Source organism: [Enterobacter] lignolyticus SCF1 (assembly GCF_000164865.1).
Taxonomy (GTDB): Bacteria; Pseudomonadota; Gammaproteobacteria; order Enterobacterales; family Enterobacteriaceae; genus Enterobacter_B; species Enterobacter_B lignolyticus.
Genome location: NC_014618.1, coordinates 509,196 through 970,568, shown reverse-complemented (window position 1 = coordinate 970,568; position 461,373 = coordinate 509,196). Strand labels below are relative to the sequence as shown.

The following is a 461,373-nucleotide window of genomic DNA, read 5'->3' as shown; positions in this document are numbered from 1 at the left end:
GCGTCCGGTGGCGACCGGCATTTCCACGGTTGCCAGCCCGCGGTAGTGCGTCACCGCCGGCTGCGGCCCCTTATCCTCGCGGGCGAACTTATCGGCAATCTTGTCCAGCTCCTCCACCAGCGGGTAGTCGAGGATCCCCTCTTCGCTCAGCCAGCCGCGCACGATAGCGTGGTAGCGCTTGTGAATCTGGTGCTGCTCGAACTGCTGCGCCAGCAGGCGTCCGGCCTCGCTGGAGAGGCCCATCAGCAGCACGCCGGAGGTCGGCCGGTCAAGGCGATGAGCGGTAAAAACGTGCTGGCCAATCTGGTCGCGCACGGTCTGCATCACCACCACTTTTTCATCGCGATCGAGCCAGCTGCGGTGCACCAGCCAGCCTGACGGCTTATTAACGGCGACCAGCCATTGATCCTGATAAACGATCTCCAGCATCAGGCGTTATCGTCCGCAAACAGGGCGTCAAGCCGCTGCAGTTCCGGCAAAAGCGTATCGCGAAACGGGTGCGCCGCCTCCAGCGCCATCTCGTAATACGGTGCTACGGCGAAGCTCTGCGGCAGCGGCAGCCCGGCGTCGATCGTCTGATGCATGCGCGGGATCAGCACCCACTGCAGCCACTGCAGCGGTTCAAGCGTATCCATGCAAAACGGCTGCGTGCTGGCAAAAGCGCTGTCGTCCGGCATGCTCTCCTGCCAGTGTCGGTGTTCGCGCATCAGCGCTTCAAGGGTGTTAAGGCGATGGCGGACGCTATCGTGAAGAGTCATGGAAACCTCGAAGAAAACAAAACTGCGGCGCAGGATATCATGGGCAAATGCGGAAATAAAAAAAGGGAGCACTGAGTTAACAGTGCTCCCCGGTTCGTTTCGCAGCAGTCCGGCTACTTTTGGTGCTCCCTGCTCATCCTTGACAACTTTTCCTGTGGTCTCCTGACCCGTTCATCCATAAACAGCTGCATCCTGCTCACACCACCCCGATGTGATTGCGCTTATCCTTAAGCGTGTCCCGATCTTCCTGATCCACCGGGCATCCTGACCGGCTCTCGTTCTCCTTCCTGGAGGTGTCCTTCTGACGCATCCTGCATCATCCATTCGCTTCATCCTGAAGCCTTTCCCTGAAGCGCCATCCTGGCGAATCCTTGTGAAGCGTCATCATCCTGATGTTCACTTCGCTGTGCGACTCCCTGTCGACGTGCATAGAATCTCTTATTCCGCTTCGTCTTACAACCCACCTACAGAAAAGCCCAAAGGGTTATTTTCATATGAAAGCAGGTCAAATAAAGCATAAATACTTGATTTATAAAAACATCAATCAAGGTTCCGTCGACAGTGTCTCACTCACAGCCAGGCGATCTCTCACAGCGCGTGTAAGAGATCTCTCACAAACACACCAGGCATATGGATTACAGAAGGGGCTCAAGCTGATTGAGGAAACTCGCAAGGGAGTCAGAAAGCGTGGTGCGTTTGCGCGTGCCGAGGGTTTCGAGAACCACTTCCCCCGTCAGGTTACAGACGGAAATGACGTCGAGTTCACTGTCCAGCGTGGCGATAAATAGCGTCGGCGACAGCTTAAGGCGTTTTTGCGTTACCAGGTGACCAATCAGATTTTCCTGCACTCGCTGGAAATCATCCGGGCTCCAGGCCTGCAGCAGCGTCAGCGCCTGCTCGCCAAACCGCGCATGCATATCACCCGCAAACTGGGTGGTATAATAAGAATGAAGCGGCTCTTGTACCACAATATCCAGCGCCCGTTCAACCGCGTTTACATTTTGCGCCAGCGTAAACGGCTGCGGCCGCCAGGTCACAGCGTCATCCTCGCTCGCCACAATACACGGCGACGGAATACCGTACAGCTCTTCGCTGCGCGGCCAGCTTTGATAGCGCTGCTGCCAGGCATCGCAATAACGTTGGGTGAATGCCTGTAAGGCGTCTGCAGTTTGATGGTCCACCAGTTTCTCTCTTCACATTAGCCAGGATACACTAGCCGGAAAGTTTACTTCATGACGGTGAAACATGTCTTCTTATGAAAACCATCAGGCGCTCTCCGGCCTGACGCTGGGAAAAGCCACTGACTACCGCGATACCTACGACGCCAGCCTGCTGCAGGGCGTTCCCCGCAGCCTCAACCGCGACCCGCTGGGATTGCATGCGGATAATCTGCCCTTTCGCGGCGGCGATATCTGGACGCTGTATGAGCTCTCCTGGCTTAACGCCAACGGGCTGCCGCAGGTGGCGGTCGGCCACGTCGAGCTGAGCGACACCAGCGTCAATCTGGTGGAGTCTAAAAGCTTCAAGCTCTACCTCAACAGCTTCAACCAGACGCGTTTCGCCGACTGGGAGACAGTCCGTGCGACGCTACAGCGCGACCTCAGCGCCTGCGCTCAGGGCGAGGTCAGCGTGGCGCTGTATCGCCTGGACGAGCTGGAAGGCCAGCCTGTCGCCCACTTCCACGGCGCCTGCATCGACGACCAGGATATCGAGATTGATAACTACCGGTTCAGCGCCGACTATCTGCAGGATGCCGCAGGCGGTAACGTAGTGTCGGAAACGCTGGTCAGCCATCTGCTGAAATCCAACTGCCTGATTACCCACCAGCCGGACTGGGGTTCCGTGCAGATCCAGTATCGCGGACCGAAGATCGATCGCGAGAAGCTGCTGCGCTATCTTGTCTCTTTCCGCCATCACAACGAATTCCACGAGCAGTGCGTGGAGCGCATTTTCAACGATATCTTGCGCTTCTGTAAGCCGGAAACGCTGAGCGTTTATGCGCGCTATACCCGACGCGGCGGTCTCGACATCAACCCGTGGCGCACCAATACCGATTTCGTGCCCGCGACCGGGCGTCTGGTTCGCCAGTGAGTTAATTATTTTTTCACAATAAAGCACGGCATGTGCTGCGCTTTAGCTTGTGGAAAGCAAGTCGGCGAGGCTATTGTAATCAACAGGGAAGACGATACTCGTCCCGTAAGGAGTTAACTTGATTACACATATTAGCCCGCTTGGCTCAATGGATATGCTGTCGCAGCTGGAAGTTGATATGCTGAAAAGCAACGCCAGCAGCGACCTTTATCAGTTGTTCCGCAACTGTTCACTGGCAGTGCTTAACTCAGGTAGTCTGACCGACAACAGTAAAGAGCTGCTTTCCCGCTTTGAAAGTTTTGATATCAACGTCCTGCGCCGCGAACGCGGCGTCAAACTGGAGTTGATCAACCCGCCGGAAGAGGCTTTTGTCGACGGACGTATCATCCGCTCCCTGCAGGCGAACCTGTTCGCCGTCCTGCGCGATATTCTGTTTGTTTACGGCCAAATCCATAACACCGTCCGCTTCCCGAATCTCGACCTGGAAAGCTCAACGCATATCACCAACCTGGTGTTCTCTATTCTGCGCAACGCCCGCGCGCTGCACGTCGGCGAAGCCCCGAGCATGGTGGTTTGCTGGGGCGGCCACTCGATCAACGAAAACGAGTATCTGTACGCGCGTCGCGTCGGTACGCAGCTCGGCCTGCGCGAACTGAATATCTGCACCGGCTGCGGGCCGGGAGCGATGGAAGCGCCGATGAAAGGCGCCGCAGTCGGCCACGCCCAGCAGCGCTATAAAGAGGGTCGCTTCATCGGTATGACCGAGCCGTCGATTATCGCCGCCGAGCCGCCTAACCCGCTGGTGAACGAACTCATCATCATGCCGGATATCGAAAAGCGTCTGGAAGCGTTTGTCCGTATCGCCCACGGGATTATCATCTTCCCTGGCGGCGTGGGGACGGCGGAAGAGCTGCTGTACCTGCTGGGGATCCTGATGAACCCGGCCAACAAAAACCAGGTGCTGCCGCTCATTCTGACCGGCCCGAAAGAGAGCGCCGACTATTTCCGCGTGCTGGACGATTTTATCGTGCATACGCTGGGAGAAAACGCGCGCCGCCACTATCGCATCATCATCGACGACCCGGCAGAAGTGGCCCGTCAGATGAAGAAAGCGATGCCGCTGGTCAAAGAAAACCGTCGTGATACCGGAGACGCCTACAGCTTCAACTGGTCAATCCGCATTGCGCCGGACCTGCAGATGCCGTTTGAGCCGACCCATGAAAACATGGCGAACCTGAAGCTGTATCCCGAGCAGCCGGTGGAAGTGCTGGCCGCCGACCTGCGTCGTGCGTTCTCAGGCATTGTCGCCGGTAACGTGAAAGAAGTGGGCATCCGCGCTATCGAAGAGCACGGCCCGTATAAAATTCACGGCGACCGACAGATGATGCGTCGGATGGACGATCTGCTGCAGGGCTTTGTCGCCCAGCACCGCATGAAGCTGCCCGGCTCCGCCTATATTCCCTGCTACGAAATCTGCTCCTGACCTTCAGGGCGGCACAATAAGCCGCCCTTATCATTTCCCGCGAAATAAACAATTGCCTGCCGGGTAAAAGCGTTATTTATTCATTAAAGTTATGTTAGAACGCGAGAAACCGCCATTTACATAACTTTTTTTAGCAAAAATGACGTTTTAGACGCCACAAACTTCCCATGTCGTCACTGTCAATGGTAGCCTTCGCGCCCATAAATTTCCGCTAATGGTAAAATTCCAGTCTGATGGTCTAAAAACACCCAGATTGAAAGTGTTTTATTGCATTTGAGATCGGGATCACTGATACATTGATAACTTAAATGTATCTTTCCGCCGCCAATAGATACGGGAAAAAATCATAAAAAACACCCCGATTTAACGAATTTTATTTTACCGTCAGCCATTTAATCGTTGGATTTGACTAAAAAACTGACAAATTGCTTCCTCCAGGAGAAACACAGATGGAAACCACTCAAACCAGCACCATTGCTTCGGTAGAAACCCGAAGTTCATGGCGTAAAACCGATACCATGTGGATGCTGGGTCTTTACGGCACAGCGATTGGCGCGGGCGTTCTGTTCCTGCCAATCAACGCCGGCGTAGGCGGCATGATCCCGCTTATCATCATGGCGATCATCGCATTCCCGATGACCTTTTTCGCACACCGAGGCCTCACCCGTTTTGTCCTGTCCGGCAAAAACCCGGGCGAAGACATCACTGAAGTCGTAGAAGAACACTTCGGCGTTGGCGCAGGTAAGCTGATTACCCTGCTCTACTTCTTCGCGATTTACCCGATTCTGTTGGTATATAGCGTTGCTATCACCAACACCGTCGAAAGCTTCATGACGCACCAGCTGCACATGACGCCGCCGCCGCGCGCCATTCTGTCGCTGATTCTTATCATCGGTATGATGACCATCGTTCGCTTCGGCGAGCAGATGATCGTAAAAGCGATGAGCATCCTGGTATTCCCGTTTGTTGCCGCGCTGATGCTGCTGGCCTGCTACCTGATCCCGCAGTGGAACGGCGCGGCGCTGGAAACGCTGTCCCTGAGCAGCGCAAGCGCGACCGGCAACGGCCTGTGGATGACCCTGTGGCTGGCTATCCCGGTGATGGTGTTCTCCTTTAACCACTCGCCGATCATCTCCTCCTTCGCCGTGGCGAAACGTGAAGAGTACGGCGCTGGCGCAGAGAAGAAATGCGCTAAGATCCTGGCTTTCGCGCACATCATGATGGTACTGACCGTGATGTTCTTCGTGTTCAGCTGCGTTCTGAGCCTGTCCCCGACGGACCTGGCGTCAGCAAAAGAGCAGAACATCTCTATCCTGTCTTACCTGGCTAACCACTTTAACGCACCGGTTATCGCCTGGATGGCGCCGATCATCGCGATTATCGCTATCACCAAGTCCTTCCTCGGCCACTACCTGGGCGCCCGCGAAGGCTTCAACGGTATGGTGATTAAATCCCTGCGTAGCCGCGGCAAGAGCATTGAAATCAGCCGTCTGAACAAGCTGACCGCGCTGTTCATGCTGGTCACCACCTGGATTGTAGCGACCCTGAACCCGAGCATCCTCGGCATGATTGAGACCCTGGGCGGTCCGGTTATCGCGATGATTCTGTTCCTGATGCCGATGTATGCGATTCAGAAAGTACCGGCCATGCGCAAGTACAGCGGCCACATCAGCAACGTCTTCGTGGTCATTATGGGGCTTATCGCCATCTCCGCGATTTTCTACTCCCTGTACACCATGTTCTGATAATCTCCCGCGCCGCCTTCGGGCGGCGTTTTTCTTTACAGCAATGGATGCATCATGATCAGCGTATTCGATATTTTCAAAATCGGCATTGGTCCTTCCAGCTCCCACACCGTTGGACCAATGAAAGCGGGCAAGCAATTCACGGACGACCTGATTGCACGCGGGATCCTGCATGACGTGACCCGCGTCGTCGTCGACGTTTACGGCTCGCTCTCTCTTACGGGTAAAGGGCACCACACTGATATCGCCATTATCATGGGCCTGGCGGGCAACCTGCCGGACACCGTTGATATCGACGCTATCCCTGGCTTTATCCAGGACGTCAACACCCATGGCCGCCTGCTGCTGGCTGACGGTCAGCACGAAGTTGAGTTCCCGGTTGACCAGTGCATGAACTTTCATGCCGACAACCTCTCCCTGCACGAAAACGGCATGCGCATTACCGCGCTCAGCGGCGACAAGGCCGTTTACAGCCAAACCTATTACTCTATCGGCGGCGGCTTTATCGTCGACGAAGAACACTTCGGTAAGACCAACAGCGCCCCGCTGGCGGTGCCTTATCCGTACAAAAACGCGGCGGACCTGCAGCGTCACTGCCAAGAAACCGGCCTGTCGCTGTCTGGCCTGATGATGAAAAACGAGCTGGCGCTGCACAGCAAAGAAGAGCTTGAGCAGCACTTCGCCAACGTCTGGGAAGTGATGCGCAGCGGTATCGAACGCGGCATCACCACCGAAGGCGTTCTGCCGGGCAAACTGCGCGTACCGCGTCGCGCCGCCGCGCTGCGCCGTATGCTGGTAAGCAGCGATAAAACCACGACCGACCCGATGGCGGTAGTGGACTGGATCAACATGTTCGCCCTTGCCGTGAACGAAGAAAACGCCGCAGGCGGCCGCGTGGTTACCGCGCCGACCAACGGCGCCTGCGGTATCGTCCCGGCGGTGCTGGCGTATTACGATAAGTTTATCCGTGAAGTGAACGCCAACTCGCTGGCGCGCTATATGCTGGTTGCCAGCGCCATCGGCTCTCTGTACAAGATGAACGCGTCCATTTCCGGCGCCGAAGTGGGCTGCCAGGGCGAAGTGGGCGTTGCCTGCTCAATGGCGGCCGCGGGTCTTGCCGAGCTGCTCGGCGGCAGCCCGACGCAGGTCTGCATCGCAGCGGAAATCGGTATGGAGCATAACCTTGGCTTAACCTGCGACCCGGTCGCCGGTCAGGTTCAGGTGCCGTGCATCGAGCGTAACGCGATAGCCTCAGTGAAAGCGGTCAACGCCGCGCGCATGGCGCTGCGCCGTACCAGCGAGCCGCGCGTGTGCCTCGATAAAGTGATCGAGACCATGTACGAAACCGGTAAAGACATGAACGCCAAATACCGCGAAACCTCCCGCGGCGGTCTGGCGATGAAGATAGTCACCTGCGATTAAGCCTCTAAAGAAGCCTCGTTTTGCGAGGCTTCTTCCCATTTATCCCACCATTATTCGTTTCAGAGCGCCGACAATGTTACCCTTTGCCTGTAAGCCGGAAGGGAGATTATCTGTGGCTGTTCATCTGTTGATTGTCGACGCGCTAAACCTGATTCGCCGAATTCATGCGGTTCAGGGGACGCCCTGTAAGGACACCTGCCTGCACGCGCTGGAGCAGCTTATCCGCCATAGCCAGCCGACGCACGCCGTCGCGGTCTTTGACGACGAGGCGCGCAATAGCGGCTGGCGGCACCAGCGGCTGCCCGATTACAAAGCCGGGCGCGCGCCAATGCCCGACGACCTGCACAGCGAAATGCCCGCCATTCGCGCCGCCTTCGAACAGTACGGCGTTCCCTGCTGGGGCGCACAGGGCAATGAAGCGGACGATCTGGCGGCCACGCTGGCGATAAAAGTGGCCAACGCCGGGCACCAGGCCACCATTGTCTCAACCGACAAAGGCTACTGCCAGCTGCTTTCGCCGACGATCCGCATCCGCGATTATTTCCAGAAGCGCTGGCTGGACGCCCCGTTTATCGCCAGCGAGTTCGGCGTCGCGCCGCAGCAGCTGCCGGACTACTGGGGGCTGGCGGGGATCGGCAGCTCCAGAGTGCCTGGGGTCGCGGGCATCGGGCCCAAAAGCGCGGCGCAGCTGCTGAACGAATTTCAGAGCCTGGAAGGTATTTACGCCCGGCTGGACGACGTGCCGGAGAAGTGGCGCAAGAAGCTGGAGGCCCATCAAGAGATGGCGTTTATCTGCCGCGACGTCGCGCGGCTGCAAACGGACCTGCAGCTGGACGGTAACCTGCAACAGCTGCGTCTGGTAAAACGCGGGGCCCCTCAGCCAGATGGCCTGAGGGGAAGTGATTAACGCTCGTCCCGACGGCCGCCAACGGCGGCCCACAGACGGCGGACGTGAACCGTCACCTCTTCGCGATCGTGATACAGCTGGCGTGCCTGAATCTGCGCGTTAATGCCATGCTCATCAAGCTGCGTCTGAATATACGCCAGGTTTTGCGACACCTCTTCATACCGCTTTTTCATCGGCAGCTTGAGGTTAAAGATGGTCTCACGGCACCAGCCGTTAACCAGCCACTGCGCCATCAGCGCCGCCACTTTTGCCGGTTTCTCCACCATATCGCACACCATCCACGAGATGTTGTTGCGGTTTGGCCGGTAGCGGAAGCCGTCTTCGCGCAGCCAGGTTACCTGTCCGGTATCCATCAGGCTTTGCGCCATCGGGCCGTTATCCACTGAAGCGACCCACATATTGCGTTTGACCAGCTGATAGGTCCAGCCGCCAGGGCAGGCGCCAAGGTCAACGGCATACATGCCGTTGGCCAGGCGTTCATCCCACTCATCGGCCGGAATAAAGACGTGGAACGCCTCTTCGAGCTTCAGGGTGGAGCGGCTTGGCGCATCCGCCGGGAACTTAAGCCGCGGGATGCCCATATAGAACGGCGAGTTGTTATGCGACAGCGAATAGCCCGTGTAGCAGCAGCCTGGCGCGATAAAGAACACATGCACGACCGGGCGCTTCGGCGTCTCATACGCCGCCAGCACTTTCGCCTCGCGCAGCGCGGCGCGCAGCGGTACGGTGAACTTACGGCAGAACTTCATCAGCTCTTTGCTTTCGTTGGTGTCGGCCACCTCAACGCGCAGGTCGCCCCCCTTCTCCACCACGCCCTGCAGCATGCCAACAATCGGCGTGATGCGGTCTTCCGGCGGCAGGTCCTGCAGCAGCTCGCCGGCAACGAACATCTGGCGGGCGAAAATCAGCGAACTGAACGGCAGTTCGCGAATCAGCTTCTCCGCCTCGCCGGGCTGGTAACACTCAAAAATGACATAGCCCGAGTTATCTTTTACGCGGGCAAAGCCGTACACGCCGAGGCGCGAGGCCTTGTCAGAAATCTCTGCGGCGCACTCTTTCTCAAAGCCTGGACGGCTGTAGAGGACAACCTTATTCATGCGCGACACCTTTACGCTTTAAACGAATTGCACCAATCAACATCAATACCCACCCCGCCAGGAAGCTTACGCCGCCGACGGGGGTAACGAACGCCCACAGGCGTAAATGAGACAGCGCCAGACAGTACAGGCTGCCGCTGAAAAGCACCGTCCCCAGGGCAAGAAACACGCTGCTCCAGTAGAACCAGATGCTGATACGACGCTGCATCGCGACCGCCAGGCCGAATATCGCCAGCGTGTGAAACGCCTGGTATTCGAGACCGGTCTGGATCCAGCCCATTTCCACAACGCCCAAAGACTTACTTAAAACATGCGCGCCGAAAGCACCCAGCGCGACAAAGATAAAACCGCTGATCGCGGCAAAAATCAGCATAAAACGACTGGTCATGTCAGTGTCCTAAAATCACTTATTGTTCATAACGAAAGCGGAATTTTTCTTGTTCGCTGGCCGCCTTCGACAGGATCCACTGCCGAAAAGCGGCTATTTTACCCAGTTCTGCCTGACTGTCATGGCAAACGAGGTAAAACGCATTTTTGCTGACCAGAACATCATTAAACGGGCAGACCAAACGGCCTGCCTCAATTTCGGACTGCGCCATCACGTTGTTGGCCAGTGCGATACCTTGTCCGTGGATTGCCGCCTGCAGCACCATCGCGCTGTGGCTGAAAATCGGTCCCTGTTGAACATTAATATGAGTCAGACCCAACTGGCGCGTATACGTTTGCCAGTCCCGGCGGGAAGCATCATGCAATAGCGTATGTTGCGCCAAATCCATCGGCGTTTTCAATGCCTTCTCGCCCGTTAACAGCAGCGGTGAGCAAACGGGCAATAAATACTCGGCGTAGAGTTTTTCCACCCGCAGGCCGGGCCAGTTGCCGCGACCGTAGAAAATAGCCACGTCAACGTCGTCCGCCAGCTTATCTTCCTGACGGTCTACGGCCTGGATCCGGACGTCGATTCCCGGATAAGCTGAGTTAAAGCTTGTCAGCCGCGGCACCAGCCAGTGAATGGCAAAACTTGGCAATAAACTGACCGTCAGCGCCCCTTTAGCGCTGCGCGCCTGAAGTTTACGCGTTGCTTCCGTTAATTGCGAAAAGATCTCTTTAATATCCTGAAAATAGCTCTGTCCTTCCTCCGTCAGCAGCAGAGAACGATTGCGCCGACGAAACAGCTTGAGACCCAGAAAATCCTCAAGAGACTTGATTTGGTGACTGACTGCGGCCTGGGTCACAAAAAGCTCTTCCGCTGCGCGGGTGAAGCTCAAATGACGGGCGGCTGCATCAAATACACGTAATGCATTCAGAGGTGGTAAACGCTTTGACATGGTGATTCTGACTCAGATGTTAACGCCATTTAACATATAGGCAACACCGTGTAACCTATTAGTTTTTTTTATCTGAGACATTATAATTTGTCCGTTGAGGTTCTACCAGCAAATACCTATAGTGGCGGCACTTCCTGAGCCGGAACGAGAAGCTTTTTTCGGAATGCGTGTTCTGATGAGCTTTTGGCTTACGGTTGTGATGTTGTGTTGTTGTGTTTGCAATTGGTCTGCCTTTCAGACCTCGGTAGCAAGACTACCCCTTTTCACTTCCTGTACATTTACCCTGTCTGTCCATAGTGATTAATGTAGCACCGCAGATTGCGGTGCTTTTTTTTACTCTGCGTTTTAGCTGTTAGCATCCTCTTGCCCTGCCCGGAAATTTGCGCGACGATCCTGATATTGCAACGAGGATAATCATGAACGCTTTCAATCCGGCGCAGTTTCGCGCCCAGTTTCCGGCGCTGGCCGATGCCGGTATTTACCTTGATAGCGCCGCCACCGCCCTGAAGCCCCAGGCGGTGATTGACGCCAGCCAGCAGTTTTACAGCCTGAGCGCCGGTAACGTTCACCGCAGCCAGTACGCCGCCGCGCAAAAGCTCACCGCGCGCTACGAGGCCGCCCGCGATCGGGTTGCGGCCCTGCTCAACGCCCCTGACGGCAAAAATATCGTCTGGACCCGCGGTACAACGGAGGCCATTAACATGGTCGCCCAGTGCTATGCGCGCCCGCGCCTGCAGCCCGGCGATGAAATCATCGTCAGCCAGGCCGAACACCACGCCAACCTGGTCCCCTGGCTGATGGTCGCCGAACAAACCGGCGCCCGCATCGTTGCGCTTCCGCTGGGCCCTGACCGCCTGCCGGACGTTGAGCAGCTTTCCGGGCTGATTACCTCCCGCAGCCGTATTCTCGCCCTCGGCCAGATGTCGAACGTCACCGGCGGCTGTCCGAATCTCCCTCGCGCGATAGCCCTCGCCCATGCGGCCGGTATGGTGGTGATGGTCGACGGCGCACAGGGCGTTGTGCATTTTCCCGCCGACGTGCAGGCGCTGGATATCGACTTTTATGCGTTTTCCGGCCACAAGCTGTATGGCCCGACCGGCATCGGCGCGCTGTACGGGAAAGCCGAACTGCTTGACGCCATGTCGCCGTGGCTCGGCGGCGGTAAAATGATAACCGAAGTGACGTTTGACGGTTTTAAAACGCAGCCGGTACCCTATCGCCTTGAGGCGGGTACGCCAAACGTGGCGGGGGTGATTGGCCTTAGCGCCGCGCTGGAGTGGCTATCCGAAACGGATATCGTTCAGGCGGAGACCTGGAGCCGGGGGCTGGCCACCCTGGCCGAAGAGGAGTTGGCGAAGCGTCCGGGCTTTCGCTCATTTCGCTGTCAGGACTCCAGCCTGCTGGCGTTCGATTTTACCGGCGTCCACCACAGCGATATGGTCACGCTGCTCGCCGAATACGGCATCGCGTTACGGGCGGGCCAGCACTGCGCCCAGCCGCTGCTGGCGGCGCTCGGCGTCAGCGGCACGCTGCGCGCCTCATTCGCCCCTTATAATACTCAGGACGACGTCCATGCGCTGATCGATGCCGTCGATCGCGCGCTCGAACTATTGGTGGATTAAATGACAAGTCCAGCCTTTGCCGGACATCCGTTCGGCGCAACCGTCACGCAGGAGACGCTGCGTGAGCTCTTTGGCCCGCTGACGTTGTGGGAAGAAAAGTATCGCCAGCTGATTCTGTTGGGCAAACAGCTGCCCGCTCTTGAGGATTCTCTGAAAGCGCAGGCGCAGGAAATTGCCGGCTGCGAAAACCGCGTCTGGCTGGGTCATGCGCTATTGCCGGACGGCAGGCTGCATTTCTATGGCGACAGCGAAGGGCGAATCGTCCGCGGGCTGCTGGCGGTACTGCTGACCGCCGTTGAGGGGAAACGTCCCCAGCAGCTGCTGGCGGCGGACCCGCTTGCGCTCTTTGACGAGCTGGGGCTGCGCGCGCAGCTTAGCGCTTCGCGCAGCCAGGGGCTGACGGCGCTGTGCGACGCCGTCATTCAGGCAGCGCGTCAGGCTGAGGCCTGACGCTCGGCTTTTGCCATCATTTTCTTCAGCGCGTGGGATACCGCCACAAAACCGAAGGTCGCGGTGACCATCGTCGCCGCGCCGAAACCGGCGGCGCAGTCCATACGCTTCGGCCCTTCCGCAGTGCTTTTCATCGCGCACACGGAGCCATCCGCCTGCGGATACACCAGCGCTTCCGTTGAGAAAACACAGTCCACGCCCAGCTTACCTTTTCCATTTTTCACTACGCCGAAGTCGCTTTTCAGCCTCTCGCGCAGCTTCGCCGCCAGCGGATCCTGGATGGTTTTCGCCAGATCGGCGACCCGGATCTGCGTCGGATCGGTTTGCCCGCCCGCGCCGCCGGTCGTCACCAGCGGAATTTTGTAGCGGCGGCACCAGGAAATCAGCGCCGCCTTCGGCCGCACGCTGTCGATAGCGTCGATGACGTAGCTGAAACCGGCGTTAAGATGCTGCGCGACGTTGTCAGGCGTCACGAAGTCATCGACCACCGTCACCCGGCACTCCGGGTTAATCTGGCGGATACGTTCGGCCATCACCTCCGCCTTCGCCAGCCCGACGTTGCCGCCCAGAGCATGGATCTGCCGGTTGGTGTTGGTCACGCAAACGTCATCCATATCGATCAACGTGATAGCGCCGATACCGGTGCGCGCCAGCGCTTCCGCCGCCCAGGAGCCAACGCCGCCGATACCGACGACGCACACGTGCGACTGCGCAAACAGCTGCAGCGCTTTTTCACCGTACAAACGCGCCGTGCCGCCAAAACGCTGGCGCCAGGCATCGCTAAGAACCACTGACATAAAACCTCAAACGACTGGATTAACCGCTAAATACGTTACCGTTGCCCGCAGCGCTGCGCAGCACCCATACGCGACCATAATGGTTGTACCATCCCGCGCGGTGTCCGGCATCCGGGCCGATACCCTGGTAGATGTCAAAGTGCTGTCCTTTGATAGCGCCGCCGACATCCAGCGCCACCATCAGGCGCAGCTCATAGTGACCGTTGAATTTGCCGTTGTTATCCAGCAGCGGCACTTCGGCGAGCAGCGTGGTGCCCGGCGGAATAATGCTGCGATCGGAGGCCACGGAAGCCCGGCCGATCAGCGGTACCGCGCTCGCGCCTTTCACCGGCGCAAAGGACTGCGGCTTGAAGAAGACAAAAGACGGGTTCTCTTCCAGCAGTTCGCGCACCTCGGACTCGCTGTGGGTTTCACCCCAGTGGCGAATCGCCTGCATCGACATATCTTCTTTCTTCACCTCGCCGCGATCGATAAGCACTTTGCCGATGCTGCGGTAAGGCCAGCCGTTTTTCCCGGCATAGCTAAAGAAGTTCAGCGGCGAACCGTCGCCGAAATCAATATAGCCGCTCCCCTGTACGTCCATGATGAAGTTATCCATCAGCGAATTGCTGTAGGCCAGGACGTAGCTGTCGCTTAGCGCGCCGCCGTAGATACCGGCGCGGGACGGCAGCTTGCCGCGCTTCGGCGGCATGCGGTAAATCGGGTACTGGAACTCGCCCTGACGCGTATGGCGCGCTTCAATCACCGGGGTGTAGTAGCCGGTAAACTGGACGTTGCCGTAGTTATCGGCGCCCTGCATCTGCCAGGCGTCCAGACCGTACTGCTTAAGCGCGCTGGTATCGCCGCCGGCGCTCAGCCATTGCTGAATAGCATTATAGACGTCGCTCTGGCTACCATAGAGGCGTGGCGACGCGTTACGAATCTCACTCACCTGCTGGGCGAAATCGCCGGCGTTGATCGGCGCGCCGACGGCATCAGGTTTGTTAACCAGGGAAAAAGGCGAATTGAACGTTCCGTCTTTATACTGCTGACCGCGATCGGTCGGTTTAGAGGAACAGGCGGCAAGCATTGTCAGCATGGCGCCTGTTACCAGATATTTTGTCCAACGTCCTTTCATGGTGTCTCATCTTCATTACTGACCATCAGTGCGTGATGAAGATAACAAACCCCCAGGGCTAATGAAATGTGATAACGCAACGGGCAGCAAGTTTTGCGTAAAAAAGCGGCGGAATGGCAGATTTTTATCCACTCGTTTGCAAAATTAGCAATTAGGGATAAAAAAAGGTTGCATCAAAAAGTTAGCAGAGTATAGTGCGCATCCACGGACGCGGGGTGGAGCAGCCTGGTAGCTCGTCGGGCTCATAACCCGAAGGTCGTCGGTTCAAATCCGGCCCCCGCAACCAATTAAAATATGAAGAAAAAGATTTACTCGATGGAAGAGTAAATGACGGACGCGGGGTGGAGCAGCCTGGTAGCTCGTCGGGCTCATAACCCGAAGGTCGTCGGTTCAAATCCGGCCCCCGCAACCAATCTTCAGTAAAACAATAGACACCCTTACGGGTGTTTTTTTGTTTTCAGCGTCGTCATTCTACGCGGCACCGTTGTTGGCTTTCTTCATTCACCCCAGTCACGTACTGATGTACGCTCCCGGGGATTCGTTTATCCCCGCCGGGCCAGCGTCGCCCCATCGGCGAAATAGGCCTTAATCCCCGCCAGAATCGACTCCGCCACCTCCTGCTGGAACGTCGCGGTCTTGAGCTTACGCTCCTCTTCCACGTTGCTGATAAACGCGGTTTCCACGAGGATAGACGGAATATCCGGCGCTTTTAGCACCGCGAAGCCCGCCTGCTCGACTTTGTTCTTATGCAGGTTGTTTACCCGTCCCAGCTTATTGAGCACCGCTTTACCGAACTTCAGGCTGTCATTGATGGTAAGCGACTGCACCATATCGAACATCGTGTGGTCGACATAGCGGTCCCCGCTCTTACTGACCCCGCCGATAAGGTCGGAGGCGTTCTGCGTTTCCGCCAGGTATTTTGCCGCCGTACTGGTTGCGCCTTTGGTCGATAAAGCGAATACCGATGAACCGCTCGGCTGGCGGCTGGTAAACGCGTCGGCGTGGATAGAGACAAACAGGTCCGCGCGCTGCTTCTGCGCTTTCGCCACCCGGACCTTGAGCGGAATAAAAATATCTTCATTACGCGTCATATAGGCCTTCATGTTGCCTTCTTTCTCGATCAGCGCCCGCAGGCGGCGCGCAATCTGCAGCACCACATCTTTTTCGCGCGTGCGGTATTTGCCGATGGCGCCCGGGTCCTCGCCGCCGTGCCCTGGGTCAAGCATGATGACGATCGGCCGATCCCGCCCGGCTTTCCCAGGCTGCGGCCCGCTCTGCGCAGGCGGAACCTGCTTCTCAAGATCGCCCTTGTTGTAATCTTCCAGCAGCGCCAGCAGCGGATCCTGCATCTCGGTTGCGGAGGACGGGTAGAGATCCATCACCAGGCGCTCTTTAAACCCGGCCACCGGCGCCAGCGCGAACAGCTGCGGCTTAATGTTTTGTTTAAGCTCGAACACCATACGCACGGTTTGCGGATCGAATTGCCCGACGCGGGCGGACTTGATGTAAGGATCGTCGCCGCGGATCTGCGCCCCCATGCCCTTGAGCACCGAGTTGAGGTTTACCCCTTCGAGATCAACGACCAGCCGTTCAGGGTTGCTCAATGCAAACTGCCGATACTTCAGCACCTGATTGGATTCCACCGTCACGCGGGTATAGGTCGACGACGGCCAGACGCGCACGGCCACTACCTGACTGACGGCAGCAATCCCCACCTGACTTACGCTCAATAACCACATTGCGCCCGCCCCCTGCAAAAAACGCCGACGGCTTACTCCTGACTGACTTCCGGACATGCTTCTCCCGAGCAAAAATTTTTAATCGATTATTTAAACGGCTTGTTTGACCGAAAACTTTAACCAAAGCCGTATAACCTGTCATCTATAAAAGGGTAAACATTCCTTAGATCTACGATTTTTGCGCGGCGGGCTGCAGCCGCTTTTGCAAAATTGTGACTTGCGCTCATGACAAAAACAGAATAAAAATACACTAATTTCGAATAATCATTCACTGAGAGGTTGTGCCGTGGTGAAGGAACGTAAAACAGAGCTGGTTGAAGGATTTCGTCACTCAGTTCCCTACATCAACGCCCATCGCGGGAAAACGTTTGTCATCATGCTCGGAGGCGAAGCCATCGAGCATGAAAACTTTTCCAGCATTGTCCATGATATAGGATTACTGCACAGCCTCGGCATACGTCTGGTGCTGGTGTACGGCGCGCGGCCGCAGATTGACGCCAATCTTGCCGAACACCATCACGAACCGATTTACCACAAGCATACCCGAGTGACCGACGCCAGAACCCTGGAGCTGGTTAAGCAGGCGGCCGGAACGCTGCAGCTGGATATCACCGCCCGTCTGTCGATGAGCCTGAACAACACGCCGCTGCAGGGCGCGCATATCAACGTTGTCAGCGGCAACTTTATCATCGCCCAACCGCTCGGCGTGGATGATGGCGTCGACTACTGCCACAGCGGACGTATTCGCCGCATCGATGAGGAAGCTATCCACCGCCAGCTCGACAGCGGCGCTATCGTACTGATGGGGCCGGTCGCCGTATCGGTGACCGGCGAAAGCTTTAACCTGACCTCGGAAGAAATCGCCACCCAGCTGGCCATCAAGCTGAAAGCGGAAAAAATGATCGGCTTTTGCTCGTCGCAGGGGGTGTGTAACGAAGAGGGGGAAATCGTCTCGGAGCTGTTCCCGAACGAAGCGCAGGCCAGAGTGGATGCGCTCGAAGCCGACGGCGACTACCACTCCGGTACGGTTCGCTTCCTGCGCGGCGCGGTCAAAGCCTGCCGCAGCGGCGTGCGCCGTAGCCACCTGATAAGCTATCAGGAAAACGGCGCGCTGCTGCAGGAGCTGTTCTCACGCGACGGTATCGGCACGCAGATCGTCATGGAAAGCGCCGAGCAGATCCGCCGCGCCAACATTAACGACATCGGCGGCATTCTTGAACTGATCCGCCCGCTGGAGCAGCAGGGGATTCTGGTGCGCCGCTCCCGCGAGCAGCTGGAGATGGAAATCGACAAGTTCACCATTATCCAGCGCGATAACCTGACCATCGCCTGCGCCGCCCTCTACCCCTTTCCGGAAGAGAGCATCGGCGAAATGGCCTGCGTGGCGGTGCACCCGGACTACCGCAGCTCGTCGCGCGGCGAGGTGCTGCTGCAGCGCATTGCCGCTCAGGCGAAACAGATGGGGCTCAGCAAGCTGTTCGTCCTGACGACCCGCAGCATCCACTGGTTCCAGGAGCGCGGCTTTACGCCAGTAGAGGTCGACCTGCTGCCGGAAAGTAAGAAAGAGATGTACAACTACCAGCGTAAGTCCAAAGTGCTGATGGCCGATTTAACCTGATATTCCGCCCCCCTCGCCTGCCGGTGAGGGGAATCTTATTCCTGACGGCCAAACAGCGCCGCCAGCCCGCTGCGCCGTTCGGTGCGCACGGTGATAGCCTGCGCCAGCAGTTTTTCATCCGCGTACATCGACAGCCGCGTTTTAGCGCGCGTGATGGCGGTATACACCAGCTCACGGGTCACCAGCGGCGTTGGCTGCGCGGGCAGGATCAGCGCCGCATGCGCAAACTCCGAGCCCTGGGACTTATGCACCGTCATGGCCCACGCGGTATCATGCTCCGGCAGGCGGCTCGGCTGCACGGACTTTATGCGGCCGTCCGGCATCGGAAACCACACCCGCAGCCCGCTGCCGCGCTCGAGCGCCACGCCAATATCGCCGTTGAATAACCCCAGCGCGCTGTCGTTGCGGGCGATCATGACCGGCCGTCCCTCATACCACGGCGAGTGCCGCAGCATGGCAATCTGCCGTTTTCGCGCCAGCAGCTGCTCAAACTGGGTATTGAGTCCGCTTACGCCATAGGGGCCTTCGCGCAGGGCGCACAGCAGCTGATAGTGACCAAACGCCGCCAGAATCGCCTCCGGCTCCGCCTTCGCTTTCAGCAGCTGCAGGTAGTCGTCATAGCCTGCCCGCGCGTCTTCCAGCATCGCCTCATACTCCGGCGCGGTGCGCAGGGCGCTCAGCGAAATATCGGTAAATCCGTGCCGAAATGCAGCGCGCATTGCCTCAGCGCGCCCCTCATTCACCGCTTTCGCCAGCTGGCCGATACCGGAGCTTTCGTCAAAGCGGTAGCTTTTTTGCAGCAGGCACAGGCTGTCGCGAAGCTGACCGGCCAGTTCGCCGCGTCCAGCCGGCACCGGCGTTCCGGTCAGACGGCTGAGCTCCAGCGCGCGCGCATGGGTGTAACCGTCGTTCACCCAGGCGCAGACGTCGCCCAGCACCGCGCCAGCTTCGACGGAGGCCAGCTGATCGCGATCGCCAAGAAAGATAACCCGGGCATGGGGCGGCAGCGCGTCAATCAGCCGCGCCATCATCGGCAGGTCAATCATGGAGGCCTCATCGACCACCAGCACATCGAGGTGCAGCGGGTTGCCCGCGTGATAGCGCATGCGCTGGCTGCCGGGCTGGGCGCCCAGCAGACGGTGCAGCGTCCCCGCCTCCGTCGGCAGCATCGCTTTTTGCTGTTCGGTCAGCGGCAGTTTGCGCAGCGCCGCGCCGAGCGACTCAGTCAGGCGCGCCGCCGCTTTGCCGGTTGGCGCGGCAAGGCGGATACGGCATCGCCGATCGCCGGACAGACGGATCAGCGCCGCCAGCAGCCTGGCGACGGTGGTGGTCTTACCCGTTCCCGGGCCGCCGGAAATCACCGAAATGCGCCGGGTCAGCGCCACCGCCGCCGCCACTTTCTGCCAGTCAACCTCATGGCTTGCCGGAAACAGATCCGCCAGCACCTGCGCTATCGTCGCCTCATCCGCCAGCGGCAGCGGCTGGGGCTGATTGAAAAAACGGGCGATCGCCTGTTCGCTGCGCCACATACGGTTGAGGTACAGGCGCCCCTCGTTGAGCACCATCGGCGCTGGCGTATCGCCGTCGCTTACCGCAGGCGACGCCTGCAGCTGGCGCAGCCGCTCATCCTCGCTCCCCGCCAGCGCAAACAGCTGCGGCCAGAGCGTCGGTGATTTCGTACCGCTCCAGGCCTCGGGGCGCAGGCGCGACAGCGGCAGGCACACGTGCCCTTCCCCGGCGTCATGGCTGAGCAGCGCGGCGGCCAGCATCACCGCCGGACCGTCGTTGTGCGCAACGGTCAGCGCAAACTGGACGTCAAGCGGGCGCAGCAGCTTCAGCTGCTGCGCTTCCATCAATAATGCGGCCAGCGCCATTACGCCACCTCCTGCGTCTGTCCGGCAAACAGCGCGTCGAGGCCGTCGACCAGCGCCTGCGATGGCCGGGTGGTAAAAATGCCCTGCCCGCTATCGCTGCCGTCCATCCCGCGCAGAAACAGGTAGATGACGCCGCCAAAATGACGTTCATAGTCATAGTCCGCCAGGCGGTGGCGCAGATAGCGATGCAGCGCAAGGCTGTAGAGCTGATACTGTAAATCGTAGCGGTGCGACTGCATCGCCTGTTCCATCGCCGGGCGGGTATAGGCCTCATGGCTCTCGCCCAGCCAGTTGGATTTGTAATCCAGCAGGTAGTAGCGTCCGTCATGGCGGAATACCAGGTCGATAAAGCCCTTCAGCATGCCGCTGACCCTGCGAAAATCGAGCGGCGGGCAGCCTGCGGACAGCGGATCATGGCGGCGAATCAGCGCATCCAGCTGCTGTGGCTCCAGCAATGACTCAATGGGCAGATAAAACTCCAGCTCCACCTGTTTGTCTTTGTCGCTCAACTGGCTTAGCGAAACGCCTGCGCCGGTCAGCGGCGTCTGCAGAATGCCCTCTAACCACTGCGTCAGCACCGGCGTCCACTGCCCGTCGAAGCCGTTACGCGCAAGTTTCTCCTGCACCCACTCGGCGGCAACCGGTTGAGTAAAGTCCATCTCTTCAAACAGGCTGTGCAGAAAGGTGCCCGGCGAGGCGCCGCGCGGGAACTGATGCGGCGTCAGCGCCGGCTCCGACGCGACGAGCCCTACCCCTGCGGCGTCAATATCCAGCCGCGGCAGCAGATCCTGCGCTACGCTATGGCCTCGCTGCTGCAGGCCGGAATAGCTGGTCACCCGCCAGTCATCGACAATACGCCGCCGCATATCGCGCGCCTGCAGCGCCGGCAGCGCGTCCGCCAGCGCCTGCCAGCGTCCTGCGTCCGGCAGTTCAGGGATGTACAGCGCGATATGCTCGTCGCACAGCGCGCGCAGGCACTGTTCCAGCCCGGCCGCATCTTTCGGTTCGCCGTTTTGCACCAGCCTGCCCAGCGCGCTCTGGTGCAGATCGGTCTCGGCGGCTTTATCGCTGCGCCGGGAGCTGAGCGGGGCTATCCCTAAGCTGCAGTGCCAGATGGCGCGGGTCAGCGCTACATAGAGCAGGCGAAGATCCTCCGCCAGGCGTTCGGCTTCCGCGAGCTCCAGGCTCTCCTGGCCGTTGTGCAAATCAAGCACGGCGGCAAAAGAGTCCCTGTCGTGGTAGAACGCCTGCTCCTGCTTGCGGTAATGGGCGATAAACGGCAGCCAGACCAGCGAATACTCAAGCCCTTTGGATTTATGGATAGTGACGATTTGCACCAGGTGCTTATCGCTTTCCAGCCGCATCTGCTGGCCGGAGGCGCCGTCATCCGGCCCGGCGATTTGCACCACCAGCCAGCGCACGAGGGCATGCTCGCTTTCCAGCTGCCCCGCCGCCTCCTGCAGCAGTTCGCTTATGTGCAGGATGTCGGTCAGGCGGCGCTCGCCGCCCTGGGTCGCCAGCAGGTTTTCGGCAATATGACGCGCACTCATCAGCGCGCGCAGCATGGCCATTACGCCCCGCTGCTGCCAGAGCTGGCGGTAGCCAGCAAACTCTTCAACCACATCATCCCAGGCCTGTTCGTCGAGGTTAAGCGCCTCAAGATCCCGGGCGGTGAGGCCGAACATGGCGGTCGCCAGCGCGCTGCGCAGCAGGCTCTCCCGCTCCGGCGCCAGCACCGCCTGCAGCACCCACAGCAGCTCCTGCGCTTCCGGCGTTGCAAACACGCTGTCGCGGTTAGAGAGGTAGACCGACGGAATCGCCAGCGCGTTGAGCGCATCGCGCACCAGCGAGGCCTCAAGACGGTTGCGCACCAGCACGGTGATGTCCGACGCCTGCACCGGCCGCGACGCGCTGTCCCGCCACAGCAGCGCCTCCCCGCGCTGCCCGGCGCTGAGCCAGTCGCGGATCTGCCCGGCGCACAGCTGCGCCATAAAGTGCTGATAATCGCCGACGCCAACGCCGTTGCCCGGCATCAGCCACAGGCTCATCGCCGGCTGGGTTTCCCCCTGCAACTCAAAGCGTAAGCCGTGATTTTTGGCGGCCGCGTTGACCGGCAGAAACGGGATCTCGCGAAACATAAACGGGTTTTCGGACAGGCCGAACAGCCTGTTGACGCTCTGCACTACGCCCGGCGCGGAACGCCAGTTGGTATCCAGCGTATAGTGGGCGGCGACATCGCCTCTGGCGCGCATGTAGGTGAAAATATCGGCGCCGCGAAAGGCGTAAATCGCCTGTTTCGGGTCGCCAATCAGCAGCAGCGCCGTCTCCGGCTGCTGGCGCCAGATGCGGCGGAAAATACGATACTGCTGCGGGTCGGTATCCTGGAATTCATCGATCATCGCCACCGGAAAACGGCTGCGGATCGCGCCCGCCAGCGCCTCGCCGCTCTCCCCCTGCAGCGCCTTATCCAGACGACTGAGCATGTCGTCAAAGCCAAGCTCGCCGCGGCGCTGCTTCTCGCGCGCCACCGCGTCGCGGATTTCGACCATCGCCCGGGAAATGACCAGATCGTCCAGAGACGGCGGCGCCGCCAGCAGCGCCTCAACCGCGTCAAACAGCGGATGGACGGGCGCTACGCCGCCCTCTTTGGTGCGCTCATATAAAAACGACTGCGAAAACTTCTCCAGCGCTTCCGGCAGCTGATAGCCGGTCGTCTCGTCACCGGCCCATTCGCCGATCTTATCGATCCATTTCCCCTGATTGCCGCGGTTGAACTTACGCCGGTCGATATCCGAACTTTCGAGGATAGCGACGATGTCGTCGACACTTGCCCGCCACTGCTGCTTGAACGCCGCGATCTGCGCCATATTCTGCTGATGGCGCGACGCCAGCGTCTCCTGGCTCATGGGGGTTTTAAGCTGCGGAGCCTCGCCCTGCAAATAGCGATCGATATCGCTGAGCAGCGCCTGCGGCCCCTTCCAGCGGGCGTGGATAATCTGCGCAATGTCGCGCGGCAGCGGGTAGCAGTGCCGACGCCAGAAGTCGGCGCAGGCCTGAAAGCGCAGCCGGGATTCATCCTCAATCAGCTGCTGCTCAAAAAGCATGCCGGATTCAAAGGCGTTGAGGCTCAGCATGCGCTGACAAAAACCGTGGATAGTAAAAACGGCGGCTTCATCCATCAGCCGTTCGGCCAGCAGCAGCGTTTGCGCCGCCTGCTGTTTATCGGGAATTTCCGCCAGCAGGCTGGCGTAGAGCGGGTTGTCGGTACTGTCGCGCAGGCAGGCTATCCGTAGCTCATGGATATTGCTGCGAATACGCCCGCGCAGCTCTTCGGTCGCCGCTTCGGTAAACGTCACCACCAGCAGCTCTTCGACGTTTACCGGGCGGGGAAAGGCGGCATCGCCGCCCAGGCCCAACAGCAGCCGCAGGTAGAGTGCGGCGATGGTATAGGTTTTTCCGGTGCCCGCAGAGGCTTCAATCAGGCGCTCGCCGGTTAGCGGCAGGCGCAGGGGATCTAAAGTCTCGGCGGTTGCGGTCATTCGTTCTCTCTCATCAGCGGCATGGATTGCTGCAACGCGCTGACGCTTTCCCAGACCTTCCAGCCCTGCGGGTGAACATACTCTGTTTTCCCGTTCTGGCTACCCGAGACCTGAGAGAGGATCGCCATGCCCTGCGGCTCCACCACCGTCTGATGGAAGAAATCGGCAAGCTTTTGCGGCGTCAGCAGTTTAATCTGAGCCACTACTTTATCACGTGAATCAAACTGCAGATTACCGCGATCGAAATCTTTGCTCAGCTGTGAGGCCTCTTCGCCGAGCGTCTGCGGCGGCTGCTGCATTTGCGTAATGACCGCCTGCTGGATCTGCGCGAACTCTTCGGGCTTCATCGCCCGCAGCTTCGCCTCAGCCGTCGGGAAGAAGGCTTTAAAGCGTTCCCACAGGAAGCCCGGCTGCTTATTGCTGCTTTGCAGCAGGAAGCCCATTCCCCACTGGCGTCCCACGCTCATCGGGAAGGCAAACACCGCGTAGCCGAGCTGCTCTTCCGTACGCAGCTGGGTGTAAAACCACGGCTGAATAATCTGCCCCAGCAGGCTGCTCGCCGCCGAGCTGCTGTATTCGTCCACGTTCGGCGGCGCGAATACGGCGGCCAGCGCGGAATCGCTGGTGCTGCCCGCTTTCTCAAAGATGACGGACTGCTTTTTATCCACCACCACGTCGCGGTTACGGCACCACTGCGTGCCGTTGGCGCCAAGCTGTTTTTGTACCTGGCGCGCAAGCGCCGTCGACTGTTCGGCGGTCATATTGCCCACCACCAGAAACTCCGGCCGCGCGCCCGCTTTCAGCTTATCCCGCCACTCAAGCACATCCCTAAGGGTAATGGACGGCAGCGTCGCCCGGCGCGCTTCGCGCTGGAAATAGGGCACCTGCGACAGCATCTGTACCGGCATGATCGCCTGATCGAACGCTTTGCCTTTATCGGCGGAGTCCAGCATCTGGGTGTACCAGGACTTCGCCTGCGCCAGCTGCTCGTCCGTCGGCTGATAGCTGAAGTACCCCTGCAGCAGCGCGTCAAACAGCTGCGGCAGGCGCTGGGTATAGCCGCTGGCGTTCACCATCAGGCCGTTATTCGCCCCGGTGGAGAAGCTAATGCCGCCCACCGCCGCCTGGTTGCTCAGCTGGTCAAGCGCGATCCCGGCCAGGTAGTCATTGAGCGCGAACAGCACCTGGCTGCGCGCGCTGTCCATTGCGTGAGGGTTGCGCAGCACCATCGTGACGTCGGCCTTCGGCTCGCTGGCGAAATAGCGGCTCGGGGTATACACCACGCGCAGCTGCGGCTCATCCACGATAAGCTGAGGATGCGCAGGCACCTTCTCCGCGTTAATCAGCGTAAAATCATCCGGGATATAGGGGTTCAGCGTCGGCAGCTGCAGCGCAATCGCGCTGGCCTGCTGCTGCCAGTCGGCAAAGGTCTGCTCGCTTATTTTATCGACCTGATACGGCGCCTCAACGAAATAGGCCGTCTTGTTATGCGGCTCTTTCGGGCTGATATACCAGATACGGGCGTTCTGCGGCGTCATCATCGCCAGGCGCGCTTTTACCGCTTGCGCGTCATACTGGTCAGCAATATTCACCGCATCGAGGGTGTGCTCCACCGGTACGCGGATCATGGTATCCGCCAGCCACTCGACGTAGTCCATATCGCGGTTGATGGACGGGTAGCGGAAATCGAGATCCAGCACGTGCGCCAGTTCGTCGAAATAGCGCTTATCAATCCCCTTTTCACGCAGCAGGTTGAGGTAGCTGAAAATCGCGGCCACCACCTGGTCACGGTTCGCCAGGCCTTTATCGGTCAGGGTCGCGGAGATGGCCAGCACCCCGCTGTTGCCGTTGACCACCGGGTCGGAGTCGGCGCGAATGCCTTCCGCCAGCCCCTGCTTTTGCAGCCAGTCGGAGAGCGTACCCGGACTGCGGTTGCCGATCATGTAGGTTACCAGCTCATCGGTTTTGCTGCGAAACTGCGCGGTGTTGTTATCGATACGAAACTCGACGCGCACCACCTTACGCGGCAGCGCGGGCACATAGTGAATGAGGATGCCCTTCTGCGCATCGGTCACTACCGGCACGTCTATCTGCGGACGGTCGATATTCTTATTCGGCACCCGGCCCCAGGTGCGTACCGCAATCTGCGCCAGCTCAGGCAGCGGCTTATTGCTGTAGATGACCGCTTTCATCAGGTTAGCGGAATAGTATTTATCGCGGAAAGCGACAAGCGACTCCAGCACCGGGCTGCCGGGTTTGTCGCTCAGCGTCTCCAGGTTGCCGCCGGAGAAGCGCGACGCCGGGTGCGCCGGGTTACTGGTTTCCGCGCTCACCTGCGCCATCCGCATACCGTCACGGCTGCGGGCCATCGTCAGCTCGGCGTTCACGGCATTGCGTTCGCGTTCGGCATACTTTTTATCCAGCAGCGGCTCGGCTATCGCATCGGCAAGACGGTCTACCGCCCCTTCCAGAGCGTTATTCTCCACTTCCAGATAAAACGCCGTACGGTAAGGCGCCGTGCTGGCATTATGGCTGCCGCCGTGCATCTTCAGGTATTCGGCAAGGCTGTCGGGCTGCGGATACTTCGTTGAGCCCATCAGCGTCATATGCTCAAGATAGTGCGCAAGGCCGGGGTGGCTGTCGGGATCTTCCAGCGAACCTACCGGCACCACCAGCGCCGACAGGGATTTTGCGGCCTGAGCATCGGACACAAGCAGAACCACCATGCCGTTATCAAGCGTAATGGCCTGATACTGGCGCGGATCTTTCTCGCTTTTGCGGATGGTTTCCTGAACCGGTTTCCATCCATCCTCTGCCTGACTTAAGGGTGCCCAAAGGGCAAAGATCGCTACGAAAACAATATTTAACCAGGTGCTGCGGGGCATTCACGGACCTCATCATTAACAAACTTCTCTGCGTTCTGCGCCAGGCAGTACCGCTTATGACACATCAGTCCGTGACAAGTTGCGCATCATAATGGAATCCCTTCATTTGCGCAATTTTTATACAACGGTTATGGCTGATGGAAACGAAGCACCGGCAGCAGGTACTTTGCCGTCTGCTCGGTAATCGCTTCATACGTCTCTGGCTCCAGGGTACGCCACAGGCGCTGATACCAGATATCGTCCCCTTCGCCACGCTTCATCATGTTGCCTTCCCAGGCCTGCATGAATTTACCGCGCGCTTTTTGCTGCGTCGCGTCATCTCTTAAAATGACATTATTTTCAGGATCAAAACAGGCTTTTAACCACGCGCCGCCGCTTTCTGGCATAAATAGCAGCGGCTGCGTCATCCCCTGCCTGTAGCCCGCGACCAGCTGCGACAGATGCTGCATCGCCTCGTCGACAGACAGCGGCGGGAATCGCCAGGCCTCGTCTTTACGCAGCAGCAGGCGGCTTTCGCCGTGGCCGCCGCTGGCGCAATAGACCAGATGCTCAAGCCACAGCTGCATGCCCTGCGACATACTGACGAGCGACGGCCGCCAGCGCAGCAAACCATCCGACTGTACCTGCGACAGCCACCCGGTAATGTTGACACCGTCACATTGCAAATCAATTTCCATACTCTGCGCAGGCTGGCGCAGGGAGACAACGCGGTCCGCCAGCGCCTGCATTTCCCGGCACTGTTCATCCCAGGAGATATCGCCAAAGGCGCCGTAGGGCAGCTCGCCCGCCGCCCGGAAACGGCGGTGCATCGCTTCGGCGTCGCGCTGCTCCACCAGGGTATTCACCAGCTGCTGGTTCAGCTGATAGCGCGTTAATCCTTCCAGCACGAACGGCTCCATATCGGGAATATCGCTCTCTTCCAGACGGAAGTTCACCCGCAGGCGCATCTGGAAGAAGGCGCGCACCGGGTGCAGCCAGAAACGCTGCAGCTGCTCCAGCGGCAGCGCGTCAAACGGCTGCTCCGGCAGAGGCTGAATGAATTCGCCGTGGGCTTCCCCCTGCTGGCCCGCCGCGGCCAGCCACTCGCGGGCAAAGCTTTGCTCCTGCCCGCTACGGAAGTTGGCGGCATCGAACGGCATGCGGGTGTGCTGGTGCGTAATATGCGCTTTCACGCGTTGCTCGCTGTCGTCACAGTTCAGTGACTCATCGCCGCGCAGGCGGTGGCTCTGGCCGATATAATCCACCAGCTCCTGCACCAGTACCGACGGGTAGCGCTCGCTGTTGTCCTGAATCGAGCGACCGATATAGCTGATATAGAGCTTCTGCTCTGCGGACATCAGCGCTTCAAGGAACAGATAGCGGTCATCATCGCGGCGGCTGCGATCGCCGCGCACCGGTTTCTGACTCATGAGATCAAAGCCCAGCGGCGACAGGGCGCGCGGATAAACGCCGTCGTTCATGCCAAGCAGGCAAACCACCTTAAACGGGATCGAGCGCATCGGCATCAGGGTACAAATATTGACCGGCCCGGCGAGGAACCGCTGGCTGATACGCTCCTGGTCGAGGCGCTGTCCCAGCTCGTCGCGCAGCAAGGAGAGCGGTACCGCGTCGTGGTAGTGCGCCTCAACCCCCTGCTCAATAATCGCCTGCCACTGCTGCTCGATAAGCGTCAGCGCAGCTTCGGTATCCGGATCCGGCAGGAAGAAATCGTTAAGCATATCGCGGCACACCGGCAGCCATTGCGCCAGCGTTCGCGCCTGGGCCAGCGCGTGGCGCCAGCGGTTAAGCTGCATCAATAGCGACGCCAGATGCCCGACAAGCTCGGCAATCAGTCCGCTGGATTCATCGTAGGGCAGCACCGAGCACCACTCGCCCTGCTGGCTGTCCATCGCGTACCCCAGCAGCATGCGCGTCAGACCAAAGCGCCAGGTATGCTGTCCCGTGGCAGGAAGATCCCATTCGCGGACGTTGTCATCATCCATTCCCCAGCGCACGCCGGATTCGTTCACCCACTGGCGCAGGTAGCGCAGGCCGTCCTCATCGATCTCAAAACGCGCCGCCAGCACGGGAACATCCAGCAGTGCCAGCACATCCTCACTGGTAAAACGGCTATCGGGTAACGACAGCAGCGTGATAAACGCCTGCAGCGCCGGATGGGACTGCCGCGCCCGGCGGTCAGAGATGGCATACGGCAGGTAGCGGTCGCCCGAGGCGCTGCCGAAGACGGCCTGAATAAAGGGGCTGTAGCAGTCGATGTCCGCCACCATCACGATAATATCGCGCGGCGTCAGCGTGGGGTCGTCATCCAGCATGGCGAGCAGCCTGTCGTGCAGCACCTCGACCTCCCGCTGCGGGCTGTGGCACAGGTGTACCGTCAGGCTGCGATCGTTGGGGTCGAGCTCGCGCTTTTTGTCGCTGCGGGCGAACTCCTCGGCGGTGCGCCCGGCGATGGCGCTGTTTTGCAGCTCCAGGATATCGTACTGAAGATTGTGCAGCAGGGTGTCGGGCTCGATATCGACAAACGCGTCCAGCTCTTCATAGCGCTCCAGCCCGGCCAACAAATAGATATAGTCACGCCCCAGCTTGCCCCAGGAGGCCAGCATCGGGTTGCCGACATCCTGCTCGCCGTCCTCGTTGAAAAGGCCCGCCGCACATTCAGGGTCGCGAAACAGCGGCAGCTCGCGCGCGTCGCGATGGTGGCGGCGCTGGCGCGCCAGCAGCTTCGCCAGGAATGTGGGATCTTTAATATCCCCCCAGTAATAGCGACAGGGGTTGGTGAAGAGCACAAAGACGTCAATATGTTTGCCCAGCGCCTGCAGCGCCTGAAGGTAGACCGGCGGCAGCGCGGAAATCCCGCAGATAAACACACGCGGCGGCAGCCCGGCTGGCGGCCGCTCGCTGTTTTCCAGCGCGGCGATAAAGCGTTGATAAAGATTGGCGCGGTGCCATAGCGGCTGCCCCAGCGCCGCGGTCTGTTCAACCAGCGCTTTCCACAGCGGTGCCTGCCATGCCTGAGCCGCATCCAGCCCGTCAATACGCTCATCGTTTTCCCAGCGGGTAAGCCACTCCGGGCGATAGACCAGGTACTGGTCGTAGAGATCGGCCACGCGGGAGGCCAGTTGAAACAGCTTTCGCTTGTCGCTGTCGTCGTGCAGGTAGTGGCGCAGCAGCGTAAAGGCCTCGTCCTCAAGCATCGACGGCAGCAGGGTCATCAGCTTCCAGCCCATGCTTTGTTTGTTAAAAGCGCTCTCTTTTGGGATGTCCGGCAGCACGCGAACAAACATGTCCCAGATGAAGCTCGCCGGCAGCGGGAATTCAATATTAGCGGCAATACCGAAGCGCTTTGACAGCGTCATCTGCAGCCATTGCGCCATACCGGTGCTTTGCACCAGCACCATCTCAGGTTCAAAAGGGTCGTCGAGCCTGTCCCGCTCAACAATGAACTCCATTAATGCTTCCAGCACGTCCAGACGGTTGGAGTGGTAGACCCGTAACATAGTGGCTCCTGAGGCGATGCGTTAATCCTGGTGAATTCTCGGGCAATGCAGCCGTGACATTTGCCCCTGCCTGCCGGTCGGCGTAGCAATGGTAACCGTGATGCTGACACAACTTTGCCGGCTTGTCTGCACGCGGGTTTGGCGCCACCCCTCCGGTAACGCGTCAGACTGCATCAGCGTTTGCTCGCAGGCGTAGCGCCACAGCTGCCGGTACTGCTGCAACCCGGCCGCGCCGACGGCGAGGCTTTTCTGATAGCCTGCCAGCGCGCCGACCACCATGACCAGCAGTACGATGCTAAGCAGCGCCTCCGGCAGGCTGAAGCCCTGCTCATGCTTCAGGGAAGCTGACACTGAGCCTCCTCTCGCCGGGGGCAAAAATCACTCCAGCCGTGGGCATCAAAATGCGCCCGGCCATTCTGCACGCTGCCCGACCACCAGCGCAGCTGCTCGCCGCTCCCGGCCATCAGCAGCGCGGCATCATCGCTAAAAAGACGCAGGCACAGGCGCCCGGGCAAGGCGGCGACCTGACGGCACTGCTCCGGCGCCAGCCCGTCCCACGACTGCATGCGCCCCCATTCCAGCAGGGAATCCGCATTTGCGCCGTCGCGTAGCGCCTTTACCTCAAGGCCGACAAGGGACAGCTGCGCCTGATGCTGGCGGCTGAGCCCCTGCAGCGTCAGGCTGCCTAAGGCTAGCAGCAGCAGAACCATCAGCAGTGATGAAACGCCGCGCTGACGATTCACAGATTATGCCCCGTCACGTGATAACGCGCCTCAGCCCTCGTATCGTCTCGCGCCGCAAGCCGGGCGGCGAGCGAGACGGAAAGCACGGGCGGGTAGCCGGAAACGCTGCGCCGCTCCACGCTAAACGCGTCGACGGTAATGGCCTGCGGATCGGTCATTTTTTCCCAGCCTTTGCCGCTGCAGCTTAGCGCGCCGCGCAGCGTTTCCAGCGCGCCGTTTTGCAGACGAAAGCCGGTCACCTCCGCCGCCGATGTCGGGGTTTCCTCCCACACGCCGTTCGCATTGGCGTCCCAGCGTACCAGCACGCACTGCGTCTCAAGGTGCAGCGCCTCCCCCTGACACGTTCCCCGGCAGTAGCCCGCGCGCTGCAGCTGGCCCGATACCGCCTGCAGGCGCTGCCAGAGCTCCTCTTCCAGCGCCTGGCGCTGCGTCTGCCTGGCAATCGCCATCTGCAATGCGGGCAAAAAGCGGCTCGCGCCCATCAGCAGCACGCTGCTGATGGCCATAGCGATCAGCACTTCCAGCAATGAAAAACCCCGTTCGTCTACGGACACGTTTTGTCTCCCGCTTTTTCGCATATGCGCACACGCCCCCAGCCCGAGACAATCACGCTCCAGCTTCCGGCCGGGCTTTGCAGCTGAATATGCCCGGGCCAGGCGGTGTTTCTCAGGCCATAAAACCCGAGCGTCGGGGTGATATCCGTCACCGCGACTTCAGGCCACCCAGGGCGCAGGACAAAGACATCTGCCGGGCAGCCTTCCACTTCCCGGAACGTCGCCACCAGGCACCAGGCGCTTGCCGTTTGCTGCAACCGCAGCGTCCGGCTACGCCGGTAGGCGTTGGCATCGGCGCGCAGCCACAGCAGAAAATCGCGCACCTGATAGACGCTTTGCAGCAGCCGCTGCTGTTGCTGCCACGCCTGCCAGCCGTAGCTTCCCGTCGCGCCGAGAATCACCAGCAGCGCAACCGCCAGCAGGGTTTCAGTGAGGGTGTAACCCTGTTCTTTATTCATGGCGGGAGTATCGGCGCCTGCGCAACATCAGGCGAGAGGCGGTTTTCGGGATTACGGGAGTCGTTCAGAAAAGAAGGCGGTTATTGCAGGACGTTACACGTATTCAGGAAGCGGGCTTCAGAAAAAGTAAACCGGCCGCGGTGGGCCGGTTTACGTCGCAGGGGTTAAATCGCGACAGGCGCTTTAATCCCCGGGTGCGGGTCGTAGCCTTCAATCTCGAAATCGTCGAAACGGTAATCGAAGATAGACTCTGGCTTGCGTTTGATAACCAGCTTCGGCAGCGCGCGGGGCTCACGGCTCAGCTGCAGATGGGTTTGCTCCATGTGATTGCTGTACAGGTGGGTATCGCCGCCGGTCCAGACAAAATCGCCAACCTCAAGGCTGCACTGCTGCGCCATCATATGCACCAGCAGCGCGTAGCTGGCGATGTTGAACGGCAGGCCGAGGAACACATCGCAGGAGCGCTGGTACAGCTGGCAGGAGAGCTTGCCGTCCGCTACGTAGAACTGGAAAAAGGCATGGCACGGCGCCAGCGCCATTTTATCCAGCTCGCCCACGTTCCACGCCGAGACGATGATCCGGCGGGAGTCCGGGTCGTTTTTCAGCTGGTTGATGACCGTGGTGATCTGGTCGATGTGGCGTCCGTCCGGCGTTGGCCAGGCGCGCCACTGCTTGCCGTACACCGGCCCCAGATTGCCCTGCTCGTCGGCCCATTCATCCCAGATAGTGACGTTGTTTTCATGCAGATACGCCACGTTGGTGTCGCCCTTCAGGAACCACAGCAGTTCATGAATGATAGAGCGCAGGTGGCAGCGCTTGGTGGTGACCAGCGGAAAACCTTCCTGCAGGTTAAAGCGCATCTGGTGGCCAAAAATGGAGAGCGTGCCGGTACCGGTACGATCATTTTTCTGAGCGCCCTCGTCGAGCACCTTCTGCATCAGTTCGAGATACTGTTTCATACGTCCTCAGGAAACCTGTTGTTGCGGGCGACGACGGTACGCCCAGACCATCATAATAATCCCCGCCAGCACCATCGGAATGGAGAGAATTTGCCCCATGCTGATGTACTGCACCCACTCGCCGGTAAACTGCGCATCCGGCTGGCGGAAGAACTCGACGATGATGCGGAACAGACCGTAGCCAATCAGGAACAGGCCGGACACGGAGCCGGTCGGGCGCGGTTTGCGGATAAACAGGTTGAGAATGATAAACAGCACCACGCCTTCCAACGCCAGCTCATACAGCTGCGACGCGTGGCGCGGCAGGACGCCGTATTGATCGAACAGGGACTGCCATTCCGGATGCGACGGCAGCAGCGCCAGATCTTCCGCACGGGAGCCCGGGAACAGCATGGAGAAACGGAAGCTCGGGTCAACGCGCCCCCACAGTTCGCCGTTGATAAAGTTGCCAAGACGGCCGCAGCCGAGGCCAAACGGAATCAGCGGCGCAATGAAGTCGGAAACCTGGAAGAAGGTGCGCTTAGTGCGTCTGGCGAAGACTATCATCACCACGATAACGCCGATGAGCCCGCCGTGGAACGACATGCCGCCGTCCCAGACGCGGAACAGATAAAGCGGATCCTGCAGGAATACCGGGAAGTTATAGAACAGGACATAGCCGATGCGGCCGCCGAGGAACACCCCGAGGAACCCGGCATAGAGCAGGTTTTCAACTTCGTTTTTTGTCCAGCCACTGCCCGGACGGTTCGCCCGGCGGGTTGCGAGCCACATGGCAAAAACAAACCCCACCAGGTACATCAATCCGTACCAGTGGAGAGAAACCGGTCCAATGGAAAAAATCACCGGATCAAACTCCGGGAAACGCAGATAACCACTATTCATCTGTCACCACAAATACTTGTTATTCCGCCGAAAGTGGACAGCGGTAGACACGCGCAGCCAGCAGGCTGCTCCAAAGGAGCGAATAATAGCATAAGGTGACTACGGGTGATGCCGTGAAGATGTAAAAGATATGTATGCGCGTCATCCTTCAGGCTGCCTCTCCCCCGGAGAAGAAGAGAGGCGCACAACGCGCTAGCGGCCGCCGCGGATCAGGCCGCCAAGGCCGCGACGCTCCATAAAGGCGGCGACCTGATGGCGCACCTCGGCCGCAAGCTGGGATTCCAGGCTACGCTGCGCCAGAGTTTTCGCTTCGTCAAACTCGATGTTGCGCAGCAGATACTTCACACGCGCCACGGAGCGGCCGTTCATCGACAGGTGGCGGAAACCCAGGCCGATGAGCAGCGTGACGCACATAGGATCGCCCGCCATTTCGCCGCACAGCCGCAGATCGATGCCGTAGCGCTCGGCGTCGAGCGCAATCATTGACAGCGCGCGCAGTATTGCCGGGTGCAGGCTGTCGTAGATGCTGGCAACGCGGGTGTTGTTGCGATCGACCGCCAGAATGTACTGCGTCAGGTCGTTCGTCCCGACCGAGATAAAATCCACGCGATTCGCCAGGTGCGGCATCATGAACACCATCGACGGTACTTCGAGCATAATACCGATGCGCGGTTTCGGGATCGCGTAACCGATCATCTCCTCCACTTCGCGTCCGGCGCGCTCGATAAGCCGCCGCGCTTCGTCGACCTCCTCAATGCTGGTCACCATCGGCAGCAGGATGCTGAGGTTGCCGGTGGCCGCGTTAGCGCGCAGCATCGCCCTGACCTGGATCAGAAAGATCTCCGGCTGATCGAGAGTAATACGGATGCCGCGCCAGCCGAGACACGGGTTCTCCTCGCTTATCGGCATATACGGCAGCTGCTTGTCGGCGCCCACGTCAAGAGTACGCAGCGTTACCGGCTTGTCGTTGAACATCTGCAGCATGCCCTGGTACTGCGCGACCTGCTCTTCTTCCGACGGGAAGCCGCTTTGCAGCATAAACGGGATTTCGGTGCGGTAGAGCCCGATACCGTCAATGCGGCTGCCGAGCTTCTCTTCATGCTCCGGGCTGAGGCCCGCGTTGAGCATCACCTTCACCCGCTCGCCGCTTTTCAGCTGCGCAGGCCGGTCGACGTCATCTTCCGCAATGCGGCTGAGCTCGTTTTCCTCGCTGATAAGGCGCTGATATTCCTGCAGCAAAACGGGTTCCGGGTCGACGAGCAGCTCGCCGCGATAGCCGTCCACCACCAGCATGCGGTTATGCAGCACCGCGGGCTGAATATCCGCGCCCATCACCGTCGGGATCCCCAGCGCCCGCACCATAATGGCGGCGTGGGAGTTTGCCGCGCCGTCGCGCACCACAACGCCGACCAGGCGGTCCTGCGGCACTTCGGCAAGCGTCGTTGCCGAGAGCTCGTCCGCCACCAGCACAAAGCGCTCCGGCCAGGCGTTTGGCCCCTGAATCGCGTCATCAAGGTGGAACAGCAGACGCTGGCCGAGGGTGCGCAGATCGCCCGCGCGCTCTTTCAGATACCCGTCGCTGAGCGCTGCGAACTGGGCGGCGAATTTTTCGACGATCGTTTTGACGGCCCATTCCGCGACCGAACCGTTATCTACCTCGGCGAACAGCTCTTTACGCAGACGGGCGTCCGACAGCAGGTGCGAGTAGAGGTCAAAGATAGCCGCCATCTCTTTCTGGGCGCCGGCGGCATAGCGTTTGCTGTAGCGGCGAAACTCGTTGGCCGCCTCCTCCAGCGCGCCGGTCAACCGTTCTCGCTCCAGCGCCGTATCCAGCGTGGAGGCCTGATAGACCTGCTCCATCAGCGGCAGGGTAGCGTCCATCCAGCCCGTAGCGATAGCCACCCCGGACGAAGCGGGCAGCGCACGGATGCGGGTCTGACGATACTGGCCGAAGAGCGCCGTCAGCTGCGACTGCGAAAGGATCGCCGCCATCTGCGTCGCCAGGGTTACCAGGAACGACTCTTCGCTTTCATCATACTGACGAAGCTCGCGCTGCTGGACGACCAGTACGCCCAGCAGCTGGCGGCGCTGAATAATCGGTACGCCGAGAAACGCGCGGTACTTTTCTTCTTTTACGGACGGGATGTATTTAAAGCTGGGGTGCTTTTGCGCGTCAGCAAGGTTGATCGGCTCGGCAAGGCGTCCCACCAGGCCAACGATACCTTCATCAAACGCAAGCGTAATCGTGCGGCCTCGCGGCTTTTTCAACCCGCGAGTCGCCATCAGGTAATAGCAGCGTCGGTCATGATCGGCAAGATATACCGAGCAGACCTCCGTCTCCATCGCCTGGCAGATATCTGTTACCAGAATATCTAACGCCTCGTTAACCCGAGGGGCGCTGGCGACCTTCTCGACAATCTCTCGCAACCGGGTGAGCATAATGTGCGTGGCTTAACCTCTTTTACGTCGCCAGGCAGGCGCGCTTTGCGGCTTGGGAGGGGCCTCCGTCAGCGACATCACGACACTTGCGAATTCTTTCATCACCCGACGGTAGACATCGCGTTTAAACGACACCACCTGACGTACCGGGTACCAGTAACTTACCCAGCGCCAGCCATCGAACTCCGGTGTGCTGCTGGTTTGCATGTTGATTTCGGCATCGCTGCTCATCAACTGCAACAGAAACCACTTCTGTTTTTGGCCGATACACACCGGCTTTGTGTCCCAACGCACCAAACGTTTTGGTAATTTATAACGCAACCAGTTGCGGGTAGAGGCAAGGATCCGCACATCTTTACGGCTTAACCCGACCTCTTCAAACAGTTCCCGATACATCGCCTGTTCAGCAGATTCGCCCGGGTTGATCCCGCCCTGGGGAAACTGCCAGGAGTGCTGGCCATATCGTCTGGCCCACATCACCTGGCCCTGACGGTTGCAGATTACAATTCCTACGTTTGGGCGGTAGCCATCGTCATCAATCACCGGACTACCTCAAAATAATCTTCAATGTGAATGATTGTTTCACACTCGCCGGAAACGGTAAACCACTCTGTTATGGCGATAACGCCGGATAACATTTGAATAACTCACAGTAATCATCAAAGTTATAAACAGCAGATCCGCTGCGCGGCCGATTTTATTCACTTTTTCTGTGGATAGAGTTGTGAAGAAGTACGGAATTAACGCGGGAAAACCTGGGGCAACATAAAACGCTTAGCCCTCGACGGGTAAAATAATGCGTTGTTATTCATGGCATTGTGCCGATTGATTTCATCAAATTGTCATATAACGTGATGATCATCACATGAGCGATCCTCTGACTGATGAAAGATCGAGCAACGCCGTTTTTATCCACAGATTGTGCCACTAACTTAGGCACTTTTTGTGTGAAAATTGGATTTTCGTCGCACGTCAAGGCTGTAAATGGAAACAGTAGTGGTCCTTTTTCACAGTTATCCCATTTTTCTGTGGATAACATGGTGTAAGATCCTGTTTATTGTCAGTGACCAGTTTTGGAAAACCTCTTTCACCGCTCAGCGAAGCGGCAGGGAAAAATAAAAAAACACTATAAAATCATAAAATTGCCCTTGTTATTCAGAAAGCGGTAAACTCTGTCCACAACGGGGAAAAACCCCGCTCATTTTTTCACCAAAGGTATCTTGCTATGTCGTCTATGACGCCACTTGCCCATCCGCCCCATTCCGAAGCGCAGCTTTTGGCCCAGGCTCAGCAGCTGGCGGGCCGTACGCTGGGCGAACTGGCCGCGATGGCGGGGCTGCCCATTCCGCGTGATTTAAAGCGCGATAAGGGCTGGATCGGCGTGCTGCTGGAGGTCTGGCTCGGCGCCAGCGCGGGCAGTAAACCGGAGCAGGATTTCGCCGCCCTGGGCGTGGAGCTGAAAACCATTCCGATTGACGGCGCAGGCCGTCCGCTGGAGACCACCTTTGTCTGCGTCGCGCCGCTGACCGGCAACACCGGCGTCTCATGGGAGACCAGCCACGTGCGCCATAAGCTCAGGCGAGTCCTGTGGATACCGGTGGAAGGCAGCCGGGATATTCCGCTGGCGCAGCGGCACGTCGGCGCCCCGCTGCTCTGGAGCCCAAACGAGGACGAAGAGCGTCAGCTGCGCATGGACTGGGAGGAGCTGATGGATCTTATCGTCCTTGGCGAGGTTGAGCGGGTCACCGCCCGCCACGGCGAAGTGCTGCAGCTGCGCCCGAAAGCCGCCAACAGCAAAGCGCTGACCGAAGCGGTCGGCGCGCACGGCGAGCCGATCCTCACCCTGCCGCGCGGTTTTTATCTGAAAAAGAACTTCACCGCCGCGCTGCTGGCGCGCCATTTCTTTTTAAAAACGTATTAGTTTTGTCGTGACTGTCAGGCAGGCATATAATGACGCCTTTGATTTTTTTGGCAGGACTTCACGATGTTATTTGCATGGGTAACCGATCCCAACGCCTGGATGGCGCTCGGAACGCTAACGATTCTGGAAATCGTTCTTGGGATTGATAATATTATTTTCCTCTCTCTGGTTGTCGCCAAACTCCCCACCGCGCAGCGCAATCACGCGCGTCGTCTGGGGCTGATGGCCGCGATGCTGATGCGGCTGGCGCTGCTGGCGTCGATCGCCTGGGTCGTCAGGCTGACCACTCCGCTGTTCACCGTCTTCGATCATGCGATCTCCGCGCGGGATCTCATCCTGCTGGCGGGGGGGCTGTTCCTTATCTGGAAAGCCAGTAAGGAGATCCACGAATCCATTGAAGGTGAGGAAGAGGGGCTAAAAACCCACGTTCACTCGTTTATGGGCGCGATCGTCCAGATCATGCTGCTGGATATTATCTTCAGCCTTGATTCGGTGATCACCGCCGTCGGGCTATCCGATCATCTGTTCATTATGATGGCCGCCGTGGTCATTGCGGTAGGCGTGATGATGTTCGCCGCCCGCCCCATCGGCGATTTCGTCGACCGTCATCCGTCGGTGAAGATGCTGGCGCTGGCGTTCCTGATCCTCGTCGGCTTTACGCTGATGCTGGAAAGCTTCGGCATCCATATTCCGAAGGGCTACATCTACTTCGCCATGTTCTTTTCAATCGCCGTGGAGAGCCTTAACCTGCTGCGAAACAAAAAGAACCCGCTGTGATCCCTTGTTTTAGCCCGTATTTGCGGGCTAATTCATACTTTTTAAGATTTTACTGCTTTTTAGTTACCGGACATCGGGTTATTACTAGACTTATAGAGGTTGCGGCCAGATGAGGACGATGACGATGACAAAATGGGCAGTACTGATTTCCGCAGTCGGTTTGGCATTTGCTGTTTCCGGCTGCAGCAGCGATTACGTGATGGCGACAAAAGACGGTCGTATGATCCTGACGGACGGAAAACCGGAAGTGGATGACGATACCGGTCTTATCAGCTACGAAGATCAGCAGGGCAATAAAATGCAGATCAACCGGGACGACGTATCCCAAATCATTAAGCGCTAAAAGAAAAGAGGTCAGCCTACCTGGCCTTTTCTCATTTTTTACTTCCGCTTTTTCTTCCCTTCTGCCATGTTTATATTCCTTTGTCAGGACCTCCCTGACGTTGTTGATAAAAAGGAAGCCGGCTATGCACTATCACCGTATCCCCCACAGCTCACTTGAAATCAGCACCCTTGGGCTTGGCACCATGACGTTTGGTGAACAAAACAGCGAAGCCGACGCCCACGCACAGCTCGATTACGCCGTCGCTCACGGCATTAACCTGATTGACGTTGCCGAGATGTACCCGGTGCCGCCGCGCCCGGAAACCCAGGGCCTGACCGAGACCTACGTCGGCAACTGGCTGGCCCGCCACGGCAGCCGCGAAAAGCTGGTGATCGCCTCGAAGATCAGCGGCCCGCCGCGCAACAACGACAGCGGCATTCGCCCGAACCAGGCGCTGGATCGCAAAAACATCCGCGAAGCGCTGCACGACAGCCTTAAGCGCCTGCAGACCGATTACCTCGATTTATACCAGGTGCACTGGCCGCAGCGCCCGACCAACTGCTTCGGCAAGCTCGGCTATCAGTGGACCGAAACGCAGCCGGTGATCACCCTGCTGGAAACGCTGGAGGCGCTGACGGAGTACCAGCGCGCCGGGAAGATTCGCTATATCGGCGTGTCGAATGAAACGGCCTTCGGCGTGATGCGCTACCTGCATCTGGCCGATAAGCACGATCTGCCGCGCATCGTGACTATCCAGAACCCCTACAGCCTGCTCAACCGCAGCTTTGAGGTCGGTCTTGCGGAGGTCAGCCAGTACGAAGGCGTTGAGCTGCTGGCCTACTCCTGCCTGGCGTTCGGCACCCTCACCGGTAAATACCTGAACGGCGCGAAGCCCCCCGCGGCGCGCAATACGCTGTTCAGCCGCTTTACCCGCTACAGCAGCGAGCAGTCGCAGAAAGCCGTGGCGGCGTATGTGGAGATCGCCAGACGGCACGGCCTAGATCCGGCGCAGATGGCGCTGGCGTTCGTCCGTCGTCAGCCGTTCGTGGCGAGCACCCTGTTAGGCGCCACCACGATGGAGCAGCTGAAAGCTAACGTCGAAAGCCTGCATCTTGAGCTGAACGAAGAGGTACTGGCGGAGATTGAAGCGGTGCATCAGGTCTATACCTACCCGGCACCGTAACCCACAGACTGCCCGGCAGGCACCGCCAGCCGGGCGCTGCGTTAATGACGCCGCCCCCAGATCCACAGCGCGACGATCGCCAGCGCGAACAGCGCGCCAAAGCCAATCCCGACGCCAACCACCGGCACGCCAACCTTAACCGCCAGCGAATAGAGCCCGAGCATGAAAAGCATCGCGCTGTTCTCACCCAGGTTTTGTACCGCAATCGCGTTGCCCGCGCCCACCGTATGCTTGCCGCGCTCCTGTAGCAGCGCGTTCAGCGGCACCACGAAGAAGCCGCCGAACATGCCGATGAGCAGCAGCAGCGCATAGGCAGGCAGCAGCGCCTGCTGCAGCGAGAACACGACCACCGCCACGCCGATGAGCACACCGGCGGGCATGCAGCGCGCGACGGTCTCCAGGGTGACCAGCTTTGCCGCCGCCCCTGCGCCGACCACAATCCCAACCGCCACCATCGCGTTCAGGTAGGTCGGCGTGGCGTTGTCGGTGATGCCGAGCGCCACCGGCACCCACAGCACCAGCAGAAAACGCAGCGTAACGCCCGCCCCCCAGAACATGCTGGTCCCCACCAGCGAAAAGCGGGTTTCGCGGTTGCGCCACAGCGCACGGGTGGCGAAAAAGAAGCTGTGGGTCATGGCGTTAAACCGCCAGGACTGCCCCGGGCGCGCCGCTGGCAGGCGGGTAATAAACAGGTTCGCCGCCACCGCGCCCGCGTACACCAGCGCGCAGGCGCCGAGCGCCGCCAGCACGTGCCAGTCGGCAAGAATACCGCCCGCCACTGAACCCAGCAGGATCGCGGCGATGGTGGAGGATTCCATCAGGCCGTTGGCTTTCACCAGCTTATCGCCGGTGGTCAACTCGCCCAGAATGCCGTACTTCGCCGGCGAGTAAGCCGCCGCGCCAACGCCCACCAGCGTGTAGCCGATAAACGGGTTCACCCCCACGCAGATGCCGGCCGCGCCGATAAGCTTCAGGCTGTTGGCGACCATCATCACCCTTCCTTTCGGAAAGCTATCGGCGAACTGCCCGACAAACGGCGCAAACAGGATATAGGCGCCGACGAACACCATCTGCAAAATCGGCTGGCTCCAGTCCGGGTAGAACTGCTGTTTCATTAACGCAAGCGTCGCGAACAGCAGCGCGTTATCGCCGAATGCCGACAAAAACTGGGCGCAGATGACCGCCGCCATACCTCTTGACCACAGCGCAGTGCTAGCCTGAACGGACTCACGCATTATGTTGTTCCATCTGAATCGACCATGCCCTTAAGGGTGACAAAATCCGGTTTCCCGCTGCCCAGCACCGGCAGCTGTTTGAGGAGACGGATGTCGCGCGGCACGGCCAGTTCCGGCACGCCGGTTGAGCGAGCCTGCAGCAGCAGCTTATCGCGCGTCATCTCAGTATCGGTGGTAAACAGCACCAGCGCCTCGCCTTTGCTGGCATCCTGTTTAACAACGGTCGCGTGCAGCTTATCCGCACAGACCGCCATCGCCAGCTGCTCGACCATCTCCAGCGACACCATTTCACCGGCAATCTTGGCGAAGCGCTTGGCGCGCCCCTGGATCTGCACAAAGCCCTGCTCATCAAAGGTGACGATATCCCCGGTGTCGTACCAGCCGGTTTCCAGCTCGCCGTTGACGTTTTCCGCCGTCGGCGCTTCCAGTACGCCCGGCGCCTCAACGCGCAGATAGCCGTTCATCACGTTCGGCCCCTTAAGCTGCAAACGACCGCCCTGTTCGATGCCCGGCACCGCCAGCAGGCGTGCGTCCATCCCCGGCAGGATCCGTCCAACGGTGCCCGGCTTCGCCGCCATCGGCACGTTGATGGACACCACCGGCGCGCACTCGGTGACGCCGTAGCCTTCCAGAATGCGCAGGCCGAACTTGTCCTGCCAGAGCTGCTTCGTGCTCTCCTGCAGCTTCTCCGCGCCCGCCACCACGTAGCGCACCTTGTAAAAATCATACGGGTTGGCGAAGCGCGCGTAGTGGCTGAGGAATGTCGATGTGCCGAAAAGAACGGTGCAGTTGCGGTCATACACCAGCTCTGGCACGATGCGGTAATGCAGCGGGCTTGGGTAGAGGAACACCTCCGCGCCGGTCAGGAGCGGCGTAAACAGCCCGACGGTCAGACCAAACGAATGGAACAGCGGCAGCGCCGACATAAAGCGGTCGCGGGCGGTAAAATCAGCGATGGTTTTGATCTGCTCAACGTTGGCCAGGAGGCTTTTATGGCTGTGCACCACGCCTTTTGGGTTGCCTTCAGAACCCGAGGTGAACAGCACCATCGCCGGGTCTTCCGGGCTCTGCGGCACCTGGGCGAGGCGCGGCATCAGCAGGCGGCTGAAAATCCACAGCTTATCGCGCCCCGTCACATCGCCTTTCAGATCTTCGAGGAACACCCAGCGCACCTGGGTAAGCTGCTCCGGCAGGTGCCAGAGCTTGCCTTTCTCAAGGAAGGTGCGGGAGGTAAAAATCGTGTTGAGCTGGGCGGCGGTGATGGCGCTGCTGAGCCCCTTCACGCCAGCGGTATAGTTCATCATCGCCGGGATACGTCCGCGGGCGATGGCGCCGAAAATCACCGCGGCGCTAATTCCGGCGTTGGGCAGCATCAGGCCGATTTTCTCGCCCCTGACGCTGTATTTTTCCAGAATACGCGCCACAAACAGGGTTTTGGTCAGCAGCTTACGGTAGCTGTCCGGCTGAAAGTTGATATCCTCCACGCACAGTTTTTTTGCGCCAAAGCGGGACTGCGCCGCCAGCAGCGACTCGTAAAGCGTCTCGCGCGGGCGGACCGCCATCCGCGCTTCCATCATTATCTGATGCAGCATTTCACCGGCAATTTTGCGGCGATCGCGGGCGCGCGGCGCGTCCGGCATTGAAATCGACGTCGGCGGCAAAAGATGCAGCTGAATGCGCGGGAACAGGCGGCGTTTGACCAGCCCTTTCAGACGGCTCGAGAAGGTCAGCTCGGCGCCTTCGATACGCAGCGGCACGATTGTCGCCTGAGACTTTGCCGCTACGAATGCCGCGCCGTCGTAGATCTTCATCAGCGAACCGGTCACGGAGATGCGCCCTTCGGGGAAAATGACCACCGGACGCCCCTGCTCTATCAGCCGCACCAGATGTTTAATCGACATCGGCTTGCTGGGATCGAGCGGGACAAAATCAATCAGCGGCGCCAGCAGGCGCATAAACCATTTCTGGCTGATGGAGGAGTACACCGCAAACACCGGGCGTACGGGCAAAAACAGCGCCACCAGGATGCCGTCGATAAACGACACGTGGTTCGGGGTGATCAACACTTTTTGCTGCCAGAGCGCATCCGTGTTTCCGGTTAAACGAACCCGGAACATCATCCTGAAAAGCCATCGAAAAAGCCCAAAAAGCATAACAACTCCATTTGCCAGAGAAGGATTTTTTGCAGGGTACACGAGAAGCTGGCGTAAGAGCAGTGCAGGAGCGGGATTTTGGGCAAAAAAAACCTGCGCATCTGCGCAGGTCGGTGTAAGAGAAGAAGTACGAAAACCGCACTTAAGAATCTCACCAATCAATACCTCTGGGACGTCCAGATTATCAATGTGGCTGATGACTCCTCCAGCGAACATTCGCAACAGCCCTTCGCAAAGTGTAACCAAAGATTTGGATTCACCGCTTTCATTCTTAATTACGCTACCCGCCGGAGTGTAACCCTTACACCGCCGCTATTGCCTGCATCACATTTGTCCGCGTAATCCGGGGCTTCGCCTTGAATACCCCCGCGTTTTCCGTAACACTGTAGCGGTGTAAACGTTTTCCCTCTAAGAAGGCACGATATGGCGACAATAAAGGATGTAGCCCGGCTGGCAGGTGTTTCGGTCGCCACGGTCTCGCGCGTCATCAACGAATCCCCGAAAGCCAGTGATGCCTCACGCCAGGCCGTGTTTAGCGCCATGGAGACGCTAAACTACCACCCTAACGCCAACGCCCGCGCGCTGGCGCAGCAGTCGACGGACACCATTGGCCTCGTCGTCGGCGACGTGTCGGATCCTTTTTTCGGCGCGATGGTCAAAGCGGTCGAGCAGGTGTCCTACCACACCGGCAATTTTTTGCTGATCGGCAACGGCTACCACAACGAAAAGAAAGAACGGCAGGCGATCGAACAGCTGATCCGCCACCGCTGCGCCGCGCTCGTCGTACACGCCAAGATGATCCCGGATGGCGATCTCGCCTCGCTGATGAAGCAGATCCCCGGCATGGTGCTGATCAACCGCATTCTGCCCGGCTATGAACAGCGCTGCATCGCGCTGGACGATCGCTACGGCGCCTGGCTTGCGACACGGCACCTGATTCAGCAGGGCCATACCCGAATCGGCTACCTTTGCTCTAACCACGCGATTTCGGATGCCGAAGATCGCCTGCGCGGCTATTACGACGCCCTCAAAGAGAGCGGCTTGCCCTGCAACGAGCGGCTGGTGACCTTCGGCGAACCGGATGAGAGCGGCGGCGAACAGGCGATGACTGAACTGCTCGGGCGCGGCCGCCATTTTACCGCCGTGGCCTGCTATAACGATTCGATGGCCGCGGGCGCCATGGGCGTACTGAACGATAACGGTATCGACGTCCCGGGCGAGATCTCGCTGATTGGCTTCGATGACGTACTGGTATCGCGCTACGTGCGCCCGCGCTTAACGACCGTACGCTACCCTATCGTCACGATGGCGACGCAGGCGGCCGAGCTGGCCCTGGCGCTGGCGGAAAAACGCCCGGCGCCGGAAATTACCCATGTTTTCAACCCAACCCTGGTGCGGCGCCATTCCGTCAGCGCGCCGGTTGAGCATCAGAGCGCGTAGCGATAGAGGTGAACGTTGGTGGCGGGAGACTCAATGCCGTCGCCGACGTACTGCCAGCCGAAGCGTTCATAAAAGTTGCGGCAGGCCGAATAGAGATGCAGGTCCTTAAACCCCTTTGCGCGAGCGTAGCCTATGACATGCTCCTGCAGCATGCCCGCCAGCCCCTGTCCCCGGGCCGATTCATCCACATACAGCGCCGCCATCCACGGAAAAAGATCCTGACGGCTTAGCAGATCGCAGCGCCACAGGCCAACCGTGGCGAGCGGGGTATCCGCGTCGGTGAGCACAAAGGTCAGCGGCAGCGCGTCTGGCGTCTGGCTGTGTTCAACAATGCTGGCGAAGAGCTCACGCGGCTGCGCGACGCCGCCGAAAGCCTGCCATAGCCAGTCAGTCACCTGCCGGGCATGATGTGGCACATCGTAAAGCGGCTGGATTTTCACGTCTGTTTCTCCCGGGAAATACGCTCTTCACGTGGCAATAACGCGGCCGAAGAGCAAAGCCGCGCCATAGTAGCAAAAATTGCCCCGCCGGGGCGATGCGGCGCCCGTCAGGGCATTTTTTGCCCATCCGTCGGCGCCGCGCAGTAAAAAGCGTGATCGCGATGGTTATTTGCGGCGTCCGCAGGCGATATGCCCCGGAATGACTGTGATAAAATGCTCTCCATCTCGTAGCACAGGAATACACAATGGCAACGATGCTGGATGTCTCACTGCGCGCAGGCGTCTCCAAAGCGACCGTCTCTCGCGTACTGAACGGCACAGGTCAGGTGAAGGAAAGCACCCGACAGCAGGTATTCCAGGCCATGGAAGAGCTGGGGTATCGCCCGAATTTTCTGGCGCGCTCGCTGGCCAACCGGACCAGCAACAGCATTGGCCTGGTCGTCTCCACCTTTGACGGTTTTTACTTCGGCCGTCTGCTGCAGCAGGCCTCCCGCCAGACGGAAACCCACGGCAAACAGCTGATTGTCACCGACGGCCACGACACGCCGGAGCGTGAGGAGCAGGCGGTGCAAATGCTGGCAGACCGTCAGTGCGACGCCATTGTGCTATACACCCGCTTTATGAGCGAAAAGGCGATCCTCAGGCTCATCGACGCCATCGCCATGCCGCTGGTGGTTATTAACCGCGACGTTGTGCAGGCCCGCGACCGCTGCATCTTCTTCGAGCAGCAGGATGCGGCGTTTCAGGCCGTTGACTACCTCATCTCCCAGGGACACCGCGACATCGCCTGCATCACCGTGCCAATCCACACGCCGACCGGCAAAGCGCGCCTGCAAGGTTACCGCCGCGCGCTGGAGAAACACGGCATCGCCTGGGACCCGGCAAAGGTCAAATACGGCGACGCCGGAATGAGCCGCGGCTATGAGCTGTGCCACCAGCTGCTGGAAGAAAAGGTGCGCTTCAGCGCGCTGTTTGCCTGTAACGACGACATGGCGCTCGGGGCGTCAAAAGCGCTGCACCAGGCCGGGCTGCGCATTCCGCAGGATATCTCGCTGTTCGGCTTTGACGATGCGCCCAGCGCGAAGTGGCTGGAGCCGGGTCTGTCCACGGTCTATCTGCCTATCGACAACATGATAACCACCGCCATCGATCAGGCCATTAAGCTCGCCAGCGGGCAGCCTATCGAAGCGCTGCCGCCCTTCACCGGCACCCTGGTGCTGCGGGAATCGGTCACCACCGGCCCCTGGTTTCAGCAAAGCTCCAGCGCCAGCAGCTCCTGAATAGTCTGGCGACGGCGAATCAGCCGCGCGCTGCCGTTGTCGTACAGCACTTCAGGCAGCAGCGGGCGGCTGTTGTAGTTTGAGGACATCGAGGCGCCGTACGCGCCGGTGTCGTGCAGCACCAGATAGTCGCCTGGCGCCACCTGCGGCAGCGCGCGCGTCTCCACCTTTCCCCCTTCCTGCTGGGTAAACACATCACCGGATTCGCACAGCGGCCCGGCCACTACCGTCTCGACAAGCGGCGCCAGGGTTAGATCACGGCCATCCGCCGCCAGCGCGGTGATATGGTGATAGCTACCGTACATCGCCGGTCGCATCAGGTCGTTAAACCCGGCGTCAATCAACACGAAATGGCGGCTGCCCATCTGCTTCACGCTGCGCACCTGCGACACCAGTACGCCCGCCTCGGCCACCAGAAAACGGCCCGGCTCAATCTCCAGCTTCACCGGATGCCCCAGATGGCGGGCAATCTGCTCGCGCGCCGCGTTCCACAGGCCATAGTAGTGATCGGTGTCGATCGCCTCTTCGCCCTCGCGGTACGGAATCGACAAACCACCGCCCGCGGAAATCGCCTGCAGATCCTGGCCGAAGTCGATAACCTGGCGCACCATGGCCCCGCATACCTGCTCAAGATGGCCGTAATCCACCCCGGAACCGATGTGCATATGGATGCCGATAAGGTTCAGCCCGTAACGCTGAATCACCGCCAGCGCCGCCGGAAGGTCGCTGTACCAGATGCCGTGCTTGCTGTTTTCGCCGCCGGTATTGGTCTTCTGACTGTGACCGTGGCCAAACCCCGGATTCACCCGCAGCCAGACCGGGTGGCCCGGCGACACGGCGCCGAGCTGGGCCAGCATATCGACGGAGCCGGCGTTAACCGGAATGCGCAGTTCGCTAACCCGGGCGATGGTCGCCTCGTCAATCACGTCGGCGGTAAACACGATATCGTCGGGGTGGGTCTGCGGCGCGTACCCGGCCGCCAGCGCCCGCTCGATCTCCCCGAGCGAAACAGAATCCACCTTCACGCCCTGCTCGCGCATCAGTCGCAGAATATGAATATTTGAACACGCCTTTTGCGCGAAGCGCACCACGTCGAACCGGCCAAGCTGCGCTATCTGGCGGCGAATAATCTGCGCGTCATAAACCCAGACCGGGCAGCCGAACTCGGCGGGCAGGCGCAGCAGATTCTCTGCGGTCAGATCGGTATCGGTGCTGTTCAGGGGGCGTGGCATGGCGTACTCCGGCGTTATCAGGATTTTTCCTGATTACGCCACAGCCGGAAGAGAATAAAAAATATCGCTTTATCGAGACTCTATGCAAAAATGATATGGATTACCGGAATAAAGGAGCCGCCATGCCCGCCGTCAACCTGCGCCATATCGAAATCTTCCACGCGGTGATGACCACCGGCAACCTGACGGAAGCCGCCCAGATGCTGCATACCTCGCAGCCGACGGTCAGCCGCGAGCTGGCGCGTTTTGAGAAAGTGCTGGGGCTGACGCTGTTCGAACGCAGCCGCGGGCGGCTGCACCCGACGGTTCAGGGGCTGCGCCTGTTTGAAGAGGTCCAGCGCTCCTGGTACGGGCTGGACCGCATCGTCAGCGCCGCCGAAAGCCTGCGCGACTTCCGTCAGGGAGAGCTGTCGGTAGCCTGCCTGCCGGTCTTTTCGCAGTCCTTCCTTCCGGCGCTGCTACACCCCTTTTTGCAGCGCTATCCCGACGTCAGCCTGCAGATTGTGCCCCAGGAGTCTCCGCTGCTTGAGGAGTGGCTTTCCGCCCAGCGTCACGATTTAGGCATCACGGAGACCCTGCACGCCCCGGCGGGCACCGAGCGCACGCCGCTGCTGACGCTAAACGAGGTGTGCGTGCTGCCGGCGAACCACCCGCTGGCCGCTAACGCGGTGCTGACGCCGGAGGATTTTCAGGGCGAGAACTACATCAGCCTGTCGCGTACCGACAGCTACCGGCAGCTGCTCGATAACCTGTTCAGCGAGCGCCAGGTAAAGCGACGGATGGTGGTGGAAACCCACAGCGCCGCCTCCATTTGCGCGATGGCGCGCGCCGGGGTGGGGGTGTCGGTCGTCAACCCGCTGACGGCGCTGGACTATATCGACAGCGGCATCGCGGTGCGGCGCTTTAGCGTGGACGTCCCCTTCACCGTAAGCCTGGTGCGCCCGCTGCACCGCCCCGGCTCGGCGCTGGTGGACGCTTTTGTCGCGCACCTGCAGTCGAGCCTGGACCGCCTCGTCGCGCCGCTGGACGCGGTGCTCAACGCGGTCAGGAAAGCATAAACTCCACCGCGTCGCTGGCGTGCAGCGCGGCGGTGTCGAAGACCGGCACCGGACAGCGCTCTGCCGGCACCAGCAGGCCGATTTCGGTACAGCCGAAAATGACCCCTTCCGCGCCCTGCGCCACCAGCCGGTCGATCGCCTGCAGATAGTCGCGTCTGGAGGCTTCGCTGAACTGCCCCTGGCACAGCTCGTCAAAGATAATCTGGTTAAGCTTCGCGCGATCGTCGGCTTCGGGGATCAGGGTCGTCAGCGAAAACTGCCGTTCAAGACGCCCGCGATAGAAATCCTGCTCCATGGTGTAGCGGGTGCCCAGCAGCGCCACATTGCGAATTCCCTGCCTGGCAATCGCGCGCCCGGTGGCGTCGGCAATATGCAAAAACGGCACCCGGCAGCGGGATTCAATCTGCTGCGCCACCTTGTGCATCGTGTTAGTGCACAGCACAATCCCCTCGGCGCCGATGCGCTCGAGCCCGGCGGCGGCCTCCGCCAGTATCTGCCCGGCTTTCTCCCACTCCCCGGCGGACTGGCAGGCCTCTATCTCATGAAAGTCGACGCTGTGCAGCAGCAGCGGCGCGGAGTGCAGCCCGCCCAGACGCTGCCTGACGCCTTCGTTGATCAACCGATAATAAGGAAGCGTGGATTCCCAACTCATGCCGCCCAGTAACCCGATGGTTTTCATGCCCGATCCTCTGCCGTGATGGTGTCTGACAGTGAAACAGAGTTGCGGCAAACTTTCCACTCGCCGCCCATAAACAAAACCCCCGCCGACAGGCAGGGGCTTATCTTTAGCGACACAACGGGGCGAATTACCGCGCCAGCCAGCCGCCATCCACGGCAATGGTATAGCCGTTGATGTAATCGGACGCGCTGGAGGCAAGGAATACCACCGGTCCCATCAGGTCATCCGGCAGGCCCCAGCGCCCGGCCGGGATGCGGTCGAGAATTTCCGCGCTGCGCTGCTCGTCGGCGCGCAGCTGCTGGGTATTGTTGGTCGCCATATAGCCCGGCGCGATGGCGTTCACGTTGATATTGTGCTTCGCCCATTCGTTCGCCAGCAGGCGGGTGACGCCCATAACGCCGCTTTTCGAGGCGGTGTAGGACGGGACGCGGATCCCGCCCTGGAAGGAGAGCATCGACGCGATGTTGATGATTTTGCCGCCGTTGCCCTGCGCAATGAAATGCTTCGCCGCCGCCTGGGACATAAAGAACACGCTCTTGATGTTCAGGTTCATGACGTCGTCCCAGTCTTTTTCGCTGAACTCAATGGCGTCCTGGCGGCGAATCAGACCGGCGTTGTTGACCAGAATATCGATGTGACCGAACTCCGCTACCGCGCGCTCGAGCAGCGCCGGGATCCCGTCAATCTGGCGGAGATCGGCGGTCAGGCTCAGAAAACGACGCCCCAGGGCGGTGACGCGTTCAATGGTTTCCGTCGGCTCAACAATGTTAATGCCGACGATATCGCAGCCCGCTTGCGCCAGGCCAAGCGCCATTCCCTGCCCCAGGCCGGTGTCGCAACCGGTCACAACGGCAACTTTGCCAGCCAGAGAGAATGTATCAAGAATCATAATGGTTCCTTACCCTTTCAAGCCTGTTCTCGACAGGCGTAACTATAGTGGTTTACCGGCAACTAGCGCAGATCGCGCACCGCAACATGGTCCATATCATCGAAGACCTGGTTCTCGCCAACCATGCCCCAGATAAAGGTGTAGGCGCGGGTGCCTACGCCGGAGTGAATCGACCAGCTCGGAGAGATGACCGCCTGTTCGTTATGCATCACGATATGGCGCGTTTCCTGCGGTTGTCCCATCATGTGGAACACGCAGGCGTCGTCATCCATATTGAAGTAGAAATAGACCTCCATCCGGCGCTCATGGGTATGGCACGGCATGGTGTTCCACAGGTTGCCCGGCGCCAGCTCCGTCAGCCCCATGCTGAGCTGGCAGGTTTCCAGCACGTCGGGAACGAAATATTTATTGATGGTGCGGCGGTTGCTGGTGAGGTTATCGCCAAGCGTGACCGGCGCGACGTCGGCAGGCGTCACTTTTTTCGTCGGGTATGCGGTATGCGCCGGGGCGCAGTTGTAGTAGAACTTCGCCGGCTTCGCGCTATCAATGCTGGCGAACACCACCTCTTTGGCGCCTTTCCCCACGTACAGCGCATCGCGGTGGCCAATTTCAAAGCACTGCCCGTCCACGGTGATGGTACCCGGTCCGCCGATATTGATAACGCCCAGCTCGCGACGCTCAAGGAAATAGCTGACGCCCAGCTGTTTACCGACTTCACCACCCACCGACACGGTACGCTGAACCGGCATAATGCCGCCCACGATAATGCGATCGATATGGCTGTACACCATGGTGTACTCATCGGCGGTAAAGACCTGCTCAACTAAAAATTCGTTACGCAGCCCCTGGGTATCCAGGGTTTTAGCATGCGCGCTGTGAATACTTTGTCTGACGTCCACGATAACCTCCGGGAATGTAGTTTTCGGGTGTTCGAAATGCTGTTTCGTTTTCCGTTGTGGTCATCTTATCCCTCTGCGATCGGCTTTTCAATTATAAATAAAACGATATTTCATTTTTTATGTTTATTAATAGCAAAAATGCCATACCGATCACGAACATCCGTACAGCAATCCGATTCAGCATTAAAAATAAACATTTAAAACAGAGAGTTGAGATGGCCCGACAAACTGATGCGCAATGCGGAAAAAGCGGCTGAAAAACGAAGAGCGGCCGTTATCGGCTGGGAATGCAGGAGGGTTACAGGGGCGTTTAGCGAAATGCGCCCGTCGTCACATGAAGTGAAACAGCGTTTTGATACGGTAATCGATGTTTCTGTAACTGGCCTTGCCCTTCACCCGAAGGGCTTTTTTTAGCGCTATTCACGCTCCACGGCGAGCGCAACGCCCTGCCCGCCGCCGATGCACAGCGTCGCCAGCCCCTTGCGGGCATCGCGCTTTATCATCTCATGCACCAGCGAAACCAGGATGCGGCAGCCGGAAGCGCCGATGGGGTGTCCGAGCGCAATGGCGCCGCCGTTCACGTTGACCCGCCGTTCGTCCCACTCCAGCACTTTGCCAACGGAGATAGCCTGCGCGGCGAAAGCCTCGTTGGCTTCAATCAGGTCTACCTCGTCAAGATGCCAGCCCACCCGCTCCAGGCAGCGGCGGGTTGCGTAGACTGGCGCAATGCCCATCAGCGCCGGATCGACGCCAACGCTGGCAAAGGCGCGAATGCGCGCCAGGATCGGCAGGTTCAGCGCCAGCGCTTTTGATTCGCTCATCATCATCACCGCCGCCGCGCCGTCGTTAATGGAAGAGGCATTCCCCGCGGTCACGGAACCGGCGCTTTCAAACGCAGGCGACAGGCTCGCCAGCCCTTCCGCGCTGGCGTCGGTACGCGGCTGCTCGTCGGTATCGACAATCCGGGTGACGCCGTTTTTTTGCACGTTGACGACCGGAACGATTTCATCGCGAAAGCGCCCGGAGTCAATCGCTCTGCGCGCTTTCTGCTGCGAGCTGAGCGCCCAGGCATCCTGACGCTCGCGGCTGATGCCGTACTCCCGGGCCAGGTTTTCCGCAGTGACGCCCATGTGATAGTCGTTGAAGGCATCCCACAGCCCGTCGTGGACGAGGCTGTCGATAAGCTGGCTGTTGCCAAGACGCGCTCCGGTGCGGCTGTCGGTCAGCACGTGCGGCGCGCGGCTCATGTTCTCCTGACCGCCGGCGATCACCACATCCGCCTCCCCGCACTGGATAGCCTGGGTCGCCAGATGCAGCGCCTTCAGGCCCGAGCCGCAGACGTCGTTGATGGTGATAGCCGATACGGTGTTAGGCAAACCGCCCTTGATGGCCGACTGACGGGCCGGGTTTTGCCCGGCGCCCGCCGTTAGCACCTGGCCGAGGATCACTTCGTCTACGCTGTGGGGATCAATCCCTGTTCTCTCGACCAGCGCCCGCACAACCAGACAGCCTAATTCCACGGCGGTAAAGCCGGACAATGCGCCCTGGAAGCAACCGATGGGAGTGCGAACCGCACCTACGATAACGACGTCTTTCATCTCGACCTCAGCGTAAATAAACACCGCTATAGTAGCGGCATTGTTATCAACAATTATCGCAATTGTTTAAAAAAGTGAGAGTTATCACAAAGCCTGTTCATCGTTTGCACGGCCTCGTTATTCCCTTCCGCGGCGGGAAATGCAAACCGATCCCCCGAACCACCGCAAAATATGGTAAATTCGCCCTCTTTTTTGAGATTTCACGGTGTAAAAAATTAAGTAATGTCGAAAATATGGTCAAAAGACGACACTCTCTGGAGTTTCGCCTTATATGGTACTGCGGTAGGGGCTGGCACCCTGTTCCTGCCAATTCAGTTAGGCTCCGCCGGAGCGATGGTGCTTATCATTACCGCGCTGGTGGCGTGGCCGCTCACCTACTGGCCGCACCGGGCGCTGTGCCAGTTTATTCTGTCGTCGAATACCCCGGCAGGAGTCGGCATCACCGGCGCGGTCAGCCACTACTATGGCAAGAAAATCGGCAGTCTGATTACCGCGCTGTACTTCATCGCCTTCTTCGTGGTGGTGCTTATCTACGCGGTCGCCATTACCAACTCGCTGACGGAGCAGCTGGCAAAACAGATGACGGTAACGACCGGCGTCAGGATGCTGGTTAGCCTCGCGGTGGTGCTGGTGCTCAACCTGATCTTCTTGATGGGGCGTCACGTCACGCTGAAGGTCATGGGTTTTCTGGTCTTTCCGCTGATTGCCTACTTCCTGTTTTTATCGCTGTATCTGACGGGCAGCTGGCAGCCGTCGCTGTTTTCCGGCGAACAGCTGAACCTGACACCGCATACGCTACACCAGGTCTGGCTCTCTATCCCTGTGATGGTTTTCGCTTTTAGCCATACGCCGATTATCTCCACCTTCGCCATCGACCGGCGGGAGAAGTTTGGCGATCGGGCCATGGATAAATGCAAAAAAATTATGCGGGTAGCCTATCTCGTCATCTGCCTGAGCGTGCTGTTCTTCGTGTTCAGCTGCCTGCTGGCGATCCCGGAGGGTTATATCACCTCGGCGAAAGAAGAAGGCGTCACCATTCTTTCCGCGCTGGCAATGATGCCCGCCGCGCCGCAGTGGCTGGCGGTATCAGGAATTATCGTGGCGATTGTGGCGATGTCGAAATCGTTTCTCGGCACCTATTTCGGCGTGATTGAGGGCGCCAGCGAAATGGTCAAAGCAGGGCTGCACCAGGTGGGCGTCCATAAGAGCCGCGCGTTTAACCGGGCCATGTCAATTATGCTGGTGTCGGTGGTCACTTTCGCCGTCTGCTGCATTAACCCTAACGCCATCTCGATGATTTACGCCATCAGCGGACCGCTTATCGCCATGATCCTGTTTATCATGCCGACGCTCTCTACGTACCTGATCCCGGCGCTAAAACCGTATCGCTCCATCGGCAGCCTGATTACGCTTATCGTCGGCCTGCTTTGCGTGTCGGTGATGTTCTTCGGTTGACTCTTGTGTGCGGCAGGTTCTCTGCCGCACATTCCGACAACGTTTGTCACACCCTGGCCTTAGAACGGGTTTACACTTATTCGGTTAGTCAGCCTATGAGATGAGGAAACCGTTATGTCCAGTGTTAAACAGTCCGGCCGCTACACGCTCGGTGAACGCGAGGTCTATCGTCTTGGCTACGGCGCGATGCAGCTAGCCGGTCCCGGCGTGTTTGGCCCGCCTAAAGATCCGCAAATGGCCGTAAAGGTGCTTCAGGCGGTGGTCGAGGCAGGCGTCAACCATATTGATACCTCTGACTTCTACGGCCCGCACGTCACCAACCAGCTCATCCGTAAAGCGCTGCACCCCTATTCCGATAACCTGACCATCGTGACGAAAGTCAGCGCCCGCCGCGACGAGCAGGGCAACTGGCTGCCGGCGATGTCGGCGCCGGAGCTGACGCAGGCCGTTGAAGATAACCTGCGCAATCTGGGATTAGAGGCGCTTGACGTCGTTAACCTGCGCAGCATGTTCAGCACCCACGGCCCGGCGGAAGGCTCGCTGGAAGAGCCGCTGACCACGCTTATCAAACTCAAAGAACGCGGGCTTATTCGTCATATCGGCCTGAGCAACGTAACGCCCAAACAGGTTGAAGACGGGCTGAAGATGACCCCTGTCGCCTGCGTGCAAAACTTTTATAACGTGGCCAACCGTCAGGATGACCCGCTGATTGATGCGCTGGCGGCGCAAAATATTCCCTATGTGCCGTTCTTCCCGCTCGGCGGTTTCACGCCTTTGCAGTCGCAGGATTTAAACGACGTTGCGGCGCGCCTGGGAGCGACGCCCATGCAGGTGGCACTGGCCTGGCTGTTACAGCGTTCGCCCAATATTTTGCTGATCCCCGGCACCTCATCGCTTAACCATTTGCAGGAAAACCTGGCGGCAGCCTCGCTGACGCTGCCTGCCGATGCGGTCAAGGCATTGAATACTATCCCGCAGGCGCTGGAGTAACCTGGCAATGAAACATCCGCAATCCCCCTTGCGGATGTTTTTTCTGGTTAAAAACAGGAAATTTTTCGCTACCAGGCGAAACTAAAAGAACTGGCGCGTTTATTTTTTCGCCAGCCCGAAGTATGGGTGGTATGGGGGATTTGCCATGAAACGTTTAAAGAAGTGCCTTTGTTATCTGACCGGGGCCGTCATACTTAGCTTTTCCGCGCTGGCAATGACGGCGGAAGCCGCCCTTCAGGTAGGCGAACAAGCCCCGAATTTCACCCTGCGTGGCGCCATTGACGGTAAGCCAATGACCTTTTCCCTCCAGCAAGCGCTGCAGGAAGGACCGGTTGTGCTCTACTTCTTCCCCGCGGCGTTCACCCGAGGCTGCACCATTGAGGCCAACGAGTTTGCCAATGCTGCTGATGATTTCAAACGGCTGGGGGCAACCGTCATTGGCGTGACGGCGGGAAATATCGACCAGGTCGGGGAGTTTTCAAAACAGGAGTGCCGCGACAAATTCGCCGTCGCCGCCGACCCTGACGCCAAAGTGGCCGCCGAATACCAGACGCTAATGGAGCTAAAAGGAGCGACCGTCTCAGGCCGTACCTCGTTTGTCATTGCGCCTGACGGCAAGATCCTCTTGAGCTACACGGATAACGATCCCAGCAGCCATATCCAAAAAGCGCTGGATGCGGTGAAGCGCTACACGCAGCCGCATTTATAATCCGTCACGGCCATGCCGGGGTAAAAACGGTAGAAAGCAGTATTATCGCGGCGATAACACCGCACAGCAGTAGTATGCCCAGCATGATTTCAAATGAGTATCTGCGCATTTGATAACACCTCTGAAAAAAATAATGCCCGGTAATTACCGGGCATCAGAGTTAGCTGGCGCCATTTAGCGCGTCCGGTTACGCGGCTGGTTTAGCGGCCGGTTTAGCGCTGTGATGCTTAGTGGACTTGTGATGTTTTTTCGCAGACTGGGCTTTTTGCGCCGGGGCTGCTGCTTTGTGATGTTTTTTATGATGCTTAACGGTGGTCGGCGCCTTAGCAGCCGCGGCCGCTGGTGCTGCTGCGGTCGGTGCCGCTGCAGGTGCTGTAGTGGTGGTACCGGCTGCGAAAGCGGCAGAAGACAGTCCCATAGTGGCAGCGATCATCAGGGCTAATACTTTTTTCATGGCAACATCCTCAGTTTCTTTTTTCAGTTCAGCCCCTGCATCAGGGCGATGAAATAACTCTACGCCAGAGAAGTCATTTCATCAGTGAGGATGTGGTTACGGCTTGTGACGAATTGTACAAGACGTCAGTCCGCGTTTTCCCGCGGCGTATTCAGCGCCATCGCCTGCTGAATAACGGGGATCGGCGTTAATAAATGCTGGCGCATCAGTTCGCTGCTTAACGCCGCGTCGCGGGCGAGAATCGCCTGCGTCAGCGCCTCATGCTGAACGTGTTTGTCTTCGAGCATTTCGACGGACAGTACGGTTTTGCGCAGCCAGATAAAGCGATAGCGCGCCGCCAGGTCGAAAAGACGCTGGCGCATTTGCAGCAAATACTGGGAACCGCATCCGGCGACGATGGCGGTGTGATACGCCTGATGACGCAGATCCCACTCCTCCAGCAGCCCTTCGCTGGCCTCGCTGGCCTCAAGCTTATTGAGCATATGCGCGCGCGCCAGCACCTCGGCCTCCCATTCGTCGCTGCCGCGCTCGACCGCAAGCCGCACCAGCATGGCTTCCATATTGGCGCGGGCATCAAAAATATCGAGCAGTTCGCTGCCGGACATCGGCGCGACGCGATAGCCTTTCTGATTGACCACGGTGACCAGCCGTTCGGCGACCAGCTGCGAGAGCGCTTCCCGCAGTGGCCCCACGCCCAGTCCGTAGCGCGAGGTTAGCAGGCTCATCCGCAGCTTCTCATCCGGCAGGTATTCACCGCGAATAATGTCGTTTTTCAGCCACCGGTAGCCGTCAATGGCTGTCGGTTGGGGATTGGCAGTCATGGGCAAAACTCCCGTCTCTTAAGGCGCAACGCGATGTGCGCCCTAAATGGCAAAATCCCGGCCAGTGACGGCCGGGAGAACAAGGCTACAGCGTATTCTGCCACGCCGATTTTTGCCACAACATCAGTTTTTTCCAGCGGGACATGATGGGCACCGTACAAATGATCCCCAGCCCCAGCAGCCCGGTCGAAAGCACCTCCAGCTGCTGTCCCGGCCGGAACAGCATCACCACCAGCACCACGGTGATAAAAGCGATGACAAGCCAGGTCAGCCACGGATACAGCCACATCTTCAGTTTGAGGGCGTTTTCCCGGCCCGCCAGCTGCTTACGCATCCGCAGCTGCGACACCGCGATCACCAGGTACACCAGCAGCGCAATGGCGCCGGAGCTGTCTATCAGGAACTTAAACACCTTGGCGGGCGCATAGTAATTGACGATAACCGTTAAAAACGCCGCGCCGGTCGAGAGCAATACCGCGATGTACGGCGTCCTGCTGCGGTTGGTCCGCCCCATCACTTCCGGCGCATCGCCACGGCGGCTCAGGGAGTAAAGCATCCGTGATGCGGTGTACAGCGCGGAGTTAAGGCAGCTGGTCACTGACAGCAAGATGACGCAGTCCATAATGAGCCGCGCGTAGGGGATATGCAGCAGCTCAAGTACCGAGCGGTACGACCCGACCTCTTTAAGTCCCGGAGTGTTCCAGGGGATCAGCGCCACGACCACAAAAATAGAGCACAGATAGAACAGCGAAATACGCCAGATGACGGAGTTGGTCGCCCGCACAATATGCTTGTCCGGGGTATCGGATTCTGCCGCCGCGATGGTGACGATCTCCGCGCCCATAAACGAGAACATGGTGATAAGCATCGCGCTCAGCACCGCGCCAAAGCCGTTGGGCATAAAGCCGCCGTGATCCCAGAGGCGGGATATGCCGCCGACGTCGGCATAAGGATAGAAGCCGCTAATCGCCACCACGCCCAGGCCGATAAACGCCAGAATGGCGATCACCTTGCACAGCGCCAGCCAGAATTCGAATTCACCGTAGTTTTTAACGCTAAGCAAATTACTTCCGGTCAGCGCGAGGGTTATCAGCAATGAAAACAGCCAGATGGGAACGCCGGGGATCCACGAGTTAAGGATCATCGCCGCAATATTGGCCTCCAGCGGAATCACCAGCACCCAGAACCACCAGTACAGCCAGCCGATGGTATACCCGGCCCAGCGGCCGATCGCCTTATCGGCGTAGGTCGAAAACGAGCCCGTATCCGGAGAAGCGACCGCCATTTCGGCGAGCATCCGCATGATCATAACCACCAGCAGACCGGCAAACAGGTAGGACAGCAGAACGGCAGGCCCGGCTTCGGCGATAGCCACGCTGGAGCCAACAAATAAACTCGCGCCGATAACGCCGGCGATGGATAGCATGGTGACGTGGCGTGACTTCAGCCCGCCGCCCAGTGCATGCGATGGTGACAATTGCCCCATAGTTATTACCCTCTCAATGTGTTGTTGTTTTGATTCACTTGGGAGAGCACCCCGACATTACCGCGTCGGGGCACGCGTCCGGACATCGATTCGGGATCAGAGACCAATACACATGTATTTGATCTCTAAATAATCCTCGATGCCATATTTAGAACCTTCGCGGCCAAGGCCCGAGGCTTTGATCCCGCCAAAGGGGGCAACTTCATTGGAAATAATGCCGGTGTTAATGCCGACGATGCCGTACTCCAGCGCTTCGCCGACGCGGAACACGCGGCTCAGGTCACGGGCGTAGAAGTAGGCCGCCAGGCCAAACTCGGTGTCGTTGGCCAGCGCAATCACCTCGGCTTCATCGTGAAAACGGAACAGCGGCGCCAGTGGACCAAAGGTTTCCTCCTTTGCCACCCGCGCATTCGCCGGAACGTTCACCAGGATGGTGGGCTGGAAGAAATTGCCGCCCAGCGCGTGCGCGTGACCGCCCGCCACAACCTGAGCGCCTTTCTCCAGCGCATCGGCGATATGCTCCTGCACTTTGGCGACCGCCTTTTCATCAATCAGCGGTCCTGTGGTCACGCCGGGCTGTAAACCGTCGCCCAGCTGCAGTTTAGCGACCGCCTGCTGGAGCTTTTCCGCGAAGCGATCGTACACGCCGTCCTGAACGTACAGGCGGTTGGCGCATACGCAGGTTTGCCCGGCGTTACGAAACTTCGAGGCCAGGGCCCCCTCCACCGCGCTGTCGAGATCGGCATCGTCAAAAACAATGAACGGCGCGTTGCCGCCCAGCTCCAGCGACACCTTCTTGATATCTTTTGCGCACTGCGCCATCAGCAAGCGGCCGATTTCCGTTGAGCCGGTAAACGACAGCTTGCGCACGATCGGGTTGTGGGTGAGCTCGTCGCCGATAGCGCCCGCCGAGCCGGTAACCACGTTAAACACGCCGTCGGGGATCCCGGCGCGCTGCGCTAAATGCGCCAAAGCCAGCGCAGAATACGGCGTCTGGCTGGCGGGTTTTAGCACCATCGTGCAGCCAGCCGCCAGCGCCGGTCCCGCCTTGCGGGTGATCATCGCCGACGGGAAGTTCCACGGGGTAATGGCCGCGGTGACGCCGATCGGCTGCTTAATAACGATCAGGCGCTTATCGGCCTGATGGCCCGGGATCGTATCGCCATAGATGCGCTTGCCCTCCTCGGCGAACCATTCGATAAACGAAGCGGCATAGCTAATCTCTCCTCTGGCTTCCGCCAGCGGTTTGCCCTGCTCAAGCGTCATCAGCCGGGCCAGATCTTCCTGGTTTTCCATCATCAGATCGAACCAGCGGCGCAGCACGGTGGCGCGGGCTTTCGCCGTTAAGTCGCGCCAGGCCGGCAGCGCGCGGTTAGCGGCATCGATCGCCTCGCGGGTTTCTTCCGCGCCCATCTTAGGGACGCTGCCCAGACGCTGTCCGTTGGCGGGGTTGACGACCGCCGTCACCTCGCCGCTATGCGCATCGCGCCACTGACCATCGATAAAGGCCTGCTGGCGGAACAACTCGGGATCGCGAAATTGCATTCTCTTTTCCTGTTTTAAGAAGATGAACGGGTGAATGCGGCATGCAGCGCATCCACACTCTGTGCGGCGCGCAGCGTGCGGCCGGGATTATTCTGGCTTTCCAGCAATGCCATCACCTTGCTGACGATATGGGCGCCGATAGGAATGGCCGACGTCGCCGCCGGAGAAGGCGCGTTGCAGGTGTGAATGGAGCGCGGCGTGGTGACGAACAGAAAGTCGTCAATCAGCTTGCCGTCCGGCGAGACCGCCTGCGCGCGCACGCCCGCGGGCCAGGGCTGCAGATCGCTGAGCGTCAGGCTCGGACAGTACTTTTGCACCAGCCGCAGATAGCCGCTTTTGCACAGCGAATTCTTCATCTCGCCAAGCCCAGAGCGCAGGTTCTTCTGCAGCACGCGGCGAATGCCGGAGGAGCCGAAGATCTCCAGCGTATCGGCAAGCGAGAAGTCGCGCTTACGGTAGCCTTCGCGTTTAAACGCCAGCACCGCGTTAGGGCCGACCGTCACGCTGCCGTCGATCATGCGGGTAAGGTGGACGCCGAGAAACGGCATCGCCGGATCCGGGATCGGGTAGATCAAATGGTTAACTATCTGGTTATGCTGCGACGCCAGGCGGAAATACTCGCCGCGGAACGGGCAGATAATAAAGCCAGGGTCGACGCCCAGCATTTTGACCAGCCGATCGGCCATCAGGCCCGAGCAGCTTATCAGGGTAGCGGCTTCAAACTCTTGCCCCTGGCGGGTGTGGATAACCACCCCTGCCGCATGTTCGTGCAGGGCGCTGACCTCGGCGTTATACACAATCTCACCGCCTTTGGCCTGAAAGTTTTTGGCCATCGCCGCGGTCACCTCACGATAGCTGACGATTCCGCTTGAAGGGACAAAAATGCCGCCAAGGCCGGTGATATTGGGCTCCCGCTCCCGCAGTTCTGCGGCGCTCAGCCATTCACGCTCCAGCCCATTCGCCGCGGTGCGATCCCACAGCGCCCGCATCCTCTCCATTTCCAGGCTCGATGTGGCGACCAGCATTTTTCCGCAGGTGTCATAGCGAATACCGTTTTGATCGCAAAACGCTTTGGTGGCCCGGTTGCCGGCCAGGCAAAACTGCGCCTTGAGGCTCCCCGGGGTGTAGTACACCCCGGCATGAATGACCCCGCTGTTATGGCCCGTCTGGTGACGGGCCGGAGCGGACTCTTTTTCCAGTAGCGCAATTCTGGCGTCAGGATAGACGTCAATCAGCTGCATGGCGGTGGACATGCCGATGATGCCGCCGCCAATAATTACAAAATCGTACATCCGCTCACTTCCTTCGTCTGATAACGCTTATTGATGAGTCTGGTAGTGGGGGGTGGAATACGCAAAATAACCGCGCTGGCGCATCAGCTCACGACGCAGATCCGGATGCGGCGTAAAGCGGTCACGCCCGTGTAGCCAGAACAGGTTGTTGATAAGCAGGAATTTCCCGACGGGCACCGGTACGGAAAGAATGTTCTTGCTGTTTTCCAGCGCATCCGACAGATCGCTCAGCCAGACGCCTTCTTCAAAATCTTTAGGCTGGACGAACTGATCGATATAGCGCATCACCGGGCGCCCCTGAGCGTCGACATCAAAAACCGGGTGGAACACGTCGTGGCTGACGTTTTTGCTCGGCGGCGCGGCCCAGCGCATCGCGCGGCGCGCCAGCGGGTGCGTGAAATAGCGCTGCAGATGCTCCCAGTCGTCCAGGTGCAGCAGCAGCGAGTTCCCGCCCTGCATGTTCTGCTCATCGATTTTCATCATCAGCACATAGTCCGTGACTTCTTCGACGTAGGTGCCGTCGTTATGCAGCTCCAGCACGCGGTGCGGCTGTCGCAGATAGCTGTCCGAACTGTCGACGTTTTTCACCACAAAGCGCGCATAGTACTGCCCGCTCATCGCGTCAAAGTTCGAGCGCCCAATCAGGTGCGCCACGGCGGTCGCCAGTTTGACCATCTCATCGGCCTGGGCGACGTTATCGATCCCTTCGGCCCCAATCAGCAGCGCGCCTTCGCTGCGGTTCAGCAGGGTGTTAAGCAGCAGCGGCTGCAGCTGATTGCCGCAAAGGTCGTCGAGGATTTTGCCCACCTTAAACCGCAAAAACGATTTGTACTCCAGCGCCTGCACCGGCCATTGCTCGACCTGTTGCAGGAATTTCTTTGTCACCTGGGCGGAAAACGTCAGCTCCAGCATCCGCGGCGATTGCCGGGAAGGCGCAACGGTAAAACCGTTCGCGCTGCGGGAGACGTCGGCGGCATGCTGTTTTACGGCAGTCAGTGTGTTCATCAGAATCAAACCTCTCAGTAGAGACTCAGGGGGACATTGCGATGTTCATTTCGTAGCCATAAATTAAAAATATCTACATTTTTATGAAATGCGCATAAAAATGCGAAATATGTTTGTTTTTTGTGATCAATGAAACAAATATTTAACAATCACCGTAATGACAGCGATATGATGTGGCGCCTGGCGCGAAAGAAAGTGTCTGGTCGTGAGGATAAAGATGGGGGGAGCGCCGGGAGCGGCACAATGCCTCAAATGAGGATGTCATTACGCCCTCCTCAGCCCCTGCCCGGCGGGTAGTGTAGGCCAACGCTGCCAACAAACTTTCCGGAGTCCTTCAATTCCACTGCCCAAAACCCCCAGCCGCCCAAGCGGAACGACATTTGAGATGGACTGGTTAGTCTCCTCCCAGATTACTCATCGCCAGCGTACGAATCATCCCGGGCTCGACGCCGTTGACGCGGATCCCCGCCGGTGACCAGCGCCACCTTACCGCTAAAATCTGGATACACGTCAGGCCTCAGCATCGCGTTATCCCCGCGGGTAAACGGTGGTATTTAATACCTGCGCGTAAGCGCCTACCGCAAAATTGCTCAACGCCGCAAAGTCGTTCGCCTGATAGCCCAAAATCTTGCCGTCCGTGCGCTTCGCCTGCAGGTCAATCATCACTACGCCGAGCGTAGGAATAATTTTCTCCCGCCACACAAAGAGGTAGAGCTGTTCGGTCACTTTAACGTAGTGACAGCGATCAACATCCGCCAGCCCTTTTTCCACCCCCTCCAGGCACTGCCAGGCATAGAAATTATCATTCAGGTAGATATGTTCGTAGCGCTCAGTGGGGCTGTAGATATACATGTTGCGCATACCTATCAGCTCATCCGTAAAGCCTGGCGGCGTAGCGATGGCGTCGTCGAGCGTGCCGAAGCGGAATTCAACCTCTACGGCGGTCAACGGCAACCCCTGCTCTACCCGGCTAAAGGCATCCAGACGCGCCTGCGTTTCATCGGGTAGTTTGCCGTACACCAGAGTGAAGCCTCCCTTCCGGCAATCAGCGACCAGCGTGAGGGTGGCGTTTTCCCGCGCCGGGTCGAGAAAATCGACGAACAGGATTTCCGGGCGGATACTGGTGGCACGGTAGGCAATGTCCTGATGCTCCCCCCAGTTCAGGGTGCTTTCATCATTAAACTGGCACTCTGCGGTACCACCGTTGCTGAAATGGAGCGTCAGGCGCTTTCCCGCCAGCCCGTTCTGCTTCTCCAGGGTATTGCTCTGAGGGGCGAAACCATCAGCCAATGCGCCGACCTGAATAAAAATTGCTTCTGAACTCATAGGATGCTCCTTACAGTGACGTAAATGCTAACGTGGGGATATCGACAATCGTGGATCCGCCGTCGGCGACCAATACGGCTCCCGTAACGATGGAGGCGTCGGGGGAGGCCAGAAAACGGCAGACTCTGGCAATCTCTTCGGCACTCGCCGGGCGGCGCAGCGGTACATCCTGGCACACCCGCTGATAGGCCTCTTCAAGACTTAATTGATGCGCCTGCATCAGCGGCTGCATCTCTTCATCCGCCATCGGGGTGGTTACCCAGCCCGGGCAGACCGCGTTAGCGCGCACACCCAGAGGGCCATAATCCCGGGCAATCGACCGCATCAGGCCGATCAGGGCATGTTTCGCGGTGATATACCCACACGCCTGCGGACCTGCGGCCAACGATGCAATCGAGGCAAGCAGCACCATATTTCCCCGGCTCTGAATCAGCGAAGGCAGGCAGGCCCGGGCGCTGGCGAACGCGCTCTTCAGATTGCTGTCCAGCGCGCGCTGCCAGTCGGCGTCAGCCATGTCGGTGATGCGCCCAAGCCCCATACCGCCCGCGCTGCTTATCAGGCAATCAATCCGCCCGGTATCCTGCAAAATGGCGGGCAGCAGCTCGTCCTGCCAACAGGCTGAGCTGGCCGCATCGCCCACCAGGGCCTGTACGCCAATGCGGGCCGCCAGCGATTTCAGCGGCTCCGCTCTGCGTCCGATGATAAATACCCGGTCACCCTCCTGCGCCAGCAGCTGAGCGCAGGCGGCGCCAATGCCGGTTCCCCCTCCGGTAATCACAACCACTCTCTTCATTTCGCTTCACCATGAGTTTTCCCATCATAAGAAAGGCGCTTAACGGACGCTGACGCCGGGTGACTTCCAGCCGCGGGTTAGCGACTGAGATTCACTATAGAGAAGGAAGGAAAATGCTGACTATCGTTCTTAAGAGCTAGGATGAAACGGATCGAACTGGGCACGCCTGCGCGAATGGGTCAGAGAGATAACCGAATTACGTCTGGGCGTGGATTTTGTCTCCGATGCGCTGTTTGACGAAAGCCGGTTATTTCTGACTATGGCAGGATCATATTGGGTCGCTTAGACATTTTCCGCCAGACTTATTACAAAAATGAGATTCCGGACACAAAGATATATGATCACTACCGGGGCCGTAATCCTGTATACTAATAACCACTCTAACCGTATGGATAAAAACAAAATAAGCAAAGTACTCACAGTCTATAAATTTATTCTGGCACCACTATGAAAGAGCTCCCCAAAAGTCGACATCTACAGGTATTTTTAGAAGTGGCCCGCAGTGGCGGAATACTGAGTGCTTCGCGCTCACTGAATATGACACAGCCATCGGTAACCCGGGTAATCAAAGAGCTGGAGACCTATATCGGCACTCCGCTGTTTATACGAACGAACGTCGGTGTTTCTCTGAACCACGCCGGTACTCTTTTTCACACGCACACCCTTGCCTATGTGCACGGCATGCAACGCGCGGTATCGGATGTTCAGCGCGAATTCTGTCAGCGCGGTGAGTCTTTCTCAGTAGGATACTCATCGCTCGTGGGTTATATCATCCTCCCGGATGTCATCAACGAATTCAAGATGGTTAATAAGGGGGTGACGATTAATATCCACGAGGGCCAGCTTTCGAGCCTGCTGCCGATGATTAATAACCGGACGCTGGATTGCGCAATTGGTACCGTATCAGGAAATTCTCTGGCCTGTGAATATCACTCTGAGAAGCTGTTCAGTAGCCGATTTGCGGTATTCTCATCAGTACTTAGTCCATATGCCAGAGCCAGAAGCCTCAAAGAGTTGAGGACCGCGAAATGGGTGCTGCCTGAGACCCGTTTTGGATATTATTACCAGCTCAACAGTTACCTCGAACAATATGGTATTGATGTCAGTTCGGCTATCCGGACCGACTCCATCTCTTCCATTCTGAGCCTGGTGACGAGGGCTGACTACCTTACAGTTCTTGCCCGGCAAATGGGAGGTGGAAGGAACAAAAACCTTTCTCTTTATGAGGTAAAAATCGCCGAGGAGCTGCCTGTTGCCGACTATCACTTCATCCACAGTAAAAGCTGTTTCCCTTCTGTGTTTCTCGAAGGATTCATGAACATTATCAGGGAACGATGCCCGGCGAATCTTTGGTAGAAATGGGGGGCACGCCCCCCATCAATGAAATTAGCAGGAGCGGTGCGTCGCCAGCGCAATAAAAATCTGCGCGCCAATCAGCAGGCAATCGTCGTCAAGGTAATAAGGATTTGAATGCAGGTAATTCGAGATCCCTTTTTCCCTGCAGCCACTCCCCAAAAAAAAGAACGCACCTTTCTGCTGTTTCTGGGCGTTAATCATGTAACTGAAGTCTTCGCTGCCGGTCATTGGTTTACAGTTTTTGTCGACACGCGTCAGAAAACCAGTGGCTGCAGCCAGAACCCGGTTGTAGGCATCCCGGTGGTTTATGATTGCCGGATATCCGGTGCAGGTCATTGTGGTTTTGTAGCCACGTAACTCACTGCCCTGAATTATCGATGAGAAGCTGTTTTTTAGAATAGCATCAGTCTCTTCATCCATTGAACGGATGGTGCCACGAGCCTGCACGTAGTCAGGAATTGCATTTGGTACAGTGCCGCCGTGGATCATGCCGCAACCAAATACTGCCGGGCTGAAGGGACTGGTTTTTTTCGCAACAATGTAATCCAGATCGTTAATGATACGCACCGTTTCGCTGATGGCATCCAGACCTTTCTGCGGGGTGGAGCCATGTGCAGAAATACCACGAACATCCAGTGTCCACGCCGCCCCCCAGGAGGACATAATGTTGTTATTGATTCTCACCTCGCCCACATCCATTGATGCATCGTTGTGCAGCGCGTAAACCTCATCCACACCCTCCATACAACCTTCTGCCACCATCAGTTCAGCTCCCGGCACACGCATATCCTCTTCTGCCATCTGGAAGATAAAGCGAATGTTGAAGCACAGCTCTCCGGGGTGTTCAGCCATATAACGTGCAGCGGTGAGCGCTATTGCCATATGAGCATCATGCCCGCAATTGTGTGACAGGTTGTCATGGCGTGATTTATAGCTGACATCGCTCAGATCCGGCATTTCCAGACCATCCATATCGGCTCTGAACGCAATGCGAGGGAAATCATCAGACAGATGCAGATCGGCCCAGAAACCTGTGTATTTGCTGCTTTCAGTTATCCTGTAACCGTTAGCTTTCATCAGTTCTTTGCAGTAACGGGACGTCAGATGTTCAACACCAGAAGCCTCAGGGATCGTGTGCAAATAATGCCGGGTTTCCCGACTGAAATCTTCAAGATATTTTATTTTATCGGATATCTGGTAATCTTTCATTTATTTACTCCAACTGCTCCATACTAATTAAATAATGCCCTGATATTTCAGAATCAGTTCAGCTACAAATGCCGCGCCCAAAAACGCACTGGTGAATACGACAAGAGAAATAACAACAATTTTCCAGCTCAGCGATTTTAATTTATCGAGGCTATTCCCGACAGACAGACCCGCAAATGCTAATAATGGTGTTGTCGTTGCAAGGAAATCGATTTTATTTGTCATATTCATGAACACTTCACTAACCGGCGAATACGGCATACTCAGCAGCAGTGCAATCAATGTTGACCATGCAAATGCAGGCAGAGGTACTTTCGGAAGCCACATTTTGATCTGCAGGGATGCGATAATGACAACGAACATTACCGCGGCACCAGGCAGAGCCGCAACCGGTGACATTCCTTTACCAACCGCCTGCGCCAGTAATACCAGCGCAATGCACGGGAGGATGATTTTTGAGTTGTCAGAGAATTCTTTGATATTCATGATTTCACATCCACCTGTTGCTCGCGCATGAACGTTTTGTAGAGAAAATTGCTGAGTGGGAGCGCAAGAAATATCAACGCATACATACCCGTAACAGCAGCCAGCATGTTACTGGTTGCAGCAAAAGCAAGGATTTGTCCGGACAGTTCCGGGACAGCGTTTGCGAGCGAAGCAGAGGCTGCAGCCATCATACTCCCTGAGCCCAGACCACAGGCGACAGCCAATGACAGCGGATGCAGGCCGAGTGACAACCCAAGAGGGCTGATAATACCGAAGAAAACCGTACCAATTACGCTTCCCACAATGTAGGTACCAAGAACCCCAGTCCCCTCAGGGCTGTCTATCCCATATTTCTCACCAATAACGCCCAGTGACGGTTCTCGGGATATACTGGAGCATGCGCCAATTGCCTCGCGACGCATTCCCAGCAGTAACGCCAGGGGCATGGCGATCAGTACTGAACCCAGGTTTCCCAGTTCCTGTAATATCAGCGCAGGACCGGCTTTAATAACCTCTGTCACGTTAGGTCCAACAAGCGTACCGTATTTAACCCCAAGAGGAAGAAGTGCCAGCATGACAATGTTGCCAGTCATTTTGATAGTGTCAGGTGTTAATACCCGACCAAGCGGCTTAATTACTTTACCCAGTAAATCAGGCGTCACCAAAACGCCAAGAATAACCGCATACAACATTGGCAACAAACTGAACTTTACTCCAAACGCATCAATTTTAATGACACCAACGAATTCAGATATAACTGTAACGATGGCCGCTACCACAACCAATATAACAATATTTCTGTTTTGACAATCTGTGCTCATAGAACCTCCTTTTTGTCGTCATGAGCAAGATTACCAATCGACAGAACCCTGAATAATTTGTTTTTTTGTTGGGGTATTCAGAAAACATATATCCATTTTAAGATTATTGATAAATATCAATAAACAAAAAACACCATTACGCATAACACAATGATATGCATGCTGTTTTTATATTTGCAATCCACGTCACATTATTATTTTTTAGGGCAAGCCAAAAACGAAATTGAATTACCAGGAGCAGACAGGAGCGTCAAGACAAGCTATCCCACCAGAGTGAGTAAGAATATTCACACAGAAAAGGCCCCACTGTTTATAGTGAACCTTAAACTCCATCACCATCAGTACTATGTTGATGTCAGTGATAATACCAGGAAGTAACATTTCACAGCATGAACAGTTTTATGCCCGTCAAATTCTGGAGTTTGTTGCCGGAAATTATGATCAGGTACTGAACATTAAGCATAGCCGCGAAACATACTAATCTGAAGGCCAATCACGCCATGGGGATTTCGGTTGGGGTGGCACCCCACTGAAGATATCTGGCGAAATGTGTATCAGTAATAAAACGGTCTAAGAGAGTATCATTGCGTTCAATTGACTAACAGAAGCTATAACTGTTGGTTTAAAAAGGGTAATTGAGGGTGATGAAGTTCAGGAGAGTTGAAAATGGAGCGGGCGAAGGGAATCGAACCCTCGTATAGAGCTTGGGAAGCTCTCGTTCTGCCATTGAACTACGCCCGCTTTGGTGTGCGTAAGGTATTATAAACCTTACGCACTGTCTGACAAGACTCGCTTCGCTTAACTGGCGAGAAAATCGCCTGTTAACACTTAGGTTTACTGCCCTGCGGCGGCAGATAGCGCAGCGGATCGATAGCCGTCGCGCGGTAGCGAATCTGGAAGTGAAGCTTCACGGTATCCGCGTCCGAGCTGCCCATGGTGGCTATCTGCTGGCCAATTTTCACGCTCTGGCCGTTATTCACCATCATCTTGTCATTATGCGCATAAGCCGTGATGTAATCCTCACTGTGCTTAATCATGATCAGGTTGCCATAACCGCGCAGTTGGTTGCCAACGTAAACCACCTTCCCCGCGCCAGCGGCATAAACCGGCTGCCCACGGGAACCCGCGATATCAATCCCTTTATTACCGCCGTCGGCGGTGGAATACGGCAATATCACTTTTCCGCTCGTCGGCCAGCGCCAGCAGCGCTGACCTACCGGCGGCCATGAGGATTGCGGTACTGCCGAAGAAGGAACGACCTTCGCCGTGCTGGTGCTGCCCTTCGGTTTCCCGCTCTTCGACGTTCCCGCGCTGCCATTGGTCTTCAGACGCTGCCCTATCTCAATGGTATACGGCGGCGACAGGTTATTGAGCCGCGCCAGATCGCTGACGCTGGTGCCGGTCGCGCGCGAAATGCGGTACAGCGTATCGCCGCGCTTGACGGTATACGTCGAGCCATCGCCGGAATCCGAGGAGCACCCCACGAGAATAAGCCCCAGCGTGAGGCACAGAAGAAGACGGAATGGATGTCGAATCAGGCGTCCTGCAAGCAAAGCGATTCCTCATCGGTGGAAATAAGAATGCCTATGATAACAGTCCAGGTCAGGATGCCAATGCTAATCGGGGCATCCTGAGATTAAAAAAAAGCCCGGTAAGCGACTGGCTACCGGGCTTTTTACTCACCAAAGGCGAGGAGTTACTTCACCGGACGCAGTGCCGGGAACAGGATAACGTCACGGATGGTGTGGCTGTTGGTGAACAGCATAACCATACGGTCGATACCGATACCCAGACCAGCGGTCGGCGGCAGACCGTGTTCCAGCGCGGTCACGTAGTCTTCGTCGTAGAACATTGCTTCGTCATCGCCTGCGGCTTTCGCGTTTACCTGGTCCAGGAAGCGCTGAGCCTGGTCTTCCGCATCGTTCAGCTCGCTGAAGCCGTTACCGATTTCACGGCCGCCGATGAAGAATTCAAAGCGGTCGGTGATTTCCGGGTTCACGTCGTTACGGCGCGCCAGCGGAGACACTTCAGCCGGATACTCAGTGATGAAGGTCGGCTGAATCAGGTGCGCTTCCGCCACTTCGTCAAAGATTTCGGTCACGATACGCCCCAGACCCCAGCTCTTCTCGACGTGAATGCCGATAGATTCTGCGATGGCTTTCGCCGCGTCGAAGTTATCCAGATCCGCCATGTTGGTTTCCGGGCGGTATTTCTTGATAGCTTCGCGCATGGTCAGTTTCACGAACGGCTTGCCGAAGTCGAAGGTGTGTTCACCATAAGGCACTTCGGTTTTACCCAGAACGTCCTGCGCCAGGGTGCGGAACAGGGATTCGGTCAGCTCGATCAGGTCTTTGTAGTCCGCATACGCCATATAGAGTTCCATCATGGTGAACTCAGGGTTATGACGAACGGAGATACCTTCGTTACGGAAGTTACGGTTGATTTCGAAGACGCGTTCGAAGCCGCCAACCACCAGACGCTTCAGGTACAGTTCCGGCGCGATACGCAGGTACATGTCCATATCCAGCGCGTTGTGGTGGGTGATGAACGGACGTGCGGATGCGCCACCCGGAATCACCTGCATCATCGGCGTTTCTACTTCCATAAAGCCGCGGCCGACCATGAACTTACGCATTCCGGCCAGGATTTGAGAGCGGATTTTAAAGGTGTTGCGGGATTCATCGTTGGCAATGAGATCCAGATAGCGCTGACGGTAGCGCGCTTCCTGATCCTGCAGGCCGTGGAACTTATCCGGCAGCGGGCGCAGCGCTTTTGTCAGCAGACGCAGTTCGGTGCAGTGAATGGACAGCTCGCCGGTTTTAGTCTTAAACAGCTTACCGCGCGCGGCGATGATATCGCCGAGGTCCCATTTTTTGAACTGATCGTTATAAACGCCTTCCGGCAGATCGTCACGCGCCGCGTACAGCTGGATACGGCCACCCACGTCCTGCAACGTGACAAAGGAGGCTTTACCCATAATGCGGCGGGTCATCATACGACCAGCAACAGAGACTTCAACGTTCAGGGATTCGAGTTCCTCGTTTTCCTTGGCATCGAATTCAGAGTGCAATTGGTCAGAGGTATGATCGCGACGGAAATCGTTCGGGAACGCGACAGCCTGCTCTTCACGCAGGGCAGCCAGCTTTTCACGACGGGATTTCAGTTCATTATTAAGGTCAATGGCCTCATCGGCACCTTGTGCTTGTATTTCAGACATTTTGGTTCCTCATAACCCTGCTTTCAAACTTGCTTCGATAAATTGGTCCAGGCTGCCGTCCAGCACGGCCTGGGTATTGCGGGTCTCTACACCAGTACGCAGATCTTTGATGCGCGAGTCGTCCAGGACATAGGAACGAATCTGGCTACCCCAGCCGATATCGGACTTGGTGTCTTCCATCGCCTGCTTCTCGGCATTCTTCTTCTGCATCTCCAGCTCATAAAGCTTCGCTTTCATCTGCTTCATGGCCTGGTCTTTGTTCTTGTGCTGTGAGCGGTCGTTCTGACACTGCGTCACCAGCCCGCTCGGAATGTGGGTAATACGTACCGCAGATTCCGTACGGTTAACGTGCTGACCGCCCGCCCCTGAGGCGCGGTAAACGTCGATACGCAGGTCCGCCGGGTTGATTTCGATATCGATATCGTCATCCACTTCCGGGTACACAAACGCGGAACTGAAGGAGGTGTGGCGGCGGCCGCCGGAGTCGAACGGGCTCTTACGCACCAGGCGATGTACGCCGGTTTCAGTACGCAACCAGCCGTAGGCGTAATCGCCGGAAATTTTGATCGTCGCCGATTTCAGGCCCGCGACTTCGCCTTCAGACTCTTCAATCACTTCGGTTTTGAAACCGCGCGCTTCCGCCCAGCGCAGATACATACGCAGCAGCATGCTCGCCCAGTCCTGCGCTTCCGTACCGCCGGAACCGGCCTGGATATCGAGATAGCAGTCGGCGCTGTCGTACTCGCCGGAGAACATACGGCGGAATTCGAGCTGGGCCAGCTTCTCTTCCAGCACGTCCAGTTCGGCAACGGCTTCGTTAAAGGTTTCTTCGTCGTCGGCTTCGACGGCGAGCTCCAGCAGACCGGAGACATCTTCCAGCCCCTGCGCCATTTGATTCAATGTATCGACGATAGCTTCCAGAGAGGAACGCTCTTTCCCCAACGCCTGCGCGCGCTCAGGCTCGTTCCAGACGTCCGGTTGTTCCAGCTCGGCGTTTACTTCTTCGAGACGCTCTTTCTTGGCATCATAGTCAAAGATACCCCCTAAGAACGTCTGAGCGCTCCGTGAGGTCCTGAATTCGGTTTTTTACCGGATTAATTTCAAACATGGTCTGATTTCTTTTATGGACTAGTCAAAATACGGTGATAGGGGCGGAATTTTAGCGGATTTCCCCCCTTTTTTATAGCGATTACTGACGTTAACCCGCCCAGATGTTGTCAATGATCAGCTGTACGCTCCGGTTGCCACGAAATTCGTTAATATCCAGCTTGTAGGCCAGCTCAACTTCGCGCACGCCGTTATCCGGCCAGCAGGCAGTGTCGATATTAAACGCAATACCGTCCAACAGCGGGCCGCCGCCGACCGGCTCCACCATCACCTTCAGGTGCCGTTCGCCGACCAGCCGCTGCTGAAGCAGACGAAAGCGTCCGTCGAACAGCGGCTCCGGGAACATTTGCCCCCAGGGACCAGCATCGCGCAACAGCTGCGCCACTTCAAGCGTCATATCCGATGGCGACAGCGGGCCGTCGGAAACAATCTCCCCCTGCAGCAGCGACGGATCCAGCCATTCGGTCACCAGTTCGCCAAAACGACGCTGAAACTCGGCGAATTTAGCCTCTTCCAGCGACAATCCCGCCGCCATCGCGTGACCGCCAAACTTGAGCATCAGACCCGGGAACAGCGTATCGAGGCGCTCCAGCGCATCGCGCATATGCAGCCCCTGAATGGAGCGGCCCGACCCTTTCAGCGTACCGTCGCCCGCCGGAGCGAATGCGATGACCGGCCGATGGAAACGTTCTTTGATTCGCGAGGCCAGAATGCCGACCACGCCCTGATGCCACTCCGGGTGATACATCGCGAGGCCGCCGGGCAACGTTTCGTGGCTGTGTTCAAGCTTTTCACACAGCGCCAGCGCTTCGGCCTGCATGCCCTGCTCAATCTCTTTACGCGTCTGGTTCAGCGCATCAAGCTCGCTGGCAAGCATTCGGGCTTCGCCGATGTTGTCGCACAGCAGCAGCGCCACGCCAACGGACATATCGTCCAGCCGTCCCGCCGCGTTCAGGCGCGGGCCGAGCGCAAAGCCGAGGTCGCTGGCGGCAAGCTTTTGCGCGTCGCGGTTCGAGACCTCAAGCAGCGCTTTAATCCCCGGACGGCACTTGCCGGCGCGAATACGGCTCAGCCCCTGCCAGGTCAAAATACGGTTGTTGGCATCAAGCGGAACAACGTCCGCCACCGTGCCAAGCGCCACGAGGTCCAGCAGCTCCGCCAGGTTCGGCGGCGCGATCCCCTGCTCGTCAAACCAGCCCTTATCGCGAAGACAGGTACGCAGCGCCAGCATCAGATAAAAAGCCACGCCGACACCCGCCAGCGATTTGGAGGGAAACTCGCAGTCACGCAGGTTGGGGTTAATGATGGCGTCCGCGTCCGGCAGCGTGTCGCCCGGCAGATGGTGATCGGTCACCAGCACCGGGATCCCGAGCGCATGGGCGCGCTCAACGCCCGCGTGAGACGAGATGCCGTTATCAACGGTCACTATCATCTGAGCGCCGCGAGCGTGGGCCTGTTCGACCACCTCCGGACTCAGCCCATAGCCGTCCTCAAAGCGATTCGGCACCAGATACGACACGTTGCGGCAGCCCAGCGCGCGCAGGCTCAGGACGCTCAGCGCGGTGCTGGTCGCGCCGTCGGCGTCAAAGTCGCCGACGACGATAATCCGCACGCCTTCGCGAAGCGCGCCGTAGAGCATTTCAACGGCTTTTTCGACGCCGTTCAGCTGCTGCCAGGGCAGCATGCCTTTCACGCTGCGCTCCAGATCGGCGGCTGTACGCACGCCTCGGCTGGCATACAGCCGTCTTAACAGCGGCGGCAGGTCTGCCGGAAGGTCGGCGCTTTCATCGACCTCCCGACGCCGCAGGGGAATTGGTTGTTTCACGCCGATTACTTACCGCTGGTCTGTTTCTGATGTTCGTCCAGGAACGCTTTCATTTCCTTCGGTCCCTGATAGCCTGGCACCACGTAGCCATCGTTAAGAACGATGGCCGGGGTGCCGTTGACGCCAAACTGCACGCCCAGCGCGTAGTGGTTGGCGATATCGATATTGCAGCTCGCCGCCTGGACGCCTTTGCCGCTCATGGCGTCGTCAAAGGCTTTATTGCGATCTTTCGCGCACCAGATAGCCTTCATATCCTGCTCCGCCTGGCTCTGCACGCCCTGACGCGGGAACGCCAGATAGCGTACGGTGATCCCCAGCGCGTTATAGTCCTTTATCTCTTCATGCAGCTTGTGGCAATAGCCGCAGGTGATGTCGGTAAACACGGTAATGACGTGTTTTTCCTGCGGCGCCTTGTAGACGATCATCTCTTTTTCCAGCGCGTTCAGCTTGCCAACCAGCAGCGTGTTGGTGACGTTCACCGGCTGAGCGCCGCTGACGTCGTACATCGGCCCCTGAATGACGTGTTTACCGTCGTCGGTCACGTACAGCACGCCGCTGTTGGTCAGCACCGTTTTCATACCGGCAACCGGCGCAGGTTGAATATCCGTGCTCTGCACACCCAGTTTAGCCAGCGACTGGCGAATGGCGGCATCGTCAGCGTGCGCGGCGCCGGACAGCGCGGCGGCCAGCAAAGAGAATGTCAGTAAACCTTTTTTCATAACCCATCCCATAGTTTCAGCATCACGCCCGCGGGTGATGCTGTTGATGAAGTTGACGCAGCCGCTCGGTGGCGACGTGCGTATAAATCTGCGTAGTGGAAAGATCGCTATGCCCCAGCAGCATCTGCACCACGCGCAGATCCGCGCCGTGGTTCAGCAGATGCGTCGCAAACGCGTGGCGAAGGACGTGCGGCGACAGCTTTTCGCTGTCGATCCCCGCCAGCCGGGCATAATGTTTTATCCGATGCCAGAACGTTTGTCGCGTCATCTGTTGCGCTCGCTGGCTGGGAAACAGCACATCGATGGAGACGCCGTTGAGCAGCCACGGACGCCCATGTTCCAGATAGTTCTCCAGCCAGTAGACCGCCTCTTCGCCAAGCGGCACCAGCCGCTCTTTGTTGCCTTTGCCAATGACCCTGACCACGCCCTGACGCAGGCTGATATCGCTCATCGACAGGCCCACCAGCTCAGAAACGCGAAGCCCGGTGGCGTAAAGCACTTCGAGCATCGCTTTATCGCGCAGCTCCAGCGGCTGATCCACCAGCGGCGCCTGCAGCAGGCGATCGACCTGGGCTTCGCTCAGATCTTTTGGCAACCGCTGCGGCAGCTTGGGCGACGCCAGCTGCGCGCTGGGATCGTCCGGACGGATTTTTTCCCGGTAGAGGTGCTGAAACAGGCGGCGCATGGCGCTGAGCAGCCGCGCCGAACTGGTCGCCTTGTAGCCGCCGTCCACGCGTTCGGCCAGCAGGTTTTGCAGATCGCCGGGTTGCGCCGTTTCCAGCGATAGCCCACGATGCTGCAGCCATGCCGCCACCATGGTCAGATCGCGACGATAGGCGCTTAGCGTATTCTCGGCCAGGTTCTTCTCAAGCCACAGCGCATCAAGAAATTGCTCTATTTGTGCGAGATCCTTTTCCACATTCGCCTCTTCAGTGCTGCAATCGGGCCATTATGCCTTAAGGCGTCACCTTTCTGATACACTAGCGCAAAGTTACAGCAAGCACTGAGAGTTTTTGCGATGAAAATTGGCCTGTTTTATGGTTCCAGCACCTGCTATACGGAAATGGCAGCGGAAAAAATCCGCGACATTATCGGCCCGGAGCTGGTGACGCTACACAACCTGAAGGATGATTCCCCGCAGCTGATGGAGCAGTACGACGTGCTGATCCTCGGCATTCCAACCTGGGATTTCGGTGAAATCCAGGAAGACTGGGAAGCGGTCTGGGAGCAGTTGGATACGCTGAAGCTTGAGGGTAAAATCATTGCGATGTACGGTATGGGCGACCAGCTCGGCTACGGCGAATGGTTCCTGGACGCGCTCGGCATGCTGCATGACAAGCTGGTGACTAAGGCGGTGAAAATCATCGGCTACTGGCCGACCGAAGGCTACGAATTTACGAGCAAAAAGCCGGTTATCGCCGACGGTCAGCTGTTTGTCGGCCTGGCGCTGGACGAAACCAATCAATACGATCTGAGCGATGAGCGCCTGCAAAGCTGGTGCGAGCAGATTCTTGGCGAAATGGCCGAACAGTTTTCCTGACGGCCACCTACTGCTGCGCCGGCTGCTGCGATATTGTCCGGCGCAAATCCCGCCACTCTCCGGCATCCATGCTGTCAGCCGCAATCCACAGGTGTATTCTCTTGTAGCTTCCGATTCTGCGTAAGCGCAGCATCATCCCACTTTTGATGATCCAGGGGGTGCCAAGAATTTCCCACTCCTGGTTATGCCAGCGCAGGCGGGAATCCATCAGCAGCTTGATTTCCCCCTGACGGGCGTTGATGCGGCGCTGGCTGCGAACGCAGTCGAACACCACCAGCGACAGGAGCACCAGCCAGAGCGGGGTGTAGCTCAGCGGCCAGGGCATCAGCAATATCGCCGCCGCCACCAGGCCGTGGAGCAGCAGAGACACCCACTGAGCGCGCCAGGAGACGCGAAGATCAGATTGCCACAGGACCACGTTCCCGATTCCGTGTCTGAATGAGTTGCACCATCCTTTGCAGTTCCGCGTCCGCTGGCTTCCCGTGGTTCATCAGCCAGTTGAAAAGATCGGGGTCGTCGCACTCCAGAAGGCGAATAAAGAGCTGCTTATCGCTGTCGCTCAACGTGTCGTATTCATATTCAAAGAACGGCATGATGGAAATATCGAGCTCACGCATACCGCGGCGGCATGCCCAATGGATACGGGCTTTATTAGTAATGTCCATGTTGACCTTCCTGCATATCGATACAGAGTAGTTTAACGCGTTTCTTGCACTTACTTTACAGGAATATTGCGGTTTGCGGCGCGCCTTCCCTGAAAACCCTTCGTCTTTGCAAGGTTTTACATCGTTTTCCGTGCTTTCTCGTAAAGCAGGATAACGGCACAAATGGGCTTCTGAAAGCGCTTGCAATGCGCTATAGCTCTTTTACCATTAGTCATTAACTCTGCGTTAAGCTATTCAGGACATTATTATGGCTTTTACTCCATTTCCTCCGCGTCAGCCTTCAGCGTCTGCCCGTCTGCCGTTGACCCTGATGACGCTCGACGACTGGGCGCTGGCAACCATCACCGGCCAGGACAGCGAAAAATATCTTCAGGGTCAGGTGACGGCAGACGTCGCGCAGCTGACCGAACATCAGCACCTGCTGGTGGCGCATTGCGATGCCAAAGGCAAAATGTGGAGCAACCTGCGCCTGTTCCGCCAGCAGGAGGGCTTTGCCTGGATCGAGCGCCGCAGCGTACGGGACGCGCAGCTGACGGAGCTGAAAAAGTACGCGGTATTCTCCAAAGTGGCTATCGCCCCGAACGATGACCGGGTACTGCTGGGCGTCGCGGGTTTCCAGGCGCGCGCCGCGCTGGCCAACCTGTTCAGCCAACTGCCGGACCGCGATATGCCAGCGGTCACCGAGAACGACAGCACCCTGCTGTGGTTTGAACACCCGGCCGAGCGTTTTCTGCTGATCGTCTCAGCCGACGCCGCCGAACGCGTTGCCGACGCGCTGCGCGGCGAAGCGCAGCGAAACAACAGCCAGCAGTGGCTGGCCTTGAATATTGAAGCCGGTCTGCCGGTTATCGACCCTGCCAACAGCGCGCAGTTTATCCCGCAGGCGACCAATCTTCAGGCGCTGGGCGGCATCAGCTTCAAAAAAGGCTGCTATACCGGCCAGGAGATGGTGGCGCGGGCGAAATTCCGCGGCGCCAACAAGCGCGCGCTGTGGTATCTGGCGGGCGCTGCCCACCGCGTACCGGAAGCCGGTGAAGAGCTTGAGCTGAAAATGGGCGACAACTGGCGGCGCACCGGTAGCGTACTTGCCGCCGTAGCGCTTGATGACGGACGCCTGCTGGTGCAGGTGGTGATGAATAACGATATGGAGCCGGACAGCATTTTCCGCGTCCGCGATGACGCGAACAGCACGCTGCGGATCGAGCCGCTTCCCTATTCGTTAGAAGAGTAATTCAGCTGCCCGGCGGCATTACGCCTGCCGGGCAACGTTCTTTACGCCTGCCCGACGTACAGATAAATCGCCAGAAAATGGCATACGCTGCCGCCGAGCACAAAGCCGTGCCAGATAGCGTGATTATATGGGATACGCTTGCAGACGTAGAAAATGACGCCCAGCGAATACACTATCCCGCCAACCGCCAACAGCGTCACGCCTCCCGCCGCCAGCTTCACCGCCAGCTGATACACCACGATGAGCGACAGCCACCCCATGGTTAAATAGGTCACCAGCGAGAGAATTTTAAAGCGGTGCGCAATGGTCAGCTTGAACAGGATCCCAAGCAGCGCAAGGCTCCAGATAACAATCATCAGCCCGCGCGCCAGAGGGGAATCCAGGCCCACCAGCAGAAACGGCGTATAGGTACCGGCAATAAGCAGATAAATGGCGCAATGGTCGAATTTTTTAAGCCATACCTTCGCCCGCTGATACGGAATAGCATGATACAGCGTGGATGCCAGAAACAGCAGGATCATGCTGCCGCCGTACAAACTGTAGCTGGCGATCGCCATCGCGCTGGCGCGGGCGTCAACGGCCTGTACCAGCAACAGCACCAGGCCGACGATACCAAACACCAGTCCAATGCCGTGGCTGATGCTGTTGGCAATTTCCTCTGCCAAAGAATAGCCCTGTGTAATTAATGGTTTACGAACCATACTGAACTCCAGGAGAACAAAGTCACTTTTAACGCTCACCTAGCGTAGCTGAGAATGATTCCAGTGAACACATGTTAGCTAAAATAAAAAGGTAACTTTTCACAAATCAATAAATATCAATGCATTAGATATATACTTCAGCTAACAGATGTTCCTGTTTTCATTAAAGACATTTAAATTCAATAACATAAAACTGATTCTGTCCGGGGTAGATCTCTTCAATCACGGTGCGCAGCTGGCGGAGGGTCATATTTTCCTGCTGCGCGTGGGTGTCGGTCAGCGTATCCAGCGTAACGGTTGAAGTACCGGTGACCTCTATCGTGCAAAAGTAGACGTCGTCTTCATAGCGTCCTGTGCGCAGGACGTCGCCGGTTTTGAAATGGGACTCGCTGGCGTCACGGATGGTTATCGTTTTACGTCCGGCCAGGATGTCTTCCTGAAAGCGCTGAAAAAAAGTGATGTCGTTTGGCGCCATGTTATGATTCCTGTATCTGAATGGGTTTTATGAGTTGCCGTTATCGTGAGTATTTTTTCCCACGCCGCTGTCGCCAGTCTCAACAATCTTGAGATGATGGTCTACCACTATGTCATCAAAAATCGTGACAAGGTCATGTATATGACCATTCGCGAGCTTTCCGATGCGGCCGGGGTTTCCACGACGACGGTGCTGCGCTTTTGTCGCAAGCTGGGCTGTGAGGGATACTCGGAATTCCGCGTACGATTTAAATTATATTTAGAGCAAAACGAACCCCAGCAGAGCAATTTCGGCGCCAGTGAAATTATCAGTTTTTTCAAGGGCGTCAACAACGACGAGTTTGATACGCTGCTGGATCGCGCCGTCGATATTATATTATCGTCAGAGCGTATTATATTTGTCGGTGCGGGCACTTCAGGGGCCCTGGCAAAATATGGCGCACGCTTTTTCTCTAACGTCGGAAAATTCAGCAACCATATTGACGACCCTTATTTCCCAGTGACGAACGATATGGCGAAAAATGCGCTGGCGATCGTGCTTTCCGTTTCCGGCGAAACGGAGGAGATCCTGCGTTTCGCCAGCCAGTTCAGCCTGCACCACTGCAAGGTGCTGTCCATCACCAGCCATGAACGCTCACGCCTCGCGAAGCTTGCCGATTTTAATCTCTCCTGGCATATTCCGCAAACGCGCATCGGCGGCGTCTACGATATTACCACGCAAATACCGGTTATTTATATTCTGGAGTCGCTTGGCCGCAAGCTGGCGAAGAAGCTGGCAGAATAAAACAGGTTGTTTTTTCGATGTAACAAATCACATTTACCGTGAATTGTTATATCGTGACATTTAATTCCGCTTTGTTAGACTTAAAACCAACAGAGTAATATAACGGGATTATCTACGATGAAAAAACTGACCTTACCGACAGATTTCTTATGGGGCGGCGCCGTTGCCGCGCACCAGGTGGAAGGCGGCTGGAATAAAGGCGGTAAAGGGCCGAGCATCTGCGACGTACTGACCGGCGGCGCGCACGGCGTACCGCGTGAAATCACCCAGCAGGTCGAGCCAGGCAAATACTACCCAAACCACGAGGCGGTCGATTTCTACGGCCACTATAAGGAAGACATCCGCCTGTTTGCCGAAATGGGCTTCAAATGTTTCCGTACCTCCATCGCCTGGAGCCGAATATTCCCGCAGGGCGATGAGACGCAGCCTAACGAAGAAGGGCTGAAATTCTACGACGACATGTTCGATGAATTACTCAAATACGGCATCGAACCGGTCATCACCCTCTCCCACTTTGAAATGCCGCTGCACCTGGTGCAGGAATACGGCGGCTGGACTAACCGTAAGGTTGTGGATTTCTTTGTTCGCTTCGCCGACGTCGTCTTCGAGCGCTATAAACACAAGGTCAAATACTGGATGACCTTTAACGAAATCAACAACCAGCGTAACTGGCGCGCGCCGCTGTTCGGCTACTGCTGCTCCGGGGTGGTCTACACCGAACATGCAAACCCGGAAGAGACCATGTACCAGGTGCTGCACCACCAGTTTGTCGCCAGCGCTCTGGCGGTGAAGGCGGCGCGGCGCATCAACCCGGAGATGAAGGTCGGCTGCATGCTGGCGATGGTGGCGCTGTATCCGTTCTCCTGTAAGCCGGAAGATGTCATGTTCGCTCAGGAAGCGATGCGCGAACGCTATGTCTTCACCGACGTGCAGCTGCGCGGTTACTACCCGTCTTATGTGCTCAACGAGTGGGCGCGCCGCGGCTTTAACATCAGGATGGACGCCGACGATGAGGCCATTCTGCGCGAAGGCGCCTGCGACTATCTTGGCTTCAGCTACTACATGACCAACGCGGTGAAAGCCGAAGGCGGCAGCGGCGATGCCATTTCCGGCTTTGAAGGCAGCGTGCCAAACCCGCACGTGAAAGCTTCCGACTGGGGCTGGCAGATTGACCCGGTTGGCCTGCGCTATGCGCTGTGCGAGCTGTACGAGCGCTACCAGAAGCCGCTGTTTATCGTTGAGAACGGCTTTGGCGCGTATGACAAGGTGGAAGAGGACGGCAGCATCAACGACGACTACCGCATCGACTACCTGCGCGCGCACGTGGAAGAGATGATAAAAGCCGTAACCTGGGATGGCGTGGATCTGATGGGCTACACGCCGTGGGGCTGCATCGACTGCGTCTCCTTCACCACCGGGCAGTACAGCAAGCGCTACGGCTTTATCTACGTGAATAAGCACGATGACGGCACCGGCGACATGTCGCGTTCGCGCAAGAAAAGCTTCAACTGGTATAAAGAAGTGATTGCCAGCAACGGCGAAAACCTGTGAGCGGCTGCCGGATAAGCGCAGCGCTATCCGGCAATCAATGCCTACTTCCCACCCGCCAGCTCAATAAAACTCCCCGTCACATAGGATGCTTTTTCGCTCAGCAGCCAGACAATCGCCTGCGCCACCTCTTCCGGCTGCCCGCCGCGCTGCATCGGTAGCATCGACTTAACCCTGTCCACGCGCCCCGGCTCGCCGCCGGAAGCATGCATTTCAGTATAAATAAGACCGGGACGTACGCCGTTCACACGAATACCCTGTGCCGCCACCTCAAGCGCCAGCCCGGTGGTCAGCGTATCCACCGCCCCCTTTGACGCCGCATAATCAACATATTCGAAAGGCGCACCCAGCCGCGACGCCGCCGATGAGACGTTAACAATTGCCCCACCCTGTCCGCCATGCCTGAACGACATGCGTTTTACCGCTTCACGGCAGCAGAGAAAATAGCCCGTAACATTGGTCGCCAGCACGCGGTTGATGCGTTCAGCGGACAGATTTTCGATGGTGGACTGCGTAAACAGGATACCGGCATTATTGACCAGAGCGGTGAGCGGTTCGCCTTCGCGATCGATGCGCTCAAACATCGCCAGCACCTGCGCCTCATCGCTGATATCCGCTCGCAGCGCAAATGCCCTGCCGCCTGCCGCGGTTATCGCGTTGATAACATCCGTCGCGGCCTGAATATTGTGGTGATAGTTCACCGCCACGGTGTAGCCTTCCTGAGCCAGCTGCAGCGCGGTCGCTTTACCTATTCCGCGGCTGGCGCCAGTGACCAGTGCAATTGCCATTGTCTTCTCCCAATAAAAAAGCCGGGTGGCGCTAACGCTCACCCGGCCTACGTAGGCTTGTTACTGCAGAATAATTACTGGTATTCGCTCATCGGCACGCAGGAGCAGAACAGGTTGCGGTCGCCGTAAACGTCATCAAGACGCTTCACCGTCGGCCAGTACTTGTCCGCCACGCCTGCCGGGAACACCGCCTGCTCGCGGGTATAGCCGTGGTTCCACTCCGCCACCAGCTCGTTCTGGGTGTGCGGCGCGTTCACCAGCGGGTTATCTTCAAGCGTCCACTCGCCCGCCTTCACGCGGTCGATTTCGCCGCGAATAGCCAGCATCGCGTCGATAAAGCGGTCCAGCTCAACCTTGCTTTCAGATTCGGTCGGCTCCACCATCAGCGTACCTGCCACCGGGAAAGACATCGTTGGCGCGTGGAAGCCGTAGTCGATCAGACGTTTAGCAATATCCAGCTCGCTAATGCCGGTCTCTTCTTTCAGCGGACGAATATCAAGGATACATTCGTGCGCCACGCGACCGTCGCGGCCGGTATAGAGCACCGGATAGGCCTCTTTCAGACGGCTGGCGATGTAGTTGGCATTGAGGATAGCGACCTGGCTTGCCTGCTTCAGCCCCTGCGCGCCCATCATGCGGATGTACATCCAGCTGATCGGCAGAATAGAGGCGCTGCCGAACGGTGCCGCGGAAACCGCGCCCTGACGGGTCAGCATACCTTCGATCTGCACCACGCTGTGCCCCGGCACGAACGGCGCCAGGTGCGCTTTCACGCCGATTGGCCCCATGCCCGGGCCGCCGCCGCCGTGCGGAATGCAGAAGGTTTTGTGCAGGTTAAGGTGCGACACGTCCGCGCCGATAAAGCCCGGAGAAGTAATTCCCACCTGCGCGTTCATATTTGCGCCGTCGAGGTATACCTGGCCGCCAAACTGGTGCACCACTTCGCACACTTCGCGGATAGTCTCTTCATACACGCCGTGGGTGGACGGATAGGTCACCATGATGCAGGAGAGGTTGTCGCCCGCCTGCTCCGCTTTGGCGCGCAGATCCGCCAGATCGATGTTGCCGTTCTTATCGCAGGCCACAACCACCACCTGCATACCGGCCATCTGGGCGGAGGCCGGGTTAGTACCGTGCGCGGAGCTTGGGATCAGGCAGATATCACGATGCCCTTCGTTGCGGCTTTCGTGGTAGTGGCGAATCGCCAGCAGGCCGGCATATTCCCCCTGGGCGCCGGAGTTCGGCTGCATGCACAGCGCGTCATAACCGGTCAGCTTCACCAGCCAGTCGGCAAGCTGGCTAATCATCTGATGGTAGCCTTCCGCCTGCTCTGCCGGGCAGAACGGGTGCAGCTCGGCAAATTCCGGCCAGGTAATGGGGATCATTTCCGCCGCCGCGTTCAGCTTCATAGTGCAGGACCCGAGCGGGATCATCGCCTGGTTCAGCGCCAGATCTTTACGCTCAAGCTCGTGCATATAGCGCATCATCTCGGTTTCGCTGTGGTAGCGGTTGAATACCGGATGGCTCAGGATTGCGTCGTCGCGCAGCATGCTTTCCTGGATGGAGCGGCTGTCCAGCGCCACGTCTTTATCCAGAGTATCAATGTTCAGACCGTGGCTGTCGCCGAGGATAACGGCGAACAGCGCCATCACATCGTCGCGCGTGGTGGTTTCATCAAGCGTCACGCCAACGGCGTTATGAATGTCGCTGCGCAGGTTTATCTCAGCCGCGGCCGCGCGCGCCAGCACAGCGGCTTTATCGGCCACTTCCACGCACAGAGTGTCAAAGAAGTGCGCATGGCGCAGCTTTTGCCCTTTCTGCTGCAGGCCCGTCGCCAGAATATCGGCAAAACGGTGAATGCGGGTGGCGATACGCTTCAGGCCGACCGGCCCGTGATATACCGCGTACAGGCTGGCGATGTTGGCCAGCAGCACCTGCGAGGTGCAAATGTTGGAGTTCGCTTTCTCGCGGCGGATATGCTGCTCGCGAGTCTGCATCGCCATGCGCAGGGCGGTGTTTCCAGCGGCATCTTTCGATACGCCGATAATACGGCCAGGCATGGAGCGTTTGAATTCGTCTTTTGCCGCGAAGAACGCCGCGTGCGGGCCGCCGTAGCCCATCGGTACGCCGAAACGCTGCGCTGAGCCGAACACGATGTCCGCGCCCTGCTTGCCCGGCGCCGTCAGCAGCACCAGCGCCATAAAATCAGCGGCCACGCTGACCACGACTTTGCGCGCTTTCAGTTCGGCAATCAGCGTGCTGTAGTCATGCACTTCGCCGGTGGTGCCCACCTGCTGCAGCAGCACGCCGAACACGTCCTGATGGTCGAGCGCTTTTTCCGCATCGTCGACAATCACGTCAAAACCGAAGGTTTCCGCGCGGGTCCGTACGACGTCCAGCGTCTGTGGGTGGATATCCGCTGCGACAAAGAAGCGGTTGGCGTTTTTCAGTTTGCTGATGCGCTTCGCCATCGCCATCGCTTCTGCGGCGGCGGTCGCTTCGTCCAGCAGGGAGGCCGAAGCCATGTCCAGCCCGGTCAGGTCCAGCGTAACCTGCTGGAAGTTGAGCAGCGCTTCAAGACGCCCCTGCGACACCTCCGGTTGATACGGGGTGTAGGCGGTATACCAGCCCGGGTTTTCCAGCATATTACGCAGGATTACCGGCGGCAGGTGCACCGGGGTGTAGCCCATGCCGATGTAAGACTTAAAGCGCTTGTTGCGGCCGGCAATCGCTTTCAGCTCGGCAAGCGCGGCGTATTCCGTAGCGGCTTCACCCACCTGCGGCGGCGTTGCAAGCTGGATGTCTTTTGGCACGATCTGGCCGATCAGTGCGTTTAACGAATCCGCGCCAACTGTGTTCAGCATCTCCTGCTGCTGCTGAGCATCCGGCCCAATGTGACGTTCAATAAAGGCGTCACGGTTTTCAAGCTGGCTTAAAGTCTGTGTCATGAGCGATGATTCCTGAAACGTGCAGTGAATTTGGTTTTCCCTCTCCCGGGCGGGAGAGGGAGACAAACGGTTATTCGTCTTCTAACAGTGCTTCGTACGCGCTGGCGTCCAGCAGGGCGGCAATCTGGCTTTCGTCGCTGGCTTTAATGCGGAAGATCCAGCCTGCGGCGTACGGCTCGCTGTTCACCAGTTCCGGAGAGTCGTTCAGCTCTTCGTTAACCGCCACGATTTCCCCGCCAATCGGCGCGTAGATGTCGGATGCCGCCTTCACGGATTCCGCTACCGCGCAGTCATCGCCCGCGGCTACCGTTGCGCCAACGTCCGGCAGGTCTACGAAAACCATATCGCCCAGCAGCTCCTGAGCGTGCTCGGTGATGCCCACGGTGTAGGTGCCGTCCGCTTCTTTACGCAGCCACTCGTGTTCTTTGCTGTATTTCAGTTCTGCAGGTACATTGCTCATTGAATTTTCTCCAAAAAATAATCATCAGTTACACAACGGCTTTGCCGCCGCGTACAAATACGGGTTTCGTCACTTTCACCGGCATTTCACGGTTGCGGATCTGCACCACGGCAGTCTCGCCAATGCCCGCAGGAACGCGCGCCAACGCAATGCTGTAGCCCAGCGTCGGTGAGAAAGTGCCGCTGGTGATAATGCCTTCTTTCTGGTTGCCCTGGGCGTCGGTAAAGCGGACCGGCAGCTCGCCGCGCAGTACGCCTTTTTCGGTCATCACCAGACCCACCAGCTGTTCGGTACCGTGCTGGCGCTGCGTTTCAAGCACCTCGCGGCCGATAAAATTACGCTCTGCCGGTTCCCAGGCGATGGTCCAGCCCATGTTTGCCGCCAGCGGAGAGATGCTTTCATCCATCTCCTGGCCGTACAGGTTCATACCGGCTTCCAGACGCAGCGTATCGCGCGCGCCCAGACCGCAGGGCTGCCCCCCGGCCTCCACCAGCGCCCGCCAGAAATCCGCCGCCTTTTCGTTCGGCATGGCAATTTCATAGCCCGCTTCACCGGTATAGCCCGTGGTCGCCACAAACAGATCGCCCGTCTGTACGCCAAAGAACGGCTTCATACCCTCAACGGCGCTGCGCTGCGCATCGCTGAACAGCATTGCGGCTTTCGCCTGCGCCTGCGGCCCCTGAACGGCGATCAGCGCCAGATCGTCACGCTCGACGATCTCGATGCCGTACGGTTCGGCATGCCGGGTAATCCAGGCGAGGTCTTTTTCACGGGTGGCGGAGTTAACGACGAGGCGGAAATAATCTTCGGTAAGGAAATAGACAATCAGGTCATCAATCACCCCGCCGGAGGCATTGAGCATACCGGAGTACAGCGCTTTGCCCGGTTTGGTCAGCTTCGCGACGTCATTGGCCAGCAAATAGCGCAGGAACTCGCGGGTGCGGCTGCCATGAAGATCGACAATGGTCATGTGAGACACATCGAACATACCGGCCCCCGTGCGAACCGCATGGTGCTCGTCTATCTGCGAACCATAATGCAGCGGCATCATCCAGCCGTGAAAGTCCACCATACGTGCGCCGCACAGCGTGTGTTGTTCATACAAAGGCGTCTGTTGGGCCATCTTTTCCTCGTTGAGTAAACAGGGCTACCGGGCGTTTCACCGGCGATTTTTCACCGACGAAACCCAGCGTCGACACCGCTCCCGGGTACCGACGCAAACGTTCTCTTTCGTCTGAACTTACCACCGATATCGGCAGTAAACCATAAGAGAAAATGGGTCATCACATTAGCTTATGACCAAAATACGCGGGAAACTCTACAGAACGATTGACTGCCTTACTGCGATAAACGCCACATAAAATTAACATCAAGGAATGTAATTACGCACGGAGTGACATTTAATGCGGAAAATCAGCCTAAATTTCCCAATCTTATTTTTTGCCAGATAAATAAAACTAATGCGAAAAAAGAGGTGAAATTAGAATATTTCAAACGAGGAAAAAGAACCCGGCGCCAGGGCCGGGTTGAGAAGTGTGACGGAGTTAACGAAGCCAGGCGGGGAGATCGTTGAGGCCCATCGCCTGGCGGATCAGCTGCGGCTTCACGCCGGGTAGCGTATCGGCAAGCTTGAGGCCAATATCGCGCAGCAGCTTTTTCGCCGGATGGGCGCCGGCAAACAGTTCGCGGAATCCCTGCATTCCAGCCAGCATCACGGCCGCGCTGTGTTTACGGCTGCGCTCATAGCGGCGCAGATAGAAATGCTGGCCGATATCTTTGCCCTGCCCGTGCAGGCGCCGGAGCTCTTCAATCAGCCCGGCGGCATCCATAAAGCCCAGATTGACCCCCTGTCCCGCCAGCGGATGGATGGTGTGGGCCGCGTCGCCAACCAGCGCCAGACGATGCGCGGCAAACTGCCGGGCGTAACGTCCGGTAAGCGGAAACACCTGCCGTTCGCCCTCTACGGCGCACAGCCCCAGGCGATTATCAAAGGCGATATTCAGCGCCTGATTAAAGGCCGCGGCATCGGCATTTTTCATCTGTTCGGCCTCCAGCGGCGACAGCGACCAGACGATAGAGCACAAGTGCGGATCGTTTAGCGGCAGGAAGGCCAGAATACCGTCGCCGTGAAACGCCTGGCGCGCAATGGCCTGATGCGGCTCGGCGGTGCGGACGGTCGCGACCAGCGCGTGATGGCGATAGTCCCACGAGGTCAGCGCGATATCCGCCTTGTTGCGCAGCCACGAGTTCGCGCCGTCGGCGCCGACCACCAGCCTTGCGGTCAGCATGTCGCCGTCTTTGAGGCTCAGAAACGCCTCGTTTTCACCCCAGGCGACCTGCTGCACCTCGGCGGGCGCCAGCAGCGTCACGTCCTGGCAGCGCTGCGCTTTTTGCCACAACGCCTGATGGATCACCGCGTTTTCAATAATGTGTCCAAGATGGCTGAACCCCATACTCTGGTCGTCAAACGCGATCCGCCCGAAGCTGTCTTTATCCCAGACCTCCATGCCGTGATAGCAGCTTGCGCGCTGTGCGACGATAGCGGACCAGACGTCCAGCCGGGCCAGCAGCTTTTCACTGGCGGCATTGATTGCGCTCACGCGCAGCGCGGGCGGAGCATCGACGGCCAGCGGCTGCGGCTGACTCTGTTCCAGCACGGCAACCCGCAGCCCGCACCCCTGTAGCCCGCAGGCCACCGCCAGCCCCACCATACCGCCGCCGACAATCGCGACATCAACATTCTGCACTCTGTAACTCCTTATCTCGCCACCATGCCGAGGGTACGCTGCGCCAGCGCATCGCGCGCCGGAGTAAATAATTCCATCGCCATCAGCCCGACGTTGCGCCCGGCCACCAGCGGCGCCCAGCGGTTGGCAAACAGGTGCACCAGACCATCCGTCACCCCGATGGTCGCGGCTTTATCATCAGCGCGCCGGTCCTGGTAGCGACCGAGCAGGGCGTAATCGCCCGGGTCTTCGGCCTGGGACAGCATCTCCGCGAGGGTCATCACATCGCGCAGGCCGAGGTTAAAGCCCTGCCCGGCAATCGGATGCAGGGTTTGCGCCGCATTGCCGACCAGCGCCAGACGGTGGGAAATGGTTCTGCTCGCCACCGTCAGCGACAGCGGGTAGACGTGGCGAACGCCGACGTGGGTAATGCGCCCCAGCCGCCAGCCGAACGCCTGCTGTAGCTCATGACAAAAACGTTCATCAGACCAGCCGAGAATCGCCTCGCGCTGCGCCTGAGGGTGGCACCACACCAGCGAACAGCGTCCGTCCGACATCGGCAGCATCGCCAGCGGGCCATGTTCGGTAAAGCGCTCAAACGCCCGGCCGTTATGCGGCTGCGCCGTTGTAACGTTGGCAATCATCGCCAGCTGCCCATACGGCTGCTGCTGCCAGCTGATGCCGCACTGTTCGCCGAGGGCGGACCGTGAGCCGTCCGCCGCAACCAGCAGCCTGCCGGTCACCGTAGCGCCGCTGTCCAGCGTCACGCTCACCTGCGCCTGGCTGCGGGTAAAACCCGCCACCCGCGCCGGACAGTGCAGCGTGACCCCGGGCGCTTTGCGCAGCAGCGCAAAGAGGCGCTGGCCGACATCGTGCAGCTCCACAACCTGCCCCAGCGCGGGCAGACTGTAGTCCTGAGCATCCAGCGTCACAAAACCCGCATGGCCCCTGTCGCTGACGTGAACGGTACGGATGGCGGTTGCGCAATCGGCGATCGCCTGCCAGATTCCGACGCGCGCCAGCTGCTGACAGGTGACGGCGGCAAGCGCGATCGCCCGGGCGTCAAACCCCGGATGCTGCTGCGCCTCAGGCGCCACCGCCTCAATCAGATGCACCGGCTGCTGGCCGCGGCTTAAGTGCGAAATCGCCAGCGCCAGCGTCGCGCCGGTCATGCCGCCGCCGACGATAATCACGCTCATGATTGACGCGCCGCCATCAGCGCCTCGATATCGTCGGCCTTTTTCACCACGCTGGCGGTGAGGTTCTCGTTGCCGGTTTCGGTGATGACGATATCGTCTTCAATACGAATGCCGATGCCGCGATACTGCGCCGGAACATCGGCATCCGGCGCGATATACAGCCCCGGCTCAACCGTCAGCACCATACCCGGTTCCAGCAGGCGCGAGCGGTCCGCGCCGTAGTTGCCGACGTCGTGAACATCCAGCCCCAGCCAGTGGCTCAGGCCGTGCATAAAGAAGGGACGGTGGGCGTTGTCGATAATCAGCTGGTCAAGCTCCCCCTTCAGGATGCCAAGCCGCGCAAGCCCGGTAACCATCACGCGCACCACCGCGCGGGTCACCTCCTGCATGCTGGTGCCCGGCCGGTACAGCGCCAGCGCCGTCTCCAGCGACTCAAGGACGATATCGTAAATCTCGCGCTGCGCCGGGGTGAACCGGCCATTGACCGGGAAGGTGCGGGTGATGTCGCCGGCATAACCGTTAAACTCGCAGCCGGCATCGATCAGCACCAGGGAGCCGTCGCGCAGCGGCGCTTCATTTTCGGTGTAGTGCAAAATGCAGCCATTTTCCCCGCCGCCTACGATGGTGTTATAGGAAGGGAAACGCGCGCCATGACGGTTAAATTCGTGGAGGATCTCGCCTTCAAGCTGAAACTCGAACATACCGGGACGGCACTTCTCCATCGCCCGGGTGTGCGCCAGCGCGCTGATTTCCCCCGCCCGACGCATCATCTCAATCTCGGCGGCGGATTTAAACAGGCGCATTTCGTGCACCAGCGGCCGCCAGTCGATGATGACGGCAGGCGCCTTCAGGTTTTGCCGGGCGCCTTTGCGCAGCTTATCAAGCGCATCATGGACGATGCCGTCGGCCCAGGCGTATTCGCCCTGGGCGTGGTAAACGGCATCCAGCCCGTTGAGCAGCTGATGCAGCTGCTGGTTGATTTCGCTAAAAGGCAGCGCGCGATCGACACCCAGCTTCGCGGGAGCGGCTTCCTGGCCCAGGCGGCGCCCGAACCAGATCTCCGCGCTCAGATCGCGCACGCGGTTAAACAAAACGCTGTGGTTGTAGGTGTCATGGCTTTTAATCAGCACCAGCACCGCTTCCGGCTCGTTAAAGCCGGTGAAGTACCAGAAATCGCTATTTTGCCGATAGGGATATTCCGTATCCGCGCTGCGCACGGCTTCCGGCGCGGCAAAAATCAGCGCCGCGCTGCCCGGCTGCATTTGCGCCAGCAGCGCCTGGCGTCGACGGTCAAATTCCTGCTGTTTCATGACACCTCCATTCACATTCTCTTAGTGCAGCGTCGGCTTGCGTACTTCCGGCGCCGTCGGCTGCGGACGCGTAAAGGTATCGTGGCACAGCAGCGCCGCAACGCGGACGTATTCCACGATCTCTTCCAGCGACATCTCCAGCTCTTCCTGGTCTTCGTCTTCGTCATAGCCGAGCTGGGCGATATTGCGCAGATCGTCAATGGCTTCGCCGGTCTCGCCCTGCACTTTGTCGAGCTTCGGCTGCGTCACGCCAAGGCCGAGCAGGAAGTGGTTCACCCAGCCTGCCAGCGCGTCGGCGCGGTCAAAGACGCTGACGTCGTCGCCGTCCGGCATATACAGCTGGAACAGGAAGCCATCGTCTTCCAGCGCATCGCTGGTTGCGGCATGCATTTTACGCAGCGCCTGCGCCAGGTCGTGCCCGAACGCCAGGCCTTCGTTGGTCAGGTCATGGACCAGCGGCAGCCAGCTGCTGTCCTGATTGCCGCCGCAGAGAATGCCGCTGATCAGGCCATGCATCTCGGCAGGCGTTAAGCCTACCCCTTGTTGGTTCAGTAACTGGTTCAACTCGTTGTAACCAGGCATTTCGTTCTGTATAGACATGCGCATTCGTCGTCGTTGGGAGGGATATCATGTTATGCTACCACTTTGGACCCTGGTGATACCAGAAAAGGGCTTGTATCTTCACACCAGGGTAGCTATAGTGTCGCCCCTTCGCAGACCCCGCTACGGGACGTGAAGGCCGCGCAGTCAATCAGCAGGAAGGTGGCATGTCTGCACAACCCGTCGATATCCAAATTTTTGGCCGTTCACTGCGAGTGAATTGCCCGCCTGAACAAAGGGATGCCCTGAATCAGGCCGCGGACGATCTGAATCAGCGGTTGCAAGATCTGAAAGAACGCACTAGAGTCACAAATACTGAGCAGCTGGTGTTCATTGCCGCACTCAACATCAGCTATGAATTGACTCAGGAAAGAGCGAAGACGCGTGACTACGCGTCAAGCATGGAACAACGTATTCGGATGCTCCAACAGACCATAGAACAGGCATTGCTTGATCAGGGTCGCATAACCGAACGAACGGGTCCAAAGTTTGAATAACACTTCATGGCCAACTGTGGTAGAGTGACCCTGAAGACAAAATTTCTCTGAGATGTTCGCAAGCGGGCCAGTCCCCTGAGCCGATATTTCATACCACAAGAATGTGGCGCTCCACGGTCGGTGAGCACGCTCGGTTCGTCCGAGAAGCCTTAAGACTGTGACGACGCATTCACCTTGAACCAAGGGTTCAAGGGTTACAGCCTGCGGCGGCATCTCGGAGATTCCCTTCTTTATACTACTACCATGATCGCATCGTCTGATATCCCTTCAGCAAGACAGCATATTCGCCAGCTCATCCGGCAACGACGCCGCGCGCTCACCATCGAACAACAAACGCACTTTGCCCGACAGGCCGCCGCCCGCATGATGGCGTATCCGCCGCTGGTCATGGCCCATACGGTCGCGCTGTTTCTCTCTTTTGACGGCGAGCTCGACACCCGGCCGCTGATTGAACAGCTCTGGCGCAGCGGCAAACGGGTCTATCTCCCGGTGCTGCACCCGTTTAGCCCGGGCCATCTGCTGTTTCTCAATTATCACCCGGCCTCCGAGCTGGTGGTCAATCGTCTGAAAATTCAGGAGCCCCGGCTGGATGTGCGCGACGTGCTGCCGCTGCAGCGGCTGGATGTGCTGATAACCCCTCTGGTCGCGTTCGATGCCAGCGGACAGCGTCTGGGCATGGGCGGCGGGTTTTACGACAGGACCCTGCAAAACTGGCGGCAGTATGGCCTGCATCCGGTAGGCTATGCGCATGATTGCCAGCAGGTCGACGACCTGCCGGTGGAGAAATGGGATATTCCGTTGCCTGCGGTAGTGACGCCGTCGAAGGTGTGGCGCTGGTGAAATAACGACCGGGTACGCTGACGCATACCCGGCACACGGGCAAGATCAGTACAGCAGACGCGCGCGAATGGTTCCCGGAATCGCCTTCATGCTCAGCAGCGCTTTTTCCGCAATATCCTCATCCGCTTCAATATCAATAACCACGTAGCCAATCTTCGGCGAGGTTTGCAGATACTGAGCCGCGATGTTCACGCCCTGGTCGGCAAAGATCTGGTTCAACGAGGTCAGCACGCCCGGACGGTTCTCATGGATGTGCAGCAGACGACGCCCGCCGTGCAGCGGCAGCGATACCTCCGGGAAGTTCACCGCGGAGAGCGTTGAGCCGTTATCGGAGTATTTCGCCAGCTTGCCGGCCACTTCCAGACCGATGTTCTCCTGCGCTTCCTGGGTGGAACCGCCGATATGCGGTGTCAGGATCACGTTATCAAACTCGCACAGCGGCGAGGTGAACGGATCGCTGTTGGTCGCAGGTTCGGTCGGGAAGACGTCGATAGCCGCCCCGGCGAGATGCTTGCGCGCCAGCGCATCGCACAGCGCCGGGATATCCACCACGGTGCCGCGTGAGGCATTGATCAGCAGCGAGCCTGGCTTCATCAACGCCAGCTCCTGGTGCCCCATCATATCTTTGGTCGACGCGTTTTCCGGCACGTGCAGGCTGACGACGTCGCTCATGTTCAGCAGATCGGAAAGGTGCTGAACCTGGGTGGCGTTGCCCAGCGGCAGCTTGTTTTCGATATCGTAAAAATAGACGTGCATCCCGAGCGATTCCGCCAGAATCCCCAGCTGGGTGCCGATATGCCCGTAGCCGATGATGCCCAGCTTTTTACCGCGCGCTTCAAAACAGCCGACCGCCTGCTTATTCCACAGGCCGCGGTGCGCCTTGGCGTTGGCCTCCGGCACGCCGCGCAGCAGCAGCAGCAGCTCGCCGATCACCAGCTCAGCCACAGAGCGAGTATTAGAGAACGGCGCGTTAAATACCGGAACGCCGCGCCTTGCCGCCGCGTCAAGATCCACCTGGTTGGTGCCGATGCAGAAGCAGCCCACCGCAACCAGCTTCTCGGCCGCGGCAAAAATCTCTTCCGTCAGATGCGTACGGGAGCGCAGGCCGATGAAATGGGCATCACGGATCGACTCTTTCAGCTGTTCGCTGTCGAGCGCACCTTTGTGAAACTCGATGTTGCTGTACCCTGCCGCACGAAGGTTATCGATTGCTTTTTGATGCACGCCTTCCACCAGCAGAAACTTAATTTTGTCTTTTTCCAGTGATACCTTAGCCATTTCCCCGCCCTGTCTGTCTTATTTCTGATGTTGTGTTGAACGAAAGTCCACCTCAGCAACATATCAAAAAAAACTATTGCAGCAATATGAACGTTTGCGTCGGCCGCCTGAAGAAATATCATCCAGCGGAAAAAGACAGCATAAAATGCTGGGTCTGAGAATAAGCACAGGTTGTTCGCCAGGCGCAGAGAGAAAATGTGACACAAGTCACCGAATTTCACCTGGGAAAAATTTTTTACGGGAGCCAGAACGGCTCCCGTCAGATCATTTCACGATGGTTTTCACGCCGTCGGCGGTGCCGATAAGCGCCACATCCGCGCCGCGGTTGGCGAACAGCCCCACGGTCACCACGCCCGGAATGCCGTTAATCGCATTTTCCAGCGCAACCGCGTCAAGAATTTCCAGGCCATGCACATCCAGAATGACGTTGCCGTTGTCGGTCACCACGCCCTGACGATATTCAGGGCGGCCGCCCAGCTTCACCAGCTCGCGGGCAACCGCGCTGCGGGCCATTGGGATCACTTCAACCGGCAGCGGGAATTTACCCAGAATATCGACCTGCTTGGACGCATCTGCGATACAGATGAATTTATCCGCCACGGAGGCGATGATTTTCTCGCGGGTCAGCGCCGCGCCGCCGCCCTTGATCATCTGCATATGGCCGTTGATTTCGTCCGCGCCGTCAACGTAGATACCAAGCCTGTCGACTTCGTTGAGATCGAACACGGTGATCCCCAGGCTTTTCAGCCTGGCGGTAGAAGCATCCGAGCTGGAGACCGCGCCCTCAATCTGACCTTTCATGGTGCCCAGCGCATCAATGAAATGCGCCGCGGTAGAACCGGTGCCGACCCCCACAATCGTGCCCGGCTGTACGTATTGAAGCGCTGCCCAGCCAACTGCTTTTTTCAGTTCATCCTGTGTCATGGTTTTTGCCTGTGCTGTTTCAGATGTCGCGCATTATAGAACATTCATGAAATCCATGTGGCAGATGCGTTCAGCAATTTGGTCTGTATCAAAGCGAAATTTATGTCATAGTGCTGAAAAACGAAAATACAAACGCACAACTGAGGAGCCCATCATAGCGATGAAACGTCCGGACTACAGAACACTACAGGCATTGGATGCGGTCATTCGGGAACGTGGATTTGAACGCGCCGCCCAAAAGCTATGTATCACGCAGTCCGCCGTCTCCCAGCGAATAAAACAGCTGGAAAATATGTTCGGGCAACCTCTGCTGGTGCGTACCGTACCGCCGCGCCCAACCGAGCAGGGACAAAAGCTGCTGGCGCTGCTGCGCCAGGTAGAACTGCTGGAAGAGGAGTGGCTTGGCGATGAGCAAACCGGCTCCACGCCGCTGCTGCTGTCGCTGGCGGTCAACGCCGACAGCCTGGCGACCTGGCTGCTGCCGGCGCTGGCCGGCGTGCTGGCTGACTCCCCTATCCGCCTCAACCTGCAGGTGGAAGATGAAACCCGCACCCAGGAGCGCTTGCGCCGTGGGGAAGTGGTCGGCGCCGTGAGTATCCAGCCGCAGGCGCTGCCGAGCTGCCTGGTCGATCAGCTTGGCGCGCTTGACTACCTGTTCGTCTCATCGAAGCCGTTTGCGCAACGCTATTTTCCAAACGGCGTCACCCGCTCCGCCCTGCTAAAGGCGCCGGTTGTCGCCTTCGATCACCTGGACGACATGCACCAGGCGTTTTTACAGCAGAACTTCGACCTACCGCCGGGCAGCGTACCCTGCCATATCGTCAACTCCTCTGAGGCATTCGTGCAGCTGGCGCGTCAGGGCACCACCTGCTGTATGATCCCGCATCTGCAGATTGAGAAAGAACTGGAAAGCGGCGAGCTGATTAACCTGACGCCGGGCCTGTTCCAGCGCCGGATGCTGTACTGGCACCGTTTTGCGCCGGAAAGCCGCATGATGCGCCGCGTCACCGATGCGCTGCTGGAGTACGGGCACAAGGTATTGCGGCAGGATTAACGCCGACCGCACCCGGTCGTCGGCAACGGCGGGTAAGAGGCTTCGCGTCTTATTCGCCATCCTCTCTTTTTCTTTTCACGTCTTTGAAATTCATCACAAAATAAATAATATCACCCGGCAAAAAACGACGCATCGTTGGCTATTTTTTGCTGGCGACAAGGTGGCGTAAAAAGCTCACCGTATCTGCAATACCCTACTTTTATTGCGGAATACGGAGCAAAAAATGTCAGACTTGCTGGAGTGGCAAACCCTTGCCAATAAGGAACTCAGCCGGCGGGGAAAAACCGTCGACGCGCTGGTTAAACAGACGGCGGAAGGTATTGCCATCAAGCCGCTGTACACCGCGGCCGATCTCGATAATCTGGAAGTCACCGGCACCCTTCCCGGCCTGCCGCCCTACGTTCGCGGCCCGCGCGCCACCATGTATACCGCCCAGCCGTGGACCATTCGCCAGTACGCCGGGTTTTCTACCGCCAAAGAGTCCAACGCCTTCTACCGCCGCAACCTCGCCGCCGGGCAGAAAGGGCTCTCCGTCGCCTTCGACCTTGCCACCCACCGCGGCTATGACTCTGATAACCCGCGCGTGGCGGGCGATGTCGGCAAAGCGGGCGTGGCGATTGATACTGTTGAAGATATGAAGGTGCTGTTCGACCAGATCCCGCTGGATAAGATGTCCGTTTCGATGACCATGAACGGCGCGGTGCTGCCGGTGATGGCGTTTTATATCGTGGCGGCAGAAGAGCAAGGCGTCGCGCCGGAGCAGCTCACCGGGACTATCCAGAATGATATTCTGAAAGAGTACCTGTGCCGCAACACCTACATATACCCGCCGAAGCCTTCGATGCGCATTATTGCCGACATTATCGCCTGGTGCTCCGGCAACATGCCGCGTTTTAACACCATCAGCATCAGCGGCTACCATATGGGCGAAGCGGGCGCCAACTGCGTGCAGCAGGTCGCTTTTACCCTGGCCGACGGCATTGAATACATCAAGGCCGCGCTGTCCGCCGGGCTGAAAATTGACGACTTCGCCCCGCGTCTGTCGTTCTTCTTTGGCATCGGTATGGATCTGTTTATGAACGTCGCGATGCTGCGCGCCGCCCGCTACCTGTGGAGCGAAGCGGTCAAAGGCTTTGGCGCGACCGATCCGAAATCCCTGGCCCTGCGCACCCACTGCCAGACCTCCGGCTGGAGCCTGACCGAGCAGGATCCGTACAACAACGTGATCCGCACCACCATCGAAGCGCTCGGCGCCACCCTTGGCGGCACCCAGTCGCTGCATACCAACGCGTTTGACGAAGCGCTCGGTCTGCCCACCGACTTCTCCGCGCGCATTGCGCGTAACACCCAGATAATCATTCAGGAAGAGTCGGAGATCTGCCGCACGGTAGATCCGCTGGCCGGGTCATACTACGTCGAATCCCTGACCGATCAGATTGTGAAGCAGGCGCGGGCGATCGTTCAGCAGATCGACGAGGCGGGCGGAATGGCCAAAGCCATTGAAGCCGGGCTGCCGAAGCGGATGATTGAAGAGGCTTCCGCCCGGGAACAATCGCTGATCGACCAGGGCAAGCGCGTTATCGTCGGCGTCAACAAGTACAAGCTGGAGAAAGAAGACGACACGGCGGTACTGGAAATCGACAACGTCAAAGTGCGCAACGAGCAAATCTCCTCACTGGAGCGCATCCGCGCCACCCGTGACGACGCCGCGGTAAAAGCGGCGCTGAAGGCGCTGACCCACGCCGCGCAGCACAATGAGAACCTGCTGGCCGCCGCCGTTAACGCCGCCCGCGTTCGCGCGACGCTTGGCGAAATTTCCGACGCGCTGGAAGCCGCCTTTGACCGCTATCTGGTCCCCAGCCAGTGCGTCACCGGCGTGATTGCGCAGAGCTACCATCAGTCCGATAAATCCGCCGAGGAGTTTGACGCCATTGTTGCGCAAACCGAACGGTTCCTGGCTGATAACGGCCGGCGTCCGCGCATTTTGATCGCCAAAATGGGCCAGGATGGCCACGATCGCGGGGCCAAGGTGATCGCCAGCGCCTATTCCGATCTCGGCTTCGATGTCGATCTCAGCCCGATGTTCTCCACGCCGGAAGAGATAGCCCGCCTGGCGGTAGAGAACGACGTGCACGTGGTTGGCGCCTCCTCGCTGGCGGCAGGTCACAAGACGCTGATCCCTGAACTGGTTGCCGCGCTGAAAAAATGGGGACGCGACGATATCTGCGTCATCGCCGGCGGCGTGATCCCCCCGCAGGACTACGCCTTCCTGCAGGAGCACGGCGTGGCGGCCATTTACGGCCCCGGTACGCCGATGCTGGAGAGCGTGCGCGACGTGCTGATGCGGATAAGCCAACATCATGATTAACGACGCGACGCTTGCGGACACCGTCCGGCGCTTGCGTCTGGGCGAGCGGGCCACCCTCGCCCAGGCCATGACGCTGGTCGAGAGCCAGCATCCTCGCCATCAGGCGCTGAGCACCCGGCTGCTGGATGCCATTATGCCCTTTAGCGGCAAGGCGCTGCGCCTCGGCATCACCGGCACGCCGGGCGCCGGAAAGAGCACCTTTCTGGAAGCCTTCGGCATGCTGCTGATCCGCCAGGGGCTGCGGGTGGCGGTGATTGCGGTCGACCCCAGCAGCCCAGTCAGCGGCGGCAGCATTCTCGGCGACAAAACGCGAATGACCGAACTGGCGCGCGCAGAGGGCGCCTTTATCCGCCCGGTGCCCTCCGGCGGTCATCTGGGCGGCGCCTGCCTGCGGGCGCGGGAGCTGATGCTGCTGTGCGAAGCGGCGGGTTTCGACGTGGTGATCGTCGAAACCGTCGGCGTCGGCCAGTCGGAAACAGAGGTCGCCCGGATGGTGGACTGTTTTGTGTCGCTGCAGATAGCCGGCGGCGGCGACGACCTGCAGGGCATCAAAAAAGGGATCATGGAGATGGCGGACCTGATCGTCATCAATAAGGACGACGGTGAAAACCATAACCGCGTCGCCATCGCCCGCCATATGTACGAGAGCGCGCTGCACATTCTGCGGCGTAAATATGCCGAGTGGCAGCCGCAGGTGCTGAGCTGTAGCGCGCTGGAAAAGCGCGGAATCGACGAGGTCTGGCAGGCCATCTGCAATTTCAGAGCGCAGCTCGGCGCCAGCGGGCGACTGCAGCAAGTACGCCAGCAGCAGGCGGTGGACTGGCTGCAAAAACAGACCGAAGCGCAGGCCCTAGAGCTGCTGTTCGCCCGCGACGATTTCGACCGCTACTACCGTCAGACGCTGCAGGCCGTTAAAAACAACAGCCTCTCACCGCGTACCGGACTGCGGCATATCAGCGAATACCTTCAGAATCATTACTTTGAATAAAGAGAAAATCATGTCTTATCAATATGTAAATGTTGTCATCATCCAGAAAGTGGCGGTCATTGAGTTTAATTACGCCCGTAAGCTGAACGCCCTGAGCAAAGTGTTTATTGACGATCTTATACTGGCGCTCAGCGACCTCAATCGCCCGGATATTCGCTGCATTATCCTGCGCGCGCCCAGCGGCGCGAAGGTGTTCTCCGCCGGTCACGACATCCATGAACTGCCCACCGGGCGGCGCGATCCGCTCTCTTATGACGATCCGCTGCGCCAGATCACCCGCATGATTCAGAAGTACCCAAAACCGGTTATCTCAATGGTCGAGGGCAGCGTCTGGGGCGGCGCGTTTGAGATGATCATGAGCTCCGATCTGATCATCGCGGCCAGCACCTCCACGTTCTCCATGACGCCGGTCAACCTGGGCGTTCCGTACAATCTGGTCGGTATCCACAACCTGACCCGCGACGCCGGTTTCCATATCGTCAAAGAGCTGATTTTCACCGCCTCCCCTATCACCGCCCAGCGCGCGCTGGCGGTCGGTATTCTCAACCACGTCGTCGCTGCCGACGAGCTGGAGGATTTCACGCTGCAGATGGCGCACCACATTTCGGAAAAAGCGCCGCTGGCGATCGCGGTCATTAAGGAGGAGCTGCGCGTGCTCGGCGAAGCGCACACTATGAATTCCGATGAGTTCGAGCGAATTCAGGGGATGCGCCGCGCCGTTTACGACAGCGAAGATTATCAGGAAGGGATGAACGCTTTTCTGGAAAAACGTAAACCCAACTTCGTGGGCCATTAACCCGGGCGGAAGGAGATAGCGATGAAAGAACCCTGGCCGCGGCTCAGCGCCGACGAGGCGGCTGAGCTCATTGAGCACAACGCAATGGTCGCCTTCAGCGGCTTTACCCCCGCCGGATCGCCCAAGGCGCTGCCTGCGGCGATCGCCCGCCGCGCCCGCGAACTGCATCAGGCGCAAACGCCTTTTCAGATCCGTTTGCTGACGGGCGCGTCCATCAGCGCGGCCGCCGATGACGCCCTGTCGGACGCGGATGCCGTCTCGTGGCGCGCGCCTTATCAGACCTCCTCCGGGCTGCGGCAAAAAATCAACGAAGGGCAGGTACGATTTGTAGACCTGCACCTGAGCGAAGTGGCGCAGATGGTCAACTATGGCTTCTTTGGCGATATTGACGTCGCGGTGATCGAAGCCTCGGCCATCGCCCCGGACGGCCGGGTCTGGCTCACCAGCGGGATCGGCAACGCGCCCACGTGGCTGCTGCGGGCCAGGAAAGTGATCATTGAGCTTAATCATTACCATAGCCCGCGCGTGGCCGAACTGGCCGATATCGTGATCCCCGGCGCGCCGCCGCGGCGTAACAGCGTGGCTATTTTCCATGCGCTGGATCGCGTAGGTACCCGGTACGTACACATCGATCCTGCGAAGATTGTCGCGGTGGTGGATACTGAACTGCCCGATGCCGGAAACGTGCTCAATAAAACCAATCCCATCTGTCAGGACATTGCCGATAACGTGGTGACCTTTCTGCTGGAAGAGATGGCGCGCGGGCGCATTCCGCCCGAGTTCCTGCCGCTGCAAAGCGGTGTGGGTAATATTAACAACGCGGTGATGGCGCGGCTGGGTGAAAACCCGGACATTCCGTCCTTCATGATGTATTCGGAAGTGCTGCAGGAATCGGTGGTGCACCTGCTGGAAACGGGGAAAATCACCGGCGCCAGCGCCTCCAGCCTGACGGTGTCCGCCGACTCCCTGCAAAAGATTTACGATAACATGGATTTCTTCGCCAGCCGGATTGTGCTGCGTCCGCAGGAAATTTCCAATAATCCGGAAATTATCCGCCGCCTGGGGGTGATTGCGCTGAACGTCGGGCTGGAGTTTGATATCTACGGCCACGCCAACTCCACGCACGTGGCTGGGGTTAATCTGATGAACGGCATCGGCGGCAGCGGTGATTTTGAACGTAACGCCTACCTGTCTATCTTCATGGCGCCGTCTATCGCCAAAGACGGTAAGATCTCAACGATCGTCCCGATGTGCAGCCACGTCGACCACAGCGAGCACAGCGTGAAGGTGATCGTCACCGAGCAGGGGATCGCCGATCTGCGCGGACTCTCGCCGCTGCAACGCGCGCGGACGATCATCGACAACTGCGCGCATCCGCTCTATCGGGACTATCTGCACCGCTATCTGGATAATGCGCCCGGCGGGCACATCCATCACGATCTCAGCCACGCGTTCGATCTGCACCACAACCTTCTTGAACACGGTTCGATGCTCGGCTAACCCACCTCACCGTCGCGATCTTCGGCAATATGCTGAAGCATCGTGGCGGTATACCGGTGATTTTTCAGCGAATACAGGTATTCCTGCATATACATCGGGCTGCCGGGGGCATCAAAGTATTTCAGCTTCGCCGGGTTCACCAGCCGCCAGGCAAAGTGCGGGATCACGGTCAGAAACTGTCCGCGCTCGACTGCGCTTATCTTCGCCATAAAGCTGTAGGGGCGATAGATAATCGTCGGGTTAATGCCGCACGGGCGCATATATGCATCCAGCATCGCCTCGAAATTGGCCCGGTTCTGGAAGCGCATTTGCAGCCATGGCAGTTCGCGCAGCAGCTCCTGCGGCTGCCTCTCCTCGTAGCGACGGGAAACGAGAAACCCCAGACGCAGCGGCGCCAGCTCGCTGATGTTCAGGTTATCCAGCTCCTGCACGCGCGACGAGACGTGCTGCGGCGAGATGATAAAATCGAGCTGACGGTCAAACAGGTTGTCGATGACCCCATTCTCGCTGAACTCGACGGCCTGCGCGGTCACCCCGTCGTATTTATCGCCCAGGCTAATCAGCTGGTCGAAAATAATCGTCGGATAGGTGTTATCGATGCCGATCACGATATTGCGCGAGCGGTGCGCAGCGTGGTGAATTTCATTATCAATCGCCGACAGGCGCTGATAAATCGGAAACAGTTTCTGGTACAGCTCCTGCCCCGCCTTGTTCAGGCTGATGCTGTTATCTTTGCGGGTAAACAGCGTATAGCCAATCTGATCCTCCAGCGCCGAAATGCTTTTACCAAACGGCGATGCGGTCATATGTATTTTCTCAGCCGCCCTGGCAATATTATTGGTTTGCGCCAGCAGGATGAAATTACGCATCTTTTTTGAGATAAAAATATCCATGGCTATCCCTCATTAATCGCTATGCATATCCTCATGACGGCAAAGAAAAAGACTGGATGCGACGTCGCATTTTTACAGTTGTACACAGAATAACGAGGAAGCCCGGCAGCGCTGCCGGGCGCAGAAGTTTATTGCTTGACCTGCTGCGGGGTTGCCGCAGGCTGCATCTGGAAGACGACGTCGACCTGGTCGTCAAACTGGATGGTCGGCTGCTCGTAGGTTTCCTGTGCGGAAACCGGCGCCGCATCGGCCTTCATCATCCGCACCATCGGGCTCGGCTGATAGTTAGAAACGTGGTAGCGCACGCTATAGACCGGGCCAAGCGTCGCATTAAAGCCGGACGCCAGCTCTTTTGCCTGATGAATAGCGTTATCAATCGCCGCCTTGCGCGCCTTATCCTTATACGCTTCCGGTTGCGCAACGCCCAACGATACCGAGCGAATCTCGTTCAGACCGGCCTTCAGCGCCCCGTCCAGCAGCGAGTTCAGCTTATCGAGCTGGCGCAGCGTCACCTCAACGGTACGTACGGCGCGGTAGCCTTTCAGAATGCTTTTACCGTTCTGGTAGTCGTAGTCAGGCTGGGTGCGCAGATTCGCGGAGTTGATGTCTTTCCTGGCAATGCCGTTTTGCTCCAGGAACGAGAGATACTGAGCGACGCGGTCATCCGCCTGTTTTTTGGCGGATGCCGCATCCTTCGCCGCGACGTTAACTTCGATTGCCAGCGTAGCAATATCCGGTACGGCATCAACGCTTGCGGTACCTGAGGTGACAATATGCGGACCATCCGGCAACTCGTTTGCCTGTACCGACATCGCGCTTACTCCGATTAATGCCGCGAGGGCCATCACTTTAAACTTCACTGTCGTTCCTCCATGTTACGTATTCACCCGAAACGGGACGCATGCCAGCAAGCTTAGCCTGTGACGGGTTAATGTCCATAAGATAAGGATTAGTTGAACAATGCGTGAACGTGCAGGACGCCCTCTTTTGCTAACTGGAAGGCAATAAACCACATCACCGTTCCCACCAGCAGGTTGATTATCCGCTGCGCCCTGGCAGTACGCAGACGCGGCGCAAGCCAGGCCGCCAGCAGCGCCAGGCCAAAAAACCACAGAAACGAGGCGCTGACGGTGCCCAGCGCAAACCAGCGCTTCGGCTCAACGTCCATCTGCCCGCCGACGCTGCCCAGCACCACAAACGTGTCCAGATAGACGTGCGGGTTAAGCCAGGTTACTGCCAGCATGGTGGCGATAATCTTCCAGCGCCCCTGCTTCATCACCTCCGCGCTGGCGAGCTCAATATTACTGCCCAGCGCCGTACGAAACGCGCCGAACCCGTACCACAGCAAAAACGCCACACCGCCCCAGGTGATCAGCGCCAGCAGCCACGGCGACTGCATCAGCAGCGCGCTGCCGCCGAAGATCCCGGCGCTGATAAGCAGCATATCGCTCATGGCGCACAGAAAGGCGATCATCACGTGGTACTGCCGACGAATGCCCTGATTCATGACAAACGCATTCTGCGGCCCCAATGGAAGGATCATGGCGGCGCCGAGAGCAAGCCCTTGAAAAAAATAGGATATCACAATGAGTTTCTCGTCCAGTTCGTTAATGGTGCAGACTATAGCGCGAGAAAATTATTAGCGGAAATTGATAATATTAATCATTAATAAGTGATATTAATGATGCGATACAGAAAAAAGGCCGGAACCGCTCCGGCCTTTGCGTTTTATTCGTTAACGGGCTTCTGCGCGTTCTTAAAATGGACATCCATCTGCTGATGCGGGAAGGTAATGCCGTTAGCGTCAAAATCACGCTTAATACGCTCCAGCACGTCCCAGTACACGTTTTGCAGGTCGCCGCTCTTGCTCCAGGCGCGTACGACAAAGTTAATGGAGGATGCCGCAAGCTCGTTCAGACGCACGGTCATTTCACGGTCTTTGAGAATACGATCGTCCGACTCGATAATCGCGGTCAGCAGCTGCTTCACTTTATCAATATCCGAATCGTAGGCCACGCTGATAATAAATTCGTTGCGGCGGACCGGCTCACGGGAAAAGTTGATGATGTTGCCGGCGATAATTTTGCCGTTGGGGATAACGACAATTTTGCCGTCCAGCGTACGCATCGTCGTCGAGAAAATCTGCACGCTCAGCACGGTACCGGCCACGCCGCCAAGGTCGACATATTCACCGGCGCGGAACGGACGGAACATCACCAGCAATACGCCAGCGGCAAGGTTTGACAGCGAGCCCTGCAGCGCCAGACCGACGGCCAGACCGGCGGCGCCGAGCACCGCGATCACGGAGGCCGTCTGCACGCCGACGCGGCCAAGCGCCGCAATCAGGGTAAAGGCAACAATCGCATAACGCACCAGCGCGGAAAGAAAATCTGCGACGGTGGCGTCGATTTTACGCGCCAGCATCAGGCGGTTTACCGTACCGGACACCACGCGGGCGACAATCAGACCGACAATAACAATTGCGATTGCCGCGACGATATTCACCGCGTAGCTCAGCAGTAATTCCTGATTGCGTACTAACCACGATCCTGCGTTATTTATGCCGTCGATAACGTTTAAATCTTCCATTACATATTCCTTTTATGGCTGCCCGCCGGGCAATAAATACCCTACCGGGATGACAGGTGAGCGGCTAAGAGTAAACAATAATCGTTGATTTTGCCAAGTTGGTCACAAAAATGGACGCTATCATTCTGCGGTACAGACAATAAAAAAGCCCGCTTTGCAGCGGGCTTTCGTCTATTTTTCAGACAAAGATTAAAGAACGTCGATCGCGTTCAGTTCTTTGAATGCCTGCTCCAGGCGGGTGATCATAGACGTCTGACCGGCACGCAGCCATACGCGCGGATCGTAGTATTTCTTGTTCGGCTGGTCTTCGCCTTTCGGGTTGCCCAGCTGACCCTGCAGGTAAGCTTCGTTGGTTTTGTAGTAGTTCAGGATACCTTCCCAGGTTGCCCACTGGGTGTCGGTATCGATGTTCATTTTCACTACGCCGTAGCTTACGGAGTCTTTGATTTCTTTTGCAGTAGAACCGGAACCGCCGTGGAAGACGAAGTTCAGGCTGTTGTGCGGCAGGTTGTGTTTCTTAGAAACATAGTCCTGAGAATCGCGCAGGATGGTCGGCGTCAGCACCACGTTGCCCGGCTTGTAAACGCCGTGTACGTTACCGAAGGATGCCGCGATGGTGAAACGCGGGCTGATTTTGCTCAGCTCAGTGTACGCGTAGTCAACGTCTTCCGGCTGGGTGTACAGTGCGGAAGCGTCCATGTGGCTGTTGTCCACGCCGTCTTCTTCACCACCGGTGCAACCCAGTTCGATTTCCAGGGTCATGCCCATTTTGGACATGCGCGCCAGGTATTTGGAGCAGATTTCAATGTTCTCTTCCAGAGACTCTTCGGACAGGTCGATCATGTGAGAAGAGAACAGCGGCTTACCGGTCGCAGCGAAATGTTTTTCGCCCGCGTCCAGCAGACCGTCGATCCACGGCAGCAGTTTCTTCGCGCAGTGGTCAGTGTGCAGGATAACCGGAACACCGTAGTGCTCAGCCATCTGGTGAACGTGGTGCGCGCCAGAGATAGCGCCCATGATCGCCGCGCCCTGAGGAACGTCGGTTTTCACGCCTTTGCCCGCGATGAAGGAAGCGCCGCCGTTGGAGAACTGAACGATAACCGGCGCTTTCGCTTTTGCCGCAGTTTCCAGAACAGCGTTGATGGAGTCAGTGCCCACGCAGTTAACTGCCGGCAGAGCAAAGTTGTTTTCTTTTGCTACCTGGAACACTTTCTGAACGTCATCACCAGTGATCACGCCCGGTTTTACGAAATCAAAAATTTTAGACATGTTACGTAGTCCTGTATCTGTATCTTCGACCGTTGAAACGGGTAAGCGAGCCTTTCAGCGCGCTGAAAAACAGGCGGGTTTCCCCGCCTGAACAAACTTACTTCTTAGCGCGCTCTTCGAGCATCGCCACAGCTGGCAGCACTTTGCCTTCCACGAATTCGAGGAATGCGCCGCCGCCAGTGGAGATGTAGGAGATTTTGTCGGCGATACCGAACAGGTCGATAGCCGCCAGAGTGTCGCCGCCGCCTGCGATGGAGAACGCGTCGCTGTCGGCGATGGCGTTAGCAACAATTTCAGTACCTTTGCGGAAGTTCGGGAATTCGAACACGCCCACCGGGCCGTTCCACAGGATAGTTTTTGCGTTTTTCAGGATTTCAGCCAGTTTCTGCGCAGAAACGTCGCCGAGGTCCAGAATCTGCTCTTCATCTTTGATGTCGTTAACAGATTTCAGGGTTGCGGTTGCGGTTTCAGAGAACTCGGTCGCTACGCGCACGTCAGACGGAACCGGGATATCGCAAGTGGTCAGCAGACGCTTCGCTTCGTCAACCAGGTCAGCTTCGTACAGGGATTTGCCCACGTTGTGGCCCTGAGCGGCAACGAAGGTGTTCGCGATGCCGCCGCCGACGATCAGCTGATCGGCGATTTTAGACAGGGAATCCAGAACGGTCAGCTTGGTAGACACTTTAGAACCGCCAACGATAGCCACCATCGGGCGAGCCGGGTTGCCCAGCGCTTTGCCCAGCGCGTCCAGTTCAGCCGCCAGCAGCGGGCCTGCACAGGCAACGTCAGCAAATTTGCCGATACCGTGGGTGGACGCCTGCGCGCGGTGCGCGGTGCCGAAAGCGTCCATGACGAACACGTCGCACAGCGCGGCGTATTTTTTGGACAGCGCTTCGTCGTCTTTCTTCTCGCCTTTGTTGAAGCGAACGTTTTCCAGAACCACCAGCTCGCCGGCAGCGACGTCAACGCCGTCCAGGTAATCTTTGACCAGGCGAACCGGGTTGGACAGCTTGTCTTTCAGGTAATTAACAACCGGCAGCAGAGAGAATTCTTCGTTGTACTCGCCTTCGGTCGGACGACCCAGGTGAGAAGTCACCATCACTTTAGCGCCTTGCTTCAGGGCCAGCTCGATGGTCGGCAGGGAGGCACGGATACGCGCGTCGCTGGTAACTTTGCCATCTTTAACCGGTACGTTCAGATCGGCACGGATGAAAACGCGTTTACCAGCCAGATCCAGATCGGTCATCTTAATTACAGACATGGTGAATCCTCTCGTTGATTCTTGATAAAGTTTTGCAAGCGCCTGAGCGCTTTACCTGAAACCTTGTGCGGCCATCGCTAACGTCGTGTCGAGCATCCGGTTAGCGAAACCCCATTCGTTATCACACCAGACCAGCGTTTTGATCAGGTGCGAACCACTCACCCGCGTCTGCGTGCCATCGACAATGGCGCTGTGCGGATCGTGGTTAAAATCTGTTGAGACCAACGGTAATTCCGTATAGTCAACTATACCATGAAATGCCCCCAGCGCTGCTTTTTGCAGCAACGCATTGACTTCACAGGCTTTTACAGGTTTTTTCACCGTCACGCTAAGATCGATTGCCGTCACATTTATGGTCGGCACACGCACGGCGATGGCTTCAAAACGATCGTTAAACTGCGGAAAAATACGGGTGATACCCGCCGCCAGCTTCGTGTCCACAGGAATAATAGACTGGCTGGCCGCGCGGGTGCGTCGTAAATCAGGGTGGTAGGCGTCAATCACCTGCTGGTCATGCATGGCAGAGTGAATAGTCGTCACGGTCCCCGATTCAATGCCCCAGGCATCATCTAACAGTTTAATGACGGGAATAATGCAGTTGGTGGTGCAGGAGGCGTTTGAGACGATACGGTGTTCGGGAGCAAGCTGGTCATGGTTCACGCCATACACCACCGTCGCATCAAGATCGTTGCCGCCCGGGTGTGAGAACAGCACTTTTCTCGCCCCGGCAGCCAGATGGGCTTCGCCATCGGCACGGCTGCCGTACACGCCGGTACAGTCCAGCACCACGTCAATATTCAGTTCGCTCCATGGCAGAGCGTCAATACTGCGCTCGTGCAGCAGGCGAATGGCATCGTCGCCGACAAACAATTGCTCACGATCCTGGCGAACATCCCAGGCAAAGCGCCCATGGCTGGTGTCATATTTCAACAAATGCGCGATGCCCGCAGCATCCGCCAGTTCATTGATTGCCACCACGGTGATTTCCGCACGACGTCCGGATTCATACAGAGCACGAACCACGTTACGTCCAATGCGACCGAAGCCATTAATCGCTACGCGTACGGTCATAGGTCTCCTGCAAGGCTATCCCTGAGTTGAGGTGGCTGACAGAGTAATCCAGCAACGCACCGAGGGGAATCCTCGCCAGTCACAAACTGCGACTGATTGATTATTTGTCGAACGCTTAAGCAACTGAAACGCTTCAGCTAGAATAAGCGAAACAAGGAATAAAAGAAACGATTGTCCAGACAAACTGGACAGATATCTGACACAGGTCACATTTTCCCAGGCCATTCGCTAAAAAAATTATTCCAGTCGGGGGAATCGCGCTCAGTCCGCCGCCTGCCGGTATCCCCCCTCTGGCGTCATTTCCAGAGTGAGGTCGGCGCGTTGACTGTGTTGCAACACGCGATGCACGTTCGGCCCGTCGGTACGGGCATAAAACGCCTGCGCTTCCTGCGCAGAGAGGCCGCCCGCCTGCTTGCGCGCGATCAGACGCTGGCGCAGCAGGCTCTCCGGTGCACGGATAAAAAGGGTGAAATCGCACCATTCCCGTAACGTCCGCCATTCGGCATCAGTAGAGAGGAGCCAGTTACCTTCAACGATAACCACGGGCGCAGTCACCTCAATGACCTCTTCTACCGGGTCATGACGCTGACGATCGTACTGCGGCCAGCGGCCGTTGCCGTCGCGGATTTGCTGCAGGTTGCGCGCGAATTTTTCCACGTTGAAGGTCTCAGGTGCCCCCTTCTTTTGCCGTAGCCCGTGCGCGTCAAGCCAGACGTTATAGTGGTGAAAACCGTCCATAGGCAGCGTCTGCACCACGGGCAGTTCGGGATGTTGCTGCGACAAATACTGCCAGAAGGTGGTGAGGGTTGATTTCCCTGTTCCCGGCGGCGCGCTGAGAAAGACAATCAGGCGTCGATGGCCAGCACTGGCCTGCAGTCGCCCGAGGCGGGCGAGCAGTGGTTTGTGTACGCGTTCAATCTCATCATCATCGTACCAGGCGTTGGTTTCCAGCCCGTTAATCTGCAACGTTAAATTCACGTATCAAGTTCCTTAAAGATCGTCGCTATCGCCAGCGCCAGCGCCGTTTTGACCATCCCGACAAAACGCGTCTCGGACCAGGCGGCGAAATCGGCGAACTTCATCGATTTCAGCGCGCCGTACAGGGTCGCGTTTTGCGTAATGCAGTTTACGTTGCTGATAAAGTCCCAGGTGATATCGTCGGCAAAACCGGGAATATCATCCTGTCCTTTCAGGTACTGATAAAACTGGGAAAAATGGGTAATGTCGGCATACAGCCATTTATCCATCTTTCCCAGCGCATAAATCAGACGCAACGCCACGTCGATATCGTCAAGCGGCCCGCGCCTGGCGAGCAGCGGCTTCACCGCATATTCCACGATTTCTTCATCATTATTCACGAACAACGACGGCAGGAAACGCTTTACGGCCAGCAGCAAAATGTCATTTGCCTTCGCCATAAACGCGAGTAAATCTTCCTGAGCATCCAGTTGCTCCAGTACATCATCCTCTGTCATCGTCGCCATTCGTTTCTCAATAAATCACCAGGAATGCAGGGAGTCTATTATATTACACGTTCGGTCCGCGCCGCCGATCAGTAATGTTTGCGTACGCAGACCGTCCGCGCCCTGGCGTATTCCGTTCAGTAGCTCGCCGCCCGTCACCCCGGTTGCGCAAAAGAGAATCTCCCGGCTGGCGACCAGTTGATCCCGTGAATAGACGCGATTTACCTCAACGTTCATCGCGGCACAGCGGCGACGTTCGCTGTCGGCAATCCGGCGGTTTTCGACCGACTCCCCTTTCGCCTGGCAAAAATCAACCAGCTCGACCTGCATATCTCCGTCCAGCGCTTTTACCGCGCAGGCGGAGATAACCCCCTCCGGCGCGCCGCCGAGGGTGAACATCAGGTCATAGAGATTCTCCTCCCGGCAGGTCAGCACGCTTGCCGCCACATCGCCGTCCGGCAGGGCGAACACTTTCACACCCAGCCGAGTCGCTTCCTCAATCGCCGGACGTAGCCGCGGCTTATCGAGCGTCGCCATCCGCAACCTCTCCAGCGGTTTGTCCAGCGCCTGCGCCACGTTGCGCAAATTATCCGCCAGCGGTAATGCCAAGTCGATCGCCCCTTGCGCCCGACGGTTCACGACCAACTTTTTCATGTACATATCCGGCGCGTGCAGCAGCGTTCCGCGTGGCGCAAACGCCATCACCGCCAGCGCGTTGCTCTGGCCCATCGCCACCATCCGGGTGCCTTCGATGGGATCCACGGCGATGTCCACTTCCGGTCCAACGCCGGTGCCGACCTGTTCGCCAATCCATAGCATCGGCGCGCGGTCGATCTCTCCTTCGCCGATGACGACCCGCCCCTGAAACGCAATGTCGTTTAGCGCCTCGCGCATTGCGGCAACCGCCAGACCGTCAATTTTATTCTTGTCGCCGCAGCCGATTTGCGGCCAGGCGGCGAGCGCCGCCTGTTCGGTCACACGAAACAGCAGCCATGCCAGAGACATCATGCCGGTACCTCCCCGGTATCCACGCCGAAGTGCGCCAGCAGATGCCGCTCGGCCTTTTCGTTCCAGATACCGTGGGTCTGCGCCACCAGATCCGCCAGCGCCCTGAATAACGGGTCGGCTTTTCCCTTTTCCCCGAATTCAGCAATCGCCGTCAGCGGCATCGTCACACCGTTATAGATAAGCTTTTTACCGCCGGGAATATCGGGCAGATTCAGCACGGTATGCGGTACGGCATCCAGCCCGCCGATGTGCGTCACCATAAAGGAGGGCTGTAGCTGCCCGGTGGCGCTGAGCGCAATAGCCTCTTTCATATCCTCCGTCGAACCGCCGGAGGTCCCCACCACATGAGTGCTGTTGTAGTGCACGTTGTAAAAGTTGAACGGCACCTTGAACGCCTTATCAAGCGGCCCGGCGAAGAAGTTCAGGCAGCCGTCTTCCGCAAGCAGCTCGTCAGCCATTTCCACCACCGACGGCACGGCCGCATAGACGAAGACATCATCAAACCCGGCGCCGCCGGTCAGTGCGCGTAGCATCCCGACCGGATCGTCGTCATCACGGGTATTGACGTAAATAAGCTCAATACCTTTCTCCTTCGCCCACTCGACCGGCAACAGCGTCTTCGCCTGCGTCAGACGCGCATCGTCAATATCCACCACCACCACGCGCGAAGGCTGGATATCGCCATTAATGGCATAGTCAATAGCCCCAATCCCCATCGGCCCTGCGCAGGCCAGCAACGCCAGATTGCCTCCGGGTTTTATCCCCATTCGGTGCTCGTACACATAGGGCGTGGTGTGGTAATTCGCATTGTAGGCGCCAATAATGCAGCACAGCGGTTCCGCCAGCGACGCCGCCGCGAAATAAGAGCCGTGATACGGTAAAACGCAGCCCAGATTAATCGCCACTTCCGGAATAATCATATAGGTGGCGTTCCCGCCAAAATATTCATAGCTGTACCCTGCTGAATATCCGGTTGGCAGCCCCATTGCCGGTTGCAATACAAAACGCTGCCCCTTTTTATACTGCCCTTGCAGATTTTTTCCGACTTCGACAATAACCCCTGCGCACTCGTGTCCGGTAATAACCGGATGGTTTTCCAAATCATCCGGTACGCGCTTATGCTCACAGCCCAATAATGCAGCCTTCCAGGTGGATAAACAGACGCTGTCGGAAATCACGCTGACCAGCAGCTCATTATCGGTGATTTCCGGCAGATCAAATTCACGGATGCGAACATCCCGCTTGCCATATATCGCAGCGACTTTAGTCTTCATAATTAACCTCGGTGAATCAATGCTGGTGTTCAGCGGTAAGTTGTTTAAATAACGTATCCAGCTGCGGGTCACCAATATAGTTATTTATCAGCACTAATGGTTTGTCGGTTACGCGCTTTACCCGCCCTTCCAGACTTGCGTGCGTCACTATCATGTCCGCATCGTCAGGTACGTTTTCAATGGCGTAATGCTTCACATCAATGGTGAGACCGCTTTTTTCCAGACGCTTGCGAAAGGTGGTTGCCCCCATCGCGCTGGATCCCATCCCCGCATCGCAAACGAAAGCGATTCGCTCTACGCCGCGCTGGGAAAACGCCCCTTCCTGCTTCATGGCTTTGACGGTGCCAGCAGAGCGGGCAAACTCGTCTTCACTTTCCGCTGCCGCCGTTTTTTCCATCTTCAGGATGAGAGCGGTGATAAGGAAGGTCACCAGCGTACCAGCCGTCACACCGGCAATTGTCGCCATAAACGACCCTTTCGGCGTCAGGGCGAGATAGGCGAAAATCGAGCCCGGACTCGGCCCGGCAACCAGACCGCCACCCAGCATGTTGAACACCCAGGTGCCGGACATCCCGCCCGCAATCATGCCGACGATCGTCAGCGGCTTCATCAGCACGTACGGGAAGTACAGCTCGTGGATCCCGCCCAGGAAGTGAATAATCATCGCGCCGGGGGCAGAGCGTTTACTCATCCCTTTGCCAAAAAAGGAGAAGGCTAACAGCAGTCCCAGGCCCGGCCCCGGGTTCGACGCCACCATAAAGAAGATCGATTTCCCCTCGACGGACGCCTGCTGCATCCCCAGCGGGTAGTAGACGCCCTGGTCAATGGCGTTGTTAAGAAAGAGGATCTTTGCCGGTTCATTGATTACCGACAGCAGCGGCAGATAGCCTGCATGCACCAGGGCCTCAATGCACTCTTTAACAAAGTTGTTGGCAATCAGCACCGCAGGCCCAATGATTTCAAACCCCAGCAGGCACAGCAGCATACCGGCGATACCTAGTGAGAAGTTATTGATAACCATCTCAAAACCGGCGGGAATACGCTTCTCCAGCGCTTTATCAATATATTTAATCACCAGACCGCCCAGCGGCCCCATGATCATTGAGCCCAGGAACATAGGAATATCGGCGCCGATAATCACGCCAATCGTACCGATTCCCCCCATCACCGCGCCGCGCTTGCCGCCGACCAGATGACCGCCGGTAGAGCCAATCATTACCGGCAGCAGGTAGGTGATCATCGGTCCAACGATTTTGGCGAAATGCTCATTGGGCAGCCAGCCGGTTGGTATAAACAATGCGGTAATCAATCCCCAGGCAATAAATGCGCCGATATTGGGAATCACCATTGCGGTTAAAAAGCCCCCAAAAGCCTGGACCTTTGCACGAGCAGACTTATTTTCCATGATATTATCCTGTAAAGGAAACGGGAATTATGCGTGAGCAATAATATCCGCTAGCTGTTTTTCATTATGCGCGGTGAGTAATAAATTCAGCTGTTCTTCTTCACTCAGCAGTTCACTCAGCGCCTGGATTGCACCAATATGAGAATCTGAATCAGCCGCAGACAAACCGATTAATAACGTGACAGGTTCTCCGCCTTCAGCAAAAAATACGCCTTCCTTCAGCAGCGTTAATGTCATACCGGTTTTCATGGCGCCATATTCGGGTCGGGTATGCGGCATAGCGACACCCGGTACCAGAATATAATATGGGCCATTATTCAGCGTAGATTCTTTGATTGCTGAAATATACTGATGATTTATGTAATGATGGTTTAACAGTGGCGCCATACAAAGATCAACTGCACTTTGCCAGTCTGCCACTGATTTATGTATTGAGATTGAGGATTCAGGGAAATAGTCAATTAGCCGCATATGCGCCCTCTTCTTTTATTTTTAGGTACAGTACAGTTCTAAAAATAAAATACGCGTGGCACTTGCCGAAAGCAAACAGGGGTAGTTGATGAGACGTGACAGGGAGTGGGTTTTACGTTCTTATAAATATCAATGAATTAAGTTAAGAGTAATAAATTGCAACTATATAAATGTGACTTTAACTACAAATACATCAAAAACATAAATCAAATAATTGCAATGCAGATCACATTTTATCTATTGCCACTATTAATTTTAGTGATCTCGAACATTAAAAAGCCGGGCATTCGCCCGGCTTCAGATATCGCTTTTCGGATTACAGCAGCGCTTTCGCTTTGGCGACCACGTTCTCTACGGTAAAGCCGAACTCTTCGAACAGCAGTTCCGCTGGCGCAGACTCACCAAAGGTGGTCATACCGACGATAGCGCCGTTCAGGCCTACGTATTTGAACCAGTAGTCAGCAATACCCGCTTCCACCGCCACACGAGCGGAGACCGCTTTCGGCAGTACGGATTCACGGTATGCGGCATCCTGCTTGTCGAACGCATCGGTAGACGGCATGGACACCACGCGGGCTTTCACGCCTTCTGCGGTCAGTTTGTCCCATGCGGCAACCGCCAGCTCAACCTCAGAACCGGTGGCGATGAAGATAAGCTCCGGCTGGCCTGCGCAATCTTTCAGCACATAGCCGCCGCGGGCGATGTCTTTCAGCTGCTGCTCGGTACGGTCCTGCTGCGCCAGGTTCTGACGGGAGAGGATCAGCGCGGTCGGGCCGTCGTGACGCTCTACGCCGTATTTCCACGCGACCGCAGATTCAACCTGGTCGCACGGACGCCATGTGCTCATGTTCGGGGTGACGCGCAGGGACGCTACCTGCTCAACCGGCTGGTGCGTCGGGCCGTCTTCGCCCAGACCGATGGAGTCGTGGGTGTAGACCATCACCTGACGCTGCTTCATCAGCGCCGCCATACGCACCGCGTTACGGGCGTATTCCACGAACATCAGGAAGGTGGAGGTGTACGGCAGGAAACCGCCGTGCAGAGAGATACCGTTGGCGATCGCGGTCATACCGAATTCACGCACGCCGTAGTGGATGTAGTTACCGGCAGTATCTTCGTTGATGGCTTTAGAACCGGACCACAGGGTCAGGTTGGAAGGCGCGAGATCTGCGGAACCGCCGAGGAACTCTGGCAGCAGCGGGCCGAATGCTTCGATAGCATTCTGCGACGCTTTACGGCTGGCGATTTTCGCCGGATTAGCCTGCAGTTTAGCGATGAATGCGTTCGCTTTCGCGTCGAAATCAGACGGCATCTCACCCTTCATACGACGGGTGAATTCAGCAGCTTCCTGCGGGAACGCTTTCGCATAGGCGGCGAATTTCTCGTTCCAGGCGGACTCTTTCGCCTGACCGGCTTCTTTCGCATCCCACTGCGCATAGATTTCAGACGGGATTTCGAACGCCGGGTGTTTCCAGCCGAGCGCTTCGCGGGTCAGCGCGATTTCAGCGTCGCCCAGCGGCGCGCCGTGGGAGTCATGGGTGCCCGCTTTGTTCGGAGAGCCGAAGCCGATGATGGTTTTGCACATCAGCAGAGACGGTTTGTCGGTCACCGCACGCGCTTCCTCTACTGCGCGTTTGATGGCATCGGCATTGTGGCCGTCTACGCCGCGCACGACGTGCCAGCCGTACGCTTCGAAACGTTTAGCGGTGTCGTCGGTGAACCAGCCTTCAACGTGGCCGTCGATGGAGATACCGTTGTCATCATAGAATGCCACCAGCTTGCCCAGCTTCAGCGTGCCCGCCAGGGAACACACTTCGTGGGAGATGCCTTCCATCATGCAGCCGTCGCCCATAAAGGCGTAGGTGTAATGGTTCACGATATCGTGACCCGGACGGTTAAACTGCGCCGCCAGCGTCTTTTCCGCGATAGCCATACCTACGGCGTTGGCGATACCCTGGCCCAGCGGGCCGGTGGTGGTTTCTACGCCAGCGGTGTAGCCCACTTCCGGGTGACCTGGGGTTTTGGAGTGCAGCTGACGGAAGTTTTTCAGCTCTTCGATTGGCAGATCATAGCCGGTGAGGTGCAGCAGGCTATAGATCAGCATGGAGCCGTGGCCGTTGGACAGCACGAAGCGGTCACGGTCAGCCCAGGCCGGGTTCTGCGGGTTGTGGTTCAGGAAATCACGCCACAGGACTTCGGCAATGTCAGCCATACCCATCGGGGCGCCCGGGTGACCGGATTTGGCTTTCTGTACTGCGTCCATGCTCAGCGCACGAATAGCATTAGCAAGCTCTTTACGTGAGGACATTTTGACTCCAGATCGGACTGTTGAAGGCAACGCCAGAACGGCTTGACGACAGCGCGTTTTAGGCTACGCCAGAAAAAAGTGTGAACAATGTAACCCAAGCGACAAGGCATGTACATGGAGCATCCGGGTACCGCCTCAGAAATCTCTGGATCGTGCGCGCATGTTGCGCAATCCCCTCGCCTGCTTATCGTTATTTTCTTTATACTTTGCTTGAAATCCCACGACGCTATGCGCCCGGGATGTTTTCGGATTTTGATCACTCAAATCGTGCGGAAGATAAACATGAAACTTCGCTCTGCGTTGCTTGCCATTGGCGTGGCAGCCGCTCTGACCGGTTGTCAGAATATGGATTCAAACGGGCTGATGACCTCCGGCGCCGAAGCTTTTCAGGCCTACTCGCTCAGCGACGCCCAGATAAAAGCGTTAAGCGATCAATCCTGCAAAGAGATGGACAGCAAAGCGACCATCGCCCCGGCGGACAGTGACTACAGCAAACGGCTGAACAAAATCGCCGCCGCGCTCGGCGATAACATCAACGGCCAGCCGGTGAACTACAAGGTTTACGTGACCAAAGATGTGAACGCATTCGCCATGGCTAACGGCTGCATCCGCGTCTACAGCGGGCTGATGGACATCATGAACGACAACGAGGTTGAAGCGGTTATTGGTCACGAGATGGGCCACGTCGCCCTGGGTCACGTCAAGAAAGGGATGCAGGTCGCCCTCGGCACCAACGCCCTGCGCGCGATTGCCGCCTCAGCGGGCGGAATGATCGGCAGCCTGTCGCAGTCGCAGCTTGGCGATCTCGGCGAAAAACTGGTCAACGCGCAGTTCTCCCAGCGCCAGGAGTCGGAAGCGGACGACTATTCGTACGATCTGTTGCGCAAACGCGGAATTAATCCGTCAGGGCTGGCCACCAGCTTCGAAAAGCTGGCGAAACTGGAAGCGGGTCGCCAGAGCTCGATGCTTGACGATCACCCGGCGTCGGAGGAGCGCGCCCAGCATATCCGCGATCGCATGGCGGCGGACGGGATCAAGTAACCGTTGAACAGTGCCGGATGGCGGCGTAAACGCCTTATCCGGCCTACGCATTACCCTGTAGGCCCGGTAAGCCAGCGTCACCGGGCAACAGGTCATTATTCGCCTTTTTTCGCGGCCTGGATATACAGCATTTCCAGCGCCAACGTCGCCGCGGCAAGCGCGGTGATCTCAGACTGATCGTACGCCGGAGAGACTTCCACCACGTCCATCCCCACGATGTTCAGATCTTTCAGACCGCGTACCAGCTTAATGGCGCGATCGGTGGTCAGGCCGCCGATGACCGGCGTACCGGTGCCCGGCGCGAAGGCCGGATCCAGCGCGTCGATGTCGAAGGTCAGATACACCGGCATATCGCCAACAATCTTTTTCACCTGCGCAATAACGTCGTCAACGCTGCGATCGTTGACCTGGCCCGCGTCGAGAACGGTGAAGCCGTTGTCTTTGTCGAACTCGGTACGAATCCCGATCTGCACGGAGTGGTTAGGATCGATCAGCCCTTCGTTCGGCGCGGTAAAGAACATAGTGCCGTGATCGAACTCGCAGCCGTTGGCATAGGTATCGGTGTGGGCGTCGAAATGCACCAGCGCCATTTTACCGAAGTGCTTCGCATGCGCGCGCAGCAGCGGCAGGGTTACAAAGTGGTCGCCACCGAAAGAGAGCATACGCTTACCGGCCGCCAGCAGTTTTTCCGCATGCGCCTGCAGCTTTTCGCTCATTTCGCGGGCATCGCCAAAGGCATACACCAGATCGCCGCAGTCCACGACGTTCAGGCGCTCGCGCATATCGAAGTTCCACGGGAAACGGTTGTGTTCCCAGGCGAGGTTGGTCGATACCTGGCGGATCGCCGCCGGGCCATGACGGCCGCCCGCGCGGCCGGATGTCGCCATATCGAACGGCACGCCGGTGATGACCCAGTCAGCGTTGCTGTCATACGGCTGGAAGTTCATCGGAAGACGTAAAAAACCAAAGGCGTTAGATACCAAGGAGTTATCGTACTGATGACCTAAGGTGCTCATGTGCTGACCTCTTTTAAAATCGTCGTGTTTAAAAGCAGATGAAAAAAAATCCCCTCCGCGTCGTTAGGCCCGACGAGGAAGGGATTGCGTTCGTGTGTACAGCTTGTTAAGGCGATTATCGCCAAAATTTTAACCGGGTCAAGCCTCGGGCTTATTCGTCCTCGAGATAGGTATATCCGTACAGACCCGCCTCAAATTCTTCGAGGAACTGCTGCTGCAACGCCTCGTCCAGACCGGTGTTTTTCACCTGATCGCGGAACTGCGTCAGCAGCGTATTCGGGTCGAGCTGCACGTACTGCAGCATGTCCGCCACGGTATCCCCTTCATCGGAGAGCTCAACCTCGACGCTGCCGTCAGGGAAGACAAACACGTCGACCGCTTCGGTATCGCCGAACAGGTTGTGCATGTTGCCGAGGATCTCCTGATAGGCGCCGACCATAAAGAAGCCCAGCATCGGCGGGTTTTCCGGGTCGTATTCCGGCATCGGCATGGTGGTGGCAATGCCATCGCCGTCGATGTAGTGATCGATAGCGCCGTCGGAATCACAGGTGATATCCAGCAGCACCGCGCGGCGTTCCGGGGCGTGGTTCAGCCCTTCCAGCGGCAGAACCGGGAACAGCTGGTCGATACCCCAGGCATCCGGCATCGACTGGAACAGCGAGAAGTTGACGTACATTTTGTCCGCCATACGCTCCTGCAGCTCGTCGATAATGGGACGGTGCGCGCGGTTGCTCGGGTCGAGCTGTTTTTGCACTTCATGGCACATGTTCAGATAGAGCTGCTCGGCCCAGGCGCGCTCCTGCAGGCTGAAGGTGCCGGAGGAGTAGCCGATGTGGATATCGTGCAGGTCCATCTGGCTGTCGTGCAGCCACTCGCGCAGGGAGCGGCGGGTGCCAGGTTCGTGCATCTCCTGCCAGGTTTCCCACATGCTCTGCAGCGCGCGCGGCGCATCCTCCGCCGGCGCGGTGGATTCGGTGTATTCGTTGCGCTCCACGCCGATGATATTGGACACCAGCACGGTATGGTGCGCGGTCACCGCGCGTCCGGACTCGGTGATCACCGTCGGGTGCGGCAGGCCGTGCTCTTCGCAGGCGTCGCCGATAGCCCAGATAATGTTGTTCGCGTACTCGTTCAGGCCGTAGTTCACCGAGCAGTCGGACTGCGAACGGGTACCTTCGTAATCCACGCCCAGGCCGCCGCCGACGTCGAAGCACTGGATATTCACGCCAAGCTTGTGCAGCTCAACGTAGAAACGGGCGGATTCACGCACGCCGGTGGCGATATCGCGAATGTTGGCCATCTGCGAGCCGAGGTGGAAGTGCAGCAGCTGAATGCTGTCGAGGCGACCATGCTCACGCAGGATCTCCACCAGCTGCAGAACCTGCGTCGCCGCCAGGCCGAACTTGGATTTTTCGCCGCCGGACGACTGCCATTTGCCGGAGCCCTGAGAGGCCAGACGCGCACGCACGCCAAGGCGCGGCACCACGTTCAGGCGCTCGGCTTCTTCCAGCACGATAGCGACTTCGGACATCTTCTCGATAACCAGATAGACCTTGTGGCCCATCTTCTCGCCGATCAGCGCCAGGCGGATATATTCACGATCTTTATAGCCGTTACACACGATAACCGAACGGGTCATGCCCGCGTGCGCCAGAACCGCCATCAGCTCCGCTTTGGAGCCCGCTTCCAGGCCCAGCGGCTCGCCGGAGTGGATAAGCGATTCGATGACGCGGCGATGCTGGTTAACCTTGATCGGGTAGACCAGGAAGTAGTCGCCGTTGTAGCCATAGGATTCGCGCGCGCGCTTAAACGCGGCGTTAATCGAACGCAGACGGTGCTGCAGGATCTGCGGGAAGCAAAACAGCGCCGGCAGACGCTGCCCCTGGGCTTCGCGGGCTTTCACCAGCTTGGCGAGATCGACGCGGGCGTCCGGAACGTCCGGGTCCGGGCAAACGCTGATATGGCCCAGTTCGTTCACGTCGTAGTAGTTATTGCCCCACCAGGCAATGTTGTATGTGCGCAGCATCTTGCTGGCCTCCTGAGAGCTCATTGCCACCTCCTGCATAGAACGGAGTACACCTTGTTCGCCCGCTGACGAAGGCGAAAATACGGACATGTCGTCAGACATAGCGAACCTCAAATGTTGTCGAAAGTGTAAGACAGTTGACTACTATCGCAATGTCACACTGCGATAACAACCCATAAACAGCCTGAATGTCCAGCACGGTATGCTGAAACACCGTCTGTGCGACCGGTTTCTTGTTCATATGATTGTAAAACACGTACCCGGGGTTTGAAGGACCGCCCGGAGAAACCACGAGAAAACCCCTTTATAAAAAGGAGAGCCCTTGTCCAGTCCTCACAGCGCCGTGCCGGCCCTGGAATCCTGAGTAGCGCCGAGATGGGTATAACTTCGGCAGATTTGAATAGCAGAAATGCAGGTAATGGGGGACAAATGCACGCCAGAACGGCGCGACTGATTCAGCGAAAAAAGACGGTTCATTATCTCGTATCACCTCCACGCCAGCCTCCTGAGACCAGCGACAAGCCAAAGCTAAAAGTCCACTGCTTAACCCGGCTGGAAGTGGCGTCACGATAACCTGGTATCGTGCGCTTTTTTGATGAGCCGCGCGCGGCGTTTTATACCGATTCGGACGCCAAAATGCAAAATAAAAATGTGTAAAAAATGTCTCCGTCAGGAAATATTTCCACCCGCCGAAAAACGCCTTTGCGACCGACGTCAAAAAAAGCTGGAAATTGGATGAATATCTGACCTAAAATAGCCGTCCAGATGTTAATCCATCTATACTGATTAACACTCAGACTTCTTGTGGCTTAACCTATATGCCAGAGAGGATTATCCCGTTGATGGCCCTACCACACGATAGTTTGAGCTCCCCGTATTCATTCAGGTGAAATAAACATGGCAAAACACCTCTTTACGTCCGAGTCCGTATCTGAAGGGCATCCTGACAAAATTGCTGACCAAATCTCCGACGCCGTTCTGGATGCAATCCTGGAACAGGATCCGAAGGCGCGCGTAGCATGTGAAACCTACGTCAAAACCGGCATGGTGCTGGTAGGTGGTGAAATCACTACCAGCGCGTGGGTCGATATCGAAGAGATCACCCGCAACACGGTTCGCGAAATTGGCTATGTGCATTCTGATATGGGCTTTGACGCCAACTCCTGCGCCGTGCTGAGCGCTATTGGCAAGCAGTCCCCGGATATCAACCAGGGCGTTGACCGCGCTGACCCGCTGGAGCAGGGCGCAGGCGATCAGGGCCTGATGTTCGGTTACGCAACCAACGAAACCGATGTGCTGATGCCGGCGCCGGTGACCTATGCGCACCGTCTGGTGCAGCGTCAGGCCGAAGTACGTAAAAACGGTACCCTGCCGTGGCTGCGCCCGGATGCAAAAAGCCAGGTCACCTTCCAGTATGATGACGGTAAAATCATCGGTATCGACGCGGTGGTGCTGTCAACTCAGCACGCGGAAGATATCGATCAGAAATCCCTGCAAGAAGCAGTGATGGAAGAAATTATCAAGCCGGTTCTGCCGACCGAATGGCTGAGCAGCGCCACCAAGTTCTTCATCAACCCGACCGGACGTTTCGTCATCGGCGGCCCGATGGGCGACTGCGGTCTGACCGGCCGTAAAATTATCGTTGATACCTACGGCGGTATGGCACGTCACGGCGGCGGCGCGTTTTCGGGCAAAGATCCGTCCAAAGTTGACCGTTCTGCAGCGTACGCGGCGCGTTATGTCGCGAAAAACATCGTTGCCGCCGGTCTGGCTGACCGCTGTGAAATTCAGGTTTCCTACGCTATCGGCGTTGCAGAACCGACCTCCATCATGGTGGAAACCTTTGGTACTGAGAAAGTGCCGGGCGAGCAGCTGATTGGGCTGGTCCGCGAGTTCTTCGACCTGCGTCCGTACGGACTTATCCAGATGCTGGATCTGCTGCATCCGATCTACAAAGAAACGGCGGCATACGGTCACTTTGGCCGCGAACACTTCCCGTGGGAAAAAACCGACAAAGCAGCGCAGCTGCGTGACGCGGCCGGTCTGAAATAAGCCCGACTCTCCCATTCCGTAAGGCCAGCGTCCGCTGGCCTTTTTTATTTCCCGCCCCGGCTATTTCTTGGCTTTGCTCACATGAAAGCGATTACATACATTCTTCATGAATCCTGAAGATAATGATTTTACGTCGCAAAAATAAATTTTATATTATTGATAAATAAAAAATAACCCACAAATTAGACACAATAACAAATGTAAACGATTACACTAATGTGATCTTATTCACGTATTTTTACGTCCTGTTCCCCTACCCTTCGTCTGTACAAAAACTTACAAAACCACGTGGAGGGCATCATGCCTGGCAATATAAAACAGGGGCGTTCGAACAAGGCGATTACGTTCTTTGTCTGTTTTCTCGCCGCCCTGGCAGGACTTCTTTTCGGCCTTGATATCGGCGTGATTGCGGGGGCCTTACCGTTTATCACCCACGAATTTCAGATAAGCCCCCACACCCAGGAGTGGGTCGTGAGCTCAATGATGTTCGGCGCCGCCGTCGGCGCGATCGGCAGCGGCTGGCTCTCCTACCGTATGGGACGCAAGAAAAGCCTGATGATCGGCGCCATCCTGTTCGTCATCGGCTCGCTGTGCTCCGCCGCCGCGCCGAACGTCGAAGTGCTGATTATCTCCCGCGTGCTGCTGGGTCTCGCGGTCGGCGTGGCGTCCTACACCGCGCCGCTGTATCTGTCTGAAATCGCGCCGGAGAAAATCCGCGGCAGCATGATTTCCATGTATCAGCTGATGATCACCATCGGTATTCTCGGCGCTTACCTGTCCGATACCGCTTTCAGCTACAGCGGCGAATGGCGCTGGATGCTCGGCGTTATCATCATCCCGGCGATCCTGCTGCTGATCGGCGTCTTCTTCCTGCCCGACAGCCCGCGCTGGTATGCGGCAAAGCGCCGCTTTAACGATGCGGAGCGGGTGCTGATGCGTCTGCGCGACACCAGCGCTGAAGCGAGAAAAGAGCTCGATGAAATCCGTGAAAGCCTGAAGGTAAAACAGAGCGGCTGGGCGCTGTTCAAAGACAACAGCAACTTCCGCCGCGCAGTGTTCCTCGGCGTGCTGCTGCAGGTGATGCAGCAGTTTACCGGTATGAACGTCATCATGTACTACGCGCCGAAAATCTTCGAACTGGCCGGTTACGCCAATACCAACGAGCAGATGTGGGGCACCGTTATCGTCGGCCTGACCAACGTGCTGGCAACCTTTATCGCTATCGGCCTTGTTGACCGCTGGGGGCGTAAGCCAACGCTTATCCTCGGCTTTATCGTGATGGCCGTCGGCATGGGCGTGCTGGGCAGCATGATGCATATCGGCATCCACTCCGCCGCCATGCAGTATGTCGCCGTTCTGATGCTGCTGCTGTTTATCGTCGGTTTCGCAATGAGCGCCGGGCCGCTTATCTGGGTGCTGTGTTCTGAAATTCAGCCGCTGAAAGGCCGCGACTTTGGTATTACCTGTTCTACCGCAACCAACTGGATCGCTAACATGATCGTCGGCGCTACCTTCCTGACCATGCTCAACTCGCTGGGCAGCGCCAATACCTTCTGGGTGTACGGCGCGCTGAACGTGCTGTTCATCGTCCTGACGCTGTGGCTCATTCCGGAAACGAAAAACGTGTCTCTGGAGCATATCGAACGCAATCTGATGCAGGGCCGTCCGCTGCGCGAAATCGGCGCCCGCGACTAACCGGCAGCGCTTCCTCCCTCACGGGAGGAAGCTTCCCCTTGCGCTCCCCCGCCCGCCGCTCTATGCTCTGCCCCTATGAAAACCCCCCGTCTTCCTTTCGCCCTGCAACAGGCCGTTATGCGCAGCCTGCGGGAAAAGCTCGCCCAGGCAAACCTCAGACTTGGCCGCTCTTATCCTGAACCTGCGCTGAGCTGGAAACAGCGCGGCACCTCCGCCGGTACGGCGTGGCTACAGGAGTATGAAATTCGCCTCAACCCGGTGCTGCTGCTGGAAAATCAGCAGGCGTTCATTGAGGAAGTCGTCCCCCACGAACTGGCGCACCTGCTGGTGTGGAAGCACTTTGGCCGCGTCGCGCCGCACGGCAAGGAGTGGAAATGGATGATGGAGAGCGTGCTCGGCGTCCCCGCCAGACGCACTCACCAGTTCGAACTGGACTCCGTGCGCAAAAACACCTTTCCCTACCGCTGCCGGTGCCAGCAGCATCAGCTCACCGTCCGCCGCCATAACCGCGTCGTGCGCGGCGAAGCCGTTTACCGCTGCGTTCGCTGCGGCGATCCGCTGGTGGCGGAAAAGTAACCTTTGGAAATAACTGGAAGTTTTCTGATCTGACTGATTGCATCTGACAACAGCATTCGCTACGTTGCGGGCTCGTTTTGACACGGAGTTCGTGATGTCCCGTTTCCCCATTTTCGCGATGACGCTCATCGCCACTACGCTCTCCGGCCAGGCTCTGGCCGAGGGCATCAACAGCTTCTCGCAGGCAAAAGCCGCGGGGGTCAAAGTGAATGCCGACGTACCCGGCGATTTCTACTGCGGCTGTAAAATCAACTGGCAGGGTAAGAAAGGCGTTATCGACCTGGAATCCTGCGGCTACAAAGTGCGCAAAAACGAGGATCGCGCCAGCCGGGTGGAATGGGAGCATGTGGTTCCCGCCTGGCAGTTTGGCCACCAGCGCCAGTGCTGGCAGGACGGCGGGCGGAAAAACTGCGCCAAAGACCCGGTTTATCGCCAGATGGAAAGCGATATGCACAACCTGCAGCCTGCCGTCGGCGAAGTGAACGGCGATCGCGGCAACTTTATGTACGGCCAGTGGAACGGCGGTGAAGGCCAGTACGGCCAGTGCGCAATGAAGGTGGATTTTAAAGACAAGGTCGCCGAGCCGCCCGAGCGCGCCCGCGGCGCCATCGCCCGCACCTACTTCTACATGCGCGACCGCTATAACCTGACGCTCTCCCGCCAGCAAACGCAGCTTTTCACCGCCTGGGATAAACAATATCCGGTCACCGGCTGGGAGTGCCAGCGCGACGAACGCATCGCCGCAGTCCAGGGCAACCACAACCCATACGTCCAGCGCGCTTGCCAGGCGCAAAAGAGCTAACCTACACTAGCGGCAATTGTTCATTACCACCGGATACGAAGAGCTATGCGCATTCCCCGCATCTATCACCCTGAACCTGTCACCGTGGGCCAGCAGATGGCCCTTTCCGACGACGCCGCAAACCATGTAGGCCGCGTGCTGCGCATGGGCATCGGCCAGGCTATTCAGCTGTTCGACGGCAGTAATCAGCTGTTTGACGCCGAAATTGTCCACGCCGATAAAAAAAGCGTACGGGTTACGGTGCTGAAGGGGGAAACCGACGATCGCGAATCGCCGCTGCATATCCACCTGGGCCAGGTGATGTCCCGCGGCGAAAAAATGGAATTCACCATCCAGAAATCGATCGAACTGGGTGTAAGCCTCATTACGCCACTTTTTTCCGAGCGCTGCGGCGTTAAACTGGATGCTGAACGTCTGAACAAAAAGATCCAACAGTGGCAAAAGATCGCCATCGCCGCCTGCGAGCAGTGCGGCCGCAATCGGATCCCGGAGATCCGTCCGGCGATGGATCTGGAACAGTGGTGCGCCGAGCAGGATGACGCGTTAAAGCTCAATCTGCATCCTCGCGCCAGCGCCAGCATCAACACGCTGCCGCAGCCGGTCGAGCGCGTACGTCTGCTGATCGGCCCTGAAGGCGGGCTGTCGGCGGATGAAATCGCCATGACCGCCCGCTACCGGTTTACTGATATCCTGTTGGGACCCCGCGTTCTGCGTACTGAGACCACTGCGCTCACCGCCATTACCGCACTGCAGGTGCGCTTCGGCGACCTGGGCTAAAGGAGAAGAACAATGATTAAGCTCGGCATCGTGATGGACCCCATCGCGAAGATCAACATCAAAAAAGATTCCAGCTTCGCTATGTTGCTGGAAGCGCAGCGTCGCGGCTACGAACTCCACTATATGGAGATGAACGATCTCTACCTCATCAACGGTGAGGCCCGCGCCCATACCCGCACCCTGAGCGTCGAGCAAAATTACGATGGCTGGTACAGCTTTACCGGCGAGCAGGATTTGGCCCTGGCCGATCTCGACGTTATCCTGATGCGTAAGGATCCGCCGTTTGATACCGAGTATATCTACGCCACCTATATCCTTGAACGCGCCGAAGAGAAAGGCACGCTTATTGTCAACAAGCCGCAGAGCCTGCGCGACTGCAACGAAAAGCTGTTTACCGCCTGGTTTGCCGACCTGACGCCGGAAACGCTGGTGACCCGCAGCAAGGCGCAGCTGAAAGCGTTCTGGGAAAAGCACGGCGATATCATCCTCAAGCCGCTGGATGGCATGGGCGGCGCGTCGATTTTCCGCGTGAAGCAGGGCGACCCGAACCTGTCGGTGATTGCCGAAACGCTGACGGAGCTCGGCAGCCGCTATTGCATGGCGCAGAACTACCTGCCGGCCATCAAAGACGGCGACAAGCGCGTCCTGGTGGTTGACGGCGAGCCGGTGCCTTACTGCCTGGCGCGCATTCCGCAGGGCGGAGAAACCCGCGGCAATCTGGCCGCAGGCGGCCGCGGCGAACCGCGCCCGCTCTCCGAGAGCGACTGGGAGATTGCCCGTAAGGTGGCGCCGACGCTAAAAGAAAAAGGCCTGATTTTCGTCGGCCTCGACATCATTGGCGATCGCCTGACGGAAATTAACGTCACCAGCCCTACCTGCATCCGCGAAATCGAAGCAGAATTCCCGATTTCCATCACCGGTATGCTGATGGACGCAATCGAAAAGCGTCTGCAAAAGTAACCGCCCGGAGGGCAAGGATGCCCTCTGAACTCGACAGCACCCAGGTTTCCCCGCATACTGGGTGCTGCTTTTTAAACCAGGAAACAGAACCTCTGACAATGAATTTACAGCACCACTTTCTGATTGCCATGCCTGCTCTCCAGGATCCGATGTTCCGTCGCTCCGTCGTCTACATTTGTGAATATAACGACGATGGCGCAATGGGGATCATCATCAATAAACCAATGGAAAATCTGAAGGTTGAAGGGATTCTGGAAAAATTGAAGATCGCGCCAGAGTCGCGCGACCCGGCGATCAAACTGGATAAACCGGTGATGCTTGGCGGCCCGCTGGCGGAGGATCGCGGCTTTATCCTGCATACGCCTCCGGCGATGTTTTCCTCCAGCATTCGTATTTCCGACAACACCGTGATTACCACCTCCCGCGACGTACTGGAAACGCTCGGTACCGCCGGGCAGCCCTCTGAAGTGCTGGTCGCGCTTGGTTACGCCTCCTGGGAAAAGGGCCAGCTTGAGCAGGAGATCCTCGATAACACCTGGCTCACCGCGCCTGCGGACATGAATATTCTGTTTAAAACGCCGATCGCCGACCGCTGGCGCGACGCGGCAAAGCTTATCGGTATTGATATCCAGACGATGCCTGGCGTCGCGGGGCACGCCTGATGAGCGGTACGCTGATAGCCTTCGATTTTGGCACCAAAAGTATTGGCGTTGCCGTCGGGCAGCGCATTACCGGCACCGCCCGCCCGCTCAGCGCGCTAAAAGCCCAGGACGGCACCCCCGACTGGAACGCCGTTGAGAAAATTTTAACCGAGTGGCAGCCGGACGCGGTTATCGTCGGGCTGCCGCTGAATATGGACGGCACCGAGCAGCCGCTGACCGCGCGCGCGCGCAAATTTGCCAACAAGCTGCATGGCCGCTTTGGCGTCAAAATTGAGCTGCACGACGAACGGTTAAGTACGGTTGAAGCCCGCGCTGGGCTGTTTGAACACGGCGGCTACCGGGCGCTGAACAAAGGCCGCGTCGATTCGGCGTCGGCGGTCATTATCCTCGAAAGTTATTTCGAGCAGGGTTACTAAAGATTCCTCTCAGCCGCAGGGCTGAGAGGAAAACGCCCCATCAGTGGCGCAGATTCTCGTTCGCCCAGCTGACCGCCTGGGTGCGGTTTTTAACGCTTAACTTACGAAAAACATTATAAAGATGCGTACGCACCGTGTTTTCGCTAATGAACAGCGCACGCGCAATATCCATATTTGTTGCGCCGCAGCGTAATTCGTTAAGGATCTCACACTCCCGCTCCGTCAGCGGAATATTCTCAGCCTCGCCTGATGATTGTTCCGCGGCATACATCGCCGGGTGCATCACGCTCAATTCAGCCGTCTGCTCGCCGTTCAGCACGGCCTTGACGCCCTCAATTAAGCGCGATCCATCATCGTCATGGCGGAATACGCCATACAGCGCAGGCCATTTCGCCATTTCGTATAGCTCATACTTTTGCTCACTATTAATAATAAGCAAACGTGGATTCTCTACCTGCGATTGAATAATATCCCGCCAGATCCCATTCAGTTTTTTATTCGACACGGCGATATCAAACAGGATCACCGTGCCGCGAGCGACATGCTGCACCAGTGGCTTATTAATATTATGCACATCAACAGAAACTGAAAGAATATCAGACAGATAGCTAGCAAATGCATTTGCCTGAACGGAAGGATGGGTGATAAGAAATAGCTGTCGTGACTCGCCTGCATTCTCTAAAGAATCAAACATTTAAAAACTCTCCGTAGTTGAATTTCACCGTCATGGCGATTAAATGGTTCAAAAAAACACAAACAACTTACATTAATATTTGAAAATAAATCTTACAAAATGAAACATTATTTCATGAGAAATATCCTATTTCCGCAAACAGGATAGAACGAATACCCAAGAGGTGTCAAAAGAGAATCATCCTTTTTTTCTAGCATTCAACAATATAATCTCACGCATAACACGAACATGCACAACACATGTATCAAAGAGGTTGTTTATTCAACAGTTATTATAGTCCTGAGTAATTATTCGTAAATATCCGATTGCATTAGCCAGCCTTAATATCAACATTAATATAACATTAACGTTAATTAAGTATAAAGCTTACCGACAGGATTTCGTATTTTTCACACCCCGGAAAATTGACGTTACATTTTTCCCTCGGCAATCCGCTGCTGATGGCTTTGGGCGTAGGTTTGCATCCCGGCCTGCTGCCCTGTCTGCATCACGCCTGCCAGCTGGTGCGTTTTCCCCTCGCGAATCAAGCTAGCGGTCGCCGCGGTGTTGATCAGCAGCTCATACAGCGCCACCCTTCCCCCCAGCCTGCCGGGCAGCAGCTTCTGCGCCAGCACCGCGCACAGGCTACCGGCAAGCTGGCTGCGGACGGTCTCTTTTTCCCCGGCAGGGAAGCTGTCAATGAGCCGCTCCACGGCCTGCGCCGCGCCGCGGGTGTGCAGGGTCGCCAGTACCAGATGGCCGGTTTCCGCCGCCGTCAGCGCCAGACGGATAGTTTCAGCATCACGCAGCTCTCCCAGCAGCAGAACATCCGGGTCCTGGCGCAATGCGCTTCGCAGCGCGGCGGCATAGGACGCGCAGTGCAAACCCACCTCCCGTTGCTCAATCAGACACCGCGCGCTGTGATGGACAAACTCCACCGGATCTTCAAGCGTGAGAATATGCCCGTCCCGCTGCTGGTTAAGAGAATCCACCATCGCGGCAAGCGTCGTGGACTTGCCGCTGCCGGTCGCGCCGGTCACCAGAATAATCCCGCTCTCGGCGTCGAGCAGCGAAGGGATCGCCGCAGGCGCCCCCAGCGTCGAAAGCTGCGGGCAGGAGACCGGCAGCAGGCGCAGAACCACCGAAACGCCCCGACAGTGCACGGACGCATTGCCGCGAAGGCGCTGACCGCCTCCGGCATCCACGGCAAAATCCACCTGGCGATCCTCGCGCCACTGCCGCTGCTGCGCCGCATTAAGCCAGCCGTCGAGCAGCATAGGGAGATCCGGCGACGGAAAAGGCGCGGGCTCGAGACGCCCTTCTCGCCGCCAGCGCGCCTGCATGCAACTACACAGGTGTAGATCCGAAACGTTATGCTTTACACTAAGGGACACAATTTCCTGCATATCCATATGATCATCCTGAAAATGAACGACATTGCGCATAACCTGGCACAGGTCCGGGATAAAATCTCAGCCGCCGCGGCACAATGCGGCCGCGCTCCAGAAGAAGTGACGCTGCTTGCAGTCAGTAAAACGAAACCTGTAAGCGCCGTCGAAGAAGCCATCGCCGCAGGTCAGCGCGCGTTTGGCGAAAACTACGTTCAGGAAGGGGTGGAGAAAATCCGCCATTTCCAGCAGGCCGGAGCGACGGGCCTGCAGTGGCACTTTATCGGCCCGCTGCAGTCCAACAAAAGCCGTCTGGTCGCCGAGCACTTCGACTGGTGCCATACCGTCGACAGGCTGCGTATCGCCAGCCGCCTGAGCGAGCAGCGTCCGGCGGACATGGCGCCGCTTAACGTACTGATTCAGGTCAATATCAGCGATGAGGACAGCAAGTCCGGCATTCCCCCTGAGGCCGTCGATGAACTGGCCGCCGAAGTGGCGGCGCTGCCCGGCCTGGTGCTTCGTGGGTTAATGGCCATCCCGGCGCCAGAGTCAGAATATGTAAGGCAGTTTGCGGTAGCCCAGCGAATGGCGGTAGCATTCGGGCGACTGAAAGCGCAATACGCCACGGTGGATACGCTCTCTCTGGGCATGTCTGATGATATGGAAGCCGCGATTGCGGCGGGTAGCACGATGGTTCGCATTGGCACCGCCATTTTCGGTGCCCGCGATTACACAAAACAATAAGGAAAACTGAGGAACGCCATGAAGACGTTGACTTTCCTGCTCTCAACGGTCATTGAGCTGTACACGATGGTGATGCTGCTGCGCGTCTGGCTGCAGTGGGCGCGCTGTGATTTTTACAACCCCTTCTCCCAGTTTGTGGTGAAGGCGACCCAGCCCGTCGTCGGGCCGCTGCGCCGCGTTATTCCGTCCATGGGGCCGATTGACAGCTCCTCGCTGCTGGTAGCGTTCGTCCTGTGCGTTCTCAAGGCTATCGTGCTGTTCATGGTCATCACCTTCCAGCCGATTATCTGGATTGCCGCCGTTCTGATTCTGCTGAAAACCATCGGCCTGCTGATTTTCTGGGTGCTGCTGGTGATGGCGGTGATGAGCTGGGTAAGCCAGGGCCGCAGCCCGGTAGAGTTTGTGCTGATGCAGCTCGCCGATCCGCTGCTGCGCCCGATTCGCAACCTGCTGCCGTCAATGGGCGGTATTGATTTCTCGCCGATGATCCTTGTCCTGCTGCTGTACGTGATTAACATGGGCATCGCCGAACTGCTACAGGCCACGGGCAACATGCTGCTGCCGGGGCTGTGGATGGCGCTATGAGTGCTGTCGAAACCTGTAGCGACGGGCTTATCTTACGGCTGTATATTCAGCCGAAAGCCAGCCGCGACAGCCTGGTGGGGCTGCATGGCGACGAACTCAAAGTCGCCATTACCGCCCCGCCGGTAGACGGACAGGCCAACGCGCATCTGGTCAAATTCCTCGCTAAACAGTTTCGCGTGGCGAAAAGCCAGGTGATAATCGAGAAAGGCGAGCTCGGTCGCCACAAGCAGGTCAGAATTATTCATCCGCACCAGATCCCGACGAACGTCGCGGCGCTAACGAATTAGGGTATCCCATGCAAAAAGTTGTCCTCGCCACCGGTAACGCCGGTAAAGTGCGTGAGCTCGCCTCGCTGCTGAGCGATTTTGGTCTGGACGTCGTTGCCCAGACCGAGCTGAACGTTGAATCCGCTGAAGAAACCGGCCTGACGTTTCTCGAAAACGCCATACTGAAAGCGCGCCACGCCGCGCAGATTACCGGCCTGCCCGCCATTGCCGACGACTCTGGGCTGGCGGTCGATGCGCTGGGCGGCGCGCCTGGGATCTACTCCGCGCGCTATTCAGGCGTTGACGCCACCGATCGGCAAAACCTTGAGAAGCTGCTGGTGGCGCTGAAAGACGTCCCCGACGCGCAGCGCCAGGCGCAGTTCCACTGCGCGCTGGTCTATCTGCGCCATGCGGAGGATCCCACACCGATCGTCTGCCTCGGACGCTGGCCTGGCGTAATTACCCACGCCCCTTCCGGCAACGGCGGCTTCGGCTACGACCCGATTTTCTACGTACCGGGCGAAGGTAAAACCGCCGCCGAGTTAACCCGTGAAGAAAAGAGCGCCATCTCGCACCGCGGGCAGGCGCTGAAACAGTTACTAAACGCATTACGTAATGGCTGATTTATGCACAAACCGCCTCTGAGCCTCTACATTCATATTCCCTGGTGCGTGCAGAAATGCCCGTACTGCGACTTCAACTCGCACGCGCTGAAGGGCGAAGTGCCGCACGACGACTACGTCCAGCATCTGCTTGCCGATCTGGATAACGAGACGGCGTACGCGCAGGGACGTGACGTGAAGAGCATTTTCATCGGCGGCGGAACGCCCAGCCTGCTGTCGGGCGCGGCGATGCAGACGCTGCTCGACGGCGTGCGCGCGCGCCTGAACCTGGCGGCGGATGCGGAAATCACCATGGAGGCCAACCCGGGAACCGTGGAGGCCGATCGCTTTGTCGACTACCAGCGCGCCGGCGTGAACCGTATTTCGATAGGCGTGCAGAGCTTCAGCGAGCCTAAGCTTAAGCGTCTGGGGCGCATCCACGGGCCGCAGGAAGCCAAACGCGCGGCGAATCTGGCAAGCGGCCTTGGGCTTCGCAGCTTTAATCTCGACTTAATGCACGGTCTGCCGGACCAGTCTCTGGAAGAGGCGCTGGATGATTTGCGCCAGGCCATTGCGCTTAACCCGCCGCACCTGTCGTGGTATCAGTTGACCATTGAGCCGAACACGCTGTTTGGCTCGCGACCGCCGGTGCTGCCGGACGACGACGCGCTGTGGGACATCTTCGAGCAGGGTCATCAGCTGCTGACGGCAGCAGGCTACCAGCAGTATGAAACCTCGGCGTATGCGAAACCGGGTTTCCAGTGCCAGCACAACCTGAACTACTGGCGCTTCGGCGACTATCTGGGCATTGGCTGCGGCGCGCATGGCAAGATCACCTTTCCGGACGGGCGCATTCTGCGTACCACCAAAACGCGCCACCCGCGCGGCTATATGCAGGGGCGGTATCTGGAAAACCAGCGCGACGTCGACGATGCCGACAAACCGTTTGAATTTTTTATGAACCGTTTTCGTTTACTGGAACCCGCGCCGCGCGCCGAATTCGCGCGCTATACCGGGCTTTGCGAAAGCGTGATTCGCGGGCAGCTTGATGAAGCCATCGCGCAGGGCTATCTGACTGAGGACGCGCAGTGCTGGCAAATTACCGAGCACGGTAAGCTGTTCCTGAATTCCCTTCTGGAACTGTTCCTCGCCGAGTAACCCCTTCTTGTGATGCCCTGGCCGGACGGCCAGGGCGAGCGTACGGATTAGTACTGGTTAAACATTTCCTGAATTTGCTTCGGATCTTTGGTTTGGGTCAGCGCCAGCTGCAGCAGCACGCGGGCTTTTTGCGGGTTCAGCGAACCAGAGGCGACAAAGCCATATTTCGCATCATCCACTTCCGCATCGCGGGTGGTGTAGCCTGTCGGCACGCGCGATGAGCGAACCACGACGGTGCCCTTATGCGCGGCGGTCGCAAGGGTATCGAACACGGTCTTATACAGGTTACCGTTGCCGACACCGGCGCTGACGATCCCTTCGTAGCCGGCGTCCACCAGCGCTTTCGCCGGCAGGTCGGAGGCATTGGCATAGTTATAGATAATGCCCACCTTCGGCAGCTCGCTCAGCTTCGATACGTCAAACGGCGTAGAGGTAGTGTGCTTACGCGCCGGGGTGCGCTGATAATCAATTTTGCCGTTATGGATATAGCCCAGCGGGCCAAAGTTGACGGACTTGAACGTCGCAACATCGGTGGTATTGGTTTTGGTGACGTCGCGCCCGTCCAGCACGGTATCATTCATCACGACCATCACCCCGCGGTTGGCCGACTGCGGGTCAACGGCAGCGGCGACCGCGTTATAGAGGTTAAACGGACCATCGGCGCTCATGGAGGTCGACGGACGCATTGCGCCAACCAGCACCACCGGCTTATTACATTTCACCGTCAGGTCGAGGAAATAGGCGGTTTCCTCCATGGTGTCGGTACCGTGGGTAATAACAAACCCATCGGTCTTATCGCAGTCGGCGTTAATTTTCTTCGCCAGCGTCAGCCAGACCTGATCATTCATATCCTGCGAACCGATATTAACGACCTGCTCGCCCTTCACCACCGCCAGTTCTTTTAGCTGCGGCACCGCGTTAACCAAATTCTCTACGCCGACTTTACCGGCGGTATAGTTGGATTTCGTTGCCGAATCACCGCCCCCGGCAATGGTCCCACCGGTTGCCAGAATAGTGACGTGAGGCAAAGCGAGGGCCGCACCGCTGAACCCCATAACTACCGTGAGAAGCGCCGTTTTCCCAAAAAACTCCATGTTATTTCTCCAGTTATGTGAATTTGTCGCATTATCCCAGCGTCAAAGATGAATAACGTGACGGCGGCCTACTAACCAGATAAATATCTTTTTAGATTTACTATTTTTAGAGATGGATACCAAAGCGGCAGGGAATGACAATATATTCCTGAAATCATTTCTGGAACAATTGATACATATCGAGAATAAAATCGCTGGAAGCGGGATTCCATTTTTTATCTTTTGCGCTGGCGGGAAAAGGAGCGTCTGGCAGAGTAAGGGGATGGAAAAAATTCGAATACACGCACGATGCCTCAGGCGTGAACTGACCCAGGAAGAACGCAGGCTTTGGTATTTATTACGCAGCCGGCGTTTCGCGCATTGTAAATTCCGGCGCCAGCACCCGGTGGGTAGCTATATTCTCGACTTTGCCTGCTGCGAGGCCAGGCTCTGCATTGAGCTTGATGGAGGGCAACACAGCGAACACCAGAGTTATGATGTCCGACGCACGCAGTGGCTGAGCCAGCAAGGCTGGAGAGTTTTACGTTTCTGGAATAATGAGTTATGGGAAAACGAAGAGGGCGTATTGCTAACGATTTATGAAAGTTTGCAGGCGCGATTACCCTCACCCCGCCCCTCTCCCTGAAAGGGAGAGGGAGCACTGCAAGCCAGTCCCCTCTCCCTGAAAGGGAGAGGGCCAGGGTGAGGGGAACCCCGTCAGCTTACTTCAGCCCACTCACCAGCGCCTTGCGGCTCTGTTCGAGGGCGGTCACGCGGCCGCACACGTCTTTACCAAACTTCTGGAAATCCGCTTCCTGGTTTTTCCATTCGTCCTGAATGGCCGTCTGCAGGCCGCCGAGGCTGCCTAAAATACCCTGCAGCGGGTTACCGCCGCCTTTCAGTACGGCTTTCGCCCCCATCTCGTTGATGCTGTCCTGCAGGATGCCGCCCATCGCCTGATTCACCAGTTGCTGCCCGTCGGCGCGAACCTGGTCGACGCCCTTGTAGTGGAACGTCAGGCCATCGGAACGATGCTCGATAATGCGGTTCATCTGCTCTTTAAGCTGAGCGTCGAGTTTGGTCAGACGGCCGTGCATATTGCTGCTGGCGCCTACCTGCTCGGTGATTATCTTATCCAGCGCCACACGCCCCTTCTCGACGCGGGAACGCGCGCCCTCGTCAATCCACGGCAGCGCGCTTCGCAGATCGGTCTGATAATCTTTCGCCTGCTCGCGCTGAGCCGCGCTGAGCGTGTACTGCTTGCCGTTATAGGTCACGTTGCCATCCGGCGTGATAACCAGGTCGCCGTTCTCTCCTTTAACCTGGACGGTTTGCGGCTTGAGGATCACATCGTCACGCGGGGTGACGCTGCACTGATAGTCCGCCTGTGCCGCGAATGCCGTTACGGAAAGAGCCGCCGCCAGCAGCGTTTTGCGCATCATAGTTACTCCTGTAAAGACAAAACGGGCCAGCATTTGCTGGCCCCTTGTGCGTACTTAGTCCCACCAGACGTCAAAAAGTTCGCTCAGACGAACATCGCCGAACTGGCGGTCTTCGAGCCACTTGCGCACGGCGGCCTGATGCTCTTCGGTGCATTTGCCAATTTCCTGCATGCAGATAAGACCTTCCCATGCCAGATAGCCGCTGCCGTCAAACGCCAGCTTGTTCGGCTCAATTACCTCATTGATAAACTCATCAACGGTTTTATCGATCTGCTCTTCGCTGGTACCTTCCGGGAAACGCCACGCGACCGAAAATCCTAATTCCTGGAATTCGTCGATATGCATTTTCTTACGCAGACGACGGCTACGGTTCTTCGCCATTATTTTACCCTCTCGAACATTAAGTCCCATACGCCGTGGCCAAGACGATGGCCACGCTGTTCAAATTTGGTGACCGGACGCGAATCCGGACGCGGTACATAGTCATTGCTCTCAGAGAGGTTTTTATAACCGTCCAGAGAGGACATCACTTCCAGCATATGCTCCGCATACGCTTCCCAGTCGGTCGCCATGTGGAATACGCCGCCCAGCTTGAGCTTGCTTTTTACCAGTTCGGCAAACGGCGCCTGAACGATACGGCGTTTATTATGACGCGCTTTGTGCCATGGGTCAGGGAAAAAGAGTTGCACCATGTTAAGGGAATTATCCGCAATCATGGTGTGCAGCACTTCGACTGCGTCGTGACACATCACGCGCAGGTTTTCCACGCCCTCTTCATGGGCGGAGGAGAGGCAGGCGCCGACGCCCGGGGAATGCACTTCAATACCGAGGAAATTCTGTTCCGGGTTCGCCTTCGCCATCGTGACCAGCGAGGCGCCCATGCCAAACCCGATTTCCAGGGTAATGGGCGCAGCACGGCCAAACAGCGCCGCGAAATCGACCGGCTGCTCGCTGAACTCAACGCCCATCACCGGCCAGTAATGGTCCAGCGCGTGCTGCTGCCCTTTGGTCAGGCGGCCCTGGCGGCGGACGAAGCTACGAATACGGCGCAGCGGGCGGCCGTTTTCATCAAATTCCGGTGAGATGACGTCGTTAATCATAAAAATTCAGTCTGCTTGTTTGATTGTTCGGGAAACGGGCATTATCCAAAGTTAAAGATACTATGCAAGCATGGGAAAGATCCTGTTTACACGATGGGGTCGCTGTGCTGCAATCTGCGTCCTTAGTCAATGCGAAGCGGTGACCATGCAACCCTCAGAATTTTCAGCCCAGGTGCTGGACTGGTACGACAAATATGGGCGTAAGACCCTCCCCTGGCAAATAGAGAAGACGCCTTACAAAGTATGGCTCTCTGAGGTGATGTTGCAACAGACGCAGGTCGCCACGGTTATCCCCTATTTTGAACGCTTTATGGCGCGTTTCCCGACGGTGACCGACCTCGCCAACGCGCCGCTCGACGAGGTGCTGCACCTGTGGACCGGCCTCGGCTACTACGCGCGGGCGCGTAATCTGCATAAGGCGGCGCAGCAGGTCGCCACGCTGCACAATGGGCAGTTCCCGGAAACGTTTGATGAGGTCGCCGCGCTGCCGGGCGTCGGGCGCTCCACCGCGGGCGCGATTCTTTCGCTCTCGCTCGGTCAGCATTTCCCCATCCTCGACGGCAACGTCAAGCGCGTGCTGGCGCGCTGCTATGCCGTCGGCGGCTGGCCGGGGAAAAAAGAGGTGGAAAACCGCCTGTGGCAGATAAGCGAAGCGGTCACCCCGGCAAAAGGCGTTGAACGCTTTAACCAGGCGATGATGGATCTTGGTGCGATGGTCTGCACCCGTTCAAAACCAAAGTGCGAGCTCTGCCCTCTCGGCAACGGTTGTGAAGCCAAAGCCAGCAGCAGCTGGGCGCAGTATCCCGGCAAGAAACCAAAGCAGACCCTGCCGGAACGCAGCGGCTATTTTCTGCTAATGCAGCAGGATAACGACGTGCTGCTCCTTCAGCGTCCGCCCAGCGGTCTGTGGGGCGGGCTGTTTTGCTTCCCGCAGTTCGCCGATGAAGCGGCGCTGCGCGAGTGGCTGGCGCAGCGCCAGATAAAGGCCGATAATCTGACCCAGCTTACCGCCTTTCGCCATACATTCAGCCACTTCCATCTGGATATCGTTCCGATGTGGCTTACCGTGCACTCCAGCGCCGCATGCATGGATGAAGGCGGCGCTCTCTGGTATAACTTAGCCCAGCCGCCGTCCGTCGGTTTGGCGGCTCCCGTGGAGCGCCTGTTACAGCAGTTACGCGCCGGAGCGCTGGCGTAAACGCTCCGGCCAAAGAAGAGGATTGATAATGAGCAGAACCATTTTTTGTACCTTCCTGCAGCGCGATGCTGAGGGCCAGGATTTCCAGCTTTATCCGGGCGAGCTCGGCAAACGCATCTATAACGAAATCTCCAAGGAAGCCTGGGCGCAGTGGCAGCATAAGCAAACCATGCTGATCAACGAGAAGAAGCTCAACATGATGAACGTTGAGCACCGTAAGCTGCTGGAGCAGGAGATGATAAGCTTCCTGTTTGAAGGTAAAGACGTACACATCGAAGGCTACACGCCGCCAGAAAAACAATAAGGGTCTGCGGACCCTTTATAACAACACAACACGCACTCCCGGAATGATGAAAAAATTTTTAGCGCTAGCTCTGATTGCGCCGTTGCTCATTTCGTGTTCCAGCTCGAATAAAAAAGGCGCTGCCTATAACGAAGAGTGGGACAAGGACACCAACGGCTTTGACATTTTGATGGGGCAGTTTGCCCATAATATTGAAAACATTTGGGGGTACAAGGAAGTTCTGGTCGCCGGGCCGAAAGACTATGTGAAATATACCGACCAGTACCAGACGCGCAGCCACATCAACTTCGACGAGGGTACCATCACCGTTGAGACCATCGCCGGGACGGACCCAACGGGCCGCCTGCGCCAGACCATCATCAAAACGCTGCTGATGGGCGATGACCCGAGCTCGGTCGATCTCTACTCCGACGCCGACGACATTCAGATTTCCAAAGAGCCCTTCCTGTACGGCCAGGTGGTGGATAACACCGGGCAGCCCATCCGCTGGCAGGGCCGGGCGTCTAACTATGCCGACTGGCTGCTGAAAAACCGCCTGCAAAGCCGCAACAACGGCCTGCATATCATTTATAGCGTCACCATTAATCTGGTGCCGAACCACCTCGATAAGCGTGCGCATAAATACATCGGCATGGTGCGTCAGGCGTCGCACAAGTACGGCGTCGACGAGTCGCTGATCCTGGCGATTATGCAGACCGAATCGTCGTTCAACCCGTACGCGGTCAGCAACGCGGACGCGCTCGGCCTGATGCAGGTAGTCCAGCACAGCGCCGGTCGCGACGTGTACCGCTCACAGGGTAAATCCGGAACGCCAAGCCGCAGCTTCCTGTTCGATCCGGCGAGCAATATCGACACCGGCACCGCCTACCTGGCGATGCTTAACAACGTCTATCTGTCCGGTATTGATAACCCGACCTCGCGCCGCTATGCGGTAATCACCGCCTACAACGGCGGCGCCGGCAGCGTGCTGCGCGTTTTTGCCGATGATAAAGTCCAGGCGGCGAACATCATCAACAGTATGGCGCCAGGCGATGTCTACCAGACGTTGACCACCCGTCATCCGTCTTCGGAATCCCGGCGCTACCTGTATAAGGTCAACACCGCGCAGAAAGGCTATCGCCGTAAGTAACCCCTTCGCTTCCCCCCTCACGCTCGCGGCTTCGCGGGAGTGAGGGGGAAACGCGCAGCCGCTCTCCTCACAACAAAACGTTAACTGCGTCACTAATTAGCTCTGCAAAAAAACATTGATTGCATTTTTTTGCGGAAGGTAACAAAACGTCTCGCCCGCGATCGATAGAATCGCATCAAATCACAACCATAAATGTTTTAATAACAACATATCCCCCCATCCCTTGTGAGGAAATTAACATGAACCTTAAACTGCAGCTTAAAATCTTGTCGTTCCTGCAGTTCTGCTTATGGGGGAGCTGGCTGACTACGCTGGGCTCCTATATGTTCGTAACGCTCAAATTCGACGGCGCATCGATTGGCGCCGTGTACAGCTCTCTGGGTATTGCCGCCGTTTTCATGCCGACGCTGCTCGGGATCGTCGCCGATAAATGGATCAGCGCGAAATGGGTGTACGCCTTCTGCCACCTGGTGGGCGCCGGTACGCTGTTTATGGCGGCGGAAGTCACCACGCCCGGGGCGATGTTCATGATAATCCTGCTGAACTCGCTGGCCTATATGCCAACGCTCGGCCTGGTGAACACTATCTCCTACTATCGCCTGAAATCCGCGGGTATGGAGATCGTGACGGACTTCCCGCCAATCCGTATCTGGGGCACCATCGGCTTTATCATCGCGATGTGGACCGTCAGCTTCGCCGGTTTCGAACTGAGCCATATGCAGCTCTACATCGGTGCAGCGCTCTCCCTGGTGCTGGCGCTGTTTACCCTGACCCTGCCGCATATTCCGGTCTCTAACCAAAGAGAGAAACAGAGCTGGAGCGAAATGCTCGGCCTGGACGCCTTCGCGCTGTTCAAAAACAAACGCATGGCTATCTTCTTCATTTTCTCCATGATGCTGGGCGCCGAGCTGCAGATCACCAACATGTTCGGTAACACCTTCCTGCACAGTTTCGATAAAGACCCGCTGTTCGCCAGCAGCTTTATCGTGCAGCACGCGTCGGTGATGATGTCGATTTCACAAATCTCCGAAACCCTGTTCATCCTCACCATCCCGTTCTTCTTAAGCCGCTACGGCATCAAGAACGTCATGCTGATCAGTATCTTCGCGTGGATGCTGCGCTTCGGTCTGTTCGCCTGGGGCGACCCGACCCCGTTCGGCACCGTGCTGCTGGTGCTGTCGATGATCGTCTACGGCTGCGCCTTCGACTTCTTCAACATTTCCGGTTCGGTATTTGTGGAAAAAGAGGTGAGACCGGAAATCCGCGCCAGCGCCCAGGGGATGTTCCTGATGATGACCAACGGCTTCGGCTGTATCCTCGGCGGTATTGCGAGCGGTAAAGTGGTTGAGATCTACACCGCCGACGGCATCACCGACTGGCATAGCGTATGGCTGATTTTCGCCGGCTACTCGCTGGTACTGGCCTTCGCTTTCATCGCGCTGTTCAAATACAAACATGTCCCGACGGCCGCCGGCGCGCAGACCATCGCGCACTGATGTGTCCTCCTCACTCTCTCCCTCCCGGGAGAGAGTGCTGTCAGCACTCCCCCAGCACCCACGCCACCGAAAGTAAATCCGCGCTTCCGCCAGGGCTCAGATTCCTCGCGATAAGCGCGCGGTCCATCATCTCCAGCGCCTCGCGGTCCCAGCCGTTAACCAGCAGCTGACGCGCGTACCGCTGCGCATAGCGCAAACCGTCCATACCGCCGCGTGAGACCAGATTGCTGTCCGGGTTCACCGCTATCAGCCGCAGCAGCGTCTCGTGCAGCTGGTGACGGTTCCAGTGCGGCAGGACGCGCCGCACCGTCGCAAAACCGCTCTCGGCTTCGCCGCGGGCGCCGGTCAGGCCGAACTGTCGGAACTGACGCTCCCCCGCCGTTGCCGCGCCGCCGCGCGCCGCAAGCTCGCGCGTCACCAGCCCCTGGCACATCGCGCTCACCTCCTGGCAAAGGCTTTGCGCCGTCACCTCCCGCACCCGTCCGGCGGCAAAGCAGAGCAGCCCCAGCGCGAAGATCCCGCCCTTGTGAGTGTTCACTCCGCCGGTCGCGGCATACATCGCCTGCTCGCAGGCGATGCCCATCGGGCGCAGCAGGCGCAACTGTTCGCTGGCGTCTTTTGCCGCATGTTCGGCGCCCAGCTCCGCGAAGCGCGAGAACCACGGCGCGATCGCCGCAATGCTGCGGGCAAAGAGCGCATGATCCATATCGCGATGCGAGCCGTTGTTAAGCTTATCCACCAGCCCGGGCTTTGGCGTCAGCTCCAGCTCCTGCCACAGCGCCTCCTGCGCCAGCGCGGGAATATCAACCCGGCGCGGTTTAGTCGCGAGCAAACCAGTCATCGATCAGCTTCTCCACGCGGGCGATCACCTGCGCCTGCGGATGGCGGCGCGAGCGGGAACAGGCGTGCGCGGGCTCATCGCACAGCAGGCAGCGGCGCTGGCTGCCGCCCAGCGACTGGCGGCCGACGGGCCCGTTCTGCGGACAAATCACATCGATGTCCCACAGCCGCCCGAGCGGATGGGTCTGTTCCAGCGCCGCGCTGTGGGCCTTAATCTCCGCCGCCGGGTGCGCCACGCACCACATCGCCTCCGGGCCGGTCGGCAGCCATAGCACCTGGCGGTCCAGCACCTGCCAGCGGTGTTGCCACAGCAGCTGGTCGCAGGCCTGTAGCGCCACGCCCATCGTATTGCGATAGCGGATGCTGTCCTTCATTTCGCCGGGGGTGACCAGCGTCAGTGAAATCACCGGTTGCTGGTAATGCTTCAGCCAGTCAGCCTGACGCAGCGCCCGGCGGTCTTTCGCCGCCAGCAGCGCGTCAAGACTGACACCCGGCCTGGCGGGTGTCTGTGTTGTCATGATGACTATTCCTTTACCTGATGAACCACATCGATCACGCTACCGTCGCGGTAGCGGATCACGCCTACAATTTTGTCAGTAAACTCAATGGGTTTAGGCACGCCGGTCAGGGAAATGGCGCGCTCGTACAGCGCGTTAATATCCACCACGTTCAGCCCGGCATTTTCCAGGCGCTGGCGAATTTCCGGGCGCGCCGGGTTAACCGCGATGCCGTGGTCGGTGACCAGCACGTCGATGCTTTCTCCCGGCGTCAGGCGGGTGGTGACCCGTTTAACCACCGTCGGAATACGGCTGCGCAGCAGCGGCGCCACCACGATGGTCAGGTTGGCGGCGGCGGCCACGTCGCAGTGCCCGCCGGACGCGCCGCGCATCACGCCGTCGGAGCCGGTGATGACGTTAACGTTGAAATCCACATCTATCTCCAGCGCGCTGAGGATAACCACGTCGAGGCGGTCGCAGCAGGCCGCCTTGCTGCCGGGGTTCGCGTACACGTTGGTGGAGATCTCAACGTGGTTCGGATTGCGCGCCAGCGATGCCGCCGCCTCGCCGTCAAAGCACTGGGTATCGAGCAGCTTTTCAATCAGCCCTTTCTCATGGAGAGAGACCAGGCCTCCGGTGATGCCGCCGAGCGCAAAGCGCGCCTTCACGCCGTTGCGCTCCATTTTCTCTTCCATAAAGCGCGTGCAGGCGGTGGCCGCCGCGCCGGAGCCGGTCTGCATCGAGAAGCCGTTGCGGAAATAGCCGGAATGCTCAATGACGTCAGCGGCGTCGCGGGCGATCATCAGCTCGCGCGGGTTGCTGGTGACGCGGGCGGCGCCAACGCTGATTTTCGCCGGGTCGCCAACGCTTTCCACCTGCACCACATAATCCACCTGATCCTGCACCAGGCTTGCGGGCATATTGGGATAAGGCACCAGCGTTTCGGTGAGCAGCACCACCTTGCGGGCGAACTGGGCATCGACCATCGCGTAGCCGAGAGAGCCGCAGCTGGCGTGGCCACCGGTGCCGTTGGCGTTACCGAACTCATCGCTGCACGGCACGCCGAGAAACGCCACGTCGATGCTCAGCTCGCCGTCCTGCAGCAGCTTGACGCGGCCGCCGTGGGAGTGGATTTGCACCGGTTCGTCCATCAGCCCGTGAGAAATAGCCTCCGCCAGCTTGCCGCGCATCCCGGAGGTATAAATACGGCGGATCACGCCGCTGCGGATGTGCTCAATCAGCGCATCGTTGCAGGTCATCAGCGAGCTGGAGGCCAGCGTCAGGTTTTTGAAGCCCATATCGGCCAGCTGCGCCACTACGCGGTTAATCACCCGGTCGCCTTCGCGAAACGCATGGTGAAACGAGATGGTCATCCCGTCCTGCAGCCCGCTGCGCTCAATGGCCTCCTGCAGCGACTGGCACATTTTACGGTGCAGCCTGCTGTCCGGCTCGCTCAGCCACGGCGTGGCGCTGTGCGCGGTATCAAACGGTTTGAGGTCGCGCAAATGGGAAAACTGGCGGTGAAGAAGTTCTGTCTGATTCATTGTTCTGTCCTTATCGACGTACGCCGGACGCGGCCGCACGTTCCAGCACCATCTGCGCATGATTAATGATCGGCGCATCGACCATCTTACCGTTGAGCGATACCACGCCCAGACCGTTACGCTCGCCCTCTTCGGCGGCCTCAATCACCCTGCGCGCGTGATCCACCTCCTGCTGCGTCGGCGCATAGGCGTTGTGCAGCAGATCGATCTGCCTTGGGTTGATAAGCGACTTGCCGTTGAAGCCCATTTTGCGAATCAGCGCGACCTCTTTCAGGAAGCCGGCTTCGTCGTTAACGTCCGACCACACTACGTCGAAAGCGTCGATCCCGGCGGCGCGGGCGGCGTGCAGCACGGCGCAGCGGGCGTAGAACAGCTCAGTGCCGTCACCGCGCTCGGTCTGCATGTCCATCACGTAGTCAAACGCCGCCAGCGCAATGCCGATGAGCCGCGGCGAGCTGCGGGCAATCGCCACCGCATTAATCACGCCAATCGCCGACTCAATCGCCGCCATCACTTTGGTAGAGCCGGGTTCGCGTCCGCACTCGGCCTCAATTCGGGCCAGATGGCCCTCCAGCTCGTAAATATCGTCCGGGGTATCGGTTTTCGGCAGGCGCACCACGTCCACACCGGCGCGCACCACCGCCTCGAGATCGGCCAGGCCAAACGGCGTATTCAGCGGGTTAATACGTACGACGGTTTCGATATCCTGATACATCGGATGCTGAAGCGCATGGAAGACCAGCAGGCGGGCGGTGTCTTTCTCGCGCAGCGCCACGGCGTCTTCCAGGTCAAACATGATGGAGTCAGGGCGGTAGATAAACGCGGTGGAGAGCATGGCGGCATTGGCGCCCGGCAGGAACAGCATACTGCGACGGAGTTTTTTCATTGCAGTTTCCCCCAGTCGATATCGCGGACGTCGGCGGCGCGCAAAATAGCGCTCTGCAATCGGGCGCGAATCACGCAGTCCAGCGCCCCTTTGTCATCAATCATTATCAGCCCTTCGCGGATGTCCATGGCGCGTAGCGTCTCCTCTACCACCTGGCGAATCTGGTCGCCAAACTGCTTGATCACTTCACTGTGGAGGGTTATTTCAAGCTCGCCGTCGGCGGGGGCAATCTTAACCATCAAGTCGCTGGACTCCATGGTGCCCGCCAGCGCTTCCTTTACAATCTTCATAAACGTGTCCTGGTGTTAAGCCACCTCGGCGCAGTCGGCATACCGGGCAGCCAGATGCGCAAAGGTGGTTTCCGGTACGATTTCCCGAATCCGGGAAAACTGTTGTGTTTTAAGCAGTCGTCTTACTTCTGATGCGGAGATCGCCTGGCCGGCAGCCTTCGCCCGCGGGATCTCTTCTACGGTAATCTGCGCCGCCAACAGCGCGTGCATGGTCTGGTTGTACTGGCTGGTGATGTCGCAAAACGGCTCAGACCCGATAAAGCGGTGGGTCACGCCGAGCGCAGGCGCGATGTAGTCGCGAAAAATCAGCACGTCGATTTCGCTCCACGCCCGCTGCACCAGCCCCGTCTCTTTGAGGAAATAAGCCGGGAAGGTCGCCCGCGAAATGATGTAGGAGGACCCTTCATGCAGCGTGACGTTCGGCAGGTGGGCAATGCCCTGTTTCACCATCGTCAGCCGGTCGCGAAACGCAATAAACGAGGCGTCTTCCCGCACGATAAACAGGTGCAGCCAGTCGCAGGCGTTCGCGGCATGCTCCACCAGATGACGATGCCCGAGGGTGAAAGGATTGGCGTTCATCACGATAGCGCCAATCCTTTCGCCGGGTTTGCGCAGCGTGCGCAGGCCGCGGCAGTAACGGTGAATGCCCTGCGGGGTATTCTCCATCAGCACCGCGTTATCGCCGCTGTGGGCAATCGGCCAGAAACCGCAGCGCGTAAAGCGCTCGCGGTTTGCCGGACGCGTGCATAAAAACAGGTGAAAATGCCCCTGCGACAGCCCGAGGTTTTCGACTTCGGCCAGCAGGCGCGCGCTCAGGTTTTCACCGCGCAGCCGCTCATCCACCGCCACGCACTTGATGACGTTGGCGGCAAGCCCGGCGCAGCCCACCAGCTGTTCGCCGAGGCGGGCTTCCACCACCCAGCGAATGTCGCCGTCCATCCCAAGGCCGCTGTCCGCCAGCAGATAGCGGATCTGACTCATCCGCTGCGGATGGCGAAGCACGTCGGTGACCCGAAAATCGATGGCCTGTTGCATCGTCATTGCGCTTTCCGCTTAATGCGCCGCCGTCAGCGCGTGCGCTGGGGCGTCCATAATCACATTGCTGAGATGACCGATCCCCTCAATCTCAACCTCAATGCGATCCCCGGCCTGCATGAACAGCGGCGGATTGCGTTTTTTCCCGACGCCGCCCGGAGAGCCGGTGATTATCACATCGCCGGCGTTCAGACGCGTGAAGGTGCTGATGTACTCGATAAGCTCCGCCACCTTGTGGATCATGCTGGCGGTGGTGTCCTCCTGCACCATGCGGCCGTTAAGCCAGGTGCGGATGGCCAGGCTGTGCGGATCGGGAATTTCATCCGCCGTGGTCATCCAGGGCCCAAACGCCCCGGTCTGCCGCCAGTTTTTCCCGGCGGTAAACCAGCTGTGCTGCCAGTCGCGCGCCGAACCGTCCATGTAACAGCTGTAGCCCGCCACGTGCGACAGCGCGCGGTCGCGGGAGATATTCTCCCCGCGCCTGCCGATGATCACCGCGAGCTCGCCCTCATAGTCAAACTCCCGCGAGTGTCGCGGCTTGAGCACCGGCGCGTTATGGCCGGTCTGCGAATCCGGGAAGCGGATGAACAGCGTCGGCGCCGGGTTGTGCTGATCGAACTCTTTGCGCTTTTCGGCATAGTTCATGCCCACACAGAGGATCTTCTCCGGGTGCTCAATCACCGGCAAAAACTCCAGCTCTTCGGTCCTGAAATCAGCCTGCTCAGCGGCGTACCGGCTGGCCTGCGCCAGTGCGTTCGCCGCCAGCAGCGCCTTCAGGTCGGGGTAGCGGGAGCCCAGGCGCCGGCCTAAATCAATCACACCTGCGGCGGTGACGACGCCGTAGCTGCGCTTGCCCTGGTGGATAAAACTTGCGAGTTTCATAATCGTTCCTGAATACATCAATCAAACAAGGAAATTGCCAAGAAAAAGCAGCGCGAGCGAAACGTTAATCGCCCCGCCGATGCGGGTCGCAATCTGGGCGAACGGCATCAGGCTCATACGGTTGCCCGCGGTCAGAATCGCCACATCGCCGGTTCCGCCCTGCCCGCTCTGGCAGCAGGAGACGATGGCGACATCAATCGGGTGCATACCGATTTTTTTGCCGACGAAAAAGCCGGTCGCCACCAGCGCAGAGACGGTGCTGATAATCACCAGCAGGTTGCTCACCGTGAAGGCGGCGACCAGCTCATTCCACGGGGTGATGGCCACGCCAACCGCGAAGAGGATCGGATAGGTCACTGAGGTCTGGAAGAATTTGTACACCACCTGAGAGCCTTCCAGCAGGCGCGGAGAAACGCCGTGCACCAGCTTGATAAACACCGCGATAAACAGCATGCCGACCGGCGCAGGCAGCCCAATCAGCTTGTAGCCGAGCATACCGAGCATATACAGCAGCACCGCCAGCAGCGCTCCGGAAGCGATGGTGGTGACGTCCGCTTTGCCGGAGGACGGCGCGCTCAGCGCGGCGCTTTCGGTGCCGTTGCCGTTGCCGCGATCCGGCATCAGTTGGCCTTCGCCGGTCAGGTGCGGGTAGCGTTTGCCGAGCTGGTTCAGGCAGCCGGAGATGACGATCGCCGTCAGGCTGCCCAGCATCACCATCGGCAGTACGCGGCCCAGCGCAACGCCCTGGTCCATATGCAGCAGCGCGGCGTAGCCGATGGACAACGGGATAGCCCCTTCGCCAACGCCCCCCGCCATGATCGGCAGAATGATAAAGAAGAAGATCTGGAACGGCTCCAGCCCCAGCGCCATGCCGACGCCCATTCCCACCAGCATGCCGACGATTTCGCCGCACAGCATCGGGAAGAAAATGCGCAGAAAGCCCTGAATCAGCGTGGTGCGGTTCATGCTCATGATGCTGCCGACGATGATGCAGCAGATGTAGAGATACAGAATGTTGGTGGATTTATAGAACTTGGTGGTGGACTCCACCACCACGTCCGGCAGCAGGCCGTAGTACACCAGCGCCGACGGGATAAAGGTGGCGCAAATCGCCGCCGCGCCGAGCTTGCCGACCACCGGCAGACGCTTACCGAATTCGCCGCAGGCAAAACCAAAAAACGCCAGCGTCGCGACCATCACCACAATGTCGCTCGGCAGCTTGCCGCCCAGACAGTCAATCGCGATGAGCGCCCCCGCCAGCAGGAACAGCGGCAGAGGAATAATACCGACTTTCCAGGTGTCCATAATGTGCCACCACTTTTCCTTCAGCGATGTTTTCTGGATATTTATCGGATCGTGGGTAACAGAGAAAGAATCATCAGTCGTGCTCATTTATTAAGCCCCTTAGTTATTTTGCACGGTAAGCGTAAAGGACCATAGACGTACGTTATGTGAGGAAATCCATATTAGAACCGAAGTTTTAATGGTCCCTATGGTTTTTATGGTTTGTATTATTAATTGTGATAAACGCCTTATTTATTAGCGTGGTTTTTATGGTTTTTATTCCACACGCCGCCGGGCCGCAAACGGGTGTGCAAAAGATCACAAGTTTTTGTCAAAACCCGCGCCGGGACTGGAAATGATGGTACAGTGCGCGTTGGTCCTGGCTATGCGCGTACTGATGATGAAGCTCTCTTTTCAGATAAAACTGTTTATATCGCTGGTTGCTTTTTTCTCGATCCTGTTTGCGCTGCTGGGCAGTTATTATTATGTCGACGTCGGTCGTCAGCTTTATCAGGAAATGAGCGCCCGGGCGAAAATACAGTCAGAAGAGATTGCGCTTATTCCGACGTTACGCCAGCAGGTGCAGGCTAAAGATATTAATGCCATCAATGCATTTATGCAAAAACTGGTAAAGCACAGTGACGCCAGCTTTATTGTTATTGGCGATGACCACGCCATGCACCTGTACCACTCGGCCTTTGCCAACCGCGTCGGCACGCGGCTTGTCGGCGGAGACAACGAGGAAGTGCTGGCGGGGAAAAGCATCATCACCATTCGCAAAGGCGGGTTGGGCATTTCGCTGCGCAGCAAAGTTCCTATTTTTAGCGATGATGGTAAAGTCATCGGCATCGTGTCGGTGGGGTATCTGACCAGTTACCTGGATACCATTACCGTGAACAAGATGGTCAATATTTTGATCGCCGCCGTGCTGCTGCTGATCGCCCTGTTTATCTTCTCGTGGTTTTTTACCCGCAGCATTAAAAAACAGATTTTCTCGCTGGAGCCGCGCGAAATCGGCCTGCTGGTGCGCCAGCAGAAGGCGATGATGGAGTCCATTTATGAGGGGGTTATCGCCATCGATAAAAACCTCAACATCGAGGTGATTAACCAGGCGGCGCGCAAGCTGCTAGGCCTCAGCCAGTCGACGCGGCGGCTGCGCGGGCTGTCCCTTCACGAGCTTATCGCCCCGGTACCGTTTTTCGACCCGCAGCTGATGCTGGCAAAAGATACCCACGATCAGGTGTGCCACTTCAACCAGCGTACGGTACTCGCCAGCCGGGTGCGGATCATGCTCGAAGAGTCGCTGCAGGGATGGGTAATCACCTTCCGCGACCGCAATGAAATTGACTCGCTCAGCGCCCAGCTTAGCCAGGTCAAACGCTACGTCGATAACCTGCGCATCATGCGCCACGAGCAGCTTAACCGCATGACCACCCTGTCCGGACTGCTGCACATGGGGCGCTATGATGAGGCCATTCGCTATATTCAGGCGCAGTCCGAACACGCGCAGGAGCTGCTCGATTTCCTCTCCTCGCGCTTTAACTCGCCGACGCTGTGCGGCCTGCTGCTCGGCAAAGCGGCGCGGGCGCGGGAGAAAGGCGTTGAGCTGGTGTTCGACCCGGCCTGCGGGATGGATAAACCAATGCCGGAGCTGGCGGAGTCCGACGCTATTTCCATCATCGGCAACCTGCTGGATAACGCCATTGAGGCGACCCAGCGCGCGCCGCTGCCGCACGATCCGGTCGAAGTGTTGATCCTGCTGAACGAGCGCGAGCTGATCATCGAAGTGGCCGATCGCGGCATCGGCATCTCGCCCGCGATCCGCGAGCATATATTTGAACGCGGCGTCACGACAAAAACCCATGGCGATCACGGCATTGGGCTGTATCTTATCGACAGCTACGTCACGCAGGCGGGCGGCACCATCGAGGTGGCCGACAACGCCCCGCGCGGCGCTATTTTTTCCGTATTTATACCGGTAAACCCTCCAGCGAGAGATGAACTATGCAACCAGCATTAATTGATGTCGCCATCGTTGAAGATGAGAACGAGCTGGCGGCGCTCCACGCGGAACTTATCCAGAAACACCCGCGCCTGCGGCTTGTTGGCATTGCCTCCTCGCTCGCCCAGGCCCAGACGCTGCTGAACGACAAACAGCCGCAGCTGGTGTTGCTGGATAACTATCTGCCTGACGGCAAAGGTATTACCATGCTTAGCAACCCGCTGCTGAGCCGCGCTAACTGCTCGGTGATTTTTATCACCGCGGCAAGCGATATGGATACCTGTAGCCAGGCCATTCGCAACGGCGCGTTCGACTATATCCTCAAACCCGTTTCCTGGAAGCGTCTTAGCCAGTCGCTGGAGCGCTTCGTGCAGTTCCACGACCAGCAGCGGGAGTGGAAGATTGTCGACCAGCAGAACGTCGACTCGCTCTACCAGCTGCAGGCGAAAAACTACCGTCAGGACAACGGCAGCAAAGGCATTGAGGAAAAAACCCTGACGCTGGTGCAGGCGCTGTTCCAGGAACGCGGCGACTACTGCTTTTCGGTCGATGAGGTGGTCAGCGAAACCGGCCTGAGCAAAACCACCGCCCGCCGCTATCTGGAGCACTGCGTGGAGAGCGGTTTTTTACAGGTAGAGATGCTGTACGGCAAGATTGGCCATCCGCGACGGCTGTATAAGCGGGCCTGACCCTCTCCGGGAAGAGAGGGTCGCAGAAAGATTACTTCAGCACGTAGCCGTACAGCCGCATGATGCCGTCGGCGTCCTTCTCGCTGTAGACGCCCTGTAGCTCCGGCGAAAAGCCCGGCAGCAGATTGACGCCCTCCTCCAGCGCGAGAAAATAGCGCTGGACCGCCCCGCCCCAGACCTCGCCTGGCACCACGCACAGCACCCCAGGCGGGTACGGCAGCGCGCCTTCGGCGGCGATGCGGCCTTCGGCGTCGCTCAGGCGCACCAGCTCGACGTCGCCGCGAATAAACGCGATATTGGCATCCTGCGGGTTCATCACCACCTGCGGCAGGCTGGCCCTGCGGAACATCGCCTTTTGCAGGCTCTTTACGTCAAAGCTGGCGTAGAGGTTGTGCATCTCCTGACACAGCTGGCGCAGGGTGTAGTCGCGGTAGCGTACCGGATATTTGTGGTAGACCGTCGGCAGCACCTCGGCAAGCGGCGTGTCGTCTTCGATATGCTGTTCGAAGCGCCCGAGCATCGCCACCAGCTGCGCCATCTTCTCCGCGCTTTCGGCAGGCGTCAGCAGGAAGAGGATCGAGTTCAGATCGCACTTCTCCGGCACGATGCCGTTTTCGCGCAGGTAGTGCGCCAGAATGGTCGCCGGAATACCGAAACCGGTGTACTCCCCGGTATCGCCGTCGATCCCGGGCGTGGTCAGCAGCAGCTTGCAGGGATCGACAAAATACTGATCCTGCGCGTACCCCGCAAAACCGTGCCAGCGCTCGCCCGGCGCAAAGCTAAAGAAGCGCCGTTCGCGGGCAATGATCTCGGTTGGATGATCCTGCCACGGCCGCCCGGCCACCACCGGCGGGATAAAGGGTTTAATCATCCTGCAGCTGGCGACGATCGCCTTGCGCGCCTCAATGCCCAGCGTCACGCATTCGGCCCACAGGCGGCGGCCGCTCTCCCCTTCGTGAATTTTGGCGTTGACGTCCAGCGCGGCAAACAGCGGGTAAAACGGGCTGGTCGAGGCGTGCAGCATATACGCGTTATTCAGCCGCTTATAGGGACAAAAACGCGCCTGGCCGCGGATGTGGTTATCTTTTTTGTGGATCTGCGAGGTCTGTGAGAAACCCGCCTGCTGCTTATGCACCGACTGGGTGACGAAGATCCCCGGATCGTTTTCGTTAAGATCGAGCAGCAGCGGCGAGCAGTCCGCCATCATCGGGATAAACTGCTCGTATCCTACCCACGCCGAATCAAACAGGATGTAATCGCACAGGTGGCCGATTTTGTCGACGACCTGGCGCGCGTTGTACACCGTGCCGTCATAGGTGCCTAGCTGGATCACCGCCAGGCGAAACGGCCGGGGCTCATTCGCCCGCTGCGGCGCCACCTCACCGATAAGCTCCCGCAGGTATTTCTCATCGAAGCAGTGCTCGTCAATGCCGCCGATAAAGCCAAACGGGTTGCGCGCGGCCTCCAGATACACCGGCGTCGCCCCGGCCTGAATCAGCGCCCCGTGGTGGTTGGATTTATGATTGTTGCGATCGAACAGCACCAGGTCGCCGCGCGTCAGCAGCGCGTTGGTCACGACCTTATTCGCCGCCGAGGTGCCGTTCAGCACAAACCAGGTTTTGTCGGCGTTGAACACTTTGGCGGCATGTTTCTGCGCGTGCTTAGCCGCGCCCTCGTGGATCAGCAAATCGCCAAGCCTGACGTCGGCGTTACACATATCGGCGCGGAAAATATTCTCCCCGAAGAAATCAAAAAACTGGCGCCCGGCGGGGTGTTTTTTAAAGAAGGCGCCGTGCTGATGGCCCGGACAGGCAAAGGTGCTGTTGCCCATCTCAACATACCGGGTCAGCGTGTCGAAAAACGGCGGCAGCAGCTTTTCCTCATAGCGGGTTGCCGCCGCTTCCACCTCCAGCCACTGCTGGACGCTGCCGCTAATGACCGCCTCGACGCCGTCCGGGGTTTCGATATCCTCTTGCGATACCACGAATACCGGCAGGTTAAAACCGGTGCGTTTCAGTAAGGCCAGAATGCCGCTGCGGCTGTCCGCAACGGTAATGACGACTGCCGCCACATCGGTAAAATCGGTACCGTCCAGCGCCACCACCTGGCGATGGGTGGACAGACGGGAAACCAGCTCCAGGCTGGCGGCAATGTGCATTAATTTCATAAGCGCGAATACCCGATTCGGGAGAGTAAAAGGCCCGGGCCAGGTAATGACCTCGCCCACAAACTGTCAGGGTCCGACTGGTGACCAGCTCCGACCGCAAGACATCAGTAAAAACAGAACGCGTCTGGTCTTACTGTTGTCCGGCAGTGAGCGTACGTGACCCTCACCGCATGATGCGAACGGCGGATGAAGGTATGATGCAGGGGCGCCTTTGCGATATCGCGAACGCGTGCAGCGGATGCTTTACAGAATCAAACATACTGGCGACCCTAGGTATGGAAAGGAGAAAATTCGCGCAATCATGGCACCATTCCCCGCAGGGCGCAAGATGAAATGCGTATGCACGCCTTACGCAATAAATCCGTATAAAATGCGGTTTTAAATAATAATAATGCAACACAGATGTATAGATAACAGGAGAGTCACGTGGTCACAGGACCCTTTATCAACGCCAGCGCCGTCCTTTTAGGCGGCGTTATCGGCGCGCTGCTGAGCCAGCGCCTACCGGAGCGCATCCGCGTTTCCATGACCTCTATTTTTGGCCTGGCCTCGCTGGGTATTGGGATCCTGCTGGTAATGAAGTGCGCGAACCTGCCGGTGATGGTGCTGGCCACCCTGCTTGGCGCGCTTATCGGCGAGTTTTGCTATCTGGAAAAAGGGATTAACGTCGCGGTGGCCCGCGCCCGGCAGATGCTCGTCCGTCCGGGGAAAAAGCACAATCCCAGCCACGATACCTATATCCAGAATTTTGTCGCCATCATCGTGCTGTTCTGCGCCAGCGGCACCGGCATTTTCGGCGCCATTCGCGAAGGAATGACCGGCGATCCCAGCATTCTGATCGCCAAAGCGTTTCTCGACTTTTTTACCGCCACCATCTTCGCCTGCACTCTCGGCATGGCCGTGGCCGCTATCAGCGTGCCGATGCTGCTTATCCAGCTTGCGCTTGCCGCCAGCGCAACGCTTATCATGCCGCTCACCACGCCGGCGATGATGGCGGATTTCACCGCCGTCGGCGGCCTGCTGCTGCTGGCGACGGGCCTGCGCATCTGCGGCATCAAGATGTTTGCGGTGGTCAATATGCTGCCCGCCCTGCTGCTCGCGATGCCGCTTTCCGCCGCCTGGACGCTGTTTTTTGCCTGAAATGGCGAGAGTTTGTGCAGTCCGCAACGAAAATGACAAATTTCGTTGACGGGGGGCGCTGAATCGGGTTTAATGCGCCCCGTTGCCCGGATAGCTCAGTCGGTAGAGCAGGGGATTGAAAATCCCCGTGTCCTTGGTTCGATTCCGAGTCCGGGCACCACTAATTCATATTAACGGACCTCCACGGAGGTCCGTTTTTGCTTTGGCTTTTCCGCATAAAATCAGCACAGTCCCCCATTCGACTTAACGCCATCAGATTCTGCCTACATCCACTCCCGTGGACGGGTATACCTCAAGACGGTTCACCGGATAAGACCAGCGGAAACGCGAAAAAGAGAACGTTGAGAGTTCTCTTTTACAAGGTCTTTGCCGGGGACTGTTGTGTATAAACAGGATTACTGCATTGACTTCAGTTGGGTCATTGCCTGCTCAATGGAGGCCAGCGCAGGTTTACAGGCCTGTTCCTGAGATTCAGCAGGCAGCGAGACCATCTGCTGCTTACCCTGCTCGTATTGTCCTTTCATTGTATCCAGTTGCGCCTTCATTGCTTCATTTTTACCCGCCATTTCCAGGTAGTCATCAATGGCCTTAAAGTACTGCTGGCAGGATGGGCTCATTTCTGCGGCAAAAGAGGTAAATGCGAAGGGAAAAAGAAATAAAGCAATAATTAATTTTTTCATTTAACGCTCCTGAGGTAATTAACGAACATAATACGATGCCACTCTTGCTCCAGGTGACAACCACCTCAAATTATCATTAACACAATATATTAACTGTTAATATTTTATGAATGCGTCAACTGATTTATATCTACGGATCGCGCAATTAAATAAAGTCTTAAAACACATCCGCGTTACACCCGCTATTTATTGTAAACAACCCGGTCTAATAGAGAGTATTTACCATAGCGCCAGGAATTTTCTACAATAAAATATTTTTGGCAATAATACGATTTTACCACGCCGAACTTTCGCGATGCTGCATAATACCAGGAGCGACCAGACTTAGTACCAACCCTGCCACCCGCCTCAGCGTTGTTATTTCAGGCCGCTCCCGGTTCAAACCGCAAGACGCGCTTTTTTATTCGGCAAATTTCAGCAGGGCTTCACCATCCAGGCGATAGCGAACCCATTCAGATTGCGGTAGCGCGCCGATGCTCAGGTAAAAATCAATGGCGGGCTGATTCCAGTCCAGCACACTCCACTCAAGACGGCCGCACTGGCGCTTCACTGCGCATTGCGCGATATTTTTCAGCATCGCCCTCCCCGCGCCCTTGCCGCGATACTCAGGGGAAATGTACAGATCTTCCATATAGATGCCGTTGCGGCCAAGCCATGTGGAGTAGCTGGTGAAGAAAACGGCATACCCGACGGTTTTACCGTCCATCTCGCAGATCAGCGCTTCGGTTTTACTGCCTGCGCCAAAAAGCGTTTCCCGGATCTCATCCGGCGTGGTGACCACTTCCTCCGGCGCTTTTTCATACACGGCCAGCTCATAAATCATATCGTAAATTGCCGTTGCATCTTCCGGACGAGCCGGGCGAATTATCACGTTCATGGGTTTTCCTGTTTCTCTGCACTGAATCGACATTGATAGCACTCAGCATAAGAGGTATCGTCAGAAGAATTAAGTGCAATGAAATCACTGAATGATGAATATCATGCATCCATCTTTGAGGCGTCTTGATTTAAACCTTCTGCCCGTTTTTGACGCTATTTACCGCCACCGCTCCGTTCGCCTGGCGGCGGATGAGCTGGCGATGAGCACATCGGCGCTAAGCCATGCGCTGTCGCGGTTACGCATCACGCTCAATGACCCGCTGTTTTACCGGGAAGGCCACCGCATGTGCCCCAGCGTGTATGCCACACAGCTCGCGCCGTCTGTTGCTTCGGTACTGAATCGTCTCGAGCAGGAGCTGACTCCGCAGCCGGAATTTGAAGCCGCCAGCAGTACGGAGCATTTGCAGATTGCGATTACGGATTTCACCGCGTTTTGCATTTTCCCTGCCCTGATGCACAAGCTACAGTACGAAGCCCCCGGCTTGCGCTTTGAGTTACGCTATTTGCCGCACAACCCGGCGCTGACGGAATTGCTGGCGGGCGAAGTCGATCTGGCGCTGGGATTCAGTACACCGGATGATATCCGGCATCCGGAACTGGAAGAGATCGGCTGGTTCGAGGATGAATATGTCGTTATCAGCAATACAGACCGAACACAGCTGACGCTGAAGGATTATCTCGCCGCCCGCCACCTGGTGGTGACGCCCTGGAACGAGAAGCAAGGCGTTCTGGATATACAGCTTGAGCAGATGGGCTATACGCGGCAAATCGCGATCAAAACACCGTCCATGCTCAGCGCGCCGTTTATTGTCGCCGAAAGCGACCTGCTGATGGCGATCCCCCGTTTTGCCGCCGAGAAGCTGATTCCGGCAACCAAGATAAAGATTTTTGCCCTACCGTTTGCGATACCCGCGTTTGAAGTGAAGATTTATTCGCATAAACGCAGCGGCAAGCGAGGTGCGACTCGCTGGCTGAAGGCGAAACTACAAACGCTGGCAACAGAATGCAGTTCAGGGCGGTGAAGGTCTGCCTGAGCACCGGATAAAACGGCGCAACGTTCCCGAGATGGTTACGCTAATTCCCCGGCAGATGGGAGACTCGTCTGTACCAGCCCGGTATCTCGCTGGCGGGTATGGGTCTGGAATAATAATATCCCTGAATCACCGGACAGCCGAGCTCCCGGAGAAGCTGAAATTGTTCACTGGTTTCCACACCTTCCGCAATCACGTTCAGGCTGAAGCTTTGTCCAATACCGATAATCGCTTCGAGCAGGGAGCGCTGCCTGTTATCCTCCGGATATCCGCTAACAAAACTCTTGTCTATTTTAATTTCCGTGACAGGAAATCTCGCCAGACGGGAAAGTCCGGAAAATCCGGTGCCAAAATCATCAATTGACAGCCCCAGCCCCGCATTGCGTAAAATCTGAATGCGCCGGAGCACCTCTTCGTCATCTGTCAGCATCATGCTCTCGGTAATTTCCAGCATCAGCTGTTCGCCCGGTATGCCAAACTCCTTCATGACGCTCAGCACCTGGTCCGGAAACCGGCGGTTTTGAAAGTGTCTTGCCGACAGGTTGACGGAAATCACCGGAATATCGATCCTGAGCGCCCGCCATTCCGCCAGCTGTCGGCAGGCTTCGCGTATTACCCAGAGGCCAATCTCTTCATATTCGCCGGTTTCTTCAGCCAGCGGAATAAACCGCGATGGCGGGACTTCGCCGTGCTCCGGGTCGTTCCAGCGGATCAGGGCTTCACAACCATACAGTGCGCCGGTATTGGCATAAATTTGCGGCTGATATACCAGCCGCAGATGACTATCTGATACGGCACGTTTCAGAGCCGCTCCCAGCAGCAAACGTTCATTCACCGCCTTACTTAGCTCCGGGCTGAAAAACTCGCGGTTATTCCCGCCGGTTTTGCGGACGAGCTCCATCGCGCGATGCGCCGTTGAAAGTAACCAGTCCTGGCTCCTGCCCGCTTCATGGCTGATACCGATGCTTAGCGTCAGAAAGAAGGACAGACCGTCTATCTGAAACGACGCGCTGATGAGATGTTCCAGCGCTTCCGAAACCCGGGTCATATTGCTGAGGTCGCTTTCCTGGTCGATAAGAACAAACTCAGCCCCTTCGGTCCTGCAGAGGTACTGGCCGGGTCTTAAAATACCGCTCAGGCGGTTGGCGACCGTCACCAGAACCTGATCGGCAACCGCATAGCCGTGGCTGTCAATCACATCCTGAAAATGGTCAATCGACATCAAAAAGATAACCGGTGCAGCGCCTTCCCCGTTGAGAATAAGCTGATCCAGGAAATGGTGCATATGATTACGATTTGGCAGCCCCGTCAGTCGGTCAAATTTAATCAGGCTGTCAATTTGTTGACGGCTGTGCTCCTGGGCAAGAAGCAGAGTAGCCATATACTGGCTGATAGAAATCATGCGTTCGGTAAGCACCGCGCCCCCGAGCCCGGCCGGCGTATGCACCGTCAGTACGGCGCCAGGCTGCTTGTCTGGTAGCGGGATGGTTACCGTATGCTTCGTCCCCGGCAGAGGCGGCGCCTCCCCCGCGATAAACACCCTGTGCGGAGACATCAGCTCAAACGCGACCTGAGAACCGCCAATAACGCTGACGATGCTCTGACAGAGAATGTCACACAGTTCGTCAAACGGGTGATAGTTGCAGATAGCAGAGAGCAGAGTACTTTCAAAATCGCGGATTTTTCGCTCTTCCGTAACATCGTAAAAGGTCACGACCAGATTCTGAACCTGATTATCCTTATCAAAAATGGGGTTGAGCGACGCGTTGAGCCAGACCGCTTCGCCTGAGCCATCAACAGCCTGGAACTCCTCTCTGGATCTGACGTTGTTGTGCAGCAATTTCTGTAATTTTTGCTGCTCGCGGGTCCAGGATGCGGGGATCGTCAAGGCTTCGTCCAGACGTTTCCCCATGACGTCGTGCCCGCTGAGTCCCGACAGCCCCGCAAATGCACGATTGAACTGCACGATGTGGAACTCGGGATCCATCACCACGACCGGTTTGGTGAGATGATCGACCGCCAGCAGCAGCAGGCGCGACTGCTCGCGCTGAATGACCTCCTGGCTGGCATCACGAACCAGCGCGAGATAGCCCGTTTTTCCCGATGCGCTGAACCGGGACAGGGCAAAGCGGGTCCAGAGGCCGCTACCGTCTTTGCGCTCCAGCAGGAGCTCCCGGCTCATCCCCTCTACCCGCGACTGACCGCCTTCCCGGTTATGCTGAATATACTGCGGATGGGCAGTACGTAAAGACGACGGGACAAGCACCGACACGTTCTGACCGAGGACCTCATCGCGGCGGTAACCCCAGAGCTCTTCCGCTGCGCTGTTGAAAAAAATAATCTTGTCCAGCTCATCAATGAGGATGACCCCCAGAATATTCTGTTCAAGCGCAGAAAGGAGCGTATCGTTGTGATGGACCTCTGCCGCCGCGCGGATCTTTTTAGTCGGCATGGCGCGATATCCCGGATTGTTTCAGCATCGATCCATCCTCCCGCTATTTATCTGCCCTGTTGCCAGACGGGTACGCAAAGACGCAGAAATCTGCTACGAACAGTATGGCATTAGTTCTTTGATAACACCTCACGACACGACCGGGCCCGCTGTCGGCTTATGCGGTCGGTTTCCACAGTTCGACGCAGTTTCGCCCACGCTTTTTGGCAATGTAGAGCGCTTCATCGGCATTTCGAATCAGATGCTCATAGTCTGGATGTCCGGAGAACATGGCCGCCCCAATGGAAAGGGAAAGCGGGATGGCGTCACCCGTCGGGGATTGCATTTTGATTTTCTCAACGCGCCGGCGTATACGCTCAGCAAGCTGGAGCGTTTCGCTCCCTGAGGCTTCCGTCAACATGACAATAAACTCATCGCCGCCATAGCGGAAAACGTAGTCGCTGCTTCTGACGTTATCGTAAAATACCTGAGAGATTCTGCGCAGGACGTCATCACCGGTATGGTGCCCCCATGTGTCATTGATGCCTTTGAATTTATCAACATCAATCACCAGTATCGACAGAGGGGTGCCGGTACGGCTGGCATAGGCCACTTCCCGTTTAAAAATCGGCGGCAGGAACCGGCGGTTAAGGAGCTTCGTCAGGACATCGATCCCAACCTCCTGGCGGGCGACCTCTTCAAACAGCTCGCGTAATAACGTCATTATTTGCGAAACGGTATTTCTTACCTTAAGCAAAAAATTGCCACGCTGCTTTTTGTCGCTGAATGCTTTCGCTGTGTCGCGGGTATGGCTGAAAAAACCGTCAAGTTCCTGAATTAACCTGGAAATGAGGCCAACTTCGGCAAAACCACTGAAATAATGGCGGCCTTTATGGTTAAACCAGAGGCCAAAGTCAGACTGGTTCAACGGCAAGCTGCGTTCAGGTCCGACATCCAGCATAACCTTATAAACAACCTCCCTCTCCCACGTTAAAAGGGCTGCCGTCTGACGCTCTTTTTCCTCTTCCGCATTTTCCAGCAATGAGAATATGCGGTAATTTTCATCTTCCTTTGTGGTACTGCTTTCGCTGAAGGAAAAAGCCCGGGACATGACCTCCATGGACAGATCGATACTGTTCATAACGTAATGATAGACCTGCAGTTTATCCGAAGGGTCACATTCACTGTCTATGATCACCTGGCTAAACAGCTTTTTAAGTACCCGAAAGCCCATTTCAACCAGCTCAACCGGAATCCCAATACGTGCATGTACATTTGCAACGGTCTGCTGTAGCGCAACCAACCGGTTAACGTCTTCGGTTTTGCCAGAGAGTACGTCGGTTATCCACCGTGCCAGAGCCGCTTTTAACTGGCGCTCGACCTGCTCGTTGCTCAGGAACTCTTCGGCGTGAGGATCGGTAAGTACCGTGTTGTAAAACTCGATACTGAGATTGTGGGCATGAAGTCTTGATATTTCTGAAGCCAGGGAGCGGATCCGGGGAGCGGTATTTTCAACTAAATTAGTCCACTCATCTGTCATATTACTGAGATACATTTCCATCGAGTACACTCCTGGTCGGATGATGGAGCAACCTGTGAATGAAAGTCAGTTATTGCAGGCGAATTTACCACCTCTCAATTATATCTGATTTTTGTAACAACTCCCCTGACGGTACCGTTCGCTTTCAGGGGCCTTCGTGAAGAGGGCCCTGAAGAGGCCGCCGCGATCCCGTTACTGACTGAAAGCTCACTCAGCCAGACCTGCATAATGCGCTTGCCAACCAGACATGTACATACCGTTACACAGCAACACTCATCATCGACGCAGCGTCTGGTATATAGTGTCGATAAACACATCAACCCGTTTGCTGTGAAGATAAAAAAAACAATTTTTAAACGAATTCAGATCATATGTTTTTACTTTTATAATGAAACTTAAAAATACTCTTTGCATTCATCTGATGATGGCTGTTCTGGCTGTTTTGTTCCTTTGTATACCTCCGCTGGTAGCTAGCCTTACGCCCGCGCTAAAATTCCAGCCGCTGATTAAAACAATGGAAGGTACGCCGAAAGAACAGAAGGAAAAAATAGCCACGATTTCCCATGCCCTGCAGGGAAATGCGATTTTTTTCATCGGCGCGTCGGAAGTCGCTACGTCCGAAAATGAACATTACGCTGTGTATAATTACTTTAACAATCAGCTACATCGGCCGGTGGTGGCCTATGGTGATAGCTTTGTTGATGACAGCACGCAGTTTTTACTGTTCTCACGCTTTAAAAATGATCTTAACGCAAATAGCAAGGTGGTTTTGCTGCTTGCGCCCGATAGCTTTTATTCCAACGGTGTCCCACCGGCCATCTTTGCCGACAATTTCCCGGCATCCGTGTTTAACCCCCTGATGAAGGATGCGCAGGCTCGCCCTCTGCTGGTCAACTACCTGCACCATATTAATCCCGATGACATCAGCCATTTATCCTTCGGCGAAATGGCCGTCTACGGCTGGCATCTGGAAAATATCTGGCAAGAAGTAAGTTTTCAATTTGCTAATTTCTGCACGATGATTAAAGACGGCTGGCTGGCAATGCTGCATATTGTCCCTCAGCCTGCGCAACCCTGGCCCCCTCAGCCAGCCGCCAGCCCAAGCCCCGACTGGGGGCAGGAACTGGCTCACGCCCGCGAGTTGAACAAGTCTCGCCAGCAAAGCGCCGCAACGCTGTGGATGGATAAGTCCGTTTATGAAGACGGAGATACGCCGGAAGTGTGGGACGACACCCCGATCGTTCCGCTGCAAATTCGCGTCTTTAAGCAGACAATCCAGCTGCTGAAAGCGCATCACGTCCAGGTCGTGGCCATTATCGATCCCATTAATCCGTGGGCGCTGAAAAACACAGAGACGTTCCGGCCGGTGGATAACCAAATCAGGTCTATCCTGCAGGAAAATCAGGTGCCTTATCTTGATATGTATGCGCAGCCTTATCAGAACGGCTGGAACTGGGATCGCCTGCACCCGACGGAGCTGGCATGGGTTCCCATGGACCGTTTTATCGCTGAGAGTTTTAAATGATGAAATACGCTATTCGCCTTTTTTTCCTTTACCTCTTTCTGGCGGTCACCATCATCGCCTGGTCATCCGTTGATGAAAGCATGAATTTAAAAGTGCATTTTGAATATCAAAAGTTTTGAAGGATAAATAATGTATAGCTCCGGAACATTTTTTTTCTTTCTGTTTTCATCAGCATTGCTGTTTGCGCTGATTAATCGCGTATTACGCTATCAGTTGACCTATCTGTTTGCCTTCAGCGTGCTGACCGCGGCAGCCTGGGGATATCTCTTTCAGGACGATTTTATTGTCCCGGTGGCGGTTTTCTTTAGCTTTTATATTATCGTCACATTAAAAGACAGAGGATGGTTAAAAACCTGGCAGGCGGTCAGCCTGACCCTGCTCCCGCTGCTGCTGGTGAAACTGCACCTCAACAACCACTGGGGCATGATTGGGTTATCCTTTATGACCTTCCGGGCCATTGACGTACTGCTGTATCGCACCAAAAAAGATGGTCAGAATTTCCTGCATTACTTCTGCTACCTTTTTATGCCGTTTATTATCCTGGCTGGCCCAATGTACCGCTGGCGGACATGGATTAACGACATTAATAAGCCGGTCTTTCGCATCACCCGCGAGCAGTTTCTGCTGGCCATGGAGCAAATTTTTACCGGCATTATCCAAAAGTTCTTATTAGCCATGCTAATTGATAACCTGATTATCCAGTCATGGGCCCATCGTCCGTTTACGTTAAGCGTGGGTATCGTCATGTCGCTGGCCTACAGTGCTTATCTCTATTTTGACTTCGCCGGTTACAGCAATATGGCGATTGGTGCGGGCCGTTTATTTGGTCTGACTATCCCGGCGAACTTCAACATGCCTTTTCTGGCTAAAAACCCGCAGGATTTCTGGCGACGCTTTCACATCAGCTTGTCTGAATGGCTGAGGGATGTGGTTTTTATGCCGATTTACATGAACCTGATGAAGCTGAATTTTTTCCGTCAGAACAAAACGCTGGCGCAAAACATCGGCATCTTCTGCACCCTGTTTTGCATGGGAGCATGGAACGGGCTTGAGCGACACTACGTCATCAGCGGAGCGCTATTTGGCGCCATTTCCGTTGCTCACAACATGCTGCAATGGTCAGCCAAACGCAGCCCCGTACTGAACGTCTGGCTGCACTATCCGACGATTGCTTTTTTGGGACGAATTCTGACGCTGGCAAGCGCAGCAGCCTCTCTTTACATCTTTAGCGGAATGTCTCCTCTATGAATACTCATCCCGATCTTCTGAAACTACAGGATTTCCTGCGTGGGGCTTTACTCGAGCCCGCAAACCCGCATCAGCCGGCGGTGAGCGGTAGCGATACCAGCCTCACCTGGCAGCAGCTGTCCGCCGCTGTTACCTACTGGGCGCAGCGCTACCAGCACTGCCGCCAGCCTGCGGGGATTCCGGTTGTGCTATACGGCCATCAGCAGGCCGAGTTTGCCGTGGCGATTTATAGCTGCCTGCTGCACAACATTCCCTATATCCCGGTGGACTGTATCTATCCTCAGGAGCGGCTCAAAGAGATCTGCCAGCTGGCAAATGCGCCTTATTACTACAACGTGGCGACGAAACAGTTCATCGCGACAGGCGAGACGGGCCAGGTGCTGGCTGAAAAGGACCTTGCCTATATCATGTTCACCTCCGGGAGTACCGGAAAGCCTAAAGGCGTACAGATTGGGCGTGAAAGCCTGTGGCACTTTATGCAGTGGGTGCGCCAGGACTTTTCGCTGCCTGCCCTTCCCGTGCTGATGAACCATGCGGTCTTCAGCTTCGATCTCTCGCTGATCCCGCTGCTGGCAAATCTGGCGATGGGGGGGCATATCGTTCTCAATGCAAAAGAGGACATCGCCGACGCAAACTGGCTGGAGCGGTTGAAAAACCATGGCGTTTCCGTCTGGGTTTCAACCCCCTCGTTTGCCTACCAGAGGCTGCTGTCTCCCCAGTTCAATAGCGAATATTTACCCGAGCTCGCCGTCTTTGTGTTTATTGGCGAAGTGCTGAATAAAGCGCTGGTCAAACAATTACGCCGACGCTTTCCTCAGGCTAAAATCCTCAACTCTTACGGCCCGACGGAAGCGACTATCGCGACCACCGTCGTTGAGATTACCGACAGCATCCTGAACAGCGAAAACGACCTGTTGCCCATCGGCACCATGATGCCGGATTCCCGGATGGAAATTACGTCTGAAGGTGAGCTGATTATCTGGGGAAAAAACGTGATGCGCGGCTATCTCGGGTTGCCGCAGGAGAACGCGGCGAAATTACTCCGTCGGGAAAGTGAAGAATACCGGGGCTATAAAACCGGTGATTTGGGCTATCTGGACGAACTTCTTTACTGCCAGGGGCGTAATGACAGCCAGATCAAGCTCAACGGCTACCGCATTGAAATCAACGAGATTGAAAACCGCCTGCTGGATATGTCCGGCATCAGCGAAGCCGTTGTCCTGCCGCTGATGAAGCCGGGAGGCGGCGTTTTGCGTATTGCGGCTTTCTGCGTAACAGGCCTGGCCCCTGAGGTGATTAAAACCTCTCTCTCGAAGGTGATTCCCTCCTATATGGTGCCTTCGCAAATCATCACTAAAGACGCTTTGCCGCTGAACTCTAACGGCAAGATTGACCGAAAACTGCTGGATACTCAGGCTCGTACGCACTAATCACCCAGGAAAAAATGATGGAACAAGAAATACTCGCCCTTTTTGAAAGGGTTTTATCCCGTAAAGTCGGCTTTCACGATGAGCTGATTGAATCCGATATCCTTGACTCTATTCTGGCCGTCGATCTGGTGCTGGAAGTCCAGGATGTCTACGGCTGCATGATCCCGCCAACGGAGGTCGCCAACGTCCTGAAGACCCCCGCGGATCTGGTTCGCTATATTGAAGAGAACCGCGGTTAAGCCCGGCATTATCGCCGCCAGATTGTCTGGCGGCAGCCACGATCACCAGCCGCACACGTTAGTATCCTCATCCGTATCGTAGCCGCGCACGATATTCACCAGCGTCTTCACCGCGTCCGCAGCGGTCGTCGGCTCTTCCAGCATCGCCCGCGCGGCAAACTCTTTATCGACGGAAACGCCGTTGTTGTTGTTGCTGACCGTAAGCGTCAGGCCTTTATCCGCATCGCGGTCAGCGGGTAATTGGGCAATCAGCGCCGCCACCGCCTTAACGGCAACCTCCGGTACGTACAGAGCCATCGGTCTGAGGTAGACCTGCTCCTGTTTATCACGCGTTGTATTATCGGTAATTGTTAAGGTATACCCGGCGTTTTCACTTTCCATCTCACCACCTCAGCCTTCAATCAAAATGTTAGGATCAACGTAGAAATCGACGTTAAATACCGTATCGTCGGACAATGCCTCAATGCGATGCCATTTCTCCGGCGGGAATACGCCAAATTGCCCGGCCTCAATGGTCAGCGTTTCAACCGGCTCAGGGCTGGTTTCGTCGGCATAGCCTGAATAACGAATCGCTCCCTGCATGACCGACAGACGAGGGTAAACGCCCTGCCGCGTCCCGGCATCAAGGTGGCGTTTCCAGATGGACGCTGGCGCCGTCTCTTTGGTCCACATTGGCGTGCTGCGGGTCTGAACATAATGCGTGGGGATGATAATACGCTGCATACTTCGGCCTCATACAATAGCTATATGTTGCAGATAATATACCTGTTTATATATCAGGAACATTCCCTTCATAGCGCCAGGGTCTTTAGCCGCGTATCTTAAAATAATAATGAATCGCCAAAGGCGGTGATTTACTTGATAATTTTTCCGCGCCTCAGCAAATAACCCCTGCCGGTACTCATCAGGGGTTATAGAAAGGCACTTAGCGAAAGCGTATAATCCTGAGAAATATACCTTTATTGCCACTAACGCGTATTTATTGCGCCATCATTATGGCCACGCATAATAAATATGCTCCGCGTGCTCCCGCGCGGCGGCGTCATCGCCCTCCAGCCGTGCGGCAACGGTCAGCGCAAAATCAAATACCCGTCCCAGCCCTTTGCCGCTGAGCAGATTACCGTCCTCGACCACCGGCGCATCGACATACACGCCGTCGGTAACCTGCTGCCACAGGTCGCCGGAGCAGACGTAGCGGCGGCCTTTCAGCAGCCCGTTGCCGCCCAGCACGCGCGCCGCGGCGGAACAGAGCGGACAGATCCACTTTCCGGCCTCGTCGTGACGGCGCACAAAGGCGATCGCGCTGGCGCTTTGCGCCAGATACCGGCTGCCCTCCGGGCCACCGGGCAGCACCACCGCATCGTAGGTGGCGTCAGCGCGTTCGCTCAGCGTGCTGTCCGCCGCCATCGTGATGGCGTGATAGCTGGTGACCGCCCGCGACTCCACGCAGGACAAGGTTTCCACCTGAATATTCAGCCGACGCAGAATATCAATAGTGACGATGGCTTCCCCTTCTTCGAAGCCAGGCGCCAGCAGTACGGCTACCGTTTTCATCATGGGCTCCTTACCAGTAGAGGTTCCACACCTGGCGCAGGCGCGCCAGCGCTTCCAGGTAGAAATAATCCCCCCAGCTACAGCACTCATCCACCCCTTTACCGCTCGCCATGTGGTACACCGAGTGCTTTAGCAGCCCCTCGCACGGCTCATCGTCGGCGGACAGATAGTTCTCGGTCAGCGATTTCACTATCCGCAGCGCCATCTCTTCATAGTGCGCGCGATGGCTGTCCAGCGCCGGAAGCGCTTTTACCATCTCAAGCAGGCCGCAGGCCGCAATCGCCGCCGCCGAGCTGTCGCGTACGGCATCCGTACCGAGCAGCGCCAGATCCCAGTGGCAAACGTCGTCCTCCGGCAGACGGTTAATAAAGTAGTGCGCCAGGCTGCGGGACAGCTCGACCAGGCTTTTATCGCCGGTATGCAGGTAGCTCAGCATAAAGCCGTAAATACCCCACGCCTGCCCGCGCGACCAGCAGGAACTGTCGCTATACCCCTGATGCGTATTGCCAAAACGCGGCTCGCCGGTCGTCACGTCCATGTAATAGGTGTGATACGTCGAGGCATCCGGGCGCACAATGTAGGCAGCCGCCTGCCGCACGTGGGCGGTCGCCGCATCGGCATAGCGCGCATCGCCGGTCTGCTCGCTGGCCCAGTAGAGCAGCGGCAGGTTCATGTTGCAGTCGATGATCATCCGCCCCTGCTGTTCAGGATCGTTGAGATCGCCCCACGCCTGGATTATCTTCGCCGTCGGGTTGTAGCGCTCCATCAGCGCATCCGCCGCCAGCAGCGCGCTGCGTTTGGCCTCCTCATTACCGGTCAGCCGCCAGGCGCTGACGCAGGAGAGCGTGTAGAGAAACCCCAGGTCATGGGTGGCGGTATCGATCCGCTGCTCGATACGATTCGCGAACGACGGCAGATAGCGCTCTGCCGCTTCGGCGTAGCGCGCCTCGCCGGTCATCTCCCAGGCCAGCCACAGCTGGCCCGGCCAGAAGCTGGTGGTCCACTCTACGTTGTCGGTGCGCGGCCAGACGCCGTTTTCGCAGGCCTCTCCCGGGAAGCGGTCGCCGAAGGCGACAATGTTCTTATCAAGCCTGCGCATCACGCGCTCAAGCGCGGCATCGAGGCTCTGGCGCAGCGCCAGGCGGTCAATGGCATGCAGCTCAACGGGGCGCAGCGGCTCGGTAACGACAGAACGGGTCATAACATCTCCTCAGTTAATGTTTCGCCGGCTCGGCGTCCAGCGCCGGCGTATAGTCATGGGCGCCGTCGCGTTCAGTTTTGCAGCGCGACAGCGTGAATGCGGAAACCAGGGTGAAGAACAGCGCGCAGCCGCCCATCATCAGGTAGGTGTGTTCGAAGCCGATTTTGTCGTACAGATACCCGGCCGGCGGCGCGACCACCACCGAGCCGACGTAGATCATCGCCTGGTAGCCCAGCAGGTACATGGTGGCGTTGATTTTCTTGTGGAAATGCTCGGCGATGTATTTGAAAACCGAAATCAGCAGCAGCGAAATCTCCAGGCCATACAGCGGCTTGATGATGGAGATCATCACCGGATCGGTGGTCAGCCCGGAGGCGATAAGCCGCAGCCCGACGACCACGCCGCAGAACAACAGCCCCTTCTTCGCGCCGTAGCGGTTCACCAGCAGCGGGATGACCATCATCATCAGGAACTCGGTGCCGGACTGAACGGTGCTCAGGTAGCCGTACCAGGCGTTGCCCTGCGCTTTGGTGTCAAAAAACGAGACGAAATAGCGCGGGAACTGCTGCTCGGCGATAAACATCATCCACGCCACCCCGGCTACATACAGGCTGAACATCCAGAATTTGCGGTTTTTCAGCAGCATAACGACGTCGCCAAACACGATTTTGTTATCGGAAATGACGTTGTTATTGCGCAGCTGCTCATCGCCTATCTTCAGGCTAACCAGCACCAGCAGCATCAGGACGGAGGTACTGCTGCTGACGAGAAAGTTGGCCAGCGGCGTGAAGTTAAACAACACACCGGAAACCGATGCCGCCAGCGCCCAGCCAAGCGAACCCCACATGCGAATACGGCCAAACTCCAGGCCATACAGGCGGCTAAAACGGTCGGCATAAGATTCAGAAGCCGCCACCCCGGCGTACCAGCCGAGGCTTAAGTACAGCGCGCCGACCACAATCCCGACCATGGTATGGCTCAACAGCAGGGGCTGGTAGACGACGACAAAGAACGGCGCCATCAGTGCCGACACGGCGCAGACGAAGTAGAGCAGCCATTTGCTCATGCCTATCTTGTCCATGATATAGCCGTACACCGGTTTGAGGATCACGGCGAACACGCCGTTAATCGCAAACACGCTGCCGATGGTAATGCTGTCCAGCCCTACCTTCTGGCTGAGCCACAGGGCGTATAGCCCGAAGCTCGAGGACCAGGTAAAAAAGTAGAGAAAAATAAAGCTGCTCATTTTGACTTGCGCGCTGCGCATGGTGGATACGGTCGTCATGATGTTCTCCTGGGCTTCACGGCAGAGCTGCAAGGGTCAGCAGCGTATTATGGGAGGCAGACGTCAGGCGGATTTCATCCCCGGAAATAGCGACATCCGGTCTTGTCTGCGGCGCAAAATCCGCGCGGCTACCGGCCCAGACGGCGCTGATGAGCAGATGCTCTCCGGCGGCAAGCGCGCCGCGCAGCACCGGTACCGCCGCCCGGTCGGCAAACAGCAGGTTGCTGTTTGGCGGCGTCAGCACCACCTCGCCGCAGCGCGGCTGCGCGCTCAGGCAGTAAATCGCGCTGGCGTCGGCGTCATTCTGCAGGCGACAGAAGCCCGGTTCGGCCTGCTGCTCCGGCTGCGGGCGGGCGGACAGGCTGAACCCGCCTTCGGCGCAGGCGAGGTCGCGGGCGCTGACGAGGCGATGAATACGCACCTGCCAGTCGCCCAGCGCCACCAGCCAGCTGTCGACCGTCACATCGCGCCACGGCAGCCAGCGGCTGTAGATATGGTTATCCCCGACCACCACCTGCTGACACTCCCGGCGGCCGCGCCAGTAGTTGTCGTGCTCGCACAGCAGCAGCATGGAGTCCGCCGACGCGTGGGCAAGCCCGTAGCGCCCGCGCTCAACGGTGAAGCCAAAGCGCGTGGAGTAGGCGAACTTGCAGTACTTGGCTTCAGTGTTCACAAAGTTGTTCAGCTCGAGCTGGCCCGAGGTCAGCATCCACAGATGATCGTGCTGATGCACCAGTACCTGCGCGGCGTGGGGGATAGCATGGGGCGACGTCTGCGGCGGCAGCGGCAGCTCCTCCGCCCGCCAGAACGCGTCGTCCTCGCCTAACGCCAGCACCAGCACGGTTTTCAGCCCCCAGTATGGGGAACCCGGCGCGTTGTAGTCCTCCGCCATCACCAGGTTTGGATAGCTGTAGCCGACGCTCAGCACACCGTCCCGGTCAAAGGGCTGCTGCTGCATCCACCAGCGCAGGTGTCGCAGCACGATGCCTTTCACCACTCCGGGCGAGTAGACCTCCAGCCCGGCGAACGCCGCCGCGCTCCAGAAGGCGGCCTCGGCGAATCGGTAGGTCAGGCTGCGGCCAAATGGAACGGCGGCGCCGTCGTCGGCGAAGAAATGGATAAAGTCGGCGGCAAACGCCGCGGCGCGCTGGCGCAATTCGGCGCAGCGGTTCGGGTCAACGTCCGCCATCAGCTGTGCGTAGATAAGCCCGTAAAAGTGAAAGCCCATGGAGATGTAGTAATCGCGCGGGCGATCGGGGCCGTCGCTGTACCAGCCTTCGCCCAGCCAGTAGCGCTCCATCGCGGCAAAGTGGCTTTCAAGCGCCTCATGGTTGACCGGCATACCGCAGCGGTGAAAGCCGACCTGCACCAGAATGGGAAAAAAGTGCCAGTTGTTGTCGGGAATCGCGGCGGTTTCACTTTGCTTAAGCCACTGCCAGAGGTGCTGTTTTTCGTCCGCCGAAAAGTGTGCCAGCAGCGGCTGGTGCGCAATCGCCAGCAGCAGGCCGTAGGCCGCCATCTCCACCACGCGCTGATCGCTGTCGCCAATTTGTCCCCAGTAATCGGGATGCGCCGGATTCGTGCCGTCTTTGATAGCCTGGATATACAGCGACAGCCGGGCAGGCTCCTGTCCGCCGGCGAGCAGCGGCGTTACGCCCCACAGTAAACGCGAGAAGGCCTCCATACCGGCAACCGGCTGGCCGTAGTGCGCGGTAAAGTTCGCCAGGTCGACACGACTGGACGCTTTTTTAAAATAAGGGGTTACCGCATTCAGTACTTCATTGACCCATTGGGTCAGGTCGCTTCGCGTTTTTAGTGGGTTGGCAAAGGTAATATTATCAGGTTGCACGATATCCTCCCGTCTGACACGAGATTTAATTAAGTTATTGTTATTAAATAATTCTTATCGCAGTACACACGCTGCGAAAACAAGCGTAGCCGCTTTTCTCTTTGGCGCTAAGTGAGCCGCCTCACAAAAATGAACCCCTATTTCAATTCGACTGGATTTTTTAATCCGCGGGGGTCATAAATTGCAAACCGTAGTCTAAAAACTTAATTCTGTTGTCATGGTGGCGAAATGAACGAAGCGCAGTTGCTGGAGCGAATTACTCTTGAACGTCGAATCATCTCGTTTAATCGGCTTCAGGGCTCAAGCGCTATTTATTACCACTGGCATCAGTGCGTTGAGTTTCTTTATATCTCAAAGGGATATGGCATCGTCGTGATGGATAACCAGCACTACACCGCCCGTCCCGGCAGGCTGTTTATCTTCCCGCCGTTTCGCCTGCATAAGGTGCACGTCAACGACAGCGAGTCCAACCACTACCGCCGCACCACCATGCATATTGAGCAGTCGGTCGTGGGAAGCACGCTGCAACAGTTTCCCCGCTTTCAGACGCAGTTTTCCCGGGTAGCGGCGAGCAACGCGCCAGCGCAGGCCTACGATCTCAGCGAACAGTCGGCGTTTATCGAAGCGATTCTGGAAAGATTCCATGCGCTGACGGCCGCAGGCCAGTATGCGGAGGATGACGTAGCGTTCCTGGTGATGCAGATAATGGCTCTGCTGCCCGCTCAGCCGCTGGAGCTCAAACCGCAGCAGCAAACCGCCTCCGCGCGCATCATGCAGTGGGTGGAAACGCACTACCATGAGAAGTTCTCGCTGGATACGCTGGCCGGGGATATCGGTTTTTCCCGGAGCTATACCTCGCGCATCTTCCGCCAGCAAACCGGCGGCAGCATCCACGAATACCTGCTGACCCGGCGGATCAAGCGCAGCTGCGATTTACTGCGCACCACCAGCCTGAGCATAGACGCCATTGCCGCAGACGTTGGCTTTGCCGAAGTGACCTACTTCATCACCTGTTTTAAAAAAATGATGCAGCAAACGCCGCTGCAGTATCGTAAACAAACGCATCAGCCGCTGAAAATATTGTAACTATTTTAATTTGCCGCAGAAAAAGCTCACCCCGGCATTTACGTTTATTTTTATGAAAAATGACAGCCAATATAACAATCCTGACAAAAATATATATTTCATCAATTAGCAGGCAATTTAATTATAAACACTTCCATAGGAATTATTAAATCATTAGGTTTTACTAAACGTTTAACGCTACCGTCCCTAATATAATAAGGTATCCTGCACCCATTATTATTAATGAAGGTTTCCCGTCGAATAAAACAGCTGAGAAATTAACATCATATTTACCAAAACAAAACTGAATGAAAACAGCGTAACAGGCCTCAGCCCCCTGCAATGCATAACCACTTTGTCCCCCATCGCGCGACCGCACAACAGAGCCTGGAAAGAGGGATTGTATGTTTCTTAATTATTTTGCACTTGGCGTTTTAATCGTGGTGTTCCTCGTCATCTTTTACGGCATCATCATCATCCACGATATTCCCTATGAAATAGCCAAAAAGCGTAACCACCCGCACGCCGACGCTATTCATGTCGCGGGCTGGGTTAGCCTGTTTACCCTGCACGTGCTGTGGCCGTTCCTGTGGATCTGGGCCACGCTGTACCGTCCCGATCGCGGATGGGGTATGCAATCCAACCCACAGTCGCAGCTACAGTATGAAAACCTGCAGCTACGTATTGCCGAACTCGAACGGCAGATAAAAACACAACAACGTTCTGACACTGATAACACTCAAGGTAATTAATTGTGGATTTATTAATTATTCTTACTTACGTCGCCTTCGCCTGGCTGGTCTTCAAAATCTTTAAGATTCCGGTCAATAAGTGGAGTATTCCAACCGCGGCGCTCGGCGGTATTTTTCTGGTTGGCGCACTGATTCTGCTGATGAACTATAACCATCCGTACACCTTCCAGGCGCAAAAAGCGGTGGTGTCGGTACCGATTACCCCGCAGGTCACCGGTATCGTCAGAACAGTGACCGATAAGACAAACACGCTGATAAAAAAAGGCGAGGTGCTGTTCGAGCTGGACCCAACCCGCTATCAGGCGCGCGTGTCGCGGCTGGAAGCGGACCTGGTCACCGCGATTCATAACGCCGAGTCGCTGCAGGGACAGCTGGATGAGGCGAAAGCCAACACCGCGCAGGCCAGCGCAGAGCGCGATCGCCTGTATAAAGATTACCAGCGCTATTTGCAGGGCAGCAAAGCCAAGGTTAACCCCTTCTCTGAAAGCGATATCGACAACGCCCGGCAGAACTATCTCGCGCAGGACGCCATGGTGAAGTCGGCTCTGGCGCAGCAGGCGCAGATCAAAAGCCAGCTGGATAGCGTCATGAACGGTGAGCAGTCGCAAATCGCCAGCCTGCGCGCCCAGCTTGCTGAAGCGAAATACGATGTCGAGCAGACGGTCGTGCGCGCCCCGAGCGACGGCTACGTAAGCCAGGTGCTGATTCGCCCCGGCACCTTTGCCGCCGCGCTGCCGCTGCGTCCGGTGATGGTGTTTATTCCGCAGCAAAAACGGCAGATTATCGCGCAGTTCCGCCAGAACTCGCTGCTGCGTCTGAAACCGGGCGATGAAGCGGAGATCGTCTTTAATTCGCTGCCGGGCCAGGTCTTTAGCGGCAAGCTCACGGCGATACAGCCGGTTATCCCTGGGGGTTCTTACCAGGCGCAGGGTACGCTGCAGTCGCTGACGATTGCCCCGGGTACCGACGGCGTGCTCGCAATGATTGAGCTGGATGCTAACGAAAGCATCGACGCGCTGCCGGACGGTATCTATGCGCAGGTGGCGGTCTATTCCGACCATTTTTCCCACGTCGCCATTATGCGTAAGGTTTTACTGCGAATGACCAGCTGGATGCACTACCTCTACCTGGATCACTAAGCGCGTTTTTCACTGTCGGTTTTATCCCGGAGGGTGCCATGTTGACCATTATTAGCGAGTGTCGGTTTTCCCTACTGGCGTTGAAGCATCTGTTTGCGGCATCAAAAACGGAGGTAACGACGTTCGCTGAATGGCTGCTGACGCCGCAGCGCACCAGCTCGCGCCTGCTGGTCGTGGCTTCCCCGGGCAGCTCGCTGCTGGATTTGCTCTCCGTTTTCGAAAGCGCCATCCAGCGCGGAGTGAAAAGAACCACGCTGCTTGGCACGCCCGAGCAGCACTTCTTTCTTAACCGCTGGGGGGTTTCTCCCCAGCAGCTGCTCTCTCCCTGCCTGCCGCCCGAAACGGTCTATGACCAAGTATCGGCGTGGACCGGTCCGGCCGCCAGCCAGCGGCCTTATCGACAAAACGTGGTAAACCTGACCCCGCGCGAGCGCCTGGTGCTGCTGGCCTCGATGAAGGAGTCAGGGGTGGAGGAAGTTTGCCGCCGGATGAAGATTTCAATAAAAACCTTTTACAGCCACCGCCATAATGCGTTAAAGAAGCTGGGATTAAGCTCGGTACGGCAAATGCTGGGCGGGAGCTGTAATGCGCTTCAGGCATCAAAACAGTACATTGGCGTTTCCCTGGATAATCACCTGAAGTCGCAGCTCAGCTACACTTAATAGCAGGCTCCACCGTCACTACGTACAGACATAATGAAACAGCTAAAAATTAAGGATCTGAAAATCCTCCTGGACGTTGCGGCAACGCAAAGCTTTAGCCTGTCAGCGAAAAACATCGGGCTGACCCAGGCCAGCATTAGCAAGAGCATTGCGGCGGTAGAAGAAACGCTGGGGATTAAGATAATCGAGCGGGAAAAGCGCCCGATAGGGCTCACCACTTTTGGCGAAACGCTGCTGCCCCACATCAAAAAGCATATCCATGAAAATGACGAGCTCTTTGAGCTGGTCGAAAACTATAAAAAGGCGCCTGTCGGGGAAGTGAATATCTACTCGCCTTCGGGTATGCAGGCCTACCTTGCCGACACTATTCTGCCCCCCCTGCTGCACCGCTTTCCGGAGCTGAACGTAACGATCACCACCTCTAACCTGCATCAGGCGGACTATTTTAAAGGTATCAGCTTCGATAACTCCTGCGACATTCTGATCTCTTATTCACCACCGCATAATCACAATCTGATCGCCCGTAAGGTAAAACGCATCAGGCTGGACGTGTTTGCCACCCGGGCATTTCATGAGCAGCATCCATTTACCACGCCGGAAGAGCTTTCCCGGCATCCGTTCATCCTGCTGAGCGCCATGGCGAACAACAGCTATGAGAATGTGTTCGAATTCACTCAGACAGACACAACAGACGTCAAATCCGTCGCGGTGACGGGAAAACTGAAGTTCGATAATCTTTACACGGCGGTCAACTGCTGCAGAAAAGGAATGGGCTATATGGTCGCCTCCGAGCTGCTGTTGCAGGACGTCAGCGAAATACGGCCGGTGTTGCCGCCTGAATGGGGGATTTATATTGACTGCTATGTCATATACCGCAGCAGAAAAAACCTGCCATTCCGGGTACAGTCGTCGTTAGACTATATTATTGAGCTAATGGCAAACGACGGGGAAGCGGTTCCAGCATAAGTACCGGGATCAGATTTCGTCCATCACCCGTACAGGCTTGCTGCCCGCCAGCGTATAGCGGAAGTTAAAAAACGTTTCGCTGATCATTTTATCCAGCTCAACGGCATATTTTGTCGGTTTCAGACAGCGTCCTTCGCGCTCGAAAAGCGGAACCGGAAAGTAGGAACAAAACCGCTTGAGCATAATGCTCACCGTCGGCGCAGAGCAGTTCATCACCACGCTGGCATTAAATATAGTTTTATAACTCATCACCGCTGAAAAATAGAGTACAGAATTCAAATCAATATTTTTAAGATATTCAAAATCAGGCTTTTCCAGCATTTTTATTTTCTCTTTAATCACTTAATAGAAGCAAGCTCATAACAACATAAAAGATAAGCATTTCAAATAACTAAATATAAACAATTTAATATCGGATATTTTTCAAAACAAATAACATCCGTTCAACTATCACATGAATATCGAACAGATATAGCGCATTGGTTCTCTACCTTAAACAATTGCACTAATAACCACAATTTTTTAAATTATTTAAATTACGCAAACAATTATGTATTTATAAACAATTCCGTTTTCTGGCGTCGCTCAGGCATTGCACCCGCGCCCAGATTCAGGGTCTGCGTTAAAGAGTAACAAAACCACAAAAAAGATAAACAGTTAAAATATACAAAACAATGAATACTATTATTCCAGAATGATGAGGAATGCTCCGGCGGGCAGCGCCGCCGGAGCAGGATAAGGACAGAACGGTAAGATTAGCGTTTCTCAACCATCAGCGGCTCAATATCGCTCTCTTTTTTAATAACCAGCGAATCGTCGCCGCGCAGGCAGGTGCCGCCGTAGTTGCCGCCGACGGTAAAAGTGCATACCTGAATGTACTTCCCGTCCACCTTCGGCAGGCACCACAGCTGCTGGTAGATGTTCTTGCGATCGAAGAACTTGCCGGAGCTTTGATCGAGCAGCTCATCGTCATGGCTCACCAGATCGATATTACTGCCGCAGCGTCCGGAGATAGGCTTCACCGCATAGCCGGTTTTCGCCAGCTCCTCGTTCACCACGAAGTCGGTATCCAGCAGATAGCGATGGTGCGGGAAAAGCTGCCACAGCACCGGGAGAATCGCCTTGTTGCCAGGAATAACCGTCCACAGCGGCTCAAAGACCATCACCTCCGGGCGCAGCAGGACGTCGATAAGGCGCACCTCGTTATGCGGATGGCCGGTGCGAATAGGCACCGCGGCAAATTCGGTTTCGCTGACTTCGCGCACCTGCTCGATCGCGGTTTCCCACGCCCAGGTTTTCCACACGCAGTTTACCGGGCGGCTATCGCCATCGATAAGCTGCCCGGCGGCATCCCAGTGCAGCTCGTCCAGCCCGTAGAGGATTTTGCTGTCAAACCCGGCTTCTGTCAGCGCACGCTGCATAAAGCGGGCGTGATAATTCTCCTCCAGATCTTTATCCTGCATGATATGCACGAACGGCCGGGCGGTGCTGTGCTTCCACGCGCCGATAAGCTCGCTCAGCAGGTCCTCTGACGGGTTGTGTCCTTTCCCCGCGTAGCCGGTTTTGGCCCACTGCTCGAGTATCAGCCCCCCTTCCGTGTGGCAGGAGGCGGAATCGGCGTTGTACTCGTAGACCTTGAGCCCGCGCTCATCCATACAGAAATCCATACGCCCGGTGATCATATCGTGGCGACGGCGCTGCCATGAAAGGCGCAGCCGCGGCCAGAGGATCTTCGGAATATCGAACAGCGCCAGCAGGTTATCGTCCTTCATCACCTTGTCGGTGGCATGCAGGTACATCAGATGCAGCTCGTTGGTGGCCTTGATAAGCTCCTGCTCGGCGCACTCGCTGATGGTGAAATACTGGCAGGGATCTTTATTGATGAAATGACCGTTGGCCCTGACGTAGGCCGCCTGCAGCGAATCCTGCTCGTTAAGCCAGTGACCGTCGTACTGTCCGTGGTTGGCGAGGCGGGCGCCTTCGATGACCATTGCCGCGCCCGGCAGCGCCGGCTGCGGCAGGCTGTGTTCGGTATCGTCGGTCTGGATCATCCAGCCGAGGATCGTCGTATCATCGAAGGTATCTTCAATAGTGTAGCGGCCGTCTTTCACCACCAGCTTCAGCTCGCGCGTCCACTGCTGCCCCTGGGGTAGCGGTGAGTGAATGACGTTTTGCTCGGCAATGCGCACCTTATTGCCCACCAGCTGGGTGATCACCGCCACGTGACCGGTATCGTTAAATTCGCCGCCCTTTTGCCAGATCAGCAGCGAGCCCGCCAGCGGCGCACGCTGCGAACCGTTGGCAAACGCCTGCAGCGCCAGCAGGTTGTCATTGACCACCTGGCGTAAAAAGCGCAGCGAGAAAATTTCGTAGGCCATACCGACATCGGTAAACACCACGCCGTAGGTCAGGAACAGAAAACGACGGGCGAACTCGACGCACTGCCACTTATGGCCCATGTATTCGTTATCGATATAGCTGCGAAATGAGACGTCGTCGGGGGGATTGCGGGGATCTAAACTGCCGTAATTCGAGGAATAAATGGCTACACCGCCCGGTGCGTACCCCAGTAATGTTCCAAACGGGGCGTCACTACCTGTTGTTCCTTTACTCATCAACCTGACCTTCACTATGCCAACTGAGTTGCGGCTATGATAGCACCCAGAGCGAAGCGGGGGGGTAATGTTTTGTCGCCCTCTCCGGCGAAGGAGAGGGCTATGGCGGCGGGGTTTACCCCACCAGCACCGTCTTCGGTTCGAGGTACGCCAGCATCCCCCATTTGCCCATCTCGCGGCCCAGACCGGACTGCTTAAACCCGCCGAACGGCGCCTTCGGCTCATGGGCGAGGGTGTTGACCAGCACGCGACCGGACTCAATTTTCGCGGCCATCCGGACACCGCGCTCGCGGTCGCCGCTCAGCACCAGCGCGCTCAGGCCGTACGCGGTATCGTTGGCAATCGCGATCGCCTGCGCGTCGTCGTCATAGGGAATAATCACCAGCACCGGGCCAAAAATTTCCTCCCGGGCGATGCGCATCCGGTTGTCGCCGACAAACACGGTCGGTTTGACAAACCACCCCTGCTCGCAGCCCGCCGGGCGCCCTTCCCCGCCCGTCAACAGCCGCGCGCCCTCCTGCAGGCCAAGGCGGATATAGTCCTGCACCCGCTGCCACTGCTTCTGGCTGACCATCGGACCGAGGTCGGTCTGCGCATCGCGGGGATCGCCGGATTTGACGTTGCCCACCGCCGCGGCAATCGCCTGTTCAAACTCCGCCTGACGACGGCGCGGCACCAGAATACGCGTACCGGCGACGCAGGCCTGGCCGCTGTTCATAAAGCCCGCCCCCAGCGCCAGCGGAACAGCCTGCGCAACGTCGGCATCGTCGAGAATAAGCGTGGGCGACTTGCCGCCAAGCTCCAGCGTGACGCGCTTAAGGGTCTGCGCTCCGCTTTGTACAATATGTTTCCCCACCGCGGTTGAACCGGTGAAGGAGATTTTAGCGATATCCGGGTGATGGTTAATCACATCGCCCACCACGTCGCCGCGCCCGGTCACGATGTTGAATACCCCCGCCGGGATCTGCGCCTCGTGCAGCGCTTCGGTGATAATTTGCGTCTGCATGGCGCTCATTTCGCTTGGCTTAATTACCGCCGTACAGCCTGCCGCCATGGCGGTCGCCAGCTTGTTGCAGATAAACCCGGCGTCGCTGTTCCACGGCGTGATAAGCCCGGCCACGCCGACCGGCGTCATAATGACCTGCGCGCTCCCGGCCTGCTCGACAAAGTCAAACGCCTCCAGCGCCTCGATGGCCTGCGCAATCACCTCGGCCGGGTACTGCGCCATCCAGCGGCCGCGCACCCTGGGCGCGCCATACTCGGTAACAATCGCTTCCATCAGCGCGTCTTCCCGCGCCGCGACGGCCTTATGCATCCGCTTCAGCACGGCGATACGCTCGCGTTTACCGGTCTGCGACCAGCCGACAAATGCCGCTTTTGCGGCGGCGATCGCCCGTTCGGCGTCCTGCTCATCGGCCAGACGCACAGAGCCAATCACCGCCTCCGTCGCCGGGTTGTGCAGGGCAAAACGCGCTTCGCCGTGCGGGGTCACGAACTCGCCGTTAATATAAATCGTGTCTATCTGCTGCATGGTGTTCTCTCCCTATTCTCATTGATGCAGCAGAGTATAGAAAACCGTGACTGCCGCGATAAGCGGGCCTATCCTTTACGGTCTGTACCGATAATCGGGATAATCTATGCACCGTACCGGCCTGACCGAACTGGAAGTGATCCTCGCCGTCGCGCACCGCCAGAGCTTTCGCGCCGCCGCGCGCGAGCTGGGGATGTCCGCCACCGCCGTCAGCAATGCCGTCGCCGGGCTGGAGAGCCGCCTGAAGGTGCGGCTGTTTAATCGCTCCACCCGCAGCGTCGCCCTGACGCCCGCCGGGCAGCGCTATGTCGAGCGCATTGCGCCCGCGCTGGCGGAAATCCAGCGGGCATCGGAAGAGATCATGGCGGAACCAGATTCCCCCAGCGGCACCCTGCGCATCAACGCGCCGCAGGAGAGCGTGTCGCTGCTGTTTGAGCCGTTGATTCAGCCCTATTTGCTGCGCTACCCGCAGATGCGCCTCGACATTACCAGCGAATCGCGGATGGTCGATATCGTCGCGGAAGGCTATGACGCCGGGATCCGCCTCGCCGAATCGGTGCCGCAGGATATGATTGCCGTGCCGCTGACCGGCGACCTGAAGATGCTGATTGTCGCCACACCGGAGTATTTCGCCCGCCACGGTAAACCGCAGACGCCGGACGATTTGCTTACGCACCGCAGCATCGGTATGCGCATGTCGCACGGCGGCCTGTATCACTGGGAGCTGGAGCGCCATCAGCAAAAGCTGACGGTCAACGTGCCGCCGCGCATTGTGCTCAACGAAATGCGCGCCATCCACCGCGCCGCGCTGAGCGGCGTGGGGCTGGCGTTTATTTCCGATGGGTTTGTCCGGGAAGACCTTGCCGCTGGCAGGCTGGAAAGCGTGATGGAAGCGTGGTGCCCGGCCTTCGGTGGGCTGCGCCTCTATTACCCCGGCAGACGGCATGTGCCGCCGGGACTGCGGGCGTTTATCGACCTGGCGCATGAATTACGCGCGCTGGCGAATAAACCCTCATCCGGCTAAACCGTTGTTCCGCCGCCTGCTACACTCCCTCAACACCTCACGCAAAAGGCAGGTTCACATGTCAGACAATAGCTACCAACCACCGAAAGTCTGGGAATGGAAACAAAACAACGGCGGCGCGTTTGCCAACATCAACCGCCCGGTTTCCGGCCCGACTCATGAAAAAACGCTCCCTGTCGGCAGCCACCCGCTGCAGCTCTATTCGCTGGGAACGCCCAACGGCCAGAAGGTCACCATCATGCTGGAGGAGTTGCTGGCGCTCGGCGTGACCGGGGCCGAATACGACGCCTGGCTTATCCGCATCGGTGAAGGCGATCAGTTCTCCAGCGGCTTCGTCGACGTCAACCCGAACTCAAAAATTCCGGCGCTGAGCGATCGCTCTGAAACTCCGCCGCTGCGTGTGTTTGAGTCCGGCAACATCCTGCTGTACCTGGCGGAAAAATTCGGCCATTTTCTGCCGAAAGACCGCGCGGCCAGAACCGAAACCCTGAACTGGCTGTTCTGGCTGCAGGGCTCCGCGCCGTTTCTCGGCGGCGGTTTCGGCCATTTCTTTAACTATGCGCCGGTTAAAATTGAGTACGCTATCGACCGCTTCACCATGGAAGCCAAACGCCAGCTCGACGTGCTGGACAAACAGCTGGCGCGCGGCCGCTATGTGGCGGGCGAGGAGTACACCATCGCCGATATGGCTATCTGGCCGTGGTACGGCAACGTGGTGTTGGGTAACGTTTATAACGCCGCAGAGTTCCTGGATGCAGAGCGCTACAGCAACGTGCTGCGCTGGGCCCGCGACGTCGGCAACCGCCCGGCGGTCAAGCGCGGGCGCATGGTCAACCGCACCTTCGGCGAACAGGCAGAACAGCTGCACGAGCGCCATCACGCCAGCGATTTCGACACCATGACGGAAGATAAACGTCAGGCGTGATCAACACTTTTGCAACATGGGGCATCATTAGCCTAATGGTTTACCCCATGTTGCTGGCAGGATCTTGTCGCCGCTCGCCTCCTGCGAGCGACGCAGATTTTCTCCACCGATAGTCACAAAGGAACTGTCATGAAGTTAATTAAAACAACGCTGATTATCAGCACGCTGGTTTTCTCCGCCTCAGGCCTGGCGATGGACAAAACTGCCGCAGGCGCCGTTGCCGGCGCAGCCATCGGCGCGGCAACGGGTAAAGACGTGAAATCGACCGTCGGCGGCGCCGTCGTCGGCGCGGGCACCGGGGCGATGTTCAAAAACGGCGACAAAGGCAAAGCGGCGCGCAAAGGCGGCGCCGTTGGTGCCGCTGTCGGCGCAGGCGCCGCCGCCGTGACCGGCAACAACGTGCTGAAAGGCGCGGCCGTCGGCGCCGGTACCGGCGCACTGATTGGCGAAGCGACGCACTGATCGCGATTCCCTCTCCCTGTTGGGGAGAGGGTCAAGAGTGAGGGGGGAGACTCCGCGCAACGCTCCCTGGCACCGGTCATTTATCGGTGATGTCAAAATGCCCCCCCAGAATATCGTCAATACTCCCCGTCGTTACCTCTTTTTTTCAGCGCCATATTTACAACCGCCGAGAAACTGACAAGAATAATTTCAATTCCCCTTCAGATTATTCCCAATGTCAGAACAGGCGCTGAAACAGCAGATTCAAAATCTGAAAAAGCATAACGCCCGCCTTTTGCGAATTGCGCGAGATACCCAAAGTAAGCTTAGCGCTGCGCTGGACGGAACGGGTCTGTGCCTGTGGCAGCTCGACGTGCCAAGCGGCAAGCTGATCATTTACAACCGCCGCTGGGGAGCGATGCTCGGCTATCAGCCCAAGGCTCTTAGCGCCAATTTCGACGTCTGGCGGGAACATCTGCATCCTGAGGACAAAGAATGGGTGCTGGACGCGTTTTACGGTCACCTGCAGGGAAAAACGCCGTTTTATGAAGCGCTGCACCGCATGCTGCACAAAAACGGCAGCATCACCTGGGTGCTGGACCGCGGACGAGTCAGCGAGTGGGATGACGACGGGAAACCGCTCAAGGTGACCGGGACCCATATCGACATGACTAAGGAGAAGCAGTACGAGGAGCAGCTGGCGCAGCTGGCCAACCACGATCCGCTGACCAGCCTTGCCAACCGCCATGCGCTGCTCAGACACTTCGCCCGCATGAAAGATGAAAACGCGCTGTGCATCGCGTTTATCGATCTGGATGATTTTAAAATGGTCAACGATACCTTCGGCCACCGCTGCGGCGATGAGCTGCTGATCCAGCTCAGCCAGCGGCTGAACGACGCCTGCCCGCCTGGCAGCATCGTCGGCAGGCTTGGCGGAGATGAGTTTGTGCTGCTGCTGCCCTTCGCGCTCAACAGCCTGCTGGTGTGGAGCACCGCGCACAACTGCCTGCGCGCGGCGCTATCGCCGTTCGAGCTTGAGCACGGCACCGCCAGCGTCGGCGCCTCTGTCGGCATTCATGAAGTGCAGGCAGGCGACGACTTCGTCAGCGCGCTGCGCCGGGCGGATCTTGCCATGTATCAGATTAAACGCACCGGCAAAAACGGCGCCGCCATCGGCAACACGCTGGTTTCGCTCTCCGCCGTCGGCGAGTGACTACCCTTCCAGCCGATAGCCTGCCATAAAATAACGTACCGCCAGCGACGACGGATTCTCACGAAAGAAGTCCATCACCATCTCCCGGTCCAGCCCGTAGCGACGGGTCAGGATCCCCGCCTCCCACGCGCTAAGCTGGCGATCGCCCGTTTTCTCGTACATCCGGTGGCTGTACCCCAACACGAAGCCCCGCTTATAGTCGGCGCAAAAATGCGCAACCTCGCGGGCGCTGTCGGCATGAGGCGCATTCAGCCCCGCCATAAGCCCTTTGCCAAAATGGTTTTCCATTGCTACCTCTCAAACGCTATATAAAAAATTATATAGCGATATTTTGAGCGATAGCCAGCGTTATTTAGAAGGTTACCCATTCCTGGGAGGGCGCGGATTTTTTACCCACGGCAGGCGCTGCCTTTACTGCGGCCGTATCGTTTTCCGCCAGGCGGAATTTCTGCACCGAGCGTTGCAAATCGTCGGTCTGCTGCTCCAGCGCGGCGGCGGCGGCAGAAACCTGCTCGACCAGCGAGGCGTTCTGCTGGGTCACGCTGTCCATCTGGGTAATGGCGACGCCTACCTGCGAAATGCCCTTGCTCTGCTCGGCTGAGGCGCTGGCGATCTGCTTCATGATGGCCGTCACCTCCTGTACCGCCCGCAGGATGGCATCCATGGTGGTGCCGGTTTCATTGACCAGCGTCGCCCCTTTATCAATGCGCGAGACCGAATCCGTTATCAGGTTTTCAATCTCTTTCGCCGCGTCGGCGCTGCGGCGGGCCAGATTGCGAACTTCGCCTGCGACCACCGCAAAACCGCGGCCCTGCTCGCCCGCGCGCGCCGCCTCTACCGCGGCATTCAGCGCCAGAATGTTGGTCTGGAACGCAATGCTGTTGATAACGCCGGTTATCTCGGAGATTTTCTTCGAACTCGCCGAGATGCCGGACATCGTGCTCACCACCGCGCTGACCAGCTCGCCGCCCTGGCTTGCCGTTTCCGACGCCGCTTCGGCAAGCTCGCTCGCCTGCTGGGCGTTGCTGGCGTTATGGTGCACCGTCGCCGTGAGCTGCTCCATGCTGGCGGCCGTCTCTTCCAGTGCGGACGCCTGCTCTTCGGTGCGCGATGACAGATCGTTATTGCCGGTGGAGATTTCCGCCGCCCCGCGCCAGATGTTCTCGCTGCCGCGGCGGATATTGCTCACCGCCTCGCGCAGGCTGTCCTGCATCGCGTTAAGCAGCGGCACCAGTTGCCCGACACAGTTGCGGCCAATCTCGGCCACCGGCTGGCTCAGGTCGCCCTGGGAGATTTGCTTAAAGTGGTGGCGCAGCGTCGCCAGCGGTTTCACCAGCATGGCGACCAGATAGCGGTCGGTAAACAACAGCAGCAGTAAGCCGACGATCACCGCCGCGATAATTAACGAACGGGTCGCGGTCGTCAGGCCGTCTACCACCACGCGGGTGTTATCCAGCCGGGTGCTGGCGGCGGCGTTAAACTGCTCGGTGCTGGCGCCAAACGCGCGGCTGAGCGCCGGGGTTACCGTCGTCGCCTGCTGGCGATACTGTTCGGCGGTGCCCTGGGTCGCCAGCTTCATTTGCGGAACAACGCCGTTATCGAGCAGCGCCTGCCAGTTAGCCAGCGTTTGGGCGGAAAGGGCGGCATCCATCGGGCCGGGAGAGATTTTTTTCAGCGCCTCAAGCTTGCCGCGCATATTGTCCAGCGCCTGCTGAACCGGGGCGAAATCCGGGTTCTCCCCGGCCGCTTTGCTTTCCATTGCCCGGCTAAGGCGGGTCACAAAACGGAAATACTGATCGTTGCCCTGGCTGAGCAGGGTCATCTGCGTCACCAGCTCTCTGTCGACCGCATTGCCTTCAGCGACGTTGGATAACGAAAACACGCTGTAAAGCCCGACGCCGGACCAAAGAAGGGCAAAAGTCCCCAGGATAGTCAGCATGACCATCCGGATAGTGAAGTTGCGAAGCAGGTACATAGGCTCTCCTGACCGTTACGAGGTAAATGTGATATTCATCACAATTAAGGAGTTATCGGCAGCGCGTCAGGAAGTTATAACGATTTGTGATAATTTTTCACTGAAATCGTTTTCATTTGTTAATAACGTCTGCGAATGCGGAAATCGCTCACACTGTGATCGCGCAAGCTTCTGCTTTATGCTGGAGAGGATAAGATAGAAACGACGTTTCAAAACGATTATCTGAAGGAGTGCTCATGTCCTGGTTAGCCAGTCCGGATCGTTATTCCCATATGCAGTATCGTTATTGCGGCAACAGCGGTTTGCAGCTGCCCGCGCTGTCGTTAGGGTTATGGCACAGCTTTGGCCATATCCAGTCGCTTGACTCCCAGCGCGCGCTGTTGCGTAAGGCCTTCGATCTGGGGATCACCCATTTTGATCTCGCCAATAACTATGGCCCGCCGCCGGGCAGCGCTGAGGAAAACTTTGGCCGCCTGCTGCGCGAGGACTTCGCCACCCTGCGAGATGAGCTCATTATTTCCACCAAGGCGGGCTACGATATGTGGCCAGGGCCGTACGGCTCCGGCGGGTCGCGTAAATATCTGCTGGCCAGCCTCGACCAGAGCCTCAAACGTATGGGGCTGGACTACGTCGATATTTTCTACTCGCACCGCGTCGATGAGAACACGCCGATGGAAGAGACGGCCGCCGCGCTGGCTCAGGCGGTGCAGAGCGGCAAAGCGCTGTATGTGGGCATCTCCTCCTATTCCACCGAGCGCACCCAGGCGATGGTCGGCCTGCTGCGCGAGTGGAAAATCCCGCTGCTTATCCACCAGCCGTCCTATAACCTGCTCAACCGCTGGGTCGATAAAACCGGGCTGCTGGATACGCTTGCCGACAACGGCGTCGGCTGCATCGCCTTCACCCCGCTGGCGCAGGGGCTGCTTACCGGGAAATACCTTAACGGCATTCCGGACGGTTCGCGCATGCAGGTGGAGGGTAAAAAGGCGCGCGGCCTGACGGAAAACATGCTGAGCGAAAGCAACCTCAACAGCCTGCGTCTGCTGCAGGGGATGGCGGAAAAACGCGGACAGACGATGGCGCAAATGGCGCTGAGCTGGCTGCTGAAAGACAAGCGGGTCACCTCGGTGCTGATCGGTGCCAGCCGGCCGGAGCAGCTGGAAGAGAACGTCAAGGCGCTGGACAACCTGCAGTTTAGCGCTGAAGAGCTGGCGCAGATCGACCAGTACGTGGCGGACGGTCAGCTCAACCTGTGGCAGGCGTCATCGAATAAGTAAGCTCGCCCGGCCCCTCTTTGTCCAAAGGGGGGCCGCTGCGTCGGCGTCAGATATCCTCCGGACGCACCTGCGGACGCTGATACTCCGGCCAGACCAGCGCCACCAGCGACGGATAGGCGTCCAGGCTGAACTCCTGAAAACACTGCTGCAGGTTGAGCACGTCCAGATCGCCGCGCGGAACCTTCTCGCCGTTCAGGCAGCGCTTTTTAATATTGTCGTAATATTTGTACACCGCCGAATTGAGGTCGCTGCAACGCCGTTGCGCATCAAATAAACCCGGTGTGGCGTTTAATTCTGCAATACTCATCCGTTTAATAGACGCATGAAGAAAGTCAATATATTCATGATTTACGCGCCAGTACCATACCGGCGTGATTGCATTCATCAATACCGAAAAATGATCTTCGCCCTCTTCTTTGCTCAGTAACTTAACCGGTGGGGAAACCGTTTCCGTATTGCCAGCGCCTTTTTTAGTAAAATCAGAGATAAATAAAAGAATAACAACGGTAAGTAATAGCAGCGCTATCACGAAATAGATAATACTGTTCATGGTTTACTCCATTTTTTTTGATTTTAAAATTCCACCATGATATTGTCAACGAACTCACTTCTTCAACGCACTTATCTTGTTGAAACTAAAAGGACATCAGGCATGATACCCGAGACGCTCATCCCGGCTTGCTTCCACATATCCGCCGCAGAGCAGGATGCCGGGAAAGCAGAAAATAACGCCAGTTTACCTCAAGGCAAGACAACGCTCGAAGATTATGAATCTGAAATATTGACGGCTATTAGCCATAATGGCCAGTCACGCAATATGCTGCTCGAAGAGCGCGACCGTCATTTAAAAGACCGCCTGTTTCGTGTGGTAAAAATTGAGACCTTTGCCCGCGTGCTCAATGACTTACAAATCGAGGGCGAAATTGATGCCCAGACATTAAGTCAAATTATTGCAGAAAAAACCGAGAAAATTAACGAAGCCGGAAATGAAATTTGGCTTAATTTAATCACCCGAGAAAAAACGTCAGCGTTATTCTATGAATTTCAGGCTGAGTAAAAAAAATGAAAGCGGTTGAGAATAATAACGTTTATTTGACTTTGGACGACAGAAACAGCGATGAAGTCATTCTCAAACATAACCTTGAGGCGCTGGTGAACGCCAGAAACGCCGCCATTGAAGAAACCGCCAAGGCGCTGGTGTCCATCCCCGCGGCGCTGGTGCGCATGAAGTGGCAGAACCGCCGCGAGATTTACGCCTGGCAGGTCAAAGAAGAGATCTACGGCGCAGCGCTGGCGGAAGTGATAGCGCGTAACCCTCAGTTGAAAGAGAAAATACTCGCCCACATTGAGGCCAGCTATCAGCATATCCGTTCACGCGAGACCGCCACTCTGCGCCTGACCCGCCGCCTCTCCGACGGCGATTTTCGCAGCGCCTGCGTCAATATCGTCGCGCGGGATGAAAACGCCGAAAAGCAGATGTAAAAAAGGCCGGCGTTTGCCGGCCTTGTCGCATATAGGGTGCCGTCACTGCGCTTTGACGGTCTCTTCGCCCACCAGGCCAATCTTCAGATAACCTGCCTGGTGCAGGGTATCCATCACCCGCATTATGGTCTCGTAGTCCACGGTTTTGTCGGCGCGGAAGAAGATGGTGGTGTCTTTTTTGCCTTCCGTCAGGGCGGTAATCTCCGCCACCATGTTGCCATCGGTGACCGGCTCGTTGCCGAGGAACATCGATTTATCCGCCTTGACCGTCAGGTAAACCGGTTTCTCCGGACGCGGCTGCGGCTGGCTGGAGGAGGCAGGCAGATTCACCTTCACATCCACGGTCGCCAGCGGCGCCGCGACCATGAAGATAATCAGCAGCACCAGCATGACGTCGATAAACGGCGTCACGTTGATCTCGTGCATTTCGCCGTTATCGTCCAGATTTTCATTAAGACGCATTGCCATCGGACATTACCCTACACGTAATTTCTGCGCGGTGCGTACCGGCTGCGCGCCGCTGGCGCCAAGATCGAGATCGCGGCTTTGCAGCAGCAGCACCTGCGCCGCCACATCCCCCAGCAGGGCTTTGTAGCTGCCGATCATGCGCGCAAAGACGTTATAGATAACCACCGCCGGAATGGCGGCGAACAGGCCAATCGCGGTCGCCAGCAGGGCTTCGGCGATCCCCGGCGCGACGACCGCCAGGTTGGTGGTCTGCGTCTGCGCGATGCCGATAAAGCTGTTCATGATCCCCCAGACGGTGCCAAACAGGCCGACAAACGGGGAAATCGCGCCGATAGTGGCCAGATAGCCATTACCGCGGCCCATATGACGCCCCACCGCGGCCACGCGGCGTTCGAGGCGAAAACCGGTACGTTCTTTGATGCCTTCGTAATCTTCAGCGCCAGCGGAGAGCTCGCGCTCGTTCTGCGCTTCGCTGATAAGCTGGCGGCTCAGGCTTTTCGCCTCAAAGGCGCCGGCGATATCGCTGGCCTGATTGAGGGAGCGGGCGTCGCCTAACAGCTGCTGTTCACGCTTGAGGCGGCGTTTGTGAGAGATAAGTTCGGCGCTTTTGCTGAAGAAAATGGCCCAGGTGACAACGGACGCCAGTACAAGGCCTATCATCACCACCTTTACCACAATATCGGCATGGTGATACATACCCCAAACGGAGAGATCCGTCTGCATCAAATTATTACCCACTCTGTATCTCCAGGATCTAAATCACAAATTCTGCGCGTAATCATATCAAAACATTGTCGAATTGATAGTGGTTCTCATTACTATTTACATAGTGCAACAATCATCACTCCTTTTCCTTGCGCTCACACAGTAAAATTGCGCATTGCCGCCGCCGCGTAAAATTTTACGCTTTATCAATAAAACGCGGGTACACGCCTGAGCAATCATGATAGTTTAGACGTCCAGACGTATAAAAACAGGCAGAGCGACCATGTCAGAAAAGCAACGTGATACCCTACTGGTGAACGCCGGGCGCCGTAAAAAATATACCCAGGGCTCGGTAAACAGCGTGATTCAGCGCGCGTCTTCCCTTGTTTTCGATACGGTGGAAGCCAAAAAGCAGGCCACCCGTAATCGCGCCAAAGGCGAACTGTTCTACGGTCGCCGCGGTACGCTCACCCACTTCTCCTTGCAGGAAGCCATGTGCGAGCTGGAAGGCGGCGTCGGGTGCGCGCTTTTTCCCTGCGGCGCAGCCGCCGTCGCCAACACCATTCTGGCCTTCGTCGAACAGGGCGACGAGGTGCTGATGACCAACACCGCCTACGAACCAAGCCAGGATTTCTGCAGCAAAATTCTGGCAAAACTCGGCGTCACCACCCGCTGGTTCGACCCGCTGATCGGCGCGGATATCGAGCGCCTGGTCCAGCCCAATACCAAAGTCGTGTTCCTGGAATCGCCGGGTTCTATCACCATGGAAGTGCACGACGTCCCGGCGATTGTCACCGCCGTCCGCCGCAAAGCGCCTGACGCCATTATCATGATCGACAACACCTGGGCGGCGGGCGTGCTGTTTAAGGCGCTGGATTTCGGTATCGATATCTCCATTCAGGCCGGGACGAAATACCTGATTGGCCACTCCGACGGCATGGCCGGTACTGCGGTGTCCAACGCGCGCTGTTGGGATACGCTGCGGGAAAACGCCTACCTGATGGGGCAAATGCTCGACGCCGACACCGCCTATATGACCAGCCGCGGGCTGCGCACCCTGGGCGTGCGCCTGCGCCAGCATCATGAAAGCAGTCTGAAAATTGCCGAATGGCTGGCGTCGCATCCGCAGGTCGAGCGGGTAAATCACCCTGCACTTCCCGGCAGCAAAGGGCATGAGTTCTGGAAACGTGACTTTACAGGCAGCAGCGGCCTCTTCTCATTCGTACTCAAAAAGCGCCTGAACGATGATGAAATGTCCCGCTATCTCGATCATTTCAGCCTGTTCAGCATGGCCTATTCGTGGGGCGGTTTTGAATCGCTGATTCTGGCTAACCAGCCGGAACATATCGCCGCGATCCGCCCCGAAGGTTCGCCTGACTTTACCGGCACGCTGATTCGCCTGCACATCGGTTTAGAGGACGTTAACGATCTGATGGACGATTTAGCGGCGGGTTTTGCCCGCATCGTGTAAAGTGAGAGGGTATGGACAGATTCGCGGACACGGAGTGATTAAAAAGTCTGCTGGAGTTGCGTCCGGGATCAAGGCGTCCCGGGCAATTCAGGAGTACAATACGCCCAAAATGTTGTTCCACAGGAAAGTCCATGGTTGTTATTCAAGAAATTGTCGCCGCGCTCTGGCAGCATGATTTTGCCGCACTGGCGGACCCGCACGTCGTGGGGGTTGTTTATATGGTCATGTTTGCAACGCTGTTTCTGGAAAACGGCCTGCTTCCGGCGTCTTTTTTGCCGGGCGATAGCCTGCTGCTGCTCGCCGGCGCCCTGATTGCCAAAGGGGTCATGGGCTTCTTACCCACCGTGGTTATCCTCACAACTGCCGCCAGCCTCGGCTGCTGGTTAAGCTATATTCAGGGCCGCTGGCTCGGCAATACGCGCATCGTCAAAAGCTGGCAGGCGCAGCTTCCGGCTAAATACCATCAGCGCGCAACCTGCATGTTCGACCGTCACGGCCTGCTGGCGCTGCTGGTCGGGCGCTTTCTGGCGTTTGTTCGCACCCTGCTGCCGACCATGGCGGGGATTTCCGGCCTCTCCAACCGCCGTTTCCAGTTTTTTAACTGGCTGAGCGGCCTGCTGTGGGTCGGCGTGGTCACCAGCTTCGGCTACGCGCTGAGCATGATCCCGTTCGTAAAGCGCCACGAAGATCAGGTGATGACCTTCCTGATGGTGCTGCCGATTTTCCTGCTGGTTTCCGGCCTGTTAGGCACAGTGATTGTGGTGCTGAAGAAGAAATACTCCAACGCCTGATTCCCCGCCCTCTCCCGTCGGGAGAGGGAAACATCAGATAAGCTGCATGGCGCGAATGCGCGCCGCATCCTCCCCCGGCGTCATACCGAAATAACGCTTAAATTCCCGGCTGAACTGCGACGCGCTTTCGTAACCCACCTTCATGGCGGCGGTACTGGCTTTAAGCCCGTCGTGCACCATCAGCATCCGCGCCTTATGCAGGCGATAAGTTTTCAGGTACTGCAGCGGCGAAGTGCTGGTTACAGACTTAAAGTTATGGTGGAACGCCGAGACGCTCATATTAGCTTCCGCCGCCAGCTGATCCACGCTCAGGTTCTCGGTGTACTGGCTTTCAATGCGTTTTAACACGCGGCTTATCAGGCTGAAGTGGGTCTGACGGCTCACCAGCGCCAGCAGCGCCCCGCCGCACGGCCCCAGCAGCACGTGGTAGAGGATCTCGCGAATAATCTGCTTGCCGAGGATACGGGCGTCGAGCGGGCGCTCCATCACGTCCAGCAGGCGTTCGGCAGCGCAAAGGATCTCGTCGGAAAGCATCGCGGAGTTGATGCCGCTGGCGGCCATCGCCGGTTGAAACAGCGCATCTTCGCCGATATCCATCAGCAGCTCCTGCAGCTGCAGGATATCGATGTTGAGACGCATCCCGGCCAGAGGCACCTCGGGCGTCGCAAAGGTCTCGCACTCAAACGGCAGCGGCACCGTCAATAAAAGATACTCGCTGGCATCATACTGAAACGTTCGCTCGTTAATATAGCCAATCTTATGGCCGGAAAAGAGAAATATGATACCCGGCTGATACATCACCGGCATGCGCCCGCAGGGCTCAGTCCCGTACAGCAGGCGAATATCCGGCAGCCGGGCGCTAAGATTTTCTTCTTTATTTTTCAGTACATTAATTTTATCCGCTAACAGCAGACAGGTTTCTTCACGGTTCATCGCGCATCGCTCAGGCCCTGGATAACAGTGCCGACATTGTGGCCAGGAAACCGCATATTCTCCAGCCCTCTGTAGAAATGGGCAAGACATTGGCAGGAATGTGCATTGAGGCGAAAGGGGCGACGGGACCACAATACGCCACATCAGGCAGCCCTGGACTGCCCTCTTTTTCACCCGCAATAAAAGGGAACGAGCCATGTTTAATTTTAATCTGCATACCCCAACCCGCATCATCTTTGGCAAAGGCGCCATTGCCGACCTGCGTGCGCAAATCCCGGCTGACGCCCGCGTACTGGTCACCTACGGCGGCGGCAGCGTGAAGAAAACCGGCGTGCTGGATCAGGTGCTGAGCGCGCTGGACGGCCTTGACGTGCTGGAGTTTGGCGGCATTGAGCCAAACCCGTCGTATGAAACGCTGATGAACGCCGTTAAGATTGCCCGCGAGCAGAAGGTCACTTTCCTGCTGGCGGTCGGCGGCGGTTCCGTGCTGGACGGCACTAAGTTTATCGCCGCGGCGGCCCACTATGCCGACGGCGTAGATCCATGGGAAATTCTGCAAACCCGCGGTAGTAAAATTACCAGCGCCATCCCGATGGGCTCCATCCTGACCCTGCCGGCAACCGGCTCTGAGTCCAACATGGGCGCGGTGATTTCCCGTAAAACCACCGGCGACAAGCAGGCGTTTATGAACCCGCACGTCCAGCCGGTCTTTGCGGTGCTCGACCCGGTCTACACCTACACCCTGCCGCCGCGCCAGGTGGCGAACGGCGTGGTGGACGCCTTCGTACATACCGTTGAGCAGTACGTGACTTACCCGGTTAACGCCAAAATTCAGGATCGCTTCGCCGAAGGCATTCTGCTGACGCTGATTGAAGAAGGCCCGAAAGCGCTGAAAGAGCCGGAAAACTACGATGTGCGCGCCAACGTGATGTGGGCGGCGACTCAGGCGCTGAACGGCCTGATTGGCGCAGGCGTGCCGCAGGACTGGGCGACCCATATGCTGGGCCATGAGCTGACGGCGATGCACGGCCTCGACCACGCCCAGACGCTGGCCGTAGTGCTGCCCGCGCTGTGGAGCGAAAAACGCGACGTGAAGCGCGCCAAGCTGCTGCAGTACGCCGAGCGCGTGTGGAACATCACCGAAGGCGCTGAAGACGCGCGTATTGATGCCGCCATTGCCGCAACCCGCAGCTTCTTCGAACAGCTCGGCGTGCCGACCCGTCTGTCCGGCTATGGCCTGGACGGTAGCTCTATCCCGGCGCTGCTGAAAAAACTCGACGAGCACGGCATGACAAAACTGGGTGAAAATCATGACATTACTCTCGACGTGAGCCGCCGCATTTACGAGGCCGCACGCTAAGGGTTTGCCGGGTAACCTTTCATTTTCGGCGGGTTCGTCCACACTTAATGCTACTGCCTCACCGGGTTCGCCCCGGTGAGCTTCATCTAAGGAGGAATGCATGACACATCCAACCGTAATTAAACTTCAGGACGGCAACGTCATGCCGCAACTGGGTCTTGGCGTGTGGAAAGCAGGCAACGAGGAGGTTATTTCCGCGATCCATAAGGCGCTGGAGGTCGGCTATCGTTCGATAGATACCGCCGCCGCCTATCAGAATGAAAGCGGCGTCGGTAAAGCGTTAAAGAGCGCGGGCGTTCCCCGCGACGAGCTGTTTATCACTACCAAGCTGTGGAATGACGACCAGAAAAATCCGGCGCAGGCGCTGAAAGACAGCCTGCGCAAGCTGCAGCTCGAGTTCGTCGATTTATACCTGATCCACTGGCCGGTACCGGCCATTGACCACTACGTGGATGCCTGGCTTGGCATGATTGAGCTGCAAAAACAGGGCCTGGCGACCAGCATCGGCGTGTGCAACTTCCAGGTGCATCATCTGCAGCGGCTGATAGACGAAACCGGCGTCGCGCCGGTCATCAATCAGATTGAGCTGCACCCGCTGATGCAGCAGCGTCAGCTGCACGCATGGAACGCCACCCATAAAATTCAGACCGAGTCCTGGAGCCCGCTGGCGCAGGGCGGTGAAGGCGTTTTCGATCAGAAAATCATTCGCGAGCTGGCGGACAAATACGGCAAATCCCCGGCGCAAATCGTCATTCGCTGGCATCTCGACAACGGCCTGGTGGTGATCCCGAAATCCGTTACCCCCTCGCGTATCGCCGAAAACTTCGACGTCTGGGATTTCCGCCTCGACAAAGATGAGCTTAGCGAAATCGCGAAGCTGGATAAGGGCAAACGCCTCGGACCCGACCCCGATCAATTTGGCGGATAATCGCCCGACTACGCGTTAACGTCATACGCGTTTCTACCTGCTAGTGGTATCCTTGGTGCTTTCGTTCATGGAGAGAAGCAATGCGGTACCTTAGCAGGTGGTTTCTTATCGTCCTGGCGACTATCAACATAACGGCGTTCGCCCAGAAGCCGGTCGTTTCCCTTAAAGAAACCATTGAGCAAATTTATAAGCCATACGGCCTCAATACCGACCCGGTCTCGATTTACGACACCGGCGAAAACCGCATTGTTTCAAAGCGTCTGGCGGCGGTGCTGCAAACCGACAGTGAACTGACGGCGCCGGGCGACGGCGGCGCCCTCGATAACGACCCGCTCTGCGGCTGTGAGGATTACGACAAGCTGGTGGTTGATAACATTCAGCTTCTTGATGAAAACGCGCAAACCGCCACGGCGATTGTCCGCGTGCGTCCGTCGGCCAACAACCCGCAAACCAACACCATTTCGCTCTCTTTTGTGAATGAAAACGGCCGCTGGCTGATTGATGACATCATGAACGACGATCAAAGCGTCTATCAGCTGGTCGTCAAGAGCAACCACGAGCAGCAGGAGATGCTGGACGGTCTGCAGCGCCCTCTGCCCGGCGATTTTATCCGTAACCTGTTTACCAGCGACGATGCCAACGCCCTCTCCTGGACGCTGCTGCTGGCCCCGACGTCGCGGAAAATCGTCGACAGCTTTTCCGACATGACGGCGGATATCTCACCCAAAGATCAGGAGAAGAACGCGCTGCCGGATATCTGGAACAGCAACCCGCTGTGTGGCTGCGATGACCCGACCACCGCCACCCTTAAGGACGTGCAGACCAAAGCGGAAAGCGGCGGCAGAACGCGGGTGCATGCCCGTTTTACTCTCGCGAATGGCACTGAGAAGACCCAGGATATCGATCTGGTGAATCTGGGCGGCCGCTGGCTGATTGATGACTATATCGATCCGCAGAAAGGCAGCCTGATCCAGCAGCTGGCGCGCATCGTTATTACGGAAAGCCACTCGCAGGCGCATTGAACGCCCGCGAGCGGTAATCTAAGGCAGGTTACGCTTTCTTTTTCGTATTCGCGCGCGCAGGCGCAGCGGCGCCGTTACGGCGCTGATGCTGAATCGGCGTATGTTTGGTCAACGCCGGGCGCGTATGGCGATTCTGACGACGCGCCTCGCGCATCTCATCCAGCGTCGGCGCAGGCACCAGGCAGTCGCGACGCGCGCCTATCAGGTGCTTTTTACCCATCTCTTCCAGCGCCTGACGAATCATCGGCCAGTTGGCCGGATCGTGGTAGCGCAGCAGCGCTTTGTGCAGACGACGCTGCTTATCGCCCTTCGGCACCACCACATCCTCACTCTTATAGCCAATCTTACCTAGCGGGTTCTTGCCGGTGTAATACATGGTCGTCGAGTTCGCCAGCGGCGACGGATAGAAGTTCTGCACCTGATCCAGACGGAAGCGGTGACGTTTGAGCCACAGCGCCAGGTTCACCATATCTTCGTCGCGGGTTCCCGGGTGCGCCGAGATGAAGTACGGGATCAGATACTGCTCTTTCCCCGCCTGCTTCGAGTAGGTGTCAAACAGCTGCTTAAAGCGATCGTAGCTGCCCATCCCCGGCTTCATCATCTTCGACAGCGGGCCTTCTTCGGTATGCTCCGGCGCAATCTTCAGGTAGCCGCCGACGTGGTGCGTCGCCAGCTCTTTGATATAGCGCGGATCTTCCACGGCGATGTCGTAACGCACGCCGGAGGCGATGAGGATCTTCTTGATGCCTTTCAGATCGCGGGCGCGGCGGTAGAGGTTGATCGTCGGCTCATGGTTGGTGTCCATGTGCGGGCAGATATCCGGGTAGACGCACGACAGGCGGCGACAGGTCTGCTCCGCGCGCGGAGACTTACAGCGCAGCATGTACATGTTGGCCGTCGGGCCGCCAAGATCCGAAATCACGCCGGTAAAACCGGGCACCGTATCGCGAATCGCTTCGATCTCGTTGATGATCGAATCTTCGGAGCGGCTCTGAATAATGCGGCCTTCGTGCTCGGTTATCGAGCAGAAGGAGCAGCCGCCGAAGCAGCCGCGCATGATGTTGATCGAAAAGCGGATCATCTCATAGGCCGGAATACGGCTCTGGCCGTACGCCGGGTGCGGCACGCGCTTGTACGGCAGCGCGAAAACGCTGTCCATCTCTTCGGTTGAAAGCGGAATCGCCGGCGGGTTGATCCAGATGTAGCGCTCGCCGTGCTTTTGCATCAGCGCGCGCGCGCAGCCCGGGTTGGTCTCATGGTGCAGGATGCGTGACGCGTGGGCATACAGCACTTTATCGCCCTTCACCTTCTCAAAGGACGGCAGCAAAACGTAGGTCTTTTCCCACGGCTTTGGACGCGGCGGCTGTACGGTAATGCTTTTCGCTTCGGTTTTCTTCGGCTCAACCGGCTTGTTATCCGCGCACGGCAGATCTTCGCCGTACGGATGCGGGATCGGGTCGATTTTCCCCGGCGTATCCAGACGCGTGGAGTCCACGCCGCTCCAGCCCGGCAGCGCTTCTTTCACCATGATCGCGGTGTTGCGCACATCGCGGATCTGCGCGACCGGCTCGCCCTGCGACAGGCGGTGCGCCACTTCCACCAGCGGACGCTCGCCGTTGCCGAAAATCAGCATATCGGCTTTGGAGTCCACCAGCACCGAACGGCGCACGGTATCGGACCAGTAGTCATAGTGCGCGGTACGGCGCAGGCTCGCTTCAATCCCGCCGAGAATAACCGGCACATCCTTCCAGGCCTCTTTACAGCGCTGGGTGTAGACCAGGGTTGCGCGATCCGGGCGCTTACCGGCGACGTTATCCGGGGTATAGGCATCGTCATGGCGCAGCTTACGGTCGGCGGTGTAGCGGTTGATCATGGAGTCCATGTTGCCCGCCGTCACGCCAAAGAACAGGTTCGGTTTGCCCAGACGCATAAAGTCGTCTTTGCTGTTCCAGTCCGGCTGCGCGATGATGCCGACGCGGAACCCCTGCGATTCGAGCATACGCCCGCAGATAGCCATGCCGAAGCTGGGATGATCGACATAGGCGTCGCCGGTGACGAGGATAATGTCGCAACTGTCCCAACCGAGCTGATCCATCTCCTCCCGCGACATCGGTAAGAACGGCGCCGGGCCGAAGCAGGCCGCCCAGTACTGGGGCCAGGAGAAAAGGTCGCGATCCGGCTGGATCAGGGAAATTGCGCTCATAATGCTTCCGAAGAAAAAATAATCAAAGGGCGTGGATTATACGCTGGATCAAGGCGGGAAATGAAGGGATATGTTCTGGGGATGCCCCCTCACGCCGACGGAGTGAGGGGAAATGTTTACGACGCCGGGTTTACCAGCATCTGGCCAATCGATCCGCGGTCGGCCAGCTCAAGCGTCTGGCTCATGAACTGGAACGGGAAGTGCGGCCAGGAAGGCTGGCCGTAGTAGACCAGCAGCTCAACCTGTCCGTCGACCCAGACGGTATCTTTCCAGCCCCGGTCTTCCGGGAACGGCATCGCGCCGTTGACGTTGCGCACCTGGAACATTACTCCCTCAATATGGAACGACTGCGGCCGGTCGGCGCGCACCGTCCAGCGTTCCCAGCTCCCCTGCTGGGCGGTGACGTCAATACGCTGCGGGTCCCACAGCTGGCCGTTGATGCCCGGATCGTCGCCGAGGGTGAAATCACGGCTGCGGATCGGCGTGCCGGTCATAATTTCCGTCGGCAACAGGCGCATCGGCAGGCTGTCCGTCACCAGCGGCAGCAGGCCGGTCGGACGCAGCGTCAGCACCAGCGTGGAGATCAGAATACTGGATGGCTCAAAGAACCCGCGGATCCGGTCAACGATGCTGGCCGCTTCGCCACAGGTAATCGACACCTCATCGCCGTTGGTCATATCCACCAGAATTTCACGACGCTCGCCCGGCGCCAGCGACAGCTGTTTCACCGATACCGGCGCGGGCAGAAAGCCCTGATCGCCGGAGATAACGTGCAGCGCGCGGCCATCGCTTATCTGCAGCTGGTAACGACGCGAGTTGGAGGCATTGAGCAGGCGCAGGCGCACCCAGCCGCGGGACACCTCAACGTAGGGCCCCTGCACGCCGTTGACCAGCAGGGTATCGCCGACGAAGCCGCCGCTGCCCGGCTCGCTGTACTCCGGCGTGCCGAAGTTGTCCAGCCGCTTGTCCTGGATGATGACCGGGAAATCGTCGACGCCGTAGTGGTTCGGTATCGGCAGCGATTTGCTGACGTCGTCCTCCACCAGCCACATGCCCGCCAGGCCGTTATAGACCTGCTGCGCCATATGGTTGGGCGTGTTCGCCTGATACCAGAGGGTCGCCGCGCTTTGGCGGATCGGCAGCACCGGCGCCCAGTCGGCGTTTGGCGACATCATACGCGCCGCGCCGCCAATCAGCGGCCCCGGCACCTGCAGGCCGCGGACGGTCATCGACACGTTTTCCGTCAGGCGGTTGCTGTAAATCATCTTGACGTCGTCGCCGCTCCATACGCGGATGGTCGGCCCCAGATAGCGGCCGTTAACGCCCCACACTGGCGCACGGGTACCGGACGTAAACGACCAGTGGGCGCGCTGCAGGGTGAGAAACAGGGGCTGTCCGCGACGGGATTCCAGTAGCGGCGGGATCGGCAGGGGCTGCTGCTGCCCCGCCGCATTCGCCCTCAGCGGCACCGCACCTGCACACAGCGCAATCCCTGATGCCTGAATAAACTGACGCCGACTGAGTGACATATAAACTCCATGACTAACAACGATGCACAGGGAAACCTTTCCCCACAATAGCTATTTTTTTGCCGCCGCTTCGCGCGCGGCGACTTCTTTATTCAGTTCATCAATACGGGCAGCCATCAGCTCGCGGCAGTGGGCCGCCAGTTCGCGCACCTGATCTCTCCCCCACTGGCTGGTGTCCACCGGCGGCAGCATTTCCACGATCACCAGTCCGTTGTTCAGGCGATTGAGGTTAATTTTATTCGATGTATTGGAAACGCATATAGGAATAATTGGCACACCTGCCGCAATCGCCGCATGAAAAGCGCCGGTTTTAAATGGCAATAAACCACGACCGCGGCTGCGAGTACCTTCCGGAAACATCCAAAAAGAAATTTTGCGCTTTTTAAACGCATTCACCACTTCCGCAATGGTACCGTGCGCCTTGGTACGATTATTGCGATCAATCAGCAGGTTGCCCGTCAGCCAGTATAGCTGACCAAAAAACGGGATCCACAGCAGGCTCTTTTTTCCCACGGTCACCGTCGGCGGGAGAACGATATTGGCCGCCGTCACCATATCGTAGTTGTTCTGATGGTTAGCGATATAAATAGCGTTGCCAAAACTGCCCGCCTGCGCCGGAATGCGCTTTTCAACCTTCAGGCCGAAAACCGGCGCCAGCCGACCAAACATATGGCCAAACGTCGCGACGTGCTTTGGATTCCGTGGGCTAAACAGACAGTAGATACAGCCAAAAACACATACCAGGATGCAGTAAATGACCACTATAATTGCGCGAAAAATCAATAGCATAACTACCTCAAAAACCCTAACCGTTTAGAATTATATACCGGACAGGAGTGTGACTTGCAGGTCCCTGAAAAGGGTATGTTAATCGCAACGCACGAATTAACAACGATTTTGCCGCAAATTTTCACTGCCCCGCCGGAGCGGCGGGGCGATAAAATTACTCTTCGCTATCCCCAACGCTTGAGTTTCGCGGCGAATCAATCTCCACACGGTCGATTTTCTGCAGGCCGCGCATCAGCGTGCCGCGGCGACCGCGTTCGCCGGTCACCTTCTGCAGCTCTTCCGGGCGCAGCTTGATCTTGCGCTTGCCGACGTGGATAGTCAGCGTGCTTTGCGGCGGCAGGATATAGAGATGCGCCAGCCCGTCGGCGCCGTTCGCCGCATCGGCGGTCGGGATGCCGATTATCTTGTTGCCCTTACCTTTCGACAGCTGCGGCAGGTCGCTCACCGGGAACATCAGCATACGACCCGCGCTGGTGATCGCCAGCAGCATGTCGGACTCGTCCTCAATGACCAGCGGCGGCATCACGCGCGCATTCTCCGGCAGCGTAATCAGCGCCTTGCCCGCGCGGTTGCGCGCCACCAGGTCGCTGAAGGTACAGACGAAACCGTAGCCGGCGTCGGAGGCCATCAGCAGCTTCTGCTCATCGCCCTCCATCAGCATATGGTCGACCGTCGCCCCCGGCGGCAGCGTCAGCTTGCCGGTCAGCGGCTCGCCCTGCCCGCGGGCGGACGGCAGCGTGATCGGGTCAATCGCGTAGCTGCGGCCCGTGGAGTCAATAAACACCACCGGCTGGTTGCTCTTGCCTTTCACCGACGCTTTCCAGCTGTCGCCCGCTTTGTAGCTCAGCCCTTTGGCGTCGATGTCGTGCCCTTTGGCGCTACGCACCCAGCTCATCTGCGACAGCACAATGGTCACCGGCTCTGACGGCAGCATGTCGTGCTCGCTCATCGCCTTCGCCTCTTCGCGCTCGTGCAGCGGCGAACGGCGGTCATCGCCAAACGCCTCAGCGTCGGCCTGCAGCTCTTTCTTCAGCAGGTTGTTCATCTTGCGCTCGGAGGCGAGGATGGCCTGAATCTGATCGCGCTCTTTTTCGAGATCGTTCTGCTCGCCGCGGATCTTCATCTCTTCCAGTTTGGCGAGATGGCGCAGCTTCAGCTCAAGGATCGCTTCGGCCTGGGTTTCGCTGATGGCAAAACGCGACATCAGCACCGGCTTCGGCTCATCCTCGGTGCGGATGATATGGATAACCTCGTCGATATTGAGAAACGCCACCAGCAAACCTTCAAGGATATGCAGGCGCCTGAGCACTTTCTCCAGACGGTAGTTCAGACGGCGGCGCACCGTGTCGCGGCGGAACGCCAGCCACTCGGTGAGGATCTCCAGCAGGTTTTTCACCGACGGACGACCGTCCAGACCGATCATGTTGAGGTTGATGCGGTAGCTTTTTTCCAGATCGGTAGTGGCGAACAGGTGGTTCATCACCTGCTCCATGTCCACGCGGTTGGAGCGCGGCACGATAACCAGGCGGGTCGGGTTCTCGTGATCGGACTCGTCGCGCAGGTCATCGACCATCGGCAGCTTTTTATTGCGCATCTGCGCGGCGATTTGTTCCAGCACGCGGGCGCCGGACACCTGGTGCGGCAGCGCGTTAATCACCACCGCGCCATCTTCTTTGGTCCACACGGCGCGCATGCGCACCGAGCCGCGGCCGCTCTGGTAGATTTTGCGAATTTCGGCGCGCGAGGTAATGATTTCCGCTTCGGTCGGGTAGTCCGGCCCCTGAACGATATCCAGCACCTCATCCAGCGTCGTGGCCGGTTTGTCGATCAGGGCGATCGCCGCTTGCGCCACTTCGCGCACGTTGTGCGGCGGGATATCGGTCGCCATCCCGACCGCAATGCCGGTGGTGCCGTTCAGCAGAATATTCGGCAGGCGCGCAGGCAGCATCCTCGGCTCCTGCATCGTGCCGTCAAAGTTCGGCACCCAGTCAACGGTTCCCTGGCCCAGCTCGCCCAGCAGCACATCGGCATACTTCGACAGACGAGATTCGGTGTAACGCATCGCGGCGAAAGATTTCGGATCGTCCGGCGCCCCCCAGTTCCCCTGGCCATCGACCAGCGGATAGCGGTACGAGAACGGCTGCGCCATCAGCACCATCGCTTCATAGCAGGCGCTGTCGCCGTGCGGGTGATATTTACCCAGCACATCGCCGACGGTACGGGCGGATTTTTTGAATTTTGCGCTGGCGCTCAGCCCCAGCTCGGACATCGCATACACGATGCGGCGCTGTACCGGCTTCAGGCCGTCGCCGATAAACGGTAACGCGCGGTCCATGATGACGTACATGGAGTAGTCAAGGTACGCTTTTTCCGTAAACTCATGTAGCGCAAGGCGCTCTGCCATATCGCTCATTAATTCTGATTCCTCAATCTGTGCGCCGTTGGGGTGCAGACAGCAAACTTCGGGCGATAATACCCTATCTGACGTGCGGAGTCACAGGGCGACCGCCGGATGTCCGGCGGCGCGGGGATTTACTTCAGAGGCAGGTAAATATCGGTTTGCAGCGCGTGTTCAGGCACATCGTTCACGAAGTTGAGGTAGTGGAAAAACACTGGCGCGTCGCGCAGGCTTTCGCCGCTGGCGGGAAGCCATTCGCGAAACATCGCCCACACGCTCTGCGACAGGTTATCCAGCGAGCCGAGGTGACGCGCGACGGCATAGCGCCCGCCGGCTATCTCACCGTTGATCACGCCAAAGGCGTTATCCGGCACGGCGTCACTGACGCTGCCGCAGATATCGAAGCGAAACGCCTCCGGCGCAGTGCTTTGCGGGTCATCCCAGGCAATACCAAAGGTTTTGCTCTGTTTAACCGGCGACAGGCCGCTCTGCTTGCGCCATTCGATGAATTTCGCCGCGCTGGCGTTCACCAGCGCCGGGCTGCCGCGGTGCTGTAGCATCGCCACGCGCGTCGGCGGAAAATCGACAATCTGCACATCCATACTTTGTTGCTCCTGTGAGGCCATCATGGGAACGCGCTGGTGCCAGTCCAGCCAGTCAGGCGCTACGCGAAACTGACGCGGGCTTTTACCGAACGCGGTTTTGAAGGCGCGGCTGAACGATTCCGGGTTCTGAAACCCGGCATCCAGCGCAATGTCGATAACCTTATCCTGCGGGTTGAACGCCAGCCGCCATGAGGCATGACGCAGGCGCAGCCACTGGATATAGCGATACAGCGGCAGGCCGCTAAACGCCGCAAACTGCCGGTGAAAATGGTAGGGCGAGCAGTGGGCCAGCGCGCTGAGCTTATCCAGCGTCAGCGGCTCATCGAGATGGCGGGCGATATAGTCGCACACCATGGCGAACCGCTCGCGGTACGCGGTTGTTAATGCATCGTTCATCGCATCCTCCTGGCGACATACTTTGCCACGGCGCCAGATCCTGTTCCTGACCGATCTTGCGCACAATGACCATGCCGCCAGAAGGCGATGACCGCGAGGATTACTGGCCGATTTTGCTGATTTGCTTCACATCGACCTCAACGTCGCTCCACTCTTTGTCGACTTTACCCTGCAGCTCAACCTTATCCTGCGGGGAAACGGTCAACCCGTTCCAGCGCTTGTGGTCGATATCCACGTTCACCGTGCCGCTGGCGTCGCGGAACAGGTAGCGGTCGTCAGAAAGGCGCTCAACGATGTTGCCGCGCAGCTTAACCCAGCTGTCGTCCTTCATCTCTTTGACCTTCGCCGCGGTGGTCAGATTGGCGTTGGCATCGACAAAGCCGCCGCTCTGCGCCGGCGTCTGGCTGGCGGAAGCGGTGGCCGACGGGCCGGTAAAACCGCCCTGGGTATTGGCGGCAAACGCCGGTGCGGAAACGATAGCAATGATGGCGGCAATGGCTGCGTATTTTTTCATAAAAATGTTCTCCCTTTTATCGTAATTCGAAGCCATTACACAGGATAAAACTTAACAACTTCTTAAGGGTAAAAAAGATAAACTTTTGCTGTACAGCGGCCGTCCACAACGCTTTACTGGCCGTAAATCGGGCCGTATTTAAGGGCTAAGGATGCGAATTTTACTGGTAGAAGATGACAAACTGATCGGCGACGGCCTGCGTGCCGGGCTGGTAAAAATGGGCTTTACCCTCGACTGGTTCACCCGCGGCGAGGAGGGAAAAGCCGCGCTGCTCGCCGCCCCTTATGACGCCGTTATCCTCGACCTCACGCTGCCGGGTATCGACGGGCTGGATATCCTGCGCGCCTGGCGCGCCCAGGGCCGTCAGGAGCCGGTGCTGATCCTGACCGCCCGCGACGCGCTCGCCCAGCGGGTAGAAGGGCTGCGGCTCGGCGCCGACGATTACCTGTGCAAACCCTTCGCCCTGATTGAAGTCGCCGCGCGCCTCGAAGCGCTTATCCGCCGGGCGCACGGCCAGGCCACCAACGCCCTGCAGCACGGCAAGGTGACGCTGAACCCCGATAGCCTGACCGCCACCTTCGACGGCGCGCCGCTGCCGCTCAAACCCAAAGAGTTCGCTCTGCTGGAGCTGCTTATGCGCAACGCCGGGCGGGTGCTGCCGCGCAAGCTGATTGAGGAAAAGCTCTATAGCTGGGACGACGACGTCTCCAGCAACGCCGTGGAGGTTCACGTGCACCATCTGCGTCGCAAGCTCGGCAGCGACTTTATTCGCACCGTACACGGCATCGGCTACACGCTGGGTGAAGCATGAGCCTCTTTCGCCACCTTAGCCTGCGCCTGCGCCTGACGCTGCTGTTTTTGCTGCTGACGCTGGTCGCCTGGATCTGCGCCAGTTTTATCGCCTGGCAGCAGACCACCCATAAGCTCGACAAGCTGTTCGACACCCAGCAGATGCTGTTCGCCAAACGGCTGAGCGCGATAGACTTTAACGACCTGCACGCGCCCACCGCCCTGCCGGTACGCACCCAGCAGAAGTTCAAACACGGGCATCTCGACGATGACGCGCTCGCCTTTGCCATCTTCACCAGCGATGGCCGCAAAGTGCTGCATGACGGCGAAAACGGGCAGGATATCCCTTACAACTATCACCGTGACGGCTATGAAGACGCTTCGCTGGACGGCGACGATGACCCCTGGCGCTTTTTATGGCTCACCACCACCGATGGGAAATACCGCATCGTCGTCGGCCAGGAGTGGGATTACCGTCAGGGAATGGCGTTCGATATCGTCACTTCCCAGCTAACGCCGTGGCTGGTGGCGCTACCGCTGATGTTTATCCTGCTGATTGTGCTGTTAAGCCGGGAGCTGGCGCCGCTGAAAAAGCTGACCCGCACCCTGCGCACCCGCTCGCCGGAGGCCGCAGACCCGCTCAGCACCGACGGCGTGCCCGGCGAGGTACGTCCGCTGGTCGATGCGCTGAACCAGCTGTTCGCCCGCTCGCATGAAGTGATGGTGCGCGAGCGGCGCTTTACCTCCGATGCGGCCCATGAGCTGAGAAGCCCGCTGACCGCGCTGAAGGTGCAAACCGAAGTGGCGCAGCTGTCGATAGATGACCCCGAAAGCCGCGAGAAGGCCCTCTCCCAGCTGCATGCCGGGATCGACCGCGCGACGCGCCTGGTGGAACAGCTGCTGACCCTGTCGCGCCTCGACTCCCTCTCTCAGCTCGATGATATCGAACAGATTCCGCTGGCGGACCTGCTGCAGTCGGCGGTGATGGATATCTACCATCCGGCGCAGCAGGCGGGGATTGACGTGCGCCTGCACCTCAACGCCCCCGACGCTATGCGCCTGGGCCAGCCGCTGCTGCTAAGCCTGCTGGTGCGCAATCTGCTCGATAACGCCATCCGCTACAGCCCGCCGGGCCGCCAGGTCGACGTAACCCTCGACGCCCGCCGCTTTACGGTGCGCGACAACGGGCCTGGCATTAGCGCCGAGGCGCTCGCCCGCATCGGCGAACGCTTCTACCGCCCGCCCGGCCAGGACGCGCCTGGCAGCGGCCTGGGGCTGTCTATCGTCCAGCGCATCGCCACCCTGCACCAGATGACGGTGACGTTCGGCAACGCCCCGGACGGCGGCTTTATCGCCACCCTCAGCTGGTAATGGAATTATTGCTCATACAGCAAAAGACTTTGCACATTTTGCTAATTTCTCCGCTGCGGCGTCGGCGTTAAAATGGCGCAAACGTCATTTTTGCTAAGGACTCATCATGAGCAACATTCTGATCATCAACGGTGGTAAAAAATTCGGTCACTCCAATGGCCAGCTTAATGACACCATGACTGAGGTCGCACACAGCTTTCTGCGCGACGTCGGGCATGATGTTCGCGTCGTTCGCGCCGACAGCGATTACGATGTCGAACAGCAGGTGCAAAACTTCCTGTGGGCCGAAACGGTTATCTGGCAGATGCCGGGCTGGTGGATGGGCGCGCCGTGGAGCGTGAAAAAATACGTCGATGACGTCTTTACCGCCGGTCACGGCTCGCTGTACGCCAGCGATGGCCGCACCCGCTCCGACGCCAGCAAAAAATACGGCTCCGGCGGCCTGATTCAGGGTAAAAAATATATGCTGTCGCTGACCTGGAACGCGCCGATGGAAGCCTTTACCGAAAAAGACCAGTTCTTCCACGGCGTGGGCGTTGACGGCGTTTACCTGCCGTTCCATAAAGCCAACCAGTTCCTGGGAATGGAGCCGCTGGCCACCTTTATCGCTAACGACGTCATAAAAATGCCGAACGTTGCGCACTATGCTGAAGAATATCGCAAGCATCTTGCCGCGATTTTTGCTTAACTGGTTAGCTGGATACAGGCCTGGCCTGTCAGGTTCAAAGAAGGAGTTTTACCATGTTAACAGTGATTGCTGAGATTCGTACCCGTCCGGGCCAGCACCATCGCCAGGCCGTTCTGGATGCTTTTGCCAAAATCATCCCGACCGTCCTCAGGGAAGAAGGCTGCCACGGCTACGTGCCGATGGTGGATCATGCTGCTGGCGTCAGTTTCCAGGCTACCGCGCCGGACTCTATCGTGATGGTAGAGCGGTGGGAAACCGTGGCGCACCTTGAAGCCCATCTGCAAACCGCGCACATGAAGGCGTGGAGCGAAGAGGTTAAAGGCAACGTGCTGGAAAGCCATATCCGCATTCTGGAACAGGGCGTTTAAGCCCGCCGTCCCCTCCCCCTCTCCGGCCCGGGGAGGGTCTGCGTTTTGCCCCCTAACGCCTGCTTTTTGGTAACAAAAGATGAGCGTTGATGCGCCGTTGTGGCAAATTTTTCGCCAGCTGATACTTTCATGATGCCCCCCATCCGTTTGGGATTACTCGACATGAAAACTCATCTTGCGTTTACGTTAGCCATCGCGCTGTGTTCCACCAGCGCGCTGGCGTTTCAGGAAAAGCCGCTGGCGGAATCATCAGGCTCCGAGCAGAAGGTTCAGCGCGCCACGATAAGCCAGTTTTCCGGCGATGAAAATGACGGCGATATCGCCCATGTTTATGGTCAGGGCCTTTGCAGCTCGTCCGCGGCGTCTAACTGTAATAGCGCGTTCAGTACGACACCTCAGCATATGGCCAATCACGATCGCTAATCGCCTTCTGTCTTCTCCCCTCCCATCTCCGGGAGGGGATTATCGATTAACGGAATGTCGTCGGTAACCACAAAGAGAGCACTGGCATGTAGGTGACAGCCATCAGCACTAAAAAAAGCGCCAGATAAAACGGCATCATTGATTTCACCACCTGCTCCACCTTCAACCCGCTGACCGCACTGGCGACGAACAATACCGACCCGACCGGCGGCGTAATTAAGCCGATCCCCAGATTGGTCATCATGATGATGCCGAAATGTACCGGATCAATCCCCACTTTCGTAATGACCGGCAGCAAAATCGGCGTCAGGATGAGGATCAACGGCGCCATATCCATCAATAGTCCTAACAGCAGCAACATGATGTTGATGATCATCAAAATGATGTATTTATTCTCTGACAACGACAGCAGCGCGGACGTGATTTGCTGAGGGATCCCCACCAGCATCATGACCGAACCGAACGCCGCCGCAAACGCGATAAGCACCATGACCATGGTCACGGTCTTAATCGTTCGGTGAATCAGCTTTGGGAAATCCTTAATCTTATATTCACGATACACGAAGAAGGTCACGAACATCGCCCATACGCAGGCGATAGCGCCGGATTCCGTCGGCGTAAAGAAGCCGGAAAGAATTCCCCCGGAGATGATCACTATCGTGATAAGCCCCCAGATAGCATCGGCCGCGATTTTGAGCTGACGGCGAAGTTCAAGACGCTGCTCTTTGGGGTAATTATTTTTGCGTGCAGCGATAAGGCACAGCACGACAAGCGTCCCGCATAGCACCAGCGTCGGGATGATCCCCGCCAGAAACATCGCCGGGATCGTCACCGCAGCGGTATTGGCCACAATAGCGAACAGCACCGAGTTATGACTCGGCGGAACCAAAATCGCCTGCACCGACGCGCTGGCGGTAAGTACCGCGCCAAACGAACGCGGATACCCTTTACGCTCCATTTCCGGAATGAGTACAGAGCCAATCGATGCCGTATCGGCAACTGATGATCCCGAAATGGCGCCAAACAGCGTTGACGCCAGAATATTCACCAGCGCCAGCCCACCCCGTATCCAACCGACGAAAAGCCCGGCAAAATCCACTAACCGCCTCGCCATACCGCCTTCGGCCATAATGGCGCCGGCAAACACAAAAAACGGAATGGTTAGCAGATTCACGTTATCGGTGCTGTGAAAGAGAGTAATAATCAGGCCATCCAGCGAAAAATCAGCAAATGCGGTGACCACCACGGCAGTTAACCCTACCGCATAAGCCACCGGCATTCCCACCGCCATCAACACCACAAAGGTCACCAGAAACACGAGCAACGTCATATCCATTTCACCTGTCCTCAGTGACCCGCTTTTGCGGAACCAAACTGCACCAGCTCACGATGGGACTGTGAACCACAGACGAGTTTTTCAACCACAAACAGCAGCGTGAAAAAAGACCCCAACGGCACGGGTAAATGGGTGATCCCGGAGCTGAGGAAAGGCAGCGAGGGCACGATATCATCCCATGCGTCCATACATCCTATGACCCCCCAATGAATAATAAATAAGCAGGTGGCCAGCATGGCCATATCCACAAAGAACTGAACGCCTTTTCTGGCGGCTGGAGAGATATTATCGACCAGCATGGTAATCGCGATATGCCCCCCGGCCCGATAGGCCGCAGCGGCACCAACGAACGAGAAGGTGATCATGCATATTTGCGATAACGGTTCCGGCCAGCTGGTAGAGGCATGAGGTAAAAAGCCAAGCCATCCAGGAAAATCTGGACGAAAGCGGGCGTAAATACCGACCAGATATATAAAGGTCATAAATAACAAACTCATCCCTGATAGCCAGATACAAATCCGGTACACCACATCCATAGCCCGGATATAGTTATTCTTCATCATCGTCTCCTGAGGACGGCAGATAAGCGCTTTACTCATCTGCCAGGGGGATGCGTTATTGCGTGTCCTGAATTTCCTGCATTAATGAACCAAACTGCTTACCGTATTTTTCACGAACTGGCGCCGTCGCCTCGACAAACGGTTGTTTATCTACTTTGATAAATTTCACGCCCTGCGATTGCAGCTTACTTACCGATTTATCGACGTATTGCGTCCACAATACACGTTCTTCGGCCTGAGCCTCTTTGGCCAGCTTCATTATTAAAGCCTGATCGTCAGCAGACAGCTTGTTCCATTTCTTTTTAGAGAATGCGAGCACTTCAGGAATCATAAAGTGCTCCGTCATATCGAAATATTTTGTGCCAGCTACCGCGTAGTTTTCAGTATCAAACGTTGGCTCATTATTTTCCGCCGCGTCAATAACGCCGGTTTGCAGGCTGGCAAAAACATCGCCTACCGGCAACACGACTGGATTAGCGCCCATAGCTTTAAAGGAATCCAGGCCGATAGGGTTATTCTGCAGACGGATCTTCACACCAGAAAGGTCGGCAAGGCTGGTGACGGGCTTCCTGGTAATCAGGCTACGGGAACCCGCATCCATCCAGCCCAGGAATACCAACCCAAGGTTGCTATCGGTAATTTTCTGCGCCAGCCCGTCGCCAATCTTACCATCCAGGACATGGTGCTGGTGTTCTGCATCACGGAACACAAACGGCATATTAAAGACGCTGACTTCCGGCAAAATACCGCCGACAGGCGCCATAGAAACGCGGAGTACATCAATAGCGCCAGCGCGCGTTTTTTCAAGCGTGGCTCCCTCATCCCCCATTTGTCCATTCGGATACATTTTAATAGATAAACGCCCATCGGTTTGCTGACTGAGTTTTTCCCCCATATGAATAACCGCAGCAGTTGTAGGGTAATCTGCCGGATGTACATCGGAGGCAATAAAAACGGTTTTCGCCATCGCAGTGGCGCTCCCCATTAATAAAGACAGCGATATCAGGCTAAATACGAGTTTGTTCTTCAGCATAAAACCACTCCGTTTCCAGGTATTATTATGGCGACATGGAATACACAGAGGTCATTTCCCCATGCCGTGTCGTAAACAAAAAAGTGCTTGCCGGGGTTCAATATGAAGGAAATGCAGAGGGCGTTCTGTGAGATAAAACATAAAAACAAAAAAGCGTTTCAGTTTTGAAATTTATGAAACAAGAAAAATGAAATGAATAAACGCGACGAGGATGCTCTTTTTTTCTTTCACTCCTGCATGAAATAAAAAAGCGGGGAAATAACATATTCCCCGCTTATTGATAGAATGGATATACACATTCCTCTTCATGCAGCCCGGCATGGGCTGCGACGTGTACAGTCAATACAGGATCAGGCTTCCAGATCCGCCATATCGCCTTTTTCCTGCAGCCAGTTACGGCGGTCTTCTGAGCGCTTTTTGGCCAGCAGCATATCCATCACCGCGTCGGTTTGCTGCTCATCTTCATCGCTGATCGTCAGCTGAACCAGGCGGCGAGTGTTTGGATCAAGCGTTGTTTCGCGCAGCTGCATCGGGTTCATTTCGCCGAGACCTTTAAAGCGCTGCACGTTCGGTTTGCCTTTCTTGCGCTTAAGCTGCTCCAGCACGCCCGCTTTCTCTTCTTCGTCCAGCGCGTAATAGACCTCTTTGCCGAGATCGATACGGTAGAGCGGCGGCATGGCGACATAAACGTGCCCTTCTTTCACCACCGCGCGGAAATGCTTCACAAACAGCGCGCACAGCAGCGTGGCGATATGCAGGCCGTCGGAGTCCGCATCGGCCAGAATACAGATCTTGCCGTAGCGCAGCTGGCTTAAGTCGTCGCTGTCAGGATCGATACCGATCGCCACCGAAATGTCGTGAACCTCCTGCGAGGCCAGCACTTCGTCAGAAGAGACCTCCCAGGTGTTAAGGATCTTGCCCTTAAGCGGCATGATCGCCTGGTATTCACGATCGCGCGCCTGCTTGGCGGAGCCGCCCGCCGAGTCCCCTTCCACCAGGAACAGCTCGGTACGGTTGAGATCCTGCGCGGTGCAGTCGGCCAGTTTCCCCGGCAGCGCCGGGCCGCTGGTCAGCTTTTTACGCACCACTTTTTTCGCCGCGCGCAGACGGCGCTGGGCGCTGGAAATCGCCATTTCGGCCAGCAGCTCGGCGGCCTGCACGTTCTGGTTAAGCCACAGGCTGAAGGCATCTTTCACCACGCCGGAGACGAACGCCGCGCACTGGCGCGACGACAGACGCTCTTTGGTTTGCCCGGCAAACTGCGGGTCCTGCATCTTCACCGACAGCACATAGGCGCAGCGATCCCAGATATCTTCCGCCGACAGCTTCACGCCGCGCGGCAGGATATTGCGGTATTCGCAGAACTCGCGCATGGCGTCGAGCAGGCCCTGGCGCAGGCCGTTGACGTGCGTACCGCCCTGCATGGTCGGGATCAGGTTAACGTAGCTTTCGGTCAGCAGCTCGCCGCCTTCCGGCAGCCACAGCAGCGCCCAGTCGACCGCTTCGGTGTCGCCCGCAAAGCTGCCGACAAACGGTTTTTCCGGCAGCAGCGGCAGACCGTTGACCGCTTCGCACAGGTAGTCGTTCAGACCGTCGGCGTAGCACCAGGTCTGCTCGCTGTCGTTTACCCGGTCTTTGAAGACGATCTCTACGCCCGGGCACAGCACCGCTTTCGCTTTCAGCAGATGCGTCAGGCGGGAAACGGAAAAACGCGGGCTGTCGAAGAAGCTTTCGTCCGGCCAGAAGTGCACGCTGGTGCCGGTATTACGTTTACCCACCGTACCGGTGACGTGCAGCTCTTCCACTTTTTCGCCGTTTTCAAAGGCGATGCTGTAGATCTGCCCGTCGCGGCGTACGTTCACTTCTACGCGCTTAGACAGGGCGTTAACCACCGAGATCCCCACGCCGTGCAGGCCGCCGGAGAACTGGTAGTTTTTGTTCGAGAACTTACCGCCCGCATGGAGACGACAGAGAATCAGCTCAACGGCTGGCACGCCCTCTTCAGGGTGAATGTCGACCGGCATACCGCGACCGTCGTCGATAACCTCCAGCGACTGGTCAGCATGTAAAATCACTTCCACGCGCTTTGCGTGGCCCGCCAGTGCCTCATCCACACTGTTATCAATAACTTCCTGACCCAGATGGTTAGGACGAGTGGTGTCGGTGTACATCCCCGGGCGGCGGCGAACCGGCTCAAGCCCGGTGAGTACCTCAATGGCATCAGCGTTGTAAGAAGATTGCGTCATGGTTTGTTCACAGGTAGTAAGGGCCGATCAGTGCAGCCCCAGAAAATCGATAATCTGTGTGAAATGATCGTCAAAGCCGATAAATGCGTGATTACCGCCCTCCTCAACCGTCTGGCGGCAGGAGGCGTAATACGCCACAGCCTGGCGGTAATCAAGCACTTCATCACCCGTTTGCTGCAGCAGCCAGATGAGATCCGGGGCTTCGAGCGGGTCAATTTGCATCACTTTGAGATCGTAAATATGGCGTGACTCTAGCACATATTGTTCCCCGGTGTAGGGATTCTCGTTGTGCCCAAGGAACGCGGTGAGCAGCTCAAACGGGCGTACCGCCGGGTTAACCACCACCGCCGGCAGCATAAAGCATTGCGAAAGCCAGGTGGCGTAGTAACCGCCAAGCGACGACCCAACGACGCCCAGCGTTTCGCCGCCGTGTTCCAGCACCAGTTTTTCCAGCAGCTCGGCCGCTTCGCCCGGGTAGGCGGGAAGCTGCGGCACCACCATGTCGATCTCAGGGTGATTGACCGCCAGCCACGACTTCAGCGCCGTCGCTTTTGCCGAGCGCGGCGAGCTGTTAAAACCGTGCAGATAGAGAAGCGTAGACATCAGTAACCTTCTGAAGCCGTATCCGGGCGGAACTGCGCCCCCGTCAGACGGCAGACCTCGGTGGTCAGCGTGCCGTCAGCGTGTAGCTCCAGCCAGCGCCAGCCGGGGGCAATGGTATCAAGGGTAAAATTCGCGCTGTGCGGTTTAAACTGCACGCAGGTCGACGGCGTCGCCATCATCCGGCGTCCGTTCCAGTCGATATCCATCTCCTGATGGATATGGCCGCACAGCATATTTTTCACCTGCGGATAGCGGGAGAGCACCTGATCCAGCGCGCCGGCGTTACGCAGGCTGTGCTGATCGAGCCAGCTGCATCCCGCCGGGAGCGGGTGGTGGTGCAACAGCAGCAGCGTATGACGTTCGGTGGATTCAGAAAGCCTCTGCTCCAGCCAGTCGAGCTGAAAATCGCTTAATTCGCCGTGCGGAACGCCGAAGACCTGGCTGTCCAGCAGCAAAATTTGCCAGTTTTCGCCCAACAGAACGCGTTTTGCCGGCGAAATGCCCGCATCCTGCAGCGCGCTGTACATCGCAGGCTGGAAATCGTGATTGCCCGGCAGCCAGACGCAAGGCGCAGCAAACCCGGCGATGCCTTCAGCAAACAGCTGATAGGCCGCAGACGAGTGATCCTGTGCTAAATCCCCTGTCGCTACGATCAGGTCACTTTCGCGCTGTGAGGCGTGAATAGCGGCCAGTACGGCCTGATAGCTATCCCAGGTGTTCACCCCTAACAGCGTCTCATGTTTTTCAGCAAACAGGTGAGTATCAGTAATTTGTAATATCCTCACCCTGGCCCCACCAGCCAGAGGAAGGTTTAACAGGCTTTCCAAATGGTGTCCTTAGGTAGGTTTCTCGACGCTAACAAACCGGAATCGCCATCGCTCCATGTGCCAGACAGTAACGTAACCAGTCCGCAAGAAACTGGTTAATTTGATGCTTTTCGTCGCGTTGATGCAACTTTTTATTAGGATAATCATATCGCGCTTTGAAGCGAAAGATCTGCTGACTCGAACACACTTCAGCGACCATCGCATCATGATAGAGGCGCACCGTCATTGACGGCAGGCTCCAGTAGCTAATCGTCGGCGCCGTCTGCTCAATCTCGACGAGCGTAGTGTAGCGGGTCGACTCGCTTATCGTTAACCGATACTGCGCATTTCCCACCTGATAGCTTACCGTTTCGCCGGGTGCGTCAGTTTGAGGCAGCAGGCGGCGCAATTGCGCGAAATTGGTCTCGCACAGGCGCATCATTTCAGGGAAGTCAGGTGTATAACGCTTCATTTTGTCCACTCGTTTCGTAAGTCCTGATAATGCAGCTGCAGCCATTGCAGGGCGATGACAGAAGCCGCATTATCGATTTTCCCCTCTTCAACCCACTGATAAGCCTGCTCCCGACTTACCACATGAACGCGAATATCTTCGTTTTCATCAGCCAGACCGTGAATTCCGCTGGCGGTCGTGGCGTCCACTTCGCCGACCTTAATGGTCAGGCGCTCGCTGGTGCCCCCCGGGCTCGCCAGATAGCTCAACACATGGCGCATACGCCCCACCTGCAGCCCGGCCTCTTCCACCGCCTCCCGGCGCGCGACGTCTTCGACGCTTTCCCCTTCCTCGATCATCCCGGCGACCATCTCCATCAGCCAGGGGCTCTCGCTGGTGTCGTAAGCGGCGATACGGATCTGTTCGACCAGCACAACTTCATCGCGCACTGGGTCAAAGGGTAGCAAGACTGCGGCATGACCGCGCTCAAAAATTTCCCGCCTGACCTCGCCGCTCATCTCGCCGTTGAACAGCCGATGACGAAAGCGATAGAGATCTAACGAAAAAAATCCGCGATATAGCGTTTCCCGTGCAATAATTTCTACATCATTTTTCGACCAGGTTACGACCTGTCGCGTGGGCTTAGTCATCATGGGTTCCTTTAGCGGTAATAGTGATGAAATTATGGATTTCCGCGCGGTTTGGCTACTGTTTTACTAACGCTGTGGTAGATTGGTGCAACTTAACGCCAGATGGCACGATACGCCAACTTTTTACATGAGTAGACTCTGATACAATCGGCGTATCTTTTTGAATTAGATCAGTGCTAGATGCTTCACAACAAGGAATGCAAATGAAGAAATTGCTCCCCATCCTTATCGGCCTGAGCCTGACGGGTCTCAGTACAATAAGCCATGCAGAAAACCTGATGCAGGTTTATCAGCAGGCACGCATAAGTAACCCGGATCTGCGTAAGTCCGCGGCCGATCGTGATGCTGCATTCGAAAAAATCAACGAAGCTCGCAGCCCATTACTGCCTCAGTTGGGATTAGGCGCGGATTATACCTATACCAACGGCTTTCGCGATAACAACGGGATTAACTCTAATGCCACCAGCGCGGCGTTAACGCTGACGCAGACCATTTTCGATATGTCGAAATGGCGCGCGCTGTCGTTGCAGGAAAAAACGGCCGGTATTCAGGACGTCTCTTACCAGACCGATCAGCAGACCCTGATCCTCAATACCGCCACGGCCTATTTCAACGTGCTGAGCGCCATTGACTCGCTCTCCTTCACCGAAGCGCAGAAACAGGCCGTATACCGTCAGTTGGATCAGACCACCCAGCGCTTTAACGTCGGCCTGGTGGCGATCACCGACGTGCAGAACGCCCGTTCCCAATACGACACCGTGCTGGCGAACGAAGTGACCGCGCGCAACAACCTGGACAACGCGGTAGAGCAGCTGCGTCAGGTGACCGGCAACTACTATCCGGAGCTGGCGTCGCTCAACGTGACCAACTTCAAGACCGACAAGCCGCAGGCGGTGAACGCCCTGCTGAAGGAAGCGGAAAACCGCAACCTGGCGCTGCTGCAGGCGCGTCTGAGCCAGGATCTGGCGCGTGAGCAGATTCGCTACGCGGAAACGGGCCATATGCCGACCGTTGGCCTGACGGCGTCGACCGGCATCTCCGACACCAAATACAACGGCAACAATGCCACCAGCAGCCAGTACACTGACCGCAACATCGGTCAGAACCAGATTGGCCTGAACTTCAGCCTGCCGCTGTACAGCGGCGGTTCCGTGACCTCGCAGGTTAAACAGGCGCAGTACAACTTCGTCGGCGCCAGCGAGCAGCTGGAAAGCGCGCACCGCAGCGTCGTACAGACCGTGCGTTCGTCCTTTAACAACATCAACGCCTCCATCAGCAGCATCAACGCCTACAAACAGGCCGTTGTTTCCGCTCAGAGTTCGTTAGACGCGATGGAAGCCGGTTATCAGGTGGGTACTCGTACCATCGTGGACGTGCTGGACGCGACCACCACGCTGTATAACGCCAAGCAGCAGCTCTCCAGCGCGCGTTACACCTACCTCATCAACCAGCTGAACATCAAATCCGCGCTGGGTACGCTCAACGAAAACGACCTGCTGGCGCTGAACGGCGCGCTGGGTAAACCGATTTCGACGTCAGCGGACGCCGTGGCGCCGGAAAACCCGCAGCAGGACGCCAGCGCTGATGGCTACGCCAACACGACGCCGACAGCCAAACCGGCGTCGGTGCGCACCACGACCACCAGCACCTCCAGCAGCAAAAGCGCGAATCCGTTTCGTAACTGACTGATGGCGGTTGCCGCGTAAAATGCGTCGGGCCTGCAGACCTTGCAGGCCCGATTTTTCTTCTGTACCAGCATAAAATGTAAGGCAACGTAAAGCCTCCCGCCTTTTCGCCCTCATCGCTTCATTTTCAACCACCCATCCTCTATCCTAGGGCGCTTACCACTGGGTCCAGGAAGATTATTAATGAAACGGACAAAATCAATTAATCACGCTTCGTTCCGCAAGAACTGGGGCGCGCGCCACCTTACGCCGGTGGCGCTGGCGATCACCGCCGTCTTTATGCTCGCAGGTTGTGAAAAGAGTGACGAAACCGTCTCGCTGTATCAGAATGCCGATGACTGCTCGGCGGCGAACCCGGGCAAAAGCGCCGAATGTACCGCCTCCTATAACAATGCGCTAAAAGAAGCCGAGCGCACCGCGCCGAAATACGCCTCCCGCGCAGACTGCGTCGCCGAGTTCGGCGAAGGCCAGTGCCAGCAGGCGCCAGCCCAGGCAGGCACCGCGCCGGAAAACCAGGCGCAGGCGCAAAGCAGCGGCAGCTTCTGGATGCCGCTGATGGCCGGTTACATGATGGGTCGCCTGATGGGCGGCGGCGCGGGCTTTCAGCAGCAGCCGCTGTTCAGCTCGAAAAACCCGGCCAGCCCGGCCTATGGTCAGTACACCGACGCCAGCGGTAAAGGCTATGGCGCCGCGCAGCCGGGCCGTACGATGACGGTGCCGAAAACCGCTATGGCGCCGAAACCGGCGACCACCAGCACCATTACCCGCGGCGGCTTTGGCGACTCCGTGGCCAAGCAGTCCACCATGCAGCGTAGCGCTTCCGGCACCACCACGCGCTCAATGGGCGGCTAAGCATGGAACGAATCAGTATTGCCGAGCGTCCGGACTGGCGTGAAAAAGCCGCCGAATACGGCTTTAATTTTCACACCATGTACGGCGAGCCGTACTGGAGCGAGGAGGCCTACTACAGGCTCACCTTAGCCCAGGTCGATAAGCTCGAAGAGGTCACCGCGGAGCTGCACCAGATGTGCCTGAAGGTGGTGGAGAAGGTTATCGACAGCGACGCGCTGATGACCAAATTCCGCATTCCGAAGCACACCTGGGGTTTTGTTCGCCAGTCGTGGAAAACCAACCAGCCGTCACTTTACTCCCGCCTCGATCTGGCCTGGGACGGCGTCGGCGAGCCGAAGCTGCTGGAAAACAACGCCGATACGCCGACCTCGCTGTACGAAGCGGCGTTCTTTCAGTGGATCTGGCTGGAAGACCAGCTTAACGCGGGCAAGCTGCCCGCCGGCAGCGATCAGTTCAACAGCCTGCAGGAGAAGATAATCGAGCGGTTTGCGCAGCTGCGCGAGCAGTTCGGCTTCAACCTGCTGCACTTCGCCTGCTGTCGCGATACGGTAGAAGACCGCGGCACCGTGCAGTATTTGCAGGACTGCGCCAGCGAGGCGGGCGTCGCCAGCGAATTTCTCTATATCGAGGACATCGGCCTTGGCGAAAAAGGCCAGTTTACCGATCTGCAGGATCAGGTGATCGGCAACCTGTTTAAGCTCTATCCGTGGGAATTCATGCTGCGCGAGGTGTTTTCCACCAAGCTTGAAGATGCGGGCGTGCGCTGGCTGGAACCGGCCTGGAAGAGCATTATCTCCAACAAGGCGCTGCTGCCGATGCTGTGGGAGATGTTCCCGAACCATCCGAACCTGCTTCCCGCGTACTTTGCCGAGGACGATCATCCGCCGCTGGCGAAATACGTGGTAAAACCGATCTTCTCCCGCGAAGGCGCCAACGTCTCGATCGTCGAAAACGGTACGGTGCTGGAAGCGGTGGAAGGGCCATACGGCGAGGAAGGGATGATCGTACAGGAGTTTTATCCGCTACCGAAGTTCGGCGATAGCTACACGCTTATCGGCAGTTGGTTGATTAACGATCTTCCCGCCGGGATCGGCATTCGCGAAGACCGGGCGTTGATCACGCAGGATCTCTCCCGCTTCTATCCGCACATTTTTGTCGAATAGTGTCGAATAGCGAAGATGCCCGGCCAGCGGCCGGGCATCTGTTAGCCAATCTGCACGGAAAGCATACTCAAACTGCCCATTTCAATACCGTCGACCGGCAGCGTAATCGGCTCCTGACCGTCCCACATCCCCAGCACATATAGCAGCGGCAGGTAGTGATCCGGCGTCGGGTTCGACAGCTGTCCGCCTTCATGTTCAAGGTAGTTCACCAGCGGATGCGCCTGCGCATCGCCCTGCCAGTTCAGGTTAGCCTTCACAAATTCGTTAAACGATGTCGCCCACGGGTACGGGGTATTCTCGCCGTGCCAGCGCGCGGTGCGCAGGTTATGCACCACGTTGCCGCTCGCGATCACCATAATGCCCTCGTCGCGCAGGCGGGCCAGCTTGCGCCCCATCTCCAGATGCCACACCGGCGGTTTGGTACTGTCGATGCTGAGCTGCACCATCGGAATATCCGCGTCCGGGTACATTTTGATAAGCACCCCCCAGGAGCCGTGGTCAAACCCCCACGCTTCTTTATCCAGCGCGACCGGCGCCGGTGCGAGCAGATCCACCAGGTGCTGCGCCAGCTCAGGGGACCCTGGTGCCGGGTAGTGCGTATCATACAGGGCCTGCGGGAAACCACCGAAATCATGGATCGTCTTCGGCGACTCCATTGCCGTCACCCCGGTACCGCGCGTAAACCAGTGCGCAGAGATGACCACAACCGCTTTCGGACGCGGTAGCGTATCGCCAAGATGACGCCAGGCGCGAGTATAGACGTTATCTTCCAGAACGTTCATCGGGCTACCGTGGCCTAAAAACAGGGCGGGCATACGAGAAGAAGACATGGTGATTTCCTTACAACGGGTATCGGTTTATTGATCGTAGATTACGCGCTTTCCTTTGTGGAGAAACGCTGATAACAATGATGTAGATCATCAGGAAATTTGAACGTCAGAGGCGTGTTGCCGGTCACCCGGCAGCCGCAATATCGATCGGGCGTTTGGCAGCGCATACCTGTTGATACATAGATAATATTTATAAATCCAATTACACGACACTTTTCGTAACACAAAAATTATTTTATTAATATTTATTAATCAAATGGCTTTTAAGGAAATAAAAAGACAATTTCAATCAGTTAGCCTGCGTCATACTCTGTTGTCCCTGGTGTTATCACCGCTTCCCGCCGCTCACTCACCCCTCTTTACCGTTTGCTTTACTGTGAAAAATAAATAAATCACAACAATATAAAAAATATAACTTAATCTTCATGTAAAAAAAACTAACAAGCATACCAAAAGCCAAGATGATACCTTTCGTTTCGCAATTAATATCGGAGATTGCCATTTTTATACATGGTAGATCTTCATTTAGCAAATAAATATGTATAAAGGATTATATTCATGTTCAATAAAACATTATTAGCTGCCGTCACTGCAACGCTGATGGTTGGGGCATCATTTAACGCATCGGCTGATGACAACCAGGGTTCTGGTAAAATCACCTTCACCGGAGAAGTGATCAGCGCGCCGTGCTCTATCGCACCGGGCGATGAAGATCAAACCATTAAGCTGGGTGAAGTGGCAGATACCGTCCTGAACACTGCTGGACAATACTCTCTGCCGGTGCCTGTAACTATTCACCTGCAGGACTGTATTCTGAGTGATGGCACCAATACCATCGATAAAGTGAAAGTAACCTTTACCTCTCCAGGCGTTGATGCGACTGATCCTAACCTGATGAAAAACACCTATGAGGGTAACGTCGGTGGTGCAAGCGGAGTTGGCGTACGACTGCTGGATGCGGGTAGCAATAAGGTCACTCTGGGTACTCCGGTTACTGTAGCTTTCACCACGACAAACGCTTATCAGGAACTGAATTTCCAGGCTCGTATGGAGTCCCTCACTAATAACGCAACGCCTGGTAACCTTAAAGCTCAGGCGAACTACGTGCTGGATTATAAATAATCCCCAGTCAGTCGCTGAATTATTTATAAATTATCCAAAGCCGGTGAAGAATTCATCGGCTTCTTGGGTCTTTTTTATTAAAAGAAATGGATTTTTATGCACAAAAGAAAGAATCGTCAGCCCAATAAGCTATCCCTTTTAATAAAAAACGTCCTGCGCACTGTCTGTTATACGGCGCTGTTTGTTTCGCCTGTTTATGCGGTTGAATTCAACACCGACATGATCGATGCGGAAGATCGTTCGAATATCGATATCTCTCAGTTTGAAAAAAAGGGCTACATCTCGCCTGGAAAATATCTGGTACGTGTCAACGTCAATAAAAATATGCTACCCAAAGCCTGGACGCTGGAGTGGATCAAAGCTGACACCGAGAGTGGTTCACAGCTTTGTCTGACAAAGCAGGCGCTCGCTGATTTCGGCCTGGCGCCTGATTTTATCGCCCGGCTTTCTGACCTTAAGGGCATGGAGTGCGTCGATCTCAGCCACACTCCCGAACTGTCCAGTAGCCTGGATAAGTCGACCATGGTGGTGACGCTGGCCGTCCCGCAGGCATGGATGAAATACCAGGCAAAAAACTGGACGCCGCCGGAATACTGGGATGAAGGTATCGCAGGTCTGATTCTGGATTACAACCTCTATGCCAGCCAGTACAACCCGAATGACGGCGACAGCACGCAAAACCTTAGTTCTTACGGCACCCTGGGGTTCAATCTCGGGGCCTGGCGTTTGCGTTCGGATTATCAATACAGCCAGTATTTTACCAACGGACATTCCACCAGCCACGACAGCAGTCTGGCGCGAACCTATCTGTATCGCCCCATTCCCGCGCTGTCATCAAAATTCACCATGGGGCAATACGATCTAAGCTCGGATCTTTACGATACCTTCCACTTTACCGGCGCGTCACTGGAGAGCGATGACAGCATGCTGCCGCCGGATTTACAGGGTTACGCGCCGCAAGTCACCGGTATAGCGCAAACCAACGCCAAAGTGACGGTTTCACAAAGCGGTCGCGTCCTGTACCAGACGACAGTTCCACCAGGGCCGTTCACCATTTCGGATTTAGGTCAATCCTTCCAGGGGCAACTGGATGTGACGGTGGAAGAGGAAGATGGCCGAAAGAGCACCTTCCAGGTCGGTTCCGCCACCATTCCGTTTTTAACCCGTAAAGGACAGGTACGTTATAAAACCTCCACGGGCAAACCCACTTCTGTGGGGCATAACGACGTCAATAACCCGTTCTTCTGGACCGGGGAAGCGTCATGGGGCTGGTTAAATGACGTATCGCTGTACGGCGGCGGCATGTTCACCGCCGATGACTACCAGGCTGCAACTGCAGGGGTGGGTTTTAACCTCAATGCCTTCGGCTCACTCTCTTTCGATGTGACCAGCGCGCAGGCCAACCTGCGCCAGGACAATAGCAACACGCAGCGTGGCTACAGCTATCGCGCCAACTACGCCAAGCGCTTTGAGTCCACCGGAAGCCAGGTCACCTTCGCCGGTTACCGGTTCTCCGATAAGGAATATGTCTCCATGAGCGAGTATCTCTCCTCACGTAATGGCGATGACAGCACGAGCAACGAAAAAGAAAGTTATGTCGCTTCTCTCAGCCAGTATATCGATGCGCTGGCGCTGAACGCCTATATCAATATCACTCGCAACACTTACTGGGATAGCAGCAGCACGACCAACTATTCACTGTCGCTAAGCCACAATTTTGATATTGGCGATTTCAAGGGAATTTCCGCCTCACTGGCGATAAGCCGCGCACGCTGGGACAATGACGAAGAGAATCAATATTACTTCTCCCTGTCGCTGCCTTTACAGCAGAACCGCAACATTACCTACAGCATGCAACAGACAGGCGGCGGCGATACATCGCATATGGCCTCTTATTACGATTCCTCGGATCGTAATAACACCTGGAACCTCTCCGCATCGGCGACACAGGACGATATCAGTAATGGCGAACCGTCTCTGCGCGGCAACTACCAGCACTATTCGCCCTATGGTCGTTTAAACCTTAACGGCAGCGTTCAACCCAGCCAATATCGCTCCATCACCGCAGGCTGGAATGGTTCATTTACCGCCACCCGCCATGGTATGGCGCTGCATGATTACAGCCCGGGCGATAACGCCCGCATGATGGTTGATGCGGATGGTGTTTCCGGCGTTGAGGTAAATTCCAATCGTACGGTCACTAACGCGATGGGTATCGCCGTGATTCCGTCATTGTCAAATTACACCACCGCCACAGTGCGTGTGAATGCGAACAACCTACCTGATGGCGTGGATGTCGACAACTCCGTGATTCGCACCACCCTCACCCAAGGCGCTATCGGTTACGCCAAACTGAACGCCACAACCGGATATCAGATTATCGGCGTCATTCGCCGGGAAGATGGCCGCTTTCCGCCGCTGGGCGTCAGCGTAGAAGATAAAGCCTCAGGCAAAGAGACAGGGCTGGTGGCAGAAGACGGTTTTGTCTACCTCAGCGGTATTCAGGAAAACAGCACCTTACGTCTGAAGTGGGGCGACCAGGTTTGCGAAGTCACCCCGCCAAATCAGAGCAACATTGGCAGTAGCGCCATTATTTTACCTTGTAAAACAGTACATTAATTCAGGATGAATAGTATGAAACACGCATTGATCACAAAAGGACTTTTATGTCTGTTTGGCGTGTGCGGTATCGCCCACGCCACCGTCTCTCCCGACAAAACGCGCATTGTATTTAACGCTTCCGATAAGAGCGTTTCTGTCCGTTTAACCAACCAGAGCAAAACCGAACCTTATCTGGCCCAGTCGTGGATTGAGGATATCAACGGTAAAAAAACCCGTGATTTCATCTCCCCGCTTCCACCAATGATGCGTATCGAGCCCGGCGAGCAGGCCCAGGTCCGCTTAATGGGGCAACCAACGTTGGCACAGCTCCCGCAGGATCGGGAAACGCTGTTTTATTACAACATGCGAGAAATTCCGCCGAAACCGCAGGAAAAAAATGTCATGCAAATCGCGATGCAAAGCCGAATGAAGCTATTCTGGCGCCCTAAAGCCATTGTGCTTAAAGAGGGGCAACTGCTTCCTCTGGAGAAAGTCGCCCTCTCGCGAACCGCCACAGAGCTCACGCTCAACAACCCTACCCCTTATCACATGACGGTCGGTTATCTGGGCACCAACGGCAAAACGCTGATGCCGGGCGCCGAAAGCATTATGGTTGCCCCGTTCAGCAAGGCGAGCGAAAAACTGAAAAATTTGCCCGCCCAGTTCCAGATTGGTTTTATCAGCGATTATGGCGGTCTTGAAATGATGAAAGTCAGCTGCAATTCGGTGCAAACCACCTGCCAGAGCACGCCAGAGAAAAAGGGATAACCATGCTGAATTTCATTCGCCTGCTGGCGGTATTGTGCGTCTTTTTTCACGCTTCGGCGTTTGCTGTCGATTGCTATCAAAACAACAAAGGCGGCGCCACTTCCATGACGGCCACGCTACCGACATTTACCGTTCCGGCCAATGCGACGCCTGGACAAAAAATCTGGGAAAGCCCGGATATCAACGTCACGGTTTATTGTGATAACGCTTCAGGCTGGAGCCAGAGTAATCAGACCGAAGACATTTTTGCCTGGATCAAGCTGTCGGCGTTCAACAGCGACGACATCCTTAATAACCCGTATTTAACCTTCGGCGTCACCTATGCTGGCGTCGATCATGAGATCAATGGCGAAGGTATCGACAGCCACGCCTGCCTGGATAAATATGAACCTTATTATGATGGTATTTACCATAACCCGGTTTGTAATGGCAGCACACTACAAAAAAGCATTACCTTTAATGCCCGCTTTCGCCTCTACGTCAAGCTCAAAACGTTTCCGCCGGCAGATATGACGTGGAGCTTTGGCAAGGTCAACGTCCTGCAGTTTGACGGCGCAGGAGGGGCTAACCTTATCCCGAGCGCCAAAAACCTGCGCTACTACATTGACGGGCTGGACAACGTCCATTTTCTCGATTGCAGTGTCGATATCCGCATTTACCCGGATAACCAGATCGTTAACTTCGGGCAGGTTTTTGAGAATTCCATCCCAACCCAGCCCGCCAAAGCGGCGTTTAGCGTATCGACCATTAAAGACGCCACCGCCAACTGTACCGAACAGTTTGACGTCGCCACCAGTTTCTATACTGATGACACGCTATATGACAATACGCATCTGGAAATGGGCAATGGGCTGCTCATGCGGATAAGCGATCAAACAGCGGGAGGGGATATCGAATACAACCAGTATCAGACATTCACCACCTACATCCCGGGGCAAGGGGCGACGACAGTGACCCATGACTACATTGCCGAACTGACCAAAAAACCCGGAGCCGCGCTCACCATGGGACCCTTCAGCAAAGACCTGATCGTCAAAATTAACTATCACTAGCCACAAAAAAGCCGGGATTCCCCGGCTTTCGTGACTGACAGCATGACTCAGCTGGCCTTACGTTCATGCTTTTGGCGGTAGGCCACCAGGTCTTCAATCGTCACCACCGGCATATTGTGCTGACGGGCAAACGCGATGCACTCCGGCGCACGCGCCATAGTACCGTCGTCGTTGGTCAGCTCGCACAGCACGCCCGCCGGCTTAAAGCCCGCCAGGGTCACCAGATCGATGGTCGCTTCCGTGTGGCCGCCGCGGGTCAGCACACCGCCCGCCTGCGCGCGCAGCGGGAAAACGTGGCCAGGACGGTGCAGGTCTGACGGCTTCGCGCCATCGGCGATAGCGGCGCGTACCGTGGTGATACGGTCAGCCGCGGAAACACCGGTAGTCACACCGTGGGCAGCCTCAATCGTTACAGTGAAACCTGTTCCGAACGCGCTGGTGTTGTTTTCCACCATCATCGGCAGCTCAAGCTGCTTGCGGCGGTCTTCGGTGATACACAGGCACACGATGCCGCTGCCGTGACGAATGGTCAGCGCCATTTGTTCAACGGTCATATTTTCGGCGGCGAAAACCATATCGCCTTCGTTTTCACGGTTTTCATCGTCAAGCACCATCACGCCGCGGCCTTCGCGCAGCGCGTCTAATGCATGTTCTACACGTTCAAAAGCAGTGCCAAAAGAGGAAAGTAGCGTCTGATTCATGGTAAAAAAACCTCATTAACATTATGGTTACCAGAATCAGGGCAGTCTTAGGAGCGCCGCTAACGCGGCAAAAAAATAACGCGAGCGGGCCGTTGCCCGACTGAATCGTTACTCTCTCCCATCCGGACTTTAACCGTCGGCCCCGGAATTTCACCGGATCTGCTGACCTTTGAGTCGAAACCCAAAGCGCTCGCGGGCTTTCAGCGTTCGCTGATTTACCGCCGGTGGGGAATTTCGCCCCGCCCTGAGAATAAGCGAGATAACTATAACGCTAATGACTATCTCCGGCAATGGCCGTAATGGTACGAACTTCAAACATTTCTGGTTTATCGCCTGTACATAAGGCACTACAATAATCGGTAAAACGAGCAGATCAGAGAAACGATAATGATTGACCCGAAGAAAATTGAGCAGATTGCACGCCAGGTCCACGAGTCGATGCCGAAAGGCCTTCGCGACTTCGGAGACGATGTGGAGAAAAAAATCCGTCAGGTGCTGCAGTCTCAGCTGACCCGTCTTGATCTGGTGAGCCGCGAAGAGTTTGACGTGCAGACGCAGGTGCTGCTGCGCACCCGTGAAAAGCTGGCGCTGCTCGAGCAGCGTCTGAGCGAGCTGGAAAGCCGTCAGAGCCAGGCGACCGCTGCACCGGCCATTCCGCCTGTTGACGAGCAGCCATAAAAAAACGGGCCAGTTGGCCCGTTTTTTACATCCAGCATGACCGGCAAATTACTTGCCGCTATCCTTCTGAATACGCTTAATGATGTTGGTGGTTGAGCAACCGTCCTCAAAGTTCAGCACCATCACCTCGCCGCCGTTGGCCCACACCTCTTTGCTGCCCGCGATATCTTCCGGCTTATAGTCGCCGCCTTTTACCAGCAGGTCCGGCAGGATCCCGGCGATCAGCCGCTGCGGGGTATCCTCCTCAAAGGAGACCACCCAGTCGACGGACTCCAGCGCCCCGAGCACGATCATCCGCTGCTCTAGCGGGTTCACCGGACGGGTTTCGCCCTTGAGGCGTTTCGTGGAAGCATCGCTGTTGACCGCGACGATCAGCCGGTCTCCCAGCCTGCGCGCATTGGCGAGGTACGAGACGTGTCCGGCATGCAGAATATCGAACACGCCGTTGGTCATCACCACCTTCTCGCCGCGCTTACGCGCCGCCAGCACCGCCTGTTTGAGCTCCTCTTCGCTCATCACGCCAAAGCCGGTATCGGCGCGACCACGCACCGCGTTTTCCAGCTCGATGGGCGAAACGGTCGACGTCCCCAGCTTGCCCACCACTACGCCCGCCGCCGCGTTTGCGAAGTAGCAGGCTTCTTCCAGGCTGTTGCCCGCCGCAAGAGTGGCGGCCAGCACGCCGATCACCGTATCGCCGGCGCCGGTGACGTCATACACCTCCTGCGCCTGCGTCGGCATATGCAGCGCCGCTTTCCCCGGCTGCAGCAGCGTCATCCCCTGCTCTGAGCGGGTCACCAGCAGCGCGGAAAGGTCGTAATCGGCAATCACCTTCATGCCGCGCTCGACGATTTCCGCTTCGTCTTTGCACTTCCCGGCGACCGCTTCAAATTCAGACAGGTTCGGGGTCAGCAACGTCGCGCCGCGATAGCGCTCAAAATCGGTGCCTTTCGGGTCGATCAGTACCGGGACGCCCGCGTTGCGCGCCAGCTGGATCATAGTCTGCACGCTGGTCAGCGCGCCTTTGGCGTAATCGGACAGCACCAGCGCGCCAATGTGGCCCAGCGCCTGCTGAATGCGCTCATGCATCGGCTGCGGGTCAACGCCCGCAAAGCCCTCTTCGAAATCCAGACGAATCAGCTGCTGGTTGCGCGACAGCACGCGCAGCTTGGTGATGGTCGGGTGCGTCGGCACGGAAACAAAGTCACACTTCACGTTGACGTCCGCCAGCGCTTTGCTGAGCGCGCGCGCGGCGTCGTCAATACCGGTCAGACCGACCAGACGGGAGTGCGCGCCAAGCGAAGCGATGTTCATCGCCACGTTGGCCGCGCCGCCAGGGCGTTCTTCAATGGTATCCACTTTGACGACCGGGACGGGCGCTTCCGGCGAAATGCGGCTGGTCGGACCGTACCAGTAGCGATCCAGCATCACATCACCGACAACCATGACACCCGCACGTTCAAACGCTGGCAGCGTAACTTTCATTCCTGACTCCAGAAAGATTCATCAATTGCGCGCGATAATAGCACATTTCAGGGCGTAACCAGCCACTTCCGCCAGCTCGCCGTCACGTGCTGGCGTTCCGCGCTGAAGGCGTCAGGCGGCACGTGCCCGGCCTCCTCCTGCAGCGCCAGGTGGTGCAGCGCGTCGCGAAGCGTCGTGTAGGCGCGGGTCAGCGTCTGAGCCTCCTGCTCGTCCATAATGTCGTTTTGCGCCAGCAGCTCGAGAATGCGCACGTTATCCGACCAGCGAATCAGCTTCGGCTTCTCGTGCGCGTAGCGCAGCACCAGATACTGGGTGATGAACTCAATATCGGTGATCCCGCCTTCATCGGCCTTAATGTCAAAGCGGTCCCGGTGCTTATTGCCGAGATGCGCGCGCATTTTCTCGCGCATCTCCCGGACGTCGGTCTGCAGCTTGCCGCCGTCGCGGGGGAGAGTCATGATGTCGCGGCGAATCGCGTCGAACTGGGTGTGCAGCTGCGGATCGCCGTACACCACGCGGGCGCGCACCAGCGCCTGATGCTCCCAGGTCCATGCTTCGTGCTGCTGATAATCAGCAAACGCATCGGCGGTCGTCACCAGCATACCGGCCGCGCCGGAGGGACGTAAGCGAGCGTCCACTTCGTACAGGATGCCCGAGGATGTTCGGGTGCTGAACAGATGAATGATGCGCTGCGCCAGGCGCAGGTAAAACTGGCGGCCGTCGATCTCCCGCTCGCCGTCGGTCATGACGTCCGCCGGACAGTCGTGCAAAAACACCAGATCCAAGTCCGAGCTGTAGCCCAGCTCCCAGCCGCCGAGCTTGCCGTAGCCGACCACCGCGAACCCGCACCCCTGGCGCTCGCCGAGGTGGCGCGGCTGCCCGTAGCGGGCCACCATCTGAGTCCACGCCAGCTGCACCACCGCGTCGATGATCGCCTCCGCAAGCCAGGTTAAGTGATCGCTCACTTTCATGACCGGCAGCGTTCCGGCGATATCTGCCGCCGCCACACGCAGCAGCTGCGCCTGCTTAAACTGGCGCAGCGCTTCCAGCTGCTGCTCTTCATCTTCTTCCGGCACGCGCAGCAGGTACTGGCGCAGCTCGTCCCGATAGGCGTCCATCGCCGTCGGCTGATAGAGCGTGTTCGGGTCGAGCAGTTCATCCAGCAGCAGCGGGTAACGCGCAAGCTGGCTCGCCACCATCGGCGATGCGGCGCACAGGCGAATCAGGTGCTTTAACGCCCCCGGAAATTCGCTCAGCAGCTCAAGGTAGGTGGTGCGGGTGATGATGCCGGTCAGCAGCGGCATGATGCGCGCCAGCGGCACCGGCGCATCGTCGCGGCTGCACACCTCGCAGAGCAGGTGCGGCATCAGGAAATCCAGCACCTGACGGCCGCGCGGCCCGATGGTGCGTTTATCCAGCTCTTTACGAAATTCGGCCACCAGCGAGAGCACCTGGCGACGCGCGTCATCGGTCAGATGCGCCAGCACCGGCGTGGTATCGTCTTCCTGCAGCGCGTCCTGCCACAGCTCGCGCCAGTTTTCAGAGAGCTGCTCATCCTGCGAGGCGTCGTCGTCATCGCCGATAAGCTCGTCGAAAATCCGCCGCACCTGCGCCATCTGCGCGGTGAGGCGCTCATACATGCCCGCCCAGTCGGCAAACCCCATGCCCCACGCCAGGCGCGCGCGGTTCAGCGCGTCCTCCGGCAGGGTCTGCGTCTGCTCGTCGTTGATGCTTTGCAGCAGGTTTTCCAGGCGGCGCAGGAACAGGTACGCTTCGCGCAGGTGCCCGGCGTCGCCTTCCGGCAGCAGGCGCAGCGCGTCGATGGCCTCCAGCGTCGGCAGCAGCGAACGCCCCTGCAGCGACGGCTCGCGCCCGCCGCGGATCAGCTGGAAGACCTGCACGATAAACTCAATTTCGCGAATACCGCCCGCGCCAAGCTTGATATTGTCCTTCAGGCCGCGGCGGCGCACCTCACGGGCGATCATCCCCTTCATGCTGCGCAGCGACTGGATCACGCTGAAGTCGATATAGCGGCGGAACACGAACGGCCGCAGCATCGCCCGCAGCTCTCCCGCATAAGCGCCGTCGTTGTCGCCCATGATCCTCGCTTTCACCATCGCGTAGCGCTCCCAGTCGCGCCCCTGCTCCTGGTAGTAATCCTCCAGCGCCGCAAAGCTCAGCACCAGCGGACCGCTGTCGCCGAAGGGACGCAGGCGCATATCCACGCGATAGACGAAGCCGTCCATGGTGGGCTGGTCGAGCACTTTGATCAGCCGCTGGCCCATGCGGGTAAAAAACTGCGCGTTATCCAGCTCGCGACGCCCGCCCTGGGTTGAGCCATGCTCGGGCCAGGCGAAAATCAGGTCGATATCGGAGGAGAAGTTAAGCTCGCCGCCGCCCAGCTTGCCCATACCGAGGATCAGCAGCGGCTGGGCTTCGCCGTGGGCGTTACAGGGCGTACCCCACTCCCGGCAGCAGGCGTCGTACAGCCAGTCGCGCGCGGCGACAATCAGGGTCTGCGCCAGTTCGCTGAGCTGCTGCAGGCTGCTTTCGGTCGGGTGCAGCGCCAGCGCCTGCGACCAGGCGATGCGCACCATCATATGGCGGCGAAACAGGCGCAGCTCGCGCATCAGGCTGGCTTCATCGCTGACGTCGGCAAGCTTCGCCTGCAGCCATGCGGCGTAATGCCGCCATTCGTCAGGCTGCGGCGGCGCTTTCTCCAGCGCCGCCAGCCATTCAGGATGGGCCGCGAGGCTGTGCTGGACAAATTCGCTAAACACCAGCACCGCCTGCGCGTCGGCGCTCAGCGTGTGCGGTATAATATCGTCGGGCAGGCGCTCAACAACCGTCTGCCAGTGCTGCTGTAACTGCGAAGAAAGCGGCGTCATCGGGAAGCCTCGTATGCGTTAGTGTCCTGATACCAGCCAGGTCGTAAGCTGCAGCTTCGCCTGAGCGACCTGCGGGTTAAAGGCGATTGTTGCGGCGTCATCCGCCGCCGCTATCTGCTGCTGCACCTGAGCGAAGCGTTCGCCTGCCTGCGCATCGCGCCGGGCGGCAATGGCCTGAATTGCCTCTACGGCCTGCAGGACCTCCCCTTTAGCCGCCGCGTTGCCGCGCAGCCACAGCTCTTCGTGGTACTGCCAGTGCGCCAGCGCCGCGTCAAGCGCCGCGTTATCATCGCCGCTGAGGGCCGACGGTTTAATCTGGCGCGCCGTATTCCCCTGCGCCAGATGATACCCCCGCGCCGCTTTGCTCAGACTGCCCTGACGCAGCAGGCCGAGATCCAGCAGCTGCGCCGACAGCGCCAGCACGTCGTCAACGCGCCCGCTCAGCAGCTCAAGCTCCAGCTCGCAAATGGGTTCATGATGCGCGCCCGCCTTCACTTCGCCGAGATCCAGCGCGATTTCAATGCGGCTCTCGCCCTGCTGCACCAGCCATTTTTCACGGTGGAAATCGGTGCTGAACAGCGGGCCGACCTGCTCGCTGAGCCCGGCAGGCAGCGCGCCGTCGGGCCACACCCCGGCTGGCAGCTTCTCCAGCGCCAGCTCCGGCTTTTCCAGCGCAATATTGTATTCCGGGCGCTGATGCAGCCCGCCCACCACGCGACCGGCGATTTTCATCGTCATCTCATACTGGCCGTTGTGGCCGCGGATGCGCAGCCCCATGTCATGACGGCGCAGCCAGCTGTCGGCGGTTTCGTAATAGATATTAAGCAGCTGCGCGGGAGGAATATGCTCAGCGCAGAAGGTGTTGAGATGCTGGCGTAGCGTCTCAACGCCGTCGTGCCGCACGATAAACTTTAATTCGATTTCCTGATCCATCGCTGATTTCTTATGGTTGCGTTGACGGGAATGCGGGTTGTCGCGAACTTACGCGCATCTTTTTTGTCAGTAGAGTGTATTTCGCGGCAAACGACCATGCAATGACCTCCTCCTCCTGGAAGATTCCGATTGCCGTAGAATGTCTGGCATCGTCAGACTGATGCCACTACTATCGTTCCACTTTTATGACAATAACGATGACCTGATGCCTAAATTACGACTGATTGGATTAACTTTACTTGCGCTTAGCGTTTCCGGACTGGCCCACGCCGAAGAGAAACGCTACGTTTCGGACGAACTGAATACCTGGGTACGCAGCGGTCCGGGCGATAACTATCGCCTCGTCGGCACGGTCAACGCCGGTGAAGAAGTCAGCCTGCTGCAAACCAACGATGGCAGCCAGTACGGTCAGGTACGCGACAGCAGCGGCCGCACCGCGTGGATCCCGCTAAAAGAGCTGAGCACCACCCCAAGCCTGAAAACCCGCGTGCCGGATCTGGAAAACCAGGTCAAAACCCTGACCGATAAGCTGAACAATATCGACGCCACCTGGAACCAGCGCACGGCGGATATGCAGAAAAAGGTCGCGCAGAGCGACGGCGTGATTAACAGCCTGAAGGATGAAAATCAGAAGCTGAAAAACGAGCTGATCGTGGCGCAAAAAAAGGTCAGCGTCGCCAACCTGCAGCTTGACGACAAACAGCGCACCATCATTATGCAGTGGTTTATGTACGGCGGCGGCGTGCTGGGCGTCGGCCTGATTATGGGCCTGGTGCTGCCGCATCTGGTGCCGAGCCGCAAGCGCAAAGACCGCTGGATGAACTAATTTCGCGTCGCCTTCTCTCCTATACTTTCGTATCATCGTGCAGTTATTTGCGGTTATAAAAGTGAAAGGGAGTGAGGCGTGAAGCGTTTTCTGGTCGGTGGTGCTGTTCGTGATGCGTTGTTAGGCCTGCCGGTCAAAGACAGAGATTGGGTCGTCGTCGGCGCCACGCCGCAGCAAATGCTCGACGCGGGCTACCAGCAGGTAGGCCGCGATTTTCCCGTATTCCTGCATCCGGACAGCCACGAAGAGTACGCGCTGGCCCGCACCGAACGGAAATCCGGTTCTGGCTATACCGGCTTTACCTGCTATGCCGCCCCCGACGTCACTCTGGAGCAGGACCTGCTGCGCCGCGACCTGACCGTCAACGCCCTGGCCCAGGACGATGACGGTACGGTAATCGACCCCTACGGCGGCCAGCGCGACCTGCAAAACCGCCTGCTGCGCCATGTCTCCCCCGCCTTCAGCGAAGACCCGCTGCGCGTGCTGCGCGTGGCGCGCTTCGCCGCCCGCTACGCCCATCTGAGCTTTCGCATCGCCGACGAAACGATGACGCTAATGCGCGACATGACCGCCGCCGGAGAGCTGGCGCACCTGACGCCGGAGCGGGTATGGAAAGAGACCGAAAGCGCGCTCACCACCCGCAACCCGCAGGTCTACTTTCAGACGCTGCGCGACTGCGGCGCGCTGAAGGTGCTGTTTCCGGAGGTGGACGCGCTGTATGGCGTACCGGCGCCGGCGAAATGGCACCCGGAAATCGACACCGGCGTGCATACGCTGATGACCCTCACTATGGCCGCGATGCTGTCACCGGCGGTCGACGTCCGTTTCGCCACGCTGTGTCACGACCTCGGCAAGGGGCTGACGCCGAAAGCGTTCTGGCCGCGCCATCACGGCCACGGCCCGGCGGGCGTTAAGCTGGTCGAGCAGCTCTGCGCGCGGCTGCGGGTACCCAATGAGATCCGCGACCTGGCAAAGCTTGTCGCCGAATTCCACGATCTGATCCACACCTTTCCGATCCTCAAACCGGCCACCATCGTGAAGCTGTTTGATGCCATCGACGCCTGGCGCAAGCCGCAGCGCGTGGAGCAGATCGCGCTGACCAGCGAAGCCGACGTACGCGGACGCACCGGCTTTGAAGCCTGTGACTACCCGCAGGGACGATTGCTGCGCGAAGCCTGGGAAGTTGCCAGAGCGGTGCCGACCAAAGCGGTGATCGACGCCGGGTTTAAGGGCGCGGAGGTGCGGGAGGAGCTTACGCGACGGCGCATTCAGGCCGTCGCGCAATGGAAAGACCAGCGCTGTCCGCCGGTTACATAAAGACCGCGTACACCACCGCCGCCACGATGAAGCGATAGATGGCGAACGGAATAAAGGTGATGCGTTTGATGATGTGCAGGAAGGTTTTAATCGCCAGCAGCGCCACGATAAACGCGGTGATAAAACCGACGGCGAACATCGGAACGTCGGCGGCGGTCAGGAACCCCATACTCTTGTAGAGATCCAGCGCCGTGGCGCCCATCATCATCGGTACCGCCAGCAGGAACGAAAACTCCGCCGCCGCATAGCGGCTGACGCCGAGAAGCATCCCGCCCGCGATGGTCGCCCCTGAGCGGGAAAAACCCGGCCACAGCGCCAGACACTGGAAGCAGCCAATCAGAAACGCCTGGCCCCAGGTCATATCGTCCAGCCCTTTCGCCCGCGGCACTTTCGGCTTCAGCACTTCCGCGGCGATCAGCAGCACGCCGCCGACCACCAGGGCATACATCACGTTTATCGGGTTAAACAGCGATTTGATGGCATCGTGAAGCACCAGCCCCAGCACCACCGCCGGAAACATCGCCAGCAGCACATGGATGAGCGACAGACGGCCGTTGCCTTCGCCCTCATGCACCGGCGGACGGCCAAAATGAATGCCGATAAGGCCAAACAGACGACGCCAGAATACCGCCACCACGGCCAGAATCGACCCGAGCTGGATAACTACTTCAAACGTTTTGGCCGTTTCCCCTTCGAACCCCAGCAGGTGGCCCACGATGATCATGTGCCCGGTGCTGGACACCGGTAAAAACTCCGTCAGTCCTTCGACAACACCCAGTATTGCCGCCACCAGCAGCGAATGCATATCGCCCATCAAATTAACCCCTAAGAAAGATAAAAAAACCACATGAATGAGTCCGGAGATAAGACCGGTTTACACCCTGTTGGTTTAACAATGATGACGTTATTGGTTTTCTTTCAGATTTTGGCTACGTTCGATGATCACTCCGACGTTCGCCGCGCGCGCCACGGCGCCAGGCTTACTGACCTTAATGCGCACCCACGGCGAGGAGAAGCGCGACAGCAGAAGCTGAGCGACCTCTTCCGCCACCCGCTCCACCAGCGCAAAACGCGCGCCTTCGACATGGCCGACGACCGCCTCGCTGATATCCGCATAGCTCAGACAGTCGGCGACATCGTCGCTACCGGCGGCTTTGCGGTTGTCCCACGCCATTTCGATATCGAACACCAGCTTCTGCTCGATGGTCTGTTCCCAGTCGTAAACACCAATGGTGGTGATTACCGAAAGTTGCTCTATAAATACAATATCCATCACGACCTGCCTGCTTTTTGCCCTGGCCGGATACCACTTCCGGCAAAATATGCGTATTATCCACAGATGCAGAGAATACAGATACATTTTCAAAACGGAACAGCGTTATGAGTGCAATCGCGCCTGGAATGGTTATCCTCGCCTACCTTTGCGGCTCAATATCCAGCGCCATTCTGGTCTGCCGCATCGCCGGTTTGCCCGATCCACGCGACTGCGGCTCCGGCAACCCCGGGGCGACCAACGTTTTACGAATTGGCGGCAAAGGAGCAGCCGTAGCGGTACTGATATTCGACATTCTGAAGGGAATGTTGCCGACCTGGGGCGCCTATGCGCTCGGGCTGACGCCCTTTTGGCTGGGGATGGTTGCCATTGCCGCCTGCCTGGGCCATATCTGGCCGGTGTTTTTCGGCTTTCGCGGCGGTAAAGGGGTCGCGACCGCCTTCGGCGCCATCGCGCCCATCGGCTGGGACCTCACCGGCGTCATGGCCGGCACCTGGCTGCTGACCATTCTGCTGAGCGGCTACTCCTCGCTCGGCGCTATCGTCAGCGCACTGGTGGCGCCGTTTTACGTCTGGTGGTTCAAGCCGCAGTACACCTTCCCGGTGTCGATGCTCTCCTGCCTGATCCTGCTGCGTCATCATGACAACATTCAGCGCTTATGGCGACGTCAGGAGACGAAAATCTGGTCGAGGCTGAAGCTGAAGAGAAAGAAAAAAGAGTGAAGAGAGCCGGATAAGCGGAAACGCTATCCGGCTTTTTGATCAGGCCGCAGGCAGCTCCGCCAACGGCCAGCGCGGACGGACGGTCACGCCGAGGTCGGCGCGGGCGCCAGCCTTCAGGCGCACCATCCCGGCATACGCGATCATCGCGCCGTTGTCGGTGCAAAACTCAGGGCGGGCGTAGAACACCTCGCCGTGGCGTTTTTGCATCATCTCCGCCAGCCTGGCGCGCAGCGTACGGTTGGCGCTGACCCCACCCGCCATCACCAGGCGCTTAAAGCCGGTTTGATCCAGCGCGCGGCGGCATTTGATCATCAGCGTATCCACGACCGCATCCTCAAACGCGCGGGCGATGTCGGCGCGGGTTTGCTCGTCGGTGCCGCTGTCGCGAATGGTGTTCGCCGCAAAGGTCTTCAGCCCGGAGAAGCTGAAATCGAGCCCGGGACGGTCGGTCATCGGGCGCGGGAAGACGAAGCGCCCCGCCGTGCCCTGCGAGGCCAGCTTAGAGAGCATCGGGCCACCGGGATAATCGAGCCCCAGCAGTTTCGCCGTTTTGTCGAAGGCCTCGCCGGCCGCATCGTCAATCGACTCGCCCAGCAGCTCGTACTCGCCAATCCCGGTGACGCTAATCAGCTGGGTATGGCCGCCGGATACCAGCAGCGCGACGAACGGATACTGCGGCGGATTATCTTCCAGCATCGGCGCCAGCAGGTGGCCTTCCATATGATGAACCGGAATCGCCGGAACGTTCCAGGCGAACGCCAGCGAACGCCCGACGGTTGCGCCGACCAGCAGCGCGCCGACCAGGCCCGGGCCTGCGGTATACGCCACGGCATCGATATCTTTAGCGGTCAGCCCCGCTTCTTTTAATGCCGCCTGAATCAGCGGTACGGTCTTGCGGACATGGTCGCGGGAGGCCAGCTCCGGCACCACGCCGCCGTAGTCAGCGTGTAATTTCACCTGACTATACAATTGATTGGCTAAAAGCCCTTGAGCATCGTCGTAGATAGCAATGCCGGTTTCATCGCAGGATGTTTCGATTCCCAGTACACGCATGGTTCGTTTTACCTCGTTTCAATACCGCGCAGTGTAGGGCGAATGCGGTTGGATGTATACCCTGAGACCCGACTTCGTGTATACTCTGCTCCCTTACAAAAGTCCCGTTCAAAGACGGCATTGGTGCTTTACAAAGCAGCAGTAGTTGCAGTAAAATTCCGCACCATTTTGAAATAAGCTGGCGTCGATGCCAGCGGCAAACCGAATTTATAAAGGTGAGAGTTACATGCCGGTAATTAAAGTACGTGAAAACGAGCCGTTCGACGTAGCACTGCGTCGCTTCAAGCGTTCCTGCGAGAAAGCAGGTGTTCTGGCCGAAGTTCGTCGTCGTGAGTTCTATGAAAAACCGACTACCGAACGTAAGCGCGCTAAAGCTTCTGCTGTGAAACGTCACGCGAAGAAACTGGCTCGCGAAAACGCACGCCGCACTCGTCTGTACTAATCTGTTGAGGACGCACGTCCTCAATTCAGACTGAGTTCTAGCTGTAAAGGCCGTGCTTCCGGAAGGAATGCGCGGCTTATTTTCGTTCATGAGTTGCTAAAAATTAACGGGGCTTATGGCCGGACGTATTCCACGTGTTTTTATCAATGACCTGTTGGCGAGAACCGATATCGTCGATCTTATCGACGCGCGGGTGAAGCTAAAAAAACAGGGCAAAAACTGGCACGCGTGTTGTCCCTTCCATAACGAAAAAACTCCCTCGTTCACCGTCAACGGTGAAAAGCAGTTTTACCACTGCTTCGGCTGCGGTGCGCACGGCAACGCTATCGACTTTTTGATGAACTACGACAAACTCGAGTTCGTCGAAACCGTCGAAGAGCTGGCGGCCATGCACAACCTCGAAGTGCCGTTTGAAGCAGGTAGCGGACCAAGCCAGATAGAACGCCATCAACGGCAGAATCTCTATCAGTTAATGGATGGTCTGAATGCGTTTTACCAACAATCCCTGAACCAACCTGCCGCCGAACCGGCGCGTCAGTATCTGACAAAGCGCGGTTTAAGCAGCGAGGTCATATCCCGATTCGCGATCGGCTATGCCCCGCCCGGCTGGGATAACGTATTAAAACGTTTTGGCGCCAACCCTGAAAACCGCCAGTCTTTGATTGATGCGGGCATGCTGGTGACCAACGATCAGGGACGCAGCTACGACCGCTTCCGCGAGCGGGTGATGTACCCGATTCGCGATAAGCGTGGCCGGGTAATGGGTTTTGGTGGTCGCGTGCTGGGCGATGCCCTGCCGAAATACCTCAACTCCCCGGAAACCGATATTTTCCATAAGGGCCGCCAGCTGTACGGCCTTTATGAAGCGCAGCAGGCGGTAGCAGAACCGCAGCGGCTGCTGGTGGTTGAAGGCTATATGGACGTGGTGGCGCTGGCGCAGTACGACATTAACTATGCCGTCGCGTCGCTGGGCACCTCCACCACCGCCGACCACATTCAGCTCCTGTTCAGGGTGACCAATAACGTCATCTGCTGCTACGACGGCGACCGCGCCGGACGCGACGCCGCCTGGCGCGCGCTGGAAACCGCATTGCCGTACATGACGGACGGACGTCAGCTACGCTTTATGTTTCTGCCCGACGGCGAAGACCCGGATACGCTGGTGCGTAAAGAGGGCAAGGCAGCGTTCGAAGCGCGGATGGAGCAGGCTCAGCCGCTCTCCACGTTTTTGTTTAACAGCCTGATGCCGCAGGTCGATTTGAGCACCCCGGACGGGCGCGCGCAGCTCAGCACGCTGGCGCTGCCGCTCATCAGCCAGGTGCCGGGCGAAACGTTGCGCATTTATTTGCGCCAGGAGCTGGGAAACAAGCTGGGCATTCTCGACGATGCGCAGCTTGAACGTTTAATGCCAAAGCAGGCGGAAAACAGCGCGCCCCGCCCCGTTCCACAGCTAAAACGCACAACCATGCGTATACTGATAGGGTTACTGGTGCAAAACCCGGAGCTGGCCGCTCTGGTGCCGCCGCTGACCGGGCTTAACCCGGAAAAGATGGCTGGTCTGGCTCTGTTTAGCGAGCTGGTGAATAGCTGCTTAGCGCAGCCGGGCCTGACCACCGGGCAGCTGCTCGAGCAGTACCGCGGTACAAAAGCGGCCGCGACCCTTGAAAAATTGTCGATGTGGGACGATATAGCAGATAAAGAGATTGCTGAGAAAACGTTCACCGACTCGCTCAATCATATGTTTGATTCGATGCTTGAACTGCGACAGGAAGAGCTTATCGCCCGTGATCGCACACACGGTTTGAGCAGCGAAGAACGCCGGGAACTCTGGACTATCAGCCAGGAACTGGCCAAAAAGTGAATTTAACGGCTTAAGTGCCGAATATCGTTCGGGAAGCCCCCGACAGCCGCACGAGGCGCAGCGGCATAAATATAAATTAGCCCTCGTTTTAAAAGTTGGCGGTTCGTTTCGCCGACCGACACCAATCAAACGAATTAAGTGTGGATACCGTCTTATGGAGCAAAACCCGCAGTCACAGCTGAAGCTTCTTGTCACCCGTGGTAAGGAGCAAGGCTATCTGACCTATGCCGAGGTCAATGACCATCTGCCGGAAGATATCGTCGACTCCGATCAGATCGAAGACATCATCCAAATGATCAACGACATGGGCATTCAGGTGATGGAAGAAGCACCGGATGCCGATGATCTGATGCTCGCCGAAAACACCGCGGACGAAGATGCTGCCGAAGCTGCCGCGCAGGTGCTTTCCAGCGTTGAATCTGAAATCGGGCGCACCACCGACCCGGTACGCATGTACATGCGTGAAATGGGTACCGTTGAGCTGCTGACCCGCGAAGGCGAAATCGATATCGCCAAACGTATTGAAGATGGCATCAACCAGGTCCAGTGCTCCGTTGCCGAATACCCGGAAGCGATCACCTACCTGCTTGAGCAGTATGACCGCGTTGAAGCGGCTGAAGCCCGTCTTTCCGATCTGATCACCGGTTTTGTCGACCCGAACGCCGAAGAAGACATGGCGCCTACCGCCACGCACGTCGGTTCCGAGCTGTCTCAGGAAGAGATGGATGACGACGATGAAGAAGATGAAGACGAAGACAGCGACAGCGATTCCAGCGACGACGACAACAGCATCGACCCGGAGCTGGCCCGCGAGAAATTCGGCGAGCTGCGCGCCCAGTATGAAGTGACGCGTGACACCATCAAAGCCAAAGGCCGCAGCCACGCTGCCGCTCAGGAAGAGATCCTGAAGCTTTCCGAGGTGTTCAAGCAGTTCCGCCTGGTGCCGAAACAGTTCGATTATCTGGTCAACAGCATGCGTACCATGATGGAGCGCGTTCGTATTCAGGAACGTATCATCATGAAGCTGTGCGTTGAGCAGTGCAAAATGCCGAAGAAAAACTTCATCACCTTGTTCACCGGCAACGAAACCAGCGAGACCTGGTTCAACGCGGCTATCGCGATGAACAAGCCGTGGTCCGAAAAACTGCACGATGTGACTGAAGATGTTCAGCGCAGCCTGCAGAAGCTGCAGCAGATTGAAGAAGAGACCGGCCTGACCATCGAGCAGGTTAAGGACATCAACCGTCGTATGTCTATCGGCGAAGCGAAAGCCCGTCGTGCGAAGAAAGAGATGGTGGAAGCGAACCTGCGTCTGGTTATTTCTATCGCCAAGAAATACACCAACCGCGGTCTGCAGTTCCTCGACCTGATTCAGGAAGGCAACATCGGCCTGATGAAAGCGGTTGATAAGTTCGAATACCGTCGTGGCTACAAGTTCTCCACCTACGCAACCTGGTGGATCCGTCAGGCGATCACCCGTTCTATCGCAGACCAGGCGCGCACCATCCGTATTCCGGTGCATATGATTGAGACCATCAACAAGCTCAACCGTATTTCTCGCCAGATGCTGCAAGAGATGGGCCGCGAGCCGACGCCGGAAGAACTGGCCGAGCGCATGCTGATGCCGGAAGACAAAATCCGTAAAGTGCTGAAAATCGCCAAAGAGCCTATCTCCATGGAAACGCCGATCGGCGACGATGAAGATTCGCATCTGGGGGATTTCATCGAGGATACCACCCTCGAGCTGCCGCTGGATTCTGCCACCACCGAGAGCCTGCGTGCGGCAACGCACGACGTGCTGGCGGGCCTTACCGCCCGTGAAGCGAAAGTTCTGCGTATGCGTTTCGGTATCGACATGAACACCGACCACACGCTGGAAGAAGTGGGTAAACAGTTCGACGTAACCCGCGAACGTATCCGTCAGATCGAAGCGAAGGCGCTGCGTAAACTGCGCCACCCGAGCCGCTCTGAAGTGCTGCGTAGCTTCCTGGACGACTAATCCCCGTTCTGAACGAAAAAGCTCCCTGCGGGGAGCTTTTTATTTGGTCACTACAGCCCCCGCACCGCCAGCGCCTCATCCAGCTCCTGGTAGGCCGCCACCAGGCTCTCCAGCGACGCGCGGTTAAGGCCGCTGGGATTCGGCAGCACCCACACCTGCGTGGCGCCGATCGCCGCCTGCTGTTTTCCCCACTGCGCGCCGCGCTGGCTGAACGCCTGCTCAAACGCCTGCTTGCCCAGTACCGCCAGCGCCGCAGGCTGGTAGTCCTCGATTTTCTTGATAAGCTCCCGCCCGCCGCTGCGCAGCTCATGCAGCGCGACCTCGTTTGCCTGCACCGTTGGCCGCTCCACCAGCATGGTTATCCCGCAGCGGGTATCCAGCAGGTGCTGCTCCTCTTCCGGCTTCAGCTGTCGGTCGGTAAACCCGGCCTGGTGAATGACCTTCCAGAAGCGATTTCCCGGATGCGCAAAATGAAAGCCGGTATGCGCCGAGGACTTCCCCGGGTTAATGCCGCAGAACACCACCCGCAGCCCAGAGGTCAGGATATCGTTGATCATGACAGTTCCTGTTTTGATTACGCGTGCGGTGAGTATAAAGGATTGAAAACACATTGTTTATAAAAACAGCAACCATGCGCTTTACGCTGGATTGCTTACGGCAGTTCCATTATAATTCCCCGCCACGGCCCCTTAGCTCAGTGGTTAGAGCAGGCGACTCATAATCGCTTGGTCGCTGGTTCAAGTCCAGCAGGGGCCACCAAATAAAACAAGGAGTTAGATGAGAAATCGTCTGACTCCTTTTTCTTTGGATGCGATTTGGGTCAGGTAATGGGTCAGGTAATGGGTTAGGTAATGGGTTAGGTAATGGGTTAGGTAATGGGTTAGGTAATGGGTCAGGTAAGGAATTGCCTCCCTGCCCTCTTCATCTCGCTGCCAGCATCCCCGGATAGTGCTTCGCCACAATATCATTCATCTTTTCTGTCAGATCGTACCGCTTAAAAGTGATGTGCGCGGTTCCTTTCTGAAAATAACGGATACTGAAAAAATCATCTTCGTAGACATCCTTCGAAGGGTTGTCCCGAATATGCTCCATCAACCGTGTAGTAACATCGCCACGGTTTTCGGGTATCGGTTTACCATCCAGCAGAAATAGCATTCGCTCCAGATCCGCCAGTTGATCCCTACGCCAACCCCAATTCAAACTAAATCCCCAGCGGTTATGCGTCACCAAATTGTTGACGATGATCTTTTTACCAAAGCTGCAGGGACTATTGGTTTTGTAATCCCACGACAGCCCTTTGAAGACATTGATAATGCCACGCTCAAATACATCCATTTTGTTCAGATGTAGCTGCTCAAAAGTACTGAGGATATTCGCCTCGCTAATGGCGGGTAGCTCCCCCTCCTCCAGGTTCTTATGCCACTGGTCACGGGCCTGAGCATCCATCAAGGCCATCATGCCAGACTTCAACATCAAGTCTCGCCAGATACTACAGTCAATATTGCGGGTGACGGCAGGCAGCGCTTTATCTACCTTTTCGGTCATCCAGCTATCGTAACGGTGCCCGGCCTTCATCGCCCAGTCTTGCGCTGTACCCCCGCCAATTTCTGAGGTTAACCGTGAGATGGCATCAAGTTGTTGGATGAGTTGCTCGATCTTTTTTAGTGCTGTATCGCGGCCTGTCACTATGCGTTCAATACTGGTCGAGTAAATTAGCTCGCTATGTTCGGTTAATACTTCAGCTTCTGTTTGCATGATAGTTTGTCCGTAAAAAGCAAACGCGCCCACCAAGTAATGGCAGGCGCATTATGCAATAAGTAAACAAGGGAGAAAGATCAGGAATGTAATTCGGGAAGGTTGTACGCAATATTCAACGTATTGCGTTGTTACGGCTTTGTCGCAATAAGCCAGTTGCCTGCCGCGCTCGCAGAATATCAACGGCCCGAAGATAAGGTGATTGTTCCTGCCAGATAAATCCATTCCTGTCGATACGAACCAGTCCGTATTTTTCCACCAGAAAATTAACGGCATCAGCCAGCGTAATACCGGCATCGATATGTTCCTGTATAACGGTTTCATCACAGAACGGCGTATCGTTCAGGGTCAGACCATAGTGTTTTTCCAGCAGGCGTGTAAGTAGCATTTGCCAGACTGCAACGGGCGACAGACAGGGCTTCGCCGCCCGCGAAATTATAGCAGGTAGAGTTTTCATGCTTTCTCTCGTGAAATTCGTTATCGTTGGATGGGGTAAACAGCGATGTATACGTAGCCGCAACTGCCAAGGGTATCGGCTTCGCAGGTAAAACCGTTGTGGTACAGGGTGACACAGTGGGCATGGCGAGGATTCATTTCACCAGTGGTCAGCATCGATTCCATCTGGCTGATAAAGTGCGGGAATGTTTCATCCAGCTTCCGGCATTCGGCGTCACTGAATTTACCGGTGATACTGGCCCGGTCAGCCAGATAATGCAGTTGGTTGCCCTCCTGTACCAGACGGGCTCCCAGACGCGGCGTGGTATCCCGCTGCAGGCCCCATGTAATGTTGCTCATTTATAACCACCTTTATTGTCAGTTCAGAGTGATACTCATCAGACAGGCATAAGGTCCGTCGCGGTCCTGGCGGCGTTCAGCGTATACAGCCAGCACGCCGGGAATGTCAGGAACGGCCAGACCGGTGTAATGACAGACACTGCCGTGCCACTGGTATCTGCCGGTGCAGTATCGAAAAATGCGGGAGGCCGGATACTGGCGGTAAATCGTCATCGCCCGGCGTTTACTGATAATTTTCATGTAATACCTCAGAGCAGACCATGTTCGGCGAACGACAATATCTGCGAGCCACCGACGATAAGGTGGTCAGGCACACGGATATCAATGAGCTGGAGCGCCTGCACCAGACGCTGCGTAATGGTCTTATCTGCCTGGCTGGGCGTGGTGTCGCCGGAAGGGTGGTTATGCGCCAGTATCACTGCTGCCGCATTGAAGTACAGGGCGCGTTTGACCACCTCACGAGGATGTACCTCGGTACTGCTAATAGAACCGGCAAACAGGATTTCATGGGCAATCAACTGGTTCTGCTGGTTCAGATACAGCACCATAAACTCTTCGCGCTCCAGTCCCGCCATTTTCAGTTTCAGCCAGTCACGGGCAGCCTGAGTGGAGGTGAATGCTACACCTGTTTCTCGCAGGTGTCGGTCAAGCAGCGTTAAAGCGCGTTTTACCGTGCGCTGTGCGGTCAATGGAAGTGCCGGAGCCTGTGGGATAAGTGACTGTTCCATCATGAGTATCCTTAATCAATAATGCGCAGAATGGCGCTGGATTCAGGGTGCTGCAGGGCGTAATCCCGCAGGCGGTAATAGTGCTCCGTCATGGCATCGCATTCGGTGCGACAAGCGTGATGGCTGTATTCGATCAGGCAGACAGCAATACCTGCGGCTTCCGCGCTCATTTCCGCACCATTGCCGCTCATGCCGTTGAACAGATGCCATTTATCGTCCCCGTCAGCATCAGGGGCCATAAACGCGCCGCCGCTGCTGAGCGTGTAAAAGGACCAGATACCACCGCTGTACTCATCACAAAAGCGCTCCATCCAGGCGAAAATACGGGGTTCCAGCGATATCCATTGCGGGATATCGCCAAAGTACAGCGGCCAGAAATCGAGACGCTGTTCGTCAGGTACTGGTGTTGAAGTAAGGTCAAATTGAGGTTCATTAGCGGACATCAATTCGCATTGCGTTTGTGTCGTCATGGATATTCTCCGTCAATAAAAACGCCAGCGACGATGGCTGGTGTATAGGTAATAAAAGAATTTTTAAAAATGAGTTTTATTAATTTTTAATAAAACTAAAAATGATACTTGAATAGACATTATTAGTTTAACTGGCATGCCCCCCAACTTGGTTGTGGGGCATGAGGATGACAGACTAGATGAACTTTTTTGATTATTTTCTACGCCAATTTAAACTGAGGGTAATCTATTTTTTAAATCAGTAAATCACAGTCTATTGTCATGATAGAAATTCTCACTCATTAGTTTCAAAAAATTGTTTCCCTGTGGTTTTTTCTTTCCATTTTGGCCGATTTTCACCAGAAAATGATTTAACCAACGACCAATACTCTACAGGAAATCGCTTAACGAGTTCACCGTTAAGACGGACATCAACAGTACGATATTGACCGTTATTCATCGTGCCTTGACTGAAGTAGGCATTGCTACTGCAAGTTCCTGTATCGTATTGATTCCAAGTCTTTTCTGGTTTTGCTACGACATAGAAATCGCCCAGCGCACAACCGTTGGTAGACTTGCGGTTAACAACTGCCACTCTGTTAGTAGCGGCTAAAACTATAGTACATGAACTTTGTTTTCCACCGCATACATCCCACAGCACACGCCCATTTGGATCCTTGAATGACCAAATAGTGTTAGCAGGAATATCATTGCGCTCTGCAGTAGCAGTTTGCACTTTAGGAATAACCACATTTTCGTCTTTAAGCAGAAAATTAACTATATCTTGAGTTGGGTTACCCATAAGAGTTACTTTGCCATTTTCAATCAAGGCTGATTTCATTTTCTGTGTATTTAAATCAAAAAGAAATTTGAAACTGGTGAAACAATCACTTCCACATATACTACCTACCAGTATAAAATTTTTACCATCTCCATAACGTTCTACTGGTGTTTCAACACCGTTCAGTAAGCCCTCAGGAGAAAGTGGATTCTTAATACCAATAGATTTCAAGTTATCGTTTAGCTCTGCCGCAAAATTTTTGTCAGACTTGTACAGTTCCCTTGGATAAGGGCAATTATCTGTGCATTTGGCGGCATCTTCCATCGTTGAGGCGCTTACGTAAAAGCTTAAAAAAAGTGTCAGGGCAATAAATAATATTTTCATGAGTATCCTTTTTGAAAATGTAGAAAGATCAGATGGTAAGTATCGGCTGTGGTAACCACTACTTTAAATTTGGTCGTTAGCTGAGAGTATGTTTTATGCATTAACACAAATGCTAACAGTGAGATGAATTCAGTTTCAGTTCGATGACCTCCTGTCTATATAGCAGATGCCAGTGGTCGGTTCACCGAGCATAATCAGGTCGGTGATGTCGTCTTCAGGTACATTATCGCGACGTATTCCATTTCTCTCGTAATGCCAGGTCATTGTTTTTCCTTCTTAACATAAGTCATTGAGCCAAAGTTCTGCCAGGCTCTTCATCAGAAGGCCCCAGTGACAGGACTTCGCGAATACAGCTGAAGTGCGGAAGGGCCCGGATAAAGCCCGCCTGTGTGGTTAACTGGCTGAGACGTTTTCGCGGGGTAAAAGTGGTGTTCAGGATTGTCACTGCATGGATGGTCGCCAGAGGATGCACGGTTATATGCCCGTTAAGTTCACCGGTGAGGTACCAGCAGCCGTCGAGAAATATCAGACGGTACGGAGCCAGTCCGTCACAACGTTCACCATCCGCGAGCAGCAATACACGTTGGCTGCCGGTGATGGCGCTGACCAGCCGATAAAATACCAGCGGGCTGGTGGCCGTTATCGGCTGTGGTGACTGCCACACCAGGCAAGGGGTTCCATCCGATGCCAGCAGTGCGCCCGCCAGACGCCGGTCCAGCCCCGGAAAGATATCGGCCAGCCCGGCCCGGTATGCAAAAGTCAGCACATCCAGTTCACCCTGCGGACCTGCACCGGTCCGCAGGCGATAGCATCCCTGATGACACTCGAGGTCCAGATACATCAGTCGTTCGCGAAAATCCCGGTACAGGGTACGGACCGACACATCAAACTCGGTTGCCAGTTTTTGCATCTCTAACGTTTCACCCGCCACAAGACGGCTGATAATCAGCGACAGCCTGACCGCCAGCCTGTCGTAGCGGCGCTCTGTCAGTGGCATGGAAGTTCCTCCGCATTGTTAACTGACTGAAAGAAATAAGATTCTAAAGGAGAGGGGTGACAGGATATGTCCACGACGGGAATTAATTTGGGAAGCGCATGAAGCCAGTGATTATCAGACCTGCGTGGATTTCTGATGATTTAACCGGCAAGTTCTGTGCACCCGAAATGACAGGGTGTGTCATTTATTCACATTTTAATAACCATGCCAGAGGTAAAATGTGAACTCACGCAGGCCGGAAACCACTGAGCATGGCTTCCGCCATCACCCACAGTGCCCGGTTAAGCTTCACATCGCCGTCGATACCACGCACGGCGCGGGTATGTGTTCGCCCACCTTTTGTACTTCGACCAGTGAGCCCGCCTTTAATCAGGTTTTCCTGAATACGCTGGTAGGTGGTCCACAGATCATTACTCTCATCCTGCCAGCGGCGTGGGGAGAGTATCTGAGGCGCTGTCACCGGCTGGTGGTCCTCACCGAAACGGTACGTCAGTGCAGCCTGTGCCAGAGCCTGTTGTGCAGGTGGCGGCAGCATCAGCGACTGCATGGCATCCAGCTTCTCTTCCACACGGTCAAAAATCCCCAGCACTTCATACGCTCCCTCAATCACCTGACTCACCACATCTCCTTTGTGCGGCACCCGCACCTCGCCAAACGACTCACCGCAAACAAGGCCGTTCTGACACACCGCACGAAATAACCCCGGCAGCATCTGATATGAGCTGGTGCCATCATGGGAGTTGAGCAGAATAATTTCCGGCACCTGTTTGCCGGTAATTTGCCCCTCCCGACGCAGGCGCAGCATATGCTTTGTATGCTCACGACGCCCTGGGTCACGCACGCGGGTCTGACAGGCAAAAAAGGGCTGAAAGCCTTCGCGCTGCAGACTGTCCAGCAGGGATATGGTGGGTATGTAGGTGTATTTTTCACTACGTGACTCGTGTTTATCCTCACTGAACACACTGGGTACCACGAGATACAGCTCTTCACGGGTTAGCGGACGATCACGACGAATAAGGTTTGCTGCGCCAAAGCGCGAAGCCAGACGGGTCATAAGCAGACTCCTCATGATGGATAAATAAAAGCAAAAAAGCCCTGCCGCAAAATGGCGGCAGGGCTCAGGAAACTACAGGTTAGAAGGGTTAATTTTCAGAAGAAGAAATTCCAGACTGCACGAGCGACTGATACTACGATGTCGCGTACAGCCTGGATAATTGTCCGAACCGGGGCCGGTATCAGGGGCATGGAACTTACTGTGTCCAGTACCGAGCCGACCGTTTCACCAAAATCGTCACGTGCTTTTTTATTAACGGCATCGGTACGAAGTGGAGCACTAAGCTGTACCGCCACCGGACTACTGGCCTCCCGTGGCAGGCACCGAATCATCCGTTCAGTCATCACCCGCAGCCCCCACTGCAAACGTATCGACACCGCACAGACAGGGTTTACAGGTTGGAACAACTCATGCAGCAGACAGATTTTGCGGCCGATATTTTGTTTCTGCTCTGTGGACAGCTTTTCACCACCGCAGGCGGGTTCAACCTTGTCGGACTGGCTGATAACAAACAACACCTTATGCCGGTATGCTTCACCAATCACCTGATGATAAAAGTGCTCATCCACCGCCAGCGCTCGGTCATCGGCCTTAATCAGCCACAGTATCAGGTCGAGTCGGGGAAGCTGCTTGCGGTAAAGTGCAGCGTATTCAATATCACGTGCACCACTTTCTCCGACACCAGGTAAATCGACGATAGTCATAGCATGTTCGCCCACCTGCAGGCGAAAGCATAAGGGGTCGCGAGTGCAGGCAGTAACATCGCTGACAGGTGACACCTTATCGGCAAAAAGAGCATTGCAAAGGGATGATTTACCTACTCCGGTTTTGCCCATAATACCGATCACTGGCACATAGTTGGTTAACTGGCTTACCTGGTGCAAAATGCGTTCAGAAACCCATTGCGGCAAGCCAGAAAGTGAGTTCTGCAGCGGCTGCAGGCCTTCCCGATTTCTCATGACATCTCCTGAGACAAATAAAACAAAAAAGGCGAATCCTTGAGGAATTCGCCGTAATGATGTTGCGTTCAGGAAAATGATATATGTCTGAAAAATTTTAGAATGCAGGTGTCTTTTAACAAAACCAGCACTATATCCGGTCATGCGTGTAGTAGTTGTTGCCCATTATTGTCCGTATAAAATTCATGCTAGACCAGATCGTGCGCCCTTAGAATTACCGATGCCGGGAATAAATTTTGCGCAATAATTGCCGCTTGAGCGACGGCGACATCTGGAACAAAGATGACAACAGCCAAGTCTTTCAGTGCACGGGAGCAACATACATAAAAAAGACGACGAGTACGGTCGAGTACTGACTCTCTCCCCTCTTCAAGATTGGCTAGATCATTGTCGGATAGGGGAATGTATTGAAAATATTTTCCATACGAATATTGGCTGAAGCGAGCCTCTTCATCATCGATAACAACCAACACTCGCTCGAACTGTGCACCTTTTACACCATGATGAGTGGCAAAAGGTGATTCCTCTGAAAGGTAGCGTCGGTACGCCCAAAGTTCATGGGCATTGCATCTTAGATAGTTCTGAACATTTTCGAAGTCATCATTACCATCGTTCACAGGTTCATCACTTAAATGATTATCAAAACGATCGTCAAGACGTAGCAGTTCACAGTCTCTAACGTGTCGCAATATATCCCGAACTGTTGCTTGCGATCCATCTTCCAACAGTGCAAGCAGGCCATTGATGCCTTGTTGTAGTTCATTTAAGACTGCCACCATAGCTTGACCATGCAGTCGTGATGGCTCCAGCTTTGGGCACTCGTTACGCATAATCGACATAATCTGAAATTGATCGTTTGCCTGAGCCGCCGCAAAAATTGGAAGGATATGCTGGACAAATGGGCGAAGCGGCCAAGCTGACCCATCGTTCACCCCTTCACTCAAGCTCATCGGTGCTTTATCAGTAAGGGCAGAAAATAAATTAGGGAATCCCAGTCGATTAGCTGCCATACGATGCACCAAAACAAGCAGACGAACATCACCTTCGCGTGTATCACTTAGCCATTGTTCATCGCTAGTTTCATTTGCAAGGTAACGTCTGACAGATGTGAGATAGGCACTTCGTTCCACATTTGAAGGCAAGATGAAAAGATTCACTGTGCCTAATACAGTCTGTTCAACACCATCTACGATAGTTTTTCGGCCACGAATTTGTTGGAGGCCATCCCCAGAAGCTCGAATCGAATTGATAACACCAAGTACAGACGTCGGACATCTGAAATTCTCTGGTTTTGTAATTTCAGCCCACCCATCACTTAACGGAATAGCACCAGCTCCGCTCATATAGATTTTCTGCATCGGATCACCAAAAAATCCTATGCACATGTCAGGATTGTCATTAGCAATAGTTCGAAGCGCAGAGATCACATCAGGATCGGTATCCTGACTTTCATCGACAAAAACAAATGGAAAGCGCTTGGCTACAATCCTTCTCAAAAGTGGATGAGCCTCAACACAAGCAGGGACGAGTTTAAGAATATCATCGTGTCCTAGAATACCCTTAGCATAGTTACTTCCTGTCCCGTAGATAAATTTATCAATATCATCAATGCACTCAAGTTGAGCAGAGAGATAGGCAATTTCATCTTCAAGACGAGATTTTGTTTTAGCTTGTGTTCTGGGCTTATCATAATGGGCTTGCTTTTCAGCTATTTTTTCATGTATTCGCGCTACGACCCACTTTGCGATATCTAAATGAAAAGGTCGGATGATCGACCAAAGAAAGCTATGAATGGTTGAAATATGAAATAACTGTGAGTTACCAACGTCAGCGGCAATCTCACCAACAGCTACTTCTGTATACGTTATACAGGATATTTTTTGCCCGGCACGACGTAAAGCAGAACCACGGGTATCAGCCAAATGTGCCAAGGCTTTAATAAGAGATGTTGTTTTACCTGAACCAGCACCAGCCACCATGACAAATGAACGTGGTGGCGAGCTATCCAGACAAATACGAACATCAATATCTGCCTGTGTATCAGGGCTACCAATGCGACTGGTCATGCAACCCTCCCACCATCAGTTTCAGCCAGAGCGACGGACATATCCTGAACATTCTCTTCCTGACCTTCTGCAACTTCTAGTTCCGGCGGGGCTATTTCAGCTTCGAGCCATTTTAATCCTTCAGCAATGTATGTTGGGACAGACCATTCATCCGGTTTTTTAAGAAGTAAATTCAGAGCAAAATCAGTTTTACTGAAGCTTTTTGATTGCACGCGTTTGTGAATGCGCTGGGCCAGTTGCAGTAGGTCCATACTTACAGCTCTGGCAATGCGTAGCTTGAGTGGCTTACAGCTCACATCCTGACACCAAGACAGGTTTTCAAGTGCAAAAGCTTCCTCTAAAGTACGACCAGCAAGTGCCAGTGTTTCCTCTTTCCATGTAACATCTGTCTGGCACTGGTAAGCAACACGAACCAAAGCGTCACACTCAGCTGTGCGGCTTTGTATTTTCATTTCCTCAGTTGCTTCCCATAAAGCGACAACGGTGTCACATTTCGGTAACCACTGCCGAAGTGTTTGATTAGAGGTCATAGCTCCAGGATGACTGGCAATACAAGCCTTTCCTGGTGTTTCTGTGTTGGCCTGTTCTTCCTCATCATCATCAGGTTCCTCGCCATCATCATTTGCAGCCGGATTTTCTGCAAGACCATCTAACTCATCTGCTCGAGCTTCTGTTGCATCCTGTTCCGGAGGGGTACAGTACACACTATCCAGATCAGTAATAATGAGTGTAGTAAGCCCAAGATATTCAATTAGTTTTTGGAATCGATAGCCAAAAGCACCGCCAATCTCAAGGACTGTTAGGTAAGAGGATTTTAATCTAGGTGCGGCGGTAGCAATCATTTGCGGGAGCAGTAGCCGCTCAACATTGCCTTCTACAAGTACAGCCCCGTCGGCAAAAAACAAATCACAATGGGTCAGCTTCAAGTAACGCTCAAGAAAATCTCGAATTTCAGGATCAGTATTATCATAAAAAACAGAGAGATTGAGCACATCTGTTGCCGACATATTTGATGAACGCTTCCGCCGAAAGTAACGGATCGGCCGAAAACCACGTTCGTAAAGAATATGAGTTGAATGAGAAGTCACCACCACTTGAGTGGTGTAGTGCATAAGCTCCTGACTCTCCATGGCAAGAAGGTCCATTATCTTGCGTATAAAAGCCTGCTGTAACTGTGCGTGGAGATGAGCTTCTGGCTCTTCAATAAAAATCAGGTGAACCGGTGGTCGATTCTCTTCTATTGCTAACCATTGGTTGTGGATGTCGAGTAATTCAACAACCATAAAGATCAGATTCTTAAATCCAAGCCCGTTATAACTATCGGGTAGTGTTGGTGGGGTAGGATTACCGTCATCCTCCCCCAGCGCGTAATGTATTACGGCCCCATTTTGGTTGTTCATGATCTGCGCCGGATCTAAGGCCGAACGAATCATCATGCGTGGGTTTGAAAGTCCAGGGTATCCGAGTTTCGCCAGACTTTTCAGCGTAGGTGCAAAAACGCGTTCAAGATGCTGATTGAAAGCTGATTCAGACGCAGCTAAAGCAATTAATGCTTCGTAATCTTCACCTTTTTGTTCAAGATTTCGTCCGTAAAAACGGCTGAGAACACGAGAAAGATCCTCCGAACGGGAACCTCCGGAACCATCTGAAAGATGACGCTGAGCATTCAAAAAGTTGATTTGGATAAGGCTGTTCAGTATTTCGCGACCACTTCGATCACGCCCTGTGAGCGGAGTAGGCTCATAGCCTTCCTCGGATATCATTTCCGCATTGAAATGTGCGGGATCAAGAACATAATAGCGGAGTTCATATTCGTCATTGAGTCTATCGCGAAGATATTCCCAAAGATTACGAGGTGAAGGATCGTATTTGAGAGTTCCATTTTCATCTTTAGGTGTGGCATCGATAGCAAGCTGACGTACTGCGAGGAAGCGCGAACGGATTTCTTCAGGATTGATGGGGGAAAAAGCAACGCGCATTCCAACCAGAGAACCTGACCACGATAGGCTGGGGAGAAGATCGACTACACGATGAACATCATTCGGTGTTACTTCAAACCAAATATCAAGTTCCAGTGAAGGTAGCGACGCAGCATCCGCCCCTTCTCCAAATGTGACAATGTCAGTCCAACATTCAGCATTGAAGTCATGAATATTGAATCGGCTTTTACCGGTGAATAGTTGAAGTGCATGACCGACAGAAGTCTTACCACTGTTATTCGCCCCTACGAAAATTGAAATGTCTGACGCAAGATCGATAACAACATCGTGCAGCCTTCTGAAATTACGGACTGCCAGCTTTCTCAAATGCATTCTCATTATCCTTTAATGAAAGACTGCCTTGCCAATAAAAATCATTAATTTCAATAACATTTAACATCAGCAAGCCATTTAGGGTTCTCATGTTTTAAAACTTGAAGTTATGAATGATTTTTTTGGTGTTCAACCTGATATCTGAGCACTATATAACGCTATTCTTACCAGAAAAAATTTGATCACGAGCACGCGTAATAAATTTAAATTACTTGATTTAATCTATTCAGCATGAGTATGCTACACCGCACAAAGCATATGTAATTTATCTTTATTCGGAGTTTGAATGCTGCTCACCTACAAGGAAATAGCTACGTTTACGGCAGGCTCGCACATCAGCCGTATCCAGCAAAGTGCAGATGGGCCCGCATTTCGTTTCTATGCGACCGAACAGTTTCTGGTAGATGACTGGCAGTCAGGTCTTGTGTCCGCGGAGAAAGAGCAGTGGGTTAAAACACATCAGGATGTTGTGATTACGCAGAAAGGAGATGTTGTCATCAGCCTGATCCATGGCAAGGCTGTTCGTGTGAGTGCCGAAAATGCCGGGCGTATCTTAGGTAATAACTACGTCAAAGTGGATGTGGATACCAGCCGGATTGATGCCGCGTGGTTCCTCTGGCATTTCAATGAAAGCCCGGAGGGACGACGTCAGCGGATTCAGACCACACAGGGTTCTACCGTCGTACAGCGTATCGCTGTTAATGAACTGAAAAATTTTACCGTCTCCCTCCCGCCACTCGCACAGCAAAAAGCGATGGGAGGGCTCTATTTGGCGGCGCGAGAAAAACGCTTTTATCAGCAGCAGATTGCTGCCCTGAGTGAACAACAGATCCTGAGCCTGCTCAGTGGTATGATTTGACTCATTACGTCATCCCTTGTGACGAAGAAAAACAACAGGAAGAACTATGTCTCCCCAGATTGAAGCGCAAAATTTAAGTGAACTGCAAGGCCGCCTGTGGAATATCGCCGATACCCTGCGCGGTAAAATGAATGCCGATGAATTCCGCGACTACTGCCTAGGTTTTATCTTCTACAAATACCTGTCAGAAAAATTTGTCGCGTATGCGAACAAAATTCTGGCGGAAGATGGCATTCAGTACAATGAACTGACTGCGGAACATCCGGCGTATCAGGATATCGTTGATGCGGTAAAAGAGGACAGTATCCAAACTTTAGGCTATTTCCTACCGCCAACGGATTTGTTCCACACCATGGCAGAACGTGTGGCTAAAGACCCCAAAGGCACAGGTACTGGCTTTATTCTGGAAGACCTCGCCACTACCCTACGCAACATTGAACAGAGCACGCTGGGCACTGATTCTGCGGATGACTTCAGCAACCTGTTTGAAGATCTCGATTTAGGCTCAAGCAAGCTTGGTAATACTGCGAAAGCGAAAAACGAATTGATCGGCAAAGTCGTCACTGAACTCGACAAACTGAGCTTTAACCTGAGCGAAGCCAGTTCCGACATTCTGGGGGATGCCTACGAGTACCTGATCGGCCAGTTCGCCTCAGGCGCAGGTAAGAAAGCAGGTGAATTTTATACCCCACAGCCGGTTTCCACTCTGCTGGCTAAAATCGTCACCACTCACAAGCTGAAGCTCAAAAATGTGTATGACCCGACCTGTGGCTCTGGCTCTTTGTTATTGCGCGTGAAGCGTGAAGCCTCATCGGTGGGTAAAATCTACGGTCAGGAAATGAACCGTACCACCTACAACCTGGCGCGTATGAACATGATCCTGCACGGGGTTCACTATGCCGATTTTGAAATCATTCAGGAAGATACGCTGGAACACCCGCAGCATACGCATCTGAAATTTGACGCCATCGTCGCCAACCCACCGTTCTCCGCCAAGTGGAGCGCTAGTCCGCTATTTATGAACGATGACCGCTTTGCCCAGTACGGCAAACTGGCACCGTCCAGCAAGGCTGATATGGCGTTTGTACAGCATATGTTCCATCACCTGGAAGATGACGGCACCATGGCGGTGGTTCTGCCACACGGCGTGCTATTCCGTGGCGCAGCGGAAGGCCATATTCGTCAGTTTATGATTGAGAAGCTGAACTGCATCGATGCGGTGATCGGCCTGCCTGCCAATATCTTCTACGGCACCAGCATTCCGACCTGCGTCTTGGTACTGCGCAAGTGTCGTAAGCACAACGACAGTATTCTGTTTATCGACGCCAGCAACGATTTTGAGAAGGTGAAAACCCAGAACCGACTGTTGCCCGAGCATATCGATAAAATCGCCGATACCTACAACGACTGGAAAGCACTCGAGAAATACAGCCATATCGCGACGCTGGAAGAGATCCGTAACAACGATTACAACCTAAATATTCCTCGCTATGTCGATACCTTTGAAGCGGAAGAAGAGATTGATCTCAACGCCGTGGCGCAGGAAATCCGTGATCTGGAAGGGAAAGTGGCGGAGATTGATAAGACTATTGCCGGGTTCTGCAAGGCGCTGGGGATTGATTCGCCGTTTACATTGGCGGAGGGGAATAAGTAATGGTGCCGAAGTTGCGGTTTGGGGGGTTTAAAGAAGAATGGACGATGACTCTATTGTCGAAATTAGCGACAAAGATTACTGATGGTACTCACGATACGCCGGATACTACGAGTGAAGGGGTTCCTTATTTAACAGCAATCCATGTTAAAGATGGTTATATCGATTATAAAAATTGCTATTATCTTGATAAGTTAACCCATTCATTTATTTATAAAAGATGTAATCCAGAAAAAAATGATCTCTTAATCGTTAATATTGGCGCTGGAACGGGCACTTGTGCGTTAAATACCGTGGATTACGAATTTAGTTTGAAAAATGTCGCATTGGTAAAGCCTAATAAAAACAAAATATATCCTTTTTATTTGCTTCAGGTTCAAAGAAAAAATGCTAAAAAATTATTTCATGAGCTAACCTCTGGTGGAGCCCAACCTTTTTTATCCCTAAAAGAAATAGGGAAAATAAAAATCCCCCTTTGCCAATATGATGAACAAACCAAAATCGCTGATTTTCTTTCCTCGGTTGACGATAAAATCACGTTACTGAACCAGCAGTACGACCTGCTATGCCAGTACAAAAAAGGCATGATGCAGAAGATTTTTAATCAGGAATTACGGTTTAAAGATGAGAATGGGGAAGAGTTTCCTGAGTGGAATTACGATGAAATCTCATCTTTATTCTCTAATAAAAGTAAAAAATACAATCCCCTAAGTGGGATAAATTATCCTTGCATCGAAATGGACTGTATTTCGCAGAGGGATGGGCAGTTATTAACCACGTTGGATTCAACACAGCAGCAAAGCATAAAGAATGTATTTAAAAAAGGAGATGTTCTTTTCGGGAAACTACGTCCGTATCTCAGAAAATACATATTAGCTACTTTTGATGGCGTATGTTCTTCTGAAATTTGGGTTTTCAAGGGGATTTTAATAAACAACTCTTATTTGTACCAATTTATTCAGACTGATTTTTTTATTAATCTAGCTAATAAATCAACAGGTTCTAAAATGCCACGAGCTGATTGGGATACCATTTCATCAACATTTGTTTTCTATCCATGTCTGGAAGAACAAAGCAAAATCGCCAACTTCCTCTCTGCTCTTGACGATAAAATCGCCGTCAAAAAAGCAGAACTGGACAAGTTGAAAACCTGGAAGCAAGGCCTGCTCCAGCAAATGTTTGTATAAAAATCATCCGGCCCGACCAACTCCGGGCCTACAAAATAATAAAAGGCACTACACACTGATGGCAACGCAAAGCGAATACGAGTTAGAAACGCAGCTGGTGGAGCAGCTGGTGGGCATGCACTATGAACGGGTGAATGTCACCGATGAAGCTAGTATGAAAGCCAACCTGCGAAAGCAGATCGAAATTCACAACCGGCTGGAGCAAGCTCCGCTAACTGATAGCGAATTTAACCGTATTTTTTTGCATCTAACCAAAGGCAATGAAGTCATCGATCGCGCTAAGATCCTGCGCGATCGCTACCAGTTATTGCGAGATGACGGCACCGAGAAATGGCTCAGCTTTATCAATAAAGAGGAGTGGTGCCAGAACGAGTTTCAGGTAACGAGTCAGGTGAAGCAGTTCAACGCCGAGCAAAACACACGCAAAACTCGCTTCGACGTCACGCTGCTGATCAACGGACTGCCGCTGGTGCAGATCGAACTTAAGCGTCGCGGCCTGGGGCTGAAAGAAGCCTTTAATCAGATCAATCGTTATCATCGCGATGCGTTCTGGGTCGGCAGCGGCCTGTTCCAGTATGTGCAGATCTTTATTATCAGCAACGGCGTGGATACCAAATACTACGCCAACAACCGCGCCAACCATTTCGAGCAGACCTTCTTCTGGACCGATGAAAAGAATAATCCGCTCAAAGCGCTGGAGAAATTCACCGACGCATTTCTGAAAGTGTGTCACATCGCCAAAATGATCACTCACTACACAGTGCTGAACGAAACCCGTAAGTGCCTGATGGTGATGCGCCCCTATCAGTTTTACGCCTGTGAGGCGATGATCCACCATGTGAAGGACAATCTCCACAAGCAGGGACGGCCGGAGAACGGCTATATCTGGCACACCACCGGCTCCGGTAAAACGCTGACCTCGTTCAAAGCCAGTCAGGTGATCATGGAAATGCCAGAAGTGGATCGGGTCATTTTTGTGGTCGATCGCCGGGATCTGGATTATCAGACGGCGAAAGAGTTCAACGGCTTTGCGAAAGACAGCGTGGATACCACCAACAACACCAGTACGCTGATAAAACATCTTAAGCAAAGCAGCACCAAACTGACCCTGACCACTATTCAGAAGCTGAATAACGCTATCACCCATGAAGGGTATAAAGCGCAGCTCGCACACCTGCGCAAAGAGCGCATCGTCTTTATCTTCGATGAATGCCACCGCAGCCAGTTCGGTGATACGCATAAAGCGATCGTGAATTTCTTCGAGAATGCTCAGCTGTTTGGTTTTACCGGGACGCCAATCTTTGCCAATAACGTCAATATCACCAACGGTGTCAAACAGACCACCGAACTGTTGTTCGATAAATGCCTGCATAAATACGTGATTGTCGACGCTATCCGGGATGAAAACGTTCTGCGCTTTGCCGTGGAATATGTCGGTACGTACAAGCGCAAAGAGAGCAGCAATGAGATCGATATTGATGTGGAAGATATCGACACCAAAGAGGTAATGGAAAGCGACATCCGGTTGGGCAAAATCACCGACTATATCCTTGCTCATCATAACGCCAAGACTCGCAATCGCGAGTTCACCGCTATGTTCTGCGTCGGGTCAGTCGATATGCTGATCACCTACTACAAACTCTTTAAAGAAAAGCAGGCCGCACTGCAAGCGGCGGATGCCAATTACAAGCCGTTAAAGATTGCCACCATCTTCACCTACGCCGCCAATGAAGCGGACAAAAGTGATAAAGAGGCGGTAAACGGCCTGCTGGATGAAGAAGATATCAGCCTGCCGCAGGGGGCGAAAGTTGACACCTCAAGTCGCGATCATCTGGATAGTTTTATTGAGGATTATAACGAGCTGTATGGCACCAGTTACTCGGCCAATGATTCAAAGAGCTTCTACAATTACTACAAAAATATTGCTCAGCGCACCAAAGAGAAAGGCATCGATATTCTTCTGGTAGTGAATATGTTCCTCACCGGCTTCGACAGCCCTGCGCTGAACACGCTGTATGTTGATAAAAACCTGCGTTTTCACGGCCTGGTACAGGCGTTTTCCCGCACTAACCGCATCCTTAACGAAAAGAAAAGCCACGGGAATATTGTCTGCTTTCGTAATCTGAAGAAAGCGACCGACGATGCTATTGCCCTGTTCTCGAACAAAGATGCTTCTTCTGTGGTGCTGGTGAAGCCCTTTGACGAGTACTTTGGGGATTATCAGGACGCTGTAGATCGTTTGTTAGCGCTGACGCCAACGGTGGAGAGCGTGGACGGTTTACCGGATGAAGAGGCACAGCTGGCATTTGTAACAGCATTTCGCGATGTGATGCGTTTGAAAAACATCCTCGAAAGCTTTGCCGATTTTGACGATGCGGCTAAACCGCTATCGGACCAGACGCTGGCGGATTTCACCAGTAAGTACCTCGATATTCACGACAAGGTGAAAAAGCACTCCAGTAAAGAGAAAGTCTCGATTCTTGAAGACGTGGATTTTGAAGTCTCGCTGATTCATCGCGACGAAATTAACGTCGGCTACATTCTGCGTCTGCTGGCAGGCATTCAGGCGATGCCGCCAAAAGAGCAGCAGGAGCAGAAGAAAAAGATCATGGATATTGTCGACAGCGACGTCACGCTGCGCAGTAAACGTGAGCTTATCGATAACTTTATTGAAAAAAGTTTGCTGCATGCCTCGCATGACGAAGATATCACTCAGGTGTTTGAAGCCTATGTCGAACAGGAAAAAGGTAAGGCGCTGGCTACCCTGTGCAGCGAAGAGCGACTCGACTCCATCAAACTGACCGGCTTACTGGATAACTACCTCTTTACCGACGTGATGCCGCGAGAGGATGAAGTGGCAGAAACGCTGACCTGGACGCCGAAGATTCTGGAACGCAAAAACGTGCGGGCACGTGTCTATGACCGTGTGCGTGATGTGATTGAAACATTTATCAATGGGATGCGCGGGTTTTAATAGATTTTGGTGATGAATATGGCAGAGGTATTTTCATGAGTGAGATAGATATCCAGGGTGATGAAGCGCTGGTTCAACTGCTGTTGAACGCAGATAAAGGCGATATAGATCTGCTGATCGATTACGTCACTAACACCGGTAAGTTTGGTTTTTCCATGTCAGACAGCGTAAAGGCCGTATTACAGGACGCCAAACACCAGGATATACCTGATGAAGAAACTCTGCGCCTGCTTGTACGGGAGTTACAGCATTTCGGTGGTAATACGTTCGTGAATCTGTTTCGTCGCAATGGCGTCAGCTACAGCGAAATTGTAGATGACGTTGCCAGCCATCTGAAGATGAAGGTTCAGGCCGCTGCATCGGTAGAAGAAAAAGAAGCGCTGATTATTGACTGTGTCTTTACCTCATCATGGAAAAAAATGTCGGATGATGAGCGCCGCCAGATTCTGCGTGGTATGGGCATTAGCGCCTCTGTCAGTCTGGACATCCCCGTCTGGCAGAAAGCGGCATTAGTTGCCAATGGCCTTGCTCAAACGACAGCAGGCAAAGTGCTACCTTTAATTGCAGGGCTTGGCATCGGGCGTGTGTTGGGTGTATTAACAGGGCCAGTTGGCCTGGCTATTACCGGCTTGTATACGGCCTATGATATCTCAAACCCCGCGTTTCGAGTGACACTGCCTTGCGTGGTGCAAATTGCCTGGATTCGCTTAAAAAACTCCCGCCAGTTCCGGCTTGCCACCCGGCCATCATCCGCCACGATGCCTGCTCTCATATACGATCAACGCTGGGGTTTTGGGCATGATATTCACCAACCTGCGCTTACGGTTGCTACAATTCCACCTTCGGAAAGTATCAACACCGGTGCGATGCAGGAGCAGGATATTACCGGTATTTCACGGTTGAGCCCACTGTTGCAAACATTACCCTCTCTGGCGGCCTCTACACATATTGCCAGCCATCAATATATGGAGGTCATTATTAATGGTCCTCTGGCGAGTGTAAAAGATGGCCCAGGTTTCCGAGGCTTCAGCCTGGGAGAAAAAGGGATTAAAGAACATGCCGTTCTGCTGAATCCTGACAAACTCAGTCAGCTTGTTAACGCCGGTATGTTGTTGAATGTTGCTTCTGCCGTGCTAGCGCAAAAGCACCTGGCTGATATCAGCAAGAAATTGACGGAAATTGTTGAGGCGGTACGTGAAGTTTCTGCATTCCAGAATAACGCGCGCAAGTCAGAGATCATTGGGGCCATACAGTATTTGCAGCAAATTACTCCCGTGGTTATTGAGGAGCAATGTTCGCCAGCAATACGCCAAAAACTGGAGGATATTGAAGTCCAGTTCTCCGCCCTGCAGGCACACTTGCTGACTGATATTTCAAATACTGGCGACAAAATTCAATCGCTGAAAGATCGTGGGCTCTTTGGCAGTACGGAAATTACGCAAAAAATCCAAAACCAGCAAAATGTCCTTGAGGAGCGCATCCACGAATGGGACCTTACCATGAAAGTGCGTGCGCAAGCGTTGCATCTTCTGACACATGCCGAACGGAACTCGAAACTCGTCAAGCAGCGCCATAGAACCATTGCAGATACCTATCAGCAGTTCGACGGCGTGATTGAAAATGTTGAGCGTCAGCTACAGCAGAGAATACAAAGCATCAGTGCCCTGGCGGAACAGAGTAATACGACAAATGCCAATAAAGTATTGCTGCGGAAATGGACCACAACGACTTTACTGCAGCAAAAGATGGCTATTGAAGAAGCCCATTTGTCGTTCGGGCAATTCCAACAGGGATTGCTGGTAGAGCAACCACAATCTGCACGGTTACTGGTAGAAATGCAGGATGGGAAACCGGTGAAGTGTTTTGAATTGCCGCTAGTATGAACAATTCGTCTTTTTTAAGTGGGCATCTAATGGAACATGACAATTCTTCACTGGCTGAGTTGCTACCGGAATTTTTTCACCAATGGCCAAAAAACCTGGAGTGGGCCAGAGAAAAAGATAAAAAAACAAATATTGATGCATCTCAGCTAACTGAGTTCTTCAGCCTGCTCTCTGAACCACTGAAAGTTGTTCAGCATCGATCTTTATCTTTTGATCCCTGGGAAGTAGCAGGTCTTGGGCGTAAAGAAGTTCGTAACACAGCTGTTCTTGCCTGGCTTCTTGATCCCGAGGGGACTCATGGTTTCGGGAGACTACCTTTACAGGCATTCCTGCAGGCAATACGGCACAGCAGAAATGATATCCCTGAAGATTACCTTCACTATTGTCGGGTGCGGGTTGAAACTAATCCTACTGGCGATAATACCAATCGTGTTGATGTAGAAATCAATGCGGATAATTTTTTCCTGCTTATAGAGGTGAAAATTGATGCGTATGAACAGCCAGAACAAGTCGCCCGATACTGTTCTGATGCTAAATTGCGCGCAATCTCACGTCCTTGGGCCGTTATCTTTTTAACGCCTCGTGGCGGAAAACCGCTGACCTGTGGCTTAGATTTCAAACCAGAGGATGTTCCTTGTATTTCTTGGCGACATCTCGCCACAGCTTTAGTGTCTTCGTTGCAAGCACATTACAAAGAATTCATTTCTGCCAATGAAAACTCGCCTTCACGCCAAATGGCTGCCCATGCCGCATTTTGCTTTCTTAATCGAGTTCGTACATTTTAATTTAAGGGATTAGACATGAATCCACACAGCGATGCGGAACGTCAGGCCGGTATACTGATTCTTTCGCAACTAAAGATGTTTAACGAAGCTGTTGTTTATTTTGAACAGCATTTAAGCCCTGCCTTCTGGAAAAGCTTTGATCAGTGTGTTGAACGATTTATGAAAGACAACAACTGGGTAGGTAAAGCAAATTATGAACATCAGGACTATTGCTGGCTAGGCCATCCAGCCTGGGTCATTGAAGGCGTTAACTGCAAATATTGGTTTGAAAACAGTTCGACAGTTACTGATGGAAATGATTATATTTTAGCCGTTCTGACTGGTACAGGAACCGAGCAGGGGCAGTTTGGTTTTGAGTTTAAATTGAATGCAGGATTTTTTGGTGGGGCCAGAAAGCTTACGAGCTATACCAGTACTATTCAACAGCAATACCGTGAGCAACTTAGGGAGTTAGGGCTATTGGATAAGGGGAAAGGTAACTATTTTCTTCCTGTTATCATTAATCCAAAATTACTTACTGATTGCTGGAAGGAGTATGGTGAATTTCCAGTGGAACATGAAGTATTTTCTCCACTGAGGACTGCACTAGAGACGTTATTGCAATCGACCAAAGTTCTGAATGCTATTTTTTCGTCCGAAACGCAGATTATTTAAATAATGATTATCGTTGATTCAGATTGGCCTCTCCTATAAGAAAGGCCATACATGTGAAAAAGATTATTTCAAACTGGCTACAGTCAACATCTCGTGTGCCATCAATGACACCTTTGTATCATAATCGATCGGTTAATTGCAGGTGTCGTTGACTACATCATACCAGTAACTCTTAGACCCAAAATGTATGTGCTGCTTCTTGGGAACTGCTACAGCTGCTACATGTAGCAGGTTGTAGCAGGGTACCGAGACACTGTATCGAATTTTTTACCTAGAAATGTATCAATTATGTTAATTGACTGGGTGAGGTATTTATCCTCACCCAGAGTGCTATTAGCAGGCTAATCCGCTTAAGCGTGGACACTGGCTTGTGCCAAAGTTGCGGTAACCGCTGTGAACATCCTTTGTTCTGGTTTTCGCCAGATACGCCAGTCGAATCAGGAAATCCCAGTAGACTGAGTTACGATCCAAAGCATCGAAGATGCTAAACCTATAAACAGCATTTGGTGGGAATTCAGTTAATGTTGCGTAATCTTCGTGAGCAAGCCCTACAGCACTGCACCAGGCTTTCTGTATTCGGGTTGCCATATTTTTAGCATTGAGTTCTTGGTAATTGCCCAAGTATCCATACACATCTGCATTAAACAGCAACATCAGGTGATAATGTGGGTGCTCCCCGGTATCGCGTTCTCTGCACCACACATAAGATGGTAGTGTTGGATCTCCTGCTCTCCGAGAGCGTTTGTGATCCGCCCGTAACTGACTTTTCAGTGACTCGAAGAAACGAGTGATTGCCTGTGGATCATCTTGTTGGAAGCATATTGGTAGATCAGGTTCTCCCGGTACATGAGACATTGCAAATCTCGGGTCAGTACGAATAGCCAATATCCGTTTATGCTGTTCTAAGCTGTTATAGACCATGTTAAGTGCTTTGTTAAGCATATAGCCATCAATGGGCGAGTCATACATTCTGGAGGTTTCCGTTGTCAGCATGACAATTTCTTCGTCGGTAAGCAAATATTGTGATTCCATAATAATCCTTCATTCTGTAAATATTAATCATTAGGTAATGGGTAGCCCTCACGCTACCCATGTGATGTTGGATATAATCCCTGCAGGGGGATGTACAGATATAAGATTAGAACATTAATGAAGGTATATTACATATACCAGTTAAAACCCATTAATTGCCCTCCCTAATAATTTAAACTAAAGCCGCAGCGTTACTGACCTTAGGAACAAAAAATATCAATCTGGATAACCTCAGTTACTCTGAAGTTATTCAGGTCGTGGTAACTTATTAAAAGCAACTGATCCAGATGAAAGTGTAGGTATTTTTAATACATTTGCTAGATTTTCAGGTTTCATTTCTGAACCTATAAATTTCACGTAATCAACGCCCCCCTCCTTGAATAACTGAACCTTCCTCTCACTTTCAAGCTTTTTTAAAACAGATATCAGGCGCTCGATGTTCCTAAGACAATTTGGACCATCTCTACGAATACTATGTCTCCTGAAATCGTAAGATTGATTACTGATAACATGTTCCTCAAGCCAAAATAGCAATATTTCAGAGTCACTAGGCTTTCTGGTAGCGTCTATTTTTACAATTAAATGATTAAGACACCATTCAGTTATTTTAAAGGCTGACACTAATGTCTCCTTAGTAATTATTGGTAAATCAGGTGTAATAAACATTTGCATTACTGCTGCAATTCTTGAAGCATGCTCCATAAATCGGGCACCAAAATCATCGTAGTGGTGCAGATCCTCTCCTAGTTTCATTAGTTCCCGAATTCGTTGACTTTGTTTATCCCATAACGTTTTCGCCTCTTCAGATAAAGTAATACAGATTCTTTCTTCATTTTTTCCTCTACGTCTCATTCCATCTTGCAAATGCTTAGTGAGAATAGAGAAAAATTCTTCAAGCTCTGGCTCATCAGACCATGAACAGGCATCATCAGGGATGATGCATAGTTCAGGTATTTGTTCCATGTCAATTGGTAATAAACGAGCTAACCATCCTGAGTCTTTTGCAATTTTTCCCTGTTTTCCAAGATAGTAATCAAACAAACCAGGTTGCATCATTAGCAACATGCTTAGCCGTGCGTCATCAACATCGTAGCTGTCGCGTGATGCCCTGCTGTCTGCTATTTTCCCTTCTCCCCAAAGAGAGTTGAGTACTGGTGTATTACGGAAAAGATTACCGTCGAATAACCCTCCGGCCTCATCAGACCCGAGCATCAATGACGGAGAGCCCTGCGCCAATACCTTTCTAAGTCCCTCACTTGTTGAATCGTTTTTAGTAAGATACTTTCTTATCGGTGCAACTGGTTTTCTTGCATGGCATTCCTCCTGTGCTTCAAGTGCTTCAGTTACACCGCTCTTCTGACGAATAGCTTTACTGTATTGTTTTTTATACTCTTTTAATTCTACTTCCCAAGATGCGAATTTCTGCTCATAAACTTTCTCCTTTAACAGGAAATCATCTTTCAGTTCTTTTTCCAGCCGATAGATTTCCTCCATCAATAACCTGAAGACGGTTGATTTCCTGCTACCTGATCTTGCTAAAAATAGGAGGTAAAGCGATGTAAAGGTTTTCCCATTTTTAAGCTGAACATCAAATTTATCCTGACAGGCATACGCCATTACACCAAGCAACACTATTAAAATAAGCTCAACTGCGGCACCTGTTTTATAATGTATATAGCGTATCAATCGTTGTACAAAAGTGGGGAGCGTCTGAAACTCCAAGCAAAGTTCTCTATTCTGCTTACTCTTAGTTCTTTTAAACATGCATGTTATCCATCCTCTATTTTGGGTCAGAAAAATAAATGCTGAATTAGGAGATGTTTAGCCACTACCTTTCGTTTATCCAGTAAAGAAGATCGCTAAGCAACCAACCACACGACTTCACCCCAAGTGATTTACGTTGCGGAAACTTGCCAGCCTTTTCAAGCTTCCACGCGGTAGAGCGAGAAATGGATGTGATGACCTGACGCTCCCGTTCACGAACCAGACGCTCGCTTTGCTCACCGTAATTACGCAGGACTTTCAGGCGTTCTTCCGGAGTAGGTGTAATAAATGTTGTACTCATACTGCCTCCTTTGTTTCAGTGGAAGCAGCATGTCGCAGATGGGTAACTGAATGAAAGCAGCGGACACCTTATTAAGGTGTCAACGCTTATTGCGGGACTTAATGCGGTTTCTGTGGTTCACTATTCAACTGGCGCGGTCACATGTTGATTATTTTTTCATCTTTAAAGTGGACGACGCGCCATTCTGACGTTTCATTACCAACGGAAGGCTAGCTATTGATTTTCATTCTCAATACGTTTTATCCACTTAGCGATGGTGTCATCACTAAATGAGTCACTAAATCCATGTTTTCCGGCAGTCACCGTAAGCATTTCCGCCATTTTTGAAAAATTAACCTCACCATTGCCATCAAGATAATGCTCTTTCAGCATGACATACAGAGCTATTCTTTCTGGCCTTGAAATGCGGGTTTGTTTTTCTTTTTTCTCACCGGACATGTTTTCTCCGCTTTGTAGTGGCAACTCATTTGCATTAAAAAACAGTTCTGATTTATCTCGGAAAACTTCACTCGGAAATATCAAATAATCCCAGTTGTCTTTACCATATACCGCAATCGCACCTGCAATATTATTATTTTCTCTGACAGTATCCATATCTGTCAGCACATAAGGACCTTCAGCAAAACGGGTTACAGGTGTAGCCTTTACCCGCCAGTAACCATGTGCGAGCCCATTATAGGTATAACGGCATAATCCCAGGTCCCCTTCCAAAAGTTGGGCCTCTATTTCTGCATTTTTCTCTGGGTAAAACTGCCTTATCTTAAATTCCGGCATGGCTTCGTGCTGATAATAATCTACTCCGCTTTTTATTTTCTGTTTCCAATGTTTCAAAAGAAAGTTGTCACCGCCAATATATCGGACAATCCGGCATGGCAAAGCATCCAACCGAATGTAGAGTGGAACCTTATGATCAAGCCAGTCATTCAGTATATTGTCAGGCATGATATGATACTTTTCAGATGCCATAGACAGAGGGTAAAAGTCGGGCTGCTTTGAGGTCATTTAACTGGTCGTCCTGTGTGATGCTTCGCCGCTTGCACTATACGTGCTTTATATATTGATTTATATAACTTAAAGTGGAACTCAGTCTATACCTTGCAAGCATTCTCATTACCCTCTAAAATTTCCAGAATAACGCAAGGAGACATGACTACATGAAAAAATCGCCTATCACAAAAGCTCAAATCTACCGCGCCGTTGCCAGCTCGACCGCGATAGAAACCGGTGCTTCTGTGCAAAAGATTGAGCAGCAACTCAAAAAAAATCAGGCACAGGCGAAAGCCGTTGGCCTCGCCCGTTAATCTGGCAATATATCGCTCACCAGTTGCATCATGGGGCTGTAGTTCCCTGATACGCCTGCCTGTATCGCCTTGAAGTAAAATGCCTTGTGCTCATCCCACAGGCTATAGTCCAGTAAGCCCTTCCCCGCCAACACAGCCAGCACATCGCAAAGAAGCCGCGACAGACGCCCGTTACCTTCTCTGAATGGATGGATCAAAATAAATTCCACATGACATTCAGCCAGATAACGAACCAGCTCTGGACGAGCCAGAGATTTCAGCTCACCAGACCTAGAGAGAAATTGCCTCTCGAAACCATCCAGAAGCAGTGGAATTCTGTCGGCAGCGGCAAACTGGAAACCGTCCTTAGTTAAGTTGGCATTACGCAATCTCCCCGCCCAGTCGTATACATTCCCCAGCCATTGACGATGCCAGCCACTGATATGCTCAAAAGCCAGCGCCGCTGGCGGCTGGCCTTCGATAAATAGCTGTTCATAAAGCATCAGCAGCAAGCCAGATTCCAGCGCCTCCATTTCCTCTTCATCAGTGATCCCTAACTTATTAGCCAGCACCAAGTCTCCAGAGCCCGGTTGATACCGCTCTTCTGCTGAATTAAGCTCATATTTTGCCAAGCTCTTGCCTCCGTCCAAACAAGTTCACAACGTTATTTTCCTGCTGTCGCTGATAGTTGTTGACCCTATCTTCCCAGATCTCAAGCGCCCTGCGCTTTTCAGGTAAGTAATCATAACGATCATAGTGTTTCGAGCTGACGTCATTCAAAGCGTGATTCTGGATACGGTCGCGGATCTCTTTGCTGATCCCTGCTTCCCCCATTAACGTTTTACAGGTCCGACGTAAATCTCGCGCTGTGAATACTTTAAATTCAGGATTAAAAGCTCTGAAATACATGATGGAACGCGCCAGACTGTCGGTGCGCACCGGTCGCTCGCCGTTAGTCGAGAGTGGGAAGATGTAGGGACTGTTACTTTCCTTAGTCAACTCTTTCACTGAGGCTAATTCCTGTAACGCCGATTCAGTCAGCGGGATCAGGTGTTCACGCTTGTTTTTCGATACATCGGCAATAACCAGCAACGTCTTCTGCTGCCAGTCAATCGCGCTCCACTGGCTGGCAATCATTTCGAATGGACGCTGCCCGCCCGCATAAACACAGAATCGGATGAGATGCTGCATCAAAGGCCCAACGTTAGTTGCCTTAGCGAACTGCTCCATGACGACTCGTAGTTCTTCCAGCGTTAGCCATATATCACCGACTTTCTCCGCTGAGGACTGCTTCGGTATAGCCGATACCGGATTAACTTCAAGCCCAAACGTAATGCCCACGCTAGTATTCATCGGATCGTTATCGGCTTTAAGCCCGTAGTTGAATGCCGCCATCAGATAGGAACGAATTCGGTTTGCATGGACCACCGCATCACGCTGGATAATGGCTGACAAGATCGTTTTGATCTGTAAGGGCGTGACATCTTTCGCTTTGGTCTCACGAGGAATGACTGAATAGCACTCTTTTTCAAGACGCTTCAGAACATCGGCCCAGGTCCGCTTATTGTCGAGCTTCATCTTGTTAACGTAGCCATGTACCAGCTCTTTAAACGAGCCCTGCGAGCGATGAAGCTGCATGATGTGCTGCTCGGCCAGGCGCTGTTGCTCAAGCTCTTGCTGAGGTTCTTTTCCTTCAATAAGCCAGGCACCATATTTTTTCGCCAGCTCATTGGCCGTCACCAGTTTCATCTCAGGCCAGATGCCCAACTGAATGAATTTCTCTTTCTTCCCTTTCTCAACGTAGTAACGGAAATAAAAAACTTTGCTGCCTGAAGGCTGAACCTTAACGCCAAGCCTGCCGGTACCACGCTGAGCACTATTGTTCCACACGTAGTACGACGTGCTTTTTGTCTTCAATCCGCGTATAGCAGTCTCGGTAAGATTAGCGGCCATGAGGTTACCTTTCTAAGGATAAGCGTTACCTGACCCGATGCCCATTTTGGGTCAGGTAATGGGTCAGGTAACGATAGTACAATGGGGAGACGAGACAACCAATCAGAAACAAAAACAACATCATAACCGATTGATTATAGACAATTAAAAATACAATAAGCGTCAATAGCGAACGATTAGAAACATGCCTATTTTATGACTCATAATCGCTTGGTCGTTGGTTCAAACCCAACAGGGGCCACCAAATTTAAGTATTAAATACATACAGTTAGGCCACTCTCCTGAGTGGCCTTTTTGTTATCTTTTTTTGAGTGGCGATAAAAAGGCGGTGAACAATTCATGGATTTTGTCTCTGGACTTCTAGTAACAGTCAATTGATCCTACCCGCGAATAGTGGACACGCGACTAAGTGAGTAAACTCTCAACCAGAGGTAACTCATGACAAAACCAGCATTAACCAGCAAAAAAACACGTAAGAAGCACACACCTGAATTTCGCAATGAAGCCCTGAAGCTTGCTGAGCGTATTGGTGTGGCTGCCGCAGCCCGTGAACTTAGTCTCTATGAATCTCAGCTTTATGCCAGGCCCAGCAAACAACATCAACAAATGACCTCGTCGGAGCGTGAAAGTGAACTGGCTGCTGAAAATGCACGCCTCAAGCAGCAACTGGCGGAGCAGGCTGAGGAACTCGCCATTCTCCAAAAGGCCGCGACATACTTCGCGAAGCGCCTGAAATGAAGTATGTCTTTATCGAAAACCACCGGGCAGAGTTCAGCGTCAAAGCCATGTGCCGGGTGCTTCGGGTTGCCCGCAGCGGTTGGTATGTCTGGTGCCTGCGTCGTCAGGGAGTGCGGGCGAAAGCGGCCCGCAAGTTCAGTCCGGTCAGTTACTGTGAGCACGGCTTGCCCGTGTCAGAGAACCTGCTGAAACAGGATTTTTACGCCAGTGGCCCAAACCAGAAGTGGGCAGGTGATATCACCTACTTACGTACAGATGAAGGTTGGTTATACCTGGCGGTGGTCATAGATCTGTGGTCGCGTGCTGTCATCGGCTGGTCAATGTCGTCGCGTATGACAGCACAACTTGTCTGCGATGCACTGCAAATGGCGCTCTGACGGCGTAAACGTCCGGAAAATGTCATTGTTCACACGGACCGCAGTGGTCAGTACTGTTCAGCGGATTATAAGACGTTACTGAAACGCCATAATCTGCGGGGGAGCATGAGCGCAAAAGGTTGCTGTTATGACAATGCCTGTGTGGAAAGCTTCTTTCATTCGCTGAAAGTGGAATGTATTCACGGAGAACACTTTACCAGCAGAGAAATAATGCGGACGACGGTGTTTAATTATATTGAGTGTGACTACAATCGCTGGCGTCGCCACAGTGCGTGCGGCGGTCTAAGCCCGGAGCAATTTGAAAACCAGAACCTCGCTTAGAGCTGTGTCCACATTACGTAGGTAGGATCATATTGCTGTTTTCCTTGCACGTATGGGGTGTTTGCTTGTTATAAACCGGTCAGGATCGAACCTGACCATAGTTATTATTTATCGCGCGGAGGGGGATTATTCAAACAAATTATACTCAATTCCCTTATTTGAGATTTTCCCAGCGCATTCCAAAACGCGCCAGGTACTTACGTAAGCGATCTGCATCGTTGGGATTGGTTTTCTTCTGACGGGAAACCGCGAACAGTTCACGACCGGCTTCCGACAATGACGTGCTACGACGACACACTTCAAGCACGGTTTCCAGTTGGCGGCGATCGAAAAGGTCAATCTCCATCTCCAGTGCTGGTTGCGATGGCGTGACCTGCCAGCTCGCCTTCAGTAAGGCAATTTCTTCGTCAACAAGGTCTGTCGTGATGCGTCCCTGTTCGGCCAGCGTTGCCATGCGGGCAACGGATGAACCCAGCTCGCGGAAGTTACCGCGCCACTGCGACTGCGCTGAACAGGCAAACGTCAGATAGCGTTCACGCGCCTCTTTATCGAAACGAATCTGGGTCTGCTGACTGCTGGAAAAACGCTGAAGTTCAAACTCCACGTTGGGGGCAATATCTTCCCGTCGCTGCGCAAGTCCGGGCAGGGCAAAACTCCACATGTTAATACGGGCATAGAGATCTTCACGAAAACGCCCCTCTGCGACCCACTGCGGCATATCGCGGTGGGTTCCCGCAATCAACTGGAAATCGCTGTGAACTTCTTTATCCGAACCGAACGGGAAAAAGGTTTTTTCCTCAATCGCTTTCAGCAACATCGCCTGTTCATCCAGCCCCAGTTCGGCGATCTCGTCGAGAAATAACACGCCGCCATCGGCTTCACGTAAAAGACCGCTACGGGGTGTCAGCGCCCCCGTAAAAGCGCCTTTCACATGACCAAACAGCGTGGACATGGCGTTGTCGCCGCGCAGAGTGGCGCAGTTTACGGCGACCAGTTTTCCGGCAACCAGGTGCCGGGACTGGCGAAGCTCGTAAATACGCCTGGCGAGGAAGGATTTACCCGCCCCGGTGGGACCGGTCAGCAGAATGGGATCGCCGGAACGCAGCGCCACGCGCTCTATACGGTCAATCAGCTTGTTGAACGTGGCATTACGCGTATCAATACCGGCTTTCAAAAAAGAAACCGACTGCTGCTGTTCGCGCTGAAAGCGGCTGGTGAGCGTGGTATAGCGGCTTAAATCGAGATCGATCACCGAGCAGATACCCACAGGGATCGCCTCCTCCGTGGCACCCCTGACGGCCGGGCCGGTTTGCAACAGGCTGGCTGGCAGATAGCGGGCTTCCGTCAACAGAAACCAGCATATCTGCGCAACGTGAGTCCCCGTAGTGATATGCACCAGATACTCTTCGTTTTCGGTATCAAAGTCGTAGTGAGTGGCGAAATCGAGAAATGCGGCGTAGACCTCTTCAAAATCCCACGGGTCTGAGATGGCAATGGCATGCGAACGCACTGCCGTCTGCGGTGAGAGTAAATTGATGTCCTCAATCAGTTGCTGGCACATCCCGGCATCGTGTGGTTGATGGATGAGCTCCAGACGATCGACCGGCATATCTGGTTGTTGGCACAGGCCGACCGTGGGCCGCCATTTTTTAAAGCGATTTGTCCGTTTGCCTCGCCTGTCCAGCACCGTCCCCAGAACGCCAATCACCACCCGCCGTTTTTTCATTTTTATCTCACAGGATAAATATCGATATATAAAGATAAAAAAATCTACTCAGCGCCGCAATCCTTAATCTCCGGATAAAAAATAATTCATTATAAATCAATTAAATAGTAAATTATTTTGCAAATCTTTGTTCCTGGCACGCTTCTGGCAATAACTTTTCTGTCAATACGTTGAAAGCGCAGGGGGTTGAACCCCGCCGGCACCTCAGGAACGGCACAGGCTGTATTCCCGATGTGTTCCGTCAACCGATGACACCTGAACAATGGGTTCGATTCCCGATTCATACTCCCAATGAAACTGGTTGTTAATCAAAGAAGTAAAAACGGGGTGTTGGATGGTTAACCTCCCAAAGACAGGTAGCCGGTAATGTCGCCGTGTCGCAGGCAAAAAGGAATTCCCCTGTGGCTTCGCCTCTGCACCCGCATCTGATTTTTTAAAAGGAAAAAAGTTATGGCTAAGAAAATCACTATACGTAAAGGCCAGTTAGGGTTACTGGCTAAAAATGGCGACTACTATCAGGTTCTGGAGGCCGGAGAACACCGTCTGCCGTGGTTCAGCACGCCGCAGGTGCTCGTCGTTAATCTGGATGGCAGTGAAGTACCGGAAACGCTGGCAGAGTACTTACGTCGCTTTCAGCCTGAGTGGGTTGCGCGTTACAGCCTGGCAGTGGATTTAACCGATGCCGAAGTGGGTGCGTTGTACATGAACGACGTGTTGCAGGAGATCGTACCGCCCTCAACACGCCGTTTGTACTGGCGGGCTGACGAGGCGCTGAAACTGGTACGAATGGATACCCGTCAGGTTCAGGTACCTGCCGGGGTGATGAATGCGGTGCTGCAACCACGACGCAGTGGCGCCGTAAAAGGCCGTGATGCGATGCTCGCCGTGCAGGTTCCCGCCTGGCATGCGGGTGTACTGAAAATTGATGGCGAGACGCAGGCTTTGTTGCCGCCAGGTCTGACGGCGTACTGGAAGGTCAATCATCTGGTTGACGTGGAAGTGGTGGATACCCGCTTACAGGTGCTGGAAGTGGGTGGGCAAGAGATTTTGACCAAGGATAAGGTCAATCTGCGTCTGAATCTGGCGGCGAACTGGCGCTATAGCGATGTGTTACAGGCATTTGCGCAGCTCACCAAACCGTTGGATCACCTCTACCGTGAATTGCAGTTTGCCCTGCGTGAGGCCGTCGGAACGCGAACCCTGGATGAATTGCTGGAAGATAAGCAGATCATTGACGACGTGGTGAGCGCACAGGTGAAAAACCGTATGACGCCTTATGGTATCGAGGTGGCCTCGCTAGGGGTGAAAGATATCGTGTTGCCGGGTGATATGAAAACCATACTCTCCCGTCTGGTTGAAGCGGAGAAATCGGCGCAGGCCAACGTGATCCGCCGACGTGAAGAGACTGCGGCGACGCGTTCGCTGTTGAACACCGCAAAAGTGATGGAAAACAATCCGGTGGCGCTGCGTTTAAAAGAGCTGGAAACCCTCGAAAGAGTGGCGGAACGTATCGATAAAATATCGGTATTCGGTGGTCTGGACCAGGTTCTGCACGGCTTAGTGAATATTAAAGGATAAGAGTATGCCGCATAACGAGTATGAGCTTTTGGCGTCGCAAAACGCGGCGCCGGTGAAAATGTGGACCCACGGGGTCCCTGTGGAACCTGAGGCGCGCCAGCAATTGCTGAATACGGCGAAAATGCCGTTTATTTTTAAACATCTGGCAGTGATGCCGGATGTGCATCTCGGCAAAGGGTCAACCATTGGCAGCGTTATCCCGACCAAAGGGGCGATTATTCCTGCGGCGGTAGGGGTGGATATTGGCTGCGGCATGATAGCCGTGCGCACCTCGCTCCTGGCTGGCGATTTGCCGGATAACCTCAACGGGCTGCGTAGCGCGATTGAGCAGGCGGTGCCACATGGGCGCACCAATACGCGTTCCCGTCGCGATAAAGGCGCATGGGAAACACCGCCGGAAGAAGTGAGTGCTCACTGGGGGCAACTGGCGCCGCGTTTTAAACGCCTGACCGATAAATACCCGCAGTTGCTGAAAACCAATAACCATCAGCATCTGGGAACGTTAGGAACCGGCAACCACTTTATTGAGGTGTGCCTGGATGAACAACAACGCGTATGGGTGATGCTGCACAGCGGCTCCCGTGGCGTGGGGAATGCCATCGGGAACGTGTTTATCACGCTGGCGCAGCAGGATATGCAGCAGCATATTGCGAACCTGCCGGACAGAAACCTGGCCTATTTCCAGGAAGGGAGTCGTCATTATGACGATTACATTGAAGCGGTGGAGTGGGCGCAGGATTTCGCCCGGCAAAATCGGGAAGTGATGATGTCCCGCGTGCTGGCGGCACTGTCACGTATCGTCAGCAAACCGTTTATGACCCAACAAGAGGCGGTGAATTGCCATCACAACTATGTCCAGAAAGAACACCATTTTGGCGAAGAGGTGCTGGTGACGCGTAAAGGCGCGGTTTCGGCGCAGAAAGGCCAGATGGGGATTATCCCCGGTTCAATGGGGGCAAAAAGTTTTATCGTGCGCGGACTGGGGAATGAAGAGAGTTTCTGCTCCTGTAGTCATGGCGCCGGAAGAACCATGAGCCGGACAGCGGCCAAAAAACGTTTCACCGTGGCCGATCACATCCGCGCAACTGCCCATGTTGAATGCCGGAAAGACAGCGAGGTGATCGATGAAATTCCGATGGCTTACAAAGACATTGATGCCGTTATGGCGGCGCAGGCTTCGCTGGTGGAGGTGGTTCACACCTTGCGGCAGGTCGTGTGTGTAAAAGGATAAAAAAATGACCGGAAATGCAGTCAGCGCCGCGATGCGCGAGCGGGTATCGCGGCAGCTTAAAGAAGTGGAGGAACGCTTTGGCGTCAGGGTGCTGTATGCCTGCGAATCCGGTAGTCGCGGCTGGGGATTCGCCTCGCCGGATAGCGATTACGATGTGCGGTTTTTATACGTCCATCCGCCGGAATGGTATCTGCGGGTAAACGCGTCACGGGACGTGATCGAACTGCCCATAGACGATGAACTGGACGTCTGTGGCTGGGAATGGCGCAAAGCCCTGGGGTTGTTGAAAGGGGCGAACCCGACGCTAATCGAGTGGCTGGATTCGCCGGTCGTCTATCAGCAGGAAGAGAAGACGGTCGCGGCGCTGAAGGCGCTGGTCCCGCAATGGTTCTCACCGCTTCGTGCGCGCTGGCACTACTATTCGATGGCGCGGAAAAACTTTCGCGGCTACCTGCAGGGCGAGGACGTGCGGTTGAAAAAATACTTCTATGTGCTGCGCCCGCTGCTGGCTGTACGTTGGGTGGAAGCGGGTAAGGGTGTACCGCCGATGCGCTTTGCTGAACTGCTGGCGGGAAGTGAACTGGATGCGCCGCTGCGTCAGGAGATCGATGAACTGCTGGTACACAAACGGCGGGCGGGTGAAGCGGAATATGGTCCGCGTCGTCCGCGACTGCATGCGTTTATCCGTGCAGAACTGGCGCGAGGCGAGATCCCGCCCATCCTGCCGGATAGCCGGGAAGATGATGTCCATACGTTGAATAAACTGTTGTACCAGACGGTGATGTCGTAAATGGCGGACCCTGTACACGATCCTGTGTAAATGCCTTTTCTCAGAAGTGGCCGTCCAGGCGGTCACCGAACTCGATAATAAAGCGGCTCATGGCCATACGCCAGTCCCGCAGCGGCATCGTCCATTTCTGTGAGGCCGCCTGGATTGCCAGCCACACAACCTTTTTCACTGAGTCATCCGTCGGGAACACCTTACGCTTTTTGCTGGCACGCCGGATTACGCTGTTCAGCGACTCGATGGCATTGGTCGTGTAGATGACTTTGCGGACATCTGCCGGGTAAGCGAAGAACATCGCCAGGTTGGCCCAGTTCGACTGCCAACTGCGGCTTATCTGTGGATAGCGGCTGTCCCAGGCTGCGGCGAACGCGTCCAGAGCCTGCTGACCTGCTTCTTCCGTGGGAGCCTGATAGATGGCTTTCAGGTCGCGGGTGACGGCTTTGTAGTCCTTCCAGGAGACGAACCGCAGGCTGTTACGCACCCTATGCACGATGCACAGCTGGATCCTTGCCTCCGGATAGACTGTGTTAATAGCATCCGGGAACCCTTTCAGTCCGTCAACACAGGCGATGAGGATATCGTTTAGTCCGCGATTTTTCATTTCTGTCAGTACGTTAAGCCAGAACTTCGCGCCCTCGTTTTCGGCCAGCCACATACCCAGTAGTTCTTTCTGGCCTTCGATGTTGATGCCCAGCGCCAGGAGCACAGATTTGTTGATAACACGACTGTCATGCCGGACTTTCAGGACGATACAGTCAAGATAAACAATGGGGTACACCGCATCCTGTGGCCGGTTTTGCCATTCGATTACCTGTTCCATAACGGCATCAGTCACTTTCGATACCAGCACCGGTGAGACATCAGCGTCATACAGCTCTTTGAACGCAGCCGCTATCTCGCGGGTGGTCATTGGCGTACAGCGACAGGATCTGGTTATCCATGCCGGTGATCCGGGTCTGGTTTTTATCGTAGCCGAAGTGGTGGGACATTTCAGCGTTGAGAGCTGCCTCAACGCTGATTTTCTTGAGCAGGCGATCGAACTGCCTGAGATCGTCAGGGGTTTTGAGATTTTTGGCCAGTTCGTTAGCCAGAGCCTGCAACTGTTTTTCGTCCATAAATTAACCTGCTTTTGATGTTGGATTGAACATATCAAAATCAGGTAATTACACAAATTTATGTACAGGCCCGAGGATATCGGCGCCCTCACATCGAAGGTGAGAGCACCTGGCTAAATGAAGTTCTTAAAGAGTGGCCCCTCATACCAGGGCGCGCAGCTCTTCCTTCATGTAAGATGAAAAGTATTCAGGATTCTTAATAACCAGACGCTCACCGGACTCAATTCGTTCCGCCCATCCCGCTAATGTTTTAGTAAACCCAGGGTTCCAGCCTTCTTGATCGCCTCGGGCAAAGACATCAGCCGCGCTGGCCGGAGCGCCTAACTCATTAAGGTACTTGAAAATGCCCTTAGCCGTGCTTTCATCCATTGAGTGTGGCGCTGAAGATGATGTGTTCATCCCATTAATAAAATCCAGTGCTTTATCAATTACCGCTGACATATTCTTTCCTTAAAATATCCATGAGATGTACAAGGCTATAATATGGACTACATTTTGCTTCGGTATCAAAAGGTTTATCCATTCAATCCCTATTTAATTGATCAAATGTGAGCTATGAATGAAGAATACCGCTAACGAGCCGTATCGTGGGTGAAAAGCGCCCCGGAGCCGCTACCTGTTTTTATGGCTCAGGCAATCCCGATGAAACGCCACCCGCGCCATAAAAATCTCTCTTTGCTCGTCGGTCATGTTACCGGCCATATCACCGGGTTCGAGGCGCGTGCCGTTTTGCTCCATTCTGATCAGGCTGCGGGCGAGAAAATCCAGCCCGGTAAATGAGGTGCTGCTGTCGAATTTTGGTAGCGTGTGAGAATCTGACATCGTTTTAACTCTCCGTGTTGTCGCGGGTGGTTCACCTTTACAGGTATCACGCCGCCGGGCTGGAAAATGTCTCTTACCTCTCATTCTCGCGGTAAAATGTCTGGCCGGACGCCATCACCCCGCTTCGCTTGCATCACCCGTGTTATCACCCATACTTTTGCTGGGTTCTGGCAGACAGGAGACAGGCTATGTTGCTCGCAGGCAAAGTCGCCGTCATTTTCGGCGCAAGCGGCGCTATTGGCAGCGCGGTGGCGCAGGCGATGGCGCGCGAAGGGGCGCAGGTGTGTCTCATTGCCCGCCGTCAGGACCGGCTGGAGCGGGTGGCGGACAGCATCCGCACGGCGGGCGGCAGGGCCGACATCGGCATCATCGACGTTCTCGATGAACAGGCCATGCTGCAGCAGACGGCGCTGCTGGCCCGCAGGATCGGCGGTATCGATATCGTGGTCAATGCGACCGGCTTTGCGCACGATCAGGGGAAAACCCTCGCAGAGCTCACCCTGACGGAGTTCATGCAGGGCATCACCCCGTTTCTGTCCGCCTACTTCAACATCGCCAAAGCCGTCGCGCCCCATATGGGGGGGAAACGTGCCGGAGCGCTCATCACGGTGGTGGCGCCTGCGGGCCCCATGGCGGTGCCGGGTCATTCCGGGCACATCGTCGGCTGCGCGGGTATCGAAGCGTTCTCAATGGCGCTCGCCAGCGAACTGGCTCCCGACAATATCCGCGTTGTTTGCGTCCGCTCGCACGCCATTGTCGGCGCGGTGCAGGCAGGTTCTTACACCGCTGAGGTCTTCGCGCCGAAGGCGCAGGCGATGGGCATCACGGTGGAGGAATGGGTCGACGGCGCCGCGCACAGCACTCTGCTAAAACGCCTGCCGACGCTTGCGCAGGTAGCCGACGTCATGACGTTTCTGGCGTCGGACAGCGCCAGCGCCATGACGGCGACGGTGGTCAACATGACGGCAGGCGCAACCACCGGTTGATGCGCCCCGCCGTTATCTGGTTGTCACAAACCTCGTGCATAATCGCGCCGCTAATGCTGCGCAATACCGCCCTGACCGCTAACCGGAGTTTACCCCTTGTCGTCCAAAACAAAATGCTGGCTATGGATGCTGCTGGTTATCCTTGCTGAAACCTCCGCCACCTCGGCCCTTAAAATGGTGAGCGCCAGCGAAGGCATGACCAGAATCGTGCTGCCGGGGCTGCTGGTGCTGCTGTACTGTCTCTGCTACTACGCGCTCTCCCGGGCGGTTAAAACGATCCCCGTCGGCCTGGCGTACGCAACCTGGTCCGGCGCCGGCATCCTGGTGGTCTCAACCCTGGGGATGCTGTTTTACGGCCAGCGTCCGGATACCGCCGCCATTGTCGGTATGGTGGTTATCGCCTGCGGGATCGTCATCATGAACCTGTTTTCCCGAATGGGCCGCGAGGAGCGTGACAAAGCGCATGAGTAATCCCGGATTTTTATGGCTGGCGCTGTCGGTCAGCGCCGAAATTGTCGGCACGTCGATGATTAAAAAGACCCGCGGGTTTCGCCGACCGGCGCCGTCGGCGCTGGTCGTCTGCGCCTATGGGCTGTGCTACTTCGCGCTGACCCGCGCGATGAGCACCATTCCGGTAGGCATAGCCTACTCGCTGTGGTGCGGTTTTGGCATCGTCGGCGTGACGGTGTGTGCCATGATCCTCTACAAGCAGAAGCCGGACCTTCCCGCCGTCTTCGCCATGATGCTGATAATCTCCGGCAGCCTCATCATGAACCTCTTCTCCGGTATGTAGCGCCCTGCGCCTGCACAAATAATCAAAAAGAATAGCTAAACATTTCATTGCCCATTAGCACCCAAAGCGCAAGAACTCGCGGATAAACCCATGCAGAATGCGCGGGTTTCTTGTTATGGGACCTGAGCATGTTCAACACCGAGGCTTACTGGCTGATTGCCGACACGATATTTATCACCCTGCTCGTCACCTCTGTTGCCGGGTTAGCGGTACTGTATACCATCCGGCGCGACATGCGACGCGACCAATAACCTCTCGTTCATTTTCTGCGGAGCCTCTGCTTTCGATGTCCATTATGATTCTCGCGCTCAGCCTGGCCATGGCGCTCACCTTTATTGCTATGCCGCTTCCGGCCGCAGCCGGGACGGAAACCAACAACGGCGAAGAAAAGAAGGCCCCCTCGCCCTGGCTGTTCGTTCCCTTATTAAGCTCCAGCCCGAAGCTGGACACCGCGGGAGGGCTGATGGTGGGGTATATGCACCGCTTTGACGAAAAATCGCGCCCTTCGATGTTTGGCGTTTCGGCCAAATACACCACCTCGGAATCGCTTATCGCCAACGTCTTTGCGAAAACATCCTTCGGCGAGGATCGCCACCGGATCCTGGGCGGCGCGATGGTGGGGAATATCAATAACGATTACGAAAACTACCTCGGCTCCGGCCAGTCGCTGGCGACAAACGATAACTACAGCTTCGCCTTCTTTCGCTACCTCTACCGCGTGGAGGGCGACTGGTTTATCGGCGCGCAGGCGGCGTCTTCCAACTATGAGCTCCAGGGGCAGGACCCGGCAACCAGCGATATCCTTGATGAGATGGGGCTGGTGGGCTACAAATCCGGCGGCGTCGGCGCGGTAGTGATGCATGACTCCCGCGACAGCGACTTCAAGGCAACCAAAGGCTGGTACCTCAACCTGAACAACATGGCCTATCTGGACGCCTGGGGCGGACAGCAGGATTTCGATATTTACCGCGTCGACTACCGCGGCTACTGGCAGCACGGCGAGGGCAATGTGCTGGCGGTACGCAGCCGTCACCAGTTCTCCAGCGGCGCGCCGGTTGGCGCCTATTCTCCGGTTTATCTTCGCGGCTATACGCCCGGCGAATACCTGGCGCAGCATATGTCGTCAGTAGAAGTCGAGGAGCGCTACCAGCTGGCGGAACGCTGGACGGCGACCCTGTTTGTCGGCGTCGCCTGCCTGTACGGGGACTCGGTCAACGGCGAAAAGCTGTCATGCGGCGATCGCGAAAACGTCTATCCCGCCTGGGGCGCCGGTATCCAGTATGTGCTTAAACCGGAAGCGGGTATCGTCGCCAACCTCGAATACGCGATGGGCAAAGACAACAACTCGGGTATCTATCTGAAGATGGGCTATAGCTTCTGAAAATATGCAGTGCTGCGCTGACGCATATGGAGACCTTACATACTCCATCGCAGATTACGCCCAATTAACGCCGTTTATCTCCAGAAAGTCTTTGTGGTCAATCTGATATTATCATCCTCTGATTAGCAGTGAGTCGTCTGACAAGAGAAACAGGCGCATAAATCAGCCCTACCCCCTGCGACACGCTCGGGCGGGGCATTTATTATCTGACTTCGCGATCTAAGGAATAATAATGACAACCATGCAGGTCATGGGGATTGACCTCGGGACAACCAACAGCGCGGTAAGTCTCTGGCAGAACGGTAAATCGGTTCTGATCCCAAACCAGTGGGGAGAGGTGCTCACCCCGTCAGTCATTGGTCTTGATGAACAGGGCAATATTTTGATCGGCCGTCCGGCGCGTGACCGCCTGCAGCGCTTTCCGCAGCTGACGCAGGCAAGCTTTAAACGGTATATGGGAACCGATGCTACCCTTTCGCTCGGGACACGCCAGTTCCGCGCTGAAGAGTTATCTGCGCTACTGCTGCGTCAGCTAAAACAGGATGCAGAAGCCTGGCTTGGACAACCGCTGACCAGAGCGGTAATTACTGTCCCGGCCTATTTTAATGACGTGCAACGGCGTGCCGTCAAAAATGCGGCCCGTCTTGCCGGATTAGAGGTCGCGCGCCTGCTCAATGAGCCAACTGCCGCCTCCCTCGCTTTCGGTTTGCTGGACAACCGCGAACAAAAATATCTTACCTTTGACCTCGGCGGCGGCACCTTCGACGTGTCCATAATCGATATGTTTGAAGGCGTGGTTGAGGTGCGTGCCAGCAGTGGCGACGTGCAGCTGGGTGGGGATGATTTCTCAGAAGCCATCGTACAGTGGATGCTACGCCAGCACCCTGAACTCAAACCGCCATCGCCAGCGCTTAGGGCTGAATTACTGGCGAAGGCGGATGCCATGAAGCAGACGCTCAGCCTCGAAGATAATGCGCCAGCCACCCTTGAGTGGGATGGTCGCCAATGGCACTGGACGCTAACGGAAGCCGCGCTGGCGGACTGTTGCCAGTCGCTGCTGACGCGGCTACAGCGCCCGGTTCAACAGGCGTTGCACGATGCCCGCTTCTCACTGCATGACCTCGACCATATCCTGATGGTCGGCGGCGCGACGCGAATGCCCCTCGTACGTCAGACCGTCGCCCGGCTTTTCGGTCGCTTTCCCCGCCATGACCTGAATCCTGATGAAGCGGTAGCGCTGGGAGCGGGCGTGCAGGCGGGAATGGTGATGGCTGATAGCGCCGTTGAAGACATTATCCTTACCGATGTCATGCCCTTTTCGCTTGGCGTCGAAGTGGCTAAACGTCACGCTGGCCTGCTCGAGCCCGGGTTCTTTCTACCACTCATTGAGCGCAATACCTTCTTGCCGGTAAGCAAAATGGAGACCGTTAACACGGTTGAAGATAACCAGACCACGGTACTGCTGAAAATTTACCAGGGAGAGGGACGCCGGGTGCAGGATAACGTGTTCCTTGGAGAAATGCAGGTTGAGGTCCCGCCCCGTCCCGCCGGTGAAGTGGCGCTCGACGTGCGCTTCACTTACACGCTGGACGGGCTGCTGGAAGTCGAGTGCCATTACAAGAACAGTCCAACGGTATCGCGACTGGTTATCGAAAAAATCCCCGGACAAATGAGCGAAGAGCAGATAGCCGCCAGTCTGCAAAAGCTAACTGACCTGAAGCTGCATCCCCGGGATCGTCAGGAGAACCAGGTATTACTGACACGCTGCGCACGCCTGTACGAACATCTGCTCGGCGAAGAACGCCAGCGGATTGACGAGCTACTGACGGCGTTTGAACAGGCCCTGGAAAGTCAGGATGTTCGTCGTATTGCAACGATTCGCGGGTACGTAGAACAATTTCTGCGACCATATGATGAGGAAATACGCTCGTGAATATCTGGCAAGTTCTTGGGATCGCCCCGACACGCGATGAAGCAGAAATCCGTCGCGCCTACGCCCAGCAGCTCAAAACGCATCGCCCTGACAGAGACCCGACAGGATATCAACAATTGCGCGAAGCCTTTGATGCGGCCAAACAGCAGGCTCGGGGCGGCGCCACCCCAATACAGATTGAGACGCCTCCCCAACCCCAGACTTCCGCCGACGAGGCGACGCTCCCTACGGCGAAAACGTTCTATACCGCCGAAGAAATGCAGGCGCTGGCGCATCGGTTGGTTAACACGGAGATGTCAGGGATCGTGGCGATGAACCGGCTATGGGCAAAAGTCGCATCGCAGGGGAGTTTGCTACAGCAGCAACAGTTCCACCAGCATCTGGCTGCAGCGCTCTCTGAAGAGCAAGGGCTCACGGAAGGGCTTCTTGAACGAGTATCTGGACTACTGACGTGGGGGATTGACGAATATGATTACAGCCATATTATTCCCGCGCCGATACAACACACTATCCAGCAGCGCCTGCGGGAGACGGAAATTAACCGCGCCTGGCAGCAAATGTCAAACGAGGAAACGCATGGTACGCTGCTAACGAAAGCGGCGGTTCGGCTACTGAAAAGCGATCGCGATCATGTGCCGTTTTGGGTTCGCCTGATGCCAGGACTTCTGCAGGCGCTCGTTTCCCAGGCTCAACATCTTACGTCTTACTACCCCGAGATCGCTGAACGGCTCAACCCCGCGATGCTGACGTTTATGCGCCAGAGACGCCTGACGCTCAGTTGGCAGGGCATATTTCTGCTAGTGTTCTGGGGATTGGCCTTCAACGCGTTATTCCAGCTACCGGACGTTCATCATGCCGTCAGCATAACGGCTATCGTCATCGTCGTATTTTACCTGTATCTCAGCGACATTCTCATGATGGGATTAAGTAACAGGCCACGATGGCTGAGCTGCTTCCTTTTTGTGGAGTTTATGCTTTCGCTCATTGTCATTCAGCTGTTCTTCGGCGGGCTCTTTTTTGCCGCTGTGATCGCCATCCCGCCCTCCGGACATGGCGCAATGGCGCTCGTCTCGCTGCTCGCTATTCTGGTACTTTGCATTATGTTCTGGGCGGCATGGCCGAAAGGCGTCCCGCTTATCCGCGCGCCCGGTATTATCATGAGCAGGATTCTATCCAGCCCATGGAAAATGATGGAATGGATGAATTTTGCATGGTTTTCAGCCATATGGGCGATACTTTATTTCGCTATCTGCGTAATCGTTCTCTCCGAACTGCTCAAACTCTTCAAATAGAGCAATCGTGCTGTCTCCCTTTGAAAACACCCGGCGTGACCCGGGTGTTCGCTTCAGAAACGGTAGCTGATACCTGCCTGAACGCTGGCATTATTGTCCACATCGCCGGTCCCGAAATAGACCCCGGTATTAAGCGCTACCGAGTGGGCGATCGTGGCGCTGATCCCGGCGCCGAAAATCCCCAGCGACAGGTTATGACCATCGGTATTGTGGTAATCCGCCGCACGGATATCGGTGTTATCGCTAAACTGTCCCTGATAGCGCATATCCAGCCACGGCGTCAGCGTCGTGTTTTTCGCAAGACAGGCCACCGTGGTGGAGAGATGCACACCAACGCTGCTGTTCCATGAGGAGACGTGGCTATCGCTGAACGCGATTTCGCTATCGGCGTAGCCGTCCGCAGCGGCTTTATCCCACCCCAGCGTGACGTACGGCTGCAGCACCGTCTCTGCCGGCAGCAGGATATTCACCCCGGTACGCGCCTGTGCGACGTACAGGTCGCCGCGGGTGGAGCCGCTGAGCGCCTCCGTCATTCCGCTGGTATTCCCGGTAACGTTCTGTGCCGACAGCGAGTAGCGCATGTCGCCGTAGCTGACGCTGCCGTCGATAAACATCCCCCAGCGGCTATCGCGCAGCGCCTGCTGCCAGCCGCCGTAGAGGCTGTAGTAATTGCCGTAAACGGTATCCTTAAAGCGGTTCTCGCCGCCGCTGTTGTCCTCAACCCGGCTGCGGGTCCAGCCTAACGCCATACCGGCGGTAAGGCTGTCGCCGTTGGCGAGCGGTATCGTCCAGTCCACGCCGCCCTGCGCGCCCTGGGTAATGCTGTTGTAATCAACGTCGTCGCTGACGTCGCCGTTCTGATAGAGGAAATCGCCCCACAGCTGCGCGCCCCCGACGACGTGCCCGCGCAGGTTTTGCAGGTGGATCTGCGTCATGTGGTTGGCGATGTCGTCGGTAATGAGCTGGCCTGCCTGTTCCGCCGCGTCCAGCCCGGCCATCAGCCCCTGAACATCGCTTGCCAGCGAGCTGCGGGAGCTGCTGAACAAAATGTCCCAGCTCTGGGTATCGCTGGCCGTGAGCAGCGCGCTCTGCGCCGCAACCACGTCCAGACTGTTGCTGTAGTTGTAGGCGCCGCTGCGGCTCTCCACCTGCTGCTCGCCGTTGCTAAACGCTGCCGCCGCCGCGGTTTGAGGGGCATCCCCCGCCGTTGTGAAGGTGCCAATCTCCTGATCCTGCTGGTTCACCGACGCCGCCGTTACGCTGTTCACCACGATCTCATCATTTGTCCCGGTCACCGTCCCCAGGTCAACATAGCTGTCGGCGCTCATATTGACCTGAACATTGCTGCCCGTCTCCTGTGCGGTAAGCTGAGAACCGTTTTGCAGGTTCCAGGTGCTGGTATCATTGATGGCGTCGGTCTTAATATTGTTATTGCCCGCCGTATTCACCGTTTCAAAATCGCTAATCTGGCCGCTAATCGTGCTGCCCTCATCCATTGACAGCGTATCGTCGCCCGCGCCCGCATCCACATCGCCGTTCACCTGCGAGTCATGGGTCAGCGTCACCGTATCATTGCCGCTGCCGAGGGCGATATTGCCGTTGATGCGAGAATAATTATCCAGAGTGAGGGCGGTATTGCCGCTATTATTCGCCGCATCGACGTCGCCATTCAGGGTGCTGTCGTCGGTAAGCGTAATGGTATTACTGGACTGGCCAACCAGGGTCATATCACCGTTAACGGTGGTATTATTCGCCATCGTCACGCTGATACTTCCCGGCCCTGCATCATTACCTTCGTTTAGCAGCGCAATATCGCCGGTCAGCGTACTGTTATTAAGGCTCAACGCCATCGCAGATTTACCGTACACAGCAATACCCACGTCATCATATTCCTGGACATTTATATTGCTGAAAGGTCCAACGCCTTTTTCATTCAGCCCAGCGACGATTTCCCCGGCCTGCTGCGCTATTTCACTTTGGCTGGCGTCCAGCACCGAATTCGTTAAGGCAATCGTGGTCGCTGACGCATTGCTTCCGGTATATATTCCTCCGTTCACCAACGAACTGTTATTCAGCGCAATCGTCTGCACACCGGCCCCTGCGCTCACGATACTCCCCTGCACCAGGCTACCGTCGGTAATTGCGACGCTGTGGTTTCCGGCATCCAGCGGGTCGATAAAAATCGCCGAGCCCATCATGTACGCCTTGTCGCCCGCCGCATCTCCCGGAGTGTAAGCGATTGAATCGTCTTCCCCCTTTAGCACCGCGTCGTCAAGCGTAATCGCGGTATTGGTTGTCTGTCCGGCATCTCCGGATTCGATCATATCCGCGCTGGCGCCGTCGATCATGGTGATGTTAACCGTGCCCCCTTTGCTGGCCTGAATATAGGCCCCGGACATATCCGTACCGTTAACGATAAGCGACTGGGTATCGCCAGCGCGTCGGTTGCCATCCATATAAATATTCGTCGCGGTCGCCTGCGCCATTACCGCGTCTTTATCACCGCTTCCCTGATAGAAATTATTATCCGTGTAGACGCTTAATCCGCAGGTCTGCGTTATATCACCTCCGGCGCAGGGAACGGATGGCGTCGTGGCGCTGGCCTGAACGGCAAAAGAGGTCAACGATAAAAGAATGCAATGTGATAATAGCGACAACCGGGATGTATAGCGCATAAGAATTTCCTTAGAATATTTTATTGGCGCTATGTTTTAACGGTTTTATTTCCCTCCAGGAATAACCTCACTTCGCTTAATTGTAAAACCAAAATCGGAAATTCATTGCATTTTTACGTACAGGAATAATAGACATAACCGATCGATTTATTTTCAACATTCCCATGATGAATGAATCAGGATATATTTAACGACATTAATCACATAAAACAGCCGAGCGCCAACGTATCTTTTTCAGAAAAAACAGGAAACGTTCCGTTTAACTTTAAACAGAGTAGCATTGGATGTTAATAATGATTACATTTTTAAATAGGAAGAAAGGAAATGATATATAACCCGTCCAGCGCCAGGCTACCGTCATCTGTACTTGTGTATTTCCACGGCCGGCAAGGACGTCCCGCCCCTGCCGATGACAATAATGGTATTAATGTCCGCCAGCCTGCACGTTATAATATTCGAGCAGTCGCGCTTTCATATCCCGGTTTTCCCGGCTAAGTTCCACTACGGCTAATTCCAGCGCCCGCAGGTACGGTATTTCGCCCTGCAAGTGTCGGTCCAGGTGCATTCTCAACAGTTCGTCTAACCCTGCGCTATGCAGTACAGCATCATCCATCACGTCAACCTCATGTACAAAATTTAACCTGCTCATAAAGTATACTGTCCTTTATCGTGCTTCGTAGCATTCCGTGCTTCAGACCGTTTATTTCTAAACTTTACTACTGCCTTTTTGACGCCAGGCCCGTAATGAACAGGCCCAGCGCCATTTACCGCTTCACGATGCCAGCCACAGCCGCAAACGCATCCCCCAACCGCTGGTCCAGCCGGTGGTGATGGAGGTCACCTCGCCGTTATCGATTACCAATAGCGTCGGTGTGACCTGCACATCCCACTGACGGGCAAGCTGACCCGTTGCGTCGTTAACCACGGGTATCGCGTATCCCTTGCGTGACAGCCATTTTTCCAGCGTGCTGTTATCGCCGGAACGCAGCGCCACCGTCATCACGTTGCCGCCCTCTTGCGCCAGTGTTGCGACGGACGGCGTGGTGTAGCGACAAATCCCGCACCACGTCGCCCAGACGTAAACCAGCAACGGCCGCTCGCGGCTCAGCGTCGCCAGGAAAACCTGTTCGCCGTCCAGCGTATGCAGTGGCGTGCTGATAAACCCCTGCGGCAGCGCGGGTTTGCGCAGGGTATCCATCGCCCACATCGCCGCGGCGGCAATCAGCAGCAGCATGAGGATTTCACGCAGCCAGCGGCGCAGTTTAGCCCGCACGCGCTTTCGCCAGCTGCTCTTTCACCAGCGCCTCCAGTTCATCCTGCGGGATAGCGCCCGCCACCATCTGATCGCCGATCAGGGTCGCAGGCGTGCCCTGAATGCCCAGCACCTGGGACAAAATCAGGTTCATCTTCAGCGGCTCCATGGTTTTTTCATCCACACGGATGCCGTCGGTACCGGTCTTCTTCTGCGCCGCGAGGATGCTGGCGTCATCGTGATACCCTTTCTTCGCCATCAGGCGCTGGTGCAGCGGCCAGAACCGTTCCGGCTGCTGGCGCCAGGTCGACAGCGCCGCCTTCGCGGCGTTGACCGAGCTCTGCCCCTTGAACGGCAGCAGCTTCACGATAAGCTGCACGTCCGGGTTATCGTGCACGACCTTCTCCAGCATCGGATCGAACTGCTTGCAGTACGGACAGTTGTAATCGGTGAAAGTCACGATGATCAGGCGCGGCTTCTCAGCCCCCATGCGCGGGCTGCTGGGATCTTTAAACAGCAGCGCTTCCAGCTGCGCCTGCGTGGAATCCGCTGGCGGTGGGTCCTCTGCCGCCGGGGCGGCGGGCGCCGCTACGCTGAACGCCGAAAAACAGAGCAGGAGAAGTGCAGTCAACAGTTTCATCATTATTTTCCTTTTGCATCGGACAGGGTGGTCATAACCTCTTCGCGGCTTAACAGCGCAGGCAGCACGCGGCCCTGCGGTAACCCCGGTCCATAGATCTGATTAAACGGCACCGCCGCGCTGCCGCGGGCGGTCAGGAACCGGCTGATGGTTTCAGAAGGGCGGCTCCAGTCGCCGCGCAGCGCGACCACATCCGGTTCAGAGAGGGCATCCTGCACGTCATCACGCAGCAGGACGTTGTATTTATTGGCTTTACAGGTCACGCACCAGTCGGCGGTGACATCGACGAAGACCCGCTGGTGGTTCGCCAGCGCATCGGCTATCGCCTGCTCGCTGAGCGGCCGCCAGTTGACCCGATCGCGCGACGTCTCTGAGCCGTCAGGCCAGGAGACCGCGCCAGCCGCCGCCGCAATTACCAGCGCCAGCGCGCCCGCCCGCAGCGCCGTACGCCAGCGGTAGCGCCAGAGCGTCGCCAGCCACAGCAACGCCGCCAGCGCCGCCATCAGCCCCAGCACCGGCCCGCGGCCAATGTGCGCCGTCAGCAGGCTTATCAGCCACAGGGACGATCCGAGCATCATCAGCCCGAGCACGATACGCACGACGTTCATCCAGCGTCCCGGGCGCGGCAGTCGCAGCGCAAGCCCGGGCCTTGCGACAATCAAAAGCCACGGCAGGCTCATACCGATGCCCATCGCCAGAAATATCCCCCACAGCAGCGGCAGCGGCGCCACCAGCGCCACCGACACGGCGGTACCGAGAAACGGCGCGGTACAAGGGGTCGCCAGCAGCGTGGCGAAGGCGCCCTGCCAGAAATGCCCCATCAGCCCGCTGCCGCCGCGCGTCGCCAGGAAGGTGCTGGCGCCGGAGGAAAGGCGAAGCTCAAAGAAGCCCAGCAGGCTGGCGCTAAACAGCACCATCACCAGCGCCATCACGCCGATAAACCACGGGTTCTGAAACTGAATGCCCCAGCCCAGCGCCTGGTTGCCGAGCCGCAGCAGCGTCATCATCAGCGCCAGCGCAAGGAACGACGCCACAATGCCGCTGACGGAGGCCAGAAACTGCCGCCGTACCGCGCCGCGCTCCGCGGTCCGGGTCTGGACCAGCGAGCCCAGCTTCATCGCCAGCACCGGCAGTACGCAGGGCATCACGTTGAGGATTAGCCCGCCCGCCAGCGCCATCAGCAGCGCCCAGCCCAGCGAAACGCCAGCCGCGGGCGAGCCTGTGCCGGGCGTAACCGTACTCTCCTGCGCCTGACCGCTGTCCGCCAGCACCAGCGACACGCGCTTGCCGCTGAGATCCGGCGCGGCGTCGCCCCAGCTGTCGCTGACCGGCACAGTGGCGGTGAGGGTATCGCCCGTCACGGAAAAGGTCGGGCGACCGAAATCCACATCCTCCATGCTGTCGAAAAACAGCGACGGCTGCGGCCAGCCTGCGCTGCGCACGGCGGTCACCGTCAGCGTGCCTGGCGCATAAGACGCGCTAAGCTGCGAGGTCAGACCGTCAGGGCGCGGCAGCGTGCCCATGGCGCGGGTAAAGTCGTAGCTAAAGCGGTCTCCCGCGGGCGTGGACATATCCAGCGAGAAGGGATAGTCGGTCAGAATGCAGACGTTGCTGCAGGTTGAAAGCGTCAGCACGCCCTTCAGCACCGGCGGCGCGCCGGCTATCGTCATCGGAAAGCTGACGTTGCCGTGATAGCCCTGGGTCGAAATCCCGGCCACCTCAAAACGCTGCGGCGTCGGCCAGCGCCACGTAACCGCCAGCGGTTTCTCCCAGGCGATGGCGGGCGCAATCCCCCCTTCTCCCGGCGAACGCCAGTAGGTTTTCCAGCCCTTTTCGAGGGCGACATCCAGCAGCAGGCGCGTTTCGCCGCTGTCCTGCGTCTGGGCGCGCAGCCTGACGCTGGCGTGTTGATTATCGGCCGCGCGCAGCCAGCCGCTGTCGGCGGCCTGGCTGACGGGCAGCCATAACCATAGCAGGCAGACCAGCAGCCGCCTGAATAAAATATGCATGAAAATTCTCCATAAATGATTGATTAACCTGAGTTGTCAGGCCAATGCTCATTCACGGAAAACGCATAATCGTAGATGCACCCGTAGCCGGGGCGGGGAAATAACGCGGGGAGGCCAGAGGCGTACAGGCCGCGAGGGTATCGCCGCCAGTACGGCCAGCAGCAGCGCGATAGCGACCATCGCCCCTTCAAACAGCACCGGCGGCGAGGCCAGCAGCGACTTCGCGCTCAGCTCGCAGGGGGAAACCGGCGCCTCGGCGCGGTCCGGAGTTGGCGACGCGGTCTGCGTCACGGCGGCGGCGTTCATGACCAGCGCGTGCAGGCCCGCCATCCGCTGCGCGGTGCATACCAGCACCACCAGACAGGCAAGGACTACAAGAAGAATGGCTTTTCGCTGTCGCTTGATCATGATCGGCCTCAATTATTCACGAGGCTTATCTTATAGGGTGAGCGCGTTTTGGCAATGGTAATGCTGTAAAGAAGTGTCTTCAGCGGAACGCGCCCTCTGCCTCACGCAGAGGACGCGCGCCGGTGATCAGTTGCTCACCGGGATCACCGCGCCTTTATATTTACTGCGGATCCAGTCCTGAATCTCTTTGGAGTGCAGCACATTGACCAGCGCAACGATATCCTTTTTCTTCTCATCGCCGCGATGCACGGTAATGATGTTGGCATACGGGTTATTTTCACCGCTTTCGACCGCAATCGGGTCGTGCACCGGGTCCAGACCGGCGTCGATGGCGTAGTTGGCGTTAATCACCACCGCGTCGCCCTCGTTGTTTTTATACATCTGCGGCAGCAGAGAGGCCTCCACGTTCGGCAGGAACTTCAGCTTTTTCGGGTTCTCCACGATATCGCTGATGCGCGCCTTCACCTTATCAACGCCCGGCTTCAGCGTAATCACGCCCTCTTTTTCAAAGATCGAGAGAATACGCCCCTCTTCCGCCACCGCGTCGCGCAGCAGGATCTTGCCGCCCTCCGGCAAGTCCTTCAGCGATTTGTATTTTTTCGAATAGATGCCGATCGGCTCAATATGAATCGCGCCCGCGCTAACGAAGTCATACTCTTTATCCCCGGCGTGATCCTTCAGCACGCTGTTGAGGTACGGAATATGCTGGAAGTAGTTGGCGTCAATTTCCCGTCCCGCCAGCGCGGTGTTCGGCAGGATGTAGTCCTGGAAACGCTTGATTTCCAGATCGATCCCCTCTTTTGCCAGAATCGGCTTCGCCTGCTCGAGAATTTCGGCGTGCGGTACGTTCGAGGCGCCCACGGTCAGGGTATCGGCCCAGGAGGCGGCGCTCAGTACGCTCAGGGTTGCTGCGGCAATCAACGTCAGTGTTTTTTTCATGGTATGGCCCCAAAGTATTATCGTTTGTCTAAAAGAGAAGTGATGACGTCGCCAACAAGCTGGATGATGAAAACGATGAGCAGAATGGTCACCGTCGCCACCAGCGTGACGTCGTTATGGTTGCGTTGAAACCCTTCCAGATAGGCGAGGTTGCCTAAGCCGCCTGCGCCAATCACCCCAGCCATTGCGCTGTAGCTCACCAGCGCAATCAGCGTGACGGTAATCCCCGACACCAGCGCCGGAGACGATTCCGGCAACAGGACGCGGAAAATCAGCGTCGACAGTTTTGCCCCCATCGAACGGGTGGCCTCAATCACGCCTTTGTCCACTTCGCGCAGGGCGATTTCGACCAGCCGCGCGTAAAACGGCGCCGCGCCGACTATCAGCGCCGGTAGCGCCGCATCCGCTCCCAGAATGGTGCCGACGATGGCCTTGGTGAACGGGATCAGCAGAACTATCAGGATGATGAACGGGATCGAGCGGAACACGTTCACCAGAAGCGAGATAGCGCTGTACACCGTCCGGTGCTGAAACAGGCCGCCTTTCGCCGTCAGGAACAGCGTCAGCCCCAGCGTGATGCCGAGCACAAACGTCGCCGCGCCGGCAAGCGCGGTCATATACAGCGTCTCCTGGGTCGCCGCCAGCAGCAGGTCCCACTGCAAATGAGGAAACCATTGTTCAGCCATGGGCAATCACCTCGCCGTCGATATCGCTACGCTGAAGATCCGCAAGGATGTTGGCGAGCTGCTCCTGGCTGGCGCTGACGTGCACCCACAGCTGGCCAAACGCGCCGTTGGCGGTCTGGGTCATCTTGCCGTGCAGAATGTTAAACGGCAGGCCGTAGCGCAGGGTCAGCTCCCCGACCACCGGCCGGTGGGTGCTGTGCCCGGTAAAGGTCAGCTTAATCACGCTACCCTGCAGGTCGCGGGTCAGCTCAGGGTCAAAATCTTCGTCGTCCGCGTACTGGCTCACCTGACGCACGAACTGGCGGGTGATCGCCTGCTGCGGGTGGGTGAACACGCGAATCACCTCGCCCTCTTCCACCACTTTGCCGTTTTCCATCACCGCCACGCGGTCGCAAATTTTGCGCACCACGTGCATCTCGTGGGTGATAAGCACGATGGTCAGGCCGAAACGACGGTTAATGTCGAGCAGCAGCTCAAGGATCTGATCGGTGGTCTGCGGATCCAGCGCCGAGGTCGCCTCATCGCACAGCAGCACATCCGGGCTATTGGCCAGCGCGCGGGCAATCCCGACGCGCTGTTTCTGGCCGCCGGAAAGCTGGGACGGATACGCCCTCTCGCGCCCGGTCAGCCCTACCAGCGCAATCAGCTCCGCCACGCGGGCGGCGATCTGCGCCTTCGGCGCGCCGGCAATTTGCATTGAAAAGGCGATGTTTTCGCTGACCGTACGCGACCACAGCAAGTTAAAGTGCTGGAACACCATACTTATCTTCAGCCGCGCCCGACGCAGCGCCTCGCCTTTGGCGGCGGAGATCTGCTGGCCGTTAATCGTGACGCTGCCGGTCGTCGGCTTTTCCAGGCCGTTAAGCAGGCGAATCAGGGTGCTCTTACCCGCGCCGCTGTAGCCGATAATGCCGTAAATTTGCCCCTTTTCGACGCGCAGACTGACGTCGTCCACGGCGGTAATGGGCGTCTTGCCGTGGTCAAAAATTTTATTAATACGCTCGAGTACAATCATTATTATGGACATTCAGAAGTATGGACGTCCAGACGATAGCCGGAGTGCGGCTTATAATTCAAAGAAATAAATGGAATATGGTTATACTTCTCAGCGCTAAAGCGCCCGCACAGGGGTTTGCTCCGCATTAGCAAAATATCGGCAATGTTTATGCTGAAAACGGCATACGCACGGATACAACAGGGCAAAAATGGCGAAAAAAACGCCTTTTTTGCTCTATTCAGACATCGACACTTCCACACTGCCGTACGGCTTGCCATCCCGACCGCTAAAACAGCACGTCATATTCCTTTTCGCGCTAAAAGGCAGTGAAAAATTCTTTATCGGAAAAATTTCGCCGCCCTACCATCGGGTCATCTTCTCTCTACAGAGCGACATCTGATGACTATCTATCATTCCGTAACGGACCTGATTGGCCACACCCCGGTAATCCAGCTGCACAAGCTGGATACCGGCGTTTGCGAGCTGTTCCTGAAGCTGGAAAACCAGAATCCCGGCGGCTCCATTAAGGACCGCGTGGCGCTGTCGATGATTACCGAGGCGGAGAAAAGCGGCCGCCTCAAGCCCGGCGGCACGCTAATTGAAGCCACGGCGGGCAATACCGGGCTGGGGCTGGCGCTGATTGCCGCGCAGAAGGGCTATTCGCTTATCCTGGTGGTGCCGGACAAAATGAGCCGTGAGAAGATTTTCCATCTGCGGGCGCTCGGCGCGCAGGTGGTGCTGACCCGCTCTGACGTCGGCAAAGGCCACCCGGCCTATTACCAGGACTACGCGCTGCGTCTGAGCAAAAGCATCCCTGACGCGCTGTATATCGATCAGTTCAACAACGACGCCAACCCGCTGGCGCACGCCAGCACCACCGCGCCGGAGCTGTTCGACCAGCTCGGCGGCCAGGTTGATGCGGTGGTGGTCGGCGTCGGCTCCGGCGGTACGCTGGGCGGCCTGCAGGCCTGGTTTCGCCAGCACTCGCCGGCCACGGAGTTTGTGCTGGCCGACCCGGCAGGCTCCATTCTTGCCGATCGGGTGGAAACCGGACGCTATGGCAACCCCGGCGCCTGGCTGGTCGAAGGGATCGGCGAGGACTTTATTCCGCCGCTGGCGCACATTGAGCAGGTGCGCACCGCGTTTCGCATCGGCGATGGCGAGGCGTTCGCTACCGCCCGCGAGCTGCTGAAAGTTGAAGGGATCCTCGCCGGGTCGTCGACCGGCACCCTGCTGGCGGCGGCCCTGCGCTACTGCCGCGCCCAGACCACACCGAAACGGGTGGTCACCTTCGCCTGCGACAGCGGCAATAAATACCTGTCGAAAATGTTCAACGATGACTGGATGCGCCAGCAGGGGCTGCTCTCCCGTCCCGCCGTCGGCGACCTGAGCGATTTTATCGCCCTGCGCCACGACGAGGGCGCGACGGTCACCGCCTCTCCTGACGACACCCTGGCCGCAGTGCTCAACCGCATGCGGCTGTACGATATCTCACAGCTCCCGGTGCTGGAGGAAGGTCAGGTGGTTGGCATCATCGACGAGTGGGATCTGGTCCGCTACGTGCAGGGCGACAGCGAACGCTTCACGCTGCCGGTCACCGCCGCCATGACCCGCAGCGTCGAACTGCTGGATAAACGCGCCCCGGAACAGGCTCTGAACGCCATTTTCGACCGGGGCCAGGTGGCGGTCGTCGTCGACGATCGCCAGTTTTTAGGGCTCATTACCCGCTCTGATGTCTTAACCGCCTGGCGCAACCGCCGCCCACAGCAATAAGGAAAGCACCATGAAAAACCTCGCCACGCAAAGCGTGCATAGCGGAACCTTTAACGACGCGTACGGCGCGGTCATGCCGCCGATTTACGCCACCTCCACCTTCGCGCAGCCCGCGCCGGGGCAGCATACCGGCTATGAGTATTCGCGCAGCGGCAACCCGACGCGCCACGCGCTGGAGACCGCTATCGCCGAGCTCGAGGGCGGTAAGCGCGGCTACGCGTTCGCCTCCGGTCTTGCCGCCGTCTCAACGGTGCTGGAGCTGCTGGATAAAGACAGCCACATCATCGCCGTCGACGACGTCTACGGCGGCACGTGGCGGCTCATCGAAAACGTGCGCGGCCGCAGCGCCGGGCTGCAGGTCAGCTGGGTGAAGCCGGACGATCTCGCCGGGCTGGAGGCCGCTATCCGCCCGCAGACGAAGATGATCTGGGTGGAAACGCCGACCAACCCGCTGCTGAAGCTGGCGGACCTGGCGGCCATCGCCGCTATCGCCCGCCGCCACGCGCTGATTAGCGTTGTCGACAACACCTTCGCCTCGCCGGTTATCCAGCGGCCGTTAACCCAGGGGTTTGATATCGTGGTGCATTCGGCCACCAAATACCTGAACGGCCATTCGGATGTGGTTGCCGGCCTTGCGGTCGTGGGCGACAACGACGCGCTGGCGCAGCAGCTCGGCTATCTGCAAAACGCCGTCGGCGGCGTACTCGACCCGTTCAGCAGCTTCCTGACGCTGCGCGGCATTCGCACCCTGAGCCTGCGCGTCGAGCGCCACAGCAGCAATGCCCTGGCGCTCGCGCAGTGGCTTACCCAGCAGCCGCAGGTGGAGCGCGTGCTGTTTCCGTGGCTGGAATCGCATCCGCAGTATGCGCTGGCCCGTCGGCAAATGGCGCTGCCGGGCGGGATGATCTCAATTATCGTCAACGGGGATGAGCGCTATGCCGCGCAGGTTATCAGGCGCCTGAAGCTCTTTACGCTGGCGGAAAGCCTCGGCGGCGTGGAGAGCCTGGTCAGCCAGCCGTTCAGCATGACCCACGCCTCTATCCCGCTGGCGCAGCGGCTCGCCAACGGCATTACGCCGCAGCTGATCCGTCTGTCCGTCGGCATTGAGGATGTGAACGACCTGAAGGCCGACCTGCTGCAGGCGTTTGAGCTGGCGTAATCCCGCCTGGGTTAAGCGCGAAAACCGGCGCTTAACCCTCATTTTCGGACGCGGATTTCCGTTAAAGATTTATTTCCTGCTGAATGATTAAGGCATTGAAATAATGCGGTTTGTAATGTAATTATCGGCTGGCAGCACGGGGGCGTGAATGGTAATCTGCCACCCATCGCAGGGTATGGAGTCTGAGCGGGCGTCCCATGAGCAATCCCATCAAACGACTGGAAATCATCAAAAACGCCATTGAACTGGAAGATGCCGACATCATCGCCAGCCAGCTGCCGCACCTGAAAAACGACGCCCGGGACGGCGCGCTGCTCGCTATCGTGCTGGCGCTGGAAGAGCAGCGCTACGGCGAGGCGATGGCCGATATTATCGCCTGGCTGCAGCACCAGCGCGCTATGGTTCACTGGCAGGACCCGCGCATCGCGGCCAGCAAGCTGGAGCTGAAAACGCTGGAACAGCAGCTGTGCGCTCTGCTCGACACCCGCAACGCGCGCATCGCCCGGCTGGACGAATTTAACGACCTGTATATGTCGCGCCTCGGGCCGCTGATGACCGACGTGCTGCGGCTGCGCAAAGCGCTGGCCGAAGCCACGCTGCGCCGGCAGGAGGCGGAGCTGCGCACAGGTCGCGACGAGCCCGCCGTCGACCCGGCCCGCGACGAAGCGGGCGAGCAGTATGAAACCTGGCGCGAACAGCAGCAAAAAGCGCAGCAGCGCCGCGATTTGCAGGAAAACATGCCGCAGGCCGACCGCCAGGAGCTGAAACGGCTGTGGCGACAGGCCAGCAAGCTCTGCCATCCGGACCTGGTCGACGCTGCGCTAAAAGCGCAGGCCAACGACATGATGGTACAGCTTAACCAGGCGCGCCAGCGCGGCGACCTCACCACCATTCGCAGCCTGCTGGCCCGCCTGATGCGCGGCCAGCAGCCGCTGACCTCGCACGACGCTATCAACGACCTGACGCTGCTGCAGCGGAAAATGACCGCCATTAAGCAGCAAATCGCCGGTCTGCTGCAGGAGCTGCGCGCCCTGGAGCGGGAGAGAGCCTGGCTGCTGATTTCCTCGCTGTCCGACCCGGAGGCCTATTTCCGCCAGCAGGAAAAAGCGCTCGCCAACACCATCGCCACTCTGCAAAAACAGATTATCGAATCCGGGTTTGATGAAGTGGCGTAACCCCGCGCGGGCTATTTGCGATGCCAGTACGCCTGGTAGCGCAGCAGCTGCGGGTCAACGCCCTGCGCTTCATAGCGCGTAACCAGCGATTTCACCGCCTCGCCCTCACCGGTTATCCAGAGAAAATAATCCTGCTGCGGCACACTGAGCGCCGCCAGCCGCGCGGCCACCGCCGACGCGCTGTGCCCTACGACCCAGTCAATGGCGAACCCGCAGTCGGCGAGGTAATCCTGCCAGGCGGCATCGCCAACGGTCACGATAGCCTTGACCTGCGGCGGCGTCGGCAGCGCGCGCAGCGCCTCCAGACGACGGCGCAGCGCAGGCATACCGGACTCATCGCAGACGTACAGCTGCCAGGCATAGTCTTCCGGCACCACCAGCGAACCGCGCGGACCGCCGACGGTCAGGCTATCGCCCACGTTTGCCGCCAGCGCCCACTGGCTCGCCACGCCGCCGTCATGAATAAAAAAGTCGTATACCAGCTCATGGCGGGCGGCGTCATACAGCGGCGTGTAGTCGCGGGACGGCGGACGCACGCCCTCTCCCCATTCGATACCGTCGTCGGTCACCGTGGGCGGCGTAAAATCGTGGCCCGGCGGCGGGAAAAAGAGCTTCGTGTGGTCGTCAAATCCGCAGGAGGAAAACCCCTCCAGCGCGTCGCCGCCCAGCGCCACGCGCTGAAAACAGGCGCTAATGCGCTCAACGCGCCTGACGGTCAGCGTGCGAAAACGCAGCGCATTGCGCACGCGCCGTGGATAGCGGGTCGCCTGGGTTAAATCGGTCATCGTTCGCCCTCATAAGCAGAGAAAAAGATATATCTAAATTTGACGCAAATGATAATGATTGCTAATTAAGTGGAAAGCAAGCGAATTTTTGATATAACCGCCACAATGGTTAACGCAACACTATAAAACCAATATAATCAAATAATTAAAAAATAGTCGCAGCTCATTATTGGCAAATCTTAAAATTTAGATATAAATTAGATATATCAAATTACACAGGAGCAATACGATGCGACATCGTCACGGTTTTGGCTTCGGACATGATTCTCGCGGGTGTGATGAACCGGCGTGCGGCGGGCGTGGATTTGGCGAGCGCGGACACGGGTTCGGCGAGCCTGGGCACGGCGGCGGACGGCGCCAGCGCTTCTTCGGCCACGGCGAGCTGCGGCTGGTTATCCTGGATATCCTGACCCGCAACGCCAGCCACGGCTACGAGCTCATCAAAGAGATTGAGAACCTCACCCAGGGCAACTACAGCCCAAGTCCGGGGGTGATTTACCCGACCCTTGAGCTGTTGCAGGATCAAGGGCTTATCACTATTGATGTGGAAGACGGCGGACGTAAAAAAATTGCGATTACCGATGACGGCAGCCTGTGGCTGGAGGCGCACCACGAGCATCTGAAGCATATTCAGGAGCGGCTGAAAGCGCGGATGGTCGGCCACGCGCTGCGTAAAAATCCGCAGATGAAGCGCGCGCTGGACAACTTTAAGGCCGTGCTGGATCTTAAGGTTAACCAGCAGGAGCTCAGCGACGCGCAGCTCAAACAGATAATCGGCATTATCGACCGCGCGGCGCTGGATATCTCTCAACTGGATTAATGCAGCACGGTTACCGCGTCCTGCAGCCGCCCGGCGCGGTATTTCACCATGGCGGAGACCTGCGCGCTCTCCTCCACCAGACCGGCGTTCTTCTGCGTAATCGCGTCCAGCTCCGCCACCGCCCGGGTCAGATCCGACAGCCCGGCGGCCTGCTCCGACGTGGAGTGGCTGATCTGCGCGATAAGCTGCGTCACGTTGCGAACCTGCTCGACGATATCGTCCATGGTTTTACCCGCCTCATGCACCTGATCGGCGCCGGACTGCACCTTGCTGGCGCTGGCGTCAATCAGCTTGCGGATGTCGTTGGCGGCGTTAGCGCTGCGGCTGGCGAGATGGCGCACCTCACCGGCCACCACCGCAAACCCTTTGCCCTGCTCGCCGGCACGCGCCGCCTCCACCGCCGCGTTCAGCGCCAGAATATTGGTCTGAAACGCGATGTCGTTAATCAGGGCGGTGATCGAACCGATGCGCTGGGTGCTGTCGGCGATGTCGTCCATGGTTTTCACCACCGTCTGCATCGCCTGCCCGCCGTGGGTCGCGGCGTCGCTTGCAGCAATAGAGAGCTTATCGGCAGCGGCGGCGGTTGCCGAATTGTTCTGCACCGAGGTCGCCATCTGGCTCATGGTCGCGACCGTCTGCTGAACGTTGACCACCGTCTGGCGCGTGCGCTCATTCAGGTCGTCATTGCCTTTCGCCAGGGTATCGCTGCCCTGGCGGACGCTGGCCACCTGCCCCGATACGTCGTGAATCAGCCAGCGGCACATCAGCCCGAGCTGCCCGACGGCGCGCAGGGTCAGCCCCAGCTCATCGCTGCGGTTGAGGTGCTCAACGCTGTTGCGCTCGCCGGTCGCGACGCTCAGCGCCTGGCGCGCCACGTTCTCGACCGGACGCACAATCTGCCATTCAAAAATCAGCGTTCCCACCGCCAGCATCAGCGCGCTGACCAGCAGCGACAGCCAGTGCGCCCCAGTCGCCAGCAGCGACGCCGCCAGCAGCGCGTACAGCGCGGCCATCACGCAGCGCGTCCGCCAGCGCAGCGGCATTGCCGGCAGTTTTCCCCAGAAGCGCTTGCTGACCACCAGCCCTTTATGCACCCGCTTATTGCAGCGGCCGTCATTCAGCGCCTTATAGAGCGGCTCAACGGCGGCAATTTCCTGCGGCTGCGCTTTGGTGCGAATCGACATATAGCCGCTGATTTTGCCGTCGCGCACCATCGGCACCGCGTTGGCGCGCACCCAGTAGTGGTCGCCGTTCTTTCGGCGGTTTTTGACGATGCCGCTCCACGGCTCGCCCTTTTGCAGCGTGTACCACATGTCGGCAAATGCCGCTTTCGGCATATCCGGGTGGCGCACCAGATTGTGCGGCTGCCCGGTCAGCTCGTCGAGCCGGTAGCCGCTTATCTGCACAAAGGTGTCGTTGGCGTGGGTGATGTAACTATTCAGATCGGTGGTGGACATGAGAGTGGTGTCATCATCGAGCGCATAATCACACTGAGTGACGTAGGGATGGGAAGACATACGTGCGTCCTATGCAGGTTGTTAAGTTACTTATTCTTTGGCTTATTGTTATTTCGGCGATAAACAGTTTATCTTTAGTTGTTAAATTTGATGTAGATCGCAATTTGCGTTTAAACCTTATAATTTGTGCGCTTTCCCTCCGCAGGTGCGGCCATTGCACCACGATGATGCATCTCTTTCGCCCAATCGCCGCGTTTATGCTGAGGCGGCAGGAGTAAAACCTGCAACAATGTTAACGAAATGATTAAATATTGTTACATATAATATCTACCTGGCGTTTATCCCGATTTTCTCGCTTCGCTCCGGACTGGCGTAATCCCTGCAATACTTAAACCAGTATCATGTGATACGCGATGCCCAGGAGCATACTTTGAACAGGTTACCTTCCAGCGCCTCAGCGTTAGCCTGCAGCGCGCACGCACTGAGTCTCATTGAGAAACAAACGCTGTCTCATGAGGAAATGAAAGCACTGAATCAGGAGGTCAAAGAGTATTTTAAGGAGCATGTGAATCCGGGGTTTCTTGAGTACCGAAAATCTGTAACAGCAGGCGGGGATTACGGAGCCGTAGAGTGGCAGGCGGGAAGTTTGAACACGCTTGTCGACACTCAGGGACAGGAGTTCATCGATTGCCTGGGTGGATTTGGTATTTTCAACGTAGGGCACCGTAATCCAGCTGTGGTTTCCGCCGTACAGCATCAGCTCGAAAAACAACCGCTTCACAGCCAGGAACTTCTCGATCCGCTTCGCGCAATGCTGGCGAAAACGCTGGCGGCGCTGACGCCGGGCAAGCTGAAGTACAGCTTCTTTTGCAACAGCGGCACGGAATCGGTCGAGGCGGCGATTAAGCTCGCCAAGGCGTATCAGTCTCCGCGCGGGAAATTTACCTTTGTCGCCACCAGCGGCGCTTTCCACGGTAAATCGCTGGGCGCGCTGTCGGCCACGGCGAAATCCACTTTCCGTAAGCCGTTCATGCCGCTGCTGCCGGGCTTCCGTCACATTCCGTTTGGCGATATCAGCGCCATGCGCTCAGTGCTGACCGAATGCAAGAAGACCGGCGACGACGTCGCGGCGGTGCTCCTTGAGCCCATCCAGGGCGAAGGCGGCGTGATCCTGCCGCCACCGGGATACCTGCCCGCCGTGCGTAAGCTGTGCGATGAGTTTGGCGTGCTGCTGATCCTCGACGAAGTGCAGACCGGCATGGGCCGCACCGGCAAGATGTTTGCCTGCGAGCATGAAAACGTGCAGCCGGACATTCTGTGCCTGGCGAAGGCGCTGGGCGGCGGCGTGATGCCGATTGGCGCGACCGTGGCGACCGAAGAGGTGTTCTCGGTGCTGTTCGATAATCCGTTCCTGCACACCACCACCTTCGGCGGCAACCCGCTGGCCTGTGCGGCGGCGCTGGCGACTATCCACGTTCTGCTGGAAGAGAACCTGCCTGCGCAAGCGGAGCAGAAAGGCGATATGCTGCTGGACGGCTTCCGCGTTCTGGCCCGTGAATACCCGGACCTGGTCCAGGAGGCGCGCGGTAAAGGGATGCTGATGGCCATCGAGTTTGTCGATAACGAGATTGGCTACAGCTTTGCCAGCGAAATGTTCCGCCAGCACGTGCTGGTCGCCGGTACCCTGAACAACGCGAAAACCATCCGCATTGAGCCGCCGCTGACGCTGACCGTTGAGCAGTGTGAGCATGTGCTGAAAGCGGCGCGCTTTGCCCTCGCGGCGATGCGCATCAGCGTGGAGCAGGCGTAAGACGCCTTCACCTGACCCTCTCCTTCACCGGAGAGGGTCTGTTTTCCCGAACCCCCTCCTGTACTGCGCTCGCCCGCCGATGCGGACTGCGTCACCTCTGCTGCACGATCAGCGGCCTGACGGTTGAAGTAAGGCGGCTGCCGGCGGCATAACCCGGCCGTAATCATTGATCGACTGCCAGCGAATCCGGCAGGGCTGAGAAGACGGACAGCCGCTAAAGCGACGCTCCCCGAAGGGCGCGACGACGCCCGCATTGTCCAGGCTTTTCCCGGCGATGCTGAGCTGAAACAGCGTGACGTAATACGGCCCCGGGTTGCTGACCCGCAGCGCCGCGCCGTCCCGCCGCCAGCGCAGGTTGCTGTACGCCGACGCCGCATCCCCCTTAAGCCCGGTCGGGCGATAAATCAGCTTCAGCGCCGAACGCACCGCCAGCTGCACGCTGTTGGCCTGCGCCTTACTGGCGGGAATGGCGGCAATACTGAGGGTAAACAGGCTTTCGCGATCCGCAGGCAGCGGCCCGCCGGTATAGATAATCCGGATGATATTTTCCCGCTGCGGCTGGATAACAAGCAGCGGCGGCGTGACGACAAACGGCGCGGCCCCGCCATCAGCCTGCGCCACGCCCTGCCACTCGCCGCCCGTAGCCACCCGGGCGTTAACCAGAAACGGCGCCTGCGATTTGTTGCGTACTGAAACGCTTATCGATTTTTGCCCCCCGGCATACACAAAGCGGGTGCCGCCGATCACCACCCCCGCCTGCACTATCGCGCTGAACAGCAGCAACGCCCCCGCCAGGCACAGCAGCAGCGGAAAAATCAGCGAGCGGTCACGCATAGGTAAGGACAAACGTGGCGGAAGCATTCGCGGTACCGGCGGCGACGCTGTCGCCATCGGCGATATAGCGGGCGTAAAAGTGCAGGGCGACCGTCGCCTGGTTGGGCGAGATCGGCGTATTGCCGCTCTCTGCGCCCAACGGGATGAGCGACTTATCCGGGTTGTAGATCCCCACGCCAACGCCGGCGGCATACCCCGCGCCGCCGGTCAGCGCCAGCAGCGCCGGATTCCTGCTGTCTGACGTCCCTGCGAAATGAACGGTGACGCCGCTGGCCGCGCCGCCGCATTTCTCAAGGTTGATGACGAAAGGCTCATAGCGCGAGCCGTCGCCCGCCCGGGAAAACTGCTTGCTGGAGACATCGCCCATCGGCACGGTCAGGTTTTTCGAATCCGGCGATACGGCGCAGGTGTTATCGGTAATCGTGCCGGTGACGTACACCGTTCCCTGGTGCGCCTGGGGTTGCGCCATCATCGCCAGGCTTACGCAAGCCGCTAAAGCAAACCGTTTCATGCTGGCCCCTTACTGATACTGAAGGTCAAAGTACATCACCGCGGTGGCGTTCCCGGCGGTTACCTGGCTTTTCGTCGACATGTAGCGCAGGTTGAAGGTCAGGACGTTATCTCCCGCGTGCAGCGGGTACACCGCAGAATGGGTGTTATTGATACTGACCGGAGACTGACTGCCGTCGAGGATCTGCACCGCCACGCCCGTCGCCATCTGCGCGTCGGCGCCCATTCCGGTATCGGAAAGGGCCAGCAGCGACGGGTCGTCGCTATCGGCGGTGCCGGTAAACCACACCTGCCCTCCGGTAATATTCTGCGTACAGCCCGTCAGCGTAATCGGCAGCGGCGCAGACCGGGAGGTCGAGCCGACGGTGGGGAAATCGGCGGTGGAGAACTGCCCGAGCCTGACGGTCTGCGTCTCGCTTGACGCATCCACATTGCAGGTTTCCGCCACAATGGTGCCGGTAAGCTTCAGGTTATAGCTGCCGTCATCGGCATGGGCCGCAAACGCCCCGCAGAGCCACAGACCTGATAAGACGTAACTTTTCATCATCTTCACCTGATTTACGCAAAGTCGACGCGCAGGAACGCCAGCGCCGTAAAGACGCCTTCCGCGGGCGATTTCCCCGTCGTGCTGATGGGGTACGCCTGCAGGCTGACGTTCGCCTTCCCGGAAGCATCGGTGGTAAATGGAATATTGCTGTTGAGGTCGTTCGGCGTTAGCACCTTGCCGCCCGGGTCGGCGATGACCACGCCAACGTCGGCGTTATCCGAGGCGACGGCCTGGGTAAAATGGGCGTCCGCCGTGGCCTGGACGCGCAGCGTCAGGTTAGCGGGATAGTTAATGCTGCCGTTGCACTGGATGGGCACATTGAAGGTTTTTACCGGCGCGTCGTCCGGCTTTTGTCCGGCGTTTTTGAAATCGCCGCTGTAGAGCGTTCCGAAATCCACCAGCACCGTTTGCCCGGCGTTGATTTCGCAGCTCTGCGGCACGGTAATCGTGCCGCTGTAGGTAATCTGATAAACCACGGTGGATAACGGATCGCCGCTATGGGTGGTTACATACACGTTAAACATGACCTGCTGGGGAATAGTGACGGTGCCGATAAACGACTTCACGATCCTGATTTTAAAAATCAGGTTCGAGTCGCGAACGTTAAACGGTTTACCCTGATTGACGTTACTGTCGACGCCCATATGGGTATATTTCACCGGAGGGTAAAAATCACCAGCGGAGGAGTCGTGAATCTTCATCGCCCCTTCAATATAGTCCGGGTCCAGACGCAGGTACTGCCAGCTGCCATCGGTATCGACAACAGGAAAGTTAGTGACATAGGAGCGGTAGGTGCTGTTATCGGAGGACGAGCCCGACGGGCACACCGCCTGAATATTGACGTCCTGGCTTTTCACCAGCTGCGTCCCCTGCCCCGGCTGGTTCTGGTCCTTGGTGAGCGTCGACGTCAGGTCGTAGCTGACCTGGGTGGGGCTGCCGCTGGCATTGCTGCAGACCGCCGCGACGCTCTTTTCGGTCAGCAATGCCGACAGTACGAAAAATAAAACAACAGACGTTCTCATGTTATGAACACTCCACCTTCTGGCGCACCAGAGGCTGATTACTTTCGGGTATGTGGTAGTTTGCGGTGCACTGCTTCGCCGCGCCGTCGCCCCACTGCGCCGTCAGGGAGCCCTGCGCCGTCAGGCCGGACAGGTAGGTTTCACCGCCGTCGCCGACGATAGTGTCGCCGCCGCCGTCGCTGCGGGTGACAACCGCGCCGAACGGCACCGGCCTGCCGTTGTGCATCAGCGTGAGCAGCGCCCGCTCGCCGACGCGGGCGTTAAAGGCGGCGCGCACCAGCGCTCCCTGGGTCGGCACCACGTTGGTCACCGCATCGTCAATATCCATCTTGTCGCTCAGGGAGTTGGTATCCAGCGCCATGCGGTTCTGGCGGTAGGTGGTGGCGTAGGGCACCACGGCGTAACCGCGCCAGTCGGTATGGATACCGGGCTGCTCCTCCACGCTGACGTCGCTGGCGCCAGGGGCGGCGATCAGCACGTTGGTATCGCCCAGCGGCTGGCTCAGGGTAATGCCGTTGCGGTGGGCGACAACGCCGCCGCTCAGGCCGTAGTTGACCTGCTGATAGTCGCCGTTGCTGCTGTAGTTGTAGCCGACGCTGGCCTTGCCGTAAGCGCCGTCGTACTCTGCGCTGGCGGTGCCGCTGGCGCCGCTGCCGTGATTCTGATAGCCCTGCTGCACGCTATAGCTCAGGTTGTTGTCCGCCAGCAGCGTGCCGTTGACCCCGGCGTTCTGCGTGGCGTTGCCGTGCTTGTCGGTGCTCATGCTCCAGGTGGCGTAAGCGCTGTGGCTGCTCTGGGTCACGTCGGTCGCCGGATGCAGCCACTGGCCGATCGGCAAAGAGAGAGTAACGGCGTAGATCTGATCGCCCTGCGGCGCATCCGGCGCTTTGCTGTAGTTGTAGCTTACGCTGTACGAGATGCCGTCCCAGGTGCCGCTGTAGCCAAGCTGCAGCAGCGTATCGGTCTCATCGGTATGCCAGTAGCTCTGCTTGCTGCCGGTAATAAACACCGAACCATAGCCATCCAGCTGCTGCGAAACGTTGATCTGTACCTTGCCGCGCCTGGTGTAGTACAGGTTGTAATAATCCGTCCAGTCCGGCGTTTTGCTGACGTCGCCATCTTCCGTTTGCACCACGTAGCCGTCCATATGCTTATAGGCGGTATCCTCCAGGGTGTAGAACCCGGACGTGGAGTAGCGGTAGCCGAGCAGCTGGAAATTGGTGCCGTAGTCGTTGAGCGATTTGGCGTACAGAAAGCGCACCGAGGAGCCGTGGTGGGTGCTGTCGTCCGCCAGGGTGCTGGTCGCCTGGGTGATATCCATCGACAGCGCCCCGTAGTCGCCCATATTGACGCCGGAACCGACGGCGAGCGCCGTGTAGTCCTCCGACAGCTGCGCGCCGCCGTACACCGTCATCCCGTGCGCCAGCCCCCAGATAAGCGTGCCCTGAGCGAAGTTCACATCCTCCTGCTGGTCGCCGTTGCTGCGGTATTGCGCGGCGGTCATCGCGTACTTCACCCGCCCTTCGCGCTGCAGGATAGGCACCGCAGAGTACGGAACGGTGTAGCTGCTGGTGCTGCCGTCGGACTCTTTCACCTCAACGGTCAGATCGCCGCTTGAGGAGGTCGGGTAGAGATCGTTTATCGCAAACGGCCCGGGCGGCACATAGCTCTGGTAGATGGTGTAGCCGTTCTGCTTCACGGTGACCTGGGCATTGCTTTTGGCGATGCCGCGAAGGGTCGGCGCGAAGCCTCGCAGGCTGTCCGGCAGCATGTTGTCATCCGACGCCAGCTGCGCGCCGCGAAAGGCGAGGCTGTCAAACACGTCGGATGGCGTATAGCTATCGCCCAGCGTCAGCTCGCCTTTAAGCGGAATAACGTCGCGCTGCGCATAGGTATTGATGTGCTGCCAGTCGCTTTTACCGTCTTCGCTACTGCTGTCATAGTTCCAGGTCGAGTAATCGCGCAGGCGCCAGGCCCCCAGGTTCAGCCCGCTGTTCAACCCGAGGAAGTAGCTGTTGTCCGCCGTCCCGCCTTCGCTGCGGTCGCTGCTGTTAGAGCCGGTAAAGCTGTAGTTGAACAGCAGCGCGTTAATCCCCTCATCCCACTGCTCCGGCGGAATATAGCCGCGGGCGCTGTTGCGCATCGCCGCCTGCGGAACGCTGAGGTTCAGCTGCTGGTGTTCGAAATCAAACGCCGCCGCGGCCGCCGGGATCGCCGCGGCAATATCCACGCAGCTGTCCGGTTTCGCGCCGGCAAGCGGCGGGAACGCCTGCAGGTTGACGCCCATGGCGTCCAGCGCCTTCGGCGTCAGGCACGCCGCGAGGCCGGTATCATCCGCCTGCTTCGCCTTCGCGGCGGCCTGCGGGCGGGCATTAAACGTGACATCGCGGGTCGCGAGAAACGTGCCGTTCAGCCAGACGTCTACGCGATAGGTGCCGGGCGCCTGGCCGTTGCCCTCAAAGCGCGAGAGATCGGCAACGGCGCCCGGTTCGCTCGACAAAAACGCCGGGTTGAAATAATCCCCGGCGACCCCGTTCGGCGCCGCCAGCGTACCCAACAGCGCCAGCGCTGCCGGGGGGAGCGGCGACCGGGCCGCGAGCAGATGTTCTCTGTATAGATGACGCTTCATGCGCTGATAACCTTGCCTTCAGGTTGCAGGGATTAACCCGAGCAGAATTGGGTTGGCGTATTGGCGCCGAAATCGTTGACGGTCTGAAAACTGACTTTGCCGTCCTGACCGCCGGGCACCGCCACCGTCAGGCTGTTTTTAGGCGCCACCATGGAGTTCGGCAGCCGCGCGCCGCCGACATAGAACTGCACCAGCGAGACGTAGTAAGGCGAGGGATTGTTCACCGTCACCTTGCCGCCGCCCTGCCGGCAGGTCAGCGTTTTCGGCGCGTCGACCGACGGCGTCGGCAGGCGCTTTGGACGAATAAACAGTTTGATCACGCTCTGGGTAGCGATTTGCAGGGTATTGCTCGCCAGTTTGCTTTTATCCACCGACGGAATGGCCTTGCTGTTGAGGTAAAACACGCTTTCGCGATCCTCTGGCAGGCCGGGTCCGACGTACATAATGCGCAGGGTGTTCTCTTTTTTCGGGTGAATCACGAACAGCGGCGGCGTTATTACGAAGTCCTGCGACTTTGCGCCGTCCGGGTTCGCCACCCATGACTGGATCAGGAAGTCGTTGTTTTCCGATGAGTTCGTCAGCGGCAGCGAAACCTGTTTCTCGCCCTGCGGATAGATAACGCGGGTTGCGCCCAGCGCCACGCCGCCCGCATGGGCCCCGGCGGCAATCCCCAGGGTGGCGGCGAACAGGCACATGCGCGGCCAGACCGGCTGGCGGCGGTGTAATTTGGCTTTCATTAGAATGTCAGTCTCTTTAGTCGTGAGTCGCGATTTACTGATAAATCACGTTGAACCATACCTGGGCGCTGGCGCTGCCGGCTTTCACCCGGCGGTCGGTGGCGCGGTAGCGGGCGGTGTAGCTGAGTACGGTTTCGCCCTCCTGCAGCGGGGCGAACCAGGGAGGCCGGGTATCGGGGACGAGCAGGTTGCCTGCGCCGTCAAAGATGCCGATCCCGACGCCATGAGCCGCGCCTGCGCCGTAGCCTGCGCGAAACACCAGCGGATCTTTACCGTCTGATTCGCCGGTAAACAGCACGCCGACGTTCTGGCTGACGGCGGTATCGCAATCCTCCAGCGCTATCTGAAAAGGCTGCGGGTCTTCCCAGTCGCCCAGCGAGGCAAACTGGTTGCTGCGAACCTGCCCCATCTGCACGGTCTGGTTCCGGCTGTCGGCGCTGACCGAACAGGCGGCGTTCACCACCTGGCCAAAGAAATGCACATCGCCGCCGTGAATATTCACGTAGTGATGGTTGCCCGCATAGGCAGACGGCGCGGCGACAAGGGAAAGCAGCAAGGGAAAAACGGGACGATGCGCGTCCAGCCGCATAACGTACTCCTCTTACAACAGCGTCAGGAGAACCCCCGCCGGGCTGGCCGGGGGCGCGCCATATCAGGAATACACCATGTTAAAGGTGGCGGTCGCCGCGACGTTGCCTGCGGTGGCCGCACCGGTGGCGATATAGTCCACGCTCAGAGGAAGGGTGTTTGAACCGTCCACCAGAACGATCGCCGCGGAGGTATCGCCCACGTTCAGCGTCTGACCATCCGGACCGTAGAGCTGCAGCGCAACATTCGTCGCTGAGCCAGCGCCCGCGGTATTCGCCAGCGCGCCAACCTGAATGCTGTCCTGCTGCCCGTTGAAGATAACCGCCGCATTCTGGCTAACCGTGGTATCGCAGTCCGCAAGCTTGATGCTGAACGCCTCTTTCTGGTTTGCCGTCATGCCCGCCGTGGTCAGTTTCGCCGTACGCACCTGGCTTAACGTGACGGTTTGATCGGTGGAGTCCGCGGAGACGGCGCAGGCGGCATCAACCACCTGGCCGACAAAATTCACCGTACCGCCGGATACGGTCGTTGAATCCGCCTGCGCCGCCGTCGCCGCGCCCCCCGCCATCATTGCAGTAACCACCATTGCTAATACATGCTTTTTCATACAAGCTCTTTCCTGAAATTAAAAAATAAAAATCCGGAATCATTTTTTTAAGGCAATGAAAGGCCCGAATCGCTGATGCGACTTATTATCAAATGATGCCGGTAACGCTTTAGTTATGACGGTCTGACGGAGATTTCATGGCCTCATAAACGTCCAAATCCGATTGCAGAGACAATATTCACACAGCATTTCAGTGCGAAACACCAGAAGAATAGCCAAACTAAAGTGATATTATTATCAGGAAGCGCCAGCGGCGTTTCAATGCCAATATTTGTCCTATATAGGATCTTTCTTAACGCATTGTTTCCGTATGTTTTTTTGACGGCCTATTATTCGTTAGTGTTAATATAATCAAGCCAATCTCTGGCACACGCAAAAGACTTCTTATATAGAAGATATAATATATTCTAAGTGACCGCTGCAATATAAAATTAAGGATAACGTTAAAGATGAGGTTAGCGCCGTTAACGCTCAATAGGCGACCGGAAGCTTTTGATCCACCGAGGTCAGCTTACCGCGCACGATAGTAATATAGCCGCCCTTACGCAGCTCGGACAAAAACGTCATCGTGCGGCTGCGCGACAGCCCGGTACGCCGCTGTATGAAGCTCACCACATTAATCCCTTTGCGATACTCCTCCGGGTAGGTCCACAGCTCCAGAATCAGCGAGCGCACCTTAAGATAGGAATCAACACCGACCAGCTCCTGCTCGCGCGCGCTCATCACAATTAAGCGGTGCGCCAGAATCCGGGCAACGTCATGCCAGAGGTTTTGTTCATCCGCAATCTCAACAAACTTATTCAGCGGCACGAAATAACCTTCGCAATCCGTTTCAGCATAAAAATAATGCTGCGGCCGGGCCGGGACATTGTAATAAAGGCTATAGCCGTCAATTAATCCCAGCACGGTGGGGGCAAATGCGGAAGAGATGTAGAGATGATTTTCTTTATGGCATACCGAGCCAATTCCAGTGGATAACAGCACGATCCCGGCGCTTTCCCGATCCGGACTAAATTGATACGTCTCGCCTGCCGCGATAAAAAAGGGCTGGCTTACCGGAGTAAGCGCATTAAACAAAACCTGCTGGGCCGATAGCGGCCTCGTTTGCTGCGCGAAGGTAAAGGCATGCATGACGTCACCATTGACGTCATTAATGGTATGAAAATCCATGCGTTAAATCCTTAAATAAAAGAGAATAATCAGTAACAGAAATAAATGGCTGCACTAAAAAAAACCGGCGAATTATGGCACAGGTTATTTCTGCATTAATATTATGGATTTTAGCATTGGAGAAAATAAGCGCAGGCAGGTGTGTACATTTTTTTGTACGTTTTGTTCATAAAATGTGCTGGCCTTCCCCCGCTCCCGAACGCAAGCGGGGGAGGAAAATGAAAAGTCAGACCACGCGAATACCTGCCGGCATCACGCGCTCCGGCGTCAGCAGGACGCTCTCGCTGGCGTCATCGGTTTCGGCGCACAGCAGCATACATTCCGACACTTCGCCGCGCATTTTGGCCTTCGCCAGGTTGCACAGCACCACGACGTGTTTGCCCAACAGCTCCTCCTCCTGATAATAAGGAACCAGGCTGGTCACGGTCTGCAGCGTGCGCCCGCCGACGTCAATCTGCGCGATGTACAGCTTATCGGCGTTCTCATGGCGTTTCACCGCGGTTATCGTTCCGGTACGGATTTCCAGTCTGGCGAAATCGTCGTAAGCAACAGTCTCCATCTTTCCCCTCCAGGTAAAAGTTTAGTAAAATATAGCAAACTTTTTCCAGAGTTCAGTATCATGCTGGCAGGAATGCTACGTCCATCACTCTTTTCCGCGGGAAAAAACCTTCGGTTCGCGTAAAGTAAAGCGCGGGATGTTTACTGAAAACAGATGCATGAACCGGCGCTTGCTTTACAATGGATGCGCGCTTACGTCAGTTAAGGAAAAAGATGGCAACATTAAAAGATATTGCAGCCGAAGCAGGCGTTTCGCTGGCCACGGTCTCGCGGGTGTTGAACGACGACCCGACCCTGAACGTCAAAGAAGCCACCAAGCACCGCATCCTGGAGATCGCCGAAAAGCTGGAGTACAGAACCAGCAGTTCGCGCAAAACCCAGGTGCACGCGGTCGGTCATCATCATATTCTGGCGCTCTACAGCTACCAGCAGGAGCTGGAAATCAACGATCCTTACTACCTCGCTATTCGTCACGGCATCGAAACGCAGTGCGAAAAGCTGGGGATTGAGCTCACCAACTGCTATCTCAACAATACGCAGCCGGACCTGAAAAAAACCACCGGTGTGCTGATTGTCGGCAAGCCCTCGCAGGCGATTCGCGACACCGCCACATCGCTTACCGATAACATCTGCTATATCGATTTCCACGAGCCGGGCAGCGACTATGACGCCGTGGACATCGACCTTGTGCGCATCGCCAAAGAGGTTATCGATTTCTTTATCGCCCAGGGCGCCACCCGTATCGGGTTTATCGGCGGCGAAGACGAGCCCGGCAAAGCGGATATCCGCGAGGCGGCGTTCGTCGAGTATGGCCATCTCAAAGGCGTGGTATCCGACGCCGACATCTGGCGGGGCGGCTTCTCCAGCTCGTCAGGCTATGAACTCGCCAGAACCATGCTGGCAAAGGGAGACTATCCGGACGCGCTGTTTGTCGCTTCTGACTCTATCGCCATCGGCGTACTGCGCGCTATCCACGAGCGCGGGCTGGCTATCCCGCAGGATATTTCGCTGATCAGCGTCAACGATATCCCGACCGCCCGCTTCACCTTCCCGCCGCTCTCTACTGTGCGCATTCATTCAGAAATGATGGGCAGCCAGGGCGTTAACCTGCTGTTTGAAAAAGCCCGCGACGGCCGCGCGCTGCCGCTGAACGTCTTTGTGCCGAGCAAGCTCAAGCTGCGCGGCACCACCCGTTAACGACGCCTGATTCCGGAGCGCGCCAGCCGCGCTTCCGGCAGCTCCTTCTCCTGGCCCCCTCCAGCGTTCATTTTGTGATCGCGTTAAAGTAAATCGGTTTTACTCATTTTATTTAGTAAAAGTTTTACTAAAATACCGAGTAACTACTCAGATCCGTTCAGGGAGGCGATATGAATCGCTGGGAAAATCTTCAGCTCACTCATGAAAACAGGCTGCCGCCGCGCGCGTACTTCTTCTCGTACGATTCGACGGCGCAGGCGCGGACCTTCGCCCGCGAAACCAGCAGCCGCTTTTTGTCCCTCAGCGGACAATGGAACTTTCGCTTTTTCAGCAACCCGCTGCTGGTGCCCGAGGCGTTTACCTCGCAGTACATCAGCGGCTGGGAGCCGATTACCGTGCCGGGCATGTGGCAGATGGAAGGCCACGGCCAGCTGCAGTATACCGATGAAGGCTTCCCGTTCCCGATTGACGTTCCCTATGTCCCGACGGATAACCCAACCGGCGCCTATCAGCGCACCTTCACCCTCAGCGAAGGCTGGCAGGGCAAGCAAACCCTGATTAAATTCGACGGTGTCGAAACCTATTTTGAGGTCTACGTTAACGGCCAGTACATCGGCTTTAGCAAAGGCAGCCGTCTGACGGCGGAATTCGATATCAGCGCCGCGGTGAAAACCGGCGATAACCTGCTGTGCGTCCGGGTCATGCAGTGGGCGGATTCGACCTACATTGAAGATCAGGACATGTGGTGGTCGGCGGGCATTTTCCGCGACGTTTACCTGGTCGGGAAAACCCCGCTGCACGTGCAGGATTTCACCGTCCGCACCGACTTTAACGACGACTACCGCGATGCGACCCTCTCCTGCCAGCTGCAGCTGGAAAACCTCGCCGCACGGCCCGACGCGGCCACCCTGGAGTACGTTCTGTTCGACGGCGAACAGGCGCTGTATCAGGGGAAAACCGGCAGCATCGCGGTAGACCAGACGGCGCACGCCCACTTCGCCATCGACGTGAAAGCGCCGCAGCAGTGGTCAGCGGAAAACCCGTACCTCTATCACCTGGTGATGACGCTGAAAAACGCAGCGGGCGAGGTTCTGGAAATCATCCCGCAGCGCGTGGGCTTTCGCGACATCAAAGTGCGCGATGGGCTGTTTTATATCAACAACCGTTACGTCATGCTGCACGGCGTGAACCGCCACGATAACGACCATCTGAAAGGGCGCGCCGTCGGCATGGAGCGGGTGGAAAAGGACCTGCAGTTGATGAAGCAGCACAACATCAACTCAGTGCGTACCGCCCATTACCCGAACGATCCCCGCTTCTACGAGCTGTGCGATATTTATGGCCTGTTCGTGATGGCGGAAACCGACGTGGAGTCCCACGGTTTCGCCAACGTCGGCAATCTGAGCGCCATTACCGACGACCCGGCCTGGGAGCATATCTACGTCGAGCGCATCGTGCGCCACGTCCATGCACAGAAAAACCATCCGTCGATCGTCATCTGGTCGCTGGGCAATGAGTCCGGCTACGGCTGCAATATCCGCGCGATGTACCACGCCACCAGGGCGCTGGACGATACCCGGCTGGTGCATTATGAAGAGGACCGCGACGCCGAAGTGGTGGATATCATCTCCACGATGTATACCCGCGTGCCGCTGATGAACGAGTTTGGCGAGTACCCGCACGCCAAGCCGCGCATTATCTGCGAATATGCCCACGCCATGGGCAACGGCCCCGGCGGGCTGACGGAATACCAGAACGTCTTTTACCAGCATGACAGCATTCAGGGCCACTACGTGTGGGAGTGGTGCGATCACGGCATTCAGGCGACCGACGACAGCGGCGCGGTGTGGTACAAGTACGGCGGCGACTACGGCGACTACCCGAACAACTATAACTTCTGCCTCGACGGGCTGATTTTCTCCGACCAGACCCCGGGGCCGGGGCTCAGGGAGTACAAACAGGTCATCGCGCCGGTGAAGGTTCAGGCCACGGATCTTGCCCGCGGCGAGCTGCGCGTCGACAACAAGCTGTGGTTCTCTACCCTGGACGACTACACCCTGCGCGTGGAAGTCCGCGCCGAAGGCGAAACGCTCTCCAGCGAAGTGCTAAAGGTGCGCGACCTGGCGCCGAACAGCGGCCGCGAGGTCCGGATTACGATGCCCGCGCTCGACGAGCGCGAAGCGTTCGTTAACGTGATGGTGACGAAGGATTCCCGCACACCGTACAGCGACGCCAACCACGCCATCGCCGTCTATCAGTTCCCGTTGAAAGCGCGAACGGCGGTAAAAACGCCGCTTATTAACGCCAGCGCCACGCCGCTGAGCGTTGCCGACGATCGCCTGAGCTACACCATCAGCGGCCACAACTTCCGCGCGGTGTTCTCCAAAGTCAGCGGCAAGCTGACGCACTGGCAGGTTAACGGCGTCGATCAGGTCACCCGCGAGCCGAAGATCAACTTCTTCAAGCCGATGATTGATAACCACAAGCAGGAATACGAGGGGCTGTGGCAACCGGCGCACCTGCAAATCATGCAGGAGCACCTGCGCGAATTTCACACCGAGCGCCAGGGCGATACCGTTATCGTTACCACCCGCAGCATCATTGCGCCGCCGGTGTTTGATTTCGGCATGCGCTGCACCTACCGCTGGCAGATAACGCCGCAGGGACACATCAACGTGGAGCTGCAGGGCGAACGCTACGGCGACTACCCGCACATCGTCCCGTGCATCGGCTTTATGCTGGGCATCAACGGCGAGTTTGAGCAGGTGAACTACTACGGCCGCGGCCCGGGCGAAAACTACGCCGACAGCCAGCAGTGCAACATTATCGACATCTGGCGCACCACCGTAGACGAGATGTTCGTGAACTACCCGTTCCCGCAGAACAACGGCAACCGCCAGCACGTCCGCTGGGCCTCGTTCACCAGCCGTCACGGCAACGGCCTGCTGGTGGTCCCGCGCAGGCCGATTAACGTCAGCGCCTGGCACTATACCGCGGAAAATATCCACGCCGCCCAGCACTGCAACGAGCTGCAGCGCAGCGACGACATCACGCTGAACCTCGACGACCAGCTGCTGGGCCTCGGCTCCAACTCCTGGGGCAGCGAGGTGCTGGACAGCTGGCGCGTGTGGCTCAAACCGTTCAACTACGGCTTTACGCTGCTGCCGTTGGAGGGCGGATGCAGCACCTCGCAGGTGCTGGCGAACCACGCGTTCGGCGCCGATTTCTTTTCCCCCGTTTCGCACAGCGAGGCTGAAAAATGAGAATTCTCGATAATTTAGAACACTTTAAGCAGGTTTATCACAGCGGACGCAAGTGGCAGCGCTGCGTGGAAGCCATCAGCAACATCGACAACATCCGCCCGGGCGTGGCGCACTCCATCGGCGATTCACTGTCGTACCGCGTGGAGGCCGACAGCACGACCGACGCGCTGTTCGTCGGCCACCGCCGCTACTTTGAGGTGCACTACTACCTGCAGGGGCAGCAGAAAATTGAGTACGCGCCGAAAGCGCAGCTGCAGACGGTGGAGTGCTACCGCGACGAAACCGACAGGGAGTACCTGAAGGGCATCGGCGATACCGTGCAGGTGCACGAGGGGCAGATGATTGTCTGCGACAACAGCGAGGCCTACCGCTTTATCTGCGACGCCCCGGTGAAGAAAGTGGTGCTCAGAGTCACCATTGAGGACGGTTATTTTCTGAATAAGTGATTGCCGTGTGATGCAGGACGGAAGGCCGACGGCGCAGCCGTTGACCTTCCTGGCACCAGCCCCGCAGGGGGTATTATGATTTTTCCGGAGGACGTATGTCCGAATCAGTTCGCGCCAAAATAGGTAAATTCGCCTTGCTTTCGATGGCGTTCACCGCGGTGTTTAACGTACGTAATATCGTTAACAACAACATCGAATTGGGGCTCAGCTCCGCGCCCATTTTTCTGTTCGCCACCGTAGTGTACTTCATTCCCTTCGTTTTTATTATCGCCGAGTTCGTCTCCGCCAATAAAAACTCCGAATCCGGGATGTACGCCTGGCTGAAGCAGCCGTTAGGCACGCGCGCCGCGTATTTAGGGTCGTTCCTCTACTGGTTCGTCAACCTGTTCTTCTTCATTTCGCTGCTGCCGAACGTGGTGGCTTACGCCTCCTACGCCATTATGGGGTACGCCGTACCCTTCTCCCCGATGGTCACCTCGGTGATATCGATTGCGCTGTTCGCCATGGCGACCCACATCTCCACCAAAGGGGCGACCTGGCTGGGTAAAATTTCCGAATGCGTCGCCTACGGCGTGTTTGCGCTGTTCGCCATTTATGTAGCGGGCGCCTTTACCGCGCTGGGCTCCGGCCACGTTCCGGCGCAGCCCATCACCCTCGCGGCGATGGAGCCAACCATCAACTGGGCGACGCTTGGCATCATGTGCTGGATTTTCCAGGCCGCCGGCGGTGCGGAAACCGTCGCGGCGTACCTCAACGATACCAAAGGCGGGCAGAAATCCTTTATTAAGGTCATCATCTTCGCCGGGGTGCTGATTGGCGGGATGTACGCGCTGGGATCGCTGCTGGTCAACGTCTTCGTCGCCCGTGAAAACCTGACCTACGCGGGCGGGATGGTGGAGATCTTCACCGGGCTGGGCGCCTATTTCCATATCTCTGAGCTGCTGATGGGCCGCTTTGTCGGCATTATCCTGTTCATCGCTATCTTTGGCAGCATGATGATGTGGACCGCCGCGCCGGTAAAAATTCACTTCTCGGAAATTCCAAAGGGGATCTACGGCCAGAAAACCACCGAGCTTAACGCCCACGGCGTACCGGTGCGCGCCGCGTGGTGGCAGTTCCTTTTCGTTTTTATCATGCTGATTATCAACGGTTTTGGTTCACAAAGCGTTCAGCAAATGATGAACACGGCGATTAACCTGACCGCGGGTACCGCCATGCTGCCGCCGCTGTTCATTATGGTGGCCTACTTCGTCTTCCGCTGGAAACACGACGACACGCCGCGCGATTTCCGCATGGGCTCAAAGACCGTGGGGATGAGCGTGGTCTCAATGCTTATCGTGATTTTTGTGGTCAGCATGACCGCCTCCGCCTTCCCGCCGGGCGTTGACCTGGTGAACGCCTTCTTTATCAACGTCTTTATGACCGCGGTCTTCTCAGGGCTGGCGTGGTGGTGGATCACCCGATTTGAGAAAAAACAACAAAAGCAGCAGCTCGCGAGCCTGTCCGCCGCGCCTGAGGCGACAAAATAAGGTTTCCGGTTTCCCGTCAGCGTCCCCGGTCGCTGGCGGGATTTTTTATGCCGGGAGTTTGCGGGCTTGTAAACGAAATTTCGTGATCGAGTTAAAGCAAACAAATTTTACTGATTTTATTTACTAAAATATTTACTAAAATACACATTAATCATTGACCGCCTCTATCCTACAAACGACACAAACCCCTTCAGCTACCCTCTGAGGGACATTGTGTGGAGATGTGTTATGTCTGATACCAAACGTAATACAATCGGCAAGTTCGGCCTGCTTTCGCTGACTTTCGCCGCCGTTTATAGTTTTAACAACGTCATTAATAACAATATCGAGCTGGGGCTGGCGTCAGCGCCGATGTTCTTTCTGGCGACCCTGTTCTACTTCATCCCGTTCTGTCTGATTATCGCCGAGTTCGTGTCGCTGAATAAAAACTCGGAAGCCGGCGTCTACGCCTGGGTAAAAAGCTCGCTCGGCGGGCGCTGGGCGTTTATCACCGCCTACACCTACTGGTTTGTGAACCTGTTCTTTTTTACCTCGCTGCTGCCGCGCGTTATCGCCTACGCGTCCTATGCCTTCCTCGGCTATGAATATATCCTTACGCCGTTCGCCACCACCGTACTGAGCATGGTGCTGTTCGCCTTCTCCACGTGGGTGTCGACCAACGGCGCGAAAATGCTGGGGCCGATTACCTCGGTCACCTCCACGCTGATGCTGCTGCTGACCCTCTCCTACATCCTGCTGGCCGGCGCCGCGCTGGCGGGCGGGATCCAGCCTGCGGATCCAATCACCGTCGAGGCGATGATCCCGAACTTTAACTGGGCGTTCCTCGGGATCACCACGTGGATCTTCATGGCCGCGGGCGGCGCGGAGTCCGTGGCGGTATACGTAAACGACGTCAAGGGCGGCTCGAAGTCCTTCGTCAAAGTGATCATCCTCGCCGGGATCTTCATCGGCGTGCTCTACTCCATCTCCTCCGTGCTGATTAACGTCTTTGTGCACAGTAAGGAGCTGAAATACACCGGCGGTTCGGTGCAGGTATTCCACGGCCTGGCGACGTACTTCGGCCTGCCGGAAGTGCTGATGAACCGCTTCGTGGGCCTGGTCTCCTTCACCGCCATGTTCGGCTCGCTGCTGATGTGGACCGCCACGCCGGTGAAAATCTTCTTCTCGGAAATCCCGTCCGGCATTTTCGGTAAAAAGACCGTCGAGCTGAATGAGAACGGCGTCCCGGCGCGCGCGGCGTGGATCCAGTACCTTATCGTCATTCCGCTGATGATAATCCCGACCATGGGCTCCAACACGGTGCAGGATCTGATGAACACCATCATCAACATGACCGCCGCGGCCTCCATGCTGCCGCCGCTGTTCATCATGCTGGCCTACCTCAACCTGCGCCTGAAGCTCGATCATCTGCCGCGCGACTTCACCATGGGTTCGCGCCGCACAGGGATCGTGGTGGTGTCGATGCTGATCGTGATTTTCACCGTCGGCTTTATCGCCTCCACCTTCCCGACCGGCGGCAACATCCTGACGATCGTTTTCTATAACGTCGGCGGCATTGTTATCTTCCTCGGCTTTGCCTGGTGGAAATACAGTAAATATATCAAGGGACTGTCGCGAGAAGAGCAGCAGATTGAAGCCTCGCCCGCGTCACATACGCATTAAGGAACAGCATGAAGATAACCCCTTCGTTGACGCCGCTGCTCCCCGCGCTGCTGCTGAGCGTATCGGCGCACGCGGCGACGGCGGATGATTTTAAAAACGTCATCAACCGCACCGGCGCGCCGCAGTACATGCGCGATTTCGATAGCGACGACCACCAGCGCTTTAGCCCGTTTTTCGATCTTGGCGCCTGGCATGGGCACCTGCTGCCGGACGGTCCGGCGACCATGGGCGGCTTTCCCGGGCCGGCGCTGCTGACCGAAGAGTACATCAACTTTATGGCGACCAATTTTGATCGCCTGACGGTGTACCGCAACGGGAAAAAAGTCGACTTCAGCCTGAAGGCGTGGAGCGAGCCCGGCGCGCTGTTCCAGAGCCTGACCGCCAGGGGCGTCAGGGTGATGATGACCCTGCGCTTCGCCAGCCCGCACACCTCGCTGCTGGAGACCCGCATCACCAGCAGCGGCCCGCTGACGCTGGTATGGGACGGCGAACTGCTGGAGAAGCTGGAGGCCAAAGACGGCAAACCGCAGTCGGATAAAACCATCGACGACGCGTTTCCGGACTACCGACGGCAGCTGGTCGCCACCCACGACGGCCTGACGGTCACGTTTGGTAAAGTGCGCGCCGCTTCCGACCTGATGACCTCCGGCGAGTCGGAATATCAGGTACACCGCTCGATACCCGCGCAGACCCGCATCGACGGGCATCGCTTTACCAGCACCGCGCAGGTGAACGGCTCGACGACGATATACACCACCTGGTCGCACCTGCTGACCGCCGCCGAGGCGCGGCACGAGAAGGCGCAGATCCGCGATATTCTTGCGCGCCCGTCATGGTACCTGAACGCCTCGCGCAAGCGCTGGGACGGCTATCTGCAAAAAGGGCTAACCAACCCGAATGCCACCGCGGAGCAAACCCGCGTGGCGGTCAAGGCGATTGAAACCCTCAACGGCAACTGGCGCTCGCCCGGTGGCGCGGTGAAGTACAACACCGTAACGCCGTCGGTGACCGGCCGCTGGTTCTCCGGTAACCAGACCTGGCCGTGGGATACCTGGAAGCAGGCCTGGGCAATGGCCCATTTCAACCCGGCTATCGCCAAAGACAATATCCGCGCGGTTTTCTCCTGGCAGGTGAAGCCTGACGATCCGCTGCGCCCGCAGGATGCCGGTTTCGTGCCGGACCTGATCGCCTGGAACCCCAGCCCCGAGCGCGGCGGCGACGGTGGCAACTGGAACGAACGCAACACCAAGCCAAGCCTGGCGGCCTGGTCGGTGATGGAAGTGTATAACGTCACCCAGGACAAGGCGTGGCTTGAGGAGATGTATCCCAAACTGGTGGCCTACCACGACTGGTGGCTGCGCAACCGCGACCACAACGGCAACGGCGTGCCGGAATATGGCGCCACCCGCGATAAGGGAAATAAGACCGACAGCGACATTCAGACCGCCGCCTCCTGGGAATCCGGTCGCGACAACGCGGCGGTATTTGGCTTTATCGATAAAGACCAGCTGGATAGCTATGTGGCGAACGGCGGCAAGCGCAGCGACTGGACGGTGAAATTCGCCGAAAACCGCAGCCAGAACGGCGCGCTGCTCGGCTACTCCCTGTTGCAGGAGTCGGTCGATCAGGCAAGCTACATGTACAGCGATAACCACTATCTGGCGCAGATGGCGGCGCTGCTCGGCAAGCAGGAAGAGGCAAAACATTACCAGACGCTGGCGACAACGCTCGCGGACTACATCAACACCTGCATGTTCGACCCGCAGAGCGGCTTTTACTACGACATCCGCATTGAAGATAAACCGCTGGCCAACGGCTGCGCCGGGAAACCCATCGTCGAGCGCGGCAAGGGGCCGGAGGGCTGGTCGCCGCTGTTCAACGGCGCGGCGACGCAGCAGCACGCCGATGCGGTGGTGAAAGTGATGCTCGACCCGAAAGAGTTCAACACCTTCGTGCCGCTCGGCACCGCGGCGCTCAGCAACCCGGCGTTTGGCCCGGATATCTACTGGCGCGGCCGGGTATGGGTCGATCAGTTCTGGTTTGGGCTCAAAGGAATGGCGCGCTACGGCTATCGTGACGAGGCGTTAACTCTGGCCGATGCGTTCTTTAAGCACGCCAAAGGGTTAACCGGCGACGGGCCGATTCAGGAGAACTACAACCCGCTCACCGGCGCCCAGCAGGGCGCGCCGAACTTCTCCTGGAGCGCGGCGCATTTGTATATGCTGTATAACGAGTTTTTCCGTAAGCCGTAGGTTTCTCCCCTCACCCCTATGGGGTGAGGGAAACCTCACATCTCCGGCAGCAGCCCGATGAACGTCCGCTTTTTCCGCGGCTCCGACATCAGGTCCTCCAGTTTGTCGACGCAGGCCAGGTAATGCGGCGTCTGCTTATGCGCCAGCACCGCCTCATCGTCCCTGTAAGCCTCATAGATAAAGAAACGGGTTTTCACACGCGGGTCCTGCAGGACGTCGAAACGCAGGTTGCCCGGCTCGCGGATAGCGCCCTCGTGGTTGGCGCGAAAAACCGCCAGAAACTCATCGACCCGGTCCGGCTTGATGTTGATCTCCACCAGCGTCACGTTCATTTCAGCTCTCCCTGTTTTTCCTCCTGCCAGAACTGATAAGCCTCGCGGGCGTTCATATTCTCATGCACCACCTTTTTCACCGCCTTCAGCATGGCGCGCGGCGCGCTGGACTGGAAGATATTGCGCCCCATGTCCACGCCGGACGCCCCCTGGTCGATGGCGCGCCAGCACATCTCCAGCGCCTCGTGCTCCGGCAGCTTTTTACCGCCGGCAATGACTATCGGCACCGGGCAGCTGGCGGTGACCTTTTCGAAGCCTTCATCGACAAAATAGGTTTTCACGAACTGCGCGCCCATCTCGGCGGCAATACGGCTGGCCAGCGAGAAATAGCGGGCGTCGCGGGTCATCTCTTTCCCGACGCCGGTCACCGCCAGCACCGGCATGCCGTAGCGGTTGCCCGCATCCACCAGTTTGATAATGTTATTGATCGACTGGTGCTCGTGCGGGCTGCCGATATACACCTGCGCCGCCACCGCGCAGACGTTAAGGCGCAGCGCATCCTCCATCGCCACCGCCACGCACTCGTTGGAGAGCTCGCTTAAAATCGAGTTGCCGCCGGAGGCGCGCAGCACCACCGGTTTGTTGGTGGCCGCAGGCACCTGGCTGCGCAGCACGCCGCGGGTGCACATCAGCACGTCGGTATCGTGAAACAGCGGCGCAATCGACAGGTCGATGCGCTCAAGCCCGGTGGTCGGCCCCTGAAAATAGCCGTGGTCAAACGCCAGCATCACCGTACGGTTGCTCTGCGGGTTAAATATCCGCGCAAGCCTGGACTGCATGCCCCAGTCCAGCGAACCGCAGCCTTTCAGCGTGTAGAGCGCGTTCTTCTGCGGCGTGTCCAGGCCAAAATCCTTACCGTCTTTGATGTCGTCTAAATCTGCCATCTCATCCCCCGTCAGAAGTCGTAGTTGTTGATGTTCTCTTTGGTAAACACCACGCGCTCAGGCAGCAGCACAATGCCGTTGCCTTTCGCCTCATACTGATAGCCCTGTACGCTGTTCGGCTCGACCTTCAGCGTGCCGAGATCTTTCACCTCAATGCTGTCGCCAGGGTTAAGATCGCCCTTTTTCAGTAAACGATCGGCGACATTGACCGCAATTTTGCCCTGCTGCACCACATCCCACAGGCCGAAGGCTTTCACCGTGCCGCGCTCAACGTACGGACGCATTACGTTCGGCGTACTGAAGCCGACAATCGCCACGCCCTGGCGCTTAAGGTTCTCCGCAGCCTGCGCCGCCGCTGGCAGGGCATTAGCGTCCGGGGCGATGATCGCATCCAGATCCGGATACGCTTTTAAGATCCCCTCGGCGGTTTGCAGCGATTTGGTCGCGTCGTTATAGCCAAACTGGGTGGTGACAATTTGCCACTGGGGGTGATCTTTGGCGATTTTGGCCTTCGCCTCTTTCACCCACTGGTTCTGGTCGGTGACGGTGGGGCTGGAGTAGAAAAAGGCGACTTTGGCGTCAGGTTTAGCGACCTGCTTACCAGCCATCTCCACCAGCAGGCCGCCGAGCTGTTCCGGCGTGCCCTGGTTGATGTAAATGCTGCGGCACTCCGGCTTAGTGTCGGAGTCCCAGGTCAGCACCTTCACGCCGCGCTGCATCGCCCGCTTCAGCGCCGGGCAGAGGCCGTCCGGCGACACGGCGGAGACGATAATCGCGTTATAGCCCTGGTTGACGAAGTTATTGATGAGCTGCACCTGGCCGGAGACGCTCGGCTCGGTCGGCCCATCGTAGGTAACGTCCGCGCCAAGCGCTTTCCCCGCCTCTTTCGCGCCGTTGCCGCCGCTGGTAAAGAAGCCGACGCCGACCAGCTTTGGAATAAACGCAATGCGATCCGCCGCCTGCGCCGTCGCCACGCTCATTGCCAGCGCCAGGACTATCAGTTTTGTTTTCATCTTACGCTCCGGGTATTTTTTGTGAGGAAAGAACGCACCCATTCACGGTGCAAGCTCAGCGAACGTCCCATCACCACCACAACCAACAGCGCCCCTGACAGCGCGCTCGACACCTGGTTGGGGATGCCGACCATTTGTAAACCCTGCTGCAGATACCCCACCAGCAGAGCCGCCAGCGCAGTACCGATAACCGAACCTGAACCGCCGTAGATATTGGCCCCGCCGAGCACCGCGGCGGTGAGCGCCGGCATTAGCAGGTCGCGGCCTAAATCCGACCGCGCCGAGCCAAAATAGGAAACCATCACCAGCGCGGCAATTGCGGAAGCCACGCCGACCAGCCCGTACAGCGCGTAGGGCATGCCGTTGACCGACAGCGCCGCATAGCGCGCCGCGCGCGGGTTCTGGCCGAGTAAAAACAGATGCCGGCCAAAGCGCCCGCGGTGGGCCAGCAGCCAGAATAAAAAGGTAATAACCATAAACAGCACCAGCGGCACCGGCAGCCCGAGCAGCGTCAGGTTGGCGAATGCCGTGAAGCTGTCCGGGAACCCGCCGATGCCCTCATAGCCCGTGGCGCCCGCCATGCCGGAAAGCAGCAGCGCGCCGCCGCCGTAGAGGTACAGCGTGCCGAGCGTGATAACCAAAGGGCTGATGCCGGTGTAGTGGATCAGCGCAGCGTTGAACAGCCCGCACAGCAGGCCGAGCAGCAGCGTCAGCGGCACCGCCGCGCTCATCGGCCAGCCCGCCTGCATCATCACGCCCAGCGCAATCGCGCACAGGCCGATGGTGGAGCCGAGCGAAATATCAATGCCGCCGCTGATAATCACCAGGGTCAGCGGCAGCGCCACAATGCCGATGCAGATAAAGTCGCTGGTGCTGAACAGCAGCAGGTTGATATCCAGCATGCGAGGGTTGATGGCGCCAAAGAGCAGGATCTCCAGCACCAGTAAAATCAGCAGCGCGCTTTCCCAGTTAAGCTTCATTTACGCCACCTCTTTGTTTTTACGTCCGGGAAACGGGGTCACGCGCTTTCCCCCCTTATGACCGGGCTGAAAGCGGCTGTATTTCAGCGCCCGCTGGTGACGCGCGAGCGCCTGGCGCAGGCGCCCGTCGAGCACCAGCACGCCGAGCAGCACCAGACCGGCGATAAAGTCGTTCCACCAGGCGGGGAGCTTGAACAGCACCAGAACGGTGTCGATTTGGGTCAGGAAGAAGGCGCCGAGGAACGCGCCTATCAGCGTCCCGGTGCCGCCGAGCAGCGAGATGCCGCCCAGCACGCAGGCGGCGATGGCCTTCATCTCCAGCCCGCTGCCGGTCTGGTTGGGCACAAAGCCTATCTGCGCGGCGAAGACGATGCCGCCGCAGGCCGCCAGCATGCCGTTCAGGGTGAAGGCCGCTATCCGCGTGCGGTTGACCGCGACCCCGAGCTGGCGCGCCGCCGCCAGGTTATCGCCCACTGCGTAGAAATCGCGGCCAAAGGCGGTACGCGACAGCAGCCATGCCCCGACCAGCAGCAGCGCCAGCACCAGCCAGCCGAGCGGCGATACGCCGATAAACGCCGGCGCCGAGAGCAGCTTCAGGCTGTCGGGCAGCCCCTCAATCCACTTACCGCCGGTCCACAGCAGCATCACGCCGCGGTAAAGCCCCAGCGTCCCCAGGGTGGCGACGATCGCCGGAATGCGCAGCCCCACCACCAGCACGCCGTTAAATGCCCCGGCCAGCGCGCCGATCGCCAGCGCAAAAGCGATCGCCGCCGCCAGCCCGTAACCGTTGTTGAGCGCCACGCCGACGGCGATGGCGCACAGACCGACGGTGGAGCCGACCGAAACGTCGATATTGCGGGTCAGCATCACCAGCGTCGCGCCCAGCGCCAGCAGGCACAGGATCTGCGAGCTGGCGAAGATCATCGCCAGCGTTTGCAGGCTGAGATACGCAGGGTTAAGCGCCACCAGCACCGCGAACAGCGCCAGAATGGCGAGAAACGCGCTCAGCTCGCGGTTTTTTAATAACGTTTTCATGCCTGCCCCCCGAACGCCAGCGTCATCATCCGCTCGACGCTGACTGCCTGTTTCGCCAGCTCGCCGCTCTGCCGCCCCTGGTGCATCACCAGCACGCGGTCGGCCAGCCCGACGAATTCGTCAAGATCGCTTGAGATCATCAGTACCGCCACGTTTTGCGCCGCCACGCTTTTCAGCAGCTGGTAGATATCCGCGCGGGCGGAGACGTCGACGCCGCGGGTCGGCTCGTCGACGATCAGCAGCAGCGGATTGGCCTCCAGACAGCGCGCCAGCAGCACCTTCTGCTGGTTGCCGCCGGAGAGCGTGCGTACCGGCTGCTCGCCGTGGTTCAGCTTGATTCCCAGCGCCCGGTGATAGCGTTCCACCACCGCCGCTTCGCGTTTGTCCTGCTGCCACAGCGACGGCTGGTTAAACATCACCGTGTTCCAGCGCACCGGCGCATCGAGAAACAGCCCGGACGCCTGCCTGTCTTCCGGCAGATACACCAGCCCGCCCGCCAGCCGCGCGCGGGTGCTGTCGCGGCTGATGTCGCGGTTCTCAAGCCACACCCGCCCGGCGCGTACCGGCCGCAGGCCGTAGAGCGTTTCGGCAAACTCGGTGCGCCCGGATCCCACCAGGCCGGCCAGCCCGACTATCTCGCCGGCGTAGATCTCAAGCTGAAGATCGATAAACCCTTCGCCGGTCAACGCCTCCACCCGCAGCACCGGAAAATCCTGCGGCTGAGTGCGGCGATTGCCCGGCAGCGCCAGCCACAGCTTCTGCGCGTCGCTCAGGGCATGCTCGCGGTTGGCGGGCGTCATGGCGCTAATCAGCTGTCCGTCGTCAAACGCCGCCGTTTCGCCGCTCAGCACCATCGCGCCGTCGCGCATCACCGAAATGTGGCTGGCAATCTGGCGGATCTCCGGCAGCTTGTGCGAGATAAACACGATGCCGACCCCCAGCGCCTGCAGCGCGCGGATCTGGCGAAACAGCCGCTCTGTTTCGCCGGGGGTTAACGAGGCGGTCGGCTCGTCGAGGATCAGGATCCGCGCCTCGCGCATCAGCCCGCGCAGGATCTCCACCATTTGCTGATCCGCTACCTCTAGCGTGCTGGCCGCAGCGTCAAGATTGAGCTGACACTGCAGCTGGCGGAGTTTGTCGGTAAGGCGTTGCCCGGTCTCTTTTGCCCGCGGCTGACGAAAAAGGATATTTTCCCGTACGGTGAGGTTGGGAAAAAGCATGGGTTCCTGCGGCACAAGGTAGATGCCGAGCTGGTGCGCCTGACCAGGGCTCAGGCGAGCAAACGGCGTACCGTTGACGTAAAGCTCACCGCTGTCCGCGCTCTCTACTCCGGCGATGATCTTCATCAGCGTCGATTTTCCTGCGCCGTTACCCCCCATCAGCGCATGCACCTGGCCTGCAAGCAGCGTGAAATCAATGCCTTTCAGCACCGGCACGCCTGAGAACTGCTTACTGATATCGCGGGCTTCAATAAGTGGGGTCATCACGGCTCCGGAATTGAACATATGATATTTAAAAATAACTATGTTCAAAAAGCGTAGGCGGTGAACTATATTAATAACCGTGTGGAGATCACAATTTCCGCCATTCAAATCGTTTTTAATGCTGTGCAGCCGACAAAAGATTTGTTTTGCCGTGCTGCTCACATTTTCATCGATCGCAAAACAGAACATTTGATCTAAAATTTTATAAGAGTTCACACCATGAGCGAAAAACGAGTAATGGATGAAAGCCGCTTCGCTGGCCTGACACTGTCAGAAGAGGAGCTGGTGGCCCGCGTCGCCTGGTGCTACTACCACGACGGGCTGACGCAAAACGACATCGGCGAGCGCCTGGGACTGCCGCGCCTGAAGATCTCCCGCCTGCTGGAGAAAGGCCGTCAGTCCGGGGTGATCCGCGTACAGATCAACTCCCGCTACGAGGGGTGCCTGGCGCTGGAAACCGAGCTGCAGCAGCGCTTCGGCCTGAAGATCGCCCGCGTCCTCCCGGCGCTTAATACGCCGCCGATGAGCGTGCGGCTGGGCATTGGCGCGGCGCAGTCGCTGATGGGGGTGCTGGAGCCAGGGCAGCTGCTGGCGGTGGGCTTTGGCGAAACCACCATGAGCTGCCTGCAGCATTTAAGCGGCTTTATCAGCTCGCAGCAGGTGCGGCTGGTGACGCTATCCGGCGGCGTCGGGCCGTACATGACCGGCATCGGCCAGCTGGACGCCGCCTGTAGCGTCAGCATGATCCCGGCGCCGCTGCGGGTATCGTCGGCCGATGTGGCGGAGATCCTGCGTCGGGAATCGAGCGTGCGCGACGTCATTCTGGCCGCTACCGCGGCGGATGCGGCGGTGGTCGGCATTGGCGCTATCGATCAGCGCCGCGGCGCGACGATCCTGCGCTCGGGGTATATCAGCGAGGGCGAACAGCTGATGTACGCCCGTAAAGGCGCCGTGGGCGACATCCTCGGCTATTTCCTGCAGGCCGACGGCCGGCCCGTTGCCGGGCTGGAGATCCACCGGGAGCTGCTCGGCGTCACGCTGGACGAGCTGGCGCAGCTGCCGACGATCGTCGGCGTGGCCGGCGGTATCGAAAAAGCGCAGGCCATCTACGCCGCCCTGGCGGGTAAGCGGATCAACGGCCTGGTAACGGAAGAGACAACAGCACGCGCGGTGCTGGCGCTGGCCTCATAAGCGGCCCGGCGCCGCGCAACAACAGCGAGGCGCACGTCATGGGTTACCTGTTAGCGTTAGATGCCGGGACTGGCAGCATCCGGGCGGTGATTTTCGATATCAATGGCCGTCAGATAGCCGTCGGTCAGGCTGAATGGAAGCACCTGAGCGTGGACAATGTGCCAGGCTCCATGGAGTTCGACCTCACCACCAACTGGCAGCTGGCCTGCCAGTGCATCCGCCAGGCGCTGGCGACCGCGCAGCTCTCCCCGGGCGATATTCAGTCCGTCGCCTGCTGCTCAATGCGCGAAGGCATTGTGCTGTATGACCGCAACGGCGAGGCCATCTGGGCCTGCGCCAACGTTGACGCCCGCGCCAGCCGCGAAGTGGCAGAACTCAAAGAGATCCACGACTACCGTTTTGAAGCCGAAGTGTACGGCGTTTCCGGCCAGACGCTGGCCCTGAGCGCCATGCCGCGCCTGCTGTGGCTGGCTCACCATCGCCCCGATATCTACCGCAAGGCGGCCACCATCACCATGATCAGCGACTGGCTGGCGGCAAAGCTTTCCGGCGAGCTGGCGGTTGACCCTTCCAACGCCGGCACCACCGGGATGCTCGACCTCTTCAGCCGCGACTGGCGCCCCGCGCTGCTCGATATGGCCGGGCTGCGTGCCGATATCCTCTCGCCGGTAAAAGAGACCGGCAGCCTGCTGGGCGCGGTGACCAGAGCCGCGGCGCAGCAGAGCGGGCTGCGGGCGGGCACCCCGGTGGTGATGGGCGGCGGCGACGTCCAGCTGGGCTGTCTGGGCTTAGGCGTGGTGCGCGCCGGGCAAACCGCCGTGCTGGGCGGCACCTTCTGGCAGCAGGTGGTCAACCTGCCGGAAGTGCGCACCGACCCGGAGATGAACATTCGCGTTAACCCGCACGTGATCCCGGGCATGGTGCAGGCGGAATCCATCAGCTTCTTTACCGGCCTGACCATGCGCTGGTTCCGCGACGCGTTTTGCGCGGAGGAAAAGCTGATTGCCGACCGGCTCGGCGTCGACGCCTACAGCCTGCTGGAAGAGATGGCGACCCGCGTACCGGCGGGCTCCCACGGCGTCATGCCCATCTTCTCCGACGCCATGCATTTTAAGCAGTGGTACCACGCGGCGCCGTCGTTTATTAACCTCTCCATCGACCCGGAAAAATGCAACAAGGCCACGCTGTTTCGCGCGCTGGAGGAGAATGCGGCGATCGTCTCCGCCTGTAACCTGGCGCAAATCTCCCGCTTTTCCGGCGTCGCCTTTGACGGCCTGGTGTTCGCCGGCGGCGGGTCGAAAGGCGCGCTCTGGAGCCAGATCCTCAGCGACGTTACCGGCCTGCCGGTCCGCGTGCCGGAGGTCAGAGAGGCCACCGCGCTGGGCTGCGCCATCGCGGCGGGTACCGGCGCCGGGCTGTATGGCGACATGGCGGCGGCGGGCGAAAAGCTGGTGAGCTGGCACCGGGTGTTTACGCCAAACCCGGCGCACCGCGAGCTGTATCAGGAGATGATGACGAAATGGCAGGCGGTGTACGCCGACCAGCTTGGGCTGGTGGACAGCGGGCTGACCACGTCAATGTGGCAGGCGCCGGGGCTGGTGCGCTCCCCTTCCTCCTGAGGGAGGGGGTCAGACAATTTTTGAATTCCATCACAATCGCTACATTCCCTTTTTCCCTTTTGCACCACGGCGGCTAAATTAGTAACTCATCCGACCACATAACAATAATTTTACATACTGGAACCGCTTATGAGCTACTACCCGTCGTTATTCGCCCCGCTCGACCTGGGCTTCACTACGCTTAAAAACCGCGTGCTGATGGGCTCGATGCATACCGGGCTGGAAGAGCGCCCTGACGGCGCCGAGCGGCTGGCCGCGTTTTACGCCGAGCGCGCCCGCCACGGCGTGGCGCTGATCGTCACCGGCGGCGTCGCCCCGGCGCCGTCCGGCGTCGGGATGGAGGGCGGCGCGGTGCTTAACGACGCCAGCCAGCTCGCGCACCATCGCCTCATCACCGACGCGGTGCATAAAGAGGGGGGAAAAATCGCCCTGCAAATTTTGCATACCGGACGCTACAGCTACCAGCCGCGCCCGGTCGCGCCGTCGGCCATTCAGGCGCCGATCAACCGCTTTATACCCCATGCCCTGACGCACGAAGAGATCCTGGGTCTTATCGACGATTTCGCCCAGTGCGCGCTGCTGGCGCGGGAAGCGGGCTATGACGGTGTGGAGGTCATGGGCTCCGAAGGGTATCTGATTAACGAGTTCCTCGTCGCCCGCACCAACCACCGCGACGATCGCTGGGGCGGCGATTACGCCCGCCGCATGCGCTTTGCCGTTGAGGTGGTGAAAGCCGTCCGCCAGCGCGTGGGCGAAAACTTTATTATTATCTACCGCCTGTCGATGCTCGATCTGGTCGAAGGCGGCGGCAATTTCGACGAAACCGTCCAGCTGGCGCAGGCCATCGAAACCGCCGGGGCGACGATCATTAATACCGGGATCGGCTGGCATGAGGCGCGGATCCCGACCATCGCCACGCCGGTGCCGCGCGGCGCGTTCACCTGGGTGACCCGCAAACTGAAGGGCCGCGTTTCGTTACCGCTTATCACCACCAACCGCATTAACGATCCCGCCGTGGCCGACGAGATCCTCAATCGCGGCGATGCCGACATGGTCTCGATGGCGCGCCCGTTCCTTGCCGACGCCGAGCTGCTTTCCAAAGCGCAAAGCGGCCGTCCCGATGAGATTAACACCTGCATCGGCTGCAACCAGGCCTGCCTCGACCAGATCTTCGTCGGCAAGGTGACCTCGTGCCTGGTGAACCCGCGCGCCTGCCACGAAACGCGCATGCCGATACTCCCCGCCGCCACACGTAAAACGCTGGCGGTGGTGGGCGCGGGCCCGGCCGGAATGGCGTTTGCCGTGAACGCCGCCGCGCGCGGCCATCAGGTGACGCTGTTTGACGCCGCCGCCGAGCCCGGCGGGCAGTTTAATATCGCCAAACAGATCCCCGGCAAAGAGGAGTTTTATGAAACCCTGCGCTACTACCGGCGGATGCTGGAGCTCAACGGCGTGGCGCTGCGCCTGAACGCCAGGGTCACCGCCGACATGCTGCTGGGCTTCGACGAAATCGTCCTCGCCACGGGCATTACGCCCCGTACGCCCGCTATCGACGGTATCGATCACCCGAAGGTGCTGAGCTATCTCGACGTGCTGCGCGACAAAAGGCCGGTCGGGCAGAGGGTGGCGATTATCGGCTGCGGCGGCATCGGTTTTGATACCGCGATGTACCTGAGCCAGCCGGGCGAAGCCACCAGCCAGAACATCGCCGAGTTTTGCGTTGAATGGGGTATCGACACCAGCCTGCAGCAGCAGGGCGGCCTGCGTCCGGAAGGCCCGCATCTGCCGAAAAGCCCGCGTCAGATTGTGATGCTGCAGCGCAAGGCCAGCAAGCCGGGCGAAGGATTGGGCAAAACCACCGGCTGGATCCACCGCGCCACCCTGCTCGCCCGCGGCGTGAAGATGATCCCGGCGGTCAGCTATCAGAAGATCGACGATGAGGGGCTGCATGTGCTGATCGACGGTGCGCCGCAGCAGCTGCCCGTCGATCATATTATTTTATGCGCCGGGCAGGAGCCAAAGCGCGATCTGCTCGATCCGCTGCGCGCCGCCGGTAAGACGGTGCATTTGATCGGCGGCTGCGATGTGGCGATGGAGCTGGATGCAAGACGCGCGATCGCGCAGGGGACGGCGCTGGCGTTAGGTATCTGATGTGTTCCCTCTCCCCTTTGGGAGAGGGAGAAACGTCCTATCGCTTCGTCCGCGTTTTCACCGCTTTCAGCACCGCAAACTTGTTGTTGGTGGCAAGGGTGGTGCAGTTGCCAAACGCGCGCTTGAGCTTACGGAAGTAGTCGAGGTGGCGGTTGCCGACGATGTACAGCGCGCCGCCGTACTTCAGGCTGCGGCGGGCGTCGTTAAACATCTGCCAGGCGATGTGATCGGTAATCGCGTGCTGCTGGTGGAACGGCGGGTTGCACAGCACGGCGTCAAAGCGGTCCGGCTCGATGTCGGACAGCGAGTTGTTGACCATGAACGCGCTGCGCTCCAGCGCCTCCGGCATATTGGTTTCCACGTTCAGCTCGCTCGACGCCACCGCCATGTAGGACTCGTCGATAAACAGCACCTTACCCGGGTTTTGCGCCAGCAGCTGCATGCCGATAACGCCGTTGCCGCAGCCAAGATCGACCATCTCGCCTTCGATTCCCTCCGGCAGGTGCGCCATAAAGAAACGCGCGCCGATATCAAGGCCGCTGCGGGAGAAGACGTTGGCGTGGTTGTGAATGTTCCACCCGGTGCCGTCCAGCGTCCAGCTGAGGGTTTCCGGCGCATCGTCCAGCGCCGGAGCGCTGAAGGCGCAGTGGATCAGCCGCGCTTTTTTCCAGGCCAGGGAGGTCGTGGTCGGGCCGAGGATTTTCTCGAACAGCGCCATGGTGGAGTTATGGATATCGCGCGCTTTACCGCCCGCAATAATGCGGGTCTGCGGCGTCACGACCTGACGCAGCGCGCGCAGCTGCTGCTCCAGCAGCGCCAGCTGTTTCGGCACCTTGATGAGCACCAGCGCCGGGGCGTCCGGCAGCGGGCTCAGGCTGTCCTGAAACGTAACGTAGGTTTCTTCAATGCCGTTCATGCGCAGGTTGTGCTGCATGGCGAGTTCGGAGATGTAAGAATCCCCGATGCTTACCGGATGATGCGCCGCCAGCGCGCAGGCCAGCGCGCCAAAGCTGTCGTTGACGATGAGTACGGGACCCTCAACCTCACCCGCCTGCTGCAGCAGGTATTCATCCGCCGCGTCCCACGCCTGTAACGACGCGTCTTCAATATTTGGCGGGAATCTGTCTAAGGTGTAAAACTCGCCGTTTAACTCTGCCTGGCTCATCGCCCCTCCGGGATGCTAAAATTCGCGCGTTTTATCGCTTAATTGACCCCATAAGTAAACCTTTTTATGCTGACATATCTCCAGGGCTACCCCGAATCACTGCTGGCGCAGGTACAAACGCTGATCGACCAGAACCGGCTCGGCGAGGTGCTGCAAAAGCGCTATCCCGACACGCACAGCATCGCCAGTGACGGCGCGCTGTGGGACTATGCTCAGGCGCTGAAAAACCGCTATATGCGCAGCGCGCCGCCGGTCAACAAGGTGATGTACGACAACAAAATCCACGTACTGAAAAATGCGTTAGGGCTGCATACCGCCGTATCGCGCGTGCAGGGCGGCAAGCTGAAGGCGAAAGCGGAAATCCGCGTCGCCACCGTGTTTCGCAACGCGCCGGAAGCCTTCCTGAAGATGATTGTGGTGCATGAGCTGGCGCATCTGAAAGAAAAAGATCACAACAAAGCGTTTTACCAGCTCTGCTGTCATATGGAGCCGCAGTACCACCAGCTGGAGTTCGATACCCGCCTGTGGCTGACGCACCTTTCGTTAAAAGGTTCTGCGTAGCAGCGCACTGGTTTTGTCATGTTGGCATGCTACAGTGGCGGCAGTTTCCCTTTTACGGAGTACGACAACGTCCATGATACGTTTCGCAGTCGTTGGCACCAACTGGATCACCCGCCAGTTCGTTGATGCCGCCCATGAGACGGGTAAATACAAGCTCACCGCCGTTTATTCCCGCAGCCTCGAACAGGCCCAAATCTTCGCCAGCGATTACCCCGTCGAGCATCTGTTTACCTCTCTTGAGGAGATGGCGCAGAGCGAAGCGATTGACGCGGTGTATATCGCCAGCCCGAACTCGCTGCATTTCCCGCAAACGCAACTGTTCCTCAGCCATAAAAAGCACGTTATCTGCGAGAAGCCGCTGGCCTCCAACCTGCGTGAAGCGGAAGCCGCCATCGCCTGCGCCCGGGAAAACCAGGTGGTGCTGTTCGAGGCCTTCAAAACCGCCAGCCTGCCCAACTTCCTGCAGCTGCAGCAGTCGCTGAACAAAGTGGGCAAACTGCGCAAGGCGTTGCTCAACTACTGCCAGTACTCCTCGCGCTACCAGCGCTACCTGGACGGCGAGAACCCCAACACCTTTAACCCGGCGTTCTCCAACGGCTCGATTATGGATATCGGTTTCTACTGCCTCGCCGCCGCGGTGGCGCTGTGGGGCGAGCCGCTGAGCGTTAAGGCCACGGCCAGCCTGCTGGACAGCGGCGTTGACGCGCACGGCGTCGCAGTGCTGGAGTACGGCGACTTCAGCGTGACGCTGCAGCACTCCAAGGTCAGCGATTCGGTGCTGCCAAGCGAAATCCAGGGCGAGGCCGGCTCGCTGGTTATCGAGAAAATCTCCGAGTGCCAGAAGGTGTCGTTTGTGCCGCGCGGCAGCAAAGCGCAGGAGCTCACCCAGCCGCAGCATATCAATACTATGCTGTATGAAGCGGACACCTTCGCCCGGCTGGTGGAAACCGGTGACGTTAACCATCCGGGGCTTGAGGTGAGCCGCATTACGGCAAAACTCTCGACCGAAATCCGTCGTCAGACCGGCGTCACCTTCCCGGCCGACGCCTGACAACGGGGACTCCCGCGTAAAGGAATGTAAAACAGAGGTTACGGGCCCTTGATCCATTGACGGAATCGATGGCCTGTAATATTTTGTCACACGCAAAGGGGAGTAACTTCCTTGCCGGTGGATCGTCATTACGATGCGTGCAAAACCGCATCCGGTCGCCGGGCAACCAGAAAGGAATACGTCAGCGTATTCCTTTTACGTTGTAAGTGAGACCTTGCCGGAAGGCGAGGTCTATGCATAAAACGCTGCGGCTGTCGTCTTCTGACGTCAGCCGTTTTTGTTTTATGTGTAAGGAAAAACTATGAATACAGTCGGCACACCGCTTCTGTGGGGCGGATTCGCTGTGGTGGTGGTCATCATGTTGGCTATCGATCTGCTGCTACAGGGACGCCGCGGCGCCCACACCATGACCATGAAGCAGGCTGCGGGCTGGTCCATCGTCTGGGTCACCCTTTCGCTGCTGTTTAACCTGGCGTTCTGGTGGTATCTGGCGACGACCCAGGGCCGCGCGGTAGCGGACACTCAGGCCATGGCGTTTCTCACCGGCTACCTGATCGAGAAATCGCTGGCGGTGGATAACGTCTTCGTCTGGCTGATGCTGTTCAGCTATTTTGCCGTTCCGGCGGCGCTGCAGCGTCGGGTGCTGGTCTACGGCGTGCTCGGGGCGATCGTTTTGCGTACCGTCATGATCTTCACCGGCAGCTGGCTTATCTCCCAGTTTGAGTGGCTGCTGTACCTCTTCGGCGCGTTCCTGCTGTTTACCGGCGTGAAGATGGCGCTGGCGAAAGAAGACGGCGGCGCCATCGGCGATAAGCCGCTGGTACGCTGGCTGCGCGGCCATCTGCGGATGACCGACAAAATTGAAAACGAGCGCTTCTTTATCCGCAGAAACGGCCTGCTGTTCGCAACGCCGCTGCTGCTGGTGCTGATTCTGGTAGAACTGAGCGACGTGATTTTCGCCGTCGACAGCATCCCGGCGATTTTCGCGGTCACCACCGACCCGTTCATCGTGCTGACCTCAAACCTGTTCGCGATTCTGGGGCTGCGCGCGATGTACTTCCTGCTGGCCGGCGTGGCGGAGCGCTTCTCCATGCTGAAGTACGGGCTGTCGGTTATCCTGGTGTTTATCGGTATTAAGATGCTGATCGTCGATTTCTACCATATCCCGATCGCCATTTCTCTCGGGGTCGTGTTTGGAATTCTGGTCCTGACGCTGGTCATTAACGCGTGGGTAAACCACCAGAACGATAAAAAGCACAAGCGCCTTCCTGAATAATGTCCCTCCCCCGGCGGCTCGCGCCGCCGGGCGGAACGAATGCGCAGCATGTCAAAATAATGTTGCAAATTAGTTATAAAATAAGACACCACCGAAAAAAACAACATTTTGTCCTTTCCCGGCGCGGCATCTTCCTTATACTCGACCAGGCAAACACATGTTACATCCTGTTAAACGTGGCCAGAGAGCCGCCGGGATGCAATCACATCACACTCAAAGGAAGAGCCTATGACTTCTCAACGTCATTCGGGGCTGTTGCAGCGCGTTGCGCAAGGCAGCCTGGTTAAGCAAATTCTCGTCGGCCTGATTCTGGGCATTTTACTGGCATGGATCTCAAAACCCGCCGCTGAGGCCGCCGGCCTGCTGGGTACGCTGTTCGTCGGCGCGCTGAAGGCCGTGGCGCCGCTGCTGGTGCTGATGCTGGTGATGGCGTCTATCGCTAATCATCAGCACGGGCAGAAAACCAGTATCCGCCCGATTCTGTTCTTATACCTGCTGGGCACCTTCTCCGCGGCGCTGGCGGCGGTCGTGTTCAGCTTCCTGTTTCCATCAACGCTGCACCTGACCACCGGTGCCACCGATATCTCTCCGCCGTCGGGCATTGTGGAGGTACTGCGCGGCCTGCTGATGAGCATGGTATCGAACCCGATAACCGCGCTGGCGAACGCCAACTACATCGGCATTCTGGTCTGGGCCGTGGGTCTGGGCTTTGCGCTGCGCCACGGCAGCGAATCCACCAAAAACCTGGTCAACGACATCTCTAACGCCGTGACCTTTATGGTGAAGCTGGTGATTCGCTTTGCGCCCATCGGGATTTTCGGTCTGGTCTCCTCGACGCTTGCCACCACCGGTTTTGAAACCCTGTGGAGCTACGCGCAGCTGCTGATGGTGCTGGTTGGCTGTATGCTGCTGGTCGCGCTGGTGGTAAACCCGCTGCTGGTATTCTGGAAAATCCGCCGCAACCCGTATCCGCTGGTGCTGACCTGCCTGCGTGAAAGCGGCGTGTATGCCTTCTTCACCCGCAGCTCGGCGGCCAACATTCCGGTCAACATGGCGCTGGCGGAAAAGCTGAACCTGGACCGCGACACCTATTCGGTTTCCATTCCGCTGGGCGCGACGATCAACATGGCGGGGGCGGCGATCACCATCACCGTGCTGACCCTGGCGGCCGTTTATACGCTGGGTATTCCGGTGGATCTGCCGACCGCGCTGCTGCTGAGCGTCGTGGCATCGCTGTGCGCCTGTGGCGCTTCCGGGGTGGCGGGCGGTTCGCTGCTGCTGATCCCGCTGGCGTGCAATATGTTCGGTATTCCTAACGATATTGCCATGCAGGTCGTGGCCGTCGGCTTTATCATCGGCGTGCTGCAGGACTCCTGCGAAACCGCGCTGAACTCCTCCACCGACGTGCTGTTTACCGCAGCGGCATGCCAGGCGGAAGACGAGCGTCTGGCAAGAAACGCGCTGCGTAGCTAAGCGTTTTCGAAGAGGTAATAAAAAACGGCGCTGTATAAGCGCCGTTCAGGTTGCTGACAAAGTGCGCTTTGTTCATGCCGGATGCGGCGTAAACGCCTTATCCGGCCTACAAAATATTGAAAATTCAATATATTGCGCAAACCCTGTAGGCCTGATAAGCGTAGCGCATCAGGCAATTTCGCGTTTGTCATCAGTCTGAAACGGCGCTGCATAAGCGCCGTTTTTTCGTTTTACAGCGTGACGCCGCTTTTAAATATCGCCAGTTCGCGGAAATCGTTGCGCTCGTTGCAGGTCTGTTTGCCGTTGGCGAACTCGACTAAGGTATCAATAAAGTCGTCGAGCACCTGCGGCATCGCTTTGCCGTGAATCAGCTGCCCGGCATCGAAGTCGATCCAGTGCTTTTTCTTCGCCGCCAGCTCGCTGTTGGTGGCGATTTTTACCGTCGGCACAAAGCCGCCGTACGGCGTACCGCGTCCGGTGCTGAACAGCACCATATGGCACCCGGCTCCCGCCAGCGCGCTGGTGGCGACCGCATCGTTACCCGGAGCGCTCAGCAGGTTAAGACCGTGGGTCTTCAGCCGTTCGCCGTAGCGCAGGACGTCAACCACCTGGCTTGAGCCCGCCTTCTGCGTGCAGCCCAGCGATTTCTCCTCAAGCGTAGTAATGCCGCCCGCTTTGTTGCCCGGCGACGGGTTCTCGTAAATAGGCTGATTATGTTCGATAAAGTACTGTTTGAAGTCGTTCACCATGGTGACCGTTTTCTCAAACGTCGCTTCGTCGCGGCAGTGGCTCATCAGGATCTGCTCGGCGCCGAACATCTCCGGCACTTCGGTCAGCACCGTCGTACCGCCGTGGCCGATCAGGTAATCCGAGAAGCGCCCCAGCATTGGGTTAGCGGTGATCCCCGACAGGCCGTCGGAGCCGCCGCACTCCAGACCAAACTTCAGCTCACTCAGCTTGCCCGGCTCGCGCCGGTCGTGGCGCATCACCTCATACAGTTGATGCATAAGCTCAAGCCCGGCCTCGACTTCATCGTCCTGCTTCTGGCAGACCATAAAGCGTACGCGCTCAGGACTGAACTCGCCCAGCGTTTCCCGGAACGCGTCGACCTGGTTGTTCTCGCAGCCCAGGCCAATCACCAGCACCGCCCCGGCGTTGGGGTGACGCACCATGTTCTGCAGCATCGTGCGGGTGTTGAGGTGATCGTCGCCGAGCTGGGAGCAGCCGTAGGTATGGCTGAACAGGAACGCGCCGTCGGTGCCTTCGGCATCGTGGGTTTCCTTCAAAAACCGGGTCAGGATCTGCCGGGCGATGCCGTTGACGCAGCCGACGGTCGGCAGGATCCACAGCTCGTTGCGTACCCCGACCTCGCCGTTGGCGCGGCGGTAGATCTGCACATCGCGATCCGCCCCCAGCGCCGCAGCCGCATGAAGATCCGGCTGATAGCTATACTCGTCGAGATCGCTCAGGTTAGTCCGCGTATTGTGGGAGTGAATATGTTCCCCGGGCGCAATGTCCGTCAGCGCATGACCGATGGGCAGACCATATTTAACGACGTTTTCCCCTTTCGCAATCGCGCGCAGGGCGAACTTATGCCCGCGCGCTACGTCGGACCGTAGCGTCACCGTCTGACCGTCGACCGTCACCCCGGTGCCCGCGGCGATATCGGCCAGCGCGACGACAACGTTGTCCAGCGAATGGATCTTGATGTATTGCATATCAACCAACCTCAGGCCTTAGTTCAGTTCAATGGCGAAGTAATCACGCGCATTGTTAAAGCAGATATTTCTCACCATTTCGCCCAGCAGCTGAATATCCGCAGGCGCTTCGCCAGCCGCCACCCAGCGGCCGATCATCTGGCACAGAATGCGGCGGAAATATTCATGACGGGTATAGGAGAGGAAGCTGCGGCTGTCGGTCAGCATACCGACGAAGCGGCTCAGCAGCCCCAGCTGCGCCAGCTGGGTCATCTGACGCTCCATGCCGTCTTTCTGATCGTTGAACCACCAGCCGGAACCAAACTGCATCTTGCCCGGCATCCCTTCGCCCTGGAAGTTGCCGGTCATGGTGCCAAGCACTTCGTTATCGCGCGGATTCAGACAGTAGAGAATGGTTTTCGGCAGCAGATTCTCTTCGTTCTGCTTGCTCAGCAATTTAGACAGCTCTTCCGCCACCGGGCGATCGTTGATGGAGTCAAAACCGACGTCCGGCCCCAGCAGCTTGAACTGGCGCTGGTTGTTGTTGCGCAGCGCGCCGATGTGGTACTGCTGCACCCAGCCGCGACGGGCATACTCCGCCCCCAGCCAGACCAGAACGGCGGTTTTAAACTGCGCCACCTCGTGCTTGCTGAGCGTCCCGCCGGAGAGACGGCGGGCCAGGATCGCGTCAAGCTCGGCGTCGCTCGCCTCGGCGAACAGCACGACGTCCAGCGCATGGTCAGAAACTTTACAGCCGTGGGCGGCAAAGTGATCCAGGCGGCGGGAGAGCGCGGTTTGCAGGTCGCTGAAGCGACGGATATCGGTATCGGAGACCGCGCCCAGCTTCGCCATGTAGTCGTTAAAGGTGGCCTGTTCGATGTTGAACGCTTTATCCGGGCGCCAGCTCGGCAGCACCTTAATGCTGAAGCTGCTGTCTTTGGCGACGGCGGCATGGTGCTCCAGCGAATCAATCGGATCGTCGGTGGTGCCGACCATCTTCACGTTCATCTGCTGCATAATGCCGCGCGCGGAGAAGGCGTCCTGCGCCAGCAGGTCGTTGCACTGGTTCCAGATCTCATCCGCGGTCGACGCAGAGAGCAGCTTACCGGTAATGCCAAACGGGCGGCGCAGTTCGAGGTGCGTCCAGTGGTACAGCGGGTTACCGATGGTGTGCGGTACGGTCGCCGCCCAGGCGTCGAACTTCTCGCGGTCCGACGCATCGCCGGTACACAGGCGTTCAGCCACGCCGTTGGTGCGCATCGCGCGCCATTTGTAGTGGTCGCCTTTCAGCCAGATGTCATACAGGTTTTTGAAGCGATAATTTTCGGCAATCTGCTGCGGCGGGAGGTGGCAGTGATAGTCGAAAATCGGCTGGTCTTTGGCGTAATCATGGTACAGACGGCGGGCAAATTCAGTATCAAGCAGAAAATCTTCGGTCATAAACGGCGTCATTATCGTCTTCCTCTTAACGAGTGATGAGATGCTTAACTGTCATGCTGACAAAGTTATCACACCAATTTCCAGTTACAGAGAATTATTTCGTGAGTTAGATCAATAAACGTCGACAAAAAAATCCTCACCAGAGGAGTAAAAATCGTCGCAAACCGCGCCGTTTCTGGCTTTCCATACCGCAGATAATGACCACACAAAGATTCACACATTTGTGATGTCACTCACCCTTTAAAGTTGTATGACAAGTTATCTTTTTGCCGTCGCAACATATAAACCGACGGAATGCATTGCCGGTGTCTCAGACATCGGATTTAGCGGTACGGATACCGACTCATGCACATACAGATAGGGCAAGGTTCGGGCCGCTCCGGGAGTTTCCCCCGGCGACGCCCTCCCGTTAAAAGACACCTGCCGACACCGGTTGAGATGTCATCGTGCTCTGGCGCGGAAATAACATAACGATGAGGTTTTACATGCGTAAAATTAAAGGGTTACGTTGGTACATGATAGCACTGGTGACGCTTGGCACCGTGCTGGGCTACCTGACGCGTAATACCGTGGCGGCGGCAGCGCCAACATTGATGCAAGAGCTGCACATCTCCACGCAGCAGTACTCCTATATCATCGCGGCTTACTCCGCGGCATACACCGTCATGCAGCCGGTGGCAGGCTACGTGCTGGACATCCTGGGCACCAAAATTGGCTACGCCTTCTTCGCTATCACCTGGGCTGTCTTCTGCGGCGCTACCGCGCTGGCGGGCAGCTGGGGCGGCCTGGCGCTGGCGCGCGGCGCGGTAGGCGCGGCGGAAGCGGCGATGATTCCGGCCGGCCTGAAGGCCAGCTCCGAATGGTTCCCGGCGAAAGAGCGTTCGATTGCGGTCGGCTACTTCAACGTCGGTTCGTCGATTGGCGCAATGATTGCGCCGCCGCTGGTGGTGTGGGCTATCGTGATGCACAGCTGGCAGATGGCGTTCATCATTTCCGGCGTGCTGAGCTTTGCCTGGGCGCTGGCGTGGATCTTCCTTTACAAACACCCGCGCGACCAGAAAAAGCTGAGCGACGAAGAACGCGCTTACATCATCGGCGGCCAGGAAGCGCAGCACCAGACCAACAACGCGAAGAAAATGTCGCCGTGGCAGATCCTGCGCACCCGTCAGTTCTGGGGCATCGCGCTGCCGCGTTTCCTGGCTGAACCGGCCTGGGGGACCTTCAACGCGTGGATCCCGCTGTTCATGTTTAAAGTCTACGGCTTTAACCTGAAAGAAATCGCAATGTTCGCCTGGATGCCGATGCTGTTCGCCGACCTCGGCTGTATCGTCGGGGGCTACCTGCCGCCGCTGTTCCAGCGCTGGTTTGGCGTAAACCTGATCGTTTCCCGTAAGATGGTAGTCACCATGGGCGCGCTGCTGATGATTGGCCCAGGCACCATCGGTCTGTTCACCAGCCCGTATGTGGCAATCGGCCTGCTGTGCATCGGTGGCTTTGCCCACCAGGCGCTGTCCGGCGCGCTGATTACGCTCTCTTCCGACGTCTTCGGACGTAACGAAGTGGCGACCGCGAACGGCCTGACCGGTATGGCGGCATGGACCGCGAGCACCCTGTTCGCTCTGGTGGTCGGCGCGCTGGCCGATACCATCGGCTTCAGCCCGCTGTTCGCCGTCCTGGCGGTGTTCGACCTGATGGGCGCCGTGGTTATCTGGACCGTGCTGAAGAACAAACCGGCCAACGAACTGGATCCAACCGTCGGCAAACCGGCGACGCAGAATTAATCGTCCTATCACATCTTGTGAAAAAGCCGCCGACCAGGGCGGCTTTTTCATGTCCCGCGCTGGAGAGTCCTTAGTAAAAGTGGTATAACAAATCTAATGTGACGACCCCTGTCTGGAGCGTATATGGAAATCACGGAACCCCGTAGATTGTATCAGCAGCTTGCTGCCGAGCTGAAAGATCGCATTGAGCAAGGCGTTTACCTTGTGGGCGATAAACTGCCTGCAGAACGTTTTATTGCCGACGAAAAAAATGTCAGCCGTACCGTCGTGCGCGAAGCGATCATCATGCTTGAAGTGGAAGGCTATGTTGAGGTGCGCAAAGGGTCCGGTATTCACGTCATCTCCAACCAGCCGAAGCACTACCACGCGCCGGATGAGTCCCTGGAATTCGCCAACTACGGACCGTTTGAGCTGCTGCAGGCGCGCCAGCTGATTGAGAGCAACATCGCTGAATTCGCCGCGACCCAGGTCACCAAACAGGACATCATGAAGCTGATGGAGATCCAGGAGAAAGCGCGCCACGAAAAATGCTTCCGCGACTCCGAATGGGATTTACAGTTTCACGTTCAGGTGGCGCTGGCGACCCAGAACACCGCGCTCGCGGCGATCGTCGAGAAAATGTGGACCCAGCGCGTGCATAACCCGTACTGGAAAAAACTCCACGAGCATATCGATTTACGCACCGTAGATAACTGGTGCGACGATCACGACGAGATCTTAAAAGCGCTGATCCGCAAGGATCCGCACGCGGCGAAACTGGCCATGTGGCAGCACCTGGAAAACACCAAGCAGATGCTGTTTAACGAAACCAGCGATGATTTCGAATTCAACGCCGACCGCTATCTGTTTGCGGAAAATCCGGTGGTTCACCTCGATACCGCCGCCAACGGCACGAAATAACGCGTTTTCTTGCCCACCGGCGCGGCGGGTGGGTAAGAAAAGCATTAATTGTGTCAGCATGTGTAAAATCCCTCGCCACACTCCCCGACAATCCGCAAAATCGTTACGTATGAGATAACATTTTCTCTGACGCACGCGCAGAGCCTTTGTTACACTTAGACGCATTTTGTGGTGAGCCTGCCCGGCGCAGACCCACATCAGACATGGAAAAGTTCAGCACGCGCTGCGAGCGACCATAATAAAAAGATGATAACTGTCGCATGTTGTGTTTTGCGTTCAGGCGTGACGTTAATCGATGTACCAGGAATCGTGAATGGAACTGTTAACCCAATTGCTGAGTGCCTTATGGAGCCAGGATTTTGAAACCCTGGCCAACCCCTCCATGATCGGCATGCTCTACTTCGTGTTGTTTATGATCCTGTTCCTTGAGAACGGACTGTTACCCGCGGCTTTTCTGCCAGGCGACAGCCTGCTGGTGCTGGTTGGCGTACTGATAGCCAAAGGCGCAATGGGGTACCCGGAAACCTTACTGCTGCTGACCGTCGCGGCAAGCCTCGGCTGCTGGGTGAGCTATATCCAGGGGCGCTGGCTAGGCAATACCCGGATAGTGCAAAACTGGCTGTCCCATCTGCCCGCCCACTACCACCAGCGCGCCCATCATCTGTTTCACAAGCACGGGCTTTCCGCGCTGCTGATTGGCCGCTTTATCGCATTCGTACGCACCCTGCTGCCGACCATTGCCGGGCTGTCTGGCCTGAGCAGCGCCCGCTTTCAGTTCTTCAACTGGATGAGCGGCCTGCTGTGGGTGCTCATTCTCACGGCCCTCGGCTACCTGCTGGGCAAAACGCCCGTTTTCCAGAAATATGAAGACCAGCTGATGTCGTGCCTGATGCTGCTGCCGGTTGTCCTTCTGGTCTTTGGCCTGATAGGTTCGCTGGTCGTCCTGTGGAAGAAAAAATACGGTCAACGGGGCTGAGCATGGGTTTGCAGAACATGACCTTACGCCGCTTCACCCTCAGCATGAGCGCCCTGCTGCTGCTGTGCGCGCTGCTGTGGCTATGGGCGGCGCTGGAGCAACAGGAGTCGAGCCTGGCTATCCGACCGGTCACGCCGAACACCAGCATGCCGGACGGTTTTTCCATTTGGCACCACCTCGACGCTAACGGTATCCGCTTTAAAAGCATCACGCCGCAGGACGATGCGTTAGTCATTAAATTTGAATCCAGCGAGCAGAGCGCCGCGGCGAAAGAGGTGCTCGACCGTTCGCTGCCCCACGGCTATGTCATTGCGCTGCAAGAAGATGATGCGATCGCGCCGCAGTGGCTTTCGCGCCTGCGCGACGCACCGCACCGCCTGGGGTAGTACGCCCCTCCAGGATTCTGAATCTGCGCATCCGCGTTGGTGATTTCGCGTTTACTCACTATCATTGAGTAATTGGGAGCAACCAGTACTATGATAATGACTGGTCTGGGCAACGCAGCGGCGACGCCCTTGCACAACGGAAGGTTTCACCTATGACATACCGCACTGTTCTGGCACTGGCCCTGGTTTCCCTGAGCGCCGGTGCTTACGCCTCATCACCGTGCCTGGAAAAGCAGCAGGACATCCAGCGCGAGATCCACTACGCCGAAAAGCATCACAACCAGAGTCGTATTGATGGCCTGAACAAAGCGTTACGTGAAGTCAAAGCGAAGTGCAACGACGGCCAGCTGCGCGCTGAGCATCAGAAGAAAATCGACAGGCAAAAAGACGAAATCGCCGAGCGCCGCCGCGAGCTTGATGAAGCCAAAGCGAAAGGCGACGCGGACAAAATCAGCAAACGTGAGCATAAGCTCAATGAAGCGCAGGAAGAGTTAAAAGCGCTTGAATCCCGCGATTACTAAGCAACGGAAAGAGAGGAAGAGGATCATGTCAAAAGATACCACATCTGAAAACTTACGCGCTGAACTGAAATCCCTGGCAGACACGCTGGAAGAGGTGCTGAACAGCTCTTCGGACAAATCGAAAGAAGAGGTCAGCAAGCTGCGCAGCAAAGCCGAGCGCGCGCTGAAAGAGAGCCGTAACCGCCTGGGCGAAACCAGCGACGCCATTGCCAAACAGACCCGCGAAGCCGCTGCCCGCGCCGATGAGTACGTACATGACAACCCGTGGACCGGCGTTGGCATCGGCGCGGCCGTCGGCCTGGTGCTGGGCGTACTGCTGACGCGTCGCTAATCATGTCTGAGTCACATCACGCGCAAGGGCCTGGCAAGAACCTTTTCGGCATCGGACAACGCATCGTCACGCTGGTCGTCGGGATAGTGGAAACCCGCCTGCGGCTGGCCGTCGTTGAGCTGGAAGAGGAAAAAGCCAACCTTGTCGGGCTGCTGCTGCTGCTGGGGCTGACCCTGCTGTTTACCACCTTCGGACTGATGAGCCTGCTGGTGCTGGTCATCTGGGGCATCGACCCGCAGTATCGCCTTAATGCGCTTATCATCACCACGGTGGCGCTGCTGGCGCTGGCGCTGATCGGCGGGCTGCTGACGCTTCGCCGCGCGCGGCGCTCAACCCTGCTGCGCCTGACCCGCCGGGAGCTGGCGAACGACCGCGAGTTGCTGGAGAACCCCCGTGAGTAGCGCAAAGGAACGCCAGCGGCGCAAAACGCTGCTGCTGCGACAGATCCAGCAGCAGCGCCTCGATCTCGCCGCCAGCCGCCGCGACTGGCTTGAGGCGTCGCAGCCGCTGGATCGCGGCTGGAACACACTGCTGACCCTGCGCTCGTGGGCGCTGGCCGGCAGCAGCGCGCTGGCGGTCTGGTCCGTACGCCATCCCCGGCGGCTGGTGCGCTGGGCGAAACGCGGCGTCGGCGTCTGGAGCACCTGGCGGCTGGTCCGCAACCTGCTGCGCTAAACCCGCCCCCCTTCCCGCTATCACTCAATATCTTTGAAGAAGAACGACAGTTTTCCTTGCTAACAATCGTCACACACCCCGATTACACTTCTCTCCATCGACAGCAACTACGCGGTATCCCCGCGAAATTGCACGCTAAATCAATACAGCCGCCCATGGGGTTATCTGGAGAGTAAGATGAAAAAATTAGAAGATGTTGGTGTACTGGTAGCACGCATTCTGATGCCAATCCTGTTTGTCACCGCAGGTTGGGGAAAAATCACTGGTTATGCGGGTACCCAACAGTATATGGAAGCCATGGGCGTCCCGGGCGCGCTGCTGCCACTGACTATCCTGCTCGAGTTTGGCGGCGGTCTGGCTATCCTGTTCGGTTTCCTGACCCGTACTACGGCAATTATCACCGCAGGTTTTACGCTGCTGACCGCGTTCCTTTTCCACAGCAACTTTGCTGAGGGCGTTAACTCGCTGATGTTCATGAAAAACCTGACCATCGCAGGCGGCTTCCTGCTGCTGGCGCTGACCGGACCGGGCGCCTTCAGCCTTGACCGCGTACTGAACAAAAAGTGGTAAGCTATCTATACTGATGCAGAGAAAAGCGAGGAGAAATCTCCTCGCTTTTGCCATCTGCAGGAGGAAAGAAACATGGGACAACTGATTGACGGCGTCTGGCATGATGTCTGGTATGACACCAAATCCACCGGGGGACAGTTCAGGCGCTCAGTTTCGGCATTTCGCAACTGGCTGACGGCCGACGGCGCTGCCGGTCCTTCTGGCGAAGGCGGTTTTGCCGCAGAAAAAGGCAGATACCACCTGTACGTTTCGCTTGCCTGCCCGTGGGCGCACCGCACCTTAATCATGCGCAAGCTGAAAGGGCTGGAGCCGTTTATTGACGTTTCCGTGGTGCATCCGCTGATGCTGGAAAACGGCTGGACCTTCGCTGACGACTTCCCCGCGGCGACCGGCGACAGCCTCTATCAGCATGAGTTTCTTTATCAGCTGTACCTGCACGCCGACCCGCACTACAGCGGCCGCGTAACGGTGCCGGTGCTGTGGGATAAGAAAAACCACACCATCGTCAGCAACGAATCGGCAGAAATTATTCGCATGTTCAATACCGCTTTCGACGCCCAGGGCGCGCGGGCGGGCGATTACTATCCGCCGGCGCTGCGCGGCCAGATTGATGAGCTTAACGGCTGGATCTACGACAACGTCAATAACGGCGTCTATAAAGCCGGGTTCGCCACCAGCCAGCAGGCCTATGACGAGGCGGTCGCCAGCGTCTTTACCGCCCTCGAGAGGTTAGAGCAGATCCTCGGCCAGCACCGCTATCTGACCGGCAGTCAGCTGACCGAAGCGGATATTCGCCTGTGGACCACGCTGGTACGCTTCGACCCGGTGTATGTCACCCACTTCAAATGCGATAAACACCGCATTAGCGACTACCCGAACCTGTACGGCTTCCTGCGCGATCTTTACCAGCATCCGGGCGTTGCGGAAACCGTCAATTTCGACCACATCCGCAGCCACTACTACCGCAGCCACAAGACGATCAACCCGACCGGCATTATCTCGGTCGGCCCGTGGCAGGATCTCGACGCGCCGCATGGACGGGACGCCCGCTTCGCTTAAAACATTCAGGGCATCACCAGATGCCCTTTTTTATTTCGCCATCACCGTCTATCCTTACTTCGATCGCTTAAAAAACAAGTGATTAACCGTTGAATGAGGCAAGGAACATGGACTGGTATCTAAAAGTACTGAAAAATTATGTCGGTTTTGGCGGGCGGGCGCGTCGTAAGGAATACTGGATGTTCGTACTGGTGAGCTTCATTCTTGCCGCGGTACTCAGCATTATCGATAAAATGCTGGGCTGGGAGCGGGCGGCGGGTGAAGGCGTGCTGACGTCGGTGTACGGGCTGCTGGTGCTGATCCCGACGTGGGCGGTGCAGTTTCGCCGTCTGCACGATACCGACCGCTCGGCGTGGTGGCTCCTGCTGCTACTTATCCCGGTAGTCGGCTGGATTGTTATCCTGATCTTCAACTGCCAGAGCGGAACGCCTGCCGATAACCGCTTTGGTCCTGACCCGAAACTCAGCGCCTGACGTCATGATTCGCCGGGCGGCGCTCGTCCGCCCGGTTCATCTTGCCGGTTACGCTATTTCCCGGCGAACAGTTTGGGAATTTCGCGCAGGCACCAGGCTTTGGCTTCGCCCATGCTGTCGCGTCGCCAGGCCATAATGATATCCACCTCGCTGGTGTACTCCGGGCTGACGACGCGCAGCCGCCCTTCGGCAATATCCTGTTCGACCAGCGGATAGGGTATGGTCGCGACACCAAGACCTGCCAGCAGCGCCTGGCGCTTATCCTCAATGGTGCTGACCGTCAGACGCGGCTGCTTGTCGAGCAGCTGCACCGTGAGCACCGGACGCTCCCGGGCGGTATCCGCCACCGCCACGCCGCGATACTTCACGCGCGTCACTTCGGATAACGGTTCCGGTTCCTGGTGAATGGGGTGGTCAGGCGCAGCCACGTATACGTTCATCACCGAGTAGAGCTTGCGGGAGTTTATCTCCGATGACGAGCGAAAATGCATGTCGGGGGCGATGACAATGTCCGCCCGCCCCTGCTCCAGGCGCTCCCATGAGCCCGCCAGCACTTCGGTAATAAACGACAGCTGGGTATTGGCCTTTGCCGCCAGCTTTTCGACCAGCGGGAACAGCGCGGGCGTTGGCACCAGCGCTTCGCTAACGATAGTCAGGTGCGTTTCCCACCCGCGCGCCAGCGCTTCGGCATCGGTCGTCAATTTATCCGCTGCTTCCAGCAGAACGCGGCCGCGCTCCAGCAGCATCCGCCCGACGTTGGTAAATTTCGTACGATGGCCGGAGCGGTCAAACAGCACCACATCCAGCTCCTCTTCCAGCTTCTGCATGGTATAGCTGAGGGCTGAAGGCACGCGGCCCAGCTCATCCGCCGCGGCCGCAAAGCTGCCGCGTCTGTCGATGGCGTCCATCACCCGCAGCGCTTCCAGCGTTAATGCTCTTTCTTTAGCCATAGCGTTCTCATTCAGTAAATTTGAACATACCAGGCAGAATATCTGGCTAACAATGCAGCGTCCAGCCCCTTAACATAAAAGGAAGTAAAGAGAGGTCAAGAACTATGATTACGACACGAACAGCCAAACAGTGCGGAAAAGCAGATTTCGGCTGGCTACAGGCCCGATACACCTTTTCCTTTGGACACTACTTCGACCCGAAGCTGCTCGGCTATGCCTCCCTGCGCGTCCTCAACCAGGAGGTCCTCGCCCCCGGCGCGTCGTTCCAGCCGCGCGCCTATCCGAAGGTCGATATTCTCAACCTGATCCTGGAAGGCGAAGCGGAGTACCGCGACAGCGAAGGCCGCCACGTTCAGGCGAAAGCGGGCGAAGCGCTGCTTATCGCCACCCAGCCAGGGGTGAGCTATAGCGAACATAACCTGAGTAAAGAACGCCCGCTGACCCGTATGCAGCTGTGGCTGGATGCCTGCCCGGAGCGTGAAAACGCGCTGGTGCAGAAGCTGACGCTGACCGACGCCGCCCAACAGCTGCTGGCCTCGCCGGACGGCAGCCAGGGCAGCCTGCAGCTGCGCCAGCAGGTGTGGCTCCACCAGATCCAGCTGGAGAAGGGACAGCAGCTGAGCTTCCAGCTTCACGGCCCGCGCGCCTACCTGCAGTCCATCCACGGCACGGTGCATGCGTTAACGCCGCAGGAAGAGAAAGAGGCGTTGACCTGCGGCGATGGCGCTTTTATTCGTGATGAGGCTAACATTACGCTGGTTGCCGATACGCCGCTGCGCGCTTTGCTGATAGATTTACCGGTGTAGTGATTACACACGGAGGCGGAAGTTAGTGAGTAAGAAGCACACGAAGAAAACAGCGCAATTTAACGCTGTTACAGCACCTGAAACGCCGGAAACCGCCGTTTCAGCGGTCTTCGGTTTTGAAGATATGCTCGGCGAGCTGGAGGCTATCGTCGCCGAAGCCGAAGTCAGGCTGGCGCAGGAAGCTGCCCTGGCATGATGAGATAAACCCCGGCAAGCCGGGGTTTATTACGTTTATGACGCCTTCTTCGCCATGATGTCGATGATCTGCCGGTCGGTTTGCTGCATGGCGTTGCAGGCCAGCGCGCAGAGGTTCGATACCGAGTCTTCAACGTCGTGCGCCACAATCCCTTCATCCCCGGTGACCGCCGTATCATCCAGCGCCATCAGCACCGCTTTCCAGGCCGACGACGCGCTGGTGGAAACCTTCATCGCGCAGCTGTTGGAGGCGCCATCGCAGATAATCCCGCTGACGTCGCCAATCATGCTGCCGATCGCTTTCGCCAGCGTCTCGTACCGCCCGTCCACCAGCCAGCTCATCCCCGCCGCGGCCCCCATTGACGCCGTGGTCGCCGCGCAGAGCGCGGACAGGCGCGGCAGTTGGGCGTGGATGTAGATGGCGCTCAGGTGGGACAGCATCAGCGCTCTGGCGAGACGTTCGTCATCGGCGTTGAAATGCTCAGCGACCACCACCACCGGCATGGTGGCGGCGATGCCCTGATTCCCTGATCCTGAATTGCTCATCGCCGGCAGCGAGGCGCCGCCCATGCGCGCATCCGACGCCGCCGCGGTGCGAATCACTATCTCCGAGGAGAGATCGTAAGCCATCAGCCCACGCTCGCACTGTTTTTCCAGCGTCGCGCCGATGTGCAGCCCCCACTTACCCAGCAGACCTTCACGAGAAAGCGCATCGTTCAGCGTCGCCGCATTGAGGATAAAACGGATCTCCTCGAACGGAACATGCTCAATAAAATTGAGAATATCGGCAAGCGAGGTCTGCGCCATCACGGCCAGCGGATCGCTATCCTCCTGCGCATCCGCCGGGTCCTCGTGGGTGAACAGCGTTTCGCCCTGCTTTTCGATGGCGATAACGCGGGTGTGGCCGCCGGCAATGGTGGCGCTCGCCCAGCGCTCCCCGCACCAGACTTTCGCGCGGGAGTACAGCAGCTCGTCGCAGGACGCTTCGACCCGGACGCACACCTTCCCCTCCGCCAGCAGGCGTTTTGCCTGCGTGATGGCCTCCGGCGTCGCCCGTTTGAGCACCTCCAGCCCGGCCTGCGGGTCGCCGCCCAGGGCACCCAGCGCAGCGGCGACGGGCAGCCCCACCATGCCGGTTCCAGGAACGGTGACCCCCATTCCGTTTTTCATCAGGTTAGGGGAAACCCAGGCTTCAATGCGTTCAATCTCGCCGTCCAGCTGCGCGGCCGCCACGGCGCTTGCCAGCGCCAGTGAAACAGGCTCCGTGCAACCCAGCGCAGGCTTCACCTCTTCCTGCACGGCGCGGATAAACTTTTTCCATAACGGAGAACATTCAGGGTTCAACATACAATCAACCTTCACTCTTACTCAGGGAACAGACTTTCCCGCATCAGGAAAATGCGAGAAACGGCGATACGCACAGCAGCAGACCGGTGATGATGATTATCATCAGCGAAACGCCTTTGTACTTGTGCAGCGCAGGCACCTTGTAGACCAGCCAGGCCGGAATCAGGCAACCCACCATGCCAAAAATAGGGCTGCAGATAGAGGTGAAGCTCAGCACCGGGGCGTTAAGCACGATGGCGCTCCAGGCGAGCAGAATGGCAAACACCATGATCCCGCGCTGGACGTGCTTTTCATTGATCCGATCCGCCGGAAATTTACGGCGCAGCAGGTTCATCACAATGCCCTGGGTCGCTTCACGAAAACCGAGGTACACGCCGAAAAAGGCGGTCATCACGGCAAAGATATTCAGGATAACGCTGACGATTTTTACCCAACCGGCGCCGTCGCCGCTGATAAACTGCGCCGCGATAGCCAGCGCGGAGATATTCTGTTCGTAGGCCTTAACCGCCTCTTCATGACCCATCGCCAGGGTAAAGGACACCGCGTAGAAAAAGACCGTCACAAACAGAATGACAAAGGCAATGTTCATCGCCCGCAGCGCCTTATAGCGCGCCACTTCCGGCGACTTTTCGCGAGAGCGGTAGGAAATCACCATCGGGCTTAAGGTCTGAATAAACAGAATCGAGGTCAGGGTAAAGGGCAGCGTAATAATGGCGTTTTTAATCAGCAGCCCCATCGGCGGCAACGACCCTGCGTTGTACAGATGCCACAGGCCGACCATCGAGACGCCGAGCGCCGCGACCACCAGCAGCTTGGTCAACACCATGCCGGTGGAGATTTTGAACAGCAGCTTCTCGCCGCGCGACGAAATAGCGACCAGGATGCAGATAAGCGCCAGACCGTAGAACGGGCTGTCGGACAGCAGGCCGCTGGTCACGCCAAAGGTGTGTAAATAGGACGCGCTGTCGTTGGTGATCGCCGTGGAATAAACGAACATCCAGATAACCAGCATCACAAAATAGAGCGCGCCTAACAGAATGCCCCAGTTTTTACCCAGATAACCGCTAATCACGCTCGGGTAATCTTTGCATTCAGGGGATTCTGCAAGGGTATTAATAAATAAGCGCTGGAATAAATACATGGCCGGGTAGCCAATAATGGAGGAGAGCAAAAAGACCCACAGCCCCATTAATCCTACCTGTACCGGTAAAAAGACAATGCCCGCGCCGATAGCCATCCCGATACTCATAATGACCCAACCGGTATCCGTGCTATCGAATTTAATGGCTTCCTTCCATTCGCTCTCCGTCATATTTACCCGACGGCCGGGCGTAATACCATCCACAACGACGCTAGTGTTTGTAGCCGTTTCCATAAAGATCTCGCTTGTAGGTAGAGGTTTTATTATTTTTTCGAACCGCGTCAAGGCGATGCGCGGCGCGTAGCGCAGGCGAGTTATTGGAATGAGAAAATCATACTCGCGAGGACGGAGAAAAAAATCGCCATTATGGTGATAATTTGCTTATCCCGGGGAAAAGTTTTTATAACGAGGAATGAAAATAGAAAACTATTCTACCAACGCCGTATGTGAGAAGGAGATCACACAACGAAATTATGGGTAAAAAAATACCCCGGCCATAATGACCGGGGTATTTCCATCATGCTTAGTTTGTCGCGGCCTGGACCAGATCGTCGCGAACCTGCTTGCGCTGCTCCGGCGTCAGTACCTGGTTGACGTCGAAATAGTATTTCACACGGTAGTAGCGCACCTGCTGATCCACTTTGCTAAATGCGGCCAGCTGATCTTTCACCGCTTTCTCGTTCCATTTCCCGGACTGGATAACATCGATCAGCGCGCCGTCCTTAACGTCTTTCATGGAAACCTGCTCAACGCTTTTCGCCATCTGATCGTGCAGGCTTTTGATTTTCGTTACCTGCTCGTTGCTCAGCTTCAGGTGCTGAACAATCGGGTCCTGCGAAGGCGCTGGCGCCACGTCAGCCGCCTGAGCAGTCATGGAGAAACCCGCAGCGGAAAGCAGCAGCACAGCAACACGCGTCATCTTTTTCATCATTTCATCCTGTAGAGAGCTTGCCAAAAAACAGCCTATTATTTTTCACCCTACCGTGAATGTATGTAATGAATTATTTATACAATTTTGTATGTAATGACGGTTGCTATTAGACGCAGACAACTTTAATCGCCAGCCCGCCGCGCGACGTTTCACGATATTTATCGTTCATATCCTTACCGGTTTCGTACATCGTCTCGATGACTTTATCCAGCGATACCCGAGGCTCAGACGTCCGGCGTAGCGCCATCCGCGCCGCATTGACCGCTTTTACGGCGTTAATGGCGTTGCGCTCAATGCACGGAATTTGCACCTGCCCGGCGACCGGATCGCAGGTCAGCCCAAGGTTATGCTCCATCGCAATTTCAGCCGCAATACACACCTGCCCAGGGCTGCCGCCCAGCAGCTCCGTCAGCCCCGCCGCCGCCATCGAACAGGCGACGCCTATCTCGCCCTGACAGCCCACCTCCGCTCCGGAAATGGACGCGTTCATTTTATACAAGGCGCCAATCGCGCCGGCGGCCAGCAGATAGCGGGCAATTGAGTTGGCGTTAACCGGGCGGCGGAACTTGTCGTAATAGGCCAGTACGGCGGGAATAATGCCGCAGGCGCCGTTGGTCGGCGCCGTGACGACCCGCCCACCGGCCGCATTTTCCTCGCTGACGGCCAGCGCAAACATATTAATCCAGTCGATAACGTTCATCGGGTCGCTGGACAGGCTATCGCTGGCGACCAGCATCCGGCGTAACGCAACGGCACGACGCGGCACGTTGAGCGGCCCCGGCAGCACGCCTTCGGTGTTCATACCGCGCGTAATTCCGGCCTGCATGACCGCCCAGAGGCGGGCAAACCCGGCGTCAATCTCTTCTCTGCTGCGCAGCGCCAGCTCATTTTGCAGCATCAGTCCGGAAACCGACAACCCGCTGCGTTCACACAGCGTCAGCAGCTCGCTGGCAGAGCGAAAGCCATACGGAACGGGCGTTTCGACCTCATGCCGCTGGCCAAAGCGCTCCTCTTCAACAATAAAACCACCGCCAATGGAGTAATAGGTTTTACTCAACAGCATCTCCTGCGCACGCCACGCGGTGATGCGCATCCCGTTTTCATGACGCGGGAGGGCGTCGGGATGGAAGACAATGCTGTCAGAGACGGGAAAATCAACCACATGTGCGCCGTTCGCCACCGGCAAGCGTCCGCTGCGCGTAACCTCCTGAATAAAAGCAGGCATGCTGTCGATATCCACATCCTGCGGCGAGCTGCCCGCCAGCCCCATCATGATGGCGCTATCGGTCGCATGACCTTTGCCGGTCAGCGACAGCGAACCATAGAGATCGACGGAAATTCGGGTCGTTGCCGGCAGAGCGCCGGAGTTTGCCAGAAGATCGATAAAACACTTGCCCGCGTTCATGGGCCCTACGGTATGGGAACTGGAAGGTCCAATACCTGTTTTAAAAATATCGAATGCGCTAATCATATCCACACCCTCGGATAGCCGTTCAGTGAAGACCAGGTTTCACACTCTTCATGGAGGCGGGGCGAGCCGAAGCTGCGCCCCGCAGAGGCTCGGTCAGGCGCCGCGTACCGCGATGGCTTCAATTTCCAGCTTCACATCCTTTGGCAAGCGGGCGACCTGCACGCAGCTGCGCGTCGGATAGGTAGCCTGATGCTCATCAAAGAACTGCTGATAGACCTGGTTAATGGCGGCAAAATCGTTCAGGTCGGTGATGAACACGGTCGTCTTCACAATACTGCCCACCTCTAACCCGGCGGCAACGACGATAGCCTTGACGTTTTCCAGGCTCAAACGCGCCTGATCGACCACATCGGCAGGGATATCCCCCGTCTGCGGACACACCGGGATCTGGCCTGACGTATACACCATGCCGCCCAGATCGATCCCCTGCACGTAGGGGCCGATGGCCCCGGGCGCGCGCTGTGTTTCAATATTTTTTCTCATGGTTCCTCCGGCGTTATAACGCCTGGGTGAAGGTTCGGGAGATCACGTCCTGCTGCTGTTCACGGGTAAGCGCGTTAAAGCGCACCGCATACCCGGAAACGCGAATCGTGAGGTTGGGGTACTTCTCGGGATGCTCAATGGCATCCAGCAGCATGTCGCGGTTCATGACGTTAACGTTGAGGTGCTGTCCGCCTTCGATGCTCTCCTCATGGTGGAAGTAGCCATCAAGCAGCCCCACCAGATTGGTTTTCCGCGCGCTGTCCTCTTTGCCCAGCGCCGCCGGGACAATGGAGAAGGTGTAGGAAATCCCGTCTTTGGCGTAGGCAAACGGCAGTTTCGCCACCGAGGTCAGCGAGGCCACCGCGCCCTTGCGATCGCGGCCGTGCATCGGGTTAGCGCCTGGCGCAAACGGCGTTCCCGCCCGGCGGCCATCCGGCGTATTGCCAGTTTTCTGGCCGTACACCACGTTGGAGGTGATGGTCAGAATCGACTGCGTCGGCACCGCGTTGCGGTAGGTCGGCAGCGCGCTAATCTTACGCATAAAGCGCTCGACCAGGTCGCAGGCGATGCTGTCCACGCGCTCGTCGTTGTTGCCGTACTGCGGGTACTCGCCCTCGATGACAAAATCGACCGCCAGCCCGTTGTGGTCACGAACCGGTTTCACCTTCGCGTACTTAATCGCCGACAGCGAATCCACCGCCACCGACAGCCCGGCGATACCGCAAGCCATCGTGCGGTGCACATCGCGGTCGTGCAGCGCCATCAGCGAAGCCTCGTAGCTGTACTTGTCGTGCATATAGTGGATAAGGTTCAGCGCGCTGATGTACTGCACCGCCAGCCAGTCCATGAAGTGATCCAGGCTCTCCATCACCGTGGCGTAGTCCAGCACGTCGTCCATTAACGGCGCGGTTTTCGGTCCGACCTGGATTTTCAGCTTCTCATCCACCCCGCCGTTGATTGCGTACAGCAGCGTTTTTGCGAGGTTGGCGCGGGCGCCGAAGAACTGCATCTGCTTGCCGATGACCATTGGGCTGACGCAGCAGGCGATGGCGTAATCGTCGCTGTTGAAGTCAGCGCGCATCAGATCGTCGTTTTCATACTGCAGCGAGGAGGTCGCAATCGACATTTGCGCGGCGTATTTTTTAAACGCGATCGGCAGCGCTTCTGACCAGAGGATCGTCAGGTTAGGCTCTGGCGCAGGCCCCATGGTATGCAGCGTGTGCAGATAGCGGAACGAGCTCTTCGTCACCAGCGTGCGGCCATCCAGCCCCATCCCGCCAATGACCTCCGTCGCCCAGATAGGGTCGCCGGAGAACAGCGAATCAAACTCCGGCGTGCGCAGGAAGCGCACCATGCGGATCTTCATGATGAAGTGGTCGATAAGCTCCTGGGCCTGGGTTTCGTTCAGACGCCCGGCGCGCATATCGCGCTCAATATAGATGTCGAGGAACGACGCCGTACGGCCTAGCGACATCGCGCCGCCGTTCTGCGATTTCACCGCCGCGAGGTAGGCGAAGTACAGCCACTGGATAGCCTCCTGGGCATTTTGCGCCGGACGGGAGATATCGCAGCCGTAGCTTGCCGCCATCTGCTGGATCTCCAGCAGCGCGCGGCGGTGCTCCGCCAGCTCTTCGCGCAGGCGAATGGTCGCCTCCAGATCTTCACCGCGCTGCAGGCGGGGCTGCAGATCGGCAAACTGCTGCTCGCGTTCGCGCACCAGATACGCAATACCGTACAGCGCCACGCGGCGATAGTCGCCGATGATGCGCCCGCGGCCGTAGCCGTCCGGTAAACCGGTGAGCACCCCGGATTTACGGCAGCGCAGCATATCCGGCGAATAGACGTCGAAGACGCCCTGGTTATGGGTTTTGCGCAGATGGGTAAACAGATGCTCAAACTGCGGGTCCATCTCACGACCATAGGCGTCGAACGAGCTTTTGATCATGTTGATGCCGCCGAACGGATGCAGCGCGCGCTTGAGCGGCTTATCCGTTTGCAGACCCACGATGGTTTCTAAGCGCTTGTCGATATAGCCCGGCGCGTGCGCAATGATGCTGGTCGCGACGTTGGTGTCGAAATCCACCGGCGCATGGGTGGCGTTTTCAAGGCGAATGCCCTCCATGACGTTTTCCCACAGCGCGGTGGTCGCAGGCGTGGCGTCGGCAAGGAAGGATTCATCGCCTTCATACGGGGTGTAGTTATTCTGGATAAAATCCCGAACGTTAATTTCGTTTTTCCACGCCGAACCGTTAAATCCCTGCCAGGCGTCGGTATACAGCATATCGCTGGTATCGATATTTACCTTCATGAAAATAGTCTCTCTGTAAATTAAGCGTATTCAGCTGGAGCGTTAATTTTTCCTAAATGAATGGCGTCCAACGCAATCATCTTTTCTTCATTGGTTGGAATAACGGCGCAGGCCGTTAGTGAATCCGCCTGAGAAATAATTCGCTCCCCGGCTTTACCCGGTAATTGGTTTTTGGCGGGGTCAAGCGTAACGCCTAACACCTGCAAATGTTCAACGACCAGTTGGCGAATTAACGTCGAGTTTTCGCCAATGCCGCCGGTAAAAATAATGCCATCGAGGCGTTTTAGCGCCATGGCGTGTCCGCCGATATGGCGGGCAATACGGTGAACAAAGGTTTTAATCGCCAGCCGGGCATGGTAATGCCCTTCATGCCAGGCTTTTTCCAGTGTGCGCAGATCGGACGAGAGCCCCGAGATGCCGAGCAGGCCGGACTCTTTGTTCACCACCCGCTCCAGATCGTTGAGGGTCTGGCCGGTCTGGCTGGCAATCCAGCTCATGGCGCCGAAGTCCACATCGCCGCAGCGGGTGCCCATCATCAGCCCTTCGAGCGGCGTCATCCCCATTGAGGTATCCACGCTCTTGCCGTTACGCACCGCGCAAATAGAGGCGCCGTTACCTAAGTGAGCAATCACCAACCCGGAGTCCTGCTCGTCGAGATTCAGCAGCGCATGGGCCTGCTGCGAGACATAGCGGTGCGACGTCCCGTGAAAGCCGTAGCGGCGCACGCCATGCTCTTCGAAGTAGCGCCACGGCAGGCCGTAGAGATAGGCTTCCGGCGCCAGCGTCTGGTGAAAGCTGGTATCAAATACCGCCACCTGCTTCACGCCCGGAAACAGATGCTTCGCCGACTCCACGCCGCTCAGGTTGGCGAAGTTATGCAATGGCGCCAGCGGCGATACCTGACGAATTAACTCGATAACCTCATCCGTAATTAAAACGGACTCATTAAAAATGCTGCCGCCGTGGGCAATACGGTGGCCAATCAGCGCCACGCTCTGCATTAAATTACGTTTTTCCAGTTCAACGGTAATCGTGCCGAGCGCACACTCATAATTCTGCTGGGGTAATTCAACAGGCTCATCGCCATTAAGGCTTAATGTCGCCCGTTCGGTATTAATACCTTCCGCAATACCTGTCAGTAATACATCCTGCGATTGTGCATCCATGACCGAAAATTTAATCGACGATGAACCGCAATTAATGACCAACACTACAGGGAATTCAATCATTCGGATTCTCCGCTCATCCTTATTTTGAGCTCTGTATACCTGAAGGATTCAGGCTGCAGCGCGGCAGCCTGAACGTGGACGGGTATAAGTGATTAGAACAGTTTGTAGACAATATTCAGAATGGTCAGCAGGCCAATCGCGGTGACAAACACGTTGTCCAGTTTGCCTTTGTATTTCGCCAGCGACGGCGCTTTACGAATGGCGTACATCGGCAGCAGGCACAGCAGAGAGGCGATGATCGGCGCGCCCATGGCTTCAATCAGGTCCAGAATGTTCGGGTTGGCGTAAGCCACCACCCAGGTGGAGCCCATGATGAAGACCATGCTGATGGTGTTCAGTTTGCCCGTAGAGACTTTGGTTTTATCGCCTTTGTAGCCAAACTTGAGGATCAGACCGTTGAGGCCTTCCAGCGTACCGAGGTAGTGGCCGAAGAAGGATTTGAAGATAGCGACCAGCGCGATAATGGACGCGCCGAACTCCAGCACAACAGCGAACGTGGATTTAGTGCCGGTCATGGTGGCGAAGTGGTTCGCCAGATAGGAGAGCACCGGAATGTTCTGCGCTTTCGCTTCCGCCATGTTCTGCGGAGAGAGCGTGAACAGGCAGCTGAAGGCGAAGAACATCACCACGGCGACCATCAGCATGCTGGCGCGGGAGATGATCTGCGAGCATTTCCGTTCGGTGTAGTCGTTACCATAGTCTTTTTCGTACTCTTCACGCTTGGAGACCACAAAAGAAGAGACGATCGGCGAGAAGTTAAAAGAGAACACCATGATGGAGATACCCAGCCACACGGTGACCAGAATACCGTCATGACCGGTAAAGGCGATGTCGCTCAGGTTGACCTGATCGATAACCGCAGAGTTCCAGTACGGGATCAGGGAGAGCGAAATCAGCACCAGGCTGGCGATAAACGGGAAGACCAGAAAGCTCATCACTTTCACCATCAGGTCTTTACCAAACCAGATGACAAACGCCATCAGCAGCAGCAGGAATAATGCCACCACCCCGCGGTTCAGCGCCGCGTAGCCCAGCTGGTTTTCCCAGAAGGTCATAAAGGTGTTGGTAATCGTCACGCCGTAGATCCACAGCAGCGGACAAATCGCAAAGAAGTACAGGAAGGTGATGACCACGCCGCCGGTTTTACCGAAGTGCTCTTCCACCGTCTCGGTAATGTTGCCGGACGGGTTTTTCCCCGACAGGCACAGGCGCGCCAGCGCGCGGTGGCAATAGAAGGCGATGGGGTACGCCAGCACCAGCATGATAAGGATTGGAATTAAGCCGCCGTAGCCTGCGCGGATGGGGAAGAACAAAACACCGGCGCCGATTGCGGTTCCGAAAAGCCCGAGCGTCCATGTGGTATCTGATTTACGCCATGCCGATGTTTTTGCCTGGCTGGCGACGAGGGTATCTGTATTACTCATATCGTGTCCTTAGCAAAAATGTTCCGTACCAGGTTCTGGTGTGGGGCGCTTACGCCCCAACAAATCCGGTAATTTGTGATACGCGGGAGAGGTCGATATTGCCGCCAGAAATAATGCTGACGGTCTTACGGCGCTGGATGTAGTCGTCCAGTTTTCCGCTGAGCAGCGCAGCGGAGGCCAACGCGCCCGCGCCTTCGGTGATCACCTTGTTGCGCTGGATCAGCGCAATCATGCTGTCGCGAATTTCGTCTTCGGTGACCAGCACGATGTCATCAACCAGCTCACTGACGATTTCAAACGTCAGATTTCCCGGACGCGCGACGTCGCAGCCGTCGGCAAGCGTTGCGCTGTTACGGTGGTTGGTAATTGCGCCCGCCTGCCAGGAGGCGGCCATACCGTGGACGTTTTCAGACTGAACGCCGATGATTTTAATCGTCGGGTTAATCGACTTAATGGCCGTCGCGATACCGGCAATTAAGCCGCCGCCGCCGATCGGTACGATAACGTTATCGACGTCATACAGATCCTGCAGAATTTCCAGACCAATAGTGCCCTGGCCGGCAATCACCTGCGCATCATCGTACGGCGGAATGAAAATACGGCCTTCCATTTCGACGATTTCACTGACTTTCGCGATGGTGTCGTTGAAGTTATCGCCGTGCAGCACCACTTCCGCGGAGTAATCCTGCGTTGCCGCGACCTTGGATTTCGGCGCGCCGCGCGGCATCACCACTTTGCCGTCGATACCTAGCATGGCGCAGGAGAGAGACACGCCCTGGGCATGGTTGCCCGCCGAGCAGGCCACCACGCCCTTGCGGCGTTCTTCCTGGGTTAAAGAGCTCAGTTTGTTAAAAGCGCCGCGAATTTTAAACGACCCGGTACGCTGCATATTTTCAAACTTGAGAAATATTTCACCTTTGCAACGCTCGCTCAGGTAATTAGAACGTGGCATACCTGTTTTATATATTTTACCTGCAAGGCGCTGCTTGGCCTGCTGAATATCTTCAAGGGTTACCGGGAGATCGTAAGTAATGTGCATATTATCCTCTTTTCAGGAATTCTTCTGATTTCAGGTAATAACAGGGCATAGAGGTCTGTTATACAGAACCTCGTCAATTCCAGATTAAATTAAAATTAAATATCTTCGACCAGCTGTCTTCGTCTTCTGCAATTTTGTGATGAATAACGTTTCGCCAGGTCTACCAGCACCGAGGCGGATTTTTTAAGTCGATAATTCTTTGACCATATTGCGGCATAGCGTGCTACCGGCAAAATATCCTTAACGGGTAAGGTAATAAATTGATCGGAACCGAACGGCGTTGTCATATCGCACGGAATAACCGTTAAGAAATCGGCATTCAGTACAAGGTTGTAAATTGTGACGACGGAATCGGTTTTGACAATATTTTCGATGTTGATGTGGTGTTTCTGGAGGATGGCGAGCAGTTCTTTGTAGTATCCCATTTCGGTGTGCGGAAGAACCCACTGTTCGTTTTTCAACGACTCCAGCGTTATCTCCCTGGCGCACGTTCGGGACTGACTGGCGACCACCACAAACTCCGATTCAAACATCGGCTCAACCTGCAGGTCCTGCAGCTGCATCTCGTCATCCAGCGTGCCGATGGCAAAATCCAGGCGCCCGTCACGCAGTGCGGGCAGGAAGGATGAGAGCTGCGCTTCAAACATGGACACCTGCGCTGTAGGAAACACCTCTTTGAAGGTTTTCATCATCCCCGGCAAAAAGGTGAAACCAATCAGCGACGGAAAACCGAACGACACGTCAACGACGCTACCCGAGCTCAGGCTGTTCATCTCGCTGACCATGTTTTTCATTTCCCGGGTAATGGACTCGGAGTATGCCAGCAGGACCTGACCTGCGCTGGTTAACGTCACACCGGTATTTTTGCGCACCATCAGCTCAATGCCAAAATAGGCTTCAATATCGCTGATAATTTTACTTACCGCCGGTTGGGTTAACCCAAGCTGTTTAGCCGCAGATCCGATAGAACCGCATCTAATGACCTCCTGAAAAACAACGAGGTGTTGTGTCTTTGGCAGAAGAACATTATCCATAGCACGTTTTCCATATTCCATTTTTCGCCGTGAATTCTAGTAAATAACCTGCATCGAGGTATGTGCGATGACTCACAATTTACCTGAACCCCTGTCCAACACAGGTCACAGAAAACAATTTTATCTTTTATATTCAATAAATTAACTGAGCACAAAACAGACGATTGCCTGACGCTAGTCAATAAATGACATGGGAATAACTTTATTTTATGGCGATAAAATTCCAGTCACTTTTTATTTAAAAAAGTCACAACTGGTTATATTTCAAACGATTTAAGGATAAACTCTACTCACCTAACCATATTATAATTTTAAAAAATAAAATTATTTTAAAAAGAAAATAAAAGATTCATTATAAATACGATTGCCATCACATGAGTTGTTACTCATTCATCGCCTGGCGGGTTTTCATTATCAATAAATTAAAACAACAATAACAATTGAGTGAAAAATAAAACAATTGCATAACCATCCCCAAAAGCAGGCACAAAAAAGCCCCATCTGGAGAAATGGGGCTTTCAGGCGAGGGTCCGTTATTTATACAAAATGGCCGTACCATCCCACTGGCTGGAGTCTGATGGGTTGCCCAGCGCAACAATCCGATAGTGACCCGCATGCTCTTGCGCCGCTTTCGCTTTCAGCGCATGGATTGCGTCGTCGGTTGAGCCTTCAATCCCGGAAACCTGGACGGTTCCCATTTCCTGCAATTGCGCCGCCTGTTCGGAATTTACCTGTTTTGGCCCCGCTGCCAGAGCAGCACCAGAAAGCAGTATAAACACCACACCGGTAAGCAGAGAAGTCGCTTTCATTTCTCAATCTCCTCATGACTCGACATCTACGTTAATAAGTATGACTCGTCGTCGGTCACCCGAAAGCGGACAAATGCAAAGTCGTTTAATCTTTGTGGCAGGATTGTGGAGAAGTGATGTCAATGGGTAACGGAATCCCGTCAAACAGCAAAAACATCGCATCGACATAAGATCCGGCAGGTAAGGTTCAGTTGAGCGCAGCTTGGCCAGTAGACCTTTTTTGGCCCGGGTAATGGACAAACCGCACCAGGGTAGGATTTACGGCACGAGTATACGTATACGAGAATGAGTTTCCATCCCTTTAGAGTCTACACTCATATGTCTGATTCAGGTAAGACCTTTCGGACTAAAGTCTTGCACCGACACCCCCCCTAAATATAATCCTAATTTTATTCTATCGTGATCGAAGAATCAGATGCACTCATTCTTCAGATTTATTACTTATAGCACCGCACTGACATAAAGCCACTTCATCAATAAGCACCAAAAATACAATGCCCGGTTGAACATATATAATATTAATACATTTTTATTGCAAATTAATTTCACTGAGACTAGCATCCTCTGACATATAAGCATGTGTATGACCACACGTGATTTCATTATTACATATGATTAGCATTCAATTAAATACAAAGGGTGTACATTTGCTTTTTTCAATATTTTCGCACTGTGGCTGCGGTAAAGCCAGGGGCGGTAGCGTATCAACAGATAATATCTTTGACACGTATACCCCATCCCCAACCGGGTGGATAGTGGATATCAGTCGTACTTGTCTATCATACTACCTTTTCCGACCAGCTATAACTGTTGCGCTGTGAAAACAAGGTATTTGTTTACATGCAAAATAATATTAAAAAACAAGATGATTTTCTCATTTTGATTAGTGAAAAAGGTGGCGAACAAGCCAGAGACAATGGGTTTGCTTACTTCTCACATCGTATTAACAAAGGCTTCAAAAATACCTATTACGTTTATAAAAAAAATAATATCGATATAGGAAAGTTAGAACATTATGCCGATTATCTTTTAGTTAAAGATAGCCTAAAACATCGTCGCTTATTCTACAGGGCTGATTATCTTTTACTCAACGACGGCTATCTGGATGTTTTCCCGACGTTTAAAGAGAAGCCTCTTAGCAGAGGATGGGCTCCTATTGTCTATCTACAGCATGGTATTATTTCATATAAAAAGGTGCATTTCTGCAAAGGCCATTACAATGGCAGAATTAGATATTTTCACACTTCACTAAAATCGGAATATAAAATTGTTTCTGATATTCTTCAATCACATCAGGATATAAAGTCAACATACAGAATAGTTTTAAAGTACAAAATACCGCATTTAAAAAGCCATTTTGAAAGAGATGAACTACGTATCTTCTATCGATATTTACTGTCCCGTTATTATAGTGACAAAAATTCTGTTGATCCAGATGACCTTCAGACGTTAAAGCGATTGATAAATAATATTGGTTTTTTACCTTGCAGGCTTATAAATAGTGGGCTATCCAGACATGAAAACCTTCCATCAATACACAAAACAAACAAAAATATTTTGTTCTTTTTTACATGGAGAGATGACTGGATCATCAAAAGCAAAGATAATTCATTTCTTGCGCTTGCAAAAAAAATAAAAGATAGCAATAGTATTCTTGAATATGCCAGCAATCATAATTTAAAGATTGTCTTCTACCTACATGAGAAGATTTTACATTTAAAAAATGACGTTGCCACTATCTTTGATGGTAATATTGAGTTTGTCGGCCAAAATGATTTTAGTGCCGTATTGAAAGGCACCAGATTATGTGTCACAGATTATTCGTCGGTTTCCTTTGAATTCAATTTGCTAAACACACCTGTCATTTTCCTTCAATTTGACTATGACCTTTATAAACATGCAAGAGGTCATTTTATGAATTCACCAAATGACTTTCTGGGAATTACGGTTAGAACAATTGATGAGCTTGAAGCGGTTTTTTCATCCAATGAACTGGATAAAAAAATCAAACTGATGGCAAAAAACAATAGAGCTATTGTCAGGCAGGACTATACAAATTATGGAAAAACAAATCATATAATAGATAAATTACTCGAAGAGAAGCAAAATCATATTGTATATTTTTGCTACAATTTATATGGTGTAGGGGGAACAGTTCAGACCGTCATTAATCAGGCTAATTATTTAGTATCTATAGGATACATGGTAACTATAATCTCATTACGCAGGACGGGAAATATCCCTAAACTTCACTTGGATCCCAGCGTTAGGTTGGAATATTTGAATGATGCCAGAAGTAAAGGTAAATTTCGTAAATGTTATGAAAATATACTGGCGAAATTTAGTTCCCGTCTATTCAAAAAAACTGAAGACTTATATTCTGGATTATCACTCCTCACTGACATTAAATTGCTATTGATATTAAGAACATTTCGAGGATGTACGCTCGTGGGTACATTCCCGGGCTTATGCGTTAATTTAATTAAGCATAGCCATAAGTCTAATGTCGTTATGGTTCAGGAGCATAAAGAATTTAGTTCTCATAGTAGTGAAATCCAGAAGTCCATTCAGGCATGTTATCATAAAGCACATAAAGTTATTGCATTGACCAAATTCCAAAAAGAAGAATATATTAGCCAAGGCATACATAATGTAACAAACATTCCTAATGGTATTGAAGATAAACTATCTTTAATGAAAGGGTGTAATAAGAGTCTATGGCCAAAACGAATTGTATCGTTTGGACGCCTTGTTGAAATAAAACAATTTCATTTATTGATCGAATCATTTTCATTAATTGCCTCGAAATATCCAGACTGGAAACTGGATATTTATGGTGATGGAGACCAAAAAGAATTGCTGTTAGCGATGGTCGTAGAACTCAACCTAGCCGATCAAGTTAGAATTTGCGAACCAACGTCATTGGTATACGAAGAGCTCTACGATAGTTCATTTTGTGCCCTCACTGCATTTAAAGAACCCTTTGGTATGGTATATATTGAAAGTTTCAGCATGGGAAAACCCGTCGTGAGCTACGACATTGGCTATGGTCCAAAGGAGTTTTTAAAAAACGGCTACAACTCTCTTATTTCCCCTTGTTTCGACACAACCGATTTTTCACGAAAAATGGAAATGCTGATTACAGATGAGGAATTGCTGAGAAAGCTCGGTATTGGTGCGAGAAAGACATATCTACAGCATTATGAAATATCCAAGATCATGAGAAAATTCATTGCAGAGTGCTCTCAATGACAAAATTAAGTAAGTTATTAACAAAACCACGACTGTTTTTTGTCGACGCTATAGAGAAAAGGAAAACATCAGTAATGGAAATGATAGAAAATATTGGTATTACGCCAGAGATAGTTCAGGCACAAGAAGCATTATCAGTATATAAGGGAGCACCAAGAGTTAATTTAGTTATCATAGACAACATTAATGATAGCTGTATGAATAAGACAAATGCTTTAAAATATCAGTGCAGAACATTAGAGAAATATACTAACTTCAATAGAATATATTATATATCTGATTCTATTACAAGTACGAACAGTAGTCATGTTGTTTACAGTACATATTCCGATTTTTACGATAATATAGTTTCAAGACTACCTCCAAAAATAGAATATTTTGTTTTCATTGGCTTGAATTTTTTCTTCTTACGTGAAACAAACGTAAATCACTTTATTAATGAACATCGTTCTGCAATCACCTACGTTAAGAAACAAATAGCCGATAATGATACCCTGCAAGATATTTTCAACTCTATTTATGATGATTTTAAATATAACTTCAAGCCTACTGAAAACTATTGCTGTGTTGATAATACTCTTTTAAATCAATACCATCAGTTATTATCTAAGATTAACCACTTAGACACCTACATATTCACATTTTTACCAATCATAAATGCCGCAAACTCTTATGGCAGCAATTGTATAGAAACTAAAATACAGTTTGCGAATCTTAGCGGTGGATACTACGAAAAATTTATGTGGATTCAAACAGTTCATGGTTCTGAAAGATGTCCATTAGCCGTCACGTTCAACAAACTGAATGATGATACAGAAGGGTATATAGAATTTCTTGATTCTATTACACCACATAGTTCCAGGCTGGAAGAGGAAATCTTCGTTAATGTTACTACTAATGTATTAGTCAGCAACACATAATTATTAGATCATTTTCTATCATAGCATTATATTTACATGTGTGGTTTCAGTATTAATTATTTCATTCAGGATTTCATCATGCTCAGAAAATTGAAAAAGGCCATTACTAAACCACACATTTATCTTAGAGACTCGTTGCTAAATAAATACCCGCTTCACTTAACTCAAGGGGGAGGTATTTTTTTAGGTGAAAACCATATCATTGACATTTGCAATTGCATCGAGTCACCATTCTCGCCTGACTTCGATATAGATATTGTATACACTTGGGTAACCAGCAAAGATGACAAATGGCGAAAAAAGCGAGATCTCTGCTCTGTTGAATGGAGTGGGCGAACAGTTCCATTTGCAATGGAAGAATCACGATTTGATGATCATAGTGAAATTTATTATTCACTCATCAGCGTCAGCAAATTTATGCCCTGGGTTCGTAATATATATATTGTTACCGATGGACAGCTCCCAGTCATTCCGACCACCATTAGAGATAAAACATTCATTATTGATCATAAGCAAATAATTCCAGAGAAATTCTTACCAACGTTCAATTCTCATGTAATTGAAGCATGTTTACATAAAATCAATGGACTATCTGAACATTTTATTTATTTTAATGACGATTTTTTTGTATCGAGAGAAGTTAGTGCCTCGCATTTTTTTCAGTCAAATGATATTGCAAGTATATTTATTGGTAACAAATGGATAGATAGAGGCAACAACACCACAGCAACATCAGTGGCGTGTAATAATTGCAATAGACTTTTTTTGGAAAGATTTGGCCAGACATTTAGCCAATATCTCATCCATACTTATGTCCCTCTGAGAAAAAGTTATTACTTATTAGCCTATAAACTTTGGGAAGATGAAATATTTTCTTTTCTTTCGAATAAATTCAGAGCAGAAACAGATCTAAATATGGCTACATTTTTTGTTCCATACTTACAGTTTCTTTTTAGTGCTGCGTCCCCTATGATTGATATCAGCTATTATTTTAACATTCGCTCTCCAGCGGCATCCTTTTTCTATAACCGCTTATTAGATGCAAAGACAACTAACAACCGACCTCATTCTTTTTGTGCAAATGATTTTAGCTCTAATGAATTCCCGAAAATAAACTGTCATGATGAGTTCAATGAGTTCGCAAAGAGATTTTATGGCTGCCTGTAGCATTAACAATTTATACGAAAATATATTTGTATACTTTCAACAATAAGAGGTTGTCATGGGATTTAATGAAAAAAAATACAAAGCTAAAAATGGCGTTACCCTAACATATATAGAAGACCCGTTCCCCGTAGAAAATTATCGTGGTGAAAGTAAATTGATTTTTATTTTTCAGTCTTTAGGTGATGAGAAGTCAAGTGATAAGGACAAACGTTATCCCTACACACTTTTGGCTGGACTAAAATACTTTAATTCCAGAAAAATATATATAAAAGATGATCGTGGGTTAGTTGGCGATTATTACCTTGGTATCAACGGAAGTCTGGACACTAAAGAAGCTGTAATATGTTTTATAAATGAAAAAATAAGAGATTATAAACTATTAAAAGAAAATATTGTCATGCTAGGTTTTTCTAAAGGAGGATATGCGGCATTACTCTTTTCACATGAAATAGGTGTCGGTGCCGTGATCTGTGCAATTCCTCAGTTCGATCTGGTCAAATGGATTGACAGATACAAGAGCTATCTTTCTTATATTTATCCTGACAATGCTACAATTGATGACAAAGTATTATATTCTGTTCATCTAAGAGATGTTATCAGAAATTCATTACACCATCCTTCTCGAATATATTTAGTCACCTCCAGGAATGATGAAACATACCTTGACCATATTCCCCAACTGGTAATGGAAATCAATTCAGTGAAAAAAAGTGAATTAATAGTTTACCATAATGACGAATCATATGTTACTCGACACAACAACGTTGTTAGAAACTCCATGAATGAAATACTGTATTTTTTAAGCTGTGAGTTGGTATCTCCAATATTAAAAACAACATAATAAATCCTCTTACCATTAAATCATAATTCACCGGCACATTGCTGGAAGCAAAAAATTAGTTGAAGGTTACTCTAAATGAAATCAAATACCGCAGACCGTTATCCATCCGAGTTACGTGAACTCGCAATTAAAGTCTTTCTGGATAATCGTGATAACTATGACTCCGAGTCGAGTGCCATTCGTGTCATCGCCTCAAATATTGGTTGTCATTCCAATACGCTACGGGCCTGGATACGCCAGTATGACAGAGATATAAATGGTGATGCCAACACTAAATTCACCACCAGTGAACGACTGCGCTTACAAGAACTGGAGCGCGAAAACCGAAATCTTCGTCGCAGCAATGACATTCTTCGCCAGGCTCTTTCTTGTATTTTCCAGGAGGAACCCAATAAGTGTGGAGAAAAATAGTAGTACAAATTTAAAATTTTAAATATGTGGATGAAAAATGGCAAGACGAGGCATTGAAGTACAACGAGCGGTAATAAAAGCACTGTTCATGAGAGAAATGAAAACCCGCTTTGGAAAATATCGACTAGGTTACCTATGGGCGATACTTGAACCCGCTGCACATTTGATGGTATTGGTTGGAATATTTGGTTACGTAATGCATCGTACAATGCCAGATATCTCGTTCCCAGTTTTTTTGGTTAATGGCATTATCCCTTTTTTTATTTTTAGCAATATTACCTCACGCAGCATTAATGCAATTGAAGCAAATCAAGGGTTGTTTAATTATCGACCAGTAAAACCTATTGATACTATACTTGCAAGGGCCATATTAGAAACCATAATTTATATTTTTGTCTATATTGTACTCATGGTAATCCTCAAGATTCTTGGTGAGGATATGGCAATCATCAAGATCGTCACCTTATTTATTACATGGTTTATGTTGTTTTTCCTGTCTTGTGGTATGGGAATGATTTTTATGGTTATAGGTCATTCATTCCCAGAAACAGAAAAATTTTTACCGATCATAGTGAAACCACTTTATTTTATTTCTTGTATCATGTTCCCCCTTCATTCTGTACCAAAAGATTATTGGCCCTATCTCTTATGGAATCCTATCATTCACATCGTTGAAATTAGTCGTGAAGCCGTTTGTGTTGGATATATTAGTGAAGGTGCCGACATTAATTATTTAGCAGTCGTTTCCTTACTCATTACCACACTAGGTTTAGCCGCATATCGCCTCAGAGAAAGAGAGATGTTAACCTCATGATTAAAATTGAAAACTTGACAAAATCCTACAGAACACCAAAAGGTCGACATTACGTCTTTAAGAATCTGAATGTGACACTCCCAACGGGAAAAAGTATTGCATTGATTGGGCGTAATGGGGCTGGCAAATCCACGTTATTGAGAATGATAGGTGGTGCAGATAGACCAGACAGCGGTTCCATTCTGACTGACCAGACAATATCCTGGCCCGTTGGCTTATCGGGTGGATTCCAGGGAAGTTTGACAGGGCGAGAGAATGTAAAATTTGTATCCAGGCTTTTTTCAAAGAAAGATGAATTATACGACAAAATTAATTTTGTTGAACAGTTCTCCGAATTGGGGAAATACTTTGATATGCCTATAAAAACGTATTCATCTGGTATGAAGTCACGATTAGGTTTTGGGTTGAGCATGGCATTTAAATTTGATTATTACCTTGTGGATGAAGTCACTTCTGTTGGTGATGAAAAATTCAAAAAAAAATGTGATGTACTTTTTAATTCACGCCATAAAGAATCTAATTTCTTGATGGTCTCACATAGTATGGCTGTATTGCAGAAATATTGCGATGCCGCATTGTTTATAGGTCGACACAACAACATAAACTATTACGACTCAGTTGCAGAAGCTATTAATAAATATAAAGAAAATGAAGGGCTGTAGCCAGTATAGCTTCACCTCAACATACCAATGCTGGTCTTATTGTCTTTGCGAACTCTCTTGCTATCAACTAACCAAGTATCGAATTGTGACTGGAGTGTATGACACTCCACTGCTAACTCTTTCCAACAGGAAGGCAACAGTCGTTGGTGTATCCCATTCTTTATTTCAAAAAACTGGGATACACCAACGCATTGTTTTAGAATAGGGTGAAGCTGACCGATAAGCCGGGTTCTGTCGTGGACAGTCATTCATCTAGGCCAGTAATCGCTCACTGGCTCAAGCAGCCTACCCGGGTTCAGTACGGGCCGTACCTTATGAACCCCTATTTGGCCTTGCTCCGGGTGGAGTTTACCGTGCCGCGAACTGTTACCAGTCGCGCGGTGCGCTCTTACCGCACCCTTTCACCCTTACCTGATCCCGCTTGCGCGGGCCATCGGCGGTTTGCTCTCTGTTGCACTGGTCGTGGGTTTCCCCCCCAGGCGTTACCTGGCACCCTGCCCTATGGAGCCCGGACTTTCCTCCCCTGCGCCTGTCTCCCCGAAAGGACGACGACGCAGCGGCGACTGTCTGGTCAGCTTCGGTGCGCAGTATAGAGGGTTTGCACCGCAATGTCACCCTCTGCACACTGTCCGCCACGGAGGCTGGCGCGGCCAGATAAAAAAATGATTGCGCTCACACAATCGAATGTTTTTTATTATACCCGCTTTTTTTCGATTTCCCGGCGACTTTCGCGCCTAACTCTATGAATCAGATATCCTTTACGCCGTTACTTTCGAACAGAAGACTTTCAGTTTGAAAAAACAGAAACACACCGAAAGCGAAAGACGTTTTGAAGCGATAATTCACGATTTTTCCCTTATTTGACTTTATCCATGAGCGCCACGATTATCCAATTGCGCCTGTAATTTACCTCATCAACCTTCTGAACAGAGGGAAGTTATGTACTCTATTAAAAATAACACTACGCTTGTCGCCGGATTCATTTCATGTTTATTAGCCGTGCCCGCCATGGTTAATGCCGCGGATGCTCCAGTGACTATTCGCTACACGCTGTGGGACCGCAATCAGCTCCCCGGAGAACAGCAGTTAATTAATGAGTTTGAGAAAGAAAACCCTGGAATTAAAGTCGAAGCGGAATTAACACCTTACGACCAGTATTTTATTAAGCTGAGCTCAGCGGTGGGTGGAAATGTTGCTCCAGATGTATTTTGGATGAACATGCCAAACTTCCAGCAATATGTAAAAAACGGCATGCTGGAACCATTAAGCCAATATTTAAAAACGCCCGGCGCGCCGCAGCTTGATGATTTTGTGAAAAGCTCAGTCAATGCCTACCAGTACCAGTCCGCACAGTACGCAATTCCTCGCGATATTGACGCGATTGCCGTCTGGTATAACAAAGACCTGTTCGACAAAGCCGGCGTTTCCTACCCGGAAAAGGGCTGGACCTGGGATACCCTCAAGCAAAAAAGCGAGCAGCTGCGTAAAGGGCTTGATAAGCAGTCCTACCCGCTGGCGATGGAGCTAAGCAGCGGTCAGGACAGCTACTTCAACCTGCTACTGCAGGCGGGCGACGACATTGTGCTGCCAGGCGGTAAAACCGATGTCGCGAACGACAAAGCCTTCGGCACCTATCGTCAGGTCCAGGAGATGCTGAAAACCGGGCTGATCCAACCGCCGGGCGAAACCGAAGCCGCCGATGTCTTCCAGTCAAACAAAGTGGCGATGGTCTATGCCGGCTCCTGGTGGGCGCTGCCGTTCTCGCAAAACGAGCTCATCAAAGATCATATCGGCGTCGTGCCCATGCCGAAAATGGCGCGGGAAGCCGGAGTCTCTCACAGTCTGGCCTTCGCCATGTCGTCAAAGAGCGCGCATAAAGAAGCGGCCTGGAAATTTATCGCCTTTATGAGCTCCGAGCATGCTCAGCAAACTCTGGCCAGCGGCAAAGTGGTGATCCCGGCGAACCAAAAAGTCGCCAAAGACTGGGCCGCCGCCTTTAAAACGATCGATGTTTCGGCCTACGTCGATTCCCTGTCGTTCTCCCATAAATACCCGACGGCCGGATCCAATACGGCGAAATGGAGCAGTATTTTTAACGATGGGCTGAAGAAAGTATGGATGGGCGCCGACCCGCAAACGGTGATGCCGGGCGTTGCGCAACGCATGGAACGGGAAATGCAAAAATAATCATCGGGGAGCCCTGCTCCCCGCTTTGAATATCCTCTCACCGCCGTGCTGGAGTGAATATGAGTTATTCCGATGAAACAAGCCGTCCATTGCTCTCAGCGCCCCAAACCAAAAAGAACGCCCTGAGCCGACGGGAAAAAGAGGAGCGTTTCTGGGGCTGGGTGATGATCCTGCCGCTGATTGCCGGGCTGACCGTCTTTTATTTTATTCCATTTATTCAAAACGTATTTTACAGCTTTACCGATCTCGGCGAATTTCAGATCTGGAATACTATCAGCTTCGATAACTATATTAATTTATGGTCCGACGCCGAATTTCTTTCTGCCGTCGGCAATACCTTAATTTATGTCGCGATTTGCGTACCGCTGATTACCTTTCTGTCTCTGCTGCTGGCGATTGGTCTTAATCAGGCTATACGCGGCCAGTGGTTATTTCGCACCCTGCTGTTTTTACCCGCCGTCACCATGCCCGCCGCTATCGCTATGGTGTGGCAGTGGCTGATGAACCGCAATTTCGGTCTGTTAAACCAGCTGTTGGGCTTTTTTCACCTGCCCGCCGTGGGCTGGCTCTCCGACCCTGACGTCGTACGCCTGAGCGCCTCAGTCGTGATTATCTGGTCGGCGATTGCCTTGAAGATGATCATCCTGCTCGCCGGTTTGCAGGGGATCCCCAAACAGATTTACGAAGCGGCCTCGCTTGATGGCATCGGCAAACTGCGCTGCTTCTGGTCCATCACGCTGCCGCTGATGATCCCGACGCTGTTTTTTGTGCTGGTCATTGCCTTTATCGAAACGCTGCAGATCTTCGACGTGGTGTACCTGCTGTTCGGCAGTTCGTCGATGGTTGACGATCAAACCATGACCATCGCGTATCTCTTTTATAAATATGCCTTTATCTATCAGGAGAAGGGGTATGCGTCGGCCATTGCGGTAGTGATTTTCCTGCTGACGATGGCGCTTACGCTGCTGCAAATCTGGGTAGGTAAACGACTGAAAGCACGGCAGGGGTAGCACTATGTTTATGAGCAAGCGCGAAAAATGGATAACCTACGGCCTGATGATCCTGGCAACGCTATTAACCGTCGTGCCGTTCATCTGGATGATGATTACCTCGTTGAAAACCCAGGCTGAAAGCATAGCCGTACCGCCGGTGCTGCTACCGGCAAACCCGGGCTTTCAGGCATACGGCAAAGTGCTGCGCGAAATGCCGTTCGCCAGCTTTTATTTCAACTCCATCGTCTCCACGCTGCTTATCGTGGTGCTGCAGACGCTGATTGCGGCCATGGCGGCGTACGGCTTCTCGCGCCTGCGCTTTAAAGGACGCGATGCGGTTTTCATGATCTGCATTTCCATTCTGATGGTGCCGGGGCAAATCTTCCTGATCCCGCAGTTTTTAACCATTGAGAAGTTCGGCCTGCTGAACTCGATTCCCGGGCTGGTGCTGCCGGGCTTATTCAGTATCTACAGCGCTTTTCTGCTGCGTCAGTTCTTTATGTCGGTGCCTAAGGAGCTAGAGGAGGCGGCCATCATGGATGGCTACAACCATCTGACCATCTTTTTCAAAATCATGCTGCCGCTGATTAAGCCCGGGATCATCGCCTGCGTCATCATCAATGGCCTGTGGAGCTGGAACAACCTGATGTGGCCGCTGATTGTGAACACCTCCATGAACAAGATGACGCTGCCGGTGGGGCTGGCCTCGCTCTCCGGTCGTTCCGGGGTGGAGTATCCGATGCTGATGGCAGGCGCGCTGCTGGCCATTATTCCCATGCTGTTGCTTTACATCTTCTTCCAGCGCTACTTCATCCGCGGTATCGCCGGTGCCGGAATTAAAGGGTAAGAGGTTTTTATGTCAGCGATAAAGTTTACGTCCGTGAGCAAAGTCTATCCCAACGGTTTTCGCGCCATTCAGGGAATTAACCTCGACATCCATGATGGCGAATTTATGGTGTTCGTTGGCCCCTCCGGCTGCGCAAAATCCACGCTGCTGCGCATGGTCGCAGGGCTGGAAGATATTACCGACGGGCACATCACCATCGGCGAGCGCCACGTCAACGATCTGCTGCCCAAAGAGCGCGGCGTAGCGATGGTGTTTCAGAACTATGCGCTCTACCCCCACATGACCATCTATAAAAACATGGCCTTCAGCCTGCTCGGTAAAATGAACGATCAGGAGATTGATAAGCGCGTACGCGAGGCGGCCCGCAAGCTGGAAATCGAAAACCTGCTCGGCAAAAAGCCGGGGCAGCTCTCCGGCGGCCAGTGCCAGCGCGTGGCGGTTGGGCGGGCTATCGTCCGTAAACCGGAGGTTTTTTTGTTCGATGAGCCGCTGTCCAACCTCGACGCCAAGCTGCGCGTGTCGATGCGCGTGCGCTTAACCGAACTGCATCGCCAGCTGCGCGATGAAGGGGTCAGCGCGACCATGATTTACGTTACCCACGATCAGATTGAAGCCATGACCATGGGCGATCGCATCTGCGTGTTAAACAACGGCCAGATTATGCAGGTCGACACGCCGGGGAAAATCTACCATCAGCCGAAGAACAAGTTTGTCGCCGGGTTTATCGGTAACCCGGCCATGAACCTGCATCTTGTGCCGCTGACCGACCACAACACCGCCCTGGCGCTTGGCGGGCAGACGACGCTGCCGCTGCCGCCCGCGATGGTTTCGCTGCTGGAAGGCTACCGCGAGGAGCAGGTCTGGTTCGGTATTCGCCCGGAGGCGATTTCGCTGGCCGCCGCTGGTGACCCCGGGGCGCAGTCTGTGCGTATCGCCAACGTCGAACGTATGGGCAATGAGGATCTGCTGCATTTCGATATCGGCAGTCTGCGCATGATTTTACGCGTTAACGCGACCGTCGACTGGGCGCCGCAGCCCGGCGAGCAGATCAACGTCAAATTCAACCTCAACGCCGCCTACCTGTTCGGCAAGACGGATGAAGAAAACTTAGCCCTGAATTAACGAATAACACCAGAGAAAACGCAGCGCGCCCGCAAGGGGCGCTATTTGGGAGGTTTTATGTGTGCAAAGAAAGTCACGGTACTGGTAGTGGGCGCAGGCGCCCGCGGTGAAATCTATTCACGCTATGCGCTGGAGCACCCTGACAGAATGCAGGTTGTCGCCGTTGCCGAACCGCGCAACAGCTATCGCCAGCAGTTTGTCGAACAGCATCAGATTGCCGACAGCCACGTCTTCACCGACTGGCAGGACGCCGCGCAGCGCCCGCGCATGGCCGACGTGGTGCTGATCTGCACCCAGGACAACATGCACAAAGCGCCCGCCGTCGCCTTTGCCGAACTTGGCTACCATATTCTGCTTGAAAAGCCGATCGCGCCGACGCCGGAAGATTGCGAAACCATCATCGACGCGGTTAAACGTAACAACGTGCTGCTGGCCGTCGCGCACGTGCTGCGCTACACCCGCTATACGCAGAAGCTGAAAGCGCTGCTCAACGACGGCGTCATTGGCGATATTCTGAGCATGCAGCACCTGGAGCCGGTCGGCTACTGGCATCAGGCCCATTCGTTCGTGCGGGGCAACTGGCGCAATGAGGCGCAGTCGTCGTTTATGCTGCTGCAAAAATCCTGTCACGATCTCGACTGGATCCGCTACATCATGGGCGATAACTGCCGTCAGGTCAGCTCCTTCGGCAGCCTCAGCCACTTTGTGCCGGAGAACCAGCCCACGGGCGCCGCCGACCGCTGCCTCGACTGCCAGGTCGAAGCCGCCTGCCCCTGGTCCGCCAGCAAAATCTATCTTGGCGATAACCACAAATGTACGCCGCATTTTCGCCGGGTGCTGACCGCCGATCCGACCGAAGAGAACGTGCGCCAGGCGCTACGCGATGGCCCTTACGGCCGCTGCGTCTACCGCTGCGATAACGACGTGGTCGACCATCAGGTGGTCAACTTCCGCTTTGCCCACCAGCAGACGGTCACCTTTACCATGACGGCGTTCACCAAAATGGAGGATCGCCAGACGCGCCTGTTCGGTACCCGCGGCTATCTGGAGGGGAACGGTAAAACGATCCGCGTTTTTGATTTCCTGACCGACAGCGAAACGGTACATACCGTGGATGAGATCCCGGACGGTACGCAAACGCAGATGGGCGGCCACGGCGGCGGCGACTATTACCTGATGGATAAATTCATCCACGCGGTGATGGCGGGCGATCAAAGCCTGATCCTCTCCGGACCGGATGAATCTCTGGAAAGCCACCTGATGGTGTTTGCCGCCGAGCGGGCGCGCAAGGAAAACCGTCTGATTGATTTGTAACGCCTGAGGAGACGCGGCATGTTTTACGGCATTGATATTGGTGGCACTAAAACGGAAATCGTTGCCTTTGATGACGAGATGCAGATTCGCTGGCGCAAGCGCGTCGCCACGCCGGTACAGGACTACGAGCTGTTTTTATCCACCTTTTCATCGCTTATCGATACCGCCGACTGGGCGACCGGTGCCCAGGGGAAAATCGGCATCGGCATGCCCGGACTGATGGACAGACACACCGGCGAGCTATTGTCCTCCAACGTCCCCTGCCTGACCGGACGGCGCATTGTCGACGATCTTATCGATCGCGTCAGCCGCCCCATCGCGGTGGATAACGACTGCTGCTGCTTTGCGCTTTCGGAAGCCCATACCCAGCAGGCGCGCCAGTATCCGCGCATTTTCGGCGCCATTATCGGCACCGGGCTGGGCGGCGGGCTGGTGATCGACGGGCAGCTGTACCGCGGACGCAACCGGATGGCCTGCGAGTTTGGCCACCTGCCCCTCGCCGCACAGTTCGCCCGCCGCTATCAGTTGGCCGAGCTTGCCTGCGGCTGCGGCCTGAGCGGCTGCGTGGAGCGCTACCTCTCCGGCCCGGGCCTGCTCGGGCTGCACCGCCACTTTAGCGGTAAAACGGTGACCATGGACGCGCTGTGGGAGGGGTATCGGCAGCAGGAGCCGCAGTCGGTCGCTACCATTACGGCGTGGGTGGATATGCTCGGCGGTACGCTGGCGCAGCTGCAGCTGATTCTGGATGTCGACGCCTTCGTGCTGGGCGGCGGGGTGTCGAATGTCGAGGCTATCTACAGCCTGCTGCCGCAGGCGATGACGCGTTATCTGTTCCCGGGGCTGGAGCCGGCGAAGATCCTGCCGGCCGTCCACGGCGCCACCAGCGGCGTGCGCGGCGCCGCCCTGCTGCAGGCGGAACCGTACGCGCTGCAAAGCTAAACGACCAGGGGAAGCCGGTGCTTCCCCTCTCTTTTAACGCGCGCTACTCATCGGCCAGCACAACCTCAACGCCCATTTTCTCCAGCGCCTGGCGGTAGTGTCCGGGGATACCGCTATCGGTGATCACCCGATGGATCTCCCCGACTTCGCGGATCATACAAAAGCTTTTGCGGCCAAACTTGCTGGAATCCGCCACCACGGTGACTTCCTGCGCCACCTGGCACATCACCCGGTTAATGTGCGCTTCGCCCGGATGCGACGTGGTGATCCCGGCATCGAGACAGAAACCGTCGACCCCCAGGAACAGCTTATCGAACCGGTACTGGCGCAGCTGATGCTCTGCCGACGGGCCGTACAGCGAAAAGACGCTCTGGCGCACGTTGCCCCCCAGCAGCATCACGTCCACACGCTCAAAATTGGCCAGCTCCCAGGCGATGTTCAGGGCGTTGGTCATCACCACTAAATCGCGGCGGTGTTTGAGAAAAGCGGGGATCAGCGTGGTGGTGGAACCGGAATCGAGGATCAGCGTGTCGCCGTCTTTGACGAAACTCGCCGCTTTTTCAGCAATTTGCGATTTGACGTCGCGGTTAAGCCTGTCCTTATCCTGCAGCGGACGATCGAAGGCGAAATGGTGGTTCAGCACCGCGCCGCCGTAGGATCGCAGCGCGCAGCCGCGCTGTTCGAGATAGCGCAAATCGTTGCGGATCGTCACGCACGAGACGCCAAAGTGGACGCTGAGCGGTTCGACCCGCACGCTGCCCTGATCGCACAGCAGATCGATAATCTGCTCGCGACGTTTTACGCTATCTAACATTGCTTAAGCTCCATCAGGTTTGCAAACGACTTTTATTTTTTTGGCGTTAACACGCTTTCATTGTCTTTCGAATATATTACATCAGAAGCCAAAAGGTGAATTTGTGAGCACCGTTGCAGCGCCTCTTTTCCGACTGAAATCGTCGCTATTGTTTCGTTTTGTGCCAATCGAAAGGACAAAACGCTAACAGTGAAAGCACGACGGCCGCCGACCGCCGCGCCGATTCAGGCCTGACGCAGGAAAAGCGAAAGCCGCAGATAAAAAAACCCGCGCTGAGCGGGTTTTTCACAGGCGTTGAAGGCCATCACATTTTTACCGTTTGTTCACTGCTGTTTTACCAACACCACCTCAACGCCAAGCTTACGCAGCCCTTCCAGGCTCTCATCAGGAATTCCCTCATCGACGATGATCGTGTGAATGCGCGGCGTATCGATAATCTTGTGCAGGCTGGAGCGGTTAAATTTACTGGAGTCCGTCACCACAATAATCCGTTCCGCCACTTCGCACATTTTGCGGTTCAGACGGGCCTCATCCTCATTGTGCGTGCTGACGCCGCGCTCAAGATCGATGGCATCCACGCCGAGAAACAGCATGTCGAAATGGTAGTTTTGCAGCGACTGCTCGGCCTGGTCGCCGTAAAACGACTGCGACTGGCGACGCAGGTGCCCGCCGGTCATCAGCAGCTCAACGCCTTCGGCCTCCAGCAGCGCATTAGCGACGTTCATACCGTTGGTCATGGCGATCACGTCGTTGTGCTGGCGCATCAGGCGCGCAATCTCAAAGGTGGTGGTCCCGGAGTCGAGAATCACCCGGTGTCCCGGCAAAATCATCTCGGCCGCCACCCGGGCAATACTGCGCTTGAGCGCAATATTGAGCGAGCTTTTATCTTCTACCGACGGCTCCGTCGACGGCGTATGGCTGTCGCAGATCAGCGCGCCGCCGTAGGCGCGTACCGCAATTCCCTGCTTCTCCAGAAACGCCAGGTCATTACGGATAGTGACCGTGGAAACGCAAAACGTCGTTGCCAGGTCATTTACCTGCACGCTGCCCTGCTGGCGCAACCGCTGAATAATCTGCTCCCGCCTTTCGCTGGTGCCTGGAATGCGTTTATCGACGGAGGCCTCTGCGCTTTTCATAAGCTAATCCTTACCAAAAATCTTTCGTTTCATTTCGTTTTACCTATTAACGCCTTTCCTTTACCAGAAAGCAAGCCTGCGATGCGCAGCGGCATGCGTTTTCAGCAGGCTGAATGCTTTCATTATGTTTCTTTTGTGAAACAAATCTCACTTCTAAATGCTTTCATTTTATTTTTAGTACATCCTGATGCAGTATTATTCGAAACAAAACGAAAGATAATAATCAAATTCGTCGACTGCGGAGAGGAAAGTGAAACATTTGACAGAAATGGTTGAGCATCATAAACAAGGCGTTGAAAACGGGATTTATGCCGTCTGCTCCGCGCATCCCCGCGTGCTCGAAGCGGCGATCCGCTTTGCCCGCGACCACGGCACGCCGCTGCTGATCGAAGCCACCTCCAACCAGGTGGATCAGTTCGGCGGCTATACCGGTATGACGCCGGTTGATTTTCGCCGTTTCGTACTGTCGCTGGCGGCAGAACTGGAGTACCCCGAAGCGCAGCTTATTCTGGGCGGCGACCATTTAGGCCCGAACCGCTGGCAGCAGTCCCCGGCCGCCGAGGCCATGGGGCATGCGGAAGATCTGATTAAAAGCTACGTCGCCGCCGGGTTTAAGAAAATCCACCTCGACTGCAGCATGTCCTGCGCCGACGACCCTACGCCGCTGACCGACGATATCGTGGCCGAGCGCGCCGCGCGGCTGGCGAAAATTGCGGAAGCCACCTGCCAGCAAACCTTCGGCGTCTGCGATCTGGTGTACGTTATCGGCACCGAAGTACCGGTTCCGGGCGGCGCTCACGAAACCCTCAATACCCTGGAAGTCACCACGCCGCAGGCCGCGCAGGCAACGCTACGCGCACACTTCAGCGCCTTTGAGAAACAGGGACTTAGCGCAATATGGCCGCGGATTATCGGGCTGGTGGTTCAGCCAGGCGTTGAATTCGACCATACCCACGTCATTGATTACGTGCCGGAAAAAGCGGTTGCGCTCAGCAAAATGGTGGAAGACTTCGACACCTTAATCTACGAAGCGCACTCCACGGATTACCAGACGCCGCAGGCGCTGAAGCGCCTGGTTCGCGATCACTTCGCCATTTTGAAAGTCGGCCCGGCGTTAACCTTTGCGCTCCGTGAAGCGCTGTTTGCGCTGGCAAGCATAGAGGAAGAGCTGGTACCCGCCCGCGCCTGCTCCGGGCTGCGCACGGTGCTGGAAAACGTCATGCTGGATAAGCCGGGCTACTGGCAAAGCCATTACCACGGCGACAGCCACGCCCGCCGCCTGGCGCGGGGCTACAGCTACTCTGACCGCGTGCGCTACTACTGGCCGGACAAAGAGATCGACGACGCCTTAGCGCACCTGGTGCGCAACCTCGCGGATGAGGAGCTGCCGCTGCCGCTTATCAGCCAGTATCTGCCGCTTCAGTACACCCGCGTGCGCGAAGGCGATATCGCCGCCACGCCGCATGCCTTAATTATCGACCATATTCAGGACGTTATACGCCAGTATCACACCGCCTGTCAGGGTAACAACGAATAATAAAAGCGAAGGATTACGTTATGCCAAATATTGTCTTAAGCCGTATTGATGAGCGTTTGATTCACGGTCAGGTTGGCGTTCAGTGGGTAGGATTTGCCGGCGCGAACCTGGTGCTGGTCGCCAACGATGAAGTTGCCGAGGATCCGGTGCAGCAAAACCTGATGGAAATGGTGCTGGCGGAAGGTATCGCCGTTCGCTTCTGGTCGCTGCAAAAGGTGATCGACAACATCCACCGCGCGGCCGACCGCCAAAAAATTCTGCTGGTGTGCAGAACGCCAGCGGATTTCCTGAAGCTGGTTGAGGGCGGCGTCCCCGTCACCCGGATCAACGTCGGCAACATGCACTACGCCGACGGTAAGCAGCAAATCGCCAAAACGGTGTCCGTTGACGCCCACGACATTGCGGCATTCAACGGGCTGAAAAGCGCGGGCGTCGCCTGCTTTGTTCAGGGCGTACCGACTGAGCCCGCGCAGGATCTGTTTAAACTACTCTGAAGGAGATCGCGATGGAAATCAGTTTGTTACAGGCAGCCGCACTGGGCATTCTCGCCTTTATCGCGGGCCTGGATATGTTTAACGGCCTGACGCACATGCACCGCCCGGTGGTGCTTGGGCCGCTGGTCGGGTTGATTCTGGGCGACCTGCACACCGGTATTCTTACCGGGGGGACCCTGGAGCTGGTCTGGATGGGCCTGGCGCCACTGGCCGGGGCGCAGCCGCCTAACGTGATTATCGGCACCATCGTCGGGACGGCGTTTGCTATCACCACGGGCGTCAAACCCGATGTCGCGGTCGGCGTTGCGGTACCGTTCGCCGTCGCCGTGCAGATGGGCATTACCTTCCTGTTCTCCGTCATGTCCGGCGTGATGTCGCGCTGCGACCGCATGGCGGCTAACGCCGACGCCAACGGGATTGAGCGGGTCAACTACCTCGCGCTGCTGGCGCTGGGCACGTTCTATTTTCTCTGCGCGTTTCTGCCAATCTACTTCGGCGCGGAACACGCCAAAACCGCCATCGACGTGCTGCCTGCGCGCCTGATTGACGGCCTCGGCGTCGCGGGCGGCATCATGCCGGCTATCGGCTTTGCCGTACTGCTGAAAATCATGATGAAAAACGTGTACATCCCTTATTTCATTATCGGCTTTGTGGCAGCGGCCTGGCTGAAGCTCCCGGTACTGGCCATAGCGGCCGCCGCGCTGGCGATGGCGCTGATCGACCTGCTCCGTAAGGACCCGCAACCTGCCGCTACCCGCGCGCAGCAAGAAGAGGAATTCGAAGATGGCATCTAATCACACCACGCTGCCGGCCGCGGCGGACGACGAGCAGACGCTGCTTACCGGCGTCAATGAAAACGTCTATGAAGACCAGACGCTCGGCGCGGAGTTAACCAAAAAAGACATCAACCGGGTCGCGTGGCGCTCCATGCTGCTGCAGGCATCCTTTAACTATGAACGTATGCAGGCTTCCGGCTGGCTTTACGGGCTGCTGCCGGCGCTGAAGAAGATCCATACCAACAAGCGCGACCTGGCGCGGGCCATGAAGGGCCATATGGGGTTCTTTAACACCCACCCGTTCCTGGTGACCTTTGTTATCGGCATTATTCTGGCGATGGAGCGCTCCAAGCAGGACGTCAACAGCATCCAGAGCACCAAAATCGCCGTCGGCGCCCCGCTGGGCGGCATCGGTGACGCTATGTTCTGGCTGACGCTGCTGCCCATCTGCGGCGGTATCGGCGCAAGCCTTGCCCTGCAGGGCTCGATTCTCGGGGCGATAGTCTTCCTGGTGATGTTTAACGTCGTGCATCTGGGCCTGCGCTTCGGTCTGGCGCACTATGCTTACCGGATGGGGGTGTCGGCTATCCCGCTTATCAAAGCCAACACCAAAAAGGTCGGCCATGCGGCATCCATCGTTGGGATGACGGTCATTGGCGCGCTGGTAGCGACCTACGTACGGCTCGCCACCACGCTGGAAATTACCGCGGGCGACGCCGTCGTTAAGCTGCAAAGCGACGTTATCGATAAGCTGATGCCCGCCTTCCTGCCGCTGGTCTATACCCTGACCATGTTCTGGCTGGTACGCCGCGGCTGGAGCCCGCTGCGCCTGATCGGCATTACCGTCGTTCTGGGCATTGTCGGTAAATTTGCGCATTTCCTGTAATGATGAGGGAGCATGATGTTAGGCATTATTCTTACCGGCCACGGCGGATTCGCCAGTGGCCTGGCGCAAGCCATGAAGCAGGTTCTCGGCGAGCAGCCGCAGTTTGTGGCGGTTGATTTCCCGGAGAGTTCCACCACCGCGCGGCTGACGGCGCAGCTAACGGAAGCCACGCAGACCCTGAGCGACTGTGAAGGGATCGTCTTTCTGACCGATCTGCTTGGCGGTACGCCGTTTCGGGTCGCCTCGACGCTTGCCATGCAGGCGCCGGGCTGCGAAGTGATTACCGGCACCAACCTGCAGCTGCTGCTGGAAATGGCGCTGGAGCGCGAAGGGCTGAGCGGCGAAGAGTTTCGTCTTCAGGCGCTGGAGTGCGGACACCGCGGGCTGACCTCTCTGGTGGACGAACTGGCCCGCAGCCGCGAAGAAGACTGCGAGATTGGTGAAGGCATATGACTCAGCTGCTGCGCGCCAGACGCCTGCTGACGGAACAGGGCTGGCTGGACGACCATCAGCTGCGTATTGATGACGGGGTAATTCGCGCCATCGAGCCGATTCCCGCCGGAGTATCGGTACGCGATGCGGAGCTGCTTTGCCCGGCCTACATCGACACCCACGTGCACGGCGGCGACGGGGTCGACGTAATGGACGAGGCACCCGGCGCGCTGGACGCGCTGGCGATGCACAAAGCGCGGGAAGGCGTTGGCGCGTGGCTTCCCACCACCGTCACCGCCCCGCTACCGGCTATCCATGCGGCACTTGCGCGTATCGCCGCACGCTGCGAAAACGGCGGGCCGGGGGCGGAGGTGCTGGGCAGCTATCTGGAAGGGCCGTACTTCACGCCGCTGAATAAAGGGGCGCACCCGCCTGAGCTGTTTCGCGAACTGTGCGAGGAAGAGCTGGATGCGCTTATCGCCGTCTCGCGCCAGACGCTGCGGGTTGTGGCGCTGGCGCCGGAAAAAAACCAGGCGCTGGAGGCCATCCGCCACCTGAAATCCCGTGACGTCCGGGTCATGCTCGGCCATAGCGCCGCCACCTGGGCGCAGACCATCGCCGCGCTGGACGCGGGCGCCGATGGCCTGGTGCACTGCTTTAACGGCATGACCGGGCTGCACCATCGCGAACCGGGAATGGTCGGCGCCGGGCTAACCGACGCCCGCGCCTGGCTGGAGCTTATCGCCGACGGCCACCACGTGCACCCGGCGGCGATGCGGCTGTGCTGTCAGTGCGCGGGCGACAGGACCCTGCTCATTACCGACGCCATGCGGGCGGCCGGTATGCCGGACGGGCGCTATGATATTTGCGGCTACGACGTCGAAATGCGCGATGGCGTCGTACGCACCGCGACGGGCGGTCTTGCGGGCAGCACGCTGTCGCTGGACGCCGCCGTTCGCAACATGGTGACGCTGGCGCAATGTCCGCCGGAGGACGCCATTCGCATGGCGTCGCTGCACCCGGCCAGAATGCTGGGCGTTGACGACAGGCTGGGGTCGATTGCCATCGGCAAACGCGCCAGCCTCATCGCCCTCAACAGCGCTCTTTTGGTGCAACACGTTTGGATTCACGGTCAGGCTCTCCCCCTGTAGCCTCTTTTTCATGACGTCTTTGCATGCCGCACTACCGCGGCATGCCTTTTTATTCCTTTCTTTTCCTTTTCATACCCTCCATACAATCGCCTTTTTCTTTTGCCTTGCGGATCACGCTTTTCGTTTTATTTCCTTTCTGACATTGACCTTTCGTTTTCTTTTTAATAGATTTCAGTTAATGACAATATCAGTAAAGAGAAACAAAACGAAAGGAAGCAAAGCATCAGCTGCTTTCTGAAGTGAAATACCTTGATGAAGGATGACGTTATGAGTGAGACCCTGACCGGGTGCCCTACCGGAACACAAACCTGGACTGAAAAAGAGATCCGCCAGCAGCCGGGCTGCTGGAGAGCATCATTGAAAAATATCGCGCAGCAGCGCGCGGAGCTGGACGCTTTTCTTGCGCCCCTGCTGGCTGACCCGGCGCTAAAAATCGTACTGACCGGCGCAGGTACATCGGCGTTTATCGGCGACATTATTGCGCCGTGGCTCTCCCGCCATACCGGGAAAAATTTTGTCGCCGTTCCGACGACCGATCTGGTGACTAACCCGGTTGACTATCTTCACGAAACCCAGCCGACCCTGCTTATCTCCTTTGCCCGCTCCGGCAACAGCCCGGAAAGCGTCGCCGCCGTCGATCTGGCCAACCAGTGCGTCCGCCAGTGCCATCACCTGATCATCACCTGTAATGAAGCCGGCGCGCTGTATCAAAACGCCGTGAACGACGATCGCGCCTGGCCGCTGCTGATGCCGGCAGAGACCCACGACCGCGGCTTTGCAATGACCAGCAGCATTTCAACCATGATGGCAAGCTGCCTCGCCGTGTTCGCCCCGGAGACGATCAACAGCCGCAGCTTTGACGATGTCGCGCGCCGCTGCGAGGCGATCATCGCCTCTCTGGGCGACTTCAGCGACGGCGTTTTCGGCGATTCCCCCTGGCAGCGGGTGGTTTATCTCGGCAGCGGCGGGCTGCAGGGCGCCGCGCGTGAATGCTCGCTTAAGGTGCTGGAGCTGACCGCTGGCAAGCTGGCCGCGTTTTATGACTCCCCGACCGGCTTCCGCCACGGCCCGAAATCGCTGGTTAATGACAAAACGCTGGTGGTGGTGTTCGTCTCTTCACACCCGTATACCCGCCGGTACGACCTTGACCTGCTGGCCGAACTGCGCCGCGACAAGCAGGCGATGCGCGTGGTGGCTATCTCCGCTACCGCCGACGCGGAAGTCACCGCCGGTCCGCACATTATTCTGCCCGCCGCGCGCGCGTTTATCGACGTTGAGCAGGCCTTCTGTTTCCTGATGTATGCGCAGGTATTCGCCCTGACCGAATCGCTCAAAGCGGGCATCACGCCGGATACACCTTCCGCCAGCGGCACCGTCAACCGCGTCGTTAAAGGCGTCGTCATTCACCCCTGGACCCCGGAGGAGGCATAACATGGGCATTATCTCGACCAAATATCTGCTGCAGGATGCGCAGAAGCACGGCTATGCCGTTCCGGCGTTTAACATCCACAACGCCGAAACCATTCAGGCCATCCTCGAAGTCTGTAAAGAGATGCAGTCGCCGGTGATCCTCGCCGGGACGCCGGGCACCTATAAACACATTGCGTTTGAAGAGATCTACGCGCTGTGCCGCGCCTACTCTGAAAGCTACGACATGCCGCTGGCGCTGCATCTCGACCATCATGAATCGCTGGACGATATCCGCCGTAAAGTCTATGCCGGCGTGCGCAGCGCGATGATTGACGGCAGCCATTTCCCGTTCGCTGAAAACGTGAAGCTGGTGAAGTCGGTGGTGGATTTCTGTCACCAGAACGACTGCAGCGTAGAGGCCGAGCTGGGCCGTCTGGGCGGCATGGAGGACGACATGAGCGTTGACGCCGAGAGCGCCTTCCTGACCGACCCGCAGGAGGCCCGCCGCTTCGTTGAGCAGACCGGCGTCGACAGCCTTGCGGTCGCTATCGGTACCGCTCACGGCCTGTACCCGCACCGTCCGAAGATCGATTTCCAGCGCCTGGGCGAAATCCGCGAAGTGGTTTCCGTCCCGCTGGTGCTGCACGGCGCCAGCGATGTACCGGATGAATACGTCCGCCGCACCATTGAGCTTGGCGTGTGCAAAGTCAACGTCGCCACCGAGCTGAAAATCGCCTTTGCCGGCGCGGTAAAAGCCTGGTTTAAGGACAACCCGGATGGCAACGACCCGCGCTACTACATGCGCGTCGGCATGGATGCGATGAAAGACGTTGTGCGTAGCAAAATCCGCGTTTGCGGTTCAGAAAATCGTCTGCACCAGACCGCCGAAGTCTAAGCTTCATTTAGCGCCATATCCGATTACCAAAAAATAACTATAAACCTCGCAAAAGCGGCAAGGCATTCTTAAACCGGAATGCCTCGTCTGCTACCATAATACTTATCGAGGAGTACCCTACGTGACACAGGAAAAGTCATTCAAATCAAAAGTGTGGGAGTTTTTTCAAAGCCTGGGAAAAACCTTTATGTTCCCGGTTTCCTTACTGGCCTTCATGGGATTGCTGCTCGGTATCGGCAGCTCGGTGACCAGTCCTTCCACCATTAAAAGCTTTCCCTTTCTTGGCGGCGAATTAACGCAGCTCACCTTTGGTTTTATCGCCATGGTCGGCGGTTTCGCCTTTACCTACCTGCCGGTGATGTTCGCCATGGCTATCCCCATGGGGCTGGCGAAACGCAACAAGGCGGTGGGCGCCTTCTCCGGTTTTGTCGGCTATATGCTGATGAACCTCAGCATCAACTACTACCTGACCGTCACCCACCAGCTCGCCGATGCCGCCACCATGAAGCAGGTCGGACAGTCGGTAGTGCTCGGCATTCAGACCCTGGAGATGGGCGTGCTGGGCGGGATCGTGGTGGGGGTTATCACCTACTTCCTGCATGAGCGCTTTCAGGACACCGTGCTGCACGACGCGTTCGCCTTCTTCAGCGGCATTCGCTTTGTGCCGATCATGACGGCGCTGACGCTGTCGCTGGTAGGGCTGTTTATCCCGCTGCTGTGGAAATATGTCGCGCTTGGCATCGCCGGGATCGGCCACATCATCCAGGGCACCAGCGTGTTTGGCCCATTCCTCTACGGTGTTGGCGTGCTGCTGCTCAAGCCTTTCGGTCTGCACCATATCCTGCTGGCGATGGTGCGCTTCACGCCTGCGGGCGGTATCGAGTTCGTTAACGGACACGAAGTGGCCGGCGCGCTGAACATTTTCTATGCCGAGCTGAAAGCCGGTCTGCCGTTTAGCCCTCACGTGACCGCCTTCCTGTCTCAGGGCTTTATGCCGACCTTTATCTTCGGTTTACCGGCGGTGGCCTACGCCATCTACCGTACCGCGCGCCCGGAAAACCGCCCGGTCATCAAGGGGCTGCTGCTTTCCGGCGTGCTGGTCTCCGTCGTGACCGGGATTTCCGAGCCGATTGAGTTTCTGTTCCTGTTTATCGCCCCGGCGCTGTATGTCTTCCACATTATCATGTCAGGGCTGGCGTTACTGGTTATGGCCCTGCTCGGCGTCACCATCGGCAACACCGACGGCGGGATCCTCGACCTGCTTATTTTCGGCGTGATGCAGGGGCTGTCGACCAAGTGGTATCTGGTCTTCCCGGTGGGTATCGTCTGGTTCGCCATCTACTTCTTTGTCTTCCGCTGGTACATCATCCGGCACGACATCAAAACGCCGGGTCGTGAAATCGATCCTGACGGCGCCGCGCAGGCGGTGGACGCAAACCGTAAGGCACGCGGAAAATCGAAATACGATCATGAAGTTATCCTCCGCGCGCTGGGCGGTAAGGACAATATCGACTCCCTGGACAACTGCATTACCCGCCTGCGTCTGGTCGTCAAAGATATGAGCAAACTGGATAAGCAGGCGCTGAAAGACGCCGGTGCGCTGTCGGTGGTGGTGCTGGATGCGCACAGCGTGCAGGTGATTATCGGACCGCAGGTACAAAGCGTGAAGACGGGTATTGAAGCGTTAATTTAACAGGAGGTTAAGGTGTTTGATTTTGACACGCTCGTGGAGCGCAAAAGCGATAAGTGCCGAAAATGGGACCACCAGTTTGTCTGCTCCCGTTTCGGCGATGTGCCGGCTGATTTTATCCCGCTGTGGATTGCCGATATGGATTTTATGTCGCCGCCCGCGGTGATCGACGGTTTTCAGCGCATCGTGCAGCACGGCACCTTCGGCTACACCTGGTGCTTCGATGAGTTTTACGACGCCGTAATCGGCTTTCAGCGCGACCGCCACCAGGCGGCGGTCGACAAAAGCTGGATAACGCTGACCTACGGCACCGTCTCCACGCTGCACTATACCGTCCAGGCGTTTTGCCAGCCGGGCGATTGCATCATGATGAACACTCCGGTATACGACCCCTTCGCCATGGCGGCGCAGCGCCAGGGCGTTCGGGTGCTGGCTAACCCACTTAAGGCCGTGGATAACCGCTACGAGCTGGATGTGGAACTGATTGAACACCAGCTCAACACCGAGCGGCCGAAGCTGTGGTTCTTCTGCTCGCCGCACAACCCGTCCGGGCGCATCTGGCGGGCGGACGAAATCCGTCTGGTGTCCGATCTCTGCAAACGCTACGGCGTAATCCTAATGGTGGACGAAGTTCACGCCGAGCATATTCTCGACGGGCAGTTTGTCAGTTGCCTGACGCCTGGCGGCGCGGCGCTGGATAACCTGATCGTGCTGACCTCGCCGAATAAAGCGTTCAACCTGGGCGGCCTGAAAACCTCCTACGCGATGATCCCAGATGACGCCCTGCGACAGCGCTTTCGCCAGCAGCTGGAAAAAAACTCGATAACCTCGCCGAACGTCTTCGGCGTATGGGGGATTATTCTCGCCTACCAGCAGGGATTGCCGTGGCTGGATGCCCTCAACGGCTATCTGCAGAGCAACGCCCGCTACCTGGCGGATGCCATCAAAACCCATTTCCCGCACTGGCGGATGATGAATCCGGAGTCGTCATACCTGGCGTGGATCGATATCAGCGAAGACACGATGAGCGCCACCGGGCTCACCGAACACTTCGCCCGCCGCGCCGGGGTGGTGATAGAGGACGGCAGTCACTATGTCCAGAACGGCGAAAACTATCTGCGGATAAACTTTGGCACGCAGCGCTCCCGGCTTGAACAGGCGCTGGAGCGGATGCATAACGTCCATAGGCGGTAAGAGCAGAAAGGACACCCTGAGGTGTCCTTTTTCACCTGTTATCTCTCTGACGTCGGGGAAACCTGCCAGTATCCGCCTTTCGTCGCGCCAATCCGCCGCAGCTTATTTTTCTGCTGTAATGATTTCAGATAGCGCTCAGCGGTGCGAGAAGAAACATTCAGCATGCGCGACAGCGCGAGGGCGGAAAGACGCGGCTGTACGGCCAGTATCAACAAAACCAGCTGCTCTTGTGATGAAAGAGAATCTGCGGTTTTCTCCGACATTTCCTCCGACATTTCTTCCGACAATATTGAGGTCTGATGTACCCCTTCCATCAGGGCGGCGGCGAGGTTGCTTAACATGAATTCGACAAACGCTGTGCAGTCACTTTTTTTATCGCACTCCCCTAACACCCGATAGTACTGCCCCTGCTGGTGATGAATAAGGGTTTCGACAGGAAGCCATGCCATTTCCGGACGCCACTCACTCAGCAACAGCGTCTGCCAGAGGCGTCCCATGCGGCCATTACCGTCAGTAAAAGGATGGATAAATTCAAATTCATAGTGGAACACCGAACTCACAACCAGCGGGTGAAGATCGGTCTGCTGACTCCACGTCAGCAGGTCGGCAATAAGCCGGGGAACCTGTGACGCTGGTGGCGCCATATGGACCACCTTATTACCACGATAAATACCAACATCGGCGCTGCGCAAAACGCCAGGATTATCGACTAACCCAATCATCAGCGTTCGATGTGCGGTTAACAGGTCCTGAAGGCGATGACTTTTCCAGCCAGGCATTTGCTCATAGGCGTCAATCGCGTTACGAACTTCCTGAATATCCTTTGCTGGCGCCAGCACACGCTTACCTTCCATCAACGCCGTAACCTGTTCTGTCGACAGACTATTGTGTTCAATCGCCAGCGAAGCCTGAATGGTTCTGATCCTGTTTTCTTTGCGCAAAAGCGGAGACGTGCGACCTGACTGAGCCGCCCAGTGCCCAAGCAATTCACCGATTTCAACAACATTGTTGAGTATTGAAGAGGTAATAGCGAACGGCGGCTGGTAGCGGCTCATGAATTACGCTTCCTGCTGCGCCAGCGCGTGCTTATACAGCGCGTTTTTCTTCACGCCGTGGATTTCGGCGGCCAGCGCGGCGGCTTTTTTCAGCGGCAGCTCCGCCTGCAGCAGCGCCAGCGTACGCAGCGCCTCGGCGGGCAGCTCCTCTTCCTGCGCCTTGTGACCTTCGACGATCAGCACCATCTCGCCTTTGCGTCGGTTTTCATCCTCTTTCACCCACGCCAGCAGTTCGCCCACCGGCGCGCCGTTAATCGACTCCCAGGTCTTTGTCAGCTCGCGAGCCAGCACCACATAGCGGGATGCGCCCAGCACGGCCGCGATATCGTCCAGGCTCTCCAGCAACCGGTGCGTGGACTCATAGAAAATCAGCGTACGAGGCTCGTTTTCCAGCGCGCGCAGCGTGTCGCGGCGCCCCTTGGATTTCGCTGGTAAAAAGCCTTCATAACAAAAACGATCGGACGGCAACCCGGCCGCGCTCAGCGCCGCTATCGCCGCGCATGGCCCCGGCAGCGGCACCACGCGAATACCGGCCTCGCGGCAGGTGCGCACCAGATGGTAGCCCGGGTCGTTAATCAGCGGCGTTCCGGCGTCGGACACCAGCGCAATGTTTTGCCCTTCCTGAAGCTTCGCCAGAAGTGTTTCAGCCTTTTGCTGCTCGTTATGGTCGTGCAGCGCAAATAAACGGGCATTAATCGCGAAATGTTGCAGCAGTAAACCGGTATGGCGGGTGTCTTCAGCAGCAATGAGATCAACAGCTTGCAGCACCTCAAGCGCGCGATGGGTAATGTCAGCCAAATTGCCGATGGGCGTAGGCACAATATAAAGCTGCCCTTGAGAATTGTCCGCAGATTCGCGTTGTTTCATTGTTTAGTCCGTATTGCCGATTTAATATTGAGCATTGAGCTAAAAAATATCACTGGATACGTATGGTACCGTCAACATTTCGTCGTTCTAAAGCCGCGCGCTGCTTGCCCGTCGTGCTGGCAGCGTTTCTTTTCGCCGGCTGTGGCACTCAGAAGAGCGCCGATCAAAGCACCGCCCATTTTGAGGGCAGCGCGCAGGCTGATTCAGGTTATTACCTGCAGCAGATGCAGCAAAGCTCAGATGATAGCAAGACCAACTGGCAATTACTCGCCATTCGTGCACTGCTGAAAGAGGGCAAAAATCAGCAGGCGATGGAGCTGTTCGGCCAGCTGCCGCAGAATCTGAATGACGCACAGCGTCAGGAGCAGTCTCTGCTGGCGGTCGAAATCAAGCTGAGCCAGAAAGATTTCGCCGGCGCGCAGGCATTGCTGGCGAAAATCACGCCCGCGTCGCTGAGCGCTAACCAGCAGGCGCGTTTCTGGCAGGATACGATAGCCTCTGAGCAGGGAAAACCGTCCCTGCCGCTGCTGCGCGCGCTGATAGCGCAAGAGCCGCTGCTGGCTTCGCCGCAGGAGAAGCAGAAAAACATCGACGCCACCTGGCAGGCGCTGTCGTCCATGAGTAAAGAGCAGGCGGGCGCGCTGGTGATCAATGCCGATGAAAACGTGCTGCAGGGCTGGCTGGATCTCCAGCGCGTATGGTTCGATAACCGCAACGATCCGGATATGATGAAAGCCGCCATTAAGGACTGGCAGACGCGCTATCCGCAGAACCCGGGCGCGAAAATGCTGCCGACGCAGCTGACCAACGTCCAGAATTTCAAACCGGCGTCGACCTCGAAAATCGCCCTGCTGCTGCCGTTAAACGGCCAGGCGGCGGTATTCGGCCGCACTATCCAGCAGGGTTTTGAAGCCGCGAAAAACGGCGGCGCCAGCCCGGTCAGCGGCAGCGCGGTCCCTCAGCAGGTCGCGCAGGCGGCGAACAGCAACGTCGTCAGCCCGGCGCAGGCTGAAGTCAGCGATCTGACCGGCGGGCAGCCGGCCGCATCCGCGCCGGCCGTTGCCGTTACGCAGGCTCAGCCGGTACAGGCGCCGCAGGGAACCCAGGCGCAGCCCGTGCAGGCGCCAAACGCCGTACAGCCCGCCGCCGCGACCCCAGCCGCACCGACGGCTGCGCAGCCAGCGTCGCCTGCCGCCCCGCAGGCGGTCGCCGCTGCGGCCGCTAACCCGGCGGCCGAACTGAAGATTTACGATACCACGACCGCCCCGTTGAACCAGCTTCTCGCCCAGGCGCAGCAGGACGGCGCGTCGATCGTGGTCGGCCCGCTGCTGAAAAATAACGTCGATGAGCTGGCGAAAAGCAATACCAGCCTGAACGTGCTGGCGCTTAACCAGCCGGAAAACGTCGAAAACCGCGCAAATATCTGCTACTTCGCCCTCTCGCCGGAAGACGAGGCCCGCGATGCGGCGCGCCATATCCACGACCAGGGCAAACAGGCCCCGCTGCTGCTGCTCCCGCGCAGCGCGCTCGGCGATCGCGTGGCTACGGCGTTTGCCCAGGAGTGGCAGAAACTCGGCGGCGGCATTGTGCTGCAGCAAAAATTTGGCTCCACGTCCGAGCTGAAAATGGGCGTCAACGGCGGTGCGGGCATTGCGCTGAGCGGCAGCCCGATCGGCGCCAGCCTGCCGCAGCAGCAGGGCGTAACCATCGGCGGTCTGAACATCCCGGCGCCGCCGAGCGATGCGCAGATTACCGGCGGCGGTAAAGTCGACGCCGCCTACATTGTGGCGACGCCGGAAGAGATTGCCTATATCAAGCCGATGATCGCCATGCGTAACGGCAGCCAGGACGGAGGCGTCACGCTGTACGCCAGCTCCCGTAGCGCGCAGGGAACCGCAGGCCCGGATTTCCGTCTGGAAATGGACGGCCTGCAGTATAGCGAAATCCCAATGCTGGCTGGCAGCAACCCGGCGCTGATGCAGCAGGCGCTGAGCGCCGTGCATAATGACTACTCGCTGGCTCGCCTGTACGCTATGGGCGTCGATGCCTGGGCGCTGGCAAACCACTTCTCGCAGATGCGTCAGGTACCTGGATTTGAACTTAATGGCAACACGGGCGATCTAACCGCTAATCAGGATTGTGTGATCAACAGGAAGTTGTCATGGCTCAAATACCAGCAGGGGCAAATCGTCCCGGCCAGTTAAGCCCTAAACAGACCGGCGACGCGTGGGAACAGCAGGCGCGTCGCTGGCTGGAGCATAACGGTTTGCGCTTTATCGCCGCCAACGTACGCGCCCGCGGCGGCGAAATCGACCTCATCATGCAAGACGGTGCGGTCACCGTGTTTGTCGAAGTGCGCTATCGGGCGTCCGCATGTTATGGTGGCGCAGCGGCAAGCGTGACCCGCAGCAAACAGATAAAACTATTACATACCGCCCGTCTGTGGCTCGCCCGCCACAATGGGAGTTTTGAGACTGTGGATTGCCGGTTCGATGTGATAGCCTTCACCGGCGGTCGAATCGAATGGTTCAAAAACGCCTTTGGCGAATAGCCTGACCAGATAATTTAAGGGAAATCGTGCTCGACAGAATTAAAGCCTGCTTTACGGAAAGCATCCAAACCCAAATCGCAGCAGCGGAAGCACTCCCGGACGCTATTTCCCGGGCGGCCATGACGCTGGTGCAATCCTTACTTAACGGCAACAAAATCCTCTGTTGTGGCAATGGCACCTCCGCCGCCAACGCACAGCATTTTGCTGCCTGCATGATCAACCGTTTCGAGACAGAGCGCCCCGGTTTACCCGCCATTGCGTTGAATACCGATAATGTAGTACTGACCGCCATCGCCAACGACCGGCTTCATGATGAAGTGTACGCCAAGCAGGTGCGCGCGCTCGGTCATGCCGGCGACGTGCTGCTGGCGATTTCGACCCGCGGCAACAGCCGCGATATCGTGAAGGCGGTAGAAGCGGCGGTCACCCGCGATATGACCATCGTCGCGCTGACCGGGTACGACGGCGGTGAGCTGGCGGGCCTGCTGGGCCAGCAGGATGTGGAAATTCGCATTCCGTCTCACCGCAGCGCGCGTATTCAGGAAATGCATATGCTGACGGTGAACTGTCTGTGCGATCTGATTGATAACACCCTTTTCCCACACCAGGACGATTAAGGAGTACCTATGAAGGCATTAACGCCCCTCGCAATCCTTACTTCCGCTCTGCTGCTGCAGGGATGTGTCGCGGCGGCGGTCGTCGGTACCGCAGCGGTTGGCACCAAAGCGGCAACCGACCCACGCTCCGTGGGGACCCAGGTGGACGACAGTACGCTTGAGCTGCGCGTGAACAATACCCTGCAGAAAGATGAGCAGATCAAAAAAGAAGCGCGCATTAACGTAATGGCGTATCAGGGCAAAGTGCTGCTGACCGGCCAGTCGCCGTCTGCGGACCTCACTTCTCGCGCCAAGCAGATTGCAATGGGCGTGGAGGGGACGACCGAGGTGTTTAACGAGATCCGCCAGGGTCAGCCGATCGGCCTGGGCACCGCTTCATCCGATACCTGGATAACTACCAAAGTGCGTTCACAGCTGTTCAGCACCGATCAGGTAAAAGCCTCTAACGTGAAGATCACCACGGAAAATGGCGAAGTGTTCCTGATGGGTCTGGTGACAAACCGTGAAGGGAAAGCGGCGGCGGATATCACCAGCCGGGTGAGCGGCGTGAAGCACGTCACCACCGCATTTACCTATATCAACTAGCGATAGCTACCCGGCGGTACGCTGCCGGGCCGCCATCTGGCGAAGCCGGGCCGAGGAAAGGATAGCCACACCGTCCTCTCCCGGCGATAGCGCCTGCGCCAGCAGCGCCCGCGCCACATCCTTTGCTTCAATCGACTTCCAGTTCCCCGGCAGCAGCCGGAACAGCGGCGCCAGCAGCGACTCGTTAAGCCGGTGCGCCTTTCGCTCGCCCAACAGCATCGACGGTCGGGCAATGGTCAGCCTCGGCCAGCGCTGCGCGATAAGCGCGCCCTCCATTTCCCCTTTCACCCTGTTGTAGAAAAACGGCGAACGGGCGTTGGCGCCCATGGCGCTCACCACCAGCATCTGGGTGGCGCCCAGGCGCTGCCCGGCCAGCGCAGTCTCCACGACCAGCGTGTAGTCCGCATGAATAAACGCGGCTTTACTGCCCGCATCCCGTCGGGTCGTGCCCAGACAGCAGAACACAATATCAATTGGCCCCTGAACCTGCGCCAGCGCCTTCAGGAGCTGCGGATTATGGGGATTGGTGACGCCGGGCATCGGCGACAGCGGGCGACGGGTTGCCGCCGTTATCGAGGTAATGCCAGGCTCTCGCAGCAGTAAACGCAGTAAATGACCACCAACCAGCCCCGTCGCTCCGGTAATCAGTACGTTTGCCATGGTTTACTCCTGGCGTAGCCAATGGATCTTTTTGCCAAAACCCAGCGTGTTATCTGTAAATTTTAGTTCATCAAGACGAATTTCCCACACGGGAGCCAGGTGTATTCTGGCGACGGGAAAACGCCGGTTGTAGCGCGCGCGCATCCTTTCGCTTTCTTTACCGTCAAGCAGGCGGATCTCGCCGCGAAACTGCACCCCGCGAATCAGCGCCACGCTTTTCGGCTGGCCGCTGACGGTTCCTGCGACCGGCGCGCGCGCGCCGCTCATCCTGGCATGGCGCGTGGTTTCTTCCGTCAGGAGGTAAAAAGCGACCTTTTCGCGGTCATAGAGATAAAACGCGCAGGCGGCCCACAGCTCGCCGTTTTGCGCCACGCTCCAGCTGACAACGTGCTGCTTCTCCAGCCAACGGCTGATGGCGGCCAGTGATTCCATTTTTCCTCTCCTGCGTGCTATGGTGCGGTCACCTTAACACAGGAGCTATAGCGTGTGCTGGTTCGTCTATTTGATTCGCACGGCGGATAATCGCCTCTATACCGGCATTACAACGGATGTCGCGCGCCGCGTGGAGCAGCATCAGCGCGGGAAAGGCGCCAAAGCCCTGCGCGGCAAGGGCGAGCTCAGCCTGGCCTTTTCCGCGGAGGTTGGTGAGCGCTCGCTGGCGTTGCGGCTCGAGTACCGCATTAAGCAGCTGACGAAGCGCCAGAAAGAGCGCCTCGTCGCCGGAGATGACGCGTTTGAGATGCTGCTGGCGCAGCTCAAAAACGATTGAAATGATCGCAGTATTCCACCAGACCGTGAACGCCGTTGAGCGCATCGTCGGCCAGGCGGTGCACCTGAAACGCGTCTCCGGTATCCGGCCAGCGGCAGCGAAGGTCGAAACGTGATGCCTGCTCGAAGCCCAGACGACCGTACAGCGCCGGATCGCCGAGCGTCACCACGGCGGCATAGCCGAACTCATTGAGCGAATCCAGCCCCTCATACACCAGCTGGCGGCCAATGCCCTGCCCGCGATAGTTTTCATCCACCGCCAGCGGCGCAAGCCCGACCCACTGCAGCTCTTCGCCTTCCACGCTCACTGGGCTAAAAGCCACGTAGCCGACCACCTGGCCCTCGTCGTCGGTGGCGACCAGGCCGAGGGTGATCAAGCCGTCTTCCCGCAGATCATGCACCAACTTTGCCTCCGCGTCGCCGCCAAAGGCGCGACGCAGCAGGGAATCAATCCCCGGCGCGTCAATCCCGATTTCCACTCGTATCAGCATGGCTCACCTACCGATGTGTGTCTGGTTTGCGAAGGCGTTTTCATCCCCGCTTCCACAAAGTCCGCAAGCTGTAGCAGCATCACGCGAAGCGCTTTTGGCATCTGCTCAAGCTCAATGGCGTCCATCAAGTTTTTGACATACAGCCCCAGTTCCGTGTCGCCTTCAATCACTAAACGGCGCTGGAAAAAGAGCGTGTCAGGATCCTGTTTGCGTGCCGCGATCATCAGCAGATCGCTGGCGTCGGCGCTGAAGCTCACGTCGGCCTCTGCGGACTGGCTGACCACCAGCTTGTCGTGGTCAACGGAGGTGAACCACCGCAGCCCGATATCGCGCACCTCGATGCTTAACCAGCGGCCTTCAAGGAAATCCAGCTCCCCGTCAGCCAGCGCCTGGCGAAATTGCCAGCTCAATACCTGTTCCAGCACCTGACGTTTAAGCGCAAACGGCGTCATTTTTACCGGTACGCTCATCAGAGTCGGGCCCAGCTGTACCAGGCGTGAACGCAGTTTATCCAACACGAGCTTTACTCCCTCAATGCAAAAGTCCTGTTATTTTGCCATATCAGATAAACGACATAGCGGCGTAAATCAACAATTCTGTAAGAGCCTGGCCCCATTATTAGCGCCATCAATACGCTTTTAACTGCCTTAAATCAAAAATTGTCGCCGATGGGTTAACTAAAATCCCAGCTCGTTAACAATTCTGCGGCCCTGCGGGTCGCTGCCTTCAGGAAATATTATGGAGCTGCTCTGCCCTGCCGGAAACCTCCCGGCGCTTAAGGCGGCCATCGAAAACGGTGCCGATGCCGTGTATATCGGGCTGAAAGATGATACGAACGCCCGCCACTTTGCCGGTCTTAACTTCACCGAAAAAAAACTGCAGGAAGCGGTCAACTTTGTGCATCAGCATCGCCGCAAGCTGCACATCGCCATTAATACCTTCGCGCATCCCGACGGCTACGCCCGCTGGCAGCGCGCGGTGGATATGGCCGCGCAGCTCGGCGCCGACGCGCTGATCCTCGCCGACCTCGCGATGCTGGAATACGCCGCGGAGCGCTATCCGCATATTGAGCGCCACGTGTCGGTACAGGCCTCCGCCACCAACGAAGAGGCGATTCGCTTTTACCATCGTCACTTCGACGTCGCGCGCGTTGTGCTTCCTCGCGTCTTGTCCATCCATCAGGTTAAGCAACTGGCGCGCAGCACGCCAGTGCCGCTGGAAGTTTTTGCGTTCGGCAGCCTGTGCATTATGGCGGAAGGACGCTGTTATCTCTCCTCTTATTTAACGGGGGAGTCGCCCAATACCGTCGGCGCCTGCTCGCCCGCCCGCTTCGTTCGCTGGCAGCAAACGCCGCAGGGGCTGGAATCGCGCCTCAATGAAGTGCTGATCGACCGCTACCAGGACGGTGAAAACGCGGGCTATCCGACGCTGTGCAAAGGCCGCTATCTGGTGGACGGCGAACGCTATCACGCGCTGGAGGAGCCCACCAGCCTCAACACGCTGGAGCTGCTGCCGGAGCTGCTGGCGGCTAATATCGCCTCGGTGAAAATCGAAGGCCGCCAGCGCAGCCCGGCCTACGTCAGCCAGGTCGCCAAAGTGTGGCGCCAGGCGATTGACCGCTGTATGGCCGACCCGCAGAGCTTTGTCCCGCAGTCCGCGTGGATGGAGGCGCTTGGCTCGATGTCCGAAGGCACCCAGACGACCCTTGGCGCATATCACCGTAAATGGCAGTAGGTAACGCGATGAAATATTCATTAGGACCGGTGCTCTACTACTGGTCAAAAGAGACGCTGGAGGCGTTTTACCAGCAGGCGGCGCACAGCAGCGCCGATGTGATTTACCTCGGCGAGGCGGTCTGCAGCAAACGTCGCGCCACCAAAGTCGGCGACTGGCTCGACATGGCGAAAAGCCTGGCCGGGAGCGGTAAGCAGGTGGTGCTGTCCACGCTGGCGCTGGTGCAGGCGTCGTCGGAGCTGGGCGAGCTGAAGCGCTATGTCGACAACGGCGAATTTCTGCTTGAGGCCAGCGATCTTGGCGTGGTCAATCTGTGCGCCGAGCGCAAGCTGCCGTTCGTCGCCGGGCACGCGCTGAACTGCTATAACGCCGTCACTCTGCGCCTGCTGCTCAAACAGGGCATGGTGCGCTGGTGTATGCCGGTCGAGCTGTCCCGCGACTGGCTGGTGAACCTACTTAACCAGTGCGACGAGCTGGGGATCCGCGATCGGTTTGAGGTGGAGGTGCTGAGCTACGGTCATCTGCCGCTGGCGTACTCCGCGCGCTGCTTTACCGCCCGCTCGGAAGACCGCCCGAAAGACGAGTGCGAAACCTGCTGCATCAAATACCCGAACGGCCGCAGCGTGCTGTCGCAGGAGAATCAGCAGGTGTTTGTGCTCAACGGCATTCAGACCATGAGCGGCTACGTCTACAACCTCGGCAACGAGCTCGCCTCGATGCAGGGGCTGGTCGACATGGTGCGCCTGTCGCCGCTGGGTAACGACACATTCGCCATGATTGACGCTTTCCGCGCCAATGAAAACGGCGCCGCTCCGCTGCCGCTGACGGCAAACAGCGACTGCAACGGCTACTGGAAACGCCTCGCCGGGCTGGCGCTGCAGGCATAATAAAAGCTCGCTTTGTTAACAACAGTTACTATTTTTTAATGCATTATCAAAGAATATGCTGTCGACAAAGCGAGCTGTTATGACTGACAAAAACATTCCGTTCTCGGTGCTGGATCTGGCGCCGATCCCGCAGGGAGCCTCGGCAAAAGAGGCCTTTTCACATTCTCTGGATCTCGCCCGTCTCGCGGAAAAACGCGGCTACCATCGCTACTGGCTGGCGGAACACCACAACATGGTCGGTATCGCCAGCGCGGCAACCTCGGTGCTGATAGGCTATCTCGCCGCCAACACCACGACGCTGCGCCTCGGTTCCGGCGGCGTCATGCTGCCGAACCATTCGCCGCTGGTGATTGCCGAACAGTTCGGTACGCTCAATACCCTCTATCCTGGCCGTATTGATTTAGGGCTGGGCCGCGCCCCGGGCAGCGATCAGCCGACCATGCGCGCGCTGCGCCGCCATATGAGCGCCGATATCGACAGCTTCCCGCGCGACGTTGCCGAGCTGGTCGACTGGTTCGACGCCCGCGATCCGAACCCGCACGTGCGTCCGGTGCCCGGCTTCGGCGAGAAGATCCCGGTGTGGCTGCTGGGCTCCAGCCTCTACGGCGCGCAGCTGGCGGCGCAGCTCGGCCTGCCGTTCGCCTTTGCCTCCCACTTCGCGCCGGATATGCTGCACCAGGCCCTCCATCTCTATCGCACGCATTTCACGCCCTCTGAGCGCCTGGAAAAACCGTACGCCATGGTGTGCATCAACATCATTGCCGCCGACAGCAACCGCGATGCGGAATTCCTGTTTACCTCGATGCAGCAGGCGTTTGTCAAGCTGCGCCGCGGCGAGGCGGGACAGCTTCCGCCGCCGGTAGAGAATATGCATCAGCTCTGGTCTGCCTCAGAGCAGTACGGAGTACAGCAGGCGCTGAGCATGTCGCTGGTCGGCGATAAGGCGAAAGTACGCCATGGGCTGGAGGCCGTGCTGCGCGAAACCCAGGCGGATGAAATTATGGTCAACGGCCAGATTTTCGAAAACCAAGCGCGCCTGCATTCGTTTGATTTGACGATGGAAGTGAGGGAGGCGCTGTTGGGGTAAGGACGCGCCGGGAAGCATCATGGCCTGGCCAATCAGGCCATGATGCCCGTCCATGCTATTTACCGGCTTTCGCCTCGGCATCCAGCATTGCGTTTGCTTTGATGACATACGCATTAGTATATGTCGTCTCAAGATTCACCGGCTTCGTTATCTTACCTACCGCCTGTTCTATCTTCAGCACCGTTTCCGGCCCTCCTTTCGGCATCATGCCGTCAGGCAAAAATTGTCCTTTGTCTTTCGTCAGCGCGTTAATGTATTCCTCACGCGTTGACAGCGGGTTGCTGACGAAATCGGCCGGAAGGTTATCGGCAATCTCCGCGGCGCTGTGGGTGCTTATCCAGCGCATCGTCGCTACCATCGCATTGACCACCGCCTGCGTCTCCACCGGATGCGCTTTTACCCAGTCCGCGCGCGCCAGCACGCTGGCCGAGGGGAGATAGCCTCCGAGCCATTTTTTAACGCCGTCGCCAGTGGCCAGGTCAATTGCCGAGTAGCCGACCTTCATTTTCTCAATGGCGTTTACGGTTGGCTGCGTCGTCATGCCGCAAACGATCCTGTCATGCTGCAGGGCGCCAATCATCGTCGGCCCTGCGCCGACGCCGACACGGGTAAAATCTTTTGACGCCAGGGCATGGCGGGAAGCCAGATACAGCGTCAAATCATCGGTGCCCGACCCCAGGTCAGTGACGCCGACCGTTTTACCTTTCCAGTCGGCAGGGGTTTTGATTCCCGACGCCGACGTACACATCTCGCGTTCGCCAGGCGCCCCGCTGAGCTGCACGATGTCGATAACATCTTTGCCCATCTGCTGGAACTCGATGGTGTGTTCATACCAGGCTCCCGACATATCCACCTGGCCTGACAGCATCGCTTCTTCCGCGCCAACGCCGCCGCTGTGCTCCGTGCTTAACTGCATATCAACGCCGTATTTCTTAAAGAACCCCAGATTCTGCGCCAGCTGGTAAGGCAGATAAATTTGCTTATCAATACCGCCCACCATCATGGTGACCTGAGGCAAAGCGCCGGCTGCCGCCATCCCATGCGCGCTGAAAAGCCCTGCCGCTACGGCTAACGCTGATAGTTTAAAGTATTTCTTCATAGTGCTCCGATCTCCTGATAATCAATATGTTCATTAAGAAAACACGGAAAACACGAGATGAAACGAGGTTAAACGCCTGGCGTATTGCTTTCAGCAGCCGACGGCGGCTGCCAGGAGAGTAATCTCTTCTCGATGAGGGACATCAACACTTCAGCGCTCAGCGCAATGGCGCCAATAATCAACATGGCACCAAATACGCCATTCGCATCAAAGGTGTTCTGCGCCGTGGCGATCACCAATCCCAACCCTTTTTGCGCTCCGAGAAATTCGCCGACGATGGCGCCGATGATTGAAAAGCCCAGCGCGACGTGCAGGCTGGCGATAATCCACGTCATGGCCGAGGGGAAGACAACATGTAAAACAACATCGAACCGTGAAGCGCCCAAAATACGGGCATTGGAGACCAGATTGCGGTCTACGCTACGTACCCCCTGGAAGGCGTTAAAGAACACCACGAAAAAGACCAGTACCGCCGCCAGTACCACTTTCGAAGACATCCCCAGCCCCAGCCACATCACGAAGATTGAGCCCAGCACAATGCGCGGTAATGCGTTGACTATCTTGATATAGGGGCCGAATACATCGGCCAGGTAAGGGATCTCCCCCAGCAAAACGCCAAAGAGGATGCCGCCGATAACGCCCACGGCGAAGCCCATTAACGACTCTTCGAGCGTTACCCAGATCTGCAGCCAAATAGATCCATACGCCGTACCGTGCTGTACCCAGTCCCATAAGCGCAGCACAATCCCTTTCGGCGAGCCAAAGAAGAAAGGATCCAGCCAGCCGAGCACCGTGGCCAGCTGCCAGCCGCCGACAATCAGCAGAAACAGGCCTGCGCGTCCCAGTAGCACATGAAGTTTGCGCCGCTGCGCGCGTTGTTGCGGCGTCAGCGCCGCCGGATTCGAACGGGTCATAGGAGAGTCCAGATCTACCTTGCTCATCGTGCCGCTCCTGTTTTCACCAGAGTCGTTTGCGAGTAAGCGCGTTCCACTTCATCCCGCAAGGAGTGCCAGATTTGCTGGTAGAGTTCTAAAAATCGGGGCTGGAAACGGATGGCCTGGACTTCGCCGCGGGGTCTTGGCAAATCGATATCAAAAATGGCCTTCACCGTTGCGGGCCCCGCCGTCATAACCACAACCCGGTCGGCAAGCGCTATCGCTTCTTCCAGGTCATGAGTGACAAACAGCACGGAAGGCCGCGTTTTTTCCCACAGGTCCAGTAGCTCATTCGACATAATGGCGCGCGTTTGCACATCAAGCGCGGAGAAGGGTTCATCCATAAGCAGCATGGACGGTTTGTTGATCAATGCCGCGGCAAGACTGACGCGTTTACGCATGCCGCCTGAAAGCTGCCAGGGATAATAATTTTCAAAACCGGCAAGGCCAACAACCCGCAGCCATTCACGCGCCTGCTCCTGCGCCTCTTTTTTAGGTACGCCGCGAAATACGGGACCTAACGCCACATTTTTGAGTACCGATTTCCACGGTAATAGCGCGTCATTCTGGAAGACAAAACCGGCGCCATCGGTGATCCCATCGACCACACGCCCCGACACGCGCACAACGCCGGAGCTGGGACGATACAGCCCAGCGGCTAACGTCAGGGTTGTCGATTTACCACACCCCGTCGGTCCGACAACCGCGCAAAACATGCCGGGCTCGACGACCAGGTTTACATCGTGCAGGACGGTTCGCTCTACGCCATCACGGCCAGGGAACCGTTTTGTCACACCGGAAAACTGGATACCGGCCTGTTTTTCTAAAGCCATAGACAAAGTACTCCTTATGCAACGTTAATTTTCAGAAAGGAGCCATTCCATTAGCGCATTAAACAGCCGTTGTGCCTTTTATGACCCTGCGGCGCAGCGTCCAGAACACATGATGGTGAAGATATAATAGGCGTTAGTGTTTAATTTTTGTTGCTGTGATGTTCAAAATTTGTTGGTGGTTTTTATGGTTTTTATTACTTTTGAATACAAACACGGGAGGGGAAGCGGGGAAGCGGAAGGGCATTCTTCATCTGGCGGCCCCCTCCGGCAAAGGAGAGGGCCTGGGGAGACGTTTACTGATACACCGGCAGCACATTGAAGCTCGACAGGAAATGCACCAGCGCATTGCCGACGCCAAAAATCAGGATCAGCGCAATCATCGGTTTTCCGCCCCATACGCGAAACTGCGGGCTGCCGAAGCGTTTACGCGAGGCGCGCGCCAGCAGCGCCGGAACAATTGCCGCCCAGATAGTGGCGGCCAGGCCCGCATAGCCGATAGCGTAGAGGAACCCGTTCGGCCACAGCAGACCGCCAACCACCGGCGGCGTAAAGGTCAGCAGCGCGGTCTTAAAGCGTCCCAGCGCAGAGTCATCAAACTTGAACAGGTCAGCCAGGTAATCAAACAGGCCCAGCGTCACGCCGAGAAACGAGCTGGCGACCGCAAAGTTGGAGAACACCACCAGCAGCAAATCCAGACTACGGCTGTTGAGCACTCCGCTCAGCGCCTGCACCAGCACGTCAATGTTACCGCCCTGCTGCGCGATGCCGATAAACTCAGGACGCGGAATATTACCCATCGTCCCCAGCAGCCAGATGACGTACAGCCCCAGCGCCAGCAGCGTGCCGTACACCAGGCAGCGGGTGATGGTGCGCGGATCTTTACCGTAGTATTTCATCAGGCTCGGCACGTTGCCGTGATAACCGAAGGAGGCCAGACAAAATGGCAGCGTCATCAGCAGATACGGCATATACGAGGCGTTTTTCTCCGCCACGTTAAACAGGGTGACCGGCTGCACATGGCCGAGCAGGCTGCCGAAGGTGAGGAAAAAGGTAATCACTTTGGCGCCCAGCACAATCGCCGTCATCCGGCTGACCGCTTTGGTGCTCAGCCACACCACAAACGCCACCAGCAGCGCAAAACCAAAGCCCGCCGCCCGTGCCGGAACGTTCAGCGACAGCTCATTAAAGGTGTGGTGCAGAATCGAACCGCTCGCTGAGATATAGGCGTAGGTCAGGATATAAAGTACAAACGCGATGGAAACCCCGTTCACCACGTTCCAGCCTTTGCCGAGCAGATCTTTGGTGATGGTGTCGAAGCTTGAACCGATGCGGTAGTTGAGGTTCGCCTCAAGGATCATCAGCCCGGAATGCAGCATGCAGAACCAGGTAAACACCAGCGCCGCCAGCGACCAGAAAAACCACGCGCCGGACATGACCACCGGCAGGGAGAACATCCCCGCGCCGATAATGGTGCCGCCGATAATCACCACGCCGCCAAACAGGGACGGTCGGGTTGCTGTGGTAGTGAGTGTCGCCATCTGCGCTTGTCTCCAGGAAATCATATTCAGCTCAACGCGAAGCACTGTACCAGTACACGAGTACAAATGAAATAAAAAAAGCCCCAATCGCGACGATCGGGGCTGTATATATTACTTTACGCGGTTAAGAGCAGTTTTTTACGCTGACCTTATGCGTCGCCGAAGCGACGACGGCTGCCGTTGTCATCACGACGCGGGGCGCGCGGCGCACCGTTGTCGTCACGACGCTGACCGCGATGGCCTTCACGACGTTCGCCGGAGAAGCGACGACCATCGCCACGACCGCCTTCACGACGCTCACCGCCGAAACCACGGCTTTCGCCATTGCGAGCACCGCCACGACGCTCACCGCCGCGGTCAGTGCGCGGCTGCGCATCGCCGAGCAGCTGCATGTTCATCGGCTTGTTCAGGATGCGGGTACGGGTAAAGTGCTGCAGAACCTCGCCCGGCATGCCTTTCGGCAGCTCGATGGTGGAGTGGGTGCCGAAAAGCTTGATGTTACCGATGTAGCGGCTGCTGATGTCGCCTTCGTTAGCAATCGCGCCAACGATATGACGAACTTCAACGCCGTCATCACGGCCCACTTCAATACGGTACAGCTCCATTTCGCCAACGTCACGACGCTCGCGACGCGGACGATCTTCACCGCCACGCTCCGGACGATCGCCGCGCGGGCCGCGGTCGTTACGGTCGCCACGACGCTCGAAACGATCGTCACGGTCACGGAACTCACGCTTAGGACGCATCGGCGCATCCGGCGGCAGGATCAGCGGACGTTCGCCCTGCGCCATTTTCAGCAGCGCGGCGGCCAGCGTTTCCATATCCAGCTCGCCTTCAGCGCTTTCCGGCTGCAGCTTCGTCAGCAGGTTGCGGTACTGATCCAGGTCGCTGCTTTCCAGCTGCTGCTGAACTTTAGCGGCGAATTTTTCCAGACGGCGTTTGCCCAGCAGCTCTGCGTTTGGCAGCTCAACTTCCGGAATGGTCAGCTTCATCAGGCGTTCGATGTTGCGCAGCAGGCGGCGTTCGCGGTTTTCCACGAACAGCAGCGCGCGACCGGCACGACCGGCGCGGCCGGTACGACCGATACGGTGAACGTAGGACTCGGTATCCATCGGAATATCGTAGTTAACCACGAGGCTGATGCGCTCAACGTCCAGACCACGCGCCGCAACGTCGGTTGCGATCAGGATGTCCAGACGACCGTCTTTCAGACGCTCCAGAGTCTGCTCACGCAGCGCCTGGTTCATGTCGCCGTTCAGCGCCGCGCTGTTGTAGCCGTTACGCTCCAGGGCTTCCGCCACTTCCAGCGTCGCGTTTTTGGTGCGCACGAAAATGATGGCCGCGTCAAAATCTTCCGCTTCCAGGAAACGCACCAGCGCTTCGTTTTTACGCATGCCCCAGACGGTCCAGTAGCTCTGGCTGATGTCAGGACGCGTGGTCACGCTGGACTGGATGCGCACTTCCTGCGGCTCTTTCATAAAGCGGCGGGTAATGCGGCGAATCGCTTCCGGCATGGTTGCGGAGAACAGCGCGGTCTGGTGACCGTCCGGGATCTCCGCCATGATAGTTTCAACGTCTTCGATGAAGCCCATGCGCAGCATTTCGTCAGCTTCATCCAGTACCAGACCGCTCAGACGAGAGAGGTCCAGGGTGCCACGTTTCAGGTGGTCCAGCAGACGGCCCGGCGTACCGACGACGATCTGCGGCCCCTGACGCAGGGCGCGTAACTGCACGTCATAACGCTGGCCGCCGTACAGGGCTACCACGTTTACGCCGCGCATATGTTTAGAGAAATCCGTCATCGCTTCAGCAACCTGGACCGCCAGTTCGCGGGTCGGTGCCAGCACCAGAATCTGGGGTGCTTTCAGTTCAGGATCGAGATTGTTAAGCAGCGGCAGAGAAAACGCTGCAGTTTTACCGCTACCGGTCTGGGCCATACCCAGAACATCGCGGCCACCCAACAGGTGCGGGATACATTCCGCCTGGATCGGCGATGGTTTTTCGTAACCCAGATCGTTAAGGGCTTCAAGGATAGGAGCCTTCAGGCCCAGATCTGCAAAAGTGGTTTCGAATTCAGCCATGTAGTACGTGTGCCTCAAAATCAATGGCGGCCAGTCTACATAACTCATCGTGAAAACTAAGGGCAATTTTCATTGAAAAGTGTGAACCGGCTCAAATTAGTTGAATTAACGAACAATAAAGCCCTCACCCGCGAAGGTGATGGCAATCAAAAAAAGATTACGGGCTGAGTTGTTCGTCAGCTATTGCTGGTCCGATTCTGCCAGGTCGTCTTGCTCCTGGCCCAAGAGCGCTAATTCCAACAATGCGTATCGGTGCTCAACAAAGTTATGAACGTTGTTGGCGACCGCCAGTTTGAACAGTGCCGCAGCGCTGTCCTTATCCCCCAGACTTAGGTAGTACTTACCTAAATAGAAGTTGGTTTCACTGAGATGTTCAGCGAGCGAGGTGTTATCCGTTGCGTCAGCCTTCAGGCGATCCATCAGCGTTGCTTCGCTAATGTCGCCGAGGTAGAACTCGACAATGTTCCATCCCCATTGCTCTTTATCGGATTTTTCGTAGCGCTGTTTGAGAGCGACTAACGCCTGCTTTTCGTCGAGCTTCCGCTCAGCGATGTAAAGCCATAGGCTCCGGAAAGGATCGTTGGGATCGTCTTGATAAAACGCCAGCAGATCATCTTGCGCTAACTTAGCACGGCCACCGTAATACAGCGCGATGCCGCGGTTTAAGTACGCGTAATTGTAAGTTGGATCAAGCTCAAGTACAGAATCAAACGCTTCATAGGCAGCATCATAATTGCCTGCCTGCGTTAAATAAATGCCTAAGTAATTGAATACTTCCGGCATATCCGGTCGGATTGCTAAAGCTTGCGAGAAATCATTGCGCGCTAAAGCTCTCAGACCGAGACTATCATACAACACTCCGCGCTCATATAAAAGCTGCGCGCGTTCGTCATCGGTTAAAGCCCGACTGGCAAGAATTTGTTCCATGCGTGCCAGAATCACTTCTTGCTGCAAAGTCGGTTGCAATGGCACCGCGAGGACTTCGCTCTTACGCCAGGCAGAGTTGCTGCATCCTGCCAGCGTGAGTGCTGTCGCAACGAAACACCAGCGCAAAAAAGGCTTCATTTCCCACTCCCGAAGACAACAATTGGATGAACGTCCTGTTCCCCGGCTGCAAACAAGCGTCCTGCCCGGAATACGCCCTCCGCAAACGCGGAGGGCAAATGGCAACCTTACTCGCCTTGTTCTGCTACCGGAGCTTCCGGCGCGACTGCTGGCTGAGACTGCTCGGTCGCTTCTTTAATGCTCAGACGGATACGGCCCTGACGATCGACTTCCAGAACCTTAACCGGTACTTCCTGATTCATCTGCAGGTAGTCGGTCACTTTCTCAACGCGCTTGTCGGCAATCTGAGAAATGTGTACCAGACCTTCCTTGCCGCCGCCGATAGCGACGAAGGCGCCGAAGTCTACGATACGGGTGACTTTACCGTTGTAGATGCGGCCCACTTCGATCTCTGCGGTGATCTCTTCGATACGGCGGATAGCGTGTTTCGCTTTGTCGCCGTCGGTCGCTGCGATCTTCACAGTACCGTCGTCTTCGATTTCGATGGTGGTGCCGGTCTCTTCGGTCAGCGCACGAATCACAGAACCACCCTTGCCGATCACGTCTTTGATCTTGTCCGGGTTGATCTTGATGGTGTGAATACGCGGTGCGAATTCAGAGATATCGCCACGCGGTGCGTTGATCGCCTGCTCCATCACGCTCAGGATATGCAGACGCGCGCCTTTAGCCTGGTTCAGCGCAACCTGCATGATCTCTTTGGTGATGCCTTCAATTTTGATATCCATCTGCAGCGCAGAGATACCGTCGCGGGAACCCGCAACTTTGAAGTCCATGTCGCCCAGGTGGTCTTCATCGCCCAGGATATCGGACAGCACTACGAAGTTGTCGCCTTCTTTCACCAGACCCATCGCGATACCCGCAACGGCGGATTTCACCGGCACGCCTGCGTCCATCAGCGCCAGAGACGCGCCGCACACGGAAGCCATGGAAGAAGAGCCGTTGGATTCGGTGATTTCAGACACCACGCGAACGGTGTACGGGAACTGTTCCATCGTCGGCATAACGGCCAGAACGCCGCGCTTCGCCAGACGACCGTGACCGATTTCACGACGCTTCGGTGAACCGACCATGCCGGTTTCGCCGACAGAGTACGGAGGGAAGTTGTAGTGGAACAGGAAGGTGTCAGTACGCTCACCCATGATTTCATCGATGATCTGCGCGTCACGGGCGGTACCCAGCGTCGCGGTAACCAGCGCCTGCGTTTCACCACGGGTGAACAGTGCGGAGCCGTGAGTACGCGGCAGCACGCCGGTACGAACGTCCAGACCACGGATCATGTCTTTTTCGCGGCCATCGATGCGCGGCTCGCCTGCCAGTACGCGGCTACGAACGACGTTTTTCTCGATAGCGTGCAGGATTTCACCCAGCTCATTAGCGTCCAGGGTTTCATCTTCCGCAACCAGCGTGTCGATGGTTTCGGATTTGATGACGTCAACCTGAGCATAACGCTCCTGCTTGTCGGTGATGCGGTAGGCTTCGCTCAGGCGAGATTCAGCCAGTGCGGCAACGCGGGCGTTCAGCGCTTCGTTAACCGCTTCCGGCTGCCAGTCCCAACGCGGTTTGCCAGCTTCTTTCACCAGCTCGTTGATGTTCTGGATAACGATCTGCTGCTGCTCGTGGCCGTAAACGACCGCGCCCAGCATCTGGTCTTCGCTCAGCAGCTCGGCTTCGGATTCCACCATCAGCACGGCCGCTTCGGTACCGGCAACCACCAGATCCAGTTTGCTGACTTTCAGCTCTTCCGGCGTCGGGTTCAGTACGTACTGGTCATTGATATAACCCACGCGCGCAGCGCCGATTGGGCCGTTGAACGGAATACCGGACAGAGACAGTGCGGCAGAGGCGCCAATCATCGCCACGATATCCGGGTTAACCTGCGGGTTAACGGAAACCACGGTGGCGATAACCTGAACTTCGTTCACGAAGCCTTCCGGGAACAGCGGACGAACCGGGCGGTCAATCAGACGCGCGATCAGGGTTTCGCCTTCGCTTGGACGGCCTTCACGACGGAAGAAACCACCCGGGATTTTACCGGCCGCGTAGGTACGCTCCTGGTAGTTAACGGTCAGCGGGAAGAAGTCCTGGCCCGGTTTTGCTTTTTTCTGACCAACAACGGTCACGAAAACGGCGGTGTCATCCATGCTCACCATAACGGCTGCCGTCGCCTGACGTGCCATCATGCCGGTTTCCAGCGTAACGGTATGCTGACCGTACTGGAATTTACGAACGATCGGATTTAACAAAATTCTATCCTTTCTTGTCTTGATGAGTGACGGCACGCCTTCGGCGTGCCGCTCAGAACCCGATCTTCTTGCATCCTCGCGACTAATGACAACCTTAACCCTGGCGGGTAAAGCCTCTCATTAGCCGCGCGAACCTCTGCAATGAAGATCATTTATTGCAACAATACAAACAATACATGAGTTTCCGGCGAATTGCTGCCATCTGGTTGAAAAAAGGGGCCGTGAAGGCCCCTCTTTCTGAAACTCGCCAGAATTAGCGACGCAGACCCAGACGCTCGATCAGCGCAGTGTAGCGTGCTACATCTTTACGTTTCAGGTAGTCGAGCAGTTTACGACGCTGAGAAACCATGCGCAGCAGACCACGACGGCTGTGGTGATCTTTTTTGTGCTCTGCAAAGTGACCCTGCAGGTGGTTAATCTGTGCAGTCAGCAGGGCAACCTGAACTTCGGTAGAACCGCTGTCGTTAGTACCACGACCGAACTCGGAAACGATTTTCGCTTTAGCTTCAACGCTTAGAGACATTTTCAACTCCAAAATTAAAAGAAATAAAGGGCGCCGATCTCTAATTCAGCGGCCCTGAGGTAACGCCTGCCTCAATTGTTAAACAAATGAGCAGACGCTAAGCGGCAATATTCTACTCGCAGCGACCTGTTATCGCAATACGGGCAGTTATTGCGGATACTCGACGACCAGACGGCGCGGGGCGACGCGCCCTTCATCATCAATTTCACCCATGCCGATGAATTTTCCCTCTTCCCCTTCCGTTACGCGCACCAGACCCTGCAGCGGCGCGCCTGACTGGCGTACCGGATTGCCGTTCTTAAAGTACACGGAGGAGGTCAGCGGAATATTCACCAGCGGGTAGTCCGCCGCCGGGCTGTCCATCGGCATCAGCAGCGGATCCAGCAGTTCGGCTGCCGCAATCCCCTGCTCTTCCGCCTGGGCGACCAGCGCCTGCAGCTGTTCCAGCGTCACCATGCGATCGACCGGGTAGCGGCTGACCGCCAGGCGGCGCAGGTAAATCACGTGCGCGCCGCAGCCGAGCTTCTCGCCAAGATCGTCGATGATGGTGCGAATATACGTCCCTTTAGAACAGTGGATCTCCAGCTCCAGCTCGTCCCCTTCGTGGCGAATAAACAGCAGTTCGTACACGGTAATCGGACGCGCTTCACGCGGCACCTCAATCCCCTGGCGGGCATATTCGTACAGCTTCTTCCCCTGGTACTTCAGCGCCGAATACATCGACGGTACCTGCTGGGTATCGCCGCGAAAGCTCTCCAGCGCCGCCTCAAGCGCAGAGGCGCTGAAGGTGACCGGACGCTCTTCCACCACCTGCCCGTCGGCATCGGAGGTATCCGTACGCTGGCCCAGTTTCGCAATGACGCGATAACGCTTATCGGAATCCAGCAGGTATTGGGAAAACTTGGTGGCTTCACCGAGGCACACCGGCAGCATACCGGTTGCCAGCGGGTCCAGCGCGCCGGTATGCCCTGCGCGGTTCGCGTTATAGAGACGCTTTACCTTCTGCAGCACATCGTTGCTGGACGCCCCCTGCGGTTTATCCAGCAACAGCACGCCATGGACATCGCGGCCGCGACGACGAGGACGACTCATCAGTCCTCCTTGCTGTCGTCCGCTGGGTTCACACGACGCTCATCGTCATGCTTCACCACGCTGGTCACCAGGTTGGACATGCGCATACCTTCGACCAGCGAGTTGTCGTAGAAGAAGGTCAGTTCCGGCACGATACGCAGGCGCATGGCTTTACCCAGCAGCGAGCGGATGAAGCCGGAAGCTTCCTGCAGCGCTTTGATGCCGGCTTTAACGGCCGCTTCATCTTTATCGTTCAGGAAGGTCACGAACACTTTGGCATAGGCCAGGTCGCGAGACATTTCTACGCCGGAAACCGTGGTCATCATTCCCAGACGCGGGTCCTTAATTTCACGCTGCAGGATGATAGCAATCTCTTTTTGCATCTCCTGGGCAACGCGCTGTGGGCGACCAAATTCTTTCGCCATAATAAAACTCTCCAGACAAAAAAGGGGCATTCAGCCCCTTTTGAAATTCATACCGGGTGGCGCTTTGAAGCCTGATGGCGCTACGCTTATCAGGCCAACAACCCGGCCGTAGGCCCGGTAAACGAAGTGCTACCGGGCATTACGAAGATTATGCGATGGTTCGTTGGATCTCGATAATCTCGAACACTTCGATCATATCGCCAGTGCGCACGTCGTTGTAGTTCTTAACGCCGATACCACATTCCATGCCGTTACGGACTTCGTTAACGTCATCTTTGAAGCGGCGCAGGGATTCCAGCTCGCCTTCATAGATAACCACGTTGTCGCGCAGGACGCGGATCGGGTTGTGACGTTTAACCACGCCTTCGGTAACCATACAGCCCGCGATGGCGCCGAATTTCGGCGATTTGAACACGTCGCGAACTTCAGCCAGACCGATGATCTGCTGTTTCAGTTCCGGAGACAGCATACCGCTCATCGCCGCTTTCACTTCGTCGATCAGGTTATAGATGACGGAGTAGTAGCGCAGATCCAGACTTTCCGCATCGATAACTTTACGCGCAGACGCGTCAGCACGAACGTTGAAGCCTACCAGAATGGCGTTGGACGCCGCAGCCAGGGTCGCGTCGGTTTCGGTGATACCACCTACGCCAGAACCGATGATCTTCACTTTAACTTCGTCAGTAGACAGCTTCAGCAACGAGTCGGAAATCGCTTCCACAGAACCCTGAACGTCCGCTTTCAGCACGATGTTCACTTCGTGAACTTCGCCTTCGGTCATGTTGGCGAACATGTTCTCGAGTTTAGATTTCTGCTGGCGAGCCAGCTTAATTTCACGGAATTTACCCTGACGGTACAGCGCCACTTCACGCGCTTTCTTCTCGTCACGTACCACGGTCACTTCGTCGCCCGCAGCCGGTACGCCGGACAGACCCAGGATTTCCACCGGAATGGACGGACCCGCTTCCAGCACTTCCTGACCCAGTTCGTTACGCATCGCGCGCACGCGGCCATATTCGAAACCACACAGTACGATATCGCCCTTGTGCAGCGTACCTTCACGCACCAGCACGGTGGCAACCGGACCACGGCCTTTATCCAGGAAGGATTCGATTACCGCGCCGCTCGCCATACCTTTACGAACTGCTTTCAGCTCCAGAACTTCCGCCTGCAGCAGAATCGCGTTCAGCAGATCGTCGATACCGGTACCGGCTTTCGCAGAAACTGGGATGAACTGCGCTTCGCCGCCCCACTCTTCCGGCATAACGCCGTACTGAGACAGTTCGTTCTTAACGCGGTCCAGATCGGCTTCTGGCTTATCGATTTTGTTCACTGCCACAACCAGCGGCACCTGCGCCGCTTTTGCGTGCTGGATAGCTTCGATGGTCTGCGGCATCACGCCGTCGTCCGCCGCAACGACCAGAACAACGATATCTGTCGCCTGGGCACCACGAGCACGCATGGAGGTGAACGCGGCGTGGCCTGGGGTATCCAGGAAGGTGATCATGCCGTTTTCGGTTTCTACGTGGTACGCACCGATGTGCTGGGTAATACCACCCGCTTCGCCGGAGGCCACTTTCGTGGAGCGAATGTAGTCCAGCAGCGACGTTTTACCATGGTCAACGTGGCCCATGATGGTCACAACCGGCGCGCGCGGTTCAGCCGCTGCGCCCGTATCACGGTCGCTCATTACGGCTTCTTCCAGCTCGTTTTCACGACGCAGGATAACCTTGTGGCCCATCTCTTCCGCCACCAGCTGCGCGGTTTCCTGGTCGATCACCTGGTTGATGGTCGCCATGGCGCCCAGCTTCATCATCGCTTTGATGACCTGAGAACCTTTTACCGCCATCTTGTTAGCCAGCTCGCCGACGGTGATGGTTTCGCCGATCACCACGTCACGGTTAACGGCCTGCGCCGGCTTCTGGAAGCCCTGCTGCAGAGAAGAACCTTTACGCTGCTTGCCGCCTTTGCCGCCGCGAACCGCTGCGCGCGCTTCTTCGCGGTCAGCTTTAGATTCGGCGTGCTTGTTGCCTTTTTTCGCCGGGCGCGCCGCTTTCGCATTGCGGCCGCGGCCACGGCCGCCTTCCACTTCGCGGTCATTATCGTCTTCTGCCTGACGCGCGTGCTGAGAAGTCGTTACATGATAATCGCTGGTATCTTCAGTCGGTTCAGCGGTATTCACACCGTTCTTCTCGTTTTCCTCTGCCATACGGCGCGCTTCTTCAGCGACACGGCGAGCTTCTTCTTCGAGCTTACGGCGCGCTTCTTCTTCCGCTTTACGCTTGAGCTCAGCAGCTTCATTTTCACGACGGGCTTTTTCTGCCTGGGCGGTTTTGGTCATTTCGTCTGTCTGTTGATTGCTCACTTGGTCTTTTTCCGCAGCGTCACGCTTTGCTTTATCACTTGCGTCGCGTTTCGCTTTTTCTGCGGCCTCACGTTCAGCTTTTAGTTCTGCCTCACGTTTAGCAGTTGCTTCCGCCTCACGCTGAGCTTGTTCTTCCGCTTCACGCTGTGCCTGCTCTTCCGCAGCGAGGCGCTCTGCCTCTTGCGGATCACGTTTTACAAAGGTGCGCGTCTTGCGGACTTCGATTTGTACCGATTTACTTTTGCCACCAGTACCAGGGATATTCAACGTGCTGCGCGTTTTGCGCTGCAGCGTTAACTTGTCAGGCGTAGAACCGTGTTCACGGTTCAGGTGCGCTAACAAGGTTTGTTTTTCGTTCGCGGTCACCGAGTCATCAGCGGACTTCTGGATCCCTGCATCAGCAAATTGCTGTACCAGGCGGTCCACGGAGGTCTGAATCTCGGCAGCCAGCGATTTTACAGTTACATCGGTCATGCTGTTCCTTCCTGCTACAGTTTATTACGCTTCGTCGCCAAACCAGCAAATGTTGCGGGCTGCCATGATGAGCTCGCCGGCTTTTTCGTCGGTCATCTCTTCGATATCAGCCAGGTCATCAACGCCCTGTTCGGCGAGGTCTTCCAGCGTACAAACACCACGGGCGGCCAGTTTGAATGCCATCGCGCGATCCAGACCTTCAAGGTTCAGCAGATCGTCAGCCGGTTTGTTATTACCAAGGCTTTCTTCCTGGGCCAGCGCCAGCGTAGTCAGTGCGTTTTTCGCACGTTCACGAAGTGCTTCGACGGTGTCTTCATCCAGACCGTCAATTTCCAGCAGCTCTTTCATCGGCACATAGGCCAGTTCTTCCAGGCTGGAGAAACCTTCTTCCACCAGCACCGTAGCGAACTCTTCATCAATATCGAGATACTTCGTGAAGGTATCGATCGCCGCGTGCGCTTCGGCCTGATGCTTCGCCTGCAGGTCATCAACGGTCATCACGTTGAGTTCCCAGCCGCTCAGCTGCGAGGCCAGGCGGACGTTCTGGCCGTTACGGCCGATCGCCTGCGCCAGGTTACCCGCTTCGACCGCGATATCCATGGTGTGCTTATCTTCGTCAACCACGATAGACGCGACGTCTGCCGGCGCCATGGCGTTGATGACGAACTGCGCCGGGTTGTCGTCCCACAGCACGATATCAATACGCTCGCCGCCAAGCTCGGTAGAAACCGCCTGAACGCGCGCGCCGCGCATACCGACGCAGGCGCCGACCGGGTCGATACGCTTATCGTTGGTTTTTACGGCGATTTTGGCGCGAGAACCCGGATCGCGGGCCGCCGCTTTAATCTCAATAACTTCTTCGCCGATTTCCGGTACTTCGATACGGAACAGCTCGACCAGCATTTCCGGTTTAGAACGGGTCACGAACAGCTGTGCGCCGCGCGCTTCCGGGCGAACGGCATACAGAACGCCGCGAATACGGTCGCCCGGGCGGAAGTTTTCACGCGGCAGCATATCTTCACGCAGAATCACCGCTTCAGCGTTACCGGCCATCCCCTCGGATTTGATTTCCAGGGAGATATTGTCGCGGTTAACCTTCTTCACCATGCCAGTGACGATTTCGCCTTCCTGATCGCGGAACTGGTCGACGACCATTGCGCGTTCGGCTTCACGGACCTTCTGCACGATAACCTGCTTCGCGGTTTGGGTCGTGATGCGGTCGAAGGTGACAGATTCGATCTGATCTTCAACGTAGTCGCCTACGTTCAGGCTTTCGTCTTCAAAGCGCGCGGCTTCCAGCGTAATTTCTTTGGTCGGCTGAGTAACTTCTTCTACAATCACCCAGCGACGGAAGGTATCGAAGTCGCCGCTTTTACGATCGATTTCTACGCGAACATCAATCTCTTGTTCGTATTTTTTCTTGGTGGCCGTCGCCAGCGCGCTTTCCAGCGCTTCGAAAATTTTCTCGCGCGGCAGCGCCTTTTCGTTGGAAACGGCTTCAACAACAGCCAAAATTTCTTTGTTCATCGGGGCCTTTCACCTCAATCCAGACTGTTAAAAGTGGGGAACCAGGTTCGCCTTCTGGATGTTACTCAGCGCGAACACTTCATCTTTGCCTTCGACTGTTACGGTGATCATTTCACCGTCTACCGCTTTGATAATGCCCTGCCACTTGCGGCGGTTTTGTACCGCCATGCGCAGAACCAGCGAAACCTCTTCACCGAGGAAACGCGTGTAGTGCTCAGCGGTGAACATAGGGCGATCGAGGCCCGGAGAGGAAACTTCCAGGTTGTAGGCAACGGTGATGGGATCTTCGACATCCATGACGGCACTGACCTGGTGGCTCACATCAGCACAGTCATCAACATTGATGCCATCTTCACTATCAATATAGATGCGCAGCGTGGATGTGCGACCGCGAACGAATTCGATGCCAACCAGCTCAAAGCCCAAAGCCTCAACCGGCGCCGTAAGCATCTCTGTTAATTTCTGTTCTAAAGTGGACAAGCCCACCCCCAAGACATAAAAAAAGGGCGTAAAGCCCAGTTATTCTTTAGTCAGATAACAAAAAACCCCGATAAATCGGGGTTTTAGATAACTGAACCCTATAACCGCAAATGCGGTCTGGAGTACTTTCCGAGAGAATTTTTTCAAATCCAGCTACGAAGAGTATATTTGAAAAAGAACTCAAAGGGAAAGTGGTTGCGGGGGCCGGATTTGAACCGACGACCTTCGGGTTATGAGCCCGACGAGCTACCAGGCTGCTCCACCCCGCGCCTGAAACGTGGCATATTTTACTCATTTTGAGTAAAAAACGCAAATACTGCTGGGATTTGGTACCGAGGACGGGACGTAAAACCGGCGTTCAGTATATTGAAGTATCGCCCCCCGTGTCAACCTATTCATCCTGAGGGTGGCGTCAGCATAAAAATTCCGCTGTTATGCATAATATTAACGTATTGAGAAAACAAATTTTTCACGAAAAACACACGAATCTCTTCCCGCGAAGGTGAAAAGGTGTTTAAATGAAAACTCATTTATTTTGCATAAAAATGCAATAAGCGTTAAGCAATCACTCCATCATAATCTGGCAATCAGGGTTTTACTTTATGACGACGATTCTCAAGCATCTTCCGGTTGGTCAACGTATTGGTATCGCTTTCTCCGGTGGTCTGGACACCAGCGCCGCCCTGCTGTGGATGCGAAAAAAAGGCGCAGTGCCGTATGCATACACGGCGAACCTGGGCCAGCCTGATGAAGAGGATTATGACGCGATTCCCCGCCGCGCGATGGAATACGGCGCAGAAAACGCCCGCCTGATCGATTGCCGTAAGCAGCTTGTCGCCGAAGGGATCGCCGCTATCCAGTGCGGCGCATTCCACAACACCACCGGCGGGCTGACCTACTTCAACACCACCCCGCTGGGGCGTGCGGTCACCGGCACCATGCTGGTCGCCGCAATGAAAGAAGATGGCGTAAACATCTGGGGCGACGGCAGCACCTATAAAGGAAATGATATTGAGCGCTTCTATCGCTACGGTCTGCTGACCAACGCCGAGCTAAAAATTTACAAACCGTGGCTCGATACCGACTTTATCGACGAGCTCGGCGGCCGTCAGGAGATGTCCGAGTTTATGATTGCCTGCGGTTTCGATTACAAAATGTCGGTTGAGAAAGCCTATTCCACCGATTCCAACATGCTGGGCGCGACGCACGAAGCGAAAGACCTCGAGTTTCTGAACTCCAGCGTCAAGATTGTTAACCCGATCATGGGCGTGAAGTTCTGGGACGAAAACGTGAAAATCCCGGCGGAAGAAGTCACGGTTCGCTTTGAAAAAGGCCACCCGGTAGCGCTCAACGGCAACACCTTCAGCGACGACGTCGAAATGATGATGGAAGCCAACCGTATCGGCGGTCGTCACGGGTTGGGCATGAGCGATCAGATTGAAAACCGGATCATCGAAGCCAAAAGCCGTGGCATTTATGAAGCCCCGGGCATGGCGCTGCTGCACATCGCCTACGAGCGCCTGCTGACCGGTATTCATAACGAAGACACTATTGAGCAGTACCACGCGCATGGCCGTCAGTTAGGCCGTCTGCTGTATCAGGGCCGTTGGTTTGATTCCCAGGCCTTGATGCTGCGTGATGCCCTGCAGCGCTGGGTCGCGAGCGCCATCACCGGCGAGGTCACGCTTGAGCTGCGTCGCGGCAACGACTATTCGATCCTCAATACCGTTTCCGACAACCTGACCTATAAGCCAGAGCGTCTGACCATGGAAAAAGGGGATTCCGTCTTCTCTCCGGACGACCGTATCGGGCAGCTGACCATGCGCAATCTTGATATTACCGATACGCGTGAAAAACTGTTTACCTATGCGAATAGCGGACTGCTCTCTGCATCATCGACCAACGGCCTGCCGCAGGTTGAGAATCTGGAACTCGGTAATAAAAAGTAACACATTCAGACACACTGATTGGAATATTCCAATCAGTGTGTTTTTATAAACAAAAAAATTTGCCAACCTCAAACCATCCATTAAAATAGCCGGGTTTGAGGCAATCTCGCCTTTTCGCCTTCCATTGTGCATTAACATGCTCGTCTGTAATTTCCGACGGAAGATTTCATCATTTTTCTTATGAGGAATTCTATGCATATTTCGCAGCCTGTACGACCGCAGCCTTCAATTGATCGATTGATTGCCGAGCTGGAGCCGTATGCCACCCCACTCAAGGCCGTGGCCAGGAAAAAACTGTCCTGGGATCACAAAAGCGGACCTCAGCTTTACCTGTTTAAAGAAGGTGAGATCTCTATTTTACGGGCGTCGGATGGACTGGTAATGGTCACCGTTTACGAGCCGCATCTTTTCGGCGTAGCGGAGATGCTGCAACCCATGCGGGGGCATGCTCTGCGCGCGGAGATTGAGTCTACCGTCCTGCGAATTGACGGCGATGTCGCCATGCGCATCTTTACCGAAAAGAACCTCTGGCAGGATGTGACCGCCCTTCTGGCATACCACACGGCCTATATGGGCTACCGCGACACGCTGGTCCTTCAGCAGCGTACCTATTCGGTTATTCGCAACCACCTGCTGGAGATGATCCTGCTGCCGGAAGAAACCCGCATGCGTACCTCAATGCTGGATTATATTCAGGATCGGACGCACTTATCACGCAGCAGCGTGTTAAACGTATTATCCGCACTTAAGAAAGGGAAATATATTCAATTCATCCGCGGCGGATATTTGCAAAGCATTACTACCCTGCCTGAAAAATTCTGACATTTCTTCCACCGCCGCATGAATATCTCAAGCGGTGGCGGTCTCCCTTCTGTTATAAATATATTTTGAAACAGTTAAAAACAATTTAAAAATAAACAAACTAATCATTAACTGATTTAAAAAACATCTATATCTTAGCCGCTTGCGCTATAAGACCATTCCACGTAGCTCCAACTACGTTATAACAGAATCAAGGCTAGAAAATGAAAAAAACACTTGTCGCTCTGACGATTTTAAATGCTTGCACAATGTCTACGGCATTTGCTGCCGCTGATGCTGGTACCTGGTACGGCGGTGCAAAATTTGGCTGGTCCCATTATTCTGACACCAGTGCAAATAATGATTTCAATGACAACATGCGTCAGGCGACGGATTTCGATACCAACAGCGACAACGTTGGCGGCGGCATCTTCGGCGGCTATCAGATTAACAACTGGCTGGCGGTTGAAGGGGGCTACGACTACCTCGGCAACATGCAGTTCAACGGCAACAACGGCGCGGCTGGCGGCAAAATGAAAAGCCAGGGCCTGCAGCTCTCTCTGAAAGCCAGCTATGGCCTTTCCGATAGCTGGGATCTCTACGGCCGCGCAGGCGCCATGGGTTATCGCGCGGAAACCGAAGCGGCTGGCCACAGCACCTTCGACACCGGCGTACGCCCTCTGCTGGCGGTCGGTACCGAGTATGCGTTCACGCCAAGCCTGGCGGGCCGCCTCGAATACCAGTGGGTCAGCAATGTGGGTAATGAAAACCAGATCGGTATGACCGCAGACGCAAGCTCTGTCACGGCGGGTATCGTTTACCGCTTTGGTCAAAATACGCCAGAGCCCGTTGCCGCCCCTGCGCCAGCGCCTGCGCCGGTAGCTGAAGCGCCGAAGACATTCAATCTGAAATCAGACGTGATGTTCGGCTACGACTCCGCAACGCTGACAAACGAAGGTAAAGCGGCTATCAACCAGCTGTACCATTCTCCGGATCTGCAGTCTGCAACCGGCAATACCACCCTCGTCATTGGCTACAGCGACCGCACCGGTAGCGCATCCTACAACCAGGCGCTGTCCGCACGTCGCGCTCAGGCCGTTGCTGAGCAGCTGATCGGTCTCGGCATGTCTGCGGAAAACATCCGCACGGAAGGCCGCGGTGCGACAGACTCTGTCACCGGCAACACCTGCGACAACATGACCGGCAGCGCGCTGAAAAACTGCCTCTCTCCGGATCGTCGCGTAGTGGTGCAGATCTCCGGTCAGTAATCTGCGCACGTACCAGCACACCTTGTCTTATTTGCCCGATCGTCAGTATCGGGCTTTTTTTACCTGTAGGGACATACAATGAACACGCTCAAAACGAAAGCTGCGTTGCTGATAGCGGCGCTCACTGTTAGCGGGGCCGCCAGCGCCTCCGTCAATCTTCATGGCGATGCTGGCGAAAACTACACCAACCTATCCGCGACGTTTGGCGGCAGCGAACCGGGGTTCACCTTCAACGGTAACTGGGCGCACAGCGATAACGATGGCGATATTGCCGGTCTGGGCATGGGATACAACTTCCCGCTTGGCTCGGTGATCCTGACCCTCGGCGGACGCGGCGTGTACCTGAACCCTAATAATGGCGACGAAGGCTATGCCGTCGCCGTCGGCGGCGGCGCGCAGCTGCCGTTAGGCGATTTCATTACGCTGATGGGAGAGTACTACTATTCGCCGGACTCACTCTCAAGCGGTGTCGAAGACTATGTTGAAGCGAACGCCAGCGTACGTTTTAACCTTACCAAATCAATGAGTATTGATGCTGGCTATCGCTATATTGAGATGGCGGGTAAAGATGGGAATAAAGACAACACGCTGGCCGATGGCCCTTACGCGGGTTTCAACTTTAAGTTCTAATCGCGATATGCGGTTGCCGGAACCCGGCAACCGTTTTTCAGGCATTAACCTTCCACGGCTTCAGCGCCAGATTAATTGCCTTTAACCCCTCGATATTATTATCTTTACGGTATATCTCGTTCATCTCCGACATTTCCTCAAGCTTCGATAATGCCGCATAGACGTGGCTGACATTGCTGCTCTGGTCGAACACTTCCGCTGGCTTCACGTCCTGCAGCCATTCACTTTTAAGCGAATGGCTGAGCTTAGAAATCTGCAGGGAGTTTTCCTGGTAAAATGAGGTGACGGACGCCTGCTCTGTGCTCGCCGCTGCGCGGTTATTCGCATGAATAACCGGAATGGCGGTACCGTTTATTTCATTGACGGTATTTAAAGAAGAGGATGACGAACTGCTACATCCTGCGATGGCGAAGGCACCGGCAATAATAAAGGTTCTGTAAATATTCACGACGTCGTTTACCTGCATCAGTGACGTAAAAATAGACACAGACTTTATCGATTTTGCAGGGATTCCGACCAGTGAAAGTTTGTTTATTAATAAACGGCGGGAGAATGCAAAAAAGACGTCTTTCGACGTCTTTTTCTTAAATATTGGTACCGAGGACGGGACTTGAACCCGTAAGCCCAATCGGGCACTACCACCTCAAGGTAGCGTGTCTACCAATTCCACCACCTCGGCACAGAGTTACTGCTTTTAGTGCGGGATATCGCTGCTCGGCTGCGCCGGCGCTGCTGGCTGAGTCTGCTCCGATTTCGGCGCAGTCAGATTTTCCCACTCGCTTCCTTTATTGGTCTTGTTGGTATTGATGTTGCCCAATGCCAGACTGATGATGAAGAACAGCGTCGCCAGAATCGCGGTCATACGGGTCATGAAGTTACCAGAACCACTTGAACCAAACAGCGTAGCGGATGCGCCTGCTCCGAAGGAGGCTCCCATATCAGCGCCTTTACCCTGCTGCAGCATAATCAGACCTACGAGGCCAATCGCAACAATAAGGAAAACGACAAGAAGAGCTTCGTACATAATCAACCTGTTCCTTGCAGCATTACTGCATACCAATTGCTTCAACCAATAAAGCGGGAGGTTTCAACGTTTCCCACTGAAGCGGGTGTGAATACTAACCAAAGCGAATGGGCTTCGCAAGGGCAATTTCGCGCTATTGTATCAACTGCGGAAAAAAACAGCAAAGAAGTCATTTATGCCTAATAAAAAGGCGACTATTGTCGCCTTTTCAGACACTTCACGCGCGATATCAGACGGCTTTCACCGCATCGGCGATGCGATGCGCGAAGGCGTTGACCTGCTCTTCGTGCTCGCCTTCCACCATGACGCGGATCAGCGGCTCAGTGCCCGATTTACGCAGCAGCACGCGCCCGCGGTTACCCAGCGCGGCTTCCACTTCCGCCGTAACGATTTTCACGCTCTCATGCTCCAACGGGTTGTCTGCGCTGTTCTGATAGCGAACGTTCACTAACACCTGCGGGAACATTTTCATGCCGCTGCACAGGTCGTGCAGGCTCATATGATTGCGGGCCATCGCGGCGACCACCTGCAGGCTCGCGACAATGCCGTCGCCCGTAGTGGTTTGATCCAGCAAAATCACGTGGCCGGAGTTTTCCGCGCCGATGCGCCAGCCTTTTTCCTGCAGTTTTTCCAGCACGTAGCGGTCGCCCACCTTCGCGCGGGCAAACGGGATGCCCAGCTGCTTCAGCGCCAGCTCAAGCCCCATGTTGCTCATCAGGGTACCCACCGCGCCGCCGCGCAATTGTCCCTGGCGCAGCGATTCCCGGGCAATAATGTAGAGGATCTGGTCACCATCGACTTTGTTGCCTTCGTGGTCGACCATAATGACGCGGTCGCCGTCGCCGTCATAGGCGATACCCAGATGGGCCTTTTCAGCCAGCACGCGCGCCTGCAGGGCCCGTACGTCCGTTGCCCCGACCTCTTCGTTGATGTTAACGCCGTTTGGCTCACAGCCAATGGTGATAACTTTCGCGCCCAGCTCGCGGAACACATTCGGCGCAATGTGGTAGGTGGCGCCATTCGCGCAGTCCAGCACAATTTTCAGATCGCTGAGGTCCAGTTCGTTGGGGAAGGTCCCTTTACAGAATTCGATATAGCGCCCCGCGGCGTCAACGATACGGTTGGCTTTGCCTAGCTCGGCAGAATCGACGCAGCTGATCTCTTTTTCCAGCTCATCCTCAATCGCTTTCTCGATATCGTCCGGAAGCTTGGTGCCTTCGGTTGAGAAAAACTTAATGCCGTTATCGTAAAACGGATTGTGCGAGGCGGAGATAACAATCCCGGCTTCCGCGCGGAAGGCGCGCGTCAGGTAGGCAACGGCCGGCGTTGGCATCGGGCCGGTAAAGGACGCGGACAGGCCTGCCGCCGCGAGGCCAGCCTCGAGCGCGGATTCCAGCATGTAGCCGGAAATACGCGTATCCTTACCGATAATGACCTTACGAGAACCGTGACGAGCCAGAACCTTTCCGGCGGCCCAGCCCAGTTTAAGAACGAAGTCAGGGGTAATGGGGGCATCGCCAACGCGGCCGCGGATCCCATCGGTGCCAAAATATTTACGGTTACTCATAGTACTTGTGTTCCCTCCCGGAGAGTGTGGCTTCCACCACGCGCAGCGCTTCTACAGTTTCTTTGACGTCATGGACGCGGATAATCTGCGCGCCCTGCATTGCCGCAATCACAGCGCACGCCAGGCTGCCGCTCAGGCGCTCAGATGGGCCGACGTTCAGCAGCTGGCCCACCATCGATTTACGCGACATGCCAACCAACAGCGGCAGGCCGAAGTGATGATACTCCGACAACCGTGCGAGAAGCGCATAATTATGAGTAAGATTTTTACCGAAACCAAACCCCGGGTCGAGCAGCAATTTTGATTTTGAGATTCCCGCCTGCACACAGCGCTCGATGTGCTCAATAAAGAAGCGATTCACGTCCGCAAAGACATCATCATACTTCGGCGCTTCCTGCATCGTTTTGGGTTGCCCTTGCATGTGCATCAGGCATACCGGTAACCCGGTTTCCGCAGCGGCTTCCAGCGCGCCCGGTTCGGTTAAGGAGCGAATATCGTTAATGATATGCGCGCCAGCCCGCGCGGACTCGCGGATCACCTCCGGTTTTGAGGTGTCGACCGAAATCCACACCTCAAACCGCTGGGCTAGCGCCTCAACCACCGGAATGACCCGCGAGAGCTCTTCATCCACGCTCACATCGGCGGCGCCTGGACGGGTGGACTCCCCGCCGACATCGATAATCGTCGCGCCGGCGTTGATCATCAGATTCGCGTGCTTAACGGCGTCCACAAGCTGATTGTGCGACCCTCCATCCGAAAAGGAATCGGGAGTCACATTGAGGATCCCCATGACGTGCGGATGCGAGAGATCGAGGGTGGTGTCCTGAGCGAATAGTTTCATGACAATGTCCCTGGTCTGATAAAAGGTTAAAGAGAAAAGAAAAACCCCGGGGCAAGCCCCAGGGTTTTAACGGGTAACGACAGCGTATCCAAAGGCGGAAATCTTACTTGTCGTCCAGATGCTCTGACATCGTATTGCCCGGGTTCGTCGTACGCGGCTCGTCGACCGGACGCGGCGCACGCGGGGTACCGTTGTTATCAGAGTTATTGGACGCAGCAGGATCTTCCCAGCCCGCCGGCGGGCGCACATCGCGGCGCGCCATCAGGTCGTCGATCTGCGGCGCGTCGATGGTCTCATATTTCATGAGCGCATCTTTCATCGCGTGCAGGATATCCATGTTGTCGTTGAGGATCTGACGCGCGCGACCGTAGTTACGTTCAATCAGCGCCTTCACTTCCTGGTCGATGATACGCGCGGTCTCATCGGACATATGCTTCGCTTTCGCCACGCTGCGGCCGAGGAATACTTCGCCTTCCTCTTCCGCGTACAGCAGCGGACCGAGTTTGTCGGAGAAGCCCCACTGGGTCACCATGTTGCGCGCCAGGTTGGTCGCGACCTTAATGTCGTTCGACGCGCCGGTAGAAACATGCTCTACGCCGTAGATGATCTCTTCCGCCAGACGGCCGCCGTACAGAGTCGAAATCTGGCTTTCCAGCTTCTGACGGCTGGCGCTGATAGCATCGCCCTCCGGCAGGAAGAAGGTCACGCCCAGCGCGCGACCGCGCGGGATAATCGTCACTTTGTGCACCGGATCGTGCTCCGGCACCAGGCGACCGATAATCGCGTGGCCAGCTTCATGGTACGCGGTGGATTCTTTCTGCGCTTCCGTCATCACCATGGAGCGACGTTCCGCACCCATCATGATTTTGTCTTTCGCTTTTTCAAACTCAACCATCGATACCACGCGCTTGTTGCCGCGTGCCGCAAACAGCGCCGCTTCGTTCACCAGGTTGGCGAGATCCGCACCGGAGAAGCCCGGAGTACCGCGCGCGATAATCGCGGCATCAACATCCGGCGCCAGCGGTACGCGACGCATGTGTACTTTCAGAATCTGTTCACGACCGCGAACATCCGGCAGGCCAACCACAACCTGACGGTCGAAACGGCCTGGACGCAGCAGAGCAGGGTCAAGAACGTCAGGGCGGTTTGTCGCCGCGATAACGATGATCCCTTCATTGCCTTCAAAACCGTCCATCTCAACCAGCATCTGGTTCAGCGTTTGTTCACGTTCATCATGACCGCCGCCCAGACCGGCGCCACGCTGGCGGCCGACGGCGTCGATTTCATCGATGAAGATAATGCACGGCGCCGCCTTCTTGGCCTGTTCGAACATGTCGCGCACACGGGAGGCGCCGACACCCACGAACATTTCCACGAAGTCAGAACCGGAAATCGTAAAGAACGGGACCTTCGCTTCGCCGGCGATAGCCTTCGCCAGCAGCGTTTTACCGGTACCCGGAGGGCCGACCATCAGGACGCCTTTCGGAATTTTACCACCCAGCTTCTGGAAGCGGCTCGGCTCACGCAGGTACTCGACCAGCTCGCCCACTTCCTCTTTCGCCTCGTCGCAGCCCGCAACATCAGCAAAGGTGGTTTTGATCTGGTCTTCGGTCAGCATGCGCGCCTTGCTCTTGCCGAACGACATAGCGCCTTTACCGCCGCCGCCCTGCATCTGCCGCATGAAGAAGATCCAGACGCCAATCAGCAGCAGCATCGGGAACCAGGAAATGAAGATAGAAGCCAGCAGGCTCGGCTCTTCAGGCGGTTCACCAACCACTTTCACGTTCTTGGTCAGCAGGTTATCAAGCAGCTTCGGATCGTTAACCGGAATGTAAGTCGTGTAACGGTTACTATCTTTCTTGGTAACGTTGATCTCACGTCCGTTGATACGCGCTTCGCGAACCTGATCCTGGTTGACTTCCTGCAGGAAGGTAGAGTAATCCACCTTACGGCCATTAGACTCGCTGGGCCCAAAGCTCTGGAACACTGACATCAGCACCACTGCGATGACCAGCCAGAGTATTAGGTTTTTCGCCATGTCACTCAAGGGATTAACCTCTTATTACAACTGTGTTAATAACAGCGTCAGGTTACTCTATATCCGCCAAAATTCAAACCGCAGCATCGAAAGCTGCCGTCCGGCATCCGTCGGTTATGGTTTTCGCCCGGTCGCTACAATGTACACTTCGCGTGAACGCGCACGCGAAGAGTCCGGCTTACGAACTTTAACCGTCGTAAACAGGGAGCGAATTTCCCTAAGATACTCATCGAAACCTTCGCCCTGGAACACCTTCACTAAAAAGCTGCCGCCCGGCGCCAGGACATCCCGGCACATCTGCAACGCCAGCTCCACCAGGTACATGGCGCGGGGGATATCCACCGCCGGTGTTCCGCTCATGTTTGGTGCCATATCTGACATGACAACTTGTACTTTACTATCACCTACGCGTTCGAGTAACGCTTTCAGGACTAATTCATCACGAAAATCGCCCTGAAGGAAGTCAACGCCAACGATAGGATCCATCGGTAAAAGATCGCATGCGATGATGCGGCCATTACCCCCGATCTGCGTCACCGCGTACTGTGACCAGCCCCCCGGTGCCGCACCGAGATCGACGACCGTCATTCCCGGTTTAAAAAGTTTGTCACTTTGCTGTATTTCATCAAGTTTAAACCAGGCACGGGAACGTAACCCCTTTTTCTGCGCCTGTTGAACATATTTGTCGCTAAAGTGTTCCTGGAGCCAGCGACTGGAGCTGGCAGAACGCTTTTTACCTGTCATTTCACATTCCATCCGGGTTCATCGTATCCAGCGACGTAAATTTCGACGCGGCAATTTGGCGATATTAGGGAGATGGCGGTAGAATGAACCGTTTTCAATCCCAACGTAAGCAAAAATATACGATGAATCTGAGTACTAAACAAAAACAGCACCTGAAAGGTCTGGCACATCCGCTCAAGCCGGTAGTTATGCTTGGCAATAATGGTTTGACCGAAGGGGTGCTAGCCGAGATTGAACAAGCGTTAGAGCACCATGAGCTCATCAAGGTGAAGATCGCCTCTGAAGACAGAGAAACCAAAACCCTGATCGTGGAAGCTATCGTGCGCGAAACCGGCGCCTGTAACGTACAGGTCATCGGTAAAACGCTGGTGCTTTATCGCCCGACCGCAGAGCGAAAAATCTCGCTGCCGCGCTAAGAATATCCTGAGTTAAACACGATTTCTGTGTAAAACGAGGGATTTGCGCAAACAGACGAGCAAAATGCCACGCTCCTGGCGTTGATAAAAGGCCGCTATGCGGCCTTTTTCTTATCTTTACATTGTCGCAACGCTTGCGCGATGCGCCATCATTACAGGTAATCAACCTTAACGATTTCGTATTCCACTTCGCCGCCAGGGGTGCGAATGGTGACGACATCATCCTGCTCTTTACCGACCAGACCGCGTGCGATCGGCGAGTTTACCGAGATCAGGTTTTGTTTGAAGTCGGCTTCGTCATCGCCCACGATGCGATACGACTGCTCTTCGTCGCTGTCCAGGTTCAGCACCGTGACGGTGGAGCCGAAAATGACGCGACCGTTGTTCGGCATCTTGCTGATATCGATAACCTGCGCGTTCGACAGCTTCGCTTCGATATCCTTGATACGGCCTTCACAGAAGCCCTGCTGTTCACGCGCAGCGTGGTACTCCGCATTTTCTTTCAGATCGCCGTGCTCACGCGCTTCGGCAATGGCGGCGATGATTTCAGGACGGCGAACGGATTTCAGGTACTCCAGTTCTTCGCGCAGTTTGTCGGCACCACGTAAGGTCATCGGAATAGCTTGCATTAGTTATACCTCTTAATCATTCCTTCAGGCGCAGCATACCGCTGCCCCCGCTATCTTCCCAGGACCGCAGCGGGCAGGAAAGAAGCAAAAAGAAAACTGACCCGGACACAAAATTCCAGGCCAGCAGCAATTTTTTTGTTTGATACGTATTTTACCCTGAAGTTCACTATGGGTCATCGTTTACTTTACAGGGCGATGCGCCGTAGTATGACGGCTTGTTTCCAGGTTGTTAGCGCGAGATTATGCGATTTTCCAGATTTATCATCGGATTGACTACCAGTTTAGCATTTAGCGTTCAGGCAGCGAACGTTGAGGAGTACATTAGCCAACTCCCCGCCGGCGCAAACCTTGCCCTTATGGTGCAGAAAGTCGGGTCGCAGGCGCCGGAGATAGATTATCACGGGCAGCAGATGGCGCTACCCGCCAGTACCCAGAAGGTGATCACCGCCCTCGCCGCCCTGCTGCAGCTTGGCCCGGATTTTCGCTTCACCACCACGCTTGAAACGAAGGGCAGCCTGAATGGCGGTGTGCTGAAAGGCGACCTCATTGCGCGCTTTGGCGGCGATCCGACGCTAAAACGCCAGGATCTTCGCAATATGGTCGCGGTGCTGAAAAAATCGGGCGTCCAGCAAATCGATGGCAACGTGCTGATTGATACCTCCGTTTTCGCCAGCCACGATAAGGCTCCCGGCTGGCCGTGGAACGACTTAACCCAGTGTTTTAGCGCACCGCCCGCGGCGGCCATTGTCGATCGCAACTGTTTTTCCGTTTCGCTCTACAGCGCGCAAAAACCGGGCGACCTGGCGTTTATCCGCGTGGCGTCGTACTACCCGGTCACCATGTTCAGCCAGGTTCGCACGCTGGCTCGTGGCTCAGCCGATGCGCAGTACTGCGAGCTGGACGTCGTTCCCGGCGATTTAAACCGCTATACGCTGACCGGCTGCCTGCCGCAACGCGCGGACCCGCTGCCGCTGGCCTTCGCTATTCAGGACGGCGCCAGCTACGCGGGCGCAATCATCAAAGACGAACTCAAACAGGCAGGAATCACCTGGACCGGCACGCTGCTGCGTCAGACGCTCCCTAACGACCCCGGAACGGTCATCGCCAGCAAGCAGTCCGCGCCTTTACATGACCTGCTGAAGATCATGCTGAAAAAATCGGACAACATGATTGCCGATACGGTCTTTCGTACCATTGGCCATGCCCGTTTCGGTGTGCCCGGCACCTGGCGGGCAGGCTCTGATGCGGTACGCCAGATTCTGCGCCAGCAGGCGGGCGTTGACCTGGGCAATACCATTATCGCCGATGGTTCCGGTCTCTCCCGCCACAACCTGATTGCGCCAGCGACCATGATGCAGGTGCTGCAATACATCGCGCAGCACGACAGCCAGCTGGACTTCATCTCGATGCTGCCGCTGGCGGGCTATGACGGCTCTCTGCAGTACCGCGCGGGTCTGCATCAGGCGGGAGTGGATGGCAAAGTGTCGGCGAAAACCGGCTCTCTGCAGGGGGTCTACAACCTGGCCGGGTTCATCACTACGGCGAGCGGACAGCGGATGGCGTTCGTGCAGTATCTGTCGGGTTATGCCGTCGAGCCCGCCGACCAGCGCAACCGCCGTATCCCGCTGGTGCGCTTCGAAAGCCGGCTGTACAAAGACCTTTATCAGAATAACTAAGCGACAAAAAAGGCTCCCGTCGGGAGCCTTTTCGTTATGAGGGGCTGGTCATCAGCGCTTGTAGATGAATTCGACGCCTTCTTCGTCGTCCTCATCCCAGTCGTCGTCCCAGTCTTCGTCGTCTTCCGTTTCCGCTTCTTCAAGCTGCTGACGATGGTAGTCATCCCACATAAACTCCACTTTTTCAGGCTGCGATTCTTCCTGCGCCTGAACGATGGGGTTTTCGATGATGAACGTCATCACATCCCAGCACAGATCTTTTACGCCCACCTGGCTTGCTGCGGAGATCAGGTAATACTTCTCTTCCCAGCCCATGGCTTCGGCAATCGCCTTCGCTTTGGCTTCCGCCTCCGCTTTATCCATCAGGTCGATTTTGTTAAAGACCAGCCAGCGCGGTTTAGCCGCCAGCTTATCGCTGTATTTCTCCAGCTCGCCGATAATAATGCGGGCGTTTTCCACCGGATCGGAACCGTCGATCGGATCGATATCGATCAGGTGCAGCAGAACGCGGCAGCGCTCAAGGTGCTTCAGGAAGCGAATCCCCAGGCCTGCGCCTTCCGCAGCGCCTTCGATAAGCCCCGGAATATCGGCGACCACAAAGCTCTTCTCGTTATCCATACGCACCACGCCGAGGCTCGGCACCAGGGTGGTAAACGGATAATCCGCGACTTTCGGTTTGGCCGCGGAGACGGCGCGGATAAATGTTGATTTCCCGGCGTTCGGCATGCCCAGCATCCCGACGTCGGCCAGCAGCATCAGTTCCAGCTGCAGATCGCGCTTATCGCCCGGCGTGCCCATGGTTTTCTGGCGCGGCGTACGGTTAACGGACGATTTAAAGCGGGTGTTGCCCAGGCCGTGCCAGCCGCCTTTAGCGACCATCAGACGCTGACCGTGTTTCGTCATGTCGCCCATGGTTTCACCGGTGCCCTGATCGATAACACGGGTACCGACCGGGACCTTAACGGTCACATCTTTACCCCGTTTACCGGTACAGTCGCGGCTCTGGCCGTTCTGGCCGCGCTCGGCGCGGAAAGACTTCTCGAAACGGTAGTCGATAAGCGTATTGAGGTTCTCATCGGCTTCCAGCCAGACGTCGCCGCCGTCGCCGCCGTCGCCGCCATCAGGGCCCCCTTTCGGGATATATTTTTCGCGGCGGAAGCTCACGCAACCATTACCGCCGTCCCCGGCCACGACCAGGATTGTTGCTTCATCAACAAACTTCATCTTACTCTCCGTAAATCATTCGCCTGAGCGGGGTAGCGGTACTACCGCTTCACGCTTACGCCACCGTCCCCATAGACGATGACCAATGGCGGAATACATCGCGCCCGCAACCACGACAAACGCACCGAGATAACCTAAAAGGTTCAACATCGGTCTGGCGAAGACATCGGGCCAGGCCACAGATAACAAATCTGAAAACAATAGCGTAAACAGCGGCGTCAGTGTAATCAGCGCGCTTACCTGCGCCGCCTGCCAGCGCGCCATCGCTTCCGCCAGCGCGCCGTAGCCTACCAGAGTATTCAGGCCGCAGAAAACAAGACAGGCCAGCTGCCAGTCATTCAGGGCCAGTACCTTCGCCGGGTCGGCCAGCGGCAGCAACGCTATTGTACATAAAGTGTACAGCAAAAAGAGGATCTGCTGTGAGGCCAGACGGCGCAATAACACCTTTTGCGCGACCCCATAGCTCACCCAGACCGTCGCCGCCCCGACGCCGAAAATGACGCCCCATGTGTAATCGGTCAGGCGGGTAAAAATCTCCATCAGGCTGGTGTTAAAGAACATCACCATGCCGCAGAGCAACATCAGCGCACCAACGATCTGGGTCCCGCGCATCTTCTCTTTGAGAATGACTACGCTTGCCACCATCATCCCCACGGGCGAGAGTTGGCCTATCACCTGTGACGCCGTTGGGCTGAGGTACTGCAGGGAAGAGCTGAACAGAATAAAGTTGCCGAACAGCCCGCCGGTCGCAATCGCCAGCAATACCAGCCAGCGCGGCTTGCGGAACAGCTGCAGCGGCGGCAGCTTACCTTTGACGGCCAGAATGGCCCCAAGGCCGATGCTTGCCATCAGGAAGCGGTAAAACACGATGGTGGGAGGTTCCATGACCTCCAGCACCTGCTTCATTGCAATTGGCAACGCTCCCCAGCACACCGCCGTAGTGAGTGCCAAAAGGATACCAATGCCCGCCTGCTGCTTCATGCCCGTTTTCCCTACAGAAAATTTTCCGGACTTCTAATGTAAAAAGCCCCGCAACGTATTGCGGGGCTTTCATCCGTTACCGGGACGCGAAAAACTTATTCAGCAACGATGCTGATGAATTTACGGTTTTTCGGGCCTTTAACTTCGAATTTCACTTTACCGTCTGCTTTAGCAAACAGAGTGTGGTCGCGACCGCAACCTACGTTGGTACCCGCGTGGAACTTGGTGCCACGCTGACGAACGATAATGCTACCCGCCAGAACGGATTCGCCACCGAAACGCTTAACGCCCAGGCGTTTAGCTTCTGAATCGCGACCGTTACGAGTGGAGCCGCCAGCCTTTTTATGTGCCATTTAAATCTCTCCTCAGGTCTTAGGCGCTGATGCCAGTAATTTTCACATCAGTGAACCACTGACGATGGCCCTGCTGCTTACGGTAGTGTTTACGACGACGAAACTTAACGATTTTAACTTTCTCGCCACGACCGTGAGCAACAACTTCAGCTTTGATAACGCCGCCATCAACGAAAGGAACGCCGATTTTGACTTCTTCACCGTTTGCGATCATCAGAACTTCTGCGAACTCAACAGATTCGCCAGTTGCGATGTCCAGCTTTTCCAGGCGAACGGTCTGACCTTCGCTTACTCGGTGTTGTTTACCACCACTTTGGAAAACCGCGTACATATAAACTCCGCTTCCGCGCACATCCTCGTGTGATTCAGAGTGCGCTATAAATATTCACAATAGGGCGCGAATATTACGCAAAACGAGAGCCTTTGACAAGAGCGATCGTCAATCCATGAAGAAAAAAAACACAACGCGCAAGGTATCGTTTATCTGCGCCATTTTTTCAGTACAATCGGGGCTACAATTGTAACCCAGACTCTACGTTATCCCTTTTGGATAAGCGGTAAACAGGACATTTGGCCCGGCATTTGCGATGAATTTAGAAAAAATCAATGAGTTAACCGCGCAAGATATGGCGGGTGTCAATGCGGCAATCCTTGAGCAACTCAATTCAGACGTCCAGCTGATTAATCAGCTAGGTTACTACATCGTCAGCGGCGGCGGTAAACGCATTCGTCCGATGATCGCGGTGCTGGCGGCGAGAGCTGTGGGCTATCAGGGAAATGCGCACGTCACGATTGCGGCCCTTATCGAGTTTATCCACACCGCTACGCTTTTGCATGACGATGTTGTGGATGAGTCGGATATGCGGCGCGGCAAAGCCACCGCGAATGCGGCATTTGGCAATGCGGCAAGCGTACTGGTCGGCGACTTCATCTACACCCGCGCCTTTCAGATGATGACCAGCCTCGGGTCGCTAAAAATTCTTGAGGTGATGTCCGAAGCGGTGAACGTGATCGCGGAAGGCGAAGTTCTGCAGCTGATGAACGTCAACGACCCGGATATCACCGAAGAGAGCTACATGCGGGTGATTTACAGCAAAACCGCGCGTCTGTTTGAAGCGGCGGCGCAGTGTTCCGGCCTGCTGGCGGGCTGCTCGGACGCGCAAGAGAAGGGCCTGCAGGATTATGGCCGCTATCTTGGCACCGCGTTCCAGCTCATCGACGATTTGCTGGACTACAGCTCCGATGGCGAGACGCTGGGTAAAAATGTGGGCGACGACCTCAATGAAGGCAAACCGACGCTCCCGCTGCTCCACGCGATGCGTCACGGCTCTGCCGCGCAATCCGCGATGATTCGCCAGGCGATTGAAGAAGGCAACGGCCGCCATTTACTGGAGCCGGTCCTGGAGGCGATGGCCGATTGCGGGTCGCTCGAATGGACGCGCCAGCGCGCCGAAGAAGAAGCGGACAAAGCTATCGCCGCCCTCAGCGTTTTACCCGATACCCCATGGCGCGAAGCGCTGATTTCCCTGGCGCACATCGCCGTACAGCGCGATCGTTAATCCTTCTCCCGCGCGCCGCGCGGGAGAGTTCCAGTAAAAACCAGCTAACCCCTTCTTGCTCCTGCCAGCTTGATATATTCCGAATATCCCTTTCCTTTACTTGAACTTTTTAGAACTTAACGACATTCGGCGCTATAGTGTCTCAACCATCTGAAGTGGATGGCGTATCGTTATCAACAGGGAAAAGGTATGGATAAATTTATCGACTGGCATCCCGCCGATATTATTGCCGGGCTGCGTAAGAAAGGTACTTCACTGGCGGCGGAATCCCGCAGAAACGGCCTTAACTCATCAACGCTGGCAAATGCGCTCACGCGCCCCTGGCCAAAGGGGGAGGTCATCATCGCCCGCGCGCTGGATACGGACCCCTGGGTCATCTGGCCATCGCGCTATCACGATCCCATCACCCATGCATTTATCGACAGAACGCAGCTGGTGCGCCGGCCTAAAGAGAAATAAAGCAGAAGTGCAACCCCCTTGTCGCAGGGACAGGGGGCTGCGAACGAGACGGGAGGTTATTCGCCTTTCACGCGCTCGATATTGGCGCCCAGCGCACGAAGCTTGTCTTCAATGCGCTCATAGCCGCGATCGATATGATAGATACGATCGACAATCGTAGTCCCTTCCGCGATGCATCCCGCCAGCACCAGGCTTGCGGACGCGCGCAGATCCGTCGCCATAACCTGCGCGCCGGAAAGTTTCTCCACGCCGTGGCAAATCGCCGTATTGCTTTCAATCTCCGCGTGAGCGCCCATACGGATCAGCTCCGGCAGATGCATGAAGCGGTTTTCGAAAATAGTTTCGGTGATCACGCCGGTCCCTTCAGCCACCATGTTCAGCAGCGTGAACTGGGCCTGCATGTCGGTTGGGAAGCCCGGGTGCGGCGCAGTGCGCACGTTAACCGCTTTCGGACGTTTGCCGTGCATGTCCAGGCTTATCCAGTCCTGGCCGACTTCGATATCGGCGCCCGCTTCGCGCAGTTTTGCCAGCACGGCATCCAGCGTATCCGGCTGGGCGTGACGGCAGACGATTTTGCCGCCCGAAATCGCGGCGGCGACCAGGAACGTGCCGGTTTCAATACGGTCGGGCAGCACGCGGTAAACACCGCCGCCGAGGCGCGCAACGCCCTCGATGGTGATTCGATCGGTGCCCTGTCCGGTGATTTTTGCCCCCATCGCGTTGAGGAAGTTCGCCGTATCAACGATTTCCGGCTCGCGCGCGGCGTTTTCGATGATAGTCGTTCCTTCCGCCAGCGTCGCGGCGCTCATGATGGTGACCGTCGCGCCGACGCTCACTTTATCCATCACGATATGCGCGCCTTTCAGGCGGCCGTTGACGGAGGCCTTGACGTAACCTTCTTCCAGCTTGATTTCAGCGCCGAGCTGTTCAAGGCCGGTAATATGCAGATCCACCGGACGCGCGCCGATAGCGCAGCCGCCCGGCAGAGACACCTGGCCCTGACCGAAACGCGCCACCAGCGGCCCCAACGCCCAGATAGAGGCGCGCATGGTTTTCACCAGCTCATAGGGCGCGCAAAACACGTTAACGTCGCTGGCGTCGATCCACACCGAGCCGTTACGCTCCACTTTGGTGCCGAGCTGGCTCAGCAGCTTCATGGTCGTATCGATGTCTTTCAGCTTCGGCACGTTCTGAATTTCTACCGGCTCTTCGGCCAACAGCGCAGCGAAGAGGATAGGCAGGGCAGCATTCTTAGCGCCTGAAATGCTGACTTCGCCCTGGAGGCGCGACGGCCCCTGTACACGAAATTTGTCCATTAATTCTGGTCTCTTGTAGATTGATTCTGTGCAGCCGGGCTAGTGCGGCTGCTTAAAAACCGTTGAGTTTACGATCGCGTTCCCATTCCTGCGGGGTATACGCCTTGATCGACAGGGCATGGATGCGGTTGTCCGCAATATACTCCATCAGCGGCGCATAAACGGCCTGCTGCTTTTTGACCCGGCTCATACCGTCAAACATCTCACCCACAGCGATAACCTGAAAGTGGCTGCCATCGCCGGAGACGTGGACTTCCTTAAGGGAGAGTGCGTTCATCAGCACGGTCTGAATTTCATGATTTTCCATGGGCGTCTTTTTATCTGGTAGTGAAAACAAGCCCAACATCTTAGAGGAAAGTGAGGCGGTCTGAAATAAGCAAAAAGCCCCGACGTTAAAAACGCGGGGGCTTTAAATAATAACATCTTGAATAATTACGGGATTAGATCGTCAGACAGGTTATACAGCTGCACCAGCGTCTGCATTTTTTCGCTCTTCCCCACGATCTCAGGCGTTTTGCCCTGCGCGCGGATCAGCGCGACAAAATGCACCAGCAGCGCCACACCCGCCGTATCCACGCGCGTAACGTCGCTCAGATCGAGGATGCTCACCCCCACCGTCGCCTCTGCGCGGGCGTCCCAGAGCGGCGGGATCACGTCCTGATCCAGCTCGCCCTGCAGCCGCAGGCGATCGTTATCGCGCGTCCAACCCAGAGATGGCGTCATTATTTTTTCTGTTCCAGGGTGATCGGCTGCTTCGCGATTGACTGCAGCTGCGCCGTCAGGCCGTCGATCCCTTTGGTGCGCAGCAGATCGCTCCACTCGTTCTGTTTGGTGGTGATCATGCTGACGCCTTCCGCGATCATGTCATACGCCTGCCAGTTGCCGGTCTGGGTATTTTTACGCCACTGGAAGTCCAGGCGTACCGGCGGACGACCGTTCGAGTCCACAATGGTGACGCGAATAGGCACAATGCTGGCCTCGCCGAACGGCTGCTCCGGCGCAATCTGATACGTCTGGCCGTGATACATCGCCAGCGCCTGGCCATAGGCCTGCTTCAGATATTCGTGGAACGCGGCGAAATAGGCCTCGCGCTGCGCCGGCGTGGCGTCGCGGTAGTAGCGGCCAAGCACCAGCGCGCCGGCATATTTTTCCTGAACATACGGCAGCAGCTCCTGATCGACCACCACGCGCAGGTAATCCGGATTCGCCCGAATTTTTGGCTGCTCGTTCTTCAGGCGATCAAACGTTTTTTTCGCGGCCTGATTCATCAGGGTATACGGGTTTGACTGATCGGCAGCCGTCGCCGCGGTCAGGGGGGCGATCGCCAGCATGGCTATCATAAGTAAACGTTTAAACATCGTTGATTCTCCCGAAATTAGTGCGACGCGCCAGCAGGCGGTACAGCGTCAGTATGTCCCTCATCCGGCGCTTTCACATCGCCAGAATTCTGATTCTCACTGCCCTTGTTGCTATAAAGGAACTGGCCGATCAGGTCCTCAAGCACCATGGCGGACTTCGTATCCTGGATGGTGCTGCCGTCTTTAAGCATAGACGTCCCCATTTCCGGATCGTCGAAACCGACGTTCAGCGCAAGGAATTGCTCGCCCAGCAGGCCGGAGGTGCGAATCGACAGCGAGCTGGTATCCGGAATCTGGTTATAGCGGTCTTCGATATCCAGCGTAACGCGCGGCAGATAGGTTTTCGGATCTAATGCTATCTCTTCCACGCGGCCAATCACCACCCCGCCGATGCGAACCGGAGAACGCACTTTCAGGCCGCCGATGTTATCGAAGGTCGCATAGACGCGATAGGTCGGCTCAGTACGCAGCGAGGTAAGGTCGGCTGCTTTCAGACAGATGAACAGTGCCGCCAGCAGCGCCACCAGTAAGAAAACGCCCACCCAGATTTCACTTTTTTTCGTTTGCATGAACTCAATTCCCAAACATCAATGCAGTCAGCACAAAATCTAACCCAAGCACCGCCAGAGAAGAGTGCACGACGGTGCGAGTCGTCGCGCGGCTGATCCCGGCAGAAGTAGGGATCGCATCATAGCCGTTGAATAACGCAATCCATGTCACCGTGATGGCAAACACCACGCTTTTAATCAGGCAATTCACTAAATCCATGCGCCACTCGACGGCATTTTGCATTGCCGTCCAGAAGAAGCCGGCATCAATGCCCTTCCAGCTCACCCCCACCAGCGAACCGCCCCAGATGCCGACGGCGACAAAGATAATGGTCAGCAACGGCAAGGAGATAACGCCCGCCCAGAAGCGAGGCGAAATCACCCGGCGCAGCGGATCGACCGCCATCATCTCCATGCTGGAGAGCTGCTCTGTCGCCCGCATCAGGCCGATTTCAGCCGTCAGCGCCGAACCGGCGCGCCCGGCAAACAGCAGCGCCGCGACCACCGGCCCGAGCTCGCGCAGCAGCGACAGCGCCACCAGCATGCCGAGGCTCGTTTCAGCGCTGTAGGTCGTCAACACCAGATAGCCCTGCAGCCCGAGCACCATGCCGATGAAGACGCCAGACACGATAATGATCAGCATGGAGAGCACGCCGACGTTATACAGCTGGCGCACCAGCAGCGGGGCATGCTTGCGAAACTCCGGTTTGCCGACCACGGCATTGAATAACATTAACCCGGCGCGGCCGAAGGCGGCGGTGGTTTTGATCCCCCGATGGCCCAACGCCGCCAGTGCATTTAACAGCATGAGTAACTTAGCTCCCTGTTCCTAATAAATCGCGGCGGTAGTCGCCCGCCGGATAGCGAAACGGCACCGGCCCATCGGCAATACCGTCAAGAAACTGGCGTACGCGCGGGTCGTCATTGACCTTCAGCGACTGCGCGCTGCCGTGAGCAACGATTTTCTTGTCCGCGACGATATAGGCGTAATCGGCAATGCTGAGAACCTCCGGCACGTCGTGCGATACGACGATGCAGGTTACGCCCAGCGCGCTGTTGAGCTCGGAGATCAGTTTGACCAGCACGCCCATGGTTATCGGGTCCTGCCCGACGAACGGCTCATCAAACATAATGAGATCCGGCTCCAGCGCTATCGCGCGAGCCAGCGCCGCGCGGCGCGCCATCCCGCCGGAAAGCTCAGACGGCATCAGCTTCGCCGCGCCGCGCAAACCGACCGCCTCAAGCTTCATCATCACCGTGCTTTTCAGCAGCGGCGGCGGCAGGCGGGTATGCTCGCGCAGCGGGTAGGCGACGTTGTCAAAGACGTTCATGTCGGTAAACAGCGCGCCGGACTGAAACAGCATGCTCATCCGTTTACGCACCGCATAAAGCCTCGAGCGCGACATCTCCGGCACGTTTTCGCCGTCAAACAAAATCTCGCCGCTGTCCGGCGGGATCTGCCCGCCGATGAGCCGCAGCAGCGTCGTTTTACCAATGCCCGACGGTCCCATAATCGCGGTGATTTTACCCCGCGGCACTGAGAGCGAGATATTGTCGAAGATAGTTCGCTGGCCCCGTGAGAAGCTCATGTTCTGAACGTCGACCAAATTCGCCAGAGTCTGGCTCATAGGTTCATCCTTACAAAAAACGCATAAGGTTAAGCATGGCGCGCAGCAGCGCCCCTAACCCATCATTTTTACAGAAACTTACCTGCCATGGTTAGCGAAAGCAGGCATTTGTTTTACTTTTTAGCCGCATAAAGTCAAAATTAAGAATTCGTCTACGTCCCGCACCCGGTAAGCGCGGACCGGCGATTATACCTGAAGAAAGGACTTTAGATGCTTTTAGCGACGGCTCTGTTAATAATTGGTTTACTTCTGGTGGTCTACAGCGCCGATCGTCTGGTTTTTGCCGCGTCTATCCTCTGTCGCACCATGGGCGTTCCGCCGCTGATTATCGGTATGACCGTGGTCAGCATAGGGACATCGCTGCCTGAAATAATCGTTTCTGTCGCCGCCTCCTTTCACGGGCAAATCGATCTGGCGATCGGCACCGCCATCGGCTCCAATATTATCAATATCCTGCTGATAATTGGTCTTGCCGCCCTGTTCCACGCATTTACCGTCCATTCCGATATCCTGCGCCGTGAATTGCCGCTAATGTTAATCGTGAGCCTGCTGGCGGGATATGTGCTGTATGATGGCGAGCTTTCGAGGCTCGACGGCGTATTTATGCTTACGCTGGCGGCGCTGTGGCTGTTTTTCATCGTGAAAATAGCCCGGCTTGCGGAGCACCAGGGCCCCGACAGCCTGACCCGCGAGCAGATGGCCGAACTTCCTCGCGAGGGGTCGCTGCCGGTGGCCTGCCTGTGGCTCGGCATCGCCTTGATTATTATGCCAATGGCAACCCGCATGGTGATAGACAACGCCACCGTGCTGGCGAACTATTTCGCCATGAGTGAGCTCACCATTGGCCTGACGGTCATCGCCATTGGCACCAGCCTGCCGGAGCTGGCGACAACCATTGCCGGCGCCCGAAAAGGTGAAGGCGATATCGCGATTGGCAATATAATAGGCTCCAACATCTTCAACATCGCCATTGTGCTCGGTTTACCCGCGCTCATCGCGCCAGGCGCGTTTAATCCCCTGGCGTTTCACCGTGATTATGGCGTGATGGTGCTGGTCAGCGTCATCTTCGCCCTGCTGTGCTGGCGCCGCCGCCTGCGGATAGGCAAAGTCGCCGGAGCGCTGTTAACCAGCGGGTTTATTGTTTGGCTGGCGTTTCTCTACTGGGGCACGCCGTTTTTCGCAGAGTGAATCGGAATAACATTATGTCGCAAATAGATTTGCAGCCGGATTTTGACTTTCAGAAAGCAGGCCTTGAGGTACTGGAGATTGAACGTGAAGGTCTGGCCCAGCTCGATCAATACATCAACCAGGACTTCGCCCTCGCCTGCGAGAGAATGTTCAAATGCGGCGGCAAAGTCGTGGTTATGGGGATGGGTAAATCCGGCCATATCGGCCGCAAGATGGCCGCGACCTTCGCCAGTACCGGCACCTCGTCGTTTTTCGTCCACCCGGGCGAAGCGGCGCATGGCGACCTTGGAATGGTGACGGCGCAGGATGTGGTGATTGCCCTCTCCAACTCTGGCGAATCCAATGAGATCCTCGCGCTGATCCCGGTGCTTAAGCGTCTGCAGGTGCCGCTTATCTGCATGACCGGCCGTGCGGACAGCAGCATGGCGAAAGCCGCCGATATTCACCTGTGCGTGAAGGTACAGAAGGAAGCCTGCCCGCTGGGCCTGGCGCCTACCTCCAGCACTACCGCCGCGCTGGTGATGGGCGATGCGCTCGCCGTCGCGCTGCTGAAAGCGCGTGGCTTTACGGCCGAAGACTTCGCCCTGTCGCACCCGGGCGGCGCGCTGGGCCGTAAGCTGCTGCTGCGGGTGAACGATATCATGCACACCGGCGATGAAATTCCGCGCGTCAATAAAGCGGCATCGCTTCGCGACGCGCTGCTGGAGATCACCCGTAAAAATCTGGGTATGACCGTCATCTGCGACGACCAGATGACTATCGATGGTATTTTCACCGATGGCGACCTGCGTCGGGTCTTCGACATGGGCGCGGACGTCCGCAGCCTGAGCATCGCGGACGTCATGACCCACGGCGGCATCCGGGTGCGTTCCGGCACGCTTGCCGTGGATGTGCTGAACCTGATGCAGTCCCGCCATATCACCTGCGTGATGGTTGCTGATGGCGACCATCTGCTGGGTGTGGTACATATGCATGATCTGCTGCGCGCAGGCGTAGTATAAGTAAGGATAAAACAATGAGTAATGCTGGTGCGTCGGTGACGACCTGCTATGGCGCGGTCAGCGCGCAGATTATTCAGCGTGCGGCAAACATCCGCCTGCTGATTCTGGACGTTGACGGCGTGTTGTCTGATGGCCTTATCTACATGGGCAATAACGGCGAAGAGCTGAAAGCCTTCAACGTACGCGATGGTTATGGTATTCGCTGTGCGATGACCTCCGATATTGAAGTCGCCATTATCACCGGGCGAAAGGCTAAACTGGTAGAAGACCGCTGTAAAACGCTGGGGATCACCCGTCTCTGGCAGGGGCAGTCCGATAAGCTTATCGCGTATCGAGAGCTGCTCGCGACGCTGGCGCTGCGCCCGGAAGAGGTCGCCTATGTTGGCGACGACCTGATCGACTGGCCGGTGATGGCGGAGGTCGGCCTGAGCGTTGCCGTGGCTGACGCGCATCCGCTGCTCATTCCGCGTGCGGATTACGTCACGCATATTGCGGGGGGTAAAGGCGCTGTGCGGGAGGTGTGTGATTTGCTGCTGCTGGCTCAGGGCAAGCTAGATGAGGCCAAAGGGCAATCCATATGAGTAAAACCAGACGTTGGGTTATCATTCTGCTCTCGTTGGTCGCGCTGGTGCTGATCGGCTATAACTTCGTGAATAAAGACGATGCGGTGCACCCAATCGCCAACAGCAATGACCCGACTTACAAAAGCGAGCATACCGATACGCTCGTTTACAGCCCGGAAGGCGCGCTTAACTATCGCCTGATTGCGGAACATGTGGAGTATTTTTCCGATGACGCCGTTTCGTGGTTTGAGCACCCGCTGCTGACCACGTATGACGTCAACAAGGTTGCGACATGGTCCATCAAAGCGGATCGCGCCAAGCTGACGAACGACCGTATGCTGTATCTTTATGGGCATGTTGAAATCAACGCGCTAACGCCGGACTCTCAACTGCGCAAAATAACAACAGATAACGCCATGGTAAATCTGATAACGCAAGACGTAAGTTCAGACGATCTGGTGACGTTGTATGGGACGACATTTAATTCCAGCGGCCTGAAAATGCGCGGCAACTTACGCAGCAAAAACGCAGAGCTGATTGAAAAGGTGAGAACCTCTTATGAAATTCAAAACAAACAAACTCAGCCTTAAGCTTGCTCTTACCAGCGTCCTGCTGGCGGCCAGCCTGCCGGCGCTGGCGCTAACCGGCGACACCGATCAACCGATTCATATCGAGTCCGATCAGCAGTCGCTGGATATGCAGGGTAACGTCGCCACCTTTACCGGCAACGTTATCGTCACCCAGGGCAGTATCAAGATTAATGCGGATAAGGTCGTCGTCACTCGCCCGGGCGGTGAAAAAGGGAAAGAAACCATCGACGGTTACGGCAACCCGGCCACCTTCTACCAGATGCAGGACAACGGCAAGCCGGTGAAGGGGCACTCTTCCAAAATGCACTATGAAACGGCAAATGATTTCGTGGTGCTGACGGGGAACGCCTATCTGGAGCAGCTCGACAGCAACATCAAAGGCGACAAGATTACCTATCTGGTGAAAGAGCAGAAAATGCAGGCGTTCAGCGATAAAGGCAAACGCGTGACCACGGTGCTGGTACCGTCGCAGCTGCAGGATAAAGGCAACAACAAGGCTCCGGCGCCGCAGAAAAAGAGTAACTAATTCGCTATGGCAACATTAACTGCAAAAAATCTCGCAAAAGCCTATAAGGGCCGCCGGGTGGTCGAGGACGTTAGCCTCACCGTTAACTCCGGTGAGATTGTCGGTCTGCTGGGGCCAAACGGCGCCGGGAAGACCACCACCTTTTACATGGTGGTCGGCATCGTGCCGCGCGACGCCGGCAACATTATCATCGACGGCGACGATATCAGCCTGCTACCGCTGCATGCCCGCGCCCGTCGCGGTATCGGCTATCTGCCGCAGGAAGCCTCGATTTTCCGCCGCCTGAGCGTATTTGATAACCTAATGGCGGTGCTGCAAATTCGCGATGATTTAAGCAACGAGCAGCGCGAGGATCGCGCCAACGAGCTGATGGAAGAGTTCCATATCGAGCATCTGCGCGACAGCCTGGGGCAGGCGCTGTCCGGCGGGGAGCGCCGCCGTGTGGAAATTGCGCGCGCGCTGGCGGCAAACCCGAAATTCATCCTGCTGGATGAACCCTTTGCCGGCGTCGATCCTATCTCTGTTATCGACATCAAACGCATCATTGAACATCTGCGCGACAGCGGTCTTGGCGTGCTGATTACCGACCACAACGTGCGAGAAACGCTGGCCGTCTGTGAACGCGCCTACATTGTTAGCCAGGGTCACCTTATCGCCCACGGTACGCCAGAAGAAATCCTGCAAGACGAGCAGGTTAAGCGCGTGTACCTTGGGGAAGACTTCAGACTCTGATAGGGTATCAGGTATAGACGTATTAGCCGGAGACATTTGCCCTGACCATGAAGCAAGGTTTGCAATTAAGGCTCAGCCAACAGCTCGCCATGACACCACAACTGCAGCAGGCCATCCGCTTGCTGCAGCTGTCCACGTTGGAACTTCAGCAGGAACTTCAGCAGGCGCTGGAGAGCAACCCGCTGCTTGAGCAAACCGAGCTCCACGATGAAGTTGCGTCTACGGAAGTCCAGGACAGCGAAACGCTCGATACCGTCGACGCGCTCGAGCAAAAAGAGATGCCCGAGGAGCTGCCGCTGGACGCCAGCTGGGACGAGATCTATACCGCCGGAACCCCTTCCGGGACCGGCGCGGATTATCAGGACGACGAGATTCCGGTCTATCAGGGCGAAACCACGCAGACGCTGCAGGATTATCTGATGTGGCAGGTCGAGCTGACGCCCTTTTCCGATACCGATCGGGCTATCGCCACTTCCATTGTTGATGCGGTGGACGAGACGGGCTACCTGACGGTAACGCTGGACGACATCCTTGAAAGCATGGGCGATGAAGAGATTGGGCTCGACGAAGTGGAAGCGGTGCTCAAGCGAATCCAGCGTTTCGATCCCGTCGGCGTTGCGGCGCGCGATCTGCGCGACTGCCTGCTGATCCAGCTTTCGCAGTTTGCCAGGGAGACGCCGTGGCTGGAAGAAGCCCAGCTCATCATCAGCGATCATCTCGATCTTCTCGCCAACCATGACTTCCGCACGCTGATGCGCGTAACCCGGTTAAAGGAAGAGGTGCTGAAAGAGGCGGTAGCGCTGATTCAGTCGCTGGATCCTCGCCCCGGCCAGTCGATCCAGACCGGCGAGCCTGAGTATGTGATCCCCGACGTTCTGGTGCGCAAAGTCAACGATCGCTGGGCGGTGGATCTCAACGCCGACAGCCTTCCGCGTCTGCAGATAAATCAGCATTACGCCGGGATGTGCAATAACGCCCGCAACGATGCCGACAGCCAGTTCATTCGCAGCAACCTGCAGGAAGCCCGCTGGCTGATTAAAAGCCTGGAAAGCCGTAACGATACGCTGCTGCGCGTCAGCCGCTGCATCGTCGAACAGCAGCAGGCCTTCTTTGAAAAGGGCGAAGAGTTTATGAAGCCGATGGTGCTGGCGGATATCGCCCAGGCCGTCGAGATGCACGAATCCACGATTTCACGCGTCACGACGCAGAAGTATCTGCACAGTCCGCGTGGCATTTTTGAGCTTAAGTATTTCTTCTCCAGCCACGTCAATACCGAGGGCGGCGGCGAAGCCTCGTCCACGGCCATTCGCGCGCTGGTGAAGAAGTTAATTGCCGCGGAAAATCCCGCGAAACCGCTGAGTGACAGTAAGCTGACCACCATGCTCTGTGAACAGGGTATCATGGTGGCTCGCCGTACCGTTGCAAAGTACCGAGAGTCTTTATCCATTCCGCCGTCTAACCAGCGTAAACAACTGGTCTGACACAACCGATAAGGAAGACACTATGCAGCTCAATATCACAGGACACAATGTCGAAATTACTGAGGCTCTGCGCGATTTCGTTACCTCGAAATTCGCTAAGCTGGAGCAGTTCTTCGAACGCATTAATCAGGTCTATATTGTGTTAAAAGTGGAAAAAGTGACTCATATCTCGGACGCCACCCTGCATGTTAACGGTGGTGAAATCCATGCCAGTGCGGAAGGGCAGGATATGTATGCCGCTATCGACGGTCTTATCGATAAGCTGGCGCGACAGTTGACCAAACATAAAGATAAACTGAAACAACACTAATTGTCCGGGCGTTCGCCTGATGCCATAGTGCGCGTCGGGCGAAACGCAGGTGAAATTATGATGAACAACGATTCCGCTCTACAACTGAGCAATGTCCTTAACCAGGAATGTACCCGCAGTGCTGTTCACTGCCAGAGTAAAAAACGTGCGCTGGAAATCATCAGCGAACTGGCTGCTAAACAGCTCAGTTTGCCGCCTCAGGTGGTATTTGAGGCCATACTGACCCGCGAGAAAATGGGCAGTACCGGCATCGGCAACGGCATCGCCATCCCTCACGGTAAGCTGGAGGAGGATACGTTGCGCGCCGTCGGCGTCTTTGTACAGCTTGAAACGCCAATCCCGTTTGACGCCATTGATAACCAGCCGGTAGACCTGCTGTTCGCCCTGCTGGTGCCGGCCGATCAAACCAAAACGCACCTGCATACGCTCTCTCTGGTGGCAAAGCGTCTGGCCGATAAAACTATCTGCCGCCGCCTGCGCAGCGCGCAGAGCGACGAAGAGCTGTACCAGATAATCACGGGAGAAGAAGGCAGCGATGACGCGTAATGAGGAACCCTGTTGTGAGGAGAAACAGTAGATGGTACTGATGATCGTCAGCGGTCGTTCAGGCTCGGGGAAATCCGTCGCCTTGCGCGCGTTGGAAGATATGGGCTTCTACTGTGTAGATAACCTGCCGGTCATCTTGCTGCCTGAACTGGCAAAAAGCCTGGTGGACAGAAACATCTCCGCAGCGGTAAGCATCGACGTGCGCAACATGCCGGAATCACCGGAAATTTTCGAACAGGCGATGCAGAACCTGCCGGAAGCGTTCTCACCGCAGCTGCTGTTCCTCGATGCCGATCGCAATACGCTGATTCGTCGCTACAGCGATACCCGCCGCCTGCACCCGCTCTCCAGCAAAAACCTGTCGCTGGAAAGCGCTATCGACCAGGAAAGCGATCTGCTCGAGCCCCTGCGCTCCCGGGCCGACCTGATCGTCGACACCTCAGAGATGTCGGTGCATGAGCTGGCCGAGATGCTCAGAACGCGCCTGCTGGGCAAACGCGAGCGCGAGCTGACGATGGTGTTCGAATCGTTTGGTTTTAAGCACGGCATCCCTATCGATGCCGACTACGTTTTTGACGTCCGCTTTTTGCCCAACCCGCACTGGGACCCGAAGCTGCGACCGATGACCGGCCTCGATAAGCCCGTCGCGGCGTTTCTTGACCGGCATACAGAAGTTCACAATTTTATCTACCAGACCCGCAGCTATCTTGAGCTATGGTTACCTATGCTGGAAACCAACAACCGTAGCTACCTGACGGTCGCTATAGGCTGTACCGGCGGTAAACACCGCTCGGTGTACATTGCCGAGCAGCTGGCTGACTATTTCCGCTCGCGCGGTAAAAACGTGCAGTCTCGTCACCGGACGCTGGAAAAACGCAAAACATGACCGTAAAGCAAACCGTTGAAATCACTAATAAGCTGGGCATGCATGCGCGCCCGGCGATGAAGCTGTTTGAGCTGGTGCAAGGCTTTGATGCAGAGGTGTTGTTGCGTAACGACGAAGGCACGGAAGCGGAAGCCAGCAGCGTCATTGCCCTGCTCATGCTGGATTCCGCCAAAGGACGGCAGATAGAGATTGAGGCCAGCGGTCCGCAGGAGCAGGAAGCGCTGTCGGCGGTGATTGCCCTCTTTAACGCCGGATTCGACGAAGACTAACCGCGATATTTTTCACTTCGCGTACAGCTTATTTTCCGTCATAAACCCTTCCCCACCGAGCTGCCGCATCTGGCGCAGGATCCACGCCTGGCGGCTGCGGACATAGCCTGACGGCGCATCGGCGCGAAAGCGAATGGGATTCGGCAACACCGCGGCGAGCAGCGCTGCTTCAGACATCGTCAACCGACTGGCGGGCTTATGAAAATAACGCTGCGAGGCGGCCTCTACGCCAAATACCCCCTCACCAAATTCCGCAATGTTCAGGTACACCGTCAGAATACGCCTTTTGCTCCAGACGGTTTCAATACCGAGCGTTAACCCGGCCTCCAGCCCTTTACGCACCCAGCTGCGACCGTCCCAGAGAAACAGGTTTTTGGCCGTCTGCTGCGACAGCGTAGACGCGCCGCGGATGCGGTTTTCATTACGCTCGTTATGCGCCAGCGCCTTCTCGATGGCGGTGACGTCAAACCCCCAGTGATCGGGGAACTTCTGGTCCTCGGCGGCAATGACCGCCAGCCCCATCCATGGCGACATGTCGCTCATGCTCACCCAGTCAGCATGCGCGACATAGTGAAAATCCCCCCGCAGCCAGGCGCCGATCTGGCGTTCTGCCATCACCGCGGAAAAGGGTACCGGCACAATACTGAACAGGGCGATACCGCCCCCCCAGAATACCGCCAGCACCAGCGCCGCGCGCAGGAAGAGCCGCTTTGACCAGGCCAGCGGGGAAAAGCGAATCCTCATGCGCACAGAGCCAGCACGCGGGCCACCAGTTTCTCAATGCCCGTCGCCGCTTCGGCAATGTTCTGCGCCAGCATGTAGGCCGGAGTGGTGATCACTTTGTTGTCTTCATCCACCACAATATCGTCCACCGGACACGGCACATGCTCAGCGCCCATATCCTCAAGCATTTCTGCAGTATCAATATCGGTACCGATGGTAAGACGGAGCGGAAAATCAAAAATTTTCGGCAGCAGCGCGGGGGCAATACACATAAATCCCAGCGGTTTTCCCGCCTGGTGCAGTGAACGGGCGAGCTGCGCCAGGCTGCTGTCAACCGTGCACTGGACGCCTTCGGCGGCAAAGTTGCTGAGGTTCTTCGCCGCGCCAAATCCGCCGGGCACAATCAGCGCGTCGAGATCCGCAGCACGAGCCTGCGACAGCGGCTGGATCTCGCCGCGGGCAATACGCGCGGCTTCAATCAGGACGTTACGATTTTCCGCCATCGGCTCAGCCGCGAGATGATTAATCACATCCGACTGGCTTTTATCCGGAGCAAAACAGACCGCCTGCGCGCCGCTGCGGGCAATCGCCAGCAGCGTAATGACCGCTTCATGAATTTCCGTACCGTCATAAACGCCACACCCGCTCAGCACCACGCCTATTTTTTTCATCGCCTAAATCCTTCTTTGCAACTGTATGAAACCCATTAAAAAATTTAATTTAACCGCTACGCTTCACATATTTTACTGATCTGCATAACAAATATTTTAAGCTTTGCTATCTTATGAGCGTGCGGCCTTATTTTCAGGGTTGCGTCCTTGCCAAAAACTATTCTAACGATTCCGGCGCAGCCACGATTTCCCTGGTGTTGGCGCAGTATTCGCGCACCCCGGTTCATCCGGGGTCATTTTTTTCTACCGGCTGGCAACCCAGGCCTTCAGCGTCGCCACATCCTGCGGCCATTCGGTTTTCATCTCTTCAACCCATTCACCAACATTATCCCACCAGGCAGGCAGGTCGGGTGACTGGATCTGCTGGCCGAGCTGCTGGATATGACGCAGCCCCACGGAGCCTGCCGCGCCTTTAATTTTGTGCCCCTCTTCAACGATACCTTTCTGATCGCGCGCCGTCAGGTTCGACTCCAGCACGGCCAGATAGCCAGGCATCATTTTCTCGAATACCGCCAGACCGTCGGTGATAAGTTTCGGTCCCACCAGATCGATATACTGCTCAAGCATCGCTATATCCAACACGCTTTGCGCTTTACTGCTGTCTTGCGTTGTCACATGGCTCTCCTCATCGTCACAGGTATCCCAGAATTTCTTAATCATTGCCGTCAACGCCGGTACGGCCAACGGCTTGCTCAGCACGTCATCCATTCCGGCATCGAGATATTCTTTTTTGTCCTTCAGGACGTTGGCGGTCAGCGCCACCAGCGGCGGCAGCTCATCGGCGGCGTACTGTTTTTTCAGCGCGCGTGAAATGTCCAGCCCGGTCATATCCGGCAACTGAATATCGAGCAGCACCAGGTCGTATTCGGTCGGCGAGAACATCTCCAGCGCTTCTTTCCCGGTCATCGCCACGTCAACGCTGTTGCCCAGCTTCTCCAGCACCGAGCGGGCCACGATAACGTTCAGCTCAATATCCTCCACCAGCAGCACGTGCAGCGCCGGCAGCGGCATGTCGTCATCGTCCTGGGTATCCGCGCCCTCTTCAATAACCGCCGGCGCGTTGACCGTCAGGGTAAAGGTGGAGCCTTTCCCCGGCAGGCTGCTCACGGTGATATCGCCGCCCATATTTTTCGCCAGGCGTTTTGATACCGCCAGACCAATGCCGGTCCCCGTCGCCGGTTTGCCGCCATGGCTGTCTTTGACCTGGTAATACATGGCGAAAATCTTATCCTGCTCCTCCTGCGGAATACCGATCCCGGAGTCTTCCACCTCAAAGCGCAGCATATCGCCGGCGTCATAGCGAACCCGTACCGTCACCTGCCCCTGTTGGGTAAATTTGACGGCATTGCTGATCAGGTTCCAGAGGATCTGGCGCAGACGCGTGCCGTCGGTAATCACCTTATGCGGCAGCGGCAGCGTCGGCTCCATCACGAAGCGCAGGCCTTTTTGCTGCGCCTGCAGCCCGGAGAGGTTTTCGAGATCCGCCATAAAGCCGGTAAAATCCACCGGCTGGTTGTCGAGCTGGACCTTGCGCCGCTCCATCTTATCCATATCAATGATATCGTTGAAAATATTGCCCAGCGTCACCGCCGAAATATGGATCGTTTTCAGGTATTTTTCCTGCTCGGCGGTCAGGTCGGTGTCGAGCAGGATGCGGCTCAGGCCGACAATGCCGTTCAGCGGCGTTCTCAGCTCGTGGCTGATGGTCGAGATAAACGTGGTCTTATCGCGGCTGGCGCGCTCCAGGGCGTCCTGATAGCGCTTACGCTCGGTGATATCGCGGCCAAATCCCATCAGCCCGTGGCGCTTGCCGACACGGTCGTAGTAAGGCACTTTGCGGATTTCGAAACAGGCTTTGCGCCCGTCCGGGTAGTCCAGCCACTGCTCGTAGGTCAGCGACACGTTGTGGCGAAAGACCTTCTCATCCGTTTCAATCACCTTCTCCGCCGCCTCCGGGGAGTAGACGTCCTGCGGATGCAGATGAATCAGCTGCTTTTCGCTTTTGCCGGTCAGCAGCTCCATCGCCCGGTTACAGCCGGAAAACTCTTTATCTTCGTTGCGGTAAAAGACCAGGTCCGGCGAGGCGTCAAGAAACGAACGCAGAAAAGAGGACTGCTGCTCAAGCTGGATCTGCGTCTCTTCGCGCTCCTGCATCTCCACTTTGAGCTGCTCAAGCGTGCTCTGACGCTCGGCCTCCGCCTTTTCGCGATCGCTGATTTCCTGATTAAGCTGGGCGATGTTGTCTTTCAGCTGCACGTTGAGCTTCAGGTCGCGCTCGCGCATCTCCTCCAGCTTTTCAACCAGCCGCGACAGGCGCTGGCGCGACTCCTCAAGCTGCTCAACCACCACCGACAAGAAATAGACCGCCCAGGGCGTAATCAGCAGGCCGAAAAAGATAGAGCGGATGACGTCAATACTCTCGACCTGACCATGCAGCACCATGGTCACCGCCATCTGCACGACAATGGCCAGCACCACCAGCGCCAGCGCCAGCAGCATTGAGAAGCGTACCAGGCCAAGCTTCATCATCAGATCGACATAGTACTGCGCAAGCATTCGGATTTGCTTCATAGGGAATTCCTTCACCACAACATCGCTCAATCATACCCAATTCTGAGCAATGCGTTGAAGGTTGTGCGAAAAATGAGGTAAAGGTCGGATCAGAACCGCAGACCGGATGGCGCCGCGCCTGTCAGTCGCGAGGGGGTTCGCAAGCCTGAATCGGCTGTACCCACGGCGTCCCCAGCGCCGAACCCTGCACGCCGTGTTCATTGAGGTATTTATCCAGCTCAACCATCCCGGTCCAGCGATTTTCGCACCACAGCGGCGCCAGCAGCGTCGGGCGGCGGGCGCTGGCGGAAATCCGGTGATACACCACCTCCGGCGGCGTGTGGCGGATCATCTCCCCGGCGGTACGCGTATAGTCCTCAAGCGTGATGCCGTCGAGCCGGCCCGCCTGCCAGGCTTTCGCCATAATGCTGCCGGTCACGATGTGCAGCGGATGCAGCTTTATGCCGTCGACGCCCGTATCCACCACCTGTTCCAGGGTCTGCAGGCACGCCTGCTCTCCCTCGCCCGGCAGGCCGACGATAAGGTGCGTGCATACCTTCAGCCCCCGCTCGCGGGCAAGCCGCGTGGTTTTCTGATAGCAGGCGAAATCATGTCCGCGGTTGATGCGGCGCAGCGTTTTGTCCTGCGCCGACTGCAGCCCCAGCTCCAGCCACACCTCATACCCCCGATCGTTATACCCGGAGAGCAAATCAAGCACCGCCTCCGGCACGCAGTCAGGACGCGTACCGACGCACAGCCCGACGATGCTGACCTGGCTCACCGCCTGCTGGTACATGGCGCGCAGCACCTGCACTTCGGCAAAAGTGCTGGTATACGCCTGAAAATAGGCGAGGTAGCGTCTGGCGCGGTTCACCAGCGCCGCCTGGTGCGACAGCTGTTCGGCAATGGAGCGATGCTGCTGCGCCTCATCGGCAAACGAGGCGACGTTACAGAACGTGCAGCCGCCGCGACCCAGCGTGCCGTCGCGGTTGGGGCAGCTAAAACCGCCGTGCAGCGTCAGCTTATGGACCTTTTCGCCATAGCGACGCGTAAGATCCCCACCAAACATATTGACTAATTTCTGTAACTGCATAATCTGATAGACCGGCCTGAAGCAAAGGGGCCAAGCCTGCCATTTTTAGTCTCTTTCGGCGATGACCTGGATCAAACGCCGCGGAGGCCTTTTATTTATTGCATAATCAGTCAAAATAAACGTGATTTCATGCACGCTGCCGCTGATAATATTTCCTTATGCCCGCCCCCATTTTTCCGTTTCTCCGCGCCATAGTGAAAAACAGTGTCATCACGCGAGTTACCCCGCACGGGTAGATGAAAATTCTGCGTTAAACCACCACATCAGCACAGATAAGTAATAATAGCGCCATGAGATAGTGAGACAGATCACACTCAGTCGCCAATTATTCGAGGTTCATCACAATGTGAAAAAGCCTGAAAATTATTACATTTCAGTAAATTAACCACTCTATAGCACATTTTTGTATCAATAAGATTGCCATTTGACCTGTGTCCAGATTCCCGATAAGTTGAGAATCCGCTGGAAGCTTTCTCGATGAGCGGTCTGCTCATCATATTTATGCAGTAATTGAGATTCCCTCTGAAGCAAGTCCGCAATACTTGTTTGACCTGTGCGAAAGGATTTTAAGAGGGCGAATGCGAGGTTTTGACTCCATCGCCATGCTCTTGCTGTGCCTGCGCGCAATCGGTACCGGATGGGGATCCCGTAGAGCCTGGGGAGGTTCACTGATATGTTGTACGATAAATCCCTTGAGAGGGATAACTGTGGTTTCGGCCTGATCGCCCACATAGAAGGCGAACCTAGCCACAAGGTAGTGCGTACCGCGATACACGCACTGGCCCGCATGCAGCACCGCGGCGCGATCCTCGCTGATGGTAAAACCGGCGACGGTTGCGGCCTGCTGCTGCAAAAACCGGATCGTTTCTTCCGCCTGGTGGCCGAAGAGCGCGGCTGGCGTTTAGCCAAAAACTACGCCGTCGGGATGATTTTCCTGAATAAAGATCCTGAGCTGGCAAGCGCGGCCCGCCGCATTGTTGAAGAAGAACTTCAGCGTGAAACCCTGTCGATTGTTGGCTGGCGCGACGTGCCGACCAACGAAGGCGTTCTCGGTGAAATCGCCCTCTCCTCGCTGCCTCGTATTGAACAGATTTTTGTCAACGCGCCTGCCGGGTGGCGCCCGCGCGATATGGAGCGCCGTTTGTTCATCGCCCGTCGCCGCGCCGAAAAGCGTTTGCTGGGCGATAAAGACTTCTACGTCTGCAGCCTGTCAAACCTGATTAATATCTACAAAGGTCTGTGTATGCCGGCGGATTTGCCGCGCTTTTACCTGGACCTGGCGGATCTGCGCCTGGAATCGGCCATCTGCCTGTTCCACCAGCGCTTTTCAACTAACACCGTGCC

At 56.5% G+C, this 461,373-nt stretch carries 433 protein-coding genes, 7 tRNA genes, 2 other RNA genes, 6 pseudogenes and 1 riboswitch (2 of these 449 running past the window's edge); of the genes and pseudogenes, 199 read left to right on the top strand and 249 right to left on the bottom strand.

Annotated elements, in window-relative coordinates; genetic code table 11:
- The 3 genes from truC to syd all read right to left on the bottom strand — a co-directional run.
- A protein-coding gene (gene truC / locus ENTCL_RS04635; RefSeq protein ID WP_013364952.1) for a tRNA pseudouridine(65) synthase TruC crosses the window boundary here: on the bottom strand, positions 1–429 show its 5' portion. It extends 354 nt beyond the left edge of the window; only the first 429 of its 783 coding nucleotides appear in the window; its start codon is at positions 427–429; its stop codon lies beyond the left edge, outside the window.
- Entirely contained in the window at positions 429–758 is a 330-nt protein-coding gene (locus tag ENTCL_RS04630; RefSeq protein ID WP_013364951.1) for a YqcC family protein, read from the bottom strand. Before ENTCL_RS04630 ends, truC begins: the two co-directional genes overlap by 1 nt.
- Before the next feature lie 635 nt (positions 759–1,393).
- A complete protein-coding gene (gene syd / locus ENTCL_RS04625; protein WP_013364950.1) occupies positions 1,394–1,939 on the bottom strand; it encodes a SecY-interacting protein in 546 nt (181 codons plus the stop codon).
- A gap of 64 nt (positions 1,940–2,003) precedes the next feature.
- Between syd and queF the strand changes: the two genes are divergently transcribed.
- The 5 genes from queF (at position 2,004) to xni (ending at position 8,406) form a co-directional block, all read left to right on the top strand.
- Complete coding sequence (gene queF / locus ENTCL_RS04620; RefSeq protein WP_013364949.1) at positions 2,004–2,849, top strand: NADPH-dependent 7-cyano-7-deazaguanine reductase QueF; 846 nt, start codon at positions 2,004–2,006, stop codon at positions 2,847–2,849.
- Between the two features lie 118 nt (positions 2,850–2,967).
- The gene (gene ppnN, locus ENTCL_RS04615) at positions 2,968–4,332 is read left to right on the top strand and encodes a nucleotide 5'-monophosphate nucleosidase PpnN (RefSeq protein WP_013364948.1); all 1,365 of its coding nucleotides are present in this window, start codon (positions 2,968–2,970) and stop codon (positions 4,330–4,332) included.
- A 449-nt stretch (positions 4,333–4,781) separates the two neighbouring features.
- Positions 4,782–6,077: an HAAAP family serine/threonine permease gene (locus ENTCL_RS04610; protein ID WP_013364947.1), complete on the top strand. Its 1,296-nt coding sequence runs from the start codon at positions 4,782–4,784 to the stop codon at positions 6,075–6,077.
- Between the two features lie 54 nt (positions 6,078–6,131).
- Entirely contained in the window at positions 6,132–7,499 is a 1,368-nt protein-coding gene (locus ENTCL_RS04605; RefSeq protein WP_013364946.1) for an L-serine ammonia-lyase, read from the top strand.
- Between the two features lie 112 nt (positions 7,500–7,611).
- Positions 7,612–8,406, top strand: a complete 795-nt coding sequence (xni, locus tag ENTCL_RS04600; protein ID WP_044611891.1) for a flap endonuclease Xni — start codon at positions 7,612–7,614, stop codon at positions 8,404–8,406.
- On the opposite strand, the gene rlmM is transcribed toward xni, so the two are convergent.
- Genes rlmM through gcvA form a run of 3 tightly spaced genes read right to left on the bottom strand, consistent with a single transcriptional unit; the run spans position 8,403 to position 10,828 of the window.
- Positions 8,403–9,503, bottom strand: coding sequence for a 23S rRNA (cytidine(2498)-2'-O)-methyltransferase RlmM (gene rlmM, locus ENTCL_RS04595; protein WP_013364944.1), 1,101 nt, complete (start codon positions 9,501–9,503; stop codon positions 8,403–8,405). The two genes, xni and rlmM, sit on opposite strands and share 4 nt — an antisense overlap.
- Entirely contained in the window at positions 9,496–9,891 is a 396-nt protein-coding gene (locus ENTCL_RS04590; RefSeq protein WP_013364943.1) for a DUF423 domain-containing protein, read from the bottom strand. Before ENTCL_RS04590 ends, rlmM begins: the two co-directional genes overlap by 8 nt.
- Before the next feature lie 19 nt (positions 9,892–9,910).
- Entirely contained in the window at positions 9,911–10,828 is a 918-nt protein-coding gene (gene gcvA / locus ENTCL_RS04585) for a glycine cleavage system transcriptional regulator GcvA (RefSeq protein ID WP_013364942.1), read from the bottom strand.
- 416 nt (positions 10,829–11,244) lie between these two features.
- Here gcvA and csdA point away from each other — a divergent pair, with 416 nt between their 5' ends.
- Both csdA and csdE read left to right on the top strand, forming a co-directional pair.
- Positions 11,245–12,450 carry a cysteine desulfurase CsdA gene (gene csdA / locus ENTCL_RS04580; RefSeq protein ID WP_013364941.1) on the top strand — a complete coding sequence of 402 codons (1,206 nt, stop codon included), beginning with the start codon at positions 11,245–11,247 and terminating at the stop codon, positions 12,448–12,450.
- A complete protein-coding gene (gene csdE / locus ENTCL_RS04575; RefSeq protein ID WP_013364940.1) occupies positions 12,451–12,900 on the top strand; it encodes a cysteine desulfurase sulfur acceptor subunit CsdE in 450 nt (149 codons plus the stop codon).
- On the opposite strand, the gene tcdA is transcribed toward csdE, so the two are convergent.
- Both tcdA and mltA read right to left on the bottom strand, forming a co-directional pair.
- The gene (gene tcdA / locus ENTCL_RS04570; protein ID WP_013364939.1) at positions 12,885–13,697 is read right to left on the bottom strand and encodes a tRNA cyclic N6-threonylcarbamoyladenosine(37) synthase TcdA; all 813 of its coding nucleotides are present in this window, start codon (positions 13,695–13,697) and stop codon (positions 12,885–12,887) included. The two genes, csdE and tcdA, sit on opposite strands and share 16 nt — an antisense overlap.
- Before the next feature lie 19 nt (positions 13,698–13,716).
- Positions 13,717–14,814, bottom strand: coding sequence for a murein transglycosylase A (gene mltA / locus ENTCL_RS04565; protein WP_013364938.1), 1,098 nt, complete (start codon positions 14,812–14,814; stop codon positions 13,717–13,719).
- A gap of 209 nt (positions 14,815–15,023) precedes the next feature.
- Here mltA and ENTCL_RS04560 point away from each other — a divergent pair.
- Positions 15,024–15,100 (top strand) — tRNA-Met (locus ENTCL_RS04560).
- 49 nt (positions 15,101–15,149) lie between these two features.
- Positions 15,150–15,226: transfer RNA gene (locus ENTCL_RS04555), tRNA-Met, on the top strand.
- A 130-nt stretch (positions 15,227–15,356) separates the two neighbouring features.
- On the opposite strand, the gene amiC is transcribed toward ENTCL_RS04555, so the two are convergent.
- On the bottom strand, positions 15,357–16,610 hold the full coding sequence (gene amiC / locus ENTCL_RS04550; RefSeq protein ID WP_013364937.1) for an N-acetylmuramoyl-L-alanine amidase AmiC: 1,254 nt from the start codon (positions 16,608–16,610) through the stop codon (positions 15,357–15,359).
- 229 nt (positions 16,611–16,839) lie between these two features.
- Here amiC and argA point away from each other — a divergent pair, with 229 nt between their 5' ends.
- On the top strand, positions 16,840–18,171 hold the full coding sequence (gene argA, locus ENTCL_RS04545; protein ID WP_013364936.1) for an amino-acid N-acetyltransferase: 1,332 nt from the start codon (positions 16,840–16,842) through the stop codon (positions 18,169–18,171).
- A gap of 35 nt (positions 18,172–18,206) precedes the next feature.
- Here the strand turns inward: argA and recD are convergent, their stop codons facing one another.
- From recD to ENTCL_RS23570, 13 genes are all read right to left on the bottom strand, one after another.
- Positions 18,207–20,045 carry an exodeoxyribonuclease V subunit alpha gene (recD, locus tag ENTCL_RS04540; protein ID WP_013364935.1) on the bottom strand — a complete coding sequence of 613 codons (1,839 nt, stop codon included), beginning with the start codon at positions 20,043–20,045 and terminating at the stop codon, positions 18,207–18,209.
- The gene (gene recB, locus ENTCL_RS04535; RefSeq protein WP_013364934.1) at positions 20,045–23,584 is read right to left on the bottom strand and encodes an exodeoxyribonuclease V subunit beta; all 3,540 of its coding nucleotides are present in this window, start codon (positions 23,582–23,584) and stop codon (positions 20,045–20,047) included. The genes recD and recB overlap by 1 nt, the downstream gene beginning before the upstream one ends.
- Positions 23,581–26,469 carry a pitrilysin gene (gene ptrA / locus ENTCL_RS04530; RefSeq protein WP_013364933.1) on the bottom strand — a complete coding sequence of 963 codons (2,889 nt, stop codon included), beginning with the start codon at positions 26,467–26,469 and terminating at the stop codon, positions 23,581–23,583. Before ptrA ends, recB begins: the two co-directional genes overlap by 4 nt.
- 128 nt (positions 26,470–26,597) lie before the next feature.
- Positions 26,598–29,966, bottom strand: coding sequence for an exodeoxyribonuclease V subunit gamma (recC, locus tag ENTCL_RS04525; RefSeq protein ID WP_013364932.1), 3,369 nt, complete (start codon positions 29,964–29,966; stop codon positions 26,598–26,600).
- Positions 29,967–29,987: 21 nt separating this feature from the next.
- Positions 29,988–30,317, bottom strand: a complete 330-nt coding sequence (locus tag ENTCL_RS04520) for a prepilin-type N-terminal cleavage/methylation domain-containing protein (protein WP_013364931.1) — start codon at positions 30,315–30,317, stop codon at positions 29,988–29,990.
- Positions 30,302–30,676 (bottom strand): DUF2509 family protein, encoded by a 375-nt coding sequence (locus ENTCL_RS04515; RefSeq protein WP_420805091.1) that lies wholly within the window; start codon positions 30,674–30,676, stop codon positions 30,302–30,304. The genes ENTCL_RS04520 and ENTCL_RS04515 overlap by 16 nt, the downstream gene beginning before the upstream one ends.
- A gap of 29 nt (positions 30,677–30,705) precedes the next feature.
- On the bottom strand, positions 30,706–31,263 hold the full coding sequence (locus tag ENTCL_RS04510) for a prepilin peptidase-dependent protein (protein WP_013364929.1): 558 nt from the start codon (positions 31,261–31,263) through the stop codon (positions 30,706–30,708).
- The gene (locus ENTCL_RS04505; RefSeq protein ID WP_013364928.1) at positions 31,254–31,721 is read right to left on the bottom strand and encodes a prepilin peptidase-dependent protein; all 468 of its coding nucleotides are present in this window, start codon (positions 31,719–31,721) and stop codon (positions 31,254–31,256) included. The genes ENTCL_RS04510 and ENTCL_RS04505 overlap by 10 nt, the downstream gene beginning before the upstream one ends.
- Positions 31,722–31,885: 164 nt before the next feature.
- Positions 31,886–32,680 carry a thymidylate synthase gene (gene thyA, locus ENTCL_RS04500; protein ID WP_013364927.1) on the bottom strand — a complete coding sequence of 265 codons (795 nt, stop codon included), beginning with the start codon at positions 32,678–32,680 and terminating at the stop codon, positions 31,886–31,888.
- Between the two features lie 6 nt (positions 32,681–32,686).
- Positions 32,687–33,562, bottom strand: coding sequence for a prolipoprotein diacylglyceryl transferase (lgt, locus tag ENTCL_RS04495; RefSeq protein ID WP_013364926.1), 876 nt, complete (start codon positions 33,560–33,562; stop codon positions 32,687–32,689).
- A 192-nt stretch (positions 33,563–33,754) separates the two neighbouring features.
- Positions 33,755–36,001: a phosphoenolpyruvate--protein phosphotransferase gene (gene ptsP, locus ENTCL_RS04490; RefSeq protein WP_013364925.1), complete on the bottom strand. Its 2,247-nt coding sequence runs from the start codon at positions 35,999–36,001 to the stop codon at positions 33,755–33,757.
- Positions 36,002–36,013: 12 nt separating this feature from the next.
- Complete coding sequence (rppH, locus tag ENTCL_RS04485) at positions 36,014–36,544, bottom strand: RNA pyrophosphohydrolase (RefSeq protein WP_013364924.1); 531 nt, start codon at positions 36,542–36,544, stop codon at positions 36,014–36,016.
- A 265-nt stretch (positions 36,545–36,809) separates the two neighbouring features.
- Positions 36,810–37,040 (bottom strand): hypothetical protein, encoded by a 231-nt coding sequence (locus ENTCL_RS23570; RefSeq protein ID WP_013364922.1) that lies wholly within the window; start codon positions 37,038–37,040, stop codon positions 36,810–36,812.
- Between the two features lie 186 nt (positions 37,041–37,226).
- On the opposite strand from ENTCL_RS23570, the gene mutH reads away from it, so the two are divergent.
- From mutH to ENTCL_RS04460, 4 genes are all read left to right on the top strand, one after another.
- A complete protein-coding gene (mutH, locus tag ENTCL_RS04475) occupies positions 37,227–37,922 on the top strand; it encodes a DNA mismatch repair endonuclease MutH (RefSeq protein WP_013364921.1) in 696 nt (231 codons plus the stop codon).
- Between the two features lie 63 nt (positions 37,923–37,985).
- Positions 37,986–38,699, top strand: a complete 714-nt coding sequence (locus ENTCL_RS04470) for a TerC family protein (RefSeq protein ID WP_013364920.1) — start codon at positions 37,986–37,988, stop codon at positions 38,697–38,699.
- Between the two features lie 124 nt (positions 38,700–38,823).
- The gene (locus ENTCL_RS04465) at positions 38,824–39,042 is read left to right on the top strand and encodes a YgdI/YgdR family lipoprotein (RefSeq protein ID WP_035893968.1); all 219 of its coding nucleotides are present in this window, start codon (positions 38,824–38,826) and stop codon (positions 39,040–39,042) included.
- A gap of 124 nt (positions 39,043–39,166) precedes the next feature.
- Positions 39,167–40,207, top strand: coding sequence for an NADP(H)-dependent aldo-keto reductase (locus tag ENTCL_RS04460; protein WP_013364918.1), 1,041 nt, complete (start codon positions 39,167–39,169; stop codon positions 40,205–40,207).
- 41 nt (positions 40,208–40,248) lie between these two features.
- Here the strand turns inward: ENTCL_RS04460 and lplT are convergent, their stop codons facing one another.
- Together lplT and aas are read right to left on the bottom strand one after the other, a co-directional pair.
- Positions 40,249–41,442, bottom strand: coding sequence for a lysophospholipid transporter LplT (gene lplT / locus ENTCL_RS04455; RefSeq protein WP_013364917.1), 1,194 nt, complete (start codon positions 41,440–41,442; stop codon positions 40,249–40,251).
- A complete protein-coding gene (aas, locus tag ENTCL_RS04450) occupies positions 41,442–43,595 on the bottom strand; it encodes a bifunctional acyl-ACP--phospholipid O-acyltransferase/long-chain-fatty-acid--ACP ligase (RefSeq protein ID WP_013364916.1) in 2,154 nt (717 codons plus the stop codon). The genes lplT and aas overlap by 1 nt, the downstream gene beginning before the upstream one ends.
- 423 nt (positions 43,596–44,018) lie before the next feature.
- Here aas and galR point away from each other — a divergent pair, with 423 nt between their 5' ends.
- Positions 44,019–45,035 carry an HTH-type transcriptional regulator GalR gene (gene galR / locus ENTCL_RS04445; protein ID WP_013364915.1) on the top strand — a complete coding sequence of 339 codons (1,017 nt, stop codon included), beginning with the start codon at positions 44,019–44,021 and terminating at the stop codon, positions 45,033–45,035.
- Here galR and ENTCL_RS04440 read toward each other — a convergent pair.
- A complete protein-coding gene (locus ENTCL_RS04440) occupies positions 45,023–45,475 on the bottom strand; it encodes a GNAT family N-acetyltransferase (RefSeq protein WP_013364914.1) in 453 nt (150 codons plus the stop codon). The two genes, galR and ENTCL_RS04440, sit on opposite strands and share 13 nt — an antisense overlap.
- 245 nt (positions 45,476–45,720) lie before the next feature.
- Between ENTCL_RS04440 and ENTCL_RS04435 the strand changes: the two genes are divergently transcribed.
- Positions 45,721–46,755 carry a LacI family DNA-binding transcriptional regulator gene (locus ENTCL_RS04435; RefSeq protein ID WP_013364913.1) on the top strand — a complete coding sequence of 345 codons (1,035 nt, stop codon included), beginning with the start codon at positions 45,721–45,723 and terminating at the stop codon, positions 46,753–46,755.
- Here the strand turns inward: ENTCL_RS04435 and lysA are convergent.
- The gene (gene lysA, locus ENTCL_RS04430) at positions 46,725–47,987 is read right to left on the bottom strand and encodes a diaminopimelate decarboxylase (RefSeq protein ID WP_013364912.1); all 1,263 of its coding nucleotides are present in this window, start codon (positions 47,985–47,987) and stop codon (positions 46,725–46,727) included. The two genes, ENTCL_RS04435 and lysA, sit on opposite strands and share 31 nt — an antisense overlap.
- Positions 47,988–48,109: 122 nt before the next feature.
- On the opposite strand from lysA, the gene ENTCL_RS04425 reads away from it, so the two are divergent.
- Entirely contained in the window at positions 48,110–49,045 is a 936-nt protein-coding gene (locus ENTCL_RS04425) for a LysR family transcriptional regulator (protein ID WP_013364911.1), read from the top strand.
- On the opposite strand, the gene ENTCL_RS04420 is transcribed toward ENTCL_RS04425, so the two are convergent.
- The 4 genes from ENTCL_RS04420 to ENTCL_RS04405 all read right to left on the bottom strand — a co-directional run bounded on the left by ENTCL_RS04420 (position 49,032) and on the right by ENTCL_RS04405 (position 53,110).
- Positions 49,032–49,724, bottom strand: coding sequence for an aspartate/glutamate racemase (locus ENTCL_RS04420; protein ID WP_013364910.1), 693 nt, complete (start codon positions 49,722–49,724; stop codon positions 49,032–49,034). The genes ENTCL_RS04425 and ENTCL_RS04420 overlap by 14 nt on opposite strands.
- Positions 49,725–49,851: 127 nt before the next feature.
- Positions 49,852–50,613, bottom strand: coding sequence for a 2-dehydro-3-deoxy-D-gluconate 5-dehydrogenase KduD (kduD, locus tag ENTCL_RS04415; protein WP_013364909.1), 762 nt, complete (start codon positions 50,611–50,613; stop codon positions 49,852–49,854).
- 62 nt (positions 50,614–50,675) lie between these two features.
- Complete coding sequence (gene kduI, locus ENTCL_RS04410; protein WP_013364908.1) at positions 50,676–51,512, bottom strand: 5-dehydro-4-deoxy-D-glucuronate isomerase; 837 nt, start codon at positions 51,510–51,512, stop codon at positions 50,676–50,678.
- Positions 51,513–51,928: 416 nt separating this feature from the next.
- The gene (locus tag ENTCL_RS04405) at positions 51,929–53,110 is read right to left on the bottom strand and encodes an acetyl-CoA C-acetyltransferase (protein WP_013364907.1); all 1,182 of its coding nucleotides are present in this window, start codon (positions 53,108–53,110) and stop codon (positions 51,929–51,931) included.
- 222 nt (positions 53,111–53,332) lie between these two features.
- Here ENTCL_RS04405 and ENTCL_RS04400 point away from each other — a divergent pair, with 222 nt between their 5' ends.
- From ENTCL_RS04400 to ENTCL_RS04390, 3 genes are all read left to right on the top strand, one after another.
- Positions 53,333–54,565, top strand: a complete 1,233-nt coding sequence (locus ENTCL_RS04400) for an amino acid permease (RefSeq protein ID WP_013364906.1) — start codon at positions 53,333–53,335, stop codon at positions 54,563–54,565.
- Positions 54,566–54,679: 114 nt separating this feature from the next.
- Entirely contained in the window at positions 54,680–55,555 is an 876-nt protein-coding gene (locus ENTCL_RS04395; RefSeq protein WP_013364905.1) for an aldo/keto reductase family oxidoreductase, read from the top strand.
- Between the two features lie 145 nt (positions 55,556–55,700).
- Complete coding sequence (locus ENTCL_RS04390) at positions 55,701–56,264, top strand: peroxiredoxin (protein WP_013364904.1); 564 nt, start codon at positions 55,701–55,703, stop codon at positions 56,262–56,264.
- Between the two features lie 205 nt (positions 56,265–56,469).
- On the opposite strand, the pseudogene asr reads toward ENTCL_RS04390, so the two are convergent.
- The 9 genes and pseudogenes from asr to ENTCL_RS04350 form a co-directional block, all read right to left on the bottom strand.
- A pseudogene (asr, locus tag ENTCL_RS04385) lies at positions 56,470–56,718 on the bottom strand (acid resistance repetitive basic protein Asr); the annotation flags it as partial.
- A gap of 125 nt (positions 56,719–56,843) precedes the next feature.
- Positions 56,844–57,539, bottom strand: a complete 696-nt coding sequence (gene csiR / locus ENTCL_RS04380) for a DNA-binding transcriptional regulator CsiR (RefSeq protein ID WP_013364902.1) — start codon at positions 57,537–57,539, stop codon at positions 56,844–56,846.
- A gap of 85 nt (positions 57,540–57,624) precedes the next feature.
- A complete protein-coding gene (gene gabP, locus ENTCL_RS04375; RefSeq protein WP_013364901.1) occupies positions 57,625–59,025 on the bottom strand; it encodes a GABA permease in 1,401 nt (466 codons plus the stop codon).
- Positions 59,026–59,121: 96 nt separating this feature from the next.
- Entirely contained in the window at positions 59,122–60,570 is a 1,449-nt protein-coding gene (gene gabD / locus ENTCL_RS04370) for an NADP-dependent succinate-semialdehyde dehydrogenase (RefSeq protein ID WP_013364900.1), read from the bottom strand.
- 14 nt (positions 60,571–60,584) lie between these two features.
- Complete coding sequence (lhgO, locus tag ENTCL_RS04365) at positions 60,585–61,862, bottom strand: L-2-hydroxyglutarate oxidase (RefSeq protein ID WP_013364899.1); 1,278 nt, start codon at positions 61,860–61,862, stop codon at positions 60,585–60,587.
- Between the two features lie 27 nt (positions 61,863–61,889).
- Entirely contained in the window at positions 61,890–62,867 is a 978-nt protein-coding gene (glaH, locus tag ENTCL_RS04360; RefSeq protein WP_013364898.1) for a glutarate dioxygenase GlaH, read from the bottom strand.
- A 354-nt stretch (positions 62,868–63,221) separates the two neighbouring features.
- Positions 63,222–63,339: pseudogene (locus ENTCL_RS24095) on the bottom strand (3-ketoacyl-ACP reductase); the annotation flags it as partial.
- 56 nt (positions 63,340–63,395) lie between these two features.
- On the bottom strand, positions 63,396–64,193 hold the full coding sequence (locus tag ENTCL_RS04355; RefSeq protein ID WP_013364897.1) for a molybdenum cofactor biosynthesis F family protein: 798 nt from the start codon (positions 64,191–64,193) through the stop codon (positions 63,396–63,398).
- Positions 64,194–64,203: 10 nt separating this feature from the next.
- Positions 64,204–64,986 (bottom strand): SDR family NAD(P)-dependent oxidoreductase, encoded by a 783-nt coding sequence (locus ENTCL_RS04350; protein ID WP_013364896.1) that lies wholly within the window; start codon positions 64,984–64,986, stop codon positions 64,204–64,206.
- Between the two features lie 447 nt (positions 64,987–65,433).
- Between ENTCL_RS04350 and tdcA (ENTCL_RS04345) the strand changes: the two genes are divergently transcribed.
- Positions 65,434–66,342: a transcriptional regulator TdcA gene (gene tdcA / locus ENTCL_RS04345; protein ID WP_013364894.1), complete on the top strand. Its 909-nt coding sequence runs from the start codon at positions 65,434–65,436 to the stop codon at positions 66,340–66,342.
- A gap of 30 nt (positions 66,343–66,372) precedes the next feature.
- Here tdcA (ENTCL_RS04345) and ENTCL_RS04340 read toward each other — a convergent pair whose 3' ends face one another.
- The 10 genes from ENTCL_RS04340 to xerD form a co-directional block, all read right to left on the bottom strand.
- Positions 66,373–67,551 carry a M20 metallopeptidase family protein gene (locus ENTCL_RS04340; RefSeq protein ID WP_013364893.1) on the bottom strand — a complete coding sequence of 393 codons (1,179 nt, stop codon included), beginning with the start codon at positions 67,549–67,551 and terminating at the stop codon, positions 66,373–66,375.
- 27 nt (positions 67,552–67,578) lie between these two features.
- Complete coding sequence (locus tag ENTCL_RS04335) at positions 67,579–68,037, bottom strand: hypothetical protein (protein WP_013364892.1); 459 nt, start codon at positions 68,035–68,037, stop codon at positions 67,579–67,581.
- Entirely contained in the window at positions 68,034–68,858 is an 825-nt protein-coding gene (locus ENTCL_RS04330; protein ID WP_013364891.1) for a DUF3100 domain-containing protein, read from the bottom strand. Before ENTCL_RS04330 ends, ENTCL_RS04335 begins: the two co-directional genes overlap by 4 nt.
- A gap of 667 nt (positions 68,859–69,525) precedes the next feature.
- A tRNA-Gly gene (locus tag ENTCL_RS04325) sits at positions 69,526–69,599 on the bottom strand.
- Positions 69,600–69,679: 80 nt separating this feature from the next.
- On the bottom strand, positions 69,680–70,393 hold the full coding sequence (gene actS, locus ENTCL_RS04320) for an amidase activator ActS (RefSeq protein ID WP_044612062.1): 714 nt from the start codon (positions 70,391–70,393) through the stop codon (positions 69,680–69,682).
- A 161-nt stretch (positions 70,394–70,554) separates the two neighbouring features.
- A complete protein-coding gene (lysS, locus tag ENTCL_RS04315; protein WP_013364889.1) occupies positions 70,555–72,075 on the bottom strand; it encodes a lysine--tRNA ligase in 1,521 nt (506 codons plus the stop codon).
- Positions 72,076–72,084: 9 nt separating this feature from the next.
- A protein-coding gene (gene prfB, locus ENTCL_RS04310; RefSeq protein ID WP_013364888.1) for a peptide chain release factor 2 occupies positions 72,085–73,183 on the bottom strand; the annotation gives its coding sequence in 2 pieces (ribosomal slippage) (positions 72,085–73,107 and positions 73,109–73,183; 1,098 coding nt in all).
- Between the two features lie 90 nt (positions 73,184–73,273).
- Positions 73,274–75,007 carry a single-stranded-DNA-specific exonuclease RecJ gene (gene recJ, locus ENTCL_RS04305; RefSeq protein WP_013364887.1) on the bottom strand — a complete coding sequence of 578 codons (1,734 nt, stop codon included), beginning with the start codon at positions 75,005–75,007 and terminating at the stop codon, positions 73,274–73,276.
- A gap of 5 nt (positions 75,008–75,012) precedes the next feature.
- A complete protein-coding gene (gene dsbC / locus ENTCL_RS04300; RefSeq protein ID WP_013364886.1) occupies positions 75,013–75,726 on the bottom strand; it encodes a bifunctional protein-disulfide isomerase/oxidoreductase DsbC in 714 nt (237 codons plus the stop codon).
- Between the two features lie 22 nt (positions 75,727–75,748).
- Positions 75,749–76,645 (bottom strand): site-specific tyrosine recombinase XerD, encoded by an 897-nt coding sequence (gene xerD, locus ENTCL_RS04295; RefSeq protein ID WP_013364885.1) that lies wholly within the window; start codon positions 76,643–76,645, stop codon positions 75,749–75,751.
- Positions 76,646–76,744: 99 nt separating this feature from the next.
- Between xerD and fldB the strand changes: the two genes are divergently transcribed.
- Complete coding sequence (gene fldB, locus ENTCL_RS04290; RefSeq protein ID WP_013364884.1) at positions 76,745–77,266, top strand: flavodoxin FldB; 522 nt, start codon at positions 76,745–76,747, stop codon at positions 77,264–77,266.
- Between the two features lie 7 nt (positions 77,267–77,273).
- Here fldB and ENTCL_RS04285 read toward each other — a convergent pair whose 3' ends face one another.
- Both ENTCL_RS04285 and sdhE read right to left on the bottom strand, forming a co-directional pair.
- Positions 77,274–77,684: a protein YgfX gene (locus ENTCL_RS04285; RefSeq protein WP_013364883.1), complete on the bottom strand. Its 411-nt coding sequence runs from the start codon at positions 77,682–77,684 to the stop codon at positions 77,274–77,276.
- Positions 77,665–77,931 (bottom strand): FAD assembly factor SdhE, encoded by a 267-nt coding sequence (gene sdhE / locus ENTCL_RS04280; protein WP_013364882.1) that lies wholly within the window; start codon positions 77,929–77,931, stop codon positions 77,665–77,667. The genes ENTCL_RS04285 and sdhE overlap by 20 nt, the downstream gene beginning before the upstream one ends.
- A 247-nt stretch (positions 77,932–78,178) precedes the next feature.
- On the opposite strand from sdhE, the gene ygfZ reads away from it, so the two are divergent.
- The gene (gene ygfZ, locus ENTCL_RS04275; RefSeq protein ID WP_013364881.1) at positions 78,179–79,162 is read left to right on the top strand and encodes a tRNA-modifying protein YgfZ; all 984 of its coding nucleotides are present in this window, start codon (positions 78,179–78,181) and stop codon (positions 79,160–79,162) included.
- Between the two features lie 41 nt (positions 79,163–79,203).
- Here ygfZ and trhA read toward each other — a convergent pair whose 3' ends face one another.
- Positions 79,204–79,863: a PAQR family membrane homeostasis protein TrhA gene (trhA, locus tag ENTCL_RS04270; RefSeq protein ID WP_013364880.1), complete on the bottom strand. Its 660-nt coding sequence runs from the start codon at positions 79,861–79,863 to the stop codon at positions 79,204–79,206.
- Between the two features lie 163 nt (positions 79,864–80,026).
- Entirely contained in the window at positions 80,027–80,338 is a 312-nt protein-coding gene (yqfB, locus tag ENTCL_RS04265) for a N(4)-acetylcytidine aminohydrolase (RefSeq protein ID WP_013364879.1), read from the bottom strand.
- Positions 80,339–80,389: 51 nt separating this feature from the next.
- Here yqfB and ENTCL_RS04260 point away from each other — a divergent pair, with 51 nt between their 5' ends.
- Positions 80,390–81,121, top strand: a complete 732-nt coding sequence (locus ENTCL_RS04260) for a MurR/RpiR family transcriptional regulator (RefSeq protein ID WP_044612061.1) — start codon at positions 80,390–80,392, stop codon at positions 81,119–81,121.
- Positions 81,122–81,238: 117 nt separating this feature from the next.
- Positions 81,239–82,672, top strand: a complete 1,434-nt coding sequence (locus ENTCL_RS04255; protein ID WP_013364877.1) for a 6-phospho-beta-glucosidase — start codon at positions 81,239–81,241, stop codon at positions 82,670–82,672.
- 41 nt (positions 82,673–82,713) lie between these two features.
- On the opposite strand, the gene ENTCL_RS04250 is transcribed toward ENTCL_RS04255, so the two are convergent.
- The 8 genes from ENTCL_RS04250 to ENTCL_RS04215 form a co-directional block, all read right to left on the bottom strand.
- Positions 82,714–83,457, bottom strand: a complete 744-nt coding sequence (locus ENTCL_RS04250) for an SDR family oxidoreductase (protein WP_013364876.1) — start codon at positions 83,455–83,457, stop codon at positions 82,714–82,716.
- 74 nt (positions 83,458–83,531) lie between these two features.
- Positions 83,532–86,405, bottom strand: a complete 2,874-nt coding sequence (gene gcvP / locus ENTCL_RS04245) for an aminomethyl-transferring glycine dehydrogenase (protein WP_013364875.1) — start codon at positions 86,403–86,405, stop codon at positions 83,532–83,534.
- Positions 86,406–86,475: 70 nt separating this feature from the next.
- A complete protein-coding gene (gcvH, locus tag ENTCL_RS04240) occupies positions 86,476–86,865 on the bottom strand; it encodes a glycine cleavage system protein GcvH (RefSeq protein WP_013364874.1) in 390 nt (129 codons plus the stop codon).
- A gap of 28 nt (positions 86,866–86,893) precedes the next feature.
- Positions 86,894–87,988: a glycine cleavage system aminomethyltransferase GcvT gene (gcvT, locus tag ENTCL_RS04235; protein WP_013364873.1), complete on the bottom strand. Its 1,095-nt coding sequence runs from the start codon at positions 87,986–87,988 to the stop codon at positions 86,894–86,896.
- Positions 87,989–88,409: 421 nt separating this feature from the next.
- Positions 88,410–89,612 carry an FAD-dependent 2-octaprenylphenol hydroxylase gene (gene ubiI, locus ENTCL_RS04230; RefSeq protein ID WP_013364872.1) on the bottom strand — a complete coding sequence of 401 codons (1,203 nt, stop codon included), beginning with the start codon at positions 89,610–89,612 and terminating at the stop codon, positions 88,410–88,412.
- An 11-nt stretch (positions 89,613–89,623) separates the two neighbouring features.
- On the bottom strand, positions 89,624–90,790 hold the full coding sequence (gene ubiH / locus ENTCL_RS04225; protein ID WP_013364871.1) for a 2-octaprenyl-6-methoxyphenyl hydroxylase: 1,167 nt from the start codon (positions 90,788–90,790) through the stop codon (positions 89,624–89,626).
- Positions 90,787–92,100, bottom strand: a complete 1,314-nt coding sequence (gene pepP, locus ENTCL_RS04220; RefSeq protein WP_013364870.1) for a Xaa-Pro aminopeptidase — start codon at positions 92,098–92,100, stop codon at positions 90,787–90,789. The genes ubiH and pepP overlap by 4 nt, the downstream gene beginning before the upstream one ends.
- Before the next feature lie 21 nt (positions 92,101–92,121).
- Entirely contained in the window at positions 92,122–92,700 is a 579-nt protein-coding gene (locus tag ENTCL_RS04215) for a YecA/YgfB family protein (protein WP_125452028.1), read from the bottom strand.
- A gap of 167 nt (positions 92,701–92,867) precedes the next feature.
- Here ENTCL_RS04215 and zapA point away from each other — a divergent pair, with 167 nt between their 5' ends.
- The 3 genes from zapA (at position 92,868) to ENTCL_RS04205 (ending at position 94,037) form a co-directional block, all read left to right on the top strand.
- A complete protein-coding gene (gene zapA, locus ENTCL_RS04210; RefSeq protein ID WP_013364868.1) occupies positions 92,868–93,197 on the top strand; it encodes a cell division protein ZapA in 330 nt (109 codons plus the stop codon).
- Positions 93,198–93,238: 41 nt separating this feature from the next.
- A non-coding RNA gene (gene ssrS, locus ENTCL_RS22635) (6S RNA) lies at positions 93,239–93,422 on the top strand.
- Between the two features lie 18 nt (positions 93,423–93,440).
- A complete protein-coding gene (locus tag ENTCL_RS04205) occupies positions 93,441–94,037 on the top strand; it encodes a 5-formyltetrahydrofolate cyclo-ligase (protein WP_013364867.1) in 597 nt (198 codons plus the stop codon).
- A 45-nt stretch (positions 94,038–94,082) separates the two neighbouring features.
- Here ENTCL_RS04205 and serA read toward each other — a convergent pair whose 3' ends face one another.
- Together serA and rpiA are read right to left on the bottom strand one after the other, a co-directional pair.
- Positions 94,083–95,315, bottom strand: coding sequence for a phosphoglycerate dehydrogenase (gene serA, locus ENTCL_RS04200; RefSeq protein ID WP_013364866.1), 1,233 nt, complete (start codon positions 95,313–95,315; stop codon positions 94,083–94,085).
- 264 nt (positions 95,316–95,579) lie between these two features.
- Positions 95,580–96,239 carry a ribose-5-phosphate isomerase RpiA gene (rpiA, locus tag ENTCL_RS04195; RefSeq protein WP_013364865.1) on the bottom strand — a complete coding sequence of 220 codons (660 nt, stop codon included), beginning with the start codon at positions 96,237–96,239 and terminating at the stop codon, positions 95,580–95,582.
- A 160-nt stretch (positions 96,240–96,399) separates the two neighbouring features.
- On the opposite strand from rpiA, the gene argP reads away from it, so the two are divergent.
- The 5 genes from argP (at position 96,400) to ENTCL_RS04170 (ending at position 102,945) form a co-directional block, all read left to right on the top strand.
- Positions 96,400–97,293 (top strand): DNA-binding transcriptional regulator ArgP, encoded by an 894-nt coding sequence (gene argP, locus ENTCL_RS04190; protein WP_013364864.1) that lies wholly within the window; start codon positions 96,400–96,402, stop codon positions 97,291–97,293.
- A gap of 223 nt (positions 97,294–97,516) precedes the next feature.
- Positions 97,517–99,661, top strand: a complete 2,145-nt coding sequence (gene scpA, locus ENTCL_RS04185; RefSeq protein ID WP_013364863.1) for a methylmalonyl-CoA mutase — start codon at positions 97,517–97,519, stop codon at positions 99,659–99,661.
- Complete coding sequence (gene meaB / locus ENTCL_RS04180; protein WP_013364862.1) at positions 99,654–100,649, top strand: methylmalonyl Co-A mutase-associated GTPase MeaB; 996 nt, start codon at positions 99,654–99,656, stop codon at positions 100,647–100,649. The genes scpA and meaB overlap by 8 nt, the downstream gene beginning before the upstream one ends.
- A 10-nt stretch (positions 100,650–100,659) precedes the next feature.
- Entirely contained in the window at positions 100,660–101,445 is a 786-nt protein-coding gene (scpB, locus tag ENTCL_RS04175; RefSeq protein ID WP_013364861.1) for a methylmalonyl-CoA decarboxylase, read from the top strand.
- A gap of 21 nt (positions 101,446–101,466) precedes the next feature.
- Positions 101,467–102,945, top strand: coding sequence for an acetyl-CoA hydrolase/transferase family protein (locus ENTCL_RS04170; RefSeq protein ID WP_013364860.1), 1,479 nt, complete (start codon positions 101,467–101,469; stop codon positions 102,943–102,945).
- On the opposite strand, the gene srsR is transcribed toward ENTCL_RS04170, so the two are convergent.
- The 14 genes from srsR to tkt form a co-directional block, all read right to left on the bottom strand.
- Complete coding sequence (srsR, locus tag ENTCL_RS04165; protein ID WP_013364859.1) at positions 102,942–103,838, bottom strand: LysR family transcriptional regulator SrsR; 897 nt, start codon at positions 103,836–103,838, stop codon at positions 102,942–102,944. The genes ENTCL_RS04170 and srsR overlap by 4 nt on opposite strands.
- A 128-nt stretch (positions 103,839–103,966) precedes the next feature.
- The gene (locus ENTCL_RS04160) at positions 103,967–104,698 is read right to left on the bottom strand and encodes an oxidative stress defense protein (RefSeq protein ID WP_013364858.1); all 732 of its coding nucleotides are present in this window, start codon (positions 104,696–104,698) and stop codon (positions 103,967–103,969) included.
- An 89-nt stretch (positions 104,699–104,787) separates the two neighbouring features.
- Positions 104,788–105,423 (bottom strand): arginine exporter ArgO, encoded by a 636-nt coding sequence (gene argO, locus ENTCL_RS04155; RefSeq protein WP_013364857.1) that lies wholly within the window; start codon positions 105,421–105,423, stop codon positions 104,788–104,790.
- Positions 105,424–105,566: 143 nt separating this feature from the next.
- A complete protein-coding gene (gene mscS, locus ENTCL_RS04150) occupies positions 105,567–106,427 on the bottom strand; it encodes a small-conductance mechanosensitive channel MscS (protein ID WP_013364856.1) in 861 nt (286 codons plus the stop codon).
- Between the two features lie 189 nt (positions 106,428–106,616).
- On the bottom strand, positions 106,617–107,696 hold the full coding sequence (fbaA, locus tag ENTCL_RS04145) for a class II fructose-bisphosphate aldolase (RefSeq protein ID WP_013364855.1): 1,080 nt from the start codon (positions 107,694–107,696) through the stop codon (positions 106,617–106,619).
- Between the two features lie 97 nt (positions 107,697–107,793).
- Positions 107,794–108,957 carry a phosphoglycerate kinase gene (gene pgk / locus ENTCL_RS04140; protein WP_013364854.1) on the bottom strand — a complete coding sequence of 388 codons (1,164 nt, stop codon included), beginning with the start codon at positions 108,955–108,957 and terminating at the stop codon, positions 107,794–107,796.
- Positions 108,958–109,008: 51 nt separating this feature from the next.
- Positions 109,009–110,028, bottom strand: coding sequence for an erythrose-4-phosphate dehydrogenase (gene epd, locus ENTCL_RS04135; protein WP_013364853.1), 1,020 nt, complete (start codon positions 110,026–110,028; stop codon positions 109,009–109,011).
- A 261-nt stretch (positions 110,029–110,289) separates the two neighbouring features.
- A complete protein-coding gene (locus ENTCL_RS04130; RefSeq protein WP_013364852.1) occupies positions 110,290–111,006 on the bottom strand; it encodes a nucleoside/nucleotide kinase family protein in 717 nt (238 codons plus the stop codon).
- A complete protein-coding gene (locus tag ENTCL_RS04125) occupies positions 111,003–111,512 on the bottom strand; it encodes an MltR family transcriptional regulator (protein WP_013364851.1) in 510 nt (169 codons plus the stop codon). Before ENTCL_RS04125 ends, ENTCL_RS04130 begins: the two co-directional genes overlap by 4 nt.
- 15 nt (positions 111,513–111,527) lie before the next feature.
- Positions 111,528–112,499, bottom strand: coding sequence for a class II fructose-bisphosphatase (glpX, locus tag ENTCL_RS04120; RefSeq protein WP_013364850.1), 972 nt, complete (start codon positions 112,497–112,499; stop codon positions 111,528–111,530).
- Positions 112,496–113,773, bottom strand: a complete 1,278-nt coding sequence (locus ENTCL_RS04115; protein WP_013364849.1) for a zinc-binding dehydrogenase — start codon at positions 113,771–113,773, stop codon at positions 112,496–112,498. Before ENTCL_RS04115 ends, glpX begins: the two co-directional genes overlap by 4 nt.
- A 16-nt stretch (positions 113,774–113,789) precedes the next feature.
- Entirely contained in the window at positions 113,790–115,178 is a 1,389-nt protein-coding gene (locus tag ENTCL_RS04110; RefSeq protein ID WP_013364848.1) for a PTS mannitol transporter subunit IIBC, read from the bottom strand.
- 27 nt (positions 115,179–115,205) lie between these two features.
- Positions 115,206–115,649, bottom strand: coding sequence for a PTS mannitol transporter subunit IIA (cmtB, locus tag ENTCL_RS04105; RefSeq protein ID WP_013364847.1), 444 nt, complete (start codon positions 115,647–115,649; stop codon positions 115,206–115,208).
- A gap of 316 nt (positions 115,650–115,965) precedes the next feature.
- A complete protein-coding gene (tkt, locus tag ENTCL_RS04100; protein ID WP_013364846.1) occupies positions 115,966–117,957 on the bottom strand; it encodes a transketolase in 1,992 nt (663 codons plus the stop codon).
- Positions 117,958–118,239: 282 nt separating this feature from the next.
- Here tkt and loiP point away from each other — a divergent pair, with 282 nt between their 5' ends.
- Entirely contained in the window at positions 118,240–118,998 is a 759-nt protein-coding gene (loiP, locus tag ENTCL_RS04095) for a metalloprotease LoiP (protein WP_013364845.1), read from the top strand.
- Between the two features lie 95 nt (positions 118,999–119,093).
- Here loiP and speB read toward each other — a convergent pair whose 3' ends face one another.
- The 4 genes from speB to ENTCL_RS24090 all read right to left on the bottom strand — a co-directional run bounded on the left by speB (position 119,094) and on the right by ENTCL_RS24090 (position 122,517).
- Positions 119,094–120,014, bottom strand: coding sequence for an agmatinase (gene speB / locus ENTCL_RS04090; RefSeq protein WP_013364844.1), 921 nt, complete (start codon positions 120,012–120,014; stop codon positions 119,094–119,096).
- A gap of 151 nt (positions 120,015–120,165) precedes the next feature.
- The gene (gene speA, locus ENTCL_RS04085; protein WP_013364843.1) at positions 120,166–122,142 is read right to left on the bottom strand and encodes a biosynthetic arginine decarboxylase; all 1,977 of its coding nucleotides are present in this window, start codon (positions 122,140–122,142) and stop codon (positions 120,166–120,168) included.
- Entirely contained in the window at positions 122,135–122,281 is a 147-nt protein-coding gene (gene yqgB / locus ENTCL_RS22630; RefSeq protein WP_013364842.1) for an acid stress response protein YqgB, read from the bottom strand. Before yqgB ends, speA begins: the two co-directional genes overlap by 8 nt.
- A 92-nt stretch (positions 122,282–122,373) precedes the next feature.
- Complete coding sequence (locus ENTCL_RS24090; protein ID WP_420805088.1) at positions 122,374–122,517, bottom strand: hypothetical protein; 144 nt, start codon at positions 122,515–122,517, stop codon at positions 122,374–122,376.
- A 420-nt stretch (positions 122,518–122,937) separates the two neighbouring features.
- Between ENTCL_RS24090 and metK the strand changes: the two genes are divergently transcribed.
- The 8 genes from metK to ruvX all read left to right on the top strand — a co-directional run bounded on the left by metK (position 122,938) and on the right by ruvX (position 129,980).
- Entirely contained in the window at positions 122,938–124,092 is a 1,155-nt protein-coding gene (gene metK, locus ENTCL_RS04080) for a methionine adenosyltransferase (protein ID WP_013364841.1), read from the top strand.
- A gap of 300 nt (positions 124,093–124,392) precedes the next feature.
- Positions 124,393–125,787 (top strand): sugar porter family MFS transporter, encoded by a 1,395-nt coding sequence (locus ENTCL_RS04075; RefSeq protein ID WP_013364840.1) that lies wholly within the window; start codon positions 124,393–124,395, stop codon positions 125,785–125,787.
- A 75-nt stretch (positions 125,788–125,862) separates the two neighbouring features.
- Positions 125,863–126,363, top strand: coding sequence for a SprT family zinc-dependent metalloprotease (locus tag ENTCL_RS04070; RefSeq protein WP_013364839.1), 501 nt, complete (start codon positions 125,863–125,865; stop codon positions 126,361–126,363).
- Between the two features lie 94 nt (positions 126,364–126,457).
- A complete protein-coding gene (endA, locus tag ENTCL_RS04065) occupies positions 126,458–127,165 on the top strand; it encodes a deoxyribonuclease I (RefSeq protein WP_013364838.1) in 708 nt (235 codons plus the stop codon).
- Positions 127,166–127,210: 45 nt separating this feature from the next.
- The gene (rsmE, locus tag ENTCL_RS04060; protein ID WP_013364837.1) at positions 127,211–127,942 is read left to right on the top strand and encodes a 16S rRNA (uracil(1498)-N(3))-methyltransferase; all 732 of its coding nucleotides are present in this window, start codon (positions 127,211–127,213) and stop codon (positions 127,940–127,942) included.
- A 12-nt stretch (positions 127,943–127,954) separates the two neighbouring features.
- A complete protein-coding gene (gshB, locus tag ENTCL_RS04055; protein ID WP_013364836.1) occupies positions 127,955–128,902 on the top strand; it encodes a glutathione synthase in 948 nt (315 codons plus the stop codon).
- 98 nt (positions 128,903–129,000) lie between these two features.
- Positions 129,001–129,564, top strand: a complete 564-nt coding sequence (locus ENTCL_RS04050) for a YqgE/AlgH family protein (RefSeq protein WP_044611886.1) — start codon at positions 129,001–129,003, stop codon at positions 129,562–129,564.
- Entirely contained in the window at positions 129,564–129,980 is a 417-nt protein-coding gene (gene ruvX / locus ENTCL_RS04045) for a Holliday junction resolvase RuvX (RefSeq protein ID WP_013364834.1), read from the top strand. Before ENTCL_RS04050 ends, ruvX begins: the two co-directional genes overlap by 1 nt.
- A gap of 40 nt (positions 129,981–130,020) precedes the next feature.
- On the opposite strand, the gene ENTCL_RS04040 is transcribed toward ruvX, so the two are convergent.
- A complete protein-coding gene (locus ENTCL_RS04040) occupies positions 130,021–130,674 on the bottom strand; it encodes a LuxR C-terminal-related transcriptional regulator (RefSeq protein ID WP_013364833.1) in 654 nt (217 codons plus the stop codon).
- 410 nt (positions 130,675–131,084) lie between these two features.
- Positions 131,085–132,065 (bottom strand): type IV pilus twitching motility protein PilT, encoded by a 981-nt coding sequence (locus ENTCL_RS04035; protein WP_013364832.1) that lies wholly within the window; start codon positions 132,063–132,065, stop codon positions 131,085–131,087.
- 15 nt (positions 132,066–132,080) lie between these two features.
- On the opposite strand from ENTCL_RS04035, the gene ENTCL_RS04030 reads away from it, so the two are divergent.
- Genes ENTCL_RS04030 through hemW form a run of 5 tightly spaced genes read left to right on the top strand, consistent with a single transcriptional unit; the run spans position 132,081 to position 135,396 of the window.
- The gene (locus tag ENTCL_RS04030) at positions 132,081–132,785 is read left to right on the top strand and encodes a YggS family pyridoxal phosphate-dependent enzyme (RefSeq protein WP_044612060.1); all 705 of its coding nucleotides are present in this window, start codon (positions 132,081–132,083) and stop codon (positions 132,783–132,785) included.
- Between the two features lie 18 nt (positions 132,786–132,803).
- Entirely contained in the window at positions 132,804–133,370 is a 567-nt protein-coding gene (locus ENTCL_RS04025) for a YggT family protein (protein WP_013364830.1), read from the top strand.
- Entirely contained in the window at positions 133,367–133,657 is a 291-nt protein-coding gene (gene yggU, locus ENTCL_RS04020; RefSeq protein WP_013364829.1) for a DUF167 family protein YggU, read from the top strand. Before ENTCL_RS04025 ends, yggU begins: the two co-directional genes overlap by 4 nt.
- An 8-nt stretch (positions 133,658–133,665) precedes the next feature.
- Positions 133,666–134,259, top strand: coding sequence for an XTP/dITP diphosphatase (locus ENTCL_RS04015; RefSeq protein WP_013364828.1), 594 nt, complete (start codon positions 133,666–133,668; stop codon positions 134,257–134,259).
- A gap of 3 nt (positions 134,260–134,262) precedes the next feature.
- Complete coding sequence (hemW, locus tag ENTCL_RS04010; protein WP_013364827.1) at positions 134,263–135,396, top strand: radical SAM family heme chaperone HemW; 1,134 nt, start codon at positions 134,263–134,265, stop codon at positions 135,394–135,396.
- Between the two features lie 47 nt (positions 135,397–135,443).
- On the opposite strand, the gene ansB is transcribed toward hemW, so the two are convergent.
- The gene (ansB, locus tag ENTCL_RS04005; protein WP_013364826.1) at positions 135,444–136,490 is read right to left on the bottom strand and encodes an L-asparaginase 2; all 1,047 of its coding nucleotides are present in this window, start codon (positions 136,488–136,490) and stop codon (positions 135,444–135,446) included.
- 262 nt (positions 136,491–136,752) lie between these two features.
- Between ansB and ENTCL_RS04000 the strand changes: the two genes are divergently transcribed.
- Positions 136,753–137,115 carry an endonuclease domain-containing protein gene (locus tag ENTCL_RS04000; protein ID WP_013364825.1) on the top strand — a complete coding sequence of 121 codons (363 nt, stop codon included), beginning with the start codon at positions 136,753–136,755 and terminating at the stop codon, positions 137,113–137,115.
- A gap of 76 nt (positions 137,116–137,191) precedes the next feature.
- On the opposite strand, the gene ENTCL_RS03995 is transcribed toward ENTCL_RS04000, so the two are convergent.
- The 3 genes from ENTCL_RS03995 to trmB are packed head-to-tail and all read right to left on the bottom strand — an operon-like array spanning position 137,192 to position 139,011.
- Entirely contained in the window at positions 137,192–137,911 is a 720-nt protein-coding gene (locus ENTCL_RS03995) for a YggN family protein (protein WP_013364824.1), read from the bottom strand.
- 54 nt (positions 137,912–137,965) lie between these two features.
- Positions 137,966–138,292, bottom strand: coding sequence for a YggL family protein (locus ENTCL_RS03990; RefSeq protein ID WP_013364823.1), 327 nt, complete (start codon positions 138,290–138,292; stop codon positions 137,966–137,968).
- Positions 138,292–139,011 carry a tRNA (guanosine(46)-N7)-methyltransferase TrmB gene (gene trmB, locus ENTCL_RS03985; RefSeq protein ID WP_013364822.1) on the bottom strand — a complete coding sequence of 240 codons (720 nt, stop codon included), beginning with the start codon at positions 139,009–139,011 and terminating at the stop codon, positions 138,292–138,294. The genes ENTCL_RS03990 and trmB overlap by 1 nt, the downstream gene beginning before the upstream one ends.
- 145 nt (positions 139,012–139,156) lie before the next feature.
- Between trmB and mutY the strand changes: the two genes are divergently transcribed.
- From mutY to ENTCL_RS03965, 4 genes are all read left to right on the top strand, one after another.
- Positions 139,157–140,209: an A/G-specific adenine glycosylase gene (gene mutY / locus ENTCL_RS03980; RefSeq protein WP_013364821.1), complete on the top strand. Its 1,053-nt coding sequence runs from the start codon at positions 139,157–139,159 to the stop codon at positions 140,207–140,209.
- A gap of 28 nt (positions 140,210–140,237) precedes the next feature.
- Positions 140,238–140,513, top strand: coding sequence for an oxidative damage protection protein (locus ENTCL_RS03975; protein ID WP_013364820.1), 276 nt, complete (start codon positions 140,238–140,240; stop codon positions 140,511–140,513).
- A 46-nt stretch (positions 140,514–140,559) separates the two neighbouring features.
- The gene (mltC, locus tag ENTCL_RS03970) at positions 140,560–141,642 is read left to right on the top strand and encodes a membrane-bound lytic murein transglycosylase MltC (RefSeq protein ID WP_157865524.1); all 1,083 of its coding nucleotides are present in this window, start codon (positions 140,560–140,562) and stop codon (positions 141,640–141,642) included.
- A gap of 239 nt (positions 141,643–141,881) precedes the next feature.
- Positions 141,882–143,138, top strand: a complete 1,257-nt coding sequence (locus ENTCL_RS03965) for a nucleoside permease (protein ID WP_013364818.1) — start codon at positions 141,882–141,884, stop codon at positions 143,136–143,138.
- 40 nt (positions 143,139–143,178) lie between these two features.
- Here ENTCL_RS03965 and citG read toward each other — a convergent pair whose 3' ends face one another.
- The 8 genes from citG to ENTCL_RS03925 are packed head-to-tail and all read right to left on the bottom strand — an operon-like array spanning position 143,179 to position 150,504.
- A complete protein-coding gene (citG, locus tag ENTCL_RS03960; RefSeq protein ID WP_013364817.1) occupies positions 143,179–143,979 on the bottom strand; it encodes a triphosphoribosyl-dephospho-CoA synthase CitG in 801 nt (266 codons plus the stop codon).
- The gene (gene citX, locus ENTCL_RS03955) at positions 143,957–144,496 is read right to left on the bottom strand and encodes a citrate lyase holo-[acyl-carrier protein] synthase (RefSeq protein WP_013364816.1); all 540 of its coding nucleotides are present in this window, start codon (positions 144,494–144,496) and stop codon (positions 143,957–143,959) included. The genes citG and citX overlap by 23 nt, the downstream gene beginning before the upstream one ends.
- A 5-nt stretch (positions 144,497–144,501) precedes the next feature.
- Complete coding sequence (gene citF / locus ENTCL_RS03950) at positions 144,502–146,019, bottom strand: citrate lyase subunit alpha (protein ID WP_013364815.1); 1,518 nt, start codon at positions 146,017–146,019, stop codon at positions 144,502–144,504.
- Between the two features lie 10 nt (positions 146,020–146,029).
- Positions 146,030–146,905, bottom strand: coding sequence for a citrate (pro-3S)-lyase subunit beta (gene citE, locus ENTCL_RS03945; protein WP_013364814.1), 876 nt, complete (start codon positions 146,903–146,905; stop codon positions 146,030–146,032).
- Positions 146,902–147,195: a citrate lyase acyl carrier protein gene (gene citD, locus ENTCL_RS03940; protein WP_013364813.1), complete on the bottom strand. Its 294-nt coding sequence runs from the start codon at positions 147,193–147,195 to the stop codon at positions 146,902–146,904. Before citD ends, citE begins: the two co-directional genes overlap by 4 nt.
- 15 nt (positions 147,196–147,210) lie before the next feature.
- Positions 147,211–148,236: a [citrate (pro-3S)-lyase] ligase gene (gene citC / locus ENTCL_RS03935; protein WP_013364812.1), complete on the bottom strand. Its 1,026-nt coding sequence runs from the start codon at positions 148,234–148,236 to the stop codon at positions 147,211–147,213.
- A 12-nt stretch (positions 148,237–148,248) separates the two neighbouring features.
- A complete protein-coding gene (locus ENTCL_RS03930; protein ID WP_013364811.1) occupies positions 148,249–149,112 on the bottom strand; it encodes a fumarylacetoacetate hydrolase family protein in 864 nt (287 codons plus the stop codon).
- A gap of 21 nt (positions 149,113–149,133) precedes the next feature.
- A complete protein-coding gene (locus tag ENTCL_RS03925; RefSeq protein WP_013364810.1) occupies positions 149,134–150,504 on the bottom strand; it encodes a 2-hydroxycarboxylate transporter family protein in 1,371 nt (456 codons plus the stop codon).
- 292 nt (positions 150,505–150,796) lie between these two features.
- Between ENTCL_RS03925 and ENTCL_RS03920 the strand changes: the two genes are divergently transcribed.
- Both ENTCL_RS03920 and ENTCL_RS03915 read left to right on the top strand, forming a co-directional pair.
- A complete protein-coding gene (locus ENTCL_RS03920; protein ID WP_044612059.1) occupies positions 150,797–152,416 on the top strand; it encodes an ATP-binding protein in 1,620 nt (539 codons plus the stop codon).
- Positions 152,401–153,087 (top strand): response regulator, encoded by a 687-nt coding sequence (locus ENTCL_RS03915; RefSeq protein ID WP_013364808.1) that lies wholly within the window; start codon positions 152,401–152,403, stop codon positions 153,085–153,087. The genes ENTCL_RS03920 and ENTCL_RS03915 overlap by 16 nt, the downstream gene beginning before the upstream one ends.
- A 31-nt stretch (positions 153,088–153,118) precedes the next feature.
- Here ENTCL_RS03915 and ENTCL_RS03910 read toward each other — a convergent pair whose 3' ends face one another.
- On the bottom strand, positions 153,119–155,254 hold the full coding sequence (locus tag ENTCL_RS03910) for an ornithine decarboxylase (protein WP_013364807.1): 2,136 nt from the start codon (positions 155,252–155,254) through the stop codon (positions 153,119–153,121).
- 426 nt (positions 155,255–155,680) lie between these two features.
- On the opposite strand from ENTCL_RS03910, the gene ENTCL_RS03905 reads away from it, so the two are divergent.
- Both ENTCL_RS03905 and ENTCL_RS03900 read left to right on the top strand, forming a co-directional pair.
- The gene (locus tag ENTCL_RS03905) at positions 155,681–156,394 is read left to right on the top strand and encodes a DUF554 domain-containing protein (protein ID WP_013364806.1); all 714 of its coding nucleotides are present in this window, start codon (positions 155,681–155,683) and stop codon (positions 156,392–156,394) included.
- Positions 156,395–156,478: 84 nt separating this feature from the next.
- Positions 156,479–156,554, top strand: a tRNA-Phe gene (locus tag ENTCL_RS03900).
- A 235-nt stretch (positions 156,555–156,789) separates the two neighbouring features.
- Here ENTCL_RS03900 and ENTCL_RS03895 read toward each other — a convergent pair.
- Both ENTCL_RS03895 and ENTCL_RS03890 read right to left on the bottom strand, forming a co-directional pair.
- Entirely contained in the window at positions 156,790–157,074 is a 285-nt protein-coding gene (locus tag ENTCL_RS03895) for a DUF5339 domain-containing protein (RefSeq protein WP_013364805.1), read from the bottom strand.
- A 400-nt stretch (positions 157,075–157,474) separates the two neighbouring features.
- A complete protein-coding gene (locus ENTCL_RS03890; RefSeq protein ID WP_013364804.1) occupies positions 157,475–157,951 on the bottom strand; it encodes a GNAT family N-acetyltransferase in 477 nt (158 codons plus the stop codon).
- A gap of 91 nt (positions 157,952–158,042) precedes the next feature.
- On the opposite strand from ENTCL_RS03890, the gene ENTCL_RS03885 reads away from it, so the two are divergent.
- Positions 158,043–158,975, top strand: a complete 933-nt coding sequence (locus tag ENTCL_RS03885; protein ID WP_013364803.1) for a LysR family transcriptional regulator — start codon at positions 158,043–158,045, stop codon at positions 158,973–158,975.
- A 52-nt stretch (positions 158,976–159,027) separates the two neighbouring features.
- On the opposite strand, the gene dosP is transcribed toward ENTCL_RS03885, so the two are convergent.
- Positions 159,028–161,436 carry an oxygen-sensing cyclic-di-GMP phosphodiesterase DosP gene (dosP, locus tag ENTCL_RS03880; RefSeq protein ID WP_013364802.1) on the bottom strand — a complete coding sequence of 803 codons (2,409 nt, stop codon included), beginning with the start codon at positions 161,434–161,436 and terminating at the stop codon, positions 159,028–159,030.
- 157 nt (positions 161,437–161,593) lie between these two features.
- Positions 161,594–162,976 (bottom strand): diguanylate cyclase, encoded by a 1,383-nt coding sequence (locus ENTCL_RS03875; protein ID WP_013364801.1) that lies wholly within the window; start codon positions 162,974–162,976, stop codon positions 161,594–161,596.
- Between the two features lie 367 nt (positions 162,977–163,343).
- Here ENTCL_RS03875 and ENTCL_RS03870 point away from each other — a divergent pair, with 367 nt between their 5' ends.
- The 4 genes from ENTCL_RS03870 (at position 163,344) to ENTCL_RS03855 (ending at position 167,397) form a co-directional block, all read left to right on the top strand.
- A complete protein-coding gene (locus ENTCL_RS03870; protein ID WP_013364800.1) occupies positions 163,344–164,480 on the top strand; it encodes a D-alanyl-lipoteichoic acid biosynthesis protein DltD in 1,137 nt (378 codons plus the stop codon).
- A 129-nt stretch (positions 164,481–164,609) separates the two neighbouring features.
- Positions 164,610–165,728 (top strand): MBOAT family O-acyltransferase, encoded by a 1,119-nt coding sequence (locus ENTCL_RS03865; protein ID WP_013364798.1) that lies wholly within the window; start codon positions 164,610–164,612, stop codon positions 165,726–165,728.
- Positions 165,725–167,158: an AMP-binding protein gene (locus ENTCL_RS03860; RefSeq protein WP_013364797.1), complete on the top strand. Its 1,434-nt coding sequence runs from the start codon at positions 165,725–165,727 to the stop codon at positions 167,156–167,158. The genes ENTCL_RS03865 and ENTCL_RS03860 overlap by 4 nt, the downstream gene beginning before the upstream one ends.
- Positions 167,159–167,175: 17 nt before the next feature.
- Positions 167,176–167,397, top strand: a complete 222-nt coding sequence (locus tag ENTCL_RS03855) for an acyl carrier protein (RefSeq protein ID WP_013364796.1) — start codon at positions 167,176–167,178, stop codon at positions 167,395–167,397.
- A gap of 42 nt (positions 167,398–167,439) precedes the next feature.
- On the opposite strand, the gene ENTCL_RS03850 is transcribed toward ENTCL_RS03855, so the two are convergent.
- From ENTCL_RS03850 to ENTCL_RS03825, 6 genes are all read right to left on the bottom strand, one after another.
- Complete coding sequence (locus tag ENTCL_RS03850; RefSeq protein ID WP_013364795.1) at positions 167,440–167,778, bottom strand: DUF1869 domain-containing protein; 339 nt, start codon at positions 167,776–167,778, stop codon at positions 167,440–167,442.
- Positions 167,779–167,787: 9 nt separating this feature from the next.
- On the bottom strand, positions 167,788–168,120 hold the full coding sequence (locus ENTCL_RS03845; RefSeq protein ID WP_013364794.1) for a TehB family protein: 333 nt from the start codon (positions 168,118–168,120) through the stop codon (positions 167,788–167,790).
- 270 nt (positions 168,121–168,390) lie between these two features.
- Positions 168,391–168,951 carry a DJ-1/PfpI family protein gene (locus tag ENTCL_RS03840; RefSeq protein ID WP_013364793.1) on the bottom strand — a complete coding sequence of 187 codons (561 nt, stop codon included), beginning with the start codon at positions 168,949–168,951 and terminating at the stop codon, positions 168,391–168,393.
- A 10-nt stretch (positions 168,952–168,961) separates the two neighbouring features.
- Positions 168,962–170,152 carry a glycoside hydrolase family 88 protein gene (locus ENTCL_RS03835; RefSeq protein ID WP_013364792.1) on the bottom strand — a complete coding sequence of 397 codons (1,191 nt, stop codon included), beginning with the start codon at positions 170,150–170,152 and terminating at the stop codon, positions 168,962–168,964.
- A gap of 13 nt (positions 170,153–170,165) precedes the next feature.
- A complete protein-coding gene (locus tag ENTCL_RS03830) occupies positions 170,166–171,437 on the bottom strand; it encodes an oligosaccharide MFS transporter (RefSeq protein ID WP_013364791.1) in 1,272 nt (423 codons plus the stop codon).
- Between the two features lie 16 nt (positions 171,438–171,453).
- A complete protein-coding gene (locus tag ENTCL_RS03825; protein WP_013364790.1) occupies positions 171,454–173,286 on the bottom strand; it encodes a DUF2264 domain-containing protein in 1,833 nt (610 codons plus the stop codon).
- A 228-nt stretch (positions 173,287–173,514) separates the two neighbouring features.
- Here ENTCL_RS03825 and ENTCL_RS03820 point away from each other — a divergent pair, with 228 nt between their 5' ends.
- The 5 genes from ENTCL_RS03820 (at position 173,515) to ENTCL_RS03800 (ending at position 177,870) form a co-directional block, all read left to right on the top strand.
- Entirely contained in the window at positions 173,515–174,372 is an 858-nt protein-coding gene (locus tag ENTCL_RS03820; RefSeq protein ID WP_013364789.1) for an AraC family transcriptional regulator, read from the top strand.
- A 383-nt stretch (positions 174,373–174,755) separates the two neighbouring features.
- On the top strand, positions 174,756–175,103 hold the full coding sequence (locus tag ENTCL_RS03815) for a DUF3302 domain-containing protein (protein WP_013364788.1): 348 nt from the start codon (positions 174,756–174,758) through the stop codon (positions 175,101–175,103).
- Between the two features lie 2 nt (positions 175,104–175,105).
- Positions 175,106–176,242: an HlyD family secretion protein gene (locus tag ENTCL_RS03810; RefSeq protein ID WP_013364787.1), complete on the top strand. Its 1,137-nt coding sequence runs from the start codon at positions 175,106–175,108 to the stop codon at positions 176,240–176,242.
- A gap of 38 nt (positions 176,243–176,280) precedes the next feature.
- On the top strand, positions 176,281–176,904 hold the full coding sequence (locus ENTCL_RS03805; protein WP_013364786.1) for a helix-turn-helix domain-containing protein: 624 nt from the start codon (positions 176,281–176,283) through the stop codon (positions 176,902–176,904).
- A 33-nt stretch (positions 176,905–176,937) separates the two neighbouring features.
- The gene (locus tag ENTCL_RS03800) at positions 176,938–177,870 is read left to right on the top strand and encodes a LysR family transcriptional regulator (RefSeq protein ID WP_013364785.1); all 933 of its coding nucleotides are present in this window, start codon (positions 176,938–176,940) and stop codon (positions 177,868–177,870) included.
- Between the two features lie 9 nt (positions 177,871–177,879).
- Here ENTCL_RS03800 and ENTCL_RS03795 read toward each other — a convergent pair whose 3' ends face one another.
- The 3 genes from ENTCL_RS03795 to ENTCL_RS03785 form a co-directional block, all read right to left on the bottom strand.
- A complete protein-coding gene (locus ENTCL_RS03795) occupies positions 177,880–178,191 on the bottom strand; it encodes a LysR family transcriptional regulator (RefSeq protein ID WP_013364784.1) in 312 nt (103 codons plus the stop codon).
- Positions 178,192–178,625: 434 nt separating this feature from the next.
- Positions 178,626–180,485: a bifunctional glutathionylspermidine amidase/synthase gene (gss, locus tag ENTCL_RS03790; protein WP_013364783.1), complete on the bottom strand. Its 1,860-nt coding sequence runs from the start codon at positions 180,483–180,485 to the stop codon at positions 178,626–178,628.
- 115 nt (positions 180,486–180,600) lie between these two features.
- Positions 180,601–182,016, bottom strand: coding sequence for an aldehyde dehydrogenase family protein (locus tag ENTCL_RS03785; RefSeq protein ID WP_013364782.1), 1,416 nt, complete (start codon positions 182,014–182,016; stop codon positions 180,601–180,603).
- A 106-nt stretch (positions 182,017–182,122) separates the two neighbouring features.
- Here ENTCL_RS03785 and ENTCL_RS03780 point away from each other — a divergent pair, with 106 nt between their 5' ends.
- The 4 genes from ENTCL_RS03780 (at position 182,123) to ENTCL_RS03765 (ending at position 185,619) form a co-directional block, all read left to right on the top strand.
- A complete protein-coding gene (locus ENTCL_RS03780) occupies positions 182,123–183,040 on the top strand; it encodes a LysR family transcriptional regulator (protein ID WP_013364781.1) in 918 nt (305 codons plus the stop codon).
- A gap of 58 nt (positions 183,041–183,098) precedes the next feature.
- Positions 183,099–183,965, top strand: a complete 867-nt coding sequence (gene yghU, locus ENTCL_RS03775) for a glutathione-dependent disulfide-bond oxidoreductase (protein WP_013364780.1) — start codon at positions 183,099–183,101, stop codon at positions 183,963–183,965.
- 129 nt (positions 183,966–184,094) lie between these two features.
- Positions 184,095–184,427, top strand: a complete 333-nt coding sequence (locus ENTCL_RS03770; RefSeq protein ID WP_013364779.1) for a glycine zipper domain-containing protein — start codon at positions 184,095–184,097, stop codon at positions 184,425–184,427.
- Between the two features lie 214 nt (positions 184,428–184,641).
- The gene (locus ENTCL_RS03765; protein WP_013364778.1) at positions 184,642–185,619 is read left to right on the top strand and encodes a sensor domain-containing diguanylate cyclase; all 978 of its coding nucleotides are present in this window, start codon (positions 184,642–184,644) and stop codon (positions 185,617–185,619) included.
- On the opposite strand, the gene ENTCL_RS03760 is transcribed toward ENTCL_RS03765, so the two are convergent.
- Both ENTCL_RS03760 and ENTCL_RS03755 read right to left on the bottom strand, forming a co-directional pair.
- Positions 185,620–185,907: a DUF2623 family protein gene (locus ENTCL_RS03760; protein WP_013364777.1), complete on the bottom strand. Its 288-nt coding sequence runs from the start codon at positions 185,905–185,907 to the stop codon at positions 185,620–185,622.
- 64 nt (positions 185,908–185,971) lie between these two features.
- A complete protein-coding gene (locus ENTCL_RS03755; protein ID WP_013364776.1) occupies positions 185,972–187,594 on the bottom strand; it encodes a methyl-accepting chemotaxis protein in 1,623 nt (540 codons plus the stop codon).
- 236 nt (positions 187,595–187,830) lie between these two features.
- Here ENTCL_RS03755 and ENTCL_RS03750 point away from each other — a divergent pair, with 236 nt between their 5' ends.
- A complete protein-coding gene (locus ENTCL_RS03750; RefSeq protein ID WP_013364775.1) occupies positions 187,831–188,871 on the top strand; it encodes an aldo/keto reductase in 1,041 nt (346 codons plus the stop codon).
- 46 nt (positions 188,872–188,917) lie between these two features.
- Here ENTCL_RS03750 and ENTCL_RS03745 read toward each other — a convergent pair whose 3' ends face one another.
- Complete coding sequence (locus tag ENTCL_RS03745) at positions 188,918–189,421, bottom strand: ESA_00282 family adhesion-associated protein (protein ID WP_013364774.1); 504 nt, start codon at positions 189,419–189,421, stop codon at positions 188,918–188,920.
- Between the two features lie 102 nt (positions 189,422–189,523).
- Here ENTCL_RS03745 and ENTCL_RS03740 point away from each other — a divergent pair, with 102 nt between their 5' ends.
- The gene (locus ENTCL_RS03740) at positions 189,524–189,928 is read left to right on the top strand and encodes a hypothetical protein (RefSeq protein WP_013364773.1); all 405 of its coding nucleotides are present in this window, start codon (positions 189,524–189,526) and stop codon (positions 189,926–189,928) included.
- A gap of 5 nt (positions 189,929–189,933) precedes the next feature.
- Positions 189,934–190,353 carry a hypothetical protein gene (locus ENTCL_RS03735; RefSeq protein ID WP_013364772.1) on the top strand — a complete coding sequence of 140 codons (420 nt, stop codon included), beginning with the start codon at positions 189,934–189,936 and terminating at the stop codon, positions 190,351–190,353.
- 42 nt (positions 190,354–190,395) lie between these two features.
- Here ENTCL_RS03735 and exbD read toward each other — a convergent pair whose 3' ends face one another.
- Together exbD and exbB are read right to left on the bottom strand one after the other, a co-directional pair.
- Entirely contained in the window at positions 190,396–190,821 is a 426-nt protein-coding gene (gene exbD, locus ENTCL_RS03730; protein WP_013364771.1) for a TonB system transport protein ExbD, read from the bottom strand.
- Positions 190,822–190,827: 6 nt separating this feature from the next.
- Positions 190,828–191,559, bottom strand: coding sequence for a tol-pal system-associated acyl-CoA thioesterase (gene exbB / locus ENTCL_RS03725; protein ID WP_013364770.1), 732 nt, complete (start codon positions 191,557–191,559; stop codon positions 190,828–190,830).
- Positions 191,560–191,809: 250 nt separating this feature from the next.
- Between exbB and metC the strand changes: the two genes are divergently transcribed.
- Positions 191,810–192,997 (top strand): cystathionine beta-lyase, encoded by a 1,188-nt coding sequence (gene metC / locus ENTCL_RS03720; protein ID WP_013364769.1) that lies wholly within the window; start codon positions 191,810–191,812, stop codon positions 192,995–192,997.
- Positions 192,998–193,128: 131 nt separating this feature from the next.
- Positions 193,129–193,788, top strand: a complete 660-nt coding sequence (gene yghB, locus ENTCL_RS03715; RefSeq protein ID WP_013364768.1) for a DedA family general envelope maintenance protein YghB — start codon at positions 193,129–193,131, stop codon at positions 193,786–193,788.
- A 33-nt stretch (positions 193,789–193,821) separates the two neighbouring features.
- Here the strand turns inward: yghB and ENTCL_RS03710 are convergent, their stop codons facing one another.
- Positions 193,822–194,721 carry an AraC family transcriptional regulator gene (locus ENTCL_RS03710; protein WP_013364767.1) on the bottom strand — a complete coding sequence of 300 codons (900 nt, stop codon included), beginning with the start codon at positions 194,719–194,721 and terminating at the stop codon, positions 193,822–193,824.
- A gap of 196 nt (positions 194,722–194,917) precedes the next feature.
- Here ENTCL_RS03710 and yqhD point away from each other — a divergent pair, with 196 nt between their 5' ends.
- The 3 genes from yqhD (at position 194,918) to ENTCL_RS03695 (ending at position 198,031) form a co-directional block, all read left to right on the top strand.
- Positions 194,918–196,081: an alcohol dehydrogenase gene (gene yqhD, locus ENTCL_RS03705; protein ID WP_013364766.1), complete on the top strand. Its 1,164-nt coding sequence runs from the start codon at positions 194,918–194,920 to the stop codon at positions 196,079–196,081.
- A 100-nt stretch (positions 196,082–196,181) separates the two neighbouring features.
- Positions 196,182–197,009, top strand: coding sequence for a 2,5-didehydrogluconate reductase DkgA (gene dkgA, locus ENTCL_RS03700; protein WP_013364765.1), 828 nt, complete (start codon positions 196,182–196,184; stop codon positions 197,007–197,009).
- A gap of 80 nt (positions 197,010–197,089) precedes the next feature.
- Positions 197,090–198,031, top strand: coding sequence for a DUF3828 domain-containing protein (locus ENTCL_RS03695; RefSeq protein ID WP_013364764.1), 942 nt, complete (start codon positions 197,090–197,092; stop codon positions 198,029–198,031).
- A 28-nt stretch (positions 198,032–198,059) separates the two neighbouring features.
- Here ENTCL_RS03695 and ENTCL_RS03690 read toward each other — a convergent pair.
- The 6 genes and pseudogenes from ENTCL_RS03690 to ENTCL_RS03665 form a co-directional block, all read right to left on the bottom strand.
- Positions 198,060–200,317 (bottom strand): annotated as a pseudogene (locus ENTCL_RS03690) (YgiQ family radical SAM protein).
- 33 nt (positions 200,318–200,350) lie between these two features.
- Positions 200,351–201,763 (bottom strand): cell division protein FtsP, encoded by a 1,413-nt coding sequence (gene ftsP, locus ENTCL_RS03685; RefSeq protein ID WP_013364762.1) that lies wholly within the window; start codon positions 201,761–201,763, stop codon positions 200,351–200,353.
- 51 nt (positions 201,764–201,814) lie between these two features.
- Positions 201,815–202,552, bottom strand: a complete 738-nt coding sequence (plsC, locus tag ENTCL_RS03680; protein ID WP_013364761.1) for a 1-acylglycerol-3-phosphate O-acyltransferase — start codon at positions 202,550–202,552, stop codon at positions 201,815–201,817.
- Positions 202,553–202,706: 154 nt separating this feature from the next.
- Entirely contained in the window at positions 202,707–204,965 is a 2,259-nt protein-coding gene (gene parC / locus ENTCL_RS03675; protein WP_013364760.1) for a DNA topoisomerase IV subunit A, read from the bottom strand.
- A 119-nt stretch (positions 204,966–205,084) separates the two neighbouring features.
- Positions 205,085–205,951: an AraC family transcriptional regulator gene (locus ENTCL_RS03670; RefSeq protein ID WP_013364759.1), complete on the bottom strand. Its 867-nt coding sequence runs from the start codon at positions 205,949–205,951 to the stop codon at positions 205,085–205,087.
- Between the two features lie 100 nt (positions 205,952–206,051).
- Complete coding sequence (locus tag ENTCL_RS03665; protein WP_013364758.1) at positions 206,052–206,465, bottom strand: YgiW/YdeI family stress tolerance OB fold protein; 414 nt, start codon at positions 206,463–206,465, stop codon at positions 206,052–206,054.
- A gap of 151 nt (positions 206,466–206,616) precedes the next feature.
- On the opposite strand from ENTCL_RS03665, the gene qseB reads away from it, so the two are divergent.
- The 5 genes from qseB (at position 206,617) to ENTCL_RS03640 (ending at position 210,104) form a co-directional block, all read left to right on the top strand.
- Complete coding sequence (gene qseB, locus ENTCL_RS03660; RefSeq protein ID WP_013364757.1) at positions 206,617–207,276, top strand: quorum sensing response regulator transcription factor QseB; 660 nt, start codon at positions 206,617–206,619, stop codon at positions 207,274–207,276.
- Positions 207,273–208,625, top strand: coding sequence for a quorum sensing histidine kinase QseC (qseC, locus tag ENTCL_RS03655; protein WP_013364756.1), 1,353 nt, complete (start codon positions 207,273–207,275; stop codon positions 208,623–208,625). Before qseB ends, qseC begins: the two co-directional genes overlap by 4 nt.
- Before the next feature lie 106 nt (positions 208,626–208,731).
- Complete coding sequence (locus tag ENTCL_RS03650) at positions 208,732–209,313, top strand: NAD(P)H-dependent oxidoreductase (protein WP_013364755.1); 582 nt, start codon at positions 208,732–208,734, stop codon at positions 209,311–209,313.
- A 53-nt stretch (positions 209,314–209,366) separates the two neighbouring features.
- Entirely contained in the window at positions 209,367–209,681 is a 315-nt protein-coding gene (locus ENTCL_RS03645; protein ID WP_013364754.1) for a putative quinol monooxygenase, read from the top strand.
- Between the two features lie 162 nt (positions 209,682–209,843).
- Positions 209,844–210,104 carry a hypothetical protein gene (locus ENTCL_RS03640; protein ID WP_013364753.1) on the top strand — a complete coding sequence of 87 codons (261 nt, stop codon included), beginning with the start codon at positions 209,844–209,846 and terminating at the stop codon, positions 210,102–210,104.
- A gap of 46 nt (positions 210,105–210,150) precedes the next feature.
- On the opposite strand, the gene ENTCL_RS03635 is transcribed toward ENTCL_RS03640, so the two are convergent.
- The 8 genes from ENTCL_RS03635 to nudF form a co-directional block, all read right to left on the bottom strand.
- Entirely contained in the window at positions 210,151–211,440 is a 1,290-nt protein-coding gene (locus tag ENTCL_RS03635) for a TRAP transporter large permease (protein WP_013364752.1), read from the bottom strand.
- Positions 211,441–211,451: 11 nt separating this feature from the next.
- Complete coding sequence (locus ENTCL_RS03630; RefSeq protein WP_013364751.1) at positions 211,452–212,000, bottom strand: TRAP transporter small permease; 549 nt, start codon at positions 211,998–212,000, stop codon at positions 211,452–211,454.
- Between the two features lie 55 nt (positions 212,001–212,055).
- Positions 212,056–213,033: a TRAP transporter substrate-binding protein gene (locus ENTCL_RS03625; RefSeq protein WP_013364750.1), complete on the bottom strand. Its 978-nt coding sequence runs from the start codon at positions 213,031–213,033 to the stop codon at positions 212,056–212,058.
- A 350-nt stretch (positions 213,034–213,383) separates the two neighbouring features.
- Positions 213,384–215,279: a DNA topoisomerase IV subunit B gene (gene parE / locus ENTCL_RS03620; RefSeq protein WP_013364749.1), complete on the bottom strand. Its 1,896-nt coding sequence runs from the start codon at positions 215,277–215,279 to the stop codon at positions 213,384–213,386.
- A 27-nt stretch (positions 215,280–215,306) separates the two neighbouring features.
- Positions 215,307–215,882, bottom strand: coding sequence for an esterase YqiA (gene yqiA / locus ENTCL_RS03615; protein ID WP_013364748.1), 576 nt, complete (start codon positions 215,880–215,882; stop codon positions 215,307–215,309).
- Positions 215,882–216,709 carry a 3',5'-cyclic-AMP phosphodiesterase gene (cpdA, locus tag ENTCL_RS03610; protein WP_013364747.1) on the bottom strand — a complete coding sequence of 276 codons (828 nt, stop codon included), beginning with the start codon at positions 216,707–216,709 and terminating at the stop codon, positions 215,882–215,884. Before cpdA ends, yqiA begins: the two co-directional genes overlap by 1 nt.
- A 28-nt stretch (positions 216,710–216,737) precedes the next feature.
- Entirely contained in the window at positions 216,738–217,160 is a 423-nt protein-coding gene (locus ENTCL_RS03605; protein ID WP_013364746.1) for a DUF1249 family protein, read from the bottom strand.
- Positions 217,157–217,789 carry an ADP-ribose diphosphatase gene (gene nudF / locus ENTCL_RS03600; RefSeq protein WP_013364745.1) on the bottom strand — a complete coding sequence of 211 codons (633 nt, stop codon included), beginning with the start codon at positions 217,787–217,789 and terminating at the stop codon, positions 217,157–217,159. Before nudF ends, ENTCL_RS03605 begins: the two co-directional genes overlap by 4 nt.
- 203 nt (positions 217,790–217,992) lie before the next feature.
- On the opposite strand from nudF, the gene tolC reads away from it, so the two are divergent.
- The 3 genes from tolC (at position 217,993) to ENTCL_RS03585 (ending at position 221,489) form a co-directional block, all read left to right on the top strand.
- Positions 217,993–219,474: an outer membrane channel protein TolC gene (gene tolC / locus ENTCL_RS03595; RefSeq protein WP_013364744.1), complete on the top strand. Its 1,482-nt coding sequence runs from the start codon at positions 217,993–217,995 to the stop codon at positions 219,472–219,474.
- Between the two features lie 183 nt (positions 219,475–219,657).
- Positions 219,658–220,326, top strand: coding sequence for a DUF1190 family protein (locus ENTCL_RS03590; protein ID WP_013364743.1), 669 nt, complete (start codon positions 219,658–219,660; stop codon positions 220,324–220,326).
- Between the two features lie 2 nt (positions 220,327–220,328).
- Positions 220,329–221,489 (top strand): glutathionylspermidine synthase family protein, encoded by a 1,161-nt coding sequence (locus ENTCL_RS03585; RefSeq protein WP_013364742.1) that lies wholly within the window; start codon positions 220,329–220,331, stop codon positions 221,487–221,489.
- A 41-nt stretch (positions 221,490–221,530) separates the two neighbouring features.
- Here ENTCL_RS03585 and ygiD read toward each other — a convergent pair whose 3' ends face one another.
- Positions 221,531–222,319 carry a 4,5-DOPA-extradiol-dioxygenase gene (gene ygiD, locus ENTCL_RS03580; RefSeq protein ID WP_013364741.1) on the bottom strand — a complete coding sequence of 263 codons (789 nt, stop codon included), beginning with the start codon at positions 222,317–222,319 and terminating at the stop codon, positions 221,531–221,533.
- 558 nt (positions 222,320–222,877) lie between these two features.
- Here ygiD and ENTCL_RS03575 point away from each other — a divergent pair.
- The 4 genes from ENTCL_RS03575 to ENTCL_RS03560 all read left to right on the top strand — a co-directional run bounded on the left by ENTCL_RS03575 (position 222,878) and on the right by ENTCL_RS03560 (position 227,862).
- A complete protein-coding gene (locus tag ENTCL_RS03575; protein WP_013364740.1) occupies positions 222,878–223,441 on the top strand; it encodes a fimbrial-like protein in 564 nt (187 codons plus the stop codon).
- A gap of 96 nt (positions 223,442–223,537) precedes the next feature.
- Positions 223,538–226,060 carry a fimbria/pilus outer membrane usher protein gene (locus ENTCL_RS03570; RefSeq protein WP_013364739.1) on the top strand — a complete coding sequence of 841 codons (2,523 nt, stop codon included), beginning with the start codon at positions 223,538–223,540 and terminating at the stop codon, positions 226,058–226,060.
- Positions 226,061–226,075: 15 nt separating this feature from the next.
- On the top strand, positions 226,076–226,810 hold the full coding sequence (locus ENTCL_RS03565) for a fimbrial biogenesis chaperone (RefSeq protein ID WP_013364738.1): 735 nt from the start codon (positions 226,076–226,078) through the stop codon (positions 226,808–226,810).
- A 2-nt stretch (positions 226,811–226,812) separates the two neighbouring features.
- Positions 226,813–227,862: a pilus protein gene (locus tag ENTCL_RS03560; RefSeq protein WP_013364737.1), complete on the top strand. Its 1,050-nt coding sequence runs from the start codon at positions 226,813–226,815 to the stop codon at positions 227,860–227,862.
- 47 nt (positions 227,863–227,909) lie between these two features.
- Here the strand turns inward: ENTCL_RS03560 and ribB are convergent, their stop codons facing one another.
- On the bottom strand, positions 227,910–228,563 hold the full coding sequence (gene ribB / locus ENTCL_RS03555) for a 3,4-dihydroxy-2-butanone-4-phosphate synthase (RefSeq protein ID WP_013364736.1): 654 nt from the start codon (positions 228,561–228,563) through the stop codon (positions 227,910–227,912).
- 106 nt (positions 228,564–228,669) lie between these two features.
- A riboswitch (FMN riboswitch) is annotated at positions 228,670–228,819 on the bottom strand.
- 131 nt (positions 228,820–228,950) lie between these two features.
- Between ribB and ubiK the strand changes: the two genes are divergently transcribed.
- Positions 228,951–229,241 (top strand): ubiquinone biosynthesis accessory factor UbiK, encoded by a 291-nt coding sequence (gene ubiK, locus ENTCL_RS03550; RefSeq protein WP_013364735.1) that lies wholly within the window; start codon positions 228,951–228,953, stop codon positions 229,239–229,241.
- 48 nt (positions 229,242–229,289) lie between these two features.
- On the opposite strand, the gene hldE is transcribed toward ubiK, so the two are convergent.
- From hldE to ENTCL_RS03535, 3 genes and pseudogenes are all read right to left on the bottom strand, one after another.
- Positions 229,290–230,723: a bifunctional D-glycero-beta-D-manno-heptose-7-phosphate kinase/D-glycero-beta-D-manno-heptose 1-phosphate adenylyltransferase HldE gene (hldE, locus tag ENTCL_RS03545; RefSeq protein WP_013364734.1), complete on the bottom strand. Its 1,434-nt coding sequence runs from the start codon at positions 230,721–230,723 to the stop codon at positions 229,290–229,292.
- A 47-nt stretch (positions 230,724–230,770) separates the two neighbouring features.
- Positions 230,771–233,611, bottom strand: a complete 2,841-nt coding sequence (glnE, locus tag ENTCL_RS03540) for a bifunctional [glutamate--ammonia ligase]-adenylyl-L-tyrosine phosphorylase/[glutamate--ammonia-ligase] adenylyltransferase (protein WP_013364733.1) — start codon at positions 233,609–233,611, stop codon at positions 230,771–230,773.
- A 27-nt stretch (positions 233,612–233,638) separates the two neighbouring features.
- Positions 233,639–234,544 (bottom strand): annotated as a pseudogene (locus tag ENTCL_RS03535) (CYTH domain-containing protein); the annotation flags it as partial.
- Positions 234,545–234,749: 205 nt separating this feature from the next.
- On the opposite strand from ENTCL_RS03535, the gene ENTCL_RS03530 reads away from it, so the two are divergent.
- Positions 234,750–235,370, top strand: a complete 621-nt coding sequence (locus ENTCL_RS03530; RefSeq protein WP_013364731.1) for a TIGR04211 family SH3 domain-containing protein — start codon at positions 234,750–234,752, stop codon at positions 235,368–235,370.
- A gap of 78 nt (positions 235,371–235,448) precedes the next feature.
- On the top strand, positions 235,449–236,687 hold the full coding sequence (locus ENTCL_RS03525) for a multifunctional CCA addition/repair protein (protein ID WP_013364730.1): 1,239 nt from the start codon (positions 235,449–235,451) through the stop codon (positions 236,685–236,687).
- Here the strand turns inward: ENTCL_RS03525 and bacA are convergent.
- Positions 236,680–237,501: an undecaprenyl-diphosphate phosphatase gene (gene bacA / locus ENTCL_RS03520; protein WP_013364729.1), complete on the bottom strand. Its 822-nt coding sequence runs from the start codon at positions 237,499–237,501 to the stop codon at positions 236,680–236,682. The genes ENTCL_RS03525 and bacA overlap by 8 nt on opposite strands.
- A 90-nt stretch (positions 237,502–237,591) precedes the next feature.
- The gene (gene folB / locus ENTCL_RS03515) at positions 237,592–237,960 is read right to left on the bottom strand and encodes a bifunctional dihydroneopterin aldolase/7,8-dihydroneopterin epimerase (protein WP_013364728.1); all 369 of its coding nucleotides are present in this window, start codon (positions 237,958–237,960) and stop codon (positions 237,592–237,594) included.
- Positions 237,961–238,067: 107 nt separating this feature from the next.
- Here folB and plsY point away from each other — a divergent pair, with 107 nt between their 5' ends.
- Entirely contained in the window at positions 238,068–238,682 is a 615-nt protein-coding gene (plsY, locus tag ENTCL_RS03510) for a glycerol-3-phosphate 1-O-acyltransferase PlsY (RefSeq protein WP_013364727.1), read from the top strand.
- Positions 238,683–238,721: 39 nt separating this feature from the next.
- On the opposite strand, the gene tsaD is transcribed toward plsY, so the two are convergent.
- Positions 238,722–239,735, bottom strand: a complete 1,014-nt coding sequence (gene tsaD, locus ENTCL_RS03505; RefSeq protein ID WP_013364726.1) for a tRNA (adenosine(37)-N6)-threonylcarbamoyltransferase complex transferase subunit TsaD — start codon at positions 239,733–239,735, stop codon at positions 238,722–238,724.
- 226 nt (positions 239,736–239,961) lie between these two features.
- Here tsaD and rpsU point away from each other — a divergent pair, with 226 nt between their 5' ends.
- The 3 genes from rpsU to rpoD all read left to right on the top strand — a co-directional run bounded on the left by rpsU (position 239,962) and on the right by rpoD (position 244,037).
- Positions 239,962–240,177, top strand: coding sequence for a 30S ribosomal protein S21 (rpsU, locus tag ENTCL_RS03500; RefSeq protein ID WP_001144069.1), 216 nt, complete (start codon positions 239,962–239,964; stop codon positions 240,175–240,177).
- Between the two features lie 115 nt (positions 240,178–240,292).
- Positions 240,293–242,038 carry a DNA primase gene (gene dnaG, locus ENTCL_RS03495; RefSeq protein WP_013364725.1) on the top strand — a complete coding sequence of 582 codons (1,746 nt, stop codon included), beginning with the start codon at positions 240,293–240,295 and terminating at the stop codon, positions 242,036–242,038.
- A gap of 154 nt (positions 242,039–242,192) precedes the next feature.
- Complete coding sequence (gene rpoD / locus ENTCL_RS03490) at positions 242,193–244,037, top strand: RNA polymerase sigma factor RpoD (RefSeq protein ID WP_013364724.1); 1,845 nt, start codon at positions 242,193–242,195, stop codon at positions 244,035–244,037.
- A 50-nt stretch (positions 244,038–244,087) separates the two neighbouring features.
- Here rpoD and mug read toward each other — a convergent pair whose 3' ends face one another.
- Positions 244,088–244,594, bottom strand: coding sequence for a G/U mismatch-specific DNA glycosylase (mug, locus tag ENTCL_RS03485; protein WP_013364723.1), 507 nt, complete (start codon positions 244,592–244,594; stop codon positions 244,088–244,090).
- Between the two features lie 126 nt (positions 244,595–244,720).
- On the opposite strand from mug, the gene ENTCL_RS03480 reads away from it, so the two are divergent.
- Positions 244,721–244,796: transfer RNA gene (locus tag ENTCL_RS03480), tRNA-Ile, on the top strand.
- A gap of 162 nt (positions 244,797–244,958) precedes the next feature.
- On the opposite strand, the gene ENTCL_RS03475 is transcribed toward ENTCL_RS03480, so the two are convergent.
- The 12 genes from ENTCL_RS03475 to ENTCL_RS03420 form a co-directional block, all read right to left on the bottom strand.
- A complete protein-coding gene (locus tag ENTCL_RS03475) occupies positions 244,959–245,792 on the bottom strand; it encodes a DUF4942 domain-containing protein (RefSeq protein ID WP_013364722.1) in 834 nt (277 codons plus the stop codon).
- Between the two features lie 115 nt (positions 245,793–245,907).
- A complete protein-coding gene (locus ENTCL_RS22615) occupies positions 245,908–246,249 on the bottom strand; it encodes a TA system toxin CbtA family protein (RefSeq protein WP_013364721.1) in 342 nt (113 codons plus the stop codon).
- A gap of 20 nt (positions 246,250–246,269) precedes the next feature.
- Entirely contained in the window at positions 246,270–246,587 is a 318-nt protein-coding gene (locus tag ENTCL_RS03465) for a type IV toxin-antitoxin system YeeU family antitoxin (protein WP_013364720.1), read from the bottom strand.
- An 18-nt stretch (positions 246,588–246,605) separates the two neighbouring features.
- Positions 246,606–246,827, bottom strand: coding sequence for a DUF987 domain-containing protein (locus tag ENTCL_RS03460; protein ID WP_013364719.1), 222 nt, complete (start codon positions 246,825–246,827; stop codon positions 246,606–246,608).
- Positions 246,828–246,835: 8 nt separating this feature from the next.
- A complete protein-coding gene (radC, locus tag ENTCL_RS03455; protein WP_013364718.1) occupies positions 246,836–247,318 on the bottom strand; it encodes a RadC family protein in 483 nt (160 codons plus the stop codon).
- Positions 247,319–247,326: 8 nt separating this feature from the next.
- Positions 247,327–247,785: an antirestriction protein gene (locus tag ENTCL_RS03450; RefSeq protein WP_013364717.1), complete on the bottom strand. Its 459-nt coding sequence runs from the start codon at positions 247,783–247,785 to the stop codon at positions 247,327–247,329.
- 274 nt (positions 247,786–248,059) lie between these two features.
- Positions 248,060–248,929, bottom strand: a complete 870-nt coding sequence (locus tag ENTCL_RS03445) for a hypothetical protein (RefSeq protein WP_013364716.1) — start codon at positions 248,927–248,929, stop codon at positions 248,060–248,062.
- A 286-nt stretch (positions 248,930–249,215) separates the two neighbouring features.
- Positions 249,216–249,926: a transcriptional regulator gene (locus ENTCL_RS03440; RefSeq protein WP_013364714.1), complete on the bottom strand. Its 711-nt coding sequence runs from the start codon at positions 249,924–249,926 to the stop codon at positions 249,216–249,218.
- A gap of 226 nt (positions 249,927–250,152) precedes the next feature.
- Positions 250,153–250,980 (bottom strand): DUF932 domain-containing protein, encoded by an 828-nt coding sequence (locus tag ENTCL_RS03435; protein WP_013364713.1) that lies wholly within the window; start codon positions 250,978–250,980, stop codon positions 250,153–250,155.
- Positions 250,981–251,075: 95 nt separating this feature from the next.
- On the bottom strand, positions 251,076–251,939 hold the full coding sequence (locus ENTCL_RS03430) for a GTPase family protein (protein ID WP_013364712.1): 864 nt from the start codon (positions 251,937–251,939) through the stop codon (positions 251,076–251,078).
- 188 nt (positions 251,940–252,127) lie between these two features.
- Positions 252,128–254,005 carry a UvrD-helicase domain-containing protein gene (locus ENTCL_RS03425; protein WP_013364711.1) on the bottom strand — a complete coding sequence of 626 codons (1,878 nt, stop codon included), beginning with the start codon at positions 254,003–254,005 and terminating at the stop codon, positions 252,128–252,130.
- Complete coding sequence (locus tag ENTCL_RS03420) at positions 254,002–256,317, bottom strand: ATP-dependent nuclease (protein WP_013364710.1); 2,316 nt, start codon at positions 256,315–256,317, stop codon at positions 254,002–254,004. The genes ENTCL_RS03425 and ENTCL_RS03420 overlap by 4 nt, the downstream gene beginning before the upstream one ends.
- A gap of 286 nt (positions 256,318–256,603) precedes the next feature.
- On the opposite strand from ENTCL_RS03420, the gene ENTCL_RS03415 reads away from it, so the two are divergent.
- From ENTCL_RS03415 to ENTCL_RS03385, 7 genes are read left to right on the top strand one after another with little or no spacing between them, the layout of a single operon-like run.
- On the top strand, positions 256,604–257,176 hold the full coding sequence (locus ENTCL_RS03415; protein ID WP_013364709.1) for a restriction endonuclease subunit S domain-containing protein: 573 nt from the start codon (positions 256,604–256,606) through the stop codon (positions 257,174–257,176).
- Positions 257,177–257,222: 46 nt separating this feature from the next.
- Positions 257,223–258,830 carry a type I restriction-modification system subunit M gene (locus ENTCL_RS03410; RefSeq protein ID WP_013364708.1) on the top strand — a complete coding sequence of 536 codons (1,608 nt, stop codon included), beginning with the start codon at positions 257,223–257,225 and terminating at the stop codon, positions 258,828–258,830.
- Positions 258,830–260,014, top strand: a complete 1,185-nt coding sequence (locus ENTCL_RS03405) for a restriction endonuclease subunit S (RefSeq protein WP_013364707.1) — start codon at positions 258,830–258,832, stop codon at positions 260,012–260,014. The genes ENTCL_RS03410 and ENTCL_RS03405 overlap by 1 nt, the downstream gene beginning before the upstream one ends.
- A 58-nt stretch (positions 260,015–260,072) precedes the next feature.
- The gene (locus ENTCL_RS03400) at positions 260,073–262,988 is read left to right on the top strand and encodes a type I restriction endonuclease subunit R (RefSeq protein ID WP_013364706.1); all 2,916 of its coding nucleotides are present in this window, start codon (positions 260,073–260,075) and stop codon (positions 262,986–262,988) included.
- Positions 262,989–263,023: 35 nt separating this feature from the next.
- Positions 263,024–264,871 carry a YaaW family protein gene (locus tag ENTCL_RS03395; RefSeq protein ID WP_013364705.1) on the top strand — a complete coding sequence of 616 codons (1,848 nt, stop codon included), beginning with the start codon at positions 263,024–263,026 and terminating at the stop codon, positions 264,869–264,871.
- Positions 264,872–264,900: 29 nt separating this feature from the next.
- Positions 264,901–265,656, top strand: a complete 756-nt coding sequence (locus ENTCL_RS22610; protein WP_071841450.1) for a PDDEXK-like family protein — start codon at positions 264,901–264,903, stop codon at positions 265,654–265,656.
- Between the two features lie 15 nt (positions 265,657–265,671).
- Positions 265,672–266,310 carry a hypothetical protein gene (locus ENTCL_RS03385; RefSeq protein WP_013364703.1) on the top strand — a complete coding sequence of 213 codons (639 nt, stop codon included), beginning with the start codon at positions 265,672–265,674 and terminating at the stop codon, positions 266,308–266,310.
- A 333-nt stretch (positions 266,311–266,643) separates the two neighbouring features.
- On the opposite strand, the gene ENTCL_RS03380 is transcribed toward ENTCL_RS03385, so the two are convergent.
- From ENTCL_RS03380 to ENTCL_RS03365, 4 genes are all read right to left on the bottom strand, one after another.
- Entirely contained in the window at positions 266,644–267,342 is a 699-nt protein-coding gene (locus ENTCL_RS03380) for an inovirus Gp2 family protein (protein ID WP_013364702.1), read from the bottom strand.
- A gap of 246 nt (positions 267,343–267,588) precedes the next feature.
- Complete coding sequence (locus ENTCL_RS03375; protein WP_013364701.1) at positions 267,589–269,106, bottom strand: YfjI family protein; 1,518 nt, start codon at positions 269,104–269,106, stop codon at positions 267,589–267,591.
- A gap of 64 nt (positions 269,107–269,170) precedes the next feature.
- Positions 269,171–269,407 (bottom strand): helix-turn-helix transcriptional regulator, encoded by a 237-nt coding sequence (locus tag ENTCL_RS03370; RefSeq protein ID WP_013364700.1) that lies wholly within the window; start codon positions 269,405–269,407, stop codon positions 269,171–269,173.
- 213 nt (positions 269,408–269,620) lie between these two features.
- Positions 269,621–270,409: a hypothetical protein gene (locus ENTCL_RS03365; RefSeq protein ID WP_013364699.1), complete on the bottom strand. Its 789-nt coding sequence runs from the start codon at positions 270,407–270,409 to the stop codon at positions 269,621–269,623.
- A 152-nt stretch (positions 270,410–270,561) separates the two neighbouring features.
- On the opposite strand from ENTCL_RS03365, the gene ENTCL_RS23880 reads away from it, so the two are divergent.
- Complete coding sequence (locus ENTCL_RS23880; RefSeq protein WP_013364698.1) at positions 270,562–270,708, top strand: hypothetical protein; 147 nt, start codon at positions 270,562–270,564, stop codon at positions 270,706–270,708.
- Here ENTCL_RS23880 and ENTCL_RS03360 read toward each other — a convergent pair.
- Together ENTCL_RS03360 and ENTCL_RS03355 are read right to left on the bottom strand one after the other, a co-directional pair.
- Positions 270,705–271,319 carry a Fic/DOC family protein gene (locus ENTCL_RS03360; RefSeq protein ID WP_238981787.1) on the bottom strand — a complete coding sequence of 205 codons (615 nt, stop codon included), beginning with the start codon at positions 271,317–271,319 and terminating at the stop codon, positions 270,705–270,707. The genes ENTCL_RS23880 and ENTCL_RS03360 overlap by 4 nt on opposite strands.
- Positions 271,306–272,640 (bottom strand): tyrosine-type recombinase/integrase, encoded by a 1,335-nt coding sequence (locus ENTCL_RS03355; protein WP_013364696.1) that lies wholly within the window; start codon positions 272,638–272,640, stop codon positions 271,306–271,308. Before ENTCL_RS03355 ends, ENTCL_RS03360 begins: the two co-directional genes overlap by 14 nt.
- A gap of 438 nt (positions 272,641–273,078) precedes the next feature.
- On the opposite strand from ENTCL_RS03355, the pseudogene ENTCL_RS03345 reads away from it, so the two are divergent.
- A pseudogene (locus tag ENTCL_RS03345) lies at positions 273,079–274,076 on the top strand (IS3 family transposase).
- A gap of 154 nt (positions 274,077–274,230) precedes the next feature.
- Here the strand turns inward: ENTCL_RS03345 and rtcR are convergent.
- Entirely contained in the window at positions 274,231–275,802 is a 1,572-nt protein-coding gene (rtcR, locus tag ENTCL_RS03340; protein WP_013364694.1) for an RNA repair transcriptional activator RtcR, read from the bottom strand.
- Positions 275,803–276,252: 450 nt separating this feature from the next.
- Between rtcR and ENTCL_RS03335 the strand changes: the two genes are divergently transcribed.
- Genes ENTCL_RS03335 through ENTCL_RS03325 form a run of 3 tightly spaced genes read left to right on the top strand, consistent with a single transcriptional unit; the run spans position 276,253 to position 279,401 of the window.
- Positions 276,253–277,380, top strand: a complete 1,128-nt coding sequence (locus ENTCL_RS03335) for a slipin family protein (RefSeq protein ID WP_013364693.1) — start codon at positions 276,253–276,255, stop codon at positions 277,378–277,380.
- Between the two features lie 4 nt (positions 277,381–277,384).
- Positions 277,385–278,611, top strand: coding sequence for an RtcB family protein (locus tag ENTCL_RS03330; protein WP_013364692.1), 1,227 nt, complete (start codon positions 277,385–277,387; stop codon positions 278,609–278,611).
- A gap of 4 nt (positions 278,612–278,615) precedes the next feature.
- Positions 278,616–279,401: a nucleotidyltransferase domain-containing protein gene (locus tag ENTCL_RS03325; protein ID WP_013364691.1), complete on the top strand. Its 786-nt coding sequence runs from the start codon at positions 278,616–278,618 to the stop codon at positions 279,399–279,401.
- 40 nt (positions 279,402–279,441) lie between these two features.
- Here ENTCL_RS03325 and ENTCL_RS03320 read toward each other — a convergent pair.
- The 3 genes and pseudogenes from ENTCL_RS03320 to ENTCL_RS03310 form a co-directional block, all read right to left on the bottom strand.
- Positions 279,442–280,513 (bottom strand): annotated as a pseudogene (locus ENTCL_RS03320) (IS256 family transposase).
- A gap of 141 nt (positions 280,514–280,654) precedes the next feature.
- On the bottom strand, positions 280,655–280,954 hold the full coding sequence (locus ENTCL_RS03315) for a DUF1889 family protein (RefSeq protein WP_013364690.1): 300 nt from the start codon (positions 280,952–280,954) through the stop codon (positions 280,655–280,657).
- Positions 280,955–281,125: 171 nt separating this feature from the next.
- The gene (locus ENTCL_RS03310) at positions 281,126–281,335 is read right to left on the bottom strand and encodes a hypothetical protein (RefSeq protein WP_013364689.1); all 210 of its coding nucleotides are present in this window, start codon (positions 281,333–281,335) and stop codon (positions 281,126–281,128) included.
- Positions 281,336–281,523: 188 nt separating this feature from the next.
- Between ENTCL_RS03310 and ENTCL_RS03305 the strand changes: the two genes are divergently transcribed.
- The 7 genes from ENTCL_RS03305 to ENTCL_RS03280 all read left to right on the top strand — a co-directional run bounded on the left by ENTCL_RS03305 (position 281,524) and on the right by ENTCL_RS03280 (position 287,720).
- Positions 281,524–282,321: an SDR family NAD(P)-dependent oxidoreductase gene (locus ENTCL_RS03305; protein ID WP_013364688.1), complete on the top strand. Its 798-nt coding sequence runs from the start codon at positions 281,524–281,526 to the stop codon at positions 282,319–282,321.
- A gap of 96 nt (positions 282,322–282,417) precedes the next feature.
- A complete protein-coding gene (locus tag ENTCL_RS03300) occupies positions 282,418–282,792 on the top strand; it encodes a DMT family transporter (RefSeq protein ID WP_013364687.1) in 375 nt (124 codons plus the stop codon).
- Positions 282,785–283,114: a DMT family transporter gene (locus tag ENTCL_RS03295; protein WP_013364686.1), complete on the top strand. Its 330-nt coding sequence runs from the start codon at positions 282,785–282,787 to the stop codon at positions 283,112–283,114. The genes ENTCL_RS03300 and ENTCL_RS03295 overlap by 8 nt, the downstream gene beginning before the upstream one ends.
- A gap of 128 nt (positions 283,115–283,242) precedes the next feature.
- Positions 283,243–283,365 (top strand): hypothetical protein, encoded by a 123-nt coding sequence (locus ENTCL_RS24025; RefSeq protein ID WP_013364685.1) that lies wholly within the window; start codon positions 283,243–283,245, stop codon positions 283,363–283,365.
- Between the two features lie 35 nt (positions 283,366–283,400).
- On the top strand, positions 283,401–284,495 hold the full coding sequence (locus ENTCL_RS03290; protein WP_013364684.1) for a BamA/TamA family outer membrane protein: 1,095 nt from the start codon (positions 283,401–283,403) through the stop codon (positions 284,493–284,495).
- 232 nt (positions 284,496–284,727) lie between these two features.
- Positions 284,728–286,428, top strand: coding sequence for an Hsp70 family protein (locus ENTCL_RS03285; RefSeq protein WP_013364683.1), 1,701 nt, complete (start codon positions 284,728–284,730; stop codon positions 286,426–286,428).
- Positions 286,425–287,720 (top strand): J domain-containing protein, encoded by a 1,296-nt coding sequence (locus ENTCL_RS03280; protein WP_013364682.1) that lies wholly within the window; start codon positions 286,425–286,427, stop codon positions 287,718–287,720. The genes ENTCL_RS03285 and ENTCL_RS03280 overlap by 4 nt, the downstream gene beginning before the upstream one ends.
- Before the next feature lie 53 nt (positions 287,721–287,773).
- On the opposite strand, the gene ENTCL_RS03275 is transcribed toward ENTCL_RS03280, so the two are convergent.
- The 9 genes from ENTCL_RS03275 to ENTCL_RS03235 all read right to left on the bottom strand — a co-directional run bounded on the left by ENTCL_RS03275 (position 287,774) and on the right by ENTCL_RS03235 (position 297,344).
- On the bottom strand, positions 287,774–290,395 hold the full coding sequence (locus ENTCL_RS03275) for an autotransporter outer membrane beta-barrel domain-containing protein (protein WP_013364681.1): 2,622 nt from the start codon (positions 290,393–290,395) through the stop codon (positions 287,774–287,776).
- A 424-nt stretch (positions 290,396–290,819) separates the two neighbouring features.
- Positions 290,820–291,044: a hypothetical protein gene (locus tag ENTCL_RS03270; RefSeq protein ID WP_044611883.1), complete on the bottom strand. Its 225-nt coding sequence runs from the start codon at positions 291,042–291,044 to the stop codon at positions 290,820–290,822.
- A gap of 123 nt (positions 291,045–291,167) precedes the next feature.
- The gene (locus ENTCL_RS03265) at positions 291,168–291,668 is read right to left on the bottom strand and encodes a protein disulfide oxidoreductase (RefSeq protein WP_013364679.1); all 501 of its coding nucleotides are present in this window, start codon (positions 291,666–291,668) and stop codon (positions 291,168–291,170) included.
- Complete coding sequence (locus ENTCL_RS03260; RefSeq protein WP_044611882.1) at positions 291,658–292,287, bottom strand: DsbA family protein; 630 nt, start codon at positions 292,285–292,287, stop codon at positions 291,658–291,660. The genes ENTCL_RS03265 and ENTCL_RS03260 overlap by 11 nt, the downstream gene beginning before the upstream one ends.
- Positions 292,288–292,289: 2 nt before the next feature.
- A complete protein-coding gene (locus tag ENTCL_RS03255; RefSeq protein WP_013364677.1) occupies positions 292,290–294,296 on the bottom strand; it encodes a protein-disulfide reductase DsbD family protein in 2,007 nt (668 codons plus the stop codon).
- 48 nt (positions 294,297–294,344) lie between these two features.
- A complete protein-coding gene (locus ENTCL_RS03250) occupies positions 294,345–294,704 on the bottom strand; it encodes a hypothetical protein (RefSeq protein WP_013364676.1) in 360 nt (119 codons plus the stop codon).
- Between the two features lie 126 nt (positions 294,705–294,830).
- A complete protein-coding gene (locus ENTCL_RS03245; RefSeq protein ID WP_013364675.1) occupies positions 294,831–295,643 on the bottom strand; it encodes a MetQ/NlpA family ABC transporter substrate-binding protein in 813 nt (270 codons plus the stop codon).
- Between the two features lie 17 nt (positions 295,644–295,660).
- Positions 295,661–296,329 (bottom strand): methionine ABC transporter permease, encoded by a 669-nt coding sequence (locus ENTCL_RS03240; RefSeq protein WP_013364674.1) that lies wholly within the window; start codon positions 296,327–296,329, stop codon positions 295,661–295,663.
- Positions 296,322–297,344, bottom strand: a complete 1,023-nt coding sequence (locus ENTCL_RS03235; protein ID WP_044611881.1) for a methionine ABC transporter ATP-binding protein — start codon at positions 297,342–297,344, stop codon at positions 296,322–296,324. Before ENTCL_RS03235 ends, ENTCL_RS03240 begins: the two co-directional genes overlap by 8 nt.
- Positions 297,345–297,725: 381 nt before the next feature.
- On the opposite strand from ENTCL_RS03235, the gene ENTCL_RS03225 reads away from it, so the two are divergent.
- The 3 genes from ENTCL_RS03225 (at position 297,726) to ENTCL_RS03215 (ending at position 301,433) form a co-directional block, all read left to right on the top strand.
- Positions 297,726–299,099, top strand: a complete 1,374-nt coding sequence (locus ENTCL_RS03225) for a pyridoxal-phosphate dependent enzyme (RefSeq protein ID WP_013364672.1) — start codon at positions 297,726–297,728, stop codon at positions 299,097–299,099.
- A gap of 10 nt (positions 299,100–299,109) precedes the next feature.
- Positions 299,110–300,258, top strand: coding sequence for a trans-sulfuration enzyme family protein (locus ENTCL_RS03220; RefSeq protein WP_013364671.1), 1,149 nt, complete (start codon positions 299,110–299,112; stop codon positions 300,256–300,258).
- Between the two features lie 197 nt (positions 300,259–300,455).
- Positions 300,456–301,433 (top strand): J domain-containing protein, encoded by a 978-nt coding sequence (locus ENTCL_RS03215; RefSeq protein ID WP_013364670.1) that lies wholly within the window; start codon positions 300,456–300,458, stop codon positions 301,431–301,433.
- An 11-nt stretch (positions 301,434–301,444) separates the two neighbouring features.
- Here the strand turns inward: ENTCL_RS03215 and ENTCL_RS03210 are convergent, their stop codons facing one another.
- Positions 301,445–302,218 (bottom strand): siderophore-interacting protein, encoded by a 774-nt coding sequence (locus ENTCL_RS03210; protein ID WP_013364669.1) that lies wholly within the window; start codon positions 302,216–302,218, stop codon positions 301,445–301,447.
- Between the two features lie 229 nt (positions 302,219–302,447).
- Here ENTCL_RS03210 and ENTCL_RS03205 point away from each other — a divergent pair, with 229 nt between their 5' ends.
- Entirely contained in the window at positions 302,448–303,038 is a 591-nt protein-coding gene (locus ENTCL_RS03205; RefSeq protein WP_013364668.1) for a PadR family transcriptional regulator, read from the top strand.
- On the opposite strand, the gene ENTCL_RS03200 is transcribed toward ENTCL_RS03205, so the two are convergent.
- On the bottom strand, positions 303,035–304,555 hold the full coding sequence (locus ENTCL_RS03200) for a methyl-accepting chemotaxis protein (RefSeq protein ID WP_013364667.1): 1,521 nt from the start codon (positions 304,553–304,555) through the stop codon (positions 303,035–303,037). The genes ENTCL_RS03205 and ENTCL_RS03200 overlap by 4 nt on opposite strands.
- Positions 304,556–304,925: 370 nt before the next feature.
- On the opposite strand from ENTCL_RS03200, the gene ygjG reads away from it, so the two are divergent.
- Positions 304,926–306,305, top strand: coding sequence for a putrescine aminotransferase (gene ygjG, locus ENTCL_RS03195; protein ID WP_013364666.1), 1,380 nt, complete (start codon positions 304,926–304,928; stop codon positions 306,303–306,305).
- 108 nt (positions 306,306–306,413) lie between these two features.
- On the opposite strand, the gene ENTCL_RS03190 is transcribed toward ygjG, so the two are convergent.
- From ENTCL_RS03190 to ENTCL_RS03145, 10 genes are all read right to left on the bottom strand, one after another.
- A complete protein-coding gene (locus ENTCL_RS03190; protein WP_013364665.1) occupies positions 306,414–307,139 on the bottom strand; it encodes a fimbria/pilus periplasmic chaperone in 726 nt (241 codons plus the stop codon).
- A complete protein-coding gene (locus ENTCL_RS03185; RefSeq protein WP_013364664.1) occupies positions 307,132–307,650 on the bottom strand; it encodes a fimbrial protein in 519 nt (172 codons plus the stop codon). Before ENTCL_RS03185 ends, ENTCL_RS03190 begins: the two co-directional genes overlap by 8 nt.
- A gap of 9 nt (positions 307,651–307,659) precedes the next feature.
- A complete protein-coding gene (locus tag ENTCL_RS03180) occupies positions 307,660–308,196 on the bottom strand; it encodes a fimbrial protein (RefSeq protein WP_044611878.1) in 537 nt (178 codons plus the stop codon).
- An 11-nt stretch (positions 308,197–308,207) separates the two neighbouring features.
- Positions 308,208–309,218: a fimbrial protein gene (locus ENTCL_RS03175; RefSeq protein ID WP_013364662.1), complete on the bottom strand. Its 1,011-nt coding sequence runs from the start codon at positions 309,216–309,218 to the stop codon at positions 308,208–308,210.
- 1 nt (position 309,219) lies between these two features.
- On the bottom strand, positions 309,220–311,847 hold the full coding sequence (locus ENTCL_RS03170) for a fimbrial biogenesis usher protein (RefSeq protein ID WP_013364661.1): 2,628 nt from the start codon (positions 311,845–311,847) through the stop codon (positions 309,220–309,222).
- A 32-nt stretch (positions 311,848–311,879) separates the two neighbouring features.
- Positions 311,880–312,542 (bottom strand): fimbria/pilus periplasmic chaperone, encoded by a 663-nt coding sequence (locus ENTCL_RS03165; RefSeq protein ID WP_044612056.1) that lies wholly within the window; start codon positions 312,540–312,542, stop codon positions 311,880–311,882.
- Positions 312,543–312,618: 76 nt separating this feature from the next.
- Positions 312,619–313,173, bottom strand: coding sequence for a fimbrial protein (locus tag ENTCL_RS03160; RefSeq protein ID WP_013364659.1), 555 nt, complete (start codon positions 313,171–313,173; stop codon positions 312,619–312,621).
- Positions 313,174–313,236: 63 nt separating this feature from the next.
- Positions 313,237–313,779: a fimbrial protein BcfA gene (locus ENTCL_RS03155; RefSeq protein ID WP_013364658.1), complete on the bottom strand. Its 543-nt coding sequence runs from the start codon at positions 313,777–313,779 to the stop codon at positions 313,237–313,239.
- 471 nt (positions 313,780–314,250) lie between these two features.
- Positions 314,251–314,949, bottom strand: coding sequence for a winged helix-turn-helix transcriptional regulator (locus ENTCL_RS03150; RefSeq protein WP_013364657.1), 699 nt, complete (start codon positions 314,947–314,949; stop codon positions 314,251–314,253).
- A gap of 226 nt (positions 314,950–315,175) precedes the next feature.
- The gene (locus ENTCL_RS03145) at positions 315,176–315,508 is read right to left on the bottom strand and encodes a tRNA-binding protein (protein WP_013364656.1); all 333 of its coding nucleotides are present in this window, start codon (positions 315,506–315,508) and stop codon (positions 315,176–315,178) included.
- Between the two features lie 212 nt (positions 315,509–315,720).
- Here ENTCL_RS03145 and ebgR point away from each other — a divergent pair, with 212 nt between their 5' ends.
- The 6 genes from ebgR (at position 315,721) to ygjK (ending at position 325,856) form a co-directional block, all read left to right on the top strand.
- Positions 315,721–316,704 (top strand): transcriptional regulator EbgR, encoded by a 984-nt coding sequence (gene ebgR, locus ENTCL_RS03140; RefSeq protein WP_013364655.1) that lies wholly within the window; start codon positions 315,721–315,723, stop codon positions 316,702–316,704.
- A gap of 170 nt (positions 316,705–316,874) precedes the next feature.
- Complete coding sequence (gene ebgA / locus ENTCL_RS03135) at positions 316,875–319,967, top strand: beta-galactosidase subunit alpha (protein ID WP_013364654.1); 3,093 nt, start codon at positions 316,875–316,877, stop codon at positions 319,965–319,967.
- Positions 319,964–320,413, top strand: coding sequence for a beta-galactosidase subunit beta (locus tag ENTCL_RS03130; RefSeq protein WP_013364653.1), 450 nt, complete (start codon positions 319,964–319,966; stop codon positions 320,411–320,413). The genes ebgA and ENTCL_RS03130 overlap by 4 nt, the downstream gene beginning before the upstream one ends.
- A gap of 95 nt (positions 320,414–320,508) precedes the next feature.
- Positions 320,509–321,942 carry an amino acid permease gene (locus ENTCL_RS03125; RefSeq protein ID WP_013364652.1) on the top strand — a complete coding sequence of 478 codons (1,434 nt, stop codon included), beginning with the start codon at positions 320,509–320,511 and terminating at the stop codon, positions 321,940–321,942.
- Between the two features lie 228 nt (positions 321,943–322,170).
- Positions 322,171–323,604 (top strand): amino acid permease, encoded by a 1,434-nt coding sequence (locus ENTCL_RS03120; protein WP_013364651.1) that lies wholly within the window; start codon positions 322,171–322,173, stop codon positions 323,602–323,604.
- 8 nt (positions 323,605–323,612) lie between these two features.
- The gene (gene ygjK, locus ENTCL_RS03115; RefSeq protein ID WP_013364650.1) at positions 323,613–325,856 is read left to right on the top strand and encodes an alpha-glucosidase; all 2,244 of its coding nucleotides are present in this window, start codon (positions 323,613–323,615) and stop codon (positions 325,854–325,856) included.
- Between the two features lie 35 nt (positions 325,857–325,891).
- Here ygjK and lsrG read toward each other — a convergent pair whose 3' ends face one another.
- Genes lsrG through lsrA form a run of 6 tightly spaced genes read right to left on the bottom strand, consistent with a single transcriptional unit; the run spans position 325,892 to position 331,605 of the window.
- The gene (gene lsrG, locus ENTCL_RS03110; RefSeq protein ID WP_013364649.1) at positions 325,892–326,188 is read right to left on the bottom strand and encodes a (4S)-4-hydroxy-5-phosphonooxypentane-2,3-dione isomerase; all 297 of its coding nucleotides are present in this window, start codon (positions 326,186–326,188) and stop codon (positions 325,892–325,894) included.
- Positions 326,185–327,072, bottom strand: a complete 888-nt coding sequence (lsrF, locus tag ENTCL_RS03105) for a 3-hydroxy-5-phosphonooxypentane-2,4-dione thiolase (protein ID WP_013364648.1) — start codon at positions 327,070–327,072, stop codon at positions 326,185–326,187. The genes lsrG and lsrF overlap by 4 nt, the downstream gene beginning before the upstream one ends.
- Positions 327,073–327,083: 11 nt before the next feature.
- A complete protein-coding gene (gene lsrB / locus ENTCL_RS03100; protein ID WP_013364647.1) occupies positions 327,084–328,085 on the bottom strand; it encodes an autoinducer 2 ABC transporter substrate-binding protein LsrB in 1,002 nt (333 codons plus the stop codon).
- On the bottom strand, positions 328,082–329,065 hold the full coding sequence (lsrD, locus tag ENTCL_RS03095; protein WP_013364646.1) for an autoinducer 2 ABC transporter permease LsrD: 984 nt from the start codon (positions 329,063–329,065) through the stop codon (positions 328,082–328,084). The genes lsrB and lsrD overlap by 4 nt, the downstream gene beginning before the upstream one ends.
- On the bottom strand, positions 329,066–330,100 hold the full coding sequence (lsrC, locus tag ENTCL_RS03090; protein ID WP_013364645.1) for an autoinducer 2 ABC transporter permease LsrC: 1,035 nt from the start codon (positions 330,098–330,100) through the stop codon (positions 329,066–329,068). It lies immediately after the preceding gene.
- Positions 330,097–331,605, bottom strand: coding sequence for an autoinducer 2 ABC transporter ATP-binding protein LsrA (lsrA, locus tag ENTCL_RS03085; protein WP_275248899.1), 1,509 nt, complete (start codon positions 331,603–331,605; stop codon positions 330,097–330,099). Before lsrA ends, lsrC begins: the two co-directional genes overlap by 4 nt.
- Positions 331,606–331,803: 198 nt before the next feature.
- On the opposite strand from lsrA, the gene lsrR reads away from it, so the two are divergent.
- The 3 genes from lsrR (at position 331,804) to ENTCL_RS03070 (ending at position 336,545) form a co-directional block, all read left to right on the top strand.
- Entirely contained in the window at positions 331,804–332,775 is a 972-nt protein-coding gene (gene lsrR / locus ENTCL_RS03080; RefSeq protein ID WP_013364643.1) for a transcriptional regulator LsrR, read from the top strand.
- Positions 332,776–332,813: 38 nt separating this feature from the next.
- A complete protein-coding gene (gene lsrK / locus ENTCL_RS03075) occupies positions 332,814–334,394 on the top strand; it encodes an autoinducer-2 kinase (protein WP_013364642.1) in 1,581 nt (526 codons plus the stop codon).
- A gap of 129 nt (positions 334,395–334,523) precedes the next feature.
- Positions 334,524–336,545 (top strand): NADPH-dependent 2,4-dienoyl-CoA reductase, encoded by a 2,022-nt coding sequence (locus ENTCL_RS03070; RefSeq protein ID WP_013364641.1) that lies wholly within the window; start codon positions 334,524–334,526, stop codon positions 336,543–336,545.
- A gap of 37 nt (positions 336,546–336,582) precedes the next feature.
- On the opposite strand, the gene rlmG is transcribed toward ENTCL_RS03070, so the two are convergent.
- Positions 336,583–337,710, bottom strand: a complete 1,128-nt coding sequence (rlmG, locus tag ENTCL_RS03065) for a 23S rRNA (guanine(1835)-N(2))-methyltransferase RlmG (RefSeq protein ID WP_013364640.1) — start codon at positions 337,708–337,710, stop codon at positions 336,583–336,585.
- Between the two features lie 66 nt (positions 337,711–337,776).
- Between rlmG and ENTCL_RS03060 the strand changes: the two genes are divergently transcribed.
- The 4 genes from ENTCL_RS03060 (at position 337,777) to sstT (ending at position 342,071) form a co-directional block, all read left to right on the top strand.
- A complete protein-coding gene (locus ENTCL_RS03060) occupies positions 337,777–338,271 on the top strand; it encodes a M48 metallopeptidase family protein (RefSeq protein ID WP_013364639.1) in 495 nt (164 codons plus the stop codon).
- Between the two features lie 73 nt (positions 338,272–338,344).
- Positions 338,345–339,322, top strand: a complete 978-nt coding sequence (locus ENTCL_RS03055; RefSeq protein ID WP_013364638.1) for a Gfo/Idh/MocA family protein — start codon at positions 338,345–338,347, stop codon at positions 339,320–339,322.
- 301 nt (positions 339,323–339,623) lie between these two features.
- Positions 339,624–340,598 (top strand): TerC family protein, encoded by a 975-nt coding sequence (locus tag ENTCL_RS03050; protein WP_013364637.1) that lies wholly within the window; start codon positions 339,624–339,626, stop codon positions 340,596–340,598.
- A 228-nt stretch (positions 340,599–340,826) separates the two neighbouring features.
- A complete protein-coding gene (sstT, locus tag ENTCL_RS03045) occupies positions 340,827–342,071 on the top strand; it encodes a serine/threonine transporter SstT (RefSeq protein WP_013364636.1) in 1,245 nt (414 codons plus the stop codon).
- A gap of 230 nt (positions 342,072–342,301) precedes the next feature.
- Here sstT and ENTCL_RS03040 read toward each other — a convergent pair whose 3' ends face one another.
- Together ENTCL_RS03040 and uxaC are read right to left on the bottom strand one after the other, a co-directional pair.
- Entirely contained in the window at positions 342,302–343,789 is a 1,488-nt protein-coding gene (locus ENTCL_RS03040) for a UxaA family hydrolase (protein WP_013364635.1), read from the bottom strand.
- A gap of 18 nt (positions 343,790–343,807) precedes the next feature.
- Complete coding sequence (gene uxaC / locus ENTCL_RS03035) at positions 343,808–345,220, bottom strand: glucuronate isomerase (protein ID WP_013364634.1); 1,413 nt, start codon at positions 345,218–345,220, stop codon at positions 343,808–343,810.
- Between the two features lie 473 nt (positions 345,221–345,693).
- On the opposite strand from uxaC, the gene ENTCL_RS03030 reads away from it, so the two are divergent.
- The 11 genes from ENTCL_RS03030 to ENTCL_RS02980 all read left to right on the top strand — a co-directional run bounded on the left by ENTCL_RS03030 (position 345,694) and on the right by ENTCL_RS02980 (position 352,880).
- Complete coding sequence (locus tag ENTCL_RS03030; protein WP_013364633.1) at positions 345,694–346,989, top strand: MFS transporter; 1,296 nt, start codon at positions 345,694–345,696, stop codon at positions 346,987–346,989.
- A gap of 123 nt (positions 346,990–347,112) precedes the next feature.
- The gene (gene exuR, locus ENTCL_RS03025; RefSeq protein WP_013364632.1) at positions 347,113–347,889 is read left to right on the top strand and encodes a transcriptional regulator ExuR; all 777 of its coding nucleotides are present in this window, start codon (positions 347,113–347,115) and stop codon (positions 347,887–347,889) included.
- A gap of 313 nt (positions 347,890–348,202) precedes the next feature.
- Complete coding sequence (yqjA, locus tag ENTCL_RS03020; RefSeq protein ID WP_013364631.1) at positions 348,203–348,865, top strand: DedA family general envelope maintenance protein YqjA; 663 nt, start codon at positions 348,203–348,205, stop codon at positions 348,863–348,865.
- A gap of 2 nt (positions 348,866–348,867) precedes the next feature.
- Entirely contained in the window at positions 348,868–349,251 is a 384-nt protein-coding gene (mzrA, locus tag ENTCL_RS03015; RefSeq protein WP_013364630.1) for an EnvZ/OmpR regulon moderator MzrA, read from the top strand.
- Between the two features lie 152 nt (positions 349,252–349,403).
- Positions 349,404–349,772 carry a DUF1090 domain-containing protein gene (locus ENTCL_RS03010; protein ID WP_013364629.1) on the top strand — a complete coding sequence of 123 codons (369 nt, stop codon included), beginning with the start codon at positions 349,404–349,406 and terminating at the stop codon, positions 349,770–349,772.
- Between the two features lie 25 nt (positions 349,773–349,797).
- A complete protein-coding gene (locus ENTCL_RS03005) occupies positions 349,798–350,103 on the top strand; it encodes an ElaB/YgaM/YqjD family protein (protein ID WP_013364628.1) in 306 nt (101 codons plus the stop codon).
- A gap of 2 nt (positions 350,104–350,105) precedes the next feature.
- Positions 350,106–350,504 carry a phage holin family protein gene (locus ENTCL_RS03000; protein WP_013364627.1) on the top strand — a complete coding sequence of 133 codons (399 nt, stop codon included), beginning with the start codon at positions 350,106–350,108 and terminating at the stop codon, positions 350,502–350,504.
- Positions 350,497–350,778: a YqjK-like family protein gene (locus ENTCL_RS02995; RefSeq protein ID WP_013364626.1), complete on the top strand. Its 282-nt coding sequence runs from the start codon at positions 350,497–350,499 to the stop codon at positions 350,776–350,778. Before ENTCL_RS03000 ends, ENTCL_RS02995 begins: the two co-directional genes overlap by 8 nt.
- Before the next feature lie 177 nt (positions 350,779–350,955).
- Positions 350,956–351,348, top strand: a complete 393-nt coding sequence (locus ENTCL_RS02990; protein WP_013364625.1) for a DoxX family protein — start codon at positions 350,956–350,958, stop codon at positions 351,346–351,348.
- Between the two features lie 72 nt (positions 351,349–351,420).
- Positions 351,421–352,407: a glutathione S-transferase family protein gene (locus ENTCL_RS02985; protein WP_013364624.1), complete on the top strand. Its 987-nt coding sequence runs from the start codon at positions 351,421–351,423 to the stop codon at positions 352,405–352,407.
- A 107-nt stretch (positions 352,408–352,514) separates the two neighbouring features.
- Positions 352,515–352,880: a DUF805 domain-containing protein gene (locus tag ENTCL_RS02980; RefSeq protein WP_013364623.1), complete on the top strand. Its 366-nt coding sequence runs from the start codon at positions 352,515–352,517 to the stop codon at positions 352,878–352,880.
- 53 nt (positions 352,881–352,933) lie between these two features.
- Here the strand turns inward: ENTCL_RS02980 and yhaJ are convergent, their stop codons facing one another.
- On the bottom strand, positions 352,934–353,830 hold the full coding sequence (gene yhaJ / locus ENTCL_RS02975) for a DNA-binding transcriptional regulator YhaJ (protein ID WP_013364622.1): 897 nt from the start codon (positions 353,828–353,830) through the stop codon (positions 352,934–352,936).
- A 104-nt stretch (positions 353,831–353,934) separates the two neighbouring features.
- Here yhaJ and ENTCL_RS02970 point away from each other — a divergent pair, with 104 nt between their 5' ends.
- Together ENTCL_RS02970 and ENTCL_RS23875 are read left to right on the top strand one after the other, a co-directional pair.
- Positions 353,935–354,636 (top strand): pirin family protein, encoded by a 702-nt coding sequence (locus ENTCL_RS02970; RefSeq protein WP_013364621.1) that lies wholly within the window; start codon positions 353,935–353,937, stop codon positions 354,634–354,636.
- A gap of 25 nt (positions 354,637–354,661) precedes the next feature.
- A complete protein-coding gene (locus tag ENTCL_RS23875) occupies positions 354,662–354,832 on the top strand; it encodes a hypothetical protein (RefSeq protein ID WP_013364620.1) in 171 nt (56 codons plus the stop codon).
- Positions 354,833–354,867: 35 nt separating this feature from the next.
- Here ENTCL_RS23875 and ENTCL_RS02965 read toward each other — a convergent pair whose 3' ends face one another.
- From ENTCL_RS02965 to ENTCL_RS02915, 11 genes are all read right to left on the bottom strand, one after another.
- Entirely contained in the window at positions 354,868–356,178 is a 1,311-nt protein-coding gene (locus tag ENTCL_RS02965) for an L-cysteine desulfidase family protein (protein ID WP_013364619.1), read from the bottom strand.
- Positions 356,179–356,221: 43 nt separating this feature from the next.
- Positions 356,222–357,553 carry an SLC5/6 family protein gene (locus tag ENTCL_RS02960; RefSeq protein ID WP_013364618.1) on the bottom strand — a complete coding sequence of 444 codons (1,332 nt, stop codon included), beginning with the start codon at positions 357,551–357,553 and terminating at the stop codon, positions 356,222–356,224.
- A gap of 289 nt (positions 357,554–357,842) precedes the next feature.
- Complete coding sequence (locus ENTCL_RS02955; protein ID WP_013364617.1) at positions 357,843–358,247, bottom strand: Spy/CpxP family protein refolding chaperone; 405 nt, start codon at positions 358,245–358,247, stop codon at positions 357,843–357,845.
- A gap of 109 nt (positions 358,248–358,356) precedes the next feature.
- Entirely contained in the window at positions 358,357–359,721 is a 1,365-nt protein-coding gene (gene tdcG, locus ENTCL_RS02950; RefSeq protein ID WP_013364616.1) for an L-serine ammonia-lyase, read from the bottom strand.
- Positions 359,722–359,814: 93 nt separating this feature from the next.
- Positions 359,815–360,204 carry an enamine/imine deaminase gene (locus ENTCL_RS02945; RefSeq protein ID WP_013364615.1) on the bottom strand — a complete coding sequence of 130 codons (390 nt, stop codon included), beginning with the start codon at positions 360,202–360,204 and terminating at the stop codon, positions 359,815–359,817.
- A gap of 13 nt (positions 360,205–360,217) precedes the next feature.
- Positions 360,218–362,512, bottom strand: a complete 2,295-nt coding sequence (gene pflB, locus ENTCL_RS02940; RefSeq protein ID WP_013364614.1) for a formate C-acetyltransferase — start codon at positions 362,510–362,512, stop codon at positions 360,218–360,220.
- Positions 362,513–362,532: 20 nt separating this feature from the next.
- Positions 362,533–363,741 (bottom strand): propionate kinase, encoded by a 1,209-nt coding sequence (gene tdcD / locus ENTCL_RS02935; protein ID WP_013364613.1) that lies wholly within the window; start codon positions 363,739–363,741, stop codon positions 362,533–362,535.
- A 92-nt stretch (positions 363,742–363,833) separates the two neighbouring features.
- Positions 363,834–365,165 (bottom strand): threonine/serine transporter TdcC, encoded by a 1,332-nt coding sequence (gene tdcC, locus ENTCL_RS02930; RefSeq protein WP_013364612.1) that lies wholly within the window; start codon positions 365,163–365,165, stop codon positions 363,834–363,836.
- Between the two features lie 49 nt (positions 365,166–365,214).
- Positions 365,215–366,204, bottom strand: coding sequence for a bifunctional threonine ammonia-lyase/L-serine ammonia-lyase TdcB (gene tdcB / locus ENTCL_RS02925; protein ID WP_013364611.1), 990 nt, complete (start codon positions 366,202–366,204; stop codon positions 365,215–365,217).
- A gap of 95 nt (positions 366,205–366,299) precedes the next feature.
- Entirely contained in the window at positions 366,300–367,238 is a 939-nt protein-coding gene (tdcA, locus tag ENTCL_RS02920) for a transcriptional regulator TdcA (protein WP_013364610.1), read from the bottom strand.
- 533 nt (positions 367,239–367,771) lie between these two features.
- The gene (locus ENTCL_RS02915; RefSeq protein ID WP_013364609.1) at positions 367,772–368,047 is read right to left on the bottom strand and encodes a YdgH/BhsA/McbA-like domain containing protein; all 276 of its coding nucleotides are present in this window, start codon (positions 368,045–368,047) and stop codon (positions 367,772–367,774) included.
- An 840-nt stretch (positions 368,048–368,887) separates the two neighbouring features.
- Here ENTCL_RS02915 and ENTCL_RS02910 point away from each other — a divergent pair.
- The 7 genes from ENTCL_RS02910 to ENTCL_RS02890 all read left to right on the top strand — a co-directional run bounded on the left by ENTCL_RS02910 (position 368,888) and on the right by ENTCL_RS02890 (position 376,114).
- A complete protein-coding gene (locus tag ENTCL_RS02910) occupies positions 368,888–371,299 on the top strand; it encodes a glycosyltransferase (protein ID WP_013364608.1) in 2,412 nt (803 codons plus the stop codon).
- 74 nt (positions 371,300–371,373) lie between these two features.
- Positions 371,374–372,219, top strand: a complete 846-nt coding sequence (locus ENTCL_RS02905) for a hypothetical protein (protein WP_044611877.1) — start codon at positions 371,374–371,376, stop codon at positions 372,217–372,219.
- Between the two features lie 78 nt (positions 372,220–372,297).
- Positions 372,298–373,386 carry a hypothetical protein gene (locus ENTCL_RS22600; protein ID WP_013364606.1) on the top strand — a complete coding sequence of 363 codons (1,089 nt, stop codon included), beginning with the start codon at positions 372,298–372,300 and terminating at the stop codon, positions 373,384–373,386.
- A gap of 55 nt (positions 373,387–373,441) precedes the next feature.
- The gene (locus tag ENTCL_RS02900; protein WP_013364605.1) at positions 373,442–374,227 is read left to right on the top strand and encodes an alpha/beta hydrolase; all 786 of its coding nucleotides are present in this window, start codon (positions 373,442–373,444) and stop codon (positions 374,225–374,227) included.
- Between the two features lie 75 nt (positions 374,228–374,302).
- Entirely contained in the window at positions 374,303–374,638 is a 336-nt protein-coding gene (locus ENTCL_RS22595) for an IS3 family transposase (protein ID WP_013364604.1), read from the top strand.
- A gap of 37 nt (positions 374,639–374,675) precedes the next feature.
- Positions 374,676–375,452 (top strand): ABC transporter permease, encoded by a 777-nt coding sequence (locus ENTCL_RS02895; protein WP_013364603.1) that lies wholly within the window; start codon positions 374,676–374,678, stop codon positions 375,450–375,452.
- Positions 375,449–376,114, top strand: coding sequence for an ABC transporter ATP-binding protein (locus ENTCL_RS02890; protein WP_013364602.1), 666 nt, complete (start codon positions 375,449–375,451; stop codon positions 376,112–376,114). The genes ENTCL_RS02895 and ENTCL_RS02890 overlap by 4 nt, the downstream gene beginning before the upstream one ends.
- 204 nt (positions 376,115–376,318) lie before the next feature.
- On the opposite strand, the gene rnpB is transcribed toward ENTCL_RS02890, so the two are convergent.
- An RNA gene (rnpB, locus tag ENTCL_RS22485) (RNase P RNA component class A) lies at positions 376,319–376,693 on the bottom strand.
- A gap of 360 nt (positions 376,694–377,053) precedes the next feature.
- Here rnpB and ENTCL_RS02885 point away from each other — a divergent pair.
- Genes ENTCL_RS02885 through ENTCL_RS02860 form a run of 6 tightly spaced genes read left to right on the top strand, consistent with a single transcriptional unit; the run spans position 377,054 to position 383,515 of the window.
- Positions 377,054–378,301, top strand: coding sequence for an ABC transporter substrate-binding protein (locus ENTCL_RS02885; protein ID WP_013364601.1), 1,248 nt, complete (start codon positions 377,054–377,056; stop codon positions 378,299–378,301).
- Positions 378,302–378,360: 59 nt separating this feature from the next.
- On the top strand, positions 378,361–379,311 hold the full coding sequence (locus ENTCL_RS02880) for a carbohydrate ABC transporter permease (protein ID WP_013364600.1): 951 nt from the start codon (positions 378,361–378,363) through the stop codon (positions 379,309–379,311).
- A 4-nt stretch (positions 379,312–379,315) separates the two neighbouring features.
- Positions 379,316–380,140: a carbohydrate ABC transporter permease gene (locus ENTCL_RS02875; protein ID WP_013364599.1), complete on the top strand. Its 825-nt coding sequence runs from the start codon at positions 379,316–379,318 to the stop codon at positions 380,138–380,140.
- A gap of 9 nt (positions 380,141–380,149) precedes the next feature.
- Entirely contained in the window at positions 380,150–381,262 is a 1,113-nt protein-coding gene (locus tag ENTCL_RS02870) for an ABC transporter ATP-binding protein (RefSeq protein WP_013364598.1), read from the top strand.
- Positions 381,263–381,319: 57 nt separating this feature from the next.
- The gene (locus tag ENTCL_RS02865; RefSeq protein ID WP_013364597.1) at positions 381,320–382,576 is read left to right on the top strand and encodes a Gfo/Idh/MocA family protein; all 1,257 of its coding nucleotides are present in this window, start codon (positions 381,320–381,322) and stop codon (positions 382,574–382,576) included.
- A gap of 18 nt (positions 382,577–382,594) precedes the next feature.
- Positions 382,595–383,515 carry an ROK family protein gene (locus tag ENTCL_RS02860; protein WP_013364596.1) on the top strand — a complete coding sequence of 307 codons (921 nt, stop codon included), beginning with the start codon at positions 382,595–382,597 and terminating at the stop codon, positions 383,513–383,515.
- 43 nt (positions 383,516–383,558) lie between these two features.
- On the opposite strand, the gene agaR is transcribed toward ENTCL_RS02860, so the two are convergent.
- Entirely contained in the window at positions 383,559–384,329 is a 771-nt protein-coding gene (gene agaR, locus ENTCL_RS02855; protein ID WP_013364595.1) for a transcriptional repressor AgaR, read from the bottom strand.
- Between the two features lie 323 nt (positions 384,330–384,652).
- A complete protein-coding gene (locus ENTCL_RS02850; protein ID WP_013364594.1) occupies positions 384,653–385,465 on the bottom strand; it encodes a DeoR family transcriptional regulator in 813 nt (270 codons plus the stop codon).
- Positions 385,466–385,715: 250 nt separating this feature from the next.
- On the opposite strand from ENTCL_RS02850, the gene kbaZ reads away from it, so the two are divergent.
- The 10 genes from kbaZ (at position 385,716) to ENTCL_RS02800 (ending at position 395,930) form a co-directional block, all read left to right on the top strand.
- Entirely contained in the window at positions 385,716–387,002 is a 1,287-nt protein-coding gene (kbaZ, locus tag ENTCL_RS02845; RefSeq protein WP_013364593.1) for a tagatose-bisphosphate aldolase subunit KbaZ, read from the top strand.
- A 20-nt stretch (positions 387,003–387,022) separates the two neighbouring features.
- Positions 387,023–387,496, top strand: a complete 474-nt coding sequence (gene agaV / locus ENTCL_RS02840) for a PTS N-acetylgalactosamine transporter subunit IIB (protein ID WP_013364592.1) — start codon at positions 387,023–387,025, stop codon at positions 387,494–387,496.
- 11 nt (positions 387,497–387,507) lie between these two features.
- Positions 387,508–388,290, top strand: coding sequence for a PTS N-acetylgalactosamine transporter subunit IIC (agaW, locus tag ENTCL_RS02835; protein ID WP_013364591.1), 783 nt, complete (start codon positions 387,508–387,510; stop codon positions 388,288–388,290).
- Positions 388,280–389,158: a PTS N-acetylgalactosamine transporter subunit IID gene (gene agaE, locus ENTCL_RS02830; RefSeq protein ID WP_013364590.1), complete on the top strand. Its 879-nt coding sequence runs from the start codon at positions 388,280–388,282 to the stop codon at positions 389,156–389,158. Before agaW ends, agaE begins: the two co-directional genes overlap by 11 nt.
- Before the next feature lie 15 nt (positions 389,159–389,173).
- The gene (gene agaF / locus ENTCL_RS02825) at positions 389,174–389,611 is read left to right on the top strand and encodes a PTS galactosamine/N-acetylgalactosamine transporter subunit IIA (protein ID WP_013364589.1); all 438 of its coding nucleotides are present in this window, start codon (positions 389,174–389,176) and stop codon (positions 389,609–389,611) included.
- Positions 389,608–390,741, top strand: a complete 1,134-nt coding sequence (gene nagA, locus ENTCL_RS02820) for an N-acetylglucosamine-6-phosphate deacetylase (protein ID WP_013364588.1) — start codon at positions 389,608–389,610, stop codon at positions 390,739–390,741. Before agaF ends, nagA begins: the two co-directional genes overlap by 4 nt.
- 267 nt (positions 390,742–391,008) lie before the next feature.
- Entirely contained in the window at positions 391,009–392,172 is a 1,164-nt protein-coding gene (locus ENTCL_RS02815; protein WP_013364587.1) for an SIS domain-containing protein, read from the top strand.
- 1 nt (position 392,173) lies between these two features.
- The gene (gene kbaY / locus ENTCL_RS02810) at positions 392,174–393,046 is read left to right on the top strand and encodes a tagatose-bisphosphate aldolase subunit KbaY (protein ID WP_013364586.1); all 873 of its coding nucleotides are present in this window, start codon (positions 392,174–392,176) and stop codon (positions 393,044–393,046) included.
- Positions 393,047–393,167: 121 nt separating this feature from the next.
- Positions 393,168–394,739, top strand: a complete 1,572-nt coding sequence (gene malX, locus ENTCL_RS02805) for a maltose/glucose-specific PTS transporter subunit IIBC (protein WP_013364585.1) — start codon at positions 393,168–393,170, stop codon at positions 394,737–394,739.
- Positions 394,740–394,751: 12 nt separating this feature from the next.
- Positions 394,752–395,930, top strand: a complete 1,179-nt coding sequence (locus ENTCL_RS02800; protein WP_013364584.1) for a MalY/PatB family protein — start codon at positions 394,752–394,754, stop codon at positions 395,928–395,930.
- Positions 395,931–395,968: 38 nt separating this feature from the next.
- Here ENTCL_RS02800 and ENTCL_RS02795 read toward each other — a convergent pair whose 3' ends face one another.
- Both ENTCL_RS02795 and rsmI read right to left on the bottom strand, forming a co-directional pair.
- Positions 395,969–396,985 (bottom strand): Fic family protein, encoded by a 1,017-nt coding sequence (locus ENTCL_RS02795; RefSeq protein WP_013364583.1) that lies wholly within the window; start codon positions 396,983–396,985, stop codon positions 395,969–395,971.
- Between the two features lie 3 nt (positions 396,986–396,988).
- Entirely contained in the window at positions 396,989–397,852 is an 864-nt protein-coding gene (gene rsmI / locus ENTCL_RS02790; protein ID WP_013364582.1) for a 16S rRNA (cytidine(1402)-2'-O)-methyltransferase, read from the bottom strand.
- 62 nt (positions 397,853–397,914) lie between these two features.
- Here rsmI and ENTCL_RS02785 point away from each other — a divergent pair, with 62 nt between their 5' ends.
- The 4 genes from ENTCL_RS02785 to dolP are packed head-to-tail and all read left to right on the top strand — an operon-like array spanning position 397,915 to position 401,605.
- Positions 397,915–400,056 carry a penicillin-binding protein activator gene (locus tag ENTCL_RS02785; protein WP_013364581.1) on the top strand — a complete coding sequence of 714 codons (2,142 nt, stop codon included), beginning with the start codon at positions 397,915–397,917 and terminating at the stop codon, positions 400,054–400,056.
- On the top strand, positions 400,014–400,403 hold the full coding sequence (locus ENTCL_RS02780; protein ID WP_013364580.1) for a YraN family protein: 390 nt from the start codon (positions 400,014–400,016) through the stop codon (positions 400,401–400,403). Before ENTCL_RS02785 ends, ENTCL_RS02780 begins: the two co-directional genes overlap by 43 nt.
- A gap of 26 nt (positions 400,404–400,429) precedes the next feature.
- Positions 400,430–401,020: a DnaA initiator-associating protein DiaA gene (gene diaA, locus ENTCL_RS02775; RefSeq protein WP_013364579.1), complete on the top strand. Its 591-nt coding sequence runs from the start codon at positions 400,430–400,432 to the stop codon at positions 401,018–401,020.
- Between the two features lie 9 nt (positions 401,021–401,029).
- Complete coding sequence (dolP, locus tag ENTCL_RS02770) at positions 401,030–401,605, top strand: division/outer membrane stress-associated lipid-binding lipoprotein (protein WP_013364578.1); 576 nt, start codon at positions 401,030–401,032, stop codon at positions 401,603–401,605.
- Positions 401,606–401,611: 6 nt separating this feature from the next.
- On the opposite strand, the gene ENTCL_RS02765 is transcribed toward dolP, so the two are convergent.
- Both ENTCL_RS02765 and ENTCL_RS02760 read right to left on the bottom strand, forming a co-directional pair.
- Positions 401,612–402,265, bottom strand: a complete 654-nt coding sequence (locus ENTCL_RS02765; RefSeq protein WP_013364577.1) for an NAD(P)H-binding protein — start codon at positions 402,263–402,265, stop codon at positions 401,612–401,614.
- A gap of 3 nt (positions 402,266–402,268) precedes the next feature.
- On the bottom strand, positions 402,269–402,697 hold the full coding sequence (locus ENTCL_RS02760; protein WP_013364576.1) for a YhbP family protein: 429 nt from the start codon (positions 402,695–402,697) through the stop codon (positions 402,269–402,271).
- Positions 402,698–402,749: 52 nt separating this feature from the next.
- Between ENTCL_RS02760 and ENTCL_RS02755 the strand changes: the two genes are divergently transcribed.
- Positions 402,750–403,034, top strand: coding sequence for a GIY-YIG nuclease family protein (locus tag ENTCL_RS02755; protein ID WP_013364575.1), 285 nt, complete (start codon positions 402,750–402,752; stop codon positions 403,032–403,034).
- Here ENTCL_RS02755 and ENTCL_RS02750 read toward each other — a convergent pair.
- Both ENTCL_RS02750 and ubiT read right to left on the bottom strand, forming a co-directional pair.
- The gene (locus tag ENTCL_RS02750) at positions 403,021–403,524 is read right to left on the bottom strand and encodes a GNAT family N-acetyltransferase (RefSeq protein WP_013364574.1); all 504 of its coding nucleotides are present in this window, start codon (positions 403,522–403,524) and stop codon (positions 403,021–403,023) included. The two genes, ENTCL_RS02755 and ENTCL_RS02750, sit on opposite strands and share 14 nt — an antisense overlap.
- Positions 403,518–404,042: a ubiquinone anaerobic biosynthesis accessory factor UbiT gene (gene ubiT, locus ENTCL_RS02745; RefSeq protein WP_013364573.1), complete on the bottom strand. Its 525-nt coding sequence runs from the start codon at positions 404,040–404,042 to the stop codon at positions 403,518–403,520. The genes ENTCL_RS02750 and ubiT overlap by 7 nt, the downstream gene beginning before the upstream one ends.
- Positions 404,043–404,262: 220 nt before the next feature.
- Here ubiT and ubiU point away from each other — a divergent pair, with 220 nt between their 5' ends.
- The 3 genes from ubiU (at position 404,263) to ENTCL_RS02730 (ending at position 407,232) form a co-directional block, all read left to right on the top strand.
- The gene (ubiU, locus tag ENTCL_RS02740) at positions 404,263–405,258 is read left to right on the top strand and encodes a ubiquinone anaerobic biosynthesis protein UbiU (RefSeq protein ID WP_013364572.1); all 996 of its coding nucleotides are present in this window, start codon (positions 404,263–404,265) and stop codon (positions 405,256–405,258) included.
- A gap of 8 nt (positions 405,259–405,266) precedes the next feature.
- Positions 405,267–406,145: a U32 family peptidase gene (locus ENTCL_RS02735; RefSeq protein WP_013364571.1), complete on the top strand. Its 879-nt coding sequence runs from the start codon at positions 405,267–405,269 to the stop codon at positions 406,143–406,145.
- Between the two features lie 79 nt (positions 406,146–406,224).
- Positions 406,225–407,232 (top strand): luciferase-like monooxygenase, encoded by a 1,008-nt coding sequence (locus ENTCL_RS02730; RefSeq protein WP_013364570.1) that lies wholly within the window; start codon positions 406,225–406,227, stop codon positions 407,230–407,232.
- Between the two features lie 55 nt (positions 407,233–407,287).
- On the opposite strand, the gene ENTCL_RS02725 is transcribed toward ENTCL_RS02730, so the two are convergent.
- The 15 genes from ENTCL_RS02725 to ENTCL_RS02660 all read right to left on the bottom strand — a co-directional run bounded on the left by ENTCL_RS02725 (position 407,288) and on the right by ENTCL_RS02660 (position 424,160).
- The gene (locus ENTCL_RS02725; protein ID WP_013364569.1) at positions 407,288–408,331 is read right to left on the bottom strand and encodes an ABC transporter substrate-binding protein; all 1,044 of its coding nucleotides are present in this window, start codon (positions 408,329–408,331) and stop codon (positions 407,288–407,290) included.
- 68 nt (positions 408,332–408,399) lie between these two features.
- Positions 408,400–409,272: an ABC transporter permease gene (locus ENTCL_RS02720; RefSeq protein ID WP_013364568.1), complete on the bottom strand. Its 873-nt coding sequence runs from the start codon at positions 409,270–409,272 to the stop codon at positions 408,400–408,402.
- On the bottom strand, positions 409,269–410,099 hold the full coding sequence (locus ENTCL_RS02715) for an ABC transporter ATP-binding protein (RefSeq protein WP_013364567.1): 831 nt from the start codon (positions 410,097–410,099) through the stop codon (positions 409,269–409,271). The genes ENTCL_RS02720 and ENTCL_RS02715 overlap by 4 nt, the downstream gene beginning before the upstream one ends.
- A 293-nt stretch (positions 410,100–410,392) precedes the next feature.
- Positions 410,393–411,637: a tryptophan permease gene (gene mtr, locus ENTCL_RS02710; protein WP_013364566.1), complete on the bottom strand. Its 1,245-nt coding sequence runs from the start codon at positions 411,635–411,637 to the stop codon at positions 410,393–410,395.
- Positions 411,638–411,786: 149 nt separating this feature from the next.
- Positions 411,787–413,718 carry a DEAD/DEAH family ATP-dependent RNA helicase gene (locus tag ENTCL_RS02705; RefSeq protein ID WP_013364565.1) on the bottom strand — a complete coding sequence of 644 codons (1,932 nt, stop codon included), beginning with the start codon at positions 413,716–413,718 and terminating at the stop codon, positions 411,787–411,789.
- Complete coding sequence (yrbN, locus tag ENTCL_RS23555; RefSeq protein ID WP_125452138.1) at positions 413,711–413,791, bottom strand: protein YrbN; 81 nt, start codon at positions 413,789–413,791, stop codon at positions 413,711–413,713. The genes ENTCL_RS02705 and yrbN overlap by 8 nt, the downstream gene beginning before the upstream one ends.
- A 107-nt stretch (positions 413,792–413,898) precedes the next feature.
- Positions 413,899–414,783, bottom strand: a complete 885-nt coding sequence (nlpI, locus tag ENTCL_RS02700) for a lipoprotein NlpI (protein ID WP_013364564.1) — start codon at positions 414,781–414,783, stop codon at positions 413,899–413,901.
- A 107-nt stretch (positions 414,784–414,890) separates the two neighbouring features.
- Positions 414,891–417,026, bottom strand: coding sequence for a polyribonucleotide nucleotidyltransferase (pnp, locus tag ENTCL_RS02695; RefSeq protein ID WP_013364563.1), 2,136 nt, complete (start codon positions 417,024–417,026; stop codon positions 414,891–414,893).
- Positions 417,027–417,279: 253 nt separating this feature from the next.
- Positions 417,280–417,549, bottom strand: a complete 270-nt coding sequence (gene rpsO, locus ENTCL_RS02690) for a 30S ribosomal protein S15 (RefSeq protein WP_003861789.1) — start codon at positions 417,547–417,549, stop codon at positions 417,280–417,282.
- Between the two features lie 147 nt (positions 417,550–417,696).
- Positions 417,697–418,641: a tRNA pseudouridine(55) synthase TruB gene (gene truB, locus ENTCL_RS02685; protein ID WP_013364562.1), complete on the bottom strand. Its 945-nt coding sequence runs from the start codon at positions 418,639–418,641 to the stop codon at positions 417,697–417,699.
- A complete protein-coding gene (gene rbfA, locus ENTCL_RS02680) occupies positions 418,641–419,045 on the bottom strand; it encodes a 30S ribosome-binding factor RbfA (RefSeq protein WP_013364561.1) in 405 nt (134 codons plus the stop codon). Before rbfA ends, truB begins: the two co-directional genes overlap by 1 nt.
- A 148-nt stretch (positions 419,046–419,193) precedes the next feature.
- A complete protein-coding gene (gene infB, locus ENTCL_RS02675; RefSeq protein WP_013364560.1) occupies positions 419,194–421,884 on the bottom strand; it encodes a translation initiation factor IF-2 in 2,691 nt (896 codons plus the stop codon).
- 24 nt (positions 421,885–421,908) lie between these two features.
- Entirely contained in the window at positions 421,909–423,411 is a 1,503-nt protein-coding gene (gene nusA, locus ENTCL_RS02670; RefSeq protein ID WP_013364559.1) for a transcription termination factor NusA, read from the bottom strand.
- Between the two features lie 27 nt (positions 423,412–423,438).
- Complete coding sequence (gene rimP / locus ENTCL_RS02665; protein WP_013364558.1) at positions 423,439–423,891, bottom strand: ribosome maturation factor RimP; 453 nt, start codon at positions 423,889–423,891, stop codon at positions 423,439–423,441.
- 192 nt (positions 423,892–424,083) lie between these two features.
- Positions 424,084–424,160: transfer RNA gene (locus ENTCL_RS02660), tRNA-Met, on the bottom strand.
- 333 nt (positions 424,161–424,493) lie between these two features.
- Between ENTCL_RS02660 and argG the strand changes: the two genes are divergently transcribed.
- From argG to ENTCL_RS02640, 4 genes are all read left to right on the top strand, one after another.
- A complete protein-coding gene (gene argG / locus ENTCL_RS02655) occupies positions 424,494–425,840 on the top strand; it encodes an argininosuccinate synthase (protein WP_013364557.1) in 1,347 nt (448 codons plus the stop codon).
- 192 nt (positions 425,841–426,032) lie between these two features.
- Complete coding sequence (locus ENTCL_RS02650) at positions 426,033–426,662, top strand: winged helix-turn-helix transcriptional regulator (protein WP_013364556.1); 630 nt, start codon at positions 426,033–426,035, stop codon at positions 426,660–426,662.
- 203 nt (positions 426,663–426,865) lie between these two features.
- On the top strand, positions 426,866–427,909 hold the full coding sequence (ompA, locus tag ENTCL_RS02645; protein ID WP_013364555.1) for a porin OmpA: 1,044 nt from the start codon (positions 426,866–426,868) through the stop codon (positions 427,907–427,909).
- A gap of 78 nt (positions 427,910–427,987) precedes the next feature.
- Positions 427,988–428,539 carry a YfaZ family outer membrane protein gene (locus tag ENTCL_RS02640; RefSeq protein ID WP_013364554.1) on the top strand — a complete coding sequence of 184 codons (552 nt, stop codon included), beginning with the start codon at positions 427,988–427,990 and terminating at the stop codon, positions 428,537–428,539.
- Positions 428,540–428,576: 37 nt separating this feature from the next.
- Here the strand turns inward: ENTCL_RS02640 and ENTCL_RS02635 are convergent, their stop codons facing one another.
- From ENTCL_RS02635 to rlmE, 7 genes are all read right to left on the bottom strand, one after another.
- Entirely contained in the window at positions 428,577–428,987 is a 411-nt protein-coding gene (locus ENTCL_RS02635) for a hypothetical protein (RefSeq protein ID WP_238981783.1), read from the bottom strand.
- A 144-nt stretch (positions 428,988–429,131) separates the two neighbouring features.
- A tRNA-Leu gene (locus ENTCL_RS02630) sits at positions 429,132–429,218 on the bottom strand.
- Positions 429,219–429,233: 15 nt separating this feature from the next.
- Positions 429,234–429,563: a preprotein translocase subunit SecG gene (gene secG, locus ENTCL_RS02625; RefSeq protein ID WP_013364552.1), complete on the bottom strand. Its 330-nt coding sequence runs from the start codon at positions 429,561–429,563 to the stop codon at positions 429,234–429,236.
- 229 nt (positions 429,564–429,792) lie between these two features.
- Positions 429,793–431,130, bottom strand: coding sequence for a phosphoglucosamine mutase (glmM, locus tag ENTCL_RS02620; RefSeq protein ID WP_013364551.1), 1,338 nt, complete (start codon positions 431,128–431,130; stop codon positions 429,793–429,795).
- Positions 431,123–431,971 carry a dihydropteroate synthase gene (gene folP, locus ENTCL_RS02615; protein WP_013364550.1) on the bottom strand — a complete coding sequence of 283 codons (849 nt, stop codon included), beginning with the start codon at positions 431,969–431,971 and terminating at the stop codon, positions 431,123–431,125. The genes glmM and folP overlap by 8 nt, the downstream gene beginning before the upstream one ends.
- 103 nt (positions 431,972–432,074) lie before the next feature.
- Positions 432,075–434,009, bottom strand: coding sequence for an ATP-dependent zinc metalloprotease FtsH (gene ftsH / locus ENTCL_RS02610; protein ID WP_044611874.1), 1,935 nt, complete (start codon positions 434,007–434,009; stop codon positions 432,075–432,077).
- Between the two features lie 114 nt (positions 434,010–434,123).
- On the bottom strand, positions 434,124–434,753 hold the full coding sequence (rlmE, locus tag ENTCL_RS02605; protein WP_013364548.1) for a 23S rRNA (uridine(2552)-2'-O)-methyltransferase RlmE: 630 nt from the start codon (positions 434,751–434,753) through the stop codon (positions 434,124–434,126).
- A 122-nt stretch (positions 434,754–434,875) separates the two neighbouring features.
- On the opposite strand from rlmE, the gene yhbY reads away from it, so the two are divergent.
- On the top strand, positions 434,876–435,169 hold the full coding sequence (yhbY, locus tag ENTCL_RS02600; protein ID WP_007369919.1) for a ribosome assembly RNA-binding protein YhbY: 294 nt from the start codon (positions 434,876–434,878) through the stop codon (positions 435,167–435,169).
- 152 nt (positions 435,170–435,321) lie between these two features.
- Here yhbY and greA read toward each other — a convergent pair whose 3' ends face one another.
- On the bottom strand, positions 435,322–435,798 hold the full coding sequence (gene greA, locus ENTCL_RS02595) for a transcription elongation factor GreA (RefSeq protein WP_013364546.1): 477 nt from the start codon (positions 435,796–435,798) through the stop codon (positions 435,322–435,324).
- A gap of 242 nt (positions 435,799–436,040) precedes the next feature.
- Between greA and dacB the strand changes: the two genes are divergently transcribed.
- Complete coding sequence (dacB, locus tag ENTCL_RS02590; RefSeq protein ID WP_013364545.1) at positions 436,041–437,474, top strand: serine-type D-Ala-D-Ala carboxypeptidase; 1,434 nt, start codon at positions 436,041–436,043, stop codon at positions 437,472–437,474.
- Positions 437,475–437,525: 51 nt separating this feature from the next.
- On the opposite strand, the gene cgtA is transcribed toward dacB, so the two are convergent.
- The 4 genes from cgtA to rplU form a co-directional block, all read right to left on the bottom strand.
- On the bottom strand, positions 437,526–438,698 hold the full coding sequence (gene cgtA, locus ENTCL_RS02585; protein WP_013364544.1) for an Obg family GTPase CgtA: 1,173 nt from the start codon (positions 438,696–438,698) through the stop codon (positions 437,526–437,528).
- Between the two features lie 15 nt (positions 438,699–438,713).
- The gene (locus ENTCL_RS02580) at positions 438,714–439,679 is read right to left on the bottom strand and encodes a DMT family transporter (RefSeq protein ID WP_013364543.1); all 966 of its coding nucleotides are present in this window, start codon (positions 439,677–439,679) and stop codon (positions 438,714–438,716) included.
- Positions 439,680–439,774: 95 nt separating this feature from the next.
- Positions 439,775–440,032 (bottom strand): 50S ribosomal protein L27, encoded by a 258-nt coding sequence (gene rpmA / locus ENTCL_RS02575; protein ID WP_013364542.1) that lies wholly within the window; start codon positions 440,030–440,032, stop codon positions 439,775–439,777.
- 19 nt (positions 440,033–440,051) lie between these two features.
- Positions 440,052–440,363 carry a 50S ribosomal protein L21 gene (rplU, locus tag ENTCL_RS02570; RefSeq protein ID WP_003025032.1) on the bottom strand — a complete coding sequence of 104 codons (312 nt, stop codon included), beginning with the start codon at positions 440,361–440,363 and terminating at the stop codon, positions 440,052–440,054.
- Positions 440,364–440,619: 256 nt separating this feature from the next.
- On the opposite strand from rplU, the gene ispB reads away from it, so the two are divergent.
- Complete coding sequence (gene ispB / locus ENTCL_RS02565; RefSeq protein WP_013364541.1) at positions 440,620–441,591, top strand: octaprenyl diphosphate synthase; 972 nt, start codon at positions 440,620–440,622, stop codon at positions 441,589–441,591.
- Between the two features lie 189 nt (positions 441,592–441,780).
- Positions 441,781–442,050 (top strand): DNA-binding transcriptional regulator SfsB, encoded by a 270-nt coding sequence (gene sfsB / locus ENTCL_RS02560; protein WP_013364540.1) that lies wholly within the window; start codon positions 441,781–441,783, stop codon positions 442,048–442,050.
- Positions 442,051–442,106: 56 nt separating this feature from the next.
- On the opposite strand, the gene murA is transcribed toward sfsB, so the two are convergent.
- The 7 genes from murA to mlaF all read right to left on the bottom strand — a co-directional run bounded on the left by murA (position 442,107) and on the right by mlaF (position 446,900).
- Entirely contained in the window at positions 442,107–443,366 is a 1,260-nt protein-coding gene (gene murA / locus ENTCL_RS02555; protein WP_013364539.1) for a UDP-N-acetylglucosamine 1-carboxyvinyltransferase, read from the bottom strand.
- Positions 443,367–443,418: 52 nt separating this feature from the next.
- Positions 443,419–443,673: a BolA family iron metabolism protein IbaG gene (ibaG, locus tag ENTCL_RS02550; RefSeq protein WP_013364538.1), complete on the bottom strand. Its 255-nt coding sequence runs from the start codon at positions 443,671–443,673 to the stop codon at positions 443,419–443,421.
- Positions 443,674–443,798: 125 nt separating this feature from the next.
- Positions 443,799–444,089, bottom strand: coding sequence for a lipid asymmetry maintenance protein MlaB (mlaB, locus tag ENTCL_RS02545; RefSeq protein ID WP_013364537.1), 291 nt, complete (start codon positions 444,087–444,089; stop codon positions 443,799–443,801).
- Positions 444,089–444,724 carry a phospholipid-binding protein MlaC gene (gene mlaC / locus ENTCL_RS02540; protein WP_013364536.1) on the bottom strand — a complete coding sequence of 212 codons (636 nt, stop codon included), beginning with the start codon at positions 444,722–444,724 and terminating at the stop codon, positions 444,089–444,091. The genes mlaB and mlaC overlap by 1 nt, the downstream gene beginning before the upstream one ends.
- Positions 444,725–444,741: 17 nt before the next feature.
- Positions 444,742–445,293, bottom strand: coding sequence for an outer membrane lipid asymmetry maintenance protein MlaD (gene mlaD / locus ENTCL_RS02535; RefSeq protein ID WP_013364535.1), 552 nt, complete (start codon positions 445,291–445,293; stop codon positions 444,742–444,744).
- A gap of 4 nt (positions 445,294–445,297) precedes the next feature.
- Complete coding sequence (gene mlaE, locus ENTCL_RS02530) at positions 445,298–446,080, bottom strand: lipid asymmetry maintenance ABC transporter permease subunit MlaE (RefSeq protein WP_013364534.1); 783 nt, start codon at positions 446,078–446,080, stop codon at positions 445,298–445,300.
- 7 nt (positions 446,081–446,087) lie between these two features.
- Complete coding sequence (gene mlaF, locus ENTCL_RS02525) at positions 446,088–446,900, bottom strand: phospholipid ABC transporter ATP-binding protein MlaF (RefSeq protein WP_013364533.1); 813 nt, start codon at positions 446,898–446,900, stop codon at positions 446,088–446,090.
- A 210-nt stretch (positions 446,901–447,110) separates the two neighbouring features.
- Between mlaF and ENTCL_RS02520 the strand changes: the two genes are divergently transcribed.
- Genes ENTCL_RS02520 through npr form a run of 11 tightly spaced genes read left to right on the top strand, consistent with a single transcriptional unit; the run spans position 447,111 to position 454,992 of the window.
- Positions 447,111–448,088: a calcium/sodium antiporter gene (locus tag ENTCL_RS02520; RefSeq protein ID WP_013364532.1), complete on the top strand. Its 978-nt coding sequence runs from the start codon at positions 447,111–447,113 to the stop codon at positions 448,086–448,088.
- A 14-nt stretch (positions 448,089–448,102) separates the two neighbouring features.
- Positions 448,103–449,089: an arabinose-5-phosphate isomerase KdsD gene (kdsD, locus tag ENTCL_RS02515; RefSeq protein WP_013364531.1), complete on the top strand. Its 987-nt coding sequence runs from the start codon at positions 448,103–448,105 to the stop codon at positions 449,087–449,089.
- A gap of 14 nt (positions 449,090–449,103) precedes the next feature.
- Positions 449,104–449,670 carry a 3-deoxy-manno-octulosonate-8-phosphatase KdsC gene (gene kdsC / locus ENTCL_RS02510; protein ID WP_013364530.1) on the top strand — a complete coding sequence of 189 codons (567 nt, stop codon included), beginning with the start codon at positions 449,104–449,106 and terminating at the stop codon, positions 449,668–449,670.
- Positions 449,667–450,242, top strand: a complete 576-nt coding sequence (gene lptC, locus ENTCL_RS02505) for an LPS export ABC transporter periplasmic protein LptC (protein ID WP_013364529.1) — start codon at positions 449,667–449,669, stop codon at positions 450,240–450,242. The genes kdsC and lptC overlap by 4 nt, the downstream gene beginning before the upstream one ends.
- Positions 450,211–450,768, top strand: a complete 558-nt coding sequence (gene lptA / locus ENTCL_RS02500) for a lipopolysaccharide ABC transporter substrate-binding protein LptA (RefSeq protein ID WP_013364528.1) — start codon at positions 450,211–450,213, stop codon at positions 450,766–450,768. The genes lptC and lptA overlap by 32 nt, the downstream gene beginning before the upstream one ends.
- A gap of 6 nt (positions 450,769–450,774) precedes the next feature.
- Complete coding sequence (lptB, locus tag ENTCL_RS02495) at positions 450,775–451,500, top strand: LPS export ABC transporter ATP-binding protein (RefSeq protein WP_013364527.1); 726 nt, start codon at positions 450,775–450,777, stop codon at positions 451,498–451,500.
- 47 nt (positions 451,501–451,547) lie between these two features.
- The gene (rpoN, locus tag ENTCL_RS02490) at positions 451,548–452,981 is read left to right on the top strand and encodes an RNA polymerase factor sigma-54 (RefSeq protein WP_013364526.1); all 1,434 of its coding nucleotides are present in this window, start codon (positions 451,548–451,550) and stop codon (positions 452,979–452,981) included.
- A 22-nt stretch (positions 452,982–453,003) separates the two neighbouring features.
- The gene (hpf, locus tag ENTCL_RS02485; protein WP_013364525.1) at positions 453,004–453,291 is read left to right on the top strand and encodes a ribosome hibernation promoting factor; all 288 of its coding nucleotides are present in this window, start codon (positions 453,004–453,006) and stop codon (positions 453,289–453,291) included.
- Between the two features lie 57 nt (positions 453,292–453,348).
- On the top strand, positions 453,349–453,837 hold the full coding sequence (gene ptsN, locus ENTCL_RS02480; protein WP_013364524.1) for a PTS IIA-like nitrogen regulatory protein PtsN: 489 nt from the start codon (positions 453,349–453,351) through the stop codon (positions 453,835–453,837).
- A 31-nt stretch (positions 453,838–453,868) separates the two neighbouring features.
- On the top strand, positions 453,869–454,723 hold the full coding sequence (gene rapZ / locus ENTCL_RS02475; protein ID WP_013364523.1) for an RNase adapter RapZ: 855 nt from the start codon (positions 453,869–453,871) through the stop codon (positions 454,721–454,723).
- Positions 454,720–454,992: a PTS phosphocarrier protein NPr gene (npr, locus tag ENTCL_RS02470; RefSeq protein ID WP_013364522.1), complete on the top strand. Its 273-nt coding sequence runs from the start codon at positions 454,720–454,722 to the stop codon at positions 454,990–454,992. Before rapZ ends, npr begins: the two co-directional genes overlap by 4 nt.
- Positions 454,993–455,004: 12 nt before the next feature.
- On the opposite strand, the gene mtgA is transcribed toward npr, so the two are convergent.
- The 4 genes from mtgA to mnmL all read right to left on the bottom strand — a co-directional run bounded on the left by mtgA (position 455,005) and on the right by mnmL (position 460,029).
- Entirely contained in the window at positions 455,005–455,736 is a 732-nt protein-coding gene (gene mtgA / locus ENTCL_RS02465) for a monofunctional biosynthetic peptidoglycan transglycosylase (protein ID WP_013364521.1), read from the bottom strand.
- A complete protein-coding gene (gene elbB, locus ENTCL_RS02460; RefSeq protein ID WP_013364520.1) occupies positions 455,733–456,386 on the bottom strand; it encodes an isoprenoid biosynthesis glyoxalase ElbB in 654 nt (217 codons plus the stop codon). The genes mtgA and elbB overlap by 4 nt, the downstream gene beginning before the upstream one ends.
- A gap of 243 nt (positions 456,387–456,629) precedes the next feature.
- Positions 456,630–458,957, bottom strand: coding sequence for an aerobic respiration two-component sensor histidine kinase ArcB (gene arcB / locus ENTCL_RS02455; RefSeq protein WP_013364519.1), 2,328 nt, complete (start codon positions 458,955–458,957; stop codon positions 456,630–456,632).
- Positions 458,958–459,078: 121 nt separating this feature from the next.
- The gene (gene mnmL / locus ENTCL_RS02450; RefSeq protein ID WP_013364518.1) at positions 459,079–460,029 is read right to left on the bottom strand and encodes a tRNA modification radical SAM protein MnmL/YtqA; all 951 of its coding nucleotides are present in this window, start codon (positions 460,027–460,029) and stop codon (positions 459,079–459,081) included.
- A 673-nt stretch (positions 460,030–460,702) separates the two neighbouring features.
- Here mnmL and gltB point away from each other — a divergent pair.
- Positions 460,703–461,373, top strand: the 5' end (the start) of a protein-coding gene (gene gltB, locus ENTCL_RS02445; protein WP_013364517.1) for a glutamate synthase large subunit. 3,790 nt of this gene lie beyond the right edge of the window; only the first 671 of its 4,461 coding nucleotides appear in the window; it begins with the start codon at positions 460,703–460,705; the stop codon falls past the right edge of the window.

Bases quoted from the DNA above. Each gene is read 5' to 3' on its own strand.
- arcB (WP_013364519.1), bottom strand. From the start codon at position 458,957: ATGAAGCAAATCCGAATGCTTGCGCAGTACTATGTCGATCTGATGATG.
- ENTCL_RS02890 (WP_013364602.1), top strand. From the start codon at position 375,449: ATGATTAAAATTGAAAACTTGACAAAATCCTACAGAACACCAAAAGGT.
- ENTCL_RS03770 (WP_013364779.1), top strand. From the start codon at position 184,095: ATGAAGTTAATTAAAACAACGCTGATTATCAGCACGCTGGTTTTCTCC.
- rpsO (WP_003861789.1), bottom strand. From the start codon at position 417,549: ATGTCTCTAAGCGTTGAAGCTAAAGCGAAAATCGTTTCCGAGTTCGGT.
- dkgA (WP_013364765.1), top strand. From the start codon at position 196,182: ATGACACATCCAACCGTAATTAAACTTCAGGACGGCAACGTCATGCCG.
- dsbC (WP_013364886.1), bottom strand. From the start codon at position 75,726: ATGAAAAAAGGTTTACTGACATTCTCTTTGCTGGCCGCCGCGCTGTCC.
- ENTCL_RS03865 (WP_013364798.1), top strand. From the start codon at position 164,610: ATGTATAGCTCCGGAACATTTTTTTTCTTTCTGTTTTCATCAGCATTG.
- cgtA (WP_013364544.1), bottom strand. From the start codon at position 438,698: ATGAAGTTTGTTGATGAAGCAACAATCCTGGTCGTGGCCGGGGACGGC.
- ENTCL_RS04610 (WP_013364947.1), top strand. From the start codon at position 4,782: ATGGAAACCACTCAAACCAGCACCATTGCTTCGGTAGAAACCCGAAGT.
- lsrG (WP_013364649.1), bottom strand. From the start codon at position 326,188: ATGAACGTGACGCTGGTGGAGATCAACATCAAGCCGGACCGGGTCGAT.
- ENTCL_RS03285 (WP_013364683.1), top strand. From the start codon at position 284,728: ATGACAACCATGCAGGTCATGGGGATTGACCTCGGGACAACCAACAGC.
- endA (WP_013364838.1), top strand. From the start codon at position 126,458: ATGTCCCGTTTCCCCATTTTCGCGATGACGCTCATCGCCACTACGCTC.
- mltC (WP_157865524.1), top strand. From the start codon at position 140,560: ATGAAAAAATTTTTAGCGCTAGCTCTGATTGCGCCGTTGCTCATTTCG.
- ENTCL_RS02870 (WP_013364598.1), top strand. From the start codon at position 380,150: ATGTCAGCGATAAAGTTTACGTCCGTGAGCAAAGTCTATCCCAACGGT.
- lsrD (WP_013364646.1), bottom strand. From the start codon at position 329,065: ATGAAGCTTAACTGGGAAAGCGCGCTGCTGATTTTACTGGTGCTGGAG.
- ENTCL_RS03665 (WP_013364758.1), bottom strand. From the start codon at position 206,465: ATGAAAAAATACGCAGCCATTGCCGCCATCATTGCTATCGTTTCCGCA.
- csiR (WP_013364902.1), bottom strand. From the start codon at position 57,539: ATGACTGCCAATCCCCAACCGACAGCCATTGACGGCTACCGGTGGCTG.
- ENTCL_RS03785 (WP_013364782.1), bottom strand. From the start codon at position 182,016: ATGCAGCAGATAGACACGATTTATATTAACGGCGAGTTCGTGACCCCG.
- ENTCL_RS02720 (WP_013364568.1), bottom strand. From the start codon at position 409,272: ATGAGCAAGGTAGATCTGGACTCTCCTATGACCCGTTCGAATCCGGCG.
- ENTCL_RS04590 (WP_013364943.1), bottom strand. From the start codon at position 9,891: ATGACCAGTCGTTTTATGCTGATTTTTGCCGCGATCAGCGGTTTTATC.
- serA (WP_013364866.1), bottom strand. From the start codon at position 95,315: ATGGCTAAGGTATCACTGGAAAAAGACAAAATTAAGTTTCTGCTGGTG.
- agaF (WP_013364589.1), top strand. From the start codon at position 389,174: ATGTTAGGCATTATTCTTACCGGCCACGGCGGATTCGCCAGTGGCCTG.
- speA (WP_013364843.1), bottom strand. From the start codon at position 122,142: ATGTCTGACGACATGTCCGTATTTTCGCCTTCGTCAGCGGGCGAACAA.
- rbfA (WP_013364561.1), bottom strand. From the start codon at position 419,045: ATGGCGAAAGAATTTGGTCGCCCACAGCGCGTTGCCCAGGAGATGCAA.
- ENTCL_RS03310 (WP_013364689.1), bottom strand. From the start codon at position 281,335: ATGTCAGATTCTCACACGCTACCAAAATTCGACAGCAGCACCTCATTT.
- ENTCL_RS03365 (WP_013364699.1), bottom strand. From the start codon at position 270,409: ATGACCTCAAAGCAGCCCGACTTTTACCCTCTGTCTATGGCATCTGAA.
- ENTCL_RS03445 (WP_013364716.1), bottom strand. From the start codon at position 248,929: ATGAAAATATTATTTATTGCCCTGACACTTTTTTTAAGCTTTTACGTA.
- tdcD (WP_013364613.1), bottom strand. From the start codon at position 363,741: ATGATTGAATTCCCTGTAGTGTTGGTCATTAATTGCGGTTCATCGTCG.
- agaV (WP_013364592.1), top strand. From the start codon at position 387,023: ATGCCAAATATTGTCTTAAGCCGTATTGATGAGCGTTTGATTCACGGT.
- ENTCL_RS03260 (WP_044611882.1), bottom strand. From the start codon at position 292,287: ATGAAACTGTTGACTGCACTTCTCCTGCTCTGTTTTTCGGCGTTCAGC.
- yqiA (WP_013364748.1), bottom strand. From the start codon at position 215,882: ATGTCTACGCTTCTCTATCTGCACGGTTTTAACAGCTCGCCGCGCTCG.
- yqhD (WP_013364766.1), top strand. From the start codon at position 194,918: ATGTTTAATTTTAATCTGCATACCCCAACCCGCATCATCTTTGGCAAA.
- ENTCL_RS03920 (WP_044612059.1), top strand. From the start codon at position 150,797: ATGAAGCTCTCTTTTCAGATAAAACTGTTTATATCGCTGGTTGCTTTT.
- yqgB (WP_013364842.1), bottom strand. From the start codon at position 122,281: ATGAACAAGAAACCGGTCGCACAGACGGTGTTTCAGCATACCGTGCTG.
- mlaF (WP_013364533.1), bottom strand. From the start codon at position 446,900: ATGAGCCAGACTCTGGCGAATTTGGTCGACGTTCAGAACATGAGCTTC.
- mlaC (WP_013364536.1), bottom strand. From the start codon at position 444,724: ATGTTTAAACGTTTACTTATGATAGCCATGCTGGCGATCGCCCCCCTG.
- ENTCL_RS03800 (WP_013364785.1), top strand. From the start codon at position 176,938: ATGAAACAGCTAAAAATTAAGGATCTGAAAATCCTCCTGGACGTTGCG.
- cmtB (WP_013364847.1), bottom strand. From the start codon at position 115,649: ATGCGGCTAATTGACTATTTCCCTGAATCCTCAATCTCAATACATAAA.
- amiC (WP_013364937.1), bottom strand. From the start codon at position 16,610: ATGTCCGGAAGTCAGTCAGGAGTAAGCCGTCGGCGTTTTTTGCAGGGG.
- mlaE (WP_013364534.1), bottom strand. From the start codon at position 446,080: ATGCTGTTAAATGCACTGGCGGCGTTGGGCCATCGGGGGATCAAAACC.
- ENTCL_RS24090 (WP_420805088.1), bottom strand. From the start codon at position 122,517: ATGAACCGTCTTTTTTCGCTGAATCAGTCGCGCCGTTCTGGCGTGCAT.
- ptsP (WP_013364925.1), bottom strand. From the start codon at position 36,001: ATGCTCACCCGGTTGCGAGAGATTGTCGAGAAGGTCGCCAGCGCCCCT.
- ENTCL_RS02985 (WP_013364624.1), top strand. From the start codon at position 351,421: ATGGGACAACTGATTGACGGCGTCTGGCATGATGTCTGGTATGACACC.
- ibaG (WP_013364538.1), bottom strand. From the start codon at position 443,673: ATGGAAAATCATGAAATTCAGACCGTGCTGATGAACGCACTCTCCCTT.
- yghB (WP_013364768.1), top strand. From the start codon at position 193,129: ATGGTTGTTATTCAAGAAATTGTCGCCGCGCTCTGGCAGCATGATTTT.
- glnE (WP_013364733.1), bottom strand. From the start codon at position 233,611: ATGACGCCGCTTTCTTCGCAGTTACAGCAGCACTGGCAGACGGTTGTT.
- ENTCL_RS03815 (WP_013364788.1), top strand. From the start codon at position 174,756: ATGTTTCTTAATTATTTTGCACTTGGCGTTTTAATCGTGGTGTTCCTC.
- ENTCL_RS03975 (WP_013364820.1), top strand. From the start codon at position 140,238: ATGAGCAGAACCATTTTTTGTACCTTCCTGCAGCGCGATGCTGAGGGC.
- ENTCL_RS03000 (WP_013364627.1), top strand. From the start codon at position 350,106: ATGTCTGAGTCACATCACGCGCAAGGGCCTGGCAAGAACCTTTTCGGC.
- ENTCL_RS03910 (WP_013364807.1), bottom strand. From the start codon at position 155,254: ATGAAATTAATGCACATTGCCGCCAGCCTGGAGCTGGTTTCCCGTCTG.
- ftsP (WP_013364762.1), bottom strand. From the start codon at position 201,763: ATGTCACTCAGTCGGCGTCAGTTTATTCAGGCATCAGGGATTGCGCTG.
- ENTCL_RS04330 (WP_013364891.1), bottom strand. From the start codon at position 68,858: ATGAGCACAGATTGTCAAAACAGAAATATTGTTATATTGGTTGTGGTA.
- ENTCL_RS03055 (WP_013364638.1), top strand. From the start codon at position 338,345: ATGATACGTTTCGCAGTCGTTGGCACCAACTGGATCACCCGCCAGTTC.
- ENTCL_RS04630 (WP_013364951.1), bottom strand. From the start codon at position 758: ATGACTCTTCACGATAGCGTCCGCCATCGCCTTAACACCCTTGAAGCG.
- ENTCL_RS04250 (WP_013364876.1), bottom strand. From the start codon at position 83,457: ATGGCAATTGCACTGGTCACTGGCGCCAGCCGCGGAATAGGTAAAGCG.
- mtgA (WP_013364521.1), bottom strand. From the start codon at position 455,736: ATGAGGATTCGCTTTTCCCCGCTGGCCTGGTCAAAGCGGCTCTTCCTG.
- lptB (WP_013364527.1), top strand. From the start codon at position 450,775: ATGGCAACATTAACTGCAAAAAATCTCGCAAAAGCCTATAAGGGCCGC.
- hpf (WP_013364525.1), top strand. From the start codon at position 453,004: ATGCAGCTCAATATCACAGGACACAATGTCGAAATTACTGAGGCTCTG.
- truB (WP_013364562.1), bottom strand. From the start codon at position 418,641: ATGAGTCGTCCTCGTCGTCGCGGCCGCGATGTCCATGGCGTGCTGTTG.
- citE (WP_013364814.1), bottom strand. From the start codon at position 146,905: ATGAAAAAACTCCGTCGCAGTATGCTGTTCCTGCCGGGCGCCAATGCC.
- glmM (WP_013364551.1), bottom strand. From the start codon at position 431,130: ATGAGTAACCGTAAATATTTTGGCACCGATGGGATCCGCGGCCGCGTT.
- fldB (WP_013364884.1), top strand. From the start codon at position 76,745: ATGAAAATTGGCCTGTTTTATGGTTCCAGCACCTGCTATACGGAAATG.
- ENTCL_RS03175 (WP_013364662.1), bottom strand. From the start codon at position 309,218: ATGAGAACGTCTGTTGTTTTATTTTTCGTACTGTCGGCATTGCTGACC.
- ENTCL_RS03050 (WP_013364637.1), top strand. From the start codon at position 339,624: ATGAATACAGTCGGCACACCGCTTCTGTGGGGCGGATTCGCTGTGGTG.
- ENTCL_RS03255 (WP_013364677.1), bottom strand. From the start codon at position 294,296: ATGCATATTTTATTCAGGCGGCTGCTGGTCTGCCTGCTATGGTTATGG.
- murA (WP_013364539.1), bottom strand. From the start codon at position 443,366: ATGGACAAATTTCGTGTACAGGGGCCGTCGCGCCTCCAGGGCGAAGTC.
- ENTCL_RS02640 (WP_013364554.1), top strand. From the start codon at position 427,988: ATGAACACGCTCAAAACGAAAGCTGCGTTGCTGATAGCGGCGCTCACT.
- ENTCL_RS03420 (WP_013364710.1), bottom strand. From the start codon at position 256,317: ATGCATTTGAGAAAGCTGGCAGTCCGTAATTTCAGAAGGCTGCACGAT.
- ENTCL_RS03130 (WP_013364653.1), top strand. From the start codon at position 319,964: ATGAGAATTCTCGATAATTTAGAACACTTTAAGCAGGTTTATCACAGC.
- rlmM (WP_013364944.1), bottom strand. From the start codon at position 9,503: ATGAATAAGGTTGTCCTCTACAGCCGTCCAGGCTTTGAGAAAGAGTGC.
- infB (WP_013364560.1), bottom strand. From the start codon at position 421,884: ATGACCGATGTAACTGTAAAATCGCTGGCTGCCGAGATTCAGACCTCC.
- ENTCL_RS04465 (WP_035893968.1), top strand. From the start codon at position 38,824: ATGACAAAATGGGCAGTACTGATTTCCGCAGTCGGTTTGGCATTTGCT.
- gabP (WP_013364901.1), bottom strand. From the start codon at position 59,025: ATGGGGCAATTGTCACCATCGCATGCACTGGGCGGCGGGCTGAAGTCA.
- dnaG (WP_013364725.1), top strand. From the start codon at position 240,293: ATGGCCGGACGTATTCCACGTGTTTTTATCAATGACCTGTTGGCGAGA.
- ENTCL_RS03290 (WP_013364684.1), top strand. From the start codon at position 283,401: ATGTCCATTATGATTCTCGCGCTCAGCCTGGCCATGGCGCTCACCTTT.
- ENTCL_RS03890 (WP_013364804.1), bottom strand. From the start codon at position 157,951: ATGAACGTGATAATTCGCCCGGCTCGTCCGGAAGATGCAACGGCAATT.
- ENTCL_RS02965 (WP_013364619.1), bottom strand. From the start codon at position 356,178: ATGTTGAACCCTGAATGTTCTCCGTTATGGAAAAAGTTTATCCGCGCC.
- ENTCL_RS04435 (WP_013364913.1), top strand. From the start codon at position 45,721: ATGGCAACGATGCTGGATGTCTCACTGCGCGCAGGCGTCTCCAAAGCG.
- metK (WP_013364841.1), top strand. From the start codon at position 122,938: ATGGCAAAACACCTCTTTACGTCCGAGTCCGTATCTGAAGGGCATCCT.
- ENTCL_RS03440 (WP_013364714.1), bottom strand. From the start codon at position 249,926: ATGCCACTGACAGAGCGCCGCTACGACAGGCTGGCGGTCAGGCTGTCG.
- ENTCL_RS03200 (WP_013364667.1), bottom strand. From the start codon at position 304,555: ATGTCTTCCCATCCCTACGTCACTCAGTGTGATTATGCGCTCGATGAT.
- ENTCL_RS04115 (WP_013364849.1), bottom strand. From the start codon at position 113,773: ATGAAGACTAAAGTCGCTGCGATATATGGCAAGCGGGATGTTCGCATC.
- ENTCL_RS02815 (WP_013364587.1), top strand. From the start codon at position 391,009: ATGAGTGAGACCCTGACCGGGTGCCCTACCGGAACACAAACCTGGACT.
- ENTCL_RS04460 (WP_013364918.1), top strand. From the start codon at position 39,167: ATGCACTATCACCGTATCCCCCACAGCTCACTTGAAATCAGCACCCTT.
- ENTCL_RS02705 (WP_013364565.1), bottom strand. From the start codon at position 413,718: ATGGCTGAATTCGAAACCACTTTTGCAGATCTGGGCCTGAAGGCTCCT.
- lptA (WP_013364528.1), top strand. From the start codon at position 450,211: ATGAAATTCAAAACAAACAAACTCAGCCTTAAGCTTGCTCTTACCAGC.
- lsrC (WP_013364645.1), bottom strand. From the start codon at position 330,100: ATGAAAACGTTATTAAAAAACCGCGAGCTGAGCGCGTTTCTCGCCATT.
- kduD (WP_013364909.1), bottom strand. From the start codon at position 50,613: ATGATTCTTGATACATTCTCTCTGGCTGGCAAAGTTGCCGTTGTGACC.
- ENTCL_RS02750 (WP_013364574.1), bottom strand. From the start codon at position 403,524: ATGCTGATACGAGTGGAAATCGGGATTGACGCGCCGGGGATTGATTCC.
- gcvP (WP_013364875.1), bottom strand. From the start codon at position 86,405: ATGACACAGACTTTAAGCCAGCTTGAAAACCGTGACGCCTTTATTGAA.
- qseB (WP_013364757.1), top strand. From the start codon at position 206,617: ATGCGAATTTTACTGGTAGAAGATGACAAACTGATCGGCGACGGCCTG.
- ENTCL_RS03030 (WP_013364633.1), top strand. From the start codon at position 345,694: ATGCGTAAAATTAAAGGGTTACGTTGGTACATGATAGCACTGGTGACG.
- ENTCL_RS03605 (WP_013364746.1), bottom strand. From the start codon at position 217,160: ATGAAGCGTTATACACCTGACTTCCCTGAAATGATGCGCCTGTGCGAG.
- ENTCL_RS03375 (WP_013364701.1), bottom strand. From the start codon at position 269,106: ATGTTTAAAAGAACTAAGAGTAAGCAGAATAGAGAACTTTGCTTGGAG.
- gshB (WP_013364836.1), top strand. From the start codon at position 127,955: ATGATTAAGCTCGGCATCGTGATGGACCCCATCGCGAAGATCAACATC.
- tkt (WP_013364846.1), bottom strand. From the start codon at position 117,957: ATGTCCTCACGTAAAGAGCTTGCTAATGCTATTCGTGCGCTGAGCATG.
- ENTCL_RS04030 (WP_044612060.1), top strand. From the start codon at position 132,081: ATGAACGACATTGCGCATAACCTGGCACAGGTCCGGGATAAAATCTCA.
- ENTCL_RS03780 (WP_013364781.1), top strand. From the start codon at position 182,123: ATGCACCGTACCGGCCTGACCGAACTGGAAGTGATCCTCGCCGTCGCG.
- ENTCL_RS03640 (WP_013364753.1), top strand. From the start codon at position 209,844: ATGAAAACTCATCTTGCGTTTACGTTAGCCATCGCGCTGTGTTCCACC.
- rlmE (WP_013364548.1), bottom strand. From the start codon at position 434,753: ATGACAGGTAAAAAGCGTTCTGCCAGCTCCAGTCGCTGGCTCCAGGAA.
- ENTCL_RS03295 (WP_013364686.1), top strand. From the start codon at position 282,785: ATGAGTAATCCCGGATTTTTATGGCTGGCGCTGTCGGTCAGCGCCGAA.
- ENTCL_RS04400 (WP_013364906.1), top strand. From the start codon at position 53,333: ATGTCGAAAATATGGTCAAAAGACGACACTCTCTGGAGTTTCGCCTTA.
- yqfB (WP_013364879.1), bottom strand. From the start codon at position 80,338: ATGGCGCCAAACGACATCACTTTTTTTCAGCGCTTTCAGGAAGACATC.
- gcvH (WP_013364874.1), bottom strand. From the start codon at position 86,865: ATGAGCAATGTACCTGCAGAACTGAAATACAGCAAAGAACACGAGTGG.
- yghU (WP_013364780.1), top strand. From the start codon at position 183,099: ATGTCAGACAATAGCTACCAACCACCGAAAGTCTGGGAATGGAAACAA.
- ENTCL_RS03840 (WP_013364793.1), bottom strand. From the start codon at position 168,951: ATGAAAACGGTAGCCGTACTGCTGGCGCCTGGCTTCGAAGAAGGGGAA.
- mug (WP_013364723.1), bottom strand. From the start codon at position 244,594: ATGATCAACGATATCCTGACCTCTGGGCTGCGGGTGGTGTTCTGCGGC.
- ENTCL_RS02970 (WP_013364621.1), top strand. From the start codon at position 353,935: ATGATTACGACACGAACAGCCAAACAGTGCGGAAAAGCAGATTTCGGC.
- ENTCL_RS03460 (WP_013364719.1), bottom strand. From the start codon at position 246,827: ATGAAAATTATCAGTAAACGCCGGGCGATGACGATTTACCGCCAGTAT.
- ENTCL_RS03225 (WP_013364672.1), top strand. From the start codon at position 297,726: ATGACTATCTATCATTCCGTAACGGACCTGATTGGCCACACCCCGGTA.
- ENTCL_RS03010 (WP_013364629.1), top strand. From the start codon at position 349,404: ATGACATACCGCACTGTTCTGGCACTGGCCCTGGTTTCCCTGAGCGCC.
- ENTCL_RS03415 (WP_013364709.1), top strand. From the start codon at position 256,604: ATGCTGCTCACCTACAAGGAAATAGCTACGTTTACGGCAGGCTCGCAC.
- ENTCL_RS03190 (WP_013364665.1), bottom strand. From the start codon at position 307,139: ATGCGTGACCGCTCGCTGATTTTTCCGCTGCTGCTGTGCCTGGCGGGG.
- ENTCL_RS04470 (WP_013364920.1), top strand. From the start codon at position 37,986: ATGTTATTTGCATGGGTAACCGATCCCAACGCCTGGATGGCGCTCGGA.
- ygiD (WP_013364741.1), bottom strand. From the start codon at position 222,319: ATGTCTTCTTCTCGTATGCCCGCCCTGTTTTTAGGCCACGGTAGCCCG.
- pepP (WP_013364870.1), bottom strand. From the start codon at position 92,100: ATGAAACAGCAGGAATTTGACCGTCGACGCCAGGCGCTGCTGGCGCAA.
- ENTCL_RS04040 (WP_013364833.1), bottom strand. From the start codon at position 130,674: ATGTTTGATTCTTTAGAGAATGCAGGCGAGTCACGACAGCTATTTCTT.
- agaW (WP_013364591.1), top strand. From the start codon at position 387,508: ATGGAAATCAGTTTGTTACAGGCAGCCGCACTGGGCATTCTCGCCTTT.
- ENTCL_RS03475 (WP_013364722.1), bottom strand. From the start codon at position 245,792: ATGCAAACAGAAGCTGAAGTATTAACCGAACATAGCGAGCTAATTTAC.
- ENTCL_RS03120 (WP_013364651.1), top strand. From the start codon at position 322,171: ATGTCTGATACCAAACGTAATACAATCGGCAAGTTCGGCCTGCTTTCG.
- ENTCL_RS04425 (WP_013364911.1), top strand. From the start codon at position 48,110: ATGCCCGCCGTCAACCTGCGCCATATCGAAATCTTCCACGCGGTGATG.
- ENTCL_RS03450 (WP_013364717.1), bottom strand. From the start codon at position 247,785: ATGACGACACAAACGCAATGCGAATTGATGTCCGCTAATGAACCTCAA.
- ruvX (WP_013364834.1), top strand. From the start codon at position 129,564: ATGAGCGGTACGCTGATAGCCTTCGATTTTGGCACCAAAAGTATTGGC.
- lhgO (WP_013364899.1), bottom strand. From the start codon at position 61,862: ATGTACGATTTTGTAATTATTGGCGGCGGCATCATCGGCATGTCCACC.
- mlaD (WP_013364535.1), bottom strand. From the start codon at position 445,293: ATGCAAACGAAAAAAAGTGAAATCTGGGTGGGCGTTTTCTTACTGGTG.
- agaR (WP_013364595.1), bottom strand. From the start codon at position 384,329: ATGTTAGATAGCGTAAAACGTCGCGAGCAGATTATCGATCTGCTGTGC.
- ENTCL_RS03355 (WP_013364696.1), bottom strand. From the start codon at position 272,640: ATGGCCGCTAATCTTACCGAGACTGCTATACGCGGATTGAAGACAAAA.
- ENTCL_RS03305 (WP_013364688.1), top strand. From the start codon at position 281,524: ATGTTGCTCGCAGGCAAAGTCGCCGTCATTTTCGGCGCAAGCGGCGCT.
- rplU (WP_003025032.1), bottom strand. From the start codon at position 440,363: ATGTACGCGGTTTTCCAAAGTGGTGGTAAACAACACCGAGTAAGCGAA.
- ENTCL_RS03335 (WP_013364693.1), top strand. From the start codon at position 276,253: ATGGCTAAGAAAATCACTATACGTAAAGGCCAGTTAGGGTTACTGGCT.
- mlaB (WP_013364537.1), bottom strand. From the start codon at position 444,089: ATGACGCCATCTCTGGGTTGGACGCGCGATAACGATCGCCTGCGGCTG.
- pgk (WP_013364854.1), bottom strand. From the start codon at position 108,957: ATGTCTGTAATTAAGATGACCGATCTGGATCTGGCTGGTAAACGCGTT.
- zapA (WP_013364868.1), top strand. From the start codon at position 92,868: ATGTCTGCACAACCCGTCGATATCCAAATTTTTGGCCGTTCACTGCGA.
- ENTCL_RS03270 (WP_044611883.1), bottom strand. From the start codon at position 291,044: ATGAGCAGGTTAAATTTTGTACATGAGGTTGACGTGATGGATGATGCT.
- elbB (WP_013364520.1), bottom strand. From the start codon at position 456,386: ATGAAAAAAATAGGCGTGGTGCTGAGCGGGTGTGGCGTTTATGACGGT.
- ENTCL_RS03315 (WP_013364690.1), bottom strand. From the start codon at position 280,954: ATGTCAGCGGTAATTGATAAAGCACTGGATTTTATTAATGGGATGAAC.
- recC (WP_013364932.1), bottom strand. From the start codon at position 29,966: ATGTTACGGGTCTACCACTCCAACCGTCTGGACGTGCTGGAAGCATTA.
- ENTCL_RS03425 (WP_013364711.1), bottom strand. From the start codon at position 254,005: ATGACCAGTCGCATTGGTAGCCCTGATACACAGGCAGATATTGATGTT.
- mtr (WP_013364566.1), bottom strand. From the start codon at position 411,637: ATGGCGACACTCACTACCACAGCAACCCGACCGTCCCTGTTTGGCGGC.
- ENTCL_RS03740 (WP_013364773.1), top strand. From the start codon at position 189,524: ATGATACCCGAGACGCTCATCCCGGCTTGCTTCCACATATCCGCCGCA.
- rlmG (WP_013364640.1), bottom strand. From the start codon at position 337,710: ATGAGCCAGGCAGAGTTAAACGGCGAGTTTTACACCTTAGACAGATTC.
- lgt (WP_013364926.1), bottom strand. From the start codon at position 33,562: ATGAATAGTGGTTATCTGCGTTTCCCGGAGTTTGATCCGGTGATTTTT.
- yggU (WP_013364829.1), top strand. From the start codon at position 133,367: ATGAGTGCTGTCGAAACCTGTAGCGACGGGCTTATCTTACGGCTGTAT.
- ENTCL_RS02650 (WP_013364556.1), top strand. From the start codon at position 426,033: ATGCATATTTCGCAGCCTGTACGACCGCAGCCTTCAATTGATCGATTG.
- ENTCL_RS04405 (WP_013364907.1), bottom strand. From the start codon at position 53,110: ATGAAAGACGTCGTTATCGTAGGTGCGGTTCGCACTCCCATCGGTTGC.
- ENTCL_RS03275 (WP_013364681.1), bottom strand. From the start codon at position 290,395: ATGCGCTATACATCCCGGTTGTCGCTATTATCACATTGCATTCTTTTA.
- ubiH (WP_013364871.1), bottom strand. From the start codon at position 90,790: ATGAGCGTGATTATCGTCGGCGGCGGCATGACCGGCGCGACGCTGGCG.
- dacB (WP_013364545.1), top strand. From the start codon at position 436,041: ATGCGATTTTCCAGATTTATCATCGGATTGACTACCAGTTTAGCATTT.
- ENTCL_RS03695 (WP_013364764.1), top strand. From the start codon at position 197,090: ATGCGGTACCTTAGCAGGTGGTTTCTTATCGTCCTGGCGACTATCAAC.
- ENTCL_RS03795 (WP_013364784.1), bottom strand. From the start codon at position 178,191: ATGCTGGAAAAGCCTGATTTTGAATATCTTAAAAATATTGATTTGAAT.
- argG (WP_013364557.1), top strand. From the start codon at position 424,494: ATGACGACGATTCTCAAGCATCTTCCGGTTGGTCAACGTATTGGTATC.
- nagA (WP_013364588.1), top strand. From the start codon at position 389,608: ATGACTCAGCTGCTGCGCGCCAGACGCCTGCTGACGGAACAGGGCTGG.
- lsrB (WP_013364647.1), bottom strand. From the start codon at position 328,085: ATGAAAACAAAACTGATAGTCCTGGCGCTGGCAATGAGCGTGGCGACG.
- ENTCL_RS03755 (WP_013364776.1), bottom strand. From the start codon at position 187,594: ATGTACCTGCTTCGCAACTTCACTATCCGGATGGTCATGCTGACTATC.
- bacA (WP_013364729.1), bottom strand. From the start codon at position 237,501: ATGGGCGATATGCATTCGCTGCTGGTGGCGGCAATACTGGGTGTTGTC.
- mnmL (WP_013364518.1), bottom strand. From the start codon at position 460,029: ATGCAGTTACAGAAATTAGTCAATATGTTTGGTGGGGATCTTACGCGT.
- ENTCL_RS04070 (WP_013364839.1), top strand. From the start codon at position 125,863: ATGAAAACCCCCCGTCTTCCTTTCGCCCTGCAACAGGCCGTTATGCGC.
- secG (WP_013364552.1), bottom strand. From the start codon at position 429,563: ATGTACGAAGCTCTTCTTGTCGTTTTCCTTATTGTTGCGATTGGCCTC.
- ENTCL_RS04605 (WP_013364946.1), top strand. From the start codon at position 6,132: ATGATCAGCGTATTCGATATTTTCAAAATCGGCATTGGTCCTTCCAGC.
- ENTCL_RS03040 (WP_013364635.1), bottom strand. From the start codon at position 343,789: ATGCAATACATCAAGATCCATTCGCTGGACAACGTTGTCGTCGCGCTG.
- mscS (WP_013364856.1), bottom strand. From the start codon at position 106,427: ATGGAAGATTTAAACGTTATCGACGGCATAAATAACGCAGGATCGTGG.
- yhbY (WP_007369919.1), top strand. From the start codon at position 434,876: ATGAATCTGAGTACTAAACAAAAACAGCACCTGAAAGGTCTGGCACAT.
- ENTCL_RS02850 (WP_013364594.1), bottom strand. From the start codon at position 385,465: ATGAAAAGCGCAGAGGCCTCCGTCGATAAACGCATTCCAGGCACCAGC.
- ENTCL_RS03645 (WP_013364754.1), top strand. From the start codon at position 209,367: ATGTTAACAGTGATTGCTGAGATTCGTACCCGTCCGGGCCAGCACCAT.
- ENTCL_RS03855 (WP_013364796.1), top strand. From the start codon at position 167,176: ATGGAACAAGAAATACTCGCCCTTTTTGAAAGGGTTTTATCCCGTAAA.
- ENTCL_RS03220 (WP_013364671.1), top strand. From the start codon at position 299,110: ATGAAAAACCTCGCCACGCAAAGCGTGCATAGCGGAACCTTTAACGAC.
- ENTCL_RS03165 (WP_044612056.1), bottom strand. From the start codon at position 312,542: ATGTGCCTGTTCGCCGCCACCCTGGGGATTGCCGCCGGGGCCCATGCG.
- metC (WP_013364769.1), top strand. From the start codon at position 191,810: ATGTCAGAAAAGCAACGTGATACCCTACTGGTGAACGCCGGGCGCCGT.
- gss (WP_013364783.1), bottom strand. From the start codon at position 180,485: ATGAGTAAAGGAACAACAGGTAGTGACGCCCCGTTTGGAACATTACTG.
- argP (WP_013364864.1), top strand. From the start codon at position 96,400: ATGAAACGTCCGGACTACAGAACACTACAGGCATTGGATGCGGTCATT.
- ENTCL_RS02765 (WP_013364577.1), bottom strand. From the start codon at position 402,265: ATGGCAAACGTACTGATTACCGGAGCGACGGGGCTGGTTGGTGGTCAT.
- rsmI (WP_013364582.1), bottom strand. From the start codon at position 397,852: ATGAAACAACGCGAATCTGCGGACAATTCTCAAGGGCAGCTTTATATT.
- ENTCL_RS03160 (WP_013364659.1), bottom strand. From the start codon at position 313,173: ATGCGGCTGGACGCGCATCGTCCCGTTTTTCCCTTGCTGCTTTCCCTT.
- qseC (WP_013364756.1), top strand. From the start codon at position 207,273: ATGAGCCTCTTTCGCCACCTTAGCCTGCGCCTGCGCCTGACGCTGCTG.
- yhaJ (WP_013364622.1), bottom strand. From the start codon at position 353,830: ATGGCTAAAGAAAGAGCATTAACGCTGGAAGCGCTGCGGGTGATGGAC.
- ansB (WP_013364826.1), bottom strand. From the start codon at position 136,490: ATGGAGTTTTTTGGGAAAACGGCGCTTCTCACGGTAGTTATGGGGTTC.
- lptC (WP_013364529.1), top strand. From the start codon at position 449,667: ATGAGTAAAACCAGACGTTGGGTTATCATTCTGCTCTCGTTGGTCGCG.
- citF (WP_013364815.1), bottom strand. From the start codon at position 146,019: ATGAATCAGACAGAACTTCTTCACCGCCAGTTTTCCCATTTGCGCGAC.
- recB (WP_013364934.1), bottom strand. From the start codon at position 23,584: ATGACCGCAACCGCCGAGACTTTAGATCCCCTGCGCCTGCCGCTAACC.
- kbaY (WP_013364586.1), top strand. From the start codon at position 392,174: ATGGGCATTATCTCGACCAAATATCTGCTGCAGGATGCGCAGAAGCAC.
- rsmE (WP_013364837.1), top strand. From the start codon at position 127,211: ATGCGCATTCCCCGCATCTATCACCCTGAACCTGTCACCGTGGGCCAG.
- ENTCL_RS04395 (WP_013364905.1), top strand. From the start codon at position 54,680: ATGTCCAGTGTTAAACAGTCCGGCCGCTACACGCTCGGTGAACGCGAG.
- ENTCL_RS04515 (WP_420805091.1), bottom strand. From the start codon at position 30,676: ATGGTTCTGCTGCTGCTAGCCTTAGGCAGCCTGACGCTGCAGGGGCTC.
- ENTCL_RS02730 (WP_013364570.1), top strand. From the start codon at position 406,225: ATGACTGACAAAAACATTCCGTTCTCGGTGCTGGATCTGGCGCCGATC.
- csdA (WP_013364941.1), top strand. From the start codon at position 11,245: ATGAACGCTTTCAATCCGGCGCAGTTTCGCGCCCAGTTTCCGGCGCTG.
- ENTCL_RS02725 (WP_013364569.1), bottom strand. From the start codon at position 408,331: ATGAAGAAATACTTTAAACTATCAGCGTTAGCCGTAGCGGCAGGGCTT.
- ENTCL_RS03560 (WP_013364737.1), top strand. From the start codon at position 226,813: ATGCTGAATTTCATTCGCCTGCTGGCGGTATTGTGCGTCTTTTTTCAC.
- ENTCL_RS03435 (WP_013364713.1), bottom strand. From the start codon at position 250,980: ATGACCCGTCTGGCTTCGCGCTTTGGCGCAGCAAACCTTATTCGTCGT.
- lsrA (WP_275248899.1), bottom strand. From the start codon at position 331,605: ATGTTCAATTCCGGAGCCGTGATGACCCCACTTATTGAAGCCCGCGAT.
- tdcC (WP_013364612.1), bottom strand. From the start codon at position 365,165: ATGAGTAATACAGATACCCTCGTCGCCAGCCAGGCAAAAACATCGGCA.
- ENTCL_RS22615 (WP_013364721.1), bottom strand. From the start codon at position 246,249: ATGAAAACTCTACCTGCTATAATTTCGCGGGCGGCGAAGCCCTGTCTG.
- ENTCL_RS03990 (WP_013364823.1), bottom strand. From the start codon at position 138,292: ATGGCGAAGAACCGTAGCCGTCGTCTGCGTAAGAAAATGCATATCGAC.
- ENTCL_RS03765 (WP_013364778.1), top strand. From the start codon at position 184,642: ATGTCAGAACAGGCGCTGAAACAGCAGATTCAAAATCTGAAAAAGCAT.
- ebgR (WP_013364655.1), top strand. From the start codon at position 315,721: ATGGCAACATTAAAAGATATTGCAGCCGAAGCAGGCGTTTCGCTGGCC.
- ENTCL_RS04170 (WP_013364860.1), top strand. From the start codon at position 101,467: ATGAAAGAACCCTGGCCGCGGCTCAGCGCCGACGAGGCGGCTGAGCTC.
- ENTCL_RS03750 (WP_013364775.1), top strand. From the start codon at position 187,831: ATGTCCTGGTTAGCCAGTCCGGATCGTTATTCCCATATGCAGTATCGT.
- ENTCL_RS04110 (WP_013364848.1), bottom strand. From the start codon at position 115,178: ATGGAAAATAAGTCTGCTCGTGCAAAGGTCCAGGCTTTTGGGGGCTTT.
- ENTCL_RS03380 (WP_013364702.1), bottom strand. From the start codon at position 267,342: ATGGAATCACAATATTTGCTTACCGACGAAGAAATTGTCATGCTGACA.
- ENTCL_RS02520 (WP_013364532.1), top strand. From the start codon at position 447,111: ATGCTTTTAGCGACGGCTCTGTTAATAATTGGTTTACTTCTGGTGGTC.
- ENTCL_RS04335 (WP_013364892.1), bottom strand. From the start codon at position 68,037: ATGAATATCAAAGAATTCTCTGACAACTCAAAAATCATCCTCCCGTGC.
- rpmA (WP_013364542.1), bottom strand. From the start codon at position 440,032: ATGGCACATAAAAAGGCTGGCGGCTCCACTCGTAACGGTCGCGATTCA.
- ENTCL_RS04000 (WP_013364825.1), top strand. From the start codon at position 136,753: ATGGAAAAAATTCGAATACACGCACGATGCCTCAGGCGTGAACTGACC.
- ENTCL_RS03250 (WP_013364676.1), bottom strand. From the start codon at position 294,704: ATGATCAAGCGACAGCGAAAAGCCATTCTTCTTGTAGTCCTTGCCTGT.
- sfsB (WP_013364540.1), top strand. From the start codon at position 441,781: ATGGATAAATTTATCGACTGGCATCCCGCCGATATTATTGCCGGGCTG.
- trhA (WP_013364880.1), bottom strand. From the start codon at position 79,863: ATGGTTCGTAAACCATTAATTACACAGGGCTATTCTTTGGCAGAGGAA.
- tsaD (WP_013364726.1), bottom strand. From the start codon at position 239,735: ATGCGTGTACTGGGAATCGAAACATCCTGCGATGAAACCGGCATTGCT.
- tdcG (WP_013364616.1), bottom strand. From the start codon at position 359,721: ATGATTAGCGCATTCGATATTTTTAAAACAGGTATTGGACCTTCCAGT.
- scpA (WP_013364863.1), top strand. From the start codon at position 97,517: ATGTCAGACTTGCTGGAGTGGCAAACCCTTGCCAATAAGGAACTCAGC.
- ENTCL_RS03385 (WP_013364703.1), top strand. From the start codon at position 265,672: ATGAATCCACACAGCGATGCGGAACGTCAGGCCGGTATACTGATTCTT.
- uxaC (WP_013364634.1), bottom strand. From the start codon at position 345,220: ATGACGCCGTTTATGACCGAAGATTTTCTGCTTGATACTGAATTTGCC.
- ENTCL_RS03860 (WP_013364797.1), top strand. From the start codon at position 165,725: ATGAATACTCATCCCGATCTTCTGAAACTACAGGATTTCCTGCGTGGG.
- lsrR (WP_013364643.1), top strand. From the start codon at position 331,804: ATGAGCGAAAAACGAGTAATGGATGAAAGCCGCTTCGCTGGCCTGACA.
- ENTCL_RS04075 (WP_013364840.1), top strand. From the start codon at position 124,393: ATGCCTGGCAATATAAAACAGGGGCGTTCGAACAAGGCGATTACGTTC.
- citD (WP_013364813.1), bottom strand. From the start codon at position 147,195: ATGAAGATTGTAAAGGAAGCGCTGGCGGGCACCATGGAGTCCAGCGAC.
- mutY (WP_013364821.1), top strand. From the start codon at position 139,157: ATGCAACCCTCAGAATTTTCAGCCCAGGTGCTGGACTGGTACGACAAA.
- ENTCL_RS02955 (WP_013364617.1), bottom strand. From the start codon at position 358,247: ATGAAAAAGATGACGCGTGTTGCTGTGCTGCTGCTTTCCGCTGCGGGT.
- ENTCL_RS02915 (WP_013364609.1), bottom strand. From the start codon at position 368,047: ATGAAAGCGACTTCTCTGCTTACCGGTGTGGTGTTTATACTGCTTTCT.
- mutH (WP_013364921.1), top strand. From the start codon at position 37,227: ATGTCGTCTATGACGCCACTTGCCCATCCGCCCCATTCCGAAGCGCAG.
- ENTCL_RS04350 (WP_013364896.1), bottom strand. From the start codon at position 64,986: ATGAAGAGAGTGGTTGTGATTACCGGAGGGGGAACCGGCATTGGCGCC.
- dolP (WP_013364578.1), top strand. From the start codon at position 401,030: ATGAAGGCATTAACGCCCCTCGCAATCCTTACTTCCGCTCTGCTGCTG.
- ENTCL_RS03635 (WP_013364752.1), bottom strand. From the start codon at position 211,440: ATGGATATGACGTTGCTCGTGTTTCTGGTGACCTTTGTGGTGTTGATG.
- plsC (WP_013364761.1), bottom strand. From the start codon at position 202,552: ATGCTATTGATTTTTCGCGCAATTATAGTGGTCATTTACTGCATCCTG.
- ENTCL_RS02865 (WP_013364597.1), top strand. From the start codon at position 381,320: ATGTGTGCAAAGAAAGTCACGGTACTGGTAGTGGGCGCAGGCGCCCGC.
- ENTCL_RS03585 (WP_013364742.1), top strand. From the start codon at position 220,329: ATGGAACGAATCAGTATTGCCGAGCGTCCGGACTGGCGTGAAAAAGCC.
- tdcA (WP_013364610.1), bottom strand. From the start codon at position 367,238: ATGGATAATGTTCTTCTGCCAAAGACACAACACCTCGTTGTTTTTCAG.
- ENTCL_RS03405 (WP_013364707.1), top strand. From the start codon at position 258,830: ATGGTGCCGAAGTTGCGGTTTGGGGGGTTTAAAGAAGAATGGACGATG.
- citX (WP_013364816.1), bottom strand. From the start codon at position 144,496: ATGACAACACAGACACCCGCCAGGCCGGGTGTCAGTCTTGACGCGCTG.
- ENTCL_RS04025 (WP_013364830.1), top strand. From the start codon at position 132,804: ATGAAGACGTTGACTTTCCTGCTCTCAACGGTCATTGAGCTGTACACG.
- lplT (WP_013364917.1), bottom strand. From the start codon at position 41,442: ATGCGTGAGTCCGTTCAGGCTAGCACTGCGCTGTGGTCAAGAGGTATG.
- npr (WP_013364522.1), top strand. From the start codon at position 454,720: ATGACCGTAAAGCAAACCGTTGAAATCACTAATAAGCTGGGCATGCAT.
- scpB (WP_013364861.1), top strand. From the start codon at position 100,660: ATGTCTTATCAATATGTAAATGTTGTCATCATCCAGAAAGTGGCGGTC.
- tdcB (WP_013364611.1), bottom strand. From the start codon at position 366,204: ATGCACATTACTTACGATCTCCCGGTAACCCTTGAAGATATTCAGCAG.
- ftsH (WP_044611874.1), bottom strand. From the start codon at position 434,009: ATGGCGAAAAACCTAATACTCTGGCTGGTCATCGCAGTGGTGCTGATG.
- rpoN (WP_013364526.1), top strand. From the start codon at position 451,548: ATGAAGCAAGGTTTGCAATTAAGGCTCAGCCAACAGCTCGCCATGACA.
- ENTCL_RS03240 (WP_013364674.1), bottom strand. From the start codon at position 296,329: ATGGCTGAACAATGGTTTCCTCATTTGCAGTGGGACCTGCTGCTGGCG.
- ENTCL_RS03630 (WP_013364751.1), bottom strand. From the start codon at position 212,000: ATGAAGAATAACTATATCCGGGCTATGGATGTGGTGTACCGGATTTGT.
- ENTCL_RS03870 (WP_013364800.1), top strand. From the start codon at position 163,344: ATGAAACTTAAAAATACTCTTTGCATTCATCTGATGATGGCTGTTCTG.
- fbaA (WP_013364855.1), bottom strand. From the start codon at position 107,696: ATGTCTAAAATTTTTGATTTCGTAAAACCGGGCGTGATCACTGGTGAT.
- parC (WP_013364760.1), bottom strand. From the start codon at position 204,965: ATGAGCGATATGGCAGAGCGCCTTGCGCTACATGAGTTTACGGAAAAA.
- lysS (WP_013364889.1), bottom strand. From the start codon at position 72,075: ATGTCTGAAATACAAGCACAAGGTGCCGATGAGGCCATTGACCTTAAT.
- ENTCL_RS03235 (WP_044611881.1), bottom strand. From the start codon at position 297,344: ATGATTGTACTCGAGCGTATTAATAAAATTTTTGACCACGGCAAGACG.
- ENTCL_RS03930 (WP_013364811.1), bottom strand. From the start codon at position 149,112: ATGAAACTCGCAAGTTTTATCCACCAGGGCAAGCGCAGCTACGGCGTC.
- ptrA (WP_013364933.1), bottom strand. From the start codon at position 26,469: ATGCCCCGCAGCACCTGGTTAAATATTGTTTTCGTAGCGATCTTTGCC.
- ispB (WP_013364541.1), top strand. From the start codon at position 440,620: ATGAATTTAGAAAAAATCAATGAGTTAACCGCGCAAGATATGGCGGGT.
- ENTCL_RS04215 (WP_125452028.1), bottom strand. From the start codon at position 92,700: ATGTCTATACAGAACGAAATGCCTGGTTACAACGAGTTGAACCAGTTA.
- ENTCL_RS02780 (WP_013364580.1), top strand. From the start codon at position 400,014: ATGGCTCAAATACCAGCAGGGGCAAATCGTCCCGGCCAGTTAAGCCCT.
- thyA (WP_013364927.1), bottom strand. From the start codon at position 32,680: ATGAAACAGTATCTCGAACTGATGCAGAAGGTGCTCGACGAGGGCGCT.
- rpiA (WP_013364865.1), bottom strand. From the start codon at position 96,239: ATGACACAGGATGAACTGAAAAAAGCAGTTGGCTGGGCAGCGCTTCAA.
- ygfZ (WP_013364881.1), top strand. From the start codon at position 78,179: ATGGCTTTTACTCCATTTCCTCCGCGTCAGCCTTCAGCGTCTGCCCGT.
- ENTCL_RS03465 (WP_013364720.1), bottom strand. From the start codon at position 246,587: ATGAGCAACATTACATGGGGCCTGCAGCGGGATACCACGCCGCGTCTG.
- ENTCL_RS22610 (WP_071841450.1), top strand. From the start codon at position 264,901: ATGGAACATGACAATTCTTCACTGGCTGAGTTGCTACCGGAATTTTTT.
- ENTCL_RS04390 (WP_013364904.1), top strand. From the start codon at position 55,701: ATGAAACGTTTAAAGAAGTGCCTTTGTTATCTGACCGGGGCCGTCATA.
- recD (WP_013364935.1), bottom strand. From the start codon at position 20,045: ATGGCGCTGGCCGCATTATTGATGGAAGCGCAGCAGCTGAAGCTGCTG.
- ENTCL_RS02980 (WP_013364623.1), top strand. From the start codon at position 352,515: ATGGACTGGTATCTAAAAGTACTGAAAAATTATGTCGGTTTTGGCGGG.
- ENTCL_RS04125 (WP_013364851.1), bottom strand. From the start codon at position 111,512: ATGGCGACGATGACAGAGGATGATGTACTGGAGCAACTGGATGCTCAG.
- ENTCL_RS03915 (WP_013364808.1), top strand. From the start codon at position 152,401: ATGCAACCAGCATTAATTGATGTCGCCATCGTTGAAGATGAGAACGAG.
- ENTCL_RS03670 (WP_013364759.1), bottom strand. From the start codon at position 205,951: ATGAACGATGCATTAACAACCGCGTACCGCGAGCGGTTCGCCATGGTG.
- kdsD (WP_013364531.1), top strand. From the start codon at position 448,103: ATGTCGCAAATAGATTTGCAGCCGGATTTTGACTTTCAGAAAGCAGGC.
- ENTCL_RS04420 (WP_013364910.1), bottom strand. From the start codon at position 49,724: ATGAAAACCATCGGGTTACTGGGCGGCATGAGTTGGGAATCCACGCTT.
- ENTCL_RS03395 (WP_013364705.1), top strand. From the start codon at position 263,024: ATGAGTGAGATAGATATCCAGGGTGATGAAGCGCTGGTTCAACTGCTG.
- rapZ (WP_013364523.1), top strand. From the start codon at position 453,869: ATGGTACTGATGATCGTCAGCGGTCGTTCAGGCTCGGGGAAATCCGTC.
- ENTCL_RS03005 (WP_013364628.1), top strand. From the start codon at position 349,798: ATGTCAAAAGATACCACATCTGAAAACTTACGCGCTGAACTGAAATCC.
- loiP (WP_013364845.1), top strand. From the start codon at position 118,240: ATGAAACTTCGCTCTGCGTTGCTTGCCATTGGCGTGGCAGCCGCTCTG.
- ENTCL_RS02945 (WP_013364615.1), bottom strand. From the start codon at position 360,204: ATGAGAAAAAATATTGAAACACAGCGCGCGCCCGGGGCCATCGGCCCC.
- ENTCL_RS02580 (WP_013364543.1), bottom strand. From the start codon at position 439,679: ATGAAGCAGCAGGCGGGCATTGGTATCCTTTTGGCACTCACTACGGCG.
- glpX (WP_013364850.1), bottom strand. From the start codon at position 112,499: ATGATGTCTCTGGCATGGCTGCTGTTTCGTGTGACCGAACAGGCGGCG.
- pflB (WP_013364614.1), bottom strand. From the start codon at position 362,512: ATGAAGGTAAATATCGATACCAGCGATATGCTGTATACCGACGCCTGG.
- ENTCL_RS03070 (WP_013364641.1), top strand. From the start codon at position 334,524: ATGAGCTACTACCCGTCGTTATTCGCCCCGCTCGACCTGGGCTTCACT.
- ENTCL_RS02875 (WP_013364599.1), top strand. From the start codon at position 379,316: ATGTTTATGAGCAAGCGCGAAAAATGGATAACCTACGGCCTGATGATC.
- ENTCL_RS03570 (WP_013364739.1), top strand. From the start codon at position 223,538: ATGCACAAAAGAAAGAATCGTCAGCCCAATAAGCTATCCCTTTTAATA.
- meaB (WP_013364862.1), top strand. From the start codon at position 99,654: ATGATTAACGACGCGACGCTTGCGGACACCGTCCGGCGCTTGCGTCTG.
- speB (WP_013364844.1), bottom strand. From the start codon at position 120,014: ATGAGCACCTTAGGTCATCAGTACGATAACTCCTTGGTATCTAACGCC.
- citC (WP_013364812.1), bottom strand. From the start codon at position 148,236: ATGACGATGCAACAGGCCATCGATTTTCGGGTCACCGACGTGCTTCGC.
- ENTCL_RS03170 (WP_013364661.1), bottom strand. From the start codon at position 311,847: ATGAAGCGTCATCTATACAGAGAACATCTGCTCGCGGCCCGGTCGCCG.
- ENTCL_RS03325 (WP_013364691.1), top strand. From the start codon at position 278,616: ATGACCGGAAATGCAGTCAGCGCCGCGATGCGCGAGCGGGTATCGCGG.
- lysA (WP_013364912.1), bottom strand. From the start codon at position 47,987: ATGCCACGCCCCCTGAACAGCACCGATACCGATCTGACCGCAGAGAAT.
- ENTCL_RS03760 (WP_013364777.1), bottom strand. From the start codon at position 185,907: ATGGAAAACCATTTTGGCAAAGGGCTTATGGCGGGGCTGAATGCGCCT.
- ENTCL_RS02960 (WP_013364618.1), bottom strand. From the start codon at position 357,553: ATGGAAACGGCTACAAACACTAGCGTCGTTGTGGATGGTATTACGCCC.
- ENTCL_RS22595 (WP_013364604.1), top strand. From the start codon at position 374,303: ATGAAATCAAATACCGCAGACCGTTATCCATCCGAGTTACGTGAACTC.
- ENTCL_RS04355 (WP_013364897.1), bottom strand. From the start codon at position 64,193: ATGAGTTCAGAAGCAATTTTTATTCAGGTCGGCGCATTGGCTGATGGT.
- parE (WP_013364749.1), bottom strand. From the start codon at position 215,279: ATGACGCAATCTTCTTACAACGCTGATGCCATTGAGGTACTCACCGGG.
- ENTCL_RS03210 (WP_013364669.1), bottom strand. From the start codon at position 302,218: ATGACCGATTTAACCCAGGCGACCCGCTATCCACGGCGCGTGCGCAAT.
- rpsU (WP_001144069.1), top strand. From the start codon at position 239,962: ATGCCGGTAATTAAAGTACGTGAAAACGAGCCGTTCGACGTAGCACTG.
- ENTCL_RS03625 (WP_013364750.1), bottom strand. From the start codon at position 213,033: ATGCTGAAGAACAAACTCGTATTTAGCCTGATATCGCTGTCTTTATTA.
- ompA (WP_013364555.1), top strand. From the start codon at position 426,866: ATGAAAAAAACACTTGTCGCTCTGACGATTTTAAATGCTTGCACAATG.
- epd (WP_013364853.1), bottom strand. From the start codon at position 110,028: ATGACCGTACGCGTAGCGATTAATGGCTTCGGTCGCATTGGACGTAAC.
- gcvT (WP_013364873.1), bottom strand. From the start codon at position 87,988: ATGGCCCAACAGACGCCTTTGTATGAACAACACACGCTGTGCGGCGCA.
- ENTCL_RS03530 (WP_013364731.1), top strand. From the start codon at position 234,750: ATGCCTAAATTACGACTGATTGGATTAACTTTACTTGCGCTTAGCGTT.
- ENTCL_RS03590 (WP_013364743.1), top strand. From the start codon at position 219,658: ATGAAACGGACAAAATCAATTAATCACGCTTCGTTCCGCAAGAACTGG.
- ENTCL_RS04255 (WP_013364877.1), top strand. From the start codon at position 81,239: ATGAAAAAACTGACCTTACCGACAGATTTCTTATGGGGCGGCGCCGTT.
- ENTCL_RS03205 (WP_013364668.1), top strand. From the start codon at position 302,448: ATGCGACATCGTCACGGTTTTGGCTTCGGACATGATTCTCGCGGGTGT.
- plsY (WP_013364727.1), top strand. From the start codon at position 238,068: ATGAGTGCAATCGCGCCTGGAATGGTTATCCTCGCCTACCTTTGCGGC.
- radC (WP_013364718.1), bottom strand. From the start codon at position 247,318: ATGATGGAACAGTCACTTATCCCACAGGCTCCGGCACTTCCATTGACC.
- mzrA (WP_013364630.1), top strand. From the start codon at position 348,868: ATGGGTTTGCAGAACATGACCTTACGCCGCTTCACCCTCAGCATGAGC.
- ENTCL_RS03330 (WP_013364692.1), top strand. From the start codon at position 277,385: ATGCCGCATAACGAGTATGAGCTTTTGGCGTCGCAAAACGCGGCGCCG.
- ENTCL_RS04505 (WP_013364928.1), bottom strand. From the start codon at position 31,721: ATGAATAAAGAACAGGGTTACACCCTCACTGAAACCCTGCTGGCGGTT.
- ENTCL_RS03850 (WP_013364795.1), bottom strand. From the start codon at position 167,778: ATGGAAAGTGAAAACGCCGGGTATACCTTAACAATTACCGATAATACA.
- sdhE (WP_013364882.1), bottom strand. From the start codon at position 77,931: ATGGACATTACTAATAAAGCCCGTATCCATTGGGCATGCCGCCGCGGT.
- gabD (WP_013364900.1), bottom strand. From the start codon at position 60,570: ATGCAATTTCGCGATCCCGAGTTGTTCCGCCAGCAGGCCTTTATCGAT.
- ENTCL_RS22600 (WP_013364606.1), top strand. From the start codon at position 372,298: ATGCTCAGAAAATTGAAAAAGGCCATTACTAAACCACACATTTATCTT.
- ENTCL_RS04035 (WP_013364832.1), bottom strand. From the start codon at position 132,065: ATGGATATGCAGGAAATTGTGTCCCTTAGTGTAAAGCATAACGTTTCG.
- ENTCL_RS03820 (WP_013364789.1), top strand. From the start codon at position 173,515: ATGAACGAAGCGCAGTTGCTGGAGCGAATTACTCTTGAACGTCGAATC.
- ubiU (WP_013364572.1), top strand. From the start codon at position 404,263: ATGGAGCTGCTCTGCCCTGCCGGAAACCTCCCGGCGCTTAAGGCGGCC.
- kdsC (WP_013364530.1), top strand. From the start codon at position 449,104: ATGAGTAATGCTGGTGCGTCGGTGACGACCTGCTATGGCGCGGTCAGC.
- ENTCL_RS03155 (WP_013364658.1), bottom strand. From the start codon at position 313,779: ATGAAAAAGCATGTATTAGCAATGGTGGTTACTGCAATGATGGCGGGG.
- srsR (WP_013364859.1), bottom strand. From the start codon at position 103,838: ATGGATATTTTTATCTCAAAAAAGATGCGTAATTTCATCCTGCTGGCG.
- ygjK (WP_013364650.1), top strand. From the start codon at position 323,613: ATGAAGATAACCCCTTCGTTGACGCCGCTGCTCCCCGCGCTGCTGCTG.
- ENTCL_RS02760 (WP_013364576.1), bottom strand. From the start codon at position 402,697: ATGGAATCACTGGCCGCCATCAGCCGTTGGCTGGAGAAGCAGCACGTT.
- tcdA (WP_013364939.1), bottom strand. From the start codon at position 13,697: ATGTCAGTGGTTCTTAGCGATGCCTGGCGCCAGCGTTTTGGCGGCACG.
- ENTCL_RS03745 (WP_013364774.1), bottom strand. From the start codon at position 189,421: ATGAACAGTATTATCTATTTCGTGATAGCGCTGCTATTACTTACCGTT.
- ENTCL_RS02895 (WP_013364603.1), top strand. From the start codon at position 374,676: ATGGCAAGACGAGGCATTGAAGTACAACGAGCGGTAATAAAAGCACTG.
- ENTCL_RS03995 (WP_013364824.1), bottom strand. From the start codon at position 137,911: ATGATGCGCAAAACGCTGCTGGCGGCGGCTCTTTCCGTAACGGCATTC.
- ENTCL_RS04340 (WP_013364893.1), bottom strand. From the start codon at position 67,551: ATGAAAGATTACCAGATATCCGATAAAATAAAATATCTTGAAGATTTC.
- ribB (WP_013364736.1), bottom strand. From the start codon at position 228,563: ATGAATCAGACGCTACTTTCCTCTTTTGGCACTGCTTTTGAACGTGTA.
- ENTCL_RS02885 (WP_013364601.1), top strand. From the start codon at position 377,054: ATGTACTCTATTAAAAATAACACTACGCTTGTCGCCGGATTCATTTCA.
- ENTCL_RS03145 (WP_013364656.1), bottom strand. From the start codon at position 315,508: ATGGAGACTGTTGCTTACGACGATTTCGCCAGACTGGAAATCCGTACC.
- ENTCL_RS03060 (WP_013364639.1), top strand. From the start codon at position 337,777: ATGCTGACATATCTCCAGGGCTACCCCGAATCACTGCTGGCGCAGGTA.
- ENTCL_RS03845 (WP_013364794.1), bottom strand. From the start codon at position 168,120: ATGCAGCGTATTATCATCCCCACGCATTATGTTCAGACCCGCAGCACG.
- ENTCL_RS24025 (WP_013364685.1), top strand. From the start codon at position 283,243: ATGTTCAACACCGAGGCTTACTGGCTGATTGCCGACACGATATTTATC.
- ENTCL_RS02990 (WP_013364625.1), top strand. From the start codon at position 350,956: ATGAAAAAATTAGAAGATGTTGGTGTACTGGTAGCACGCATTCTGATG.
- nusA (WP_013364559.1), bottom strand. From the start codon at position 423,411: ATGAACAAAGAAATTTTGGCTGTTGTTGAAGCCGTTTCCAACGAAAAG.
- ENTCL_RS02910 (WP_013364608.1), top strand. From the start codon at position 368,888: ATGCAAAATAATATTAAAAAACAAGATGATTTTCTCATTTTGATTAGT.
- ENTCL_RS03215 (WP_013364670.1), top strand. From the start codon at position 300,456: ATGAGCAATCCCATCAAACGACTGGAAATCATCAAAAACGCCATTGAA.
- galR (WP_013364915.1), top strand. From the start codon at position 44,019: ATGGCGACAATAAAGGATGTAGCCCGGCTGGCAGGTGTTTCGGTCGCC.
- queF (WP_013364949.1), top strand. From the start codon at position 2,004: ATGTCTTCTTATGAAAACCATCAGGCGCTCTCCGGCCTGACGCTGGGA.
- ENTCL_RS04015 (WP_013364828.1), top strand. From the start codon at position 133,666: ATGCAAAAAGTTGTCCTCGCCACCGGTAACGCCGGTAAAGTGCGTGAG.
- ENTCL_RS03150 (WP_013364657.1), bottom strand. From the start codon at position 314,949: ATGGATTTTCATACCATTAATGACGTCAATGGTGACGTCATGCATGCC.
- ENTCL_RS02880 (WP_013364600.1), top strand. From the start codon at position 378,361: ATGAGTTATTCCGATGAAACAAGCCGTCCATTGCTCTCAGCGCCCCAA.
- gcvA (WP_013364942.1), bottom strand. From the start codon at position 10,828: ATGTCAAAGCGTTTACCACCTCTGAATGCATTACGTGTATTTGATGCA.
- nudF (WP_013364745.1), bottom strand. From the start codon at position 217,789: ATGACTAAGCCCACGCGACAGGTCGTAACCTGGTCGAAAAATGATGTA.
- hldE (WP_013364734.1), bottom strand. From the start codon at position 230,723: ATGAAAGTTACGCTGCCAGCGTTTGAACGTGCGGGTGTCATGGTTGTC.
- glaH (WP_013364898.1), bottom strand. From the start codon at position 62,867: ATGAACACACTGACTGCCGTAAAACAGCATGCCGCCGACGTCTCCCGC.
- ENTCL_RS03830 (WP_013364791.1), bottom strand. From the start codon at position 171,437: ATGACGACCGTATCCACCATGCGCAGCGCGCAAGTCAAAATGAGCAGC.
- exuR (WP_013364632.1), top strand. From the start codon at position 347,113: ATGGAAATCACGGAACCCCGTAGATTGTATCAGCAGCTTGCTGCCGAG.
- ENTCL_RS03430 (WP_013364712.1), bottom strand. From the start codon at position 251,939: ATGAGAAATCGGGAAGGCCTGCAGCCGCTGCAGAACTCACTTTCTGGC.
- csdE (WP_013364940.1), top strand. From the start codon at position 12,451: ATGACAAGTCCAGCCTTTGCCGGACATCCGTTCGGCGCAACCGTCACG.
- ENTCL_RS03565 (WP_013364738.1), top strand. From the start codon at position 226,076: ATGAAACACGCATTGATCACAAAAGGACTTTTATGTCTGTTTGGCGTG.
- ENTCL_RS02795 (WP_013364583.1), bottom strand. From the start codon at position 396,985: ATGAGCCGCTACCAGCCGCCGTTCGCTATTACCTCTTCAATACTCAAC.
- ENTCL_RS03895 (WP_013364805.1), bottom strand. From the start codon at position 157,074: ATGAAAAAATTAATTATTGCTTTATTTCTTTTTCCCTTCGCATTTACC.
- mltA (WP_013364938.1), bottom strand. From the start codon at position 14,814: ATGAAAGGACGTTGGACAAAATATCTGGTAACAGGCGCCATGCTGACA.
- ENTCL_RS03885 (WP_013364803.1), top strand. From the start codon at position 158,043: ATGATGAATATCATGCATCCATCTTTGAGGCGTCTTGATTTAAACCTT.
- aas (WP_013364916.1), bottom strand. From the start codon at position 43,595: ATGCTTTTTGGGCTTTTTCGATGGCTTTTCAGGATGATGTTCCGGGTT.
- yrbN (WP_125452138.1), bottom strand. From the start codon at position 413,791: ATGAAAATTGCCCTTAGTTTTCACGATGAGTTATGTAGACTGGCCGCC.
- ptsN (WP_013364524.1), top strand. From the start codon at position 453,349: ATGATGAACAACGATTCCGCTCTACAACTGAGCAATGTCCTTAACCAG.
- hemW (WP_013364827.1), top strand. From the start codon at position 134,263: ATGCACAAACCGCCTCTGAGCCTCTACATTCATATTCCCTGGTGCGTG.
- sstT (WP_013364636.1), top strand. From the start codon at position 340,827: ATGACTTCTCAACGTCATTCGGGGCTGTTGCAGCGCGTTGCGCAAGGC.
- ENTCL_RS03835 (WP_013364792.1), bottom strand. From the start codon at position 170,152: ATGACCCGTTCTGTCGTTACCGAGCCGCTGCGCCCCGTTGAGCTGCAT.
- trmB (WP_013364822.1), bottom strand. From the start codon at position 139,011: ATGATTAACGACGTCATCTCACCGGAATTTGATGAAAACGGCCGCCCG.
- ENTCL_RS03925 (WP_013364810.1), bottom strand. From the start codon at position 150,504: ATGAGCACGACTGATGATTCTTTCTCTGTTACCCACGATCCGATAAAT.
- rtcR (WP_013364694.1), bottom strand. From the start codon at position 275,802: ATGAAAAAACGGCGGGTGGTGATTGGCGTTCTGGGGACGGTGCTGGAC.
- folP (WP_013364550.1), bottom strand. From the start codon at position 431,971: ATGAAACTATTCGCTCAGGACACCACCCTCGATCTCTCGCATCCGCAC.
- ENTCL_RS02735 (WP_013364571.1), top strand. From the start codon at position 405,267: ATGAAATATTCATTAGGACCGGTGCTCTACTACTGGTCAAAAGAGACG.
- ENTCL_RS03400 (WP_013364706.1), top strand. From the start codon at position 260,073: ATGGCAACGCAAAGCGAATACGAGTTAGAAACGCAGCTGGTGGAGCAG.
- ENTCL_RS03370 (WP_013364700.1), bottom strand. From the start codon at position 269,407: ATGAGTACAACATTTATTACACCTACTCCGGAAGAACGCCTGAAAGTC.
- greA (WP_013364546.1), bottom strand. From the start codon at position 435,798: ATGCAAGCTATTCCGATGACCTTACGTGGTGCCGACAAACTGCGCGAA.
- ENTCL_RS02905 (WP_044611877.1), top strand. From the start codon at position 371,374: ATGGAAATGATAGAAAATATTGGTATTACGCCAGAGATAGTTCAGGCA.
- ubiK (WP_013364735.1), top strand. From the start codon at position 228,951: ATGATTGACCCGAAGAAAATTGAGCAGATTGCACGCCAGGTCCACGAG.
- ENTCL_RS03410 (WP_013364708.1), top strand. From the start codon at position 257,223: ATGTCTCCCCAGATTGAAGCGCAAAATTTAAGTGAACTGCAAGGCCGC.
- ENTCL_RS04205 (WP_013364867.1), top strand. From the start codon at position 93,441: ATGATCGCATCGTCTGATATCCCTTCAGCAAGACAGCATATTCGCCAG.
- ENTCL_RS03245 (WP_013364675.1), bottom strand. From the start codon at position 295,643: ATGAAAAAAACACTGACGTTGATTGCCGCAGCAACCCTGAGCGTACTG.
- exbD (WP_013364771.1), bottom strand. From the start codon at position 190,821: ATGGCAATGCGTCTTAATGAAAATCTGGACGATAACGGCGAAATGCAC.
- dosP (WP_013364802.1), bottom strand. From the start codon at position 161,436: ATGCCGACTAAAAAGATCCGCGCGGCGGCAGAGGTCCATCACAACGAT.
- ENTCL_RS02715 (WP_013364567.1), bottom strand. From the start codon at position 410,099: ATGGCTTTAGAAAAACAGGCCGGTATCCAGTTTTCCGGTGTGACAAAA.
- ENTCL_RS03185 (WP_013364664.1), bottom strand. From the start codon at position 307,650: ATGAAACGGTTTGCTTTAGCGGCTTGCGTAAGCCTGGCGATGATGGCG.
- agaE (WP_013364590.1), top strand. From the start codon at position 388,280: ATGGCATCTAATCACACCACGCTGCCGGCCGCGGCGGACGACGAGCAG.
- citG (WP_013364817.1), bottom strand. From the start codon at position 143,979: ATGACTGGTTTGCTCGCGACTAAACCGCGCCGGGTTGATATTCCCGCG.
- ENTCL_RS03180 (WP_044611878.1), bottom strand. From the start codon at position 308,196: ATGATGAAAAGTTACGTCTTATCAGGTCTGTGGCTCTGCGGGGCGTTT.
- ENTCL_RS03805 (WP_013364786.1), top strand. From the start codon at position 176,281: ATGTTGACCATTATTAGCGAGTGTCGGTTTTCCCTACTGGCGTTGAAG.
- nlpI (WP_013364564.1), bottom strand. From the start codon at position 414,783: ATGAAGCCTTTTTTGCGCTGGTGTTTCGTTGCGACAGCACTCACGCTG.
- ENTCL_RS23880 (WP_013364698.1), top strand. From the start codon at position 270,562: ATGAAAAAATCGCCTATCACAAAAGCTCAAATCTACCGCGCCGTTGCC.
- ENTCL_RS03650 (WP_013364755.1), top strand. From the start codon at position 208,732: ATGAGCAACATTCTGATCATCAACGGTGGTAAAAAATTCGGTCACTCC.
- yqjA (WP_013364631.1), top strand. From the start codon at position 348,203: ATGGAACTGTTAACCCAATTGCTGAGTGCCTTATGGAGCCAGGATTTT.
- ENTCL_RS04050 (WP_044611886.1), top strand. From the start codon at position 129,001: ATGAATTTACAGCACCACTTTCTGATTGCCATGCCTGCTCTCCAGGAT.
- lsrF (WP_013364648.1), bottom strand. From the start codon at position 327,072: ATGGCAGATTTAGACGACATCAAAGACGGTAAGGATTTTGGCCTGGAC.
- folB (WP_013364728.1), bottom strand. From the start codon at position 237,960: ATGGATATTGTATTTATAGAGCAACTTTCGGTAATCACCACCATTGGT.
- ENTCL_RS02860 (WP_013364596.1), top strand. From the start codon at position 382,595: ATGTTTTACGGCATTGATATTGGTGGCACTAAAACGGAAATCGTTGCC.
- ENTCL_RS03735 (WP_013364772.1), top strand. From the start codon at position 189,934: ATGAAAGCGGTTGAGAATAATAACGTTTATTTGACTTTGGACGACAGA.
- ENTCL_RS03875 (WP_013364801.1), bottom strand. From the start codon at position 162,976: ATGGAAATGTATCTCAGTAATATGACAGATGAGTGGACTAATTTAGTT.
- tolC (WP_013364744.1), top strand. From the start codon at position 217,993: ATGAAGAAATTGCTCCCCATCCTTATCGGCCTGAGCCTGACGGGTCTC.
- ENTCL_RS03965 (WP_013364818.1), top strand. From the start codon at position 141,882: ATGAACCTTAAACTGCAGCTTAAAATCTTGTCGTTCCTGCAGTTCTGC.
- ENTCL_RS23570 (WP_013364922.1), bottom strand. From the start codon at position 37,040: ATGTTATCCACAGAAAAATGGGATAACTGTGAAAAAGGACCACTACTG.
- ENTCL_RS03710 (WP_013364767.1), bottom strand. From the start codon at position 194,721: ATGAACCGTGAAGAAACCTGTCTGCTGTTAGCGGATAAAATTAATGTA.
- ebgA (WP_013364654.1), top strand. From the start codon at position 316,875: ATGAATCGCTGGGAAAATCTTCAGCTCACTCATGAAAACAGGCTGCCG.
- rpoD (WP_013364724.1), top strand. From the start codon at position 242,193: ATGGAGCAAAACCCGCAGTCACAGCTGAAGCTTCTTGTCACCCGTGGT.
- ENTCL_RS02900 (WP_013364605.1), top strand. From the start codon at position 373,442: ATGGGATTTAATGAAAAAAAATACAAAGCTAAAAATGGCGTTACCCTA.
- ENTCL_RS03125 (WP_013364652.1), top strand. From the start codon at position 320,509: ATGTCCGAATCAGTTCGCGCCAAAATAGGTAAATTCGCCTTGCTTTCG.
- ENTCL_RS02785 (WP_013364581.1), top strand. From the start codon at position 397,915: ATGGTACCGTCAACATTTCGTCGTTCTAAAGCCGCGCGCTGCTTGCCC.
- tdcA (WP_013364894.1), top strand. From the start codon at position 65,434: ATGAAAGAGCTCCCCAAAAGTCGACATCTACAGGTATTTTTAGAAGTG.
- lsrK (WP_013364642.1), top strand. From the start codon at position 332,814: ATGGGTTACCTGTTAGCGTTAGATGCCGGGACTGGCAGCATCCGGGCG.
- ENTCL_RS03575 (WP_013364740.1), top strand. From the start codon at position 222,878: ATGTTCAATAAAACATTATTAGCTGCCGTCACTGCAACGCTGATGGTT.